Origin of the sequence: Microlunatus soli (assembly GCF_900105385.1) — a bacterium.
In the GTDB taxonomy this organism is placed as follows: Bacteria; Actinomycetota; Actinomycetes; order Propionibacteriales; family Propionibacteriaceae; genus Microlunatus; species Microlunatus soli.
The window spans coordinates 1770273-2229679 of the sequence record NZ_LT629772.1 but is presented as its reverse complement, the minus strand read 5'-3'; the positions used below and the strand labels follow the sequence as shown (position 1 = coordinate 2229679).

The window sequence follows — 459407 nt, the reverse complement described above, 5'->3', positions numbered from 1 at the left end:
CGGCGAAGGGACCGAACGACCCCACAGGTAGTCGTCCAGGCTCGACAGATCGACCCCAGGGCGCGAATCGAGGCCGGACAGGATCGCCTTGATCTCGGATCCGAAGATCAATTGGTGGGAGTCCAGGTAGTAGTACAGCGGAAGAATTCCGAGCCGATCCCGCACGAGATGCATGATTCGGGATCGCCGATCGTAGACGGCGATCGCGAACTGGCCGACCAGTCTGTCGACGAATCCGACGCCATGCTTGACGATCCCAGCAAGGATGGTCTCCGTGTCGCCACCGGTGCAGAACGGGTATCCACGCAGCTGTTGGCGCAGCTCGCGATAGTTGAAGATCTCGCCGTTGAACACCAACGCCCAACGACCATCGGTGCTGATCATCGGTTGGGCCGAACCGTCCAGGTCGATGATCGAAAGCCGCCGGTGGCCGAGTGCCACTGATCCGTCGTGCCAGCAACCGCCGCTGTCCGGGCCGCGGTGAACCAACGAATCAGCCATCGCCTCGACCACGGTTGCGCGTGCCGGCCGCCCGTCGAGGCGGAGCTCACCAGCAATTCCGCACATGCCACAAACGCTAGCAGTGGAACGGATTTCTCAAGCTGGCTACGACAAACACGTAGTTCGGTTAGCGTTGCTGTCGTGGTGGGGGGACAGAACCACGAGCGCTCGGTGCGCTCTCATCAGGTGGGCAACGGCTTCGTGGGGTTAGACGACGCCGCAGATGTGGCCGTGCTGATCGTCAGCTACAACTCCGCAGCGGACCTGCCAGGCCTCTTTGCCTCGCTACGGCGCGAAGCGGACCACATGAGACTGCGGGTGATTCTTGCCGACAACGCATCGACGGATCGATCTGTTGAGCTCGCTGCCGCCGAGGATGGGGTGATCACCCTCGAGACAGGCGGCAACCTCGGCTATGCAGCCGGGATCAATGTGGCGGCGAGCCGGGTGGGTGAGGCCAGGATGATCTTGGTGCTCAATCCCGACCTGACGGTGCGTCCGGGCAGCATCGCGAGGATGGCGACACGCCTTGACTCCACTGGCGCCGGAATCGTAGTCCCACGCATCGTGGACAGCGCTGGACTGACCTACACGTCATTGCGTAGAGAGCCGACACTGACTCGGGCGCTCGGCGATGCGTTTCTGGGAAGCAGTTGGCTGCAGCGACCGGAATGGCTGTCGGAGTTCGTGCGACAGCCGAGCGCATATGACACGGCTCGCCGGATCGACTGGGCAACCGGTGCAGCGCTGCTCGTCTCGCGCGAAGCCTGGCAGAGGATCGGGCCGTGGGACGAACGGTTCTTCCTTTATTCGGAGGAGACCGACTTCTTCCGCCGGATCCGCGACGCAGGCTGGGACGTCTGGTACGAGCCCGAGGCCGTCGTCGAGCACAGACAGGGAGGCTCTGGCAGTTCGAATGAGTTGATCGCGCTCCTGATGATCAATCGCGTTCGGTACCTGCAGAAACACCGGCCGCTGACTGCCGGACTGCACCGCGCCATCCTGATCATTCACGAGGAGCTGCGGCGCGGTGACGCAACACATGTCCAAGCCCGCAAGGCGTTGTGGTCACGCCGTCGGTGGGCGGATCTGCCAGGCCCATCAGGGACACGCAGCACCGATCCGAGCGACGAATCTCTCGCGCAGCGGGAGCAGACGAGCCCGATGCGTGCGGATACCGGCGTCCGAGTCGCAGTGTCTCGCTCGATCGTCGATGGAGTGGGAATTGATCACGTGCTGGTGACCCGTTTCAACCTTCCGTCTCCGGGGCCGGAGAGCCTGATCCGTGCCCAAGACGGATGGCTCCAGAATCGCATCCAGCTCTTCGAGCGCTACACGGTTCCGGCAGTGCGAGCGCAAACCTTTGGTGGTCGGTTCGACTGGATTGTCTATCTCGATCCGCAGAGTCCGAGCTGGTTGCGCGAACGGCTCGCTCCGCTGATCGCCGAAAAGGTGTTCACGCCGGTCTACCGAGACGTCGCCACGTGGGAGCACGTGGTCGAGGATGCTCGCGCCACGACAGGGGCGGCGGGGGAGATGTTGATCACGACGAACCTCGACAATGATGACGGCCTGGCCATCGACTTCGTGCAGAGAGTGCAGATGGCGGCGCGGAGAGGGGAGCGAGCAGCACTCTACCTCGCCGACGGGCTGATCCTGTCCGGCGATCGGTGCTACCTCCGAGCCGACCGGGAGAACGCCTTCTGCAGCGTCGCCGAGCCGTGGGACGGTGCCGTGAGTGCCTGGCGCGATTGGCACAACATGCTCGGCAGACATATGCCGGTGCGATTCGAACGAGGCCGACCCGGGTGGCTGCAGGTGGTACACAGCCGCAACGTGAGCAACGTCGTTCGCGGCCGGCTGGTTGATCCGGCGAACTATGTCACCGACTTCCCCGGCGTGCTCGATGAACTGCCGACACCGACCGGAGTCGCCCTGGCGGCAGACGCTGTCCTTCGGGTGCCGCTTCGGGACGGCCGTGACATCCTTCGCCGCACGGCGCGATCCGTCTTGGTCCGCACGGTTGGCAAGGAAGGGTTGGATCGCGTGAAGTCCTGGGCACAACGTATCCGTCGACCGGCAACCCAGCATGCAACACGGTGACCGCGGTCAGATCGACTGTCATGATCGTTCTTCGGTAGTCATCGGACCCGCCGCTGCGCGCCCACCTGGGAGCGATTTCCGCACCTGATCACGCATCGGTTCCTTGATCATCGGGAAGCCGCTGAGGTCTTCGGTCTGCGAGAGTCGGCCGAGGGCGGCGGCCAGGCCGGCGAAGAAGAAGTACATGCCGGCGGAGATCGGGAATCCCATCGCATCGAAGAAGGCGAAGAGCACCGCTGTGGTCAACATCGCCGCGGCTACCCCTCGTCCGATCGTGATGATCTCAGGGTCGCGGGACCGACGTGCCGAGCAGGCCGCACTCGCGATGGCAGCGACCGCGATCGCCGCGAAGGCGGTGACCCCGAGGATTCCGAGCTCGACCGTCAACAAGGCCCACTCGTTGTCGAAGATGTAGTAGCGCGGCATGAACGTCCCCAGGCCCTGACCGATCAACGGTGACGATGACAGGAACTCGGGCAACCGCTCGAGCGCGTTGCTCCGGGACTGCGCACTCGGCTCCTCTGGACCGCCGAGGAACAACGTGATCATGGTCGTAGCCATCCCCGGCACGACGATGGCCACGACCACTGCAGCGAATGCCCCTCCGATGATTGTCAGCCGTCGGTAGGCGCGACTCATCGCCGGCAGGGTCGCCAGGATCGCGATGACCAGACCGATGATCGCCGAGCGGGACACCGACAACAGCGAGGAGACAATCATGAAGGTAACCGGAAGCCACCAACTGAGACGGATTAACCGGTCCTCCTGTCGACGGAACCCATCCGTCATCGCTGCCAACAGCGCCAGCGGTAGACACCCGGTGACGATCACCGCGTACTCCAGCGGATGCGTCGCCGTGCCAGCGACGCGCGTGAACTCGCCACGCGCTGTGAGCTCTGTGTCGTAGTCGATTCCCGGCAGGCCGACGACCCAGTCGAGAAGCGTCCGTCCGGTGATGAACTGGGCCAGACCGAGCAGAGCGACGAGGCCCGCTCCGATCGTCAGACCGCGGACGACCTTGATCATCTCGCCGCGGGTGGCGATCCCGTCCATCGTCACCAACAGAACCCCGAGCCAGGACACGACCCGGAGGACGGCCGTGGTCGCAGGGCTGATCTGATCGGCCGGCTGGCCCCGCAGCAGCGCCGCGCCGAAGCTCACGAGAACGATGATCACGAAGGCCAGCAACGCGAAGCGGACTGGTTGCCACACTCGGATCCGGGTCGGCCGATAACGCTGCAGTTGTGCCAGCAGCCACCAGAAGGCGAGCACCAATCCCCACAGGAACGACGGCCTGCCGACCGAGGCGAGCCCAGCGATCGTCAAGCTGGACGGGACGCCGAAAAGCAGTACGAGATAGATCGAGAGCATCATCGCCGCACTGATGATCCGGCGCGGCGGCCGTGCGCTCCCATCGGAGATCTCTCGATCGAGTGCCATGGTGATCGTGTCAGCGTCGTCGTGTTGCCGATTCAAGGACCTTCGCCTGCTGCGCTTCCGATTCATCGTCTGCGTCGGCTGCCTTGAGCGGCTCGCCCTCGGCAGGACTCGCGATCGACCTAGCGCCGTCAAGGTCGTCCGCCGACGCCGTCTGCTCCCCGGGGTCGACGCCACGGTCTGAGGCCGACGAATTGCCCACCTTGCGGCGACGCCGCATGAGCAGCCCATCGAGGAGGCTCGCCAGCAGGAGGGAGACCGCGACGATGCCCGCCGTCGCCCCACCGGTCGCCACCAGTCTCTTCCGTTGCTCCAGCGTGGGTTGCTGGTCGACGGTCAGCGTTCTCACCGAGATCCGGTTCTTGGCCTGGATCGACTTGGTGTCCTGCAGCCGCGCCAACTCAACCGGTGTCTGGGCAACGACCTTGTCGATAGCGTCTGCCGCGACCTGGTCGGAGTTGGCCATCACCGTGATGAGAATGACGGGCCCGGAGGTCGACGGGTCACGTACGACGGTGATCTGGGTGCCTGGATGCTCGTCGACGATCGCGCTGACGGCGTCGTTCGAGGCTGCTACCCGGGCCACGACCTCGGTGGCCTGCACGAGTCCGCCCAGATACAGATACGGGTTGTTCTCGCCCGGCGGCAGTGATCCGGTTCCCGGCAACAGGAGCTGGGACGCCGAACGGACGTAGGTCGGCGAGATGTGGGTCCAGGTGCCATAGCCGGCAACGCCGGCAAGAAGGAGGCCGACCAACACCACGTACCAGCGGCGAAGTAGTCCTCGCAGCGTTTCGGACAGGGTCATGAGAGTGCCTCGACAGCTGGTGACGAAAGGGTGTGGCCGCCCTGTGTCCTGCGGTTTCGCGCCAGTTCGACCAAACGATCGAACATGATCGCTACTGCCCCGGCGGCCAGGATCGAGGCAATTCCGATCGCGGCGAACGCCGTCAGCCGGCTCGACGGTGCCGGCATGATGTGGGTGATCTCAGTCGACAACGGTTCCGTGGTGGCGGAGATGCGGGCCTTGAGGCGTGTCCCGCTCTGCTGAGCTGCCGTCGATCTGTGGATCTCGGCGAGAATCCTGTGCTGCTGCTGCGCCACCCACGCCGGCGAGCGCCCCACGATCTGGATATCGATCTCCGCTGTGGTCAAGCTGGTCGACCACTGGCCGCCGGCATTGGGAACGCCGACCAGAATCCCCTCTCTGACCCCGGCGCCGTAAAGCGGCGCATCGGGGGCGGCATACAAGGGCGTTGTGTTGGCGCCGTTGATGTCATTGGCGATCGCGCCGGCGAAGGAGATGACGCTGACGTCACCGGCTCCGTTGTCAGGTTGGAGCGTCGACGTGGCGGGCTTGGTGAATATGACGACGGTGTCGGTTGTGTAGCCGCCACTGTCCCTGTCGTAGGTCCAGGCGAGCGAACCGGCCGCAGCCAGGATCAGCACGCACAGGTACCACCGACGCAGCATCACCCCGATGATGTCGCGAAACGTCACGCCCCCGACCCCCTTGCAATGTGCGTTGGTCCCCCACCAACACGCGAGCTAAGCGTACTTCGGTGACGCTGCCCTTGAAGGGCAAAAGCGAACAACCTCGGCCGGCGTTGTGGATGCACTGAGCAGCCGCTGCTAGCGTCAAGTTCAGAAATGCCCTTGCAATAGGGTTCCCCTGAGACAGGACGCCCCCGATGTCCTTCCTTGCAAAGAGACCGTCCAGTCGCCGCGCTCTCATCATCCAGCGTGCAGCGGCAATCACCACCGTGCTCGGGCTCGTTGCAGCACTGGTGACCACATCCGCGCAGGCTGCGCCCGCTGCCGTCAGCATCCTTGATCACCGTGTCAAACCTGAGGTCGCCGTGGATCCCGACCGATCGAGCGTCGAACTCGGCGTCAAGTGGTCCAGCTCGGTGTCGGGATCGGTCAGTGCGCTGCAGTTCTACCGCAGTGCCGCGCAGCATCGCGCCTACACCGGCTCGCTCTGGTCGGCAAGCGGCGCACGGCTCGCAAAGGTCACCTTCCCTGCATCGTCAGCCACCGGGTGGCAGACCGCCAAGCTCAGCAAGCCGGTCGCGGTTGCCAAGGGGAAGACCTTGGTGGCCTCCTACTACGCGGCCGGCGGTGCTTACGCAGCGACCAGCGGGGCCTTCCGCTCGAGCATGAGCTCACACGGACTCTCGGTGCCAGCCGATGGCGGTGTCTACCGTTACGGCCGCGCCAGCGGATTCCCGGCGGAGTCGTACCAGGGCACGAACTACTTCGTCGATGTTGTCTTCAAGCCGAAGGCAGACGCTTCACCGCCCACGCCGAGCGCGTCGCCGACCCCACCGTCAGCAAAGCCGACGAAGCCGACGCCAGTGACCGGAGACGCCACAACCGCGAAGGCGGGCTGGACGGTGGATGTGTCGACTGTCGGGTTAGCCCCTCTCGGTCTCTCCTGCGCATCAATGCCCACATACACCGGAAGCTCCAAGGTCCCTGCCGGCAGCCGCATCTCAGGCGTCCGGATCGACGGCGGGCTTGATCTCTCAGCTGGCGACATCATCGTCGAGAAGAGCTGTATCCAACCCACAACGGCCGGCGCAGGGATGCCGATCGTGTCGACCACGAACTACGACACGATGAAGATCACCACCAAGAAGGTGATCATCCGCAACAGCGAGATCGACGGGTCCAAGCTCGACACCAAGTCGGCAGCACAGGCGACTGCGTTCCTCGGCATTGCTGATCTTGTCGGGAACTACGTGCATGGCTTCGGAAGCGGAATCGCGTTGATGAACACCGGCACCACCTTGGACTCGCTGATCGAGCGGAACTACGTCACCGATCTGATCGCTTGGGGCGACCCTGCGACGAACGGCAACCACTCCGACGGCTTCACGGTCCGCGACTTCTCCGCAAGCTCCAAGCCGAACCGCCAGCTCGTCGTGCGCAACAATCGGTTCGACTGCCGGTCCGGCAACGACACGGGTGCGTTGTTCATTCAGACCTACGCCGGCCCGATCGACAACGTCCTGATCGAAGGCAACCTGTTGGAGGGCGATAACTACCAACTCCAGCTGAATGACCTGTACTACCGGTACTCCAACATTCGGGCGATCAACAACCGAATGACAGGAACTGGGTACGGTCCGCTGAATGTGCAGGGCGGACCAGGTTTCGCGCAGTTCATCGGCAACGCCATTTATAGTGCGGGTGCTGCTGACGGCAAGGGCCGCGGCGTCGACCAGTAGGGATCTATCGCCTGCCTGGCTGCGGTCTGTGGGACTGGAGTCGACCCTGAGTGCTGCTCCATTGGAGCGGCGATGCGCTGATCATGATCCGTCGCCGTTCTGCGAATGCGCCGGGCTGTGACAGCCCCGCTTCTTCGTTGCACCCCAAGCTGTCAGGTCGTTGTCGTCGCTCGTGGATCTGATCATCGAACCACCAGCGTCACCGTGCGAGAGGAGTTAGAGTCAGGTGTCGCGTCGTGGGGGCGGAGCGACACTTCGGGGGAAACGTGGGATCGCACGCATTGGCACCGCCGCCCACCCGGCGGCGGCGGAGTCGCTCGCTTGCCGGGACGGCGCTCGTCCTGTCCAGTCTCGGCCTTGGCCTCTCGGCATGTTCAAGCACAGGTGATCCGCCCCAGGCACAGGAGACGCCGGTGCCAACGCACGCACAATCCGCCGCCCCGCACGTGTCACCGGCGCCGGTTGTCGCTGGTTGGACTGTCACCAGGTCGACGGTGGGTCTTGCGCCGTATGGTCTGGTCTGCTCCGATCTTCCTAGATACAAAGGGAAGCCCGCCGTGCCACGCGGCACCCGCATCAGTGGAGTCCTGATCACGACGCCTCTGAATCTCTCGGCCGGAAACATCGTCCTGGAGCGAAGTTGTATTCAGCCAACGTCGGTCGGGCAAGGCCTGCCCGTGTTGGCTACCACGAACTACAACACGATGAAGGTGACGACGGGTCGCGTCATCATTCGTGACAGCGAGATCGATGGCTCGAAGCTCCGAGCCAAGGCAGCAGCGCAGTCGACCGCCTTCATCGGTGTGGCAGATCTAGCACGCAACTACATCCACGGTCTCGGCAGCGGGATCGGTTTGATGAACACCGGCACCAGCTTGGATGCTGTGATCGAGCGCAACTACGTCACGCGGCTGGTCGCTTGGGGGGATCCTGCGACCACTGGGAATCACTCCGACGCCTTCACGATTCGTGACTTCTCGGCAGCGAAGCGATCTGATCGGAAGCTGGACGTGAAGAACAACCGGTTCGATTGTCGGTCCGGCAACGACACGGGGGCGTTGTTCCTCCAGACTTACTCCGGGCCGATCGACAACGTCCTCATCGAAGGCAACCTGCTGGAGGGGAACAACTATCAGCTCCAGCTGAACAAGATGAACAGCCCCTACAGCAACATTCGCGCGGTGAACAACCGCATGACTGGTACGGGCTACGGCCCGCTGAGCATCCAAGGTGGCGAAGGCTTCACGCAGTTCGCTCGTAACTACATCTTCAACCCGACCGCTGCCGACAAAGCCGGCAACTCGGTTGCTCAGTAGGCCCCGATCTGCGAAGTACTGGCGGTCGGCTGTTGGCGCCTTCCTGCTGATGCGTGGCTATACGCGTCTCAGCCAGACGGATCCACCCGGGTCGATCTCCCACAGAGGCAGTGTCCTAGCGACCTCGGCCCGAGCGGTCTTTCCCAGGTAGTCTGCGAACCACGTCACGTCGAGGGAAGAGTTGCCGCAGAGCAGGGCGCGGAGAAGGTATGCCTCGTTCCAAGCACGCCCCAGCCGGATCCAGTGCGCCGGGTATGTGAAGGGCCAGAAGATGTCGTGCACGTGCACGTGAACTCCCGCAGGGAGTTGTGGGATCACATCCAGCATGAGGTCGTTTACCTCCGAGCCAAACTTGACGACGTGAGACGAGTCAATGAACAGGATGTCGCCTGCCTCCAACTCGGCGAAGTCCTCGGAGCGGTAGTGCCGTGGTGGGGAGTCGACGATCCGGACTCGATCGCTCCGTCGGAGAAGGCTGCGCAACCGCGCAGGATTCGGCTCATAGAAGGTCATCTCGAGGTCGTCCAGGAAACGATCGGCCGTGTCAAGCGTGCAGGCACTGGAGAACCCGGAGCCGATCTCGATATACCGCTTCGGCCGAAGGTGGCGGAGCATGCCGTAGAGTGCGATTCCATCGCCGTAACCGAACCACGTGTTGTTGAGCCAGTAGCGTAGGCCGGCACGCTGCTCTGCGCCGAACGGCATGTCTGCTGTGAGATCGCTAAATGCGCGCGCTAGCGACAGTTGGTCTTCGCGGTGAAGGTCAATACCGGGCACGGAGTCCGGGACGGCCAGCTCAGTTGAATTCGCGACATCCTTCAAGCTCGGTATCGGTGAGTGGTAGTGCCCAGGCGGGTATGGCGTGACACCCCAACGTGCCCATGCCAGCATGCCGACCACGCGGCGCCTGATTCCAGCGGGTGTGACGACAGCCATGTGGCGCTCCAATCAACGGGTGTCGCTGGTACGTGTTGTTCAATAGTCGGAACCTGTCCGGTCCCGCGCTCCGGCCATGCTTCGCGTCAGCGATGCGTCATTGCGCGGCTCGTCGATGCTGCAGGTAGCTTTCGAACTCCTGATGATCGTCCAGATCGACGTAGCGGCGGCCCTGTGGATCGGTTCGGCCGCCCAGATCGCTTGCAGACAAGGCGGGGCCGGGTTGCGAGAAGCCGGAGAGCTCGTCGAAGACTGAAACATACGCCTCAGCCTGGGGCCGCCAATCGAGCTCCGACGAAACCCGGGCGCGGGCCTTGCGCCCGAGCTCGACGCGGAGCGCCGGATTGTCGATCAACCGCTCGACGGCGGTGGCGAAGGCCTCGACGTCGCCGGATGGAACGTACTGCACCGTGTCCGCCCCTGAGACTTGTGTCTCCACGAGGTCGTAGGAGACCGACGGGAGCCCATAGGCCATGTACTCCATGGTCTTGTTCATCGTCGAGATGTCGTTCAACGGAGTCTTCAGGTCGGGGCAGAGACCGATGTCGGCGGCACTGAGATGCTCGGCGATCGCGTCCCGATCGACCCGTCCGGTGAAGGTGATGTGATCATCCAGTCCGAGCTTGGTGGAGAGCGCCTTCAGATCGTTCAACGCGTCACCGAAGCCCATCAGTGTGGCATGGATGTTGGTCCGTCCGCGTTGATGGACCAGCACATCGATCACCCGGATCGCTTGGTCGACGCCGTCCTGCGGGCCCATGATCCCGAGGTAAGCAAGCTCGATGCCATCGATCGGTCTCGGATGCTCCGGGTAGATCGGTCGCATTTGCTGGGTATCGGGGCCACTGCGCACGACGGTGACGTGGCCGGCGCGCCGGCGGCCCCGCATCAGCGCGATCGCCTTGTAGGACTGGTTGGTCGAGATCACCCGATCGGCCGTTCGATACGTTCGGCGCTCGAGCCACAGCAGGCCGGTGAGCTCTGCACTCGACAACCCCACGTCGTGATCACCGAATCGGGACAGGAACAGTTCCGGATTGAGATCGTGTTGATCAAATACGAACTTCACGCCACGATGGCGCCACATCCGGGCGAGCAGCCAGTAGGTATCCGGCGGATTGCAAGCCTGGATGATGTCGAACGGACTGGCGTTCCAAACCTGCAGGGACAGCAGGGCGGTCCGCACCCAGCTGTAGCTGAACTCCCGAGCAAAGCCCAGCAGTCCCTCGGCGTCGGGTGCCGGCTTGTACTTGTAGATGTTGACCCCATCGATGCACTGCCGTGAAGGATCTCCCGGTCCCTTGGGGCAGATCACGCTCACCCGGTAGCCTCGGTTGATCAACGCCTGGCACTCCAACCACACCCGCCGGTCCAGTGGCACCGGCAGGTTCTGCACGATGATCAGGACATGCGGGGGCGCCTGGTCGGTGTCGATGATCTTGTGCCCGTGATCGGCGGTCGACAAGCGGTGTGTCGACGGCTCAGTCGCCGGCCTCGCCCCGCCCTTGAGGATGCTCATGGCACTGCCACCTTCGAGAGCGCCGGGACTTGAGATGAGTGGTGGGACATGGTGTTCGGCCGGTCATGGACAACAGCCGCTGGGCGATCTTGTTGATCACCGTTGACGGCGTGGCGGAGAGCGTCGGCCACTCGCAGTTGCTGATCTTCAGCGAGGTGGGGGAACATCGGCAGTGACAGGATGTGTGTCGCAGCTGACTCTGCAACCGGGAACGCGCCCGTCTTGTATCCCAGGTCGGCGTACGCAGCAGTCAGGTGAACTGGCGTCGGGTAATGGATCGCAGCACCGATGCCATCGGCTGACAGCTCGGCGAGCACACGATCTCGTTGCTCAACCCGGATGACGTACAGGTGCCAGACATCGGAGTTGCCCGCACGGACAGTCGGCAGTCGGACCCCTGATATGTCGGCAAGCAACTCGGCGTAGCGGTGTGCCGCTTCGCGGCGAAGATCGTTCCACTTGTCCAACCGGCGCAGCTTGGCCCGGAGTTCGACTGCTTGGATGGCGTCGAGCCGAGAGTTGAATCCGATCCTGTCGTGCACGTAGCGCGTCCTCGACCCGTGGGCCGAGACACTGCGGGCGAAGTCGGCGAGCCCCCCGTCGTCGGTGAGCACGGCACCGCCGTCGCCGGCTGCCCCCAGGTTCTTTCCGGGGTAGAAGCTGGTGGCGGCAATCGTGCCGAGCGCACCGGCACGTCCGAAGGGGGACGTTGCCCCTTGCGACTGAGCCGCGTCTTCGATGATCACCAAATCATGCCGCTGTGCGATCGGGTACAGTCCTTCGACCGGTGCAGTCTGACCAAACAAGTGGACCGGAACAATCGCTCTCGTTCGCCGGGTGATCGCTGCGTCGACGGCGGCGGGATCAATCAACAGGTGTTCGTCGTCGACGTCTACCAGCACTGGCACAGCGCCGACTCGCGACACCGCCTCGGCCGTGGCGATGAAGGTGTTGGCCGGCAGGATCACTTCGTCCCCGGGGACGATGCCTGCTGCCCGCAGCGCGATCTCGATCGCGTCTGTCCCGTTGCCGACACCGACACAATGCCCGACCCCGATGTAGTCGGCATATTCGTCCTCGAAAGACGCTACCTCGGGGCCTCCGATGAAGGCCGCTGTCTCGAAGAGTTGCCGCCACCTCGGCAGCACTTCGTCCGCAATCTCGGCTTGCTGTGCTGGTAGGTCCAGGAATGGCACATTCATGAATTGACTCCCACTTGTTGCGTCGGACATGTCGTCCGGGTCCTGAATGCTGAACGGGGCGCGTCCTCGTCCAGATAGCGCTGTGCCAGCTGGTGTTGTGCGCTGAAGAAGCGCTACTGGCGTCGGGTTCCTCTCGGCCGTGGGGGTCGACCAGATAATTACGTTGGGCCGTACAGATCGTCTTCGATGATCCTCAATACCTCTGCTTCGGTATCGCGCCAATCGACGCTGCTGGAACGGGCGGCGCATCTCCCGCGAGCAGCCGTCTGTGGATCGGTCACGACCCGGCCCAGCGCATCAGCCAGACCGGAGGGTGACGGGAACGCCCATTCGACGAACGGGCTGTCAAGGACCGCCCGCGGCTCGGGGCTGTCGTTGACGACAGGTATGGCACCGGCTCGCATCAGCTCGGCCGGCACCAGCGACACGTTGCTGAACGAGATGGACAACCCGGCGATGCTGCGGTTGTACAGACGGTTCAGCTCCCGTGGGCTCAGGTGGGGATGGACGTCCGCTGGAAACGGAAGATCGCGCAGATCGCTGCCGTAGATGACGATCGGTACATCGGGATGCTTCGCGTGAAACTCGGCCAGAGCCATCCGAGCCAGCCAGTACCCGCGACGTGGATTCTCCGGACGGGCGTACCAGACGACCCCACGCCGGCGGACCTCAGGCTCGATCAGGAAGTAGGTCGAGGTGTCGCATCCGAACGGGACCTCGTCGGACTCTGCACCGGCCTGCTGCGCGATCTGTTCCTTGATCATTCCACCGAGGGCTATGTGCCGGAAGCCGAAGCGGTAGGAGTCCAAGGCGAGCTGGTACTCGGTGCCTCGTGGATAGAACATCGGCTCGAAGTCCTGGACGAAGTAGAGCCGTCGCATCGGCTGGATGCCATACGTCGCGAGGATGTGAGCCGACTCCCAACTTGTCGCGACGGCGCCGTCGACCCCAGCGTCGCCGGCGGAGCCGGTAGCGGCAAGATCCTTGGCATCACGGACTCGTGCCTTGACCTGGGGCCAGTCTGCTCGGATTGTCGCCTCATGATCGGACGGAAGTCCTCCGGGGGCGTCGAACAGGAAGAGCGTGCACTCGTGGCCGGCAGTCTCCAACGCGCTGATCATCCGGAACATCGTGGTGTGGCCGCCCGAGCCGGTGCTCGGTGGCGTGCAGACCCACCCGATCCGGAGCCGACGTGATCGCGGGGCCTTGTGATCGGGTTGGGCGAGACTGAGGTTGACGGAGTCTCTGATCTCGTCTGGCTGGATCGGAAGACGCGGGGCAGGTGTCCCGAGGCGACGATCGGCGACGTTGATGATCTTCCGGAGCAGCGCAGTCGGACCGTCTGCTCGCATCGTGGCCGTGATTCGCCGCACTCGTCGAGTGGGCGCCGTCCTCCGAAGTGGTCCGGTGATGACGCTCCGTGGCCCGCGGGCGTCGTTCGTCGACTCGGCTGTCGTGCTGGAGGTCGTCATGCTGAGGGCCCCGATTCGAGGGCAGAAGAGGTGAGCGGCGCCGTGCGGAGGGCGTGGATTCGTCTGAGCCACCAGCGGCTCAACGGGAGCCCGTACAGCAACGCGGCCAGTCCAGCAGCCGCCAGAACCGCAGGCAGTGGCCAGGAAATCGTCGAGCTCGTCCACCAGGCTGCGGCTGCCAGTGGAAGGACCACGATCGTCGGGACGAGGCAGCCGCGCAAGAGCTGCCGCACCGGGACCGAAGCCCTGTGGAGAAAGTAGAGATAGAGCGGCAGCGGAATGGCAATGGCGACGACCAGGTGAGCGAATCCGGCGCCGACGAGCCCGAACAAACGCACACTGACGTACATCGACGGCACCATGCCGACAAGCCAGGCGACCTGCACAACGAGCACCTCACGGGTCCGACCGACCGCGATCAGGAAGGTGGCCAGCAGATCGAACCCCACCCGGACCGCGCCGAAGAGGGCGAGTCCGACCAACGGCACCGCCGCCCCGATCCAGTCCTTTCCGTAGAGGAGCGTGATACCCGGGCGTGCCCCCGTTGCGAGCAGCACGCCGATCAGCAGCCCGACCGCCCAAAGCGGCCCGATAGCCCTGGCCAAGGTGAGGTTGCGAGTTGTCTCCGAGCCATGTTGGGCAAATCCGGGTAGGGCGACGACTCGGACGGCCTGGCCGATTGCGTTCATCGGCCAGGAGGACACATTGAAGGCCAACACGTACAGCCCGAGCTGGATCGGCGTCAGCGCTCTGGCGACGATCAGGTTGTCGACGCTGATGAGCACCCAGGACAGCAGGTTGGCGACAGCCAGCGGTGCACAGAACCGGAGCGACTCGCCGGCAATGCGGGTGTTCCACCGGAACTGCGGACGATGTCGGGCTGCGAGGTGCAGACCGACGGCGACCACGAGTTGTGTGGCGATCTGACCGATGGCCAACGCGTACGCACCGAGACCACCGAGCCCGAGCGGGATCATGATCATCGCGGAGGTCACCAGGGCAATCCCGTTGACGAGGAAGATCCGTCCCTGGCGATACTCCCGCTGCAGCAGTGCGGCCGGCACGATGGTGAGGCCGAAGACCCCCAGTGACACGGCCATCAGGCGCAACACCGGCGCTGCCTGTGGTGACTCGAATGCTGTCGCGAGCAATGGAGCGGCGAGTGCCATGCCGACACCGAGTGCGCCACAGCTGAGCAAGCCGAGCATGCCGACGGCAGGTGCGCGACGGATCGGATCGGTGGCGCGAACAAGATCAGTGCCGAATCCGAACTCGGCCAACGTTCCCAGAATCGTCCACACAGTCAGGGCAACGGCGAAGACGCCGAACTGCTCCGGTGCCAAAAGTCGCGCCATCACCACTCCGACCGCGAAGTTGCCGAGTCGGAGCGCAATGTTTGCGCTGGTGCTCCAGCCGAGGCCTCGCGCGGCGGTCGGCCGAGTCGACGGCACGGCCATATCGGTCATATGCCGTACCGCCGTTCTCGTCGCCAGCGAAGATGGTGCTGCAGCTGCAGGAAGAAGCGGGTGAATCCTGGCTGCCGCAGGCGCCGGCCCGAGCGAAGCCGTCTGATCTGCCGGCTCTGCGGCGCGAACGGATCGGTGTCGACCGCGAAGTCGGCCAACGGCTGGAGCTCCTCGAGCGGGAGTCGATCGAGCTGGCCGAGAGTGATGGCCCGGCCGGCCTCGCGGGCGAGCGCACGACTCACCGATGGCCGCAGGCGTGCGATGTCCGCTCGCCGACGGGCATGCCTGGTGAAGAGCAGGTCGAAGGTTGTCCGCCGAGCGTGAAGATCGAGCAGGGTCCCGGCAAACGTCGTCAGGTGCATGTTCGCGTCGTGCACGCGGTAAAGGGCCTGGTCCGGGCCGTTCACTCGGCCGATGTCCCAGTGAAGAGCCGTGCGCAGCCACAGGTCGAGATCGCCCGAGTGCGGCAGTCCGGGGTCGTACAAGCCGACCTCACGAAGCGCAGCGGTTCGCATCACGACCTCGGGACTGGAGATGAAGTTCCGGGCCCGACGTGCGGAATGTCGCAGCCACTCGTATCCGCTCCAGATCGTCCAGTTGCGAACAGATGCGTTGGGTGCTGGCGGTTCGCCGGAGAACGACGGTGCGTACCCGTACACCATCCCGACGTCAGGATGGGCACTCAAGAGGGCTGCGGCTCGGCTCAGGGCGCCCGGCGGCACAAGATCATCAGCCGACAGCAGGGTCACGAACTCGCCGGTCACGGCCTCCAGCCCGTCGTTGTAGGTCTGGATGTGACCGCGGTTCGTGAGATGCCTGATGACCTTGACCTGCTCATAGTCGGCGGCCAGTTCTTCGGCTTGATCACCGCTGCCGTCGGGTGAGGCGTCATCGACGATGATCACCTCGACATCGATCCCCGGTTGATCAACAACCCAACGCAGGAGCTGAGGGAGATAGCGACCGTAGTTGTAGCACGGCACGACAACGCTCACCGTGGACGCGCCGACGAGGGGGACAGCTCTGGTGATCCGCATCAGTCGCTCTCCAGTCGCCGCGCAGGTACGCCGGCCCAGGTCTGTCCGTCGGGTACGTCGTCGAGCACGACCGCACCCATGCCGACGGTGGCGCCGGCGCCGATCTTGCGGCCCGGCAGGACGGCGGCGTTCATGCCGAGGTAGGCGGCACGACCGACCTGCACGCCGCCACCGAGAGCCACACCGGACGCGAAGGTCGCGAAGTCATCGACCACGCAGTCGTGCGGGATCGTCACGTGGGGCATGGCGACCACATGGGCGCCGATCTCGACGTCGGCGGTCAAGGTGACGCCGGCCAGCAGGATCGATCCCTCGCCGATCGGGCAGCCGGCCGGATTGCGGACCGAGGGATCGAGCACCGAGATGTATCGGCCCGGCGCGAGGCTCATTCGCTCGCTGATCGCTGCGCGGGTCTCGCCGCTGCCGACGCAGATGATCACCTCGGCGTCGGGATAGTGGACGACGTCGTCGATGCCGCCTAGCACCGGGACCCCGGAAAGTGTCGGCGGCAGCAGCGAATGTCGGTCGTCCACCACCCCGAGCAGATCGCGTCCGGCCTCCCGGAGCACCGCGATCACCTCACGCGCCAGGCCACCGGCCCCCACCAGCAACACGGCCATGATCAGATCGCTCCGGCGCTGCGGATCACGGTGATCACCCGGTCCAGCTCGGTCTGTTCGATCTGGTGGAAGAGCGGCAGGATCAGCGTGTTGTCGGTGAGCCGATCGGTCACCGGCAACGGCGCGGTCCCGGTATCGCGTCCGCGATAGGCGGGCTGCCGATGCGCGGCCATGATCCCGCGCCGCGCGGAGATGCCCACTTCGGCCAACGCGAGCAGCAGGCCCTCCCGGTCCAACGGGTAGTCGGCGTCGACCTCCAGCCACAGGGATTGGAAGTTCGCGGTGCCGCAGGCCGGGTCGTCGACCAGTCGGATCCCGCGGACGTCGGTCAGCTGCTGCCGGTAGTAGGCCGCATTCTGGCGGCGCCGTTGCACGGCGTCGGGCAGTTTGGCCAGTTGCACCAGTCCGACCGCCGCCTGCAGATCGGTCATCCGGAAGTTGAAGCCGACCTCGCCGAACTCCTCCGGCGGTGACACCAGGTCGGCGTGACGGTCTGCGGCCGAGGCACTCATCGCGTGCTCCCGCAGCCGACGCGCTCGGATCGCCCAGTCCGGGCGGCTGGTGGTGATCATGCCCCCCTCACCGGTGGTCAAGATCTTGCGCGGATGGAACGACCAGGCCGCGATCTCCGCGCCCGATCCGACAGGCCGCCCGTGGTAGGTCGACCCGGCCGCGCACGCCGCGTCCTCGATCACGACGATCCCGCGCGGATCGCAGATCGCACGGATCGGATCAAGATCAACAGGGATTCCACCCTGATCGACGACGATCACTGCTCGGGTGGCATCGGTGACGGCTGCCTGCAGAGTGTCGACAGTCACGTTGCCGGTTGCAGCGTCGACGTCGGCAAACACCGGACGGGCGCCGACGTAGGTCGGCGCGTTGGCCGTCGCGATGAACGATAAGGACGGGACGACGACGTCGTCGCCTGCACCGACACCGGCGACCAGCAACGCCACCTGCAGCGCGTTGGTGCAGCTGGACGTGGCGACAGCGTCGGTGGCCTGCATGGCCTCGGCGAACGCACGCTCGAACTCCGCCACCCGTGGGCCCTGGGCGACCCAACCGGACTGCAGCACCTCGGTGACGGCCGCGACCTCATCCTCACCGAGCCACGGCTTCATGACGTTGATCCGCGGCAACGCCTCGGCGGCCGTCGTCATGCCGGTACGGCCGTTCGTTGCGCAGCGATCTCCGCCCGGAGTGGCCGCCACCAGTCGACCAGTCGGGCCAGGCCTTCCTGCAGCCCGATCCGTGCCTCGAAGTGCAGATCGCGACGGGCTGCCGTGGTGTCGGCGAGCCGTCGTACGACATTGTTCACCGCCCGCTCGGGTCCGAACTCGACACCGAGATCGGAGTCCATCACCTTCAACAGCGCCTCGGCCAGTCCGAGCAGACTGGTCTCCTCGCCGCTGGCGATGTTGTAGACACCTTCGACCACGTCGCTGCCGGCCGCCAGTACGTTGGCCCGAGCGATGTCGGGCACGCAGACGAAATCCATCGTCTGCTGACCGTCGCCGAAGATCAACGGCGGTTTGCCGTCGGCGATCCGTTCCATCCACCGCACCAGCACCTCGGTGTACAGGCCGTGAACATCCATCCGCGGCCCGTAGACGTTGAAGTAGCGCAAGAGGACATAGTCCAGTCCACGCATCGCCCGGAAGCTGCGGATCAGGCCTTCGTTGAACGACTTCGACGCGCCGTACATCGTGTCGTTGTTGTGGTGATGATGTCGCTCCGAGGTGGGGAACTGTTCGGCCATCCCGTAGACCGATGCGCTCGACGCGGCGACCAGTTTGTTGATCTTGTGATCGGCAGCGGCCTCGACCACGTTGAAGGTCCCGTCGACCAGCACCTGCAGGGCCAACCGCGGCTCCTCGGCACACTGGGTGATCCGGATCGCGGCCTGATGGAACACCAGGTCCTTGCCCTTGGTCAGATCATGGACGAGATCACGATCGCCGATGTCGCCGCGATAGAGGTTGACCTTGCCCGACACCAAGGCATCGTCGAGGTTGGCCACTCGGCCCCGGACGAGGTTGTCCAGCACGTCGATGTGCGCGACGCCGGCGTCCAACAGTTGATCGACCAGGGTGGATCCGATCGTCCCGGCTCCGCCGGTGACCAGCACCTCGGCTGCCTCCAGGTCACTCATGCTTCTGCTCCTGCCAGGATCGGTTCGATCGCCTCCGTGCTGGCGATCGGCGAGGGTGCGCCCGAGCAGCGCAGGCTGGCGCTGGCGGCCTCGAGCACCGACAGCACCCGGAGTCCGGACTCGCCGCTGGTGCGCGCCGGTCGGCTGTCCCGGATCGAGATCGCAAACTCGCTCACAACACCGGCGAGCGCCTCGGTCTCGGGCAGCGCGGGCGCCCAGGTGTCACCCAGTCGATAGGAGATGTTGGAGGCCGTGCTGTCGGCGGATCCCTTTGACTGTAGGGCGAGGTCGACACCTCGGTCGTAGACGCTCACCCGTTGCTGTGGGTTGAGGTCGTCCCAGACCAGGGTCCGGCGGGTGCCGCCGATGACCATCTGCCTGATCTTGGTCGGGCTCAGCCAGTTGACGTGGATGTGCGCCATCGCGCCGCCGGCCAGCGGCAGGCTGAGGTAGCCGACACAGGACTTGCCGGTCCGCAACGGATCTGCGCCGTGGGCCGCGACCGTCGCCGCGTCCAGCCCGTTCGGCAGGACGAAGTCCAAGATCGACAGGTCGTGCGGCGCGAGGTCCCAGAAGACGTCGACGTCGGGTTGGATCAGGCCAAGGTTGATCCGAACGCTGTCTACGAAGAGGATGTCGCCCAGGAAGCCCTCCTGGACCAGTTCCCTGATCTTGAGGACCGCTGGGGTGTAGCAGTAGGTGTGGTCGGCCATCAGCGTCAAGCCCCGCCGCTCGGCCTCGCGGACCATGTCGACGCCGCGCCCGCGTTGGTCGGCCAGCGGTTTCTCCACCATCACGTGCTTGCCGGCCCGTAAAGCCGACATCACGACGGCATGGTGGGTCCGAGCCGGAGTGGCCACCGCGATCGCGTCGACAGTCGGGTCGGCGAGGACGTCGTCCAGGCTGGTGGTGACCGGTACGCCGCCGACGGCATCGGCGACCCGCTGCGCGCGTTCGGAGTCGAGATCGCAGATCGTCGAGAGTTCCCAATCGGGGCTTGATCTGAAGTTGCGCGCCAGGTTGGGACCCCAATACCCGGCCCCGACCACGGCCACGCAGAGACGCTGGTTCACAGACTTCCTCCCGATAGACCCGAACCCACGTTGTTGCTCGTCGGGAGGTGCGCCTGGACGTGCGAAACCGGACCCAGGCGTCAACCCAGCCCGAGCGTCGCGCGTCCAGAGCGCGGCCACAGACAAACTTGTACAAGCCCCCCGACTTGTCCGTATGCGACAAGGCTAAGGGTCCGCTCGATGCGCCGTCGGAAGATTGAGAAATTTGTGGGGACAAGTTCTGGATCCCCTGCAAGTGAAGGGATCTCGGACCGCGAGAGCCCTGGTTTCCGGTGATCTTGATCTTGCTGGCAGTCATGATCAACTTCGCCGAGCTCCCCGAATGCTATTCGGGACCTTCGGCGGGTCGATGGTCCGTGGCAGGATCGCGGCATGGATGCTAAAGGGGATCTGTCCCGGACCTTCGACACGGCCGCGGCCGGCTACCAATCGGCTCGGCCGGCCTATCCGTCGGCGTTGTATCAGGACCTACTCGACCTGACTGGATTGCGGCGTCCGGCTCGGCTGTTGGAGATCGGCTGTGGTCCAGGCAAGGCAACAGGGCCGCTGGCGGGTCAGGGCTTCCAAATCACTGCCTTGGAACCGGGACCGCGACTGGCCGAAGAGGCTCGGCACAATTTGGTAGGGCTCGATGTCGAGGTCGAAGCGAGTTCGTTCGAGGACTGGCAGCCGACGGGCGATCGATTCGACCTGATCTATGCCGCCACCTCCTGGCACTGGGTGGATCCGGAGGTGAAGTGGGCCAAGGCGGCGTCGCTGCTGGCACCGGGAGGCCACCTGGCGGTGTTCGGCGCCGGGCATGCGTTCCCGGAAGGGTTCGATCCCTTCTTCACCGAGATCCAGCAGACCTACGACGAGATCGGCGAGGGAGTGGACGGTGTCTGGCCACCGCCACCGCCCGACCAGCTGCCCGATCCGTCATCGGACTACGAGGCGTCCGGGTACTTCACAGTCGACGCCGTCCGACGCTACGTCTGGGCTCAGCAGTACGACGCCGACAGCTACATCGCACTGCTGAACACCTTCTCCGGTCACATCGCGATGCCGCCGGCATCCCGGGAGCGGCTGTTCGACGCCGTCCGGGCGATCCTCGGTCGACGTCCCGACGGGCTGCTCACCCGGCATTGGGTGGCGACGCTGGTGGTTGCCCATCCGCGGTGATCATCACGGCGTTGATCATGACCGGCGTGCAACCGGCTCCGCGTGAGTGAGTCGTTAGGCGGTGTCGCCAGGTTCGGCGAGCCCGGACCGGTCGCGTACTGCTGCTCGCAGCTTGCTCGGCGCTTCGCCGAAGTGGGTCCGGCAGAACTTGTTGAAGGCCTGCAGGTCGGCGATGCCGACACTGGCCGCAATCGAGCTGATCGGCTGTGTGGTGTCCCGCAGCAGGTGGTTGGCCTCGCGGAGCCTCCGGTCCTGGATGTAGCCGTTGACGCTCGTCCGATAGCGGGCGTTGAACAGCCGATTCAGCTGACTCGGTGAGATCGCGGCAACGCGTGCGACCTCGGTGACCCGCAGCGGGCCGGCCAGATTGCGGTCGATGTGGTCCACGGCAGCACTCACCGCCGGGTGATCGGCCTGCGCCGCCGCCGGTGTGCGGGTGGCAACGGTCCACAACACCGACCACAGCTCGGCCGACCGATGCCCCTCGTCGGAGATCGCGACGATCCGACTCAGCCGGGCTCGCAGCTCGGCCGCGTCGTGACCGAGCTCCTGGACCGTCGGCACCCTGCGTCCGGCCGATCGCGGCTGCTGCCGGAAATGGGCGTAGATGTGTTGTGACGGGCCGGCGTATCGATACTCCAGCGGTGTCCCCGCGGGCACGATGCTGAGATCGCCGGGCCGGATCCGATGCCAGACATCGCCGATCAGCAGTTCGCCGTTCCAGTCGTACAGGTGCAACGCCCACAGCTCGGGCAGCAACCAGCGCTCGACCCGATCACGGACCCCGTGCAGACCGAAGCCGGCGTTGATCACCTGCGGTGGATGCTGCAGCGGCAGCGTGATCGTCTGCTCACCCGCGGAATCAGCCATGCGCGATTATTACCACTACACGATCCGTCGGCACCACGACAGCAGCGCCCCGGATTCCTACGATGACTTGTCATGAGAGCTGCCATCAAGCGCCAGGATGATCTGTCGGGTAACGCCCGGATGCGCGCCGGAAACCAGGGATCGCTCAGCGAGGAACAGGTCCGGCAGTACGACACCGAGGGCTACCTGGTGCTACCCGACCTGCTGTCGGAGCAGCAGATGGCACCCGTCCGTGCGGCGCTCACCGAGAAGGTGGACCGGGTCGCGGCCGACCTGCTGGCGGCCGGGCTGATCGACGACCCGCTGACCGAGGTCGCCTTCCCGTATCGGCTGGCGCGGCTCTTCGAGGGGCTCGAGCCGGAGCATTTCCTGGAACACGGCCGGAGCTGGCGGGACCGGATCGCCGGCTACTACACGCTGATGAGCAACCCGACGATCTTGGACGCCGTGGAGAGCCTGATCGGTCCGGAGATCTTCTCCAATCCGGTCTACAACGTCCGCCCCAAGGTGCCGAAGATCGCGGCCGGCGCCGTACCGTGGCATCAGGACAAGTCCTACTGGCCGGACGCCAACTCCAACCCGGTGATCACCGTCTGGATCTCCTTCGTCGATGCCACCCTGGAGAACGGCTGCCTGCACGTCTATCCCCGGACTCAGCGGCAGCGGGTGCTCGGGTATCACCAGGAGAACTACAGCGGCACCGGCTTCCTGGAGGTCGACGTCGCCGAGCTCGGCTCGGTCGCACGAGAGCCGGTCGCGCTCCCGGTCCGGGCCGGGACAGCGATCCTGTTCAACGACCGGCTGGTGCACAGCTCGACACCGAACGACTCCGATCACGTCCGGTGGAGTGTCGACCTGCGCTACCAGCCGACCGACCAGGACCCGATGCCGCAGCACGGCGCCGGCTTCCTGGCCCGCAGCCGACGCCATCCCGAACGGGTTGCCGGCCTGGAGGACTGGCTGGCCGAACGTCCCGAAACAGCGGGCCGATCATGATCATCGCGACGGTGTCGGCAGGCACAGTGCCGAGACCTACAGTCCGACGTCCAGATTCCAGTGCAGCATCATGGCCAGCAGGACCGTGACCGCCGACAGCACCGCGGTGATCGTCAGGACGATCGAGACGCGCCGGACGGTCGACGCCGACAGCCCTGCCTCGTGCAGGTATCCGATGGCGGAGACGGCCATGCAGATCCCGAACGCCAGGAACCACGGCTCGTAGAAGGCCAACTCCCAGCGCAGACTGGCCAGCGTTTCGGGCCGGGCCCCGTCGTGGATCGAAGCGCTGCCGAACCCGAACGCCTCCAGCATCTTCGCCAGCCCACCGCCGGCGCCGTGTCCCACGGCGACGGCCCGATCGAGCCACCGGCAGCCTGGTAGAACCGCACCAAGACCGCATAGCCACCGCCGAGCAGGAAGCCGGCGATTCCGGCGATCCGGAACCGTCCGACGCCCGGTGCATCGCCAACGGTTGCTGGGCGTGCCGATCGTGCTACCGCGGTGCCCGCGGATCGCACGGCCCGCTCTGCGCTGCTCACTCTGGTCATGCGGCCATTCCACAGCGCGACACCGGCCCGCCACATCCCCCGGTCGAGGGGGCCGGGCCCCGACTCGGGGGCAGCCGGCCGACCGAGAGGGTGGCGCAGCCCGAGGGCCGCCGCACCATTCTCGCCGCCGCAGGCCGCCGGAAGGGGCATATCGGGGATTCGATAGGGGATCTTGCCGATACTCCGACCGGCTCGGCGCGAATAGCGTCACGGGTATGAACTTCTCCCCGATCCGGATCATCGCGGCGGGCTGGGCACTCGTCTTCGCCGCGCTGCACGTCATCTGGGCGGCCGGCGTGCCGATCGGGCTCGGCGCGACACCGCCGATGCGGGGATGGTTCCTGGCCTACGACGTCGCGGTCGCGGCGGGCTGCCTGATCGGGGTGGCGGTCGCGCTCTGGGGTCGTCGGTGGATGTTGATCGTGGTCGGAGCGGTGCCGCTGGTCCGCGGGCTGATCGGTATCGGTCTGCTGGTCCAGCAGCTGATCACCGGCAGCTATTCGGCCGATCCGACGCTGTGGGTCGAGCCGTGGTTCGTACTCGGGGGAGTGCTGTTCATGATCGCGGCCCGGCGGCCGTCGATGCCGCTGATCGCTGCGGATCGGCGGTGATCGTTCGGGGTTGGCCATCGGCCCTTCGACAGCCCAGGGCCCAGAATCAGCTGCGGGGGCGCCGGGCGACCATGATGTCGCGGTTGATCGAGGAGTCGACCCGATGGGCAAAACGGGCATACGGGCCGTCCATGATCGGCTGCAGCCCTGAGTTGATCATGATCTCGGCGAGCTCCTCGCGGGTCAGCCGGTAGGTGTTCCAGCTGATCCCGAGCGCGCCGCCGGCCCGGAGTTGACCGGCCCAGACGCCGATCGCCTCACCGAGCAGCCCCGCCGACGCACCCTTGGCTCCACGGCCACCGCTCTCGTGCGCCACTCCGTACGGCGCATCGGTCACCACAAGATCAAACGTGCGCTTGCCGAAGAGCGCGGCAGACTGGCGGGTGTCGCCGGTGAAGACGGTCAACTGCTGGCTCGGGCCGCAACCCTCGGCGGCGATATCGGCGACCAGCCGCTTGCCCAGGCTACGACCCTCCCGTCGTACGGGTTGCAGCTCGGCCTTGTGCTTGATCCGCTTGCGCCGCAGATAGGTCTTCAGGAAGGCCGTGTACGCCTCCACCGACTTGGTGTCGGCCTCCACCCCGGCGACGTCGTAGCCGAGCATCAAACCGACGCTCAACGTGGTGCCGCGCCCGCACAACGGGTCGAGCAGACTGAGCCGCCCCGCCGGCCGATCGGCCGCCGCCGCGGTGACGTTGGTCAGCAGCCGGGTGAACTGCTCGTTGGTCTTGCCCTGATACTTCGGGATGGTCACCAGGTCGTCGGCAAACCGGTCGTCGTCGATCAGTCGGACCGGACGAAGTCGATCATCGTCGAGCTCGAACAACGCGTACGCCGAGGACAGCCCGCCGATCACCCGACCAAGATCAGCGTCCCCCGCCTGATCAACACCGGTTCTCTGATCGGCGGGGGCCGGTCCCGGCAGGTCGAAGCCGACGTAGTCGATCCCGGCCACGGTGCTGGTCCCGACATCGGAGATCGGCAACTCGCCGGCGCACGCCTCCAGTTCGGCGGCGGTCAGCTCGGCCGCCTGGCCGGCGAACACCCGGTTGGCGGCCGGGGTGACCAAGATCAGATAGCGCGACATGTGTGGTCCGGCTCGGAACGGCGGTCCGTCGACAGGCTCAGGACCCTTGGGCGGGGAATCAGTGGCCTTCGGTCTTGATCCGCTCGAAGCTGGCCCGGACCTCGGCCTCGGCATCCTCGACGCCGACCCAGCTGGCGCCCTCGACGGACTTGCCGGGCTCCAGGTCCTTGTAGACCCGGAAGAAGTGCTCGATCTCCAGCAGCTGATACTTCCGGACGTCGATCACATCGCGCAGATGATCACGCCGCTGGTCACCGGCCGGCACGCAGAGCACCTTGTCGTCCTCGCCCTTCTCGTCCCGCATCCGGAACATCGCGATCGCGCGGCATTCGATCAGACATCCGGGGAAGGTCGGCTCGGAGACCAGGACCAACGCGTCCAGTGGGTCGCCGTCCTGGCCGAGGGTGCCCTCGATGTAGCCGTAGTCGGCCGGATACTGGGTCGAGGTGAACAGGGTGCGGTCCAGCCGGATCCGGCCGGTCACGTGGTCGACCTCGTACTTGTTCTTCTCGCCCTTGGGGATCTCCACCGTGACGTCGAAGGTCAAACCGCTCAACGGCTTGCTGGGTACCGACGGTGAAGCTCCTGGATTCAATCCGGTCACGGATCTGGACCCTTTCTGTTGCGCGCGCACATCTCGGCCGACGCCCGCCACCCCGACGATCATTGTCCAGGACTGCGACGGCAGGGATCGAGCGTAACGCCACCATGGCCACTGGTACGAACCCAGGTCGGCTCTGTGGGCGGCTACTGTGAGCACTCTCACGCATCAGTTCTGGTGTGCGGGGGAGCGGCTGGTCCGCCGAAGCGTTCGCTGATCGGGTCGACCGCGTACGGTCACGGGGCAGCGGTTCAGGATCGGCGGTTCAGCGATCGGGCATCTCAGGTCAGGGCATCGGACGGGCCCACAGAGGGAACGGGGTAGTTGGTGGGCAAGCGTCGAGCACTGGTGATCGGTGCGGTCGTGGTGGTGGCGCTGGCGGTGATCTCCGCCGGTCTGCTGGCGTTGCGGCACGACCGCCGCGCCGCCGGCTCTGCTCAGCGGACGGCCGTACCCTCGGCGACTGCTGCACCGACGGCCACGGCCTCACCGACACCGTCCGCGCCGCCGGCACCGGAGCCGTCGCTGTCGCCGGTGCTCCGTCCCGAGTCCTCGGTCGAAGCCACCGACGCCAAGAAGCTGGCTCAGCGGATCGCCGGCGCCGGCAAGTCCGGTGGCAAGGCGAGCGCCGCCGTCATGTCGGCGGACAGCGGCAAGCTGCTCTACTCCAGCGGCGCCGACAGTGCACTGATCCCGGCCTCCACCAACAAGATGCTGACCGCCGCCGCGGCGCTGGAGCTGCTCGGCCCACAACACCGGTTCAGCACCAGCGTGGTGTCCAGCACCCCGCTCGACATCGCGACCCCGTCGGCATCGACCTCTTCGTCCTCAGCCGCCTCCCCGTCCTCTTCGCGCCGGAGCACCTCGCCGTCGGCCGAGGCCAGCGCCGGCGCGTCCGCGTCGCCGAGCACGGCCAAGCGTTCGGGCAAGATCATCTTGGTCGGTGGCGGAGATCCGTATCTGACCGACAACGCCGCCGACACCACCGACGTCGGTCAGGCGTCGCTGCAGAAATTGGCCGCCGACACCGCCGTACGACTTCGCAAGGCCGGGATCGGGTCGGTCCAGCTCGGCTACGACGCGTCCCTGTTCACCGGCCCGTCCTGGAATCCGCACTGGCCGGACGGCTACAGCGACGTGGTCACTCCGACCAGTGCGCTCTGGGTCGACGAAGGCAGGCTGTACGGCAGCATCGGCCCGCGGCAGCCGGAACCGGCCAAGTCGGCGGCCGAGGCCTTCGCCGGCCAGCTGAAGAAGCAGGGCATCAAGGTCGGAACGATCGCGCAGACCCGACCGAGCAGCAAGGCCGAGGCGGTCGCCACGGTCCCCTCGCTCACCCTGGAACGGATCGTCGAGCGGCTGCTGATGTCCAGCGACAACGACGCCGCCGAAGTGATCCTGCGGCAGGCCGGGATCGCCGCCGGGAAGGGCGGATCCTTCACCGGCGGGACCGCAGCGGTCCGCGGCACACTCAGCAAACTGCATGCCTGGGTGTCCACGACCCACACCGACGACGGCAGCGGACTGTCCCGCGGCAACCGGGTGTCGGCCGACGCCCTGGTCAAGATCATCCGATTGGCCGCATCCGGTGACCGGCCGAAGCTGTCCGCGCTGCTGACCGGTCTGCCGGTCGCCGGTGTCGAGGGCAGCCTGCGCTACCGGCTCGGCTCCGACGATGCGGCCGCCGGTCGCGGCCTGGTCCGGGCCAAGACCGGGACGTTGCGCGAGGTGCACTCGCTGGCCGGCTACGCCTACACCCGCGACGGTGAACTGCTGGTCTATGCGTTCCTGGTCAACAACGCCAAGAACGAATGGAACGCCGTCGTCTGGCTGGACAAGGTGTCCGCGGCCGTCGCCACCTGCGGCTGTCGGAAGAGCTGACCGCCACCGGGTGGGACAGGCCCCGGATCCAGGAACGACGATGCCCCGCCGGCACGTGGGCTGAGACCCAGGTGCCGACGGGGCAACCGATCGTTTAGGTGGCTGAGATCGAGCTCGGGGGTTCACGACCTCAGCCACTGGCTAGGTTAATCGTTCCCGCACGGCTTCGCATCTTTTCGTCGAAATCCGTGTCGAAATCGGTGTACGGCTCCGATGGATCGCGCACATCTACTCAGATGTTCCCCCGAATCCCCCGAGCCGGCGGCGCGCTCCACCAGAGCCGTACGTTCAGGATGTCACCAACGCCTCGGGGTGGCAGCTTTACTGGGCAAATAAGTTCGTTCGGCCCTACGGGCTCGGCCCGAACGACCCGCTCTCACCTGGGCCGGCCGGCTGTCCGCGAGCTCCGAGTCGGCCCCACGGCGGCTACCGGGGACTCGGTCGGTGCGGGATCAGCTGCGCGGGAGCAGTCGGTACGAAGGTCAGCGTCGCGCCATCCGGCGGGCGACCCGGTAGGCGTCGGCATGCTGGACGCCGCCGAGGTCCCAGTCCCGTTGCTCCAGATCCGGGCGGCCGCTCGGCGGGCTGGTCCGCAGCTCGGTCACTGCCCTCTGCAGTACGGCCGCGCTGAACGGACCGTCGTAGGTGTGGATCCAGCCGGGCCCGACCTCGGCGGCGAGTTTGCGGTTCACCTCGTTGTCGGGGATCAGCACCGGCCGGTCCAGGGACAGCGCGGTCAGCACCGCGGCCGAGTTGTGCATCTCCTGGTACGGCAGCACGACCAACTCGGCGGCGGTGATCTCGGCGACCAGATCGGGGTCCTCGACGAAACCCAGCCGGAGCTGTACTCGATGATCATCACCGGCGGCGGCCCGGATCGAGTCGGCCAACTCCTCGGTGGACGGCCGTCCGAGCACGTGCAGACTCAGCTGTTGATCGGTGCCGGCGGTGAAGGCCGAGACGAGTTCGGGGACACCCTTGTAGCGGCGGATCAGACCGTAGAAGATCGCCCGGCCGGGGACGATCTCCGACCGCGGATGATCTCCGTACCAGTCCCGGTAGTGGCCGTGCAGGATGGTCGCGCCCGGACGGTCGGCCGGCAGTTCGGTGCTGGTGTTCAGCCGGATCCACAGCCCGGTCTGCCGTTCGGTCGCCCGCAGCAGCGCGATCTCGACCCGGTCGATGTCGCGGGGCAGCTCGAGGTTGTGCATGGTCCGGACGATCGCGATCCGGCGGCGCCGCATGCGAGCCAGGAACAGCAGGTACAGCGCCCGCCGGACCGCGGACTTCAGCGGCGTCGAACCCTCCAGCAGGATCTCCGGCCAGTGCACGTGGAACACGTCGTAGTCGCCGAACAATGCGGTCCGCCAGGAGAAGTACTTGATCTTGAGACCGGGAGCGTTGCGGAGTCCCCGTTCGAGCAGCAGCCGGTAGGGATTGGCCTTCGGCGGACGTTGCGGGAACGACATCAGCGCGGTGATCGGACTGTCGCTGCCGGACAGCGCTCCGCCGCCCGTCGCTCCGACCCGTTCGGCAGCAAGGTCGAGTCCATGATCATCTTCGATCCGGTGTCGGCGCAGCAGTGAACGGGCCGCGATTCCCAAGCCTGCAACCGATCCCTTGATCGCGGCGAGCAACGGTGCGGGGGACTGCAGCAGTTGCCGCCGGCCGCCGCGCAGCAGGATCTGCCAGCTCTGCCGGGGTGTGCTCGCCATCCACCGCAGGACGCCGCGACGGTCCAGCTGACGGGCCGCGAACAGCAGCCGATTGCGACAGTTGAAGTAGTAGTAGCGATCACTGAGTCGCCGATCGCCGGCGCCGCGTTGGGTGCCGCCCTCGTCGTGCACGACCGTCAGGTCCGAGCGCACCAACAGACTGCCGCCGACCTGCCGTACGCGTTGGCTGAAGTCGACGTCCTCCCAGTAGAGGAAGTAACTCTCCGGCAGCCCGCCGGTCCGTTCCAACAGCTCTCGGGAGAAGGCCAGGCAGGCGCCGCTCACCCACGGTGCCTCGTCGGCGGTCAACCCCTGCAACCCCGCACGGCGCCGCATCCGACCGGTCCGCAGATCGACCGACGAGCCCACCGCCCAGGTGCTGCCGTCGGGCCGGGTCACCCGTGGCGCGACCAGCTGCAACGGATTGGCCCGGACCTGATCATGGAGCGCGGTGATCGTCTCCGCCGTGATCATCGCGTCCGGATTGAGCAGCAGGAACGCGTCGGCGCCCAGACCACGAGCGGCCACCAGCCCAGCGTTCACGCCGCCGGCGAAGCCGGTATTGCTGTCCAGCAGCACCGACGTCCAGCCGTGCCGACGACACAGTCGGTCGACCCGCGCGCGTTCGGCCTCGCCGGAATAGTTGTCGACGACGACGATCCGATGACCGGCGCCCGACCCGCCGGCCAGGTCGCCGACGTTGCGATCGATCAGCGCCGCGGAGCCGTAGTTGACCACGACCAGCGCGATGGTTGTCCCCGCTGTCTGCATGTGTGCTGTTCCCCCGTGCCCGATGCCCCGTACCCGATCCCCGTCGTGTGCCGCGTCGGGCGGGCGCGATCACAACGCCTCATCGTAAGGGCTGGGCCGCGGCCTCGGGCCGGTCCCGGTGAACTCCTCGACAACTCCGCCGACGGCAGGTTTTGAGGGAGTGATCAGGGAACGGACCCTGTGTCACGGCCCCACGGGGCGCATAGAGTTCGGTCATGAGCACTGCCATGGTCGACTGGAATGTCGCAGTGAAGACCGCCCGCAAGCTGGTCAAGCCCGGTCCGGAGATCTCCATGGAGGGCGCCCTGTCGGCGGTCTCGGAGTTGCGCGATGCCGCCCAACGGGCCGAGTCCTACGTCCAGGACGTCACCGGTCTGACCGTGCCGAGTGCCACTGCTCCGGTGCTGGTGGTCGATCGGCCGGGCTGGATCCAGGCCAATGCCGACGCCTTCCGGGTCGTGATGGAACCCCTTGCTGTGAAGGCGAACGAGAAGATCGCCGCCGGTCGCGGCGGTGCCCAGATGCAGGCCGTCGGCTCCCGGGTCAGTGGCGCCGAGGTCGGTGCGCTGCTCAGCTATCTGGCACCCAAGATCCTCGGCCAGTTCGATCCCTTCTATCCCGGTGCGCCGGGGGAACCGGGTGGTCGGCTGTTGCTGGTCGCGCCCAATGTGGTGATGGTCGAACGCGAGCTCAAGCTGGACACCGCCGACTTCCGGCTCTGGGTGTGCCTGCACGAGGAGACCCATCGCGTCCAGTTCACCGCCGTACCGTGGTTGCGGGAATACCTCAACGAGCAGGTCAACGAGATCGTCGAGGGCACCGACCTCGATCCGGGTGCGCTGCTGGACATGATCAAGAACGCCGTCGGCCAGGTCGGCGACGCCGTCCGCAATGGCCGCGACCTCTCCATCGTCGATCTGGTGCAGACCCCGGCGCAGCGCGCGACCGTCGAACGGATCACCGCGGTGATGAGCCTGCTGGAGGGCCACGCCGATGTCGTGATGGACAGCGTCGGTCCCGACGTGGTGCCGTCGGTGGAGACCATCCGGAAGCGGTTCAACGTCCGCCGCCAGTCCCAGGGACTGGATCGGATCGTCCGCAAGCTGCTCGGGCTGGACGCCAAGATGCGGCAGTACAGGGACGGCGCCAAATTCTGCAACCACGTCATCGACGCCGTCGGCATGGACGGCTTCAACCGCGTCTGGATCGGGCCGAAGACCCTGCCCACGCCGGCCGAGATCGCCGACCCGCAACTCTGGGTCGACCGCGTCCACCACGACACCCAGCAGTCCTGATCCCAGCCGGGCTCCTGAGCCTGTCGAAGGACCGCACTCCGACCTCGAATGAATGATGGCTCGTAAAGCGCTCGGCCCGGCAACGCTGGAGATCGTCCAGGCCGTCCGAGGCCACGCCACCGGTGCGATGGTGGCGGCGGTCTCCGGTGGTGCCGACTCGCTGGCCCTGGCCCACGCCGTGGCCCATGTCGGCGCCGAACGCGACCTGCCGTACGCCGCCGTCACCGTCGATCACGGACTGCAGGACGGTTCGGCCGAACGGGCCGCAACGGTTGCCGAGCAACTACGGGCGATGGGCTACAGCGACGTGGTGATCGAACGGGTCGAGGTGGCACCGGCAGGCCGTCCGGCCGGACCCGAGGGCGACGCCCGGGCCGCCCGGTATGCGGTGCTCGATGCCGCGGCGGCAGCACGGGGCGCCGACCTGGTCCTCGGGCACACCCTGGACGATCAGGCCGAGACGGTGCTGCTCGGGTTGCTGCGGGGGTCGGGTTCGCGGTCGTTGGCCGGGATGGCGGTGCGATCCGGCCGCCGGCTGCGGCCGCTGCTGTGGTTGCGTCGGGACCGGACCCGTACGGCGTGTGCCGAGCTCGGGCTGCAGGTGTGGGACGACCCGCACAACAGCGACCCGCGCTTCACCCGTTCCCGGATCCGCGCGCGGCTGCTGCCGTTGCTGGCCGACGAACTCGGCCCGGGCATCCCCGAAGCGTTGGCCCGCACCGCCGACCTGGCCCGCGCCGATGCCGACCTGCTGGACCGGCTGGCCGGCGACCTGTACGCCCGGGTCCTGATCCCGTCCGAGGTCGCGAACTCGCCGCAGGATCGCGATCCGCGCGCGACCGAGCGGTCCGCCGAACTCCCGGGGGTCCTGGGCTCGTCGGGAGTCCTGGGCTCGTCGGGCGGCCTGGGCTCGTCGAAGGATCGGGACTCCAGCGCCGACGCAGGTCGAATCGCGGGTGCCGACCCGGACGCCGACGCGGCTCGCCGACCCGGGCAGCCGGCCCTGTCCTGCGCACCCCTCGCCGACGCCGATGCCGCACTCCGTACCCGGGTGATCAAGCGCTGGCTGACCGACGGCGGCGCGGCCGAGGTGCCGTATGCCCACGTCCGCGCCGTCGAGGCGTTGATCACCGACTGGCACGGCCAACAGGAGGTGCAGGTGCGCGGCATCGCCGTCCGCCGCATCGCCGGCGAACTGCGGGTTGTGGGGAAGTCCGGGCTGTGAGTAGCCAGCCCTGACTTCCCCGCATTCCTGATGATCAGGCCCGCGGAGGTGGATCGACCGGGAGACGGCCGTCGATCGGGCTGCTGGTCCGGGGGTCACGACCGGGGACCAGGATCCAACGCTGCTGGACCCGGAGCCGATAGATCCGCAGTCCACCGTCACCTCGCACATCGGCGTCGACCAGGAGCCGGTCGTCGACCATGCCGCGGTTGAGGATCGCCAAGGCGGTCGGGATCTCGTCGTCGTCGACCCGTCCAGCCTGCCCGGTGACATAGCCGGCTCGGGCGCCGCCGATCGGGACCGTCGAGTCGAAGATCGTGGCCGAGACCGCTGCGCGGGCGGCGATGTTGAGCGAATGCCGGCTGTCCGGCGATGACACCCAATACAGATCACCCGCATCGTCGCTGCGGAAGTACGCCGGCGTCGCCCACGGCGTACCGTCCCCGTCCGCGGTGGCCAGGACGAAGTAGTTCAGCGCCGCCGCGATCTCGCTGAACTCCTGCCACGACGCCGTCTGCTCTGCCGTCATCGGACCTCCCGTGCCGGTAGCTGGCGGCGGGAGCGTTCCGCGTTTGGGTCCGTCCAGCCGCTGTTGTCCGTTCCTCACCATACGGGTGCCGGGGATGTGGGAACGTCGCTCAGCGGCGAATGTCAGGATCGGGCCTACACTACGCCGATGGATGGCGTCACCGTGGGGGCGGGCGATCTCGCCGGAACCGGGATCTACGCCAGTCGCGACTTCGCACCCGGTGACGTGGTGATCCGCTACGAGCTGCAGCCGCTGACGGACACGGACTATGACGATCTGCCCGGCGGGGAAGAGCTGTTCGTCCACAGCTACGGCGGCCGACGGTACCTGTATCCGCCGCCGGCTCGTTTCGTCAATCACTCGGACGATCCGTCCTGTTACCAGGACTTCGACCGGGGGGTGTGATGTTGCACTGCGGCCGATCAGGACGGGAGATCCGATCACGATCGATGCCCGTCAGGAGACTGCGCGTGAACTCGACACCTTCATCATCGCGCTGACCGACGCCCTGGAGGCGTCATCCGCCGACCTTGCAGAGTTGCTCTGCGAATCGGTCACCCTCTGGTCGGGCGGACGCCAATTCAGCGGGCGGAACGTTGTGCCGAACGAACTGTCCAGCAGCGCAGCGGTGCCGCTGACCGAGATCGAGTGGAAGGTCGGCACTGGCCGTTGGGAGGCAGTGTGCTCGGCCCGCTCCGGAGCCGACCACGTCACCATGCTGTTCAAGGTCCTCGCCGGCAACTGGCAGATCATCTACCTGCATCGTGGCTGACGTGAATCAGACGCGTCGGCACTCTGGTGATCTGCTTCCGGAGCGCTCGGCTCCCCGTTGTCGCGCTGACGTCAGCTCTTGGTCGCGGTGACGACGAACAGCCTGCTCGAGTCGGTGACCGGTTCGCCGTGCCAGCCGCCGTTGATCATGGTCGGCGTCAGCTCGGCCGCTTCCAGATCCCGGGTCAGCTCGTCCCGGGTCCGGAACTGCAGCCGATTGACCAGAGCCTGGTGTTCGCCGGTCGACTCCCAGACGTTGTGCGCGGTGAAGCTGACCACGACGTCGTCGAGGGTCGTGCCGTCCAGCCATTCGGTCAGCCGTCCCTCGGCGGTGTCCCGACTGCCGTACGTGTTGTCCCGGGTCCAGGTATCCCACTCGCGGGCCGCGGGGTTGCGGGTCTCGAACGCGACCAATCCGCCGGGACGCAGCGCTCGGGTGATCGCGGCGAGGGTCTCGGGCCAAGCGGCGCCGATGATGTGCTGGGCGACGTTGCCGGTCATCGTCACCAGGTCGACAGTGCCATCGGTGACCAGTGCAGCCAACGCCGTCGCATCACCCTGCTGCCAGTGCACCCGGTCGCCGCCGGCCCGGGTGCGGGCGACGTCCAGCATCGACGCCGCTGGATCGATGCCGTAGACCGTACGGCCGTCGCCGACCAGCGACACCGTCAGGCTTCCGGTGCCGCAGCCGAGATCGACGATGACGCGAGCCGCGACCCGATCGGCGACGGCGCGGAAGTGGGCATGATCATCGCCCGGCGGATTGTCGAGATCGTAGAGCGCGGCCACGCGCGGGTCGTCGAAGGGATCGTCCGACGCAGTGTCGTTCACAGCCGCCGAGATTACGTCGCACGGGCGAGCGGCGCCGTTCATTTTCTGCGCCCGCTGCCAGCTGCTCGCCCGATCGGCTGGTCATCTCGTCGATGCGAGGGCCGCTTCTTCGACGGGCTCGGGCCCCAGGGGGAGTGCGGTGGCCCACCGAAGTGTCCGACCTCTACACTGCCGAGCGTGGATGACACGCACGTCAGCAGCGATCTGACGCAGGTTCTGTACACCCCCGAGCAGCTCGCCGACCGGCTGAAGGAGCTGTCGGCCGAGATCGACGCGGAGTACAAGGACAAGGATCTGTTGTTGGTCGGCGTCCTGAGCGGAGCGGTGATGGTGATGGCCGATCTGTCCCGCGCCCTGACCATCCACTGCGAGATGGACTGGATGGCGATCTCGTCCTACGGCTCGGGCACCCAGTCGTCCGGCGTCGTACGGATCTTGAAGGACCTGAACACCAACATCGCCGACCGGCACGTGTTGGTGGTCGAGGACATCATCGACACCGGTCTGACGTTGTCCTATCTGATCAGCAACCTGCGGTCCCGGGATCCGGCGAGCCTGGAGATCATGACGATGTTCCGCAAGCCGGAGGCGGCCAAGAGCGAAGTCGACGTCCGCTGGGTCGGCTACGACATTCCCGACGAATTCGTCGTCGGCTACGGGCTGGACTACGACGGCCGTTACCGCAATCTCACCTCCGTCGGCACCCTTTCGCCGCACATCTACAGCTGATCGGAGCCTCGTCCCATCAGAGGGCTTGGATTCGGAAGCTAGCCTTAGGGTCGTGTTGCTAACCCTGCGGCCTACTGCACGGCGCCCAGGCACGTGTTGTGCCGCACCGGCGTCGGATGACATGCCCCGGCATGCTCACCTCCTCCGGCGCACCACAACACATACCTGGACGCCGTTCGCTACGGCCCCAGAGTTAGCAACACGCCCCAGCCCCGTGTACGGTCTGATGATTCAGACCACAGGCGGTTCGTCCCGCCTGCGGAGCCGCGCTGGACTGGCGGCATGAATCAGGCACGATCCAGACGTCAGCGTAGGAATCTCCAAGGCAGGTCATGAACGTCAAGAGCATTCTCCGGGGCCCCTTGTTGTGGATCGTCCTGGCCGTGGTCGCGATTGCGGTGATCGTCGAGCTGGTCAACCGCAGCGACGGATACGAGCAGGTCCCCACCTCTCAGGCCGTCGCGGTGATCCAGGGCAGCGAGCACCTCAAGGAGGTGCGGCTGGTCGACGGTGATCAGAAGATCCAGATCACCAAGACTGCCGACAACAGCAAGAAGGGCAACAAGATCGAGGCCGTCTGGGTCGGCGATCAGGGCACCGAGCTGGCCAAGGAACTGCAGACCCGGGTCGACAACAAGACGCTGGACAACTGGGTCGGTGAAAATCCGACGCCGGGCTTCCTGTCCACCATGCTCGGGACGCTGATCCCGTTCCTGCTGTTGGGTGTGCTGTTCTTCTTCTTCATCAACTCCGTCCAGGGCGGCGGCGGCCGGGTGATGCAGTTCGGCAAGTCCAAGGCCAAGATGACCGGCAAGGACACCCCGAAGACCACCTTCACCGACGTCGCCGGCGTGGACGAGGCGATCGAGGAACTCGAGGAGATCAAGGAGTTCCTCGCCGAACCGGCCAAGTTCCAGGCGGTCGGCGCGAAGATCCCCAAGGGCGTGCTGCTCTACGGCCCGCCTGGCACCGGTAAGACGCTGCTGGCCCGTGCGGTCGCCGGCGAGGCCGGGGTGCCGTTCTACTCGATCTCCGGTTCGGACTTCGTGGAGATGTTCGTCGGTGTCGGTGCCTCCCGGGTCCGCGACCTGTTCGAGCAGGCCAAGGAGAACGCCCCCGCGATCGTCTTCATCGACGAGATCGACGCCGTCGGTCGGCATCGTGGTGCCGGCATGGGCGGCGGCCACGACGAGCGCGAGCAGACGCTGAACCAGTTGCTGGTCGAGATGGACGGCTTCGACGTCCGCGGCGGCGTGATCCTGATCGCGGCCACCAACCGTCCCGACGTGCTCGATCCGGCGCTGCTGCGTCCGGGCCGGTTCGACCGGCAGATCGCCGTCGAGGCGCCCGACCTCAAGGGCCGGCTGGAGATCCTCAAGGTCCATGCGCAGGGCAAGCCGATCGACCCGAGTGTCGACCTGGTCACCGTCGCCCGCCGGACCCCGGGCTTCACCGGTGCCGACCTGGCCAACGTGCTCAACGAGGCCGCGCTGCTGACCGCGCGCTCCAACGTGCAGGTGATCACCAACAGCTTCCTGGACGAGGCGATCGACCGCGTTGTCGCCGGCCCGCAGAAGCGCAGCCGGTTGATGGACGAGAAGGAGAAGTTGATCACCGCTTACCACGAGGGCGGACACGCTCTGGTGGCAGCGGCACTGCCCGGCACCGACCCCGTACAGAAGGTCACCATCCTGCCCCGCGGTCGCGCGCTGGGTTACACGATGGTGCTGCCGGAGCAGGACAAGTACTCCAACTCCCGGGCCGAGCTCCTTGATCAACTCGCCTACATGATGGGCGGTCGTGCGGCCGAGGAACTCGTGCTGCACAACCCCACCACGGGTGCCTCCAACGACATCGAGAAGGCCACCGGACTGGCCCGCGGGATGGTCACCCAATACGGCATGACCGAGCGGCTCGGTGCGGTGAAGTACGGCTCGGACAACTCCGAGCCCTTCGTCGGCATGGAGTACGGCCGCGGCCGCGACTACTCCGAAGAGGTTGCCGGTGTGGTCGACTCCGAGGTGTCGTTGTTGATCAACAACGCCCACCAGGAAGCGTTCGACATCCTGACCGAGAATCGTGAGGTGCTGGACGCGCTGGTCCGCGCCCTGTTCGAGCACGAAACCCTTGATCGCAAGGCGGTCGCCGAGGTCTTCAAACCGCTGAAGGTGCGTCCGACGCGTCCGCCGTGGACCGGTTCGCCGACCCGCAAGCCGTCCGAACTGCCGCCGGTCACGCCGCCGCCGAACCCGAACGGGCAGCAGGCCGGTATCCCCGACCACGTGTCCGCGGGGCAGGTGCCGGGCGGCCAGGTGCCGCCGGGACATCAGCCGCCGGCCGGTCTGCCGGGAAGCAACGGCCCGGGCGTCAGCACGCCCGCCGGGCCGAGCTCGGCGTCGCCGCAGGGCTACGGGCAGCAGGGGTATGGGCAGCAGGGATACGGGCAGCAGTCCCAGCCGGGTGGCTCGCCCCAGCAGTACGGCCAAGACCAGTACGGGCAAGATCAGTACGGGCAGAACCAATACGGCCAGCAGCAATACGGGCAGTCCTTCGACCAGGGGCAGAACCAGTACGGCCAGCGAAATCAATACGGTCAGAATCAGTACGGCCAGAATCAGGGCCAGTACGGACAGGGCGGCCAGTACGGACAGTCGTCGGCCGACTCCTACGGTGGCGGGCAGCCGCAGTCCGGGCAGACCCCGAACCGACCGGACTTCCCGCGCTCCGACGATCAGGACCCGAACCAGGACCGGGGTGGATCCAACCAGTGATCGTCGACCCGCCGCGGCGGGTGGCGACGGATACGGTGATGGTGTGAACAGCACACCATCGGGACCCAGCGGGTCCGCAGGCTCCAATGGGTCTGCAGGCTCCAACGGGTTTGCTGGCTCGAACGGCACCGGCGCATCGAGCGACACCGGCGCACCGAACGACGTACGGGCCGGTCGTGCCGGCCGGCCGGCAGGCATCGAGGGACGGCAGTCCGGCGTCCGTGGGCCGGCCGGTGACGGCAGTGCCAGCGACGGAGGCGGGCAGGATGGCGCGCCGGTGCAGCGGCCCGGCACCAACGGCGTACTGCTCGGTCCCGGGCATGCGGCTCCGTTCGACGCCGACCGGATCGCGGCGGGAATCCGCGAAGTGCTGATCGGTATCGGCGAGGATCCCGACCGGGACGGGCTGCGGGACACGCCGCAGCGGGTCGCGCGGGCCTATGCCGAACTGTTCGCGGGGCTGCACCAGGAACCGGCCGAGGCATTGGCGACGACCTTCGACCTGCCGCATGACGAACTCGTCCTGGTCAAGGACATCGAGCTGTGGAGCGTCTGCGAGCACCACCTGTTGCCGTTCACCGGAGTCGCCCATGTCGGCTACATCCCGGGGGAGAACGGACGGATCACCGGGCTGTCCAAGCTGGCCCGGCTGGTGGACGTCTACGCCAAGCGCCCGCAGGTGCAGGAACGGCTGACCACCCAGATCGCCGACGAACTGGTCAGCACCCTCCAACCGCGGGGTGTGATCGTCGTCCTCGAATGCGAACACCAGTGCATGACGATGCGCGGCGTCCGCAAACCCGGCTCGAAGACCGTCACCAGCGCCGTACGCGGTGGCATGCGTGACCCCGTCACCCGCGCCGAGGCGATGAGCCTGATCACCGATTGAGCCGCCCCAGCAACCTGCCCAATCCGTCGTTCACGCATATTCGCGATCTCATCGGCTCGAACCGGGCCGCGCCACGCCTGAACCGCTCGTCAAGGGCTCGATGAGATCGCGTTATTGCGGGTTGCCGCGCCGGCCATCCCCACGCTGCGTCCAGCCGTGCCCTGATCCGCTGCCGTTGTCGGTGTCGGTGCCGGTGCCGGTGCCGGTGCCATAGGGCGACAACTCCGCGGGCGCTGCGATATCTTCCCCGCCCGTGTCCAATGGCGATTTGGTAACACGTGCTGGGAGTTGTCCCTCGCCGGCCGGAGTCCTCGGGGCGATTTGGTAACGCGTGTGCGGAGATGTCCCTCGCCGGGCGGGCGGAGTCCTTGGGCGATTCGGTAACACGTGCTGGGAGATGTCCTGTCCCGCCGACCACCTGAGCCCGCCGACGGGTCCTCGGGCGATTCGGTAACTGGTGGTGGGAAATGTCCCTCGCCCGATCGCCCGATCGCCCGATCGCCCGATCGCCCCGACCAGCGCCGCTCGACGGCCGTGTTGCCGAGCGGTTCGTCGGCGGTCAACGGCACGAGGCTGGGGCGTCGCGCCGAAAGTCATCGCGGGGTGCTGCGACCGGATGTTGGCCCTGTTGACGGCGATATCGACGCAGGTGCCGAGTCCAAGGACGGCGTGTCGGCAGCGCGGACACTGCGAATCGGTACGCCGGGAACTGCTGACGACGTGGTTCGGCGGGCGGACCCGCGGCAATATCGCACCGGCGCAATAGGCTGTGCGGGTGAGCGGGTTCGTGAGTGTTCCGGGACTGCCGGCGCCGGGCCGCACGGTGGTGATGGGCGTGGTCAACGTGACCCCGGACTCGTTCTCCGACGGCGGCGACTGGTTCGATCATGAGGCGGCGATCCGGCACGGCCGGGAGTTGATCGCCGAGGGCGCCGACATCGTCGACGTCGGAGGTGAGTCGACCCGACCCGGTGCCGTCCGGGTGGACGAGCAGGAGGAACAGCGCCGGGTGTTGCCGGTGATCACCGCACTGGCCGCAGACCCCGAGGTCCGTTCCGGGACGGTGGCGATCAGCGTCGACACGATGCGTGCGGCGGTCGCGCGTGCGGCGGTCGGGGCCGGCGCGGCCCTGATCAACGACATCTCCGGCGGACAGGCCGACCCGGCGATGATCCCGACGGCTGCCGACCTGGAATGTGCCTACGTACTGATGCACTGGCGCGGCCACTCCGCGACGATGCAGTCCCGGGCGCACTACGAGGATGTCGCGACCGAGGTCCGAGACGAACTGGCCCGGCAGATCGAGCAGGCGGTTGCCGCCGGAGTCGACGCCGACCGGCTGATCCTCGACCCCGGCTTCGGCTTCGCCAAGACCGGCGAACACAACTGGGACCTGTTGCAACGTCTCGACGTGCTGGACCCCCTCGGCCGACCGTTGCTGTTGGGGCTGTCCCGCAAACGCTTCCTGGGTACGCTGCTGGCCGCCGACGACGGCACGCCACGTCCGGCAAAGGAACGCGACGACGCCTCCGCCGCGCTCACCGGCTGGGCAGCGCAGCACCGGATCTGGGGAGTCCGGGTGCACACCGTACGACCGAGTCGGGACACCATCGCCGTGATGGACCGGCTCACGTCGGGCGGATAGCCCGCTGAGGGCGCGTTACGAGCGCTCAAGGAGACGGCGGACGACGAGAACAGCTGTTCATGGTTTCCGCAGACCGCAGACCGCAGACCGCAGACCGCTGGGCGTTGGCCGCCGGCTGTCGGTCGCTGCTCTTGCGGCGGGGCTCGCGACGCACGACTCGGTCCGGGACGGGCCTTCGGACCCGAGGAACAAGCGGTCCGGAGGCGTACCACGCCGGCCCGCCGGGGTCGCCCGGCACCGAGCGCAATGGCGTTCGACAAGGCCGTTCCGAGCTGTCCGGTGACTGGGTCGGGGATGATCAATGTCGGGTCGCTGTGAAAGACTCGCCCGGGTGCCCGTTGCTCAGCGGGTGTCCGAGAGGGTGCTGAACGAGCTGTCGGCCAGTTGCGTGAGTCGCCTTGCGCAGCACGGCAGACGGACCGATCAGCAGACTCAGATCACTCGGGTGTGGTCGCGAAGCTGCGCCCGACCCGAGTCCGGAAGCACGTTTGTCGATGCGCTCTAGGCTTCACGGCAAAGCGAAGGAGGTGACATGACGGTCGACGATCGCGCCACTGCGCCGATGGCGGGGGAGCCGGCGCCCGATGCCGCGAGGACGATGCCCGACCGCACCACGACGGTGACGGACAGGGTCAGCCTGCGTGGGATCTCAGGGTTCGGCAACCATGGCGTTTTTGACTTCGAAAGGGAGAATGGACAGCGATTCGTCGTGGATGTCACCTGCTGGCTCGACTTGGGGCGGGCTGCCGCGAGCGACGACCTGACCGACACCCTCGACTACGGCACGCTCGCCCAGGCGATCGTGGCCGACATCGAGGGCCCGCCACTCAACCTGATCGAAGCCCTGGCCGGCCGGATCGCGGGCAGTTGCCTGGATTCACCGCTGGTCGAGTCGGTGGAGGTCACTGTGCACAAACCCGAAGCGCCGATCGATGTGATCACCGCCGCGAAGCGGCACGCAGAGGTGGCCGATGTGGCCGTGACGCTGACAAGGAGCAGAACTCGTGACTAGCCCCAACCCCCACGCGATCGACGCCGACACCCTGAGCGGCATGAAACCGCTACGCAAGGTGGTGTTCTCGCTGGGATCCAACCTCGGCGACCGGCTGGCCAATCTGCAGGGTGCGGTGGACGCGATCCGGGACACCCCGGACGTGATCGTCGTCGACATCTCCTCGGTGTACGAGACCGCGCCGGTCGATGCGCCCGAGGACAGCCCCGAATTCCTGAACCTGGTGATCGTCGGGGAGACCACCCTGGAACCGCGGACCCTGCTGGAACGCGCCCAAGCCATCGAAGACGCGTTCGGCCGGGAACGCTCCGAGCCCAACGCGCCGCGGACGTTGGACGTCGACCTGGTGATGGTCGGCACCACCGAGACCGAACAGAACGACCTCACGCTGCCGCATCCGCGGGCCCACCAGCGCGGCTTCGTGCTGCTGCCCTGGGTCGAGATCGATCCGACCGCCGAGCTGCCCGGACGCGGTCCGATCTCCCCGCTGGTGCAGGACCTGTCCGACCACGCGGTCGTCAAGCGTGACGACCTGCTCATCGAAGAGGACTGACACTGCGCGACAGCCAGCTCCCTGGTCGCCCCGACGATCCCGATCCTCGGCGCGGCGGCGGTGACGGCCGCCGCCCGAACGACGAGGACCCGGGCCGGGACTCGGGTGGGGGCGGCCCGCAGGGCAACCTGCGGCGTACATCCAAACAACTGTTGGCGGTCGGAGCCCTGGTCGGGGCCCTGATCGGCTGGTCGATCGCGGCCATCAGCGGCCGGGACGGGATCCCGATCCGGGTCGCCTGGTCCGGGCCGATCACGTTGCTCGCGGCCGCCGCCGTACTGGTCTGCATCGCCTACGTGCTGCATCAGCGGATGCAGGTCAACCGGATCCGGGTGGACGACCGACAGGCCGTCGCCTGGCTCGCGCTCGGCAAGGCCGCCGCGCTGCTGGGGATGTTGATGGCCGGCGGGTACCTCGGCTTTGCCGTCCGCTTCCTCGGTGACCTGCAGACCGACGCACCCCGGGAACGGGTGATCAGATCGATGGTTGCGGTGATCGGAGGCGTCGCGATCACCGTTGCCGCGCTGCGGATCGAACGGGCCTGCATGGTCCCACCCCGAGACGACGACGAGAAGCAGGACTGATCCGGCGGCGCGGCCCGACGTGCCGTTGTTGCCGCTGTGACTGCTGTTGTCAGTGGGTTCTGCGTCGACCGGCACCGAGACGTCGGTCACGAATTGGTCGGTACGCCGCGTGGCGCCGCCGTTCGTGCGGTTCCCGTCGTTAGATTTCGTTCCGTGAGCACGCCTTCCCCAGCACGTCGTCATGCCTCCATGCCCCAACTCCTGCGCGCCAGTCAGCTCGTCCTGATCGGCGGTGCGGTGATCAGCGCGGCCGCAGCCTTCGGACCGATCTCGGTGACCCGGGTCGGCATCGGGCTGGCCGTGACCACCGCGGTCGTCGCTCTGCTGCTGGCCTTCCGGCACATCCGCGCGATGCGTCGGGAGAACGCGTCCCGGTTGCTGAAGATGACCAAGGACCACGGAGCCGCCCTGAGTACCGAGCGCACTCGCAACGCCGAGGTCGTCGAGGTGCTGACCAACCGGGTTCAGGCCACCGCTGAGCAGTCCTCCAAGCAGCGGGTCCGGATCGGTGAGCTGAACGCCAAGGTCACCGAGCTGACCGGCGACAACGCCGGTCTGCGCAGCCAGCTGAAGTCCCGCGAGATCACCATCGCCGGGCTGCGTGAGACCGTACGCTCCCGCAACACCGAGATCCAGCTGCTCCGAGCAGACCTCGACCTGGAAGCCATCAGCGACCCGATCGGTGACGTGCACGCGCTGCCCCGGCACATCGAACGATCCGACGACAAGTCCGAGTCCAAGGCCGGCCAGAGCGAAGACGCCAAGGACGACAAGGATCTCTGGTCCGACGACGAGCACCCGACCGTGGTGGACATGCGGGCGATCGAGACCGCGATGCCCAACCTCGAGGTCGAGCCGCAGCGCAAGCACGCCTGAGGCACCTTGCCCGTCGGGGCACCGACGCCCAGCTCTGCAACAGATCCACCGTTCGCGCGGTCCCTCGCCGCGGGCGGTGGATTTTGCTTTCGGCGTCGAAGGAGATGCGGGCTGCTCGAACCGTTCGGCTGCCGGACGTCTCGGGGCTCCGTCGCCGCCGTACCGCCCGCCGCCCACGGTCGGCGGGGCCGGCGACCGTCCGGACCGATCTCTGATGCTCGAAAACCGGCCGAGTGTCCGAGATTCGCGTCATCGGGCTGCGGCTCGTGGCTGGGTGGGTGCGGAAAAGTAGCCGAGTGTCCAGAATTCGCGCAGCGCGACGGGCGGTGATGGCTGGGACCGGGGTGGGGGAAGCGGCCGAGTGTCCGGAATTCTGACGAGCGGACGAGCCTGCCGAGTGGACGGGGAGGTCTACGTCGCCGACGACCCGGTCTGCTCAGTCGGTCTTGGGCCGATCCCTGTCCACACCCTCGGGTCGTTGCAGCGGGACGACCCGGGCGTGGGCGGTTGCGGAAGCCACCAGGGTCCCGGTGTGGTCCCACAGCCGCGCCGCGAGCGAGACCTGCCGATTGTCGCGGTCGACGATCTCGCCGTGACCGGTGATGGTCCCCGGCCGGGCCGGGTGGTGGAAGCTGACGGCCAAGTCGTCGGTCTCGATGAATTCGTTGGCGCCGATCGTTGCGAGCAGTGCCGGGCCGACCGTGTCGTAGAGCATCGCGGCCAGGAAGCCACCGAGGATCTCTCCGCGCGGGTTGGTGAAGTCCGGCGACCCGTCGAATTCGAGCCGGATGGTCCCGTTGTCCGGATCGGCTTCCAGGAAGGTGAAGCCGAGCGTCCGGGCGGCGGGCGGGACCGGCGCCCGACCCTCGATGCTGGCCCAGAACAGGCCGCTCCGCGGGGCCGCGCCGTCAGCCACGGCGAGGACCATCCGTATCGGCGGCCTTGACCGTGACGGGCCGGCGGTACGGCGTCCGCGCCGAGTCGGACCGTCGTTCGGTCATTGTTGTGCTCCTCGTCAAAGTTCCGGACCCGCGGCGACGGCGTCCGGCGTCCGGGCTCACTCCTCGCGTTCCTCGCGCTCTTCACGTTCTTCCTTGGCGCGGCGCCGCAGCGTCTGCAGCCGGAGCGGACCGACCAGCCGCGGACCGGAGAGCCGGCTCTCCATCTTGCGGGCCTCCCGGCGCAGCGGCTGCGCGATGTACTCACCGAGGATCGCGCCGGAGGCCAGGGCGATGGCGACCGCACCGGCAGTGGCGAGGTCGACCAGGCCGGCCGAATCGCCCTCGGTGAACAGCGTCAGTGCTCGGTAGATCGCCAAACCGGGCAGGAACGGGGTGATGCCGGAGACCACGATCACCAGCGGCGGCACCCGGACCCGGCCGGCGACACCGTAGGCGACCACGCCGATCGCCACCGCCGCGACCGCCGCCGCCCACGGCCGCCCGAAGCCCTGATCCTGCAGCACGTAGGACAGCACCGCACCGACCGCCGCGATCAGCCCGATCGGGATCAGCGACCGGATCGGGGCGTAGGAGACATACCCGAACGCCGTCGCACACAGCGCCGCCCCGAGCAGCATCACCGGCAGGTCGGACAGACCGGCCGCGCCGGGATCGAGGAAGAGCTGGACGCCGATCACCTTGCCGATGGCCAGCCCGCCACTGACTCCGATCACGATCCCGACGGTCGACAACAAGACCTCGAGGATGCGGGCGCTGGCGGTCAGATAGAAACCGGTCAGGGCGTCCTGGGCGGCACCGATCAGACCGAGCCCGGCCAGCAGCACGATGATGCTGGCGCTGACGACCACGGACGGGTTCAACGGGATCGGGGTGGCAGCGACCACGATCGCGAGCACGGTCGCCATCAGCCCGCCCGCCATCTGCTGATAGATCGACGGCAGCCGGGCCAACGACAACACCCGGAGCAGCCGATCCAGCCCGATCCCGGAGATGACCGCGATGATCATCACGTACGGGTCGCCGCCGAGCAGCATCGAGATCCCCAGCGCCAGCGCACCCCAGCCGAGCATCACCGCCCAGCGCGGTCGCGCGTGTCCGGAGGAGGTGATCTGCGCTAGCTCGGATCGTGCCTCGTCGCGGTTGATCCGGCCCAGCAGCAGATCGGTGACGAGGTGATCGACGCTGGTCAGGTCCTCGTAGTCGACATCGCGCTGTTGCACCGTACGGCGCCGTACCAGGGTCGGTTCGTCCGGGCTGGTCTGATGCGAGACCGTGAGAGCGGTATAGGTGACATCGACGTCGGCGCCGCGGAGACTGAGGTGTCGCAGGATGGAGTCCATCGTCGCGGCCACGTCGGCGGCACCGGCGCCGTTGGAGAGCAGCATTTCGCCGACCCGAAGGGTCAGATCGAGGCTCTTGATCGTCTCTTGGGTCTCCTGCTGGCGCAGCGTCTCCTCGCTGGGGATGTGACCCGGATCCGCTTCTGTCACAAGGGCAGTCTGTCAGAAACATGTCGATTCCCGGCGTCGCCGAGTCCGTGCCGGTGAGCGGGGCGTGCCGGCAGCACTATGAAGATCATCCGACCACCGGCCCGCGTTCATGATCGACGATGCCACGCCAGGGTGGTGTCGGATCGTCGACCGAGGTGCGGTGTGGCCCAGCATCGTGGAGCAGCGGGCCGCCTATCGGCAGGCAGCCGAGCTGCTGAACAGCCTTCGAACTGCTGCACAGCAGTTCTGACGACTGAGCAGACGGACGTTCGTGCCGGCCCGTCCGATGCCGCGGCTCACTTGTCGATGTCGCCGACCACGTATCCCACCGAGGCCAGCGCAAGTTCCAGTTCCGATACCGGGCAACCCGGCAACATCGCTTCGAGCGCTGACACGTTGTTGAAGCTCGGGGTCCGCAATTTCAGCCGCCATGGCGTCTTCTCGCCACGAGAGACGACATAACAGCCGGCCATTCCGAGCGGCGCCTCGGTCGCGGCGTAGATCTCACCCTCGGGGAGCTTGACGATCTTGGCGAGCCGGACACCGACCGGTCCTGGGATGGCGCGCAGTCGCTGCGTCATCGTGTTGATCATGGTCGCGCTGTTGCGCAGCTCGTCGATCATGGTCGCCAGTCGCGCCGCCGCCGTGCCGGCTGGCAGCTCGGCTGCCAGACCGTGCTGGTCGGTCAGCTCGGCCCGCAGCTCGGCATAGCAGAGATAGGGCTGATCCCGTCGAAGATCAAGATCGACTCCCGCCGCGCGGGCCGCCGGGCCGCTGACCCCGTACTCGCTGATCAGGGCCGGGGTCAGGGCCGGGATCGCTGCCGAACCGGCCGACAGTCCTGGCTCGGCAAGCAACTGCGCGGCGGCGTCGGCAACGCTGCGGACCATGATCATCAGCGCGGCCTCATCGTCCAGCCAGCCGTCGTCGACGTCGGCGGCCAGGCCACCGAGTCGGTTGATCATCGGATGGACCCGGTTGCCGGTCCACCGTTGCAGCAGGTTGCGGAGCCGTTCACGCAGTTCGTGGACCGGCGAGCTGTCACCGGTGCGGTGCCACAGGTAGCCGAGGAAACCCAGATGGCTGAGCAGCCGGGTGTGCTCGGCGAGCAGGGTCCGCAGCCAGGTCGCCCGTTCGGGAACCTGCAAACCGAGCAGCCGTTCACAGGCCAACGCGATCGACAACTCGGCAGCCGCCGGTGCCTGCCAGTCGTGCCGGTCGGCCAACATCAGGATCTGCCGGTAGTCCCGCACCTCGTACAGTTTCTCCACGCCGCGATGCATCGCCCCGACCACGACCTCGGCGCGCTCGACGACGCCGGTTCCGGCTGCATCGCTGCCGCGCCAGATCCGCAGCTCCAACAGCCCGGCGCGGCTGGGATGGTCGGCGCCGAGATCGAGCAACAGCACGCCGTGCGGCTCGGGTGTGGCGACGGTGCCGATCGCCGGCGAGCCGATCAGTACGCGCAGATGCTCGGTCGCTGCGTCGGTCATGGCAGCAGTCTGCCCAAGCCTCGGTCGACAACCGAACTCGGCCCGCGGCTCACCGCTGAGTCACAGCCCTCTGCCGCCGGGCGGCGGTCGCCGCTGATCATCATCCGACCGGGCTGCTATCGGTGCGGCTACGGGGACGGGACGTCCTGCAGCAGCCAATAGTGACTGCCGAGAGTCGCGGTCAGCATCCGCTGTTCACCGCGTCGTTGCAGCTCGGCCAACGGGTCCGGACCCGTTGGCCGAGGATCGGGCAGGAATCGCCGGACCGCGGTTCGCTGGTCGATCAGGAAGCTGGTCCGGGCTCCGGCCCGTTCGCCGGCCGCCGCGACCGCGTCGACCGCGACGTGGGCGGTCAGATTGATCGCCGGGTCCGGCCGTGCCGGGACCTGACGGCCGGCAACGAAGCCGGTCAGGGTGCCGGCCGGCGGCCGAGCGGCCCGCAGGTGTCCGTAGTCGATCATCAGAGCCGCGCCACCGGAGCGCCGCAGGGCTCGGATCACGGTCGCCCAGGCGCTGTCCCGGGTCCGCCCGGACTCGGCCCGTCGCGGCATCGGCAACGAGCCGTCGGTGACGGCCGGCCACCAGCGTTGCAGCCAGCGGGCGTCCTCCTCGGCGACCGGGCCCCCCAAAGACTCCGAACCGTCCGGACCGACCTGTACAGCTCGCCAGTCCGGCCCCTGCCGTCCACCGGAGGTCGGGGCGACGATCGGGCAGGGCAGATCGTCCAGCCACTCGGCACAGATGATCATGGTCGGGCTCGGCAGCGTTCCGAGCAGGTCGGCGACCGAGGACTGCCAGCTGTCGGTGCGGACGTCCCACGCTCCGGTGCACCAGTCGACTCCGAGTCCGTCCGGCCTCGGGCGGAGGTCCACACCGACGAAGCGGCGGTCCGGATCTCTACTGCGCAGCCCGTCGAGCAACCACCCGTCCCCGGCGCCGATCTCCACGACGGTCCCGAAATCGGCGTACGGTCCACTCGCCAGCAACTCCGACACCGCTTCGACGAACACCGATGACTGCGAGGCGGTCCGGAAATGGTCATCCGGCCGGGAGCGTCCCCAGAATCCCGTCCGGCCGGTCGCCGCATCGATCCACGCGTCGTACCACGGTCGAGGTGTCACTGATTCGGAAGGCATTGCACATCCATTATCGCCGGCATCGGGCACTCGATCGAGAGGGCGCTAACGGCGATCGACCTGTGAACCACTTGAAGAATGGAGAGAACTGCAGATCTGCAGAGCATTAATTGACCTCCGCACGATGAACGGACCGATCGCTCCGGTAAGGTCTTCGTAGGGGGATTACCTCGCGTGCAGAAGGAGGAAGTGCAACATGGCACAACGCGTTCAGATCATTCTCGAGGATGATTTTGACGGCGGCGAAGCCGACGAGACGGTTGCGTTCGGCCTGGATGGGGCCGATTACGAGATCGATCTGTCCGGCGACAACGCAGCAAAGTTGCGTGACGCACTGGCACCATGGGTCGCCAGTGCGCGGAAGACCGGCGGACGCCGCGGACGGCGTGGCGCACGCCAGGCGTCGGGCCCCGGTTCTGCAGAAATCCGTGCTTGGGCACAGGACAACGGGATGCAGGTGTCGGCTCGCGGTCGGGTTCCGGCGGAGGTGCGCGAGGCGTACGCAAAGGCACACAGCTAAACAAACACGGGTGACCGAGCCGATCTGCCGACTCGGTTCGGTTCTCCTAAACAAGGGCGTCGGGTGCGGACACACCCGGCGCCCAATGTTTTTGTCCAACCCGGTCGCTATCGACGATGAAGATATTCGACGCGTTGTCGAACAGATCACGAATGCCATTGCACATTCGAGGGCCCCGATTCGAGGCGACTCCCGAGGGGCGGAGCGATGCGCCCGCGACCCTGCCCGTCCCGGACCTCCGTACGGCCCGCCGACCCGGCGGGCGCAGCGAGATGGGCCCGATCGGCGGTTCGGGAGGGCGCCGGCGCCGCGAATCGCTTCGCTGATAGCGAACTGGCTGGGCCGGAGGAACCGGAACACCGACCCGCCGACGGCGGTTGTGCACGGTGTCGAGTCGATCGATCGGCGGAGTTATCCGTCATCTGTTGGCCATCATCGTCCGATCCGGCGACGTGATCGCCAGCAGCGGTGCAATCTCGTCGGATGGTGTCGGCCATCCGATGATCGGCATCAAGCTGTCCGGCCGTTCGGCGACTAGAGTTGACTGCGATGTGACCCGGCGCCAGGGCTCGTGGCTTGAGCCGCGCACCCCGGACCGGGTCGAGCTGCATCACCAGCGAGGAGAACCGCAAATGTTTGAGCGTTTTACCGACCGAGCACGCCGGGTCGTTGTTTTGGCCCAAGAAGAGGCCCGGATGCTGAACCACAACTACATCGGCACGGAGCACATTCTGCTCGGGCTGATCCATGAGGGTGAAGGCGTCGCTGCCAAGGCGCTGGAGTCCATGGGTATTTCGCTCGAAGCCGTTCGTGAGAAGGTCGAAGAGATCATCGGTCACGGACATGAGAGCCCGAGCGGGCACATTCCGTTCACCCCGCGCGCCAAGAAGGTTCTTGAGCTGAGCCTGCGGGAAGCCTTGCAGATCAACCATTCCTACATCGGGACCGAGCACATCCTGCTCGGATTGATCCGCGAAGGTGAAGGTGTTGCCGCCCAGGTGCTGGTCAAGCTCGGTGCCGACCTGAATCGGGTCCGGCAGACCGTGCTGCAGTTGCTGAGCGGATTCCAGGGCAAGGAAGCGGCCACCTCCGGTGCACCCGAACAGGGGAATGCGCCATCGTCGTCGATGGTGCTGGACCAATTCGGCCGCAATCTGACCCAGGCCGCCCGGGAGAACAAGTTGGACCCGGTGATCGGTCGCGAGACCGAGATCGAACGGGTGATGACCGTTCTTTCCCGGCGGACCAAGAACAACCCGGTGCTGATCGGCGACCCGGGTGTCGGAAAGACCGCGGTCGTCGAGGGCCTGGCCCAGTCGATCGTCCGTGGCGACGTTCCCGAGACGCTGCGCGACAAGCAGATCTACACCCTTGATCTGGGTGCCCTGGTCGCCGGTTCGCGTTACCGCGGTGATTTCGAGGAACGGCTCCGCAAGGTCCTCAAGGAGATCAAGACCCGCGGCGACGTGGTGCTCTTCATCGACGAGATCCACACCCTGGTGGGTGCCGGTGCCGCCGAGGGTGCGATCGACGCCGCCAGCATCCTGAAGCCGATGCTGGCCCGTGGCGAGCTGCAGACGATCGGCGCCACCACGCTCGACGAATACCGCAAGTACGTCGAGAAGGACGCCGCCCTGGAGCGCCGGTTCCAGCCGATCCAGGTGGCCGAGCCGTCGATCGCGCTGACCATCGACATCCTGCGTGGCCTGCGTGACCGCTACGAGGCGCATCACCGGATCACCATCACCGACGAGGCGCTGGTCGGTGCGGCCCGGATGGCAGACCGCTACATCTCCGACCGGTTCCTGCCGGACAAGGCGATCGACCTGATCGACGAGGCCGGTGCCCGGTTGCGGATCCGTCGGATGACGGCTCCGCCGGACCTGCGCGAATTCGACGAGAAGATCGCTGCAGTCCGGTTGGAGAAGGAAGCCGCGATCGACGCCCAGGACTTCGAGCGTGCCGCCGGGCTGCGGGACGACGAGAAGAAGCTGCTGGCGCAGCGGGCCGAGCGCGAGTCGCAGTGGAAGCAGGGTGACCTGGACGCCGTCGCCGAGGTCGATGAGGAGATCATCGCCGAGGTGCTGTCCACGACCACCGGCATCCCGGTCTTCAAGCTGACCGAGGAGGAGTCCTCGCGACTGCTGCGGATGGAGCAGGAGATCGCCAAGCGCTACGTCGGTCAGGACGATGCGGTCAAGGCACTGTCCCGGTCGATCCGGCGTACCCGTGCCGGGCTGAAGGATCCGAAGCGGCCGAGTGGCTCGTTCATCTTCGCCGGCCCGTCCGGTGTCGGTAAGACCGAGCTGACCAAGGCGCTCACCGAGTTCTTGTTCGAGGACGAGGACGCCATGATCACCCTCGACATGAGCGAATACTCCGAGAAGCACACCGCTTCCCGGCTGTTCGGCTCGCCGCCCGGCTACGTCGGCTACGAAGAGGGTGGCCAGCTGACCGAGAAGGTGCGGCGCAAGCCGTTCTCGGTGGTGCTGTTCGACGAGATCGAGAAGGCACACCCGGACATCTTCAACTCGCTGCTGCAGATCCTGGACGAGGGTCGTCTGACCGACGCCCAGGGCCGGGTCGTGGACTTCAAGAACACCGTGATCGTGATGACCACGAACCTCGGTACCCGCGACATCGCCAAGAGCGTCACGTTGGGCTTCTCCCAGGCCGGCGACGCCGAGGGCAGCTACGAGAAGATGAAGGCCAAGGTCTCCGACGAGCTCAAGCAGCACTTCCGTCCGGAGTTCCTGAACCGCGTCGACGAGATCATCGTCTTCCGCCAGCACGGCATGGACGACATCGTCAAGATCGTCGATCTGATGGTCAACGAGATCGAGGAGCGGTTGAAGGACAAGGACATGGACATCGAGCTGACGCCGGCCGCCAAGCAATTGGTCGCCAAGCGGGGCTTCGATCCGGTCCTGGGTGCCCGCCCGCTGCGTCGTGCGCTGCAACGCGATGTGGAGGACGTGCTGGCCGAGAAGATCCTCTTCGACGAGTTGAAGGCCGGCGAGATCGTCGTCGTCGACGTCGCTCCCGAAGGCTCCGAGGATCCGTTCACCTTCACCGGTACGCCGCGCGCCGAGGTGCCCGACACCCCGGTGTCGGTCGGTGCAGGCCCCGACGAGGGTACGGAGAGCAACGCCTCCTGACCCTCACCCGATAACACCCAGGCTGCGGCCCCGTCGATGATCATCGGCGGGGCCGCAGTCCGGTCGCCGCCCTGAGTGGTCAGCAACGCGGCACCACTACCGCACGCAGTCCACTACCGCAGCCAGGGGCGATTCGGTAACACGTGTGGCGTTCGGTCCCTGGGTGTGTGTCCTCGGGGGCGATTTGGCATCACGTGTGGAGTTCCGTCCGAGTCCGGCGATCGACACTCGGCTTCGGCGCACACGTCCGTCAGGTGGCGGCACGTGGCACGAATTCGCCCTTGGGGTGTGGATGGGGTCAGGTGGCAGCACGTGGTACGAATTCGCCCTTGGGGCGTGGGTGGGGTCAGGTGGCAGCACGTGGTACGAGATCGCCCCTGGGATGCGTCGTGGCGGGGTCAGGTCGCAGTACGTGTTACCAAATCGCCCCCGCGAGCTGCGGTTCGGGCGAAGCAGGGCAGCGGGCGTAGCGGGGCGGCGGACGGCGCGGGGCGGCGATCAGGGCTCGATCAGGCCGGCGCGGATCGCGTACCGGGTGACCTGGGTCCGGTCCCGCATGCCGAGTTTGGACATGATGTTGGCGCGATGTCGTTCGACGGTCTTGATGCTGATCACCAGGGTCTCGGCGATCTCCCTGGACGGGTAGCCCTCGGCGATCAACTTGAGTACCTCGTCCTCCCTCGGCGTGAGCAGCGTGTCGGGCACCTGCTCGCCACGGGAGATCCGTCCCAGGTAGTCGCGGACCAGGGCCCGCATCGCCCCCGGGTAGACGAACGTCTCGTCGCGGATCGCCGCCCGGCAGGCACCGACCAGATCCTCGTCGGCCACCGACTTGAGTACATAGCCACTGGCACCGGCCTGCAGCGAGGAGAAGAAATACTGCTCGTTGTCGTGCATCGACAACATCAACAACCGTGGACCCTCGGACGGTTTGAGCGCACTTCCTCCGGTCCGGCGGGCGATCTCCCGGGCCGCCTGCAGCCCGGTCATCCGTGGCATCGACACGTCCAAGATCACCAGGTCGCAGTCCAGATCGCGCAGCAGGGCAACCACCTCGGCGCCGTCCGACGCCTCACCGACAACCTTGAGATCCGGTTCCGATTCCAAGATCAACCGGATCCCGCGACGGACCAGTTGATGATCATCGGCCAGCACGATCCGGATCGGATTGTCCGGACCGTACGGCTCTCGACTGATCATGAGTCCTCCTGGTGTCCGGCCGCCGCAGCGGAGACGTCGTCGGTCTGGATGCTCAGCGCGGGGTCCGGCGTGGTGGCGGACGCGAGCGGCACGGTGAGGCGGATCTCGGTGCCCTGCCGCGGGGCCGACGTGATCATCAGGTCGGCCCCGATCAGCAGCGCACGCTCCCGCATCCCGCCGATCCCCGAACCGGGGACGATCTCGGCGCCTCCGCGTCCGTCGTCGGTCACCTCCAACACTGCGTTGTCTCCGATCTTGGTCAGCGACAAGGTCACGTTGTTGGCCTGCGCGTGTCGGGCGACGTTGGTCAACGCCTCTTGGGCGATCCGGTAGATCACCAGCTCGGTCTGATGGTTGAGCTGCGGCAGACCACGGCCGAAGATGCGGCGGACCTGCAGCGGCCCGACCGTCGTCAGGTCGGTGCAGAGGGCGGCCAGTGCGCTGTGCAGTCCAAGATCCTCCAGTACGCCAGGTCGGAGTCGGCGCGCCACCCGGCGGACGTCGTCCAGTCCGGTCCGGGCCGACTCCCGGATCAGTGAGAGTTCGTCGGTGAGGTCGTCGGGGATCCGCGACTCGAGCTGTTTGAGACCGAGCAGGACGACGGTCAGGTTCTGTCCGATCTCGTCGTGCAACTCCTGGGCGATCCGGTGTCGTTCGGCCTCCTGGGCGGCCAACGCGTTGGCGTTGCTGGTGCTGCGTTCGGACTCCAGCCGACCCAGCATCGCGTTGTAGCTGCGGACCAGTCGAGCTCCCGACCGCGATGCCGGCACGTCCAGTCGATGGCCCGGCTCGGGCATCCTGATCGCGTCCATCTGCCGGATCACCTTGTCGACCGGAGCCAGACTGAGCCGCAGAAGTAGCGCGTTCAGCGCGAACATCGCGCCCAGACCGACCGCGAGCACGACCGCCTCGGACAACAACACCTGCTCCGAGACCCGCATCGGTGAGAAGGCCAGCGCGAGCGAACCGAGCAGGAAGACCACGCCGTTGGTCAGACAGACCTTCCAATACAGCGACAGCTGATGCCTACCCATACCCGCCAGCCTCCCATCGCCCAGCATCTCCGGCCAGCGCCGGCTCCTGAATGGGTGGCAGCACCCATTCAGGAACGGCCGTCGATCACGTTGACTCATGGATACATCGTCACGACAACCGGCGCCGGATCTCCCGGCGCCAGACACGTGACCCTGCCCGGAGGAGGTCTGGATGCTGCCACCCTCGACACTCCAGTCGACCCATCCCGCCGAGCACCTGCTGGACGGCTCCGAGGAACGGGCACTGCTGCTGATCGTCATCATCGTGCTGGTGCTGCTGTCGATCGGCACGATCCGGCTGGTGCCGGCCGGTCACCGGCTGGTGGTGCTGCGGCGTGGCGTGGTCCGTCGTACGCCGCGCGGACGGCTCGTCGTCGTTCTGCCGGGACGTGACCAGGTGGTCGGCTGGCCGACGACCACGGTGGACGAAGCGCTGCAGGTCCGGTCCCGGACCGACGACGGCGCCGAGGTCAGGGTGCTCGCCGAGGTCACGCTGGGACTGTCCCCGCCGCAGATCGGCGCGGCCTACGCCGAGCCGGTCGGGGTAGCCGTCGAGGAGCTCTCGATGATCGTCGAGGAAGCCGTTGCCGAACGGGATCTGGACGATCTGTTGGACGGTGAACGGGGTCTGTTGCCGGTGCTGGAGGACCGTCGGCTCGACTCCGGGACGAAGATCAACTCTGCCGTGATCGCTGAGATCGAGGTGTTGCTCGGCGACCGGGTGGAGGGCAGAAGATGATCACCGTCGTTGCCGTGGCGATCTTCCTGATCAGCTACGCACTGATCGCCACCGAGAAGGTGCACCGGGTGGCGGCGGCACTGGGTGGTGTCGCCGCCATGACGGTGATCGGGCTGGTCAGCGCCGACTCGGCCTTCTTCAGTCACGAGACCGGCGTCGACTGGAATGTGATCTTCCTGCTGTTCGGGATGATGATCATCGTCAGTGTGTTGCGGCGGACCGGTCTGTTCGAGTTCATGGCACTGTGGGCCGCGCGTGCATCGCGCGGCCGTCCGGTCCGACTGATGATCTTGTTGGTGTTGGTCACTGCGGTGTTCTCCCCGATCCTGGACAACGTCACCACGGTGCTGCTGATCGCTCCGGTCACACTGTCGGTGTGCCGCCGGCTCGGGCTGCCGTCGGCCCCGTTCCTGATCAGCCAGGTGCTGGCCGCCAATGTCGGCGGCACCTCGACGCTGATCGGTGATCCGCCCAACATCATCATCGGCAGCCGAGCAGGCCTCACCTTCGACGACTTCCTGATCCACGCGCTGCCGCTGACGGTGATCCTGATGATCGGACTGGTCTTCCTGCTCCGCCGGCTGTTCCGAGACCAGCTGCACACCGACGTCGACATCGAACGGGAGTTGAGCTCGGTCCGGCCGACCGATGCGATCACCGACAAAGGGCTGCTGATCCGCTGCCTGGTCGTGCTCGGTGCGGTGATGATCGCGTTCGCCCTGCACACGGTCTCGCACTTCGATCCGTCCGTCGTGGCGATGTTGGGTGCCGGTGCGATGGTTGTGGTGTCCCGGACCCAGCCCAAGGAGTTCATGGCCGATGTCGAGTGGTCGACGCTGGCGTTCTTCATGGCGCTGTTCGTCCTGGTCGGTGGGTTGGTCGAGGTCGGCGTGATCGGGCAGCTCGGGCATGTGGCTGCCGGACTGATGGCCGGTGACCAATTGCTCGGTGCGACGGTGCTGTTGTTCGGCTCGGCCGTTGTCGGCGCGTTCGTCGACAACATCCCCTACACCGCGGCGATGGTGCCGATCGTGGAGCAGATGGTCGCGTCGACCGACCTGAGCGGCGCCGACAGCCCGCTCTGGTGGGCGTTCGTGTTCGGTGCCGATCTTGCCGGCAATGCGACAGCGGTGGCCGCCGGTGCCAATGTGGTGGTGCTCGGGATCGCTGCCAAAGCGGGTGAGCCGATCAGCTTCTGGCAGTTCACCCGCTACGGCATCGTGGTGACGGCTGCGACCCTCGCGGTCGCCTGGGTGTACGTCTGGTTGCGCTACTTCGTGCTGGCGTGACGTCGCGTCAGGAGCCGAACACGACCTGCCCCGACCGGACCACCGTACGAGGTCGGCGGTCGTCCCAGAGGGCGTCCGGATCGTCGGTCAGGTCGGCTTCCATGATCAACAGGTCACCGACACAGTCCACAGCGATCCGGCCCAGATCCGGACGCTGGATCAGGTCGGCGTTGGTCGAGGTGGCGCAGCGGACGGTGTCGATCAGGCCGAGCACTTCGGCCTGCAGCCGCAGACCGTTCAGCTGCTCGTCCTCCAGATCACCCATCAGGTCCGAACCGAATCCGACCTGCACCCCGGCGGCGCGGGCGAGCTCGATCGCCTGTTGGCCGGCATCGAGCACCTCGGCGTTCTTGATCATCGACACCTCCGGCAGGCCGAGGGCTGCGGCACGTCTGCTCATCGCGTCGTAGGCGGCCAGGGTCGGCACCAGGAAGGCGTCGTGGTCGGCCATCAGCTCGGCGGTCGTGGCGTCGATCAGGTTGCCGTGTTCGATGCTGCGGACGCCGTTGATCACCGAGTGCCGGACCGACGCCGCGGAGTAGGAATGCGCGATCACGTAGCTGCCGCGGCGGGTCGCTTCGTCGACGACGGCGCGGATCTCGTCTGCGGAGTACTGCGGCACCGCGATCGGGTCGGACGGCGAGATCACCCCACCGGAGGTCATGATCTTGATCGCGTGCGCACCCTGCCGGAAGCGCTCCCGGGCAGCAGTCCGGACGGCGTCGACGCCGTCGACGACCTCCGAGGTGTGCAAACACGCAGAGCTCTCCGGCGGGCGTGGGTCGCCATGACCTCCGGTCTGACTCAGCGGTTCGCCGGTGTAGAGGTAGCGCGGTGCGGCGAACAGGCCCTCCCGGCCGGCCCGGGCGAACGCCGGATCGCCGCCGGCCGGATCTCGTACGGTGGTGAAGCCGCGACGCAGCGCTGCGGTCAACCGTCGTGAGCCGTGGATGCCGACATAGGTCAGCGGGATGCCTGCGCTGCCGGTCAGATAGGTCGCGAACGCGTGACAGTGCGCGTCGATCAAGCCCGGAAGAACACTGCCGCCCGCCGCGTCCAGCACCGGACCGCCGGCGGCACCCGAGGAACCTGTTGATGTCGACCCGCCCGACACATCCGGCCCGACCTCGACGATCCGCCCGTCCCGGATCCGGACGCCGCCGCGGATCGGCTCGTTGCCGAGCCCGTCGATGATCACCGCATTGATCACGGTCAGATCGGAGTCGACGACGGGGCAGCTGTCGTTGTAGGCGTTGATCGTGGACTCGGCTGAGGTGGACATGATCATCAATCTAACCGCGACCGGGGGACCGTAGCCGCTAGCCCGTCGGCAATGCCGAGGAGTGTGCTGAACAATTGGCTCGTCGCGAGCGCCGCGATGTGCGTGTACGGGCACGTCGCGGGAGTGAAGGCGGGCCGGGACCCGTCGAGCGGGCGCGGCGCCGCCCGTGTGCGTGCAGCGTGGCGCGCAGCCGAGCGAATTGTTCAGCGAACTCCTAGGTCAGCTCCTCGCGCGCCCGGCGGCTCGGAGCAGTTGTGCGGTGAAAGGGTTGAGCTCGATCGGCTCGTCCGTACCGATGATGATCGTCCCGCCGAGGTAGGCCAACTGTCGCCCGACGACATAGTTGGGCTCCAGCGCGAATGTCATGCCGGGCCGCAACTCCAGGTCGCTCGCCATCGTCGGGTGATCGCGTTCCGGCGGATAGTCGGCCGCTCCGGCCAGCCGCCTGCTGGCTTCGGCGGGGAAGCCGCTCGCGGCGATCATCGGGTTCAGGGTGTGGATCGCGGGGCCGAACTCCCAGCCGTCGGCGGCGGCGTACGGTCTGCGGATGGCGTCGACGGCGTCGCCGAAGGTCCGACCGGGACGCAATGCTTCCAGACCGGCGTCGTAGCCGGCGCGCGCAACGGCCGCGGCACGCTGCAGATCCGGGTGTGGTTCGCCGATCGTGATGCTGACCTGGTGTTGGGTGTGCCGGCCGCCGACGTTGCTGAACACTTCGGCGGAGATCAGATCACCGTCGGCCAGCCTCCGGGGCGGCTGCGGCCGGTAGCTCCACTGCGGCAGCCCGGAGGCGAGCGGGTCCGGCCCGGACCAGAAGTGCATCGCCGCCGGGGTCGTGCCGTGCGCGTACCCGGTCGCCATTCCCGCCGCGTAGACCTCGCTCTCGGCGACGCCGGCCGCAGCGGTGTCGACCATCGCCCGCGCCATCGCGTCGCCGATACTCGCGGACCGGCGGACGACGGCGATCTCCTCGGCGCTCAACGGCATCATCAGCCGGGCCAGCGCCATCGCCACCGGCCTGAACCGGGCCGCGGGAAGCGCTGCCAGGACGGCGCTCCACAGTCGGTAGGGCACGATGCCCTCGGGGTGCCACGGGGGATAGGGCTCCAGACCGACAACACCGACCGTTGCCTTCGCCAACCCGAGCTCGCGCAGCGTGCCGACGATCGCACCGGAGTCACGGGCGGCCCGAATGTTCTGCGGCGGGATCCAGATCGTGTCGCCTCTGCTGCTCGCTTCGAGATGATCCTTGCTGAACATCTCCATCGGGAACAGCGAGATCGGGTCGCCGTTGCGAGGAAGGACGACGGTCGTCCCGGCTCTGCCGTTGGTGAACCAGGTGTCGAAGCTGAACGGCGCCGGTCCGGCGTCCTCATGTTCGCCGAAGATCAGCAAGGCGTCCAAACCCTCGTCGGCCATGAACGTCCGCGCCAGTTCCCAACGCCGATCACGCTCGGCTGTGGAGAGGGTCGGTACCTCACCGAGCCCGATGCCGGTCTCCTGCGCGGGGACCGAATCGGTCGTCACCACGGCACGACTCCGTGCCGGTCCCGGTACTGCCCGGTCGGGCCGGGGGAGGCGGTGGCGAACTCGACGATGGCATCGGTACCTTCGGTGACGGTCTGGGTGCCCTGGTTGTGGTTGAGGTCGGTGGAGGTGAATCCGGGGTCTGCCAGGTTGAAGCGGACGTCGGGGATGCCGTGGGCGTACTGGACGGTGAGCATGTTCAGGGCCGACTTGGAGGTGGGATACATCAGGTGCGCCACCGCGGACTCGCCGCGCTCCGGGTTGGTCGCGTGGCTCAGCGACCCGGCGCCGCTGGAGACCATCACCACCCGCGGGTCGGATGCTGCACGCAGCAAGGGCAGGAAGGCGTGGGTGACCCGGACCGGGCCGAGGACGTTGACGTCGAAGACCGGAGCGAGGTGCTCGGCCAGCGTTTCTTCCGGCGTGATCACCTTGTCCATCGGCCCGACCTGCTCACCGGTGATGCCGGCATTGTTGATCAGGACGTCCAGTCGGTCGGTGTGCTGCTCGACGAGCCTGACCGCCGCGTCGACCGACTCCTCGGAGGTGACGTCCAGCGGGACGAAGATCGCGTCCGTACCGGCTGCCGCGAGCTTGTCGGTGGCTTCCTGTCCGCGGGTCTCGTCCCGTGCGGCAAGGAAGACCCGCCAGCCGAGGTCGCCCAGCCGGCGCGCCGTCTCGTAGCCCAGGCCCTTGTTGGCGCCGGTGATCAGAACAGTTGTGGTGGTCGTCTCGGGGATGCTTGCTGATTGGCTCATGGCACCAGTCTGTGCCGCGCATCCTGAACTCTGAATACTTGGAAGTCCACCCTTTTTGCGCGATAGTACAGAGATGGCGCGTGACGAGTTGTCCGAGGTGTTCGACCTCATCGAGGTCCGCAGTCTGCTGTCCGGCGGGTTCGCGGCGCGTGGTCCGTGGGTCTCGCACGCGCCGATCGAGGACGCGCTGAAGTTCGTCGCCGTTGTCTGCGGTCGGGCCCGGCTGCTCACCGACGGCCTCGACTCGCCGATCGACCTCGAGACCGGTGACGTCGCCATTCTGAACGATCGGCACTGGGTGGAGCTTGTCGACCGGACGGCGGTCGACGGGTCAGTCACCGCCGCGCGCCCCGAGGTGATGCCGGAGGCGGACTTCTCCTCCACCCGACTGGTCGCCGCCGACCGCACCCTCGACGACGTGATCGTCGGCGGCCGGGTCGATCTCAACGACGCCGGCCGGACCCTGCTGCTGCAGGCACTACCGCCGGTAGCGCACGTCCGGGCCGCAGCCGCGGCCGGCCTGCGGGACAGTCTGGACCGGTTGTTCGACGAGGTGACCGCCAGCAGGATGGGCTCGGCCTTCGCGATCCGACAGTACGGTCAGCTCCTGCTGCTGGAGGTTCTGCGGGCCTACGTCGAGCAGACCGATCTGCCTCCGGGATGGCTGCTGCTGCTCAGCGACGAACGACTGCGGCCGGCCCTCAGTATCATCCACGGCGAGCCCGGGAGACCGGCTGGGCTTGAGGACCTGGCCCGGGCTGCGGGAATGTCGCGGACCTCCTTCGCCGAGCGCTTCCGCACGGTCGCGGGAGTCCCGCCGCTGACCTATCTCAGTCGGTGGCGGATGCTGCTGGCGCAGCGCGCGCTGCGGCACGGCGATGTCGGGGTCGGATCGCTGGCGTCGGAGTTGGGCTATGCCTCCGAAAGTGCCTTCAGTACGGCCTTCAAGCGCGAGGTGGGGGAGTCGCCGCTGCGCTACCGCCGTCGGATCCGCCAACAGCCGGCGGCCGGGTAGTCCGACATGCTCGTATCCCTCGGGATACTCCGTGCCGGGGCGGTCGTTACGGTGATCGGGTGAGATGGCTGGCGGGAGTCCTTCGGCGGGTGCCGGCACCGTTGTTGATCATCGCCGGGATCATCTCACTGCAGCTCGGTGCGGCCACAGCCAAGGGGATGTTCGGCCGGTTGCCGCCGACGGCGTTCGTCTGGCTGCGGCTGGTCACCACGGCGGTCATCCTGCTGGCGATCGCACGGCCCCGGTTTCGCGGCCGGACCCGCCGGGACATGGTGGTGGCGGTCGGCTTCGGTTGTGCGCTGGCGGTGATGAACTTCTCGATCTATCAGGCGATGGCGCGGATCCCGTTGGGGGTTGCGGTCACCATCGAATTCCTCGGACCGTTGGCGGTCGCCATCGTCGGCTCGCGCAAGCCGCGGGACGTGCTGCTGGTGCTGTTGGCGGGCGTCGGTGTCGCACTGCTCGGTTTCACCCCACACGGGCTGACGCTCGGTGGTGTGCTGTTCGCCCTGCTGGCGGCAGCGAGTTGGGCCGCCTACATCCTGCTCAGCCGGGAGACCGGTCGTCGCTGGCCCGGCATCTCGGGGCTGGCAGTGGCCGGCTCGGTCGGAGCGATCGGATTGGCAGTACCGGCGATCATGGCCGCCGGCAGCAGGCTGCTGCAGCCGGATCTGCTGATCGCCGGCGTGTTGGTTGGACTGATGTCCTCGGTCATTCCCTACAGCTTGGAGTTGAACGCACTGCGCCGGATCCCGGCCGGTGTCTTCGGGATCCTGATGAGCTTGGAGCCCGCAGCTGCGGCGCTGGCAGCGATGATCATCATCGGCGAGTTCCTCCGTCCGACGCAGTGGCTGGCGGTCGGCTGTATCGTCGCTGCCAGTGTCGGAACCACCAGTCTGTTGCGTCGAAGGAGCCCGTCATGAGTCTGCTGCAGCGCTTGGTCGCGCCGCTGGGACGTGCACTGAAGGACCGCCGCCCGGACGAGGCGTTGAGCGTCACCCGGACGCCGGCGTTCCACACCGACCAACACATCGAGCTCACCTCGACCGCGTTCGCCGACGGCGAGGTGATCCCCGACCGGCACTGCGGCTTCGGGATCGGTGACGACATCTCACCGCAGCTGCAGTGGAGTGAGCTGCCGGCCGGCACCGAGGCGCTGTTGTTGATCATCGAGGACGTCGACACGCCTACTCGTGCCCCCGGGATCCACACCGTCGCCAGCTTCGCGCCGGACGGGACGGAGCTGTCCGAGGGTGCGTTGACCGCCGGCAACCGCCGGATCGCCTATCTGCATCACCGTCCGGGTCGCCCACGCTATTTCGGGCCGAGTCCGATCCCCGGGCACGGCACCCACCGCTATCGCTTCCACCTGTACGCACTGGACAGCACGGTCAAGATCGACCGGTTACGGAAGGTTGATCAACTTCCCGCCGTGGTCGACGGACACGTGCTGGCCGGCGGGGTGCTGGAGGGAACCCGTACGACGTTGTGATCACTGTCGGGTGCGGGCCGAGGGGACTTCGTCGGTGTCGTCCTGTACGACGTCCTCGTCGAGTTCGGTGACCGGCAGTGCGCTGCGCAGCGACCACAGGTAGCCGCCGAGCGCGGCCACGCCGACCAGGATCAGGTCCAGTGGTGCGGGCAGCAGGTCCAGGCCGCCGTACCCGCCGAGTGCTGAGATGATCAACATCGCGATGTAGTAGGCGATCAGCCAGACCGAGGAACGGATCTGCTGACCGAAGGGCACCTGGTCGGTCGGCACCCTGCGGCGGAACAGCAGGTACAGGCAGAAGAGGAGCACCTGAGATCCGATCAGCCACCAGATCGTGCTCCAACCGGTCCAGTAGACGATGAACGATGCGATCACGAACGACGCGGGAGCGATCACCGCAAACGCGCGGAGCCGGAACGGACGATGCAGATCGGGCAACCGGCGCCGGAACGCCGCGGCCGAGATCGGCGCGATCGCGTAGGACAGGATCAGTGCCCCGGAAACGCCGTTCACCAAGACATCCCAGGACGGGAACGGCAGGGTCCAGAAGACCGCCAGCACCAGGGTCAACCACAGCGCCGGTCGCGGGATTCCGGAGCGTTCGTCGATCTTGGCGAACACCCCGAACAGGGTCCGGTTGCGCGCCCAGCCGTAGACGACCCGGCTGGTGGAGTTCATGTAGATGTTGCCGGTACCGGACGGGGAGATCATCGCGTCGATCACGATGAAGACGACCAGCCACCCCATCCCGGCCGCGAGCGCGATGTCCTTGAACGGCAGACTGAACTTGTCCGGCACCGCGGCCCATCCGTCGGCGAGCCCGTCGGCCGGCAGCGCGCCGATGAAGACGACCTGGAGCACGACGTAGACGATGGTGGACAGCAGCACCGACAAGATCAACGCGACCGGGATCGTCCGCTGCGGAGACTTGGCCTCACTGGCCATACTGACGATCGGTTGCAGGCCGAGGTAGGCGAAGATCACACCGCCGCCGGCGACCGCTTCCTGGATCCCGCCGGCTCCGAACGGCGCGAAACCGTGCGAGCTGAAGTTGTCCGGCTTGAAGACGGTGAACAGCGCGACCACGGTCACCAGCGGCACCACGAACTTGAAGATCGTGATCACCGTGTTGGACTTGGCGAAGGTGCGCACGGTCCAGAAGTTCAGCAGGAAGAAGATCACCAACAGCGCCACCTGGAAGAACCAGCCGAGCACGGTCGGAGACGTCGAGTCCGGTCTGGTCAGCGCCGGCCACCAGGACGCGGCATACTCCCGTGCCGCCTCGACCTCGACTGCGATCAGGCTGGAGAATGCGATCAGCGTGATGAACCCCATCAGGTAGCCGAGTAGTGGGCCGTGCGAGTAGAGCGGGTAGCGGATGATCCCGCCCGCCCGGGGTACGGCCGCCCCGAGCTCGGCATACACCAGACCGAGCAGCAACACGGCGACGCCGCCGATCACCCAGGACACCCAGCCCGCCGGTCCGGCGAGGCCGGACACCTTGCCGGCCGCGAGAAGCCATCCGGAGCCGAAGATCGCGCCGAATCCGACGAAGGTCAGATCCAGCATCGAGACCTGCCGTTTGAAACCTGCTTGGGGCATCGTCGCTCCTTGCCGTGTTGCCGTGTTGCCGTGTTGCCGTGTTGCTGTGTTGCCGTGCTGCGGTGAATCGGTGGTGCTGTGAAGCCGTGGTGTGTGAGGTTGTGGTCACGAGGTGCGCTGCGGCGGCCGAGAATCGGCACCTGCCATCGTTCAGAAGATGAAGCCGGTGGGGAAGGGGTCGCTGGGGTCCAGCAGATACTGGTTCAGCCCGCTGACCCAGGCCCGTCCGGTGATCGTCGGGATCACCGCCTTGCGGTCGCCCACCGCCGTCTCGCCGATCAGCCGACCGGTGAAGTGGCCGCCGATGAAGGACTCGTTGTCGAAGTCGGTGTCCAGGGCCAGCTCACCGCGCGCCCACAGCTCGGCCATTCGTGCCGAGGTTCCTGTGCCACAAGGGGATCGGTCGAACCAGCCAGGATGGATCGCCATCGCGTGCCGGGAGTGTACGGCGTTCGAACCGGGCGCGATGAACTCGACGTGGTGGCAGTGGTCGACACCGGAGATCTCCGGATGCTTGGGCGGGGCGGTGCCGTTGATCGCCTCCATGATCGCCAGTCCGCAGGCCAGGATGTCGTCGGATCTTGCCCGATCGAAGGGCAGCCCGACGGCGTCCAGATCGACCATCGCATAGTAGTTGCCACCGAAGGCCAATGAGTAGGGCACGACGCCGTAACCGGGGACGTCGACCGTGGCGTCCAGCCGTTCGCAGAAGGACGGAACGTTCTCGATGGTCACCGCATCGGCGTGTCCGTCGGAGACCGCGACCCGGGCCACCACCAGGCCGGCCGGGGTGTCCAGCCTGATGGTGGTCACCGGTTCGGTCACCGGCACCATGCCGGCCTCGACCAGCGCGGTGGCCACGCCGATGGTGCCGTGACCGCACATCGGCAGGCAGCCGGAGACCTCGATGTAGACCACACCCCAGTCGGCATCCGGCCGGGTCGACGGCTGCAGGATCGCGCCGCTCATAGCCGGGTGCCCGCGCGGCTCGTCCATCAGGAAGTGCCGCAGATGATCAAGGTGCTCCATGAAATGCAACCGGCGCTCGTTGGCCGTCGCACCGGGGATGGTGCCGACGCCGCCGGTGACGACCCGGGTCGGCATTCCTTCGGTGTGGGTGTCGATGGCCTGGATGATCTTGGACGCTCTCATGCCAGCACTTCCTGCGAGGTCACTTGACGGGACTCAGATCGGTCGGTGTCCGGTCGGCGAGCACCTTGATCGCATGCTCGGTCTCGGCCCGCACCTGGGCCTCGTGCTCGGCGGTCAGGGCGCCGCGGGGCGGCCGGCACGGACCGCCGTAGCGACCGATCATGTCCATGCTGAGCTTGATCGCCTGCACGAACTCGGTCCGCGAGTCCCAGCGGAACACTGCCACCAGGTTGCGGTAGAGCTCTCGGGCCTCGTCGATCCGACCGGCCCGGACCAGCTCGTACAGCTCGACCGACTCGGCGGGGAACGCGTTCGGGAAGCCGGCGAACCAGCCCACCGCACCGTCCACCAGCAGCTCGAACAGGACGTCGTCGGCACCGGCGATGACATCGATGTCGCAGAGCTCGGCGATCCGGAACGCGCGCCGGACGTCGCCGGAGAATTCCTTCACCGCAACGACATTGTCGATCTGGCTGATCTCGGCGACCAGCTCGGGGACCAGGTCGACCTTGGTGTCGATCGGGTTGTTGTAGATCATCACCGGCAGTCCGACCGAGGCGACCTCGGTGTAGTGCTCGACGATCTGTCGGTGGCTGGCGCGATACATCGTCGGCGGCAGACAGAGCACGGCGTCGGCACCGTCCTCAGCGGCGAGTTCGGCCCAGTGTCTGGCGAGATGCGAGCCCGGCGCATGGACGCCGGCGATCACGATGCCGCGGTCATCGACGGCGGCGACCGCGGTCTTGATCACCCGCCGGCGTTCGTCGTCGGTGAGCGAGGAGTATTCGCCGAGAGATCCGTTCGGACCGACGCCGTGGCAGCCGTTGTCCAGCAGCCAGCTGCAGTGTTCGGCGAAGCGATCATGGTCGACGGCGAGTCCGGCCGGCGCCGAGGTGTCCTCGCGGTAGGGCAGGGCGGTGGCGACGACCACACCACCGAGATTCGGGTCGCGGGGAGCTGTCTTGGTCACTGGTCACTTCCTTGGTTGTCGATTTCTTGATCATCGGTGAGCCGGGCGAGCTCACCGAATCGGATCGGTGTCGCGATCGGTCGTCGGTCGATGACCGCATCGTCGGTCAACGGTCCGCCGGCCGAGATCAGCTGTTCAAGGGTCCGTCCGCAGATCCGGCCCTGGCACGGACCCAGACCGGCGCGGGTGCTCAGCTTGACCGCTCGCAGACCGCGCGAGCCGGTCGCCTCCAGTGCGCTGCGGACACGGCCGTTGGTGACCTCTTCGCAGCGGCAGATGAGCGTCTCGTCGGTCAGCCAGTCGGTCCAGCCGGTGCCGATCCCGTGCGCGTCGTCGACGCTGTCGGCGAGGCGATCCAGGCGGCGCTTGGCTGCGAACAGACCGCCGAGTTCGGCGTCGTTGATGGCACCGCCGGCGGCAAGGTGGCCGGCGATGCCGCCCTCGACCAGGGCGGCATCGGCGCCACCGATCCGGGTGATCTCACCGGCGGCGTACACGTCGTCCACTGATGTGCGTTGCCCGGCATCGACCTGGACGAAGCGTTCCGGGGTGAGTCGACAGCCGGCAGCGATCGGCAGCTCGACCCGGGGTGTGAACCCGTGGCTGACGCAGACAGCGTCGACCTCCAGCTGTCGTTCGGTGCCGGCAACCGGTCGCCAATCGTCGTCCACCCGGGCGATCGTGATCCGACGGACTCGATCGTCACCGTCGGCTCGGAGCACCGCGTGGCCGGGGTGGTAGGGGATCCGGTGCCGGGCGAGCCGGGCGAGGTAACCGGTCAGTTCCGGTGACTTGCCGGCCAACCATGGCGCTCGGGGCAGCCAACCGCGAGACATCCTGCGGATCGTCGCAGCCTCGTACACGCCGAGGACTCGAGCCCCGACTGCCGCCAACGAGGTCGCGACGGGGAGCAGGAAGGGGCCGGCACCGGCCACCACCACCCGGGCCCGGTCGCGGCCACCGACACTGATCCGATCGGCCTTGGCGATCGCCTGCGCCGCACCACCGGTGACCACACCCGGAAGATCCCAACCAGGGAAGGGAAGTGTGCGATCGTGCGCTCCGGTGGCGAGCACCACGGCATCGCCGGTGAGGCTGCTCAGCTCTCGACCCGGGCCATCCACAGGTCCGGTCGCCAGCTGGATCCGCGGAGTCCGTCGTCCCGGTTCGCGGTCGATCGCCCAGACCTGGCCCTCGGTGATCACCTCGGCCGCCGGGTTGTCGCGGATCGAGGACCGTAGATCGGTGAAGCGGGACCAGTTGTGCTGCAGGGACTCGTCGGCGTCCAGTGTCGGCGACGGATGCCGCCAGAACTGGCCACCGAGCCGCGGCGCGGAATCGATCAGCACGATCGCTGCAGCACGGCGCAGGGCGGCATCGGCAGCAGCCAACCCGGCCGGTCCGGCGCCGATGATGATCACTCGGCGTCGTGTCGAGCTCTGCCGGCCGGCCGTCACCGTAGGTCCCTCGCGACCGGGCCCGGCAGCTCCTCGTCCTGGAACTCGATCAGGTCGCCGTCGATCGCCGGACGTTGACAGGCCCGGACGTCGCGGGCCCCGTTGACCGTGACCAGGCAGTCGAAACAGACGCCGATACCGCAGAACAGGCCGCGGGGTCGGCGTCCGGCGGCGGTCGTGCGCCACGAGGCCCGGCCGTCGGCCATCATCGCCGCGGCGATGCTCTGCCCGTCGCGGGCCGTGATCTCGACCCCGTCGACTCGCAGCGTGATCTGCTGACCGGGCACCGGTGCAGTCATCCCGACGTCACCTCCTGCAGGGCCGGACGGCCCGGATCGAACGGGGCTGCGTCGAGGTGCGGTTCACGACCCGTGATCAGGTCGGTGATCATTTCGGCGGTGCCGAGGCTGAGTCCGATGCCCGCGCCCTCGTGTCCGGTCGCGTGCCAGAGCCCCTTGACCCGCGGATCGGGCCCGATCGCCGGCAGGTGATCGGGCATGAACGGTCTGAAGCCGCCGTAGCTGCGAATCACCGAAGCCGTTGCCAGGAAGGGAAAGATCCGGATCGCCTTGGCGGCGATCTCGGCGATCGCCTCGAGGTCGAAGCTCTGATCGAAGCCGCTGCGCCGACGTGATGATCCGACCAGCACATTGCCGGCTGCGGTGGACTCGATCACGCTGGAGGTCTGCAGATCTTGATCATCCGAACCCACGGCCCCGACGTAGTCGGCGTCGTACACCTTGCCGAAGATGCGATGCGGCATCCGGGAGGTGACCAGGATGACGCCACGTCGGGGCCCGACCGGAATCCGGGCTCCGAACCGATCGGCCACCGCGCCCGACCAGGGGCCGCAGGCCAACACGACATGGCCGGCGCGATGCTCGCCGGTGGCGGTTCGGACGCCGACCAGTCTGCCGCCGGCATCGCGGATCGGGCCGGTGACACGCTGCCCGAAGAGCGTCCGGCCGCCGTGGCTGCGAGCCGCCGCCAGCAACGTCTCGGTGGCGATCACCGGCTGCACCTGCGCGTCCTCGGGATAGTGCACGGCGGCGGTCACGGCGGGGTTGAGCGCCGGCTCCAGGGCCAGAGCGTGTTCATGATCGATCGGTCGGGCGTCGACACCGGCCGCCCGCTGACTCGCGGCGAACCGCAGCAGTGGTCGGACACCGGCGTCGGTGGTGGCGACGACCAGGCCGCCCTTGCGTTCGTACTCGATCGGGCCGAGCCCGGGTGGCAGCCGGTCGCGGAGGGTTTCCTCCAGGGCGTCCCACAACCCCAGCGAGTAGCGGGCCAGTGCCAACTCCGGTCCCGGCTCCTTGTCCGAGATCAGCAGATTGCCCTCGCCCTGCCCGCTGGTGCCGCTGGCGGCTGCCGCGGCTTCCAGGACGGTCACGGCCAAGCCGGAACGGGCGAGGGCATAGCCGCACGCGGCGCCGACGATGCCGGCGCCGACGACGATCGCGTCGGTCTGCACCTCGCCCGATCTCACCGGATCAGACCGGCCCGGGTGAGGCGCCACGGATTAGTAATATGTCACACATCGCGGTCACTCTAACGCTCTTCGGCGCCGGACCACCACCCCGTGACGTGACCGATGTGTCGATGCATCAGATCCCGGGCGGCGTCGGCGTCGTGCGCTTCGAGGGCGTCGACGAGTTGATGATGTTCGGCGGCGGAGGCCTCGAGCCGCCGGGTATGCAGCAGGTCGGTGAGCCCGACCAGCCGGGTGCGTTCCCGGAGATCGGCGACGATCTCGACCAGATAGCCGTTGCCGAGGAACTCCAGTAGCAACAGATGGAAGGCGCGGTCGGCCGTCAGGTACTTCGCCAGGTCCTCACCCGCTGCGCCGGCCACGATGTCGTCGGCGACCGCCCGGGCGCGGGTGGCCATCTCGGGAGTGAAGCGCGGCGCCAGCAGTGCCATCGCCTCCGGTTCGAGCAGATGTCGCACCTGGGCGAGTCGGGTCAGGGCGTCCTGGTCCACCTCGGTGACCCGGAACCCTTTGTTGCGGACGGCGGCCACGAACCCCCGCTTCTCCAGGTTGAGCATCGCCTCCCGCACCGGGGTTGCCGACACCTCGAAACGAGCGGCCAGGGTGGGTGCGGAGACGAGTTCCCCGGGGGCCATCTCGCCGGACACGATCGCCGCCGCAATCTCCTCTTCCACCTGTTGCCGCAGGCTGGAGGCCTGCCGCAGTTTGCCGATTGGTGTCATCTCGCTTCGTCCTCACAGATCCCGTCGCTGGTGCTGGCCGATCGATCGCCGCTGGGGTGATTATCTCCGTGCCGGCGGTGCTGTACCGGCGAGTCGGTGCAAGCTCCGAACTTCGTTAAGGATTGATTACGTCGCTTCGACCCCTGGTGTCGCGCCGGTCGTGCTCGCTAGTCTGCAATATCACATGGCACATGGTGCCGATTGCGACGTGTTCGATCAGCAACCGAGACATCGCACCGGCCGATCCGCCGACCGTCGTGACCTCAACGATCAGGAGTGGCGACTGATGAGAGCAACGAAGCGAAAAGGCTCCGGGATCCCGCTGCTGGCCGCCGCGATGATCTTGACCGGTGCGGCGTCCGGCTGTGGTGGCGGCGGATCCGCCGGCGGTGGCGGCGAGGTGCAGACCGACGCGAACGGCTTCGCAGCGACCACCGGCACGCCGCAGAAGGGCGGCACGGTGACCGTGCTGGGCAATGTTGATCTTGCCTCGCTGGACCCGGCGGTCGGCAACGACGGCAACGTCAACAACTTCTATCGGCTGATCTACCGCACCCTCACCACGTACGCCAACGAGCCGGGCGACGGTGGCACGAAGGTGGTCCCGGACCTGGCGACCACGACCGGGGAGCCGAGCGACAACGCGAAGGTCTGGACCTTCACCCTGCGGGACGACATCTACTTCGCCGACGGGTCGCCGATCACCTCCGAGGACGTGAAGTTCGGCTTCGAGCGGTCGCTGGACCCGACCCTGTCGATCGGCAATCAATACGGCAAGCTCTTCGTCGACGGAGCCGCGAAGTACAAGGGCGTCTTCAGCGATCCGGACGGGCTGAAGTCGATCGAGACACCGGACGACAAGACCGTCGTCTTCCACTTGAACCGTCCGCTGGCAGCCTTTCCCAACGTGGTGTCGACCGGACCCTTCGTCCCGTTCCCCGCCGACGCGGTGAAGACGCCGCAGCAGATCGGGCAGAAGCCGATCGCGTCCGGGCCGTACCAGATCAAGTCCTACGCCCGGGGGACGAGCCTGGCGTTGGAACGCAACCCGAAGTGGACGGCCGAGGGCGACCCGGTTCGCAAGGCCTACCCGGACGGCTACAACTTCTTGTTCAACGTCGATCAGAACACCATCGATCAGCGGATGATCTCCGACGAGGGGGACGACAAGAACGCGATGGCGTCGAGCACCAACCCGTTGCTGGCGCCGTCGCTGTCCCGGATCCAGACACCGGAGTTGAAGCAGCGCACGGTGCACGACATCCCGGCCTGCACGATGTACATGGCGATGAACACCACCAAGAAACCGTTGGACGATCTCACGGTGCGACAGGCGATCAACTACGCCATCGACAAGAAGAGCGTGGTGACCGCGACCGGCGGCCCGATGATGGCCACCCCCGCCACCGACATGCTGACCCCGAAGGTGCCGGGCCGCGTCGATTTCGATCTCTATCCCAGCAAGGACAAGGCCGGGGACGTGGCCAAGGCCAAGAAGCTGCTGGCCGATGCCGGACACCCGGACGGCTTCTCGGTGACGATGGACGTCCGGTCAATCCCCAAGTGGCAGGCGCAGGCCGAGGCCGCGCAGGCGTCGCTGAAGAAGGTCGGCATCGACGTCAAGCTCAACGTCATCGACGCCTCCACCTTCTACGACGTGCTCGGCCAACCCGCCAAGCAGAACGATCTGGCGATCACCGGATGGTGTTCGGCCTGGTTGTCCGGGCAGCCCTTGCTGACAACGCTTTTCGACGGTCGGACGATCACCTCGAAGGGCAATCAGGACATCTCCCAGTTCGACGATCCGACGATCAACAAGCGGATCGACGAGATCGCTCAGATCTCCGATCTGGACAAGCAGGACGCCGAGTACGCCAAGCTCAATCGGGAGATCATGGAGAAGGCACCGGTGGTACCGCTGGTCCGGGAGACACCGCTGCAGATGGTGGGCAGCAACGTCGGCGGCGCGTTCGCCCACGCTGCGCAGACCGGTTACATCGACTACACCTCGGTCGGACTGAAGGATCCGCAGGGATGAGCCGATGAGCACCCCGGGGCAACTGGTCGCCGAGCGGGGCTCTGCTGCTCCGGCGAGCGGCACCGGCGGCACCGGCGGCACCGGGATCTTCCGACGGCTGATCAGCAAGCCGTCGGTGGCGGTGTGCTTCGGGTTCCTGACGATGGTGATCCTGATGGCGATCTTCGCCCCGTTGATCACCGCCGTCAGCGGCCACGACCCGTACGTCTTCGATCAGGCCGCGATCGACGCCAACACCGGTGGCCTACCCAAGGGACCGTTCGGCGGGATCAGCGCCGAGCACTGGTTCGGGGTCGAACCGCAGAACGGGCGAGACATCTTCGCCCGGATCGTGCATGGCGCTCGGGCATCGATGGCGATCGCGCTGTCGGCGACCGTGCTGACCACCGTCTTCGGCACCGTGCTGGGGATGGTCGCCGGCTTCTTCGGTGGCCGTGCCGATCAGATCGTGTCGCGGCTGATGGACTTTCTGATGGCGTTCCCCGCGTTGATCTTCATGATCGCCCTGCTGTCGGCACTGCCGGACAGCAACCGGCCGCTGTTGCTGGTCGGTGTGTTGAGCGTCTTCGGCTGGCCCTACATCGCCCGGGTGATCCGCGGCCAGACGATGTCGCTGAGCAAGCGCGAGTTCGTCGAGGCGGCGATCGCCTCCGGCGGCAGCAGACTGCGGGTGATCTTCACCGAGCTGCTGCCGAATCTGACCGGAACGATCATCGTGATGAGCACGTTGGCGGTGCCGTCCTACATCGGCACCGAGGCCGGACTGTCCTTCCTGGGCATCGGTCTGACCCCGCCGACGCCGTCCTGGGGGCAGATGATCGCCAAGGCTGTCAGCTGGTACACCGTCGACCCCGCGTACTTCATGATCCCGGGTCTGTTCCTGTTCCTCACCGTACTCTCCTTCACACTGATCGGTGATCAACTGCAGCGCATCCTCGACCCGCGTGGAGGGTTGTCATGATCGGCTACCTGGTGCGCCGGGTCGGGCTCGCGGCGGTGACGCTGCTGGCGGTGGTGTTCTTCACCTTCGTGATCTTCTTCAAGCTGTCCCCTGATCCGGCGGTGCTGATCTGCGGGCAGACCTGCACCCCGGAGACGATCGACAACATCCGGACCCAGCTCGGACTGGACCGCCCGTTCGCCGTGCAGTTCCTCACCTTCGTCGCCGGGATCTTCGTCGGGCGCGACTACGGCAGCGGCGCCGGTTTGATCCGCTGCGACGCCCCCTGTCTGGGCTACAGCTTCCAGAATCGTGCCGCGGTGACCGATCTGATCGCCGACCGGATCCCGGTCTCGGTCACCGTCGCGCTGGGTGCGGCACTGCTCTGGCTGCTGAGCGGAGTCGTCGCCGGACTGGTCAGTGCGATCAAACAGGGGACCTGGTGGGATCGGGGAGCGATGATGTTCGCCCTCGGCGGCATCTCGTTGCCGAACTACTTCGTCGCTCTGGTCCTGCAGTATGTGCTGGTGGTCAAGCTGAAGGTGCTGCCGTTCCCGTCCGAAGCGCACTTCTTCGACGACCCGCTGCACTGGTTCCAGACCTACATCATGCCGTGGATGGTGCTGGCGCTGATGTATGCCTCGATGTATGCCCGCTTGACCCGGGCCAACGTGCTCGACACGCTGTCGGAGAACTTCCTGCGGACAGCGCGCGCCAAGGGGCTGCCACCCGGACTGATCCTGCGCCGGCATGCACTGCGTCCGGCGCTGACACCGGTCGTGACGATCTTCGGAATGGACATCGCGACGCTGCTCGGTGGCGCGCTGATCACCGAGACCGTGTTCGGCCTGAGCGGGGTCGGCAAACTCGCCTACGACGCGATCGGGAAGAACGACCAGCCGGTGATCATGGCAGTTACCCTGCTGGCCGCGTTCTTCGTGGTGATCTCCAACATCATCGTCGATCTGGCCTATCAGTTCCTGGACCCACGGGTCCGGATCAAGGCGGTGTGAGCGATGGCAACGCCGGCAGGATCATCCGGAGCAGCGGCAACCGGCGAGCGGTTGCTGGCGATCGACGGGCTGCAGGTGACCTTCGGCTCGACCGCCGTCGTCGACGATGTCGGCTTCGGCATCGATCGCGGTCGGACTGTCGGCCTGGTCGGGGAGTCCGGATCCGGCAAATCGATGACCTCGTTGGCGATCATGGGCCTACTGCCGCCCGGTGCTGCGGTGACCGGGTCGATCCGGCTGCATGATCGGGAACTGATCGGACTGACCGACGGCGAGCTCCGCGGACTCCGCGGCGAGGTGATGGCCATGGTCTTCCAGGACCCGTTGTCCTCGCTGAATCCCTACTACACCGTGGGACTGCAGATCGCCGAGGCCTACCTGGCCCACCGCGGCGGCTCGATGGCGGCCGCCCGGAAGATCGCAATGGAGGCGATGGAGCGGGTCCACATCGCCGACGCCGAACACCGGATCGATCACTACCCGCATCAGTTCTCCGGCGGGATGCGGCAACGCATCATGATCGCGATGGCGTTGTGTTGCGAGCCGGAGCTGATCATCGCCGACGAGCCGACGACAGCGCTGGATGTCACCGTCCAGGCGCAGATCCTGCAATTGCTGACCGACCTGCAACGTGACACCGGTGCCGGGATGCTCTTCATCACCCACGACCTGGCGGTGATCAGCGGCATCGCCGATGACATCGTGGTGATGAAGGACGGGCGGCAGGTCGAATCGGGCACCGCGGAGCAGATCTTCACGGTTCCGCAGACCGACTACACCCGGATGTTGCTCGCCGCGACACCGCGGATCGATGACGACTTCCCGGAGCTGCCGGCACCGCGAACGGGGGCAGATCGGAGATGACGTCGTCGACACCGCGCACCGTCGATGCGGCCGCCGGGCTGCCGGACAGCGACGCCGGGTTGCGTCCAGGGGCGCAGCCGATCCTCACCGCCCTGGATTTGACCAAGGAGTTCGACACCCGGGGCGGCGGCGTGCTGATCAGACAGAAGTCCCGCTTCCGTGCCGTGGACGGAGTGAGCTTCGACCTGCTCCGCGGTGAAACCCTCGCCCTGGTAGGGGAGTCGGGCAGCGGCAAGTCGACGACAGCCCGGATGATCGCTCGGCTGATCGAGCCGACGTCCGGCACCGTCGAGTTGGACGGGGTCGACGTCACGAAGGCCTCCGGCGCTGCCCTGCAGTCCTTCCGGCGGGCGGTCCAGGTCGTCTTCCAGGACCCCTACTCCTCGCTCAATCCCCGGCACACCGCCGCGGACATCATCACCGCACCGTTGCGTTACCAGCGACTGCCGGCCCCGGCCGGCGGCAACCATCGGGCCTATGCCCAGCAGCTGATGGAGCGGGTCGGGCTGAATCCCGATCACGCGTCCCGACATCCGGCACAGTTCTCCGGCGGACAGGCACAGCGGATCGGGATCGCGCGCGCGATCTCGGTCCGACCGAAGATCGTGATCTGCGACGAGGCGGTCTCGGCATTGGACGTCTCGGTGCAGGCGCAGGTGATCGATCTGCTCAAGGACCTGCAGGCCGACGAAGGCTTCAGCTACGTGTTCATCACCCACGACCTCGCCGTCGTCCGGCAGATCGCGCACCGGGTTGCGGTGATGCAGCGCGGTGGGCTGGTCGAACTCGGTACCCGGGAGCAGATCTTCACCGACCCGCAGGACGACTACACCAGGACACTGCTGAGTGCAGTTCCCCGGATCGAGTTCGGCTGAAGCTCCTGCCGTTCCCGTCCGATCGCATTGACGCCCAAAACCCCGATCAGGAAAGGATGTAGCAGTGTCCACCCAACGTGGTGCAGACCCCGCCAGCAGCCAGACTCCCGCCGACGACCGGACCGAACGGCGGGAGGCGCCGGACAGCACCGATCGCGCCGGAGCGGCCGACCCGACCGATCACCTGATCAGCACCGATCACACACTGACCGGTCCCGACTGGGCGATGGAGTATCAGGCGATCACCGGGACGATGGTGGTCGGTGAGGAGACCGTCGAGGAGGAGAAGTTCGCCGGCGTCAAGCCGAAGGCCGAGGTCTTCGTGACGTCGTATCTGGCCAAGGACGCCGGGACCGACCGGCCGGTCGTCTTCGCCTTCAACGGCGGACCGGGGTCGAGCTCGGTCTGGCTGCACCTGGGCATCTTCGGTCCGCGACGCGTGCTGTCCGGCGACGTCGACGATCCGCAACCGGCGCCGTACGGTCTGGTCGACAATCCCGAATCCCTGCTGCGCTACGCCGATCTGGTCTTCATCGACCCGATGACCACCGGCTACACCCGGGCGGTGGTGGGTGGATCGCCGACCGAGTATCACGGCTACACCCGGGACCGCGACCTGGTCGGTGAAGTGATCAGGATCTGGCTCGGACGGCATCAACGCTGGCTGTCACCCAAATTCCTGGCCGGCGAGTCGTACGGCACGACGCGCGCTGCATCACTGGCCGGCCATCTGGTGGCTCGGCACGGCATCGCTCTGAACGGCATCATCCTGATCTCCGCGGTGCTCGACTTCGCAACGATCCGTTTCACCCGCGGAAACGATCTTCCCTATCTGCACTACCTGCCGACCTACGCCGCCACCGCCGCCTACCACCAAGGGCTCGGTACCGACGAGGTGGAGCAACGGATCGAGCGTGCTCGGGACTTCGCCGCCACGACCTATGCTTCGTCGCTGGCACTGGGGTCGCGACTGTCGGAGGAAGATCAACAGGCCCTGGCCGAGGACATGTCGGAGCTGATCGGGCTGGACGCCGGCTACATCCGACGGGCCCGATTCCGGATCGAGCACCGGCGCTTCTTCGCCGAACTGCTCCGCGACCGCGGGCTCGACACCGGCCGGTTGGACACCAGATTCACGATGGCCCCTGCCGATCTCAACAATGAGGTCCAAGAGGTCGATCCGTCGCACATGTTCATCTTCTTCCCCTACACAGCTGCCTTCAACGCCTACGTCCGTGGTGAGCTGGGATTCACCTCCGACCTGGCCTACGAGATCCTCTCCGGTCGGGTGCAGCCATGGTCGTACAGGGAATTCGAGGGACGCGGTGTCACCGCCACCGAAGAGCTCAGCGCGGCGCTGCGGGCCAACCCGGACATGGGCGTCTACGTCGGCTTCGGCTACTACGACGGCGCGACACCGTTCTCCGCCTCGGAGTATGTTCTTGATCATCTGGACGTACCGACCGAGATCACCGATCGTGTCGTCCGCCGCTACTATCCGGCAGGCCACATGACGTATGTCCATGAGGAATCCCGGATCGCGCAGTCGCGGGACATCGCCGACTTCGTGATCGCCAACGTCCCGGGGAGTGTGCAGCGATGACCGCGCAGGATGCTGATACCGCCTACCAGCAGTTCGGTTCGATCTACACCGAGGAGGCGGTCTGGCGGGCCGTGGAACTGGGCGACCAATCGATGTCGGCGCTGGAGGAGCCGCTCGATCCACGATTGCCCGACGTCGGACCGCAAGCTCAACGACGTCGACAGGACTACTGGCAGCAGGTGCTGGACCGGCTGGACCGGATCGATCGATCACTGCTCACCGGACGACAGGCGGCGGACTTCGACGTCTACCGCTATCAGATCCGCACCCTGGTCGATCAACAGCGGTTCCGGATGTACGAGCGCCCGGCCAACGCCGACTCCGCCTTCTGGATGGAGCTGACCGGTCAGGCGCGACGCCGTCTCGGGTCGGCCGAGGAGGCCGAGGCCTACACCGCCTGGCTTCGGCAGATTCCGCGTTACATCCAGCAGCAGATCGAGAACATGCGGGCCGGCGTACGACGCGGATTCGGTCCGGCGCAGATCTCGATGGTCGGGCGGGAGGCGACGATCCGGTCCGTCGCCGAGGCATCGTCGGCGACCGACTGCGCCTTCTTCGCACCCTTCGACACGTTGCCGGCCGCTGCTGATCATGAAGCGTTGATCAAGACCGGCGGCCAGGTGATCGAACAGGAGGTGATGCCCGCATATCGATCACTGCTGGACTTCTTCATCGACGAATACTTCCCGGCGTTGCCGACGGCGCTGGCTGCCCACCAGCAACCGGACGGGGAGGCTTGGTACGCCGCCCTGCTCCGTGAGTATGCGACGACCGAGCTGACCGCTCAGCAGATCCATCAGGTCGGCCTTGACGCCGTGGCGGCGATCCGTGCAGAGATGGCCGAGATCGCTGCCGGTGCAGGCTTCCTGGACGCCGACGCGATGTTGCGCCACATGCGCACCGATCCGAGCTTCTACGCGACGACGGCGACCGCCTTGCTGCAGTTCGCCGCCTGGCAGGCCAAGAAGTTCGACGGCATCGCGCATCACTACTTCGGGCGGCTGCCCCGGATGCGATTCGGCATCGAGGAGCCGCCGCCGGACCTGGCGCCCTTCTACACCTTCGGACGGGGCGGGCCGCATCGCTACATCCTGAACACCTACAACCTTCCGGCCCGGCCGCTCTACTCGATCCCGGCGCTGACGTTGCACGAAGCGGCGCCCGGCCATGCCTTCCAGATCCCGTTCGCGTTGGAGATGACCGACCTGCCGGACTTCCGGCGCAAGGAGTACATCTCCGCCTTCGGCGAGGGCTGGGCGCTGTACACCGAACGGCTCGGCGTCGAGATGGGGATGTATGACACGCCGTTCGAGATGATGGGGATGCTGAGCTACCAGATGTGGCGAGCGGTCCGGCTGGTGATCGATCCGGGCATGCACGCCCTCGGTTGGTCGCGGGACGAGGCTCAGGCCTACCTGCGGGACAACACGGCGATCAGCGAGCACGAGATCGTCACCGAGGTCGACCGTTACATCGCCTGGCCGGGCCAGGCGACTGCGTACTACCTCGGCATGCAGAAGATCATGGAGTTGCGGCAGCGGGCCGAGCGAACGCTGGGGGACCGTTTCGCGCTGCCGAATTTCCATGATCAGGTGCTGTCCCTCGGGAGCGTCCCGTTGCCGGTCCTGGAGCATGCGATCGACGACTTCATCGCGTCCGGAGGGCGGTCTCCGTTCGACGATTCCTGAGCCTGTCTGGGGGAGGTTGTCTGCCGCCGCACCGTACGCAGGAGGTCCGGGTCGTCGGGGTCGATCTCGGCGATCAACTTCTCCTTGCTGCCGAAGTGACGGACCAGCGTGGCGTGGCTGACACCGACGGACTCGCTCATCCTTTGCGGACGTTTCGTATCACCTGCTGCCATAAGTCCCTACAGGTCGCGTTCTGAAGGCGATATGGCAACACGTGCTGGGATGTGGCCGTCGGGGTCGGTTTGGTCGCGGCGCCGGCGCAGGCCCGAGGTTGCTGCCGCTGTGCGAGATGGCAGGTCACGGTCCGCCGTCGCCCACGGTGTCCTCGTAGGCCGTTGCGATGGCTCCGGCAAGGAGGTCACCGTCGAGGACCGGGCCGCGCGGATCGATCAGCCGACGGGAACCGATCGGCGAGCCGGCATACCTCGGTATCAGCTGGACATGGAGATGGTTGACCGGACCGTCGCACATCGTCACCTGATAGACCCGCTCGACGCCGCTGATCGCAGTCTGCAACGCATGAGCGGCGTCCCGGCAGACGCTGAACAGGCGCGCGGTCGCGTCGTCGTCGAGTTCGGTGAAGTCGTGGGCGTGGGGTTTCCAGACGACGATGGTGTGTCCGGGCGATCGTGGATCCGAGGCCAGGACGACACGGACATCGGGCTCGTCGATGATCAGGTGCTGCGGGCCGAGAACATCGCCGGTCGCCAATTCGCGGCACTGGTAGCAGATGCCGCGGGCGTTGAGATCAGCCACCCGCTCGCCGACGATCCGCCGTCGCTCCTTCCAACGAGCAAGCTCATCCTCCGAGGCTCGGGTTCGGGGACAGAAACCGTAGGAGTCGGCATCATGGCTCATCTGTTCACCGCCGCGAGATCGGGGACACGGTGCTGCATCCTTGCACAGGTCCCGCGGGATAACGCCAGTAGATTGAACCGGGTGCAGGTGGATCAACAGAGGCCCAGCTGGGTGCGGTCGCTGCCGACGGTCGAGACCGTACGGGAGCTGATTCGTGATCACTATCCACTCGGCCCGTGCAAGGCTGTTCTGATTCGTTCGTTCACCAACGACGTCTACCGGATCGACGCCGGCGAAGGGGCCTATGCACTGAAGATCTACGGCTGTGGTCGCTTCTCCGCCGACGAGGTCCGGTGGGAACAGGAACTGGCCCGGCATCTCGTGGCGTCCGGGGTGCAGGTGCCCGACGTGATCCCGCTGCATGGTGGGGACACGGTCGGAGTCATCGACGCGCCGGAGGGGCAGCGTGCCTTCGCGCTCACCGAATGGCTTCCCGGCGCGAAACCCGAGCCGCCCTGGACCGACGATCTCTATCGCCGCGTCGGCGGGAGTCTCGCGCATCTCCACCAGGTCGCCGACACCTTCACCTGCAGCTATGCGCGTCGCCAGGTCAGAACCGGTGACGAGCCTGCCCAGGTTGCTGCCGCACTGGCTGACGATCCGGTACGTCGACGCTTGGTGGACAGCTGTGCTGCAGCAGCCGGAGACGCGCTGGCGACGCTTGCCGGGCGCGGCCTGCATCGGGGAGTGCTACACGGTGATCCGTCCCTGGACAATCTGCACCTCGTCGGCAACGAGGTCCGCTTCTATGATCTTGATCTTGCCGGGCCCGGATGGCAGATCGAGGACCTGACCGGAGCGATGTCCACCGACCATGCCGACGCGTTCCTCGACGGCTACACCGCTGTTCGGTCGTTGCCCGCCGTGGAGCTGGATGCGCTGCCGTGGCTCGGCCTGCTGGCCAGGATCGACAACCTGCACTTCCACCTGATCACCAAGCCGTTGACCCAGGGCACGGCTTCGCTGGCCGAAGGCTGGGTGGAGGCAGGATTCACCGCCCTCGCCGACACGGCCCGGCACCTTGGCGTCGGGTCGTGACCGTACGCCGCTGCCGGTGAAACCCGGTTGCGTAGGGCACTGCCGGAGTTCAGAGTTGGCCTGTGCTCGCACCGCCCGTCTTCGACGCCACCAGGGACTACGGTGCGCTGCTCGGTGATGCCGATCACTGGCGGCCATACGCGGAGCTGGCCCTGGCACGCGCTGGCCTGCCGATCGAGCCGTTGGTCAGCGGGTTCACCGGCACCTATCCGACCCTGGTCGGGACATCGCTGGTGATCAAGCTGTTCGGACACTTCGGCGGCTGGCGCCGATCGGTGGCAGCGGAGATCGCCGCCAATGAAGCGATCCACGCCCAGCGGTGGATCCGCGCGCCCAAGATCGTCGCGACCGGACAGCTGTTTCCCGGCAACTCCGACGACTGGCCGTTCCTGATCAGTGAACGACTGTCGGGCGAGGCGTGGCGGGACTCCGATCTGGCGACTCGCGATCGGATGAACGTCGCCGTCCAGCTGGGCAGACAGGTCAGGCTTGTGCACGGCTGCCCGGCCGTCTCTCCGTCGCAGCTGCACGGTGACTGGTTGGCCGAACACCGGACGGACACGGTCGATCGGCAACGCCGGTGGAAGGTGCTCCCGGAACGGTTGCTCGATCAGATCCCGGAATACATCGCCGGCTATCGACCTGCCGATCCCGTCCTGGTGCATGGCGACATCACCGAGGACCACATCTTCCTCGACGGTGACCGCCTGGTCGGACTGATCGACTGGGGCGACGCGATGATCACCGACCCGTTCTACGAGCTCGGCGCCCTGCACCTCGGCGCGTTCGGGGCCGATCGGCGGCTGCTCGGCAGCTTCCTGGAGGGATACGGCTGGCCGGCGGACGAGGATTTTGCCCGGCATGCGATGCAGGCTGCGCTGATGCACGAATTCGACCTGTTCAGCGGTGTTCGTGATCTTGCTCAGCAGGCCGAATCGCTGGATGATCTTGCCGATGCGCTGTGGAAGTTGAGTTGACATCGCGCTCCCGCTCGTAGATCACCTCGCCCGATTCGGCGCCCGGCAATGGCGACTCCCAGTCCAGATGGACCGTTCGGGTATGTCGGAATCCCAACGTCTCCAAGATTCCACGGGACCGGCGATTCACCGCCATTGTGGTGGCGACGACACACGCCGCACCATGATCATCGAACGCCGACCGCAGGGCAGCGCCGGCAGCTTCGTACAGCATCACCGCCGGATCGGCGTAGAGCGTGGTGAGATTGTCCACGTCGGACGGCTCGAACCGCCACACCTGAAGACGATCTGTGGTCAAGATCAACATGGCACCCCGACCGGACCGCCGACAAGGATCACTTCACCTCCGCCAGACGCTGACCCGTCAGTTCCTCCCCGACACGCCCGGCGTGTCGGGGAGGAACTGACGGGTCAGCGTCTGGCGGTCGAGGTGGTGGGAGCAGGACCAATCCGCGGTTCATCGGACCGTCGAAGGACAGGGTGATCGACTCGACAGCGCCGCCGAGCGCACCGTGATGGTCGGTGATCGCTGCCAGCAGGGCGGCACGACCGAGGCGGTGGTCGGCGGACCAGAAGTTGCAGCACGGCAACACGATGACCGGAACCGTCCTGGCGGAGTCGACGACCGGCCGGAGTGCCTGGTCGGGATGGAGACCGACGACCAGGTCGTAGTAGCCGGCCATCTCGGCGGCGTACTCGGTGACCTGGCTGGAGACACCCTTCAGCGTCCATCCGCGCGGGTCGATGACGTCGGTGTCGATGTTGTAGCGCTTGCGCAGCAATCGAGCCAGCATGCCCTGACCGCCGGCGACATCGGCGACGAAGCGAGCGTCGGGGAATCGTTCCGCGACGAAGTCGGCCGTCACCGCGAAGCGGTCAGCCGCACCATGGAACGCGTGTCGCGCCATGACCTGTGACCCTACGGCCGGCGCCGTGACCGTTGCCACGCATTTGAACGCGACACGGTCGTTCACGGGAAGCGTTCGGGAACAATCCGGGCTGGTGGGTCGTTGGGACCGACTGTTGAGCAGTCAACTAATGAGGAGACATCATGAGTCCTGCCCAGAGGCGTTCGATCGCGCCCGATGTCGGGTTGCTGATCGGCCGGGTCGCGATCGGCGGCACGATGCTGATGCACGGCTGGCAGAAGTTCCACGACATGGGGTACGGCGGTGTCACCGGGATGTTCACCAAGATCGGTGCGCCGATGCCCGAGGTCAGCGCGGCACTGGTGATCCTGCTGGAGGTGCTCGGCAGCGCGGCCTTCATCCTCGGCTTCCTGACCCGACCGATCGCGGTGTTGTTCGCCCTCGACATGATCGGCGCGATCGTCCTGATCCACGGGCCGAACGGGTTCTTCAGTAGCGACGGCGGGTACGAGTTCGTGCTGCTGCTCGGTGCTACCGCGCTGATCTACGCCTTCACCGGACCGGGACGGATCGCGGTGGACGCGCTGGCGGCGCACGGCCTGCGGCGGCGCTCGGCAGCTCGGAGCGAGGCTCCGGTCGGCGCCTGATCGGAGAAGTTGTGCCGGCCCGGTCGTACACAGATCCGGAACGGTGCCGACCGGGTCGCGGGCCGGACCCGACGAGCGAATGATCGCCGCGGCGTCATGCGGGCATCGGCGCGCGTTCCGGCCGGCATCCGCGCCTGCAGGGAGCGTTCTCGGCCGTGAAGGGCTCAGAGGCATCGCGGGTGCGGCGTCAGCGAACTGCGGTCACGAAGTAACAGACGCCGGTGCTTTCGTCCTGCAATGGTTCGAGTTCCTCGGTCAGAGCGGCCGCGACGGTTCGCTTGATCGCTGTGATCGGCAGCGCCGCAAGCCCGTCGGCGTCGTCCTCCTCGGCGTCGACGGTCACGGTCAGCTCGAAGGTCCTGGATGTCATCGGTCCAGCGTGCGGAGCGGATGGCTGTGACCGCAAGGATCTGTGCGAGGACGAAGACCGTGGACCGATGTAGTTCGGCCGGCGGTCAGATGCCGATGGGGCCGCCGGGCCGTGCGGCGGTTTCAGTGCGGAAGGATCCGGGCCGATCACCGGTCAGCGGTTCGGTGCAGCGGACAGGTGCTGGAAGACCGCAGCCGCGGGCCCGGTGGGTGCGTTGCGGTAGCCGGTGCCCGCCCACAGATGCAGCGTCTGCGGATCGCCGGCCGCCGCTGCCGCCTTGCGGAATTCCCGGGTCAGGTGGTGCAGAGCCGGGTAGCCGTACGGCGCCGTGCTCTGGTGGGCATCGATGAAAACGTTGCGCAGGGCTCGGGCCGGGCGGCCGGTGAAGGCGTGCGTGATCACCGTTTCGGTGAATGCCGGATCGGCCAGGGCCCGCCGATGCAGCGCAGCCGTGCCGCTCTCGTCGGTCCGCAACAGCAGGGTTCCGATCGCGACCGCGACGGCGCCGGCATCGAGCAGGGAACGGACGGCGGCGGGACCGTCGACACCACCGGTTGCGACCGTGGGCAGGCCGGTCGCGGCGATCACGGCAGCGGTCAGGTCGGCGGTCGGGGTGTCGGTGATCGGGCGCCGCGGATCGTGGGTGGCGCTGTGTCCTCCGGCGGCACTGCCCTGGGCGATCAGGATGTCGGCACCGATCGCTGCCGCGGCCCGGGCCTCCTCGACGGTGGTCACGGTGATCAACACCGAGGTCCCGACCCGCTGCAGGGCGGCGACGTCCTCGGCCGGTGGCAGCCCGAAGGTGACCGAGACGTACGGCACCGGTCGCCGCACCAGCAAGCTGATCTTGTCCGCCCAATGATCATCATCATCGATGATCGTTTCCCGGTCGAGCCGGACGCCCAACCGTTCGGCCTCGGGCGCCAGTTCGTCGGCATAGCGGCGGTAGTCCTCGGCAGTGATCCCGCTGGCGCCGGAACGGAACAGGTTGACGCCGAATGCGATGTCGTCCAGCTCGGTCAGCTGCGCCGCCAGCGATTCCGGCGTCTGGTAGCCGGCAGCGAGGAACCCGATGCCGCCTGCGTCATGGGCCGCCCGGACCAGCGCAGGCGTGGTCGGGCCGCCCGCCATCGGTGCACCGATCAACGGCAGCCTGGTGCCGAACGGATTCTCAACAGCCACGGCGTTCCGCCTCTCTTCGGTGATGGGTCAGCGTTCGCGATCCGGCGACGTCCCGGGCCACGCACCGGATGAAGCCGGTGCGGGAACGCCCAGCCGGGATGATCATGGGGCGGGATGATCAGTGACCGGTCTTGTCGGAGTCGGCGATGTGGTCCTCGCCCTTGTCCAACGCGCTGATCGATGCCAGTTCCTGGTCGGTCAGCTCGAAGTCGAAGATCGAGATGTTGTCCCGGAGCCGTTCCGGCGAGGACGACTTCGGGACTGTGACCAGCCCGAGTTGGGTGTGCCAGCGGAGCACGATCTGTCCGGGGCTGCGCTGATACTGCGCGGCCAGCGCGGTGATCACCGGCTCGGACAGGATGTCGGCCGGTTTGAGCGGACTCCAGGCCTCGGTGATGATCTTGTGTTCGCGGTCGTAGGCGACGGTCGCGTCGCGAGTCGTGTACGGGTTGAGATTGATCTGGTTGACGTCGGGTACGACGCCGGTCGCATCGATGATCCGGTCCAGGTGCGCGGGCTTGAAGTTGGAGGTGCCGATCGCCTTCACGGCACCGTCCTCGAGCAGCTTGACCAGACCCTTCCAGGCATCGACGTAACGGTCCTGGTCGGGATTGGGCCAATGGATCAGCAGCAGATCGAGATAGTCGACACCGATCTTGGCAATCGAATTGTCGAAGGCCTTCCGGACGCCGTCGACGCTGTGCCACTCACGGTTGAACTTACTGGTGATGAAGAGCTCGTCGCGGGCGACCGCAGCATCCTTGATGCCCTGGCCGACGCCGACCTCGTTGCGGTAGTTCTCGGCGGTGTCGATGAGGCGGTAGCCGGTCTGCAACGCCGTCCGGACCGCAGCGGCCGTGTCGGCGTCGTTCATCGGGGAGGTGCCCAACCCCAGGACCGGCATCCGGGCGCCATGGACGAGATCGACGGTGGGAGCAGTAGTGGTCATGGCATCCAACTTACGGACCGTCCAGGTTTGTCCGGTTGCAGGGTAGGGATCTGCCGGGTGGGATCAGCCGGGCAGGGCGTACCGATCGTCGCCGGCGACGATCATCAGACCATCGGCCAGCAGCGAGTCGCGGGCCCGTTCGGCCTGCCGCCGATCCGGCCAGTGCTGCAGCAGGTCCTCGGCACCGACGGCGTCGTCGGACGACCGCAGGATGCCCAGCAGGGCGCCACGGCACTGCCGGTCGGTGCCCTCGTAGCGCTGGGCGATCCGCGGCGGGCCATCCCAATCCGGTCGGCCGGCCGCATACCAGGAGCAATGGCTGCGGACCGGGCAGGCGTCACACCGCGGCGACCGCGCCGTACAGATCAGGGCGCCGAGTTCCATCGAGGCCACCGCCCAGCGTGCGGCCCGTTCTGCCTTGCTCGGCAGGAATTCCTCGCCCAGGGCACGGTCGGCGGCCGTTGCCGACGGATGCGGATAGGCGGCGCCGAGCGCCACCCTGGTCTGGACCCGGCGGACGTTGGTGTCCAGCACGACGTGCCGGCGCCGATAGGCGAAGCTGGCGATCGCCGCCGCGGTGTAGCTGCCGACCCCGGGCAGGCCGAGCAGGATGTGATAGTCGGCGGGCACTTCACCGTCGTGGTCGTCACGGATGGCGGTCGCGGCACGATGCAGCCGCAGCGCACGGCGCGGGTAGCCGAGCCGGCCCCAGGCACGAACCGCCTCGCCGCTCGGCGCATCGGCCAGCGCTGCCGGGGTCGGCCAGCGCTCGACCCACTGCTGCCACGGCTGCAGTACCCGCGCCACCGGGGTCTGCTGCAGCATGAACTCGCTGATCATGATCGACCACGGCGTCGCCTCGGACCGACGCCAGGGCAGGTCCCGGGCCGCGTGGCCGTACCAGCGCAAGGTCTTGGTCACGACGGCGGCGTGATCGAGGGCGGCGGGATCCACGATCGACACCGTAGCCGTAGGCCGGAACCGGGCAGCCCACCGGCGTGGCATCGAAGCGGAGCGCCGGACGCTGCCTATCGTCGGAGTATGAGTGGCGTCATGCGTCCGGTGGGTCCGGAATCGCCGGAGACGTACTGGATGAGGCGAGCCCTGGTGGTGGGCGCGCTGTTGGTGCTGTTGATCATCGTGCTGGTGTTCCTGTTCAATCTGGGCGGCAGCCCGGGACAGGCTGCGCCGGGAAGTTCGCCGTCGTCGTCGGCCGCCCCCGCGACCAAGGCCGCGAGCCCGTCGGGCTTGCCCAGCACCTCGGCATCGGCCAAGCCGTCACCGAGTTCGAAGACCTCCGCCAGCAACCGGTCCAGCGCCGATTCCACCGATCAGGCAGATCCGAAGGCCACGGCCAAGAATTCGGCGAGCAGCAAACCGTCCAGCAGTTCCAGCGCAGACGCCGAGCAGGACTCCGACAAGAAGGACCCCGCCAGCAAGAAGGACGCGGACAGCAAGAAGAGCCCCGATGCGGACAAGAGCGCAGACGCCAAGAAGAGCGCCGAGACCAAGAAGGAGCCGGTCGCGGCCGCCTGCAAACCGAGCAAGCTGCGGACGACCCTGCGGGGCGAGAAGCACCATGTGGCGATCGGCAAGGACGTCGACTTCGCCGTGTCGGTGATCAACGGCGACGACAAGTCCTGCGCCCTGGATCTCAACGCCGACGACTTCGAACTGAAGATCTACTCCGGCAGTGATCGGATCTGGTCCACCGACGACTGCGCCAAGCTGGTCCGTGACCATCGCACGACGCTGAAGCCGGAGCAGGACACCACCTGGAAGATCACCTGGGACGGCAAGCGATCCCAACAGGGCAAGGAATGCAAGGCCCGTTCGGAGACACCGCAGCCGGGCTACTACTACGCGACCGCCAGTTACCAGGGTGCCAAGCCCGTTCAGTGGTTGTTGGTCCTGGAGTGAGGTTGCGCCGCTGACCCGGCCACGACCTCCGGTGCTTCGGCGGGGCCGGTCAAATCTGCTCGAGTTCGGCGGCCGACGGCAGGTCCGGGTCGTACAACTCGACCAGCCAGCTGCCGGCTTCGAAATCGCCGGCCGACGCCGTTGCCGCTGAGGTGGAGCTGCCGAAGTCCGCGGACAGCTCGGCACTGAACGATGTGGTGCACAGTGCATCGACGAGGAAGTCCTCCAACCCCACCCCGTCGCCGCGAGGCAACACACCGGATCCGGAGATCCGGGCCTCGAGGTCTCCCTGCATGCAGAGTGTGAGTTCGTCGTCGAGGTACAGCTTCACCGCGACGACGTGGATGATCAGATCATCGGGTGCAAGGGAGTAATTCGCCACCCCCACCCGGGCAAAGGGCTCGACCTGGCGATCGGCAGCGTTCTCGACCTCGTCGATTCCGTTCTGCACCAACGCGTCGAAGTTGTCACCGAAATCGGTCCACAACGCCTCCAGCCACGTCTCGATCGGCGAACTGAACTGCGCGAGGGCCTCCAACTGGCGCCGCTCGGAGTCGGTGACGTCGAGGTCCAGCAGAACGGGACAGCCGGCCCGGCCGCCCTGCGCCAGCCGTAGCCGTTGTCGGAGGGGATAGCGGATCAGTCCGGGATCGACCGCGGCAAGGCGCTCCACGAACAGTGGCGCAAGGGCGGCCACATCGTCTCGTCCAGCTCGGAGATCGAAATTCTGCAACTGCAGCAGCAACTCGCTGAGATCCCTGCTGCGCAAGAGAACCTTCACGTGATTGACCACTGCGGGCCGCACACTCCGCGCCCGCCTCAAGCGGGAAAGAATCCGGGGTGTCTCGGTGAAATCGTGATGCAGCTTCTCGTTGTTGCACGGGCCACAGATCGGCGCCAGGTTGTAGAGGTCGTGGACATCGTAGGGGTCGGCCTGGCCGAGCTCTGCTGCCAACAAGGCAGCTGCCTCGTCGGTTGCCGACCGCGGCAGGATGTGATCGACCTGCAGTTCGCGGAACTCCTTGAGCTCGTCACACCAATAGCAACGCAGCTTGTGCGCACGCCAGAGTCCGAAGAGCAACATCCGGTTGTCGCCGCCGGACCGGTAGCGGGCCTCCGCAGGATCTGCTGGCACGTCGGTCGTTGATCAGCCGAGGTGTTCGGAGTAGACCGATTCGGCCAGCCGGGTGAGACCCTCGCGGATGATCCGGGCCCGGCTCTCGCCGACTCCCTCGACCTCCTGCAACTCGGTCGTGGTGGCGCCGAAGACCCCCTGGAGGTTGCCGAAATGATCAACCAGCCGGGAGATGTAGGCGGCCGGTAGCCGGTTGATCTGTGCCAATTGCCGGAAGCCCCGGGCGCTGATCCGGGTGTCCAGATGCTGGTTGACGAAGCCGACACCGCGGGCGACATCGAGCGGTTCGAGCAGCCGGGCGGTGCTCAGTTCGGTCAGCGGAGCAAGGGTGAAGGTCGCACCCTCGTTGTCGTGATAGTCCAGCTCGAGGAGCTCGCGCAGGTCGTCCAGTCCGGCGCCGAGCTCGTGCAGTTGGAGGTTGAGCAGTCGGCCGTCGGTGCCGAGCTCGATGACGTAGTCGCCGAGTTCCTGCTGCAGTCGCCGGATCATCTCCCAGCGTTGGGCGACCAGGGCGAGATCCTTGATCGTCACCTGGTCCTCGACCTCCAGCGCGGACAGCCGAGCGGTCACCTGCCACAGACGTTCGCGGTAGCGCTCCAGAGTCTGCACCGCCTGGTTGGCGCGGGTCATGATCTGTTCGGAGGTCTGCAGCGGTCGGCGGGTGCCGTCGATGAACAGTGCGATCGTCGACATCGACGCCGATACCGTTGCCACCGGGACGCCGGTCTGTCGCGACATCCGGTCTGCGGTGCGGTGCCGGGTCCCGGTCTCCACCGTTTCCAGCTGCGGATCGGGTACGAACTGCACGCCGGCCCGGACGATCCGGTCCAGCGCGCTGGTCATCACGATGCCGCCATCCATCTTGGACAGCTCACGCAACGCGGTGGGGGTGTAGGGCACGTCCAGCTCGAAACCGCCGCTGCACAGCTCGAACACCTGTGCCGTGTCGCCGAGGATGACCAATGCACCGGTACGGCCCCGGAGGATCCGTTCGAAACCGTCCCGCAGCGGGGTGCCCGGTGCCAGCAGAGCGAGGTAGCTCAGTTCCCGGTCACGGTGCGCCGGATCGGGTGCCACGAATTCTCCCTGTTGTCGTCGGTCGTCGTCAGTCAATGATCGCGTCATCGTACGGGACCGGTGCGGTCCGATCTCAAATCCAGCCGTCTCAGATCGGCCCCAGCCGACGGCGGTCGAACCATCAGTACGACCGTCCGACGACCGCGATCAGGTCCGGTTCGACGGCGGGGTCGTCGGTGTCCGGCACCGCACCGTCCGGCAGCACCAGACAGCGTACGGTGATACCGCTCTCGCCGAGCTCGGCCTCACCGCGGTCGCCGACCGAACGCCACGGGATCCTGGCCCAGCCGGTGCGGGCGGCCTCCCGGGCCTCGTCCAGACCGGTCACGTCGGCGGTCCGTTCCTCCCGCCGGGTCTCTGCTTCGCTGTACAACAGGTGTTGGTCCTCAGCCAGGGCGGTGGTGATCGCCGGCAGCACGCCGTCGATCGGGTGCGGTTGTTTGCCCGAAGAGATCCGGCGGACCAGTGTGACGCGGTCCTCGGCCAGGTCCCGGGGCCCGATCTCGAGCCGCACCGGGATCCCCTTCAACTCGTGGTCGACGGCCCGGCGACCGAAGGGGATGTCGACCCGGTCGTCGAGCTCGGCGCGGATGCCGCCGGTGATCAACTCCTCGACCAACCCGCGAGCGACCGACACCGGCCTTCCCTCGTCGTCGTCGCGGACCACACTGACCACGACCTGGATCGGTGCCAGCGACGGCGGAAGGCGCAGGCCCGCGTCGTCACCGTGGGCCATGATCAATCCGCCGAGCATCCGGGTCGACGAACCCCACGAGGTGGTCCAGGCCAGCCGGCTGTGTTGCTCGGCATCGGTGTAGGTGATGTCGAAGGCGCGGGCGAAATTCTGGCCGAACTCATGGCTGGTGCCCATCTGCAGGGCCTTGCCGTCACCCATCATGGCTTCCAGCGTCATCGTGTTGACCGCGCCGGCAAACCGTTCGTGCCGGGTCTTGCGGCCGGGGACGACCGGGATCGCCAGCTCGGTGCGCATGAAATCGGCGTACACCTCATGCAGGATCCGGCGGGCGTACGCCGCCGCGTCCTGCTCGTCGGCATGCGCGGTATGCCCTTCCTGCCAAAGGAATTCGCTGGTCCGCAGGAACAGTCGCGGCCGTAGCTCCCAGCGCACGACATTGGCCCACTGATTGAGCAGCAGCGGTAGATCGCGATGGGAGTTGATCCACTTGGACAGGTATTCGCCGACCATCGTCTCGCTGGTCGGCCGCACCACGATCGGCTCCTCCAGATCCTTGCCGCCGGCGTGCGTGACGACGGCGAGCTCGGGGGAGAAGCCCTCGACATGCTCGGCTTCCCGCTGCAGATAGGACTGCGGGATGAACAGCGGGAAGTACGCGTTCGCGGCACCGGCCGCCTTGATCCGGGAATCCATCCCGGCCTGCATCCGCTCCCAGATCCCGTAGCCCCACGGTCGGATCACCATGGTCCCGCGCACGGGGCCGTTGTCGGCCAGCTCGGCCTTGGTGATCAGATCCTGGTACCAGCGCGGGAAGTCCTCGGCGCGCGGCGTCAGTACGGTTCGGGACATCCGATCATCGTACGGAGCAGGTGCCGCCGGTGCGACCCAAAATCAGCGTCGCCGACGATCGGTGTTGATCATCGTCACGGCCGGACCGAATCGGCAGCAGCCGGTGCAAACCTCGGACCGGTCGTGGATCCGACCCGTCCGCATCCGTTCTCGGGACGGGCTTCACCGGCGCCGGTTGTGCTTTGAATCGATGTCGCACAAGGGATTTCAACCGTGGGTGCGAAATGTCCTCTCCTGTTTGCGGTCAGGCGGAGGCCCGATGGAGAAGCCTGTCGAGGCGTTCGCGGCTCTGGTCGTCGGCGGGCGTATAGACGACGAGGCGAAGCCCTGGCCGATCGGTGAGTTCCATGCCGGTGGGGCGAAGGGTCACCGTGCCGACGCCGGGGACGGAATGCACCTTGTTGCACAGGCCGGGGCGGGCGACGTCCTTCGTCGCCCAGAGCCGCGCGAACGGCGGGCTCGCCCGGCAGAGCCGGTCGATGAGGCCGCGCCAGGCGGGGTCGTCGATGTGGTGACCGTAGCGGTATCGGAATGCAGCGACGACCTGGCTCGCGCGCTCGTCACCGTCGATGATCGCTCCACCACGGCCTCGGTCGCCGACGAACAGGTCCCACACGGTGTTCCGTCGGTGGGGATCGGCGGCGATCAGACCGGGATTGACCGTTCGGTAGGTCTCGTTCCATCGGACGATGTCGGTGCGGTCGTTCACCAGTACGGCAGGTAATGGCTCCACTGCCTGCAGGAGCGTGTCGACGTCGGCCAGCGTGTCGATGTCGGCCGGCGTCCCGGCGCCTTCGGCCATCGTCGAGTCTGTCGGGAGGGGAGCGTTCCCGGACAGCCGACGGACGTGATCGCGTTCGGCCGGGTCCAGTTCCAGGATCCGGCCGACGGCGTCCAGCACCTGCGTACTCGCGTTGATGGGCCGCCCCTGTTCAAGCCAGGTGTACCAGGTCACACCGACGCCGGCGAGTTGCGCGACCTCCTCGCGGCGCAGGCCAGGCGTTCGCCGGCGCCCGGCACGGGGAATGCCCGCCCGTTCCGGTGTCATCCGCTCTCGGCGCGAACGCAGAAACGCTCCCAGCTCAGCCCTGCGGCTATCGGTGGTCACCGAACCATTCTGCTGCAGGGCCGTAGCCAGGTGGTGGCGGTACCAGCATCGACAGGATCTCGGGTAGGGCAGACGGCGGCTGCCAAGCTCGACATGTTGGTGATGGGTGACAATCGGCGAGGAGTCTCATGCACGGCGTATTCGACGGCAAGGCGGTCGTGATCACGGGAGCGAGTGCAGGCATCGGCCTGGCCGCCGCCGCCAGGTTCGCTGGGGGCGGCGCGACCGTCTACGTCACGGGTCGCGACCGGGCCCGACTCGACGCAGCAGTCGCGACACTCTCCGGGGACGTTGTCGGCATCGTCGCGGATTCCGGGTGCTCGGCGGACCTGGCCCGTCTGTACGCCGAGGTCGGCGAACGCAGCGGCCGGCTCGACGTCCTCGTCGCCAACGCCGCAACGATCGTTCCCGCCGCTCTCGGCGAGATCACGCAGGAGACGATCTCGACCGTGTTCGACCTGAATGTCAGGGGAACGATCAGCACGGTACAGAAAGCGTTGCCGTTGCTCGTCGACGGCGCATCCGTCGTCCTCGTCGGGTCGATGGCTGCCCACAAGGCATCACCACGCCAAAGCGTCTACGCCGGTTCGAAAGCAGCCGTCCGCGCGTTCGCCCGCACCTGGGCTCTCGAACTCGCCCCGCGTGGGATCCGCGTCAACGTCGCCAGCCCCGGTCCCACCGACACCCCGGCGCTCGCCACACTCGCTCCGACCGAGGAACAGCGAGCGGAGTTCATCGCCCGGATGGGCACCGGTACACCGATGACGAGGCCGGCCACGCCGGACGAGGTCGCCGCGGTCATCGCGTTCCTCGCCTCCGACGCGGCGTCGCATGTCACGGGCGCCGACTACCAGGTCGACGGTGGCTACGGCCAGGTCTGACCGCACACCGTCGGACGGAGCCGGTGCCGCCGGTGCGACGGGGTCAGCGTCGCCGACATTCGATGGTGATCATCGACGCGGCGACACGAGAACAGGTCCGGACCCATGGCGATCGTGCGACGGATCCGGACCTGATCATCGGCTGCGGGTCAGCGCCGACCGGCGCTGAAGGCCGCGGCACTGTGCGGACGCGAGGACGTCGGCGACGCCGACCGGCTCCGGCCGTCCCGGCCATCGGAGCTGCTGGACCGCTGCCGGCCCGATCCTTCCGGTCGGTTCGAACCGTTGCCGGAGCTGCCGGCGCTGCGCCGACGACGTCGCCGTCCGCCGGAGCCGTTCGGTTGTCCACCGTCGGCCTCGGCCCTGGCCGGTCGACGGTTGTCCTGCTGCCGCCGGCCGCCCTGACCTCTGGCGCGTCCGTCGGAGCGAGAGCCGCCAGCTGGCCGGGAGTTGCCGCCGGACCGGGACCGCCCGCCCGAACGAGAGGCACCGTTGGCCTGCGCGGTCGGCGCCACGGCAGCCAGTGCCGCGATCTCGGCCTGGTCGGCGATCACCCGTGTGCCGGGGGCGAGTTGTCCGAGCACGGGGTCGTCGGTGGAGTTGATCTTGGTGATGGTCGGCTTGATGCCCGCGGCGCGGGTCAGCTGCCGGACCTCCTGGGCCTGGTCGGCCATCGACAGCGTGACGACGGTGCCGGAGTTGCCGGCCCGCGCCGTCCGACCGGACCGGTGCAGATAGGCCTTGTGGTCGACCGGCGGATCGGCGTGGATCACCAAGGCGACATCGTCGACATGGATGCCGCGAGCCGCGATGTCGGTGGCCACCAGGGCGGTGGCTCGGCCGGTGTGGAAGGCGTCGAGGTTACGGGTCCGGGCGTTCTGGCTGAGGTTGCCGTGCAACTCGACGGCCGGGACACCATTGCGATTGAGCTGCTTGGCCAGCGACTTCGCGCCGTACTTGGTGCGGGTGAAGACCACGGTCCGTCCGGGGGCACTGGTCAGGTCGACCAGCACCGGCAGCCGGGACTCCCGGGCGACCTGCAGGACGTGGTGCGACATGGTGCTGACCGGAGCCTGCACCGAATCGGCCTGATGCACCCGCGGGTCGGTCAGGAACTGCTTGACCAGCGAGTCGATCGCCTTGTCCAAGGTGGCGGAGAACAACATCCGCTGGCCGCCCGACGGAGTCCGCCCGAGCAGTCGCCGGACGCTGGGCAGGAAACCGAGGTCGGCCATGTGATCGGCTTCGTCGAGCACTGTGATCTCGATGTCGGCCAGCGTGCAGTGGCCCTGTTCGATCAGGTCTTCCAGACGGCCGGGGCAGGCGACGATGATGTCGGTGCCGCGTTTGAGCGCGGCGACCTGCGGCCCCTGGCCGACGCCGCCGAACACGGTCCGCGACGACAGCTTGGCCGCCTGCGCGAGCGGTCGCAGTGCCTCGTCGATCTGGGCGACGAGCTCCCGGGTCGGCGCCAGGATCAAGGCTCGCGGCGCTCCGGACCGGGCCCGCTTGCCGCCGGTCAGCCGGGCGACCAGCGGCAGCAGGAAGGCCAAGGTCTTACCCGATCCCGTACGGCCTCGGCCGAGGATGTCGCGACCCGCGAGCGAGTCGGGCAGGGTGGCCTGCTGGATCGGGGTCGGGGTATCGAATTGGAGCGTGTTGAGGACATCAGCCAGGCGTGCGGGCACGCCGAGCGTGGTGAAAGAAGTCAAGGATTACGCATTCTGTGAGACATGCCCCGCCGACAACCGGTGGCCGGATGTGTCCGGCTGGTTACGCACGGAGCACACTCAGAGCTGCTACGACGTGCGGACAACCCGCGGCAGGAACCTGACGAGTTGAAGGCACAAGCATAGCCGCTGCGCGCAGTCGTCCCGATTCGAGCCCCGTTTCCGGATACGAGCCCCGTTCCAGCTAGGAGTGCTGCCGTGGTGGCCGCGAGCAGGATGCGCCACCCGACGTGACGGCATCCTGCTCGGCTGCACTCCAGTCCTGGTCAGCTGCAGTATTGCGGCTGGGAACCATCGAGGTCGACGCCGTTGGCGGGCAACCACTCGTCGTTGTCGACGAGGTACCAGGCGGTCTTCCCGGCGACCCGGTCGGCATCGAGGTAGCAGGTGACATGCATCCGGGTTCCCGGCTGCAGGGCTGGCAGCGTGGCGTGGTCGCTGGTGTTCGGACCGCTGAAGGTCCAGGTGCGCTTGGTGATGTAGACCGCGTTCGGATCGTTGCCGCCCTTGCAGTCGGCGACCTTGTCGATCTCCTTCACGTAGCGTCCCGAGACGTACTCCTTGCCCTCACCCGGCAGTCGATACCAGGTACGGGTGCCGTCGACACCGCTGCCGGGCAGCTTGCAGGTGGACGGCACCGTCTCGCCTGCCTGGACCACACCGCCGGTCCGCGCTGCCTTGGTCGACGGCGCGCGGCGGACGTTGACGTCGTCGGTCGCCCGGACCTGGCCCTCGGCGGCATGCTTCTCGTGCATCGAGGTCTGGGGCTGGCCGTGGTCTCCGAACAGATTGTCGGACAGCCCGTCGGCCTGTGCCGGCGAAACGGTCAGCCCGATCACGGCGGTGGCTGCCACCGCTGCGCCGGCCAGGGCGGTGAGGGCGATCGGAGCGCGACGCGTGGAGCGGTTGGTGTGGTTATCGCGGGTGTTCATCGTTGATCCTTCGGTAGCTGCGGACAAGGTGTTCTGCACAGAGAGAGTCGTCCGCGTCCCGTTTTGTTGCCACAAAGGTCAAGAAATCTTCGAAGGGGTGTCCGTTCGAGCAGCACTGGCGAGATCGCCGAATGATTGACAAGAGCGCAAGGATTGTTGAACAACGCGGTCGTAAGGTCCGCTCGGCCGGCTGCCGCCGCCGCGTAGACGGTGATTCAGCACAGCTGCTCGCCGCAGGTCCCGAGACCTGTCCATGGGCCGACTGACAATCCGTGCGCCCCGGAGCCCGGACAGGATCGATCACCCGGGCCGAGCACCGAGATTCGCCGGTTTGACAGCCGGCGGTGTTCCCGCGGGAACACCTCGAGCACGAGTTCAGCCGCCCCCGAGGGATCGTTCATCGGTGCTGCCGGAGAACCCTGCAAATCACGATCTCATTCCCGTCCAGACCGACCACCTGAGCGGGCGGGCCTCCGCATCGGACCCGCTGAGATCGCGAATTGCGTGGCTCGCGGCCGCTAGGGGCGATTCACGATCGGGCAGCACTGGCAGAGCACCGAGGAAGCCGCCAGCGGGTGGACTTTGGCCTCGAGTTCACACCGAAATCCACCCAATCCCCGCGTCGATGCTCTGATTTGCTCCCCCGAGAGCAAGTACCGTCCCGATAGCCCTTCCCTGACGGACACCGTCGTACGCCCGCAGGTGCCCGGGGCGATAAGGGGCAACCTGTGTCACAAGGGATCGCTGACCGGGCACCCCGTGATGTGGAAACTGCGTTGAGGTGAAGTGCACTAGACGGTGGCAGGATGTTCGCATGATCGTGAGCCGGCCGGGTTACCGAGTCTGGTTCGGGGTTGCCGTTGTGGTGTTGGTGTTGCTGGCTTCCGCAGGTTGTTCCGCGAGGATTAGGAATGTTCCAGCCCCTTCGGCTTCAGCGCTGCAGCGTCCGTTCACGGTGATGACCACCGACCGGATCACAGTGGTTGATCCTGCGGCGGTATCTGATCAGGGTTCGATGATCTTGGTCGAGAATGTGTTCCAGCGGCTCACAACGTCGCTACCTGGCCAGTCGCAGGTCGCTCCCGGAGTCTGGGCCTATAAACCCGATCTGGCCCAGGAATGTTCGTTCCCGTCGACGAGTGCCTTCGTCTGCACGCTGCGGCCGGATCTGACCTTCTCCAACGGGCATCCGCTGACTTCGGCGGACGTGAAGTTCAGCATCGATAGAGCCATCAGGCTCGCCGTTCCTGGCTCTTCTGCTTCAGCATTGGATTCGGTGCAACGGATCGAAACTCCCGATGCGAGGACGGTCCGCTTCGTGCTCCGTCGCTATGACAAGCAGTTCGGTTGGGCTCTGGCCGGGCCGGCAGCGTCGATCGTGGACCACACGGTCTACAGTTCCGACGCGATCCAGGCCCGGAACGCTCCCATCGTCGGCTCGGGCCCGTTCCGGGTCACCGCGCTGGAGAACAATCGGCTCAAGCTAGCGCGCTTCGATAGGTACCAGGGCCGCACACCAGCCCAGCTCTCAGCGTTACAGGTGCTGACCGAGCCCGATTCGGCCAGCGTCGAGTCAGCCATGAACGATCACCGCGCCGACCTGGTGTGGCGCGGCCTGTCCCCTGCTGCGCTGTCGCGACTGGCAAACCAGGTCCAGGTCTCGACCAACAGGACGACCGCGGCAGGCTTCAGCCAACAGGTCCTTCCCGGAGCTCGGGTCCAACAGCTGCGATGGAACCCCGGCTCAGACCACCGTAACAATCGCGCACTCCGGGCAGCGGTCGCCGACACTCTCCAAGAAGACCGCACCCTGGACTCCCTGGTGCCTCCGCAGATCCCGGGGCACCGAGCCGCCTTCCCGGTGGGCGGCCGACCGCACGCCACGATCACCTGGGCGAACCTCATCCCGCTCACACTAGGCTTCGATCCCAGCGTTGCCGACGGCAAGCGAACCGCCGATCAACTCCGCAACCAGCTGGAAGCCACCGGCGGATTGAGCGTCCAAATCCGTGCCGATGATCACGATGCCGACCTCCAGCTCGAGGACCGCAAAGCCTGGACGCCGACCGCGATCAGCTGGCTGCAACCATTGCTGGAGGAGCCCCTCCGATCCTCGGCAGCCACCATTCGCCAAGCCGACGACCAAGTCCGCACCGGTGGGCCACAGGCCGCGAGCTCGGCGCTGACCGCGTTGCAGACCCGCGCGGCTGAGGACAAGGTGGTCTTGCCCCTCACACAGCAGAACGAGTACATCTACACCGCGTCAGGGATCAAGATCATGCCCACCTCATTCGGCCCCGGATGGCATTTAGGACTCTGGGGAATCACCCGACAGCTATAACGACACTGGGCACCGGTCTGAGCCTCGAACCGGTGTGTCACAGACGATCGCCGCACGGGCAGTCACCCCGTCACCGCCGATGGCGGCCCCAGAGTCCCGGTAGCAGAATCACGAACCCGATGACGAGTAAGACGAGCGAGTACCACAGCTTGTCAGTGCGTCCGATCGCGATACACACGAGTCCGCCGAGCACGGCGACACCGATTCCAGTGCCGCCAACGATGATCGCCGCACGATCGCCACGCTCACGATCGTGGCGCTCCAACGGCTTCCGCATCAGTTTCCACCTCCCTCCGTACCCCACCGTTGAATAGTTGCGCGAGCGCCAGTTGGCTGCAAGACGACGTCCACGTCGGCCGGGTGCAAGCTGATTGGCGTGTCCGTACGACTGTGGGAAGGCCGCCCGAAAGCCGTTCCTTGGGTTCTAGCAGTGATCGCAACACCCCGGTCTCTTGGAAATGAGAGGCGTGGTGTTGATGGTGATGTTCTCTGTCCGGATGGTTCCGGAGATTCATCAGGGGTTCTGGGAAGCGATGGCCAACGGTGCGTTCTTCACCAGCGCGGTGATCGAGGCCGGTGTCGACCGTCGCACCGGTTCGCGGTGGCTGGCCCGCTGCGGCGGGATTCGCCCGCGGCGTGGCCGGAACCTGAAGGGACGCTGTCTGACGTTCGTCGAACGAGAAGACATCGCCGTGCGTCACGGCCGGGGCGAGGGTATCCGGCAGATCGCAGCCGCATTGGAACGTTCACCGGCCACGATCAGTCGGGAGTTGCGTCGCAACGCCGAACCAGACGGCCGCTATCGGGCCAGCAGTGCCCACGCCCGCGCCTACCAGCGAGCCAGCCGCCCCAAGCCGGCCAAGTTGGCCACCAACCCGCGGCTGCGGGACCGGGTACAGGCCGACTTGAAGAAGAAGTACTCACCGGAGCAGATCGTCGGCCGGCTCCGAGTCGAGTTCGGCGATGATCCTCAGATGCGGGTGAGCCCGGAGAGTATCTACCAGTCGGTGTATGTGCCGTCCCGCGGCGGCCTGGAGCAGCAGGTAAGTCGGTGTCTGCGCACCGGCCGGGCACTGCGCAAGCCCTGCCGCAAGGCCGGTCAACGGAAGAACCGGATCCCAAACATGATCAACATCTCCAAACGGCCAATCGATGCCAATGATCGTGCCGTGCCCGGCCATCTGGAAGGCGACTTGATCATCGGTCGCCGCAATGCCTCCGCAGTGGGCACCCTGGTCGACCGCTGCACCAACTACACGATCTTGGTCCACCTGCCCGATGGCTACCGACCCGAGCACCTGCAGAAAGCGTTGACGCGCAAGCTCCACCAGCTACCGGTAGCGCTGCGGCACTCGTTGACCTGGGACCAGGGCCCCGAGATGACGGACTGGGAACAGGTCAAGGCCGCGACCGGTATCGACATCTACTTCGCTGACCCACACACCCCCTGGCAACGGCCGGTCAACGAGAACACAAATGGGCTGCTGCGGCAGTACCTGCCGAAGGGCAGCGACCTGTCGGTGCACAGCGAGGCCGACCTCAACGCGATCGCCGCCGAACTCAACGATCGGCCCCGCAAACGACTGGGTTACCGTAAGCCAATCGAAGAAATCGGACCGCTGCTGTTGCGCTGACCGCCAGAATCCGCCGTTCCACCACCGGGACAGCAGCCGCCGCTCTGGGCTGCGGCGTGAGTGGGTGTCCGGTTGCCCCGCCCGGCTCCGATGCCCGCATGGGCGCCTCGTACGCAACAGGGAACGTGGGGTCATCGGTGACTCGAAGAGCATGATCACTGACGGATCGTCGTCGGGATCCTCAGGGCCGCGCAGGATCGACGACCATGTTGCAGCCGGACGCGTTTGTCGAACTACGCTGCGGATGAGCGGTCGATCATCAGCCGATTTCGACAAGCTCGTCAGTGCCTGCGGCCGTGCCGCAAGTGTCGTGTCGGCCGCGGTGAGCAGCCTTCGGCGGGCACGGCGAGAAGAATCGGCTCCCAGCTCGGTGTCGCCCGGTCGATAGGGCCGTTCAGTGCCGTTTGGGAGCCGATTGTTCTCGGGTCATCGACGGTGCGTGAAAGCCATCTGAAGGCGACATGAATGAGTGAGCCGGTTGGCTGGCCGGCATGAAATCACATGTCATTGGTCGCATCGGCGCGGCCGAAGCCCTGCTGGCGACCATCCTGCTGACCCTTGGGCCGACCAGCCCTGCCCACGCTAGGGGCTACACCTACTACCCGACGGTCTCGCCAGCAGTGCGGACGAACAACGAGGTCGACACCTCGTTCCCCGGCTGTTACACCTCCTACGCCTGTGTCAAGGTGCCGCACTGCCAAGGGATGCGGCCGACCGACTGGCAGAACTGCCCGATGCGCGAGTTCCTGTTCACCAAGGCGGGGACGTACTCCGTGGCCGACTGGCACGGTTACGGCCACGTCAACAACCGACAGACGGGCGGATGGACGATCCGATTCCTCGGCCGGAACCGGAACCAGCTCTTCTGCATCCCCGCCGGGAACATCGGCATGGTGATGGGGTTCGAACCGGTCTGGTACGTCCAGATCTCGAGCTCGAGCGCCAACTGCACGTGATGCGTCACGCACGCTGTGCGCTCGAGCCGGTTGCCACTGCCAGCTTCGCGCCCAGCTAGCCGGCGCCGTGATCCGCAATTCTCCAGGCGTGGCGGGGGCCGCTGCGTTCGAGGTAGTAGGTCCACGCGTTCGGTCCTGGCTGGTAGGCGATGTCGGCGCCACGGAGGCCGGTGTAATTGAGTTCGACGTCGATCGCCCAATAGGGGCTTTGCCTTCCGTAGCTGGTGTCGTACCGACTTCTGATGATCTTGACGTCGCTCATGGTGCCGATGACCCGGTGGCGTTCGGCCTTGTACAGGCGTTGCTCGTGGGGGTAAAGGGCGGCCAGAGTGTTGAAGTCGCGGTGGTTGAAGGCACGAACGTAGGTGCGAACGACGGTCTCAGGGCTCGCGGTGGATGCCGGGATCGGAACTGAGGCTGTCTGCAGGTTGAGCCGGTATCCGAGACTCCAAGCACCGGCGGTCGTGATCGTGATCAAGATGATGGTTAGCACGATGACTCCGCGCAGCCAGTGAGGCGGAGAGTGTCCGTGGACGCCGCCGACGGTGGCGGTGGTGTGCATGGCCAAATGATGACACAGGACAGCCGGCGGCCCGTTGGCGCTGGGAATCATTTATCGGCCTCCCAGATGCGCCCGACGAGCCGCGGTGAGCACGCGTCAGGTCAGCGGCCTCGGAAAGCACCTGTCCGGCTGGAGCTCGGCGATCGCGCACCCTGCCGCGCCGAGGAGTGCCGCCCACTTGCTCGGTGATTCGACCTCGTTCAAAAGGCCGATGATCATCGATCGATCCGTGACACGATCCGGATCTGGCAACCGGCTGGACGGCCGCTCGCGACGCGTCGAGAGGAAGCGATGAAGATCAACCGGGTACGCATCGGAACAGGGCTGCTGGCCGCCGGCGCGCTCGCAGTAGGCGTCATCGGTTCGGGAGGAACGCCGGTCGCCCAGGCCGAGGACCTCTGCCACGGCAAGCCGGTCACCCAGATGATCGACGAGGACGACGACTTCACGACCCACTACGGCACGGCAGGCGATGATGTCGTTGTGCTGAAGGGATCCGCGTGGTTCACCTATGACGCCAAGGGTGGCGACGACACCATCTGCGTCGGAGGGCACGGTAGTCAGGTCATCGGGGGCGCGGGCGACGACTGGGTGTCGGCTTCGGCAGTGACGGCCTCGGCCAAGATCGTCGGCGGGGTGGGTGATGACAGCCTGGCCGGGTCGGAGAAGAACGACATCATCTTCGGCGGCCCGGGCAGCGATCAGATCACGGGGCTGGCCGGCAATGACGAGATCTATCCGGATCAGCTCGACTTTGATCATGAAAGGGTGACCGAGGACCCGGCGGACACGGTGGATGCAGGTGCCGGGTCGGACATCGTGTCGGTGTCGATCTTGAGCAAGGCTGCCAGCGCCGGCACAGACACGATTCGCGCAGGTTCTGGAGGGGACGCGCTGAAAATCGACGGTGTCGCAGTCGACGTCGATCTGGCGAAGGGGACCGGTCGGGCATCGGCCGGAGGTCCGAGTGATCACTTCTTTGATGTCGAGAGCTTCTGGGCGCAGAGCCCCGCCGACATCACCGGCAGCCGGCATTCGGACTTCATCTCAGTCGGCGGCCACGACAGCCGGGTTGATGCCAAGGGCGGAGCGGACGAGATCGTCGTCACTGGCGGAGACTCCGAGGTGTCGGCAGGGTCCGGCGACGACCGCGTCGATTATCGGGCCGACAAGCAGGGCGGCGTCATCCGGCTCGGGCACGGGCGGGACACGATGCTGGTGCAGGCCGGTCGGGGAGTGGAGGTCGACGGCGGTCCGGGTGACGACCGGTTCCGATTGCTGACCCACGGAGAGGTGGAGGAGGATCCGATCGCGACCGGTCCGATCACCGCGCAGTTCCTCGGGGAGAGCGGGACCGACACGATGAGCTGGGACTGCAGCTCGACAGTGGATGTGGCAGCAGGGACGTTGCACTGCACCCACCGCAAGGCGACAGTCTCGTTCGGCGGGCTGCAGGTCTACCGGGCCACCGAATGGCCGCGGTGGAAGGACACCTTCCGAGGCGGACCGCATCGCGACGTCTTCTACGGCGGCGCGGACGACGACACGATGTACGGCAGCAAGGGAAACGACAAGCTGACCGGCGGCAAGGGCAACGACACTGCCGACGGCGGACCCGGGAGTGACGTCTGCCGTGCCGAGGTCAAGAAGCGCTGCTGATCCGTCGATCCGGCCAGGCAACCCCCCACGTCCGGGCTCGCAAATGATCAACGTCGCCGTCATCAACCGTGCAATGATCACTTTCGCAGATGATCACCTTGGCAGATGATCAACGTCGCGGCGGACCCCGACCGAGGGATTGATCATCTCACCCTTCGTCTCGCGATCAGCTGCCGACGGCGCGATCACCCGTCGCGGTCGACGCCCGACTCCTGTCGGAGCAGCTGCGCCGGAGACTGCTCGGCGGCCAACGAGGCGAGCAGTCGCAGCTTCTCCGCCGTCGGCGAGCCGGGCTCGGCGGTGTAGATCAACATCACCACGCCCGGTTCTGCGGTGACGGCCAGTTCCTCATAGGACAGCACCATCTCGCCGACCTCGGGATGATTGAACCGTTTGGTGCCGGCGCCGTGGGTGCGGACGTCATGGGCACCCCACAACCGGCGGAAGGTCTCGCTCCGGGTGGACAACTCGCCGACGAGTTCCTGCAACCCGCGGTCGTGGGGATCGCGGCCGGCCTCGCGGCGAATGATCGCGACGCACATCTCGGCGAACAGATCCCAATCGGGGTAGAAGTCCCGCGACGCCGGGTCGAGGAACTGGAAACGGGCCAGATTGGGCGTACGGCCACCCTCGCCGACGACCGGTGAATAGAAGACGCGGCCGATCGGGTTGGTCGCCAGCAGGTCCTGCTGCTGGTTGCGGACGAACGCGATGCCGTCGGTGATCGAGGACAACGCCCACTGCAGGCTCGGCCGGGACGCGGGCTGACCCGCGGTGCCGGCGGTGCGGCGCCGGGACCGACCCGAAGTGGGGATGCCGTCGGCAGCCCGAGCAAGATCGAAAAGGTGTGCTCGCTCGGTGTCGTTGAGCTGCAGCGCGTCGGCGATGGCGTCCAATACCGCCGCCGAGGCACCGGCAATGGCGCCCCGCTCGAGCTTGGCGTAGTACTCGACGCTGACGCCGGCCAGGATGGCGACCTCGTTGCGGCGGAGGCCGGCGACCCGCCGATTCCCGCCGGCCGGCAGCCCGGCCTGTGCCGGACTGATCTTGGCCCGCCGTGACATCAGGAATTCGCGGACCTCGGCGCGATTGTCCAGCCGTCGGGTGTCCATGTTCCCGAGAATAGGTCCCGTTCGGCTCGGTTGGGGTGCCCTGGCGGTACACCGATCGACAGGGCCTCCCGCTGGGTGCCGAAACGCTCTCTACTGGAGTTCGTGCAAACCTCTCCACCGGCGTTTCGCGCCCGAAGCCGCCTGCTGCCGGTCCTGCTGCTGGTGCTCACGGTGTTCGGTCCGGTGTCGATGGACCTCTACCTACCGGCACTGCCGGCGCTCACCCGGCAACTGGACGCGGCAACCTCCACCGCGCAACTGACGGTCACCGCCTGCTTGATCGGGTTGGCGCTCGGACAGTTGATCACTGGCCCGTTGTCGGATCGCTTCGGCCGGTCCCGGCCGCTCTATGTCGGTGTGATCGGCTACGTCGTTGCCTCCCTGTTGTGCGCCGTCAGCCCGAGCATCGAGTCGCTGATCATCGCCCGGCTGGTGCAGGGGATCGCCGGTGGTGCCGGCATCGTCATCGCACAAGCGGCCGGACGTGACATCTACACCGGCAACGCGCTGATCCGGTTCTACGGTCGGTTGACGGTGATCGGTGGACTCGCCGCGATCATCGGCCCGCAGCTCGGCGGCCAACTCTCCCGGATCACCGATTGGCGCGGGCTGTTCGTGTTCCTGGCCGCGCTCGGTGCGGTGATCATTGCCGTGATCGCCGTCGTCTATCGCGAGACGTTGCCGACCGATCGCCGCACCGTCGGCGGCTTCGGCCAGATCGGGCGGCATTTCCGAACACTGCTCGACGACCGCCGGTTCGTCGGCGCCGTCCTCACCCAGGGCTTCGCCACGGCGGCGATCTTCGGCTATCTCAGTGGCGCAACCTATGTGCTGCAAGGGATCTACGGATTGTCGCCCCAGCAGTACGCGCTCGCCTTCGGCCTGAATTCGGCCGGCTTCATGCTCTTCGGCTACCTCGCCGGCCGGCTCGTCGAGCACTGGAGCGTGACCGGGACACTGGCCGTCGGGCTGGCGATGGCCGGCGCCGGTGCGCTCGGGCTGCTGGCCTGCGGGCTCGTCGCGCTACCGTTGCCGGTGGTGATCATCTCGCTGTTGATCATGGTCGGCGGGGTTGCTGCCAGCACACCGCCGACAACGACGATCGCCTTGGCCGATTATCCGCAGCTCGCCGGCACGGCGTCGTCGCTGCTCGGCATGGCCCGGTACGCCTTCGGTGGCGTCGCAGCGCCGTTCGTGGGCATCGCCGGTGCCGCGACCATCCTGCCGCTCGGCGTGGTGACCTCGTTGGCGATCCTGCTCGCGGCCATCGCGTTCGTGACTCTGGCTCGGCCGAACAGGACGCGTTCGTCGCGCCGTATCGAGGTGTCGGGCGTCGGCGTCGGCTGAACCGACAGGACGCACCCGGGGCACCGGTCGTCCCGAAATCAAAGAAAAGCAATCCCAGAAACCAACGAGTGCAGGAGTGATCAGCCATGCGTGGAGTTGTTCTCCATTCCGCCGGTGACGTCCGGGTCGAGGACCGCCCGGAGCCGGAGATCATCGAACCGACCGACGCGATCATCCGGATCGCCGCGAGCTGCATCTGCGGCTCGGATCTGTGGCCGTACTGGGGCATCGACCCGGTGACCGAGCCGACACCGATGGGACACGAGTACGTCGGCTTCGTCGAACAGGTCGGTGCCGCGGCCAACAACGTCACGGTCGGTGACTTCGTCGTCGGCTCGTTCTTCGCCTCCGACAACAGCTGTGAGATCTGCCGGGCCGGCTATCAGAGCCGCTGCGTGCACAACGTCCCGATCGGGTCGATCGGCACCTTAGGGTGTGTCTCTTAAATCTCGCGGGGCTGCGCGGCACGCGATCGGCACCTCGCCGTGGCCGGACTCGGTCGACATATCCCGATATGCCTCCCTCGCCGGCCGCGCCGAGGCACTCGACCGCGCACCTGCTCGCTCCCACGCGATTTAAGAGACACACCCTAGGCCGAACGCGCCCGGATCCCGCTGGCCGACGGCACCCTGGTCGCCACCGGAGCCCGACCGACGGCCGAGCAGATCCGGGTGGGCACGTCGGCTACGTCGGCGTCACCCATGGCGTCGCCCTGGACGGCACGGAGCTGTTCTTCTCCGGCGTCCATCTGCACGGCGGCCCGGCGCCGGTTCGCCGATTCCTGCCGGAGCTGATCGACCTGATCATGAACGGGCAGATCGACGCCGGTGCGGTGTTCGACCTGACGCTGCCGTTGGATCGGGCGGCCGACGGCTACCGGGCGATGGACGAGCGGCGCGCGACCAAGGTGCTGCTCACCGTCTGAGCGGCAGCGGCTGCCGACCGGCGACGGCCACTCGGCTGCAGCACCTCAGAGGTCGAAGATCCGTTGCAATTCGTCGTCGTCGGGCATCGTGAACTCCTCCGAGGACGAGCCCGACTGCCGGGGCCGGTCGGCCTGACGCGACGTGCGACGCGGCCCTTCCGAACCGTCGGCCGGACGACGGACCAGGTCCAGCATGTCCAGGGCCTCCCGCAGGGTGGCCGGACGGAGGATCTGCATCTTGTCTGGATCGGCCGGGTCGCTCGGCGCCGTCGGCTCCGGCCGGGTGCTGCGCGGCTCGGCCGGGACGATCGCATGGCTGAACCCGAGTCGGGCCGCCTCGGCGACCCGTCGATCGGTGCCCGGCACCCGGCGCAACTCACCGGCCAGGCCGACCTCGCCGATCGCCACCAGCGTCCGAGGCAGCGGCCGGTCCAGCACGCTGGAGACGATGGACAGCGCGATCGCCAGGTCGGCTCCCGGATCGATCACTCGGGCTCCGCCGACGGTCGAGGCGTACACGTCGTGGGTGTACATCCGGATCGATGCGCGACGTTGCAGGACCGCCAACAGCATCGCCAGCCGACTGTGCTCGATGCCGTGAGTGGTCCGGCGCGGATTGTCCAGTGCGCTCGGCACCGCCAACCCCTGCAGCTCCGCGAGCAGCGGCCGCTTGCCCTCCAGGGTGACCGTGACGCAGGTCCCGGACACCGGCTCCTCGTGCCGGGAGGTGAACAAGCCGGACGGATCCGGCACCTCGACGATGCCGTTCTCTGCCATCTCGAAACAGCCGACCTCGTCGGCCGGGCCGAATCTGTTCTTGGTCGCCCGCACCATCCGGAAACCGGAATTCTTGTCGCCCTCGAAGGCGAGCACGACGTCGACCAGATGCTCCAGCAGCCGCGGCCCGGCGATCGCACCGTCCTTGGTGACGTGGCCGACGATCACCACCGCCATCCCGCGTCGCTTGGCGACCCGGACCAGCGCGGCGGTCACCTCCCGGACCTGACTCGGGCCGCCGGGGGAGCCGTCGGCCTCCGCGGTCCCGACGGTCTGCACCGAGTCCAGCACCATCAGCGACGGCTGGGTCTCCTCGATGTGACCGAGCACGGTGCCGAGGTCGGTCTCTGCGGCCAGGTAGAGCTCGTCGGCCAGGGCGTCGGTGCGGCCGGCGCGCAGCCTGACCTGGGCAGCGGACTCCTCGCCGGTCACGTACAACGTGCGCCGTCCGGCCTTGGCCCACCGGGCCGCGACCTCCAGCAGCAGCGTGGACTTGCCGACGCCGGGCTCGCCGGCCAGCAGCACCACCGCGCCCGGGACCAGGCCGTCGCCGAGCACCCGGTCCAGCTCGCCGACGCCGGTCTTGGCCCGGGTCGCCGCCCGAGCGCTGACCTGTCCGATCGGCATCGCCTTGGACTCCGGCACCTGGGACTGCACCTGCTGCAGCTTGGGCGCGCCCTCCTCGACGACGCTGCCCCAGGTCTGACACTCGCCGCAGCGACCGACCCACTTCGCCGAGGTCCAGCCGCACTCGGTGCAGTGATATCCGGGTCGGTTCTTCGTCTTGGCCATGACGAGCAATCTAGACATTGGTTCCGACACTCCCGCGCTGGACGCCCCGTGTCGACCCGAGCCGGTTCGCCGACTGATCTCGGTCAGCGGGGATTGTCGGCCCGCCACTGCAGGTAGTCGGCGACCGCCGCTCGCAGATCGAAGGCCGGGGCGAATCCGGTATCGGCCCGCAGCCGGCCGATGTCGAGGTAGGGATCGGCCTGAGCTCGACCGCCCCGCGGCTCCGTCAGCGGGAGCCGGAGGTCGGGCCGGACGTCCCGCAACGCTTCGGCCAGCTCCCGGTAGGTGTACGGCCGCCCGCTGGAGACGTTGTAGACCTGGTGCCGCAACGTGTCGGTCGTGATCAGGCCGGCGATCGCTCGGCCGGCATCGACGGAGTAGCAGATGTCGCCGCCGGCGTCGGCCGGGAACGGCGCCGGTTGCTCGCCGCGCAACAGCGCACTGATGGCGGTCACCGCGCCGATGAACGGCGAGTACGGGTCGAACAGGGGTCCCCAGACGCTGCCGATCCGGAGCACGATCGGCCGGACCGAGGTGCCCTGCAGCGCGTTGAGCAGGATCGGTTCGGCGGCCTTCTTGAAGCCGACGATGAGATGGGGCGACGGCACCGTGGGCAGCGAAAGATCTTCGTGCCAAGGGTTCTCGGCCCGGCCGGCGTAGACACCGAGGCTGCTGGCGGTGGCGAGCCGGTCGACGCCCCAGGTCCGCGCGGCGTTGATCACATTGAGCATTCCGGTCGTCTCGTTGCGGAAGAACGCGACCGGGTCGTCCCCGGGCAGTGTGCCGGCCAGGTGGACGATATCGCTGATCCGATGACGGTTGCCGAGCTCGAGCAGGCTGTCGGCGTCGGTGATGTCGAGTTGCTCGACCACGACCCGGTCGGACAGGAAGCTCGGCCGCTCCGTCCGGCGGAAGCAGGTGATCACGACTTCGCGTCCCAGGTCGGACAGTGCTCGTGCGGTCTGTGCGCCGATCGTGCCGAATCCTCCGGTGATCAAGATCATGAGGATGACCGTAGGGGTGGCCGACGGTCGATCTCTTGTATTGATCGCGCATCCTGCGGCGGCCGGGCCGCGCTCGTCCCGAGGCCGCGCTTGTCCCGAGGCCGCGCTCTTCCCCGGGCACCGCGCAGCCAGGATGAGCGCTCGGCCTGGAACCACCGGAGTCAGCGCGGTTGCGGTATCCCGCCGAGGAACGGCCGATAGGAGGCGGCATGGTCGTGTCCGCAGCCGCAGCGGTCGCGATCCGTGCCCAGCAACCGTCGTGGCGTGACGCCGGTCAGCCGCATGCACTCGTGGGTCAGGTGCGGCTGGTCGGTGTAGCCGACGCGTGCGGCGAGATCGGTCACCCGCAGCGTCCGGGCATCGTCCGCGCCCGCTTGCGCCAGCGACAGATAGCCCTGCAGCCGCAAGGTGCGCTGCAGGGTCTTCGGGCTCGTCCCGATCCCTCGATCGAAGCGTCGGCGCAGCTGGCTCTCCGAGATCGACAGCTCGCTCGCGATCGTTGCCACCGCCGCCGGTCGCCACGGCATCAGTCGCCGGACGGCCTCGGTGATCAAGCGGTCTGCCGTCGGCGCTCGGCGAAGCCGACTGATCACCGTGTCCTGCAGCAGCTGCAACGCGCGGTCCGCCCGGCCGGACCGCGCGAGTTGATCACCCAATCGGACCGCCGATCCGCCCCACAATTGCGCCAGCGGCACCACCTGGTCGGTCAGCTCCCGGGCCGGGACTGCCGACAGCGGAGCGAACGCACCGGGCCAGAAGCGGATGCCGATGATGATCGCCCCGGGTTCGAGCGGCTCGACCCGGGCGCAGGTCAGCGGGCCGAGCAGCCGGATCGGACGGCCGAGGGTGGCCTGCAGTTCGATGCCTCCGGTCGGCAGATGGCGCTGCACCGCGCCGTCGGCGGCGACCCGTTGGATCCACACCGTCCGGACGGCATGCCGCAGGTCCGGATGAGGCAGCTGTTCGTCGTACGTGCCAGGCTCGTCGTAGCCGCCGGCCCGGTCGTCGTTGCCCACCGTCCCCGGGTACACGGGTTCACCGGTGGAGCGGCCGCGAGCCGGTCGGACGCGGGCGCCTGGGGTCTGCACGCCGTCATCCTTGCACCCAGGGCTGCCATCCACGGCCGTTCCGTCGGCGGCGTTGCCCGGCGGGTGGTCGGAGCGTCGATGGCCGGTCGCTGTCGGCGCTCGCCGCTACCGTCTCGGGCATGCCCACTCGCTATGTCGGCGTGCTGATCGCCGAGAGTCTCCAAGTCGGCCCGGTCCTCGACGCGAGGATGACCGTGACCCGGATCCGTCGGGTCCGGCCGGACGGCACCAGCGCCGAGCAGCCGCCGATCTGGACGCTGCTGGACATCGAGGTCGATCCCGCCGACGCAGAGGATCTCGCCGGGTCGTTGTCGGAGGTGCTCGACCGGCCGGGCTGGTACGCCGACTACCGGACCGACACCGACGTGTACGTGATCTTCCCCGGGCGGGTCTTCCACTACCCGCGCGGTGATCACGCCGGTCGGGCCGAAGCCGTCGAGTTCGGACGCCGGCTGGCGGTTCCCGAATCGCAACTGGACTGGCCCGTCTGACCCCAGGAGCCGGGCCATGCCGGACCCGGCCCACCTCACGTGTGCTGGTCCGGATCCTCCCAGTAGTAGCACTCCGGATCGTAGACGGCCGGCACCGGGTGCGCCCAGGTGTTGACGTAGCCGTTCAGGGCCAGATTGTTCCGTCGGGGCACGTTGCGCAGCGCCTTCTTCACCACCACGACCTGCGGGAAGTTGGCCACACACCCCATGAAGAACGGGCCGTCGGTGATGTGGATCTTGATCATCTCCCAGACCAGCTGGGTCCGCTTGGTCTCGTCGGGTTCGATCTTGCTCTGATCGTAGAGATCCCAGAGCTTCTTGATCGGTCCGTCGGCTTCCGGCTCCATCCGCGGCGGATGCCGCTTCCACGGCGCGAGGTTGCTCTCGGTCGCATTGGTCTTGGTGCCGAGCAACGAGTACCACCGCCCCTGCAGCGGTGCCCAGCGGGCCGACTCGATCGGCACCAGCCACGGCGGGTACACCAGATGGTTGGAGCCGTCGCTGGCCTCCCAGTTGCTGTGCGTCATCAGCTTGCCGGCTGACCACTCGTCACCGAAGCTCTGCGGCGGCACCGGATTCATCGGCATCTTCAGCCCGACCGCCTTGAGGTCGGAGACCAGTTGCTTGTCCTTGGTCAGATGCTCGGCCGACTCGTCGGCCTGGTAGTCCAGCCGCAGTTTCAGCGGTTTGCCGTTCGGCAGGGTCCGGATGCCGTCGCTGCCGGCCTTCAGGCCGATCTCGTCCAGCAGCTTCTTGGCCTTGTCGGGGTTGTACTCGACGTAGGAGTCGCGCCACTGGTTGTAGATCTTCTTGCCCTCGGCGCCGGTCCGATACTCGCTCGCCTTCGGGCTCATCGTGCCGGTGGTGGCCTCCCCGGTGTTGAAGTAGAGCGCCTTGCGCAGCGCCTCTCGGTTGAAGGCGTGCGAGACCGCCTGACGGAACTTGGGCTCGCGGATGATCTTCCGGATGTCGTCGTCGTAGTAGTCGTAGTTGAAGAACAGCATCGAACCGGTGCCCGATCCGCTGTCCCACAAGATCACTTCGGTCTCGGCCTTGGCCGCGCTCTTCCGCAGGCCCTCGACGTCGTTCAGGCTGATCTGATTGAAGGCGCCGTGGCAGTAGTCGACCGATCCCTGCTGGAGTTGCAGTTTTCCGGCTTCGGCGTCGGTCACCACGGTGAACTGGATCTCGTCCAGATACGGAAGTTGATCACCGTTGGGCATCACACACCAGTAGTACGGGTTGCGTTCGAGGACGACGCCCTTGTTGGAGTCGAACGACTTGCACCGGAAGCCGATCATGGTCGGGCAGTCGGGATTGCGGTGCCAGTCGGCCTTGGACTCCATCAGCCCGCCGACGGTGTCCCAGTCGTCGGGCACCTTCTTGTTGTACTTGGGATGGAACTGCTTCAGGTAGTGACTCGGCATCATCCAGGCCGCGCCGTTCTTGCCGATGTTGCCGTTCACCCAGGTGGCCAGCCGGTCGGCGGTCAGCGGTGCGGGCGCGTCGAATTTCAGTTTCAACGTGAAGTCGTCGACCGCATCGAACGTGGCCAGGGTGCCCTTCCCGGAACGCGCCTCGTCCGGCGGCGTCTGTGCCATCTTCTGAGGGAGCACCAGGTCGTCCCACCAGAACATGATGTTGTCCGTCGTCCACGGTTTGCCGTCGGACCACCTGAGTCCCTTGCGGAAGTGGAACGTCCACTCGCTCGCGTCGTCGTTGGATTCCCAGCTCTCGACCAGCCCGGGGCCGATGTCCTGACCGTCATTCAGATAGCGCAGCGGCGAGTGGCCGTAGAAGAACTCGCGGTCGGAGTCTGCGCTGGTGGCGCCCTGGGTGGACAACACGTTCATGTTCAGCTTGCCGCCGTACTTGCCCGCCTTCACCCACTTGTGCGGGATCACGTACGGATTGTCCGGCAGCCGCTCCGCGACCGGTGACAGTCCTTTGCCGTCCAGGGTCGGTGACTGTTGATATTTACCCGGCGCGGCGATCGGCTTGGTTGCCGACCCCTTTGCCGCCGAGCTGCTGCTGGCACCGGACCCGCTGGTCGAGTCAGTGCTTCCCGTGCAGGCCTGCAGCGCGGCGCCGCCGGCCAACACCGCCGACCCGTAGAGAAAACCACGGCGGGTCACCCGAGATCTGTTCATCTTCGCCCAACTCCTCGCCCGACATCTTTGTCAGAGCACGAGGCGACAACCGCCCGGCCCCCGGCTGTGATCGGCAGACCGTCCACGCGCGAGGGGTTCACACCGGGTGCTGCGTTGCCACCAGGCTCTCGTGTGCACAGATGGTATAGCGCTTAACCTGTACTTGTCTGCAGGCCGTCTCAGAACGGGGTTCGGAGCGGGATCGTGCGGAGGCGGCCGTGAACTAGACCAGCTCGGCGGCGGTGCGGAGCACCAGGCGATTCGCCTCCGGCTCGCCGACGGTGATCCGCAGGCCGGCATCGGGGGCGTCGACGAACGGGCGGACCATCAATCCGGCGGCGGTGAACTGCTGCGCCCAGTCGGCGGTCCGGTCGCCGGCGGCCAGCCAAACGAAGTTGGACTGGCTGTCCGGCACGGTCAGGCCGAGCTGCCGAAGGCCGTCGGCGAGCGTGTCCCGTTCCTTGATCAACTCCTGGACCCGGTGCAACAGCTCGTCCTCGGCCGCCAACGAGGCGACGGCCGCGGCCTGGGCCGGCAACGACACTCCGAACGGCGCGGACGCCGCTCGGACCGCACCGGCGATCGCAGGGTCGGCGACGCAGTAGCCGACCCGGAATCCGGCCAGCCCGTAGGCCTTGGAGAAGGTCCGCAGTGAGGCGACGTTCGGCCCGATCAACTCCAGCCCACGAGCGCGGTTGGGGGCAGTGCCGAATTCGACGTAGGCCTCGTCGATGACGATCATGATGTGGTCGGGCACGTCGTCGATGAAGGCCGCGAGTCGATCATGGTCGACGATCGGTCCGGTCGGATTGTTGGGCGTACAGACCATGATCACTTTGGTGGCCGGCGTGACCGCGCGACGAAGTGCCTCGAGATCATGTCCGGCGTCCGGTCCGTTGGGCACCTGGACGCTGCGGGCACCGGTGAGCTGGACCGCGATCGGGTAGGCCTCGAAGCTGCGCCACGGATAGACGACCTCGTCGCCCTCGCCGGCCAGGGCCTGCAGCAGGTTGTAGAGCACGGCGACCGACCCGGTGCCGATGGCGAGCTGATCCTCACCGACCTGATGTTTGTCGGCCAGTGCGACGATCAGCTCCGAGTTCGCCATGTCCGGGTAGCGGTTCATCCGCTCACAGGCCGCCTGGGTGGCGGCCAACACGCCGGGCAACGGGGGATAGGGGTTCTCGTTGCTGGACAGCTTGAACGAGACTCCGCCCGGTCCCGATGGTGCGGGCTTGCCCGGCCGATAGGGCGGAACGGACGCGATGGCCGACCGGATCTGTGGCGGCATCGTTTACAGCCGGACTTCGCCGGCGGGAGTCTGGAAGGTTGCCGCCAGCACGCCCGGCTGGCCGTTCGGTGCGGACCAGGAGATGTCGACCTCGGGCAGCGCGCCGTCGGCGTCGCCGCCCATCCAGTCGTTCACCCGATCCGGATCGCCGGCGATCTCCAGGCCGGTCAGCCGGATCACCGGCTCCGATGGCGCATCATCGGCGTACTGCTTGGAGGGGTGCAGCCCCATGTCGCTCAGCCAGTGCACGAAGAACGGCAGCTGCGGATCGGCCTGCAGGCCCTTGACGCCGATCTGCTTCCAGGAGAGCTCTTCGCCGGTCGGCAGGTGTCGATTGCCGGGGACGGCCTCGCGGCCCAGCCGCTGCTCCACCGGGCCGAGATCGTCCACCCGGACCACCCAGCCGAGCCAGCCGCCGCCGTCGGACGACCGGGCGCGGACCGCCTGACCGAAGGGGGCCTTGTCGGCTGCCGGGTGATCGAGCACCTCGACCACCTCGAAATAGGTGTCGCCGGCCATCGGCAGCGTCCAGTTGCGGGTGCCGAAGCGGGGATGGAATCCGCCGTCGACGAAGCGTGCCCCAAGCTTGTCACCGAGTCGCTCGGCGGTGGCGGCTGCGCCTTCGGGGCCGGCTGCGAACGAGAGGTGATCGAGTTTCATACCGACATGCTGCCCGACGATGCTCCCACCCGCACACCCGGGTGCCGCCCGAGTGCCGCCCACCCCTCGTTCCCGCGCACTTTCGACCGTCCAGCGCGGGATAGAACCTGCGCGGGAACGTCAAACCTGCGCGGGAACGTCGGTTTCAGTCGGCGGGGTCGGCGGGATGCCGGAGCAGAGTGCCGCGGCGGGACTCGAACTCCTCGCAGTACTGCTTGAGCAGTTGGTAGCCCTTCTTGCCCATCAGCGCCACCAACTCGGGCTTGTTGTTGACGTAGACCGGTTCGCGACCGTGGTGTGCCTCGGTGTTGGCCGTGCAGTACCAGTCCAGGTCGTGACCGCCCGGACCCCACCCGTCCCGGGAGTACTCACCGATGCTGACCTCGGTGTAGTTGGTCCCGTCGGTGCGCTCGACCTCGCGGAACTGCCGGCGGATCGGCAGCTGCCAGCAGACGTCGGGTTTGGTCTCGTGGAAGTGCCGGCCCTGCTTGTTGGCCAGATGGTGCAGCGCACATCCGTAGCCGCCCGGGAAATCCTTGCTGTTGTGAAAGATGCAGGCCCCGTCGACGACCCGGGTCTTGCGATCGGGCTCCTCGCCGGGGGAGACGGTGTCGTCGTCCTCCAACTCGACCCAGCCACGCTTCTTGCCCTCTTTGTAGTGCTCCCACAGATCCGGCGTGAGCTGCTTGACCGCCTTCTTGACCCGCTTCTCGTCGTCGGCGTCGGCGAAATGCGCACCCAGCGTGCAGCAGCCGTTCTCCGGCGCATCGGCGTAGATCCCGGGACACCCGGCACCGAAGATGCATTCCCAGCGGGAGGTGAGCCAGGTCAGGTCGAGCCGGTACACCTCCGTGTCGTCTTCCGGGTTGGTGAATTCTGCATACGCCCGGGGAAAACCCATCATGACTTCCGGCACGGCGGCAGCCTACGCGCCTGGTTCGCCCGATCGTGCGGCGCCGTACCGTTCGCGCGCCGTGGAATGCCGAACGCGGGCCGCGCTGTCGGCCCGATCCGGCTTCGGTCACCCTTGCCGAGCGCTGATTCGGACCTGATCCGACCCTGACCGACACCGGAGCGTGACCGCGAACCTGTGCTCGGCTGCCCCGGGTCGCACTACATTGGAGGTTGTGTCAGACAACCCAAGCCAGCCGCGGACGCCGGTCCAGGTCGGGCTCTCGACCTCCTCGGTCTACCCCGAAACCACCTCCAGTGCGTTCGAACTCGCCGGCCGACTGGGCTACGACGGAATCGAGTTGATGGTCGGTATCGACCCGGTCTCGACCGACATCGACGCGGTCCAGAAGCTGCGCGACTACCACCAGATCCCGGTGCTGTCGGTGCATGCGCCCTGCCTGCTGATCAGTCAGCACATCTGGGGCAACGACAACTGGGCCAAGCTGGAGCGATCGGCCAAGGCCGCCCGGCAACTCGATGCCGATGTGGTCGTGGTGCACCCGCCGTTCCGCTGGCAACGCGAATACGCCCGTGATTTCGTGTCGCGGCTGCGTGACCTGTCGGACCGCAGCGGCGTCCGGTTCTGCCTGGAGAACATGTATCCCTGGCGGATCGCCGGCACCGAGATGAAGGCCTACCTGCCGCAGTGGGACCCCAGTGAGCTCGAGTACGAGGACCTCACCCTGGACTTCTCCCACGCCTCGACCGCCGGCCAGCAGTCGCTGGAGCTGGCCAAGACCTGGGGCGATCGGCTGGGCCACGTGCACCTGACCGATGGCACCGGTTCGATGAAGGACGAGCACCTGGTGCCCGGCCGCGGCAATCAGCATGCCGGCGCGGTGCTGCAGCACCTGGTCGGCAGCGGCTTCTCCGGTCACGTCGTGCTCGAGGTCAACTCCCGCCGCAGCGGGACCCGCGCCCAGCGGGAGATCGATCTGTCGGAGTCCCTCGCCTTTGCCCGGATGCACCTCGAACGAGCCGCGCTGCCGGCCTTCGCCGGCGACACCGCCGGCACCGCCGACGTGCTGTCCTGACCTCGTTCGGGCTGCGCCACGTCCCGCTCGGATATCGGCGGGACGGCCGAGTCCCTCGACGGCCCCGCGTCGTCTAATCTGGCCGGACGACATGGGGCACCATCGTCGGTGGTGACGGTGAAGGAGGGTGGCGGATGTTGCGAGAGGCACTGCTCGGTGTGTCGCGGAACGCGTCGGTGAAGAAGTTGATCATCGGCTTCCCGCCGACCAGGGAACTGGTCAAGGCCTTCGTCGCCGGCGAGGCGTCGGCCGATGCGATCGGTACCACCCGCGGGCTGCAGCAGACCGGGCGCACCGTGACCATTGATCATCTCGGTGAGGACTGCACCTCGGTCGAATTGGCCGACCAGGCCGCACAGGCCTACGTCGATCTCCTTGATCAACTCCGGGTCGCGGGACTGGCCGAGCAGGCCGAGGTGTCGGTCAAGTTGTCGGCGATCGGTCAGGACCTTGCCGACGACGGCAACGCCCGCGCCGTGGCCAACGCCAGACGGATCTGTCAGGCCGCCCGAGACGCCGGCACCGCGGTCACCATCGACATGGAGGATCACTCCAAGACCGACGCCACCCTGGAGGCGGTATCCGAACTCCGCAAGGACTTCGGTGACCTCGGCGTCGTGCTGCAGTCCTACCTGCGGCGGACCGAGGAGGACTGCCGCCGGCTGGCCGAGGCCGGCTCCCGGGTCCGGCTGGTCAAGGGGGCCTATTCCGAATCACACGATGTCGCGCACACCGACCGGCACGAGATCGACAAGGCCTTCGTACGCTGCCTGAAGATCTTGATCGAGGGCGACGGCTATCCGATGATCGCCACCCACGACCGCCGGCTCACTGCGATCGCCGAGACGCTGGCGATCAAGGCCGCCCGCAAGCCGGGCGATCTTGAGTTCCAGATGCTGTACGGGATCGGCGTCGCCGAGCAGGAACGCCTGCTGCACAAGGGACATCGGGTCCGCGTCTACCTCCCGTACGGGTCGGATTGGTACGGCTATCTGGTCCGCCGACTGGCCGAACGCCCCGCCAACCTCTTCCTGCTCGCCGGTGCCGTCACGCACCGGGTCGTCAACGGCCCCACCGCTCGACACTCCGCCATCCCGTCGCGCCGCTGACCGAAGATCACTGAGCCTGTCGACGGCCCGTCGATCGCGTGCCCCTGGTGCCGGGACGCCTGGTCAGATCGGTGGTGCGCGCGGGATCTCCGCGCGGGGACATGGTGCGCACGCTCGTGCCCGGCCCGACGGTCGGATCCGAGCGCATCCGCTCGATCAGCTGACGCTCGGCGTCGGCATCGCCGGAGTCGGCAGCGACGATCAACGCGGACAGTTCATCGGCGAGTCGGGCCTCAGCTGTGGTGACGCCGTCCGGTGAGCTCATTCCCGGCCACGTGTCCCAGACCAGCAACTCGTGCCCCGCTCGGAACGCCGCATCGTAGAAGACCGCCCCCTGCATGTACCAAGCACCGCCGACGCCGACACCCGGACCGGCACCGTAGGTCCGTGGATCGATCGTCCCGGCCCGGTATGCCAACCAGCACTCGGCCGCGGTGGTGAAGGGTGCGTCGGGACCGTGCGGGATGTCCTGAGGAGTGGTCAACCGTTCCATCGGCTCGCCGACTTCCGGATCGAAACGCAACCAGCGCATCTCCTCCGACAGCCAGATCTCCACGATCACATGGTCGGCGCCGTAGTCCTGGTGGAAGTAGTGCGCGAAGCCGTACCGGAGCCTTGCCGGCACGCCGTGCTGACGCAGCACGGCGACGCTGAACAGGGAGTGATCGCGACAGCAGCCCTGGACCTTGGAGATCGGATCGCGCTCGACGTCCAGCGGTTGCGGATGCCGCTGTTGATCAAGATCGAGGATCGCTGCGATCCACCGGGCATCGATGTCGTCCCTGGTCTCCTCGGGTAACTTCAGGCCTGAAGCCCGATAGTGGATGATCAGGTTCCGAGCCACGGCGGACAGCTTTTCGATCTGCGCAGGCACGGCCAGCAGGAGGTCGGCATACGGACCGGGATCGGAATACGCGGTGTGCACCGCCCACTGTCTCGGGTCGTACCCGTTCGGCGACGATACGTCGGATCGCCGACCTGGCAGGTTCTGCGCTTCGGTCATGAAGCGAGTCCAGCACGTCGCGCACCGTCGCGGTCAAGCTCGGCAGCGCATCATTCCGGCCGACCGCCGGAATGGCGACGTACGGAGGGGGCCCGTCTACCCTTCGCCGGCTGAGCCCGGTCGTCCGGTGGTCCCGCCGGACCTGGTCGATCTTCGACAGGCTCCGAACCACTTACAACCAACTGACCCTTACAACCAGCTGACCCCTTACAACCAACTGACGTGGGGTGCCAGCAGGGCGTAGCCGACGAAGGCGGCGATGTCGAGCAGGGTGTGGGCGATCACCAACGGCATCACCCGCTTCCACTTCAGATAGATCAGCCCGAAGATCACGCCCATGATCAGGTTGCCGGTGAAGCCGCCGAAGCCCTGATAGAGGTGATAGCTGCCGCGGACCAACGCACTGACGATGATGATCACCGGCCAGACCAGTTGCTGGCCGCGCCAGGTCAACTGTCGAAGCCGGGTGTAGAGGAAGCCGAGCATGATCACCTCCTCCACGACGGCGTTCTCAGCGGCCGACAGGATCAGCACCGGAACCGTCCACCAGTTGTCGCCGAGGCCGGAAGCCTGCACCTGGGTGTTCAGCCCGAGCGCCCGGGCGCCGAGGTAGAGGCCGAGGCCGGGGATCCCGATGCAGAGTGCGGTCAGGGTGCCCAGACCGAGATCGAAGCCGGGACGGCGCAGGTCGAAGCCGATCACCTGGCCGGGGCGGCGGATCCCGGCCGGATTGTGCAGCCAGAGCAGATAGAGCGCGAGCAGCACCGGCACCAACGGGAAGGCGATGTTGACGACCTGGTAGGACAGATCGAGCCAAGGCCGGTCCGGGGTGACCGACGAGTTCAGCGACGACGACTGTTCGTTCAGGGCCTTCTGCTGGGTCAGCCGATCGGCGATGCTGAGGATCGAATAGATCGCCGACTGCCCGAGCGAGAGCCCGAGCACGATCAGCACCTCGGCCCGGATCCAACCCGCTGATCTCGTCCCCGCGGCATCCGGCGCCGTCGTCGCATCGCTCACCCGACCATCTTCCGCCCCCACGGTTCCCGCGCAAGTTCGAGGCTGCCGCGGAGTCTGTGGAACGCGCGGGAACCTCGAAGGTGCGCGGGAACGGGGAATCGGTGTCCAGTCGGTGGCGGCGATGCGGCCCCAGGCGGGTCGGGCTTCTATGCTCGGGGCATGCGTATTGGAGTATTCGGTGCGACCGGTCAGGTCGGCGGCGTGATGCGCCACCTCCTGGACGAGCGCGGTTTCGACGTGTCCGAGATTCGCTACTTCGCCTCTGCGCGGTCGGCGGGGAAGACGTTGCCATGGAAGGACGGTGAGATCACCGTCGAGGATTCCGAGACTGCCGATTTCAGCGGTCTGGACATCGCACTGTTCTCCAACGGCAAGTACGCCTCCAAGGCGCTGGCGCCGAAGGTCGCCGCCGCCGGTGCGGTCGTGATCGACAACTCCTCGGCCTGGCGGATGGATCCCGACGTCCCGCTGGTCGTGTCCGAGGTCAATCCCGAGGATGCGGTCAATCCGCCGAAGGGGATCATCGCCAACCCCAACTGCACCACGATGGCCGCGATGCCGGTGCTGGCGCCGCTGCACCAGGCCGCCGGCCTCAACCGGCTGATGATCGCCACCTATCAGGCCGTCTCGGGCTCGGGTGGTGTCGGTGTCGACGAACTCGACGGTCAGGCCCAGGCAGTCACCGGCGACGCAGCCAAGCTCGCCTTCGATGGCTCCGCGGTCAACTACCCGGAGCCGAACGTCTACGCCAAGCCGATCGCGTTCAACGTGCTGGCACTTGCCGGTTCGATCGTCGACGACGGCACGCTGGAGACCGACGAGGAACAGAAGCTCCGCAACGAGTCCCGCAAGATCCTGCACCTGCCGGACCTGCTGGTCGCCGGGACCTGCGTCCGGGTTCCGGTCTACACCGGGCATTCGTTGGCCATCCATGCCGAGTTCGACAACGATCTCAGCCCCGAGCAGGCGACCGCGCTGCTCGGTGAGGCGGCCGGCGTCGAGCTCAGCGACGTCCCGACCCCGCTGGAGGCAGCCGGCAAGGATCCGGCGTTCGTCGGTCGGATCCGTGCCGATCAGTCCGCACCCGCGGGCAAGGGGTTGGTGCTGTTCGTGAGCAACGACAATCTGCGCAAGGGTGCGGCGCTGAACGCGGTCCAGATCGCCGAGCAGATCGCGACCCGGATCGCCGGACCGGCGGGATCGTTCGGACGTCCCGAGGAACTGGTCGCCCCGTGAGCCAACGGCCGGTCCGGCTGGCGATCATCGGCGCCGGTGTGATGGGCGAGACGGTGTTCTCCGGGCTGCTTCGGGCCGGCTGGGACGCCGCCGACATCGTCGCCACCGTCCGGCGGCCCGAACGCGGCGACGAGTTGGCACAGCGCTACGGCATCCGGGTGCTGGGTAACACCGAGGCCGCGGCGGCTGCCGCGACCGTGCTGGTCGCGGTCAAACCGCAGGACATCACCGCCGTGCTGGACCAGATCGGACCGGCGCTGCGGCCGGGTGCCCTGGTGGCCTCGCTGGCCGCCGGTGTGGCGACCGACGTGATCGAGGCACACCTGCCGTCCGGTACGCCGGTCGTCCGGGTGATGCCGAACACCCCGGCCCAGGTCGACGAGGGGATGGCGACGCTGTCCGGTGGCAAGCACACCGAGTCCGACCAGGTCGAACAGGTCGCCAAGCTGTTGTCGGCGACCGGCGAGGTTGTGATCGTCCCGGAGAAGTATCAGGACGCCGTCACCGCGATCTCCGGCACCGGCCCGGCGTACCTGTTCCTGGTGGTCGAGGCGATGATCGAGGCCGGCGTCCACCTCGGGCTGCCGCGGCACACCGCTACCGAGTTGGCGGTGCAGACCATGTACGGCTCGGCCAAGCTGCTGAAGGAGACCGGCGATCATCCGACCGTGCTGCGTGAGCGGGTGACCTCGCCCGGCGGCACCACCGCGGCCGCCATTCGGGTGCTCGAGGACCACAAGGTCCGCGCCGCCTTCCTCGGTGCGATGGAAGCCGCCCGGGACCGCAGTCGTGCGCTGGCCGAAGCCGCCCGTGACGAGGCCGGACAGAACGGGGCCGACGAGGCTCCGGGAAGGAACGCCCCCGCATGAGTGCCGATGCGGCGCCCACCCGGTCGGCTGAGGCCAGGCTGATCCTGTCCGATCTGCTCACCCGCTACGACTTCGGCGCGCTGCATCCGATGGCCCCCGGCCGGGTGAAGAGTGCGGTCACGCTGGCCAAGGCGCTCGGCGTCCTGGAGCACCTGCAGGTGGTCGAACCGCCGGCGCCGAGCGACGCGCTGATCCGCCGGGTGCACACCGACGACTACATCGACGCCGTACGGGCCGGCGAGCCCGATCCGATCCACGGACTGGGCACCACCGACAATCCGGTGTTCCCACGGATGCACGAGGTGAGTTCCCAGGTCGCGGCGGCCAGTGTCGAGGCGGCTCGGTCGGTCTGGCAGGGCGAGGTCCGGCGGGCGGTCAACATCGCCGGCGGCTGGCATCACGCGATGCCCTCGGCGGCCAGCGGCTTCTGCATCTACAACGATCTGGCGATCGCGATCGACTGGTTGCTGCAGCAGGGCTGCGAACGGATCGCCTACGTCGACGTCGACGTTCACCACGGCGACGGCGTCCAGACGATCTTCTACAACGATCCGCGGGTGCTGACGATCAGCCTGCATGAAACGCCGGTCCGACTGTTCCCCGGGACCGGATACCCGCACGAGACCGGCGGACCGGCGGCGGTCGGCAGTGCGGTCAATGTGGCGTTGCCCTCGGGGACCGACGACCGGGGTTGGCTGCGGGCGTTCGACGCGGTGGTGCCGGAGGCGTTGGCAGCGTTCAAGCCGACCATCCTGATCAGTCAGCACGGCTGCGACTCACACCGGCACGATCCGCTGGCCGATCTGCGGCTGAGCGTTGACGGCCAGCGGGCGTCGTACCTGGAGATCGCGCGACTGGCCGACGAACTGACCGACGGGCGCTGGGTGGCAGCCGGGGGCGGCGGCTACGCCCTCGTCGACGTCGTACCGCGGGCCTGGGCGCACCTGTTGGGCATCATTTCCGGTCGGCCGATCCCGCCCCAGACGCAGATCCCACAGAGCTGGCGCGATCAGCAGGGCGCGGACGCACCGGAGAGCATGACCGACGGCAGTCCGATCGACTTCGCTCCGATGAGCGAGGGCTTCGATCCCGCGAGCCGGTTGGATCAGGCGATCCTGGCCACCCGGCGGGCCGTGTTCCCCGAGCTCGGCCTGGATCCCGAATTCTGACCGGATCCCGAACTCTGACCGGATCCCGAATTCTGCCCGGATCCTGAACTCTGCGCGGCTGGTTCAGCGGGCGCTGAAGGTGAGGCAGTCGGCGACGTCACCGGCAGGACCGATCTCGACGCTTTCGGCCGAACACTCCAACGAGGAGTTGTGGACGCAGTCAGTGCGGTGACAGGCGCCGACGTGGCCGGTCTCGGCGCCGCCGCCCTTGTGGCCGTCGGCGAAGTAGGTGCCGCAGGCCGAGGTCTCCTCGATCACGGTGATCGCGCCGGCGTGGCAGTCGTGGTCGTGGTTGTAGGAGCAGCCCTCGACGCTGCAGGTATTGACGATCGGCAGGCTCATCGTGGTCATCGTCGCCTCCAGTTGGGTTCCTCGGATGTGGCCCCAGTGATCCTTCGATGTGGCGCAGGTCACTCAGTCACTGTCCACGATGCACCCGGAACCCGTCGCCGTCCAGCCAGGTGAGGCTGGCCTTAACGTCCGATCAGGGTGCTCGTCACCCCCGGCGCAGGGAAAGTGTCAGGCATTGGTCAAGCTCTGTTCGCGGCGTGTCGGCGGAATTTCGACGCCGCGGCTTTCCCAATTGCCCCGTTTGCCACTAGTCTCACAGCAGATGCGCGCACGACGCTGGAGGGGAAGCCAGCCACGACGCGGATCGGAAACGGTGTGCTCTGATGACCAATCAGCCTGACTCGCCGGGCGTGACCCCGATCGACGGGACGCTCTCCGGCGTGAAGTTCCTGACCGTCGCCGAGGTGGCGTCGGTGATGCGCGTGTCGAAGATGTCGGTTTACCGGATGATCCACTCCGGGGAACTCGAGGCGGCCAGGTTCGGCCGAAGCTTCCGAGTGCCCGAGAAGGCCGTCCACGACTATCTCCGCGGCTCCTACTTCGAGACCGGGTAGGCCTCAACGGCTTCCCAGCTCTGACAGCACACCTCGGCTGACGACCGCAAACGTGCCAGGCCCGCCCTCGCGCGAGATAGCTCCGCGCGCGCTGGAGATCGTCCTGACGCCACCGCAACGTGCGCGGCTGCGTACGGTGCTCGATCTGCCGGACCTGTCCGCGGTCGAACTGACCGGGGAGGGCTGGCATCGCTTCGCGATCCTGGCACCGGATTGCGTCGTGTTGTTGCCGCGCAGCCACCGGTGGGTGCCCGGGCTCGAGCGGGAGGCGGCGGCCCTGCCGCTGTTGGAGCAGTACGGCATTGCCGCCCCGCGGCTGATCGCCCGGCTCGACGACGAGGAACTCTGGCCCTACCCGGTCAGCGTCATCTCCCGCGGTCCTTGGCGGACCTGGGCAGCAGTCCAGGATCGTGCCGACCGCGAACGCTGGCAGCAGATGTTGGCCGAACTCGCCGAACTGATCGCCGGCTGTCACCGCATTGACGTCGCCGCCGTGCCGGAGACACTGCGGTCGTCACCACCGGCCAGCCCCGATCCGCTGGAACGCACGCTGTGGCATGTGGAGGACTACCTCCGCCCTGGGGTGTTGGAGGAACTCTGCAGGTCGCTGGCGGATGCGGCACTGCTTTCAGCCCACCGGGCAGGGGTCTGGATGAAGATCATGTCGCCGTGCCTGGACATGCCCTCGACCTTTGCGCATCGGGATCTGAACGAGGGCCAGATCATGATCAACTCCGACGGTGCCGTGGCCGGCCTGATCGACTGGGAGAGTGCCGGTGTCCAGCATCCGCTGAGCGACCTCGACTTCGGTGGCTGGGGTCCGGGCGTCTGGCAGCACGAACCGGAGATGTCCGTGCTGCGCAAGGGATTCTGGCGCCACTACGTTCGTGCGCGCGGAGGTGATCTTCCCGACTGGCTGCCGGTCCAGCTCTTCATGACGATCATCGGTGCGCCACCACCGGAGGGCCACACCACAGCCTGGACCGAGCAGCGCCGGGACCGTACGATCGCCAACCTGCGGGCCGTCGACGCGATGATCTGAGCTGCCGACCCGCTCGGCGGTGGAAGGATGGCCAGGTGGACGATCACGAATCGGCCGCGGACGGCGAGCCGGTCACACCGCCGCTGGCAGACGCTCTGCGTGTGATCATCGCGCTGCGGGAGCATGGCCTCGAACCGGCGGTCGGTGGCTCGGGACTGCTGCTCGGCCTGGGCCTCGTCCATGTCGCCCACGACTGGGATATCACCGTCGACGCTCCGGTCGCTCACGTGTTGGACGCGTTGACGATCGGTGGACTGGCCTATCGGGACGAGACCCTGACCGGCGGCGTCTACGCCTCCGATCGCAGACTCGTCCTCGACGGTCCGGTCGATCTGCTGGTGAACTTCGCCCTGCACGGACCGAACGGAGTGGAGCCGATGCCGTCGCGCGTGACGGCCCACTGGCGTGGGCTTCCGCTGGCCGACCCGACCGTCTGGGCCCGTGCCTACCGGATCATGGGGAGGATCGACAAGGCGATCCTGCTTGATGGGCACCGGTGACGGCGATCGGCCGATGGTCCGCTGCGGACCCGTCGCAGACACCTGTGTGGGCGGGTGCCACCCTGCTGCGAGAACCCACACCTCGGATCGCCACCGACATGATCATCTGCACTGTTGCCGCGGTGCAGGTCGCGGCGAGCTTCGCAAGCAAAGTTGCGATCAGCTTCGGCCCGGACGCGCCGCATTGGGGATGCTTTGACGAATCGGATCCGACGGTAGCGTCGGCTCCCGTGTCAGAACAGTGGAAGGTCACCAAGAACAAGCTGACGGGGGAGTCCCGTGCCTGGCATGCCGATCTGCTGGCCGAGGACGAGTACGGCACCTGGTTGTACGCACCCGCCGGCACGACGAACCGTGATCGGGCGGGGAGACCCGTCAGTCGGCTGGCCATGGACGGTGTCCAGCTCATTACCCGTGCTGCGTGGTGGACTGCCTGGTGGTGGCAGGACGGTGGCATCACAGTCGACATCGCTACTCCTGCGGAGCGTGCGGCGAACTCCGCTGACTATGTCGATCTTGAGCTCGATCTGTGGTCCAGGGGCAACGACTTCGGGTTGGTCGACCAGGACGAGTACGACGCCGCTCGGGATGCCGCGATGATCACCGACGAGCAAGATCACCACGCGCGGGCTGCGGCAACGGTCGTGTGTCGAATGCTGGCCGGGCACGACGAGCCGTTCGCCACCCTCGGTACGCAGTGGCTGCGATGGGCGCAGGCCACTGCCCGATAGGCGGTCGGCGATGCCGCGGTCCCGAAGGGCGGGATCCGCGCTCGCGAGGTGCTGCGTGTGTTGCCGAGTGTGATCAACTTCTCGAATGGATAACCAACGCTTCCGGGCTGCCGAACGCGCCGGCGCGGACTCGACGATGCGGTCCGACGACCTGGCCTATCTGCTGCACCGACCGGACGGCGGGTCCGAGCCGCTGCCGCTGGTGATCTTCCTGCATGGCGCCGGTGAACGCGGCGACGACCTTGAGCTGGTGGCGGTGCACGGCCCACCGCGGCAGGTCAGCCAGGGCCAGGAGCTGCCGTTCGTGATGGCGGCGCCGCAGTGCCCGGCCGACACCAGGTGGGAGGATCACCAGGAGTCGCTGTTCGGGCTGATCGACGAACTCGTCGCGACCCTGCCGATCGATCCCGACCGGGTCTGTCTGACCGGGCTCAGCATGGGCGGGAGCGGCACCTGGAGTCTTGCTGCTCGACAGCCCGGCAGGTTCGCCGCCATCGCGCCGATCTGCGGTCGGGGCGATCCTGCGACGGCCGATCGCCTGACCGGGCTGCCGATCTGGGCGTTCCACAACACCGACGATCCGATCGTGCCGATAGCCGGAACCACCGGCATCGTCGAGGCGATCGAGGCGGCCGGGGGTGACATCCGGGCGACGATCAACCCGGTCGGTGGCCACGATGCCTGGACCGCCGCCTATGACGATCGCTCGCTGTACGACTGGCTGCTCGATCATCGTCGTGCAGCTGTGGATGACGGCATCAACGCGGGCTGATCGCGTTCTCGCCTAGGCATGTCTTCCCTCGACCGCCGACCGGGGCAGCCGTGAGGCGGGACGACGATGCCATGATCATGTCGACTGCCCGGTATCGCGATCTTCGTCGGGACGATCATTTCTCGATGGGCTCAGAGCCTCCGACGACGGCTGCCGATCCGTCTTTTCCTCCTCGACACACCGGGGAAAGTCGGGAGGAATCGACGGGTCGGCGGGTTGGGGGTGGCTCAGGGGTGGGCCTGCAGGGCCTGCTGGTAGGTCGGCTCGCGACGCTTCAGGGCGGCGGTCACCCGGTAGGTGATCGGCATCACCAGGATCTCCACCAGGGTCTTCCAGGCGAATCCGATCACCGTGTAGTTGACGAAGTCCTGCCAGGTCGAGATGCCCAGCGCGCCGGCGGCGATGGCGCAGAAGATCAGCGTGTCGGCGAATTCGCCGACCACGGTGCTGCCGAGCAGCCGGGCCCAGAGCCGGCGTTCACCGGACCGGGCCTTCATCTTCACCAGCACCAACGAGTTCAGGAATTCGCCGACCAGATAGCCGGCCAGTCCGGCGGCCAGGAAGCGCGGTACGACGCCGGCGACGGCCTCGAAGGCCTGCTGACCCTCGTAGAAGTCGGCGGCCGGTAACTGGACGGTGATCCAGAAACACAGCGAGGCCAGCAGCAGCACGCCGAAGCCGGACAGGATCACCCTGCGCATCGCCTTGAAGCCGTACACCTCGCTGATCACGTCACCCAGCACGTAGGCGGCGGGGAAGAGGTAGAAGGCCCCGTCGGTGACCAGGCCGTGCATCGAGAACGGGCCGGCGGAAAAGTTCAGGAAGGGGAAGAGGACGACACCCTTGGTGCCGGTGATGTTGCTGATCAACATGACGCCGACGAAGCCGGCGACCAGGATCGGGAAATAGGGGCTGGAGAGCTGGGCGAAGGCCGGCGCAGCGGGACCGGTGGTCCGTCGATCGGATGCGGAGTCGTCCCGCTCGATCTGCTGCGTCGGCCGCCCAGAGAGGACAGGCTCGGTCATAGCCAGCAAGGGTAGGGAGCGAAGCCGTGCCGAGGCGAATCGCGAACTGTTCCGACGGCCCGATCCTGGCGGTACCGTGACGCCATGAGTTCACCTGCCGCAGAAGTCAGGGCCGAACCGTCGTACGCTGCCGGGCCGAGCGAGCCGGCCCTGCTGGACGAGACGATCGGCGCCAACCTGGAACGGACCGTCGCCCGGTTCGGCGACAACGACGCACTGGTGGAGTGTGCGACCGGACGCCGGTGGACCTACGCCGAGTTCGATGCCGCGGTCAACGAGGTGGCCCGCGGCCTGCTCGGTCTCGGCGTCGCCAAGGGCGACCGGCTCGGGATCTGGGCGCCGAACAGGGCCGAATGGACGCTGGTGCAATACGCCACCGCAAAGATCGGCGTGATCCTGGTCAACATCAACCCGTCCTACCGCAGCCACGAGCTCCGTTACGCGCTCAACCAGTCCGGCTGCTCGACGGTGATCAGTGCAGCCGGCTTCAAGGATGCCGACTATCGCGCGATGCTGACCGAGGTCGGCCCGGACTGCCCGGCGCTGTCCCGGATCATCTACCTCGGCGAGCAGACCTGGCAGGACCTGATCGCGGCAGGTGCCGACCAGCCGGAGACAGCGATCGCCGAAGCGCTGGCCGGGCTGACACCGGACGAACCGATCAACATCCAGTACACCTCCGGCACCACCGGCTACCCCAAGGGCGCCACGCTGAGCCATCGCAACATCCTGAACAACGGCTACCAGGTCACCGAGACCATCGGTTTCACCGACGCCGACCGACTGGTCATCCCGGTGCCCTTCTATCACTGCTTCGGCATGGTGATGGGCAACCTCGGCTGCACCACCCACGGCGCGACCATGATCATCCCGAGCGAGGGATTCGCGCCGGACGCGGCACTGTCGGCGGTCCAGGCCGAGCGGGCAACGGCGCTCTACGGCGTCCCGACGATGTTCATCGCCGAGCTTGATCATCCCGACTTCGCCGACTACGACCTGAGCACGCTGCGGACCGGGATCATGGCCGGCTCGAACTGCCCGATCGAGGTGATGAAGCGGTGCATGAACGACATGAGCATGCGGGAGGTGTCGATCGCGTACGGGATGACCGAGACCTCGCCGGTCTCGCTGCAGACGTTACGCGATGACGACGTCGAACGCCGCACCGCGACCGTCGGCCGGGTGCATTCCCATGTCGAGGTCAAGATCACCGACGCGACCGGCGCCACTGCACCCCGTGGCGAGCCGGGAGAGCTGTGCACCAAGGGTTATTCGGTGATGCTCGGCTACTGGAACGAACCGGAGAAGACGACCGCGGCGATCGACGCGGACGGCTGGATGCACACCGGTGATCTTGGTGTTATGCGTGCTGACGGCTACGTCAACATCGTCGGCCGGATCAAGGACATGGTGATCCGTGGCGGCGAGAACGTCTATCCGCGGGAGGTCGAGGAGTTCCTCTACACCCACCCCGACATCTCCGACGCCCAGGTCGTCGGCGTCCCCGATCCCAAGTACGGTGAAGAACTCTGCGTCTGGATCAAACTGCGCGCAGGTGCCGAGCCGATCGACGCCGACGCGCTGAAGTCCTTCTGCAGTGGCCAGCTCGCGCGGTACAAGATCCCCCGCTACGTGATCATCACCGATGACTTCCCGATGACGGTGACCGGCAAGATCAGGAAGGTGCAGATGCGCGAGGAGTCGATCAGTCGACTCGGCCTCCAGCCGGCGCCGGAGACAGCATGAACGGCGAGTCGCTCGATCCGGACGTCGCCGACTATCTCGATGATCATCGCGCGGCCGCCATGATCACCACCCGGCCGGACGGATCATCACACGCCGTCCGCTGCGGGATCGCGCTGGTCGACGGACGGCTGTGGTCGTCGGGAACCCGGCACCGCCGCCGGACGGCCCATCTTCGGCGGGATCCCCGGTGCACATTGTTCGTCTTCGGCGCTTCGGCCGACGATCAGTACAGCTACCTGACACTGGACACCACCGTCACCGTGCTGGACGGCGACGACGCCGCGGAGCAGAACTGGCAACTCTTCTCGATCATGCAAGCCGCGATGGATCCGCCGGCCGGCATGCTGTTCTGGAACGGGGCGCCGCTGGGACACGACGAGTTCCTGCAGGCGATGGTCCAGGAGCAGCGGCTGATCTACCAGTTCGACGTCGAACGCAGCTACGGCCTGTTCGGCAACGCGTTGAGGTAACGCTGCCGCAGTCGATCCTGGTAGGCCGGCGTGACCCAGCTCGCGGTCAGGTCGACCAACTGCACTGCGGCTGCCCAGGCGCGCACGACGGCCGGGACCTGTGGCTCGGCTGCGGCTGCTGCGTACCCGGCGACAAGGCCGTCGCCGAAGGTGATCATCGCGATCTGCTGCGCAGCGCCGATGTCGGGGTGTCCGCCGTCGCGGATCAGGTCGATGATCGACGCGGTCCGGGCCAGATCAGCCGACGCCGGGCCGAGTCGGGTGTTCGCCCAGTCCAGGACGACGATGTCGTCTCCGGCGAGCACCAGGTTCTCCGGATGGAAGTCCAGATGCAACAACCGATGATCATCCAGCCCGGCGAGCACCGGACGAAGGTCGGCGGCCCGCGGGCCGGACCAGTCGATCCAGTCCCGTTCGACCAGCACGTTCGGGAGGTTCGCGATCCGCAGCGTCCGGTCCACTTCCGCGGCCGTGATCCGATGCAGGGTGGCCAGGAGTTCTCCGCATCGGCGGCCCAGTCGTTCAGGGTCGGAGCCGGTCCACAACGCCTCGCTGACCAGCGGACCGCGCACCCACTCCATCGCCAGCACGGGGCGGTCGTCGAGCCGGTCCTGACCCACGATCCGCGGCGTCGGGACCCCGTGCGCCGCAGCCACCGCGTGGGCCGCCGACTCACGGTCGGCGAGCGCATCGTCTGCGCCGACCGGAAACAGCCGCAACACCAGATCACCGGCACCGGATCGGTCACGCCGCAGCCGCCAGAGTTCATTGCCGCCGAGCCCGGGCTTCAACGGGACCGGTCTACCGACATCGCCGATCCCCAACCGACGTGCGTGCCCGGTGACCTGTGCGGCTTCCATGACAGGATTGCAGCCGCTGCGCCGTCCCGGGTCAAGGGCGGCCGTGTATCTCGTACCGTCGACCGGCGGCCCGACGGGAGAGCGGACACCGACGATTCGCGCCCGAACCGCGCTGGCGGGTAACATCAGGGTCTTGTCCGGATAACGACGTCTCCTGATGACGTCCGGTTGCCCGGCGACACAGCTGCAAAATGCCAACAGAGCGTTGGTCCTGGGCCTGGGTCCGGGGGTATCGAGAGGTCCACACGTGGGTTCGGTCATCAAGAAGCGCCGCAAGCGGATGGCGAAGAAGAAGCATCGCAAGCTGCTGAAGCGCACGCGCATCCAGCGCCGCCGCGCCGGCAAGTAGTCGCCGGCAACCGGCCTGCTGCGCCGACGGCCATCGCGTCGTCCGGAGGGCAAGGTCCGGTGGGCTTCTCTCGGGTGATCGGCCTCGGGCCTGCTGTTCCACAGCTCGGCCGCGGTCTTGGCGCACCCGCTGTCGGCTGGAACGCTGCCGGGTAGCGCCCTCATCGCGCAGGTCTTTCGTCGATTCCCGTTCGCCGAGCGGACCATCGGTCGAATCGCTCCGAACCGTCCCGACGCGCTACCGTCGGGGCATGTCGCGGGTCGTGTTGGTGACCGGGGTCTCCCGGGATCTCGGTGCGCGCTTCGCCCGTACGCTGGCGGCGTCGCCCGACGTGGTCGTGATCGGGGTGGACGTCGTACCACCGCGTTTCGACATCGGCGAGGCCCGCTACGTCCGGGCCGACATCCGCAACGCCGCGATCAGTCGGGTGATCACCGCCGAGCAGGTCGACACCGTGGTCCATCTCGGGATGATCGCCACACCCAACGGTCCGGGCGGCCGCTCGGTGATGAAAGAGATCAACGTCATCGGCACCATGCAGTTGCTGGCCGCCTGCCAACGTGCCCCCTCGGTGCACCGACTGGTGGTGCAGTCCTCCGCCGCCGTGTACGGCGCCTCACCCCGTGACCCGGCCCGCTTCACCGAGGACATGAACGCCCGGGTCCAGCCACGATCGGGATTCGCCAAGGACGCCATCGAGATCGAGAGCTATGTCCGCGGCCTGGCCCGGCGTCGTTCCGACCTGGTCGTCAGCACCCTGCGACTGGCCAGTCGGCTTGGCGCCGGCGTCGATTCCTGGCTGACCCGCTACCTCACCCTGCCGGTGGTGCCGCGACCGATGGGCTACGACGCCAGGCTGCAGTTCCTGCACCCCACCGACGCCGTACGGGCTCTGCTCGCCGCAACCGAACGGGATCTGCCCGGCACCTTCAACGTCGCCGCCGACGACGTCGTCACACTCGGCCTGGTGCTGGCTGCCGTCGGCAATCCGGCGATGCCGCTGCCGGCCGGATGGGCGCCGAGTCTGAGCGGCATCGCTCGGCAGGCCCGGGCGGTCGACCTGACCGCCGATCAGATTGCTGCACTCACCTATGGTCGGGTGATGGACACGTCACGATTCCGCGCGGTCGGCTTCGAGCCGGAGATCAGCTCGCGGGCCGCACTGGACGAGTTCGCCGCTGCCGCGCGACCGGGGCCGCTGCATCGGACCCGGGTGTCGACGGTCCTGGATCGGGCCGCGGCCCTGGCCGGCCGGACCGTCGATCGGGTCGCGGCGTTGGCGGGGGAGCGGGGCAGTCGTGGGTAAGGCCGACGTGATCGCGCTGGATGATCATCGTCCCGACGACGAGGGCGGTCGCAACCAGCGGGCGGTGCCGCGCCGGGTCCGTGCTCGCACCACGTCGCAGCGACAGGACGGTCCGAGTGAGGAACAAGTGGCCGCCGAGAACGGTCGTCAGCGGGCAGCGTCCGTACCCGACGACTCGACCGTCGGCCAGGGCGGTCAAGGTCGTGGTCGGGGCTCCCAAGATCATCCCGATCATGATCGACGGGTTCATGATCATCCCGAAGATGATCAAGGAACCACGGCAGCGCCACCGAGTGATCAGCCGCCGGGAGCCGAACTGGGGCGGCTGCTGACCGAGCTGGCGACGGCCGGCCAACGGCTGCTGGCCGGGCTCGGTGAACTGCCCAACACCAGACTCCGCGAGCTGGCCGACGACCCACTGCGTACGGCGATCGACCTGGCTGGTCGGCTGGGCGTGGACTGGACGGCCAGCAGCGAGGAACTGACCGAATTCGTCCGGTCCCGGATGGCCGGTGACTACGCCGTCGACGAGTTCGGATTCGATCCCGAATTCACCACCACCGCCTGGCTGCCGGTGCTGCGGCAGCTGTCCCGTCGTTGGTTCCGGATCGAGGTCCGTGGCGCGGAGAACATTCCGGCCGACGGTGCCGCCCTGTTGGTGTCCAACCATGCCGGCGTGCTGCCGATCGACGCGATGATGCTGCAGTCGGTGATCTTCGACGAGTCCGAACGACACGCCCGCTGCCTGGGCGCGGATCTGATCTTCGGTACGCCGTACTCGGCGGATCTGGCACGCAAGATCGGCGCCACCCTGGCCTGTCAGGAGGATGCCGAACGGCTGCTCGAACGCGGCGATCTGGTGACCGTCTTCCCCGAAGGTTTCAAGGGGCTGGGCAAGCTCTACACCGAGCGTTACCAGCTGCAGCGATTCGGCCGGGGTGGATTCGTGTCGGCCGCGGTGCGGGCGCAGGTGCCGATCGTCCCGGTGTCGATCGTCGGTTCGGAGGAGATCTATCCGCAGGTCGCCCAGTTGCCGGCGCTGGCCAGGATGCTCGGGGTCCCGTACTTTCCGGTGACTCCGTTGTTCCCGTTGTTGGGGCTGATCGGGATGATTCCGTTGCCGTCGAAGTGGATCATCCAGTTCGGCGAGCAGATCGCCACCGACGAGTTGCCGACCGGTGCCGCCGATGATCCGATGGTCGTCTTCAACGTCACCGATCAGGTCCGGGAGACCATCCAGCAGTCGCTGTACGAGTTGCTCACCGACCGCGGCGGCATCTTCGGCTGAGGTCCGGCGGCGGGTGCAGGACGACGGCAGGTCAGCAGGTCAGACGCCGGCGTCGGTCAGCCCGTCGGACAGTAGATCGAAGGCGTGCTCGGCTGCGCGTCGGGCCTTCGGATACTGCGCGGTCGCGGTGCGGCCGGCGCTGAGTTGACGCCAGTTCTCCTCGGCCAGGGTCAGATAGCTGCCGATGATCTGGGTCGCCGCCAACCGGGCATCCAACTCCTCGACGCCGGCCTCGATCAGCGCATCCGACAGCTCCCGTTCACTGATCCGGGCGAACCGCAGCATATGCGCACCGAGACTCGGGGTACTGAAGATCATCTCTCGCAACCGCAGCGAGTCGGCATCGTCGTTCAGGCCGCTGAAGGGTTCCCGGATCTCGAGCTGATGCAGGGTGTGCCGGCGCAGCGCCGCCAACGGGGTCTCGTCGGCTGACCGGCCGCGGACGGCCCGGGCGAATTCGTCCAGATGGTCGGAGATCCGGTCGATCAGCAGATCTTCCTTGGACGGGAAGTACTTGAACAGCGTCGGCTTGGACACCTCGGCGGCCGCGGCGATGTCGGCGACCGAGACGGCCGCGAACCCGCGCTCGATGAAGAGCCGGATCGCGGCGTCGGAGATCGCCTGGCGGGTCCGTTGCTTCTTCAGCTCTCTCAGCCCGGTCGAAGTGTCCACCAGCTCATCCTAGACAAGTGTTGACTCAGGCAGTACGTTTACTGAGTAAAGTTTCTTAATCGGTTAGGAATTGATGTGGACGTGGCAATCATCGGTGCCGGCCCCACCGGGTTGGCGCTGGCCCTCGAGCTCGGTCGTGCAGGTGCCTCGGTGCTGGTCGTCGAAGCTGCAGCGGAACGGAATCGGCAGTCGCGAGCCAGCGGCATCCAGCCCCGTACAACGGAGGTCCTGCAGATGCGCGGACTGCTGTCGGCGATGCAGCCCTACGTCCGCAGTCGCGAGCAGATCGGTGGTCACTTCGCCGGGCTCCCCGTTCCGCTGGACACGACGCCGTTCGGCTCCCGTTTCCCGGTCCCGGTGAGCATCGGTCAGTACGACCTGGAGTGCGTTCTGGAGGCCGAGTTGGCCGCCTTCCCGCAGGTCGAGCTCTGGCGCGGTGCGGCGCTGACCGACCTGCAGCAACTCGACGACGGCGTGACCGGCGTCGTGCGAAGCACGGCGGAGACGCGGCAGATCCGGGCCGACTACCTGATCGGCGCCGACGGTGCGCACAGTCGGGTCCGGCGGCTCGCCGAGATCGGGTTTCCCGGTCGGGCCGGGCTGGTCGCGATGGCTGCCTGCGACATCAGGCTCAGCGGTGTCGAGGACGAGACGCCCGGACACTTCAGCCGCTACCTGCACCCTCATGCCGACGGCCTGGCCATCCTGAGCCCGCTCGGCAACGGCGTCCACCGGTTGCTGTTCGGCGGCAGTGAACAGCAGGGGCTGGACCGCAACACCCCGGTGGGCCGCGACGAGGTGCAACGCGCCCTGACCGCAGCTTGTGGACCCGACGTCGGTCTGGTCGAGATCCTCCACGCGTCCCGGTTCAGCGACGCGAGTCGGCAGGCCGAGACCTACCGGAAGGGTCGGGTGCTGCTGGCCGGCGATGCCGCGCACATCCATCTGCCGGCCGGCGGTCAGGGCATCAACCTCGGCATCCAGGACGCCATGAATCTCGGCTGGAAACTCGGTGCCGTGGTCGCCGGTCGGCTGCCGCAATCGGTGCTGGACAGCTACCACACCGAACGGCATCCGGTCGCCGAACGGGTGCTGGTCAACACCCGTGCCCAGGGCCTGCTGATGGGCGCCGACCATCCCGACCTCGGCGCGCTGCGGTCGGTGTTCACCGATCTGCTCCGGCTGCCCGACGCCAACCGCTACCTGTCCGGGATGGTCTCCGGTCTGGATACCCGCTACCCGATGCCGGGGACGGCGCATCCACTGCTCGGGCTGCGGATGCCGGATCTGCCGATCGCCGATGAGACCGCCGACGCCGGCCATCGGTCCGGCGCCGGTCGGCGGCACCTGTCGGATCTGCAGCATCGGGGCGACGGACTGCTGGTCGATCTGGGGGCGGGGCTGCCCGGTTGGGCAACCGAGGCGGTCCGGGACGTCCCCGGGGTGACGATCGCCACCGTGGCCGGCCCGGTGGACGACGACCTTCCCGGCCTGGCGCTGGTCCGCCCGGACGGACACGTCTGCGCGACCGACGCCGGCGGGCCGGACGAACTGGCTGCCGCCTTGCAACTCTGGTTCGGTGCGTCGATGCCGACCGACACCCGGCCTCGCTCCGCCTGCAACGAGCTCGTCCGGTGAGCCGCCCAGGGCCGGCGCACTCTGCGTCCGATCGAGTCAGCCGAGACCGGCCATCATCTGTTCGGCGCGGCGCTCGCCCGGGAGATGGCCGCTCAACCGGTGCAGCGTGACAGCGCGGCGGGCACTGTTCCGTGCGCGGTCCCGGCGCCCCAGCCGGAGCTGGATCTCGGCGAGCACCGCCTCGGCATCACCGGCCTGGATCCGATAGCCGAACCGGTCGGCGACCGCGGCCGCCCGGGTTGCCGCGTCGGCTGCCGGCCCGCACCGGCCCAGCACCAGCAACGATCGGGCGACGGTGACCAGGCAGTGCGCGTGCTCGAACTCCGAGCTCGAGGTCGCGGCGAGCTGTTCCGCCGTGCTGGCATCATCGAGCGCTGCGGCGCCGTCACCGGCAGCCAGCCTGACTTCGGCCCGAGCGTCCAGAGCTGCGGCGATCAGCCGATCACTCTGCTGCGCGTTCGCCAGCTTCAGTGCCTGCTCGGCGGCGTCGTAGGCGGCCTCCAGTCGACCGCAGTCGACCTCGAGCGCGGAGCGGCTGGCCCAGGAACTCGCCAGCCCGAGCTGCTGCCGGGTCTCGCACAGCTCGGCCTGGGCCTGATCGAGCTCGGTCCGGGCGATCTCCGGTCGGCCCATCAGCCGGTGGATCTCGCCCAGCGAGCCATGGATCAGGCCCCTGATCACACTCGCCTCGGCCGGCAGCAGGTCGATCGCCCGGCCGAACTGTTCGGCGGCCGTGGCGAGATCGCCCAACTGTCGGGCCGCCTGGCCGAGATTCGTACGCAGGCTGGCCTCGGCTGATGTGTCGCCGAGGCCGCGGTAGATGTCGATCGCGCGCAGCAGCAGTTCCGGTGCGGCACGGAAGTTCCCGCGTTCCATCTGCAACACGGCGAGTTCGTTCCAGGTGGCGCCGGCCACCGCCGGCCAATCGGCCGTCTCGGCCAGGGCGAGCGCGCGATCGGCATGCCGGCCCGCTTCGTCGTAACGGGAGATGCCGCGGTAGGCCTGGGTGCTGCTCAACTCGGCGGCCGCCTCGGCCCGGAGCCGGCCGGCCTGTCGGGCCGAGCGGGCGCCGGCCTCGGCGACGGCGATCCAGTCGTCGGGGTGGCGTTGGTGGAAGAAGTAGGCCCGGAGTGTGTCGGCCAACAGCCAGACCGGGCGATCCGGGTCGAGTACGGCATCGGCAGCGAGCGCTCGTAACTCCGCCCGTTCGACGTCCAACCACTGCAGAGCCGTCGCCGCGCTGTCGAAGCCGGTCTCCGGGTGGGCCGGTGGAACCGTGTCCGGGAGTCGGACCATGGCCGGGACGGCCTGCTCGACGGCACCGGCAGCCGTTGCCAGATACCAGCAGAACAAGGCGTTCCGGGCCGCTGTCGACTCGCTGCGCTCGATCTCCGACGTCCGTCGTTCGGAGGCGTAGCTGCGCAGCAGGTCGTGCAGCCCGTAGCGGAGCCGGCCGGTGCTGGTGAGCATGCCGCGAGCGCACAGTTGATCAAGACGGTTGCGGGCGATGTCGGGCTCGTATCCGGTCAGTGCCGCTGCTGCCGACGGTCCGAAGGTGTCGCCGGGAATCAACGAGAGTAGGCAGAACAGCCGGCGAAGCTCCGGGGCCAGCCGACGCAGTGACAGCTCGAACGCTGCCCGTACCGATACCTCCGGATCGTCGCGGTCCAGATCGAGTGCGGTCAGCCGCGGCGGTCCATGATCATCCCCGAGCAGCTCGGCGACCTGGTCGGCAACCGTGAGATCGGGATGGCCGACCAGTTGGGCGGCCGCGATCCGCGTTGCCAGGGGCAGTCCGGCGCAGAGCCGGACCAACTGATCGACCGCATCGGGCTCGGCGGCGGCGCGTTCCTGGCCGATGATCATCGCGACCAGCCGACGGCCCTCCGCCGGTTCGAGTGCGTTCATCCGGTGGGTGCCGGCCCGGCCGCGGGCCTGCAGTCGGGGCAGAGCGTCCCGGCTGGTGATCATCGTCCGGCTGCCGCCGCTGCCGGGCAGCAACGGGATCAGTTGATCACTGTCAGCGGCGTTGTCCAGCATGATCAACATCCGGCGATCCGCCAACCGGGTCCGGAGCAGCGCCGCGGCCTCATCGACATCGTTCGGCACCTGATCGGCGGGCACCTGCAGAGCGTGCAGCAGGGAGGCCAGTGCGTGATCGACCGACAGCGCCGGAGTGCCGGAGAAGCCGCGCAGGTTGAGATAGAGCTGGCCGTCGGGGAATCGACCGGCGACGCGATGCGCCCAGTGCAGGGCGAGCGCCGTCTTGCCGAATCCGCCGCCGGCGATCAATGCGATCGCCGCCGGTGCGCGGCCATGATCAGCAGACTCCAGCCAATCGTCCAGGGCCGCAAGATCGGACCCCCGGCCGGTGAAGTCGGCGACGTCGGCCGGCAGTTGGCGGGGGACCGCGGGCTCGCTGCCGACTGTCGACTCCGGCGCCGTGGATGAGGATCGTGCCGGCGCCGATCCTGGGGTGCTCGGAGTCAGATCGGGGTCGGAGGCCAGGATCTGCTGCTGCAGCCGATTCAGCGGATCGCCCGGTCGGACCCCCAACTCGTCGTCCAGCCGGTCGTACACCGAGCGGTACACCGCAAGCGCGTCGGCCTGCCGTCCGCTCCGGTAGAGGGAGAGCATCAGCTGTTCGTGCAGGTGCTCGCGGAACGGGTGTGTCCGGACAGCGGCTTCCAGTTCGACGACCAGTTCCACCGCCGGTCGCCCCAGCGCCAGGTCGGCGTCGATCCGGGATTCCTGGACGGCGAGCTGTCGCTCGGTCAGCCGGTCGGCCTCACGGCGTACGGCCTCGCCCGTTGCCGCATCGGTGTAGGCCGCCCCGCGCCACAGGCCGAGTGCGCGGTAGTAGTGGTCGGCGGCCGCTCGGTGATCGGCTCGGCGCATCGCGCCGTCACCCCGTGTCGCCCAGTGCTCGAAGGACAGCCGGTCCAGATCGTCGGTGTCCACCGCCAGCTCATAGCCCGGCGACCGAGTGGCCAGCACGCTACGTCCCCGGTCACCGAAGAGTGACCGGATCCGGGACACGTACCCGTGGATCTGGTTGACCGCGCCGGGCGGTGGCCGGTCGCCCCACAGTTCATCGATCAGCGCATCCACCGAGACCGGGCTGTGGGCGTCGAGGGACAGCCGGGCCAGCAGCGCACGCCATTTCGGCGCACCGATCCGACGCCAGCCGTCGGGTGTCTGTACCTCCAGCGGGCCGAGCACGCGTATCAGCACGGTGTGGTCACTTTCGTGATGTTCCGGGCCGCCTCGCACCGGAGGGTCCGGTCCGAGTGGGGTCTGCGACGCGACTTCAGGTTAACCACAGAACGGGTTCAGCGACTCGTCCGAGGCTGATGCCAACGCGATCGTCGCGTACTGCGGTCGGCAGCCGAATGCCGGCTGCAGGAGAACGAAGGGGTTGATCATGAAGATCGCACGAGCCGCTGCAACAGCAGCGATGGGACTCGCGCTGGCGGCCGGGTCGGTGGCAACGGCGACCGCCGCACCGAGCGCTGACCGGGGAGCGGCACCGACCGAGGCGACCCGAAGCGTGCAGCCGTACGCGTCCTGTCACGTCTATTGGCGCAACACGGCGCACTACGGCGGCTGGACCGCAGGCTACAGCTGGGCCTGGAACAAGATCGTCGGGCCGGGCGCCACCGGGAACCGGGTCAAGGAGATCCAGTGCCTGTTGAAGAAGAACGGCTTCAACCCGGGTTCGGTCGATGGCATCTACGGCAGCAAGACCAAGAAGGCGGTCTGGAATCTGCAGCACTACTGCTCCTGGACCGCGCGCGACGGGATCGTCGGACCCGACACCTGGCGCTGCCTGCGGCTCCGCCCGGTCTGATCACCGGTCGGGCCGGTCCGACCACCGGTCGACGACCATGATCAACAGGGGCGGAGCCCCGTCGGTCAGTGCCGGAACATCCGCCGGACGCCCATCCCGGCGGCCAGCGCGCCGGCGGCAACACCAGTCGCTCCGGCGCCCAGCAGGCCGAGCCGGACGGCCCGCCGATGGGTGCGGAACTCGCGGACCTGCCAGTCCAGTTCCTGGGCGTGCTGGGCCAGCCGTCGATCGGGGTTGACCGCGCACGGATGGCCGACCAGGGACAGCATCGGCAGGTCGTTGTAGGAATCGGAGTAGGCGAAGCAGCGCGCCAGGTCCAGGCCGTGGTCCTCGGCCAGTCGGCGGACCGCATCGGCCTTGGCCGGACCGTGCAGCAACTCGCCGTTGAGGCGTCCGGTGTAGACGCCGTTGATGCTCTCCGGGATCGTCGCCACCGCGCCGGTCAGTCCGAGCCGCTTGGCGATGATCCCGGCCAACTCGATCGGGGCGGCCGTCACCACCCAGACCTGTTGGCCGACGTCGAGGTGGGTCTGGACCAGTGCGCGGGTGCCGGGCCAGATCTTCTGCAGGATCGATTCCTCGTAGATCTCCTCACCCGCAGCGGCCATCTCCTCCACGGTGTGACCGGCGATGAAGGACAACGCGGAATCGCGGGCCTGCTGCATGTGCTGCATGTTCTCCCGGCCGACGATCCGGAAGTAGGTCTGCAACCACAGACCTTTGAGGATCGCACGGGTCGGGAAGAAGCCCCGTTTGTACAGACCGCGGGCAAGGTGGAACATCGACGCACCCTGGATGACGGTGTTGTCCAGGTCGAAGAACGCGGCCGCCCGCGGATCGGGCTTGATCAGCGGCGCCGGAGCGGCTGGCTGGACCCCTGCTTCTTCGGGAGTGGGCGCTTCTTCGGGAGCGTGGGCGGCGTCCGGTGCGGTGGCTGCTTCGGGTGTGGGGGCAGCGGCCGGTGTGGGGGCAGCGGCCGGTGCGGGGGCAGCGGCCGATGCGGGGGGTGCGTCTCGTCGGGGAGTTGCATCCCTGGCGCGGGTCGCGTCCGCTACGGATGGCGCGCCCTGATCAGGGGTCGCACCCTGATCAGGGTCGGGCGTCGTCATGGCGACAACCTTAGTGTGCCGTCGGTCAGCGGCGGACCCTGCCCGGCGACGAGCTCCGCCGGCTCGATCGCCGCTCGTGTTGCGATATCGCCGTTCGGTTTGCGGTCCGGGACGGATGGCGACATGTCTTGCGATATCGCCCTGGGGTGTCGGGCCCGCAGGAACGGATGGCGACATGTGTTGCGATATCGGCGTTCGGCCCGCCGGCTGGCGTCGTCAGGCCTGGGGTGGTCTCAACTGACAGCGGCCGGCATCGCGGATGGTGCGGGCAGGATGCCCGGTGGGCGATGACCACCGCGCGACCCCGGTGGTGTCGGCTGTGGGAGACTCGGGTCATGACCTCCGGTCCTGCGATCGTCGGCGAATCCTCGGCCCGAGTGGTGGTCCTGTCCCGCGACGGCTGCCACCTGTGCGCCGATGCGCTCACGGTGGTGGCCCGGGTCTGCGCCGAGACCGGCGACAGTTACACCGAGGTCGATGTGGACGCCGACCCCGAACTGCGCCGGCAGTACAACGACCAGGTGCCGGTGACCTTCGTGGACGGCCGGCAGCACGACTTCTGGCGGGTCGACGAGACCCGCCTCCGATCGGCACTGGCCGCACCCGGCTGACCCGACCCGACCGCCGGTTCCCGCGCAGATCCGCTGTTCCCGCGCAGGATGGAGCCGCGGCGGGAACGCCAGAACTGCGCGGGAACGCCATCAGGGGTGAGGAGAGGTATGCAGCGCGTCGCGCAGATCATCCGGTTGAAGCCGGAGGCGATCGAGGAGTACAAGAAGATCCACGCCGAGGTCTGGCCAGGGGTGCTGGCCCAGATCGCCGACTCCGGGATCAGGAACTATTCGATCTTTCTGCGTGAGCCGGAACATCTGCTGTTCGCCTACTTCGAATACCACGGCACCGACCTTGCAGCCGACATGGCACGGATGGCTGAGGACCCGACGACCCGGAAGTGGTGGGAGATCACCGATCCGATGCAAGAGCGCCTGGATACCGTCACCGACGACGGTTGGTGGGCGCCCGCCGAGGAGGTCTTCCACACTGATTGACCGGCGGCGGAGCAGTTCGCCGGGAGTTTGTTCTCTCGTTCACAAGCTCCTAGAGTGTGGAGGCGGAGCACACCTGAACTCATCGGAGGCATAACGCACGTGACGCCCTCAGCGCCTCGCTCCGACGACGAGGCATTCGGCCCGCAGGACGTGCAGGCACCGGACGTGCAGCTACGCCCCGACAGGCCGGCATCGGACAAGGGCATTCCCGACGCCACCATCGCGCGGCTGCCGGTGTATCTGCGTACGCTCAGTGTGATCGCCGATGACGGCATCGCCACCATCAGCAGTGGTGAACTGGCCGACGCGGCAGGGGTCAATTCCGCCCAGCTCCGCAAGGATCTTTCCTACCTCGGCACGTACGGGACGCGTGGGGTCGGTTACGACGTGGAGTATCTCCGCTTCCAGATCGGCCGCGAGATCGGGTCGGCTCAGGAGTGGCCGGTGGTGATCGTCGGTCTGGGCAATCTCGGTACGGCGCTGGCCAACTACTCCGGCTTCGGATCGCGCGGATTCAAGATCGCTGCGCTGCTGGACCCGAAGCGGGAACTGATCGGCCGGAAGGTGGTCGGGGTGCCGATCTCCGATCTGGCCGACCTGGAGACGATCGTGCCGAAGACCGCTGCCCGGATCGCGATCATCGCCACCCCGGCGGCCGGCGCCCAACAGGTCTGTGACCGGCTGGTCGCGACCGGTATCCGCAGCATCCTGAATTTTGCGCCGACCGCGTTGGCGGTGCCGCCGGGCGTCAACCTGCGTAAGGTCGATCTTGGCCAGGAGCTGCAGATCCTGGCCTATCACGAGCAGCAGCAGGAGCACCATCTCCCGCCGCCGCGAGGTCAACAGCACCCGTCAGCGAAACAACCACACCCGTCAGAGAAACAACAGGCGACTCCGACCGATGCGGCCGGGTCCGTCACAGCGACATCGCAGAAGGCAACGGCATCGTGAGCATCCTGGTCGTCAGCGTCTCCCACAAGACCACCTCGGTCGAGCAACTGGGGCGGCTGGCGATGGACATCGACACCTCAAGCAAGCTGGCGGTCTCCTTGGCCCGCAGCGAACACATCGACGAAGCCGTCGTGCTGTCGACCTGCAACCGGACCGAGATCTACGCCGAGGTCGGTCGGTTCCACGCCGGGCTGGACGAGATCACCGCACAGCTGGCGAACAGTTGCGGTGTCGAGGTCGCCACCCTGCGGGGGATCTGCTCGGTCTACTTCGACGAGGGTGCCGTCGCGCACGCGTTCAACGTGTCCGGCGGCCTGGACTCGATGGTGATCGGTGAGAGCCAGATCCTCGGCCAGGTGCGGTCCGCGCTCACCTCCTGCCAGCAGGCAGGAACGGTCGGGACGGTGCTGAATTCCCTGTTCCAGCAGGGAATCCGGGTCGGCAAGCGGGTGCAGACCGAGACCGCGATCGGCACCGCCGGCCGTTCCATGATCACCGCCGCGCTGGAGCATTACCAAGATCAACTCGGATCGGTCGCGGGTCGTCGCGCACTGGTCGTCGGCGCCGGATCGATGGCCGGCCTGGCTGCCCGTACGGTGGCCGCCGAGGGCGCCGTCGTGACCACGGTGAACCGGACCTTCGAACGGGCCCAACGGCTGGCCGAGACGATCGCCGGCACGGCCCGGCCGATCAGCGAGCTGAACACCGCCGTCGCCGAAGCCGACCTGGTGATCACCTGCACCGGCGCCAAGGGCGAGGTGCTGTCGGTCGACATGGTGCGCGACACCGAGATCGGAGCAGTGATCGACCTGGCGCTGCCCGCCGACGCCGACCCGGCGATCGCGGAGCTGATGCCATTGATCAATCTCGATCTGCTGTTGCGTTCCGGCGGTGAGCGAGCGACCACCCGCGAGGTGGACGCTGCCCGGGAACTGGTCCGGCTCGAGGTCGCCGACTTCCTGGCCCGTCGGCGGGCCGCCCAGGTCACGCCGACCGTGGTGGCGCTGCGGTCGATGGCCGCCGACGTCACCGCCGCCGAGCTCCGCCGGCTGGACGGTCGGCTTCCCGAACTGGGGCCGAAGGAACGCGACGAGATCGCCCGGACCGTGCACCGGGTCGCGGACAAGTTGCTGCACCACCCGACTGTCCGGGTCCGCGAATTCGCTGCCAACCAAGGCCAGGTCGACTACGCCGCGGCGCTGCGCGAACTGTTCGCACTCGACCCGCAGGCCGTTGCGGCGGTGATGTCCGCCGAGGCCGCGACCGGGATCGAGCCCGGCGCAGAGGATCAACCTGGACTCGATCAACCAGGATTCGATCAACCGGGTCAGCGAGAGCCGGTATGAATGCGGCTGCGGCCACCAACGGCAGGGTGAGGATCGGCGCCCGACGGTCGCCGTTGGCCCGCGCCCAGGTCGATCTGGTCGCGAACGCGTTGGCCGAGCAGGGTGTCGAGGTCGAGTTCGTACCGATCCGGACCCAGGGCGACATCGACCGCCGGCAGTTGACGCAGATCGGCGGCACCGGGGTGTTCACCGCGGCGGTCCGTGATGCGCTGTTGGACGGATCGATCGATGTCGCGGTGCACTCCTGCAAGGACCTGCCGACCGCGTCGGTCGACGGGCTGCAGGTGATCGCCTACCCGGCGCGGGAGGACACCCGTGACGTTCTGGTCGTCAATGATCCGAGCATTCTCGGCCTGCTCACGGGGTCGGCGGCGGCCGGTGACGGTCGCCGAGTGCTGATCGGCACCGGTGCGCCACGACGGGAGGTCCAGTTGCAGCAATTGGCGGCCGAGCATGGCCTGGTGCTGGACATCGAGCCGATCCGCGGCAACGTCGACACCCGGCTGGAGCAGGTCCGCAGCGGTCGCTTCGACGGCACCGTACTGGCTGCTGCCGGTCTCAGCCGGCTCGGTCGTTTCGACCCGGGCAGTGAATCGTCTGCGGCCGCCGCGACGGGCGGAGGGCTGACGATCGGCGGGCTGCCGGCGACCGTGCTGCCTCATGATCGACTTCTGCCCGCGCCGGGGCAGGGTGCACTCGCCGTCGAGACGACGACGGATCTCGATTCGCAGATTGAGCGCGTTTTGACTAGGCTCGACGACGCTGCCACCAGGGCGGAAGTCCTTGCCGAACGGCGATTCCTCGCGGTTCTCGAGGCCGGTTGTACTGCCCCGGTGGGGGCGCGTGCCGAGGTCAGCTCAGCACCCGCCGACGGCCACGATGGACGGGCCGTCCGGTATCCGGGCGCCGATTTGACTCTCGTCGCGGTTATTGGGAAAACGAGAGGGGACGATCAGGCAGAGCGTTCCGCGGAGGGGATCGCGGACCTGGCCGGAGCCGACATCTCGGAGGGTGGATCCGACCCGAAGGATCCATCGCGTGAACGGGATCGATTGAGCAATCGGGGACGACTGGTCATGGTGAGCGGTCGAGGTTCGACAGCCGATCCGGCCGAGCTCGGAGGCCGGCTGGCAGAGCTGGCGCTCAGCCAGGTGGATCGTTCCGAGTTCGGATTGCCTGACAGCACGACGTAACAACGCAGAGCCGTACCGACAACCGAAGAGTAGAGCAGCAGAGCCAGGAAGCTTCGCCGACCGCGACCACACCGGCTGCGGACACATGCGGGGCACCGGCAGGAACAGAACGCGAGAAATGCCAGTGAGCACATCGTCGGCCCGCAAGCCTCGGACGTCCTTGTCGACGTCCGGCATCGCCAATTCAAGCACTGCTGCCCCGGCCGCCCGGGGGCGGGTGATCTTCGTCGGTACCGGTCCGGGCGACCCCGATCTGTTGACCCTCGGTGCGATCGCCGCACTGGGTGAGGCCAATGCCGTCATCCTGGACACCGAGCGGCAGCGCGAGATCCTCAAGCATCCGTCGATCAAGCTCGCCGACGGCGCCGCCGTGTCGATCCTCGGTCTGTCCGAGGCAGGCAAGCCGCTGCCGCCGTCGGCGCGGGCCAAGACCGTGATCAAGCACGCCGGTGCCGGATCCCGAGTGGTCCGGCTGGTCAGCGGTGATCCGTTCCTGGACAACGCGGTCTCCGATGAGGCCGCGGCCTGCGTCCGCGGCGGTGTCGACTTCGAGGTCGTCCCCGGTGTCAGCAGCCTGACAGCCGTCCCCGAATACGCCGGCGTCGCGCTGAACAATGCCGGCGGCGTGCACTTCGTGTCCGCCACCGAGGGCCGCTTCGCCAAGACCGCGGCCGCCGAATGGGTGAGCGCGGCGACCCTGGTGGTCAGCACCCGGGTCGGGATGGTCAACGACTTCGTCGACGTCGCCACCTCGGTCGGCCGGGAGGCCGCCGAACCGGCACTGATCACACTGCACGGTGGCAGTACCGAGCAGATCAGCATTGCCACCACGCTCGGCAATGTGGCGGCCGAGGTCGACTCCGCGGCGGGGGAGCCGAGCGACCTGATCCACATCACGCTCGGAGCCGCGGTGCAGGACCGGGACGCGCTGAGCTGGTATGAGACCAAGCCGCTGTTCGGCTGGCGGGTGCTGGTGCCCCGCACCAAGGACCAGGCCGTCGCGATGACCGCCCGGCTGCGGACCTACGGCGCGCACAGCGAGGAGGTTCCGACGATCTCGGTCGAGCCGCCGCGCAGCCCGCAACAGATGGACAAGGCCGTACGGGGCCTGGTCGAGGGCCGCTACGAGTGGGTCGCCTTCACCTCGGTGAACGCGGTCCGCGCCGTGCGGGAGAAGTTCGAGCAGTACGGGCTGGACGCCCGGGCCTTCTCCGGGCTCAAGGTCGCCGCGGTCGGGGAGACCACCTCGGCAGCCCTGCAGGCGTGGGGGATCGAGGCCGACCTGGTGCCGAGCGAGGAACAGTCCTCGGCCGGTCTGGCTGCCGAGTGGCCGCCGTACGACGAGGTGCTGGATCCGATCAATCGGGTCTTCCTGCCGCGTGCCGACATCGCCACCGAGACGCTGTCCGCCGCGCTGACCGAGCTCGGCTGGGAGGTCGAGGACGTCACCGCCTACCGGACCGTCCGAGCCGCACCGCCGGCCGCCCCGGTGCGCGAGGCGATCAAGACCGGCAAGTTCGACGCGGTCGTCTTCACCTCCTCCTCGACGGTCCGCAACCTGGTGGGGATCGCCGGCAAGCCGCACACCACGACGATCATCGCCGCGATCGGCCCGGCAACCGCCAAGACCTGCGAGGAACACGGCCTCCGCGTCGACGTGGTGGCCAGCAAGCCGTCGGCCCTGGAACTGGCCGACGCCCTGGCCGGCTTCGCCGCAAACCGGCGGGACACCCTGGTAGCCGAAGGCCAACCGGTCACCAAGCCCTCCCAACGCAAGACGTCCCGCCGCCGCTCCTCCTGACCCAGGCCCGCAGGGGCCCAGGGGAGGTGCGTGCGCATGATGTATCAAGGTTGCGCACGTTCCCGCGGTGATTTGTGGTGTCTAACCTCGACGGGTCCTGGCTCAAGGCCGGGAGCTGCCACCGGGACGCAGCCGGTCAGGGTTGGACGCGCTCGATGCGGACGACCTCGGTGGTCGAGTTTCCGTCGGTGTAGCGGACGGGCATGCCCGGGTGATCGAGGGCGAACCAGAACCTCATCGGCGGCTCCCCGGCAATCTCGTACCGCAGACAATCGAGTGTGCCGAGCGGGGAAGCGATCGTGTCCTGGACCCGGGTCGTGAAATCGGACGGGAACGCCGCATGGGCTTGCAGGTCCCGCCAACTGACGCGCGAGGTCAAGGAATCGCCGTCGAACTGCCGGGTCAGGGTGACGCCGTCGGCGTCCCCGGCATCGAACCGCTGAACCGACTCGCTGACCTCACCGGCTTCGGTGGTGCGGATGAACACCGTGTGCCCGTCGGGGCAGCCGGCACGTATCTGCTCGGCGGTGAACGGGGTCGGCGCCAGCCCCGGGCCGAGCACGTACGGGTCGTCCATGCCAGCAGGATATGGCCAGGAGGATATGGCCAGGAGGATATGGCCAGCAGTCGGATGGCGCCCGGAATGTTGTGTTCCGGGGCTCGCAGATGTCACCACGGCAGTTGGCGGGGATCGGGCCAGCAGTGAGCAGCCGTGAAGTCGCGAAGAACGGCTGCCAAGCCGACCGGGAAGACCATCTCGTCGGTGTCGGCCAACGCGGCCAGCGGCCACCAGCGATGCCGGTCCAGGGCGCGACGTTCGTGCTCCTCCATGCCAGCCGTCGAGACCGCCGTCGACGGGGCCCTGGTGACGAACACGTCGTCGCGCATCGGGCCGGTCAGCTCACCGACGGTTCCGTCGCCCTCGGTGTGGGCCAGTGCGGTGAGTGACGTCTGATCGACCGCAATGCCGGTCTCCTCGGCCAGTTCACGCACCGCGGCGGCCGTGAGGTCCTCGTTGTGCTCGACTCCGCCACCGGGCAGGAACCACGCCAGGTCGACACCCGGCACCGACCGCCGGAACCGGGCGTGCAACAACAGCACCCGATCCTCGGCGTCGAGCACCGCGACCCGAGCTGATCGGCGGACGTACATCACCGTCATTGTGCCCGCCGCGAGCAACTCGAGGTACGGGGACCTGTGCCGAGAGTGTTCGGGCTCGGGCGAAGAGGGTTGTCGCCGCGGCACCGCAGATCGAAGGATCGGGACGGACGCCCCGAGCGAACTCAGGGAGATCGCATGCCGACCGAGCATGACACATCGTTCTCGCGGCGAGCCATCGCACTGGCCGTCGCCACACTCACCGTGGGCGTTCGGTCTTCTGACGGCCGTGAGCGTCCCAGCATCAGCCGATGAGGGTCGCGCGCGCAAGGGCGGACGACGCGCGGCAGTACTGCGTCCTCGTCGTCGGAAAGGCCGCGGCGGGCGAGATCACGACCATCTACGGCGACGCCGGCCCCTGCGATTTCGAGGGCTACAGCATCCGGATCACGGACAGCGACTGGCGCAACACGATCTCCAGCTTCAGCACCCGCGCCGGCTGTAACGCGGTCATCGGCCGGGATACCCAGTCGTTCAGTGGCCTGTCCTGGTCCTGGGGGACCCGAACGCCGACACCCTCGACATCGACTACGTCGGGTCGACCATGAACGACCGGATCGAGTCGTTCTCGATCTGGCAGAACTGAACTCCTTGTCGCAGGTCAGCCGTCCGTAGCCGACTGCTCCTGCAGCTCGGCCAACAGATGGACGTCGTCGCGGGTGGTGGAGTAGAGCCGGCCGTAGGCGTCGAAGAGTTGGTCGTAGACCTCGCGGGTCTGCGGGTTCGGCCGGATGGTCTGCTGCACCCGGGCCCAGTCGGTGTCGGCCGCAACCAGGCCGGTACCGATCGCGGCCATCAGCGCGTCGCCGTACGCCGCGCCGATCGTCTCGGCGGGAACATCCTGCGGCAGCCTGGTGACGTCGGAGACGATCTGGGTCCACAGGCCACCCTGGGTGCCGCCGCCGACGGCGACCAGTCGCCGTTCGGTCGTGCCCTGCTCGACCTCGCCGAGGAAGCCGACGATCTGCCGGATGCCGTACGCGATGCCCTCGTAGGCGGCCCGGAACAGGTGACCGCGGCCGTGTCGCAGGGACAGTCCGGCGACCACACCACGGGCCCGCGGGTCGAAGATCGGTGTCCGCTCGCCGGCGAAGTAGGGCAACATCAGCAGCCCGTCCGATCCCGGCGGCACCTCGCGGGCTTCGGCCACCAGGGTGGAGAAATCGACGTCACCGGTCAGCTGCTGCAGCCACTGGGTGAGGCTGCCCGAGGTCGCCATCCCGGCCGCCAGTGTGTACTGATCGCGGTCCACGCCGTTGGTCGTCCACAGCATGTCGTGGCCGGCGTAGTCGCCGAGCACCTGGACGAAGAACATCGTCGAGCCGTACATCAGCATCAGGTCGCCGGGACGACGGACGCCGGCGCCGAAGGCTTCCGACCAGGCGTCGATGGTGCCCGCACTGACCGGCGTGCCTTCGGCCAATCCGGTCTCGGCTGCTGCGGCCGCGGAGATCGTGCCGATCACCTCGGTCGGCCATACCAGCCGCGGCAGCTCGACGTCGGGAGCAAGATCACCGGCCCAGTCGTCGATCCAGCTCCGGCGGTGCATGTCGTACAGCGGATCGGATTGACTGGCGGTCTGGTGATCGGCGACGTACTCGCCGGTCAGCCGGAAGGCCAGCCACGAGTTGGAGTTGAAGATCTTCCTGGTGTCGGCCCAGACCTCGGGTTCGTTCTTCGCCAGCCAGGCCAGCTTCGGCCCGACCGACTGGGTGGACAGCACCTTGCCGCAGCGTCGGAAGATCTGCTCCGAGCCGTAGCGGTCGGACAGCTCCTCGATCTCGCTGGTCGCGCGCATGTCGATGCCGTACATGATCGCCGGCCGCAGCGGCCGCCCGTCGGCGTCGGTGGCCAGCACGCAGGGCCCGATGCCGCTGACGCAGACGCCGACGATGCGGCTGCCCTGCTGGTCGGCGGCCTCGGCGAGTTCCCGGCTGATGTCGACGATGTCCGACCACCAGATCTGGTCCGCATCCATCTCCGCCCACCCCGGCCGGGGCAGCGACAGCGCATGCTCGCGCACCGTCTTCGCCACGATCTGCCCGGTCGGGGTGGCCAGCAGGCCCTTCGTGCTGGCGGTCCCGACATCGATGCCCAGGAGGACCTCGGTCACCTTCGACTCCTTCTGTGTGCCCTCATCGTGGATTGTTCCAGGTGTCCTGCAGTGTTCCAGGCTGATGATCAGTGCTGCCGGGCACCCTTCTCGTCCTGCGGCACCTTGAGGAACCCGACCAGCACGAACGCGACCGCATAGAGCCCGACGAAGGCCCAGACCACGGCGGCATTGCTGTCGGTGAACAGCTGCACCAGCTTGACCACGCCGGCACCGGAGAACGCGGCGCCGCCGGCTGCGGTGGTGTACATGGCCATCGCCGCGCCCTTGTGGTCGGGTGTCAGGTTGGGCATGATCGCGCCCATCGGCACGAACCCGGCGAGCATGATGCCGAACAGCACGCCGGCGATCACCGACAACACGAAGCTGACATCGCTGTGCGGCAACAGATTCGGCACATACCACCACAGCAACAGTCCGGCGGCGGAGCCGAAGACACCGAACCAGCGGACCGTACGCACCCAGCCGAACTTGTCGCCGATGTTGCCGAAGACCGCATTCAACAAGATGTTGCCGGCGTAGACGCAGACTGTCATGGCCAACCAGCGGGATTGCCCGTAGCCGAGTTGAGTGGCGATCACGGCCGGCATGATCACGAACATCCCGAACTCGGGTGAGGTGTTGATCAAGCGGACCAGGAAGCCCATGAAGATCTTCGGATTCGATGCGGCCAGCCGGACGCCGCTCAGCACAACCCTGTTGGCCGACTCGTCGGCCGGGGCCAGTCGCCGGCGGCCGGTGCGTTCCTGGACGCCGATCATGACGATCATGAAGCCCAGCACGACCAGGCCGGAGCCGCTGATCATGGCACCGATCTCGCCGGTGTTGCCGCCACCGAAGATCGGGATGAAGATCAAGGCGTACAGCGATCCCAGCGTCGGCAGACCGCCGGTGAACATCACGTAGAACCAGCCGACCGCGGCGCCGTTGCGCTTCACGTCGGCGACGGCGTTCACCCAGACCAGGAACGAGAAGGCGAAGAGGGGATAGCCGAAGCCGCGCAGGAAGTAGGTGATCAGCGACAGCGGCTCGGAGTGCAGCACGGCCAGTGAGACCACGAACAAGGCTTCGAAGACGACCCAGATCGCAAAGCCCAGCATCATGATCTTGCGCGGCCCGAACAGATCGGACAGTGCTCCGGACAGATAGGAGCCGATGATCACCGAGATGCCGTACATCGCGATGATCGTCGATGCAGCGCCGATGTTGTCGGTGCCGTTGCCGAGTTCGGTGGCGATCAACGGCGAGATGAAGTTGGACTCGACGCCGTGGCCGGTCATGAAGATCAGGACGCCGAGGAACCCCCAGCGCAGCACGTGCGGGATGCCGAGCCGGCCGAGAAAACCTCGGTAGTCCGCGCCCGCGGACTCGTTGACGGTGGTGGGTGTCGGAGACGTCATTGTCGGTCCTCTCTCAGGGCAGTAGTGAGACCTTGATCGATTTCGCTCCGTCGGAGACGAGGTCGAGTCCTTCTTGGAACTTGTCCAGCGGGAGTTGGTGGGTGCAGATCTTGTCCAGGGGCAGCACACCGGACTCGAGCATCTTGATCGCTGCCGGCCAGGTATGCGGGCCGAGGTGAGCACCGAGAACGTTCAACTCCTTGTCATCGGAGATGATCGACCAGTCCACCGTCACATCGGAACCGAACACGCTGTACTCCACATAGGTGCCCAGCTTCCGCAACAGATTCAGCCCCTGCGGCACCGCCGACGGATGACCGGTGCCCTCGATGTAGACATCGGCGCCGTACCCATCGGTCAGGTCCTTGACCGCCTGCACCGCATCGGTCTCGGCGATGTTGAACGTCAGATCGGCCCCACACTGTTTGGCCAACTCCAGCTTGTTCGGCGCAACATCCAACGCGATCACCCGCAACGGATTCTTCGCCTTCGCCCCCGCGATCATCCCCAACCCGATCGGCCCGGCACCGGCCACCACCACCGTGTCGTCGAAAGTGATGTTGGCCCGTTCCACCGCATGCAACGAACACGACAACGGCTCCACGAACGCCGCATGCGCCGGCGGCAGATCCTTGCTGATCTTGTGCACCAACGCCGCAGTCGAATACACCATGTACTCCGCCATCGCCCCCGGATTGGCCCGCTTGAACCCATGCATGTCATGCGGCCCACACATCCAGTACTGCCCCCGCACGCAGTACCGACACTCCCAACACGGCACGATCTGCTCCGCCGTCACCCGATCACCGATCTCGACCCCCCGAGCCTGCAGCGCCTGCTCATCGCCCTGCACCACAATGCCGACGAACTCATGACCCGGCACCACCTCGGTCTCGGCCCACGCCGGACGATTCGCATCACCCCAGAACTTCGCCGCCCCGTGATAACACTTCAAATCACTGGCACAGATCCCGACCGCCTCGACCCTGACCAACAACTCACCCGGCCCCGGCTTCGGCACATCGATCTCTTCCAGGGTGTAATTCTCCGGGCCATGACAGATGACCGCTTTCATCCGCTCCGGGATGTCGACCATGACAATCTCCTCACCGGCCGGTCGTCGACGACCGGCTCATCCGACACCGAATCAGGGTTTGACTCGTGTCAATAGCGTTCTCTGGACGGTAGTGTCATGATTGACTCGTGTCAAGGGAGACCTCGAACCAACCGCAGCCACTGGACCCGGGTCGCACTCGGCCCGGCGGCAAGCAGCCGGCTCCGAACAATCGACGGGTCAGCCGCGGTGATGTCGCGGCCCGGGCCGGCGTCTCGCACGGCACCGTCTCCCACGTCCTCAATCACCCCGATCGGGTGCGCCCCGAGACGCGACAGCGGGTCGAGGCGGCGATCGCCGAGCTGGGATTCGTCCGGGACGAGGCGGCGCGCCACCTGCGCGCCGGCTACTCCACGACGATCGGCTTGATGCTGCTGGACGCGTTCAATCCGAGCTTCATGGACGTCGCGCGTGGTGTCGACGAGCGGACCGCCGGCGAACGGTGGACCGTCCTGATGTCCAACAGTGCACGGGACAGCGAACGCGAGGCCCGCTATCTGCAGGAGTACGCGTCCCGCCGGGTCGCCGGTCTGATCGTGATCCCCAACGACCGGGTGGATTCCGAAGATCATCGGCTACCGGATCTCGACACCCCGATGGTCGTCGTCGATCGCGCGGGACAGGGCGCGCAGGGGCTGTCGGTCGCCATCGACGACATCACCGGCGGCGGTCTGATCGCCGATCATCTGGCCGGACTCGGACATCGCCGGATCGCCTTCGTCGGGCATCCGGATGCGGCGCTCCCGGTCCGCACCCGCTACGCCGGATTTCGGCAGCGGTTGATCGCCATCGATCCCGATCTCGAGCCCGAACTGATCTCGGCCCCACTGTCCTTCGACGCCGGCGTCGAGATCGGCCGGGAGCTGGCGCTGCGACCGGTGTCCCGACGGCCGACCGCGGTCGCCACGGCGGTCGACGTGCTGGCCTTCGGCGTCCTGAAGGGTGTCCAGTCGGCCGGCCTGGAGGTGCCCGCCGATCTCTCGATCGCCGGCTACGACGACATCCCGTTCACTGCCCAGCTGTCGGCGCCGCTGACCTCGGTGCGCCGCCCGCATCACAGGATGGGGCAGGCAGCCGCCGATCTGCTGCTCCAGGTGCTCGACGGCCGGACGCCGCCGCAGCGCCACCTGATGCTCGAGCCCGAGCTCATCATCCGCGCCTCGACCGCGGCTCCACCCGGTGTCTGATCGGGGCGCGGCCGACGGCGGATTCCGTCATCACCGGAATAGCTACTACTGTCGGTCGTAGGAAGTGAGGTGCAGCGTGCCGAATCTGCCCGATCGCCCGCGCCGACTGCGGTCCACCCCGGTGATCCGCCGGATGGTCGCCGAGACCACCGTCGCGCCACGGCAACTGATCCTGCCCGCGTTCGTCGCCGAGGGGTTGACCGAGCCGCGGCCGATCTCCTCGATGCCCGGCGTCGACCAACACAGCCTGGACTCGATCCGCAAGCTTGCCGCCGACAGCGCCGCCGCCGGGCTGGCCGGCATCATGCTCTTCGGGGTCCCGCTGACCGCCAAGAAGGACGCCACCGGATCTCAGGCGCTGGCCGACGACGGCATCCTCAACGTGGCGATCGAAGCCGTACGGGCCGAGGTCGGTGACGACCTGCTGGTGATGACCGACGTCTGTCTCGACGAATTCACCGACCACGGGCACTGCGGTGTGCTGACCGCCGACGGTGTGGTGGACAACGACACCACTCTTGACCTCTATGCCCGGATGGCGGTCCTGCACGCCCAGGCCGGCGCGCACGTCGTCGGTCCGAGCGGCATGATGGACGGACAGGTCGGCGCGCTCCGTACGGCGCTGGACGCGGCCGGGCACACCGACACCACGATCCTGGCCTACTCCGCCAAATACTCCTCGGCCTACTACGGACCGTTCCGGGAGGCCGTCGGGTCCTCCTTGCAGGGCGACCGGAAGACCTATCAACAGGATCTCGGCAACAGCCGCGAAGCACTGCGCGAGGTCCGGCTGGATCTGGAGCAGGGTGCCGACATCGTGATGATCAAGCCGGCCCTGTCCTACCTCGACGTGATCGCCCGGGTCGCCGACAGCGTCGACGTGCCGGTGGCGGCGTACAACATCTCCGGCGAGTACGCGATGATCGAGGCCAGCGCCGAACGCGGCTGGATCGACCGCGACGCCGCCATCACCGAGACCCTGACCTCGATCCGCCGGGCCGGAGCCGACATCATCCTCAGCTACTGGGCCCTGGAGTACGCCACCCGACCGGAGCTGCAGCGATGAATTCCCGACCAATGTCCGTGCCGAAGTCCGCCGCCGCGTTCGAGCACGCCAAGACCGTCACGCCGGGTGGGGTGAACTCACCGGTCCGCGCCTTCCTCGCGGTCGGCGGCACACCCCGCTTCATCCAGCAGGCGAAGGGCCCCTACCTGACCGACGTCGACGGCAACCGCTACGTCGATCTGGTCTCGTCCTGGGGGCCGATGCTGCTCGGCCACGCCCACCCCGAGGTGCTCGCCGCGGTCGCCGACGCGGCCCAGCACGGCACCAGCTTCGGCGCACCGACCCAGGCCGAGGTCGACCTGGCCGAAGCGATCATCGACCGCACCCCGATCGACCAGGTCCGGCTGGTCAACTCCGGCACCGAGGCGACCCTGAGCGCGATCCGATTGGCCCGCGGTTTCACCGGCCGGGACAAGATCATCAAGTTCGTCGGCTGCTACCACGGACACGTCGACTCGCTGCTGGCCGCGGCCGGCTCCGGCGTTGCCACGTTGGGGATTCCGGGTACGCCGGGGGTCACCGCCGCGACCACCGCCGACACCATCGTGCTGCCCTACAACGATCGCGCCGCGGTCCGTGCGGCGTTCGCCGAGTACGGCGACCAGGTCGCCTGCCTGATCACCGAAGCCGCGCCGGGCAACATGGGCGTGATCGAGCCGGGCGTCGAGGACGGAGTCGGCTTCAATCGCTTCCTCGCCGACCTCTGCCACCAGCACGGTGCGCTGTTCATCTCCGACGAGGTGATGACCGGCTTCCGGGTCAGCCGATCCGGCCAGTACGGGCTGGACGGTGTGCCCGGTGACCTGATGACCTTCGGCAAGGTGATGGGTGGCGGCTTCCCGGCGGCGGCGTTCGGTGGCCGGGCCGACATCATGGCGCAGCTGGCCCCGGTCGGCTCGGTCTATCAAGCCGGCACCCTGTCGGGCAATCCGGTCGCCACCGCCGCGGGTCTGGCCACGCTGCGGCTGGCCACCGACGAGGTCTACGAAACCGTCGACAAGAACTCCGAGCAGTTGCGGTCCGAGGTACACGACGCGCTGAGCACGGCCGGTGTGCCGCATGTCATCAACCACGCCGGGAACTTGTTCAGTGTCTTCTTCGTGGCCGACGGTGTGGACTCCGTGACCGACTACGCCGGCGCCTCCGCGCAGCACACGGCGGCGTACACCGGCTTCTTCCACAGCATGCTGGAGCAGGGCGTCTACCTGCCGCCGAGTGCGTTCGAGGGCTGGTTCCTGTCCGCGGCTCACGATTCGGAGGCGATGGACCGTATCGTTGCGGCGTTGCCGCAGGCCGCCCGGGCTGCGGCGCAGAACTGACCTGCACAAGGCAGGGCTGACGGCACGAGTCGATGACCGACGACAAGGCGGATTGATGAGCGAGAACCCGACCCGGACCCTGGTGCATCTGGTCCGGCACGGCCAGGTGGAGAACCCGACCGGGGTGCTGTACGGCCGGCTGCCCGACTTCCACCTGTCCGCACTCGGGCGGCAGATGGCCGACACCGTCGCCGAGCATGTCGCCGGCTGGGACGTGACGCACCTGCGCTGCTCGCCGCTGGAGCGGGCTCAGGAGACCATGCAGCCGATTGCGGCGACACTGGAGTTGCCGGTCACCATCGACGGCCGGGTGATCGAGGCGGAGAACTATCTGGAGGGCAAGCGGTTCGACGGATCCCGGAACTCCGCCTTCACCGACATCCGGAACTGGTGGTACTTCCGCAATCCGTTGAAGCCGACCTGGGGTGAGCCGTACACCGAGATCGCGACCCGGATGCGGGCCGCGCTGCAGGACGCCGCCGACGCAGCCGCAGGCCATCAGGCGATCATCGTCGCCCATCAGCTGCCGATCTGGATCGCCCGCTGTGACGTCGAGGGTCGCCGGTTCGCCCACGATCCGCGCAAACGCGAATGCACGCTGGCCAGCATCACCTCCTTCACCTTCCTGGACGGCCGGATCGCCGGCGTCTCCTACTCCGAGCCGGCGGCGGCGCTGCTGCCCGGCAAACAGACCAAGAAGTTCGTCGCCGGCGCCTGATGACTGCTGACCGAAGAACCCCGTATCGGACACCCGGAGCCTTGTCGACAGCCTCAGGACCCCGGGTGGCCGTGGTCGCGGTGCTGTTGATCTTGGTCGGTCTGGCCGGCTGCAGCACCAACAGTGCCGGGCAGAATTCCCAGACCGGCAGCGAGAACGGGTACGTAGCCGGCGACAACCAGCTGACCCGGGTGCCGGTGAAGGACCGGAAGCAGGCACCGGTGATCAGCGGGCCGTCGGTGGCCGACACCGACAAGACGATCAGTAGCGCCGACCACGCCGGCACGGTGATCGTGGTCAACGTCTGGGGTTCGTGGTGCGGCCCGTGCCGCAAGGAAGCGCCGGATCTGCAGGAAGCCAGTGCCGAGACCGCCGGCACGGCCCAGTTCATCGGCATCGACAGCCGGGACTCCGGCGTCGCTCAGCCGCGCGCTTTTCAACGAGCAAACAAGATCGACTACCCGAGCATCTACGATCCCGATGGTTCGCAGGTGGTGAAATTCGAGAATCTGCCACCGAGCGCGATCCCGTCGACCATGGTGATCGACAAGCAAGGGCGGGTCGCCGTCCGCATCCTCGGGCCGATCAGCAAGGCCACCCTGGTGGACATCATCAGCGACGTGGCAGCCGGTAAATGATCATGGACTCGGGACTGATCATGATCACGCCGATGATCGCGCCACTCGACATCGGCGGCTGGGCCGCCTCGGCGGTCGGCGGCACCATGCTGCTGGCCATTCCGGTCGCCCTGCTGGCCGGGCTGGTGTCGTTCTTCTCGCCCTGCGTGCTGCCGTTGCTTCCCGGCTATCTCGCCTACGCCAGCGGTCTCGGGGCAGCCCAGGTGATCGAAGGGCCGCGGGGCAGGCAGCGCTGGCGGATGCTGGCCGGCACCAGCCTGTTCGTGGTCGGGATCGCCGTTGTCTTCGTCAGCAGCGGAGCGCTGGCCGGCGGCCTGGGCAGCCTGCTCTACCAATACCGTCAGCAGATCAGCTGGGTCCTCGGTGCGTTGATCATCGTGCTCGGCCTGATCTTCGTCGGCGTGATCAGGATCGGCCAGACCGACCTGCGGATCCACCGGATCCCGGTGGTCGGCGTCGCTGCGGCGCCCTTGATCGGCGTCGTCTTCGCGCTCGGCTGGACGCCCTGCATCGGGCCGACCCTCGGGGTCGTGCTGAATCTTGCGTTGAACGAGGGGACCGCGGTCCGTGGCGGTGTGCTGGCCGCCGTGTTCGCGCTGGGTCTGGGGATCCCGTTCGTCGTCGCCGGCGTCGCCTACGGCCGGATGGCGGGAGCGATCGGATTCCTGCGGCGGCACCAACAGACGGTGCTGCGGGTCGGCGGGATCGGGATGATCATCGTCGGGCTGCTGCTGATCACCGGGATCTGGAACCGACTGATGCTGCAGCTGACCAGCTGGGCCGGCAACTTCGTACCGGGAATCTGAGGGATGACTGACTCCACCACCGAGAAGGACCGGACCGACCAGCGGGACGGGGCAGCGAACCAACCTGCGCAGGGACCGAAGGGGCGTGGTGACGCTCCGGCGCTCGGCCTGCTCGGCGGTCTGCGGTTCGTCTGGACCCAGCTGACGACGATGCGGACCGCGCTCGGGCTGCTGTTCCTGTTGGCGCTGGCCGCAATTCCGGGGACCCTGGTGCCGCAGGAGAGCATCTCGCCGGTGCAGGTGTCGACCTTCAAGGAACAGCACACCACGCTCGGACCGATCTATGACAAGGTCGGCCTCTTCCACGTCTACACCTCGCCGTGGTTCTCGGCGATCTACCTGCTGCTGTTCGTCAGCCTGATCGGTTGCATCATCCCGCGGGTCGCGGTCTACGCCCGTGCCCTGAGATCCCGACCACCCCGCACCCCACGCCATCTGCACCGCCTCCCCGCCTATCGCTCCACACCGTTGTCAGAACGGCGTGCTGCCAGAGCCCAATCGCCGTCCGGCAACTCCGGAGACGGGGCGGGGGAGGACGGTGCGGAGGTTGTTGCGCGGGCGGCCGAGGGGCTGCGGGCGCGGCGGTATCGGGTCGCGGTCAACGACGACGGGTCGGTTTCTGCCGAGCGTGGCTACCTCCGGGAGGCCGGCAACCTGCTGTTCCACATCAGCATGGTCTTCGTGCTGATCGGGGTCGCTGTGGTGTGGCTGACCAACTTCCGTGGCACCTCCTCGGTGGTGGTCGGCAACGGCTTCGCCAACAATCTCGCGCAGTACGACGACTTCAAGGCCGGGCCGCTGTTCGACAACGCGACACTGAGCCCGTTCAGTATCACGGTGGACAGCTTCGACGTTGCCTTCGAACGAGGGGAGGTGCAGCGCGGCGCGGCCCGTGAGTTCAAGGCCCGGGTCACGGTCACCGACAAGCCGGGATCCACACCACATCAGGAGACCCTGCAGGTCAACCACCCGCTGAACATCGACGGCAACCGGGTCCATCTGGTCGCCTGGGGCTACGCGCCGGTGGTCACGGTCAAGGACGGCAACGGCGACGTCGCCTACTCCGGCCCGGTGATCTTCCTGCCGCAGGACGGCAATTTCACCTCCGCCGGTGCGATCAAGGCCCCGGACGGCCGTCCGCTCCGGCTCGGCTTCGAAGGGCTGTTCCTGCCCAGTGCGGTGCTGGACAAGGCCGGGCCACGGTCGGTCTTCCCCGACCTGCTCAACCCGGAGCTGTTCCTGAACGCGTGGTCCGGCAAGCCGGCCAAGGAGACCGGGCAGCCGGAGAGCGTCTACTCGCTGAACACCAAGGGCCTCAACCAGATCAAGAATCCGAAGGACCCGAGTCAGCCGATGCGATTCATCCTCCGGCCCGGCTACGTCCAGAAGCTGCCCGACGGTCAGGGATCGATCCAGCTCGACGGCGTCCAGCGGTGGGTCAAGCTCCAGGTCGGCGACACACCCGGCGTCTACATCGCGATCACCGCGATCGGGCTGGCCGTGCTCGGGCTGTGCTTCTCGTTGTTCATCAGACCGCGTCGGGTGTGGGCTCGCGTTCGTACTACAGGAGGTAGTACGGTGTTCGAGATCGCCGGGCTCGATCGAGCCGACGCTCGGACCGGGCTGGAGGAGGATCTGGCCGACCTGGTCGACGAGCTCGGACTGACCGCACCCGACGATGTACGTGATCCGGACGTCCCGCCGGCCGAGGCGACGACGCCATCAGGTGACGACTCGAGCGGGCAGGAGACGACATGAGGGCGCAGGAGACGACATGACGGCGCAGTACTTCTCCAGTCTGGCGATGGTCACCGCGGTGGTGCTGTATCTGCTGGCGCTGATCATGCATTGCGTGGAATGGGCCGCCGCCAGGAGCACCGACGCCGTCGCCAAGGCGACGCCCACTCGCGAGCTTGTCGGCGCCGGAGTCGGCGGCGGTGCTGAGGCCGGTTCCGGCAACGGTCCTGAGCTCGTCGACGGGCCGGTGACCTCTGCACCGGGAGCTTCCCGCGGTCTGACCTCGCGTCAGCGCTCGGAGTTGTTCGGTCGGCTCGGCGTGATGTTCACCATCTTTGCGCTGGCCTGTTCGGTGGCCGGCGTCGCCGCCCGCGGGATCGCCGCCCAGCGCTGGCCGCTGGGCAACATGTACGAATTCACCACGATGGCGATGGTGATCATCGTCGCGGCCTACCTGGTGCTGGCCCGGATGGGGATGCGCTGGCTGGGGCTGCCGGTGACGCTGCTGGCAGCGATCGGCAACGGCCTGGCGATCACCGTCTTCTACGTCGCCGTCGCGCCGCTGGTGCCGTCGCTGCACTCGGTCTGGTTCGTCATCCACATCACCGCAGCCTCGATCAGTGGTGCCGCCTTCAACATCGGCGGACTCGTCTCGGTGCTCTATCTGATCAAGAGTCGCGTCGAGCGGCGAGGCACCGTGAAGGGCTATCTGGCCAAGCTTCCCGACGCCCGCCGGATGGATGTGGTCGCCTACCGGGTGCTCGCCTTCGGCTTCCCGCTGTGGACCTTCACCATCGCCGCCGGTGCGATCTGGGCCGAGTACGCCTGGGGCCGCTACTGGGGTTGGGATCCCAAGGAGGTCTGGGCCCTGGTCACCTGGGTGATCTTCGCCTGCTACCTGCACGCCCGTTCGACCGCCGGCTGGAAGGGCACCCGGGCAACGGTGATCGCGATCATCGGACTGGCCTCCTTCTGGTTCAACTTCATCGGCGTGAACCTGCTCTTCTCCGGCCTGCATTCCTACGCCGGCATCTGAGTCTCACGTTCGCGCGGTGATCTCCGCGACCTGGTAGGACGTCGCGCGACGGCTCATGGAGCAGAAGACGGCCAGCGTCACCAGGGCAGTCGACACGCCGATCAGGAGGCCGGCCGGGCCCATGACGGCAACCAGTGGGCCGACGGTGGCCAAGGACAGCGGTCGCAGTGCCGACGACCCCAACCAGTCGTAGGCCGAGACTCGGGACAAGCGGTCGGGCGGAACAGCGGTCTGGATGACCGTTTCCCAGAGCACACCTCCGAAGGCGAGAGTCCAACCAGCCGCGGCCTGCGCGATCAGTTGCGCCCACAGCGGCCAGGTCAGCCCCAATGCAATGGGCGCGGCCGCAGATGGGAGCAGCGACAAGTAGAACCAGCGGAGTGGATCCCTGAGCTGAACCTTCGACACAACCCACGAGCCGATGACAGCGCCGAGGCCGTTCGCCGCGGTCATGAATCCCCAGATCGATGCGCCGCCGAGTTCGTCCTGAGCAACGACCGGGCCGAGGACGGCCACCGGGCCGAGGACTCCGAGCTGAAAGATTGCGGCCATCGCCACTCCTCGCCAGAGCCAGGGGAAGCTGATGAAGGCGCGCCAACCGTCCTTGAGATCGGTGAGGATTCCGGTGCCACCGTTCCGGCGGGCGGGGACGGGCAGTGTCGCGTACAGCAGTGCGGCTACACCGTAGGACACGGCGTCGATCGCCAGCCCCCAGAACGGAATCAGCACAGCCAACATCGCTCCCGCAGCGACCGGCGCGCCGGTGGTCGTCACATTTCTGATCATGGTGATCCGGCTGTTGGCCCGAAGCACACCGCTCGGGCCGGCAAGATCACGGACCAGGCCGGTCGTTGCCGGCAGGGTGACCGAGGATGCGATGCCGTGCAGCGCCTGCAGCGCGACGAAGCCTGCGGTGCTGTACATCCCGGGGAGGCAGAGCACGGCCATCACTGCCATCACCAGCCCTCGCCCGAGCGCTGCCATGATCAAGATGTTCTTGCGCGGAAAGCGATCGCCGATGACGCCGCCGAACAGCAGGAACACGACGGCGGTCGTGGCCCGGGCAGCGAGCACGAAGCCGATGTCGCCGGCGGTCCCGCCGCCGGCCAGGATGGCGAACGGCAAGGCAATGACGGTGAAAGCGTCGCCGGTCAGCGACACTGCCGTGGCAGCACAGAACCGCCGTACCGCCGATTGGTCAGACATCGGCGATCTCCGAGATCTGTTCACGGACAGCGGGCGGCAGCGCCCAAGGGAACGATCCGGAAAGCTCGGCCGCTTCGGCGAGGTGTCGAGCGCCTCGGCTCCGTGCCGCCGCCCGCGGCCAGGGACAATCGAGACGGACCGCAAATCTCGGCTCGAGGTGGGCGCCGCGCAGGACCTTTGCCTGCAAGGCGGTCACGCCGAGTTGCAGACGTCGCAGCCTGCGGGCGATCGCGATCTCGAGCGGGCCGTAGAACATGACGTTGAAGTAGCCGAACGCACGGCGCGCCTCCTCGGTGAGCCCGACCATCCGGACGTGGACGGCGTGCGAATCGACATAGAGCACCGATCCCGCGACCATCGCTCCCGTTCGGTCCCGGGCAGCCAGCACGAGGACTGCTCCAGGCATCGCCTCCGACTGGGCGACGAGGTTGGCAGCGACAGTCGAAGTGTTCAGCGTCCGGCCGTACCGTGCCTCGTGTTCAACGACCAGCGGCGCGAACTCGTCGGCGACAGCCGATGCGCTCTCGGCCGTGATGGAGTCGGCGAACCTGGAGAACGTCGACCGTTCCGTCCGAACCGTCTGGCGACGGCCCTTCGGTAGTGCCGTCAGGTATTGATCGAATGATGTGGGGACATCGACAGCAGTGTCGAAGTCATGCAGCGCGGTGTGCGACGGGTCGTTGGACAGGGCGACCGAACTCGCTGCATCCAAGTAGAGGCCGATGGCCGACGCCGTCCCCTGGTCTGTCGCCCATCGGGCGACTCCGGGACCGAGCTTGCAGTCCGAGATCCGTTCCGCTCCGAGGATCTGTCCAGCGAATGCGCGCGGTGATCCCAGCAGCAGATGACTGCCGGGCCGTACGCCGAGATCTTCGAACAGGTTCACCGGATCGAGGTAGGGATGGCCGCCACCGGACCACAACCAGCCGGGCAGAGCAGCCCGGAGTCCTTGATCGGACCACTCCTCGAACCGCAGACATCGGTCGGGACTGACACTGGCCACATATCCGAGGAAGTCCGGACGGAGGTAGAAACCTGTTGTCGCGGCCTTCGTGTGCCACTCGTCGGGGAGATCATGAAGTCCCTCGAAAACGCTGATGATCATGACTGACTCTCCTCATCGTCGGGTGCGCGCCAGAACTGCCGGAAACTCAGACCGGCCAGTCCATCGGCGCGGCTCGGTCGACTGGTTCGACGGGCGTACAGCAGCGGCACGCCCTGTCCGGCGAACGCCTGTTCCCAGGCGAGCCGTTGGAACCGCGACCAATCGCGATCGAGGCCGATGCCGATACCCGCCGTCGTGCTCACCGATCGCGCCCACTCGCGGTAGAAGCCGAACTCGTAGATGGCCCGCCCCAGCGGCGTCATCTCAGTGCGACCGGCGAACCACTCGACGGCCTGCCGAGCGTCGGGAGAGTGCTCTCGGCTGCTGGGAACCGCGAAGGCCAACTCACCGATCTCCGGCATCAGCCGACGGACATGCGGAAGGGCGTCCGAAAGCGCATTGTCGACCACGGCGTCGCCGGCCCATGGCGACGGAATTGTGCGTGCACGACTCCAGGTCGGGCCGAGTTCGCGATCAAGTGCTGCGTCCGCCGCCGTCGAGAGCGGGTCCAGATCGCTGCTGGTGATTGCCAACCCCGGCCTGCAGTACTCCTGCGCAACCGTGGCCAGGAATTCCTGATGCCGGCGCAAGGTGTGCAACAGCACGTCGACCTCGCCGGCGTCGGCGTAGCGGGCGAACACCTGCGGGCGCAAGCAGGATGACGCACGCTCGGTCGGTGGCTGTTGCAGCAGCCGTACCTGTGCCGTGCTGCAGCGGCTGTTGCCAGCCAAGCTGGCCAGCAGAGCCAGCGCCCGTCGGGCCGCCGGGAGGAAGGGCACATCTGCCAGCCGGGCCTTGGCGATCGAGGCACTTTCGCGGTGCGCACACAGTGGTGAGACGACCGTGACCGGATCCTCGTCCAACAGCCGACCGAAGACGGTCGCACCTTCCAGGTGCCGATTCGCTCCGTCGACGAAGTCGGCTTCACGACTGAAGCGGAAGCCACACAGCAGCGGTGCGAGGATCCCCAGGACGTCTTCTCGTTCGAGATCGCGACGGCGGTCGCGAGGTAGCCGATCGATCAGCTCGCGACCGTGGCGGATCTCCTGATGCGACGGCCAGGTGCCGCTGAAGGCTGTGCAGGCCACCCCGACAGCGGCTTGCCATCGGGCTGGTTTGTGCGTTGCCGTCGGATGAAAGCTGGCGAGCCAATCGGTGGTCCACTGTGCCGGCCATTGCCGCTCCGACCCCCGGGCCACGCGCGCACGGGCGATATCGATCAAGTCGGCGACGTCGACCTGCCGACCGTTCAAGGACCGGAGGTGCTGCCCGGCAGAGCAATCCCAGAATCTCATCATCACCGACCGCCTGGTTTGACCAGAAGCCGGCGAAGTTCTCGCAGTCTGCGGACACCATCGCCTGTCAGAGAAACTGATCCGCTGTTGCGGCGGTAGTAGTCAGCGATCCGTTCGATCTTGTCCATCGCGTAGTCGAGCAATCGACGTTCACGATCTTGATCCGGGTCGAGCCCGTACCAGCCGCGGACCTTTTCGAAGTCATCGGGGCCGCCGAAGTTGACGACCAGCTGCGCAAGATCACGTTCCGGCAGGTCCCAGGTGGATAGATCGAAGTCCACGAAGGCGGTGCCGTTGTCGGCGGCCAGCAGATTGCCCGGATGAAGATCACCGTGACAACGCACGCGGTTGAGCTGTCCGTTACTTCCCCAGATCTCGTGCAGTCTCCGCACGCGATCAACTGCAGTACGCAGACTCAGATCGCCAGATGACAACCGGGGCCAAGGCATCCATCGGGTCAGCAGTGCGGCATGCCGCGGACCGACATGCACCTGGAGCACCTCGGGCGCGGTGACATCGGGATCGTCCGCGGACCAGATCGTCGAGAAAAGCTCCGCGGACTGCTCCGCCAGCTCCGTCGCGGGTCGCCCGGGCAGGTCGGTATAGCACTTGACCGCGACGGCGCCGACCTGCCAGACCGCAGCAACCGGGGCAGCTCGGCGGACGTGCCCGTCGCCGGCTGCCGCGATACAGCATCGACCGACCGTGCCGCGATAGCTACCGGCGGGCGCGCCGATCATGGTTGACTCGCTAGTTCGGTGAGCGCGCGCGACATATCGTCTGCCGTCATCCGGTGGTGGCCGAGGAGCTCCTCGACGGTGCCCGATGTCCCACGGACAAACCCGAACGAACGCATTCGGCGAATACCTCGCCCGGCCGCGATGAGCGCTTCGCAGACTCGTGAACGCAACGGCTGCGGATTTCCGTTGTAGGCGAACACGACGTCGGCGCCTTCGGGGATGACGTCGGCGATTGACGGATCGATCGACTCCTGGTCTATGACGGTGACGACGCGTGTCGGGACGGTGGACCGGCGAGCCGCGTCAAGCGCGATCCCGACGCTCATCCCGGACGCGATGACGGTCACCTCGGGTGCCGCTGTGTCGTGGGAGACGTACCACCGCAGGGAACGCTCGGTAGCAGGGACGAAGCTCTGATGATCGACGTGAGAGCTGTGGATCCGGATGTAGGTCGCGCCGGCGTTTTCGGACAGGCCACGATTCAGACAGGCGAAGAGGTCCGTCACATCCGCCGGCTCCAGCAACGACAGGCCCGGAATGCCAAGCAGGGCAGCGGTTTGGCCCGAACTCTGGTGGCTCGCCCCGTTGCGGCCGTTCGTGACTCCGGCCACGTCGCCGAGAATCAGCGCCCGTCCGCCGCCGTACACCAGCGAGTTCAACTGATCCAAGTATCGATAGCTGAACGCGTCGATGGTGTTCAGGATCACCGTGCACCGTGGATCGGTGAGTGTCAGGCCATGGGTCATTCCCGCGAGGTGTTGCTCGCGAATGCCGACGTTGTGGTAGCGGGCGAAGTCGCGGAGTTGCAGCTTGTCGACAAATGGTGCCGGTGTTGTGTCACCACTCATGAAGTAGAGGTGCCCGTGGATCCGGTCGTCCCATCTCGCCCGCAGTTCGGAGAAGTACTCGAACTGTGCCTGATCGAGGTGTGCAGGAGTCTCCTGCGACGGTGTGATCGAGATCGACCGGCGCAGCGGTTCGGGGGAGTCGCTGGGCCGAACCACGCGGTGAGTAGGAACCATCGTTTCGCCGTCCTCGGTCAGGAATTCGTCGACGACCTCGGATGGCGTGACGCCGATGGTGTGATAGCCCGAGTAGTGCGCGCGATTTCCTTCCAGGCCGTGTCCCTTGTGGGTGTCGGCGATCACGATCACCGGCCCTGAGTCCGATCTGTCCTGCGCAGTGCGGAACGCCGCTTTGATCTGCGCGACATCGTGGCCGTCGCGGAGGCTGACGACCTGCCAGCCGTAGGCGGTCCACAATTCCTCCATGTTGGTGCTGTCGACCTGACCGACGGGGTCGGACAGCTGTGCACCGTTTCGGTCCAGAACGGCGATCAGTCCGGGGAGACGCAACGTCGCGGCGTGTCTGGCCGCTTCACTGACATTGCCTTCCTGTTCCTCGCCGTCGCCGATGAAGACCCAGGTGTGGAAGCTGTGTCCGTTGTCGCGGGCAGCCAGTGCCGATCCCGTCCCGTAGGACAGCAGCATCCCCAGTGAGCCACTCGGTGTGATGTCGACACCGGGGAGCAGCGCGTGCTCCTCGTGCCCCTGCAATCGCGAGCCGAGCCGACGGTAGCCGGAGAACTCGGACGGGTCGACCCAGCCGAGGTGAGCGAAGAGCGGGTAGCGCAGTGGTCCCAAGTGACCGCGCACCAGGACACGGTCGCGCAGCGGATGCCGCGGGTCGGTGCCCGAATAGCGCAGTACACCGCCGAAGTACAGGACGGTGAAGAGTTCCGCCGCGCCGGTGGAGGCGCCGATGTGACCGCTGGCTGCATCGCGGCAGATCCTGACTGCGGTCCGCCGTAGCTGGTTTGCGCGGTCGACGAGTATCTCTGGCGGGAGCGATTCCCCGGCGACGGGCTGGTCTCCGGCTGCCGCTGCGGCCGGCGGATTCAGGACGGTGTTGGACATGAGGATTTCCTTGTGAAGTCGAGAAAGATGTAGTCATCCACCTGCTGGTGGTTCAGGAGCCGGTAGCGGCTGAGGTCTTCGCGATGGGTACAGATCACGCGTTCGGCCTTGCCGCCGATGAGGTACGGCGCGATCGTGAGGTGAAGATCATTGATCGGCACTGCCGAGGCGACCCCGGACAAGGTCGTCGGACCGCCTTCCAGCAGTACGTTTCGGTAGCCGAGCTCCTGCATCCTCGCCAGCGCTGTGGGCCAATCCACGATGGCGCCACCTGCCTTGATCACCAACTCGGCGTTCGCGTCGACGTTCGTCGTGGTCGTGATGAGGGTGTGCGGGACGTCTTCGCCGGCGATCCAGCGACTCGTGCTGACGACACCGATACGTGGCAGTCCGGCGGCGTTGTGCCGGCGGAGGAAGTCGTCGCGCCAGTACCGCCCGCTGGTTGCCGTTCGGCTTCCGACGATCACCAGATCGGCGTCCCGCCGCAGTCGATGCATCCGGTCGCGATCGACATCGCAACTGAGGTTGCTTCCGCGATTGTGATAGCTGATGGCGCCGTCCAGGCTGGTGATCATGTTCAGGGACAGACGGATACTCTCCGCGGCAGTCATCGGCGGATGTCCATCATGCTGAGCATGGTGGAACGTGCCGACTCGTCGGTGGCGAACATCCCTCGAAAGGCCGTCGTCACCGTTCTCGAACCAGGCTTTCGGACCCCGCGCATCGTCATGCAGAAGTGCTCGGCCTCGATCACACAGGCCACGCCTTTGGGTGCCAGGACAGCTTCTAGCGTGTCAGTCACCGTTGCTGTGATGCGCTCCTGCAGGGTTGGTCTCCGGGAGACGACGTCGACGAGTCTGGCGAGCTTGGACAGACCGACCACCTCTCCGGCGGGTCCTGGGTGATAGCCGATGTGGGCGTGGCCGAGGAACGGGACCAGGTGGTGTTCACAGATCGAGGTGAAGCTGATGTCGCGGACGATCACCGGCTCGGTATAACCCTCGGGAAAGGCGACGCCGAGGACGTCGCGTGGATCTTGATGCAAGCCGCCGAAGATCTCTCGGCACATGCGTGCGTATCGGGACGGGGTATCCCGGAGCCCGGGCGATGTCGTGTCCAGTCCGAGTCCGTCAAGTAGTTGGCTCACCGCGTTGATGATCTTGGTCTCGTCGATGCCTCGAGCGGACGACGACGTACCGTTCCCGAGGGGATGCGGAGTCATCCCGAGGACGTCCTCGTCCGTGGGCTCGGTGATCGAGGTCATGCGATTCTCCTTCCGTCGGAAGTTGCGAACGTCGCGGGCGACGGCGTCAGCGGAATCGGTTTCCGATGCGTCATGAATTCGGTCTGCCGTCTTTGACGGTCGGTCATCGTTGAGCCTCCGGTTCGGGAGATGTGGACATGGTGTTCTGGATATGGAGAGTTGCCGACGGAGCGTTTTGTTGCCCCCCAGATCGAAGAATCTTGAATTCAGGGGCGCCCAGCTGCCGATCCGTCCTGCAGAACGTGAGTCATCGTGTTCGCGCAGAGGCCGATGCCCGTACCTGCTTCGAGCAGGTTCGAAGCAAATGAATCGTTGGGTGTAGAGCCGTCCGACCCGAGGATGGGATGGCTGCCGGAACCGTGGTCCCGCGGGCGTACGGACGAGTGTGACCTCGACCCGAAGGTGAACGGAGCGGCTTGGCCTCCGCGTCAGGACGCTCGCTGATGCGGTTGGCCCGGTAGTTTCGAAACCTGATCAAACACGTTGATCGATGCGTTCCGGGCCGCAGAGAATGGCACAGTGCAGAACGATCCCGCCGCCCTGTTGCGTGCCTACGACGAACAACTCCGGACCGATGCCGAGACCCCGAGTGCGATCGCGGTGGAACGGCTCGGTCCGCTCCGGCTGGTCAATTTCGGATCCGGTCGCGGATTCATCACCTACGCCGATCTGGGCGGAGCCGACGCGGCGACGATCCGCGGCTGGGTCGAGCAGGCGGTTCGGCACTTCGACGAGCAGCCGGAGATCAACCGGGTGGAGTGGAAGACCCGCGGCCATGACCATGCGCCGGGCCTGCACGAGGCGTTGATCGACAACGGCTTCGTCGCAGAGGAACCGGAGTCGATCATGATCGGCCCGGCCGCCGCACTGGCCGCGGACGTGCCGCTCCCGGACGGTGTGACGTTGCGCCGGATCACCGAGGAGCACGACGTCCGGGCGATGAGCGCGTTGGCCGATCACATCTTCGGTGACCCGGTCTCGAAGCACCGGGCCGATTCCATCCTGCGCAGGCTTGCGCGCGATGACGGCATGGAGCTGTGGGTCGCCGAGGCCGACGGAGCGATGATCAGCTCTGGTCGGTTGGAGCCGATCGCTGGCACCGATTTCGCGGGGCTCTGGGGTGGTTCGACGTTGGCGGAATGGCGTGGCAAGGGGATCTATCGTGCGCTGACCGCCGTACGAGCTCGATCGGCGCTGGACAAGGGCAAGACGCTGCTGCACAGCGACTCCACCGAATACTCCCGACCGATCCTCGAACGGTCCGGGTTGATCAAGGTCTCCAGCACCACGCCGTACCAGTGGACCCGGCCCTGACGCTCCGGTCGGTCAGCTGAAGCGGAACCTCGTCACATCGGCCGGGAACTGCTGCCAGGCCAGCACCGTCCTTGGTTTGATCATGAACATGCCGTCGGCGGCCTCGGGCTGGTAGTCGGCGTACCGGGACAGATAGCTGGCCTGCACCCGCCGGAACGCCTCGGGTGTCAGGTCGGTCTGGCGGGAGAAGACCCCGTCCACGATCACCACCTCGGTGGCGCTCTCCAGATGCACCTGCACCCGAGGATTGGCCAGCAGGTCACGACCCCACCGCGTCACCTCGACCCCACCGTCGGCATACACCGTGTTATCCACCCAGGATGCCCAGATCGGCCGGGCGTGCGGAGCGCCGTCGGCATCGGCAGTGCTGAACCAGAAGTGCTTGGACTGCTCGAGTCGTTGCCGGACGACCGCCCACTCCAGCGACTCCTGCCGGCCGGAGTCGTTGTAGCCGTCCGGCAGGTGTCCCGGCTCGGCCGTCGGATCCTTCGTCGCATCATCAGCCATGCGCGCGACGCTACCGACGACCACCGACATCGCGACCCGTCCAGCCCGTCCGCCCGGTGCGGAGGGTTTGGTTCCCGCCGCCGACCACCCTCCCGCACCCTTTGCGACTTCCCGCACCCTGTGCACGGGGTGCGGGATGCTGCAAAGGGTGCGGAAAGCGGGTCCAAGGGCTCTCCCATGATCAATTTGAAGGGCTCTCCGTGGGTCTTTCGTCCCCTCTTTTCTGTGTGGGTAGTGATGCTGGTCGGGCGTTGCTACGCTCCGTGCAGTTCGAGTCGGTCGCGACATGTCGCAGCATGTCCAGTGAGCGACAGTGATCGGACTCTCGTCGGCCAATCGGCCGCCCCCACGATCGGAGAATCAGTCGAACCATGTCCAAAATCCGTACCGCCGCTCTCGGCGTCGTTTCCGCCCTGGCGATCGGCACCTGCGCCGTCGTCAACGCCGATCAAGCGGCGGCCGCGTCCTGCCACATCAGTGTCAGCGGCCTGCCGACCAAGGTCAGCATCGACGGCAACACCAGGGTGTACAGCTTCAGGGGATCGAAGTCCGGTTGTAGCAGTCTGGACTCCGAATACAGCTATGTGACGGCCAGCATCGTCGGGCCGAACAGCAGCACGCGTGTTCAGGACTCCTACGTCATGGCGGGGTTTGATTCCAACGAGAAGTACTACCTCTTCAGCGACGAATGGCGAGCCGGCTCCTACAAGGTCGTCGACGGAGGTTCGACCGTCGTGAACGACGACTACGACGACCTTTCCTACACCTGGAATGTCAAGTCGATGGCCGCGAAGTACGACGCCAACATCAGCTTGTCCGCATCCCGGAGCGGATCGAAGGTCAAGATCAGCGGGGCGGTGAAGCGCTACAGCCCGGCGGCCTGGGATTACGTCAATCAGAACCGTTATGTGTATATCCAGCGCTATTCCGGCGGAACCTGGAAGAATCTCAAGGTCGTGAAGTCGCCGAGCGGTCGTTACTCCTACACCTACTCGACCAAGTCCTCCTACAAGTATCGGGCGAAGCTTGCCGAGAAGAGCGACACCTGGGCATCGACCTCGCGCACCGTCACCAAGTAGCGGGCACCACCTAGCTGAGCCTGCGACGATGGTGAGGCTGTGGTTGCCGTCAGTCCGATCTGCCGACCACAGCCTCACGATCGCCCAGCGACAGAACAGCGACCGGGCCGTTGCCGCCACTAGGTTGATCGGATGGATGAGCCGATAGCGGTGACCGCGGATGGGGAGCGGCTGACCGGGTTCGAGGTTGTCGCCGAGCCGCGGCTCGAGGACAGCGACGGGTTCCCGCTGACGGCGTCGTTGGTGATCGTCGAACGGGACGACGCGGTGCTGCTGGTCCATGATCGCTGGAAGGATCGATGGGAGTTGCCCGGCGGCGGACGCGAGCCGGGCGAGACCGTACGGCAGACCGCGGTCCGGGAGTTGGTCGAGGAGACCGGGGTGCGTTCGGATGCGCTTGTGCTGGCGGGCGTCGCCCGCTACGTCCTGCAACCCGACGAGCGCCGGGAACGACTGGCCGTCTACCGGACGACGATCGCCGACGACCCGGTGCCCGGCTTCGCACCCAACGAGGAGATCGCAGCCGTACGGTGGTGGCGGCCCGGCGATCAGCTCGACCGGCTCGACACCCTGGACGCCGCACTGGTCCGGCACATCCTCGCCAGGGCCGAGGGCGACGTCACGATCGCCACCTACCAACAGCTCGCCGACCGCTACGCCGAGCGGACGACGCCCACCTCGCCGGAAACCCGGGCGCCGTTCCTGGACCGGCTGATATCGCTGCTGCCACAGGGAAAACTGCTGGAGTTGGGGAGTGGGCCGGGCTGGGACGCCGACTACCTCCAGGACCAGGGTCTGCAGGTGCAGCGCAGCGATGCGACGCCGGCGTTCGTGGAGATGATGCGGTCCGCCGGCGCCGCGGCAGAGCTGATCGACGTCCGCACTGATGATCTTGGTGGGCCGTGGGACGCGGTGCTGGCCAACGCGGTCCTGCTGCACCTGTCCCGCGACGAGTTCGCGACCGCGACCGGCCGGATCCGGGACGCCGTACGGCCGGGTGGGCTCTTCGCCTTCACCCTCAAGGAAGGCGACGGCGAGTCCTGGAGCGCGGCCAAGCTCGACCTGCCGCGCTGGTTCGTCTACTGGCGCGAACCCGAGCTGCGGTCGGTCCTGCAACGTCAGGGCTGGCAGATCGAGTCGCTGGAACACCGGGCCGGGCGGCGCGAGGACTGGATCCAGGTGATCGCCCGATCCGGCCCAGGCTGACACCGGATCCCTGACCGTCCTGGATCGACCGGAACACAGCGAACGGGGACGGTGAACTTCCTGCCGATCTCAACGTTTTCGGTCGCCCGGCCGTCTGTGGTGCAGAGGGGAGGTGGGCGGGTGTCGCTGCCGGATCACGGTTTCGATGTGTTCGTCGAGCGGTCCGCCGGTGCGCTGCTGGGCTACGGCCGGGCGCTGACCGGCTCCGATCACGACGCGTGGGACCTGGTGCAGGAGGCGCTGACCAGGATCGGCGAACGCTGGTCGCGGGAGACTCTCGTCGATCCGGAAGCCTATGCCCGCACCGTGATGATCCGACTGAACATCGATCGGCTGCGGCGGATCCGCCGCGACACCCAGCTCGCCCGACGCGGCGGGACTCCGGAGAGTTATCGGATGCCGGAGGTCGAGCCGCTCGACGATTGGTTGATCGCCGCCCTGCGCACCCTGACACCACATCAGCGGACGGCGCTCGCGCTGCGCTACGTCGACGATTGCGATGTCGCCGAGATCGCCCGTCGGATGGGATGTCGATCTGGGACGGTACGGAGTCACCTGTCGCGTGGTCTCGCCCGGCTCAAGGACGCCTCGCCGGCGATCAGGTCGATGGACGGGCGGGCCGAACGATGAACGATCAGCAGCCCGGCCTGGACGACCGCATCCTCACTGACGCCTATCGCAGACTGACCGCCGACCGCCCGGTACCGACCGACACGGTCGCCGGACTCCGGGAGCGCATCCGGGCTCGGCATCGGGCCGTACGGTTCCGGCGCGGCCTGGGGGTCGCTGCCGCAGTGATCGCCGCGGTTGCGCTCGTCGTGTGGCCGCTGGCGCCCGGCCCCGCCCCCGAGGCCCCGAACGCAAGCTCGCCCGATCAGACAACCTCCACCTCACCGCCGCCGCGACTCGGCCCGATCGACACCGCAGCAGCGGCCTCCTGCGCTTTCGGCTACAGCCGCCGCACACTGGGCGAGCGGGACTGGGCGGCCGACGCGACGGTGTCCGAGCTGTCGATCCACGGTGATCAGGCCCGCGTCACGCTGCGGGTCGGGACCTGGTACCGCGGCGGTAGCGGTGCCGAGATCACGGCGCGGATGCCGGCGCCGGTGGAGCAGGAGGACGCACCACCGGGGTACGGGGTCGGCACCCGGCTGCTGGTCAGCGGTGATCTCGACGGCTCGACGTACTGGGGCTGGGCGTGCGGCTTCACCCGCTACTACGACCAGCGGACCGCCACGACCTGGAAGCGGGTGTTCGGCTGAGCCACCCGCGGCACCGCCAGGACACCCGTTCGCACCGGTTGCGTACCTTCGCACCACGTACACCTGGTGCGAAGGTACGCAACTGGTGCGGATGGGCCAGTCGGCGCGGGTGGGGGTGAGGCGGCGAGGGTGCCGGAGTCACGGAGGACGGTCCGTGCGACGATTCCGGCATGCGGCATTTCGACCTGTGCATCATCGGCTCCGGCTCGGGCAACACGATCGTCGACGAGCAGTTCGCCGATCAGCAGGTGGCATTGGTCGATCAAGGGGTCGGACCGGACCACGTCTTCGGTGGCACCTGTCTCAATCTCGGATGCATCCCGACCAAGATGTTCGTGCTGCCGGCGGACCTGGCCGGCAGCCCCGCGGAGGCGGCACGGCTCGGTGTCGACCTGGAGTTCGTCCGCGCCGACTGGCCGGCGATCAGGGACCGCATCTTCGGCCGGATCGACCCGATCTCAGCAGGCGGTGAGGAATATCGGGCCGGCGCGGACAACGTCACCCTCTACCGGGAGCATGCCCGGTTCGTCGGTGAGCGCCGGCTGCAGGTCGGCGACGAGACGATCACCGCCGACCGCTTCGTGATCGCCGCCGGCAGTCGCGCGATCATTCCCGACATCCCCGGCATCTCCGACGTCACGGTGCACACCTCCGACACCGTGATGCGGATCGACAAGCTGCCGGCGTCCATGATCATCATCGGTGGTGGCTTCATCTCCGCCGAGTTCGCCCACGTCTTCGCCGCCTTCGGTGTCGATGTCACCGTGCTGCTGCGATCGGACCGGATGCTCCGTGGTGAGGACGAGGACGTCTCCGCCCGCTTCACCGAGCTGATGGCCGAGAAGGTCACGATCCGCAAGGACACCACGATCACCGGAGTACGCCGCACCGCCGGCGGAGTGCAGCTGCAGACCGACGGAGGTGATGATCTTGAGGCCGACCTGTTGCTGGTGGCGACCGGGCGGCAGCCCAACGGCGACCTGCTGGACGTCGCAGCGGCCGGTGTCGACCTTGATGATCAAGGTCGAGTCGTCGTCGACGACTACCAGCGGACGGCCGCCGAGGGTGTGTTCGCGCTCGGCGACGTCAGCTCGCCCTACCAGCTCAAACATGTCGCCAACCTCGAGGCCCGGGTGGTCCAGCACAACCTGCTGCACCCGGACGCCATGATCACCGCCGACCATCGCTTCGTACCGCATGCGGTCTTCTCCGACCCCCAGGTCGCCTCGGTCGGGCTGACCGAGGCCGAAGCGATCGAGCAGGGCGTCGACTACACCGCGGCGATCCAGGACTACGGCTCGGTCGCCTACGGCTGGGCGCTGGAGGACACCCGACACTTCGCCAAGCTGATCGCCGACCGGCAGACCCGCCGGTTGATCGGTGCGCACATCATCGGGCCGCAGGCATCGTCACTGATCCAGCCGCTGATCCAGGCGATGAGCTTCGGCCTGACGGCGCCGGAGATGGCTCGTGGTCAGTACTGGATCCATCCGGCATTGCCCGAACTGGTCGAAAACGCCCTGCTGGCATTGAAGTTCGCCGACTGAGCGGCGGACATGGCAGAGTCTGACCGGTGAGGAACCGAAGGCTCGCCCCAGCCCTGTCCGTGATCGCGGTCGTCTCGCTCGGATTGGTCGCCGGTTGCACCGGGACCGACGGCCCCGGCGCGGCACCGCAGGCTCCCGGTTCCAGTGCTGCCGCACCGTCCGGCGGGGCGTCCGGCACCGCCGGATCGTCCTCGGAGCCAGCTAGCCCGGACGGGTCGGCTCCGTCGGAGTCCTCGTCGTCGGCAGCCGAACCGCCGGCGGGCGGCAAGCAGACCTGCACGAAGCTGGCCGGTGAACTCTCGTTGAACGAGCAGGTCGGCCAGCTGTTCATGATCGGCACCGACTCCTCCGGGATGCCCGATGCGCAGGCACAGCAACTGGCCGATCTGAAGGTCGGATCGGTGCTGTTGCTCGGCAACTCGACGGCGGGGCAGAACGCGATCCGCAACGCCACCGACACGATCCGCGACCGGGTCGGCGACAGTCACGGCGTCAAGCTGATCCTGGCCGCCGATCAGGAGGGCGGCCAGGTGCAGCGGCTGGCCGGTCCCGGCTTCGACACCATCCCCAGCGCCGTCGAGCAGGCCGAGATGAGCCCCGACGAGCTGACCACCGAGGCACACACCTGGGGTAAGCAGCTGGCGGACGCGGGGATCGATGTTGATCTTGCTCCGGTGGCCGACGTGGTGCCGAGCTCGATGGAGGGCGCCAACGAGCCGATCGGGCAGCTGGATCGAGGCTACGGCCCCAACCCCAAGAAGGTGCAGCAGCACGATCTCGCGTTCATCGCTGGGATGCAGAAGGCGAAGATCGGCACCAGCGTGAAGCATTTCCCCAACCTCGGCCGGGTCCGCGGCAATACCGACTTCCAGACCGACGTGCAGGACACCGAGACCACTCGGGACGACAAGGCGATCAAGCCGTATCGGGCAGCGATCAAGGCCGGTGTCGACATGGTGATGGTGTCCTCGGCGACCTACACCCAGATCGATCCGGACCACCCGGCGCCGTTCTCCTCGACCATCGTCACCGACATGGTGCGTGGCGATCTCGGCTTCGACCGGGTGATCATCTCCGACGACCTGCAGGGCAAGGCGCTGGGCAGTGTGCCGAGCAGTCAACGCGCGCTGAAGTTCGTCGAGGCCGGGGGAGACCTGGCGATCGTCGGTGATCCGGGCCAGGCCGAGCCGATGATCCGCAAGTTGCGCAGCGCAGCCGCCGATGATCAAGAGCTGCGGGATAAGGTCAAGCAGTCGACCGCCCGGGTGCTGGCGATGAAGGCCACGTACGGGCTGGCCGACTGCCGATCATGAGCCGACTGCCGATCATGAGCCGACTGTCGATCATGATCGGCGGTCCGACTACTTGTCGACGGTGAGCTCGGCCAGACTCTTTTCGGCGTCGGGCATGTACTGCTTGGCGGTGTCCGGGATCGAGGCGTAGAACAGCCCGGAGGTCTGGCCGGCGGCGACGATCACGATGATCGCGGTCTCGCCCTTGGTCTTCAGACCGTCGATGTCGAAGGTGAGATGGGTCTTGAGGTACCAGGCGTCGTGGCCGTCGACCTTCATCGCCTTGCTCTTCTCGTCGTGCCGCTGCACCGGGTTGTCGCCGTAGAACGCGCCGACCACGCATTTGGCCACGATCTCCGACCCCTGCTGCGGGGTGAAGAAGCCGTCACCGGCGAGCAGTTGGGCGACCAGGATCGACGCCACCCAGCTGGAACCGCCGCCGTCGTAATTGCTCTCGATGGTGATCGACTGCTGCAGCACGTCGCTACCGAACGGCACCCGGTCGTCGGTGTAGGGCGCCTTCCACGGAGCCGGCAACTGCGGATAGGAGACCGGGCCGCCGTGCACCCGACCGTCGGGAGAGGTCGTGTTCGGTGCCGCGGTCGGCGTGGTCGTCGGGCAGGCATCTTCGGAGCCGCCGCCACTCGGGTCGGTGGGGTCGAGCCCCGAACCGCCACCCAGGTTGCGGATCAGCAACACCACGACGACGATCAGCGCCACCACGACGACGCCGCCACCGATCCACCAGCCGACCCCGCTCTTCTTCTTGCCGGCCTGCTGCTGATAGTTCGCGTACGCCGACTGCTGGCCCCCGTACGGCTGCTGGCCCCCGTACGACTGCTGCCCGTACGGCTGTTGGCCGTACTGCTGTTGCCCGTACGGCTGCTGGCCCTGACCCGGTTGTCCGCTACCGAAGGGCTGCTGCCCGGCACCCTGCCCCGAACTGCCGGGCTGGCCGGTCCCGATGCCCTGATTGGGCGGCGGGGCGGACGGGGTCGACGAGGTTGCCGCCGACCAGGCATGCCCGTCCCAGTAGCGGTACATGCCTTGCTGACCGCCCGGATCCGGATACCATCCTGCGTTCGCCACGAGGCGAGTTTAGGTGGTCGCCGGGGCGGGCACACAGCTCGCCCTCACCGAGCGGGCCCGAACGCTTCGGTTGCCTGCCGGTTCCCGACGGCGTCGACGGACAGGACCGTGATCAGTACGGGGCGGCGACGACGAGCGCGGCCAGCGCGAACGCCTGCTGTTCGGCGGCCGGATGCTGTCCGGCGGCCAGTTGTTGGATCAGTCCTTCGTGCACGATCCCGAGCTGGGTCGCCCGTTCCTCGACCCGGTCCAGTCCGGCCTCGGTGAGCAGCTGCGCATACAACTCGCGGATCGCTCGCTTCTCCTCCACGATCACCGGCAGCCCGGCATGTCCGGTGCCGGCCAGCTCGGCGTAGGCGTTGACGAATCCGCAGCCGCGGTCGTTCTTGGCCATCCAGGACAGCAGCGCCCGCAACGGTTCGAGCACCCGGTCGGTGCCGGTCGAGTCGGCCCGCTGCAGCCAGTCCGCGACGTACTCCCGCCAGATCCGGCAGCGCTGCTGCAGGTAGGCGGTGACCAGCCCCTCCTTGGATCCGAACCGGTCGTAGATCGTCTTCTTGGTGGTCTCGGCGGTCAGCGCGATCTCCTCGACGCCGACGGCGCCGATGCCACGCTGGTAGAACAGCTCGGCCGACGCGGCCAGGATCCGCCGACCCGCCTTGGGCAACCGGTCCAGGTCGATCTGTCCGGGGACCAATCGAGACTGTGGGGTGCTGCGAACTCGTGCCGAAACCATACTGAAAGTATACCGACCGGTATGGTTACATCAACGACGTGACCACAACGTCCCCCAGCCCCGACCCGACCACCCGGCCTCCCCGCACCAGTTCCGTACCTTCGCACCCCGTGCACACGGTGCGAAGGTACGCAGCCGGTGCGGGAAGGTCGGGGGGAGCGGTCAGGGTCCTCGCCGGCCTGGCCCTGGTCGTGCTGTGGAGCTCCGGCTTCGTCGGGGCACAACTGGGCGCTCGGCAGGCATCGGCGATCACGCTGCTGGCCTGGCGCTACCTGATCACCTCGGCGATCCTGCTGGTCGGCTGCCTGATCGTCCGACCGTGCTTCACCCGGGCCGAGGTGGTACGGCAGATCGTCCTCGGTCTGGTCTGTCAGCTCGGCTACCTGGTGCCGGTCTACCTCGGTGTCCAGTACGGCGTGCACGCCGGCACGGTGTCGTTGATCGCCGCGATCCAGCCACTGTTCGTCGCGGTGCTGGCCGGCCCGCTGCTGGGGGAGCGCGGTAACGCCCTACAGCGGATCGGGCTGCTGGTCGGCTTCGCCGGCGTGCTGGTCGTGGTGTCCGGCGACATCCGGCTCGGACAGGCGCCGTGGTGGGCCTACCTGCTGCCGGTGGCCGGTGTGCTCAGCCTCGGGTCTGGCACGCTGCTCGGTCGGCGCTGGCGGGCGTCATCGTTCCTGATGTCGCTGACCGTGCAGACCGGCACGGCAGCCGTCGGGATGCTGGTGATCGCCACCCTGACCGGTCAACTCGCGCCGCCGGTCACCCCCGGATTCGCGGTCGCGGCCGGCTGGGTCGCGATCCTGTCCGGGCTCGGCGGCTACGGCGCCTATCTGCTGGTGCTCCGCAGCCAGGGCGCGACCGCGGCCAGCAGCTGGCTCTACCTCAGCCCTCCGGTGACGATGCTGTGGACCTGGTTGATGTTCGGCGACCGGATCGCCCCGCTCGGCATCCTGGGCCTGTTCATCACTGCCGCCGGTGTCCTTCTCAGCACCGGAGATCTCCGGAACCTTCGGGGGAGGATCAGCCGAAGCGGCCGGTGATGTAGTCCTCGGTCGCCTTTTCCTCGGGATTGGAGAAGATCTTCTCGGTCGAACCGATCTCGACCAATCGGCCCGGCTTGCCCTGGGCAGCCAGATTGAAGAAGGCGGTGCGGTCACTGACCCGGGCGGCCTGCTGCATGTTGTGGGTGACGATCACCACCGTGTAGTGCTCCTTGAGCTGGCCGATCAGGTCCTCGATGGCCAGAGTGGAGATCGGATCCAACGCCGAGCACGGCTCGTCCATCAGCAGCACCTGCGGCTCGACCGCGATCGCGCGGGCGATGCAGAGCCGCTGTTGCTGACCGCCGGACAGTCCGCTGCCGGCCTTGCCGAGCCGGTCCTTGACCTCGTTCCACAGATTGGCCGCCCGCAGCGACTTCTCGACCGCCTCGGCCAATCGTCCGCGGTTGCGTTCGCCGTTCAGCTTCAACCCGGCCGCGACGTTGTCGAAGATCGACATCGCCGGGAACGGATTGGGCCGCTGGAAGACCATCCCGACGACCCGACGGACCGCGACCGGGTCGACGCCCGGTCCGTAGAGGTCGGTGCCGTCGAGGGCGACCTTGCCCTTCACGTACGCACCCGGGATCACCTCGTGCATCCGGTTCAAGGTGCGCAGGAAGGTGGACTTGCCACAACCCGACGGGCCGATGAAGGCGGTCACGGTCCGCGGCTGGACGGTCAGCGATACGTCTTGTACGGCGTGGAAGTTGCCGTAGAAGATGTCGACATCGGTGACATCGATGCGTTTTGCCATGGGGTGTGTCCTGTCAGGTTGAGCTGGTGCGAATAGTCGGCGGCTGAAGTGGTGAGCTGCAAGGCGGAGGAGGTGCGCATGCCGGGGCAGGTAATCCTTTCGACTTCGCAGCAGACGCCGCTTCAGTCGTCGCATATCGCGCCGGATCAACCTGGCAGGGCACGGTGTCCTACTTCTCTTTGAGTTTGCTGAAGCGGCTGATGCCGCGGCCGATCAGGTTGAGCGACATCACGATCAGGATCAGGGTCAACGCCGCACCCCAGGCACGATCGAAGGCCGGCAGTCCCGGCGGCTGATCACGCATGGTGTTGATCATGGTCGGTAGCGACGCCATCACCGAGGAGTCGGGGTTGAAGTTGATGCCCTGACCGTAGGAGACCAGGATCAGCAACGGTGCGGTCTCGCCCATCACCCTCGCCAGCCCGAGCAGTACGCCGGTGACCATGCCGGACAGCGAGGTCGGGACGACGACCTTGACGATCGTCTTCCACTTCGGCACTCCGAGCGCGTACGACGCCTCCCGCAGTGCGTCCGGCACCAGCTTGAGCATCTCCTCGGTCGACCGCAGCACGGTCGGCAGCATCAGCAGCACCAGCGCGAACGACGCGGCGATCGCCGACCGGCCGAAGCCCAGGATGGTGATCACGAAGGCGTAGATGAACAGCGCGGCGACGATCGACGGGATGCCGGTCAGGATGTCGACGGCAAAGCTGATCACCCGCGCGAACCGGGTGCCGCGAGCGTATTCGACCAGGTAGATCGCGCCGAGCACGCCGATCGGCACCGCGATCACCGCACAGATCAGCGCGATCTCCACGGTGCCGACGATCGCTGCGTACGCGCCACCGCCGTCCATCAGCGCGGTGATGTTGCGCTGACTCAGATTCCACCAGCCGGGCTTGATGACCACGCCGATCCCACGCATGATCACCGACGCCAGGATCCAGACCAGCGGAGCGATCGCGAGCAGCGTCGCAAGCGTGACCAGGACGGTGGCGAACAGGTTGCGAGCGGTCCGGGAGCCGCGCGGACGGGACAGGTCGAGCCGGTCGGAGACCGGCGGTTGGCTGTCGGTTGCGGTGCTCACGCCTTCACCGTCCCTTGGCTCGAGATCAGCCGGGCGACCGCGTTCACCGCAAAGGTGACCACGAACAGCACCATGCCGGCGGCGATGAAGGCACCGGTCTTCTCCGGCGAGTCGAACTCGGCGGCCGCGTTGGCGATCTTGCTGGCAAATGTCTCGCCACCGGCCAACAGCGACGGGTTGAACGACTCACCCTTGGCGGGTACGGACAGGATGATCATCACGGCGATCGTCTCGCCCAGCGCCCGGCCCAGGCCGAGCATCGAGGCGCTGACCACGCCGGAGCGGCCGTACGGCAGCACCGTCATCCGGATCTTCTCCCAACGGGTCGCGCCGAGCGCCAGTGCGGCTTCCATGTGCTCGGCAGGGGTCTGGGCGAAGACGTCGCGGGAGATCGCGGTGACGATCGGCACGATCATGATCGCCAGCACCACCGACGCGGTCAGCACCGTGCTGCCACCCGATACGCCGGGGGCGAAGATCGGGATGAAGCCGAGGTTGTCCTCCAGGAAGTCGCTGATCGGTGTCATCTTCGGCGCGAGTTCGATCATGCCCCACAGGCCGAAGACGATCGACGGCACCGCAGCCAGCAGGTCGACGACGAACGCCAACGGACCGGACACCTTCTTGGGGGCGTACTGGGTGATGAACAGCGCGACACCGACCGAGATCGGCACCGCGATCACCATCGCCACCACCGACGACAGCACGGTCGTCCAGAGCAGATCGACGATACCGAAGCGCAGGTTGGTCGGATCGTTGACCGACCACTCCCGTGATGTCAGGAAGCTGACTTTATCCGCTGCCAGGCTCGGCGCGGCCAACGCGATCAGGAAGATGCCGACGAAGACCACGATCGCGATGATCAACAGGCTGGCGCCGAGCGAGGCGCCGCGGAAGATCCGGTCCCCGGATCGGCCGATCTTGGCAAACCGCACCGGACGGTCGGCGTCAGCGATCGGCGGCGGGCTCGGGTCGGTGTGGGTGTGGTCGGCGTGCAGCGGCGTGATCCGGCGGAGGGTGACACTGGCGTCGGGACCGCGGTCATGGCCGATCGTGTCGACGGGCGATTCGAGTGCCTCGTCGGCGGTGTCGGTGGCGGAATCGGCAGACCTGGCGGCTGCCGATCCGAGGCCCTCACGGTCTCGGTCTGTCACGGACATCTGGCTCCTCACAGTCGAGGACTGGTCACCTGGCTGCTTCGGCGGGTGGTTCGGTTCAAGTATCACCGAAGCACTGGTCTGGCAGAAACGGTGACGTCGTCATGAGTGCTCCGCGGCCCGTTGTCATGACCCCCGAGCGGTTGACTCACAAACGCCCTGGGCCGCCCGGCGCGAACCTGTGCCTTGCAGGTCCTCGCCGGACGGCCGGTGGCTTTACGCTCCGCCCGGCTTTCGCCGGGGCAGAGCCGACGATCAGCTGATGGCGTCGACCGCGTCGCTGACCTTGCCCTGCAATTCCTCGGGAAGCGGTGCGTAGCCGAGCTGCTCCAACGAGGTCTGGGTCTCCGGGGAAGCCATGTAGCTGAGGAAATCCTTCTCCAGCTTGGTCTTGTCGGCGTCCAGGCCCTTGCTGCAGACGATCTCGTAGGTCACCAGCAGCAGCGGGTAGGCGCCCGCCTCGGTGTCGGAGTACTTCAACTGCAGCTTCAGGTCGTTACCCTCACCGACCACCTCGGCGCCGCCGACGGCCTTGCCGACATTCTCTGCGGTCAGCTCGACCGGGCCGTTGCCGTTGTCCAGCTGAGCCATCGAAAGCTTGCTGTTCTTGGCGTAGCTCCACTCGACGTAGGAGATCGAGTTCTTGGTCTGGCTGATGCCCTGGGCGATGCCGGAGGACTTGTTCTTGCCCTCGCCGACGCCGCCCCAGCTCTTCGACGGCTCCTTGGTCCAGGCGCCCTCGCCGGCTTCCTTCAGGAAGGTCTCGACATTCTGGGTGGTCCCGGACTCGTCGGAACGGAAGAAGACGGTGATGTCCTCGTCGGGCAGCTTGACGCCGGAGTTGAGGTCGGCGATCTGCTTGTCATTCCACTTCTTGATCTTGCCGGTGAAGATCTCCGAGGAGACCTTCGGGGTGAGCACCAGCTTGTCGACGCCGTCCAGGTTGTAGACCAGCGCGACCGGGCCGGCAACCATCGGCAGATTCCAAGCCGGGTTGCCTTCACAGCGCTTTTCGGCGGCCTTGGCCTCGTCCTCGTCCAGCGCCGCATCGGAGCCGGCGAAGTCGACCAGGCCACCGGTGAAGTTCTTGATGCCGTCACCGGAACCGGTGGCGTTGTACTCGACTGTCGCCTTGTTGCTGCAGGCCGAGCCGTAGGCCGAGATGGCCTGGGTGATGGCGTTGGCCTGAGCGGTCGAACCTTCGGCGTTGAGCTTGCCCGACGGGCAGGCCAGGGAGGCGCCCGACGCGCTTCCCGAGGTCGAACCACCCGGCTCTGCCGCGTTGCCGGATCCGCCACCCGTGGTGGGATCGGAGCCACAAGCAGTGAAGCTGAGTACGCCGGCCGCGGCGAGAGCGGCGACCTGGGCCAGCCGCTTGGCCGAGCGCTTCCTGCTCGCTCGCATTGCAACGGAAGTCGTCACGTTGAGCCCTTCATTCTTGGGTTAACCCCTTCAGACATGGGTCCGGGACGCACGTCTGGCCCCGTTGACTGCGAAGTTAGGCAGCCGACGTGACCGGTTTCGGCAGTGAAGGTGAACGCAAGATGAACAAACCGGCGAAAGTCTTGACCGACTGGATTTGTTAACGATGTTGCAGCGGATCGGACGTCCGGCTGCCACTGCGCTTGTTACCTCGGTCTGCCGACCTGATCGGCGCTGGTCGGCGTCGCCCCGCCAATCCCGGAGTCAGGCCCGTGGTCGGTGGTATTCGACCGCGTGCACCTCGGCAGTGTCGGTCAGGTGCACGACGACGCATTCGGCGGTGGCCAACGGGTGTTCGGGCAGATCGAGCGCGGCCAGCATGTGTGGCAGCACCGGACGATGTCCGCAGACGACGGTCGGGGTGTGCCCGACCACGGTCTGTTCGCGGATCGCATCCATCGCCGCGGCGACGCCGTCGGGATCGTCCGACCCCTCGTCCTCGTTGAGGATCGGCAGCTGGGTCGAGGCAGTCCTGGTGTGCAACGCGTACGGCTGCAGGGTGCCGATGCAGCGTTGCCACGGCGAGGTGAAGAGCCGGCTGATCCCGTACGCGGTCAGCAACGGCACCAGCCGCCGGGACTGCACCCGGCCGCGGGGACGGAGCGGCCGTGCGGCATCGGTGCCGTCCCAGTCCTTGCGATTGATCGCCTTGGCGTGCCGGACGATGATCAACGGCGTCGTCACCGGTTGCGCGAGGCCCTGCTCCAACAGCTCCCGGTCCTGTTGATAGCTGAGCCGATCACGCGCCTGGTCGATCGGAAGCCAGGCGATCTCGTCGACCTCCGGGGTGCCGTCATGATCATGATCGAGGGTCGCCGCGGCGAGCTCGCCGACCGCGGTACCACGCCACCACGAAACCTGCTTCTGGGTGGACTTGCCGATCTTGTACGAGGTGCGGTCCAGCGGGCTGCCCACCGTGATCGTGGTCAGTGCTTCCTCGCCGACCTCGCGGACCGCGGCCGTCGGATGGATCTCGCCCGGTTCGAGTTTTCCCTTGGGCAGCGACCAATCGTCATAGCTCGGGCGGTGCACCAGCAGTACCTCGAAGCCCTCGACAGGCTCACGGGCCTGATGCGTGGGCTCGGGCTGCCCATCGACCGGGCCGGACGGGGTCCGGGCGGCGCGGCGCAGGACGACGGCGCCGGCCGCTTCGACGATCTTCACTTGCCGCGGCGCCGGGTGGAGCGGTTGATCAACATCTCCTGGATGTCGCGCAGTGGGACGCCGTTGTCGTCCAGCACCCGCTCGTGCCAGGAGCCGTCACCGCTCAGCCACCAGGCTCCGGTGCGGTCGTTGAAGGCGACCTCGAAGAGATCCTCGATCTCCTTGATATGTGCGGCGTTGGTGATCTGGACCAGCACCTCGATCCGGCGATCGAGGTTGCGGTGCATCAGGTCGGCCGAGCCCATTCCGACCGACGGGCGGCCGCCGTTGGCGAACCAGAACAGCCGGCTGTGCTCGAGGAAGCGGCCGACGATGCTGCGGACCCGGATGTTCTCGCTGAGCCCGGGGATCTGCGGTCTCAACGTGCAGATCCCGCGCACCCAGAGGTCAACACTGACTCCGGCCATCGACGCCCGGTAGAGAGCGTCGGAGATCGCTTCGTCGACCAGCGAGTTGACCTTGATCTTGATCCCCGACGGCCGGCCGGCACGGTGATGTTCGACCTCGGTCTCGATCCGCTCGATCAGGCCGCTGCGGATGCCGTGCGGTGCGACCAGCAGCCGGCGGTACTCCCGTTCCTGGCTCATCCCGGACAGGTGGTTGAAGAGTCGGCCGATGTCCTCGGTGACGATGGGATTCGCCGTCAGCAGCCCCATGTCCTCGTACTGCCGGGCCGTCTTCGGGTTGTAGTTGCCGGTGCCGATGTGGGCATAGCGGCGAAGCCCGTCGGGCTCGTCGCGGACCACCATCGCCAGCTTGCAGTGCGTCTTCAGACCCATCAGTCCGTAGACGACGTGGCAGCCGTGTTCCTCCAGTCGCCTGGCCCAGGCGATGTTGGCCTGCTCGTCGAAGCGGGCCTTGATCTCGACCACCGCGAGCACCTGCTTGCCGGCCTCGGATGCCTCGATCAGCGCGTCGACGATCGGGGAGTCGCCGGAGGTGCGATACAGGGTCTGCTTGATCGCCAGCACCTGCGGATCGTCGGCGGCCTGTTCGATGAAGCGCTGCACGCTGGTGGCGAAGGAATCGTACGGATGATGCAGCAACACGTCACGCTGCTTGAGGGCGGCGAACATGTCCGCCGGTTTGGCGGTCTCCACCTCGGCCAGGTGCGGGTGGGTCTTGGGCAGGAACGCCGGATACTTCAGCTCGGCCCGGTCAAGATCGGCGATCGCACCCAGCCCGCCCAGATCGAGCGGCGTCGGGAGCCGGAAGACCTCGTGCTCGCTGATGTCGAGCTCGCTCATCAACAGCTCGAGCATCTTCGGGTCCATCGTGTCGGTGACCTCGAGCCGGACCGGAGGGCGGCCGACCTTGCGCCGCAACAGCTCCTTCTCCAACGCCACCAGGAGATTTTCGGCGTCATCCTCCTCGACCTCGACGTCCTCGTTGCGGGTGACCCGGAAGACGTGATGATCGACAACCTGCATCCCGCCGAAGAGTTGATCAAGGTGTCGGGCGATGATGTCCTCGAGGGCGACGAAGCGACCCTCGGACAGCGAGATGAAGCGGGACAGCACATCCGGCACCTTCACCCGGGCGAACTGCCGGGAGCCGGTGTCGGGGTTCTTGACCATCACGGCCAGGTTCAGCGACAACCCGGAGATGTAGGGGAACGGATGGGACGGGTCGACCGCCAGCGGTGTCAGCACCGGGAAGATCCGCTCGGCGAAGAGCTGCCGCATCCGGTCCTTCTCTTCGGCGGTCAGTTGGTCCCAACGCAGGATCTCGATGCCCTGCTCGGCAAGCTCGGGACGCACCTCGTCGGCGAAGATCCTGGCCTGTTCGGTGACCAGCTCCCGGGTCCGGTGCAGGGTCGCCTCGTGGATGTCGCGAGGCATCAGACCACTGACGCTGGGCACCGCGACGCCGGCAGCGATCCGCCGCTTCAGGCCGGCAACCCGGACCATGTAGTGCTCGTCCAGGTTGGTGGAGAAGATCGACAGGAACCTGACCCGCTCCAACAGCGGGATCCGGATCTTGTCCTTGGCCAGGGCGAGCACCCGGTTGTTGAAGGCCAGCCAGCTCAGCTCGCGATCCAGATAGCGATTGGCCGGCAGGTCGGCGTCGACGATCTCCTCGTCGTCGGCCAGTGTCCTGCTGACCTGGCTGCTCCGGCCACCGGTGGAGTGGGTGTCCAACAACCGGGTCTGGCTCCCGGCCAGCAGGTCCGAGTCGGCGTCGGGGTCGATACCGGCCGGTGCGCCGGCGATCGCGTTCCTGGTGGTGATCGAGGCCGCCTTGACCGGCTGCGGAGCCTCCTCGGCGGTCGCCGCCGCTCGGCGGTCGGTGCCGGCCGCCTCGCCGTTCACCAGCTGGCTGTCGGTCGTGTCCATCCGCGCTCGCTCCTCACATCCGCAACGCGACGATCATCGCTCGAAGATCATCGCCCGTCTGACCCGCACCCTACGACGCGGTGAATTCCGCCGCCGCCGTCAATTGCCCACCTGGTCGTGCTGCTGGGCGTACAGCACGTCGGTGTTGATCGTGTCGAACCCGTTCAGCAGATACAGCCCGACCGCAGGCTCATTGTCTCCCTCGACGTAGAGGATCACCTCGGTCAGTCCGAGATCGTCACGGAGATGCTGCAGACCCGCGCGGAGCAACGCCTTGCCCAGCCCACGGCCGCCGGCCGCCGGATCGACGCCGAGGACGTACACCTCGCCGCGGGTGTCGGAGTGCTGCTTCAGCCAGTGGAAGCCCAGCATGGTCCCGTCGCTGTCCTCGGCGATCAGGAAATCGCCGGTCTCGAACCACGATTCGGCCATCGTGGCCCGCAGGCCGTCGGCGGTGACGCCACCCTGTTCGGGATGGTGGGCGAAGGCCCTCGAATTGACCGCCAGCCACGGATCGATGTCCCGGGCCGGGTCGAACGCCCGGATCGACACACCGGCCGGCGGCTCCGGATCCAGGATCGGGGTGTCCAACGGCCGGGACATGATCAACAACGTTCGGACCGGCGAGAAATGAGCGCTGGCCGCCAACGTCTGGGCGGCCACCGAATTGCCCGGCGCCCAGATCTTGACCGACGACTCGGCTGCCTCGATGGTGGCGGCCAGCAGCCGACGACCCGCCCCGGCGCGACGGGCCTGCGGTACGACGAACAGCGAGCCGGTCGGATCGGACAGCGCGTCACGGAGGAAGGCGTAACCGATCCACTCCAGTTGCTGCCGACCGTCCTCGTCGGTCGACGTCCGGTGCACCGTCACATGCAACGGGGTCTGCGACGGCGCCAACGCCTCCGGATGCTGGATCGCCTGCAGCGCTTCGTCGTTCAGCGGTGGTTTGCCGTCGGCGGCCTCGGTCTCGCGGGCCATCTCCAACACCGTCTCGCGATCGGCCGACGGAACGGCATCGGACGCGGTCACGGTGTAGCGGTGATGGCCACCGGGGGCAGTGTCGGAATCCACAGCCCTACGTTACCGACAGCCGGCACCGAGCCCGGCCGGCATCCACCGATGGACTCAGGCTTACGCTGGATCGGTTATGGCTGACAGTACGGACCCGACAGGGGCAGGCGAGCAGCGGTCCGATCCGCAACCTGATCCGGTCGCGCCCGGGAACGGATCGCCCCGGGGATCGCAGCGGAACGGGCGGTCGGAGAGCGGGCTGGCAGAGAGCGGCGCCTCGGGGTCGGTGGATCTGCGATGGGCACGGCGGCAGTTGCTGCTCACCGCGGCAGGCGCCGTACTCGGCGTGGTCGGACTGCTGGTCGCGATCGGCGGACTGTCCCGGCTGCCGCTGTCCGCCGCGGATGCCCGTCCGTATGCGATCACCGCCGTGGTGGCCGCCGCGGTGCTCGCGCTGGCCTGCCTGCTGATCCTCGGATGCTGGCTGATCCAGCTACGACGCTGGCGAACGGCGCCGGAGACTTCTGACGTCGGCCACCTGCTGGGCCGGGTCAGCCTGGTGGCCCATCTGGCGACCTTCCCCGCCGTCCTGGTCACGATGTACGGGGCACTGGCCGGGAGCGCGATGGCGTACTGGGACTCCCCGGCCGCGTTCGGCCTCGGCATCACGTTCATCCTGGCGATCTTCGCCCAGATCCTGGCCGGCAGTCAGCCGCTGCGCCGCTCCGGCCCGCCGGCGACCATCCCGTTCTATCTGCGCAGGCTGAACGACAAGGTGCAGTCGCTGCGTTGACGAACCGGTCAGGTCAGACCACGAGGACCCGCCTCCCACGGGTATGACCGGCGCGGCTGTCGACGTGCGCGGCAGCCGCGTCGGCGAGCGGGTATGACCGCGACACCGGGATCCGGAGCCGTCCGCGTGAGATCAGGTCGACTGCCTGAGTCAGTGCGTCCTTCATGCTGGAGGCAACCCCGGAGAACCGGACGCCGAGCCGTGGTGCGTCGAGATCGGCGATCGAGATCACTCGCTGCGGATCGCTGGTCAACTCGATCAGCTCACCGATCACGCCGGAGCCGGTCAGGTCGAGCGCGGCGTCGACGTTGCCGAGCCGTCGCACCCGCTCGACCCACCCGTCGCCGTACGTGGTGGCGATCGCGCCCAGGCTGCGCAGGTAGTCCTGGTTTGCTGCACCGGCGATGCCGATCACCGCGATGCCGCGATCGCGGGCGATCTGCAGCACCGCCGAACCGACCCCGCCGGCCGCACCGCTGACCAGCAGCGTCTGCCCGGGTCGAACGCCGACCTGGTCGATGATCCGCAGCGCCGTTTCCACCACGGACGGATAGCCGGCCGCCTCGTCGAAGGTGATGCCGTCGGGCAAGGCCGCCCAGGCACCCAGGACGGCCAGCTCGGCATAGGTGTCGGAACCCTCGCCGAACACGTGATCCCCGATCTGTACGCCGCTGACCCCGTCGCCGATCTCGTCGACAATCCCGGCGGCGTCCAGTCCGATGCCGGCGGGTAGTTCGATCGGCTGGGTCTGCTGGAACTGGCCCTCGCGGACCCGCCAGTCGCGCGGATTGACGCCGGCCGCGTGCACCCGGATGCGGACCTGTCCCGGGCCGGCATGCGGCTCATCGGCGTCCAGGAGTTGGAGGACCTCGGGACCGCCGAACTCGGCGAACATCACTTTTTTCATGTCGTCACCGTAACACTAACGGTTAGTGTTTAACAACAACTACAGATTTGTATCTGGTAGCTTTGAGGGATGATCGAGTCGATCGGACGCCGCGCACGGAAAAAGGCTGTGACCCGTCGGACGATCGCCGACGCCGCGCTGCGACTCTTCCTGGAGCGGGGCTACGACGCGGTCGGCATCCGCGAGGTGGCAGCCGAGGCCGACGTTGCGGTCACCACCCTGTTCTCCCACTTCGCCTCCAAGGAGGCGCTGGTGTTCGAGCAGGATGAGGACTTCGAGCAGCGGCTGACCCAAGCTGTCGCTGATCGGCGGCCGGATGAACCACTCATACCGGTGCTGCGCCGCGAGATCCTGGCCATGGTGCGACACTGCACCGCCGCCGGTGCCGTGCCACTCTGGGCGATGATCGACTCCTCGCCCGACTTGCGGAAGTACGAGGAGTCGATGCGGCTGCGGCACGCGGACGCGCTGGCTGCCGCGATCGTCGCCGACCTCGGTCTGCCGGCGATCACGACGACCTGCCGGACCATCGCGAAATTCACTGTCGACGCCTTTTCACTGGCTCGCGAAGCTGCTGAGCCCGAGGCTGCGGTGGACGAGATCTTCCCGATGATCGAAGCGGCCTGGGCGGTCGCCGAGTCGGCGCGCTCCAGCACTCGGTCGCCGGCTTGAGCCTCCCGGGGTCGGCTCGAGGCATCGATTTCCTCCCGGTGGAGCGGGCCGCGCGTGGAAGTCGTCGTGTGGGCTGAGCATGCCCCGACTGGCATCGGCTCCGGCGCACTCGACGGGAGACGCCGACCGTCAGGTGCGCCGATCGTGTTGTGCACCGGGGAACATCCCCGCTGGAGCGCCCCTGCCTGAAGGGGGCGATCGATACCGGACCCAGCTCTGCGCTGCTCGCGTCCTCGACGAACCTGACCGAGGAAGGTGCTGCCGAGCACGGGGCCGAGCCCTGCACCCTTCTCGGATTGCTGGGGGTCACGGGGTGCGTTCATCTCTCGAGTCACTGCCGACATGTTCGCGCAGATGCCGAGGTACTCGAGGATGGGGTTCTCTGGTCCGTGGATCGATGACTCCAAGCTCGAGCAGCTTGTCGGTCCCGGCTTGAGTGGGTGATCACAGGCGTTCGGCGGGGGCGTCCCGGGGAATCGTGTTGCTGCCAACCCAGGCTGCCCGGTCAGGGATCCCTGGTGACAGTGCCGACGGCATGGCCGCTGCTGTGCGCGACTGCTGGTTTAGGTGCTGATCGGCGGATGTCCGTAGCGACCCGAGCAAGCGCGCGGGCCGCTTCGACGTCGGACAGGCTTCTGGTCCAGATCCGAGTCGATGTCACGCCCGTTGGTCGGCGATCACGGGGCTCCCGGGGAGATCCTTGCGGCGATCGGCTCCAGGTCGGTGATCAACTGCTCCACCTCGGCTGGCTCCAGTACGTCGTAAGCCGGCGCGGCGCGCTCGTCGGTGCAGGTCTCGATTCGGTTCTTGACCTGGCGGCCGGTGTCGGTCAGCTTGCCGGCGGCGTCGACCAGGCCGCGGTCGCGGAGTCCGTCCACCACTGCCGCCAACTGCGGACCGGGAAGGTGACCTATCCGGCCGAACTCCTCGGGTGCCATGTCGGAGGACAGGGCGTGCAGCACGTGGCATTCGGTGCGGCCGATCCCGGCGCAGACCAGGGCGGCGTTGTGGCCGTCGCCGCGGTGCTCACGGAGCAGGGTTGCTGCGTGCCAGAGTCGTGCGAGCGGCTCCTCGGGGAATGGGAGTGCGCGCAGTCCGGCGTACAACGGCCGACCTTCGCATGAGGCGCTGACCGCGGCCCGGGTGGCCAACTCCGCCGCGCGGGCGATGTCGGGGGAGCCGGCCGACGTGCCGAGCATCCGGCGCAGCGACGCCACGCAGCCCCGCTCGCGGGCAGCCAGTGCTGCCTCGGGAGTGATGACGTCCCAGACCCGGGGTATGTGTCGGGCCACCTCGCCGGGAGCAAAGTTGTAGAAGACCGCGTCGACCACCTCGGCCGATGCCCGGCCCAGCGGCGCGGCACGAGAGGCGAAGTAGCCGTCCCAGTAGTTCCGCATCCCGAGCGCTCTGAGTTCCTGGTCCGCGTCATCGCCGGAATAGGCGACCTCGTGGATCGTGGCTATCAGCGGATGCAGCCGGCGGGCGGTGGACGGCGTTGTCGGTGTGCGCATGATCGCATCATCTCCTCGGTGTGGGCCGTGTGGACACGGCCTTTCACAGCACGTCGAACACAGTGGCCCCGATCCGACATCGGCGGGCAGATTTTCCGATCGCAGCCGGGATGTGGTGAAGCTCACCTCGGTTCAGTCGCTGCATTCGTGCAGTGACTGCATAGAATGGATCGTGACGCCGCACGAGAGCTCAAGGGTGAGTCGCCCGCTGGACGTCGTTCAGCCCCGGCGCAATGCCCGGGTAGCTCAGCCGAGAAAGGGTTCTCTACCGATGTCTGTGATGTCGCGATGACGATGAGTCTGCGCGAGAAGAAGCGAGAGTTGCTCAAGGCGACGATCGAACGATCCGCCGTCGACCTGGTCCTCGAGCACGGCTACAACAACGTGACCGTGGACATGATCTGCGAAGCGAGCCTGGCCTCGCAGCGGACCTTCTTCAACTACTTCGGCTCCAAGGAAGCAGTGATCCTCGGCCCGCCGCCGCCGGCACCGGATCCGTCGCTGATCGACGAGTTCGTCCATCATCGCGACGGTGACGTGCTCAGCGATCTCGCGCGGATGATGACCCGGATCCTCGGTGAGCGCGGAGATGTCGATCTTCAGCTCTGGCGGGACCGGCGGGAGATCATCCGCCAGGACCCGGACCTGATGCGCTCCCAGGCCGAGCGGATCGCGGCCAAGGACACCGAGTTGACCGAGATCGTGAAGCGTCGACTCCGCGCCCGCCGCGCCGCCGGTGATGACGCGGTCACCGGCGATCAGCCCGACGCCGACGCTGACGCCGCCAGCAGGGACGACGACCGGCAGGCACGGCTGATCGTCAACCTGTGGTGGGGCATCGCCCGCTACGCCATGAAGCTCTGGGCCGAAGAGCCCGACCAAACCCCACAGCAGATCACGGACGACCTGCTCACCGTGCTCGCCCGGATCAAGGAAGCCTGACTGTGACTACTACCGAAACCATCGCCGCACCGCGGCCGGTGCCAGCTCCGGACACCTCCCGCGAAGTGTCCGGCCGGCGCCTGGTGCCGATCTTCGCCGGCCTGCTCGTCGCCATGTTCCTGGCGGCACTGGACCAGACCATCTTCAGCACCGCACTGCCGACCATCGTCGGCGATCTGCACGGCGTCGACCAGAGGCTCTGGGTGACGACGGCGTACCTCCTGGCCTCGACGATCATGATGCCGATCTACGGCAAGCTGGGTGACCTGATCGGCAGGAAACCCTTGCTGCTCGGGGCATTGAGCATCTTCGTCGCCGGCTCGCTGATCGGCGCCGTGTCTCAGGACATGACGATGTTGATCATCGGCCGGGCGATCCAGGGGATCGGCGGCGGCGGTCTGATGCTGCTGGCGCAGGCGATCATCGCCGACGTCGTCCCGGCCCGGCAACGGGGCCGCTATATGGGTGTGATGGGCGCAGTCTTCGGGCTGTCCTCGGTCGTCGGCCCGCTGCTCGGCGGCTGGTTCACCGAGAGCCTGTCCTGGCGGGTCGGCTTCTGGCTGAACATTCCGCTGGGTGCGGTCGCGATCCTGTCGGCGCTGTTCTTCCTGAAGCTCCCCAAGCATGATCAACAACGTCCGACGATCGACGTCTGGGGCATCCTGACGATGGCGGTCGCGGTCAGCTCGCTGATCCTGGCCACCTCCTGGGGCGGCAACACCTACGACTGGGACTCGGTCCAGATCATCGGCCTGTTCGGTCTGACCGCGGTCTTCGGCGCGCTGTTCGTGCTCGCCGAGCACCGCGCGAAGGAACCGATCATCCCGCTGCACCTGTTCAAGCAGCGCAACTTCAACCTGACCACGGTCGCCGGTCTGATCATCGCGATTGCGATGTTCGGCGCCATCGGCTACATGCCGACCTACCTGCAGATGTCGACCGGTGTCAGTGCCACGGTCTCCGGGCTGATGCTGATCCCGATGGTCGCCGGACTGCTGATCACTTCGATCATCTCCGGTCAGATCGTCAGCCGTACCGGGCGCTACAAGTGGGCGCCGATCGCCAGCATGATCGTCACTGCCGGCGGCGTGCTGCTGCTCTCCACGCTGACCACCGACACCGCCACCTGGGTGCTGATGGGCTATCTGTTCGTGCTCGGCGCGGGCATCGGGGTCGGTATGCAGAATCTGATCCTGATCGTCCAGAACACCTTCCCGGCAAGGGAAGTCGGCACGGCGACCGCTGCCAACAACTTCTTCCGCCAGATCGGCGCCTCGCTCGGATCAGCGGTTGTCGGCAGCATCTTCACCAGCCGACTGACCACCCTGCTCGGGGAACGACTGCCGGCCGCGGCTACCCAGGGAGCCGGCGGCGCCGACGCCAACTCGCTGACACCGGAATTGGTCCAGCACTTGCCGCAGCAGATCCAGGACATCATCGTCGGGGCCTACAACGACGCGCTGACGCCGATCTTCCTGTACCTGGCCCCGCTGCTCGGAGTCGCCCTGATCCTGGTGCTCTTCGTCAGGGAGAAGGCACTGGCCACCAGCATCGAAGGATCCGGATCGGAACCGGACACCGCGGCGACCGCGCAACTACCGGCCCCCACTGCGTCGGAGGATGCCGATGATCGTGTCCTGACCCGGTCCGCCGTCGGCTCGGAGCCGGCGACCGGATCGATCTCCTCCGCCGATCCGGTGCTGGTCGGGACGGCAGACGACCCCGGTGAGCTGACGACGGTGGCTGCGTTGGACGTGCTGACCGCGGCTCGGCAGCAGGTCCGCGACGGTGAACAGGCCCGCGATGCGGCCAGGGCCGCCGCGGTCGCCCAGCTGGATGATCTCGGCCATCGGGTGGACGCGGTGATGGGCGGGTTCCACCGACAGTTGCAGGACATCAGGAGCAGTCTGCAGACGGAGTCTGCCGGGGCCGACAACGTACCGGTCGACCCGGAGCGCAGCGATGACCTGCGTCGCTACGAGCACGCACTGTTGGTGGACAGCCAGCAGACCGCCGATCGGGTCGCCCGTCAGGCTCAGCTCGACGCCGACCAGACCTTGGCCGACGCCGAAGCCAAGCGTCGCGAGATCGAAGCCCGGATCGAGCAGCTCCGTCGGGTCGAGAACGAGCTCAGTCAGACGGTGGCCGGCCACCTGACAGCCACCGCTGCCGCAGCGGAATCGGCGAACCCGGCCTGACCCCCGTGCGGCGATAGTTTTGTAGCGCTGGATCGCGTGGCCCCGGCGTGCTCCAGTCGTGTTATCTCGCAGGACATCGGTGACAGTTCTGTATCAGGACATCGGTGACACTCCGGGGGTTGTTGGTGGTGACACTTCTGTGGGTGGTTGGCTGGTCTGTTGGGGCCAGTGAAGAATGTTCCCGTTGATCCACGTATCCGACTTGCGATCACGCAATGGCCTGAGGATGCGCCGCGTGGCGCGGTGTCGACGTTTTGTGCCGAGCACGCCATCTCTCGGAAGGCGTTCTATGCGATCCGTGCCCGGGTGCGGCAGGACGGCGCGGCGGCCGCGTTGGAGCCTCGGAGTCGACGACCTCAGCGCAGCCTGTCTCAGCTGACCGAGGCTGTGAAGAAGCAGGCGATCGGGGTGCGGGCGGCGTTGGAGTCTTCGGGTCTGGACCACGGACCGATCAGCGTGCACGACAAGATGCAGACTCTGGGGATGGTGCCGGTCCCCTCGCCGGCATCGTTAGCGCGGATCTTCCGCGAAGCCGGCGTTGCCCGTGTCGAGCCGAAGAAGCGGCCCCGGGCGGCCTGGCGCCGGTTCGTCTACCCAGCCCCGAACGCGTGCTGGCAGATCGACGCCACCGAGTACGTCCTGACCCGCGGACGCAAGTGTGTGATCTTCCAACTCCTCGATGATCATTCCCGCTACGCGTTGACCTCACACGTGGCCTGGAGCGAGACCGGTGATGCCGCAGTCGCGGTGGTGAAGAAAGCAATCACCACGCACGGAGTTCCGCAACGCTTGCTGTCAGACAACGGATTAGCGCTCAACCCGACTCGACGCGGCTGGTCGGGGCAACTCACCACCTACCTTGCCAGTCTCGGTGTTGAAGCAATCACCGGAAAGCCCTACTCGCCGACCACCCAGGGCAAGAACGAACGATTCCATCAGACCCTGTTCCGCTGGCTCGATCACCAACCGCTGGCCGACACCCTGGACCAACTCCAAGCTCAAGTCGACGCCTTCGACATCATCTACAACACTCAACGCCCGCACCAAGGACTCCCGGGCCGGGTCACACCGCACCAAGCATGGGGAGCCACCGCGAAGGCCGAACCGCCCCGACCACAGCCACCCCAACACCCAGCCGTCACCCCCGGCGCTTCAGCTCCCGACCCGACCCCGCCAGCCCCGGCCAGCTGGCAGACCACACCCGGCAACCACCTGCTGAAGGTCCGACCCGGCGGGAAAGTCCTGGTCCACCGCATCGCCTACCAGATCGGCACCCGCCACACCGGCGAATACCTCGAAGTCATCCACGACACCGAAACCATCGGCTTCTACAACACGGAAACCGGGGAACTGATCATCGAACACGCCCTCCCCGAACCCGGAACCCGATACGTCGGCAACGGCCGACCCCGCGGACGACCACCCAAACCGTCACCGATGTCCTGACACACCAACCGTCACCGATGTCCTGACACAGAACTGTCACCGATGTCCTGAGACATCACAGGCGTGCTCCAGTCGGGGCCGGTGATTCTGGCGCTACAAAACTGTCGTTCCCGACTGCCGCTGAGAGATGCGGAGCAGTCAGAGTCCGTCGCGGTCGTGCCAGTAGTTCTGCCAGCGCCAGTCGATCGGGTCGCCGCGGCGCTGATAGCGGATGTCGGTGGACAGCCGCAGGATGCCGTCGGGATCGGCGTTGTCGAGCGAGGCATGCACCATGTAGGGCGAATGGATCATCACGTCACCGGCCCGGAAGTCGGTGCCGAGCCACCGCCGGTCCTTCTGCTGCGCCAGGGCGGGCAGGTCGGCGGTCATGCTGACCGCCGGTAGCGCCTCACCGCGTTGCTCCGCGCCGAGGTAGTCCACGTGGGTGCCTTCGAGGTAGATCAGCGGACCGCGTTCGATCGGGATGTCGCCGAGCGGAATCCAGGCCGACAGCAGCCGATCGGTGCCCTCCCGGAGATAGACCAGGTCGTAATGCGCCTGGGTCGCAGTCCCGATCCCCATCTCCCCTGGCCGGGTGTGCCGCAGGATCCGTCGCTTGTGCAGGAAGATCTCGTCGTCGAACATCCAGCCGAACCAGTCCCACAAGGCCGGCTGGGTGCAGAACGCCTCGTATTCCGGACCGGGGACCACGGTGTCGAACAGTGCAGCCCGTAGCCGGCGCCGATCGACCGGTCGGCCGCTGTCCCGGCCGATCACCGGCTCCGCGGACGGGTCGGTGACGCCGGCTTCGAGGAGTGCGGTGAAGAAGTAGCGGCGAAAGGCGAGCACCTCGTCGCGATCCAGCAGGCCAGGCAGGAACAGATAGCCGTCGCGCTGCAGGCGGCGCCAGAGCGCGCCGCGATCGGAACGCTCGGCGTCCGGGACCGGCCGCAGTTCGCCCCAGCGTTTCGGGTCGAGCCGATAGCCGTTGGACGTGAGCGCGGCCGGCCGTGTCGTGGTGGTCATGACGACAGCGTCGCCGAGACGATGGCGGTCTAGCCATGGAGAAATCGGCGCAACAACTGGACTTTTGGGAAGGTCGTTGAGCCCCCGACTGATCATCATCGCGGTCGGCTGACTGGTGCTCGAGGCGTTCCCGCGGGAGCGCCGCAGGCTGACAAGCCGGCGAATCTCGGTGCTCGGCCCGGTGATCGATCTCAGGGTCGCCAGAACTCGCGAGACTCACTCGGTCAGCGGACGGATCGCTTCGCGTGATCGCCAGCTCGTGTGGTGAGTCGTTGATCCGGCTCCTTATTCGAACGACTGAAACGGCAATCTGCTGCGTTGTCGTCGGATTGCATGCACCCGGCATGCGCACCTCCTCCGCCTTGCAGCTCACCACTTCAGCCGTCCGAATAAGGCATCACATCAACGACTCACCACACGAGGAGGGCGCTGAACAATTCGCTCTGCTGCGCGCCACGCTGCACGCACCTAGGCGGCGCCGCGCTCGCTCGACGGGCCCCGGCCCGCCTTCGCTCCCGCGACGTGCCTGTGCACGCACATCGCGGCGCTCGCGACGAGCCAATTGTTCGGCGCACTCCCAGAGCCGGCCGTGTCCAGTTTCCGACCGATGTGTTCAACGCCGGCCGAACCGTGCGACGTAGCGCCGTTGCCACGGCGTTTCGACCGCGCGTGGATGGTAGCGGTCCCGGACGTAGGTGACGGCGTCGGCAGCGGAAACGCCGTCCAGCACGGCGAGGCAGGCGAGGGCGGTTCCGGTTCGGCCGTGGCCGCCGTGGCACGCGATCTCGACGCGTTCGTGGCTTGACCGGTTCCAGACTTCGTGGAGCAGTTCGCGGGCACGGTCGGGATCGGTTGGTAGTCGGAAGTCCGGCCAGCGCAGCCATCGGGTTTCCCATGGCATGGGCGCCGCTGGTTTGCCGAGGAGGTACAGGCCGAATTCGGGCGTCGCGCCGGGAGGGTGTGGTCTCCGCAGGCCACGTCCTCGAACGAGACGACCGGAGGGCAACTGGAGGATGCCAGCCATTGACGCGTCCCAGGTCGAAGCCATGGCTGTCAGGCTACAAGCGCAAACAGCGTCTGTGAGTGCGGTTTGGACCAGCCGTGTGAAGTGTGCGGAGAACCGCAATGCCTGTGTTGGCACCAGCGTTGCCGGTGTGCAGACCGGACGAAGCGCTGGCCGGGTACCGATCATCATGGCCGTGATCATTGCTACCCGTGATGATCACGGCGACCGGATCCTGACGCCGGCCAGGGAACAGGTCACCGCCGGCCGTGGACCGATCGCGCAGGGCGGCGACGCCACGCCCCTAGCCGGGAGGCGGTGCGCGGGTCGGTCGGACCGATCACCGGGCCCTTGTCGGACGCCGATGAGACCATCGCGACATGGTCAATTCTGGGAGCGTGCTGCCGCGTACCGCGTTCAACGGTCGAGGCTCGAGCTTGAATCCGTTCGTGGTGATTGAGGACGCTGCGGGTTTTATCGATTTCGCTGTGGCGGTATTCAGCGCCCGCGAAGTCACCGCAGCCCGCACGGCGACGCCTACGGGTACCCTCATCCACGCCGAGTTGGAGTTCGGCGACTCGCTGCTGATGCTGTCCGATCCCCAGCGGGGGTGGGTAACCCGCCCGGGCCTGTTCCAGCTCTGGGTTTCCGACGTCAGCGCGATCCTCGATGCCGCCGCTGACCATGGGACGACAGTCGTGACACCGCCGACGCCCTTCTACGGAGAAGTCACGCTGGCACGCATGCGAGACCGCTGGGACAATCTGTGGTGGCTGTATCAGCCCTCACCCGGTCAGCCGGATCCCGTACCCGCATGGGACGGCGGATCCGACGTCGTCTTCCGAACCATCGACGAGTACATGCAGGAGCGGGCCCGGTAGCGGACGCCCCGCGACGCGGTCCGGAGGCCGACCACCGGCCGGAAGATCTGTCCGCTCCGGTCAACCGGCGGGCCGACTCGGCCGCACGACGGACGCGGAGCCCAAACTCCGGTCGCAGGCGACCCGGGTAATCAAATCTGCGCTGTCGACCATCATTCGTCGATCTCGACGCCGGTGCTGCCACCGACCGCGAAACGGTGATGGCAGACTCAGCGGGTGGCATCGGAGCAGACGACACGGTGGTCGGCCTATTTCGGCAGGTCTCCCGCGCTGGACGGGCTGGGGTTGCGTTGTCTCGGCGTCGGCCTGCAGGACGGGCACCCCGCCCCGGTGGTCGACCGGGTCCTCGAGCACTATGCCCTGGTTCATATCGAGAGCGGCGCCGGGACGTTGGTCTCGGCTGGCGAGCAGCATGGCGTGATGCCGGGATCGTTGTTCTGGCTGCTCCCCGGGATCCGGCACAGTTACGGCCCCGATGAACGCGGCTGGCGGGAGCGCTGGTTGCTCTTCGACGGACCGGCCGTCGACGTATTCCTGCGGGTCGGGCTGATCACCGCCGAGAGCCCGCTGCGTCGTACGGCCGGCACCCGCGCGTTGCTCGACGGATTTGCCAGGATCCGGACCCTGGCCGAGCAGCGGTCGGCGTTGTCCGAAGCAGCGATCGCAGTGACCCTGCAGGAGATGATCTTGGCGACCTCGGGTTCCGGGCCCTCACCGCAGCGGGCCGATGATCATCAACTGGTCGATCGGGCGCGGGATCTGGCGACGTCACCGCTGACGGTCGATCAGATCGCTGCGCGGCTCGGCGTGACGGGCGCCGAGTTGCGGCGCGCGATCCGCTCCGAGACCGGGTTGGCTGCCAAGCCGTACCTCCTCGGGGTCCGGATCGAGATCGCCCAGTCGATGCTGGCCGATTCCGACGCCCGGGTCTCGCAGATCGCGCACCGTTGCGGTTACGACGACCCCGGCTATTTCAGTCGTGCCTTCACCGGCTACGTCGGAATCAGCCCGACCCAGTTTCGCGAACAGCAGCAGCGATGAGACACCTGGCGCCGAAACATCCAGCCCCCAAATCCGCTGACCCGTCAGTTTCTCCCCGACACGCCGCGCGTGTCGGGGAGAAACTGACGGGTCAGCGGGATTGGGTGGTCAGATCTCGACACCCCGCTTGCGCAGCACCTTGCGGGTGAGGTCGACGGCATCGTCCCACGCCTGTTCGGGGTCCTTGCCGGCACTCTCGACGTTGATCAGCTCGTCGGTGAAATACTCCGCCTGGGTCTCGTAGGTGCTGATGAAGGCGGTCGGAACGGCTTCGGCGCACTTCTGGAAGAAACCCAACAGGTCCTGGCCGCCGAAGAAGCTGTTGTCGCTCTTGATCTTGTCGCTGGAGAAGGCATCGACCGTCGACGGGAACAGTTGCATCTCGGTGAAGCTCTGAGCCTGGTGTTCCGGCGACGTCAACCAGGTCATGAATCTGAAGGCCGCCTCGGGATTCTTGCAGGTGCGCGGGAGGCAGACGAACGAACCGCCGCTGCTGCCGGGCCGGATCGGCTGGAATGCCAGTCGCCATTTGCCCTTGGTGTCGGCGGCCGTGTCGGCCAGGATCTGGGCCCACCAGTTGCCCTCGATGTGACCGGCCGTCTTGCCGCTGGACCAGGCCGCATTCTGATCGGTCTCGATCGCCTGGTTGCCGCAGATTCCGGACTTGATCGCTCGGACGGCGACGTCCCAGGCCTTGCGGACGGTGCTGTCCGGTCGCAGATACAGCGGCTTGCCGGCCTTGTCGAAGTAGCGTTCGGAACTGGCGTTGATGTACTGCTTGAAGATCGTCGCACCCTGGACCACCATGAACGATCCGGTGTTCTTCTGCACCTTCTGCCCGAGCTCGATGAAACCGTCCCAGGTCTTGATCTGATCACTGACGCTCTCCGGATCGGCGTCAACGCCGGCCCTCGCGAAGATGTCGTTGCGGTAGAAGTATCCGCTGGGTCCGGTGTCCAACGGGTAGAAGCAGAACCGGTTCGTCGGTGTGACCCCGAGTTCCCACTTCCAGTCGAAGTACAGGTGCTTGTAGTCCTGCGCGCCGAGCTCGTTGAGGTCGAGGAACATCTCCTGATTGGGGAAGTACATCGACACATTGGAGTTGATGAAGGTGAGATCGGGGATGTAGGCGTCACCGGCCAGACTGGTGCGCAGCTTGGTGTCGAAGGTCCCGCCGACCAGGTCGGCCCGGACTCTGACGCCATCGGTTCCGGGGATCTCCTTCGCGGCCTGCCGGAGGTAGCGCGGATTGGCCGACCGATCCCAGTACCAGAGCACCAGCTCCTTGGGGTCGGAGGAGATCGAGGTCTGGGATCCGCAGCCGGTGAGTCCGACTGCGGAGAGGGCGCCCAGTCCGGTGAGACCGGCGAGTCCGGCGAGTACTGACCTGCGGGGGAGAACTGCTGCCATCATCCACTCTCGGCGTCGAGATGTCCCGTGAACGTTCACGGGCGAAAGTGGCAGGTTCGCATCCCATGCCACCGATGTCAACGCCGGCAGGCTCCGGACAGGAGCCCGATCGGAGTCAGGTGGGTACGAACGCCTTCCGACCATGAGATCACCGCAGCAGCCGACACCTGGTGTGATCAGCTGAGGTATGCGGAGGGTCAGCGTACGAAATCCGGTTGCCCGGGCGTTCGAAGGCTGCTGGAGTGTTGATCATGGTTCAGCAATGCCGCGACGCCTCGCTCGGCGGTGTGGGAGTGGGCTCGGTCTCGAGCAAACACGACGACCGGCGGGCGAGTTCGCGGCAGAAGCGTCCCTAGACCGTGCTGCGGCTGCTTCGGTTCGCCTTCTCGGTGTCGCGGTCGGCGACGCTGATCGTGTTGTCGTTGGCGGTCGGGGCTGGTCTTGCTTCCACGATGCTTGCCTACCTGGTTGGGCTGGTGGTGGGGGAAGCACAGGAGTTGGCCGGGCCGCGGTCGGCGGGCCGCTTCGTCGCGCTGGTGGCGGTGATGTTGCTGCTGTTCGTGGTGAACAGTGTGCTGCCCGTGCTGTGGATGACCGCTGTCGTCAGCCTGGAGATGCAGGTGGACCGGACGGTCGGACTCGGCCTGGGGAGGGCGCTGTTGGCGCCGTACCGGGTCGATCATCTGGATGATCCTGCCGTGCAGGACGCGTACGGCCGGTGTTGGCAGGACGCGCCCGTCGAGATCCGGCTCGGCCCGACCTTCGCGGCGCAGGTCCTTCAGGGATTGATCGGCCTGATCACCGCCGCGATCTTGATCGGAAGCCTGTTCGCCTGGTGGGTGCCGATACCGCTGGCGGTATCGACCGCGTTGACCGCTTGGTATCTGGTGCGGGCGGCTGGTGGCGAGGCAGCACGTTGGGATGACACCACACAGAGCCAACGACGAGCGGACTACGCATTTGATCTTGCCCTCGGTGGGGCGCCGAAGGAGATCCGTGTCTACGGGCTGTCCAGTTGGCTGATCAATCGATATCTGCAGGCCCGACGGGAGGCAACCGAGCCGGTCTGGCGGCGGCGATGGTCGGTCCTGGTCCGCGACCTGATCGTCCTGTTCCCGCATGTCGTGGTGTTCTCGATGATGATCGTGTACGCGACCGTCCAGGCATTCGACGGCCGGCTGTCGCTGGCGGCGGCGGTTTCGGTCATCTCGGCAATGCTCGCGATGGCGGTCGGCTTCGACCCCTGGCTGTTGGGTCAGGCACGGAGAGCCTGGGGCGGCCTGCAGTCGTTCGAGCGTCTTCCCGAGCTGATCGCCGCCAAGCCCGGATCCGTGGACGAATCGCCTACTGCGCGGCACCAGAAGCGCACGCTGGCGGCGTTGCCGACGCTCAATGGTCAACCACACCACCCTCGCGACGGCGCCTTGCCAGCGTGCACTTCTGGTGCCGCTCGCTACGGCGCCCGTCCACGGATCCGGGCCAAGCCGGATGTCGGCGGCCGCCGGATGGATCTGTCCCAGGCACCGCGCGAGGTGATCCGTTTCGAGGACGTGAGCTTTCGCTACCCCGGCACGGATCGCGACGTGCTGCGCCACCTGGATCTTGACATCCGAGCCAACGAGGCGACGGCACTGGTCGGCGTGAACGGCGCGGGCAAATCGACGCTGGCCAAACTGTTGGCAGCCTGCTACCGACCATCGCAGGGCCGGATCACCGTCGACGGAATCGATCTGGCCACCCTGGAAGCCGAATCGCTGGGTGTGTGGCAACAGAGGCTCGCCGTCATCATGCAGGATCTTCTACAACTTCCGCTGTCGATGCGGGAGAACGTGACTCTGGCAACGCGCGGTTCACCGCTGCCGGCCGGCCGCACCGCCGGGCTCGCCGAGCTCGCCGAGACGCTCCCGGACGGATGGGAAACGCCGTTGGACAAGGCATTTCCCGGTGGAGTCGATCTCTCCGGTGGGCAATGGCAACGGGTCGCACTGGGCAGGGCTCTGCACGCCGTTGCGTCGGGGCGGGCATGTTGGTGCTCGACGAACCGGCAGCGGCGTTGGACGTCCGCTCCGAGGCTGCCCTCGTCGACCGCTACCTGGCGCTGACAGCGGGAGTGCCGTCGCTGGTGATCTCACACCGGTTCTCAGTTGTCCGGCGCGCCCACCGGATCTACGTCCTCGGCCAGGGACACGTGACGGAGGCGGGCACACATCAGGAGCTGTTGGCCCGAGACGGTGTGTACGCCCGGATGTTTCGACTGCAGGCGGCCCGATATGTCGACCAGGATCGGCGATGAGCGGCGACCGCCTCAGCGGGATCCGGCTCTGGCTGACGACCGGATTCCGCGCCGCGCCGTTGCTCTCGGCTGCTGGGGTCGGGGTCGGCGCACTGGCTGCGATCCAGGCACCCGCTCAGGCGGCCGCGGCCAAGATCCTGGTGAACGGCATCATTCAGCACGATCGGAGGGCGGCCGTGTGGGCTGCAGCAGTGTCCTGCTGCGTGTTACTGGTCCGCTTCATGACGGGTCTGCTCGCCGCTGCCGTGCAGAGCACGGCGGCCGACCGCGTCCACGACTTCGTTCGCGCCGACTTGATGCGGATCACGACGCGGATCCCGGGCATCAGGCACCACGAGCAGCCCGAGGTCGCCGATCGGATCGCGCTGCTCCAGCAGGGATCCCGCGGCTTGGCCGACGCCGTCACCACCCTGTTCGCCGTGGTTGCCGCGCTGATCAACGCTGGCGCCATCGTGATCCTTCTCGCGGGCATTCACCCGCTGCTGATGCTGCTGCCTGTGATCGGGCTCGTCCGGGTCTGGACGAGCTACACCGACGCCAAGCTCCGATTCGGCGCTTTCGACCGCGTGATCGGTTACCGGCGACTCGCCGACCGGCTCACCCGGATCGCCAGATCTCCGGCGCACGCGGTGGAGGTTCGCGTCTTCGGTATCCAACAGCTTCTGCTGGATCGGATCGGCGACAATTTCGCGCGCGTCGCCGACGGCCGACTCGCTGCCACCCGCAAGGGCATGTACTACGAGCTCGCAGCTCGCGTCGTCTTCGGTTCGGCGTTCCTGGCTGCGATCGCATTCGTCGCCGTCGGCGTCCGCGGCGGTGCGCTCTCGGCCGGTGACCTCGCGTTGCTGGTCATCCTCGGTAGCCGGGTCGACGAGACTGCGGGTGGGGTCGCCGCCGCGTTGCGGAGAAGTGGTGAAACGGTCGGTCTTTTCAACCACTACAGCTGGTTCAGAAGACAGGCCGAGGAAAGCACGGGGGCAGCGGTTGCGACGTCGAATCCACCAGCCCGGCTGCGCCATGGCATCGAACTCCGACATGTGACGTTCGGCTACCCGAACAGCATCGGCCCTGCATTGACCGACATCAACCTGACGATCGGTGCCGGGGCCAGTGTTGCGCTGGTCGGCGAGAACGGTGCGGGCAAGTCGACCTTGATCAAGTTGCTGACCAAGCTCTACGAACCGTCCCAGGGCAAGATCCTGCTCGACGGCGAAGAGCTCGGCGCCATCTCTCCCGCGCTGTGGCGGCTGCGAACATCCGCGGCCTTCCAGGACTTCGCGAGGTTCGAGTTCACGGCAGCGACAACCGTCGGTCTCGGCGATCTGCCACGCATCGAGAACACCCGCACCATCCGGGCAGCACTTGACGCCGCGGACGCGGCAGCGGTGGTCGACGCACTGCCGGCGGGCATGCGAACTCAGCTCGGGACCAGCTTCATCGACGGAACCGACCTCTCCGGGGGGCAGTGGCAACGTCTCGCCCTGGCCCGCTCTTTCATGCGGACCGTCGACAACCCGACAGCCGAACCGTTGCTGCTCCTTCTCGATGAACCGACCGCTGCGCTGGATCCGGATGCGGAGCACGCGCTGTACGAGCACATCGCTGCCGCCGCTCGCGCCGGCCGAAGGACCGGCACCATCACCGTCTTGGTATCGCACCGGCTCTCCATGGTCCGGATGGCCGACCAGATCATCGTTCTGCACCGCGGACGTATCGCCGAGACCGGCACGCATCCTGAGCTGATCGCCGCCAACGGCCGTTACGCCGAACTCTTCAACCTGCAGGCTCGTGCCTATCGCCAGCAGCCTTGAGCCAGCAGAGCCAGGGCTACTCGGCTGAATCGCACGATATTGCGGCGCCCAACCCGTCCAGCGCTGCGTTGGCGCTCGCTCGAAACACGATGTACTGGTACGCGATGCCCGCACCGGACCCCGACATACCGCAGCACGAGGACTGATCAAATTCAGTTGTCACCGACCCAGGTCGCTGCGACTGTGGCTGGCATGATCAGACTTCGCACCGCAACACTCGAAGACATCCCGGCCCTGGCCAACGTGTTGGCGAACGTCAGTGCCCAGACCGATCCGACCGTCGACGTCGAAAAGGCTCGGACGAGCATGATCGAATCGATCCCTGAATACTTCGGTAAGGACGAGCCGGAAAGTCTGCTGTCGCTGATCGAACTCGACGGCGAACCGATCGGCAGGTTCCGTGTCGTCCGCTTCAAGGACCGGATCTTCCTCGGCGGCATCCAGATCCTCCCCGACTTCCAGAACAGGGGCATCGGAACCCAGTTGATCATGGAGCTGGTGGACGAGAGCCGAACGACCGGGAGACCGCTCCAACTCGATGTCGAACGCAGCAACTCCCGGGCCCGGCGACTGTACGAGCGACTGGGATTCCGGCCCTACGGCGAGTCCGAGACCGACATCCACATGCAGTTCCTTCCCTAGGAGTCCGGCACGGACGCCGCTGCGACGATTCCGATGATGGCGGAACAACGCACAGAACCCTGAGCCCGTCGAAGGGTAGACCGCTGTCCTTCGACCGGCTCAGGGTCCTTTGGTCTCAGCACCTCAGCGCGAGTCTCAGCCCTTCAGCGCGCCGGCGGCGATGTTGGCGATGAAGTGCCGGGAGCCGATGATGAAGATGCCGATCAACGGCACCACACTGATCACCGCACCGGCCATCACCATGCCGTAGTCGGTCTTGTAGATCGAGTTCAACGTGGCCAGCGCGGTCTGCAACGTCTGGTTGCCCGGGTCGACCAACACGATCAACGGCCAGACGTAGTCGTTCCACGAGCCGATGAAGGTGAAGATACCGAGGAAGGCGACACCGCCGCGCATCATCGGGATGCCGATCGACCACCAGGTCCGGAAGAAGCCGGCGCCGTCGACCCGGGCCGACTCGATCAGCTCGCCCGGGATGGAGGACTGCGCGAATTGGCGTAACAGGAAGATCCCGAACGCATTGGCCGCACCGGGAATGATCAAGGACTGGAAGCCGCCGATCCAACCCAGCTTGCTCATCAGCACGAAAGACGGCACCAGCGACAGGCTGCCCGGCACCAGGAAGGTGGCCATCAAGATCGTGAACAGCACGTTCTTGCCGGGGAAGTCGTACTTGGCAAAGGAGTAGGCGGCCAGCGAGTCGAACAACATCACCAGGATCGCGACCGTCGCCGACACCAGGAAGGTGTTCAGCAGCGCTCGGAACAGGTCGACGTTGGCGATCACGTTGCGGACGTTCTCGCCGAAGTTGGACCCGACCCACAGCTTCGGCGGATAGCCGAAGATGTCGGCGGTGGTGTGGGTCGACATCACCAGCAGCCAGTAGAACGGGAACAGCGAGAAAATCACGCCGATGATGATGCAGGCATGCGTGACGATCTGCGACACCCGCGTCTTGCGGCGGGCGGCGACATTGACGTCCTTGGTCGGGTCGCCGAGCTTGGCCGGGCCGACATCGAGGGTCGCGGTCATTTGGCCACCTCCGGGGAACGACGACGGGCAGAACGTCCGGGCTTAGTGGTGTCACGCTCCGACACCAGTCGCCAGTTGATGATGGCGAAGAGGACGGCGATGATGAACAGCGCCCAGGCGATCGCGGCACCGTAGCCGAAGTCGAACTGGGTGAAGGCCTGGTAGTACTGGTAGAGCACGATGGTCATGCCGGCCTCGCCGGAGCCACCGGAGTCACCCAACAGCACCTGCGGCTCGGTGAACAGTGACAGGCCGCCGATCGTCGAGGTGATCACGGTGAACAAGATCACCGGTCGCAGCATCGGGACGGTGATCCGGGAGAAGATCTGGAACATCGACGCGCCGTCGACCCGGGCCGATTCGTAGAGCTCGGTCGGGATCGCCTGCAGCCCGGCGAGATAGATGATCGCGTTGTAGCCGGTGTAGCGCCAGATCACCATCACCGAGATGGTCACCTTGATCGCCCACGGGTCGGACAACCAGCCGACCTCGGTGCCGCCGAGTGCGGTGATCGCGGAGTTGATCAAACCGAAGCTGTCGGAGAACACCGAGCCGAAGACGATCGCCATCGCCACCATCGAGGTGACGTTGGGGATGAAGAACGCGACCCGGTAGAAGCCCTTGAAGCGGATGTTCTGATGCAACAGGAATGCCATCACCAGAGCCAGGATCAGCATCGGGATGGTCGACATGAACCAGATGATGAACGTGTTGGAGACCGCGTTCCAGAAGCGGGTGTCGGCGACCAGGTACTGATACTGGGCCAGCCCGACGAACTTCATCTGCCCCATCCCGTCCCATTGGGTGAAGGAGAGGTAGATCGAGAAGACCAGCGGGAACAGCCCGAAGATCAGGAAGAGGATGTAGAACGGGGCGACCGACAGATACTGCGGCCAGAACTTCTTCAGCGGGTTGCGACTGCGTGGAGTGGTCGGCGTATCGGTGACCGTTACCGGTGCGATCGCCTGTTCGGTGGTCGTCATACCTCGATCCCTCGCTTCCGCAGGGTCTTGTTGGTCTGGGCGACGGCGTCGTCCCAGGCCTGGTCGGCGTCCTTGCCGCTCTCGACGTTGGTGATCTCGGTGCCGAAGTAGGCAGCCTGGGTCTCGAAGGTGCTGATGAACGCGGTCGGCACGGCCTTGGCGGCCTCCAGGAAGAAGTCCAACGGGTCCTGGTCACCGAAGAACCCGGTGTTGCTCTTCATCGTGCCGAGCTCGAAGGACTCGATCGCCGACGGGAACAGTTGCATCGTGTTGAACGATGTCGCTTGGTTCTTCGCCGAATTCAGCCAGGTCATGAACTTGAAACCGGCTTCGGGGTTCTTGCAGGTGTGCGGCAGACAGACGAACGAACCGCCGCTGTTGCCGGGCCGCACCGGCTGTGACGCCAGTCGCCACTTGCCCTTGGTGTCGGGAGCGGTGTCGGCCAGGATCTGGGCCCACCAGACGGCCTCGATGTTGGCAGCGGTCTTGCCGCTGGTCCAGGCAGCGTTCTTGTCGGTGTCGTTCTGCTGATTGCCCGTGACGCCCGCCTTGATCGCCTTGACCGCGGTGTCCCAGGCATCCCTGATCGTGTTGCTGTCATCGAGATACAGCGGCTTGCCGGCCTTGTCGAAGTAGCGTTCGGCGCTGGCGTTGATGTACTGGGCGAACAGCGTGCTGGCGCTGGACTGGATGAAGGCGCCGGCATTCTTCTTCAACTTGGACCCGAGCTCGATGTAGGCGTCCCAGGTCTTGATCTGCTCGCTGACGGCGTCCGGGTCGGGATCGATGCCCGCCTTCTGCAGGACGTCGGTGCGGTAGTACATCCCGGTGGGTCCGGTGTCGAGGGGGAAGAAGCAGAACCGGTTGGTCGGCGTGACGCCGAGCTCCCACTTCCAGTCGAAGTACTGATCCTTGAAGGTCTCTGCGCCCAACTCGTTGAGGTCGAGGAACATGCTCTCGTTGGGGAAGTACAGCGAGACGTTGGAGTTGATGAACGTGACGTCGGGAATGTAGGCGTTCCCGGCAAGACTGGTCCGCAGCTTGGTGTCCCAGGTGCCGCCGAGGACGTCGGCGCGCAGGGTGTAATCCTCGGCACCCGGGATGCCCTTGGCCATCTGGGCCAGCAGCTTCGGGTCGGCCGAACGATTCCAGTACCAGAGGACGAGTTCCCTGGGGTCGGAGGAGATCGCTGTCCGCGATCCGCAGCCGGACAGGCCACCGGCTGCGGCCAGTGCTCCCAAACCTGCGGCTCCGGCCAGCAATGATCTTCGAGTGATGGGGGCCATTGGCGCTCACTCTCGGCGTTGAGGTGATGGACATGGATCCATGATCATCGTGTGGTCACCCGAACGACGATCACGGCAAGGCTGATATGGCCGTGAACGTTCACGACTTATTGCAGGAAGGGTTGCACCCGCAGCCTGGGATGTCAACAGAAGGACCGTTGACCGACGTTCGGTGATCATCTACTGTCAGGGTGCGACGTGTCCTGATCCGTCGCGTCAGCTAACTCTCTCCCGACCTTCGATGGGATGTTCAACGATGACCGCGCTCCGCTGGGCCGTGCTCGGCCCGGGCAACATTGCTCGCCGTTTCGCCACGCAGCTCACCCATAGCCAACACGGCACCCTCGTCGGTGCCGGCAGCTCCGACATCGGCCGCGCCCGCACGTTCGCCGAGGAGTTCGGCGTCGAGAACGCGATCCTCGGCAGCTACGCCGAGATCCTGGCCTCGCCCGACGTCGACGCCGTCTACGTGTCGACGGTGCACACCACCCACGCCGAGTTGGCGATCGCGGCGCTGCGAGCCGGCAAGCAGGTGCTCTGCGAGAAGCCGTTGGCGCCGAACAACGGCCAGGTGATGACGGTCGTCGACGTCGCGCGGGACACCCAGCAGGCATTGCTGGAGGCGTACATGTATCGCTTCCATCCGCAGACCGCCGACGTGCTGAAACTGGTCGCCGACGGGGCGATCGGCGACATCGTGCACGTCGACGCCAGTTTCGCCTTCGCCAGTGGCGGGCAGAAAGGTCGGCTGTTCGACCCGGCGACCGCAGGCGGCGGCATCCTCGACGTCGGCGGCTACCCGGTCTCCTACGCACGGGCGATCGCCGGCGCGACCCAGGGCAAGCCGTTCCTGGATCCGGCGACGCTGACCGGTTCGGGGAGCATCGGACGTACGGGTGTCGACGAATGGGCGGTCGCCGAGCTCACGTTCCCCGGCGGTATCACCGCGTCGGTCCGTACCGGTGTCCGGCTCAGTGATCACAATGCGGTTGCGATCTACGGCTCGGCCGGCAAGATCGAGATCTCCGACCCGTGGACGCTGTCGGACAACCCGGAGATCACCATCACCCGGCCCGGCGGCGAACCGGAGGTCCGCAACTACGCCGGGCACTTCCCGTACGCGCTGGAGGCCGACGGGCTGGCAGCGCTGGTGGGCGACCCGGCGGCAGCCGCGGTCGGCGCACCGCAGATGAGCCTGGACGACTCCCTGGGCAACGCCAAGGCACTGGATCAGTGGCGGGCCGCTGTCGGGCTGGTCTACCCGTTCGAGACCGATCAGGCCGACATCCCGACCGTTTCCGGACAGCCGCTGGCGGTGGCGCCCTCGGGTCCGGGCTCGCACACGCCGCCGATGAAGTACGGCAGCATCCCCGGCATCGAGAAGAAGATCTCCCGACTGGTGATCGGTTGTGACAACCAGCCCGATCTGGCGCACGCCTCGGCGATCTTCGATCACTTCTACAGCCTGGGCGGCAACACCTTCGACACCGGCTACATCTACGGCGGCGGCCGGCACGAGAAGCTGCTCGGCCAGTGGATCACCAATCGCGGCATCCGGGAGGACGTGGTGGTGATCGTCAAGGGTGCGCACACGCCGCACTGCGACCCGGAGTCGATCACCTCGCAGCTGAACGAGTCACTGGAACGCCAGCAGTCCGACTACGCCGACATCTACATGATGCACCGGGACAACCTGGACATCCCGGTGGGCGAGTTCGTCGACGTGCTGGACGAGCACTACCGGGCCGGCCGGATCAAGGTTTTCGGCGGCTCGAACTGGACCCGGGAGCGTTTCGAGGAGGCGAACGCGTACGCGAAGGCCAACGGCAAGCAGGGCTTCAGCGTGCTCAGCAACCACTTCGGCCTGGCCGAGGCCTACGACGTTCCGTGGGCCGGCTGCAAGCACGTCACCGATCCCGAGTCGAAGGCGTGGCTGAACGAGGCCAAGATCCCGCTGCTGCCCTGGTCGTCGCAGGCCCGTGGCTTCTTCGCCAAGCCGGCCCGCCCCGATGACCACAGCGATCCGGAGCTGGTGCGTTGCTACTACAGCGACGACAACTTCGAACGGCTGCGGCGTGCAGAGAAGCTCGGGGCCGAGCTGGGGGTGCCGGCGACGGCGATCGCGTTGGCCTTCGTGCTCGGTCAGGAGTTCCCGACCTTCCCGTTGTTCGGTCCGCGGACGATCACCGAGTCGCGGTCCTCGATGCAGGGACTGGGAGTCGAGCTGACCGCCGATCAGCTGGCCTGGCTCGATCTGCGGCAGTGAGCCGGGCTCGTCCCTCGGGAGTCGGCCGCGGCCGACCCGCGGCCGAGAGTCGGGGGTCGGGCAGTAGGGCGCCGACCGCAGGCGGGTCGGGCGTCCGGGCGAAATCAGCGGCGCGTAGCCGGGACATCGGCAACACTGTCCGGATGACGAGTACGGCAGAAGGCTCCGCGCGCCGGGTCACGATCAATGACGTGGCGCACGTGGCGCGGGTCTCTCGGCAGACGGTGACCCGGGCGATGAACGACATGCCCGGGATCAGCGTCGCGACCAAGGATCGGGTGCTCGGGGCGGCGCGAGAGTTGGGCTACCACCCGTCCCGGTTCGGTCGCGGCCTGGTCCGTCATGATCATCACACTCTCGGGTTGGTGATCAGCAACCTGATCAATCCGTACTATCCCGAACTCGCCTCGGCGGTCGTCAATCACGCCGCCGAGCGCGGCTGGAGCGTTGTTCTGTTGGACAGCAGCGGCGCCGATCAACAACGGACCATGATCAATCAGATGGGTGATCAGGTCGACGCGTTGATCGGCTACCTTGCTCTTGATCGGCGTGAGCTGGACGTCAGCATGCCCGGGCTTCCGGTGGTTCGGATCGACGCAGGTGATGCCCGGCATGCGCCCTGTGGTGTTCGTTATGATCATGGTCCGGGAATCACAGAACTGGTCGACCATCTGATCGGCCGCGGTGTCCGGCGTCCGGTGATGATCGACTCCTCACCGGCCGGACAGTTCAGCACCCGGGCCCGCGACTTCGTCAAGATCATGGACGACCGCGGCATCGATGTCCCGGTACTGCACACCGGCGGTGATCAGCTGGAGCACGGCATCCGCACCACCGAAGAGGTGATCGCCACGATGCCGCGGACCGACGCCATCATGTGCTTCAACGACATCACGGCCTTCGGTGCCTTGAAGGCGCTGCGGCAACTGGGTCGTGATGTGCCCGGAGACGTCGCCGTGGTCGGGATGGACGGCCTCGCAGCCGGTACCTATGTGACGCCGCAGCTGACCAGCCTGGCGTTGGACATGACCGAGGTCGCCGCGCTGGCCGTCGATATTGCCCTCGGCCGGTTGAACGGCAGCATCGAGCCGGGTAGTCGGGCAGCCCGGCCGAAGGTGCGGCATCGTCTGGTGATCCGCGAGTCCGCGTGATGATCGGCGGGTACGGGTGACCTGGGCGGGCGGCTTCGGTGCGGTCGTCTTCGACCTGTTCGGCACCTTGGTCCCGGTCTTCGGTCGGCCGGCACACCAGGATGCGCTGCGCGAGGTCGCGGTCATCCTGGACATCCCGTACGACGACGTCGAACGCCTGTGGTCGCGGACCTACCGGCGACGCGTCACGGGCGGATTCGGCTCGGTGGCCGACAACCTGCGCTGGATCTGTGATCACCTCGGCACCGTCGTCGGCGATCGATCGATCGATGCCGCGGCCGGACGCTATGCGGAGTTCACCCGTCGCAGTGTGACGCCGTCGGCGGAGGTGGTCGCCGCGCTGCGGGAGATCTCCGAACCGATCGGACTGCTCACCAACTGTGCACCCGACGTCCCGGACCAACTGTCGCGGACACCCCTGGCCGAGGTCATCGATGCTGCGATCTTCAGCGGTCGGGACGGTGTGGCCAAACCGGATCCCGAGGCCTACCGTCGGCTGGCGTCCCGACTCGGAGTCGAGCCCACCGACATCGTGTATGTCGGCGACGGCAGCGACCACGAACTCTCCGGCGCGGCCGCAGTCGGCATGCACCCGTGCTGCTCCGCGCCGATCTGGCCGGCAGCTACGACCAGGTCCGGGCCGATGTCGTCGACTGGGATGGTCCGAGCATCGCCAGCATCCCGGAGATCCTCAGCTACCGGCCGGTGCAGAGTTGATCTCGGTCGCAGATGGGGCCCATTGAGGACGTCCCAGCCGGGCGGGTCAGGCGAGACTCCGCGGCGGGGAGCGAGCATCCAACGGCGGTCCGGATGCCGGGCCTTCGTTCTCGTGTCCGGGGTGCGGATCTGGCCTGGAGGCTTGGATTTTCGGACACTCGGTCGGTTATCGCTCGGCGGGCGAAGGTGGATGCTGATTGTCCGGTTGATCAGCGGGTCGTTTTCGGTTCGAACTCGAGGCCAGGATGCATCCACGACCGGCAACGTCGGTGCTCGCGAGTGCTGCCCGGTCCTGGAATCTTCTGCGGTCCGGGAACATCCTGTGCGGCGGTCAGTCCGAGGGGCGTTGGAGTAGTTGACGGGAGGACGCGAATCCCAGGCGTTCGTAGACCGGGACCGCCCTTCGTGCCGAGTGCACGGTGACACGAATCGCCCCGAGTCGTGTTGCGTGCTGGGTTGCGGTGTCGACGAGTGCCGACCCGATCCCTCTGCCTCGATGCGGTGGCATCACGAAGACGACGACGGCCGGGTGTTCGATGCCCGGCCGGTTGAGGGACCACAACGCATCGCGTTGTGGGAGAAGTACGGACCTCCGTGACCAGGCCCAAGGGTCGCGCCCGACGATCTTGTTGTCGCGGCTGATGGGGGCGCCCCCGGCGGGGTCCGGCTGAGGTCTACTGCCGTGCTCCCGGAGGTGTCGGTGCCGTTGGTCCGCTGCAACGCAGGGTCCGGCAAGGACGGCTGGTCATGACCAAGATCATTTTAGGTTCCATGATCAACAATCGGGGCCGTGCCAGGATGGGGCCGCGGCCGCATCGCTGGCGGCTGTTGCCGTCGGCCCGATCATCGTGTCGGGGTGGCGCAGGCTCGGGCGGCCCCTTGTCCTTGGGGGACAGCGATCTGCCCGAGGTGCGGAACACCTCGACGCCGGCCCCTGGTGTGACGCTGACCTCGATCCGCCGGGCGATGGGCCGGTGCAGAGTTGACCATGGCGTCCGGTCCTGGCCCCGTCAGTCGCCCAGGTCGTACTGGTCGCGGTTGGCCCGGACGGCATCCATGTGGTCCTGAGCCCACGTTCTGAGCTCGCGGGTGGTCCGGTGCAGCGAACTGCCGAGGTCGGTCAGCGCATAGTCGACGGTCACCGGAACGGTCGGCGTGACGGTCCGCGTGATGAACCCGTCCCGCTCCAGGGAGCGGAGGGTCTGGGTGAGCATCTTCTGGCTGACCCCGGCGATCTGTCGGGACAGCTCCGAATATCGCAGCGACCTCGGCGTTCCCGAGCCGTCCGGTCCGTCACCGCCGAGCGCGCAGAGAATCAGCACCACCCACTTGTCCGAGAGCCGGTCCAGGAGTTGGCGGCTCGGGCACTGCGCAAAGAAGGCGTTGTAGGCGTTCTTCTCCTGGGCTCGTCGCTGGGCTGCGGTCCTGGTCGGCACGTCGACTGCCTTTCGTAGGGGGACGTAACGCACTCCAAGATATCTACTTCCCATTGGAGAGCTGTGCTTCCAGGATGGTGCAGGCGGAGGCGAAGCGCCACTGCACCGTAGGAAAGGCAGGAAGAGATGACCACAACCCAGACAGCACTGCCCGGTGGGACCTGGAAGCTCGGGGACCGTACGATCGCCCGCTTCGGGTACGGCGCCATGCAGCTCGCCGGCCACGGGGTGATGGGACCGCCGGTCGACCACGACGGCGCGATCGCGGTGCTGCGCGAAGCCGTCGACCAGGGCATCACCCACATCGACACCAGCGACGCGTACGGTCCGCGGGTCAGCAACGAGCTGATCCGTGAGGCACTGCACCCCTATCCGGAGTCGTTGCTGATCGCGACCAAGGTCGGCGCGGACCGGGACGCCGACGGCGGCTGGCCGCCCGCGCGCACTCCCGACGACATCCGCCGGCAGGTCCGGCAGAACCTCGCATCGCTCGGCGTGCAGCGCCTGGATCTGGTGAACCTGCGGATGGGAGACGCGACCGGGCCGCAGGCCGGTTCGATCACCGAGGCGATGGAGACCCTCGTCGAGCTGCAAGAACAGGGGCTGATCCGACAGCTCGGGGTCAGCAACGTCACCGCAGACCAGGTCGCCGAAGCCCGCCGGGTCGGCTCGATCGTCTGCGTGCAGAACATGTACAACCTCGCCAACCGCTGGGACGACCCGCTGATCGACGAACTCGCCGCCGACGGCATCGCCTACGTGCCGTACTTCCCGTTGGGCGGCTTCACGCCCGTCCAGGCCGACGCGCTGTCCGATGTCGCGGCGCGACGGGATGCGACCCCGACGGCCGTCGCTCTTGCCTGGCTGTTGCGGCGTTCGGCCAACATCCTGCTGATCGCCGGCACGTCGCAGGTCACGCACCTGCGCGAGAACATCGCGGGTGCGATGCTCTCGCTGTCGGACCGGGACGTCTCCGAACTCGACGGCATCGGCCGCTGACGGAGCCGTCGAATCGGCAGAGCGTTCACGTTCTGCTCATGCAGGTTTCAGCAGCTGGGCCGGTCCCGTTGGTCCGTTGCAACGCACATCCGGCAAGGATGACTGGTCATGACCAAGATCATTTCCTGTTCCATGATCAACAATCGGGGGTCTGCCAGGACAGCTCTGACCGCCGCATCACTGGCGGCTGTTGCCGTCGGCCTGATCATCGTGCCGGGGGTGGCGCAGGCTCGGACGGACTCGTTGCCCTTGGGGGACAGCGATCTGCCCGAGGTGCGGAACACCGCGACGCTGGCCCCTGGTGTGACGCTGACCTCGATCCGCCGGGGCAACGAGCCGGCGCCCAAGGACGAGATCCTGACCACCACCCGCGGTCCCTGGAACGTCCATGTACTGACGATCGACCCGCGGCGTGCCGAGGGCAAGCTGTTCGCCGACTACGGCAAGGACCTGGCCGGGACCGAAACCGTCGGAGAGCTGGTCGACGGATCCGGTGGTCTGGCCGGCATCAACGCCGGCTTCTTCACCTTCACCGCGTCCAAGGTCTCGCCGGGCGACCCGGTCGGCGCCGGGGTCTACGGCGGCAAGCTGCTCAGTGAGCCGACCGCGACCAACCCGATCCAACGCGAGTTCGTGGTCGACGCGGACCGGACCTCTGCCCGGATCGCGGACTGGAGCTTCTCCGCGACGGTGACCGATCGGCGGACCGGTCACCGGGTGATGATCGACGAGCTCAACCACACGCCGGCGGTCCCGGTCGACTGCGCCGAGCTGACCGATCCGACGACCTGCGCCGTACCGGGGGAGACGGTCTGGATCGATCCCGAGTTCGGTGCCAGCACACCGAGCGGGCCGGGCGTCGAGATCGTTCAGGACCGGAAGGGTTGCCTGGTGCGGATGTCGGCCACCGAGCGTGGCACCACCTTGGAACCGGGCGAGCACGCGCTGCAGGCGACCGGCAGTGACGCCGCCGCCCTGGTCACCGCCGCCGGCAACGGCTGCACCAAGAACCGGACGGTGCTCACCGAGGCCGACGGTCGGCCGGTCGAGCTGACTCCGGAGACATTCGCGGTGAACGGCCAACCCCAGCTGACCCGTGCCGGCGAGGTCGTCGTCACGCCGATCGACGACGACTTCAACAACCGGAACCCACGATCGGTCGCCGGGGTCACGAAGCGCGGGGAGATCGAACTGATCGCCATCGACGGCCGCAGCGAGAACAGCGTCGGCACCAGCATCGTGGAGACCGCGAAGGTCGCCCGTTCGCTCGGGCTGGTCGATTCGCTCAACCTGGACGGCGGTGGATCGACCACGCTGTACGCCGACGGCAAGGACGTCAACACGCCGAGTGGCACCGCCGATCGCCCGGTCGGGGATGCCCTGATCTACCGGAAGTGAGGGAGCCGTTCTCCCAGGAGTAGAGGATCTGCACGCCTGCAGCAATCGGTGCGATGGGACGTGTCTCCCGATCGGTCAACCGCCGCTCTGGCCGACGGCGGTCTCGCGACGACCGATCAAGGAGACACTCCCTCGATCGCCGCCCGCACCACGGTCGACCGCTACGGGGGATTCGCGTCGACCGCGGGGACGGCAGCATCGGCATCGAACACTCGGTCGGTCTGGCCACCGCCCTGCGATCCGATGCGCTGCAACCAACGGTAGGCCGCCGCCGGAGCCGAGGGAGCCCCCAACCTTTCAGATGCTGAAACGACCTCGTCGTCAGCTGAAGGCCCGTTCGGCGCTCAACTGCAGCGACAGCGTGGCGGCGATGGCCCGGAGTTGGTCGGTCACATCGGTCAGGTCGGCGATCCGGCGGTCGTCGGCCGGCAGCGAGATGGCGAGCGCGGCGACCGTGTCGTCGGTCAGCACCGGCACCGCGAGGCAGACGCTGCCCAAGGCGTACTCCTGACGGTCGATCGCGCCGTCGGCGGCGACGCTGAGCGCCCGCAGCAAGGACCGGCGGTCGCTGATCGTGTGCTGGGTCAGCTCCGGCAGTTGATGGCGGGACAGGTAGTCCTGCAGTGCGTTGTCGTCCAGGTTGGCGAGGATCTGTTTGCCCAGCGCCGTGGCATGCGCGCTGTCCTGGATCCCGACCCACAGCGCCACCCGCGGATGGGTGGCCGCGTCGACGATGTCGACCACACTGATCTCGCCGTCGGCGTAGCGGGAGAGGTACGCGGCCGCGCCGAGCTCGTCGGAGACCTGATTGAGGGCGCTGCGGACCCGGGCCAGATAGACGCCGGACCAGTCCTGGTCGGACAGTCCGGGAAATCGGGGGCCGAGCAGCAACCCGTCGTGATCACCCCGCAGGTACCCCTCGTGGATCAGCGTCCGGACCAGGTTGTAGGTGGTGCCGAGGCTGAGGCCGGAGCGGCTGGACAGTGCCTTGACCGTGATCGGCCGGGAGGCATCGGCCACCACATCGAGCAGCCGCAGTGCGCGTTGGACCGAGCCGATCAGTGTGCCGCTCGTCCAACTCGGCATCCCTACCCCTCCTGGGCCGTCGGAACCGTGTGGTCGAGTCTATTCGTTGTCGGTGTCCTCGGCGGAGTCGCTTCCTTGTCCTCGCCGGTGGCTGGGCGGCAGTGGCTGGGCGACGGTGGCTGGGATGGCGGGTCAGGACTTCGACGCGATCCGGGACGGCGCCGGAGCCTCCTCGGCAGGCACCACGAAGCGGTAACCGACGTTGCGGACGGTCCCGATCACCGACTCGTACTCGGGTCCGAGCTTGGCTCGCAGGCGTCGTACGTGGACGTCGACGGTCCGGGTGCCGCCGTAGTAGTCATAGCCCCAGACGTCGCTGAGCAGTTGCTGCCGGCTGAACACCCGGCCGGGATGCTGGGCCAGATACTTCAGCAACTCGAATTCGGTGTAGGTGAGGTCGAGTTGCTGTCCGTTCAGTTTGGCCGAATAGCCGGCCTCGTCGATCACGATGTTGCCGGTGTGGATGAGTTGATCGTCCTCGGTCGGCCCGCTCGGTGACATCGCGAGCCGGATCCGTGCGTCGACCTCGGCCGGACCCGCACCGGACAGCAGCAGATCGTCGAATCCCCAGTCGTTGGTGAGAGCGGCCAGGCCACCGTCGTTGACGATCACGATCAGTGGCGCTTCCTTGCCGGTCGTCTGGATCAGCCGGCACAGCGACCGCGCGCCGACCAGATCGCGGCGGGCGTCGAGCAGGATGACATCGGCCTGCGGTGCGTCGAGCAGGGCGGTCGGCTCGGCAGAGGTGACCCGAACCTGATGGCTGAGGAGTTCGAGGGCAGGCAGGACATCGGTGGAGACCTGCATGTCGTTGGTCAGGAGCAGCAGGGTGGCCATAGGTCCTCCCGAGGCTGGAACGCTGCGGTGGCTGAACATCGGACGAAGTGCGTGACAACAAATCGGGGCCCGGAGTTGTCCTCCGAGCCCCGGCGCTTGGGGGAGAGAATACCCTCATGACGAATGTGGTCCTGCACTACTGGGCAGGTGCGAGGGCGGCGGCGGGCGTCGAAACAGAGGTCTTGCAGGCTCCCACCATCGCCGCTGCCGTCGCTGCGGCCGGTGCCGGGCGCGAGGACTCGCGACTGGCCGATGTGCTTGTCAGTTGCAGTTTTCTGATCGACGGCCGGGTGCTGCACGAGCAAGATCAACAGCGGCCGTTGGACAGCGATGTGACCGTTGAGGTGCTGCCGCCGTTCGCCGGCGGTCGGCGCTGACCGGCGGTCATGTCCTTGCCGAAATCTGCCGTGAAGCTTACGTACCGCTGTCGAACTCCGGCGGACCGGCACCCCCTACTGCGCGTCGTTGTCGTCGAGCGGAGGACGTTCCGGGGCGACCGCACTCGTCCAGAATGCAGACGCGCGTACCGTTATACGAGACAACCTGTTGGCGGGGCCTTCCGGGCGTTCTAGGGTGACCGATGTGATCGCGACGACTGCGTGGGCGCCCTTGCTCACCCGACGCCTGGCCACCGACTTCGGCCGGATGCGTTCGTCGTTGTGTCGTGTGAGCTGACGGACCAGCGCTGTTTTCGGCGACGGCCCGCTTCGATGCCGTCCTGCTGAGATCTGACATCTCGTTTCCGCGGTCGGCCTGAGAGGTCGGTTTCCCGTCCCGCCCGGCAGTGCCAGCCGACCGGATACCGAGCACCTCAGACCGCATCGTGAACCGAACCACAGGAGAACGCACATGAGCAGGGACCAAGCACTCGTCGACGCCGATTGGGTTGCCGAGCATCTCGACGACGACAAGATCGTCCTGATCGAGGTCGACGAGGACACCACGGCCTACGACGGTGGCCACATCAAGGGCGCCATCAAGCTGGACTGGAAGACCGACCTCCAGGATCCGGTCCGGCGTGACTTCGTCAACAAGGAGCAGTTCGAGAAGCTGCTCAGCGAGCGGGGCGTCGGCAACGACGACACCGTGGTGCTGTACGGCGGCAACAACAACTGGTTCGCCGCGTACGCCTACTGGTACTTCAAGCTCTACGGCCATGCCGACGTCAAGCTGCTCGACGGCGGCCGCAAGAAGTGGGAGCTGGATGCCCGCGAGCTCAACAAGGACGAGGTGAAGCGGGACAGCACGTCCTACACCGCCAAGGATCCGGATCTGGCGATCCGGGCGTTCCGTGACGACACCGTCGAGGCGATCGGCTCGCTCAACCTGGTCGACGTGCGCAGCCCTGACGAGTACGCCGGTCGGCTGCTGGCCCCGGCGCACCTGCCGCAGGAGTCGGCCCAGCGCGCCGGTCACGTCCCGACCGCGGTCAACGTGCCGTGGAGCAAGTCGGCCAACGACGACGGCACCTTCCGGGGCGAGGACGAGCTGAAGCAGATCTACGGTGACGCCGGTCTCGACTTCGGCAAGGACACCATCGCCTACTGCCGGATCGGCGAGCGTAGTGCGCACACCTGGTTCGTGCTGCACGAGCTGCTCGACCAGGCCAACGTGAAGAACTACGACGGTTCCTGGACCGAGTACGGCTCGCTGGTCGGCGTCCCGGTGGCGCTCGGCGACGAGCCCGGCCAGGCCTGACCACCCCTTCCATCCACCACCCATCACAGGAGCGACCATGTGCGGCGCAACCACCAAGCCCGCCGATCTGGCCGGCGTCGATCTGTCCACCCAGGCAGTGATCCAGGGCCGCGTGCTGCGCGGCGGCAACCCGGTCGGCTCGGCCTACGTCCGGCTGCTCGACGCCAGCGGTGAGTTCACCGCCGAGGTGCCGACCTCCGACAACGGCGAGTACCGGTTCTTCGCCGGCGACGGTCGCTGGACACTGCGCACGCTGGCGCCCGGTGTCAGTGTCGATCGCGCCGTCGTCGCCAGCATCGGCAACGTCGTCGAGCTCGACATCGACCTCGACGCCTGAGAGAACTCCGCAGGACCAAGGGTCCTGAGTCTGTCGAAGGACTGTCAACCCAACCCTTCGACAAGCTCAGGGCCCTTGCTTGCGTTGAGGGTCCTTGCGCCCGGCGGTGTCAGCGCCGGCTGAGCAACGTCTGTTGCCGTTCGGACTGCTCGGCCTGGGCCGCGTTGTAGATCTCGTCGGACCAGGTCGGGTAGGCGTGCGGCACGTCGGCCAGTTCCCGGATCCGACCGCCGTGCTGCAACACCGTCGCCAACTCGGTGATCACCTCACCGGCCCTCGGCGAGACAACCGTGGCCCCGACCATCCGGCCATGACCGTTGCTGATGATCTTGGTCAGCCCGGCCGGTTCGTTCTCCGCGATCGCCCGGTCGACCCGCCGGTTGGAGGTGCGGATCCGCAGCCAATCGCCGAGCACGGCCCGCGCCGACGCCTCGGTGTGCCCGATCCGGCCGACCTCGGGATCGGTGAAGACGACCTGCGGGCCGAGCTCGTGGTGTGCCGTCCGGGCGCGACTGGAGGTGGCGTTGTTGCCGGCGATCTCACCGTCCAGGCCGGCCAGGCTGGCCAGCGGCCGACCGCCGAGGACGTCACCGGCGGCGAAGATCCGCCGGTTGCTGGTGCGCAGCCGGTCGTCGGTGTCGATGTAGCCGTTGGCGTTGGGAAAGACGCCCGCCCGGGCCAGATCCAGGCCGACCGTCGCCGGTCGACGACCGGCCGCGACCAAGATCATCCCGGCCTCGATCTCGCGCGCATCCGAGCGATCTGCCTGACCGACGGTCAACCGGCAGTGCTTGCGGTACGACGTCACGCGTTGGACCGTCGTGCCGGTGACGATCTGGACGCCCTCGTCGGTGAGCCGGGATGCGATCAGCCGTGAGACCTCCGGTTCCTCACGCGGCAGCAGCCGGTCCTGCTGCTCGATGATCATCACTTGACTGCCGAGCCGGGCGAAGGCCTGGCCGAGCTCGCAGCCGGTCGGTCCGCCGCCGATCAGGGTCAGGCGTTCGGGCAGGAATCGCAGGTCCCACAGGGATTCCGGTGTCATCGGGGCGCTGTCGGCAAGTCCCGGGATCGGCGGCATCGCCGGTGCCGAGCCGGTGGCGATCACGGCGCGGGAGAAGGCGTACGGAACGTCGTCGACCGTCAGCGTCGCCTCGCCGCCGAAGCGGGCCGTGCCGAACACGAGATCGATGCCCTGCTCGCGCAGGCTGCCGACCGACTCGTCCGGTGCGGCGGTGGTGATCCGGTCCCGGATCGCCTCGGTCAGGTGGCCGAAGTTGATGTCGGGCTCGACCGGAGTGATCCCGAACCGATCCGCGGTCCGCATCAGCTGCGCGGTCCGGGCGGCGGCGATCAGCGCCTTGGTCGGGACCGTGCCCGACCACTGTGAGCTCTGCCCGGGTCTGCCACGGGTCACCATCAGCACCCGGGCATCCGATCTCCGCGCGGTCCGGGCCGCGGCGATCCCTGCGGCGCCGGCGCCGACCACGATCAGGTCGTAGTGTTCCGGGGCCTGGGTCGTCGGGTCCTGCTGGGCCGTCCGGGCCTGCTGGCCGGACCGGCCGTGATCGGGCAACTTCAGGTCGTCGTGCTCCCCGTTGCCTGGCTGGGCATTCCCGCCGTCAGGTAGCGAGGTCGAACGTACGGTAGCCATCGAAGACTCCCTTCTCCGCCTCACCTCACATAGTCGCGCGTTCGGGGGGCGAAGCAAAGGGATTGCGCTGAGTGTGTCCTCAGCGTGAGGTATCGGAATCGAGAAGAATTGTCACCGGGCCGTCGTTGGTCAGCGAAACCTCCATCTGGGCGCCGAACCGGCCGGTCTCCACCCGGGCGCCGAGCTCTCGCAGGCACCGGACGAAATGCTCGACCAACGGCTCGCTGACCGGCCCGGGTGCCGCGGCGTTCCAGGACGGCCGGCGGCCCTTGCGGGTGTCGGCGTACAGGGTGAACTGACTGACCACCAGGATCGGTGCAGCCAGGTCGGAGGCGGACTTCTCATCGGCCATGATCCGCAGCGACCACGCCTTGGCCGCAAGTTTGGCCGCGACCTCCTCGGTGTCGTCGTGGGTGACGCCGACCAAGATCAACAAGCCCGGCTCGTCGACGGCGCCGACAACCACCCCGTCGACCTCGACGGCGGCACGGCTGACACGCTGGATCACCAATCTCATCAGGGATCTGGGCTCCTCGGAGGGTGCGAGCGGACCGGTTCGGTCAGACCGGTTCGGGCAGACTGGTTCCGGGCAGACTGGTTCCGGGCAGGGCGTCGCGTAGCTCGTCGGTCAGCCGATCGATCGTGATCGCTCCGGGCCGCAGGCCGTTGCGGGCAGCTCGGCGGGCGAGTGCGGTCAACCGGGCGTTCAACGGTGCCGCGTCGCCAGTCCGCCGAGCGATCAGGGCGATCTCGCCGTTCAGGTAGTCGGTCTCGATGGTGCCGGTGCCCCGCATCAGGGACTGCCAACTGGAGCCGCCGATCCGGTCCGGAGTGCCGGGCACCTTCGCCACCGAGAAGTGCGGCCGGCGGGCGGCGTTGTCGGTCTCGTCGCTGATGTAGCCGATGCCGGCCGCGTCGAGGATCCGGCGGGCCTCCGCTTCGGCGGCGCGGCGCAGGTCGCCGGCCTCGCCCGGATCGGCCAACAGGGCATCGAACACGTTGCCGAGATTGGAAAGGAGCTTGCGATACTTCCAGTCCATCACCGCGTCCGGGGTGGTGACGTGGCAACCGGCCGCATCCCAGTCCGCGGCCAGTCCGGACAACCACCGGGCGTCGGCCTCGCGGCGATCCGGATCGTCGGCAGGCAACGTCGGATAGCGTCCGAGATGGAAGACGCCGCGCTGCGGTGTGCCACGCAGGATCACCTCGCCGGGATCGATCATCGCGGCCGGCATCATCACGCAGGCGGCGTAGACCCGGGCGAAGTAGCGCAGCGCGATCTCCTCGCTGGCGACGCCGTTCAGGGCCGTGATGATCGGCAGCAGGTCGGCCGCCCGACCTCGTACGGTGTCGCCGTCGTGGACCTCGACGTCGGCCCACTGGTCGATGGCCGCCTCGGCCTGATGGGTCTTGGTGGTCAAGACCAGCACGTCATCGGGCCGCAGCACGACGCCGTCCGGCCCGGTCACCGTCGGCGGTCGCACCGAGACGGTCTCCTCGGGCGTCCGCAGCCGCAGACCGCCGGCTGCCATCGCCCGGCCATGATCACCCCGCGCGACCATCAGCACATCAGTGCCCCGGGCAGCGAGCAGACCGCCCACCGCGCTGCCGATCGCGCCCGCTCCGATGAACACATATCGCGTCACGGGTATCGACCCTATTCGTCGACCCGCTACGGTTCCCGCGCAGGTCCGATGTTCGGGCGGAGGATCGGACCTGCAGGAGCGGAGCGAACCTGCCGAAAGGGGCTGGGCGTGGAGCAGTTGGTGGTGCCGTACGCGGTGCGGACGGCCGAGCCGGAGGATCTGGTCGAGCTGGAATGGTCCGGCGGCGCCGAACACATCGACGCGTTGGCCCGTGCCGTCCAGCGCAGCTACGTCGATGAGATGGCGGTGCTGGTGATCACGGCCGGCCGATCAGGACCGGCCGGGACGGCGCGTACGGTGGCGGTCGGAGCCGTCGATCTGACCAAGCGACCCGGAGCCGGGGAGCTGACCATGCTCTCGGTCCGCGAGTCGTGGCAGTCGCTCGGTCTGGGCACCATCCTGATCGCTGCCCTGGAGGCACAGGTGCGCGGTCACGGGCTGACCCGTGCCGTGCTGGCCGTCGAACACGACAACCCGCGCGCTGCTGCGCTCTACCACCGCCTCGGCTATCGGCGGATCGGATCGGAGCTGGACGGCTGGCCGGTCGGGCCGAATCGGTCCTACGCGACGGTCAGCTTCCTGCTGGAACGCAACCTCGGCAACTGACCGGACGCCCCCGGTGCACCGGCTGACCAGCGGCCCGACCTCGGCGATATGCCATCCTTGAGCGGTGGCATTCGAGATTCCGTCCGACCTCAACCCGGAACTGGTCGCCCTGGCGTGGATGATCGGCAGTTGGGAAGGCGCAGGCAAGAGCAGCTATCCCGGCACCGAGGACCGCGACTTCGGCCAACGCATCGACATCAGCCACAACGGTGGTGACTTCCTGCACTACTTCTCCCAGACCTTCGAGGTCGACGAGGAGGGCAAGGCGACCAAGCCGCTGGAGATGGAGACCGGTTTCTGGCGGCCGCAGCGGGACGCGTCGCTGGAAGTGGTGATGAGCCACCCGAGCGGCGTGGTGGAGATCTGGTACGGCCACATCAGCGGCGCCAAGATCGAGTTGGCCACCGATGCGGTGGCACGGACCAAGACCGCCCCCGACTACACCGCCGGGCATCGGCTCTACGGCAACGTGGAGAGCGACCTGTTGTGGACCTTCGACCGGGCGGCCGAAGGTCATCCGCTGCAGTCCTACCAGTGGGGTCGGCTGAAGCGCGTCTCGTCCTGACCGGTCAGCCGTCGCTGAGGCCGAACGTCAGCCAGCCGTGGCTGTTGGCGTTGCGGACCTGATGGGTGCGGACGGTGTCGATCGTCGTCCCGCGACTCTTCCGCACCGCCGCGTGGTCGACCTTGGCACCCTTGCGCACGGTGAAGCCACTGAAGTGTGCCGCGCAGCTGTCGGCCACGGCGTTGAAGTCGCCAGCAGCGACCACCGGATGAGCCGTATGGGCGGCCGCGTAGCCCTCGACCCGGTTCGCCGATTCGAGCCAGGCACGGCGATTGCCACCGCCCGGACCACCGGGCGGAAGATGCACACCGATCACGTCCCAGGTCCGGCCGAGGTGCTGCACGACGACCACCGGATAGCGCCGCGGCGCCCGCTGCTTGCCGTTGTAGGACCACCCGACGGTCATCTTCATCAACGCCGTCGACGTGATCGCGACGTCGGTCCGGACGAGCATTGCGACGTCGGGAGCCTCCGCCCCGTACCCGCGGTGGAACTGGATCACCCGGTAGTGGTACTGCCGCCCCAGCCGGGTCAGATGCGGCCCGGCGTTGTACGCCTCACTGACGACCATCACCTGCGGCTTGACGTCGCGCAGGATCCGGCCGACGGCCGGCTGGGAAACGCTGCCCACATTGGCGATCGAGACCATGATCGGTGCTCGGGCGGCGGCCTCCGCGGATGGCCCGGGCACGGTGAGACCGGTGATCGCCAGCAGCACCGCGGTGATCGCCAGGACCAGCCGACGTAGCGGCCTGCTGATCATGAAGCTGCTGATCATGAAGCTGCGGGGAAGTAGGCCTTCGACCAACCGCGCAGCTGGCTGTGGGCGGTGTAGAGGGCGACGCCGACCCGGCCGTTGACCGAGGTGCCGATCACCCGACCCTCACCGAGGCTGATCGCGACATGGCCGGTCCCGCTGGAGTTGTGGTACCAGACCAGCGCCCCACGAGGAGGTACGCCCTGGTGCATCATCCCGCGGGACGCGAAGTAGTCCCCGCCGATCTCCGCGGTGCGCCAGCCGGATCCGTTCAACCAGCCGTACCGATTCCGCGCGAAGATCAGGCACTCGTTCTCCCAGGACGTGCTGCCGACCAGCTGGAAGGCCCGGCTGATCGCCCAGTCCGCGGTGTACGGGTTGGCTCGCGGCGGTGCGCCGACACCGTTGCAGCGGTCAACGACGTAGCCGGGGGAGTGGCCGTTGCGGACCTCGACGTCGGGCAGCCAGTAGCCGCCCACCATGAAGTCCCACACGTTGTTGGACCCGCGCGGGCCGCTGCGCGATTCGCCGGCGGTCTGGCAGAGGATGGTGACCTTGGTGCCGGCCTTCAGGGTGCCGATCCGGTGATACTTCGAATGCGGAGCGGCCCGCTTGATCACCAGTCCGTCACCGTCCTTGGCGACGGTGCCGGCCATGCTGGTCGGCACTGCGGTGGCCGACGGAGCGGTCAGCGCACCGGCGGCGGTGAGTGCTGCCGTCAGGAGAGCGACGACGATGGCGCGTCCGCGGCGGGGATGCGGCCCGACCAGGCGGGCGGCGATATCGGGGGTCATGGGCTGAGCATCCAGGACCGGCGTACATCGCCCGCACTTCAGCCATATGCACGGCGGCCCCGGGTGACCGGTTGGGGCGCTGCAGCGACCGGGCTCGGGACCCGTACGGCTTGGGCGTGCGGCGACGGTACCGTGGACGGTCCGGGAGCGTCGACGAACGCGAGCCGAGCCGACACAGCGGCCGGACCGACGCGGTCTCCCGCGGGTGCACCGAATCGGGAACATTCTTCCTCCCGGCGGTGCTGATCACTATGGACGATTCGACCAGTTGTGGAAGGACACGATGACAGCGGTACTCGTCGAGACCGGCCCGGACGAGGGCGTCGCCTGGCACTACGGCAATCCGATGCGTGAGCAGCGGGAGATCGCCGCCGGCCGTGGTCTGGTCGACCTGTCCCACCGCGGAGTGCTGACCGTCAGCGGCCCCGATCGGTTGAGCTGGCTACATTCCCTCACCACTCAGCACCTCACCGAGCTCGCCCCCGGTGTCGGGACCACGGCTCTGGTGCTGTCCGGAGCGCAGGGCCACATTCAACACACCCTGTACGGAGTCGATGACGGCGAGACGTTCTGGGCGCACACCGAGCCGGGCGCAGTCGGTGCGTTGGTCGGCTGGCTGGACTCGATGCGCTTCATGCTGCGGGTCGAGGTCGCCGACCGGTCGGCCGACTACGGCCTCGTCTGGCGCGCCGCGGGGCCGGACACCGACGACACGCTGTTGGTCCGGACCGCTGCCGACTCCCTCGGCGGGCAAGACCTGTTCGTCCCGCGGGAACGGATCGGCAACCTACTGCAGGCCGGCCCGACGGCCGGCACCTGGGCCTACCATGCGCGCCGGATCGCGGCCGGTGTCCCGCAGATCGGGGTCGACACCGATCAACGCACCATCCCCAACGAGATCGGGGTGCTCGGCGTCGCCGTTCATCTCAACAAGGGTTGCTATCCCGGCCAGGAGACCGTCGGCCGGGTGCAGGCGATGGGACGCCCGCCGCGGCGCCTGGTCCGGCTGCAATTGGACGGCTCGGCCGAGGCGTTGCCCGAGATCGGAGCACCGGTGTTGCTCGGCGAGCGACAGGTCGGCCGGATGGGCAGCTCGGCTCGGCACTACGAGGAAGGGCCGATCGGCCTGGCGCTGGTCAAGCGGAACACACCGGTCGACGCCGACTTCACCGTCGACGGCATCGCAGCAGCGCAGGAGGTGCTGGTCGACCCCGAGATCGGTGACCACTTCCGCGCCAACCTGCGCTGACGGCTCGCCGGCGGCTGTCCTCGCCGGCGACCGGAGCGCCGCCGTGCCATCATGCCAGTCATGGTGTCGGCGCCGGGCAGTGACGGCAGGCCGCTCGGGACGTACGCACAATGGCAGGCGTCCCGGTCGAGTGTGCCGACCTGTGAACTGGCCGATCTGGTGCGACGCGCGGTGGGATCGGAGCCGGTCCGGACCGAACGGATCCTGCAGGGCTACTCCAACGAGGTCTACCGGATCCGCACCGCCGACGCCCACGACGTGGTGGTCCGGATCCTCCGCTTCGACGACGACGTATCGACCGCGGCCGCAGCGGCGGAGGCTGCCACGATCGACAGCGCGCGGGCTGCCGGCGTACCGGCTCCGGAGATCCTGCTGCTCGACACGGTTGAGGTGGACGGGGAACAGTTTCCCGTCATGGTGCAGCGCACCGTCGCCGGCGATCCGCTCGACGCGGTGATCGACCGACTCAGCCATCGGCACCGACATGATCTGCTCGTCGAGATCGGCACCGTGATCGCCCGGATGAATGCGATCGTCGTCGCCGGCGACCGCGACTGGGTGACGGCGATGACAGCCGCGCGTGCCGGGCGAGTGGGCCAGCGGGACAAGATCATCACCGCCGGCTTCTCGGCCCGCGACGTCGACGAGATGTTCGAGTTGCTCGATGCCTACATCCGCGATTTTCCCTGTGGCCACTGGATCCTGAGTCATGGGGACCTCAGCCTCAAGCACATCTTCGTGACCGTCGACGCCGATGCCGCGCTGCCGCGGGTCAGCGGAATCATCGACTTCGGCGACTGGCTGCCGGGAGCTCCGGTGCACGACCTCGCCGTGTTCAGAGTGCGCGAACCACAGCTGGAGCTTGAACCGCTGTTGCGCGGCTATGGAAGGTCCGCCGACCCGTTGTTCCGGCGTCGACTCGATCTGCACACCGTGCTGATCGCGCTCGGCTCACTGGCCTTCGGCGTCGACGAGGGCGACCGCCGTGGCGTTGCACGAACGACCGATCAGCTCCGGACGGTGATCGCTGATCTGACCGGCGGCAGCTGACCTGAGACCGGCCCTGCGGTCGCAGCCTGAATCCACCGATTTGCGGCTACTGCGTGACCCCATCCGGGCACATCGGCGGCGTTGCCGCCGCTCAACGGTCAACCAGACCGCTCTCGCAACGGCAACTTGCCGATGCACCCGACTGGTGCCGCTCGCGACGCCGCAGATTGGTGGATCCAGGCTCAGCCGTGGGCGGCGAACCAGGCGTCCCGGACCGTATGCGGGATGCGTCCACGATCGGGGACCTCGATGCCTCGGGCGCGCGCCCAGACCCGCAGTTCGGAGGCCGATGGCGGCCGCGGTCCGAGTTGTGCGACAGCCTCCGGGGCGGTGGCGATGTCGGCACCGATCCCGGTGTTGGCCCGCCGGGTGCGCCACTCGGTCAGGCAGGCGCCGAACCATCGGTAGACCCATTCCTGTGCCAGTGACCGGTTCTCCAGGAAGAGGATCGGGACCGTGGGGAACCGCGCCTGCGCCTCCGCGAGCGCCTCGGCGGTCGAGGTGCTGCGGCCGCCGGGGATCTTGAAGACCTTGCTGTAGCCCTCCTCGACGACGACCGCGGCGTACGGAAGAGCAGCGAGATCGGCCAGCAGGTAGTCCATCCGGCCGCCGAGCAGGGTGCCGGAGAGGTCGGCGACCGTCTTCCGCTCGACGGTGCCGACAATCTCGTCGTCCTCGAGCACGGCGTAGTCACCGACCGTCAGTCGTTGCCGGCGGACCTCGGCCTGCTGATGGCTGAACTTGTACGGATACTTCTCGCCGCTGTCGACGACGATCTGCAACACCTGACCGTGTGCCCGGGCGGTCGGCAGACTCACCTGCGGCCGTGCCTGCTTGGCGGTCCGGGCCGATTGCCAGAAGATCATCTCCCGACCGCGAGCCCTGGTCAGGACGAACTGCGAGCGTGCCTCCCGCTGTCGGGTCAGGACCAGATCGATGGCGGCGCCGCGTTTGCTCACCGTCCGGATCGGCAGTCGTTCGACGATCTCGGCGTCGTCCGGCCAGCCGGTGGCGCGGTGGCAGTAGACCTTGGAGGTCCGCGGCCAGGTTTCGCGGGCCTTGAGCACCAGACCGCCGTCGATCGGGATCCGGATCAGATAGGGCAGCGACGAACCTTCCTCCGGGTTCCGGGCGATCAGGAGGTCATCGGGCATGCGGTCAGCCTGGCACACCGGTCCGGCGGCGTGTGGACGCCGTTCAGCCTCCGATGGTCGAAGATTCACCGACCCAACCCCTAGGCTGACTGCCGTGACCACAACGCACGGAGCGCTCACCCCGTACGACGCGGTGCTGTTCGACCTGGACGGCGTGCTGACCCCGACCGCCGAGGTGCACATGCGCGCCTGGGAACGGATGTTCACCGCCTTCCTGGCCGAGCGGGGCGACCAGCAGCCCTACACAGACTCCGACTACTTCGACTACGTCGACGGCAAGCCGCGCTATGACGGCGTCCGCAGTTTTCTCGCGTCCCGGTCGATCGAGTTGCCGGAGGGTACGCCGGAGGACTCACCGGAGACCGAGACGGTGTGCGGGCTGGGCAATCGCAAGAACGACGCCTTCGCCGAGGTGTTGCGGACCGACGGCGTGCAGGCCTACCCGGGGTCGGTGCGGTTGGTCGACGAGCTGCTCGAGCAGGGCAAGGCGATCGCGGTGGTGTCGAGTTCGCGCAACGCCCGGCCGGTGCTGGAGGCTGCCGGTCTGATCGACCGGTTCACCGTGATCGTGGACGGCGCGGTCGCCGCCGAGCGATCGTTGCCGGGCAAGCCGGCACCGGACACGTTCGTCGCGGCGGCCGAGGATCTCGGCGTCGCCGTCGACAAGGCGGTGGTGGTGGAGGACGCGTTGTCCGGGGTCGCCGCCGGCAAGGCGGGGGATTTCGGGCTGGTGGTCGGCGTCGACCGTGGCGTCGGTGCCGACCGGTTGACCGGATCCGGTGCCGGCCTGGTGGTATCCGATCTCGGAGAGTTGGTGACCGATGGAAACGCCTGAGACGCTCATCGAACCGAGCGGACCGGACAGCAACACCACCGATGCCCGGGACCTGCCCGGCGGGGCCGTCGGCGATCAGTTCGCCGCCACCGTCCCCGAGATCGTCGGTGACGCCCGGCCCGGCGCCGCACCGGATCAGCCGGAACCGACCCGTGACTATCTTGATCGACTTCGATTCCCGGTCGACGAGTGGAAGCTGACCGAAGCCTCCTACAGCGCCGATGATCTTGGTACCACCGAGACACTGTTCGCCGTCGGCAACGGCTACCTCGGGCTGCGCGGCAACGTCGAGGAGGGTCGGGAGACCCACACCCACGGCACCTTCATCAACGGGTTCCACGAGACCTGGCCGATCCGGCATGCCGAGGAGGCCTTCGGCTTCGCCCGGGTCGGGCAGACCATCGTCAACGTCCCGGACACCAAGACGATGAAGCTCTACGTCGACGACGAACCGATGTTGCTGTCCGTTGCTGATCTTGAGGATTACGACCGCACGCTGGACTTCCGCAACGGCAAGCTGACCCGCGAGATCGGCTGGCGGACGCCCGGTGGCAAGCGGGTGCGGGTCAAGTCGAGTCGGATGGTTTCCTTCACCCAAAGGCATCTGGCGGTGATGGAGATGGAGATCACGATGCTGGACGAGGCGGCCCCGGTGGTCGTCTCCTCGCAGATCCTCAACCGGCAGGACGGCAAGGACGAGTATCACGTCAAGGCCGCTGCGATGGGTGAGGGCTGGGACCCGCGCAAGGCCGAAGCCTTCGACAGCCGGGTGCTGCAGCCGCAGAGCCACTGGCACGGCGACGACCGGATCATCCTCGGTTATCGTTGCACCAATTCGGAGATGACACTGGCGGTCGGTGTTGATCATCTGGTCGAGACCGACAACGTGTACGAGGCGCTGATCGACGCCGAGGACGACATGGGCAAGATGGTCGTCCGGGCCCAGGCCAAGCCTGGGGTGCCGATCAAGATCACCAAGCTGGTGTCGTACCACACCTCCCGCGGCGTCCCGGTCCGTGAGCTGGTCGATCGGTGCCGACGGACGCTGGACCGGACCCGTGATCAAGGAGTGCAACGGCAGTACGACGATCAGCGGGCCTGGCTGGACGCGTTCTGGGAGCGGTCCGACGTGGAGGTCGCCGACAACCCCGGCCTGCAGCAGGCGGTCCGGTGGAATCTCTTCCAACTGGCCCAGGCAGCCGGCCGGGCCGAACAGTCCGGGATCCCGGCCAAGGGCGTCACCGGCAGCGGCTACGGCGGGCACTACTTCTGGGACACCGAGGTCTACGTGCTGCCGTTCCTGATCTACAGCACGCCGTCGATGGCCCGCAGTGCGATGCGCTTCCGCTACAACCTGCTGGATGCGGCGCGGGTCCGGGCCGGTGACCTCGCCGAGCGCGGAGCACTGTTCCCGTGGCGGACGATCAACGGCCACGAGGCATCGGCCTACTACGCCGCCGGCACCGCGCAGTATCACATCGACGCCGACATCTCCTATGCCCTGTGGAAGTACGTGGCCGCCACCGGCGACTACGACTTCCTCTACCGACAGGGCGTCGACATCCTGGTCGAGACCGCCCGGATGTGGACCGACCTCGGCTTCTGGCGGGAGAACGGCGACGGCGCCTTCCACATCCACAGCGTCACCGGACCGGACGAATACACCACCGTCGTCAACGACAACCTGTTCACCAATGTGATGGCTCGGTACAACCTGCGCAAGGCGGCCGAGGTGGTCTCCGAGATCGCCGAGCGGGCACCGCAGGAGTATCAGCGGCTGGCCCTGCGGCTGAAGCTGGAGACCGATGAGATCGAGGAGTGGGCGTCGGCCGCCGAGGCGATGCACATCCCGTACGACGAGGGTCTCGGCATCCATCCGCAGGACGCCCACTTCCTCGAACGTGAGGTCTGGGATCTGGCCAACACCCCCAACGACCGTCGGCCGTTGCTGCTCTACTACCACCCGTTGGTGATCTACCGGTTCCAGGTGCTGAAGCAGGCCGACGTGGTGTTGGCGCTGTTCCTGCAGGGTGATCACTTCACGCTGGAAGAGAAGAAGGCCGACTTCGAGTACTACGACTCGATCACCACCGGTGATTCGACGCTGTCCGGGGTGGTGCAGGCGATCATCGCCGCCGAGGTCGGCTATCACAAGCTGGCGCTGAACTACTTCACCCAGGCGCTGTTCGTCGACCTCGCCGACCTGCACGGCAACGCCAGCGACGGCGTCCATGTCGCCAATGCCGGGGGCGTCTGGACCGCGCTGGTCTCCGGCTTCGGTGGCCTGCGGGACTACAACGGCAAGATCACCTTCGATCCGCGGCTGCCCGACGAATGGCCGTCGCTGACCTTCCGGTTCACCCTCGCCGGCACCCGGGTGAAGGCGGTGCTCACCCATGATCAATACGAGTTCGTCGCGGAGAACGGGACCGAGGCCAGCTTCTCGGTGCGCGGCACCGCGGTGACCGTCCGCTGCGGCGAGCCCGCCGTCACGGTGCCGCTGGACGGTCAGGGACCGCGGATCGATGCGGAGAAGGCGTTCACCACCCGCGGCCGCCGTGAGGACGGCAGCCTGATCACCGCGTCGGTGCCCCGTTCCGGACGACCCTGAGGAGTCAGCAGAGGAAGCGTCGGAGGGCGTCGAGTTGCGCGGCCAGCAGGGCGCGCTCGTCGTCGGCGGACGCCGGGTGCTGGACGCCCCAGCGGTCGAACGCCTCCAGCAGGGCCAGGGTGGCCGCGGCCTGCAGGTCGATCGGTAGGTCGGCCCGGAGTGTGCCGGCCGCCCGGCCGACCGCCAGCACCTCGGTCAGCCAACCCCGGACGGCCGCCAACGGACCCGGGTCCGCGGCCGTCCGGACCGGAGCATCCGGCAGATACAGCATCCGGCCGAGGTCGCGATAGGCCGGGTCCCGCTGCAGGACGACGGCCAGGTCGGCGATCATCCGGTGCGCGGTGTCCCAGAATGAGTCGCGGAATTGGGCCGGCGTGGGAAATGACGATGCCGCGGCGATTTCCGCGGTGAGATCGGCGACGCACAGATCGTAGAGATCGGCCTTGGAATTCAAGGCGTAGTAGAAGGAACTCTTGCTCATCCTCAGGTCGCCGATGATCCGGTTCAGCGAGGCCTGTTCGTAGCCCTGGGCGGCGAACTCGGCCGCTGCACGGCGCACCAGATCGTGCCGCCGATCGGTCGGCATCCTGCCAAGACTCGGTCGATCCATGCAGGAGACAGTAGTCCAGGCTCAGCATCCGCGATTCCTCGGGGCTGATCATTCAACCCGCTGTGGACCGGCTGGTCCAAACAGGTGCTAGTCTGATCGGAAAGACCGAAACTCGGCCGAGAAGACACCTGGAGGTGGCTTGCGGATGCTGACAGAGATGAGCGTCGAGGAGCAATATCGGCAGGCGTCGTCCGACGATCTGCGCATCTTGGTCGTCGGCGCCGGGATCGGCGGGATCACCGTCGCCCAACTGCTCCGCAGACAGCACCGGCACCCGGTCCTGATCGACCGCGCGGCACCGGACGCCGACCCCGGCTACATGCTCGCCCTGATGCCGATGGTCGATCCGGTGCTGGACCGGCTGGGAGTGCACGAGCGCTATTGCACGGCGAGCACACCGGTGCAACGCTACGGGCTACGAGACCGGCACGGCCGGCGGACCAGACTGGACCCGATCGGCACGGTCCTGGACCAGTACGGCGACTACCGCGGCATCGACCGGGCGTCCCTGATCGACGCCCTCAGCACCGACGGCTGCCCAGTCGCCCACCGGACGACGATCCACGCGACCCGGGACGAGGACGTGCCGGACGCTCCGATCATGGTCGGTTTCGGTGAGCCCTGGCGCGGCGGCCGGGAGCGCCGCCGCCCGGCGCCGGCGGCTTCTCGGCAGGCGCCGGCTGCATGGCGGGAGACGATTTCTGGGCAGCAATCGGCCGCACCGCGGGAGTACGCGTTCGACGTGCTGATCCTGGCCGACGGGATGGGTTCGCAGGGGCGAGGCCTGGTCGTCGGCAGCCAACCGTTGGACCGTGCGGAGACCGACTGGTCCGGATGGGTCGTGTGGATCGAATCCGACGCCGACGCCGACCTCGGCGAGGAGGTGTGGGGCACGGGTTTCTTCCTCGGCAGCTATCCGGTGCTGGATCGGATCGGGGTGTTTCTCGGCGGTCCGGACCGCGAACTCGACCTCGGCCGGCAAGCGTTCGTCGACTCGGTCCGGCGACGGTTGCGCGAGGTCAGCCCGCGGACCGAGCGGGCGCTGACTGCGGTCGAGCAGACTCCCGACGCCTACCGTTGGGCGATGAACGACGTCCGGTCGCCGAGTTGGACGCGGAACCGGCTGGCGCTGCTCGGCGACGCCGCCGCCGGTTTCATGCCGACGGCCGGTATCGGCGCGGGGATGGCGATGGAGTCCGCCGGTGTCCTCGCAGCGGCGTTGCAGCGGGCCGAGCGGTCGACGGTCGCGGCGGCGTTGGCCGACTATGAGCGGGTGCAACGTCCTCGGGTGGAGGCTGCCCAGAAGACCTCCCGGCAATTGGCCAGGATGATGTTCAACAGCAGCCGGGTGATCGCAGCCGCCCGCGATCTCGGCACCCGGTTCGTTGACGTCGGCACCGCATTGAAGCCGATCCAGCGGTTGCTGCAGAGCCCGCCCGCCGATCTGTCCCAGCCACCGTCGGCGGTGGTCGGATCTGGTCAGGGCCGCTCGAGCCAGCACGGCTCGGGTCAGGCGGGAGGCCCTTCGAGATCCTCCGGATCCTTGAGGTAGGTCTTGCGGGCGTAGAGGGCTCGGTTCAGGAACCAGGTGAGGGCCCACAGCACGACGCCGACCGCCAGCAGCACGCCGGCGATCTGATACTGCTCCACGTCCCGGCCGGTCCACGGCCCGACCAGATAGGCACAGCACAGCGCGCCGATGATCGGGATCACCGTGGGTGCCCGGAAATGCTTGTGGGGCTTGGGATCCCGACGGAGCACCAGACAGCAGATGTTGGCGATCGTGAACACGCCAAGCAGCAGCAGTGCAGTCGTCCCACCGAGATTGCTGATCTCGCCGACGAAGGTGATCAGCCCCATCGCCAACGCCGTCGTGAACAAGATCGCCACCCACGGCGTCCGGCGGCCGGGCAGCACCTTGCCCAACACCGGCGGCAGCACCTTCTGGTGCGCCATCCCGTACAGCAGCCGGGATGCCATCATCATATTGATCAAGGCCGAGTTGGCGACCGCGAACATGCTGATCAACGGGAAGATCTGATCGACCGGCAGCCCCGGAGCGCCGGCGGTGACCACGTTGAGCAGCGGCGCGTCACCTTCGCCCAGCTTGCCCGGCGGGACGATCGCGACGGCGGAGATCGAGACCAGGATGTAGATCACGCCGGTGATCCCGAGGCCGGTCAACATGATCTTGGGGAAGACCCGTTCGGGATTCTTGGTCTCCTCGGCCATGTTCACCGAATCCTCGAAGCCGACCATCGCAAAGAAAGCCAGTGAGGTGCCCGCGGTGATCGCCAGGAAGACGCTCTTGTCCTCGCCGGTGTCGAACATGATCACCCGGGAGAAGTCCGCCTTGCCCTGGGTGAAGGCGAAGAAGCCCACGAAGATCACGATCAGCAGGCCGGACAACTCGACGCAGGTCAGCACGATGTTGGCGTACACGCTCTCCGCGACGCCGCGCAGATTGATCAGCAGGACCAGCGCGATGAACGCCAGGGCCATGAAGGTGACCACCCCGTCGCTGACTTCCAGCTCGGGCATTCCGATCCAGCCGCGTACCACGTTGATCATGGCGCCGAAGTTGGCCGCAAAGGCCCGGGACGCCGTCGAGGCCGAGGTGATCCCCGAACACATCACCGTGAAGCAGACCAGGAAGGTCAGGAAATGCACGCCGAACGCCTTGTGCGTGTAGAGCGCTGCGCCGGCGGCCTGGGGATACTTGGTGACCAGCTCCAGGTAGGAGAACGCGGTCAGCATCGCGACGGCGAAGGCGACCAGGAACGGTGCCCACACCGCACCGCCGACCTCGGCGGCGACGTCTCCGGTGACGGCGTAGATGCCGGTCCCGAGGATGTCGCCGACGATGAACAGCAGCAACAACTTCGGCCCGAGGACACGTTTGAGCTCGGGCCGGTCGGCATCATCGGACGTCGTGATGGTCTGGCTATCTGCCACGTGCGCTCCTGTTGCCGGGATCTACGATGATCGTCACGTCGGACTGCTTGCAGGTGCGCCTCACTCTGACGCAGGACGCCGCCGGGCACAAGGGCAGGGTGTGCCCGGGCGGTCAGGGAAGAATGAGGGGCGGGTGCTAGCTGTCTGCTTGATTCTGCTTGCAATTGCAAGCACGATGGATGCATGGCACGGATCAAGACCCCCAGCCTGGACCAGTTCGGTTCGCTGGGTGAATTCATCGCCTCGCAACGACGGGCGGCCCGGCTGACGCTGCGCCAGCTCGCCGATCAGGCGGGCGTCTCCAACCCCTATCTGTCCCAGATCGAGCGCGGTCTGCGGAAGCCGTCGGCGGAGGTGCTGCAGCAGCTCTCCCGGGCGCTGCGGATCTCGGCCGCGCAACTGTACGTCCGGGCCGGAATTCTCGATCCGGAGGAGCACGAGTCGACCTCGGTCGAGGTGGCCGTGCTCGCCGACAACGCGATCAACGAACGGCAGAAGCGGGTGTTGATCGACGTCTATACCTCGTTCGTGGCGGAGAACGCCGCAGCGACCGAAGCCACCCCAACAGCAACGAAGGAGTAGATCACGATGCCCGCACCGAGCATGTCCGAGCGGAGTCTGCGACCGTTGTACGCAGCCGCCGGCCTCACCGACCTGATCGCCAGCACGGTCCGGGTCCGGATCGCGGAGAACCGCACCGAGACCGCGCGTCGGTGGACCGAACTGAAGGAGAAGGTCCCGACGCTGCCGCAGCAGACCGTCCAGCGGCTGTTCTCCCTGCCCGGTCAGGCAGGCAGTTACCTGACCGCGGCCGAGACCCGCTACGACGAGTTGGCCGATCGGGGCAAGGAAGCCGTCGGCAACATGCCGATCCCACCGTGGGCCGAACGCTTCGTCGCCCAGCAGAAGAAGAACTGACTGCGCCGGGGCCCACAAGGGCCCTGAGCCTGTCGAAGGGCTGGTCCTCAGCTATTGAGTACCAGCCCTTCGACGAGCTCAGGGCCCTATCGGCCGGCTGTTGGATCAGCTCCAGTAGACGACCGCCCGGTCGCCGACGCGGATCCGGTTGTAGACGTACTTCAAGGTCTTCTTGTCGCGGATGTTGACGCAGCCGTGGCTGCAGCCGTTGTAGCCGCGAGCGGCGAAGTCGGAGGAGTAGTGCACAGCCTCGCCTCCGCTGAAGTACATCGAGAACGGCATCGGGGAGTTGTACTGGTAGGACACGTCGTGGCGGACCTTGCGGAAGATCTTCCAGTTGCCCTCACGGGTCGGGGAGTTGGAACAGCCGAACCGCGCGTCCATGGTCTTGATGACCTTGCCGCTGACCATGTACCGGACCTTGCGCTGGGTCTTGTCGATGCAGAGGACACGACCGCTCACCTTGCAGCGCTTGTCGATCCCGCTGGCCGAGTTGCCGCTGGAGCCCTTGGAGCCGCCGGAGGCCTTGACCTTGCCCGACTTCTTGACCAGCTTCTTCCACATCTTCTTGGTGACCTTGCCCTTGCCGCGCTTCAATCCGACCGATGCGCGGAAGTCCTTCACCGCCCCCTGGGTGATGTCACCGAAGTAGGAGGTCACGTACTTGCTCTTCAGCATGTCGACGTCGGCGAGGCGGAGCTGCAGGTTACGGACGGCGGTGTTGGTCTGGCCGTAGCGCGGAGCCTGGTACTTGGTGGTGATGTAGGTGCTCTTCGCCTGGGCCGCCGGAGCGTCCGTAGCGGCCAGCAGACCGAGCGCCATCATGATCGCCACCATGCCGCCGACCAGGATCCGACCAGCGGTCCGCAGCGGGCTGCGGGTCCGGGCCCGGGTCGAGTCGTGCGCGACGGTGACGCCATCGGCGTCGATCGAAACGTCGTCCTGCGACGTGTCAGGTGCCAACCGAGTCATCGGTGGTATCCCCCCTCATAGGTTCAAACGAATGCTGAACGTATCTAACCAGCGCCAGGGGGGAAGGTGCGCAGGGCCGGCCAGAATCCGATCGGCGATGCTAACTCTCTCCCGAATGCGGGTCCGAATGCGACTCGGCACGGCAACGATTAGGTCACGGTGCTGTGACCTACCGATCGCCACGAGACCCCTGTGACGCCTGGTGCTCCAGATGTCGCGCCCCGGAGTTGTCAGGTCGTGGTTGGGCGATGACCGACGACGGTCCGACCCCTTCGGTGGTTGCGACGGGTCAGCGCTTGGCGATCCGGGTACGGGACCGGGCGCGTTCGCCGGCGTTCAGGATCACCTTGCGGATCCGGACGGCATCGGGGGTGACCTCGATGCACTCGTCCTCCCGGCAGAACTCCAGCGCCTGCTCCATGTTCATCAGCTTCGGCGGCACCAGCCGCTCCAGCTCCTCACCGGTGGAGGAGCGCACGTTGGTGAGCTTCTTCTCCTTGGTGATGTTGACGTCCATGTCCTCGGCGCGCGGGTTCTCGCCGATGATCATGCCTTCGTAGACGTCGGTGCCCGGCCCGACGAACAGGGTGCCGCGTTCCTGCAGGTTGAACGAGGCATAGCCGGTCACCTGGCCGGCCCGGTCGGCGACCAGTGACCCGGTCGGCCGGGTCCGGAAGTCGCCGGCCCACGGCTCATCGCGCTCGAACACGTGGTGCATCAGGCCGGTGCCGCGGGTCTCGGTGAGGAACTCGGTCCGGAAACCGATCAGTCCGCGGGCCGGCACCAGGTACTCCATCCGCACCCAACCCGAACCGTGGTTGATCATCTGCTCCAACCGGCCCTTGCGCAGTCCGAGCAGCTGGGTGACGACGCCGACGAAATCGTCGGGGACGTCGATGGTCAGCCGCTCGACCGGCTCGTGCAGCTTGCCGTCGATGGTCTTGGTGACCACCTGCGGCTTGCCGACGGTCAGCTCGAAGCTCTCCCGGCGCATCGTCTCGACCAGGATGGCCAACTGCAGCTCACCGCGGCCCTGGACCTCCCAGGTGTCGGGGCGTTCGGTCGGGTTGACCTTGATCGACACGTTGCCGATCAGTTCACTGTCCAGGCGCGCCTTGACCAGTCGGGCAGTCAGGTTCTTGCCGGACTTGCCGGCCAGCGGGGCGGTGTTGATGCCGATGGTCATCGAGATGCTCGGCTCGTCGACCATGATCAACGGCAGCGGCTGCGGATCCTCCGGATCGGCCAGCGTCTCGCCGATGGTGATGTCCTCGATCCCTGCGATGGCGACGATGTCGCCCGGTCCGGCCGTCTCGGCGGGCTCCCGATCGAGGTTCTTGGTGATCAGCATCTCCGACAGCTTGACGGTGCTGATCGAGCCGTCGCGCTTGCACCAGGCGACGGCCTGGTTGCGTTTCAGCTCACCGGCGATGATCCGGCAGAGCGCCAGCCGGCCGAGGTACGGCGAGGAGTCCAGGTTGGTGACGTGGGCCTGCAGTGGGGCGCCCTCGATGTAGGTCGGGGCGGGGATCTTGTCCAAGATCACGTCGAACAGCGGCTGCAGGTTCTCGCTGTCCGGCATCCCACCGTCGTCCGGCTGGTTCACCGATGCCCGCCCGGCCTTGGCCGAGGCGTAGACGACCGGGAAGTCCAGGATGTCCAGATCGGCGTCATCGGCCAGGTCCAGGAACAGTTCGCTGGTCTCCTCGATCACCTCGCTGATCCGGGCATCCGGACGATCGACCTTGTTGATCACGACCACGATCGGCAGCTTCTTGGCCAGCGCCTTGCGCAACACGAACCGGGTCTGCGGCAGCGGGCCCTCGGAGGCGTCCACCAGCAGCAGGACGCCGTCGACCATCTCCAACCCGCGTTCGACCTCGCCGCCGAAGTCGGCGTGACCGGGGGTGTCGATGATGTTGATCGTCACCTCGTCACCGTTGGACATCTGGTGCCGGACCGCGGTGTTCTTGGCCAGGATGGTGATGCCCTTCTCCCGCTCCAGGTCCATCGAGTCCATCACCCGGGTGGCGACGTCCTGGCCACTGCGGAATGCACCGGATTGCCACAACATGGCGTCGACCAGGGTGGTCTTGCCGTGGTCGACGTGCGCGACGATTGCGACGTTGCGCAGGTCTGAGCGAGTGGGCATGCGGAAGTCTCTTCCTTCAGTGGATGGGGTGTCGCCCCACGGGCAACCCGAGCAGTCTACCGGTGCCGAGCACTGACCCCGAACACCCGCCGACCCGTCAGTTCCTCCCCGACACGCCCGGCGAGTCGGGGAGGAACTGACGGGTCGGCGGGTGTTCGGGGTGGGGTTGGGGCGGGATACAGTCCGAACATGAGTCTTGAGCGTCCCGTCGCACCCGATCCGTACGAGCTGTTGCCGGCGGTGCCGTCGTTTGCGGTGACCAGCTCCGACGTCACCCACGGCCGCCCGTTGAAGGGCGACCAGGTGATGTCCGGTGGCAATACGTCACCGCAGCTGTCCTGGTCCGGATTCCCCGCGGAGACCAAGAGCTTCGTGGTCACGTGCTTCGACCCCGATGCGCCGACACCCAGCGGCTTCTGGCATTGGGCGGTGGTCGATCTCCCCGTGGAGGTCACCGAGCTGGCGACCGGAGCCGGTGGCGAGGGCGCCGACCTGCCGGGCAAGGCGTTCATGCTGCGCAACGACGGCGGCTATCCCGAATACATGGGAGCGGCACCGCCGGAAGGTGATCAGGTGCACCGCTACTACTACGTGGTGCACGCGGTGACCGAGGACAGCCTGGGCATCGAGCAGGACGCGTCCAACGCGGTGCTGAGCTTCAACCTGGCCTTCAAGACCGCCGCCCGGGCGATCATCGTCGGCACCTACCAGCACTGATCCCGGCCGAAGATCCCTGAGGCTGTCGAAGGGTTGTGTGCCGGTCCTTCGACAAGCTCAGGACCATTCGACAAGCTCAGGACCATTCGACAGGCTCAGGACCCTTCGACGGGCTCAGGACTCTGGTGTCAGCGGTAGTCGTCGGCGTGGTCGATCGCCCACTGGGCGAAGCTGCGAGAGGGGCGTCCGGTGATGTCGACCGACGACGGCCAGGTCTCCAGCGGCCCCTGTTGGCTGGCGGCGAACATGTCCAGCACCGGAGCCGGCAGGTACTGCTCGGCCGTCGATCGATCGAGCTCCTCGACAGCGAGCTCACGACCGATCGCCTCGCCGATCAGTCCGACCTGCTCGCGCTGGGTCAGATACTCCGGCCCGGTCAGGGGATAGGCCTTGCCCTGATGGCCGTCCTCGGTGAGCGCGGCGAACGCGACATCGGCGATGTCGGCCTCGTGGATGGAGTCCAGACGGGCTTCCGGGTACGGGATCCGGGCGACACCTTCGGAGCGGATCGAGTCGGCCCACCAGGACGAGTTGCCGGCGAAGGCGCCGGGGCGCAGGAAGGTCGCCGGGATCGTGGAGGCGCTGAGTGTCTGCTCGGCGGCCAGATGATGAGCCGCGATCGGGTTGCTGTCGGCGTCGGGCAGCGCGGTCGACAACGACGACACCAGGACGAACCGTTCGACACCGGCCTGCTCGGCGGCCTGAACGAGGTTCTGCAGCCCGTCGGCCGCATAGACGAAGACCTTGTCGACGCCGTCCAGCGCTGGGCGCAGGGTCTCCGGTCGCGCGAAGTCGACGACAACACCGGACTCCAGTGCGGTGCGGCTGGCGATCCGATGCGGAAGATCGGCGGCCAGGAGTTGATCAAGGAGGGCACGGGCGATGGCGCCACGGGCGCCGGTGATCAGGATGGTCACGAATTGTCCTTCAGGGGTTGGGTTGTAGGGGAGGAGGCGGCTCGTCGGTTTCGACGGCGGTGTCGCGGAGTCGCTCGATGATCTTGGTGAGGGTGTCGCTGTAGCGGCTTTCGAACGCCGCCGAGTCGACCGGTTCGTCGAAGAGGGCCGCGGCCAGATCCGGCAGCACGATCGGAGCGATCACCATCCCGGTGATCGCCAGTTGGGTGGCTGCCAGATCGAGGTCGTCGGCCAGTTCGCCGGCCTGCTGGTTGAGCCGCAGATCCGCCTGCTCGTCGCGGACTCCTGCCCGCTCGCGCTCGGCCTCTGCCTCGTCGATCGGCGGGCGATCGTTCAGCGCCTGCCACAACGCCAGTCGGGTGCCGCGCGGGTCACGCAGTGCGCGTCGGAGGTAGCCGAGTGCGACCTCCGACAGCGAGGTGCCGGCCCGCCGCAACTCCTCCTCGGTCTCCTCCCAGCTCAACAGCAGCGCTCGGTAGAGGCCCTGTTTGCCGCCGAAGTAGTAGCTGATCAGTTGCTTGTTGACGCCGGCGCGGTCGGCGATCGCGGACACCCGGGCACCGGCGTACCCGCGGCCGGCGAACTCGTCGAGGGCGGCGTCCAGCAGCCGATTCCTGGTGCGTTCGGCGTCTCGGATCCGGCCGTCGCCGACCGGCGCGCGACGTGGTGTGGACGCTGCCATGCCGCCAGCGTACGCGATAATCACCCAAACGGTTAATTGAGACATCTGAATGGTTGATTGCGTCGCGACCGACTTCCCGGCCAGGGTTTCCCTCCGGGATCAGCAGGGGGTGACCATGACCGTCGGGCGGACGGGTTGGACTTCGCGCGCCCGTACCCTGGAACGCAGTGGCCGGACCTGACCGGCCGGAGTGCGAGGAGTCGGCTGTGCCTGCTGGCAACAACTGGTTCGAGGGTGAGTTCCGTGCCCAGTTCGACAAGCAGAACGCGTCGATCGGGCGATTCAACCTGGCGATCTTCGGCAAGACCGGAGTCGGCAAGTCGACCTTGATCAACGCGATCTTCGGCGAGGAGGTCGCTGCCACCGGGATCGGTGCCCCGGTCACCAAGGGCAGCAAGATCTACATCGACACGGTCGGACACCTGGGCATCGTCGACACCCAGGGTCTCGAGGTCGGCAAGGACGACCGGGAGATCCTGTCCGAGCTGGACAAGGCGATCAAGGTGATGCGGCGGCAGCCGGTCAGTGAACAGATCCACCTGGCCTGGTACTGCGTCCGCGGCATGGACCGCCGCTTCGAGGAGGCCGAGGCCGACTTCGTCCGGCGGCTGGACAAGCTCGGGCTGCCGGTGATCGTCGTGCTCACCCAGGTGCCGATGCAGGACGGCCGCTACCACCCCGACGCGCTGGCGCTGGCCGAGCACATCCGATCGATGGGGTTGCCGATCGTCGACGAGCGCCCGTTCCTGACCATGGCCAAGGAGGACTCGTTCAACGGTCATCAGCCACACGGCCTGATGGAAGTCCTCGATGCCTCCTTTCGAGTGGCGCCTGAAGGCGCTGAACTCGCCCTCATCGCTGCGCAGACGATCGACAAGAAGCGGAAGGCGTGGGCGGCGCAACGCGACATAGTGCTGGCGGCCGGGAGTGCGGCGACGGCTGCGGCGGTGCCGATCCCGTTCTCCGACGCCGCGATGCTGGTGCCGATCCAGCTCGGCCTGATGGCCCGGATCGCGCACATCTACAAGATCAAGATCGAACGGGCAGCACTGATGGCGGTGGCCACCACGACCGCCGCCACCCAAGGTGGGCGGGCGGCGTTCACCGGGCTGTTGAAGATGATTCCCGGCGCCGGGACGGTGGCCGGCGGCGCGATCGGCGCCGCCGTCGCATCGACCTTCACGTTTGCGCTGGGCCAGGCCTGGTTGGTGGTCTGCCAGAAGATGGCTGCCGGTCAGTTCCTCACCGGCAGTGGCAGCATCGACACCGAAGCCGTACGGGACGCGTTCATGAATGAATTCCGCAAACGGATGTCGCCGATCAGGACGAAATGATCACCCGAAGTCGATCATGGGCAGCCGACTGTCGCGGTGATCATTTCAGCTCCGGCACGTCGGGAAGGTCGATCCATTTCCCTTCGAGGCCGGCCAGCGTGCCGTTGTCCTGCAGCTTGTTGATCGTCTGATTGATGCAGGGGGTCAGCTTGCTGCCCTGGTCGAGCACCATGCCGAACTGCTCCAGCTTGCCCCCGGCGGCGGGCAACCTGCCGACCAGCAGTCCGCCGTCGACCTGCCCCGACGTCATCTGGTAGGCGGTCGGCAGGTCGACGACCAGGCCGTCGATCCGCTTGTCCTCCAGGGCCTTGATCCCGGCCGCGTTGGTGTCCAGTACCTCCGGATCCACCTGTGGCTTCACTTGGTCGGTGATTGCGGCCAGGCTGGTGCTGTCGGCCTGTGCGCCGAGTTTCCCGCCGCGCAACTCGGCCATGCTGCTGATCCCGGCGAGCTTGCCACCCTCGAGCGTCACCACCGCCTGTGAGGTTGCGAAGTAGGGTGCCGACAGGTCGACGTTCTGCCGGCGCTGGGGGGTGATCGTCACCTGGTTGATGTCGATGTCGAAGGACTTCTCACCCGGTGCGATGGCGGAATTGAACGGGAGCTGGACCCAGTCCACCTGCTCGGCGGCGAATCCGAGCTCCTTGGCGACAGCGAAGGTGACCGCGGACTCGAATCCCTTGCCGTTGTTGGGATTGTCGTCGCTGAACCACGGTTCGTAGGCGGGTTCGTCGGTGGCGACGGTGAAGCGGCCGGGATTCTTCAGCGGAAGCTTGGCGACCGTGCAGTCGGCGCCGGACGGTGCCGGGCTCGCCTGCAGCCCGCCGTCGGTCTGCGAACAGGCCGTCACTCCGAGTGCCGCGAGAGCCAGCCCGGCGGCCAGCAGGCGGCGGACGGTGCTGGTCAGCGGGACACGGTCTACGGGCATCGTGCAGAAACTCCTGGGACGGGGAAGTCGGATCGGTCGAATGCAGCGAATCGGGCCGCAGCAACGGTAACCGCGCGGGTGCGGCCGGACCGCGATTTGCCGTCCGTGTCGGCCTGCAAGGCCCATGGGTCAGACTGGACCAAGGTCCGAGATCGACGAGAACTGCGATCCTGCGCCGGAGCGGCCCCTGAGCCTGTCGAACGGGCCCTGAGCCTGTCGAAGGGTCGCGACGGTGGGGGTCAGGTCCGTCGACGAGCTCAGGCCCTGACCATGGAGGTGTACTGAAATGCAGGATCAGGCCGAGGATGCGGTCCGGGAGGCGTTGGCCGGTCTGGAGCTGGAGTGGCAGCAGCCAGGGCCCGGGCTGTATTCGGTGACGCTGCCGGGCACCCGGAAGCTGACCACCGCCTGCGCGTTGCAGCTCGGCCGTCACCATCTTGATCTGCGTGCGTTCGTCGCCCGGCGACCGGACGAGAACCACGAGCGGGTCTACCGCTGGTTGCTGGAACGCAACCTGCGGCTGTACGCGGTCCGGTTCACCCTGGATGCGTTGGGCGACATCTACCTGACGGCGCGGATCGCGCGCTCCGCGGTCACCGCGGACGAGATCGATCGACTGCTCGGCGCTGTTGCGGAAACCGCCGACTCGTCGTTCAACACCATCCTCGAACTCGGCTTCGCCGAGAGCATCCGCGCCGAATGGCGGTGGCGGCTGTCCCGTGGTGAATCGACGGCCAATCTTGCTGCTTTCCAGCAGTTCGCTCCCGACCACGTTCGGAAACCTTGATCATCTGCTTCGGTCGGCGTTGCTGCGGCCGATCGCCGACGCGGCAGGTCGGCTTGACGGGCACGCCGTAGCGGGCGTTTGATGACCGCTTGGCGGCACCCGCCGACCCGCGAACAACGAGTGAGGGGCATCCCGTGGACCAAGCGCGTCTGATGGAACTGTCCGACCTGGCGACGACCCGGCTGCAGAACAAGCAAGGCACGACATCGAGCCGGCGGGGCGGCTGGATGATGATCGCGACCATCCTGATCGAAGCCTGGGATCTCTATGCCATCTCGTTCTTGTTGATCTTCATCAAGAACGAGTACAAACCCAGCGACATCGAGCTCGGGCTGGCGACCGCGGCGGTGCAGGGCGGCGCGCTGGTCGGCGCGTTGATCGGTGGTTATGTCGCTGATCAACTCGGGCGCAAGCGAGTCTTCATCCTGACGATGATTCTGTTCATCGTGTTGGCCATCATCCAGGGCTTCTCACACAGCATCTGGGATCTGATCTTGATCCGGTTCCTGATCGGGATCCCACTCGGTAGTGACATCTCCAACGGCTACGCCTACATCATGGAGTCGATGCCGAAGGGCAAGCGCGAACAGATGGGCAGCCGCTGGCAGTTCATGTTCGGTCTCGGCGAGGTGCTCTGCATCGTCATCGTGACGATCCTCTACATCGCCGGTATCGATCATGGTGTGCTGTGGCGGCTCGGCCTGGCACTCGGCGCCGTACCTGCCGTCATCCTGCTGCTTGCTCGGCTGAATCTGCCGGAGACGCCGTCCTCGCTGGTGCAACGCGGACTGTTCAAGGAGGCCAAGGCTGCCTCGATGAAGTTGTTCGACGACCCGCTGGAGATGCTGCCCAACGAGAACGTCAAGATCGAACGGGTCAAGGTCAGCGACTTCCTCCGGGTGATGTGGGCCGATCCGATCAAGAAGCGGGCGACGATCTTCGGCTGGATCTCCAACGCGATGCAGGGAGCGGAGTTCACCGCGTTCGGCTTCTATCTGCCGGTGATCCTGGTCACCGCCGGCGTCGGTGTGGTCGGCGAGGGAGCCGATCAGAACATCGTCGGCACCAATCTGGTCACCGCGCTGGTCTACTGTCTGGCAACGGTTTCCGGCTTCATCGCACCGTTGATGCTGCCCAAGATCGGGCACCGCGGACTGGCGATGTGGGGCTTCGGGCTGGCGTTCATCGGGCTGGTCGTCGGAGCCTTCGCGATCGGGATGGACATCAAGCCGCTGATCGTGATCGCCGCTTGTGTGCTGATGTGGGGTCACTACTGGGACGCCTCCAACGGGATGACGATCACCTCGATGGTCGCGCCGCCGCGGTTCAAGGGGACGGCCAGTGGTTTCGGGTACGTGTTCGTCAAGGGCGCTTCCTTCTTCGGCGCGTTCGTGTTCCCGATCATGACCACTCACTGGGGCCAGGTCGGAGCCACCCTGGCGGTCGCGGTGTTGTCGCTGACTGGCTTCCTGTCGGCGAAGTTCATCCTTCCCGAGATGTACGGCTACGTGGAGCAGGAGAGCGCGGCGCTGGAACGTCGAGCCTAGGAGTGGGCTGAACAATTCGCTCTGCTGCGCGCCACGCTGCACGCACACGGGCGGCGTCGCGCTCGCTCGACGGGCCCCGGCCCGCCTTCGCTCCCGCGATTTGCCCGTGCACGCACGTCGCGGCGCTCGCGACGAGCCACTTGTTCAGCCCACTCCGAGGAGTGCGCTGAACAATCCGCTCTGCTGCGCACCACGCTGCACGCACACGGGCGGCGTCGCGCTCGCTCGACGGGCCCCGGCCCGCCTTCGCTCCCGCGATTTGCCCGTGCACGCACATCGCGGCGCTCGCGACCAGCCACTTGTTCAACCCACTCCGAGGAGTGCGCTGAACAATTCGCTCTGCTGCGCACCACGCTGCACGCACACGGGCGGCGTCGGGGTGCGTGGTGTGGTGCATCGGAGGAGGTGCGTCTGCCGGGCATGTCATCCGACACCGATGCGGCGCACTGGGTGCCTGGGCGTCGCGCAGTAGGCCCGGGTAGAACATCACGATCCTAGGGCTGACGCTCGAGGTCGGTACCCTGCTGCTGTCCGCCGCGCACGTCGGCGCGAACGGAGCAGCGAAGGGGTCTTGTGAGTCACGACGAGTCGAGGAACGTGCCGGGCCGGTCGGGCGGCCACGGACCGGAGCCCAGCCACGAGCACGGGCAACCGGCCGCCGGGCAGCCGGGGGAGAGGCATCCGGACGAGAGGCAGCAACACGGGCGAGGTCGGCCGCCGTCCGATCAGGCGGCAGGCGGCGGAGGTGCGCCGGCAGGCCCCGGTACGCCGTGGCGTCCGGATCCATCGGGGACGTCGGCCGGTTGGGAGCGGGTCGGCACTTCCTCCGCCCCTCGGCAGCACGTGCCGGGCCCGCCGCCGAGTTCATCGCAGCCGGGACCACCTGGTGCTCCGACATCGCCTGACCCGGAGCAGAATCCGTGGCGAAGCGCCGGCGCGGACCGGGCGGAGTCCGGCGTACCAACCCGCCAGTTCGGACGGCCGCGGGGGGCCGGTCCGCAGCAGACCGGCCCGCAGCAGAGCGACAGGTCGCAGTTCGGTCCGCAACCCGGGCAGCAGCAGCCCGGGGCACAGCAGTCGGGTCCACAGCAGCCGGGACGACCGCAGCCGGGAGAGCAGCAACCGGGTCGCCCCGGGCCCGGTGCCGCCGGCTCGGGTTCACTGCCGACCGGCGTGTGGCGCCCGTCGGCCGGCGGAGCACAGCAGCACGACAGGCCGGCGACTCCGCGGACCAGCTTCATGGATCCGGGTCCTGCCGGCGGTCAGGCAGTGGCCGCCGACCCGACCCGACGACGCCGCAATCTGATCATCGCCGCCGTGGCCGTGCTGCTCGTCATCGCCTTGGTGCTGACCCTGATCACCGTCCTCAACCAACGGCGCTCGGCCGCGACCGACGACGCCGTGACCGGAGCCGTACGAGGTTATCTGTCGGCGATCGCCGACGGCGATTCCCAACGGGCGTTGGGATATCTCGCCGATCGACCGGACAACACCGACCTGCTCACCGATCAGGCGTTGGCAGCGTCGGAGAAGATCGCTCCGATCACAGCGATCTCGGTGCCCGACATCGAGGACGGCGCCCGGACCGTGCAGGCCTGGTACAAGATCGGCGACCAGCGCTACCACCAGGAGTTCACCGTCCGCCCGGGCGGCGATGCGTTCCTGATCGAGGACGGCACCGCGGTCGTCGACCTGGCGGATCTGCCCGAGGGACTGACCTATCGGCTGAACGGTGAGCCGGTGAAGTCCGGCAGTGCCGAGGTGTTCCCGGGCAGCTACCGGATCACCTCCACCAGCACATACCTGTCCCTCGGCTCGCACACGACCTTCGCCGCGGCGGCGCGGGATCGCGTGGCGCTGACGGTCAACCCGGAGCTCAACGACGACGGTACGGCCGCGGTCCGCAAGGCGTTGTCCACCGCGGTCCAGGACTGCCTGGCGACCACGACCCTGAAGGCCGGCTGCGGGCTGACGATCTCCGCCGCGGGGCCGAACGGTTCGACGGTCAAGGAGGATTCGGTGCAACGCAGCCTGCCCGCTGAATCCAAGGAGCGACTCGGCGAGATCGGCGTGTTCCTGGATCCGAAGGACCCGACGCTGGTCCGGACCGAGGGGATCCCCGGCTCGGTGCAGACGTCGGCCAGCTGCGAATCGGAGAAGAAGGGCAAGAAATCCAAGAAGAGCAAGAAGAAGGCCAAGACGAAGACCGAGGACTGCACGATCACCGGCAGCGGGACCTCACTGGCGACGCCGACGGCACGATTGGCCGACGACAAGATCACCATCGGCTGGCGCTGAGGTCACCGACCTGCGGCGATCGGCGATCAGTTGGTCCGGTGCACTTTGTGCTGTGCGGCCTGCGCCCGCGGCCGTACGGTGATCCGATCCAGATTGACGTGCGCCGGCCGGGTTGCCACGAAGCCGATCACATCGGCGACATCGTCGGCGACCAACGGTTCGTCAACACCGGCGTAGACCTTGTCGGCGCGTTCGGCATCACCGCCGAACCGGGTCAGCGAGAACTCCTCGGTGTGCACCATCCCGGGCGCGATCTCGGCGATCCGGACCGGTTGATCAACCAGCTCCAGTCGCATCGACTCGACGACGGAGCGTTCGGCAGCCTTGGCGCCGCAGTATCCGGCGCCGCCCTCGTAGCCGCCGTCGGCGGCCGTCGAGGTCACGAAGATCACCTGGCCGGAGTTCCTGATCAACGTCGGCAGCAGCGCCTTGGTGACGGCGGCCGCGCCGAGCACGTTCGTCGCGTACATCGTCTGCCAGGCTTGGAGATCCGCCTCGGCGACCGGTTCCAGGCCGAGCGCTCCACCGGCATTGTTGATCAAGAGCGAGCAGCGTTCGCCGGCGACCTGCGCCAGCCGGTCGACCGCCGCCTGGTCGGTCACGTCGCACGCCACGGCGATGCCGTCGATCTCCTCGGCCAGCGCGCTGATCCGGTCCTCACGACGGGCGGCGCAGACCACGCGGAACCCCACGGCGGCAAGTCGTCGGGCGGTCGCTGCGCCGATCCCGCTGCTCGCACCGGTCACCACGGCCACATCTCGCTGCGTCATGTCCAGGATTGTGCCGCATCACCGTGGCCCACCGTCGACGGTGTCCGAGGGCCGGGCCCGTTCGAAACCGGCCGCAGCCGACCCTTAGGCTCGTCCGCATGACCTCGAATCTGATCTTGTTGCGGCACGGTGAAAGCGAATGGAACGCCAAGAACCTCTTCACCGGCTGGGTGGATGTCGACCTCAACGACAAGGGCCGCGCCGAGGCACGACGCGGCGGCGAACTGCTCGCCGAGAACGACCTGCTGCCCGACGTGCTGCACACCTCGCTGCTGACCCGGGCGATCCACACCGCGCAGATCGCGTTGGACGTCGTCGGTCGCCCGTGGCTCCCGGTCCGCCGGTCGTGGCGACTCAACGAGCGGCACTACGGAGCCCTGCAGGGCAAGGACAAGGCCGCGACGCTGGCCGAGTTCGGCGAGGAACAGTTCATGATCTGGCGCCGGTCCTACGACACGCCGCCGCCCGCGATCGAGGCCGACGCCGAGTACGCCAACTTCGCCGATCCGCGCTATGCCGCGCTGCCGCCGGAGGCACGGCCGGCAACCGAGTGTCTGAAGGACGTCCTGGGCCGGGCGTTGCCCTACTGGTACGACCAGATCGTCCCCGACCTGCGGGACGACAAGACCGTTCTGGTGGCCGCCCACGGCAACTCGTTGCGGGCCCTGGTCAAGCACCTGGACAACGTCAGCGACAGCGACATCGTCGGACTGAACATCCCGACCGGCATCCCGCTGTGCTACGAGCTGGACGACGATCTGCGCCCCGTCACCGCCGGTGGCCGCTACCTGGACCCTGAGGCCGCCGCCGCTTCGATCGAGGCGGTCAAGAACCAGGGCCGCAAGTAGCTCTCGGACGGTCCGTCGGAGTCGGCGGCGCGTCGGCGATCAGTCGGCGTGCCGCTGCAGCGCTGCGCCGACCCGCGGCAGCGCAGCCTCGACATGGTCGGCCGCCTTTCCGCGCAACGGCTTGTACGCCTTCTTGATCGCCTCCCGTGAGGTGCCCTGCACCTTCTGGTCGCTGACCGCCAGCAGCGCCTGCGACACCTTGGGCCCGCGATCGGCCAGGAAACGGCCGAAATCGTCGCCGCCGGCCTGTTGGAACTCGTCCCAGTAGGGATCGAGCGCGGCCGCCGCATCGGGCAACATCCGTGACACCGCCCGATTCGACAGATCCGGCATCACCTTCTTGACCGCGCTGTAGGCGGCCTTCAGCGCCGTGCCCGAGATGCCCTTCTTGTCACCGACCTCCTGATCGACAACGGCGACCAGATCGGTGATCACGGCGGGGCGGGTGGACTTGGCCAGCAACTTCTCCGAAAGACTCACGCGGCAACAGTAGCGATACCGCAGGGCACCGTGGGCCGGTCCCGGCGACCTCGTCGGCGCAGCCTTCGTCGGATGTCAGGCAGCGGCCGGGAGGTCACGGCTGTGGCCACACCTCGTCGTCGGGGAACTCACCGGTCACCACATAGACCACCCGGCGGGCGACCGAGGCCGCATGGTCGGCGATCCGCTCGTAATAGCGTCCCAGCAGGGCGACGTCGACCGCGGCCTCGACGCCGAAGGTCCAGTCGTCACCCAACAGCGCCCGGAACTGCGAACGCCGCAGCTCGTCCATCTCCTGATCCCGATCGTGCAACTCCTGTGCGGTCTGCAGGTTGCGTTCGCTCAGGGTCTGACCAGCGCTGACGACCATCTTTTCGGCGACGTCACCCATCCGCACGAAGTTGGCCCGCATCGCATCCGGGACCGCTGGTTCGGGGTAGCGCAGCCGGGCGATCTTGGCCACATGGGCGGCGAGGTCGCCCATCCGTTCCAGTTCGGTGACCATCCGCAGGGTCGCCACCAGCGTCCGCAACTCGCCGGCCACCGGAGCCTGCCGAGCCAGCAGCGAGAAGGCACGAGACTCGATGTCGGCCTGGGTGGCATCGATCGCGTCATCGCCGCTGATCACCTGTTCGGCAGCATGGATGTCGGCCTCCAGGAGGGCGGTGGTCGCACCGCGGACCGCGGCGGAGACCGCCTGCGACATCTGGACCAGGTCACCGAGGATGTCGTCGAGTTGCTCCCGATAGGAGTCGCGCATGTTTGCCTCCTCAGGCGCAGACATGAATGCAGACTTGTGTCGTCTGACCGCTGTCGGCCAGACAGGCAACTGTAGTTGGAGCCAGTGTCGCACCGTCCAGCCCCGGTGAATGGCGGGTAAACAGTGGCCGAACGGTAGGTCGCGCCGCCGCGTGGCGGCTGAATGGCGTGCAGGACGGGCAGCGGTGTCGGCTTAGTATCAGGCACGTGAACGCTGGAGCTGCCGCAGGGCTCGCGCTGGTCGTGGGCCTGGTGGTCGGTGCGCTCGTGGTCTGGTTGGTGATGCGACGACCCGCGCCGGAGGAGCCCGAGGACTTCCTCGATGCGACGGTCGAGGTCCCGGGTGGAGTTTCGCAACTGTTGGCGGTGCTCGGCTCGTCGGCGGTGGTCGTCGGACCGCACGACGAGGTCCTGGAATCGACCAGCCAGGCACGGACGATCGGCATCGTCCGGGGCAGCCGGATGGCGATCGCGGAGCTGCTGGAGCTGGTCCGGACGGTGCGTCAGGACAAGGTGATCCGCAGCGTCGATCTGGAACTCAAACGGGGCGGCACCGGCAGCGCGGTGATCTTCCTGTCGGTGCGGATCGCGCCGCTGGACGACGACCTGATCGTCGTGCTGGCCGAGGACCGGACCACCGCGGTCCGGGTGGAGGAGACCCGCCGTGACTTCGTGGCCAATGTGAGCCATGAGCTGAAGACACCGATCGGCGCGGTCGCGCTGCTGGCCGAGGCCGTCGAAGGTGCCGCCGACGATCCCGAGGCGGTGCATCGGTTCGCCGCCCGGCTGAGTATCGAGTCCTCCCGGTTGAGCGATCTGGTCCGGCAGATCATCGATCTGTCCCGGCTGCAGGCCGACGACCCGCTGGTGCAGGCCGAGGTGGTGGAGGTCGAGGACGTGTTGACCCAGGCGGTCGACCGGTGCCGGGTCGACGCCGAGAAACGGCAGGTCCAGCTGACGATCGCCGGCGAACGGGACTGCGCGGTGCTGGGCAGCCTGTGGCAGTTGGTCGGCGCGGTCGGCAATCTGGTCGAGAACGCGATCATCTACTCCGATCCCGGTGCCCGGGTCGCCGTCGCGGCGCACCGAGTGAAGCGCGGTGAGGACGAACAGATCGAGATCACTGTCTCCGACAACGGGATCGGGATCGGCCAGGCCGACCTGGACCGGATCTTCGAACGCTTCTATCGGGTGGACTACGCGCGCAGCCGGGCCAACGGCGGCACCGGGCTCGGACTGTCCATCGTCAAACACATCGCCGCCGCCCACGGTGGCGAGGTCTCGGTCTGGAGCCAACTCGGACAGGGATCGACCTTCACCATCAGCCTTCCGGCTCCGTCCCAGACAGACCTGCTGTCCGGAGCCGGTCAGTCGACCATGGTCGGCGAACTTCCCGCCGGGGCATCGGCGGACCATCCCGACGGCACCGAATCCTCGGCGGCCGTCGTCTCGAATCGTCAGCGGCACCGCGGGGTTGCGGAGCCGGTCGGAAGCCGTACGGGGCGAACCCGTACAACCGAACCTCAGGAGATCGTCAGATGACCCGTGTGCTGGTGATTGAGGACGAAGAGTCCTATCGCGAAGCCACGTCCTACATGCTGCGCAAGGAAGGTTTCGAGGTGGTCGAGGCTGCCGACGGAGCCGAAGGCCTTGCCGAATTCGACCGGGTCGGCGCCGACATCGTGCTGCTCGACCTGATGATGCCGGGACTGCCGGGTACGGAGGTCTGCCGCCAGTTGCGCGCCAAGGCCAGCGTGCCGGTGATCATGGTCACCGCCCGGGATTCCGAAGTGGACAAGGTGGTGGGGCTCGAGCTGGGCGCCGACGACTACGTCACCAAGCCGTTCAGCCACCGCGAACTGGTGGCCCGGATCCGTGCCGTGCTGCGGCGCGGCCAGGACGTCGAGCTGCTACCCGACGTCGTCGAGTCCGCCGGCGTCCGGATGGACGTCGAACGCCACGAGGTGAGCGTCAACGGCGAACGCGTCAAGCTCGCCCTGAAGGAGTTCGAGCTGCTGGAGATGCTGCTCCGCAATGCCGGCCGGGTGATGACCAGGGGCCAGCTGATCGACCGCATCTGGGGCGCCGACTACGTCGGCGACACCAAGACCCTCGACGTCCACGTCAAGCGGCTGCGTACCAAGATCGAACCCGACCCCGCCACCCCCCGCTTCCTGGTCACCGTCCGTGGCCTCGGCTACAAGTTCGAAGGCTGACCGGGCCAGCCCTCAGCGCGATATATCAAGGTTGCGCACGTTCCCGCAGGTTCAGAACGTGCGTAACCTCGTCGCGGATCCCGTCACTGCTCGTCGGATTCGCGCGAGTACCGGCGGGGCCTGTGGATGACGGCGTCCACCGCGCCGTCGGGTGCTCCAGCCTTGCCGGATGGGACAGAGCTTTCGGCAGGAGTCACAGACCGCTCATCGGCCCCGATCGACCCAGGAACTGCTCGCAGCCGGTGTCGGCCGAGGTGCGCTTCGTGGTCCGCGCTGGCGGCGGGTGGCTCGCGGCTTCTACACACCGGCCATCGACCCGCCGCTGACTCCGGCACAACGCATTCTTGATGCCGTCCCGTTGATCGGAGCCGGTGCATTGGGCGGATGGGCGGCCGGGTACGTGCACGGCGCCCAGTGGCTGGACGGGATCGACCCGTTCAACTTCGACACCTTCCTGCTCGACTGCCTGGGGCTGCGGCGAGCGTCGTTGCCGACCGTCCGCTTCCACAACTCGATCGTGCCCGCCGAGGACCGCATCGGGCTGGACGGGATCGTCGTCACCAGTGCGCTCCGGACGGCGTTCGACGGCATGCGGTGGGCGCCGTCGTTGGAGGAAGGCGTGGTGTTCGCCGACGCGATGGCACACTTCGCCGGCGTCGGCGGTCGCGAACTCGTGCAGTACGCCGACGACCACCCGGCCTGGCCCGGAGTTGATCAAGCCCGGTGCGCCGCCCGGCTGATGGACGGCGGTGTGCTCAGTCCGTGGGAGTCCCGGCTGAGATGTTGCTATCTGTTGGAGGCCGGGCTTCCTGCGCGGATCCTGCTGAACGTTCCGGTCTTCGCCGGCGGCCGTGAGATCGGCTGGCCGGACATCTTCGATCCGGAGGCCGCGCTGGCTGTCGAATTCGACGGCGAGCACCATCGGGATCTCGAACAGCACCACCGTGACAACATCCGCGAAGAGGCGTTCGAGGATGCGAATGTGACCGTTGTCCGAGCCGACAGTCTTGATCTGCGGAGCGGCCGGCAGGCGTTCATCCAACGCGTCCGGAACGGCTATGTTCGCGGGCTCGCCCGGGACCGCTCGCAGGATCGCTGGACCCTGGAATCACCACGAGGCTGGCGCCCGCACTCGCCCCGTTGATCGGTGCCGGGTTGATCGGTGCCGGGTTGATCGGTGCCGGGTTGATCGGTGCCGGGTTGATCGGTGCCGGGTTGATCGGTGCCGGGTTGATCGGCGTCATCGCGCAGGTTTGTGCCGGGCGGGAGCTGGTGTCGAGCCGATCCGGTGGCGGGGATACGACGAGGTTACGCACCTCGGGCGACCGCTGGAACGTGCTTAAGTTTGATATATCGCGCTCAGGTGAGGTGACTTCCGGGCAACATCGGGGCGTCGGTAGGGTGATGGCGTGCTCAGCGAACAGGCCCTTCGCGATATCACCGTCTTCTCCGGATCGGCGCATCCGGAATTCGCCGAGGAGATGTGCAACATCCTCGGCATCGAGTTGGCGCCGGCCCGGACCACCCGCTTCAGCAACGACTGCCTGCAGGTCCAGTTGCGGGCCAACTGTCGGCAGCGCGACGTCTTCATCGTGCAGCCTCTGGTGCCACCGGTCCAGGAGCATCTGGTCGAACTGCTGCTGATGTTGGACGCGGCCCGCGGTGCGTCGGCGGCTCACATCACCGCGGTCATCCCGCATTACGCCTACGCGCGTTCGGACAAGAAGGACGCCCCGCGGATCTCGATCGGGGGCCGACTGGTCGCCGACATGATCGCCGCTGCCGGTGCCACCCGGGTGGTCACGATGGCGCTGCATGCCCCGCAGGTGCACGGCTTCTTCTCGGTGCCGGTTGATCATCTCAGCGCGGTCCCCGAACTCGCCGATCACTTCAGGACAACGGATCTGACCGACACCGTCGTGGTGTCGCCGGACCTCGGCAACGCCAAGGTCGCTACCGAGCTGGCCCGCAAACTCGGCGTCCCGGTGGCTGCCGGTTCCAAGCGCCGGCTGACCGACGACACCGTCGTGATCGACAACATCGTCGGCGACGTGCACGACAAGAACGTGATCGTCTTCGACGACGAGATCGCCACCGCCGGCACCATCATCGAGCTGCTCCGGGTGCTGCGTGACCAGGGTGTCCGGCGGATGTCACTGGCCTGCACCCACGGCCAGTTCACCGGCCCGGCCATCGACCGGTTGAAGGCCGAGACGGGCCTGGACGAGATCGTGATCACCAATACGGTGCCGCTGCCGACGGAGAAGCAGTTGCCCAACATCGTCACCCGGTCGGTGGCGCCACTCTTCGCCGAGGCGGTCCGCCGGATCAACTGCGGTGAGAGTGTCAGCAGCCTGTTCAGTGACGAGCCGACCTACGGCTGAGCGGCATCGGCCGATCGTCGCCGTCGCCGCGCTCTGCTGCAGACCGGGTCAGGAGGTCGCGCTGCTCGCCTCGGGTGAGGGGGAGACGCTGCGGTAGGTGGTGTTGTTGCCGTCCACGATCGGTACGGTGACCTGCTCACTACCGGCATTGGCGAAGGTCAGGGTGAGATTGGCGTTCAGTCCCGGCTGGAGCTTGTCGGCGGTGACCTTGATCTCGTCCTGCTTGGTCAACACCAGTGCCTCGCCCGGAGTCAGCTGCACCGGTGCCTTAAGGTCGACCTTGAGTGCAGCTCCTTCGGAGTCGTTGGCTGTCAGCGTGCTGCCGGTGACTCCGGTGAGCTGATCATCGGCGCCGGTGGTGAAGGTGGCCGACAGGAAGCCCGAGGTGTCGGATTTCGCCAAGATCATCAGGCCGCGGACCTTGATCGTCTGGGCGTCGGGTTTGCCGTCCTTGCCGACTGCGACGTTGACGTCGACTCCGTCGGCGGGCTGGTAGGTCTGCAAGGTCTGGACGTCGAAACCACAGGCCGACAGCCCGAAGATCAGTCCGGCCGATGCGCAGATCCCGGCGATCCTGCCCACCATCCCGACCCGTCGCGTGGCGCTGCTGCGCACAGTCTGCTTCACGTGATCTACTCCTCGACGCCGCGCGGCGGCCAATGCGCCGTACCCTTGTTGCCTTGCACTTCGAAATCAAGTCGGCCCGCTGGGCGACCCAGCAGGTTCCTTGCGAACGCTGACTACTACAGCCGATCGTTGATGGTCAGCCTAGCGACTCCCGTCCGACCTTCGCAGCTCAGGTCGGTCGGTGTCGGTCGCCGGCTCCGCGAACCTGCCGGTTGGCAGCGTTGTCTGGTACGGGCCGGGCAGCCTCCGGATCGTCGGTTGGCGCCGATGCGGGACCGGTACGGGGCCGATACGGGGCCGGTGCACAGCCGGTCCGTACGGCCTCGTGCCGGGCGAGATGTTTAGCCTCGCGAAGCACAATCGAGCTCGGATGTCAACCTCTGGCCTGTGCTGATTGTGCCTCTGGCTAGCGGAAACGCCGAAGGTCGGACCCTGAGAACGTGCTAAACTAGAACACGCGAAAGGGGTAGGTAGACAATATGACCTTTACAGTCGGCGAAACGGTGGTTTACCCCAATCACGGGGCGGCCGTCATCGAGGACATCGAAACTCGCAAGATCAAGGGCGAGGACCAGCTCTATCTCGTACTACGCATCGTCGGCCAGAACGACCTCGTCGTTCGGGTCCCGGCCTGCAATCTCGATCTCGTTGGAGTCAGGGACGTCGTGGGTTCGGAGGACCTGGAGCGGGTCTTCAGCATCCTGCGCGCCCCACGCACCGTCGAACCGACCAACTGGTCGCGACGCTACAAGGCCAACATCGAGAAGTTGCACTCCGGCAACGTGATGCGGGTGGCCGAGGTAGTCCGAGACCTGTGGGGCCGCGAGCGCGAACGCGGTCTGTCCGCAGGTGAGAAGCGGATCCTGGCCAAGGCTCGGCACATCCTGGTGTCGGAGTTGGCCCTGGCCGAGAAGATCGAGGAAGACAAGGCCGAGGAGCTCCTGGAAGAGGTTCTCGCCTCCTGACGCCGTCGGCGTAGGGAGTCTGGATAGACCAACCAACGGATCGGGCGGGCACGTGAGCAACGTGCCCGCCCGATCTGTCATTGTTGCCACTTCTGCAACAATCGCCGCGTGTCCGCAGCGCAGAGTACGGGGTCGAGCGGCAGCCGGCATCCGGTCAGCAACGCTGATGCTCTCAGCAGCCCCGGTCCTGACAGCAGCGTTGGTCCTGACAGCAGCCCTGGTCCTGACAGCAGCCCCGGTCCTGACAGCAGCCCTGGTCCCGGCAGCAGCCCGGGCGGGACCGTCGGATCTACCGGATTCGCGGCGATCGTCGTCGCTGCCGGGGCCGGCACCCGATTCGGGGCCGATCGGCCCAAGGCACTCCTGCAACTTGCGGGTCGGCCGCTGGTCGCCCACGCAGCCCGGACGATGATCGATTCCGGCTGCACCGAACTCGTCGTGGTCGCCCCCGCCGGCTGGCAGGACGCCTTCGAGCAGGTCGTGGCCCCGCTGGCACCCATTCCGTCGGCGTCGGTCACGGTCGTCGCGGGTGGCGCCGAACGCACCCACTCGGTCCGCAACGGGCTGGCCACGATCGTCCGCGCCGGATCGCCGCCTCCGATCCTGTTGATCACCGACGCCGCCCGACCGTTGGTGCCGCGGGCGGTGGTCGATCGGGTGCTGACCGCTGTCGTCGACGGCGCGACGGCGGTGGTGCCCGCGGTGCCGGTCACCGACACCATCCGGGCCTATGCCACCGACCGCCACGACGAGTCGACCATGCTGGACCGCAGCAGGCTTCGCGCCGTCCAGACCCCGCAGGGCTTTGCCACCACCGCGCTGCTCGAGGCCTACGACCGACTCGGTGACGAGGTCGTGACCGACGACGCGGGAGTCTGTGAACGCGCCGGCCATCAGGTCCGGATCGTCGACGGGGCGACCGAATCGTTCAAGATCACCTTTCCGTCCGATCTGGCATCGGCCGAGCTGCTGCTGGCCGCGAAGGAGGAAGCCCGATGACCGAGGAAGAATCCCGTGGGGCTTCGGCGGCGCCGTTCCGGACCGGGATCGGTGTCGATGTGCACCGGCTGGTCGACGGGCGTCCGATGTGGATCGCCGGGCTGCACTTCGCCGATGAATCCGTCGGCCCGGAGGGGCACTCCGACGGCGACGTCGCCTGCCATGCCGTCTGCGATGCGCTGCTCAGCGCGTCCGGGCTCGGTGATCTTGGTAGCCGGTTCGGCACCGACCGACCCGAGTGGGCGGGCCGGCCCGGAGCCGACTTCCTGACCGAGACCGTACGGCTGGTGCGGGACGCCGGCTATCGGATCGGCAATGTCTCGGTGCAGGTGATCGGCAACCGGCCGAAGGTCGGCCCCCGTCGCGACGAGGCCCAGCGCCTCCTGTCCGGAATCGTCGGTGCGCCGGTGTCGGTGGCCGGGACGACGACCGACGGGCTCGGTCTGACCGGACGCGGTGAGGGGCTCGCGGCGATCGCGACGGCCCTGATCATCCAGACCTGAATCGCCCAGGCCAGATCATCCGGGCCAGGTCACGAGGGGCGGCTGACTGCGAGGTCGCGGTCAGCGGACCTGGCTGGACGGAGCGGTGAAGGTGTTGCAGACGTCGACGTCGGAGTTCCCGATACCTTCACGGGCCCAGTGCAGCCGGCTCTCGCCGTGGCCGTGATTGCCCTCGACGTCGGACTTCCCGGTCAGGGTGTCGTCGCCGATCGCCACGAAGATGACCTCCATCGCCGGCACGTCGCTCTGCTTGATGCCCAACGACTTCGAACTCGAGCGCAGGAAGAGACCGGAGAAGCAGTCGGCCTGGACCTCGACCCGGCGGCTCAGCTCGAGCCCTTCCGGAGTCTTCGGACCGGCCTGCTGTTCCAGTGCGTTGGCCGAGATGATGATCCCGGTCCGGGCCTGGATCGCGTGACCGAATTCGTGGGCCAGCACCAGATCCGGGCCCCACGGCGAACCCTTGAGATCGGCAATCGTGTCCGGCAGCGTACGGCTGTAGTAGACCTGCTGGTCGGCGGGGCAGTAGAAGGCGTTGCCGCCGCCGGCCTTGCCGCACTTGGTCTGCACCTCGTCGCCGTAGATCGTCACGCTCGGTCGGACGATCTGGTAGCCGGCGTCGGTGACCGGTGGCTCCCAGGCCCGGACCAGGCACGCCATCAGATTGTTCAGGTGTGATTCCAGTTCGGCGTCGCTGGACGATTCGGTGATCGGCTTCAGCTCGCAGCGGATCGGCACCGGCATCGTCTCGTCGTAGAGCTTGTTCTCGGTGAGGAACGCCTGGGCCTGGTCCTCGGTCTCGGGCACCGGCAACGGCGGCGGATTCTTGTCCGGCTCCGGGACCTGGTAGTCATCGTTCTGGTAGGCGACGTTGGAACTGTTGCTGGTGAGGTTGACCACGATCAGGCCGGCCAGCGCGACCGCGACCACCGCGATCAACGCAACCAGAACGCGACGCAGCGGACTCCGCCCCGGCGGGCGCCTGTTCGGCGGGGTCAGCCACTGATCACCGGAGCCGCCACGCCCCGGTTGCAGCGGCGCATTCGGTCGGCCCCAGCTCTGGCCGCCGGCCTGCCCCGGCTGTCCCCAGCCCGGCGCCGGGCGGCCGAACTGTCCGCCGGATCGGCCGGCTTGTCCCCACTGCTGCTGCGTCACCCGGCATACCCTAGCGACCGCAGAGGTCCGGCCAGGACACGACGTCGCGCGTCAGGCGGACCGTCTGTGCGATAGTTTCCGGCAGACAGCGGTGTGAACCGTGCCCACGCATGCAGACGATGGAAACGAAGGGGCCTCTTCGTGGAGGAACGAAACAACCGGTCCGTCCGGCAGCGAGCGAACGGATCGGGGCCGGTCCGGCAAGTCGCCGTGGCGATGTTGGTGACCCTGCTCGCCGGCCTGGTGCTGATCTTCGCCGGCGCACCGTCCGCAGAGGCCGAGGGTAACGCCGGTGCGGTCGACGTCACCGGCGAGCTGGCCAAGGACGGGACGCTGAAGGTCGAGGAGAAGATCACCTTCTCCGGATCCGCACCGGCCACCGTGCAACAGGTGTTCAGCACCAACCAGACCTTGGTCGGCAATCGCAGTCGCGAGCAGCAGTTGACCGACATCTCGGTGACCGCGGATGGCAAGAAGCTGCAACCCAAGATCGACAACGGCTCCGACGAGACCACGGTGAGCTTCGATCCGTCCGGTGCCAAGACCGCGACGGTGAGCTACACCGTCACCGGCGCGGTGATCAACAACGGCGGCAGCCCGGCGCTGCAGTGGCCGGTGCTGCAAGGGTTGTCGCTGTCGGTCGACAAGTTCACCGCCACGATCAACCCGCCTGGCTCCTTCAGCTACGTCCGCTGCACTGCGGGACCGCCGAATTCGACCGCGGCCTGTGAGAGCGCAGCCGGCGGCGTGCACGGCGACCCGCCGACCTTCACCGACGGACCGCGGGGTGAGGGTGAGTTCGTCACTGTCGACATCGGCTTCCCGGCCGGCGTCGTCGAGGTCAACGAGAAGCTGGTCGAACACTGGACGGTCGCCCGGGCCTTCTCGGCCAAGCCGCTGCCGTTGGGCATCGCGCTCGGATTGCTGGTGCTCGGTGGCATCGGACTGTTCGCCGCGCACCGACGGATCGGCCGTGACTCCGGTCCGGCGAGCGAGGAGATCCACAAGCCGGCCGAGTTCGTGCCGGTCGGCGAGGGGCAGACCGAGTTCCGGGTCGTCGGCGACATCCGCCCCGGCCATGTCGGGACGGTCGTGGACGAGCGGGTCGACCCGATCGACATCACCGCCAGCCTGCTCGATCTGTCCGTCCGTGGACACGTCTTGATCACCGAGTTGCCGCGGCAGACCACGTACGCCCGGCCGGACTGGCGGCTTACCCGAGTCACCCCGGATCGCGCGCCCGATGATCTTCGCCCGTTCGAGAAGGAGTTGCTGGACGCGGTCGCCCCGGCAGGGGAGAGCGCCCTGGTCTCCGATCTCGGCCCACGGGTCAGCGAGTCGGTGGACGGCGTGCAGTCCGCGCTGTACGACGAGATGGTCGACAACGGCTGGTTCCAGCGTCGGCCGGACGCGACCCGGAACACCTGGACCCGGGCGGCGCTCGGCGGTCTGATCGCGGCGGTCGTGATCACCGTCCTGTTGGCCGTCTTCTCCGAGTTCGGGCTGATCGGCATCACCTTGATCATCCTGGCGCTCGGGCTGATGTTCGTCGGCCAGGAGATGCCGGCGCGGACCACCCAGGGATCGGCACTGCTCGCCGGGCTCGGCGCGCTGCGCTCCGACCTGCTCAGCAACCCGACCGACCAGATGCCGCCGGGCAAGGAGCTGACCGAGCTCAGCGAGGTGCTTCCGTACGCGGTGGTGCTCGGCGGCACCCATCGCTGGTTGGACGCGATCGTCGCCGCGGACAAGGACGACGACCCGGACTCCGAGGACCTGACCTGGTATCACGGTCCGCCGGACTGGCAACTCGCCGACCTGCCCGATTCGCTGCGCAACTTCATCACGACGGTTTCCGGCACCCTCTTCTCCCGCTGACCCGGGCTCGTCACCCCGGCCCTCCGACGACGCCCGACCCGTACGCCGTCCCGACCCGTACGACTTCCCGCACCCTTTGCGTCTTCTCGCACCCCGTGCACAGGGTGCGGGAAGCTGTCAAGGGTGCGGGAAGTCGGGTCAGGCGAGTTCGAGGTGCGGGCCGCGGTGGATCGCCCGGTAGACGCGGTTGCGGATCCGGTTGGCCTCGTCGTCGGTGAGGGTGTGTTCCAACGGGCGGAGCGTGAGCCGGATCAGGGCGTTCTCCTGCCGGACGCCGAGCCCGAGCCGTTCCCGGGCAGCAGCCGGCAGCTCCGCGTACGGGGTCCGGGTCAGCACAGTGATGCTCTCGATGTCGTCCACGGACCTGCCGAGCTCGGTCCGGATGGCGTCGCCGATCGTCTCCTCGGGGGTATCGGAATCGATCACCACCGACAGGTCGCGGGCGATCGGCGGCAGCATCGACACCGGCCGCCACGGACGCAGATCGCCAAGCTGGGCAGCGATCCGTGGCTCGGTGGAGCGCAGATAGCGGATGTCGGGGACCCGCTTGCGCAGCATCACGGCGCGATCCAGACCGAGGCCGAGGGCTAGCCCGGACCAGCGCTGCGGATCCAAGCCGCTGTGCCGCAGCACCTCGGGTGCGATCAGCCCGCACTCGGCCAGCTCGAGCCATTCACCGTCGGTCAGCACGTCGACCTGGCGACCGTTCTCGGTGTACGGATGCACGGCTGGGGTGGTCCGCCAGCGAGCCCCGGGGAGCACTGCCTCGACCACCAACTTGATCATCTGCTCGAGCTGGTCTTCGCCGGTACCTGGCGTCGAACGCAGCCGCCACAGGTCGAGCTGGTGTGGTTCACCCACGTGGTGTCGATCGACGACGTCACGGCGATAGACCAGGCCGGCGACACTGATCAACTCGTCCACCTGACGACCATGATCAACATCGGCGTAGCCGCTGAGTGCGTACGGGATGTTGGCGCTGGTGTGGCTACGCAGCATCGTGGTCGGACTGGTGTAGCGGGTGTAGCGGCTGTCCCGGGTGACGTCGGTGGCGCGATAACCGAGCCGGTCGTAGTTGTCGGTGACAGCGACCAACGGTGGTACCCGCACCTGATGGGCGGGGATGCCCCAGGCGCCGGTCAGCGACGTCACCAGGTCGTCGGCCATCAGGGCCACGGCATGGCCGGGTCGGTTCGTCAGGTCGGGTAGTTCGAGGGCGTGCCGGAGTTGGTCGGCAGAAAGGTAGCGGTCGGGCATGGCGGGCTCCTGATCGAGTGCTGTGGTCGGGATGGTCGAAGACCCCCGGCCGAGCCACTCAGAAGACCGTCAGGACCCGATGCATGCGCGATCGTCCCCGCGGCCGCGACCCGGCCGGGGGCGAAGAAATCGCTGCGTGCTCATACCGGCCAGGGTAGACCACCGCGCAAGCCGAATCCTGCGGTCAGGTGGAGGAGCGGACGACCAGCTCCATCGGCGTGTACTCGACTCCGTGATGAGGATTTCCGGCGATTGCGTCGAGCAGCATCTCGGCGGCTCGTCGGCCGAGATCGGACAGTCGCAGGTCGATGGTGGTCAACGGCGGCCTGCTGGACAGCGCCATCACGTCCCAGTTGTCGAAGCCGGTGACGGCAATCTGTTCGGGAACGGCGATCGACAGCTCGCGCAGTCGGTCGGTGACGCCGCGGGCGAGTTGATCACTGCCGCACATGATCGCGTCCACTCCGAGATCATCCCTGCCCGGCGCGGACCCGAGCTGCTGCAGGAGTTGATCAACGGCTCGACGGCCCCACTCCTCGCTCCAGTCGCCGTGCAGCGGTGGCGTGACGAGTTCGAGATCGTGCTCGGCGAGCACGGCGGCTGCGGTGCCGGCGCGGACCTCGGAGGCATGTTTGTGCGGTCGACCGCCGACGTGCGCGATCCGAGTACGTCCCCGGGACAGCAGATGCTCGATGATCTTGGTGGTGCCGTCCGCGTCGTCGGGGATCACGGACGCGTCGTCGGGGTCCTGTGACGGGGCGAACGCGTACACCACCGGAATGTCGACCGCGACCGGCGGCCGCGGATCGATGGTCCGGCCGGTGACGATGATTCCGTCGACGCGGCGGTTGGTGAAGGTCTTGAGGTAGTACGCCTCACGCACTGCGTCATACCGGCTGGTCGCCAATAGTGCCGACATCTCACCGGCGGCGAGTGCATTCTCTGCGCCCAGCATCACCGGGATGCTGAACCGGCCCGCGGCGTCGACGCTGAGCAGGCCGACGGTGTAGCTGCGGCGCGATGCCAGCCAGCGTGCGTCGGGATCCGGGACGAATCCCAGCTTGTCGGCTGCCGCTCGGATCCGTTCGCGGGTGCTGTCCTTCAGGCTGCCGGTGTTGTTCAACGCCTTGGAGACCGTCCCAGGGGATACGCCGGCCAGGGCAGCAACATCGGTGATCCGCACCGGGCGCTGAGTACTCGTCACCGGTCCTCCTCTCGTTGCGTCGAGCTCAAACGTGTTTCCGCCCATTTTCCCAGGAGGAGGCGGTCGGCTTGCTCATGATACAGATTCCCTTTGCATTCAAGGTATTGACGCTGATCCCGGGCACGCCGTAGCGTAAAGGAAAACGGGTTTCCTCGTTTCCTGCAACCGTTGAACCATGGAGGAGAACAGCGATGGCACGACGTGGGCCGGCCAGCCCGACCGACCAAGCGAGGTCCACCTTCCGGCCGTTGCCGCCGGGGGATGTCCGGATCACTGGCGGCATCTGGCAGCGACGGGCCGAGCGCAACCGGGTGGCGGCCATCCCGTCCGGGTTGAAGCAGCTGGGGGAGGCGAGCAACCTGTTCAACCTCCAGTTGGCTGCCGGACAGGCCACCGGCGAACCGATCGGTCCGATCTTCGCCGACTCCGACGTCTACAAATGGCTGGAGGCCGCTGCCTGGGAGTACGGCCGGCACCCCGACGAGCAACTCCTGGAGAGCCTGATGTCGGTGGTCGAGCTGGTCGCCGCCGCCCAGGACGACGACGGCTATCTCAACTCGGTGGTTCCGTTCCGGGACGGGGGTCGCTACGTCGACCTTCCGCAACATCACGAGTTCTACTGCTACGGACACCTGATGCAGGCCGCCGTGGCGTTGTCCCGATCCGCAGGGCGGCGGGAGCTGCTGGACGTCGCGATCAAGATCGGTGATCACCTGGTGGCGACCTTCGGCGAGGACAAGCGGCACGACGTGGACGGCCACCCGGTGATCGAGATGGCGCTGGTCGAGCTGTATCGCGAGACCGATAACCGCGACTACCTGGAGCTGGCTCGCTACTTCGTCGAAGCACGCGGCACCGGGCTGATCGCTGGGTACGGCCGCAGGCCGGCCTACTTCTCCGACCGGGTGCGGGTGCGTGAGCAGACAACGGTCGAAGGGCATGCCGTCCGGGCCGTCTACCTCGGTGCCGGCGCGACCGACGTCGCGGTCGAGCTCGATGATCAAGAGCTGCTGGCGGCGTTGGAGACCCAGTTCGCCAGCATGGCGACGGAGAAGGAGTACCTGACCGGCGGCCTCGGATCCCGCTGGGAAGGCGAGGCGTTCGGAGACCCGTTCGAGCTGCCGCCGGACCGGGCCTACGCCGAGACGTGCGCGGCCATCGGCGGCGTGCAATGGGCCTGGCGGCTGCTGCTGGCCACCGGCAAGGCCGACTACGCCGATCAGATCGAACGGATGCTCTACAACGGATGCCTGGCCGGTGTCTCGCTGGCCGGTACGGAGTACTTCTACGTCAACCCGCTCCAGTTGCGGGACGGTTCACTGGCCGACGAGGAACGCAACACCTCGACCGGCCGGCACGGTTGGTTCGGCTGCGCCTGCTGCCCGCCCAACGTGATGCGCACCTTCGCCAGCCTGGAGGGCTACGTCGCCAGCACCGACCCGACCGGCGTCCAGGTCCATCAGTACGTACCGGGCACGATCAACGCCGGTGATCTCGGCCTGACCGTCGAGACCGACTACCCCTGGCATGGCCGGATCGCCATCACGATCGACCGGGCACCGGACGCGGAGATCGCTGTCAGTGTGCGGATCCCGAGCTGGGCACAGGGCGCCACCGTCGATGGCCGGCCCGCGTCCGCCGGGGGCTACGTGAGCGTCACCAAGGTCTGGAAGGCCGGTGATCAACTTCTCGTCGAGCTGCCCCTGGTCGGCCGGATCACCAGCCCGGATCCGCGGGTCGACGCGGTCCGCGGATGCGTGGCGATCGAGCGTGGCCCGTTGGTCTACGCGCTGGAGAAACAGGATCAGCCGTCCGAGGTAGCGCCCGACGACCTGGTGATCGACGCCGATGCCGAGGTGCGGGAGGAAGACCGACCCGACCTGCTGGACGGTGTCGTCGTGCTGCACACCTCCGGTGCGGTGGTCGATCGCAGCACACTGCCGGGAGGTCCTGCCGACCACCCACGCCCGAAGTCGCGGACAACGGCGACCGAGCTGGTCGCCATCCCCTACCACGTCTGGGCCAATCGCGGCCCACAAGCGATGCGGGTCTGGATCCCGCTGGCCTGACTTCGCTCGATCGTCGTGGTGATGGTTGCCGACGCAGCCATCATCCGAACCTCGGGCGGCATCACTCAATGTTCAAAGGAGAACTGCAGTGTCGGTACCGAAGTGGCGGCCCAGCCGTCGAGATCTGCTGCGGCTCGGCGGCTTGACTGCCGCCGGCGCTGCTGTGTCCAGCCTGGCTGCCTGCAACGGAGAGAGCGTCACCGGTGCCGGCAGCAGCAAGGAGCTCCAGTTCATGTACTGGGGGTCGACCTTCGAGAAGACAGCCGTACAGAAGATGCTGGACGGGTTCGAATCCAAACACAAGGGCGTCACGACCAAGGCGCTCTTCACTCCGTCTGACTACGAGACCAAGCTCAACACCCTGGTCGCCAGCAATCGTTCCCCGGATGTCGCCTACCTCGGCGCATCGACGGCGTTCCGACTGGCCGAAAGCGGGAAGCTGCTCAACCTCTACGACTACATCGACAAGTACCCGGGTCTGAAGGACCGACTGCCGTCGTCCTACTTCTGGTACGGCAAGGACAAGCTGCTCGGCTCGCAGACCGCCAACGAGGTCCAACTGCTGTGGTACAACCGCAAGGTCCTCAAGGATGCAGGTGTCAAGGACCCGCCGGCTGAAGCGGACAAGGCCTGGAGTTGGGACGACTTCGTCGAGACCGCACACAAGCTGACCATCGATCAGAAGGGGAAACGTGCCGACGAGTCGGGCTTCGACCCGACCAAGATCAGACAGTTCGGTTGCTCGTTCGGCGCCGTCAGCTGGCTGAACGCCGAGGCGATGATCCGCAGCCAGGGGGCCGATCTCTTCAACGAGGACGGCACCAAGAGCCTGCTGGACACGCCCGAAGTGATCAAGGTCTATCAGAACATCGCCGACCTGGCCTACAAGTATCACGTTGCGCCCACTGCCACCCAGCTCGGCAACAACGCGCCCTCCACAACGGTGCAGTTGCAGACCAAGCGGATCGCGATGGTCGCCGACGGGCAATGGACGTTGCTCGACCTGGCCCAGAGTGATCTTGACTACGGAGTCGGAGTACTGCCCAAGTACGACAAGCCGGTCACCATCGGTCAGGGTGGGGCGACCTCCGTCTTCGCCGACACCCAGGACAAGGACCTGGCGATGGAGTTGTACATGTACCACAACGATCCGGCGCAGGTCGATCTGTTCTCCGACGGGCTCTGGATGCCGTTGGACAAGAAGTACTACACCGAGGACAAGGACATCGACCTGTGGACCAAGAACGACGTCCACCCCGCTGAGTATCGGACCGCGGCGGTCGACTACACGGTGAACAACTCCGTCGGCACCTGGAGTCAGAGCATCAAGAACAGTGACGCGATCAACGAGGTGCTGACTCCGGCGCTGCAGCAGATCGATCAGGGCAAGAAGAAGGCCGCCGAGGTCTGCAAGGCTTTGGCGCCGAAGGTGACCGCTCTGCTCAAGGGTCGGTATCCGCAGCAGGACCTGTGATGGCCGCCGAAACAGTGCACGCGGGCCGGGCGCCGACGCCCGGCGTCCGCCGGCGGGCATCGGGGCTGGTCAGGCTCGAACAGCGATGGGGTTGGATCTTCGCACTGCCGGCGATCGCCGGTTTCCTGATCTTCACGATCGGCCCGATGATCGCGTCCGGGGTGTTCAGTGCGACCGACTGGACGATCGGGCGGGCTCCGAAGTTCATCGGGGTGGACAACTATCGCAGACTCGCGCACGATGAGCTGTTCTGGAAGTCGTTGAGCGTCACCACCTACTACACCGTCGGTTCGGTGCCGTTGGTGCTGCTGGTCGGCTTCGTCGTCGCACTGCTGCTCAACCAGAAGGTCCGCGGACTTTTGCTGTGGCGGACGGTCTATTACCTTCCGACACTCGTCCCAGCGATCGCCAGCGCGGTGCTCTGGATCTGGATCTTCAATCCCGACTTCGGCCTGCTCAACTCACTGCTCCGCGGTGCGGGATTGCCCACGTCACAATGGATCTACAGTGAACGAGCGGCGATCCCGTCCCTGATCCTGATGAGCACATGGGGCTTCGGCAATGCCATGGTGATCTTCCTGGCCGGGCTGCAGGGGATCCCGCGGCAGCTCCTGGAGGCCGCTTCGATCGACGGTGCCGGGACCTGGGAGCGATTCCGCCACGTCACGCTGCCATTCATGACCCCGACGATCTTCTACAACCTGGTGACCGGTGTGATCGGAACCTTCCAGGTCTTCAACCAGGCCTACGTGATGACCCAGGGCGGGCCGAACAACGCGACGTTGTTCTACATCTACTACCTCTACCGCAAGGCCTTCACCGAGGGGCAGATGGGCTATGCCGCTGCGCTGGCCTGGGTGCTCTTCGTGATTGTGCTGATCATCACGGTGCTGCTGTTCCGCAACGCCCGGCGATGGGTCTATTACGAGATGGGTGGAGCCCGATGAGTCAGCTGTCAACGACACCTGCAGATACCGAAGCGGCTCCTGAGAGTCGGCGGGCCACCAAGCGATCCGGGCGGGTGGCGCCGACCGGCGGCCTCGCCGGTGACCGACCACGTCGTGGGGGCAGGTCGGCCGTCGGCCGGGTGCTGCTCTGGGCCGTTCTGATCTTCGGTGCGATCGCCATGATCATTCCGTTCGTCTGGTTGGTCCGCAGTGCGCTGATGACCAACAATCAGATCTTCGTCTCGCCGCCGGAATGGTGGCCACGGCCGTTCGCGTGGGACAACTTCAGTGGCGCGCTGACGGCACAGCCCTTTGCGTTGTATCTGTTGAACACGATGATCATCGAGGTCGTCGTGGTCACCGGCACCGTGCTCACCTGTGCGATCACGGCGTTCAGCTTCGCCCGGCTTCGTTGGCGCGGCCGTAACGTCGTCTTCGCCATTCTGCTGACCAGTGTGATGCTGCCGTACGCGGTCACCCTGATCCCGACCTTCATCATGTGGAGCGAGTTGTCCGCGCTGAACACCTTTCTGCCGTTGACGGTGCCGGCCTGGTTTGCCGGCGCAGGCGGTGGGGTGTTCAACATCTTCCTGATGCGGCAGTTCTTCCTGACCATCCCGTTCGAGCTCGATGAGGCGGCGTACATCGACGGTGCATCACCGTGGCGGGTGTTCTGGACGATCATCATGCCGCTGTCCAAGCCGGTGGTGGTGGTCGTCGTGATCTTCACCTTCATCGGTGTCTGGAACGACTTCCTCGGACCCCTGCTCTATCTCAGTGACGACAACAAGTTCACGCTCGCACTGGGGCTGGCGTCGTTCCAGGGCAACTACACCGCGCAGTGGGGCTTCCTGATGGCTGCTTCGACGGTGATCATCCTGCCGATCATCATCCTGTTCTTCGTGCTGCAGCGCTACTTCGTCGAAGGTGTCACGCTGACCGGCATGAAGAACTGAGCCTCCGACCCGTGCCCGAGATCTTTCGCTCTTTGCCGCATCTCGCACCCGTTGTCAAGGGTGCGAGAAGCTATGGGGTTCGAGGAGAAGGTGGTTCAGCGGGCGAGCCAGCCGCCGTCGACGGGGATGATCGCTCCGTTCAGGTAGTCCGCGGCGGATGAGGAGAGGAAGACGGCGGTGCCGGCCATGTCGTCCGGTGTGCCCCAGCGACCGGCCGGGATCCGCGCGGTGATCTCGTCGTTGCGCTGTTCGTCGGCCAGCAGCGCTTCGTTCATGTCGGTGGCCATGTAGCCGGGGGCGATAGCGTTCACGTTGACACCACGGCCGGCCCACTCGTTGCAGCAGGCTTTGGTGAGCTGAGCGATGGCGCCCTTGCTGGCCGCGTACGCGGGCACCCGGTAGCCTCCGGAGAAGCTCACCATCGAGGCGATGTTGATGATCTTACCGTGGCCGCGTTCGAGCATCGGCCGGGCGATCAGCTGACTGAGCTGGAAGACCGATCGCATGTTGATCGACAGCACCCGATCGAACTGGGTGAGATCGAAGTCGACGGCGTCCTCCCGATACTGCATGCCGGCGTTGTTGATCAGGATGTCGATCCGCTGCTCGGCGAGCAGCTCGGTGATCGCGGAGTCGATCTGATCCGGTTCGCCGAGATCGAGTGTCAGCGGAGTGATGCTGCGGCCCAGCTCGGTGGCGTACTGGACAAGGTCATCGTCGACGCTGCCGCGTTGCGCCGTGATCACGTCGGCGCCGGCAGCGAGCAGACCGGAGCTCATACCCCGACCGAGTCCGCGGCCGCCGCCGGTGACCAGGGCCGTCCGGCCGGTCAGGTCGAATGGGCTGGATGCCATTGCTCCTCAATCCTCGCATCGGTGACTGGAGCTCAATTATCGGCTGCCCGGTCCTCGACCGCTTGCAGCAGGGCATCCCAGTAGCGCGCGATGACGGCCAGCTCGGTGGCGGAGAAGTCCGCGCTGACCGCACGCATCGCGTCGGCGTACAGATCGAATCGGGTGCCGACAGTACGTGCCTTGGGCGCCGAGCTGATCAGGGCGCGGCGCCCGTCGCCGGGTACCTCGGTCCGCCGTACGTAGCCGTCGGACTCCAAGGCGGCCAGAACTCTGGCCACGGTGCTTCGCGGCAATCCGCTGCTCTTGCTCAGCTCGGTCGGTGAGATCGGTCCGTCGTGCAGGTCGATCAGATGCAGTGCCTGCAGGGCGACCGCGGACAGCCCCATCTCCTTGGCGACGCGCTCGTGCAGCAGGATCATCTGCGGCACCAGCTGCTGGAACCGGTCGCGGATCGTGAGCTCCGCCTGTGATCGGACGGTCATGCCCCCTCCAAACTAATTCCATTCTGGAAGAACATGCTATCGTACGAGAGTAATTCCAAAATGGAACTAGTTTCGGAGGCTCGGATGCGCAATCCACGGCCGGCGATGGTGGTGCTGATCGTCGCCAACTTCATGGACCTGATGGACACCACCGTGGTCAACGTCGCGTTGCCGTCCATCCAGGCCGATCTGCGAGCCTCTGCGGCGGCTGTGGAATGGCTGGTGGCGGCCTACACGCTCGGTCTGGCGGCAACCCTGGTGACTGGCGGGCGACTCGGTGATCTTGTCGGCATCCGACGGGTCTTCCTGGTCGGCGTGGTGGGCTTCACTGCTGCATCGATGACGGCGACGATCGCCGGCGGTGCGGAGGTATTGGTGCTGGCGCGGGCGCTGCAGGGCATGTTCGCCGGGCTCATGGTGCCGCAGGTGCTGGCCGGTGTGCAGGCGCTCTATCCGCCCGAGTCCCGCGCGCCGGTCTTCGGGTTGGTCGGCTTCATCACCGGCACTGCGAGCGTTGTCGGTCCGGTGCTGTCCGGGCTACTGATCGATGCGGACGCGTTCGGGATCGGTTGGCGTTCGATCTTCGTGATCAACGTCCCGGTCGGCATCGGGCTGATCATCGCCGCTGCCCGATGGGTGCCGGCGACGCGGTCGATGACGGCAGTCCGTCTGGATCTGCCCGGGGTCGGATTCGCCACCGCCGGCGTTCTCGGCATCGTCTTCGGCCTGATCGAGGGCCGCGAGCACGGCTGGGCCTGGTGGACGGTGCTGCCGCTCCTGGCCGGGCCTGCGCTGCTGGTCGTCTTCGTGGCCTGGCAGCGTCGCGTCGAACGGACGGGCGGGACACCGGTGCTGCGGATCGGGTTGTTCGCCGATCGCGGCTTCTCGTCCGGTGCCGTGATCAACTTCTGCCTGCAGGCGGGTCTGGTCGGTTTCTTCCTTGTCGTCACGGTCCACCTGCAACAGACGTTGGGATTCGATGCCCTGCACTCGGGTCTGGTCTGGCTGGGGCTGAGTGTCGGCGCGCTGGCGGGTAGCGCGATGGCGCCCCGGCTGGTGTCTTCCTTCGGGCCGATCGTGATGGCCGTCGGAGCGCTGTCGTTCGCCGTCTCGATGATCATCGTCGTCGGCACCGTTGCGGTGCCGGTGATCGACGGCGGACTGTCCTGGTGGCGGCCGGCCGTCCTGTTGATCGTCGGTGGTGTGGGGATGGGGCTGGTCATCGTCCCGCTGTTCGACGTTGCGCTCGCAACGGTGCCGTCCGTCGACGCCGGAGCCGCTTCCGGGGCGCTGTCGACGATCCAGCAGATCGGCGGATCGCTCGGGATCGCGGTGATCGGTGGAGTCTTCTTCGCGACTTCCCCGGGTGGCGCGAGGGGCGATGCGGTCGACGGTCTCTGGCGCGCGGTCGCCGGCTGTGTGGTCGCCCTGCTGCTGGTCGGTGTGGCGGCCCTTCGGGTGCATCGAATGCACCGCGGCAGCCGCAGCCCCGTCACCACCGGTTGAGTCCGTGCGGTCGCAGCCGGATCGTGGGTGACGGTTCAGCCGAGTGGGTGGCGCGGACTTGACGGATTCGAAGGGTTCTTCCGCGCAGGGGCGGGGGAGACGTCGTTACAACGATGTACTAGCGTTGGGTCCGAATCCCGCTCGCGGTGCCACAGGAGTGGGCCTGGCACCCGACGAGCGGCACATCAGACAAGCGACACGTCAGACGAGGAGAACAGATGGCCAAGGCACGAATCGTGATCGACCCCGCCTTCGAGGTCGGAGCGATCGACCGTCGACTGTTCGGGTCGTTCGTCGAGCATCTGGGCCGATGTGTGTACGACGGCATCTACGAGCCCGGTCACAGCACGGCAGATCAGGACGGATTCCGCGCCGACGTGCTGGACCTGGTTCGCGAGCTGGGCGTCTCCACCGTCCGTTACCCGGGCGGCAACTTCGTCTCCGGCTACCGCTGGGAGGACGGTGTCGGGCCGAAGGACGAGCGGCCGACCCGTCTCGACCTCGCGTGGCACTCGACGGAGACCAATGAGGTGGGCCTGCACGAGTTCGCGGCCTGGGCCAAGGCCGCCGGCGTCGAGCCGATGATGGCCCTCAACCTCGGTACCCGTGGCGTGCTGGATGCGGTGGACGTTCTGGAATACAGCAACGTGCCGGCCGGGTCGACCCTCTCCGATCGACGGGTCGCCAACGGGGCAACCGATCCGTTCGGCATCACGATGTGGTGTCTGGGCAACGAGATGGACGGTCCCTGGCAGCTGGGGCACTGCAGCGCGGAGGACTACGGCAAGCTGGCCTCGCGGACCGCCAAGGGGATGCGGCAGCTCGATCCGTCGGTCCAACTGGTCGCCTGTGGGAGCTCGAACCGGGCGATGCCGACCTTCGGCTCCTGGGAGCACACGGTGCTGAAGCACACCTACGACGACGTCGACTTCATCTCCTGCCATGCCTACTACGAGGGGACGCCCGGGGATCTGGAGAGTTTTCTGGCCTCCGGTGTCGACATGGATCGCTTCATCGAGTCGGTGGTCTCGGTGGCCGACGGGGTCGGTGCGGAGCTGAAGAACGACAAGTCGATCATGATCTCGTTCGACGAGTGGAACGTCTGGTACCAGAAGCGGGATCGGGACAAGAACACGATCCGTGGCCTGGACAACTGGCCGCAGGCGCCGCGGATCCTCGAGGACGTGTACAACGTCACCGACGCCGTGGTGGTCGGTGGCCTGCTGATCTCGCTGTTGCGGCACGCCGACCGGGTCAAGGCCGCCAGTCTTGCCCAGCTGGTCAACGTGATCGCGCCGATCATGACCGAACCGGGCGGCGACGCCTGGCGGCAGACGACGTTCTTCCCGTTTGCCGAGACCGCTCGGCGCGCTGTCGGCGCATCGTTGCGGCTGCGGATCGACTCCGACACCCACGACACCGCCAAGTACGGGGAGGTGGACAGCATCGATGCCGCCGCCACCCATGATCAACAGACCGGGACCAGCAGCCTGTTCCTGGTCAACCGTGATCATCAGGCGCCGAGCACGATCACCGTCGACCTGACGGCATTCGGCGGCGCAACCGTGCAGGACGCCTTTGTGCTCAGCGATGCCGACAGGTTCGCTGCCAATACCGGCGAAGATCAAGAGCGGGTCGGGCTGACCGAACTGACCTCGTACAAGATCAACGGCACCGAGCTGGAAATCGAACTCCCCGCCCTCAGCTGGGCCACCCTCACCCTCGGCTGAAGTCGAAGTTGTCAGAAGGTGGTTGCGCTGCCCAACGCGTGGTAGCCGATCTACCTTCTGGCAACTTCGGGTGGGGGAGCGGTGGAGTCGCGGATCGTCAGGTGCGCGGGGGCCGTCTGGTGTAGTTTGCGCGGCGGCTTGCCGGTATCGAGGCGTTCGAGCAGAGCCTTGGTGGCCAGTTCGCCGGCCAGTTCGGCCGAGCCGGTCACCGTGGTCAGCGTGGGCTTGGTCAGATCGGCGCCGAAGATGTCATCGCAGCCGATGATGCTGAACTGGTCGGGTACGGCGATCCCGCGCCGTTCCAGGCCGCGCATCAGCCCGAGCGCTTGCAGGTCGTTGTAGGTGATCACCGCAGTGAGGTCGCCTGCGGTCACACCCTCGACAGCCTCTTCGCCGGCGATCATGGTCGGCGCCCGGTGTCCGAGTCGACTGCAGGTCAGACCATGATCATCGGCCGCGGCCCTGATCGCCTGCCAGCGCCGGTCGTCGAACCACGCCGATTCCGGACCGCCGAGGTAGGCGATCCGACGATGGCCGAGGCCGGCGAGGTGATCGACGGCCTGCGCCAACGCGGCAGGGGTGTCGATCGTCACGCTCGGGACCCCGCGGATCCGCCGGTTCACACTGACCAGCGGAAACCGGGCAGCCAATTCGCCGAGCATCGTGTCGGGCAACCGGCTGCCGCCGAGGACTGCGCCGTCGGAGGTCTTCCGCGCCGCGGCCAAATGGCTCCGTTCCTGGGCAGCGGATTCCTCGGTGTCCACCAGCACCTGGGTGTAGCCGGCCCGGGCGGCCTCGTGCTGGGCGCCGCGGATCAGATCGAAGAAGAACGGGTTGGTGATGTCGGGCAGCACCAGGGTCAACGCGTTGGATCGGCCGGTGTGCAACCATCGTGCCTGCGGGCTGGGGGAGTAACCGAGCTCATCGGCCACTTGCCTGATCCGCTCGGCGGTGCTCGACGCCACCATGTCCGGACGGGCCAGTGCACGCGATACGGTGGCCGGCGACATCCCGACGGCCGCGGCAACGTCCTTGATCGTCGCGTGCGGCCTGGTGGTCGCGCGTGGACCTGGCATGGCCGCTCCTTCCGCCATCCGTGAGTCATCATCCGGACAGATCTCGCAAACGTTTGCAGCATCGCACGGGATGGCAATACAGTGCAACTACCTTCACTCATTGCGTTCCGGCGGCAGGACGAGAGTGCCGCTGTCGGCGACGACCAGGCGAACGTGTCGAAAGGACAACGATGACCTCGCAGCAGCCGATCCGCTTTGCCGCGGTCGGACTCGATCATGCGCACATCTTCGGACAGATCTCCGGGTTGCTGGAGGCCGGCTGCGAGCTCGTCGGCCTGGCCACCGACGACCCCGAGGCTTCGGTCGCCCAGCAGGTCCGGGCGCTGTACCCGGACGTGCCGGTGCACGACAACCCCGACGAGTTGATCAACGCCGACGGGATCGACGTGATCACCAGCGCGGCGATCCCGGACCGGCGCGGACCGATCGCGATTGCCGCGATGAAGGCCGACAAGGACGTGATCGTCGACAAGCCGGGGTGCATCAGCCTGGAGCAGCTCGACGAGATCAAGCAGACCGTTGCCGACACCGGCCGCTTCTGGTCGGTCACCTTCTCCGAGCGGTTCGGTGTCAAGTGTGTGACCAAGGCCGGTGAACTGGTCCGGGCCGGCAAGATCGGCAAGGTCGTCCAGACCCTCGGGCTCGGGCCGCACCGGATCGGTGATCGTGCCCACCTGGCCGGCGGCGCGGGACGTCCCGAATGGTTCTACGAGAAGGAGCGCTATGGCGGCATCCTGGCCGACATCGCCTCCCACCAGATCGATCAGTTCCTCTGGTTCACCGGCTCCACCGAGGGCGAAGTGGTCGCCAGTACGGTCGGCAACTTCGCCAACGACGATGCGCCGGGTTTGCAGGACTTCGGGGAGATCCTGCTCCGCAGCCCCGAGGCGCAGGGCTACATCCGGGTCGACTGGTACACCCCGAAGGGTCTGCCGACGTGGGGCGACGGACGGCTGATGATCTTGGGCACCGAGGGCTACATCGAGATGCGCAAGTACGTCGACATCGCCGGCCGGGACGGCGGCAACCATCTCTTCCTGGTGAACAACGATGACACCAGCTACATCGACTGTTCCGATGTCGAGCTGACCTACTACTCCGACATCGTCAACGACGTCCGCAACCGGACCGAGACCGCAGTACCGCAGGCACACACCTTCGAGACGATGCGGCTGGCCCTGGTTGCCCAGCAGAACGCGACCCTGCGGGGCGCTGCGAAATGACCGACGCGGTGAAGCGAAGCAGCGACGACCGGTTGAAGGTCGCGATCGTCGGCTGCGGCGGGATCGGCAACTCCCACGCCCGCGGCTACGCGGCATCCGGACGCGCCGACCTCGTCGGCGTGGCCGATATCGTACGAGAGCGCGCGGACGGCTACGCGGAGAAGTACGACACCACCGCGTACGGCAGTGTCACCGACCTGCTCGCGGCACAGGACCCGGCGCTGGTGTCGATCGCGACGCCGCCCGGAACCCACGCCGAGCTGGCGATCGAGGTGCTGGCGGCCGGCAAGTCGGTGATCGTGGAGAAGCCACCGGTGCTCAGTCTCGCCGAGCTGGACAAGATCGCCGAGGCCGAGCAGGCCAGCGCGGGCAGCGCGTACGGGATCTTCCAGCACCGGCACGGATCCGGTGGTCGCCGGGCCCATCAGTTGCTGCAATCCGGTGCGCTGGGTGCCCCGTTGGTCGCGGTCTGCGAGACGCTCTGGTTCCGTCCGCGCAGCTACTTCGATCCCGACTGGCGCGGCACCTGGGTCGGTGAGGGCGGCGGACCGACGCTCGGTCACGGCATCCACCAGATCGACCTACTGCTGCACCTGCTCGGTCAATGGAAGACGATCAACGCGAGCGCCGTGCGGCGTGATCGGCCGGTGCAGTTCGAGGACATCTCGATGGCCATGGTGACCTTCGAGAACCGTGCCGTGGCGACCATGATCAACAGCCTGCTGTCGCCGCAGGAGCTGAGCCGGATCAGGATCGACTCCGAGGGCGGCACCCTGGAGGTGAACCACCTCTACGGCTACTCCGACGCAGACTGGACGTTCCATCCGACGCCGGACGAAGCGGTCGCGGCCCGACTCGGGCAGGATCCCGGCACGGTCAATCCCGAAAATGCTGCGAGGTCACAGCAGGCGGGCGACGCCTGGGCGGCATCGGCGGCGGAGGACGTGCCGAGCAATCACAGCGCCCAACTCGGTCGACTCGTCGATGACCTGCTGGCCGGACGTGATCATGAAACCACATTGGCCAGCACGCGACCGACGATGGAGTTCATCACCGCACTGTATGCATCGGCGCTGACCGGGCAGGCTGTGGATCGTGCCGATCTTGTGCCCGACCACCCGTTCTACACCGCCCTGCACGGTGGCGTCGAGCAGTCCAGGATCGACAGCACGTTCGCGATCTGACGCCTGCTGGCGCGTTGCCGGAATTTGGTGACGTCTCGCGGCGCCCCGGCACGCACATCGCGGCGTTGGTGATCGCTCGACGTACGCCCGGTATGCCCGGCGGAGGTGCGGTTACCGGGTGTATGCAAGCTGACGCCAACGCAGCAGATTGCCGCGTCAGGTGTTCGAATGATGTGCCGGATTCCTAGCGCAGGGCACTAGCCGGCAACGACCGTGCCGGCCGAGCCGAGCCGGCGAGGGTCGCGTTCGATCTGATCGAGCGCGCCGCGCAGCGCCCCGAGCGCGACCCCGTCGGTTCCCAACGACGAGGCCGTGACTTCCGGGGCGCTGCGGCACATCGTGCCGAGCTCGCGCCGCATCGGCTCCAGCATCCGTTCACCGGCAGGTGCCAGCTCGCCGCCGACGACGACCAGTTCGGGGTCGATCGAACTGACCAGGACGGCCGCGCTCCGGGCCAGCCGTTGGCCGAGCTCGGCCAACAGATCCTGGGCTCGGCGGTCGCCACTCTCGGCGGCGGCGATCGCCTGGTCGGCCGTCCAGCCCTCCCGGGCCAGCGCAAACGCCGGATCGCTGTCCCGCCACCAGGGCAATTTGCCCAACTCGCCCGCGGCACCCGACCGACCGACCCGGACGCGGCCGTCGATCAGCAGCCCGAAGCCGGTCAGATGTCCGGTCAGCAGCATCACCACGTCGTCGACATGCTGCGCGTTGCCCAGCCAGCGCTCGGCGAGCGCGGCCATCGCGGCATCGTTCCCGGCCCGTGCCGGACAGTCGAACCAGCCGCCCACCTGTGCTGCGAGATCGAGGCCGACCCATCCCGGTAGTTGGCTGGCTGCCCGGACCTTGCCGTCCCGATCGACCACACCCGAGGTGCCGGCGCCGACGGCCCACACGGGTCCGGCCTGCTCGGCGCAGCGGCGGGCCAGCTCCTCGGCGACGGCGAGTCGCTCGGCCGCCGGGGTCTGTTGATCAAGCTCGCGTCCTTGTCGCGCGACGATCTCGCCGGCCAGGTCGCTGGTGATCACCAGGACGTGGGTGGGCGCGAAGGAGATGCCGAGTGCGTGACCGGCACGACGTCGGAAGGCGTACCGCCGCGCGGGTCGGCCGGACGTCCCCTCCTGCGGCGCGAGCGGTTCACAGACGCCACGGGCGATCAGTTCGTCGAGCGCCGCGCCGGCGGTCTGCCGGGACAGGCCGGTCGACCGGGCCAGCTCGGTGAGGGTCACCGACGGGGCACTTCGTAACCCGATCAGCACCGATCCGATGTTGAGCTGTCGCAACAGCGTGGTGTCGGCGTTAATGGTAGATGGTTTCATATCACCCCTTGACCGAGTGCCATGACCGGCAATATCTTGCGTAAGGAATCACCATAATTACGGTGGAAGCGACGGTCTGTCGATGATGACACTCCGCGTCCGGCCCCGTGGTACGGCAGTCAGATCTGCACCGCAGACCCCTCTCCCGAATCGAGTCGCCCATGCGCCCGCTCCGTCCCATCCGCCCGGTCCGCCTCATTGCCCTCATCCTCGCACTCGTGTTGGCGGCTGCCGGCTGCGCCGGCGGCTCCCAGGACGACCCGCAGACCAAGATCGACGAGCCCGACCCGAACATCAACACGACCGGGATGCCGATCGCGAAGGAACCGGTGACGATCAGCTTCATGTCCGGCCGGCCGAGCCAGACCGCCGATGACTGGAACACGGTCGCAGCGATGAAGAAGATGGAGAAACAGTCCGGTGTCCACATCGACTGGGGGCTGGTGCCGTCGGAGGGTGCGACAGAGAAGCGCAACCTCTCGCTGGCCAGCGGTGACTATCCGGAGGTGATCTACCGGACCGGGCTCGGTGCGGTCGACCTCGCCAAATACGGCGAGCAGGGCACGCTGATCCCGCTGAACACCCTGATCGACAAGTACATGCCCAATCTCAAGGCGATCCTGGCCGAGAATCCCGACATCAAACGCGGCATGACCTTCCCCGACGGCAAGATCTACGGCCTGCCGACGATCTACGATCCGGAGTTCGCCTCGCTGCAGATGCAGTACAAGCTGTGGGTGCGCAAGGACTGGCTGGCCAAGTTCGGGATGAAGACGCCGACCACGCTGGACGAGTACGCCGCCTATCTGAAGGCGGTGAAGACCAAGGACCCGAACGGCAACGGCAAAGCCGACGAGATCCCGCTCACCGACGGTGGTGAGGGCGGCACGCTCTACCAGATGTTGCGCAGCAGCTTCGGCGTCGGCAATCGCGGCACCTCCTCGGGCTACCTGGACGCGCAACCCGATGACCCGACAACGGTGCGCTTCTATCCTGCCAGCGACGGCTATCGCGACCTGATGGGATACCTGCACAAGCTCTACGCCGACGGGTTGATCCAGAAGGACGTCTTCACCAACGACGCCGGCAAGTTCAACAACCTCGGGTCACAGGATCTGATCGGCAGCGCCGCCACCCAGTCGCCGGCAGCGTTCTTCGGCAAGGTCGGCAAGAACTACGTCGCGCTGCCGCCGTTGAAGAAGACCGCGAGCGATCCGGTGCCGGAGTGGAACGCCGAGGGCTCCGGGCTGCGCGGAATGGGCCAGTTCGTGATCACCGACAAGGCCGAACACCCGGTCGCCGCGGCTCGCTGGATGGACTATTTCTACGGCGACGAGGGCGCCAAGCTGTTCTTCCTGGGGATCGAGGGCACGACGTATCAGAAGTCCGGGACCGACTACGAGTTCCTTCCCCAGATCGCCGACAACCCCGACGGGCTGACCGTCGACGAAGCGCTGAAGCCGTACGTGATCTACCTCGGCGGCAGCTATCCCGGGATCGTCCGGGAGAGCTACTTCAAGGGCACCGAGGGCAGTGCGCAGGCGGTGGAGGGCACCAAGCAGGTTGCTGACCATGGGATCGACGAGGTCTGGCCGGGCTTCACCTACGGCAGCGACGAGGCGACGGAGTTGGACACCATCTCTGCCGACGTGGACAAGTTCACCGACGAGAGCAGGTCGGCGTTCATCTCCGGTAAGAAACCGCTGTCGGACTGGGATGACTACGTCGCGAAGTTCGATCAGATGGGGATGAAGCGATACCTGGAGATCCAGCAGGCGGCGCTCGATCGCTATCGGAAGAAGTAGTCGATGACGGCACTGACCGGGACCGATGCGCCGAAGGTCGATTCCGAGGTCCCGGCGGCCGACGCCGGGACCCGCCGTCGGCGTCGACTGCGCCGACTGCGCGGGAGTTGGCAGCTCTATCTGCTGGCCGCGCCGGCGCTGCTGTTCTTCCTGATCTTCAACTACGTGCCGATGTACGGCGTGCAGATCGCGTTCAAGGATTTCGTTGCCCGGCAAGGGATCCTGGGCAGCGAATGGGTGGGGCTGAAGCATTTCGAGCGCTTCTTCAACTCGTTCTATTTCTGGCGGCTGCTGCGCAACACGCTGCTGCTCGGGCTCTACCAGATCGTGCTGTTCCCGTTGCCGATCATCCTGGCGTTGTCGATCAACGAGGTGAAGAACCGGCTCTTCAAGCGGTTCACCCAGACCTTGACCTATGCGCCGCACTTCGTGTCGATGGTTGTTGTGGTCGGGATGCTGTTCGCCTTCCTCGACCCGCGTTCAGGACTGATCAACCATGCCATCGGACTGGTCGGCATCGAGCCCATCCAGTTCATGCAGGACCCGGCATGGTTTCGGCACCTCTACATCTGGTCCGGCGTCTGGCAGAGTCTCGGCTGGGGCACGATCATCTTCCTGGCAGCGCTGGCCGGTGTGAATCCGGAGCTGCATGACGCGGCGCAGGTCGATGGCGCCGGCCGGTTGCAACGCATCGTGCACGTCAACCTGCCGGCGATCATGCCGACGGTGGTGGTGTTGTTCATCCTCGAGTTCGGCCACTTCATGTCGGTCGGCTTCGAGAAGGTGCTGCTGATGAACAACTCGCTGAACGCGTCCACCTCCGACGTCATCCAGACCTTCGTCTACCAGTCGGGCCTGTTGGAAGGTCAGTACAGCTACGCTGCCGCGATCGGGCTGTTCGACTCGGTGATCAACATCGCACTGTTGATCACGGTCAACTACATCTCCCGGCGCTACACCGAATCGAGCCTGTGGTGACGATCATGGACAAGCCGGCGGCGACCGACACCGACGACGAACCGACCAGGGATCGACCGACCCGACGCCAACCGGGTGATCGAGGCTTCGATCTGGCCAACACGATCTTCCTGGTGTTGATCGTGATCGCCATCGGCTATCCGTTGGTCTTCGTCGCCGTCGCATCGATCAGCGATCCGAAGGCCGTCGAGTCCGGTCGGGTGTGGTTGTGGCCGGTGGATATCACACTGGACGGCTATCGTCGGGTGTTCGCCGAAACGGCGATCTGGCGCGGTTACCTGAACACGATCCTCTACACCGTGGTCGGTGTCGCGGTACATCTCTTCATCACCCTGCCGTGCGCCTACGCCTTGTCCCGCAAGGAATTCGTCGGTCGTCGGGTAGTGACCTGGTACGTGCTGTTCACGATGCTGTTCTCCGGCGGATTGATCCCGACCTATCTGGTCGTCAAACAGCTCGGACTGTTGGACACGCTGTGGGCGGTCGTGCTGCCCGGCGCCACCGGGGCCTGGGCGATCCTGGTCGGTCGGGCGTTCTTCAAGCAGACCGTCCCCGATGAACTGACCGAGTCCGCGCGGATGGACGGGGCAGGTGATCTGCAGATCTTCCTGCGGATCGCGATCCCGCTGTCGGCGCCGGTCGTCGCCGCACTCGGGCTGTTCCACGGTGTGGGTCTGTGGAATGAATACTTCAAGGCGTTGATCTACCTCTCCGACCGGGACAAGTACCCGCTGCAGCTGATCCTGCGGGAGATCCTGGTGGTCAATCAGGACGCCAGCCAGGGTGGCGGCGAGGCCGGCTCGGCGGAGTCGATCGCCGACCAGCTGCGACTGGCTTCCTTGATCAAATACGCGGTGATGATCGTGGCGTCGCTGCCGTTGTTGGTGATCTATCCGTTCCTGCAACGGTTCTTCGTCCAGGGCGTGCTGATCGGCTCGGTGAAGGAGTAGCCGTGGGCCCTTCGCTGCACCGGCTCGACGGACCGTTGGCCGGACTGGATCGACTGCTGACCTGGATCGTCCGACTGGTCTGGCTCAACCTGTGCTGGACCGGGCTGACGCTGCTCGGTGGCGTGCTGCTCGGGGTCGGGCCGGCCGCCGTCGCCGCCCATGTCGTGGTCACGCGGTGGCTGCAGGGCGACACCGATCTCCCGATCGGCCGGACGATGGCCCGCGAGTGGCGCAGGCACTTCCGCAGGGCCGCACCTACGGGCCTGTTGACGGTGCTGCTGATCGTCTCGTTGGTGACGAGCTGGCGGATCGCCGGCCAACAGTCGCCGGTCGTCGGTGGGGTCGGCCGGGCGCTCAGCACGGTCGGCCTGGTGCTGATGGTTGTGTTGCTTCCGCATCTGACCTGGGTGCTGGAACGCTCCCGACTGTCGGTCAGCCGTACGTTGTTGGCGGCGCTCGCCGCCGGCCTCGGTCGACCGTTGTTGACCCTGGCCCTGCTGGTGATCGGCGTCGGATGGCCGTCGGCCCTGACGCTTGCCGGCTGGCCCGGACTGTTGCCGGTCTGTGGGGTCTGCATTCCAGTCCTGGGCGCGGCCTGGTGTGTCGAGCGGGTGTTTCCGTCGTCCCGAGGTCAAACCGGGCCCGCTCGACCCGGCTGAGTCGCAGCGATCAGGATGAGGTGGCGCTCCGGGCACCGTGCGCCACGAGCAAGGCGGCGATCTCGTCGCGTACGGAGTCGTCACCGAGCCAGCGCAGACAGTCCAACGGGAGGTCGCCGCTTCCGGTCCGCGCGTTCGGGTCGGCTCCGCGTTCGAGCAGTAGTCGCGCAGTCTCGACGTGACCGTTGGCGATCGCCGCGGACAACGGCGTCGGCCATCCGACAGCGCGATCAACGGTCTCCGGCACCTCGTCGAGGAATCCGCCGACCATGGCGGACAGCCCGAGCTTCGCCGCATCCGGCGCATTGATCCGGGCGCCACGAGCTAGTAGCAGTCGGACGGCATCGAGCCGGCCGAGTTCGTGAGCCCACAGCACGGGCGACGATCCGTGAACATGATCACGGCGATCAAGATCGGCGTGTCCGTCGATCAACGTCTCGATGCACGCCAGGTGCCCGCCGCCGGCGGCGTGGTGCAGCGCGGTCGCTCCGGTGTCGTCGAGGGTGTCGACGTCGACTCCAGCCGCTAGCAGGATGCCGACGGCGTCATGATCGCCTTCGCGCGCGAAGCGATGCAGCAGGAGTCCTGCCTGGTGAGTATCCACCTTCTGCAGCAGGGACTGCGCGACATCTGATGTTCCTACGGCTGCTGCGGCTGCAAGCCCATCGATCGGGCCGGGACCGATCCGCATCGTCGGCCGAGCCTGTACGAACGTCCACCGCTGTCCCTCCGGATCCTCGGCCCGATACTGGGTCGAACCGTGCGTCCGGATCTCGGAGATGATCTTCGCTCCGCCATGCCTCGCGTGCCGGAAGTGTTGATCAAGATCATCGACATGCACCCACACCTCCGAGCCGGGTGCAGCGGACAGATCAAGATCATCCTGACCGAACAGCAGGACCAGTCCGTTGCCGACGTGGAACTCGATCCAAGATGGATGTTCTCCGGGTTCCGGCGCACGGTCGACATCCCAGTCGCCGAGCTGGAACACCCTGCGCAGCCAACGCGCCATGCCTGCAGGATCCTTGTAGTGCAAGGCGATTCCCAGCCGGTCGATCTCCCGTGGTGTTCGGGGCGCGGTGTCGCGGCGGCGCGTCCAGGCGTCGTAGGTCCGCAGCATGTTCGCCCAGCCGAAACCTGCCTGTTCCGGATCGGCGGTTGGCAGCAAGAACTGTCGGACGCTGACCCGGGTGCCTCCCTCCACACCGGCGAAGTCGATCTCCACTCCGGTCACGTCGCCTTCGAGTGCGAGTCGTCGCCCGGGCTCCCAGACGGTGACTCGTTCGCGTGCAGACACGTCGCCGGACGTCTCGTCGTACACCTCCAGCACCCGACCGCCGACCCCGGGCTCCATCCGGAGCTCGACCAGTCGGGAGGAGTCGTAGTGGTTGATCGGTCCACGTACCCACCACAGATCGATCTCGGTGGTGAAGATCTCGAAGGCGACGTCCGGTGTGACCGGGACCTCCACCTGTGCCGAAGCTTCCATCCTCATGATCAACTCTTCCGTTGTTCGACGTGGCGCTTGAAGGAGGCCAACTGCTCGTTCCAGTGCGCCTGCACCTGGTCGAGCCATGCCTGAGTTGCTGCGAGTTCTTCCGGTCGGAGCCGGAAGATCCGTACCCGTGCGTCGTCGCCGCGTTCATCGGAGATCACGCCGGCCCGCAGCAGCACCCGGAGATGCCGGCTCATCACCGGGGCCGAGATCCCGATCCGGGCAGCCAGCTCGCCGGCCCGATGCGGCCGCTCGCCGAGCAACTCCACCACCCGCAACCGCGTCGGATCCGACAGCGCGGCGAAGAACTCAGCTTGTTTCGCCATGGCGCAATAGTTATGGATTACGCTAACTAAAGTCAAGAGGTCGCTCCCGAGAGATAGCGCCCTACGAACGCGCCGACTACGGGCGATATGGCAGTGCGTGGTGGGGAATCGCCCCTGGATGAGCTGAGTGGAGGGTGATTCGGTAACGCGTGCTGGCATCCGACCCGAGGTGGTTGCCGTGTCGAGCCGGTCGGCGCACGGGGCCTCCGGCCGCGTCGCCTCCGGGCAGGTGGCAATACGTGATGCGATATCGCCCCTGGTCGAGTCGGTTCAGGGCGATTCGGCAACATGTGGTGGCATCCGACCCCGAGGTGTGGCCCCTGGCGCGGACGTATCGCGGCAGGCGGGCCGTGCGGGGGCGGTCGATGAGGGTGCCGGAGCCGGCCGTGCGCATCCTGATCTTGCTCGGTCTGTCGGGCCGATACAGGTCGGCCACGCGGGCGCCGTAGGAAAAGGCGGCTACTTCAGGTTCTGCAGCGGGTAGCCGTTGCGCTTGCAGCCGTCGATGATCAACTTCTTGGTCCTGGGCGAGATCGCGTCCGGGTTCTCGGCGGTGAGCAGATCGATGGAGGCATTCAGCCAGCGCTTGGTCTGCTTGGAAGGATGAGCCCGGTCGCGGACCTCGCGCAGGGTCGACACCGCGACCCGATTGGCGACCGAGCCGCTGGCCATCGTGGCATCGATGGCCGGGCAGCCGATCTTGTAGGCGTCGGCGGTGGTCACGCTGGTCTGCGAGCATCCGGCGAGCCCGACCAGTGCGGTCACTGCCGCCGACACCGACGCGATCTTCATCCCGAGCACGCCCGCCAGTGTAGGTGTGCTCGGGCGACGATCCTGCCTCTCAGAGCTCCAAGCCGGGGTAGAGCGGGTGATTGCCCAGCAATTCTTCAGCGGCGTTGTGGGTGCTCTCAGCAACGCCGTCGGCGATCGTGTATTTCGCCTTGCCCGGAGCTCCGGACTTGGTCGTCGACGCGGTGGTCTTGTCCAGCACTCCGGTGATCAACTCCGCGACCTTGTCGAAGTCGTCGGCGCCGAAGCCACGCGAGGTCAGAGCCGGTGTGCCGAGCCGCACCCCCGAGGTGTACCAGGCGCCGTTCGGGTCATTCGGAACCGCATTGCGATTTGTCACGATGCCGGAGTCCAACAGCGCCGACTCGGCTTGCCGGCCGGTCAGCCCGTACCCGGAAACGTCGAGCAGCACGATGTGGTTGTCGGTGCCGCCGGTGACCAACGTGGCGCCCCGCTTGAGGAAGCCGTCGGCCAACGCCTTGGCGTTGTCTGCGACATTCTGGGCGTAGGTCCGGAACTCCGGCTGCCGGGCCTCGGCCAGGGCGACGGCTTTGGCCGCCATCACGTGCGACAGCGGGCCACCGAGCACCATCGGGCAGCCGCGGTCGACGTCGGCGGCGAACTCCTCCTTCGCCAGCACCAGCCCACCGCGCGGACCGCGCAACGACTTGTGCGTGGTGGTGGTGACGATGTCGGCGTGCGGCACCGGGTCCTCGTCGCCGGTGAACACCTTGCCTGCGACCAGACCGGCGAAGTGGGCCATGTCGACCATCAGGGTGGCGCCGACCTCGTGGGCGATCTCGGCCATCTTGGCGAAGTTGATCCGGCGCGGGTAGGCCGAATAGCCCGCGATCAACACCGCCGGCTTGAATTCGCGGGCGGTCCGGGCGACCTGGTCGTAGTCCAGCAGCTGGGTCTCGGGATCGGTGCCGTAGGACCGTTGGTGGAACATCTTGCCCGAGATGTTCGGCCGGAAGCCGTGGGTCAGGTGGCCACCGGCGTCCAGCGACATGCCCAACGCCCGCTGCTCGCCGAAGCGCTTGCGCAGCGTCTCCCAGTCCTGCTCGGACAGATCGTTGACCTGGCGTACGCCGTACTCGGCCAGCGCCGGCGTCTCGACCCGGTGCGCCAGGATCGACCAGAACGCGACCAGGTTGGCGTCGATCCCGGAGTGCGGCTGGGCGTAGGCGTACTCGGCGCCGAACAGTTCGCGAGCATGCTCGGCCGCCACCGACTCGACCGTGTCGACGTTCTGGCAACCGGCGTAGAAGCGGTGCCCGATGGTGCCCTCGGCGTACTTGTCGCTGAGCCAGTTGCCCATCGTCATCAGGACCGCCGGCGAGGCGTAGTTCTCCGAGGCGATCAACTTCAACGAATCTCGCTGGTCGGCGAGCTCGGACCGGATCGCGCCGGCGATCCGCGGCTCGACGGTCTCGATCACCGAGAGGGCGGCCCGGTAGGACTCCGAGGCCTTGGCTGCTACGTCGACGGATTCGGACACGACTGGACTCCAAGCTGTGTTCGGTGAGGAGCTGACGGGAGCCAAATCTATCGGCCCGACCGCACGGTTAAGGTAGCGGGCGTGGTGCATGAGATCGGCAACAGATGACGGGCCCGGGTATCGGCCCGGCGATCTTCACCGCGGTCCTGCTCGCCGTGGCGATGGTCGGACTGGTGGCGATCAGCCGCCTGCTCGGCAACGGAACGATCGGGCAGGGCGCGATGATCGGGTTCCGGCTGCCGCCGCTGCTGCGCTCCGACGAGGCGTGGCTGCGCGGACATCGAGCGGCCGTACTGCCGATGACGGTGGCCGGCGCGATCGGGATCCTGGCGCTGATCGCTTCAGTGCTGCTGTCCGGCACGGTGTTGCCCTACCTGGTCGCGCTCGGCACGGCCATCGTGGCGCTGGTCGCCGGCATCGTCGTCGCGACCGTACGGGCGGTGCGGGCCGCCGCCGAGGTTAATTCCTGATCAAGTCCTGTCGGGAGCGGGATCAGGACCGATCGGCCTCCCGGTCAGGTCGGGTGGGCGTCGGCGCGGCCCGATCAGCTTCTGAGCAGGCCTTTTGCTTCCTGAGCGGGGCCGCCGGTGCCGGATCAGGATTCGGCACCAGATGCCGACGAGAGTCGTGGAATCGCCGTCGGAGCCAGTAGGCTGATTGTCAGAAAGCCCACGATATAGCGCTCACGAGTGCCGAGGACTGGGAGACCTGACGATCCCGGAGGCACATCGTGACCCAGCTGCATATTGCTGACGCTGCGCGAAAACGTCTGGCAGGGCACAAGCTCACCAGCAGCTACAGCGAGCTGTCCCGACGGGTCCGCGAGGGTGGGCTGCTGCAGCGCAGCCGACGGTTCTACTTCCTGGTGTTCGGGATGTTGGTGATCGCACTCTGCGGCGCGACCACCGGGTTCCTGCTGCTCGGCCACTCCTGGCTGCAGCTGCTGATCGCCGGCGCGCTCGGTGTGATCTTCACCCAGTTCGCCTTCCTGGCCCATGAGGCTGCTCATCGGCAGATCTTCGCGACCAACAGCACCAACGATCGCGCCGGGCGGATCATCGGCACGGCCTTCGTCGGGATCAGCTACTCCTGGTGGATGAACAAGCACAGCCGCCACCACGGCAACCCGAACCGGATCGGCAAGGACCCCGACATCGAGGGAGAGGCGCTGGCGTTCTATCCCGAGAAAGCCGAGAACCACAAGGGAATCCGGGCCTTCATCGCTCGCAAGCAGGGCTACCTGTTCTTCCCGATGTTGATGTTGGAAGGCCTCAACCTGCACTACGCCTCGGTCAAGTCGCTGGTCACCAAGGCCAAGGGCGACAAGCCGACCAAGGGACGCTGGCTGGAGCTGGGCATGCTCGGCGGCCGTTTCGCCCTCTATCTGACCGCGGTGTTCTGGGTGCTCCCGTTGGGCATGGCGTTCGCCTTCCTCGGCGTGCAACTGGCGATCTTCGGGCTCTACATGGGCAGTTCGTTCGCACCGAACCACAAGGGCATGCCGATCATCCCGGCAACGGTGAAGCTCGACTTCTTCAGTCGCCAGGTGCGCACCTCGCGCAACATCGCCGGTCGGTTCTGGCCGACCGTGCTGATGGGCGGCCTGAACTATCAGATCGAGCATCATCTGTTCCCGTCGATGCCGCGACCGCACCTGGCCAAGGCCCGGCTGCTGGTTCGCCAACACTGTCGCGAACAGAACATCCCTTACGCCGAGGTGTCGCTGGGTAGTTCGTATGCGACGGTGGTGCGATACCTTAACCAGGTCGGCTTGGCCGCGCGGGATCCATTCGCGTGTCCGGTCGCCGCCCAGTTGGGCCGGGACTGAGAGCCGGCACCCGCAGGCTTGGCGTGCATCGGTTGTGCGCCGGGACCCGGGTCGAATCGCGACCCGGGGAGCAACACAGAAGGAATGAACATGGCAACAGGAACCGTCAAGTGGTTCAACTCCGAAAAGGGCTACGGCTTCATCACTCCCGATGACGGGAGCAAGGACGTCTTCGCCCACTTCTCCGAGATCGCCGGTACCGGCTTCCGGTCGTTGGAGGACAATCAGCAGGTGGAGTTCGAGATCACCGAGGGTCCCAAGGGCCTGCAGGCCTCGAACATCCGCGCTCTCTGAGCCATCACCAGCTGCCGGGTGGGTCCGTCCTTCGGGGCGGGCCCACTCGCTGGTTGTAATCGTCGGTAACCGCCGGAGGCGGTCTCCGACGTCTGTCGGCGGGGTAGAAACGGTTGCGTGCCTCGCCGAATCCCTGACTGGATCGTTCGCCCCGCGCAGTACGCCGATGGTCGCGTGCCGCGGCCGGATGATCTTGCTTCGGCCGCGCATTCAACGGCCCTCGTCGCCCGACTGGGGCGACTGCTCGGCATCGCCTTTGCGATCTGCTTCCTGACCGGGCTGCTGAGCTGGAACGCCAAGCGGCCGGACGGTTGGCTGCTGCTCGCTGCGCCGAGTTGGGGTTACCGGGTGAGTCAGGGTGTGCATGTGGCCGCCGGACTCTGCTGCCTGCCGCTGCTGATGGCCAAGGTCTACAGCGCCTATCCGCTGTTCTTCGCTCGCCCCGGATCGGCACCGGCCGGACCCCGCCGGATATCCGCCGTCGTCGGGTTCCTCGGCGAGAAGGGGCTGACCGCGATCCTGGTCGGTGCCGGGATCATGCAGGTCAGCACCGGCCTGTTCAACATCTTCCAGTGGTACGCCTTCGGCTTCGACTTCGTCTCGATCCACTTCGCCTTGGCCTGGATCTCGATCGGCGCGATCGTGATCCATGTCGCGATCAAGTTGCCCAAGATCAAACAGACGTTGCGACGTCGAGGGCCGGCGTCCGACATCGATTCGGATGCCACCGGGGAGCGACCCCGGCGGAGCTTCCTGTTCGCAGCGGTCGGGGCGGCAATCGGGCTGACCGCGCTGACGGTCGGCCAGTCCTTCACACCACTGGACCGCATCGCATTGCTGGCTCCACGGAGGCCTCGGAGTCGAAACCTGCAGGGGGTTCCGGTCAATCGGACGGCCGAGCAGGCCAGGGTCCTGGACCGGCTCGCGGACTGGCGGCTGACGCTCGTCGGCCCGGGCGGCAGCCGCACCATCGATCGAGAACAGCTCGCCGAGCTGCCCCAGGTCGAGGTGCGGTTGCCGATCGCCTGCGTCGAGGGCTGGAGCGTATCGGCGACCTGGTCGGGTGTCCGGGTCCGTGACCTGATCGGATTGATCAGCGCCGGAGGATCCGATGTACGGGTTACGTCGATGGAACGTGGTTCGGCCTATGCCGTCACTCGATTGCCGGCCGCCTTCGCCGACCATCCGGATACGGTGTTGGCGACCATGATCAACGGCGAGCCGCTGCATCCCGATCATGGTTACCCGGCCAGGATCATCGCGCCGAACCGCCCGGGGGAGCTGCAGACCAAGTGGGTCGAACGGCTCGAGGTGCTGCGATGAGTCCGGCGCGGCCCCGGACGTCGGACGAGTACGGCCGGCCGCAGCAGAGGCGCCGCGAACCCGACCGGGGCTCCGACTGGCTGTCCGGTGAACCGCTGTCCCGGCCGGCGACGGTACTGCAGGTGATCATGATCGTGCTCGGCCTGGCTTTGCTGCTGACCGGAATGGTGCTGTTCGTCACCGGCGTGCCGGGACCACAGGCCTTCCAATGGACACGCGCAATCGGCTGGGGGATCGCCGGGTTGATCATCAGCGACGTCGTGCTGTCGCCGGTGGCGATCGTGTTGGGTGTGTTGGTGCTGCGCCGGTTGCCGCCGGAGCAGCAGCCGGTGGCTCGAGCCGCCTTGTTCGGTCTGATCTGCCTGCTGATCGTCGTCCTGGTGATGGCCGGCGCCCGGGGGCATCAACAGAACCCGACCGCCGTACCCAATGATCCGTTGCCGGCTGCGGTGGTCGGCGTCGCGGTGATCATCTCCGTGCTGCTGGTCTGGGAGATCGTGCTACTGGTTCGTCGCCGCCGCCCGGCGTGATTGACATGCAAGCAGCGGCTTGCGTATCATCGTGGCCATGGAGGATGTCTTCCATGCCTTGTCCGCGCCGGCGCGGCGGCTGATCATCGATGAGCTGTGCGAACGGGACGGGCAGACCCTTTTCGAGTTGTGCGCCCGGTTGACCACCAAACATCAGGTCGGACTCAGTCGACAGGCGATCTCGCAGCATCTGGAGGTGCTCGAGCGCGCCGGATTGGTGCACAGCCGCCGAGAGGGGCGCTACAAGTATCACGATCTCGATCTCGGGCCGCTACGCAGTGCCGTCGGCGGGTGGCTCACCGATCAGCACCCTGACCAGAGGAAACGGACATGAAGATCTACGTCACGTCGGTGTTCGTCGACGACCAGTTGAAGGCGCTCGCCTTTTACACCGAGAAGCTCGGCTTCGTGGAGAAGGAGCGGATCCCGCTCGGTGGGGCCTTCTGGCTGACGGTCACCGGACCCGATCAACCCGACGGCCCGGAGCTTCTGCTGGAGCCGGACGGCCATCCGGCCGTCAAGCCCTACAAGGAAGCCCTGGTGAACGACGGGATTCCTGCTGCCTCGTTCGCGGTGGACGACGTGCACGCCGAATACGATCGGCTCACCGGCCTCGGCGTGAGCTTCACCCAACAGCCGACGGCGATGGGACCGGTCACCACCGCCGTGCTGGACGACACCTGCGGCAACCTGATCCAGATCGTCGCCCGCTGAGCGGGGCCTGAACAATTCGCTCTGCTGCGCGCCACGCTGCACGCACACGGGCTCGCCGCGCTCGCTCGACGGGCCCCGGCCCGGCTTCGCTCCCGCGGCTTGCCCGGGCACGCACATCGCGGCGCCCGCGACGAGCCAATTGCTCACCACCCTCCTGGGGGCATCCTGCAACCGGGGATCAGGCGTATTCGGCCGGAGCTCGGCCGGTGAACCAACCGAGCTCGTTGTCCCGGACGAAGGTGGACAGAGTCTCGTCCTCGGTCAACGGCCAGGCATGGAAGGACTCGAGCAGATCCCGGTAGCGGGTCCCGGTTGCGATGCCGGGATCGTCCAGGGCCGCACGCGCCGCTTCGGCATAGCCGACCGGGATACGGTCCAGCCCGGCCAGCGTCTGGTCAAGATACTTCTGCCCTTGGAACAGTGTCCGGTTCAACGCCAGCAGTGCCCGGCCACCCGCGCCGACCATGTGCACCGCGGCATGGTGGGACAAGTAGCTGTTGTGGTGCTCGGCGGCCTGCCGCAGGAAGTAACCGCCGTGCAACCGGAGTTGAGCGATGAACGACGCCATCCGCTGCTCCCAGACGTGATCGGGGAGCAGCGGCACGGCGGCGATCAACCCGGCCAATTCGTCGTCCCGCGACCAGAGCACCCGGGCGTGCAGCAACGACGCTCGCATCGGTTCGTCGCCGCACTCCGCCGCCCGGCGCAGGTAATCCGAGCTGGCGACCTTGATGTCGTAATACCCGCCCGGATAGGTGATGCCGTCGCGTTCGACGTAGCTGAGCCGATGACGTTTCCAGGCCGTGGCGAAGGCCTCCGGGGTGAGCACCAGGCACAGGTCGACGTCGGAGTCCGGACGTTCGGTGCCCGCGGCGACCGAGCCGTCCAGCACGATCCCGATCACCTCCGGGTCCTGGCTGGCGCGCTCGACGAAGACGTCGATGCTGTCCTGGTGGTGCTGCATGGTGGTGAAGCCCCTCAGTTACGGTGTCGAGCCACCTCGTACAGCGCGACGCTGGTGGCCACACCGGCATTCAGCGACTCCACGCTGGAGCGGATCGGGATCGAGGCGATCACGTCACAACTTTCCCGGACCAGCCGGGACAAGCCCTCGCCCTCGCTGCCGACGACCAGCACCAGCGGGTCGGTCGCCTGTGGCAGTTCGGCGATATCGGTGTCGCCGTCCCCATCCAGGCCGACGATGAACAGCCCCGCCTTGGCATAGCTCTGCAGGGTGCGGGTGAGATTGGTGGCTCGCGCGATCGGGATCCGGGCGGCGGCGCCGGCCGAGGTCTTCCAGGCTGCGGCTGTCATGCCGGCCGAGCGGCGTTCGGGGATCAGCACCCCGTTGGCGCCGAAGGCGGCCGCGGATCGGACGATCGCTCCGAGGTTGCGCGGATCGGTCACCTTGTCCAGAGCGACGAAGAGCGGCTTCGCTCCGGCCAGGTCCAGCAGGTCGTCGGGATGCTTGTAGTCGTAGCTGGGCAGCTGCAGCGCCACACCCTGGTGGACGGCACCGGAGGTCATCCGATCAAGATCGCCGCGGCTGGTCTGCAGCAGCGAGATGCCGCGATCGGCGGTGATCTTGAAGATGTCGCGCAACCGGTCGTCCCGTTCGGAACCCTCGGCCACATAGCCGGCATGGATCGGCAACTCGGCCTGGAGGGCTTCCAGTACGGGATTGCGGCCGATGATCCATTCCGGACCGGCTGCTCGCGGTCCGCCGGTACGACGGGGTCGGCCGTCGTCCTGGCGCTGCCGCTCCTGTTTGGCCTTGTACGCCTTGTGATAGGGACGGTCCTCGGCCTTGGGAGTCGGCCCCTTGCCTTCCAGCCCCCGTCGCACCCGGCCCCCGGATCCCGCGGCGTTCGACTTGCCCTTGCGCTTGATGGCGCCCTTGCGTTGACTGTTACCGGGCAAGATCAACAACCTTCCAGAACATCATCTGCTCAACCGCCACTTCGGGCCGTTGGGGGTGTCGGAGATCTCGACACCCAACTTGATCAAGGTGTCGCGGATACTGTCCGCGGCAGCGAAGTCCTTCCTGGCACGGGCATCCTCGCGCTGCTTCAGCAGCTCGCCGACCAGTCCGTCGACCACCGACGTCAGCGCCGCGTCCTCGGACCCGGAGTGCTGCCAGATCGGGTCATCGGCGGCCAGCCCGAGCACGCCGAGCATGCCTTGGACCTCCGCCAGCTTGTTGGCAACGGTGTCGCGGTCGCCGGCCTCGATCGCCGAATTTCCTTCCCTGACGGCGTTGTAGAGCACTGCCAAGGCGCCCGGCGTACCAAGATCATCATTCATCGCCGCGGTGAATGACTCCGGCAACACCGGAGCCGCGACACCGATCACGTCCCGTGCGCGGTCGACGAAGTTGTCGATCCGATCCAGCGACGCCGTTGCCTCGGCCAACGAGGTGTCGGCATACTCGATCGCCGAACGGTAGTGCGGAGCGAGCAGGTAGAACCGCACGGCGCGCGGTGGATAGAGGTTGGTCACCTCGCTGACCAGGGCGCCGTTGCCGAGCGACTTGCTCATCTTCTCCCCGGCTGCGGTCACCCAGGCGTTGTGCATCCAGAAGCGAGCGAACGGCCGCCCGGCAGCGGTGGACTGGGCCAGCTCGTTCTCGTGGTGCGGGAACCGCAGATCGATACCGCCACCGTGGATGTCGAACTCGTCGCCGAGGTACTTGCCGGCCATCGCCGAGCACTCCAGGTGCCAACCCGGTCGTCCCCGGCCCCACGGTGTGTCCCAGGAAGCGGTCTCGGGCTCGTCGGCCTTGTGCCCCTTCCAGAGCGCGAAGTCGCGGGGGTCGCGTTTGCCGCGCGGCTCGGAGTCCTCGGCCGGCTCCATGTCGTCGATCTTCTGCCGGGACAACGATCCGTAGTCCGGCCAGGACCGGACGTCGAAGTAGACGTCACCGGACCCGTCGGCCGCGGGATAGGCATGGCCCCGATCGATCAGGGTGGTGATCAATTCGATCATCTCGGGGATATGGCCGGTCGCCCGTGGCTCGTAGGTCGGCGGCAAGCAGCCGAGGGCGGCGTACGCGTCATGCAATTCGCGTTCGAATCGGTAGGCGTGTGCCCACCAGGCGACGCCGGCATCGGCGGACTTGGTCAGGATCTTGTCGTCGATGTCGGTGACGTTGGCGATCACCGTCACGTCATAGCCGAGCTGGGTCAACCAGCGCCGCAGCACGTCGAAGACGACCTCTTTGCGGATGTGTCCGACGTGTGGTGCCGATTGCACGGTCAGGCCGCAGTGATAGATCGACACCTGACCCGGGACCACGGTGTCGAGGTCCCGCACGGCTTGCGTGGCGGAGTCGTAGAGTCGAAAAGTCACACCGTCGAGTCTAGTGTTCCGACGGCTGAAGGGCATCCTCGACAGCCGCGGCGCCCTCGGGTGGGATCAGCGGTCGGACTCGACCAGTCCGGTCAGCAGATCGATCGCCTCGCGCAACGTCTTGCGTTCGTCCTCGGTGAGATCGCCGAGCCGAGGTGCCAGGAAGTTGCCGATCTCGTAGCGGATCGCCGAGAGCTTCGCCCGTCCGCTGGATGTTGCCGAGATCAACGAGACCCGGGCATCGTGCGGGTCGGAGTGCCGCTCGACCAGACCGGCTTCCTCCAACCGCTTGATGTGGTTGGTGATCGTCGGCTGGGAGCTGCGCTCGGCGACGGCCAGATCACTGATCTTCATCTGGCCGGCGTCGCGCAACCGGGAAAGGATCCGGGCAGCCGCAACACTGACCCCCGCCTGCTCGGCAGGCGCCCAGCGGACCACCCGTGCGGAGATGCTGATCAGGTCTTCACCCATCCGGTGGAGATCGTCGCTCATTACGCGAGGATATCCGGTCCGGTTAACCGTTGCCGATGATTCGGGCGATCGCGGTAACCTCTGCTGCACCAAATCATTCGGCCTGTTCGGTGAAGAGGGAGCAGTTATGCCCGTTGACCGGATGCTGCCCAGCAAGGAGGCAGCAGAGTTGGTCGGCCTGGTGGCCGAGATCGCCCGTGAAGAGCTGGCGCCGCGAGCGGCGCAGGCGGAAGCCGATGCTGTTTTTCCGCGTGACGCCTTCCGATTGCTCGGCCGGGCCGGGCTGATGGGGATGCCCTACCCGCAGCGGTGGGGTGGCCTGGAGCAGCCGTACGAGGTCTATCTGCAGGCGTTGGAAGAGGTTGCCATCGCCTGGATGGGCGTCGGGGTCGGCACGTCGGTGCACGTGATGACCTGCCTGGCGTTGATCAACTACGGCAGTGACGAACAGCGTGATCGCTTCCTGCCGGACATGTTCGGCGGTGAGCTGCTCGGGGCGTACGCGTTGTCCGAACCGCAGGCCGGCTCCGATGTGGCGGCGATGACGACCCGGGCCAAACGCAGTGATTCCGGCTACGAGTTGCACGGACAGAAGGCGTGGATCAGTCATGCCGGGCACGCCGACTACTACCTGACCTTCGCTCGCACCGGGACCGACCGCAACCACGGGGTGAGCTGTTTTCTGGTGCCGGCCGACACCGTCGGGATGACGTTCGGTGAGCCCGAGCGCAAGATGGGGTTGACCGCGTCGACCACCGCTGCGGTCTACTTCGACGGCGCGGAGGTCGGTGACGACCGGCTCATCGGTGCCGAAGGGCAGGGACTGCCGATCGCCCTGTCCGCCTTGGACTCGGGTCGACTCGGGATCGCCGCCGGCGCCACCGGGCTGGCCCAGGCGGCCCTGGACGCCGCCGCCGACTACGCCAGACAACGGGTGCAGTTCGGCCGGACGATCGCCGAGTTCCAGGGCCTGCAGTTCCTGCTCGCCGAGATGGCTGCGGCCGTCGACACCGCCCGTGCGGCCTACCTGATGGCGGCTCGTAAGGCCGATGCCGGCATGGCCTTCACGCGGGATGCGGCGGTGGCCAAACTGGTCGCAACCGACGCGGCGATGAAGGTGACCACCGACGCGGTCCAGGTGCTCGGCGGTTACGGCTACACCCGGGACTATCCGGTCGAGCGCTACATGCGCGAGGCGAAGGTGACCCAGATCTTCGAGGGCACCAATCAGATCCAGCGACTGGTGATCGCCCGACAGTTGCTCAAGGGCTGATCCTCCCGGATCGGATGGGCCGGGCTCGCCGGTCCGGGCGCCGTCGCGCCGTTGACAGCCGTCCGGTGCCGCCCTAAAGTTTCACGCAATAATTTCGTTCAGCGTGAGAGAAAATATGCCTCCTCCGCAGTCCCGATCGCTCAGCCGCAGTGCGGTGCTCACCGTGCTGATGTCCGGCCGCCAACTGGAGCGCAACCAGATCGTCGAACGGACCGGGCTCAGCAGGGCCACGGTGTTCCGCGCGGTCGACGAGCTGCGGAACCAGGGCTCGGTCCGCGATGTCACGCTGCCAGCGCCGGCCGGTCGTGGTCGGCCACCGGTCGGTGTTCAGCTGGTCAGCGATGCCGGACAGGTCTGCGGTGTTGATCTTGGTGGCACCAACTGCCGGTTCGTCGTAGCCGACCTGCTCGGCCGAGCGATTCGGGTCGACCGGCAGCGCACGCCGCGTGAACGGGCAGCGCCGGCGTTGGCGCGGTGGATCCTGGACCGGATCCGGCAGCTGTCCGACGGCACCGTACCGGCGGCGATCGCGGTCGGACTGCCCGGCGCGTTGTCCGGTGACGCCAGCCAGGTGTTCGGCTCCCAGAACCTCCCGCAGATCGTCGGCACCACGTTCATCTCGTCGTTGGTCGACGAGGCACCAGCTCCGGTCGTGGTCGAGAACGACTCCAATCTGGCACTCACCGGCGAGCTCCGATATGGCGCGCTGGCCCGGGAGGCGACGGTGTCGCTGGTGGCGATCGGGACCGGGCTCGGAACGGCGGCTGCGATCGGTGGATCGGTACTCCGGGCCGACGACGGCCGACTCGGCGAGTTCGGCCGACTGAACATGCCCGGTTCGAAACTCCGGCTACGCGATCTCGTCTCCGGGGCAGGCCTGATCCGATACGCCCAGGAATGCGGTGTCGATCTTGCCGATCCCCGTGAACTCTTCGCCGCTCCGGAACGCTATCCGGGCCTGCACCGTCAGGTGGTCGACGCGCTGGTTCATCTGGTCGCCATCGTCGCGCTCGCCTACGAACCGCGGTCGATCCTGCTGACCGGCGGGCTGACCCAGGGCTTCGACCGCGCCCTGATCAACAGAGTCGCCTCCGACGCCACCGAGATCGTCGGGGTGCCGATCGACCTCGCACACTCCTCCCTGGGCGACAACTCGGGCTTGTACGGCGCGATGGCCGCCGCGCTGAACCGCGCCTACACCGGCCTGGGTATCTCGTCGGCGGACCTGGGACGGGTCGAGGTGGATCGCGTTGCGGTCACCGACAGCGTGGCTGTGCTGAACCGGTCGGCGGCTGACGGCGGATGAGAGGTCCGGCGACGCACGACCGCGGCTCGATCAGGAAGGGTCTGTGATGGATGAACTGGATCGGCTCGCCCACGCCGTGCTGTTCCCGTCGTTGGGGCGCCCCGACGTCCCTCGCTGGATCGCCGGGCCACTGGCCGCCGGCCTCGGCGGTTTCGTGCTCTTCGGTCGGGAAAGTGTCAGTGTCGGCCAGTTGCAGTCGTTGACGGCGGAGTTGCGCGCTCTCGCGCCGGGCATCCACCTGGCGATCGACGAGGAAGGCGGAGACGTCAGCCGGCTGCAGGGAACGGGCCTGTTGTCGACTCCGGGCAACCTGGCACTCGGCCGGATCGACGATCTCGAGATCACCCGGGACTGTGCGCGTCAGATCGGGCTCGCGTTGCGTACGGTCGGTATCGACTGGGACTTCGCGCCGGCCGTCGACACGGCGGTCAATCCGTTGTCCCCGAACGGGATCCGATGCTTCGGCAGTGATCGTGCTCGGGTCTCGGAGCATGCCGCCGCCTGGGTCGACGGGCTGCAGTCTGCCGGTGTCAGTGCCTGCGCCAAGCACTTTCCCGGGCACGGTCTGAGCGGCACCGATGCACACCTGGGGACACCCGATCTGGACATCACCCGGGACGAACTGATCGCCGACTACCTCGATCCGTTCCGCGCCGTCGTCGCGGCCGGGGTCGACTCGATCATGGTCTCCCATCCACGGGTCCCGGCGGTGGACACGCTGCCGGCGTCCATCAGCGGGCCGGTGATCACCGGCCTGCTGCGACAGGAGCTCGGCTACGACGGTGTCGTGATCACCGATGCCCTGGAGATGCAGGGCGTGGCCCGGGTCGCCGACCTACCGACAGCGAGTGTGTTGGCCCTGAAGGCCGGTGCCGACGCGCTGTGCCTGGGATCCTGGTCCTTCGGTGACGACGTCCGGCGTGCGGCGGGAGCGATCGTCGATGCGGTTCGCGGTGGCGAGCTGGCGGTGAGTCGCCTGGAGGAGGCAGCCGGGCGACTGCGGCGGATGGGGGCAGAGCGGGCTCCCCGTGATCAACAGCCCGATCTGACGACCGGACCGCGGCTGGCGCGGCAGGCTGCGGTCGCGACCGGGCAGCCGAGGCTGCGCGGGAGCGCCTGCCTGGTGGTCCGGCTGGAGCCGGGGGTATCGCCGGCGGCGGGACGCGGCGGGGGTGATCTCGAGGGGTTACTGCAGGCCGACGGCAGAACGGTCGAGCGGATCGCGATCAGCGGCCAGACCTACAACGGCCACGGCATGGTGCTGGCCGGGATCGGCGAGTTCCGGGAGCAATACGGATCGGACGGCGACGTGATCATCCTGGTCCGCAGCCCGCACCGCTACGAATGGCAGCGGACGATCCTGGACGAGATCCTGTCGATCAACACCGATCTCGTGGTGCTGGACATGGGCTTTGTGCACAAGGACTTCTCGGCTGCCCGCGGCTGGATCCGGACCTACGGGGCGTCCACCGCGTGTGCGATGGCGGCAACCGAGATCCTGACCGAGCGCGAGCGGTGAACGGGACGGCATCGATGAATCGGACAACGGTCTTCATCGATGCCTGGCTGGTGCTGCGCGACCGTGTCTCCCGTGGCTGGCTGCTGATCGACGGGCCGACGATCGTCGGCTGCGGGACCGGGGTCCCGCCCGAAGCAGCGACGACGGTGCCGCTGGACGGCGACTATCTGATGCCCGGTCTGATCGACATCCATTGTCACGGAGCCGCCGGAGCCGTGGTGTACGACGGCGAAGCTGCCCTGCGGACGGTGGCTGCGGCACATCTGGCGCACGGAACGACCTCCCTGATCGCCTCCATCCCGACGGTCGACCGGTCGGTGATGATCACCGCCACCCGACTGATCGCGCGGCTACTGCGGGAAGTGCCGGATCCGCCGCTCAACCTTGCCGGCGTGCATTGGGAAGGGCCTTTCCTGTCCAAGGATCGGCCGGGAGCTCAGACGGTGCAGGCCATCATCGATCCGAGTGCCGAGCTGGTCGAGTCGTTGTTGTCCACGGCCGGCCGGATCCCCGCCATGATGACGATCGCGCCCGAGTTGGTCGGTGCCACCGACCTGATCAGGACCTACGCCGACCGACTGCGGTTCGCGATCGGTCACACCGATGCCGATCACCGACGGACCGTTGCCGCGATCGACGCCGGAGCCCGGCATGTCACCCATCTGTTCAACGCGATGCCCGGCCTGGGCCATCGTGACCCCGGGCCGGTGGCGGCGGCGCTGACCGACGGCCGGGTCGGCTACGAACTGATCGCCGACGGGCAGCACGTCGCGGACCCTGTGCTGGCCCTGGCGGCCGGTGTCGATCATGCTCGTCGAGCAGTGTTGATCACCGATGCATCCGCTGCGGCAGGGCTTGCCGACGGCCGCTACCGGATCGCCGATCGAGAACTCGACGTCCGCCACGGTGCCGTCCGTCGGGTGGGCTCCGATCGACTCGCAGGATCGGCGGTGTTCCTGATCGACTGCGTCCGACATCTGGTCGACTCCGTCAAGATCCCGATCGCCGATGCGGTCGCGATGGCGACGGTCAACCCGGCGACCCGGATCGGCCTGGAACGGCGTGGCGAGCTACGACCCGGCCGCCGCGCGGATCTGCTGGTCGTCGATGACGCGTTGCAGGTCCGATCCATCTTCACCGCCGGCGTCCGGCACCAGCAGTCTTCGGAAATGATCTTGTCCGGCCCTTCCGGACATCAACCTGAGGAGTCATCGTGAGTCCAACCGCAGCCCTCCAACGTCGGGAACTTCTCCAACTGATCGGAGTCTCGTCGCTCGGTGTGGCGGGTGCCTCGGTCGTCGCCGGCTGCACGCCGGCCGAACCGAAGTCCTCATCATCGGCGGCAGGAAAGGCCGCCGGGTCCGGCGGCGAGTTCCATGCCGGAACGCTGTATCTGGTCTCGCCGCAGGGCAACTACAACTGTGCCGGCCAGCCGTTCGTGAAGGTACCCAACGCGATCCTGTTCTCCGGCAACTACGGTGACCTGGTGATGCTGCCGAGTGCCTTCTATCACTGGAAGGAACAGACCTGGGATCCGTTCCTGATGGAGAGCCACCAGCTGCAGGGCAAGACCCACACTGTCACCATCAGGTCCGGCCTGACCTGGAGTGACGGCACGCGGCTGACCTCGAAGGACTACCTGACGACGTTCTGGTGTCAGTGGGCGATGAACTCACCGCTGTGGTCCTACGTCGAGGATCTGGACGCGCCGGACGAACAGACCTTCACCCTGACGATGAAGGAGCCCGCTCCGGTGGTGGAGCGCTACCTGCTGCACAGCAACATCCTGCCGACGGCGCAGTACGGCAAGTTCGCCGACCGGGCAGAGGCGCTGTTCCGCAAGGGCGACAGCACGTCGTCATCACAAGGAGCCAAGCTGAACAAGGATCTGGTGAGCTTCGCCCCGGACCGCTACCTGGCGAGTGGACCGTTCGACCTGGACTACAAGACGATCACCAACACCCAGCTGAGTCTGGTGAAGAATCCGCGCGGTTATGCCGCCGACCGGGTCAACTTCGACAAGATCCTGATCTACAACGGAGAGACGCCAGCGATCACTCCGCTGGTGCTGAGCAAGGACATCGACTACGCCACCAACGGCTTCCCGGTCGCGTCGGCCAAGCAGTTCGAGAAGATCGGCTATCGCATCCTCCGGCCGCCGACCTACTCCGGCCCGGCGCTGTACATGAATTTCGGCAAGCTGGAGGAGCTGGCCGAGCCGTCGGTGCGGCAGGCTCTCAACCAGGCGATCGATCATCGTCAGAACGGACAGGCCGCGCTCGGCGATTCCGGACAACCGCCGAAGTACTTCACCGGTTTCTCCGACAACCTGGTCGATGTCTGGATGGCGGCCGACAGCAAGCAGCAGCTGTCTTCCTATGACCATGATCAAGATGCTGCCGCCCGGACGCTGGAGAAGGCGGGCTGGAAGCGTTCCGGCTCGAGTTGGCAATTGCCGAACGGCAAGCCGGCGGCGTACGAGTTGCTCTACCCGTCCGACTACTCCGACTGGAGTGGCGCAGCCAAGGATCTTGCCGAACAGCTGACCCGATTCGGCATCAAGATCACCTTGCACGGCGTGGTCTCCACCCAGCAGCCCGTCGATGTGACCAAGGGCAACTTCCAGCTGGCCATTCAGAGCTGGGGCAACTCGTCCCAGCCGTACCCGTACTTCTCCTTCGTGCAAGCATTCATGACCTACAACTATCCGATCGCCAAGAACAACGGAGGACGCGGAATGGACTATGCCCTGCAACGTACGGTGCCGGGCTTCGGCCGGGTCGACATCGCCACGTTGATCGATCGGTCCGGAAGCGGCGCCGATGACAACGCCATCCGAGCCAACATCGCCAAGCTCGGCCGGCTGTTCAACGCCGAGCTTCCGATCATCCCGCTGTTCGAGAGGTTGGGGAACAGCCCGGCGTTGGATGGTGTGCGGGTCGAACGATTCCCGGCCGATGACGATCCGCTGGTGCAGAATTCGCTGTATGCCGACAACGTGGTGATCTTGTCGATGCTCAGCGGCGAGCTCAAGGCAGCCGCCAAGTGACGGGCCTGGCGCCGAAGCCGCCGCAGCCGGGCTCGATCGCTACTCCGGACGCCCGCGCGACCGCGGTCGGTCGAGCCGTCCTGGATCGTGGCGGGTCGGCCGTGGATGCGGTGATCGCGGCCAGCGCGATGTTGTGCGTCGTCTATCCGCAGAATGTCACGCTCGGCGGTGACACCTGGACGCTGATCGGTCCGCCGGACGCCGATCCGGTCGCGGTGAACGGCACCGGTCGGGCACCCGCCGGGCTGTCGGCACAGTACCTGACCGAACGAGGCTTCGACTCGGTCCCGGGCACCGGACCGCATTCGATCTCGGTGCCCGGGCTGGTGTCGGCCTGGGCCGAGATGCATCGCGGTTGGGGAGTGCTGCCGTTCGGCGAACTGCTCGGGCCGGCCGGCGATGCGGCAGCCACCGGATTCACGATCGCGGCGGCGTTGGGTCGCGATCTGGCCAATCATGCCGATGACCTGCGGCGCGACCCGGGTTGTGCCGCGTCCTTCCTCCGCGCTGACGGTTCGGCGCCGATCGCCGGCGAGCAACTTCGGCTGCCGCGACTGGCCGAGTCGCTGCAACAGATCGCTGCGGACGGGGCGGATGCGCTCTACGGTGGGGAGCTCGGACAACGCTTCGCCGCCGGTCTCGGCGCTGCGGGCAGCACCATCACCGAGGCGGATCTGGCGGCCCATCGGACCGAACTCGTCCCACCACTGGCGACCAGCTACGCCGGCCTCGAGGTGCTGACCGCACCACCCAACTCCCAGGGATTCACCCTGCTGCGGATCCTGGAGCAGCTCGCCGATCTCGGACTGGACGATCCGGCGGCCGCCGACCAGGTCGCTGCCGCGCTGGAGGTGGTCGCCGAGGCGGGCCGGCTGCGTGACGACCACCTCGCCGACGCCGACGTGATGACGTCCGACGTCACCGACCTGCTGAGCCGCCCCCGCGCCGGACAGGCGGCGACCGCCGTACCGGCTCCTCGTCCGGGACTGGGCGGGGACACCATCGGGATCGTCGCCGTCGACAGCTCCGGTTGCTGGGTCAGCTCGGTGCAGAGCGTCGCGGGCACCTTCGGATCCCGCGTCCTGGAGCCTTCGACCGGAATCCTGGCCCATAACCGGGGCAGCGGGTTCAGTCTGGACCCACGGCATCCGGGCTTCCTGGTCGGCGGTCGGCGTCCGCCACATACCCTGATGCCCTGCCTGATCCGGCGTCGGCCCGACGGGCAGAGCGGCGTGACTGTCGGAGCGTTGGCGACGATGGGTGGCCACAGTCAGCCGTTCATCCTGGCCCAGGTGCTGATCCGCATCCTGCGCGGCGAGTCACCACAGGACTCCGTCGCCGGCCCACGCTGGGTGGTGCAGCGTTCCGGACGCGAAACGCCGACGACCGTGCTCGCCGACCGGCGACTGCCGACGCCGGTGGAACAGGCACTGCAAGCAGCAGCGCCGACGACCCTGATCGACCCCGCCGACAACCGGATGGGCCACTGCCACGCGATCTGGGACACCCCGTCCGGCCGACTCACCGGGACCGACCCGCGCGCCGACGGTCTGCCCGGCTGACGCCGGGATGATATATCGAGGCTAGGCACGTTCCCGTAGTACGGGAACGTGCTTAACCTTGATATATCGCGCCTGTGTTGTGGCGTGTGAGGCGGGTGGGGCTACTTGTTCTTGTCGTCGCGGAAGGCCAGCCAGTCTTTGAGGGGGCCTAGGTCGTAGTTGGTGGCGCCGTCGCAGTCGATGGTCAGCAGTCTGGTGCCGGTGGCGTAGAGGGCGTCGCCGGTGGTGTCGGGGTTGCCACCGGCGCCGGCGGCGCGTTCGATCTCGGCCGGGTCGCGGCCGACCTTGGCACACCAGTCGTCGAGGACGGAATTCTTGTGCTGCAGGGTTTCGGCGTCGCCGAAACCGTGCCAGATGTCGGCGTGCTCGGCGACGATCTTGAGGGTCTTGCGTTCGCCGCCGCCGCCGATCAAGACCGGGATCTTCCGGGTCGGCTGCGGATTGAGCTTGGCCCAGCGGGCCTTGATCCTCGTCATCGCCTCGGCCAGCGCATCGATCCTGCTGCCGGCGGTGCCGAACTCGTAGCCGTACTCGCGGTAGTCCCGGTCGAACCAGCCGGCGCCGATGCTGAGGATCAGCCGGCCGGCACTGATGTGATCGACGGTCCGGGCCATGTCGGCCAGCAGATCGGGGTTGCGGTAGGTGTTGCAGGTGACCAGGGCACCGATCTCGGCGCGGCTGGACTGTTCGGCCCAGGCCGCCAACATCGTCCAACATTCGAAGTGTTTGCCGTCGGGGTCGCCGGTCAGCGGAAAGAAGTGGTCCCAGTTGAAGATCACGTCGACCCCGAGTTCCTCGACGGCGTCGACGGTCCGTCGGATGGCGGCGTAGTCGACGTGCTGGGGCTGGATCTGGACGCCGATCCGCATCGGGCGGTCGGAGGTGGTTGCGGCATCACTCATGGGGAGATTCCCTTGCTCGGTTGAGATGCGGGTGGTCAGGCGCGGTGCGGCGACGGCGGATTCAGCCGTCGACGACGAGATCGGCATAGTCGGGATGGCGATCGATCCAGCGCTTGATGAAGGGGCACTGTGGCACCACGCCCAGCCCGTCGGCCCGGGCCCGGTCGAGCACCGTACGGGCCAGCGTGCTGCCGATGCCGTTGCCCTCCGCCGCCGGCAGCACCTCGGTATGGGTGAAGGTGATCACCTCGCCGTCCCGGCGATAGTCGACGAAGCCGAGAAGTTGATCTTCATCTCCATGGGCTTCATAGCGGTGCTGATCCGCGGCGTCGACGACGGTGACGGGCATGGTGTCTCCTCTATTGGGCAGTGGGTGACGGTCGATGACGCCGGCGCGGCTTCAACCGGGTGGACGGCATCGGTGGTGCGGGGATCCGGTCGGCGCCGTCGGCTCCGGGGAACGCGCGGTAGCTGCCGGCGACCGAGCCGAACCGTCCGTCGTGATCTTGCCACTGCTGCCGGGCAGTGACGATGTCTTCGTGGCTGCGACCGATGAAGTTCCACCACATGATCAACTCGCTGTCGAACGGTCGGCCGCCGATGATGATCACGGTGGCCGTCGACTCTGCGCGCAACTCGATCGCTGAACTGCCGACGCCGAAGTAGTGCAGCGGACCGGGCGCCAACTCCGTGTCCTCGATACGGATCCGGCCGTCGATGATCATCAGACCGTGTTCGAAGCTCGGGTCGAGCTCGATGCCGCTGATGCCGGGCCGGAGGGCGAGCTGGGCGCCGACGAGCGGGGTGAAGGTGCTGGCGGGGGACTCGGTCCCGGCAAACCGTCCGGCCAGGACGGTCGCGGTGCCGTTCGCCAGCTCGACGGTCGGCAGGGCGGTGTGCTGCTCGAAGGTCGCGGCGGTCTGCAATGCCGAGTCCGGCAGGGCGACCCAGAACTGCAGGCCACGCAACGGATCGGGTCCGGCCAGGCTGATCTCGGAGTGGGACACGCCGTGACCAGCGGTCATCAGGTTGAGCTCGCCGGGCCGCACGATCACGTCCGAGCCGACCGAGTCCCGGTGATGGATGCTGCCGCTGATCGGCCAGGTGACGGTCTGCAGTGCGGTGTGCGGATGGGGCAGCACGACCATCGAGTCGGCCGGCGCCGGACCGAAACGATCAAGGAAGCACCAGGCCCCGATGGTCGGCAGCTCGCGGGACGGCAGGGTGCGATGCACGGTGATGCCACGGACACCGCCGAGCGGCACCTCGCGTTCAGCGATCAGCAGTGGCTTCATCAGGACTTCTTGCCTGCCTTGCGTCGCAGCGCCTCGATGTCCAGGAAACTCGGCGCCGGCGGTTCGTCGGCGGACTCGTCGACGTCGTCCTCCCACGGGTCGTACGGCTTGTCCTCCTCGGTCTCGTCCAGATACCCCTGCGACGGGTCGTACGGATTCTGCAGCTGGCCGATCTCGCCGCTGCCGGGGACCTCGACCTGTTCGTCCGGCAGATGTTTCAGCACGGTCCGTACGTAGCTGTTGGTGGCGTCCACCATGCCGATCTCGTGGCCGGCGTTCTCCGAGGCGAACCACCGATGTTCCAGCACCTCGTGATACAGCTGGGCCGGCTCCAGCTTGCCGCGCAACTCGCTCGGGATCGCCTCCATCACCGGCTCGAACCGCTGTTGCAGCCACTGGTGGGCGACGATCGCCTCGTCGGCCCCCTGCTGGTCGGTCTGGGCCCGGAAGTAGTCGAGATCGTTGAGCAGCCGGCGGGCCTGGTTCTCCTCCACATCCAGTCCGGTCAGCCGGAGCAGCCGGCGGGTGTGGTGGCCGGCGTCGACCACCTTGGGCTGGATCCGGACCGTCGATCCGGCGAAGTCGGTGACGATGTCCAGCTCGGCGACGTCGAAGCCGAGCGCGTTCAACCGCCGGACCCGACTCTCGATCCGATGCATCTCGCTGCCGTCGAACTCCTCGACCTCGGTCAGCTCGGCCCACAGCTCGCGATAGCGGCTCTCGATGCTCTCCACCAGGGTCAGCGGATCCAGCGATTCGTCCAGCAGCCCACCGGCCTCCAGGTCGAGGAACTCGCCGAACAGGTTGGTGCGGGCGATGGACAGGTCGTGCTCGCGCTGGCCGTCGGTCAGTTCGTCGTGCAGCTCGCCGGTCTCGGCATCCACCAGATAGGCCGCGAAGGACCCCGCGTCGCGGCGGAACAGCGTGTTGGACAGCGACACGTCACCCCACAGGAAGCCGACCAGATGCAAGCGGGCCAGCAACACCACCATCGCATCGATCAACCGGTTGACGGTGTCCTGCCGGACGCCGCGGGTGAACAGCGAACGGTAGGGCAGCGAGAACTGCAGGTGCTTGGTGAGCAGCACCGGGTCGAGCTGTTCACCGTCGGCACCGACCCGCTCGGTGACCACACCGACCGGCTCCACCGACGGCGTGTCCAACCTGGTCAGGTCGCGGAGCAACTCGTACTCGTGCCGAGCCAGGTGCTCGATGACTTCCTTGGCCGCGTAGATGTCCGAGCCGACCTTGATGAACCGGACGACGTGGCGGGAGATGCCGCGGGGGAGCGCTACCAGGTTGTCCAGCGGCCACCCCTCCAACGGCGTACCCCAGGGCAGCGTGATCAGCCGGGCATCGGGGGTGGCTGACAGGAAGCGTGGCAACGGAATTTCCTCACAACGTGTACGGCGGCGCGATGGCGGGCCGCAGTCCCTATCGTCCCATGATCCACGGCAGGCCCAGGACCCGCGCCCCGCGACCCGCGGCAGGGGAAGCGGCGCCGAGCGGTACTGGAAAGTCCACGAGCCCCCGGCGAGTCGCCGGGGGCTCGTGGGTCGAGCGTTGGTTTCTCTCAGCCGATCAGGCGGAGAGCCGTTCGCCGCTGGCGGTGGAGAACACGTGCAGGTGCTCCGGGTCCGCAGCCAGCCGGACGGTGTTGCCGCGACCGGGGGCCTGGCGGGCCGAGATCCGGGCGACGTACTGGGTGCCGGTGATCTCGCTCTCGCCGCCACCGGTCAGGGTGCCGTAGAGGTAGCTGTCGGCGCCGAGCTCCTCGACCATCACCACGTCCAGGCCGATGCCCTGTTCGGCGACAGCCAGGTTTTCCGGACGGATACCGACGGTGAGGTTCTTGTCGTTGCCCGCCTTGGACAACACGTCACGATCGACCGGCAGGGTGTAGTCGCCGAGCTTGATCCCGCCCTCGGTTGCGGTGCCCTCGAACAGGTTCATGGCCGGCGAACCGATGAAGCCGGCGACGAACAGGTTCTTCGGGTTGTCGTACAAGGTCAGCGGGCTGTCGCACTGCTGCAGCACGCCGTCCTTCATCACCGCGACCCGGTCGCCCATCGTCATGGCCTCGACCTGGTCGTGGGTCACGTAGACGGTGGTGACACCGAGTCGGGCCTGCAGGGCGCCGATCTGGGTACGGGTCGAAACGCGGAGCTTGGCGTCCAGGTTGGACAGCGGCTCGTCCATCAGGAAGACCTGCGGGTTCCGCACGATGGCGCGGCCCATGGCAACACGCTGACGCTGACCACCGGAGAGCGCCTTCGGCTTGCGGTTGAGGAATTCCTCCAGGCCCAGCAGCTTGGCGGCCTCGAGGACCCGCTCCTGGCGTTCGGCCTTGCTCTTGCCCTGCATCTTCAGGGCGAAGCCCATGTTGTCCGCCACCGTCATGTGCGGGTACAGGGCGTAGTTCTGGAAGACCATCGCGATGTCGCGATCCTTCGGCGGGAGGTCGGTGACGTCCCGATCGCCGATGTTGATCGATCCGGAGTTGACCTCTTCGAGTCCGGCGAGCATCCGCAGCGAGGTGGACTTGCCACAACCGGACGGCCCGACCAGGACCATGAACTCTCCGTCGCTGATCTCGAGGTTCAGCTTGTCGACGGCGGCCTTGTCAGAGCCGGGGTAGACGCGCGTGGCGTCATTGAACGAAACGGCAGCCATGCCGCACTTCCTTCCACGGGCAGGTACGTGCCCGACGATCCGTAGTGGATGAAGACGATCCGTGAGTGGATCACACTGTCCGCTCCTGGAACGGACTGGCCCCAAGCTTGACATGCCGCCCGAGGCCGGACAAGAGGGGGTCCGGAAAACGTTATCCGTCGACCGTCGAGTGCCCCTCGGGCGTTCGGGAACGGATCGGCTGCTGCGGTGCCGGCGTCGCAGGTACGACTGCAGTCCGCTGCCCGCCGGACGTCAGCTCTGGCGCTCCCCGGGAGACTGGCTTACGATCGCAGGTGAAAGGTGACGGTTGAGTCGGAGACCGTCGCAGAAACAAACTCGCTGAGGCGGCCCCTGAAGTCGCCTTCTCGGTGGCAACGAGGTCTGTGCCCAATCCGCCACGCCGGATGGCCTGACTCTCCGTCGACGTCGCCGGACCAGGCTCCCGGTTTCGAACACCGAGGCCTGCAGATGTCCCCACCCGTTGCTACCGAGTCGAGTCCGTCGCAAACCGAGATCCCGACCGACGACACGATCAACCCTGGATCAGCCTCTGGCGGTACGGTGCCGGTTGCCCGCAGACGGCACCGGTGGCGGATCGGCCGACCGGGCATCGGGATCCAGTCCAAGCTGCTGATCATGCTGCTCGGGGTCAGCATCCTGGCCGCCGTGGTCGTCGGCGCGGTCGGCTACGTCAACGGGCGGGATTCGTTGCGCGACGCCGCGCTGGATCACGTCACCAGCGTCCGGGACGCTCGAGCCAGGTTGCTCAGCGAACGTCTCGGCAACATCCGGCAACGGGTCGTCGTCGACAGCCGCAACGACAGCACGCTGCAGGCAACGCAGCGATTCACCGCCGACTTCGACGATCTCGACAAGTCCGCGGTGTCGGCCGCGGACCGCGACGCCGTCCGGCAGTTCTACAGCGACACCTTCGTGCCGACCTTGGACAAGCGCACCGGCCAGACTCACGATGTCGACCAGTTCGTCCCGACGTCGAATGCTCAGCTGCACCTGCAAGCCGCGTACACCGCCCCGTACAAACTGGACTACGACAAGGCGATCGCGGCCGGAGACCCCGGGGACGGCAGCGATTGGACCGAGACCCGCAATCGCTACCACGCCTACTTCCGGCAGCTGGTCGACGAGTTCGGCTATGAGGACCTGATGCTGCTCGACCCGTCCGGTGATGTCGTCTACAGCGCCTACGCGGGTACCGATCTGGGCACCAACGTGATCAACGGGCCGTACGCCAACGGCGGGCTGACCTCGGTCTACCGACGGGCGATGGCGTCGAACGCGACCGATCAGGCCTTCAGCGAGGATTTCTCGCACTATCAGCCGTCGCTGGACGTACCGACCGCCTGGATCGCCTCGCCGATCGCCCGGGGCGGCAAGACCCTCGGCGTGCTCGCCATCCAGATCCCGATCGAGCGGATCAACGACGCGATGACCGCAGCTGGGAACTGGCGTGGCGGCGGGATGGGGGAGACCGGGGAGGCCTACATGGTCGGGCCCGATCACCTGATGCGATCGGTGTCCCGGCTGCTGGTCGAGGACCCCGAGGAGTATCAGCGCCGGGTGGTGGCAGCAGGTACGGCGCCGGCGACCGCTCGCCGCGCCGTCCAGTTGAAGGGCAGCATCCTGCTGCAGCCGGTCGACAATCCCGCCGTCAACCGAGCGTTGGCCGGGCAGAAGGGCACCATCGAGACGACCGACTATGCCGGGCGCCGGGTGTTGGCCGCCTACGAATCGGTCGACATGGGCGGCGCCCATTGGGCCATCGTCGCCCAGTTCACCACCCAGGAAGCGTTCGCGCCGGTCGAACATTTCACCCGCAACCTGTTGCTCTCGATCGCCGGCATCATCTTGTTGGTCTGCCTGCTGTCCCTGGTCCTGGCCCAGACCTTCATCCGTCCGGTCCGTCGCCTGCAGAGTGCCGTGCAACAGGTCAGCGCGGGCGACCTCGGCCATCAGATCGCGACCCGGGGCAACGACGAGTTCGGCGAGCTCGGCGACGCGTTCAACGACATGAGTCGCAGTCTCAAGGTCAAGCAGGATCTGATCGAGGAACAGCGGGAGGAGCAGGACCGGCTGCTGCTGACCATGATGCCGGCGCCGGTCGTCGAGCGCTACAAACATGGCGAGGAAACGATCTCCCAAGATCATCAGGACGTCGCGGTGATCTACGCCGATGTGATCGGTACCGACGACCTGGCGCGGGATCGTGGTTCGAGTGAGGCGCTGGCGATGATCAACGAGATCTGGCGATCCTTCGACGAGGTCGCCGAACGGCACGGCATCGAGCGGGTCCGCAACACCCGGACCGGCTACCTGGCCAGCTGCGGGCTGACCGTGCCGCGGATCGACAATGCCCGCCGGGTGGTCGAGTTCGCCCTCGATCTGCAGGACGTGATCGCCCGCTTCAACGCCAGCTACGGCGCCTCGATCGGCCTACGGGCTGGGATCGACAGCGGTACGGTGACCAGCGGCCTGGTCAGTCGCAGCAGTGTCGTGTACGACATGTGGGGTGACGCGGTGAACCTCGCGTTCCGAGCGCAAGGAGTCGACCGTCAGCCCGGCATCTATGCCACCGCACCGGTGGTGGACAAGCTCGGCGACGGCGTCCAGGCCACCGCGGCAGGCCAGATCGACACCCAGCAGATCTCCCGGCTCCGGCGGCGGACGCGATGATCACCGTGTCGCAGCAGCCATGGTTCTGGCCGGTGCTGGCGATCGTCATCGGGCTGCCGGTGCTGCTGTTGATCTTGACCGAGATCGGGACCCATCTGGACCGTCGGCAGCACGCGGCAGGCCGGATCGTACGCCTGGTCCGCAACTACGTCCTGCCTGCCGGGGCACTGTTGTTGCTGATCGACCAAGTGACCCGCTCGGTCGGGTCCGACGACTTCACCTGGACCAAGATCATCTCGACGGTCTTCGGATTCCTCGTCATCCTGGCGGTGTTGAACTCCTTCAACCTCGTGCTGTTCACCAACGCCGAGGAAGGGAGCTGGCGCAAGCGGATCCCGTCGATCTTCGTCGACATCGCTCGGATCGTCTTGATCATTGCCGGTCTCGCTGTGTTGTTCTCCACCGTCTGGGGTGCCAACGTCGCCGGGCTCTTCACCGCGCTCGGGGTCACCTCTGTCGTCATCGGGCTGGCGTTGCAGGGCGCGGTCGGGTCGATCGTGTCCGGACTGCTGCTGCTCTTCGAGCAGCCGTTCCAGCTGGGTGACTGGCTCGACACCGGTGGCGTCCGCGGCCGGGTGGTCGAGGTCAACTGGCGGGCGGTGCACATCGACACCGGCAACGGGATCCAGATCGTCCCGAACGCCTCGCTGGCCGGTGCGGCGTTCACCAATCTCAGCCGTGGTGGTGATTACACCGTCAGCGCCGAGGTGACCTTCACCACCGACGACCCGCCGGCTCAGGTGGTGGCGATGCTGCGTCGGATCGCGCTCGGTCTTCCCGAACTCGTCCCGGACACGATGCCGACGGCGGTGCCGATCGGCGGCGCCGACTATCGGCTGTCCTTCGACATCAGGGGGCCGAGCGAGGAGGGTGCGGCCGTAGCCCGGTTGCGGACCTGGCTCTGGTACGCCGCCCGCCGGCAGGGACTCGGGCTGGACGGCGATACCACTGACGACTATGCGACAGCGGAGAACACGGCTGCCGCCGTCGCCTCGGTCGCTCCGGCGTTGCGGATCTCCAGTGATCGCGCTCGGGAGGTCCTCACCGGCGCGCAATTGGAACGCTACGCCGCCGGTGAGACGGTGCTGCGGATCGGCGAGGTGCCGGATGCGCTGCGCTTCGTGTTGCGCGGCAGGGTCCGGCTGGGGATCCCGCTACCGGCCGGAGGGCAGCGACCGGTCTCGACCGTCGAGACCGGCGACTACCTCGGGCAGACCGCGCTGACGCACGAGCCGCTACCGAGCACGGCCGTGGCGATGACCGAGCTGGCGGTGCTGGTGTTGCCGGTAACGGATCTGGATCAGGTCATCGGCTCCCAGCCACAGTTCGCCCGGGATCTCAGCGACGTCATCGATCGACGACGCGACGAGGCACTCCAAGCCGAGGCGCAGACGACGACCTGACCGGTCAACATTCGACGATGTTGACCGCCAGTCCGCCGCGCGCCGTCTCCTTGTATTTGATCTTCATGTCGGCCCCGGTCTGCATCATGGTCTTGATCACCTTGTCCAGGCTGACGGTGTGTCGGCCGTCGCCGTGCAGGGCCAATCGGGCGGCGGTGATCGCCTTCACCGATGCGACCGCATTCCGTTCGATACAAGGGATCTGGACCAGGCCGCCGACCGGATCGCAGGTCAGTCCGAGATGGTGTTCCATCCCGATCTCGGCGGCGTTCTCGACCTGGTCGACGGTGCCGCCGAGCAACTCGGCCAGCGCCCCGGCAGCCATCGAGCAGGCCGTACCGACCTCGCCCTGGCAGCCGACCTGGGCGCCGGAGATGGAGCCGGTCTGCTGGTAGATCGCGCCGATCGCGCCGGCGGTGAGCAGGAATCGGACGATCGCATCGTCGTCGGTTCCCGGCACGAACCGTACGGCGTAGTGCAGCACCGCCGGGATGATGCCGGCCGCACCATTGGTCGGCGCGGTGACCACCCGGCCGCCGGCGGCGTTCTCCTCGTTGACCGCCAACGCCCACAGCGTCACCCAGTCCATCGCGGCCAGCGGATCGACCTGGGACTGCTCCGGCGTCCGGTGCCGGCTGAGCCGGTCGTACAGCTCGTTCGACCGGCGTCGAACCTTCAACCCACCGGGCAACACCCCGGAGGTGTGGCAACCGTGCTGCACGCAGTCGGCCATCACCTGCCAGATCGCCAGCAGCCCGGACCGCACCTCGGCCTCGGGGCGGCGTGCGCATTCGTTGGCCAGCGCGACATCGGAGATCCGCAGCTGCTGTTCCGCGCAGATCGCCAGCAGATCGGCGGCGGTCCGGAACGGATACGGCACCGGGGTCGCATCCTCGGTGACGGCCGGCTGCCCGGAACCGTCGTCGTCCAGCACGAAGCCGCCGCCGATGGAGTAGTAGGTGCGTTCGGCGACCAGCTCCGGCTCGGTGCCCGCGGCCCAGGCCGAGAAGGTCATCCCGTTGGGGTGGAAGGGCAGGGTCCGGCGCCGGTGCAGCACCAGGTCGCGGTCGGCGTCGAAGGCGATCGGACGGCGGCCGTCGAGCAGGATCCGGCCGTCGGTACGGATCCGGTCCGCGCGTTCCGGGCCGCGGTCGGTGTCGACGGTCTCGGGCCGTTCGCCCTCCAGGCCGAGCAGGACGGCGTTCTCGCTGCCGTGTCCGTGCCCGGTAGCACCAAGCGATCCGAACAGCTGTGCCTTGACCCGGTCCACCCGCTGCAGGTCCCCCGAGGCGCTCAGCGATCCGACGAAGCGACCGGCGGCGCGCATCGGGCCGACCGTGTGGGAACTCGACGGACCGATCCCGATGCTCAGCAGATCGAAGACACTCACCACCACACCGGCCAGTCTGGCACTCGGTGCCGCACACAACACCAGCGCCGGGCGTGTCGGTGCCACACCGGGGCGTCCGGAAGCCATAGAAAGGGGCATGTACGCGGGTCCTACCCCTTTCGCACCCCCGCGTCCATACGGTGCCAGGTATGAGCTGGCACCGTATTTTTCTGCCCTAATCGGTCGACAGCGGCGCCTTCAGCCCGATCCGATACCCGTCCGGGTCGACGACGATCGCGAACCGCTGTCCCCAGGGCATGTCCGTCGGCTGTTTGGCGATCGTGGCACCGGCGGCCCCTAATCGGTCGACGGCGGACTCCAGTTCATCGGCGGAGGCGAGTTCGAGGTCGACCTGTGGGCCGCCGGCCATCGGGCCCGGGTTGCTGGGATCCCACCAGGCCGCGAACTCCGGCGAATGCAGCACGATCGTGACGCCGGCGTCATCGCTGACCCAGGCCTCGACGCGATCCTGCTCGCCGCGGCCCTCGGCCTGTCGGTTGCGGGCGCGGAACGTCAACCCGAGTCGTCGGTAGAAGTCGCGGCTACGTTCGAGATCGGCGACCACGAGGTTGACCTGCGCCACGGCGACCATGGGTGCCATCGAAGCACATCGGCCGTCGACCGGCACGAGCCGTGATTGAGCTAAACGATTAGCTGAATCTCGGCCCACTGTCACCCGCCGCGGCGTCGATGCCGTAGGTTCGGCCCTGTGAAAGCCCTGGTGAAGACGGCCGCGGAGCCGGGCCTGGAGCTGACCGACGTGCCGGAGCCGAGCGTCGGGCCCGGCGACGTGTTGATCAAGGTCAAGCAGACCGGGATCTGCGGCACCGACCTGCACATCCACGGCTGGGACGATTGGGCCGCCTCGCACGTGCAGGCACCGCTGGTGGTCGGGCACGAGTTCTCCGGTGTGGTCGTCGAGATCGGTTCGTCGGTGACCGACGTGGCCGTCGGCGACGTGGTGAGCGGGGAGGGGCATCTGGTCTGCGGCCGTTGCCGCAACTGTCGAGCCGGCCGGCGACATCTGTGCATCAACACCCGCGGCATCGGCGTGCAGCTGGACGGTGCGTTCGCCGAGTACGTCGCACTGCCGTCGCAGAACGCCTGGGTGCACACCACGCCGATCGGTTTCGACGTTGCGGCCATCTTCGACCCCTTCGGCAACGCCGTCCACACCGCGCTGGCCTTCCCGATGCTCGGCGAGGACGTGCTGGTCACCGGTGCCGGGCCGATCGGCATCCTGGCGGCGATGGTGTCCAAGCACGCCGGCGCCCGTAACGTGGTGATCAGCGACCTGAGCGAGCAACGGCTGGCGCTCGCCTCGTCACTCGGTGTTGATCTTGCGCTGGATGCCCGGACAGCCAAACCGCAGGATGCTCATGATCAACTCGGGATGACCGAGGGCTTCGACGTCGGACTGGAGATGTCGGGCAGCCCGGTCGCGCTGCGGGACATGATCTCCTCGATGACCCACGGTGGCCGGATCGCCGTCCTCGGGCTGCCGGCCGACGAGATCAGCATCGACTTCGCCACCGTGGTGCTGAACATGCTGACCATCAAGGGCATCTACGGTCGAGAGATGTTCGAGACCTGGTATGCGATGTCGGTGCTGCTGCAGAGCGGCCTGGACATCTCCGGAGTGATCACCGATCGCTTCGATCACACCGACTACGAGCAGGCGTTCGCCGCGGCCCGATCGGGCCACGGCGGCAAGGTGATCATGAATTGGGAGAGCTGATGTACGGATCGATGAAGGAACAGCTGGCCGGAGATCTCGAGCAGCTGAGGACCGAAGGGCTCTTCAAGGCCGAGGCCGTGATCGACACCCCGCAGTCGGCGTCGATCGAGGTCGCCGGCTCGACCGTGCTCAACCTGTGCGCCAACAACTATCTCGGGCTGGCCGATCATCCGGCGATGATCAAGGCGGCTCACGAAGCGTTGGACCGTTGGGGATTCGGGATGGCGTCGGTCCGCTTCATCTGCGGCACCACGGCTCTGCACAAGGAACTGGAGAGTAAGCTCGCCGGCTTCCTGCACACCGATGACGTGATCTTGTACGGTTCCTGTTTCGACGCCAACGGCGGACTCTTCGAGACGCTGCTGACCGATCAGGACGCGATCATCTCCGATGAGCTCAACCACGCCAGCATCATCGACGGCGTCCGGCTGAGCAAGGCCCGCCGGCTGCGCTACCGCAACCGCGACATGGATGATCTTCGCGCCCAGTTGGAGTCGGCGGCCGATGCGCGGTACCGGTTGATCGCCACCGACGGTGTCTTCTCGATGGACGGTTATGTCGCACCGCTGGACAAGATCGTCGAGTTGGCCGAACAGTACGACGCCCTGGTGATGGTGGACGACTCCCATGCGGTCGGCTTCGTCGGGCCGACCGGTGCCGGCACCCCGGAGCTGTTCGGCGTCCAGGACAAGATCGACATCGTCACCGGCACCCTGGGAAAGGCGCTCGGTGGTGCCAGTGGTGGTTACACCGCGGCCCGGTCAGAGATCGTGGAGATGCTGCGGCAGCGGTCCCGTCCGTACCTGTTCTCCAACTCGCTGGCGCCCTCCATCGCGGCGGCGGCGGTCGCGGCGATCGACCTGCTGGAGACCTCCGGCGACCTGCTGCAGCAGTTGCGGGACAACACCGGCTACTTCCGCGCCGAGATGGTCAAGCGCGGATTCGAGATCCCCGAGTCCGATCACGCGATCGTGCCGGTGATGATCGGCGACGCCGTCCGGGCCGCGCAGATGGCCGACAAACTGCTGACCGACGGCATCTACGTCCGTGCCTTCTCCTACCCGGTCGTGCCGCGGGACAAGGCCAGGATCCGGACCCAGATGTCGGCCGCACACACCCGCGATGATCTCGACCGCGCGATCACCGCCTTCGAACGTGCCCGCGAGTCGGTCTGATCCCGCTGCGCCCATCCGAACCTGCCGCACCAACCCGATCCGACCCCTCCAACCCGACCCCTCCGCACCATTTGCGTACCTTCGCACCGCGTACACCTGGTGCGGGGGTACGCAACCGGTGCGAAGGGGGTCTTCAGGCGACCGCGGTGAACGCTGAGTAGGCCTGTTCGCCGAACAGCACGAAGGTGACGTCAGCGACCTGGGTCGGGGCGTCCCGTACGGTGTGCACCGCAATCCTGGCGGCATCGTCCAGCGGCCAGCCGTAGATTCCGGCCGATATCGCCGGGAAGGCCGCCGTACGGGCTCCGATCTCGTCGGCGACGCGCAGCGACTCCCGGTAGGCCGATGCCAACAACTCCGATCGATCCTCAGACGTCGAGTACACCGGCCCGACGGTGTGGATCACCCATCGGGCAGGTAGCCGGCCTGCGGTGGTGGCGACCGCTTGCCCGGTCGGAAGCCCGGTGGGCAGTTGGGTCCGGCGGATCTCCTGACAGGCCTGCAGGATCTCCGGTCCGCCGCGGCGGTGGATCGCGCCGTCCACGCCGCCACCGCCGAGCAGTGAGGAGTTGGCAGCGTTGACGATCGCATCACAGCTGTGTTCGGTGAGGTCGCCCTGGATGAAATGCAGCTCCGCCATGGCACCCACGGTAGTGAAACACCGTCGCAATACTGATCGGGCAAGCTGGCCGATGTGACCGTGACGATCGAACGGGCCGACTTCGACGAGCCGGGGTTGGCGACGTTCCTCCAAGATCATCTTGACGACCTGGTGCCGACTGCGCCGCAGGAGAGCCGGCACGCGCTGCAGTTGGCAGACCTGCGGCGGCCCGACGTCCGGCTGTGGGTCGCGGTCGTCACCGACGACCCGATCGCGCGGACCATCGTCGGTACCGGCGCGCTGGCCGCCCTCGAACCGGGGCATGAAGAGCTGAAGAGCATGCGCACCGATCCGGCCCGGCGTGGGCAGGGGATCGGACGGCGGATGCTGCGGCACCTGCTCACCGATGCACGCAGCCGCGGAGTACGCCGACTGTCGCTGGAGACCGGCAGCATGGACTTCTTCGCGCCGGCGCGTGCGTTGTACGCCGCCGAAGGCTTTGTCGACTGCCCGCCGTTCGGGAACTATATCGAGGACCGCAACAGCGTCTTCATGACCCGGCTGGAGGTCTGATCGTCGGCGACGGTCGAAAACACCTTGCCGGCGCTCGCCGGGACTGTGACGCTCGAGTTGCTCAGTAAGCACTGATCTATTCGGGCCGCAGTAGCCCGAATGAATCAGTGGTTCCCTAGGGGCCATTGACGCAAGGAGGCGCGCGAATGAAGAGTTTCCCGATCTTGAACGTGACGTTCGACTGCGCCGACTCCGACCGGATGTCCCGGTTCTGGAGCGACCTGACCGGTTGGCCGCGGGCCAAGGTGGAGATGCCCGGTAACCCGTTCTGGTGGATCGGTCCGGACGAGGACACGTTGCCACACCTGGTCTTCGTACAGGTGCCGGAACCCAAGGAGAGCAAGAATCGGCTGCACCTTGACCTGTTGCCGCAAAGTGAATCCCAAGATCAAGAACTCCTCCGGCTGGAATCGTTGGGTGCTCGCATCGTCGACGATCGCCGAGAGTCGGAGCCCGGCGGCTGGATCGTGATGGCCGATCCCGAAGGCAATGAATTCTGCCTGGAAAACGCGACCAGTCCGTGACGTGATCAGGACGGCTTGTCGGCATCGACGACGATCGCGTAGGGGACGGGTTCCTCGTCGGGCTCGACGACCCTGCCGATCCGCAGACCGGCGTCGGTGAAGGCGTTGATGAAATCGGCCAGCGGAAGGTGTCGCATCCCGCCGACCTTGGTCCGGATCCCGTCGACGCCCCACCACGGCGAGGTCAGATGCCGGCGGGCCTGTCGGTAGCTCGGGTGGATCAACCGCGACCGGTCAGCGCAACTCTCGACGTGTGGGCCGTTGAAGCACGGATGCACGCCGTAGAACAGGAATCTGCCACCCGGACGGAGGACCCGGGCGATCTCGGTCAGCATCCCGGCGAAGTCCTCGACGTCGGTCGAGGTCCAGCAGCTGATCACGGTCGGGAAGGTGTTCGCCGCGAACGGCAGCTGTTCGGCGTCACCGCGGATCACCCGATCGCAGCGCTCCGTTGCCAGCCGGAGCTGGTCGGAGGACAACTCGACCCCGACGGGGGTCCGGCCGGTCGCGGCGATGAGCTGCAGGTCGCGGCCGGTGCCGCAGCCGACATCGAGGCACAGTCCCGTTCCATCGCCCAGTTGGGTGCGCAGCAGGTGCGGTCGGTGCGGCGCCGCCGCGAGCTGTTCGTCGTACCACGCCGCGATGCCGTCGTACCGCGCCGTTCGGTGAACGTCCATAGCTGCTCCCGCCGTCGGACCGGCCCACGCTACGTCTGCGGCGGTCCGAGACGCGTGGTCGGGTCCGATCCGAGCCCCTCGCACGGTCGCCGTCGTGAGGTCTTATCGTGGGGAGTGGCAGATTTAACGACCAGTCGTTCGCTAAACGGCCCCCGGGTCGGGTAGAGGGCGAGGAATCGCAGGGAATGTTGTCCAGCGAAGTGGTGATCACCGGGTTCGGGGCCGTCACCCCGGTCGGCAACGATCGGGAGAGCAGCTGGCGGGCGCTGCTCGCCGGCACGTCCGGGGTCGCACCGATCACGGCCTTCGACAGCAGCGGACTCCGGGTGCACATCGCGGCCGAGGTGAAGGGCTTCGACCCGTCCAGCGTGCTTGCCGGGAAGCGGCTGCGGCGCTCGGCGCGATTCACCCAACTTGCGGTTGCGGCCGCCCGCGAGGCAGCGATCGACTCCGGACTGTTGCCGGCCGAGGCCGACGGGCCCCGCGATGAACGCGATCATGTCGAGCTCGCCGACGGCATCGACCCGACCCGGGTCGGGGTGGTGATCAACGCCGCGGTCGCCGGTTTCGACACCGTCGAACACGCGACCCGTCAGCTGCTCGGCGCTGCGCCGGGGCGGATCAGTCCGTACTTCGTGTCGTCGTCGCTGACCAACATGCCGGCCTGCGAGGTCGCCATCGACCTCGGCCTGCACGGTCCGGTGACGGCCAGCGCGCTGGCCTGCGCGAGCGGCGTGTACGCCTTCCTGGAGGCCCGCCGACTGATCCTGGCGGGGGAGGCCGACGTCGTGGTCTGCGGCGGGACCGACGCGGCCATCACCCCGGCGATGTTCGGCGGTCTGCAGGCGATGGGGGCGTTGAGCAACTACGCCGGCGACCCTGCCGAGGCATCCCGACCCTTCGATGCCGATCGGGACGGCTTCGTCTTCGGTGAGGGCTCGGTGGTCGCGGTGCTGGAGTCGGCCGAGCACGCAGCCCGTCGCGGAGCCCACAGCTATGCAACGGTCGCCGGCGGTGCACTGACCGCGGATGCCTTCCATGTCAGCGCGCCGGAGCCGGCCGGTGCCTACGCCGCCAACTCGATCGTCGCTGCGCTGCGCAATGCCGGCGTGAAGCCCGATGAAGTCGATTACGTCGCCGCACACGGCACCTCCACCAAGGCCAATGATCGGACCGAGACGCTGGCCCTGCACGCTGGCTACGGCGAGGCCGCCGAGCGGCTGGCGGTCAGCGCGCCGAAGTCGATGGTCGGCCACCTGATCGGTGCTGCCGGTGCGCTCGGAGCGATGGTGTCGGTGCTCGCGATCCGGGACCAGATCGTGCCGCCGACGATCAATCTGCACACTCCCGATCCGGACTGCGACCTGGACTACGTCCCGAACGTCGCCCGTCGGATGCCGGTCGCGGTCAGTGCGACGAACGCGTTCGGATTCGGTGGCCAGAACTGTGTGGCGATCTTCAATGCTCCGCAAGCCTGACCACTGCGGCCCGGATCGGCCTACAGTGATCAACAGTCCGTTCGATCAAAGGGGCCGGAGTGCCGTATCGCTATGACAGCAGCGCCTATCGTGACGCCTTCGACAACAACTTCAGCTACTTGGCCGGCTTCTGGCGCAACGTCCGCCGCTACGGCGACCGGCCGGCGCTGATCGATCCGGGTCTGACCGGCCCTGCCCGGACCTGGACCTACGCCGAGCTGGCCGCGGTGGTCGCCGAGCTGGCCCAGGGGCTGGCCGATCGCGGCGTACGGGCCGGCGATGTGGTGACCTTCCAGCTCTACAACTGCCCGGAGTTCGCCCAGCTCTACCTGGCTGCCGAGCAGCTCGGTGCGATCGCCTCACCGATCAACTTCCGATTCTCCCCCGGGGAAACCGCGCATGTCCTGGACGACAGCGTGCCGAAGGTGTTGGTCTACGACGGCTCGCTCGGCGAGTCGGTGAGAGCCGCTCTGGAACTGGCCGAACATCGTCCCGACGTCCTGGTCGCCGTCGACGGAGATCCAGGGCTTGACGGTGCCGAAGCATTCGATCAACTGCCGGCCGGTCCCGGAATCCGTTCCCCACAAGGAGATCTGACCGCCTGGGACGAGACCTTGCGGCTCTACACCTCCGGCACCACCGGGATGCCGAAGGGGGTGTCGTTGAACAACGCGGCCGAGGTGCTCACGGCCCACGACGTGATCATGCACTTCCCGCTGACACCGCAGGACCGGACGCTCAACATGACGCCCTGGTTCCATCGTGGTGGCATCTCCGCCGGTGGCCCGCAGCCGGTGCTCTATGCCGGCGCGGCCTCGGTGGTGATGCGTCAGTTCGACGCCGACGCGGTGTTGGATCTGGTCCAGGCCGAACGGCTCACCTTCCTGATCGGTGCACCGACCAACCTCGGGCTGCTGACCGCGGCCCAGGAGACCAACCCGCGGGACCTGTCCTCGTTGCGCGGGATCGTGACGATGGGTGCACCACTGGAGCGGGCCGCCTGCCTGCGTTTCCAATCGGTACTGACGCCGCGGATCTTCAACGGCTACGGCACCACCGAAGCGTTCTGGAACACGTTCCTGCGGCCGGCCGACCTGCCTGATCATGCCGGCAGTGCCGGCCAGGCGTGTACCGACGACGACGTCCGGGTGGTGAACGCCTACGAAGATCATCCGGCGGACCCCGATGATCTTGCCCCGCGGGACGGCGTCACCACCGGTGAGGTGATCATGCGGTCGTTGAAGTCCGGGTATGCCTATGTGAACAAGCCGGATGAGCAGCAGGCGAAGTTCCGTGACGGCTGGCTCTACTCCGGCGACCTGGGGACCTGGGACGCCGACGAGTTCGTCACCGTGGTCGGTCGTAAGGACGACATGATCATCTCCGGTGGCGAGAATGTCCATCCGGTGCAGGTGGAGGAGGTGCTCAACTCCCATCCCAGTGTCGCTGACGCGATCGTGGTCGGGCTGCCCGACGAACGCTGGGGCGAGCTGGTTGTCGCCTGCGTCCAGACCGACGATTCCGAGCTGACGGCGGCCGAGTTGGACAAGTATTGTCTGGCCAGCCCGATGTTGGCCGACTTCAAGCGTCCCCGCCGGTATCGGTTCGTCGCCGAACTGCCGCGCACGGCGACCGGCAAGAAGATGCATTACGTGATCCGCGAGGAGATCCGACGGCCCGGCGCGGCGGCGGAGCTGCAGAGCCCCTGATCCCGTGTCGTCCGGCTGAGATCCCGTGTCGTCCGGCTGAGATCCCGTGTCGTCCGGCTGAATTCGCTCCGGTCGACAGGTGCCTGATACTTCGCTGACAGAAGAACGTGTCAGGATTGGGGCGTCCCGACCGCACCACCGCAAGGAGTGATCTGCCGTGCCCGAGACGACGTTGGCTGCCGAAACGGAGTTGCCGAAGACGTCGACCCGGCTGCTGATGGTCACCGGACCGGGACGGAGCGGGACGAGCGCGGTGACCGGTGCGCTCAGCCAGCTCGGGGTGCACGTGCCGCCACCATTGGTGGATTGGAACAAGTCCAACCGGAAGGGATTCTTCGAGACCCGGTGGGTCGTCGACTTCCAGCGTGAGGTGCTCAAGGCCGCGCACACCTACGAATTCGACGCCGACCCGCGGGCTGCCGCGCGAATTGCGGACGCCACCGACGCGGCGACCCAGGAGGAGTTGTCCCGGTGGTTGCACGGTGCCGCCGCCGGTCATCGGCAACTGGTGATCAAGGACCCGCGCTCGGTGTGGCTGCACGACCTGTGGGAGCGGGCAGCCACCGACTCGGGACTCACGCTGTGCTTCCTGACGATGTTGCGGCATCCGACCGAGGTGGTGGGCAGCCGTTCCACCTACTACGGCACGGCCAAGGATCCGCGGAAGGCACGCGATTACGCGATCTCCAAGGTGGCCGGCTGGATCAACGTCAGCCTGTTGAACGAACGACAGACTCGCGGTCGGCCCCGTGCGTATCTGCGCTACACCGACCTGTTGGCCGATTGGCGATCCGCGTTGACCGGAGTCCGGGACGCGGTCGGGCTGGAGCTCAATGCCGATCTCTCCTCCGGCGAGCCAAGTCCGGTCGACGAATTCATCTCGCCGGAGTTGCATCGGATCCGTACCGGATGGGACGAACTCGACGTCCCCGACGAGTTGCGGACGATCGCCGAACAGACCTGGGACGCGTGCTGCCGGCTCGCCGACGAGGGCGGAGACACCGACCTGAGCACGGAGTTCGACGACTTGTCGGAACGGTATGCCCGCAGCTATCGCGACGCTGCCGCGATCGCCAGCGACACCATCGATTCGGCGGTTGCGCGCGCAGCCGCGGAATCGGCCCGCAAGGTGCGGCAGGAATTCGAGGACAGGCTCCGCGAGTCCGAGCAGGCCTCCGGGTCGCGCTTGTTCGAGATGAAGGCGGCTGGTGCAGCCGGGGCGAAGGCGACGGTCACCCGAGCGCGGCGGCTGAGCAAGCGCGTCGTACGACGGGTGCGTCGCCGACTCGACCGCTGATCGCAGCCTGGATCATGCGAGATCGGCTGCGGCCCGTCCGGTCGGTTGCGGCTGCGCCGGTTCGAGGCGGACCGGACGGACTCAGCCGGTCCAGCCGAGCAGCCGTTCGCCGGCGGTGATCACGGCGAACCAGATGATCATCAGGCCGAACGGCAAGGCGAGTACGGCCCACGGCCACCGTTTGCGGAAGCGGATGCCCCAGACCAGGCAGGCCGCCCAGAGCGTCAGCAATCCGATGATCGCCCACAACGGCGCGAGCAGTCCCGAGGCGATGAACCAGTAGAGCGGGACCACCATCAACACCAGGCCGGCCCAGCCCGCGATCGGCGCGATCCGCCGTCCGACGGTCTCCATGATCCAGTGTCACACCGGCACGCCGGGTCTGCTGCCGATTGTCCGAGTCCCGCAGAATCGCGATCTCATCCGCCATCGGCGGGGCTTGCCACGCTCACTCGCCGGCAACCGGTGCCGATGAGATCGCGTCATCGCGGGCGAACAGCCCGCCGACGTGCGTCAGGCGGCAGCGTTGTCTAGCATGGGCTCTCGCACCCGTCGGTGCGTGCCGCGTTAGCTCAGTTGGCAGAGCGTCGATCTTGTAAATCGAATGTCGGGAGTTCGACTCTCCCACGCGGCTCAGGAGCTCATGGAAGTGGCGATCGGTCGGACTGATCTGAGCCGGGGCTGATCGGCCGGGGACCGGACCCATGTGGTCGGGTGTCCGCAACGGCTGGGGATCCCGCACGTGGCGGTGCGCTCGGCACTGACCTGGGCCCATGTCCAAAGCCCGGTCACCCTCCGGAGAGCAGGACGGGGGTCATCGCCTGCTGTCCATCGACGGTCCGGCCGTCAGATCGCTCCCGGGGAAACGTGAACAATCTGTTCGCAGCCGGGCAGTAGCGCGTCGGGTTCGCCACTGTCCGTACGGCCGGTGTGTCGGTCGAGGGCCAAGCGCACCGCCCACGTCGGAGCAACCTGCATGACTGAGGTCAAATACATGAGACCCAGCGCTGCGGTGCACTCACGATGCTAGTGAAAGACCGGCCGCCGTTGGGCACTTCTGCCCGTCCAGTACCGGACATTGCCGGTACTGGACATTTGCCGTCCGGGTCGGACCTGCTCAGCGGGACGGCTCGACCGAGACGGTGACCCGGTCGGTGTAGAACGCCAGGTGGCCGCCGATCGTCGACACCGCGGGATGCGGTTTCTCGTAGGTCCAGACCGCGTTGTCGATCCGTCCGTCACCGGTCCGGATGCTGAAGTACGCCGCGTCGCCCTTGTACGGGCAGTAGCTGCTGTGGTCGGTCCGCTCGAGTGCGCTCAGATCCACGTCCTCGCGAGGGAAGTAATGCACCGGCGGATAGCCGGCCTCGGCGAGGAGCAGGGTGGCCGCCGAGGTCGCGATGACCTTCCCATCGACAGAGGCGGTAACGGTCCTGTCGTCCGGGCTCACGGTGATCGAGTGGTCGGGTCCGGGCACCTTGATCGGCTTTTCGCTCATGGTCGACACAACCGGCGGCAGCCGTCGGGCATTCCCGGCTCGGTGCGCAGCTCATCGGTCGAGGTGGACGCGATCCTGTTGACGGCGCAGATCCAGATCCGTACTATCGACATCTGAAAATACGACTTCACTATGCGAAATGTTTCGCCTGTCCTCTGTGGCAGGACTCGATGAGGAGTTTCGATGGAGAACGCAACCTTCAGCCGGCGCGGACTGTTGGGTCTGGCCTCGGCAGCCGGAAGCATCGGGCTCCTCGGAGCCTGCAGCGGCGGGGGACAGGACAGCGATCCGGGATCGCCGTCGAAGGAACCGATCACGGTGGCGGACTGGTCCAACTCCAACACCGCGGTCGTCGACGCGGCGGCGGCGTACACCAAGGAGACCGGGATCAAGGTCTCCTTCCAGGCGCCGGTGTCCTACGACGACTACACGACTCGGTTCCGGACCGTGCTGTCCGGCAAGAACCCGCCCGACGTGGTCCGCTGCGACGATGATTTCGTTGCCCAGTTCGCTGCCGAGGGCGCGTTGGCCGACCTGACGCCGATGATCAAGGCGCAGCATTTCGATGCCGGCACGGTGACCGCCGACCTGTACGACTTCACCAAGAGCAAGGACGGACAGTACGCGCTGGCCATCGCGATCCAGCCGCGGCTGATCTACTACAACAAGACCCTGTTCGAGAAGAAGGGTGTACCGCTCCCGCCTGGCCAGTGGACCGACAAAGGCTGGAAGTGGTCGGATTTCCTTGCTGCTGCAACAAAGATCACCGATCCGGCCAAGAAGGTCTGGGGCTGCATGATCTTGAATGACGTCGGCTTCGAGCAGACCTTCTCCTGGAACAACGGCGGCGAAGGCACTTTCAGTAAGGACGGCAAGAGGTTCACCCTGGCCGACCAGCAGGGGATCGAGGCGATGCAGTGGCTCGGCGACCTGACGAACAAGTACAAGGTGCAGCCGTCCTGGGGTGCGATCCAGCAGACCAATTCCGGGGAGAGCATGTTCGTCTCCCAGAAGCTGGGCATGTACTTCGCCGGCTCCGGCTCGGTGCCCTACTTCCAGGAGAATGCCGACGGCTTCGAATGGGACATCGCGCCGGTCCCCGGTCAGGCCCGGCAGAACACTGCCGGGGCGATGATCGTCTACGCGATCCCCGCCAAGTCGACCAAGCAGGCCGAGGCGTTCCAATTCCTGTCCTATCTGGTCGGTGATCAGGCAGGCAAGCTGTATGTCAAGGAGAACGCGTTCGTCCCGTCGAACAAGGCGGCGGCCGCAACGGTCACCGGGACAACAGGAAAGTCCCCGGAGCATTACGGGATGCTGCCCGATGCCGTTGCGGCGAATCACGCGCGGAACAGCACGCCGGCGACCGCCGAAGCCGCGGCTACCTACCAACCGCCGATGCAACAGATCTGGACCGGTGAGAAGACCGCGCAGGAAGTGTTGACCGCGGTCCGCGGCAAGGTGGAGGACGTTCTCAAGGCGGCGCCGTGACGGTGACCGACGAGGTGCTGGCGCCCCAGTCCCGGCCTGCCCCGGCCCAGTCGCCCCCGCGCCGACTGAACAAGCATCTGGCCGGCTGGATCTTCGTGGCACCGTTGGCGATCGGCATCGCGGTCTTCAACGTGTATCCGATCCTGTTCTCGCTCTACACCTCCTTCACGTCCTGGAACGGCTTCGGCGTGCATTCCTTCATCGGGGTGGACAATTTCACCCGCATGGTGCACGACGACATCTTCCTCAAGACCCTGCGGAACACGATCTACTACTCGGCAGTGACCATCCCGCTGACGATTCTGGTCGCGCTGCTGCTCGCTCTGTTGTGCAACACCGAACGGCTGCCGATCCGGGGCTTCTTCCGGACCGCGTACTTCACACCGTTCGTCACCAACGTGGTGGCGATCAGCCTGGTCTGGTTCCAGCTCTACGCACCCGACACCGGCGTAATCAACCGTCTGCTGGCGATCTTCGGCATCACGGGTCAGTCGTGGTTGACCGACTCTGCTTGGGCGATGCCGGCCGTCATCGTGGTCGCCACCTGGCATGGGGTCGGCTATCCGATGTTGATCTTGCTCAGCGGCCTGCAAGGCATCCCGAAAGGGCTGTACGAGGCCGCTGCCGTCGATGGCGCCTCGCGGTGGAGCAGGTTGATCCGTATCACGTTGCCACTGCTGTCGCCGTCCCTGTTCTTCGTGATCATCACTCAGGTGATCGCGACCTTCCAGGTCTTCGGCATCATCTTCGTGATGACTCAGGGTGGCCCGGCGAACGGTACCAACGTCTTCATCTACAACCTGTACCAGAACGGCTTCGTGTTCGGGAAGTTCGGCTACGCCTCCGCCCTGGCCTGGGTGCTGTTCATCGTGATCATGATCATCACGTTGATCCAGCTCAAGCTCCAGAAACGGTGGGTGTTCTACGGATGAGCGCACCACATCGACACCAGCGAAAGGATCGATCCCGATGGCTGTAATCGCCGGACGCCTGAACCGACCGTCGACCCGCGGTCATCGGATGGCACGGGCCGAGACGGTGCTGTTGGCTCTGGTCGGCGTACTGCTCGGCTTCGGCACCTTGTTCCCGCTGTTGTGGATGGCGGCGTCAGGGTTGAAGACCGAGAACGAGGTGCTGACCCATCCGCTGTCGTTGATCCCGCACGACGTGCAGTGGGCCAACCTCGGCAGTGCACTGCACACGGTCGGTCCGTATCTGGTCAACAGCCTCAAGCTCGCGGTGATCAACGTGGTCGGAGTGCTGGCGGTCAGCTCATTGGCCGGCTATGCGTTTGCTCGGCTCGAGTTCGCCGGCAAGAACATCCTTTTCGTCGTCGTGCTGGCGACGACCATGGTGCCCAGCATCGCCTACCTGTTGCCGCAGTACCTGATGTTCGACCAGTGGGACTGGACCGACACCCACCTACCGCTCTGGGTGCCTCGGGTGATGACACCGGTGTTCGGCACCTTCTTGATGCGGCAGGCGTTCCGGGTGCTGCCGCAGGAGCTGGAGGATGCTGCCCGGGTGGACGGCGCCGGGTTGTTCACCATCTACTGGCGGATCCTGCTGCCGCTGACCAAGCCGGCGTTGGCGGCGATCGGCGTGCTCACCTTCGTGGAGTCCTGGAACGATCTGTTCGGTCCGTTGATCTTCATCAACTCCACCGAGCTGCAGACCCTGCCGGCAGCACTCGCCCTCTTCAAGGGCCAGTTCTTCACCCAGATCAATCTGCTGATGGCGGCGGCCACCATCTCGGTGGTGCCGGTGCTGATCATCTACTTCATCGGACAGCGGTATCTGGTCGAAGGCATTGCCAACACCGGCACCACCGGCTGACGCCGCCCGTCATCGCCGAGCCGGCATCTCGCTGAAGAGGGCGACCGCGTGGCCCGTTGCCGAGACTTCTTGAGGATCGGACGGATCGGCCTCCAGGCAGGGGAAGATCGTCGGACTTCCGTCGCCGAACGCGAGCTCGAAGAAGTACATCATCGGGAGGCTGCCGTCGGTGCAGCCGGCCGGTATCGAGCCGATCAGCCCGTCCCCGGCGGGCTCCATGATCACGTCCCTGAAGGTGTCGGACTGATCGACGTGCCGATCGTGCGGCGTCGCGGCGGTCACGTCGGCCCCGGCGGCGATCTCCGGTCGCAGCGCCAGGTCAGTACGCGGTCGAAGTGATCCGGCCCCGGATGCCTGAACGCAATGGCCCGGACGGCATCCGGAGGGCCGCTCGGCGAGATGTCGGTGCGGGCCCCGGTGGACGCTCAGTCGGTCAGCGTGGTCCAGGTGTCGATCTTGTTCTCGTCCAGTTCGATGCCGAAGCCGGCCCCGGTCGGCAGCGCGAACGATCCGTTCTCCGGGACCAGTGGAGCGACCTCGAAGTGATGTCGGTTGGGCATGATCCGGATCAGGTACTCCACGCTCGGGCAGGTCGTCGGCGACTGGCTGGCGACGACGTGCAGTGCGGCATGCAGACCGTGTCCGTGCGGGATCACCGGGACACCGAAGGTGTCGGACAGTGCGCAGATCCGGACCAGTTCGGTGACCCCTCCGCACCACTCGGGATCACACTGCAGGACGGCGATGGCCGCCTCGGTCAGGAACGGCAGCACCTCGGCCCGGTCGTAGAGGTGCTCACCGGTGCTGAGTGCCTGTCCGGTGCTGCGATGCAGGTCGATGAACGCGGGCAGTCGATCCGGCCCGAACGGCTCTTCCAGCCAGGTCGGCCGCAGCTCGCGGGTGCGTTCCACCCAGGCCCGGGCGAAGCCCAGATCCCAGCCGTGGAAGGCGTCGAACATGATCGGGTAGTCCTCGCCGAGGGTGTCCCGCAGCTGTCGGGCCAGCCCGACGCTGCGGGTCAGGCCCTGCTGCCCGTCGCCCGGGCCGTCGGCGAAGAACCACTTCTGGCCCCAGAATCCGGCCCGCTGCAGTTCGGTAGCCGTTGTCCGCACCACGGCGGGCTCCAGCGAGGTGCCCAGCGTGCTCACATAGGCCGGGATCCGATCCCGGCTTCCGCCGCCGAGCAGCTGCCAGACCGGTGCGTCATACACCTTGCCCCGCAGATCCCAGAGTGCGTTGTCGATCGCGCTGATGCCCATCTTCAGGTAGCCGTGCCGGGCGTGCCGATCGGACCGGGCCAACTTGTCCCAGGCGATCGTCACCGCCAAGGCATCCTGGCCGATCAGGAACGGGCCCAGCAGGTCGATGATCGTCTGTGCTGCATCGTGTTCGATCGGCCCGTAGAAGCCTTCGACGTCACCGTCGGTCCGAATCCGCAGGTAGCGCGCGGTGAGCGCGTCCGGTGTCGGCGGAGCCGGCTGCTGCTGAGCAGGCCGGTGTTCGGGGTAGAGCGAGAGCGGCCGGACCTGCTTCTGCCGCACCCCCTCGGGAAGTCCGGGATGTCGGCCCCGGACGACCTCGACCTCGACGGCCGTGATCTTCACGCTACGCATCGTCGCATCGCCTTACACTTCACATTAGTGGAGTATGGATTCCGATGAGTGGAACATAGCATGCTCGACGGTATTGCCGACAGAGGGAGTCCCGGTCGGGCGATCGAGAGCGTCGGTCAGCGCAAGGTGTGCGCTGACCGAAGACTAGTGGTTTGACTTCCGGCCCACTAGAGGCCGGCGAGCTCCGCGGCGAGCTTGGTGGCTTCCTCCTGGAGCAGCGGCACCGCCTTACGTCCCAGATCCTTGGTGATCCGGAACGCAGGACCGGAGATCGAGATCGCCATCGAGATCGGCACCCCGGTCACCGGAACGGCGTAGCAGGAGACGCCGTTCTCCTGTTCGCCGTTGTCCATGGCGTAACCCTGGCGACGGACCCGGGCCAGCTCGGTCCGCAACTTCGCCGGGTCGACGATGGTCTTGGTGGTCGCGGCGGGCATACCGGCGCGGCCGACGATCCGATCGACCTGCTGTTCGGGCAGTTGCGCCAGGATCGCCTTCCCGACACCGGTGGAATGGGTGTAGGCACGATGGCCGACCTCGGTGAACATCCGCATCGCGTGCGGCGACGGCGCCTGCGCGATGTAGACCATCATGTCGCTCTCCAGGACCGCGAGATTGGCCGATTCGCCGGTCTCCCGGGCGAGCAGTTCCAGGTGCGGCTTGGCGACCGGGCCGAACTGGGTGTCCACCCGGCCGGCCATCCGGACCAGGCCGAGACCGAGGCTGTAGCGCCGATTCGGCAGCTGCCGGACGTAGCCCAATGACACCAGAGTCTTGAGCAGTCGATGGGTGGTCGGAGCCGGCAACTCGATCGAGTTGGACAGTTCGGTCAGGGAGAGATCCCCGTTGTCGGCGAGCAGTTCGAGCAGGAAGAATGCCCGCTCCACCGACTGCACGCCGCCCGATGTCTTGGTGTCCACCATCTCCGCTCGCAATCTCTGCCCCAGGGGGCGGTGTCGGCCACGAATGTGTCCGTGAACGTAGCACAGAGCTGCGGTTCATCCCCGCGCTCACCCGGTGACTCCGCAGGAGTTCTCGCGGCGATCGGCGTGCGCCCCCTGATGATCGATGACGACGGTGATCCGGGACGAGAGAATCTGGCAGACGGTTGTCGACATCTCCGGTCCGGATACCCAATGTCTGCACCAGGAACCCGGCGCCGCGCGCAGCCCGGCGCCGATCGCTACCGGTGGCGGTGAGCAGCGTCCGACAAGATCAACTGCGGCCGCGGGATGTCGTCACTCGATCGGTGCGGGATCGTTCACAGATTGGTGCCGCCGTCGAGGGTCAGGACGGCGCCGGTCATGAACCGGGCTGCCGGGCTGAGCAGGAAGTCGACGGTCTCGGCGATCTCGTCCAGGGTGCCGAACCGGCGCGCCGGAATCCTGCTCAGAAGTTCTTCGCTGATCGCCGGATCGTCGAGGTAGGCGTTGGTCATCGGCGTCGGGAAGTAGCCGGGGCAGAGGGCGATCACGCAGACACCCTGGTGGCTCACCTCGAGGGCAAGGGTCTTGGCGATGCTGACCACCGCCGCCTTGCTCGCGTTGTAGTCCAGGAAGTCGACCTCCGGTTTGACGGCGTTGACCGACGCGGTGAACAGGATCGTGCCGGGCCGGTCGAGGTGCCGCAGTCCCGCCCTGGCGAGCGCGAAGGCGCCCAGCACATTGATCTCGAGCACCCGGCGGAAATGATCAAGAGACAGGTCCTGAGCGGGGACGCCCTGGCCGTCGATGCCGGCGTTGACGAAGACGGCGTCCAGGCCGCCGAGGCGGGCGGCGACCTCGTCGACTGCGGCGTCGATCTGATCATGGTCGGCCAGATCGCACGCCGAAGATCCGGTGAACGGGGCGGCACTGTGTCGTACGGCCGCTTCGACCGATGAGGTGCTGGAGCCGAGGATCCAGACCCGGTCGGTTGCGGCGAGCCGTTCGGCAGCGGCCAGCCCGATCCCGGAGCTGCCGCCGGAGATCAGGATCCGTCGGCCGGACGCCCTCTGCTCCTCGTTGTCGGCGGCTGTCACGTCGAGATTCCCTTCGGGAGCAGGGATTGCAGCCGGTCGAGGGCGACGGTGATCGGATCAGTGCCGGTTGCCGGTTCGGTGCTGACGGCGGCCGCGTGAGCCAGCCCGAGCAGCTGGACGGTCGGATGCCGGGTCGGTGCCAACAGGTCGGTGACCAGCAGCGGGCAGAGCATCATCGCCAGCCGGACGGTACGCCGCCAGTTGCCGGGCAGCAGTCTGCGGTCGGCCATCGCGCGCAGCAGCGGAGCCCAGGCCTGGTCGACGATGCTGTCCAGGACCGCCTGCCGGAGGGGACTGATCGGCAGCCCGTTCGGAAGCCGAACCCAGTGATCGTCTTCCTGCACCGGGGTGTCCGCCACGTCGGCCGGATGGTAGAGCCAGAACGGGTGCGCCAGCGCGTTGTGGTAGGTCGGTTTGACCAATGCCAGCAGGGCCGGCAGGTCGTCGCCGGCGAAGGCGGGATCGAACAGGGTCAGGTAGGGCCGGCCGTCGGGGTCCCGCCGACACCACACGTTGCCATGATGATCATCACCGTGTGCGGTGACCACCGGGCCGTCGGCCAGTGTTCCCGGCGACAGCAACCGGCCGGCCTCGGCGACCGCCGCGGCCAACGGCAACCGGTACTCGACCGCACCGATCTGCCAGCGTTTCGCCGCCACCCGCTGCCAGATCGGGTTGGCGGCGTACCAGGCACCGAAGCGGGTGCCGCCGAGGCTGCCGTCGTCGTCGAGCAGCCGATGGCCGAACAACTGGTGGATGGCCGCCCCGGCCGACGACGGCGTCGGAGGTCGCAGCGTGTTGACGGCGACGGCGCCGACGGTGCCGTCGAGCCGGCGGCGGGCGCGGACGAGATCGTCGGGGAGCACCGCGCTGGTCGCGCCCTGGGACCGTTCGAGGTCCAGGCAGAGATCGACCATTCGCGGTTCTTCGCGGACCTCGTACAACGCCACCTGGGTGCCCGGCGCGCTACGCACCGCCAGCGGTACGTCGACCGGCAGCCCGACATCGTCGAGCAGCTTGGCCCGGTAGTACTCGCCGACGTGCTCGTCCTCGCCCTCCTCGGCGTGGAACTTGAAGAATCGCTCCGGACCGTCACCGAACCGGACCCTGCCGCTGACCGAATTGAGGCTGTATTCGTCGGAGGTGAACCGCAGCTCGACGACAGCACCGAGCTGCAGTGACTCCAGGATCGGGGTGACCAGCTGGGAGGCGAGCCGGCTGTCCCCGGAACGCAGCGCGCGGGCCGCGCGCACGCCGAGCGGGAGATCGGAATGGGTCATCGGTCAGTCCGTCGCGACAGGGAGGCCGAGCCGCCGCCGGACCGCTGCTCCGTGCGCCGGGAACCCCTCATGATCGGCAAAGGCGAGGACGGTGCCACTCATCCGGCGCAGTGATCGTTCGTCGGCCTTCGCGATCGCGGTGCGCTTGCGGAAGGTCTCGGCCGTGATGCCGCTGTTGACCATCCCGAATCCGCTGGTCGGCAGGGCCGCCGGGCAGCCGATGACGAAATTCGCCGCCGAGATCGGTGTCCACTGGCCGAGCAGGATCTCGGCCGGATTCACCAGCCCGGCGACCGCGCGGTCCTCGTCCCTGACGACCACCTGCATGTGCTCGGGCGCATAGGCGTTGGCGACCTCGACGCCCTCGGCGACACTGCGGACCAGCACGATGCCGCCGTTCTGCAACGCCTGCCGGGCATAGTCGGCCCGCTGCTCGGGCAGGTCGGCGAGCTGGCGTTCCATCTCTGCCTGCACCTCGGCGGTCAGCTGCTCGGAGTCGGTGACCAGGATCGAGGAGGAGTCGGGTCCGTGCTCGGCCTCGTTCAGCAGATCGGCGGCCAGGATCGTGACGTCGGCGCTGTCGTCGGCGAGGATCAGACTCTCGCTCGGGCCGAGCAGCATGTTGGACAACGTCCCGTAGCGCTGCACCTCGATCTGGGCGCAGGTCACGGCCGGGCTGCCGGGGCCGACCACCTTGAGCACCTTCGGGATCGTCTCGGTGCCGAAGGCCAGCGCGGCAACCCCGGACGGGCCGTTGGCCCGGTAGACCTTGCCGCGCAGGCCGAGTTCGTCGGCGACCACCAGCACCGCGGGGTCGACCTCGCCCTCCGACCCCGGGACCGGCGGCACGACGACCGCGATCTCCGGGACGCCGGCAACCACTGCCGGGGTGCCGATCTGGACCAGCACCGAGGGGAAGGAGCCCTTGCCGCTGGGCACGAACAGGCCGACGCTGGCGATCGGCGAATACTTCTCGCCGACCTGCAGTCCCGGCTCGCTCTCGAAGCTCCAGTCGGCGCGGTGGCAGACCTGCTCGTTGAACGATCGGACGTGCGCGATCCCGTCCCGGATCGCGGCAAGCAGACCGTCGTCGATCCCGGCCCGGGCGGCGTCGTACTCGGCATCGGAGACGCGCAGCTGATCGGCGGTCACCGCGCAACCGTCGAACTGCTGCAGCGCATCCACCAGGGCCGCGTCCCCCCGATCCCGGACGTCGCGCACCAGACCGCCGATACTCTCCTGCAATGCCGGGTCGAAGATCTTGTCGCGGCCCCGACCGACGAAGTCCCGGCGGGCTGCACGGTCCAGCTCGTGCCACCAGCCGACGACCCGGGCCGGACCTGCTGCTGGCGTCGTGTTGATCATGAACTACTCCTGAGGTCGGTCGGTGTGCTGAACAGGTGGCGAAGCAGTCTGCGGAGCTCGGTCATCGCCTGCGGTGTTCCGATGCTGATCCGGACCCAGCCGGGCAGTCCGAGGGTCTCGCCGGGGCGGACCGTCAGCCCGTGTCGGGACAGCTGCTCGGCCATCGTGGCATGCGGGATCCGGGCGGTGACGAAATTGGCCTGGCTGGGCACGAAGTCGATCTCGAGCTCGGTCAGCAGGGCGGACAACCGTTCCCGTTCGGTGATCACCATCGCGGTGCTGAAATCGTGCCACGCATGGTCGTCCAGCGCCGCGTTCGCGGCGGCCAGTGCCGGCCCGTTGACGCTGAACGGACCGCGGACCCGGCGCAGCAGATCGATGATCGGCGCGGCAGCAATGCCATAGCCCAGTCGAAGACCGGCCAACGCGTGGTCCTTGGAGAAGGTCCGTTGCACGACAAGGTTCGGATGCTCGGCGAGCAGCAGGCCGATGTCGGGCCGCCGGTCCCGTGCGACGTAGCCGCGGTAGGCCTCGTCGAGGATCACGAAACAGGCCGGGTCGACGTCATCGAGCAGCTGGCGCAGCCCGTCGACGGGAATCGCTGCGCCGGTCGGATTGTGCGGGCTCGGCAACCAGAGCAGGCGTGCACCGGCCGACGCCGTGGCCAGCGCCGCAAGATCATGACCGCCGGACTGCAGCGGTACGCCGAACAGCGTTGCTGCCGCCAGCGCGGTCACCTTCAGATCGATCCCGTACGCCGGCACGCTGCTGATCACGCGATCGCCCGGTTCCAGGAACGCCGCACCGAGCAACGAGCACAGTTCGTCGCTGCCGTTGGTCAGCAGCAGCCGATCGGGATCGACGCCGACCTCGGCCGCGAGCCGTTCGGAGAAGTCGGCCTCGTTGGGGTAACGGTGCACGCCACGGGCAGCTTCTTGCAGCGTGCTGCGGACCCGTGGCGAGGCCCCGAGCGGTGCCTCGTTGGAGGACAGCTTGCCGATCTCCGACGGTGCAGCGCGTCCTGGCTGATATCCCGGAACGTCGGCCAGCCGCCGGGCGGCAGCGGCCCACGGTCGGGCGGACGTCGCGGACTCGGCGGCGGTCATGGGCGGATCACCACCTTGCCGGTCGGTGGCTCCTGGCGCCAGCGCTGCAGTCGGTCGGGCAGTTCGGGCAACTCGAGTGCCTCGGTGATCAACGGTCGGAACCGGCTCGGGTCGGAGGTCAGGGTGGTCACCGCGATCGGCAGTTCGTCGTCGAAGCCGGACGATCCGATCACGATCGTCTCGTGCTCGACCAGGTCCGCCGGTGTCAGCTCGACCGGGTGGTGGGCCAGAGCGACCACGGTGACGATGCCGCCGCGCTCGACTGCCGCGAGCGCGTCCGGCAGTGACCGCGGATAGCCGGCCGCATCGATGACGACCGGCCAGGAAGCACCGGCCGGGATGCTCTCCGACACCGTCGCGCCCAGCGCCGCGGCCAGCCGACGGCGTCCGGGATCCGGTTCGACGACCCGGATCGGGTGTCCCGCATCGGACATCAGCAGGGCGACCAGTTGACCGATCGGGCCGCCGCCCAGGATCAGGCAGCGGGGCGGCGTCTGCGATGTCGTCCCGTGCTCCCTGAGCCTGTCGAAGGGCGTATTTCCCGGTCCTTCGACAAGCTCAGGACCCCAACCGGTGCGGAGACTGGCGGCGGCGCGAACGGTGCGATGCACCGCGTGTTGGGCGACGGCGAGCGGTTCGGCGAGCACCGCGACGTCGAGCGGTAGGTCCGCAGGGAGCGCAACCACCGAGGAGACCGGGACCACGACCCGCTGTTGATAGCCACCCGGTCGACATTCGCCGAGCCAGGCCAGCTCGGAGCAGAGGTTGGCAGCCCGCTCGCAGCCGCGGCAACGGCCGCACGGCACCCGGGAGTCCAGCACGACCGGCTGCCCGGTCGGCAGCGCTGCGTCCGGGCAATCCAGCACTCGTCCGCAGACCTCGTGACCGAGGATCGCCGGCCAGCTGGTGACCCAGTCGCCGGTCTGCACGACATGCAGATCCGATCCGCAGATGCCCGTCCAGGCGACCTCGACCAGCACCTCTCCGTTCCCCGGGGGCCGGTCCGGGACCTGGTCGACATGCAACCGGAGGTCCCGGTCCAGCACCAGCGCCGAGTGGCTGCTCGGAGCGGCGGTGTTCGGGCTCATGATCGACCTCTGCTCCGGCCACCGAGCCGTTCGGATGCCGCGGCGGCCGCATCCATCACGGCCCGGCCGAGGGCCTCGACATCGCTGTCCGGTTCCAGCCAGGTGCTGACGCCGATGGCGCCGACACAGCCGTCCCGGGAGAAGACCGGTGCCGCAACGCAGCGCACGCCGGACGCGGTGTGTCCGTCGTCCACCGCGAAGCCGCGGCCGCGGATCGCGTCGAATTCGGGTGCCAGCTCGCGCAGCTGCGTGTCGTCGCGAGCCAGACTCCGATCGATCGACGACGGCGGCAGGCTCGCCAGCTGCGCCTTGCCGACGGCCGTCCGCAGGGCCGACAGTCGTGCACCGACCGAGCTGGCCAGCTGGACGCCGGTCCGAGGCGGGTCGTGCTTGGCGATGTAGACCACGGTATCGGCATCCAGGACCGCGAAGTGAGCGGTCACCCCGAGTCGATCGGTCAGCCGCCGTAGCTCGGGTTCGGCCGCCGTCGCGAGATCGAGGTGCCGCGCATAACTGGAGCCGGTCTCGAAGGCGCGGATCCCGACCCGATGGCCGCCCGGCACGGCCTCGGCGTACTGGGCCTCGACCAGTGCGGTCAGGATGCTGTGCGCAGTGGAGCGGGGGACCTCCAGCTCATCGGCCAACCGGGCCAGCGGTACCGGGTCGGTGCTGTCCGCGAGGAGATCGAGCATCCGCAGAGCTCGCAGCACGGACCGATTGGCGACCGACATGAGACCGAGGATGCTCCGTTCGTATATATGAACTGCATTCGCATTTAAACGCTAGGGATCTCTGTCCGTCGCTGTCAAGGTTTGCTGCGTGAGTCCTGCAGATCCCTTCAGGTGAAGGAGATTCGGTGGTTTCTACCCTGTAACAGGATGGCCGTAGGGGTTGACAGTGTGGTCGGAACCAGCGAAAACTCGTCTGCCATCTGATATCTGTGTCTGCAAATGAGGACGTGCGATGGGGACCGAGCGAGCGAGGTCGGCCGGGCGCGCCTTCGAGGTGCTCCGGGCGCTGGCGCGCTCACGAGGCCCGATGACCGCGCAGGCGCTGGCTGATTCCTGCCGGATCCCTCGCAGCAGCAGCTATCAGCTGCTCGGCGTGATGCGTGAGCATCGGCTGGTCGAGTACAACGCCGACGAACGCAGCTGGTCGCTGGGGATCGGCGTTCTGGAGCTGGGTGCGGCCTACCAGCGCAGTGGCGGACTACAGCAGCGCAGCGCGCCCCAGCTGGCAGGACTGACCACCGCCACCGGGCACACGAGTCACCTGGCCGTGCTGGACGGTGACGAGGTCGTCTACCTGGCCAAACGGGAGCCCGCTGCCGGCGGCATCCGGCTGGTGACCGAGGTGGGCACCCGACTGCCGGCGAGCAGGACCGCCGTCGGAAAGGCGATTCTCGCCCAGCTTCCGGCGCAGGAACTGGCGGCGGTGCACGGCCCGCAGTCGGCCGGGGCGCCCGAGGAGCGGTTCGGCTTCCAGGAACTGGTCCGAGACCTCCATCAGGTCCGGGACCGCGGATATGCCGTGGACGACGGTCAGATCACTCCCGGGATCACCTGCGTTGCCGCTCCCGTGCTCGGGGCGGATGGCGTGGTGATCGCCGCGGTCGGAGTTTCCTATGTCGGGGTCGCCCAGGACGACGTCGGCCAGCAGGCGACGATCAACGCGGTGCGGCATGCTGCTCGAGAGCTGTCTGCAACCTTCGCCCCGGTCCAGTCCGTGGACGCCGACAGCACCGAATCCGCGATCGTCCAGGAAGATCACGAACCGACCGTGCCCGCCCCCACCCCGCACACCTGAAGGAACCGCAGAAATGAAGGAGACGACGATGCGCACGATGCGTGCGACGCTGGGGGCCGTGGCCCTTCTGATGGCTGCACTGCTGGCCGGCTGCAGTTCCGCAGCGAGCGGACCGGCGAAGGTCAGTGGCGAGGACATCCCCGACAAGCCAGAGTCCGGTACCTTCACCATGGGCATCGAGCCGTGGCTCGGCTACGGCGCCTGGTGGATCGCGCAGGACAAGAAGATGTTCGCCGACCAAGGCCTGGACACCAAGATCACCAACTTCAGCGAGGACGCGCAGATCAACGCCGCGCTCGCCTCCGGCAAGATCGACAGCGCCAACATCGCCACCCACACGGCGATGAAGATGATCGAGTCCGGGATCCCGATCACCGCCGTACTGCTGGAGGACCAGAGCGAGGCCGCCGACGCGATCGTGGCCAACAAGCGCATCACCTCGGTCGCTCAGCTGAAGGGGCAGCAGGTGGCCTACGAGGAAGGGACCACCAGCGAGATCCTGCTCAGCTATGCGCTGAAGAAGAACGGGATGTCGCTGACCGACATCAAGAAGGTGCCGATGCCGGCGGCCAACGTCGGCGCAGCGCTGCTGGCCGGCAAGGTCGACGTCGGTGTCACCTACGAGCCGTATCTGAGCGACGTCAAGGCCAAGGGCAAGGCCGACCTGCTGTTCACCGCCGGTGAGGATCCCGGTCTGGTCTCCGACGTGTTGGTCGTCCGCAACGACGTGATCAAGGAGAAGCCGGGGCAGGTGCTGGCGATGCTCAAGACCTGGGACCAGGCATCGGGTTACCTCTCCGAGCACCCCGAGGAGGGTCAGGCGATCATCGCCAAGAACGTCGGAGCCAGTCCGGAGAGCCTGAAGTCGGCGTTCGACGGAGTGAAGATCTACACCCTGTCCGAGTCCGCCGAGCTGATGCAGGGCAGCTTTGCCAAGACGACCGTCGGCGACGTGTCCACCGCGGCCAAGGACGCCGGCATCCTGACCAAACCGGTCACCGCCGAGCAGTTTCTCAGTGACAGCTTCGTGAAGGCAGCAACCAAGTGACCGACGGCGCAGCTGCTCGTCCCCGGACCGCCGGCTCCGACCGGAGCCGGCGCCGCAGAACGTCGTCGATCTTTGCGATCGGTGGGTCGATCAAGACCTCGCAGTATGTGCTGTTCGGTGCGATCACCTTCGCCGCGTTGTTGATCATCTGGTGGCTGGTGACCGCGCTCGGTGCCGTCCAGCCGTTGTTCCTGCCGAGCCCCGGTGCAGTGCTCACCCGGCTCGGGACCGCCGCCGCCGACGGGCAGCTGTGGCTGGACGCCGGAGTGTCGATCTACCGGATCGTGGTCGGCTTCGTGATCGCCACCGTGCTGGCGCTGCCGATCGGTGTGGCGGTCGGTAGCTATCCGGCGGCCGCCGGACTGCTGGAGCCGCTGATGGACTTCGTCCGCTACATGCCGGTGGTGGCGTTCGTGCCACTGTCCATCGTCTGGGTCGGCACCAGCGACACCCAGAAGTTCCTGATCATCTTCCTCGGGACGTTCTTCCAGCAGGTGTTGCTGTTCGCCGACACCGTCAAGCGGGTGCCGACCGAGTTCGTGTCGATCGCCCGGACCCTGGGACTGCCCGAACGCAAGATCATCTCCCGGGTCGTGGTGCCGGCGGCCGCGCCCGGTCTGTGGGACTCCGGGCGGATCACCCTCGGCTGGGCGTGGACCTGGCTGGTGGTGGCCGAACTGGTCGCGGCGACGACGGGCCTCGGCTACCGGATCACCACCGCGCAGCGCTACTTCCAGACCGACACGATCATCGGCTACATCCTGGTGCTCGGCCTGCTCGGTCTGATCACTGATCAGACCCTGCGCTTCGTCGGCAGGATGATCTTCCGCTACCTGGAGGTGCGCACATGAGTGATCAACCGTCGTTCCGTCCACCCGAGGGAGACCGGCCCCGGACTCCCGTCCGGTCGGCGCCGTCGAAGGTCGTGTTCAGCGGGCTGGTGAAGAGCTATCCGACCCGTTCGGGTGACGTGCTGGCTCTGGACGGCATCGATCTGGACATCGCCGAGAACGAGTTCGTCACGATCGTCGGGACGTCCGGCTGCGGGAAGAGCACGCTGCTGTCGATCGCCGCCGGTCTGCAGCAGCCGACGGCGGGTGAGTTGTTGGTGGACGGGGAACCGGTGACGGGGCCCGGCCGGGACCGCGGTGTGGTGCTGCAGTCCTACACCTTGTATCCGTGGCTGACGGCGCAGAAGAACGTCGAGTTCGCCCTCCGCGACGAGCCCGGGTTGTCGGTTCGACAGCGCGCCGAGGTCGCCCGGGAGCACCTCGAGTTGGTCGGGCTGGCGGACTTCGCCGGAAAGTATCCGGCCGAGTTGTCCGGCGGGATGCGGCAGCGGGTCGCGATCGCGCGATCGCTGTCCTACCGGCCGAGTCTGCTGTTGATGGACGAGCCGTTCGGAGCGCTGGATGCGCTCACCCGACGGGTGATGCAGGAGTTGCTCACCGACATCTGGGAGAAGCACCGGCTGACCGTGGTGTTCATCACCCACGACGTCGAGGAGGCCGTCTTCATCTCCGACCGGGTGGTGATCATGAGCAACCGGCCGGGAACGATCAAGCGGATCGTTCCGGTCGATCTGCCGCGACCACGGGAGCACGCCATGATCGCCGAGGCTCGATTCCGAGAGCTGTACGGCGAGGTGCTGGAACAGATCCACGAAGAGTCACTCGGCCATGTCCGCGCGGCCGGTTGATCATGATCAACAGCCAGTCGTCGCGGCACCAGGCAGTCCGGTGACCATGCGGACCGTGCTGGGCGAGCCGTTGTCGGCAGGAGGATATGACCTGGTGCTGGCCCATGAGCACCTGCTGATCGACATCAGTTGTTGGCTGGACACCGAACATCCCGTCCATCGCAGGCTCCGCGACCTTCCGGTGGGTCCGGACAGCATCGATCTGGTCCGCTCCCATCCGTTCGCCAGCCCGGACAACGTCGTGCTCGCCGACCCGGAGGTCGCGATCGAGGAGCTGACGATCGATCCGGCCGATCACCAGCTCGGTGATCACGATCCGCCCGGCCGGATGCTGGTGGTCGACGTGACACCGGACACGGCCGGTGCGGATCCGCCCCGGCTGGCCGAGATCAGCCGTCGGTCCGGGGTCGACATCGTCCGCGGTTGCGGTCCGTACATCGAACGGTCCTGGGACGGACGTGTCGATCCGGACGCCGTGACAGCGGACATCGTGGCCGCCTTCGACGATCGGTACCCGGCAGCAGTGATCGGTGAGATCGGCACCAGCGCACCGACGACGGCAGGAGAGAGCAGAGTCCTTCGCGGCGCTGCGCAGGCACAGGCGGAGTTGCAGGCACCGCTCTACGTCCATGTCGACCCGTGGGCACCGGACAGCCGGCGGGCGCTCGATGTGATCGAGCAGCACGGTGGCGACCTGACCCGGACGGTGATCTGCCACCAGGACATCGTGGCGGTCCGCGACCCGGCCGCCGTCCGTGCCGTCCTGGACCGCGGAGCCTTGGTGGCGATCGACATCTGGGGTGATGAGGACGGCTACGGTGGCGACCCGATGCCGACCGATGACGAGCGGCTGTCCGCCGTGCTGGGTCTGATCGAGGACGGCTGGGGGCAGCGACTGTTGCACAGCCAGGACGTGTGTACGAAGTCCCAGCTGCGTCGCTTCGGTGGTCCGGGATACCTGCATCTGTGGACCCGGATCCGCCCCCGTCTGGAACGCATCGGACTGACCGTCGACCTGATCAACGACCAGCTGGCGGGCAACGCGTTGCGGTTGCTGAGCGGGGTGTGAGCCGACAAGATCATCGAGAATGCCGGGGTGCGACCGTCAACCGGTGCTGACGATCCGCCGCATCGCCATCGTTGCGTCGACCACCGCGTCGGGCCGGTCCATCGGAATCATGTGGCCGGTGCGCTCGAGGATCTGATGCGTCCCGGGAGCCCGCCACAGCTCTGCGTGCAGTCGATTGATCAGATCGCGGACCCGTCGGCTCATCCCTTCCTGCGCCTGCGGCGAGCCCGACAGCACCGTGATCGGAACGGTCGGATCGGAGGCCAACCGAGCGGTCTCGGCCAGGGTCGGTCCCAGCCGGGTCAGCTCGAGCCTGGTCGCGCGAGTGGCCGCGTCGGACCGGTAGGCCTGCCGCATCGCCGACTCGTGGCCGGCCGTCATGCCCAGGGCGCCGACGATCTTCGGTGTCAACAGTTGCTTCAGCCAGACCGACCGCAGCCCGGTCCACGGTGCCTTCTCGGCCACCAGCAGGACACCGGAGGCGATCGCCATTGGCAGTTGCTGGGTCCGGGAGACCGCCCGATCCGGATTGTCGGCGGAGGTGTCGAGCATCCGCTCGTGACTCGGGTCGACGAGCACCAGGCCGGCAACCCGTTCGGGATACAGGGCGGCGAACACGCGGACGTGCAGCCCGCCGCGGGAGTGTCCGACGAGGATGACCTTGCCGGTCTCGCCGAGCGCGTCGAGCAGCGCGGCGAGGTCGCGGGCGATGGTGGACGGCCGTCGGTCGTCGGCGGCCGGATCGCTGCTGGTGAAGGTGAGTCCGGGACGGTCGTAGGCGAGCCAGCGCACCTCGGGTGGCAGCGTACGCAGCACTGCCCACCAACTGTCGGCGCTGGCCCCGGCCCCTGCATCGAAGACGATCAAGGGCCCGGATCCACCGCCGGACTCGATGATCCGTACGGCGCGACTGCCGACCTCGACCAGGCGTCCCGGGACGCCGACGGGCAGGCTGTTCATCAGACCTCCGAATCCCGGCTGTTGGCGATCGTTCGGCGACAACGCGCCCTGGGTGCGGCGTGGGTTCCGCCCGCACCATGCTAGGGCGTGTTCTGCAACCTCTCGGCTATTGCGCGGTGTCCGGTACGCACGCTGACGACGTTGTCGTCCGTCGAAAGGAGCCCCACCCTTACTCCCTCCTCCGCCGCCGTCAGCGCACGCACCCGGACACCGCTCGCCACGCCGCGAGGTTGCAGGACACGCCCTGTCGTCGGGTACCAGGACGCGAGATCGTCGGCAAGAAAGGCTGCCCTTCGGCGAGAACGAAACGGGGCAGATTTCCGCGATGGGCTAATGTCCTACGACGCAGAACTAGGTGATCACAAGCAGGGAGATGCGGTGTCGCAGCAAGTCCAACCGTCCGATGTCCGGGTCGCGCTGGCCATGCCCGAGGAGTTGGCGGCCCGGCAGTTCACCGAAGCTGAGTGGGATCGGCTGCGAGAGATCGCCGACCCCGGCGACCGGGTGCTCACCGAGTATCACAGTGCGTCGGCGGCTGCCGTTCTTGCCGAGGTCGAGGTGCTGATCACGTCCTGGGGTGCCCCGAGGATCGATGCGACGGCCCTGTCCGCGGCGCCGAAGCTGCGGGCGATCGTGCACGCCGCCGGCACCGTACGGTTCCTGGTTGCCGACGAGGTGTGGGACGCCGGCATCAGCGTCTCCTCGATGGCCGACCTGAACGGGCTTCCGGTCGCCGAATACACACTGGCGATGATCTTGCTGGAGAACAAGCGGGTGCTGCCGGTCACCGAGGAGTTCCGCCGGCTGCGGGACCGGCCCGCGGAGGAGTGGTACGAGCCGGACGCCGGCAACTACCGCAAACGCGTCGGTCTGATCAGTGCGTCCCGGATCGGACGCCGGGTCGCGGAGCTGCTGCGGCCCTTCGATCTCGAGGTGGTGATCGCCGACCCGTTCTGCGACGCCGCGGAGATCGCCGCACTCGGCGCCACCAAGATCGAACTCGACGAGTTGATCTCGACTTCCGACATCGTCAGCCTGCACGCGCCACTGCTGCCGGAGACGATCGGCATGATCGGCACCGAACTGCTGCAGCAACTGCGCGACGGTGCGACCTTGATCAACACCGCCCGCGGCAAGATCATCGACCACGACGCGTTGATCACCGAGTTGCGGACCGGACGCTTCCGAGCGGTGCTGGATGTCACCGACCCCGAACCGCCGCCGGCGGACTCGCCGCTGTGGGATCTGCCCAATGTCGTCCTGACGCCGCATCTGGCCGGTTCCAAGGGCGCCGAGATCCGCCGGATGGCCAACGGTGCCATCGACGAGGTGGCCCGGATCGTCCGCGGCGAGCCGCTGCAGTTCCAGGTTCCGCCGGAGCGACGCAACACCGTGGCCTGACGTCGGCGATGGCCCGCCGGCCCCAGATATCGGTCGGATGATCAACACGTCCGGCCGTCCGATCAAACCAAGGAGCGCCGTCCGCGGAAGACTCGCCTGGTGAGCATGACCTCCGAACCATCGCGTACCGATCGGGATACCGGGCCCGCACCGAGCCGCCGCCTGACACCGCTGCTGGCCCTCGACTTCGGCATCACCATGCTGGTCGCGGGCGAGTTCCTCCCCGCCGGCGTGCTGCCGGAGATGGCCGCCGACCTGGGAGTGTCGGAGGGGACCGCCGGCCTGGCCGTGTCCGCGACCGCCGTCGCCGGAGCGATCACCGCGCCGACGATCGCCGCGCTGCTGCCGCGGATGGATCGCCGTCGCGTGCTGATCGGTCTGTTGATCGCGGCAACTCTCGCCGACCTGACGGTTGCCCTGGCCCCGGCGTTCTGGGTGATGGTGATCGGGCGGCTGATTCTGGGGATCGCGATCGCCGGCTTCTGGACCTTCGCCTTCGGTGCCGGCACCCATGCCCTGCCCGGACGCGATCGGCTGGTGTCGACCAGTCTGTCGTTGGGAGTCAGTCTGGCGACGATCATCGGCGTGCCACTGGCCTCGATCGGCTCCGACGCGCTCGGCTGGCGCACCGTCTTCGGCATCGCGACGCTGCTGACCGCGATCGCGGCGGTGGCGGTGATCATCGCGCTGCCCGCGGTCCCGGCACATCCGTCGGCCGGCTGGGCGATGATGCGCCGAGCGATCGGCAACCCTCGGTTGATCATCGGATTGCTCTGCATCGCCGCGGTCGCGATGGGCAACTTCGCCGCTTACCCGTACATCCGGCTGGTGATCATGAACGTGTCGCCGTCGAGCGCTGCCTGGCTGTTGTTGGTCTGGGGTCTCGGCGGTCTGGTCGGCAATCTCGTCGCCGGAGCGCTCGCCACCCGGCTGACCATCGCCGTCGTCGCCGCGCCGACGCTGTTGGCCGCCGGCCTGGCGACCGCGGCGAGCGCCAACGGGCTGCTGCAGTTGGTGATCGGTGTCGTGCTGTGGGGCGTCGGCTTCAACATGGTCCCGGTCGCCACCCAACTCTGGGTCACCCGCGTCGAGCCCGAACGCGCCGAGTCCGCGCTCGGGCTACAGGTCACGGCCTTCCAGCTGGCGATCACCGCCGGATCGGCGCTCGGCGGTGTCCTCGTCGACGATCACGGGGTGACGACGGCGCTGTCGGTCGGTGCGGTCGTCGCGTTCGCCAGTGCCGTCGGGTTCGCCGCGTTGCGGTCGCCGCGGGCCCGAGCCTGAGCTTCCTGAGCCCGCCAGGCCTGGGGAGAGACGCCATGCTGGCCGGCGAACGCGCGGCTGAAGGCGGCGAGCGAGCCGTAACCGACCGCCGAGGCGACGTACTCGACCGGATGGGACGGGTCGAGGAGCAGTCGACGGGCCTCACCCATCCTGACCTCGCGGACCAGCTGGATCGGGCTCCGGCCGACGGCCTTGCGGAACCGTTCGCCCAGGGTCGAACGCGACAGGTGTACCAATCCGGCCATCGAAGCGGCGGTCCACGGATTCGCCGGCTCGGCCCGGACGGCAGCGATCACCTGGGTGACGGCCAGATCATCCTGTTCCGGTCCTTCGGCGCCGAGACCCTCGTCCTGCAGCCAGGAATCGACCATCGCCGCGCCGAGCAGGTTTCCGTAGCCGTCGGCGAGGACCGAGACCTGGCAACTGCCGTCCAACGGGCAGGTCTTGATCAGACTTGCGACGCCGGCATGCCGGGCAGTAAAGCCGCGGACCAGCATCGGGCTCGGCAGCCGCCGGGTCAGTCCGGTCGCCCGAAGATCGCCGGTGGCCAGATCGGTCGGCCGGATCACCGTCACGCGATAGGCGGTCCGGGCGTCCAACCAGGCAGCATCGCCGGGCTCCACCTCGATGACGCCGGCCGCGGTCTCGAGCGTGACGCCGCCGGACAGCACAGTCAGCCACAACGGCCCGGTGCCGGACAGCACCGCATCGTCGGTCAGCGGCCGATGACTCAACTCGGTCATCTCGAACTCGGCCCGAGCGCGATCGGTCTGCATATCGGTGCCAACACGAGCCGATTTGCCCATTATTCCCGCCATCGTCGCCTCGCCCCGGCCGCACATCGTGGCGCGGCGGGACTCGTCCGGTCGGGCGGAGTGCGCTCAGGCTGCGCCGGGTGAGCCGACGAAGACCGTACCGTTACCGCTCGCTCGGACCGTCTCCGACGGCAGCACGAAGGCCGATTGCCCGGTTGCCAGTTCCAGCGGTGCGGAGCCGGTTGCCGTACCGGTGAGAGTGACGGCGCCGTCCGTTGCCAGCACCACCCGGCCCAGCCCGTCGGCCGGCAGGTCGATCGGCCGATCACCGATCTCGATCCGCCAGAGTGCGAATTCCGGTGCCTCGGTCCGGTAGCTGTAGACGCCGCCGGACTCCTCGACAACCGGCACCGGGCCGGCCCAGCCGGGAGTGAAGTCCAGTAGTCGCAGCAACTCGTCGACGTCGATGTGCTTGGAGGTCAGGCCGCCGCGCAGCACGTTGTCGGAGTTGGCCATGATCTCCACGCCGAGGCCGCGCAGGTAGGCGTGCAGATTGCCGGCCGGCAGGTAGAGCGCGTCGTACTTCTGCAACCGGACCCGGTTCATGATCAATGCCGCCAGCACGCCGGGGTCACCGGGGTAGAACCCGGCGATCTCGACCGCGGTCCGGGCGAAGTCGCCGAGCTCTCCCGGCTCGGAGTTGATCTTGGTCGCGGCGGCGACCAGCTGATCGACCAGGTCGGCCGCGTTGTCCAACCGGAGCAGGCTGGCGAAGACGTCGCGGAGCTCTGCCGGGCCGCCGGACTGCAGCGGTCGGACAAGATCAACAGCAGCCTGGACGCCCAGTTCGGCGAACAGCCGATAGGTCTCGGCTGGTTCCCGGAACCCGCACAGGGCGTGGAACTCTCCCAACGCACACAGCGCTTCCGGCTTCGGCCAGTCGTCGCGGTAGGTGCGCTCCGGTGCATCGACTGCGATCCCGGCCGCGTTCTCCCGGGCAAACCCCGCCTCGGCCTGTTCGCGGTCCGGGTGCGCCTGCAGGGACAACGGCTGGGCAGCCGCCAACACCTTCATCAGGTACGGCAATCGCGGCCCGAATCGCTGCACCGGCGCCGTACCCACCAAATCCTCGGGGGCGGCGGTGATCGCCGCATCCAACGGTTCGCCGTCGATCGTCGCCGGCGCGGACGGATGGGCGCCGAGCCACAACTCCGCTTGCGGTGCCCCCGTCGCCGGCACACCGAGGAACTGGGGCAGGGCGTCCTTGGAACCCCAGGCGTACGGCTGGATCTCGCCCAGAAGTCGCTTCACCGTTCGGATCCTGACCGATCGGAAGCGGACTGGGCGAAATCGGATCGACCGGATCCAGACGTTGCCGAACCGGCCGGCTTGGCCGGCACCTCGTCTGTGACGGTCTCCAGCCAGCGGTCCAAGGTCCGGGCGACCGCGAGCGAGTCCGCCCAGGGCACCAAGGGCGACTCCAGCTTGCCCGACCGCACTCCGAGCATCACTTCCTGAGCCTGCAGCGTGTAGCCGCCGCCGAGCAGCTGGGTGACGATCTCCTCCCGCTCGGCGTCGCCGCCGGTCCCGCGGACCACCGTGATCGACTCCGGCTTGACCACCGAGTCCAACTCGATCTTGCCCTGTTCGCAGAACACGGTCGCCCGGTTGGTCGGGTCGATCTCCAGACTGGCGAGCAGGGACGCGGTGATCTCCGGTCGGTCGCCGTCGGCGGCGAACCGCAATGTGGCTGCGGCATGGCTGTCGACCCCGGTGTGGGTCCGGTGCCCGAAGCCGACCAGGTCGGTCGGCTCGCCGAGGAACACGTTGCTGAGGTGGGTGGGGTAGACGCCCAGGTCCCAGATCGCGCCGCCGGCCTGGGCCGGATCGATCAGCCGATGGTCATCGGGTCCGGAGAACCGGAAGCCGAAGCTGACGTCGAGGTGCCGGATCGGGCCGAGCTCACCGCTGTGGGCGACCTCGACGGCCTTGCGGAGCAGCGGATTGGTCCGCGTCCACAGCGCCTCCATCAGGAACAGGCCGCGCTCCCGGGCCAACCCGATCAGCGACTCGGTGTCGGCCGCGCTGGTGGTCAGCGGCTTCTCCACCAGCACCGACTTGCCGGCCTCCAGACACATTCGGGCCGAGCCGACGTGGTCGTTGTGCGGGGTGGCGATGTAGACAGCGTCGATCGCGTCGTCGGCAGCCAGCTCGGCGTAGCTGCCGTACGACCGGGCGAAGCCGTGTTCGGCGGCGAAGGCGTCAGCCTTGTCCTGGGTCCGGGAGGCGACGGCGGCCAGTTCGGCCTCGTCGGGCAGCAAGGCCAGGTCTCGGGCGAAGACCCCGGCGATGTGCCCGGTGCTGATGATGCCCCAACGGATGCGCTTGTCCTGCGTCTCGGTCACGAGGACCATCCAACCCCATCGCATTTCGCTGCCGGCAACCGCGTCGTCGTGATCCCGATCGCGATGATCATTGCGGTCAACCCGGCGGCGCGCCGGGCAGGCGAATGACACATCTGTCATTCGCCCCCTAAGATGCAGGACATGGTGTCAGCGAACGAAGCAGCATTCGTTCCCGGCGACGACCGGGCAGACGAGCTCAGCGACCGCGATGCCGAGATCTTGTCCTTCGAACGCCAGTGGTGGAAGTTCGCCGGCGCCAAGGAGCAGGCGATCCGGGACAAGTTCGAGATGTCGGCGACCCGCTACTACCAGCTGCTGAATGCGCTGATCGACCGCCCGGAGGCGCTCGCCGCCGATCCGCTGCTGGTCAAGCGACTGCGTCGGCTGCGTGCCACCCGGCAGCGGAACCGTTCGGCTCGTCGGCTCGGCATCGATCTCAACATCGACGCCTGAGGGTTGCCGCCGTCAGGCGAAATCATTCGACACCGGTGAGCGCACCGCCCACAGTTGAGCCGTGAACCGGCCGCTGCACGACGACGAGTTGTCGATCGACCTCGACCTGGTGCGAGCGCTGCTCGACCGCGATCTTCCGCAGTACGCCGCGCTGCCACTGACACCGTTGGGCGCGTCCGGCTCCACCAATCTGCTGTTCCGGCTGGGCGATGAGCTGCTGGTCCGAATGCCACGGCAACCCGGCAACGGCGACAGCATCACCAAGGAACGCCGCTGGTCACCGCTGATGGCCTCCCAGCTGCCGGTCACGGTGCCGCAGATCGTCGCTGTCGGAGATCCGGGCTTCGGCTACCCCGAGCGCTGGTCGGTCGTCGGCTGGATCGACGGCGTCCATCCGGCCAGTGTCGATCCGGCCCATCCCGCTGGCGATCCGGCCCGTCCCGGTGGCGATCCGGCGCTCGGAGCATCGCCGATCGCGTTGGCCGAGGATCTGGCCGACGTCGTGGCGGCGCTGCGTTCGCTGGAAGTGCCGCAGCAGGCCCGCGCCGACGACAGCCTGCGCTGGTATCGCGGCCGCCCACTGGTCGAATTCGATGCCGACACCCGACGCAACATCGACCTCTGCCGATCGATCGACGGTCTGGATCTGGACCTCGACGCCGCGCTCGCGTTGTGGGAGGAGGCGTTGACGCTGCCGGGCGCGGCCGAGCTCGGCCCGGACCGTTGGTATCACGGCGATCTGGTCGCGGAGAACCTCCTGCTCCGCGATGGCCGGCTGACCGCCGTCCTGGACTTCGGCTCGCTGTCGATCGGCGATCCGACCATCGACCTGCACGGCGCCTGGGAAGTGCTGGACGACCCCGCCCGCGAGGTGTTCCGGCAGCGGCTCGGGATCGACCAACCCGAGTGGCTGCGGGCCCGTGCCTGGGCGCTCGGTATCGCGCTCGGGGCGTTCAGCTACTACTGGGACACCATGCCGGGACGGCGAGCCGACCGGCTGGCGATGGCCCGCAACGCTTTGTCCTGAGCGTCTGCCAGCCGGGAACCGGATCAGAGGTAGCCGCCGTCGGCCAGTCCGGCGGCGCGTTCGAAGACGTTGGCCCGGGCCAGATCGCCGGTCCGTAACCACGACCAGCCCATCGCGGCGGCGTACAAACCGAAGAACGGCAGCCCGAGACAGGCCAAGTACTGCCAGGAATGGCGTTCCTCGTGCCGGAGCAGGTTGGGACTGGTGGCCAACAGGTCCGGCCAGCTCCGGGCGGTGATCACCACGTTGCCCACGGTGAACGCCCCGGCGATCGGGAAGCCGAGCCGGTAGCCGTCGGCGAGCACCAGCCCGCGCGGGCCACGCTGTACATCGGCACGCCCGATCCGCGCGATCAGCAGGCCCACCGGCGTGGACAGATTGGCCCAATTGCCGAGTCGCCGCAGCTGCTGCGGAGCGGTCAACCGCCCGCCGCCGATCGGTCGCACGTCGTCCATGCAGCAAGAGTAGGCCGGCCCGCGTCCCTACCGCCGCCCACCAGGTCGTCTCGTATTGTGGTCAGTTTGGCCGAAATATGGGATGCGATTAGGTATGGACCGGTGGCCGACCCGTACGCTGAGCAGAGCTCATCCAGAGGGGGCGAGGGATTCGGCCCAGTGACCCCCCGGCAACCAGCTGACAACTCAGCACCGGTGCCAACTCCGACTCGGTACGAAAGCCGGCCGAGAGAGATGAAGGACGGTATCTGCTGTGACCACAGCACTCCAGACCGAAGCCCCCGCGGGTTGTCGGCCCGGCGCATTCGGCAACGCCACCCACCTCGTCTGCCGCGCCTGCGGCGCGAAGAGCCCGCTCGGCCCGTTCTATGCGTGCCTGGAGTGCTTCGGCCCGCTCGAGGTGGGCTACGAATACCCCGAGATCACCCGTGAACAGATCGAACGCGGACCGAAGAGCATCTGGCGCTACGCCTCGCTGCTGCCGGTCCCGGCCGACATTGCGACCTTCCGCTCCACCGACCCGGGCTTCACCCGGCTGGTCGACGCCCGCAACCTCGCCGACGACCTCGGTCTGAAGCAGCTCTGGGTGAAGGACGACTCCGGCAACCCGACGCATTCCTTCAAGGACCGGGTGGTGGCCGTCGCGCTGTCCGCCGCCCGCGAGCTCGGCTTGCAGGTGCTGGCCTGTCCGTCCACCGGCAACCTGGCCAACGCTGTCGCTGCCGCGGCCGCGCGGGCCGGCATCAAGTCGGTCGTCCTGGTGCCCAGCAACCTGGAGCAGCAGAAGATCCTCGCCTCCGCGGTCTATGACACCACGCTGATCGCGATCGAGGGCAGCTACGACGACGTCAACAAGCTGGCCAGTGAGATCGCCGGCGAGGAAGAGGGCTGGGCGTTCGTCAACGTCAATGTCCGGCCCTACTACGCCGAGGGTTCCAAGACGCTGGCCTTCGAGATCGCCGAGCAGCTCGGCTGGCGGCTGCCCGATCAGGTCGTCATCCCGGTCGCGTCCGGCTCCCAGCTGACCAAGATCGACAAGGGCTTCACCGAGTTGATCAAGCTCGGCCTGGTCGAGGAGAAGCCGTACAAGATCTTCGGTGCGCAGGCCACCGGTTGCTCGCCGATCGTGCAGGCCTACCAGGCCGGCCAGGATGTCGTTGCTCCGGTCAAGCCGGACACCATCGCCAAGTCGCTGGCCATCGGCAACCCGGCCGACGGGCCGTACGTGCTGGACGTGGTACGCCGCACCGGCGGCAAGATCACCGACGTGGACGACGCAACCGTGGTGGAGAACATCCAGCGGCTGGCCCGCAACGAGGGCATCTTCGGTGAGACCGCCGGCGGTGTCACCCTCGGCGTAACGGCGAAGTTGATCAACGACCGTGATCTTGATCCGTCCGCCGAGACCGTGATCATCAACTCCGGCGACGGACTCAAGACCCTGGACGCGGTTGCCGACAAGGTCGGACCGAAGACCACCATCCCGCCGCGTTACGACGCATTCGAAGACTTCTGGAAGGCTGCCAAGTGAGTGCATCGGTACGGATCCCGACCATCCTTCGCAACTACACCGGTGGTGAGAAGGAGGTCTCGGCCGACGGTGGCAACCTGGCCGAGCTGATCGACAATCTGGAGTCCAACCACCCGGGCATCAAGGCCCGGGTGTTGGACGATGCCGGTGCGCTGCGCCGCTTCGTCAACGTCTACATCGGCGACGACGATGTCCGTTTCATCGGCGGGCTGGACGCCGAGATCGCTGACGGGGCGCAGATCTCGATCATCCCCGCCGTCGCCGGCGGCTGCTGAATTCTGCAACGCGCCCGCGGCGTAGCGGGCTTGATCGCACCGCGGACGGGTCGTTGACCGATCGAACCTGTGCTCAAGCCCGCGCGGTAAGTGGCCGAGCCGACCCGTAGGCTGACCGCTTGTGAAGAGGTTCGCCGTCTCCGGGATGCCACGCGAAGTCCTGGTCCTCGGAGTCATCGCCTTCTGCGTCATGGTCGGCTTCGGCGTGGTGCTGCCGGTGCTGCCGGTCTTCGCCCGATCGTTCGGAGTAGGAAACTTCGAGGTCGGGGCCGTGGTCTCGGCCTTCGCTCTGATGCGGTTGATCTGCAGCCCGTTCTGTCCGCGTCTGATCTCGATGCTCGGCGAGCGGGTGGTGCTCGGCGTCGGGATGTTCATCGTGGCGATCTCCAGCGGGCTGGTCGCGCTGGCTCAGGACTACCCGCAGTTGTTGATCTTGCGCGCTGCCGGTGGGATCGGGTCGGCGATGTTCACGGTCTCGGCGATGACCCTGCTGTTGCGAGTGGTCGCACCGGACCGGCGCGGCCGGGCGACCGGCATCTATCAGGGTGGCTTCCTGCTCGGCGGGATGGCCGGCCCGGCGGTCGGCGGTGTGCTCGCCACGATCTCGATCACCGCACCTTTTCTGTTCTATGCCGGCACCCTGATCGCCGCCGGCACCGTCGGACTGCTGCTGCTGCGGGCGCCCGAACAGGCCGCACCCGAGCGTGCCGAGGCGCCGATCCCGTTCCGTCGGGTGCTGGCCGACCGGCGCTACCAGGCTGCCTGCCTGACCAATCTGGCGCAGGGCTGGAGCTCCTTCGGCGTCCGGTCGTCGCTGGTGCCGGTGTTGGTGGTTGAGGTGCTGCACGGCAAGCCGTCCTGGACCGGGATCGCCTTCGCCTGCGCGTCGGTGGTGCAGACGATCGCCCTGGGGCCGGCGGGCCGCTTCACCGACACCGTCGGGCGTCGACCGGCGATGATCACCGGCGGTGTGATCGCCTGCGCGGCGATCGTGCTGGTGCCGATCGCGCCGAACATCTGGCTGCTCGGGGCGATCCTGTGCGGTTACGGCGTCGCTGCCGCCTTCCTCGGTACGGCACCGGCCGCGGCGGTGGGAGATGCTGCTGGTGGCCGCGCCGGACGTCCGGTGGCGATCTTCTCGATGTGCTCCGACATCGGGGCCATCGTCGGTCCGCTGGTTGCCGGCCTGCTCGCTGACCGGGTGTCCTATCCGGCGGCGTTTCTTGCCGGCGGTCTGCTGCTCGCGGTCGGCTTCCTGGCTGCCATCCGAATGCCCCGAGAGGCGCCGCTGGTGGTCCCCGATCGCCCCGAGGTCGACTCCGCCAGCTGAACCGGCGCGACCCACTGCAGTGGTTGGACCCGACTCGAGATCATCCTCAACGCCGCGACCGATCCGAACAGATCGCAGTACGTGTTACCGAGTCGCCCTCGGAACAAGTCTGCGCGGAATAGTTAAGTGATTGCTTGACTTTGCGTCATCGCAGACCCATAGTTAAGTACATGGTTAACCAATCGGATCCCGATCCGCTCGGTCGAGTGTTCCAGGCGATGGCCGACCCGACGCGACGAGCAATCGTGGAGCGACTGGTTCGCGGACCGGCAACGGTGAAAGCCATTGCCGAACCGTTGACGATGTCACTGCCTGCGGTGATGCAACACCTGCAGGTCCTCCAGGCAGCAGGCGTGATCGTGACCGAGAAGGTCGGCCGGGTCCGCAGCTGCCGGATCGAGCCCACGGCGCTCCGGCAGGCGGAGCAGTGGCTCGGCCGGCAGCGTACCGAGACCGAGCGGCAGCTTGATCAACTCGACGACTACCTGAAGGGAAAATGATCATGGAGGTTACCCATTCGACGTTCACCCTGGAACGTCGCTACAGCGCCCCGGTCGATCGGGTGTTCGCGGCCTGGGCCACGCCGGAAGCCCGGAGACGCTGGATGGCCCAAGGGGCAGAGCATTCCCAGGACTTCGTGGTCGGTGGTCTGGAGACGGTCACGGGGCCGGACGGCGACGGCCGTCGGCTGACCTATCGCGGCCGCTATGCCGAGATCGTGCCGAACACCAGGATCCTCACCACGTCGACCTTGCACACCGAGGACCAGCTGTCCACGGTTTCGGCCACCAGTGTCGAGTTCCGCGCCGACGGCGACGACACGGTGCTGGTGCTCACCGAACACGGAATGTATCTGCCCGGTCAGGAGCGACCGGAATGGCGGGAGCAGGGAACCGCGCACCAACTGGACACCCTGGCCGCGGAATTCGCCGCTGCCACCGACGTGAAGGAGAACTGATCATGGCGCATGTCGATCATCTGCTGGCGGTGCTTGCCGTCAGCGACATCGCTCAAGGACGAGAGTGGTACAGCAAGCTGTTCGGCCGGGAGCCGGACAACAACCCGATGGACACCCTGGTCGAATGGCAGGTCACCGGCGGTGGCTGGTTGCAGGTGACCGAGGACCCCGTCCGCGCCGGCCACGGCCTGTTCAACCTGGCGGTCTCGGACCTGGACGAGGGCGTCCGCGAGGTCCGGGAGATGGGACTGCAGGCCGGCGAGATCGTCGAGGCCAACAAGGGGGTGCGGCTGTGCCCGATCAGCGATCCCGACGACAACCGGATCCAACTGGTCGGCAACTTCCGGGTGAAGTACTGAACGGTCAATCCGTGGAGGTGACCGCTGAAGCAGGCTAGTGTCGCGTGTCAGAAGTCCGTGCGTCGTAACGACCCACGAATTGATGGCGCGCGACACTAGGAGGTCAGCGGTGACAACCGGTGCGGGACAGCTCGTCAGCGAGACGCTCGACCATGACGGAGGCCGGCAGGCCACCGCCTACATTTTCGCCGACGCGACGCAGGCGGTCGGGTTCGCCGGCGTCGGGCAGCTGATCTCACAGTGGGGCGATCTGCTCAATCGGGTGACCTGGGCCTTCGGATGATGATCTTCCTCGAAACGATCTCGGCACAAACGATCTCGGACCAAACGATCTTGATCTGAGGGGAGAGGCGACGACATGGGCCGAACCGCACATCCTGACGTCGAGGTGATCGATCTCGAACCGGGCCTGTGGATCTGGCGTCAACAGCATCCGTCCTGGAAAGAGGGGCATGACTGGCCGGAGGTCGTGACCAGCGTCTGCGTCGACGTCGGCGATCAGCGCTGGGTGCTCGACCCGTTGCTTCCGCCGGACGACGCGAGCGCGGTCTGGGATCGCCTCAGCGACCGTCCCCCGACCGCGGTCGCTGTGCTGATCCCCGATCATCTGCGGGAGAGTTGGGGTGATCGGAGCCGATGGAGCAGCGATCTGCTGGCCGACCGGTACGGTTGCCGCGTCTTCGGGCCGAACGACGTCGATCCCGACATGATCGCGGCGATCGGGCCACTGACGGCCGACGTCGAAACCATCGTCCCGGGGACCGAGTTGCCCGGCGGGCTGGTCCCGTTCCGCGATGTCCGCGGCTGGGCCGAGACGCCGCTGTGGATCCCCGAGCACCACACGCTGGTGTTCGGCGATGGCATGACCGAACGGGACGGCTCGCTGCGGGTGTGGATGTCACCCACCCACGAAGAGCGCGCCCTGCCCGACCTGCAGGCGATGCTCGCTCTCCCGTTCCAGCGAGTGATCATCTCCCACGGCCGGCCGGTTCATGATCGCCGAGCATTCGAAGACGCCCTGGAGCGGCCGCCGTGGCCGGCGTCGTCATTGCACATCGCCGCCTGGCGCGGTGACTTCGATCGAGTGCGGACACTGGTGCAGCGCGGTGCCGACCTGGCAGCACTGTCCGACACCTCGGGCGAGACCCCGTTGCAGTGGGCCATGAATGGCCCGGCGGCCGACGACGCGACCGAGCAGTCCCGACAGCACGTGATCAACTATCTCCGATCCGCGATGGCGGAGCAGGGCTATGACCACTGACAACGCCCTGTCACTGCCCGAGGTCCGCCGAATTTCCCTGCAGGCACAGGGATTCGGGCGCGAGCCGAGCAAACCGACGCTGGCCCACGTCGCCCGTCTCGCGGAGCGCCTCGTCGCCGTCCAACTCGACTCGGTGAACGTCCTCGTCCGGTCGCACTATCTCCCGCTCTACTCCCGGCTCGGGCCGTATCGGATGTCGGCACTCGACGAGCTGGCCTACCGGCGTCGGGCGCTGTTCGAGACCTGGCTGCACGCGACCTGCCTGGTCCCTGTTCGGCTCTACACCCTGCAGCGCTACCGGACCTGGCCGATCCGCGAACTGAGCTGGATCGGCTGGCCGCGAGGTGCCGACCGTTCAACCCGGGACGATGTCGCCGCAATCTATGACGAGATCGCCGAGCATGGCCCGCTGGCGGCCTCTGAGTTGGCCGCGGCCAGACCCCGTACGAGCTCCTGGTGGGGGTGGGATCGGAGCAAGGTCGTCGTGGAGACGCTGTTGGATTGCGGCCTGCTCGCCGTCGCCGGTCGGCGCGGCTTCACCCGGCTCTACGACATCGCCGAACGCGTCATCCCTGCCGAGATCCTGGAGACCGAAACGCTTGGCCCGGAGGAATCCCAACGGGAGTTGCTGATGCTGGCCGCCAGAGCTGTCGGCGTCGGAACCGCGAAACAGATCGCGGCCTACCTCGGTCTCCGCGCGTCCGGACATCGAACCCTGGTCCAGGGGTCGAATGGTCGGTGGCTGCGTCCGGACTGGAAGTCCCGGATCGCCGAGCTGGTCGAGGATGGCAGGCTGGAGAAGATCAGCGTCCAAGGGTGGACCGAGCCCGGTTATCTGCTGCCCGGCACCCGGGTGCCGAAGCCGATGCACCTGCGGGCCCTGCTGAGCCCGTTCGACTCCTTCATCCGGGTGAGTGCCGAACTGCTGTGTGGCTTCACCAATCCGCTTTCCCAGCAGCTCTTCGTCCCCGCCGAGCGACGACAGTTCGGCTACTACGTGCTGCCCTTCCTGCTCGGTGAGACCCTGGTCGGCCGCTGTGACCTGAAGGCCGATCGGCAACGCGGCGTGCTGATGGTGCAGAGTGCCTACCTCGAGCCCGGCCAGAACGCCCGGGACGTTGCCGGTGAGCTCGCCGAGGAACTGCATCGATTGCGCGGCTGGCTGGAACTCGGGGGAATGGAGGTTGCCGAACGCGGCAACCTGGCCGGCGACCTTCGACAGCAGTTGATCAAGGCATAACTGATCATGACTGCTGCACGCGACCAGGATGGGTCTCCCGCCACAATGGGCGGCGCGGACATTCTGTCGGCCGCCAGAGCCTGTCGAGATTTCCTCGAACGCCATCGTGAGCGAAGCGGGGATGTGCCCGTCCCGGGAATGGACGGAACAGTTGCCCGGGTTCTCGCGCATGCCGCCGAAGGGACCGCTGTGGTACGCGGTGGACCTGTGGGGTGGACCGGGCGACGACGCCGCATTCGCGGTCGGCGTCAAGCGCGATCCTGGCAATGCCGCGATCCTGCTCAGCCTCACGAGCGCGGCCCAGGCGTGTGCCGCCAGCGTCGATGCTGCCCCGGACTCCACCCGTGGCTTCCACTCGGTCGCCTCGCCGTGGTTCAGAGACGCTGTGCCAACTCCGCGGCGTACTGCTCGAGTTGGTGTTGCTGACCCTTCAGGATGCTTCGCTGCCAGAGCCGGATCAGCAGGTCGGGTTGACCGGAGATGTTCCTGATCCGATAGACGACCTGGGTCCGGTCCGAGTCGTGGGGTCCCTGGGCGATGAAGAGATCCTCGCCTTGATACCAGTAGCCGCCGTGCACCCACAGCATCGACTGTTCCGGTTCGACTCCGATCGTGAGACCTGTGGTACGGCCACTGACTCCCAGCAGGGTCGGCGCTCCGGCCGACGTCAGCAGGGCGCGGACACGGTCGAACGGGACATCGGCGATCGTCTCGGCCGTCCCCAGCAAGGAACCATCCTTACAACAGACGAGGCTCATCACGGAGGGAGCCGCGGAGTATCGGGAAGGTCCCGGAACCACACCCTGCTGGGCGCGGGAAGAAGCGAGCTGTGGACGACGCGATCGCGCCGTCGGCAGCTCGGGGCATGATGGCGCCATGACGCAGAGCACCGCCGCAATCCTGGACCGGACCATCAAGGCCGCCGCCGGCCCGGAGGCCGAGCCCCGAGCCGATCAGCTGCGGGCGGTGCAGGCGCTGGTCGACGAGCAACGCCGGGTGCTTGTCGTCCAAGCGACCGGCTGGGGAAAGTCGGCGGCCTATTGGGGTGCGACCGCCGCGATCCGCGGCAACGGCGGTGGTCCGACCCTGGTGGTGTCCCCGCTGCTGGCCCTGATGCGGGATCAGATCGCCGCCGCCGAACGCGCCGGACTGCGGGCTGCGACGGTCAACTCGACCAACTTCGAGGCCTGGGACGAGATCTTCGCCCTGCTCGACCAGGACCGGCTTGATGTCCTGCTGGTGTCACCGGAGCGACTCGGCAATCCACGGTTCGCCGAGCGGCTGCCGGGCCTGTTGGCCGGGTGCGGCCTGCTGGTGATCGACGAAGCGCACTGTGTATCGGACTGGGGTTTCGACTTCCGACCCGACTATCAGCGGCTGACCCGCACTCTGCTGTCGCTGTCGCCCGGGACGCCGGTGCTCGCGACCACGGCGACCGCCAACGAGCGGGTCACCCGCGACGTCGCTGCCCAGCTGGCCCACGACGGGGGCGAGACGCTGACCCTGCGCGGATCGTTGGCCCGTGCGTCGCTGCGGCTGACAGTGGTTCCGGAACTGTCGCCGCTGGAACGCTACGCCTGGGTGGCCGAGGCGCTGCAGTCGTTACCCGGCTCGGGCATCGTGTACGTGCTCACCGTCGCCGAGGCCGACCGGGTCGCCGGGTTCCTGAGCGAGCAGGGCCTGGACGTCGCCGCCTACACGGGGCAGACCGAGAATCGCACCGAGCTGGAGGACCGGCTGCGGGACAACAAGATCAAGGCGCTGGTCGCGACCTCGGCGCTCGGGATGGGCTACGACAAACCCGACCTGGCCTTCTGCGTCCACCTCGGCTCTCCGGCGTCCCCGGTGGCGTACTACCAGCAGGTCGGACGTGCCGGTCGTGCGTTGGACGACGCTGTCGCCGTGCTGGTCCCGGCCAAGGCCGACGAACGGATCTGGGACTATTTCGCGACCGCCGGCATCCCCGATCCGGAGCAGGTCGACCGGGTGCTCGACCAGCTGACCGAGGAGCCGATGTCGGAGGCTGCGATCAGTACGGCGACCGGGATCCGACCGGGCCGGTTGTCGACGCTGCTCAAGATCATCGCGGTCGACGACGCGGTGCAGAAGGTGTCCGGCGGTTGGGTGCCGACCGGCAACGGCTGGACCTATGACCAGGCGAAGTGGACCGAACTCCGTCGGGTCCGTTCGGCCGAGGCCGACCTGATGCGGCGGTACGCCCACGGCGAGGGTTGCCTGATGCAGTTCCTGCAGCAGGCGTTGGATGATCCGGATCCGGCGCCCTGTGGCCGGTGCTCGGTGTGTACCGGTGAGTTGCCGGATCCCGGACCACGACCGTCGAGTGAGATCGTCCAAGCCGCGCAACGATTCTTCCGTGGCCTGGACGTCACCGTCGAGCCGCGCAAGCTGTGGCCGTCCAAGATCGATGGTGTGAAGGGAAAGATCAACTTCCTCGGCGAGGGCCGGGCGATCGCCTTCGCCGACGATCCGGCGTGGCAGCAGACCCTTGATCAACTCTGGCGGCGTGACGCCGCCGTCCCGCAGGAGATCCTGGATGCGGCCGTCGAGGTGCTCAAGCGGTGGTCGCGCAGTTGGCAACGGCCGACAGCGGTGGTGCCGATGCCGTCTCGACGGTTCCCGACCCTGATCAGTTCGGTGGCGCAGCACCTGTCCACCGTCGGCCGACTGCCGCTGGTCGACGCCCTGACGATCACCGGCCCGACACCGACCGACGATGCATCCTCCGGGGTCCGGGTCCGCGAATTGCTGGCCGGCCTCGGTCTTCAACCGGGGACCGCCTTGGACGGACCGGTGTTACTGGTCGACGACACCATCCGCAGTCGCTGGACCCTGACCGTCGCCGGCAAACTGCTCACCGATGCCGGCGCCTCCGAGGTGCTGCCGTTCGCCGTTCATCAGCTGCCCTGAGCCCGTCGACGATCTCTGTGCTTGTCGAAGGGTATTGGGTGACGATCCCGTGCCCTTCGACAGGCTCAGGGACCTGTCGGCACGTCGTGACCTCGACGGGGATTGTTGTTCAGGTGTCCAGGCGGGCTCCGGTGTCGGTGTCGAAGGCATGCAGTGGCGTGGCTGACAGGTCGATCGTCACCGGACGACCGACCTCGAAGTCGCCGAAGCCCGGGATCCGGACGGTGAACAGGGCCGAGCCGAGATCGACGGTGATGTCGGCGACGTTGCCGAGCGGCTCGATCACCTTCGTCGTCCCGTGCGCCTGGTCCGGCTCTGCCGGGCGCAGCGCACACTGTTCGGGGCGGAGGCCGACGATCACCGTGTCCCGGTCGGTGGGGATCGGGACCCGCAGGCCCGAGCGGCCCACCGCAAACATGTCTCCGGAGATCCGTTCGGCCGCCAGCAGATTCATCCGCGGCTTGCCGACGAACGACGCGACGAATCGGGTCGCCGGCCGGTTGTAGATCTCGTACGGTGTGCCGTACTGCTCAAGACGGCCGCGGCTCATCACCGCGATCCGATCCGACAGGGACATCGCCTCTTCCTGATCATGTGTCACGTACACACTGGTGGCACCCAGCTCGGCGTGCAACATCTTCAGCTCGCTGCGGGTCTGATCGCGTAGCAGCGCGTCGAGATTCGACAACGGCTCGTCGAACAGGAAGACCGCCGGCCGGCGGGCGATCGCCCGGGCCAGCGCCACCCGCTGCCGTTGCCCGCCGGAGAGATTGCGGGGTTTGCTGGACAGCACATGCTCGATGTCCAGTCGCCGACTGGCGTCGCGGACCCGTTCCTCGATCTCCTGCTTGGGCACCTTGCGCATCTTGAGGCCGAAGGCGATGTTGTCGTAGACGTCCATGTGCGGGTAGAGGGCATAGTCCTGGAAGACGAACGCCAGATCGCGCTTGTCCGGGTCAAGATCATCGACCCGCTGGCCGTCGATCAGGATCTCCCCGTCGGTGATGTCCTCCAGGCCGGCGATCATGTTCAGCGTCGTCGATTTGCCGCAGCCGGAGGGGCCGAGCAGGGAGACGAAGTGCCCGTCCTCGATGGTGTAGCCCAGGCTGTGCACCGCCGGAGTGGCCTTCCGGCCGCGGCCGTAGGTCTTCTGTACGTTGATCAACTCGATCTCAGCCATCGTTATCCCTTCACCGCGCCCTCGACCAGGCCGCGGATGATCCACTTCTGTGCGATCAGTGCGAGCAGCAGGACCGGGATCGCGGTGATCACGCCGGCGGTCGCTGCTGAGGTGTAGTCCATGGCGAACAGTCCTTGGAACGCCGCGGTCTTGACGGGCAGCGTGGTCGCGTGGGTCGAGGTCAGGACCTTGGCCAGGAAGAAGTCGCTCCAACTGGTGATGAAAGCCAGGATGGCGGCTGCGGCCATGCCCGGCGCCGCCAGCGGGAAGGCGATCTTGGACATGATCTGCAGCCGGTTGCAGCCGTCGATCATGGCTGCCCGTTCCAGGCTGGGTGGGATGTCGCCGAAGAAGCCGACCATCATCCAGATCACCAACGGCAGGATGAACGCGGTGTAGGTGATGATCAATCCGCCGACCTGGTCGTAGAGCCCGAAGGCGCGGAGCAGGATGAACAGCGGAACCGCCAACACGATCACCGGGATCGCCTGCACCGTCAACATGCCGAACAACAACACCTGGCGGCCGCGGAACCGGTAGCGCGCGATCGCGTAGGCGGACGCAGACCCGAGGACCATGCAGATCAACGTCGTGGCGAGTCCGGTGATCGCAGAATTGGCCATCGGCTGCAGGAACGAGCTGTCTGCGAGTAGCCGACCGTAGGACGTCAACGTGATCAACTCGGGGGAAAGATCGGGACGATCCTGCTGCAGGGCCTGCGAGGGATACAGGCTGAAGATCACCATCCAACAGAACGGTGCCAGGAGGTAGCCGACCAAGATCAGCACAAGGATCCGATGCCCGACGGCGAGTCGGGCGCGGCGGCGGGCACGGCTTCCTGTTCGCCGGGTAGCGGCGTTCATCGTGCGACCTCCTTCCGGTCCCGCCGTCCCAGCAGGACGACCCAGAACACGGTGACCAGGACGACCAGGATCATCGTGGTAACCGCGAGACTGGCCCCGTAGCCGCGATCGAGATTGCTGAAGGTGATCAGGTAGGCCAGGAAGTTGATCGTCGTGGTCCCCTCCGCCGGGCCGCCGGATCCGCCGGTCAACACGTAGATGCTGTCGAAGACCTTCAGCGACCACATCGACTGCACCACGAGTGCGAACAGCAGCGGTCCCCGCAGATTGGGCACAGTGATCTTGACGAATCGTTGCCACCGGCCGGCGCCGTCGATCGTCGAGGCCTTGTAGATGCTGGCCGGGATACCCTGCATGCCGGCGAGGAGGAGCAGACAGAGGAACGGCAGCAGCTTCCACAGCTCGGCGAAGATCAGCACCAGCATCGCCAGATCCGGGTCGGCCAACCATTGGACCTTGGTGTCGATCACGCCGATTCGGAGCAAGATCGAGTTCAACACGCCGCTCGACCCGTCGAAGATCAACTTCCACATGATGCCGTTCACCACCGGCGGGACTGCCCACGGCACCAGGAGCAGCACCCGGGCGAGCGTTCGGCCGCGGAAGTCCTTGTTCAGCAGGCTGGCGATGGCGACCGCCAGCGCGACCCCGCCGAGCACCGTGAATGCGGCGAAGACGGCCGTCCGACCGAGCGCTCCGTGGAACTGCGGATCGGCGAGCAGCTGACCGTAGTTCGCCAGCCCGACGAACGGATGCAGGCCGGGCACCTTGTCGTTCCAGTTGTAGGTGGACATGTAGATCGCGTAGCCCATCGGATAGCCGAGCAGGGCAACGACAACAGCAGCGGACGGCAGCGCGAGGGTGATTCCGAAGCGGAGATCACGGCGCCGCCGCCGTTCGGCACGACTGGTCACCATCGGACTACTTCTTCAGGTATTTCGTGACGAGCTTCTGGGTCTGCTTGACCGCGTCGTCGAGTGCCTGCTTCGGCGTCGTCTTGCGGTTCATCGCATTGCTGACCTGGACCGACATCAACTGATCGAGCTCGTTGGACCAGGGGACACCGAAGCGTTTGGTCGCATACTTGGTCGACTGCTGATAGGTGGTGAGCACCGGCAGCGCCTTGACGCTGGCCGGGTCGGTCAACACGTCGTCGGTCACCGGGAACCAGCCCTCGTCGGCGACGATCTTGCGTTGCACCTTTCCGGTCGCGACGAACTGCAGCCAGGCCAGCGCCGCCTGCTTGTTCTTGGAGTACTTGTTGATCGCGAACCCCTCGGAGCCGTCGATCGACGCGGAACGGACACTGATCCCCGGGATCAGGCCATTACCGACCGTCGTCGGGTCCAACCGAGACGTCTCGGCGATCGCGGTTGACCATTGGGACGGCCAGTTGAACACGACACCGGTAGATCCCTTGGCGAACAGATCGCTCAGATCGGAGGCGTTGGTGATCTGCAAGGACGCCGGGTCCATCACCTTGTGTTTGTGCAGCAGGTCGACGAAGTAGCTGAGCGCCTGGACACCCTGCTCGCTGTTGAAGATCGGACGGTAGTCGGAGTCGTACATGGTGCCGCCGTTCAGCAGCAGCATCCGCAGGAAGTTCTGGTACGCGCCCGCCGGGTTGCCGATGTCGCAGGCGTACCCGAAATGATCACCGCGGGTCAGCTTCTTGGCGGCCTTCAGGAAGCTGTTCCAGTCCTGTGGTGCGGTGTCGGGATCGACGCCGGCGTCGGCGAACATGGTCTTGTTCCAGAACATCGTCTGCACGCTGGAGAACTTCGGCAGGCCGTAGAGCTTGTCCTGCCAGGAGACGGAGTCCAGGGCCGGCTTGATCAGGTTGTCGGGCACAACCGTGCGATCGAGTTCCTCCAACCAGCCGGCCTGACCGAACTCCGCCGACCAACCGGCCCAGGTCATCACCACGTCGACGCTGCTGTCCTGCGCGGCGAACAGGGTCGCGTAGCGATCATGCAGGTCGTTGAAGTTGCCCTGGCTGTAACTCCTGACCTTGACCCCGGTCGCCTTCTCGAAGGCAGCGATCGTGGACTTCTTGAACACCAGATTGGTGTTGTCGTCGACGATGGTGATCTCGCCGCTGGGCGCGCCGGAGGACTTCAAGCCGCCGGCACTGGGCTTGCTGCCCGCTCCCGCACCGCTGTTGGCGCTGACGCAACCGGTCAGGGCGAGGCCGCCGGCCGTCAGCGTCCCGATCGACAGCAGGCGACGGCGCGTGAGATCGGTGGATCGCGGGATGGACATGGTCGGACTCCTTCGTTGGCTTCCAGAAATCGGTTGTCGCTACAGGGTCGGGAGGGTGGAGCGCGTCGGCGCGATGGCCTGCGGGGTGCCGCTTTCCGCGGCGTCGTGTACGGCCTCGATCGCGGTCGTGATCAGTTCGCCGTGCGGTCCGTCAGGGAGGTCGAGAGGGCTCCCGCCGAGGCTGGCGATGAAGTCGTCGACCATGTCGATCGGGATGCCGCGAAGCCGGCCCTGGTGCTCGGTCACCCCGAACTGCAGCCAGGACGCACCGGACGCGTCGTACCGGGTGACGCTGTCATGAGAGATGTCGAAGTGGTAGCTCGCCGCCTCGGTGTGGATCTCGTAGCGGAAATCGAAGACGGCGGGAGTCGTCTCGGGCAGCACCCATTGGGAATTCAGCACCAGCAGCGAATCGTCGGACATGGTGAACGACGCGGTCAGCGCGTCCCAGGTGTCGACACCGGCCGCAGCCAGCGCGCCGCGTCGGCCGCGGGCGAACACCGAGATCGGAGTCGCACCCGACAGCCACATCGCCAGATCGAGGGAGTGCGGCATCAGGAACCAGCCGGGGGAGGAGCGCGCCGCCCAGGACAACATCCTGGTCGGAACGTATCGGGTGTCGTTCAGATTGATCACCTGGTTGACGACCGGAGCGGGATGGGCGGCGAGTTGGCGGCGGACCTCGGCGAATCGAGGGTTCCACCGATTCTCGAAGCCGACCATGATCTTGGTCCCCGCCGCCTGTGCAGCGGCGACGATCGCCCGCGCGTCGGGTCGGGTGGTGGCCAGCGGCTTCTCGATCATCAGGTCCAGACCCGCGGCGATCCCCGCCAGGGCGACCTCGCGATGGGCGAAGTCCGGCGTGGCGATGATCAACGCGGTGAGCTCCGGGGTGCTGTCGATCATCGACGCCAGATCGCCGAACGTGGCGACGTCCAGATCGGAGGCGATCCGCTCCCGACGGGTCGGATCGGGCTCGCAGACGGCTTCCAGCCGGGCAGCAGGATTCTGCCGGACGGCGGCCGCGAACATCGAGCCGCGGATCCCTCCGCCGACGACGCCGATCTGCTGTGGTTCGGGTGATGCCATCGATGCTCCCATCGAGCTCTCGGGTAGCGGCCCGCCGGAATCACGGCCGAGAAGTCGGACCGATGGTCGAAAGTCGGGGGACCCCCGACGGGCGCGCGGTTCGATCAAGTAAGTTTGTCCTAGAAACATACATACCCGGGAATCGAACGTCCAGCCCCTGATGTAACGGTGTCGTGAAGGCTGGCGCCGATGCCTCGGGCAGGGCAGAGTTCCGGCAGGAGGTGTCAGATGGTGTCGCAGTCGCCCCGCGATGCCGGGCTGCCCGATCGCGTCCCAACGCCCGGTGGTGCTCGGTTGCCCAGCCGTGCTCGGTTGCTCAGCCCGTCGGCGATAGGTCAGGCCAACCGCGGCAAGCTGCTCGAGTTGTTGCATCGGAAGGGGCCGACCAGCCGAGCGCAGTTGGCCCGTGAGCTGCAGGTGGGACGCGCGACGGTGGCGACGATCCTGCAGCCGCTGATCGACGACGGAACGCTGGTCGAAGGCGAGGTGCTCGCCTCGTCGTCGGCCGGCGGCAAGCCGGCACGTCCGCTCTGGTTCAATCCCGACGGCGCCGAACTCGGCGCCATGCGCGTCGCGCCGACCGGAGTGACGGTCGCACGCCTGGGGTTCGACGGCAGGATCCGATCCCGGCGGGCACGAGCAGTCCGAACGGGAGCCGGACTCGATGATTTCGAGAGCGCCATCAACGAACTCGCGCACGCGTGCTTCGACGGCCATCGCCTGCTCGGGATCGGCATCGCTGCCTCTGGCATGATCAACACCCGGACCGGGACGATCCTGTCACTGCATCTGGCGCCGGTGCTGAGCCAGTATCCGATCGCCGACCTGCTGGGGCGACGGTTCGGCGTGCCGGTGATCGTTGATCATCATCCACGGGTTCAAGCGCTGGGTGATCAGTGGTTCGGCGCCGGTCGGCTGTTGCCGCACTTCGCATCGGTCTACACCGGCGAGGCGCTCGGCTTCGGCATCGTGCATGACGGAGAGATCATCCGCGGTGAGGACGGTGCCGGTGGCGAGTACGGGCACACCGTCGTCGACATGAACGGCGAGCCGTGCCTGTGTGGTCGGACCGGCTGTTGGGAGACGGTGGCGACCACAGGATGGCTGCGCCGCGAGGCCCGTCGGGTCGGACTCGATGCCCCGGACTCCGTCGATTCCGGTCGCCTGGCCGCCGGCGCCGCAGCCGGTGATCAAGCGGCGACCGGGCTGCTGGACCGCTACGCGCAGAATCTCGCGATCGGTTTGGCGAACAACGAACACATGCTGGGATCGGGGACCTACATCCTGCACGGCGACGCCTGTCGTGGCGGCCAGTTGATGGAGCAACGGCTGACGGAGTGGCTGACCGAATTCAGTCCGCATCGCGGCGACCCGCCGACGGTGATCATGGCCGGAGCCGACGACGACATGACGCTGCTCGGCGGTGGCGGACTGGTCCTGTCCACGGTCCTCGGTGGCCGCACCGTGGTTGGTTGATGTTGATCTTCGAGCGGCAGTCGCATCGAACCACGGTGTGCCTCGTCAGGCAGGCGTCTCAAGAGTTTTGCACGGCACCCAGCCTTCGCGGCCGTTAGCCGTTCTGCACCAGACCCATCCGCTTTGAGCGTCCTCAGCAAGGACCTCGAGCACATCTCCGGCGTGTGTCGGTAGTTCCGCTGTGTCGTACGGCGTCGTAACAACCGCGGATCCCGAGCCGGCAGAAAGGTGCCGTGCCGGCACCCATCCAGTGCCGTGGGTCGCACTGACGAACACAAATTCCGGCCACTCGCTGTCGCGTTCTCCGACCTGCACGTGGTCGCCGACCTCAAGCTGGATCGGAAGCCGAGTCGGAATCTGATGTGCCCTGGCCACAACCGCGGTCTTCATCTCAGGATTATCTCCCGGATCCGGGCCGGGCGACCCGTTCCACGTCGGCCTCGCGATCCGGCTTGCTAGAGTGCTAGCATTCTGTCATGCCGCAGCAGAGTCCACCCAAGGTGCAGTTCAACGTGTATCTGCAACAGGACCTCGTCCGTGAGGTCAAACACCGAGCGATCGACGAGGGGCGAAGCCTGTCCGCTCTGGTCGAATCCGCCCTTCAGGCCTATCTGTCCAGCAGCACCCAGGAGCGGGGGAAATGATGACCACCGATCAAGATCAGACCCAGCCGACCGCCCAGACACTGGAGGTGTCGGCGTTCCGCTTCTCCACAGATCCGCCCGCTGTCGGCGGCTTTCTGCAGTTGCTCGGCCTGAGCCAGCGGATCGGCAACGACGCCGGCACCTGGCTGGAGTTGCAGGCCGAGCAGGGCTCGGTCAGCATCCATGCAACGCGTGTGTCGAGCACCGCCGACGCCCAATCCGGCAGCACCGATCTGGTGCTGGTGGCCCACGACGTGCCGGCGTTCGCCGACCGAATGCGGACGCGGGACGGGTTTCAGGTCGAGGTCTGGGACGAGGCCTTCGGGCACCAGGCTTCGGTCGCGATCGGCGGGCGCACCATGATCATCAACGAGATCCAACCCGATCCGTACGGCTATCAGGTGACCGACCCGACACCCGGCCCGGTGACTGTGATCACCCACTGGCACACCGTGGACCCGGACTCCGCCGAAGCACTCCTCGCAGCGCTCGGATTACACCGCTCGACCCGGCCGGCAACGGCCGACGAGATCCGATGGGAGTCGGCATCGCATGGTGCTGTCGTCCTGCATCGAGTGACAGCTGCCGAGGACGCCCCTGACTGTTACCGGATCGGCCTCGAGACCGATGATGATCTTGCCGCGGTCGCCGATCGGTTGCGTGCCGACGGTCATCGGGTGCAGATCTCCGACGACGGTCACCGGCTCGACCTGACCGACCCAGACGGGCAGCCGCTCGAGGTCACCAGACGGTGATCAGGTGTCGCCCTCCGGATTGTCGACCGGCGCGATCGCCTTGCCGGGATTGAGGATCCGGTACGGGTCGAGCGCAGCCTTCACATCCGCCTGCATCCGTTGCACCACGGGCGAAAGTTCCGAGGCCAGGCCGTTCAGCTTGAGCACACCGACGCCGTGTTCGCCGGTGACGGTGCCGCCGAGCTCGAGGCAGCCGGCGATGATGTCGGCAAACGCAGCCTGCGCCCGGACCCGAGCGGGCTCGTCCCCGATCGGAGTGATCAACAACGGGTGCAGGTTGCCGTCCCCGACGTGGGCGATGTTGGCGATCGTGGTCTCATGATCAACCGCGATCTGCTGGATCCGGGCCAGCATGGCCGGCACCTGCCGTAGCGGCAGGCAGATGTCCTCGGTCAACACCGGGCCGAGCCGTTCCAGGGCGGGGTAGGCCAGGCGGCGGGCGGCGAACAGTGCATCGCCTTCCTCCTGATCATCTGTTGCTGCGCTCCAGGTGGCACCGCCCGCATCGAAGGCTGCCGCAACTCCTGCTGCCTCGACCGCGCCGGCGTCGTCCGGGGCGTCGCAGCGCGCCAACAGGATCACATCGGCGTCGGCGGACAGGCCCATGTTCTTCCAGGCGTCCACCGCCTCCAGGCACTGCCGGTCGACCAGTTCGAGTGCCGACGGTGTCAGTCCGGCCTCGGCGATCTTGGTCACGGCGACGCCGGCGTCGGTGATCGAGTCGAAGTAGCCGACGACGGTGTGTTCGGCGGGACGCTGCCAGCGCAGCCGGAGGGTGATCTCGGTGACGATGCCGAGGGTGCCCTCCGATCCGACCAGCAGCGAGGTCAGGTCGTAGCCGGCCACGCCCTTGGCTGTCCGCTTGCCGATCCGGGCCACCTCACCGCGTCCGGTGACGATCTCCAGTCCGAGCACGTAGTCGCCGGTGACGCCGTACTTCACACAGCAGACGCCGCCGGCGTTGGTGGCAACGTTGCCGCCGATCGACGACCACGGCGAACTCGCCGGATCCGGCGGATACCACAAGCCGTGCTCGGCACACGCGGCGCGCAGGTCATCGTTGATCACGCCGGGCTGCACGACAGCGAAGCGTTCCACCGGGTCGATCATCTTGATCTTGGTCATCTTCGACAGATCGATCACGATCGCGCCGGTGATCGCGTTCGCGCCGCCGGACAGCCCGGTGCCCGAGCCGCGCGGCACCACCGGTGCACGGTGCTCGATCGCCACCTGCACGACGGCCTGCACATCGGCCGTGGACTCCACGCGGACCACCGCGACCGGCAGTTGCCACGGTGCCCACTCGGCATCGTCGTGAGCGAGCCCGCTCATCACCGCGGGATCGGCGACGATCTGCTCCGAACGCAGCACCCGACCGAGCGCTCCGAGCAGCCGCTCGGCGGTCCGGTCCTGGTGCTCGACCTGCTCAGGTCGGTCCTGCTCGGTTCGATCATGCTGGTTCATGTCCTGCTGGTGTCTCTCCGAGGCGATCACGGGCCAACGGTAACGCCGCCGTCATCCCACCTCCCGCCGGGCGGCTTGGTCGAAGACCGCGCAACGGCAACACTGGTGCCATGAGTGAGCGCAGATCGGTGCACTGCTGGCTGACCGACATGGACGGTGTGCTGGTGCACGAGGAGAATCCGTTGCCGGGTGCCGCCGACTTCATCGCCGCCCTGCAGGAGTCCGGCCGTCGGTTCCTGGTGCTGACCAACAACTCGATCTTCACCCCACGTGACCTGCGGGCACGTCTGCTGGCCAGCGGCATCGACGTCCCCGAGGAATCGATCTGGACCTCTGCACTGGCAACCGCACAGTTCCTGGCCGAGCAGAGTCCGGGCGGCACTGCGTACGTGATCGGCGAGGCAGGCCTGACCACGGCACTGCATGATGCGGGTTTCGTGATGACCGAGAGCGATCCCGACTACGTCGTGCTCGGCGAGACCCGCACCTACTCCTTCGAGGCGATCACCCGGGCGATCCGGTTGTTGGAGCGCGGGGCGAAGTTCATCGCCACCAATCCCGACGCCACCGGTCCGTCGCCGGCCGGCTCGCTGCCGGCGACCGGGTCGGTTGCGGCGTTGATCACCACCGCAACCGGGTTGCAGCCCTACTATGTCGGCAAGCCGAATCCGTTGATGATGCGGTCTGCGCTCAATCGGCTCGAGGCACACTCCGAGACGACGGTGATGATCGGCGACCGGATGGACACCGACGTGATCTCCGGGCTGGAAGCCGGGATGCGGACCATCCTGGTGATGACCGGGTCCACCACCCGGGAGAAGGTCGAGACCTTTCCGTATCGGCCGACCGTGATCACCGACTCGATCGCCGATGTGGTGCCGATGGTTCGCGACCTGAGCCCGCACGAGGACGAGGAACTGAGCGCTGATTGACCTCCACCCCCGCCGACCCGTCAGTTTCTCCCCGACACGCCCGGCATGTCGGGGAGAAACTGACGGGTCGGCGGGAGTGGGGTGGGCGGTTAGTCGGTTGTACGGGTGTAATGATCATGGATGTGGTGGGCGACGTCGAGCAGTCCGTTGATCAACTCCGGCGGTTCCAGTACCTCGATCAGCTCGCCGAATCCGGCGAGCACGCCGACCGCTCCGCGGATCCCGATCACCGGCGCCGTCATGATCACGCCGTCGCCGTCGACGGTCACCTCCGCTGGGCCGGCCAGTTGGCTCGACAGTGTCCGCCGGACCAGATCAATCCACCGCGGTGTGGTGCGCAACCTGATCGGGATCCCTGCCCGGTCGGCGATGTAGCTGCCGCGGAGTTGCTCCCAGAGCGCCCGTAGGTCAAGATCATCCGGCCGATTGCTGGGCTGAGGGAGAAGCCGGATCGCCGACATCCGTGAGATGCGGTAGGTCCGTGGACGGCCGCGATGTGCGGCGATCAGATACCAGGCATCACCGGCCTGCAACAGCCCGTACGGGTCGACGGTTCGGATTCCCGCCTGCCGAGGTGGCATCGGTTGGTAGTCGAACCGCAGCCGCCGATCGGTGAAGACCGCCTGCTGCAGCAGGTCGAGGTCGGGGTGTGACTCGGCGTCAGGGGTCCACCCGCCGGGATCGATCACGATGCGTTGCTCGGTGCGGAGCAGTTGGCGTTGCCGCTCGGACGGAAGGCCGGCGCCGAGTTTGGTCAGCGCCGACGCCAACGGTGCCGCCAGTCCCAGTCGGGCCAGGGCCGGCTGTCCACCGGCCAGAAAGAGTGCCCGGGTCTCATCGGCGGTCAGCCCGCCGACGTCCGGTCGGTACTCCGGGAGCAGTGTGATGCCGCCGTTGCGGCCTCGTTCGGTGTAGATCCCGAAGCCGGCGGTGGACAACGCTTCGACATCGCGCAACACCGTTCGGCGGTCCACTTCCAGGCGACGGGCCAACTCGACGGCCGACAGCTTCCCGTGCCGACGCAGCAGCGCCACCAGGGTCAACAGACGATCGGCTCTCATGGTGGAAAGTCTTTCAGAAATACACGACACCAGATGTCACCTATTGCGCTGCATGCTGGTTCATGTCGCAGGAATCGCGGCGCCGGATTGCTTCGCCCAACCATTTCGAACTCCCAGGAGAGATCATGACCACCAGCACAGCTGTTCCCGATCTGCGTCCCGCACTCGCCGCCGCCCAGGAATGGGTCGCAGCGCTGATCGACGGAGTCGGCGATGATCAACTGCGACTGCCGACCCCGTGTCCGGACTTCGACGTCGCTCAGCTGATCGGCCATCTCTACACCGGCGCCGACCGGGTCCGGGTGATGGCCGAGGGCGGGGACGCACTCACCGTCCCGTTCATCGGTGAGTTGCCCGGCGACGGCATCGCCGACGGCTACCGCAGTCGGACGGCGGCAGCACAACGGGCCTGGGCGGAGCGTGCCGACCTGTCGGCCCCCGTTCGCGCGCCCTGGGGTGAGGTGCCGGCAGCTGCCGCGATCGGCAACTACCTGAGTGAGGCCCTCGCCCACGGTTGGGACCTTGCCGTCGCCACCGGGCAACCGGCCGAGGCCGATCCCGCCCTGGTAGAGCCGGCGCTGCAAGCGGCACGGCGCGGGATCCCGGCCGAGTTGCGTGGCCAGATCCCGTTCGGTCCGGTGATCGAGCCGGCTGACGACGCGACCCCGACCGAGCGCTTCGTCAACTGGATGGGCCGCGACGCCGGGTTCAGCTCAGCGGCCTGACCGTCACGACCGTCCGCCGCACCATCTCCTCGGTCGGTAGCGGCGTCGGCCAGTCGCCGACGCCTCGTGCCGGTGGTCGATCGTTGGCCGGCGGCCAGTGGCGCCACGCGTGCCAGCCGCCGGTGTCCAGGGCCGGCTGCCGGACGCGGGTGACCTCCACCCGGCGTACGGCTTGGAGGCCCGGGAAGAGGACGTCGACCGATGTCACCCCGGCCGGCAACGCCGGCAGGTTGGTGATCACCGTGATCGATCTCCGCGCGGTCGCCATGCCGGCCGTCCAGCCGCCCAGATCGCTGCACAGACAGGGGCCGTCGCGTCCGCCCTCCCGCCAGGGCGACAGTGTTCTGTGGTGCCGCGACGAGGTCGAATAGCGCAGCCGCGGCCCGCTGGCCACATCGCGGCCGGTCCTGCTGTCGGTGTCGGCGGTGACCGGTCCGGCGCGACCTGCGCTGAGTCCGGACCCGGATGAGATCGTCCAGATCGACCAGACCATCGAGGTCGAACCGGGCGAGGTGGTGACACCGATGATGCCGATCCGCATCAGCTGCCCGGAGCGGCTCGGGCCGTACCGGAACGACCGGGTCCAATGGATCACGGAGTCGGCATGGGCGGGCCCGGACAGGTCCGTGCCACGATCGGCGGCGACGGCGAAGCCGGGAGCGGGCGCCCAGATGCCGGTGAACAGCGCGACCGACGGGATGTCGACATCGAACGGCGCAGCGCCGTTCGGATCGGGGAGTTCGGGGAAGGTCACCTGCCGCACCGACGTCACCTCGACCCGCAGCGGGTGGTCGGCCGTGCACAGGCAATGCCGGCCTTCGGGATCCACCAGCGGTCGGTAGACCTGTCGAGCATCGGTGTCGATCACCCGAAACGTCCTCGGATCGCTCGCTGCTGCCAGGTCGACGGTCTCGGGTACGGCATCACCGGGCCGCAGCCCGGCGCTCGGCAACGGCGTGATCGACCAGTCCAGAACGGTGCCGCCGGAGATCCGCCGCAATCCGTGGACGGCGATCCGAAAGCTGATCCGGCTGCCGTCACCGGTGGTCCAGACCCGTTCCCCGAGGACCGGCAGCCGAGGGTTGACCACCTGCGGGTGCGGACGCGGCGAGGTGGTCGGTGCGGACGCCGCGATCGTCGGCGACGGGGGAGGTGTATCCCGGCCGAAGAGGCCAGGCTCCCGTTCCGGCTGGCTGCATCCGGCGATGACGATCAACGACACCAACCCGGCCACGACCCGAGATCGCGATGTCGTCGTTGACATGTCTTGACTGTAGTCCGCAACGCCGGTCGGCCGAGGACGGACCGGCTCCCCGCCCATGACTTGGGTCTGCGGGTGCGGAGAATCGGATCCCCGTTCGGTGATACCTGCCGGCGGGGCCGTTCCGAGCCGACTGGGAGCGGATTGCTCTCCGGCGGCCATCACCCGGGATGCCTGTCGCGATCGGCGCTCTGTTCGGCACCCCCTGTTATTCGGCGGTCTCGATCCGCCGCGGGATGATCATGATCGCGACCAGCATCAGGACGCCGATCACGACGGCGCCGAGGAACACCTGATGGACGGCGTCGGAGAGCAGCAGCGGCGGTACGCCGCTGGCGGCACCGTTGCCCGCCTCGTGACTACTGCCGCTGCCGACGACACCGTGGCGACTCAGCGTCGCATTCGCGATCGCGCCGAAGACCGCGGTACCCACGGCGCTGCCCATCGACCGGGCGAACATGTTGGTCGCGGTCACCACCCCGCGTTGCTGCCAACCGACGACGGCCTGAGCCGCCACCAGCGTCGGGCTGGCGATCAGGCCCATCCCGATGCCGATCACCACGCAGCTCAGGCCGACCTGCACCGGTGACGATCCGGGTCCCAGCAACAGCAACGACGCCGTTCCGACGAGACCGAAGACGCCACCGATCAACGCCGTGTTGCGGAACCCGATCCGCAGATAGATCTTGCCTGCCTGACTTGCCGCCACCGGCCAGCCGAGCGTCATCCCGGCCAGGGCGAAACCGGCGATCAGGGCACTGGTTCCCAACACCTCCTGGACGAACATCGGGACGTAGGAACTGAGACCGAGGGTGAGCACCCCGACCGCCATCGCAGCGATGTAGACGCCGACGAAGATCCGCCGGGTGAAGGCCCAGCCCGGCAGCACCGGCTCGGAGGCATGTCGTTCGATGATCACGAACAACACCAGGACGACGGCTCCGACGACGAAGATCAACACACTCGGCGGCGACGACCATTGCCACAGCACGCCACCTTCGAGCAGACCGAGGATGATCAAGGAAGTCCCGACCGCCAGAGTTGCGGCGCCGGCGAAGTCGATCTTGTGTTTGGTCGCCGTGACCGATTCGTCGAAGTTGCGCCAGAGCATCCAGGCAGCGATCACGCCGAGCGGGATGTTCACGGCGAAGATTGCTCGCCAGCTGATGAAGTCGGTGAAAACGCCGCCCAGGGTCGGGCCGACGACCGAGGAGATTCCCCAGACGCTGGCAACGTAACCCTGCACCTTGGCGCGTTCGGCAACGCTGTAGATGTCGCCGATGATCGTCATTCCCATCGGGCCGATCGCACCGGCGCCGAGCCCTTGGACCGCGCGGAAGCCGATCAGTGCCGGCATCGACCAGGCAATGCCGCACAGGATCGAGCCGAGGACGAACAGCCCGATCCCGAACAACATGATCGGCTTGCGGCCGATCTGGTCGGCCAGCTTGCCGTAGATCGGCACCGACACCGCCTGGGCCAGGACGTAGATCGAGAACAGCCACGGGAACTGGGCGAAGCCGCCGAGATCGGAGACCACCGACGGTACGGCGGTCGCCAGGATGGTCGCGTCCAGCGCGATCAACGCCGTACCCAGCATGACCGAGCCGAGCACCGGACCGCGCTCGGAACGCAGTCCGACGCCGGCTGAGGCGGGGGTGGGCTGGGACATCCGGTGCCTTTCTCGGTGACGAAAGATCGCCCGTGACCACCGGTGCCTGGTGCCCTGGGCCAGCAGACTGACCGGACACCAGGCCGACGATGATCACGGGCAGACCGACGAAGGTGAGCCTAGGACTTGAACCGCACTTGAGATCAAGCGCGACGGTCTGCCCTGAGATCACATCACATTTCGACGACCTGCGCTGCCGCGCGCCGGGCAACCACCCGCTCGCGGATCAGGGCGCCGACGGTGACAGCGACGGCGACGCTGACGAAAATCACCGCGGTACCGAAGGCGTGGTGCATGCCGGTGATCAGCGCCGGCACCGGCGTCGCGCCGGCGCCGGTGGAGCCGATCCCGGAGGCGGCGATCAGGACGGCCAGGCCGAGCGCGGCGCCACCGGCCTGCTGGGCTGTCTGCAGCATGCCTGACGCGGAGCCGGCGTCCTGAGCCGGAACCCCGGACAGGATCCGGATGTTCATCGGCAGGAAGGTCGCGCCGGCGCCGATGCCCAGCATCATCATCGGCAGCAGGACGCCGACGATCAGGTTGCCGTCCAGGGTGATCCGGCTGAGCATCAGATGGGCCGCGAGCAGGATGATCATGCCGCCGATCCCGACCGCGAACGGCCCGTAACGGGTGATCAGCCGGGGAGCGATCCGGGACACGGCGAAGATTCCGACGGTCAGCGGGAGGAACGCCAGCCCAGAGGTGAAGGCGTCGTAGCCGCGAGCGACCTGCAGATACTGCACCAGGAAGAAGAAGCCGCCCATCTGGCCGCCGACCACCAGCATGAAGGCCAGCAGCGCGGTGACCCGATTGGGTTCGCGGAGCAGTCGCAGCGCGAACAGCGGGAAGCCGGCCCGTCGTTCGATGATCGCGAACGAAGCCATCGCGGCGACGCCGACGGCGAGGCTGACCACGGTCCGCAGCGACCATCCGTACTCGGGGATCCAGACGAATCCGGCGACCAGCGAGGTCATCCCGATCACGGCGGTGAGTGCGCCGGGGATGTCGAACGGCTCCCGGCGGCGTTCGGTGTCCGGCAGCAGCCGGCTGCCGATCACGATGGCGGCGATCCCGATCGGGACGTTGATCAACAACGACCAGCGCCAGGAGGCGCCGGAGGTCAGGACGCCGCCGAGGATCAGGCCGATCGAGGCGCCACCCGAGCTGACAGCCGCGAACAGTCCGAGAGCGCGGTTACGGGCCGGACCCTCCGGATGGGATCGGGTCAACAGCGACAGGGCTGCGGGAGCGGCAAGGGCGGCGCCGATGCCCTGGACGGCGCGCGCGGTGATCAGCCATTCGGCCGACTGGGCTGCACCGCCGAGAGCGGAACTGATCACGAAGATCGACAGGCCGACCATGAAGGTCCGGCGGTAGCCGAGGACGTCGCCGAGCCGGCCGCCGAGCAACAACAGGCCGCCGAAGGCGAGGGTGTAGGCGTTCAGCACCCAGGACAGGGTCGCCGGAGAGAAGCCGAACTGGCCCCGGATCACGGGGAGTGCGACGTTGACGATGGTGGCGTCCAGCACGAGCATCAGCTGGGCGGTGAGGATGACGGCCAGCGCGATGCCGGCGCGGGCGCGACCCGGAGGCGTGGTGACGCCGTCGGGGAGAGCAGTGGTCTGAGCAGACACAACGATCCTTTGAGGAGGTTCGGCCTTCTACCAAGGTCTGGATTGGTGGGGTGAGCGCGTCTTTCGCGGCTCGGACGGGTGGAGTACAGTTATCTGGAGAGTGACTCCGATTTGCCTCTGAGGTTCGGCACCGGATCTGAAGAGGAGTAATCGGAGACCGTCTCCGAATACATTAATGGAGACTGTCTCCGGTTAGCAATGGATGGAAGTGTGATGCGCGCCACAATCGCTGCGAACCCGACGCAGGGTCGCAAACTGCGGGCCGATGCCCAGCGGAACTACGACACGCTGGTGGCTGTCGCCCGGCAGGCGTTCAGCGAGCACGGCGCCAACGCATCCTTGGACGACATCGCCAAGCGGGCCGGCGTCGGGCCCGGCACCCTCTACCGGCACTTCCCGAGCCGGGCCGACCTCCACCTCGCCGTACTGCAGGACTGGCGCGACGAGGTCGAGGCCGAGGGGCGTCGGCTGGCCGCGATCGAGGATGACGAGCAGGTCCTCGATGAGTGGTTGCGTCGCTACGTCGACTACAAGAACTTCTTCCGCGGGCTGCACGAGGCGCTGCTGGAGGACAACACCGATGAGGAACGGCCCGCGCTCAACCTCTGCAAGGAGCAGTTGAGCGGGATCAGCCGCGACGTGATCGATCGGGCCAAGGCTGCCGGCCTGGTTCGCGAGGACGTCGACGCCAAGACGGTGTGTCAGATGCTCAGCGGCATCGCGTTCCTCGTTGACCGTTCTCCTGCCGGAACGGTCGACGTCGAAACCCAGATCAAGATCATCCGAGCCGGGATCCGGCCCGCTGCCTGACGACGTCGCGGCCAGGAGTCCGGTCCGTGTCCGTCAGGCGCGAGCCGCGGTGACCAGGGCGGCTGCGAGGTCGTCGGGCCGGGAGAACATCGGCCAGTGCCCGGTGCGGAGATCGACCCAGGTCAGGTCGGCGTAGTCGAGTAGCTCGGTCGACAGTGGTCCGCCGGGTGTCGCCAGCTCGCGCAACGTGCCGGACGGGATCGAAGTGCAGATCGCGGTCACCGGGATCCGCAGTCGGGACGGGTTGCCGACGTGTACCGGCGCGCAGGCGACTGCTGCGGGCTGCGGCACGGCGCGTTCGGCGAACCGGGCCAGTCCGTCCGCGGAGATGCCCTCGATCGACGAGCCCTGTTCGGCGAGATCGTGCCAGCTGGGCAACGGGATCGCCTCGGCGTCGGTTTGTTGCGCCGACCGCGCGCCGTCCACCAGCGGGCCGGAGTCGACGAAGACCAGTCGGCGGAATCGCTCCGGGGTTTGGTCCGCGACCTGCTGGATCAGCGGCCCGCCGCCGCTGTGCCCGACCAGCACGATGTCGCCGTTGAGCCCGGCGACCAGGTCCGCGACGGCCGCGACCGTTTCCGTCCTGGTGATGTCGCCGATCGGACGGTCGCCGTCGCCGTCCAGCCCGGGCAGCGTGACCGGATGTGGTGTCAGCCCTGCCTCACGCAGTGGCTGGAGGACCCCATCCCATGCCCAGCCGCCGATCCAGAAGCCGGGCACCAGGACGACATGGATAGCGGCCTGCTCGGCGATGTTCTTCGTTGATGTCGTGGTCATGAAAGCAGTGTGCTGGAGCACCGGTGACACCGGTCTGTCACTGTTTATCCGGATGTTCGCGGAATCATGGAACCGGCAGGGAGGCCGACGTGAACCGGACCGACAGGTTGTATGCCGTCACCGAGGAGTTGCGTCGGTTGGGGCACCGTGGCGCCACCAGTAGCCGGCTGGCCCGCACGTTCGAGGTCAGCGAGCGGACCATCAAGCGGGACATCGACGCGCTACAGCAGTCCGGGCTGCCGATCTGGGCGCAAGCCGGGCCCGGCGGCGGCTACGTTCTGGACGATTCCGCCAGCCTGCCGCCGGTGAACTTCACCCCGCGGCAGGCCGTTGCCTTGGCCATCGCTTCGGCCGCGTTGCCGGTGCGGAGCCCGTTCGCGGTCGACGCCGCTGCCGCGCGGCAGAAGATCTGGGACACCCTGGGAGAGACTGCCGCGCAACGGGCCCGGGCGCTCGCCGCTCGCGTATGGATCGATCACGGTGACACTGCCGAGTCGGAGTCCACATCCGGAACGGGCGATCACGCACGGGCCGAGCAACGAGCGGCCACCGAGGTGGTCCCGGTCGCCCGTCGGTATCTGTCGGTGTCGGCTGCGGTCGAGGAGTCGTTGGCGACCGCCCGCGTGCTGGCGATCCGCTATCGCGACGCACGAGGCGAGGTCACTTCCCGCCGCGTCGAGCCGATCCTTCTCGCGCACACCCGGGCCCAGTGGTATCTGGTGTGTTGGGACCGGCTGAGGGACGCCGTCCGATGGTTCAGCCTGCACCGGATGATCCGAGCGGATCTGACGGCCGAGCGTTACCAGCCGCGGGACGTCGATGTCGTCGGGACTCCACCGTCGCAGGCACGACCGGTCGACTGACGGTGGCCGTCGTGGTCTGCCGGGGGCCGGCAACGACGCCGAAGGGTGGACCGTCGAGCCCGTAACGTTGATGTATGGGTAGCCCGCATTCCGAGCAGCGCCGATCGGATGACCCACCGCCGTTCAGCGCCGGATGGGTCGGCCCGGGCTCAGATCCGCAAGCGCTCGACCCCGGACTCGGTTCGAGCGGGCCCCAGCCGCCGACGGCGCCGTCGTACGGTCCGCCGGTGCAGGGTCGCCAACCGAGCTATGGCCAGCCGTCGTACGGTCAGCCGTCGTACGGCCCACCTCCTGGACCGCAAGGAGATCAGTTCAGCGGCTACGGCCCTCAGGGTGAGCTGTCCCGCCCGGCGCCGGCAGTGCCGGCCCGGCCGGTCAAGCGCGCGACCGGGACGCTGCAGATCGTGATCGGGGTGATCGTCCTGGTGAGGGCGGTGTCCGGACTCTTCGACCTCCTCCGTCCCGAGCCGGGCGACCCGACCAGTGGTTTCCTTGTGGTGGTCACCGTCGGGTCGTTCGTCCTCGGCATCGGGTGCCTGGTGGTCGGGTGCTACCTGAAAGTCACCCGAGCTCGGGCCCGCGATCAGCGCGCCGGTCACCGTCCCGGATAACGCACCCCGGCCGAGTCGAACTCGCCCTCGAGCGGACCTGCCGGGCGCCGCGGTGGATCCGACTCGTCGTCGTGCCGGAGCGGATGTGTCCGGTCCTGCTGTTTGCACTCGCACCTGCCGAGTGCTAAACATGAGCTAGCACTCTCCGTGTGAGAGTGCTACCACCCAAGTCCGGTGAGGCCGTCCGGTCAACGACTGGTCGGCCGTCCGTCGCGGGCACCGCTCTGGGCTGACAACAAGACAACCTATGACAGTCGAATCGGCGGCCGATGCCGCCTGACGCGGGAGGACTCGCGGAGCACCATGCCCAAACTGATTGAATTCAACACCGAGGCGCGGCGCGGCCTCGAGCGGGGGATGAACACCCTCGCCGACGCGGTCAAGGTCACCCTTGGCCCGAAGGGCCGCAACGTCGTACTGGAGAAGAAGTGGGGCGCGCCCACCATCACCAACGATGGTGTGTCGATCGCCAAGGAGATCGAGCTCGAAGAGCCGTACGAGAAGATCGGCGCCGAGCTCGTCAAGGAAGTTGCCAAGAAGACCGACGACGTCGCGGGTGACGGCACCACCACCGCGACCGTGCTGGCTCAGGCGCTGGTCCGCGAGGGTCTGCGCAACGTCGCCGCCGGCGCCAACCCGATGGACCTCAAGCGGGGCATCGACAAGGCCGTCGCAGCGATCAACGAGCAGCTGATCGGGCTGGCCACCGAGGTCGAGACCCGTGAGCAGATCGCCGCCACCGCGTCGATCTCCGCCGGTGACCCGCAGGTCGGCGAGATCATCGCCGAGGCGATGGACAAGGTCGGCAAGGAAGGTGTCATCACCGTCGACGAGTCCAACACCTTCGGCCTGGAGCTCGAGCTCACCGAGGGCATGCGGTTCGACAAGGGCTACATCTCCGGCTACTTCGTGACCGATGCGGAGCGCCAGGAGACCGTCGTCGACGACCCGTACATCCTGATCGTCAACTCCAAGATCTCCGGTCTGAAGGACGTTCTCCCCGTTCTGGAGAAGGTCATCCAGTCCGGCAAGCCGCTGGTCGTCATCGCCGAGGACGTCGAGGGTGAGGCCCTGGCCGGCCTGATCGTCAATAAGGTGCGTGGCGTCTTCAAGTCCGTTGCCGTCAAGGCACCGGGCTTCGGTGACCGCCGCAAGGCCATGCTGGCCGACATCGCCATCCTCACCGGTGGCCAGGTCATCAGCGAAGAGGTCGGCCTGAAGCTGGACGCTGTCGAGCTCGATCTGCTCGGCCAGGCCCGGCAGGTCGTCGTCACCAAGGACGAGACCACCATCATCGAGGGCGCCGGTGACTCCGAGGCGATCGCCGGACGGGTCCAGCAGATCCGCGCCGAGATCGAGAACTCCGACTCCGACTACGACCGCGAGAAGCTGCAGGAGCGGCTGGCCAAGCTGGCCGGCGGCGTTGCGGTGATCAAGGTCGGCGCGGCCACCGAGGTCGAGCTGAAGGAGCGCAAGCACCGCATCGAGGACGCCGTCCGCAATGCGAAGGCTGCGGTCGAGGAGGGCATCGTCCCCGGCGGTGGCGTCGCGCTGCTGCAGGCCGCCAAGCTGGCGAACGTCCAGCTCGAGGGCGAAGAGGGCGTCGGTGCGCAGATCGTGCTCGCCGCTGCCGGTGCTCCGCTGAAGCAGATCGCCTTCAACGCCGGCCTGGAGGGTGGCGTCGTGGCCGAAAAGGTCGCCTCGCTGCCGGCCGGTCAGGGTCTGAACGCCGCAACCGGTGAGTATGTCGACATGCTCGGCGCCGGTATCAACGACCCGGTCAAGGTGACCCGTTCCGCGCTGCAGAACGCCGCCTCGATCGCCGGGCTGTTCCTGACCACCGAGGCCGTCATCGCCGACAAGCCGGAGAAGGCTCCGGCCGCTCCCGCCGGCGACGGTGGCATGGGTGGCATGGGCGGAATGGACTTCTGAGCGAAGTCCTGAACCCGTCGAAGGGTTCTGTCGCTCCATCGAGCAAGATCAACACGCCGAGGGCGGTCCCATCCGGGGCCGCCCTTCGGCGTTCCCGCACCCGCACCTTCGCACCACCTGCGTACCTTCGCACCACGTACACCTGGTGCGAAGGTACGCAGCCGGTGCGGCGGGGTGGGTGAGGGGCAGCCGGGCGGTGGTTCCGGAGCCGAACAGTTGTCCCGGCAGCTGGTCGGTCGTGGGGACTGTGGTCGCAGCGGGTGTGAGAATTCCTACCGAATCCCGTGATCAAGGAGTCGCCCTGATGGCAACCGTTGTGCAGTATCGCGAACTCGGCGGGCCCGAGGTGCTGGAGTTGGCGGAGGTGCCGACGCCGCAGGCAGCGCCGGACCAGGTGGTGGTCGAGATCCGCGCCGCCGGCGTCAACCCGATCGAATGGAAACAGCGCTCCGGGCTCCGACCGACCCCGCCGATCACCGAGCCGCGTCGGCTCGGCTCCGACGGCGCCGGCGTGATCGTCCAGGTCGGCTCGGCCATCACCGGCTGGTCCGTCGGTGACCCGGTGATCATCAAGGCCGGTGCGGGCACCTACGCCAGTCACCTGGCGACCACCGTGGATCACCTGCTGGAGAAGCCGGCGGTGCTCTCCTTCGAGCAGGCCGCTGCGATCGGGATTCCCACCAGTACGGCGTATCAAGCGCTGAAATCGCTCGACGTCGGTGCCGGCACCCGGCTGCTGATCCACGGCGGCTCCGGTGGGGTCGGGCAGGCCGCGGTTCAATTCGGCAGGCTGTGGGGTGCGGAGGTGGTGGCTACCGCCGGGCCGGACAACCATGATCGACTGCGAGAGCTCGGAGCGGTCCCGATCGCGTACGGGCCGGGACTGCTGGACCGGCTCCGGGAGATCGCGCCCGACGGGTTCGACCGGATCCTGGACGCCGCCGGCACCGATGAGGCTCTCGAAGCGTCGTTCGCGCTGGTCGACGATCGGCAACGGATCGGTACCGTCGTGGCCGGCCCGCGAGCCGCCGAGCTCGGCATCCAGGCCTGGCAGGGTGGGAACCCGGTGCCGTTGACGGCCGAGCAGCAGCGGTGGCGGGACGAGGCGTACGCCGCAGTGGCCGAGCTGATCGCCTCGGGTGACTTCGAGCTGGAGATCAGCCGAAGCTATCCGCTCGCGCAGGTGGTCGAGGCCACCCGGCAGAGCGAGAGCGGACACGTCCGGGGCAAGCTGGTCCTGATTCCCTGACCGACCGGGGTGCGGGATCTGGATCAGACGTTGCTGACGGTGAGGACCCCCTTGTTGGCCAGCTCGTCGGCCCGCTCGTTGCCGGGGTCGCCGGAGTGGCCCTTGACCCAGGTCCAGCTGACCTGATGGCGGGCGAGCTCGTCGTCCAACTCGTGCCAGAGCTCGGCGTTCTTGACCGGCTTCTTGTCCGAGGTCTTCCAGCCGTTACGTTTCCAACCGGGCATCCACTTCTGGATCCCGTTCATCACATAGGACGAATCGACGTGCAACGCCACCTCGCACGGCTTGGTCAGCGCGCGCAGGCCCTCGATCACCGCGGTCAGTTCCATCCGGTTGTTGGTGGTCAGCGCCTCACCACCGAAGAGTTCCTTCTCGTGATGGCCGTAGCGCATGAAGACACCCCAGCCGCCGACACCCGGATTGCCCTTGCAGGCTCCGTCGGTCCACATCTCCACCGCAGTCACCGGACAACTCTAACGGCGGCTCTGAAAATCTAACGGCGGCTCTGCTGGGGATCGCCCGAAGCTCTGAGATGATGGCCCGGTGACGCTGAGCTATCTGGGAGTTGTCGACGGCCACAACGATCTGCCGTGGGAGATGCGCAAGATCGGCTACGACTTCGGAGTCAGAGACATCGCGCAGCCCCAGCCGGCCATGCACACCGATCTCGGCCGGCTCCGGGCCGGGCAGGTCGGCGGCCAGTTCTGGTCGGTGTATGTGCCGTCCTCACTGGCCGGTCAGAGCGCGGTCACCGCGACCTTGGAACAGATCGACGCGGTCTACTCGATGATCGAGCGTTATCCCGACCGGTTGCAGTTGGTCACCACCGCGGCCGGCCTGGCCGCCGCGGTCCAGCAGCAGGACGGGCCGATCGCATCGCTGATGGGTGCCGAGGGCGGCCACTCGATCGACAACTCGCTGGGCACCCTGCGGTCGCTCTACCGGCTCGGCGTCCGCTACCTGACACTGACCCACAACGACAACACCGACTGGGCCGACTCGGCCACCGACGAGCCGGCCCACGACGGACTGACCGCCTTCGGCCGGGAGGTCGTGGCGGAGATGAACCGGCTCGGCATGATGGTCGACATCTCCCATGTCGCGCCGGCCACCATGCGCGCAGCCCTGGACACCAGCGAGGCGCCGGTGATCTTCTCCCATTCCTCGGCCCGGGCGGTCTGTGATCATCCGCGCGACGTTCCCGATGACGTGCTGAGCCGGTTGGCCGACAACGGCGGCACCTGCATGATCACCTTCGTCCCCGGCTTCGTCAGCCCCGCGGTCCGGGAATGGACGCTGGAGTACGACGCGGCGGTCACCAACGCAGGCATCGATCCCGATGATCATGATGCACTGAAGGCGTTCGAGGACGGCTACACCGTCGAGCGGCCGAAGGCGACACTTGCCGACGTGGTCGCCCACGCCGAGCATGTCCGCGAGCTCGCCGGAATCGATCACATCGGTGTCGGCGGCGACTTCGACGGTGTCGGTTCGCTGCCGGTCGGGCTGCAGGACGTCTCGACCTACCCGGCGCTCTTCGCCGCGCTGTCCGAGCGTGGCTGGAGCGACGAGGATCTGCTCAAGATGGCACACGGCAACATCTGCCGCACGTTCGCCGACGTCGAGCAGTGTGCGACCAAGATCAAGGCCGAACGCGGGCCGTCGTTGGCGACGATCGCCATCGATCAGGAACAGTAGCCCGCGATCGCGATGTGACAGGTGGTGTGGTGATGACCGGATTGCTCGAAGTGATTGCTCTGCATCCCGCCGACGCCGAACGCGCACAGCTCGGCGGCGCCGACCGACTGGAGGTCGTCGGCAGTATGGACAGCGACGGCCTGTCACCCGAGCCTGCCCTGGTGGGCCAGATCCGCCGGGCGACCGATCTGCCGCTGCGGGTGATGGTCCGGCTGCGGGACGGCTTCAGCACCGACGGTGGCGAGATGGTCCGGCTGAAGGCGCTCGCCGAGGGCTATCTCGAGGTCGGCGCCGAAGGCTTGGTGCTCGGCTTCCTCAACGGACACACCGAGATCGATGTCGAGGTGGTGTCGGAGCTGACCGCCGATCTGCAGTGCCCGTGGACCTTTCATCGGGCGATCGATGCGTGCATCTCCGCGGACCGGGCTTGGCGCGACCTTCGCCAGTTGCGGGATCTGGACCAGGTCCTGACGGCCGGCTCGGCCCGCGGCGTCGAGGACGGTCTGGACGATCTGCTGCGCCGGGCCGAGCAGGACGAGTTCGCCCGCGGACTGATCATGGCCGGCGGTGGGCTGCAGGCAGAACACGTGCCGTGGTTGGCCAATGCCGGTGTGACCGCGTTCCACATCGGCAGTTCTGCCCGGCCGACCGGTTCGTGGAAGGCCTACGTGGACGCCGATCTGGTCCGCAGCTGGCGGACCTTGATCGACAGCGCCGTGCAACGAGCCGCAGCCAACGACACGGTGGCCGGCGGTTCGGCGAGCTGATGGCGGTCTACATCGATGCGCCGAACTGGCCCGGACACGGTCGGCTCTGGTCGCACCTGATCAGCGACAGCTCGTTTGACGAACTGAACGCGTTCGCCGACCGGATCGGGATCCCACGCCGCGCCTTCGACCATGATCATTACGACGTACCCGCGGACCGATTCGACGACTGTTTGGCCGCAGGCGCCCAACAGCGCCGATCCCGCGAACTGGTACACCTGCTGACCGTGGCCGGGTTGAGAAGGAGAAAACGATCACGTCTGGCACGCTGAACTCGCGACGCTGGCCGGCGGCGATCGGTCCGGGGTCGGTGATCGCTCTGGTGGCGCCGAGCGGACCACTGGCGCCCGAACGGGTCGACCGCGGCATCGCCAGGCTCGAGACCGAATGGGGGTTCACGGTCCGACCGGGGCGGCACCTGCGCGATCGGCATCCCCGTCTGGGCTACCTGGCCGGCGACGATCAGGATCGCGCCGACGACCTGCTCGCAGCCTGGACCGACCCCGACATCGCCGCCGTCTGGTGTGCGCGCGGCGGGTACGGCGCGCAGCGGATGGTTGATCTGCTGGACTTCGCTGCGATGCGGACCGCCGGAACCAAACACCTGATCGGCTTCTCCGACATCACCGCGCTGCACACTCGGATCGGACGCGAGCTCGACCAGGTCACGCTGCACGCCCCCGTCGGTACCGGCGCTCAGCTCACCGACGAGCCGTCGGCGGCTGCGGTCCGTCGGCTGCTGACCGCGCGACCGGACCCTGGCACGGAGTTGATCACCGGCAGCATGTTGCGGCCGGGGACTGCCGAGGGCAGGCTGATCGGCGGCAATCTGGCGTTGATCGCCGGCGACCTCGGCGTCGAGCCTGCTCCGGGCGAGCCGAGCATCGTGATCCTGGAGGATGTCGGCGAGACCGGCTATCGGTTGGATCGGATGCTCACCCAGTTGCGTCGCTCCGGATGGTTCGGCAACGTCACCGGGATCGTGCTCGGCGATTTCACCGAGTCCGATCGGCGTGAGCAGATCGACGCCGTGTTGGTGGACCGGCTCGGTGATCTTGGTATCCCGGTGCTGCACCGGGCGGCGTTCGGCCACGACGATCGCAATCTCGCCCTGCCGCTCGGCGCAGTGGCGCGTCTGGACGCCGACGCCGGGACGCTGCGGCTGCACAGTTGATCACCGATACCCGCTATCCGACATTGTCGTCGGTTGTCGCCCGAGCGCGTCCGCCTGCGGGATGATCGGAGGATCAGACTTCGGAGCGAGACGTGCCGAAAACATCGTCCGGAAAGGGAATTCGGGCTGCGGTGGACCCTCTTCCGGCACTCCCGAGCGATTGCCAGGCTACCGGCTGTTCCTAGCGTTCCATCCGATGTGGAACAGCACCGATAAGGGGTCAGTCATGAACAACGCCATCAATCGCCGCTCGTTGATGCGGGCAGTGGCCGCGGTGCCCGTCGTCGCCGCGGTGTCGGCCGTCGGAGGAGTTGTCGCGGCACCGAGCGCCGCGGCGGACACCGGCGAACGAACCGTCGGCATCGAGGCGACCGGGCGGCCGGGGCGATCAGTGCCCATTCCGCAGCGGGTGGTGGCGCGCCATCAGCCCGGTGCCACCGCCGACAACACGGCCGCCATCTCGACGGTGGTCAATCTCGGCCTGAGCAGATCCGAGGCCATCCACGTCCAGTCCTGGTTGACGATGTACTGGGGCTACACGGGAGCCTGGGACGGTCTGCTCGGGACCAACAGTTGGAAGGCGTTCCAGCGTTGCCTGAAGACGTACTGGGGCTACACCGGCGCGATCGACGGCATCGTCGGTCACGGCACCATCTCGGCCCTGCAACGGCTGCTCAAGCGCTACGACGGCTACACCGGTCCGATCGACGGCATTGCCGGACCCGGGACCCGCGCGGCCTTCAAGCGGTTCGCTGCTTGACGATCGACTCAGGCCGCCGTGAGCTGCTCGGGTAGTGGCTCGGTGTGCACGATCTGTAAGGAGGTGACGGCGCGGGTCAGGCAGACATACAGCCGGCGCAGACCGGTCGTCCGATCCGGCTCGCCGGTGACGATGGCGGCCGGTTCGTACAGCACGACATGGTCGAACTCAAGGCCCTTGGCGATCGAGGCCGGCACAATGTCGACCCGTCGCTCGAAGGCAGCAGTGTCCACCGGGTCGGTTTCCTGGCCGAGCACGGCGAAGTCGATGCCGTGATCGGTCAGGCCGGCAGAAACCTTGTCCAGTAAGGCATCCGGAGTGATCAGCCCGATGCTGCCCTCGGACTTCAATGCAGTCCGGACGGCGTCGGCAAGATCATCCTCTGGTGATCGGGACGGCGTTAGGACGAGGTCACCACGGGTCCGGCGGATCGAGTGCGGCGGCGTCAGGTCCGGGGCGATACTCGGCAACAGCCGTCCGGCGAACTCGATCACTGCAGCCGGCACCCGGAAGCCGGCGACCAGTTCCTCCACCGTGGCGGCAGGCTTGCCCAGGTAGCCCAGCGTGTCGGCCCAGGAAGTCGTCGCCCACGGCGTCGTCGCCTGCGCAAGATCACCGAGCACGGTCACCGATCCGGTGCTGGCCCGACGACCGACCGCGCGCAACTGCATCGCCGACAGGTCCTGAGCCTCATCGATGATCACATGCCCGACACTTGAGGTCCGGTTGAGCTGGTCGGCCGCCTCGTCAACCAACACAATGTCGGCGGTCGACCACTTCATCGAACGCACCGAACGCGGTGGCTTGGCCAGCAGGATCTGTTGCTGTTCCTGCTCGCTCAGCAGGCCGTCGGCGTGCTCGGCCAGGAACTCCGGCTCCGACAGCAGTCGCATGATCAACTTTGCCGCATCGAGGGCGGGCCAGAGCTGCTCGGCGTAGGCCTTCACCGGCTTGCTGCGGGCCACCGCATTCTGCACCCGGTCGTCGGGGGAGTCGCCGGCCGCTTCCATCCGCAGCAGCACCTGATGGGCCAGTCGTTGCGGCAGGATCTCCCGGCCGGCGGCGTACCGGACCCCACGGTTCTTGATCGCCTCGACCATCTCGTCGGCGAGATAGGCCGCAACCCGCCACTGATGGGCGCCGCGCGGGACCACCAAGGTGCTGTCGGCGGGGCGCAGGTGGCTCCAGACTGCTCTCTTGATCACGTCGGCCATCCGGCTGTCGCCCTTGATCACCGCCGTCGTAGCGTCCTCCAGCCGGCCGACCGCCAGCCCGGTCGCCTTGCTCACCAGGGATTCCACGGTCGCTTGGGTGGCGTCGATCTCGCCCAGCGCCGGCAGTACGTCGGCGATGTAGGACAGGAAGCTGTCGTTCGGACCGATCACCAGCACACCGGATCGGGACAGCTGCTCGCGGTAGGCGTACAGCAGGAAGGCGGCCCGGTGCAGACCCACCGCGGTCTTCCCGGTGCCCGGTGCACCCTGCACACAGACCGACTGCGCCAGATCGGTCCGGACGATCACGTCCTGCTCGGGCTGGATGGTGGCGACGATGTCACGCATCGGCCCGGTCCGCGGGCGCTCGATCTCGGCTTCCAGGATGTCGGAGTTCTGCAGCTCTTCGCCGGCCGCCAGGTCCTCGTCCTCGAAGGCGGTCAGCAGGCCACTGTGGAAACCGAAACGGCGGCGCAGGCCGATGCCCATCGGCTCGTCGCGGGTGGCTCGGTAGAAGGGGAGCGCGACCGGCGCCCGCCAGTCGATCACCATCGGTTCGCCGCCGGCCTCACCGGTGACATGCCGTCGACCGATGTACACCTGTGGCGGCAGATCGGAGCGCAGGTAGTCGATCCGGCCGAAGAACAGCGGGACCGTCGGATCGTCCTGCAGCGACTTCACCCGGCGGTAGAGCACCTGCTTGAGGTGCACCGTCGAGACGTTCGGGCCCTCGCTGACGGCGGCGGCTCCTTCGGCGGACAGGCCGGAGACCCGGTCGCGCATCTGCCGCAGCGCGGCGCGGGATTCTTCCATGTGACGACGCTCGGCGAGGATCGCCTGATCGGTGATCTGATCTGACCCGTCGGCGATCTGGTCGGATCGGGAGGCGGCGGACTCGGTGGTGGACGGGCTTTCGGGCATGCGAGGCACTCCGATGCACATCGGGGAGGTTCGAGGGGCGCGCTGACGTTACTCTCGTGCAAGCAGCGGGGCAACCGGATTTCAACTCCGCCTGCTGTCGCCTGGCCAGTATCCCGAGGGACACGCCCTACTATGGGCGGGTGACCGATCCGCCCAGGACCTTCGTCATCCCGGACGATCCCGCCGATCGGCGCCGTCGCACCCGGACCGCAGCGCGGGTGATCGTGATCGATCCGGACGACCGGGTGCTGCTGTTCTGCGACACCGATCCGGGGTATCCCGATCGCCACTGGTGGGTGACCCCAGGCGGCGGAATCGATCCTGGTGAGACCGAGGCCGAAGCAGCGATCCGTGAGCTGGCGGAGGAGACCGGGTTGGAGGTCACCGAGGCCCAACTGATCGGGCCGATCGCCCGCCGCCGAGCGCAGCACGGTTACTCCGATCAGGTGCTCGATCAGACCGAAGCCTTCTTCGTCGTGCGGACCGATGCCTTCGTCCCCGACAACTCCGCCTTCACCGAGGAGGAGAAGGTGACGATGATCGACAACCGGTGGTGGGAGCCTGGCGAGCTGGCCGACACCGATGAGTGGATCTGGCCGAAGGAGCTCAGCCAGCTGGTCGGCTCGTTGAAGCGCCCGGGCCGGTGGCCGATCGACCTCGGGCTGGTCACCGAGGAGTCGACCCGCCCGGTCTAGCGCGTGTGCCGCACTGGTGCCACCGTGGCTGCGGTCCAGTTCCACCGTGATCGGCACCGCTGCCGGTCCGTTCATCGCGATGTCGTGACCGCGCCGGATGGCAGAGCAGCAGCGTTTCCGGGCGGCTCCTACGCTCGGTGGCATGCGGATCGCATTCGGCTCCGAGACCTGGGCGCCGTCGGTCGACGGTGTCGTCACCCGGTTGCGGGCGACGGTGACAGAACTACGCCGGGCCGGCCACGAGGTGCTGCTGATCGTGCCGGACGGAGCCGGCGTCCGGGAGCATCCCGACGGCGTACGGGTCGTCGAGTTGCCGTCGGTCAGCTCCCGTTTCGTCTCCGGCGGCCGGATCTTCGGGCTGCCGTGGCGGGGTCCGGTCGAGCGGGCGTTGCGAGAGTTCCGGCCCGATCTGGTGCATGTGCTCAGTCCCTACATCTTGGGACGGGCGGTGCTCGCCGCTGCCGAGTCCCTCGAGTTGCCCGTGGTCACCTCGTTCCATCAGGATCTGGCCACCGCCGCCCGGCATGCCGGCCTCGGACTGCTGAGCGGCCCGATCTGGGCCTATCTGCGGCATCAGCACGGTTCGTCGGACCGCACCCTGGTCACCTCGCAGGCGATGGCCGAGCTGCTGCCTCGGCACCGGATCGAGCCGGTCGAGCTGTGGCCGTTCGGGGTGGACCTGGAACGCTTCCATCCGCGCCGCCGCGACGAGGCTGTGCGCCGGGCGCTGCTGGGTGATCATGACCGGAACGACGTGGTGGCGTTGTACGTCGGACGGCTGGCGCCGGAGAAGGGCCTGCGGCGGCTCTATCCGCTGGCGCGGGCCCGCGGTGTCCGGCTGGTACTGGCCGGCGACGGGCCGATGCGGAACCAGCTGGTCGAGGATCTGGCCGACACCGACACCCTGTTCACCGGGTGGTTGGCCGGCGACGAACTGGCCGACCTGTACGCCTCCGCTGACGTCTTCACCTTCCCGTCGAACACCGAGACCCTCGGCTTCGTGCTGATCGAGGCCCTGGCCTCGGGACTGCCGGTGCTGGCCGCCGACAGTGCTCCGACCGCCGAGATCCTCGGTGGTTCGTCCGGTGGCGCGGTGGTCGCGGAGCACGACTGGGGGCGAGCACCGCAGCTGATCCGCAGTCTGTTGACCCCGAGCCGGCAGACGGTCTCCCGGGCGGCTCGTCGGCGATCACTGAACTGGGACTGGACCGTGGCGACCGAGGCCCTGGTCGACATCTACCGCGCGGTGCTGCAGGTGGATCGGCTGCGGGCACCCGCAGCATCCTGAACGGCCCCGCGCGGTCACGGCTGGGAGTTGCTTGATTACAGCTTGGAATCGACGGGCGCATTCGCCTCGACGATCGCGAATCCGTGGCTACAGTTACTGCTGTGACTCATGTGATTGAGGTGGCGTGATGTCGGCGATCGCCAATCCGCTGTTGCATCAGGTGCTGCATCGCCGTCGGCTGCGTCGGCGAGCCCGGCTCGGTGCGGTCTGCTGGGCACTGCTCGGCGGGCTGCACATCGCGGTCTGGTGGGCCGCCTTCGAGCATGACCAATCGATCCTCCCGCAGCCGGTGCTGGACGCGGCGGTCTGGCCGCTCCTGCTGGCCGCAACCGGGGCCTTCGTCGTGACGGCGTACTACACCGCACGCTGGTTCCTCGCACCCGGCGATCCCACCTCCTTCGAGTGGTTGGAACAATCGCAGGCCGGCCCCGGCGTCGCCGGCGAGTCGGAGTCATCGGCGCTGGCACAGCCGGTCGCCTAGCGCCGTCCTAGGCTCGCGAGTCGGCCGCCGTACAGCGGTCAAAAACTGTCCCGAATGATCCCTAGCCTGATGGTCACCAGGAATCGAGGCGGGGAGGGTTCGCGATGCGATCGTTCACATTCGAGGTCGACCGGGCAGAGATCGATCTGTTGCGGCAACGGTTGGCGGCCACTCGGTGGCCGGAGCCGTTGCCAGGGGTCGCGGACTGGTCGAAGGGCGTACCTGTCGACCAGGCACGACAATGGGCCGCAGAGCTCGCCGCCTTCGATGTCGAGGCGTTGCGAGCCGAACTGAACGCGCTGCCCCAGTTCGTCACCGAGATCGACGGCGAGTCGATCCACTTCGTCCATGTCCGATCCGAGCGTGCTGACGCCAACGGCCTGCTGCTCCTGCATGGCTGGCCCGGCACGGTGGTCGAGCTGATCGACCTGATCGAGCCGCTGACCGCCCCGCCATCGGACGTGCCGGCGTACCACGTGGTGCTCCCTTCCCATCCCGGCACCGGTCTGTCCGGACCGACCAGGCAGCCGGGCTGGGGCGTGGACCGGACCGCTCGGGCCTACGCCGCGTTGATGTCGGATCTCGGGTACGACGGCTACCTCGTCCAGGGCGGTGATCACGGCGCGGTGCTGGCGCCACACCTGGGCCGGGTGGATGCAGCCCATGTCCGTGGGGTGCACGTCAACGCCGCCTCCCTCGGCTTCATCCCGATGGGTCCGGTTGACGAGGCGACGATGGCCGGGATGACTGCGGTCGAGCGTCGTCGGATGGCGATGATCGACGCGTTCATGACCGACGGGAACGCCTACAACCTGATGCAGGCGACCCGACCGCAAACCATCGGCTACGGCCTGGAGGACTCGCCGATCGCATTACTCACCTGGATCGTGGAGAAGGTCGAGGCCTGGACCCATACGCCCCAGGCACTGGTTGATTCGCACTACCGCAATCGCCACCTGGCCAACGTGCTGCTGTACTGGTTGACCAGGACGGCGACATCCACGGCCAACAACGTCTACGCCGAATACAGCCGCTTGTTCGCCGATCCGACGGCGTTCGAGATCTCCGGTGTTCCGACCGCCGTGATCGCCTATGCCGAGGACCCGTCGATCCGGCAGTTCGCCGAGCAGACCAACAGGATCGTGCGGTGGACCGACCGCGATGAGGGAGGGCATTTCGCCGCGCTCGAACAGCCGGCGAGCCTGATCGAGGATCTGCGCTCCTTCACCCGGTCGCTGCCGGTGCCGGCGGCGCCGCAGCACGAGCATCGGCAGGGCTGAGTGCCCGGTCGGCCGGGATCGGAGATGGACGGCTCACACGGTTACAGTGTCCGGCGTGTTCGCTCCTCGAATGACGGCCGTCGCGCTGTCCTGCCTGCTGCTGCTCGCTGGTTGCAGCTCTGCCGGGACCGACCCGGAATCGTCGGATCCGGCAGCACCCGCCTCGTCGGCCGCCGGCAAGGGTGCGAGTTCGGCGGCTCCCTCGACCCCGGGCGAGGGCGATCGGGGTGACGTCCGGCTCGGCGAGGTCGATCTGAAGAAGTTCAGCTACCGCGGCGGCTGCGGTTTCGAGGTGCCGGCCGAACCCGTCACGCTGCGGGACGGCAAACAGTCGGAGAAGACTCCCGGATTCGGTGGGCTGCGGAGCGAGGCGGAGCTGACCGGGAGTCAGCAGGTGACGATCGACGGCCGGGATTACGTGCTGGCCAGGTTCTCCTGTGAGGTCGGAGACCAGAAGCTGGTTGCCGCCCACCTGATCGGGTCGGTCGACGGCGAGCCCGAGGATCTGGGGATCGTGGCCACCGGTTCCAAGATCACCGCTGACGGGGATGATGATCAACTGGCCTTCGAGACCAGCTATCGGACGGTCGAGGACGGCGACGACGAGGCCACCGGCAAGACGTCGTACAAGATCGAGATGATCGGCAACACGCCGGTCCGGATCTTCGGCGGCGAGGACGGCAGTAAGATCGACCCCGCCGTCAAGCAATTGCCGGCACACGGCTACGACGCCGGCCTGGTCGGGATCGAAGGCTATCTGGATGACGCCGACGAGGCGACCTGGCTGGTCGGGATGCTCGACAAGCCCGGGCAGGTCCTCAGCTCCGACACCATCGGCGGTGGGTACGAGGGCGAATGTCTGACGCTCTCGGTGCACACCCAGGCGGGTGAGAAGCTCGATGGTGGACTGCGGTCCTTCCCCGATGACGACGCGGCCACCGGCACCGCGCTGGATGTCAAACCCGAATCCGAGGCCGAGCCCGGCGAACGGTCGGACCTGTCGCTCCCGGTCAAGAACCAACAGGCCGGACTGCTGATCCCGGTCAACGGTGTGGTGCCGGCGCTGGCCACCGTCACCACGCGGACCTCCGATGATCAACTCAAATCACCGTTGGTGATCACCCGGGCGCCGGCCGACGCGTGGCTGGACATTTGGCGTTTCGGCGCGGCATCCGGCAGCGAATACCCGCTGCCGATCGGTGCCTTCGCCACTCCGGACGGCAAGATCGCGATGACCGGCGCCTGGTACAAGGCGCCGATCGACGAGGCGGGCGCAGCCTTCGGGATGCGGCCGTTGGTCGCTCCGGAGGCGATGGGGGAGAAGACCTGCGGCTGAGCCGGCCGAATGTCCGGTGGCCCGGTTGGACCGGTGCGGTCGGCGCGCCGCCCGCCGGTTCCGATTGTCGAGATCGGCCGAAGACCGGCCGCTCGACCTCGGCGTCGTTCGACAAACGCGCCCGGCGCAACATGGTCGTCAATCCTGCGCAGTCCGAGGAGCTTGACGGCGGTCCGTCGGTGATCATGCTCTTCGAGTCACCGATGACTCCAGAGCATCGTCGCGGGGATTGGGTGGATTTTGGTGTGAACTCGGTCCGAATTCCACCCGCTGGCGGCTTCGTCGGTGCTCGGAGCGAGTGCCGCCCGCTCAGGTGGTCGGTGTCTGGGCGGAACGAGATCGTGATGTGCAGGGGATTCTCCGGCAGCACCGATGACCGATCGGTGCCGGCGGGGCGAGGGAAGGTTTCCGCCGGAACATCCCACTGTGGAGCACCACGCCTGATCGCCCGGTGCTGAACTCATCCGGACAGCAGTGGTGTGTCCTATCCGCCGGTGCTGCTGCGTCGGTGTGAGTAGATCGTCGACGGCGATCAGTCCGTGCGAGTCGGCTGGCGGTGATTGTTGCAACGCAGAGGACTGCAATGCCGACACCGGCTCGGAGGTACCAAGGCCAATTGGTAAAGCCGACAATCAAGATGCTCGCTGCCATCGCGACGAGGGGTACAGCGGCCCTGCTGTCCCTGGTGTGATCGGTGCGATCGGTGTGATCGGTGCCCGCCATGGTCCCAGTGCAGCACGGTGAGGCGTTGGATAGGCGGGCTGCCCGGTGATCGATCCCCTGCGCAACGGATTCCTGTTCGCGACCGAGCGTTGTCGGTGGTTCTCTTCTCAGGAGAGGTCGTCGATGAGTTGGTTGGCCCATGCGATGTGCGCCGGTGCCCAGTCGGGTTCCCAGGCGGCTTCGACGACGCAGATGTGGAATCGGTAGAAGGTCATCATCCGCCGGGCGCGAGCGCGGTGCTGTGGGTTCCGGCGGAGGTAGCACGCGTGCAGGGTCGGGTGTAGCTGCGCGGGTCTGGGATCGTCGGCGGGGCCGCCGCCGACGAACCGAACGAGGTCGTAGAGCGGGTCGCCGATAAGGGCGTCGCCCCAATCCACGATCGATGTCACGTCCCCGGTGCCGGGGTCGACGAAGAGCTCACGATCACCGAGGTCGGCGTGCAGCAGGGCGGCCGGCGCCGCGTCGAGGTCGGTAGCGAATTTCTCGCACAGATGGTGTGATCGGGCCAGGAAATGATCGGAAGCTGCCCCGTTGGCTGCAAGCTGGTCCAGCGCCCGTTCGATGATGCGTTGTTGCCATTCGGACCAGGTTGCGAAGACAGCGTGGGTTCCGCCGGGTCCGAGTGGTCCGTGGCCGGGCAACGTCACCTGATGGAGCCGGGTGTAGCACTCGGCAAGATCGTCCAGAGTCTGGCTTGTCGTGGGCGCGGTTCGGCCGACATCTTGCATGGGTTCTCCGCTGGCGGATCTGGTGATGATCCAGCGCCCTCCGGGGAGTTGTTTGTCGGTGCCGGTCGCGAGGACATCGACGGTCGGGACGCCTGCGCTTCGGGCAAGCGCGATGGCTGCCGCCTCGGTGTGGACGTCTTGATCGGCAGCGGCTTTGATGAAGATGGTCAGTTCGTCATCGATAACCGTCCGGACGACAAGCGTCGAGCCCCACGTCCACTCGGCGTCGACCTTGACGGGTGATCGCCCGACGGCGTCAGCGAGAATGGCTACGGCGCGGTGATGGGCGGGCGACATGTCCACCCCCGTCACGTTAGGTCGATCGTCAATCCCTTTTGGGCGCCCGGTCACGTCGGGCGAGTGCCCGGTCAGCGATCCGCTTGCGGCAGGTTGTGCATCTCGATCTTCCTGACTTGGGGCTGCCTGAGACGGCGTATCGGATGAGGTCACCGGCCAACGTGCGTCGGTTGTTGGATGCGATGGAGCGACTGGAAGCCGGAGAGGGCGAAGCTCACGATCTGGTCGGCAACGACTGAAGATGCGTCTGGTCTGGGACATCAACGCGTGGCAGGACTACGTCTGGTGGCAGTCGCAGGATCGCAGGACGTTGAAGCGGATCAACCTGTTGGTCCAAGACATCATCGGTAACGGCAACGAGGGAATCGGTAAACCGGAGCCGTTGCGCCACGACTTTGCCCGCTACTGGTCCGCGGCGGATCAGCGATGAGCATCGGCTGGTCTACAAGATCGTCGATGACTCTGAGGCGCGGATCGCGGCGTGTCGTTACCGCAACGGCCGATAGCGGTCTGTCCGATCGACGATCGCTGACCGAGCACTCTGGATTGGCGGCACGAATCTCTCCGGACGTTCCAGCAGGAACGCCTCTGTTGAGCCCGTCAGACCGGGGCTCGGCAAGCTACTCGAGCTTTGCGTTGTCGATCCTCGATCCTGAGAGCTCGATCCTCGAGTAAATCGCCATCTGCGCGGCAACGGGCGCAGGTCGGCAGCGGCTGGAGGTCGAACAGGCACCGTGACCCAAGTTGCCCGAGCAGCATGCGGGGATCTTGCCAATTCTGCAACAACGCTCCCGGGCAAGTTCGCCGGGTACAGATAGCCGTGCAACCTACCGGGTCAGGTTCCACCGCCGACACGATCAGACGACGCCCCCTGGCGGATAGGCGTCCGGGCACCATCATCGGGCACCCGGTCGAGCGTCGAGCTGGTGTTGAACTGGGGATCCCTCCCGGACACCGGCGGCGCCCGGGCGACCAGAATGACGACCGGCTCGTGGGGCATCGATCGTCTGTGACACAGCGATCCTTGCGCTTGCTCGACTGCCCGGGTGACCGGGCTGTCTGCCCGCCACGGTCGACGTGCGGGCGGCTAGCGACGGTGTTCGCCAGGGATCTCTTCCGCGGGCGGCTGAAGTCGTGCTCCAGGCGTTCGTGCGGGAACGCCGCGGGCTGTCAAACCGGCGAAACCACGCAGGGTCTGGTTCTGTAGACGCTCCATGAGTTCATCCACGATGCGGCGTAAGCCGCACTGATCCGGGATCTGTGCGCCGCCCGCTGATCGCCTCGCCCCGGCTCCGGGGTGCGCGGGTGTCAGTCGGTCCAGGGCAGCGTATCGGGACCGGCCGCGAGCAACTGTGCTGAATCACCGTCTCTGCGGCGGCAGCCGGCGAGCAGACCGTGCGATCGTGGTGTTCAACAGGCATTGCGCTCTTGTTGATCTTTCTTCGATCTCAACACCGAGCACACATCTCTTGACGCTCGTGCTCGGTGCGTCCTACTGTGTTATCGGTTACAGCTGTAATCGATAACACTCGTGAGAGGTTTCGATGGCCGATCAGGTGACGGCGTACGACGTGGCGGCCCGGGCCGGGCTGTCGGTCGGGACCGTGTCGCGCTACCTGACCGGCAACGGCTATGTCGGCGAGGCGTCCCGGGCCAGGATCGCCCGGGCGATCGGTGAGCTCGGCTACGTCCGCAGCAGCGCGGCGGCCAGCCTGCGGACCCGGAAGAGCGGGATGCTCGGCTTCGTCGTGTCCGATCTTCGCAACCCGTTCACCGCCGAGCTGGCGGTCGCGATCCAGGAACGGGCTCGCGACGCGGGCTGCGTGGTCTTCCTGGCACACACGATGGGCGAGCCTGACCGGGCGATGGAGGCGATCGATCAGCTGCAGAGCCACGGTGTCGACGGGATCGTGATCACGCCGCCGGCATCGGCACAGCTGGTCGAACGGCTGGCGGAGCTGCGGGCCGGGGGCACTCCGGTGGTCGGTATCGGGCTGCGGACCGATCCCCAGGTGATCGACCTGGCGACCGTCGACACCCGGACCGGTGCCGGCGAGCTCGTCGATCACCTCGTCGGGCTCGGTCATGCCCGGATCGGCTACGTCGGCAACGATCGCAGCAGCGGCCGCTATCGGGGATACAAGGCAGGGTTGAAGGCTGCCGGCCTCGAGCTCGAGCAGGACCTGATCCGGGTCGGGCCGGCCGATCGGTCGACCGCCTGGGATGCCGCCGAAGCGTTGCTCACCGGTCGCCGACCGCCGACCGCGATCTTCGGTTTCAACGACGCCACCGCGCTGGCGGTGCTGCAGCGGGCCTACCAGATCGGCATCCGGGTCCCCGAACAGCTCTCGGTGGTCGGCTTCGACGACGTCGACCTCGCAGCACACTCGGTACCGCCGTTGACCACGATGGCGCAGCCGAAGGTCGAGCTCGGCCGCCGAGCCGTCGACATGATCATCCAGCAATTGGGGTCCGGTGTCGGAGAACCGACAACCGCGACCTTGACCACCCAGCTGGTGCTGCGTGCGTCCACCGCGGCGCCGCATCACCGCTGACCCGCAACGAAGCGAGGGAACACACCATGTCAGCACCATCAGGCATCAGGACCGACGATGATCAACAATGACATCGCACCGAAGATGAGACTCAGCCGCCGCGGGCTTCTCGGGGTCGGGACGGCGGCAGCGGCCGGCGTGGTCGCCGGTTGCACGGGAGGGAAAGGGCTTCCGGGGACCGACACTTCCGGCGACGCCGGCTCGGGAACCGGAACGATCCAATGGTGGACCAATCACACCGAGGAGGACACCAAGCTCTTCAAGGAACGCATCGAGGCGTTCAACAAGGCCCATCCCGACATCACCGTCAAGCTGCTCAACATCGCCGAGGGTGAGCAGTACTACACCAAGATCAACACCGCCGCGGTCGCCGGGAAGCTGGCCGACGTCTTCTACACCCGCAGCTTCGACATCGCGCCGTTCGTCGCCCGCGATTGGCTCCTTCCGCTGAAGGACCTGATCGGCAAGGATCGTGGTGAGGTACGGCCGGACGACTTCTGGCCGGCCGAGGTTGCGCAGCTGACCGTCGATGACAGCCTGTACGCGCTGCCGTACGACTTCTCCAACTTCGCGATCTATGTGAACAAGACCCTGCTCGACAAGCAAGGGATCTCGATGCCCACCGACGACTGGACCTGGGACGACCTGTTCGAGATGGGCAAGCCGTTCGTCAAGCGGAAGGGCGCACGGCAGATCCGCTGGGGCGTCGGACTGACGACGACCGACTGGTTTGCGATGGGGGTCTTCGATGCGCACGGTGGCGAGACCTTCAGCAAGGACCTGACCTCCTGCGTGGTCGACAATGCGGCCAATCTCGGTGTGGTCACGGGCTGGGCGGAGCAGATGAAGGCCGGCGTCGTTCCGGCCACCGGCAGCACCCCGGAGGGGGTCGACATCTTCGCCTCGCAGCTGGTCCCGTTCAACGTCAACGGTTCCTGGGCGACCTTGCAGACCAGAGCAGCGGTTGCCGACAAGTTCGAGTGGGATGTCGTCCGGCTGCCGAAGGGGCCGTCGGGCAAGCGGTCGGTCTCGGCGGCGGGCGGTGCGTGGAGTATCGCCAAGGCATCCAAGAATCAGGCGGCGGCATGGACCTTCCTGAAGTTCATCACCAGCGAGGAGTCGACCGACAAGCTGATCGCCGACGTGACCAGAAGCATTCCCGGGCGGCAGTCATCGGCCAAACGCTGGGAACAGGTGGTGAGCACCGGCAAGCTACCGCCGTCGTCGGCAGAGATCTTCCCGCAGCAGATGGCCGACGACGCGGTCAACTGGTCCTACCCGAAGTTCTGGTCGGAGTTCGAGCAGGCCTGGAACACCCAGTTCGACACGTTGGGCGTCCGGGGCAAGCCCGCGACCATCCTGACCAAGATCCAGGACGACACCAATGTCGCAGCTAAGCGTTACTGACCGTCCCGGGGCCGCAACACCCGCAGGGCGTCCGGCGGCCGGGCAGCAACGGAGGCGTCGCTCGACACTGGCCCGACGCGAGGCCTGGACCGGGCTGCTCTGGGTCCAGGCCTGGCTGCTCGGCTTCGTCCTGTTCACCGCCGGTCCGATCCTCGGCGCGCTCTACCTGGCCTTCACCGATTGGAAGGGCAGCGGCGTTCCGCGATTCGTCGGTCTGCAGAACTTCATCGAGATCTTCACCGCCGACCCGCTCTTCTGGCAGTCGCTCAAGGTGACCGGGATCTTCGCCCTGCTGTACCTCCCGGCGAGTCTGCTGATCGGGCTCGGGATGGCGATGCTGATGAATCAGAAGCTGATCGGTGTCCGGGTCTTCCGGACCATCTACTATCTGCCGTCGGTGCTGTCAGGCGTCGCCGTCGCGATCCTGTGGAACTTCGTCTTCCACCGCGAGTACGGGATCCTGAACGGCTTCATCGGCCTGTTCGGGGTGCCGCCCGTCCCCTGGCTGCAGGACCCGAGATGGGTGTTGCCGGCGTTGGTGATCATGCAGCTGTGGGGTGTCGGCTCCTCGGTGATCATCTATCTCGGCGGCCTGCAGGGGATCCCGAGCGAGCTGTACGAGGTGGCCAAGATCGACGGCGCCGGCTGGTGGCACACACTGCGCAACATCACGCTGCCGATGATGTCCCCGGTGATCTTCTTCCAGCTCGTGCTCGGGCTGATCGCGACGTTCCAGGTGTTCACGCAGGCGTACGTGATGACCGGTGGTGGCCCGGATTACGGCAGCTACTTCTACGCGCTGAGCATCTACAACCGCGCCTTCGTCGAGCTCCGCCTCGGGTACGCCTCGGCGCTGTCGGTGGTGCTGTTCGTGATCATCGTCGCGGTCACCGGTGTGATCTTCAAGACGTCGAAGGCGTGGGTGTATTACGCAGGGGAGAGCCGATGAGTGGTTTTGAAGCAACGGAGAAGTCCTACCGCGGCGTGACGGGCACCGCTGAGCGGGTCCGGCGCGGCGGCTCCTACCTGGTGCTGCTGATCGGTGCCGTCACCTTCCTGGTCCCGTTCGCCTGGATGCTGACCACGAGTCTGAAGACACCGGAGGAGATCTACGCCTATCCGATCAGGTGGATACCGCAACATCCGCAGTGGCACACCTATACCGATCTGTTCGCCGACGGCCCGTTCCTGCGGTACATCCTCAACTCGGTGCTGATCACCTTCGTCGGCGTCGCCTTCTCACTGATCGGCAGCTCGTTCGCCGCCTACGCCTTCGCCAGGCTGCGATTCCCCGGACGAGATGCGCTGTTCTTCGTGATGCTGGCGACGATCATGGTCCCGGCCTGGTCGACGCTGATCCCGTCCTTCGTGATGTTCGGCCTGCTCGGCTGGCTCGATACCTATCTGCCGATCCTGGTGCCCGCGCTGTTCGCGACACCGTTCAACACCTTCCTGCTCCGACAGTTCTTCCTGTCCATCCCGCGCGAGTTGGAGGATGCGGCGAAGGTTGACGGAGCGAGCACCCTGCGCTGCTTCCTGACCGTGGTGCTGCCGCTGGCCCGGCCGGCGTTGATCATCGTCGCGCTGTTCGCGTTCCTGTTCTACTGGAACGATTTCCTCGGACCACTGATCTATCTGTCGTCACAGGACAAGTTCCCGATCTCGTTGGGGATCATGAACTTCGTCGGGGAGAAGTCCCAGGACTTCGCCAGCATGATGGCCGCGGCCACGGTGGCGATGGCGCCGTGTGTCGTTCTGTTCTTCATCGCCCAGCGCTGGTTCGTGCAGGGCGTCGTGATCACCGGAGTGAAGGGATAACCATGACAGACCTGCGCGTGCGTAACGCGGAGACCGCAGCCTCCCTGGTGTTGGACATCGGGGGTGAGGACTACTACGACCGGGTGTACGGCTGCTGGCAGGGCAAGAACGCCGGCGGGACCCTCGGCACACCGTTGGAGAAGGCGTTCGGCGAGGACGAACCGTTCGACGTGTGGTGGTATCCGGAGCTGAAGGAAGGCGGACTGCCCAATGATGATCTCGAGATGCAGCTGGCCTGGCTGAAGGCGGCCGAGGAGGTCGGGCCCGAACTGACCGCACGCGACATGGCCGGCTACTGGCTGGATCACATCGGCTACAACTTCGACGAGTACGGGCTCAGCAAGGGCAACCTCCGGCTCGGTCTGGAGCCTCCGGTCAGCGGAAGCCACAACAACTGGTTCATCGACTGCATGGGCTCGCCGATCCGTTCGGAGATCTGGGCCTGCATCGCGCCAGGAGCGCCACGGATCGCCGCCCGGCTGGCGATCCAGGACGCCATCTGTGATCATGCCGGCGGCGAGGGCGTCAACGGTGAGGTGTTCAACGCTGCTGTCGAATCGGCAGCGTTCGTGGTGCAGGACCGGCAGACCTTGATCGACATCGGGCTGTCCTACATCCCCCGGGCCAGTGCTTCCGCGAAGGCCGTCCGCGCTGTCCTCGATGCCCACCGAGCGGGTCTGGGCTGGAAGGCGGCACGGGAGGCGGTCCGTCGAGCGACCCCGCACTATGTCGCCCAGTATTCGCCGATCAACCTCGGCTTCCAGGTGATCGGTCTGCTCTACGGTGACGACTTCGGCGACGGGATCTGCAAGACCGTCAACTGCGGCTACGACACCGACTCCTCCGGTGCGGCGATCGGTAGCTATCTCGGCATCCTCTACGGCAGCCGTAGGCTGCCAGCGAAGTGGGTGCAGCCGCTCGGCGACACCATTGCCACCAACGAGTCCTGGGGTGGGGTCAAGCATCTCTCCGACAGCATCCGCCCGGTCCCGCAGACCCTCGACGAGCTGGTCCGGCGGATCAGGGTGGTGGCCGATCGCGTACTGCGCCACCATCGGCTGCTCGACCCGTCCGGACGACTGACGCAGACCGAGGCCGATCTCTACGCCGACAAGGATTTTGCGGACGAGTTGGCAGCCAGCAACGCCGTGGTCACCGTCCCGGGCCGAACCATCGAGGTCAAGATCAACTATCACGGCAGCCCGGTCCTGCATCCGGATCGGGAGCGGACGGTGACGACGGAGTTGATCAATCATCGCGAGGAGGCCCTCGACGTGACGGCCGAGTTGGCGCTGCCGGCCGGCTGGGCGACGGTGCCGGCTCGATCAATGACGTTGCTGCCCGGCGATTCGATCGCGCTCGACTGGCAGCTGCCATCCGTGCCGCGTGCCCTGATCGACAACAGCAACCGGCTACGGCTGGACCTGCGCGTCGAGGGCAGACCGACACCGGCACCGGTCCCGTTCGTGCTGGTCGGTGGCGTCGCCCAGCAACTCAGCCAGGTGCAGCCGCTGACCGGGTCGGTGTCATCGGCGCTGACCGATCCGTTTCCCGCCGAGGAACTGGCAGCCGACGGCAGCCGGCCGGGGGAGTGGCAACAGCGTTCGGTCGCCGGTCATGACGCGGAGCTGGCGTCGGTGTTGACCGGCCCTGGCGTGCTGTACCTACGGACCTATCTGCAGTCGCCCGACGCCCGCCGTGTCCGGCTCGGAGTTGACGCGTCGATCGCCAATCGGGTCTGGCTGAACAACGTCCCGATCGCGACGGTCGAGGAGGGTCGGCCGGTCCGGCCCAGCCTGAATGCATCCTCCGGCCCGATGCAGACGGTCCAGCTCGAGCAGGGCTGGAACGAGTTGTTGATCAAGCTGGTCCGCGGAGATGATCATGACGGACCGGTCGACTGCTTCATCCTGATGTCCAGCGACGACCGGCTGCGCGCCGTGCAGTACGACGTCGGCCGGACCCGGCTGCCCGAGGACGACGCGTCGGCCGAGGCGACGGGCACCAGCGGCTAGGGAACCACTGATCTATTCGGGCTGCGGCTCGCGCTGCACGTCCGCTCGCTGCGTTGCACTCGTGTGCCAAGTGCTGCGGGCGCGCATCGCGGGTCCGCAGCTCGGCCCGAACGGACCAGTATCTCCCTAGCCCGGACCGCCCCCCTGCGCTGCCTCGGATGTCCACCGACGACATCGCTACGATGGTGTGATGCAGGCTGCCGAGAACGGGTTCGACACGTGGGCTCCGCCTGCCGCAGCGATCGTGCGCGACTTCGTCAACAGTTACGAGCCGCAGGTGGACGCCGAGAGCTTCGACTCGCCGACCGCCCTCCGGGACTGGTTCGCCTCCCGAGGGCTCGCCTCGGCGTCGGTGCGGTTCACCCTGGATGACCTGCACGCGGCCACGCGACTCAGAGAGGGTGTGCGCGCGTTGCTGATGACCCATGCGGGCTGCGATGCAGACACCGGAGCGCGTGATCAGCTCGACAGGCTGCTGGCGCGGCTCCCGCTCCGCGTCGGCGTCGACGATAGCGGGGACCTGGCGATCACGGGATCGGGGACCGGGTACGAACGGGCCGTCGCAGGCATCGTCGAAGCGATCTTCCGGTGCCAGGCCGGCGGCGATTGGAGTCGGCTGAAGGCTTGCGCCCGCGAGACCTGCCGATGGGCGTTCTACGACGCGTCCCGCAATCACGCCAGGCGCTGGTGCTCGATGGCCGGCTGCGGCAACTACATCAAGATGCGTCGGCGAGCGGGCACCAGCAGCAGGTGAGCGGGAACGGTCGGCGTCTCAGCCGATCAGTATCCGTGCCAGCAGGAAGACTCGCGCCCCGGCGCGGTCCGGCTCCGCCGTCGGAGCGCTGCCGACCTGGCCCGAGGGCGGCTCATCGTCAGGCGACGGTTGCCAACGCCAGCCTCCGACCCGTTCGGCGAGTGGTCGATCCCGCCTCGTCGGGTTCTCGTCGCGGCCCGTCGGCGCGGGATCCTCATCGAGGTCGGACCCGGCGCGCCGTGCGGCTGCTGGATCGTCGACTGTCGGGCGTGCGACACCCACCCGTGCAGACATCAGGGCCCCCTCTGGGCTCATTACACCATCTAAATGGTTTAGCTGGTGTAATGAGGTTCGCAGATCTCTCGACACCGGTCAAGTGGTTTTGGTGGTGTCGCCGCGAGCGCAGTGACGAGGGGCCGTGTGACCGACTCCGGCGTGATTCTCTCGACGCCGTATCCACGAGGACCTCGGAGGCTGTACCTCAACGGGACGGGAACCGGGAGTCGGTCCGTGCCTCGGGGGATGCTCAGACGCCGCGGGTCCGGCTGCTCCGGTCGGCCGAGCAGACGAAGCACACCGACCGTTTCCGTGATCGGGCGCGTTGTGTCAAGCACACCGCTGCCGACCGCACGATCAGTCCGGCGTGCTTGACAGCTGCTTCGCCAGGGACGAGGTCAGGTCGCGTCGGCGGCGTCCAGGATCCGATAGGCGTAGCCCTGCTCGGCCAGGAAACGCTGCCGGTGTTGGGCGAAGTCGGCGTCGACGGTGTCCCGGGCGACGACGGCGTAGAAGCGAGCGGTCAGCCCTTCGCCCTTGGGGCGAAGCAGCCGCCCGAGCCGCTGGGCCTCCTCCTGGCGGGAGCCGAAGGCGCCCGACACCTGGATCGCCACCTCGGCACCGGGCAGGTCGATGGAGAAGTTGGCCACCTTGCTCACCACCAGCAGATCGATCTCGCCGGACCGGAACTCCTCGTACAGCTTCTCCCGCTGCTTGACCGAAGTCTCACCCTTGATCAACGGAGCGCCCAGACGCTCGGCGAGTTCGTCGAGTTGATCAACGTACTGGCCGATCACCAGGGTGGGACGGCCGCGATGCTTGGCGACCAGATCGACGACGGTCGCGGTCTTGGACTCCGCAGTCGCCGCCAGCCGATACTTCACGTCCTCCTCGGCGATCGCGTACGTCATCCGTTCCTCGTCGGTGAGCGTGACCCGGACCTCGACGCAATCGGCGGGGGCGATGTAGCCCTGCGACTCGAGATCCTTCCACGGTGCGTCGTACCGCTTCGGGCCGATCAGGCTGAAGACGTCGCCCTCCCGGCCGTCCTCGCGGACCAGCGTCGCAGTCAGCCCGAGTCGGCGGCGGGCCTGCAGATCCGCCGTCATCCGGAACACCGGTGCCGGCAACAGGTGCACCTCGTCGTAGACGATCAGGCCCCAGTCCCGGGCGTCGAACAGTTCCAGGTGCGGATGCACGCCGGCTCGCTTGGTGGTGATCACCTGATAGGTCGCGATGGTGACCGGCCGGATCTCCTTCTTGGCACCGGAATACTCGCCGATCTCGTCCTCGGTCAGGGAAGTCCGGCGGACCAGTTCGTCGCGCCACTGGCGGGCCGACACGGTGTTGGTGACCAAGATCAACGTGGTCGCCTTGGCCGACGCCATCGCCGCCGCGCCGACCATCGTCTTGCCTGCACCACAAGGCAGAACCACGACTCCGGAGCCGCCGTGCCAGAACGACTCCGCCGCATCCTTCTGGTACGGCCGCAGCTGCCAGTCCTGCTCGGTCAGGGCGATCTCGTGAGCCTCGCCGTCGACATAACCGGCCAGGTCCTCGGCCGGCCAGCCGAGCTTCAGCAGCACCTGCTTCAGGTGGCCGCGTTCGGACGGGTGCACGATCACCGTGTCCTCGTCGATCGGTGCGCCGATCAGGCCCTTCACCTTGGCGCTCTTGCACACCTCGGTGAGGACGGCGCGGTCGGTGCTGACCAGGACCAGGCCGTGCGTCGGATGCTTCTCGATCCGGAGTCGTCCGTAGCGGTCCATCGTGTCGGCGACGTCGACCAGCAGCGAACTCGGCACCGGATAGCGGCTGTAGCTGAGCAGGACGTCGACGACCTGCTCGGCATCATGGCCGGCGGCGCGGGCGTTCCACAGGCCGAGTGGGGTGAGTCGGTAGGTGTGGATGTGTTCGGGGGCGCGTTCGAGCTCGGCGAAGGGCGCGATCGCGATCCGACAGGCTGCCGCGTCGGGATGGTCGACCTCGAGCAGCAGGGTGCGGTCGGACTGGACGACGAGTGGACCCTGATTCATGCGTGGAGAACCTGATTCGTTCAGAGGGTGGGGAGTGCCACCACGCCGTACGGTTCAGCGGCCGGGTGAGGCGCTGGGGGCCGGTGACGCAGTGGAAGATTCGAGCCTACTCGGGTCCGACGACGGAGTCGGGGCGAAGGCGCGGCCGTGCGGTGTCGGTTCGGTCGACGGTCGCGTCGACTCCGACGGCTCGGAGGAGGGCTCTGCGCGGTTCCGATCGCTCGGGAGGAGGCCCGGGAGCAACCCGGCCCCATCCCGATCGGACTCGGCGCGCTCGGATTCGTCGGTCGCCTCGTCGGTCGGTGACGGGTCGCCGGTGGGCGACGGAGACGGATCGCCGTTGGGATCGTCCGGCTTGCTGTCCGACGGCGGATTGTCCGACGGCGGATTGTCCGACGGCGGGCTGTCCGACGGTGGGCTGTCCGAGGAGGGAGGATCGCTGGGCGGCGACGTGGGCGTCTCGGTCGGCTCCGGGCGTTCCGACGGGGTTTCGACCGGCGTGGACCGCGGGTCGGTGCTCGGGGAGGACGAGGTCGGGGCGGGTGTCGGGGACAGGGTCGGTCGAGGAGCGCCCGTTTGGGGCTCGGTCTGGGACGGCTGCCGCCCGGCGTCCGGCTCGGGGGCGGTATCGGACTGCTGATCCGCCGTGTCCGACTCCGCCGTGTCCGACTCGGCCGTGTCGGGTTTCGGACCGTTGTCGGTCTTCTTGCTCGGGCCGGTGTTCTTCTGCGGTCCGGTGTTCTTCGTGCTCGGTCCGGCGTTCTCGGTGTCGGGCTGCGACGTCCGATCGTCGCCGGAACCGTTGCCACCGACATCGGGTTGCGGACCGGCCGGACCCGCCGGCCCGGACGCTTCAGGCCGCGCCACCATCACCGATTTGCTGTGGGCGCTGCGGTTGCCCGCGGCGTCGAAGGCCCAGACCTGGACGAAGTGGTCGGTCATCCCGTCGTTGAACCAGTCGATCGTGAGCTGGGTGCCACCGGTCTCGCCGGCCTTGATGCCGTTCAGCGTGACGCGGAAGTAGGCGATCTCCTCGCGGTCGGCCATCGGATCCCAGCCGACCGTGACCGTCTGGTGGGTGGCGGAGATGACGTGCAGACCCGAGACCGCGGAAGGCGGAGTGATGTCTCGTGCTCCGGCGTCGGCAGAGGACGACGACGTCGGAGCACCGGAGTTGTGCGAACCACCGGATCCCGAGCCTTCGGAGGACTGGCTCGCAGGGCTGACGACAGTTGATCGGCCGGCGTCCGGCGCTGCCGGTGAGGCCGCCGGGCGCTGTTCGAGAGCTGCCCGGTCGGCGATCAACCAGATCGCGGCCACGCCACACAAACACAAGACGACGATCAAGGTCCTTCTGATCGCCGTCTCCCCCATTGGCGGCAGTCTAGATGGTCCGGGGTTCACTTCGCGCGGCGGAGATTCGGGAGACCGGAATCGAGACGATCTCGTTGGACTCGGCGTCGATGGCTCGGACGATCCCGTCGCCGACCGTGATCGGTCGCAGGGTCCGCCTGGCCGGCGTACCGTCGGCGCTGACGATGGTGACCTCGACGACGTCCTCGGTGCCGGCTGCCTCGGCCAGGATGTCGAGTCCGTCGCTGGTGGGTGGGGGTGGCAGCCGCTGCTCGGCGGCGAGGATGGCGGCGGCAGCCTCGTCGGGTGTCGCGGCGGCCGGTCGTCCGGGCGCATCATGCCGGACCGGTGCGCGGCGTCGTGGCCGGGTGGTCAGCAGTCGGCCTTCGTTGTCCTCGGCAGCCGGTTTGAGACCGATGTCCTGCAGTGCGGTGACCACTTCGTCGGGGTCGGCGGGCGACACCACGACGCCGGGCGCGATCTGTCGCAGCTGCAATCGGGCAGCCGACGGGTGGGCCAGGATCGCCGCCTGCTGGGCAGGGTCCTCGATCCGCAGATAGCTGCTGGCGGCACCGACCCGTACCGTGCCGTGCTGCCGGGCGACGTCGTCGATCAGGTAGCGCAGCGGCTGCGGGATGCCGGTGCTGGAATGCCGCTCCAGCCACTCGCCGATCTCCAGGGCAGCCCAGCCGGCATCGAACGCGCGGCGTACCGAGGACTGGCTGAAGCGATAGACCGCTCCGCCGCCGCGGGATTCCTGATCGGCGACCAGGCGCAGGGTGCCGGCGACCCCCGCCTCCAGTGGACCTTGGGCGATGGCGGTCAGATCGGACTGGACGATGACGTGGTCCAGCGGTTCGGGGAAGAGCCGGCGCAGGTCGTCGGGCAGGTCCCGTTCGCAGGCGATCACCGGGAGCAGGTCGGAGACCGCGCCGAGGGCGACCAGTCCGAGCCAGCCGGCCTGCTGCCAGGTCTGCTCGATCAGTTGCCGGAGTTGCTGGCCGTTGCGCGCGGCCGCTGGGCGATGCCAGCCGACGCCGTCGGCCAGTCGCCCGGCGTCCAGGACGGTGCCGATCTGGGCGCGGGCGGCGAGTCCGAGCAGCAGCCGACGATTCTCCGGAGCGCGGGCCGCGATCGCGTCGGTCGCCAGCGGGTGGCTGCCCGGTTCGGTGGACAGCTGCCGCTCGGTGTCGCGCCAGGCGGTGGCCAGTCGTTGCCAACGGTCCGGTCCGGGTTCGGTGACCCAGAGGTCGTAGTCGACGGTGGGCAACAGGGTGATCCGGTCAGCGGTGCCGATCAGTCCGGCGGCAGCAGCGAGTTCGAGCAGGAAACCGGTGTAGTCGACGCGGCCGTCGACGGTCCGGGACAGGGCTTGGACGTCGCGGGTGGACAGCCCACCGTCGCGGAGCAGCCGGCGCGGTGTGCTGTCCAGGTCGGCGATGATCAACTCGGCATCGTGCACCAGTTCGTGGGCGGCACCGGCGGCGGCCGATCGGACCACTGCCGGCGACCGGGTCGGTCCGGTCAGTTCGGGCGGTTGCGGTGCGACGGGTTCGCCGGGCAGCAGCCAATCCGACTGCTGTGAGCGAAGCCGCAGCGCGACCTCCCGGGACAGGATCACGGTGTCGCGGTCCAGCGGCCGCAGCAGCCGTCGGGCGAGCAGCTGCTCGATCGGCGATCGGGCAGCGCTGACGGTGATCGTCCGATCGGCGTTGCGGACGGTTCCGGTCGGCGGGCCCCAGAGCAGTCGGTCCAGGACCGGCCGGACCTGGTCGCCGCAGGCTGCCAACGCCTGGTCGATCTGCTCGTCGCTGAGCGGTTGCGGCGAGCGGGGTGCCAGGCCGGCCGGGTAGTTGCCGAAATGATCTCGAACGGCCCGGACCAGGTGCAGTTCCCGGTCGTCGCCCCACAACAGCGCCTGTCGGCGCAGCAGGTCGACGGCCGGGGCGATCTGCTCGGGCGCGGAGTCCAGCAGGTCAGCGATCTGCTCGACGGTGCTGCCGTCGTCCAGGACGGCGAGGGTCTCGACGACGGCGAGTTGCCAACCGTTCAGTCGGTCGATGGCTCGGTTGACCGAGGTGGAGGTGGTCGCCTGGGACACCAGTTCGGCGATGTGCCGAGGCAGCGGGTAGCGCAGATCGGGCCGGAGGCGGAGCAGCTCGGCGAGTTGATCTTGGTCGAGGGTGCGCAACGACTCCGACAGGGTCCGAGCCGTCACGACGAGTACCGAACGGTCACGACGAGTACCGAGCTGTCACGACGAGTACGGGGGCCGCGGGGGATAGCCGCCGGTGGGTGCCCCGCCCTGCGGACCTCGCTTCAACTCGTTGTTGACCAGGACCAGGGTGAGAACGATCATCAGCGCCGAGCCGAGCACGCACCAGCCCTGGGCCGTACGGAACCAGTCGCCGAACGATCCGTAATTGGCCAACGTGCTGCCGACGGTGATCATCAGGATCACGGCGCCGACGACGGCGTAGCCGATCAGGATCGCGCGCTTGGCGTAGCGAGCACGCAACGACAGCAACAGTCCGGCCACGAAGGTGAGCGGCGAGACCACGACGATGATCGACAGCGCCAGCGCGATGATCGCGCCGGGCGGCGTTGCTCGCCACAGGCTCGGTGGCCGCTGTGGGGCGGGGGAGTTCGGTCCGGGCCCGAACCAGCCGGGCGTTCCGGGCGCGGGCATGTTGCCGACCGGGTGGGGAGCACCGGACTGCAGCGCGACCGGTGCTGCCGGATCGATCGGTACGCCGGCCGGCGGACCCCAGGGGCCGGGTTGGCCGACCGGTGGACCGGAAGGCGGACGCCAATGGGCGGCGCCCCAGGCGCCGCCGCTGTTGCCCTCGGTCATGGTGCCGGAGTCGACCTCGAACGGCGTACTCGGGTCGCGTTCCTCGGTGCTGCGTTCGGGATCCAAGGTCGCCAGTGGCGCGACCGGATCATCGGGGTTGCCGAACTGGGGGCGTTCGGCCGGAGCGTAGGGCAACGCAGCCGGCGGCGGCGCTTCGCCCAACGGCGGCACGTCGGGGACCGTGAACCGCTCCGGCGCCTCGAGCGGCGCGTACTCCGGTCCGTCCTCCCAGGTGGCCATGCCGATCAGTCTAGTGTCGCGCGACCCCCGACTCATCTCCGTACGACGTCATCTCGCCGCGACCCATCTCGCGCGACCGAGCGTCTCATCCCGTCTCGCGCGACTCGGGTCTCCGGCCACGTGGCGTCCGACGGTGCATTGTCGACAGAACTCAAGAACTGCCGGGGATACGGTCCACGATCGGCCAGCGAACCGCAAAGGTCGTCTTGGATCGCGCCGATCTGAGAATTCGCGGCGGCTGCTGGTCGGTCGCTGACCCATTGGCTGCCTAGTTTGACCGGAGGCGGTGGGACTGCTGCCGCCTGCCGATCAGGAAGGAACAGTTCATGTCGAACGACCCACGTGAAAACCTGAGTGACGACGACCCCAACTCCGGCGGCTCTGAGGGCGGTTTCGGCGGTAACGAGTCCGGCGGTTCGGAGGGCGGCTTCGGCGGCGGCTCCGACGGCGGCAATTCGGAGGGCGGCTTCGGCGGCGGCTCCGAGGGCGGCAACTCGGAAGGCGGCTTCGGCGGCGGTTCTGAAGGCGGCGGTTCTGAGGGTGGCGGCTTCGGCGGCTCCGAGGACGGCGGCTCGCAGGGCGGCGGTTCGGAAGGCGGCTTCGGCGGCGGTTCTGATGGCGGCGGTTCTGAGGGTGGCGGTTTCGGCGGCGGCTCTGAGGGCGGCGGTTCTGAGGGTGGCGGCTTCGGCGGCGGCTCTGAGGGCGGCGGTTCTGAGGGCGGCGGCTTCGGCGGCGGCTCTGAGGGAGGCAACTCGGAGGGCGGCTTCGGCGGCGGCTCCGAGGGCGGCGGTTCTGAGGGAGGCAACTCGGAGGGCGGCTTCGGCGGCGGCTCCGAGGGCGGCCAGTCCGGTGACTCGGAGGGCGGCTTCGGCGGCGACTCCGAACAAGGTGGCTCCGAAGGCGGCTTCGGCGGCAACTGAGTCGTCACCTCCCGGTCGTTCATTCACATCGAATGCGATGACATCCGGCTCTGCTGTGTTGGTCCCCCCGTCGCAGCGCACCGGGTGTCATCGCATTCTGGTCTGAGGCCCCGTCGGCTTCAGGAGATCCCGGGTGGTTCCAGGATCCCGGGGGTTTCAGGAAACTTGGAGCAGCAGCAGCCGATCGTCACCGGCTCCGGGATCGGCGCGTCCGTCGGTATTACTGGTGCTGACCAGGATGCTGTCGGCGTCGACGGCAAGCACGCTGCGCAGCCGTCCATGATCACCGTTCAGGAAGTCCTGCGGAGCGGCCACCGGTTCGGCGCCGTCGAGCGGGATCCGCCAGAGCCGTTCGCCCTGTAGTGCGGCCATCCAGATCGCGCCGGCCGCGTAGGCGATGCCGCTGGGGGAGTCCTCGTCGGTGCCCCACTGCGCAACCGGGCCGGTGAACCGTCGATCGTCGGTACGTCCCTGGGTGTCCGGCCAGCCGTAGTTGCGGGCGGGCTTGATCAGGTTGAGTTCATCGGCGCTCTTGTCGCCGAACTCCGAGGCCCACAGCCGGCCGGCCGGATCCCAGGCCAGCCCCTGGACGTTGCGATGCCCGATGGACCAGATCACAGAATCCGGATCGGGATTGCCCGGTGCCGGAGCACCGGACGCCGTCATCCGCAGGATCTTGCCGCCGAGCGAGGACTTGTCCTGCGACAGGGACGGTTCACCGGCCTCGCCGGTGGAGGCGTACAGCCGGCCGTCCGGCCCGAACGCGATCCGACCACCGTCGTGATGCAGGCCGTGCGGGATGTCGGACAAGATCACCTTCTGGTGCGACAGCTGACGGCCGTGATCGGCCCGCGGATCGTAGGTCAGCCGCGCGATCCGGTTGTCGTCGGCGGTCGAATAGTAGACGAAGATGTGCCGGTCCGAGCCGAAGGTCGGCGACACCGCGATCCCGAGCAGTCCCGCCTCGCCACCGGAGGTGACGTTGGACACCGCATCGTCGATGGTGCCGATCACCGTACGGCCGCCGGTCGCGAGATCGATCCGGGTGATGGTCCGATCGTCGCGGGAGGTCATCAGCAGATCGCCGCCCGGCAACAGGGCCAGTCCCCAGGGCACGTTCAACCCGTCGGCGATGGTGCGTTCGATCCGCACCGACCCGGTGGCCGATCCCGCGGTGGCGCGAGCAGTCGGCGACCCGCTCGGTGAAGCCGACGGTTCAGGTGAGTCGGAAGCCGACGGTGACGTCTTGGCCTCGGGAGTGTCCGGACTCGCGGCCGACGACGCCGCGACCGAGGGTGACGGATCCGCGGCGCCGGATCCCGAGGTCGAACACCCGGTCAGCAAGCTGCCCGACATCAGCCCGCCGATGATCATCAACCGCACACCCCGGCGCCTCATGCACCCAGGGTACGCAGCCCGCTGCCAACCAGACGGCGGCAGAGCGCCGTTGCGCGAGAGCCCGACGACGCTCTGGCAGCCTCTGGGATTTCAGCGGTGGACGATGTGCAGCGGCACCCGGCTGCGTACGACGGTCAGTCGCAGCTGGGACTGGTGGGCCATCGCCAGGCCGGCCGAGACGGCGACCAGTGCGACGATCACACCGCAGGTCAGCATGGTCGGCCGGACGCCGAAGTGGTCGATGGCCGACCCGACGATCGGGCCACCGATCGCCTGGCAGCCGAGCAGCATCAGCAGGTAGACGCTCATCACCCGGCCGCGGACGGCCGCCGGGGCAGTCATCTGCACCAGCGAGTTGGCGCTGGTCATGAACAGCATGGTGACGATGCCGATGCCGATCAGAGTGGCGCAGAACAGCAGTTCGATCCCGAACACCGAGGCCAGGGCCAGGCCGATGCCGAGCCCGACCAGGCAGCTGACCAGGAAGCGCAGCCGAGGGCTGGCGCTGCGCCGGGCCGACAACAGGGCGCCGGTCAGCGAACCGATCGCGACCAGGGTGTTGAACATGCTGTAGCCGCCGACCCCCGCGTTGAACTCGGTGGTGGCGAATGCGGTCAGGATGACCGGCATGTTGAGCCCGAAGAGCGCGAGCGCGGCCACCAGCACGATGGCCCACATCACCTCCGGGGTACGGCGGATGTAGCGCAGTCCCTCGGCGACCTGATCCTTGATCGACGCGTCGGCGGTTGCGGCGCCGGTCCGATGGGATTCCGGGATCGCCATGATGCCGAGCAGGGTGACCACCAACAGGCAGGCGCCGCCGTTGATCATGAACGACGGTCCCTGTCCGACGGCGTTGATCAGCACACCGGAGATCGCCGGACCGATCAGCCCGCCGAGCTGGAAGACCGAGGAGTTGAGGCTGATCGCATTGCGGATGTGGGCGTGGCCGACCAGTTCGGAGACGAAGGCCTGCCGGGTCGGATTGTCCACCACGGTGACGAACCCGAGCAGCGCCGCGATCGTGAACACATGCCAGGCCTGTACCGCACCGGTGACCGCGAGCGTACCGAGCAGGATCGCCAGGCCGGCGGCGACCGACTGGGTGATCATCAGCACCCGGCGCTTACCGAATCGGTCGGCGATCAGGCCGCCGAACATGCCGAACAGCAACACCGGAAGGAACTGACAGGCCACCGTGATGCCGACCGCGGCGGCACTTCCGGTGAGATCGCTGATCAACCAGTCCTGAGCGATCCGCTGCATCCACAGTCCGGTGTTGGCGACCAACTGGCTGCAGACGTAGATCCGGTAGTTGCGGACCTGCAGGGCGGAGAAGCTGCGCGGCCAGCGGAACGCTGCCTTCGGCGCCGTCTGCTGGTCGGCTGGGGACAGATCGGCCGCATCAACGGTGGGAGCGGCGGCGCGATCGAACGACGACTCGTCGAGGTCGATCGGATCTGTTGGGTCGAGGCGGACGGAGGGCGCACGGCGTTCAGCGGGCACCGCGGACACGGGGCAATCACCAGACTTTTTGCATCAGAACTCACGGGTGGGGCACGCACCTCACACACGTCGTCGTGTCGTCATCCGTGTGAGATTGGGGGAAGTCACCGGGCTGCGAGGCTGTGCGGACCAGACTATGCCAGTCGAGATATTGATGCACATCATTGCAGCTATATCTAGTATTGCGTCACGTAATAACTTGGTGAGCCGCCAGGTCGCCCGGTGGAACAAAGTGCCGTATCAGGCCGTACGCGGCCCCGCTTCCGCCCGGTTGCCCTGCTGGCGAGCAAGAATGTTGCAGGCGTGCCGCAGTCGCGGGCGCGGGAGAGGCGATGATGGCCGACGAGCAGACCTTCGATCCGGTGCTGTTGCGCACCTACCTTGCCGTCGTCGAGGGCCTCAGCTTCACCCGGGCCGCCGAGCAGCTCGGTCTCAGCCAGCCGACGGTGTCCCAGCACATCCGCCGATTGGAACAGGCGGCAGGCCGACAACTGGTCTCCCGGGACACCCGGACCGTACGGCTGACCGACAACGGCGAGGCGATGGCCGGCTTCGCGCGGACGATCCTGGCCGCCAACGACGATGCGATCGCCTATTTCCGCGGCTCGGCGATGTCCGGCCGGCTCCGGTTCGGCGCCGCCGACGAGCTCGCGCTGAGCGAACTGCCGACCATCCTGCGGGACTTCCGTCAGCTCTATCCCAAGATCAACTTGGAGCTGACCGTGACCCAGTCGGGCATCCTGCAGCGACGGCTGATGGCCAATCATCTGGACCTGATCTTCATCAACCAGGAGCCGGACACCGATCGTGGCCGGCTGGTCCGCCGGGATCGGCTGGTCTGGGTCGGGCTGGACACGACCGAACTCGATCCGCATCAGCCGGTGCCATTGATCACGTATCACGCACCGAGCTACAGCCGGAGCTCGGCGATCGGCGCCCTGGAGGCGCGTGGCTGGAGTTGGCGGATCACCTGCAACACCCGGGAGATCAATGCGATCCTGGCCGCCACCCGGGCCGGACTCGGCATTTGCGTGTTGGCCCAGAGCCGGGTGCCCGGTGACCTACGATCGCTGTCCGGTCGTTTCGATCTGCCGACCCTGCCCGACGTCGAGATGGCGCTGGTGGACAACCCGCGCGCACCACGCGAACCGGTCGAGGCCCTGGCCCGGGCGATCCACAATCTTCCGCTGGCGCCGCTCAAGCCCTGATCGGCCGGGCGGCGACTCCGCGGCCGGGCGGCGACTCCGCGGCCGGACTGCTCGGCGTACTCCGATATTCCAACATCGGCCACGTCGGGTGCGGACAGATCCGAACGTGCCACTCGATTCATGAGGCGCTCCCTAATGTCGCATCAGGACGGGATCACGACGCCCTTTCGATCGGCGTTCGGTGGGCTGCGTTTCGGGTTCTTGCACCTCGGTGTGGCTGTAATGGCGGCCACAGGCAGCCGGGCCGTGGCGGCGGAACCGACGAACGCGAAGGAGATCGACATGAGTGAGAGATCCGGCACCGACGACGCCGTGGACAAGGCAGCTCACGCAGGACGGGAGGTGGCTACCGGCTCGAAGTCGTTCGGTGTGGCCGCGCTGATCGTCTCGATCCTGGAAGCCGTGTTGTTCTTCGGTTCGACCATCCTGATCGGTGTCAACTTCGGGCTGCTGGTGAGCGCGCTGACCAAGGCAACGAAGAGCGGTTCCGAGGACGCCGGTCAGGCCGTCGCGGCGGCCGGGACGTGGGCCGTGGTGATGGTGCTGGCGTTCGTGGTCGGAGTGATCCTGATCGGTTCGGCACTGACCCTGGCCATCCAGGCCATCGGCACCGGCAAGGGACGCAAGCTCGGCGTTGTCAGTCTGATCATCGCCATCTCGCCGTTCATCGTCCCCGGGATCGCGGTGGCCGTCATCGGACACTAGCCGGCGAGTCCTGCGAACTGCTGCCGTGCTGTCGGTAGCCGTCAGGTTGTGGGAGTCGCCGTGGCCCAGCCGACGCCGTTCGAAGTCCTGACATCGAGGGCGCGGGGTCCTATGCTGCTGCGGACACATCGTGCTGCTGGCCTGAGGAGCTGGGGTGGACGCGGATCTGGTGACCCGGCTGCGGCGGGTGGTGGGCCAACTGACCCGCGAGCTCAACGTGACCTCGACGGGTGAAGGTCTGACCCCGACCCAGGCCTCGGTGCTGGGCCAGATCGTGACCCAGGGTCCGATGAAGCTGGCCGAACTGATCGACCGCGAGCGGCTGAACCCGACAATGATGTCGCGGGTGGTCGGCAAGCTGGTCGATCAGGGGCTGATCGTGCGCACGGCCGATCCGAGCGACCTCCGATCGGTGTCGGTGTCGGGCACCGAACGTGGTCGGGATATCCACGACCGGATCCGGAGTCGCCGGGCCGCGCTGGTGGCCGACTGCGTGCGACAGCTGCCGCAGGCGGAGTCCGATGCGATCTCCGCGGCCGTCCCGGCGTTGGAGATGCTCGTCGCCGCGCTCGCCGCCGATGCCCGTCCGGACTGATGCCGTCCGGGGGCCCTCCCGTCCGGAGGGACACGTCTCGAGTCGCCCGTCACGAGGGGCTCGTTGCGGAGAATTCCCTGTCGGAGCGGCCCGTCCGGAGTCGCCCCGTCACGAGTCGCCCCGTCACGAGTGGGCCCGTTCCGAGTGGGCCCGTTCCGAGCACCCCCATTCGAGGAGCCCGGTCCGGGCTGAACGGCGACCGCACCCCTGTCGGGTCTCAATCCGCTGTCGGGTCGCGCCCCGTGCCGCCATGTCGTGCTTGGTCGTACGGGGTCGGGACGTTTCGTAACTCGTGTTGCCGTATCGCCGTCGGTGGCGCGCGGTCGGGGACGATTCGGCTGCTCGTGGTGCCATATCGCCGTCGGGCGTCGCCGTGGGGCGTCCGGAGCAGCAAGGGTGTCCGATGGGCAAAGTTGGTTGGGGCGGAGCGGAACAATCGATACGCTTGGCCCGGCCCGGAAGCGTCCGGGGCGTCGACCGGTCGAGCAAGTGAGGTTGCGGTGCCAACAGGGAAGGTCAGGTTCTACGACTCCGCCAAGGGGTTCGGATTCCTGAGCAAGGAGGACGGTGGGGACGTCTATGTCCGCGCCGCGGCGCTGCCTGCCGGCGTGACCGCCCTCAAGCCCGGGCAACGGGTCGAGTTCGGCGTGGTCGAAGGACGCAAGGGCGAGCAGGCCCTGTCGGTCCGACTGCTGGACGCGCCCGTGTCGCTGGCCAAGCAGAATCGGAAGTCGCCCGATGAGATGGCCGTCATCGTCGAGGACCTGATCAAGATGCTGGACGCCGTCGGCAACGGCTACCGCCGCGGCCGTCATCCCGACGGCAAGGTCGGCAAGAAACTCGCCACCGTGCTCCGCGCCGTCGCCGACGAACTCGACGTCTGAGGCGTTCGGGGCGCACAGCGCCAGGATGATATATCGAGGTTAGGCACGTTCCCGCAGTGCTGGAACGTGCCTAACCTTGATATATCGCGTCCAGTTCAGTGGCCCGCGCTGGAGTAGTGGCGGGATTGGTGGCGCCAGAAGGCGTACGCGGTAATGGTGGTGAGGATGCCTGCGGCCGGGGCCAGGAGGGCCAGCCAGGCCGGGGTGGCCAGCTCGTCGGTGCGACCCAGGAGGACCGAGGCCGGGAAGTAGGCGATGAAGGCCAGCGGGAAGACGAAGGTCAGGCCGAGTTGGATGCCGCGCGGGAAGATCCGCAGCGGGTAGCCGCCGAGCTCGGCCAGCAGTTGGTCGATCGCGTACGACAGCGTCTCGGTCGACAGCAGCCGGAACGACAGGGCGCTGGCGGCGAGCTGCATCGATCCCTCGATCAGGGCGCCGCCGATCACGGCCAGCACCAGGAAGCCGAAACTCGGTGCGGTCCAGGCGACGTCGACGGCGGCGGCGCCGATCACGATCAGCCCGATACCGCCGATCAGGTCGCCGATCACGGTCAGGTTGAACTGCCGGGTGATCACCTGGAGCAGCGGATCGAGCGGTCGGATCAGGAACCGGTCGAAGGTTCCCTCCCGGACGATGTCGCCGACCTCGCCGAGCAGTTGGGCGAAGAAGAAGGTGAACAGCCCGTGCGCGCCGAGCCGCATCCCGTACAGCAGCGCCAGCTCCGGCAGGCCCCAGCCGCCGAGTTGGCCGAACTGGCTGACCACCACCCAGACGAAGGCGAAACCAGCGCCCTGGTACGCGATCGCGCCGATCAGCGAGATGATCAGGTTCGCCCGATATTGGCCCTGGGCGCGGACCGCGGCCGACAGCAGCACGCCGTAGAGCCGAAGCTGGCGCAGCGGTCCGGTATCTCGACGGGAATGCTGTTGGACCTCCGGCATCAAGATCAACCTCCCTGGACCACGACGCGTCGGACCGCGCGCCACCAGACCAGCCGCAGCAGCAGCCAGAGCAGCACCGCCCAGATTGCGGAGATGATCACCGAGCGGACCAGCTCGGGTCCGTTGATCTTGCCCAGGAAGATGGCGACCGGAGCGTAGGTGGTGGCCTGGAAGGGGAGCGCGGCAGCCACCGTCCGCAGCCAGTCCGGCATGAACCACAGCGGCACCAGCGACCCGGAGAGGAAGCGGCTGACCAGGCTGTAGGACAGCCAGATCCCTCCGATCTCCAGCATCCAGAAGGCCAACAGGTCGAGCAGCAGTTCCAGTTCGATCGCGATCACCACGGCCAAGATCACCGAGACCAGGTAGCCGGCGACGGCCTGCGCACCGGCCGGCCGAGCCGCCCCGCCGAGCAGCAACGCGAACGGAACGGCGATCACGGCGAACGGCAGACCGGCGACGATCGTCCCGGCCCTGGCCATCGCGGCCTGTTGCAGAACACCGATCGGCCGAGCCAGATCGGCGCCGATCTTGCCTTCCCGCAGGCGCTGCCGCATCGAATAGGTCGACCACTGGTCGATCAGCCAGAACTGGATCATCGACAGCGAGACGTAGCCCAGCTGGGTCGACAGCGGGACCGAGCCGACACCGCCGTTGCCGGTCACAGCCGGCCGGTCGGCATAGACCCAGGTCCAGACGAATCGCAACGCCACAACATGGATCAGCAGTACCGCGACCGAGATCATCAGCCCCGCTCGGTAGATCAACTTCGCACGGAACGCCATCCTGGCGACCGCGAGATAGGCGCCGACCCGCCACCGCAGTCCGGTCGTCGCGGAGACCGATTGCACCGTCACGGCTTGCTCCGGACGCCCGACGAATCAGGGCCGCCCGACGAATCAGGATTGCCCGACGAGTCCGGATCGCCGGACGCATCCCGGTCGCCCGACCGACCTGGACCGCTCCACGAGCCCGGATCGTCCGACGAGCCCGAGGCGGCGGGGGCCGTCGGGGCGGTGACGTCCACGTGCTGGTCGGAGTAGATCTGTCGGATCACCCCGCCGAGATCGGGTTCGACGATCGCCAGGTCGGCGACGCCGTAGCGGGCCATCAGCCGGCCGATCACCTCGGCCATCTGCTGGGAGTCCGGATCCACCCGGAGCCAGACCCGGCCGTCCTCGATCTTGGACCGGGTGGTGCCGGCGACCTGCAGCGACTCCAGGTCGGCCGGCTGCACCACCAGCTCGCGATAGGGCGCATAGCGGTGTTTCAACGCGGCCAGCGAGCCGTCGTACAGCAGCATGCCGTGGTCGATCAGCATGATCCTGGAGGTCAACCGTTCAAGATCACCGAGATCGTGGGTGGTCAGGATGACGGTGGTCCGCCGGTCGGCATTCAGATCGGCGATGAAGTCACGGATCCGTTCCTTGGCGACGATGTCGAGCCCGATGGTCGGTTCGTCGAGATAGAGGATCTTCGGCCCGTACAACATCGCCGCCGCGAGGTCGCCGCGCATCCGCTGGCCCAGGGACAACTGCCGGACCGGGGTCTGCAGGAAGTCGGCCATCCCGAGCAACTCGGTGAAGTGTCCGACGGTGTCTCGCAACCGGTCGGTGGGGACGTCGTAGAGCTTGCCGATCAACCGGAACGACTCGATCAGCGGGAGGTCCCACCACAGCTGGGATCGCTGTCCGAACACCACACCGATCTGTCGGGCGTTGCGCTCCCGATCGCGCCACGGCAGCACACCGCCGACCTCGAGCGAACCGGAGGTCGGTACCAGGATGCCGGTCAGCATCTTGATCGTGGTCGACTTTCCGGCGCCGTTGGGTCCGATGTAGCCGACCAGTTCGCCCGGCTCGATCGTGAACGAGACGTCTCGGACCGCTCGCACCACCTCGTGCTGCCGGGTCAGCAGCGTCCGCAGCCCGCCGAACGGGCCGTCGAAGCGGCGTGGCCGGTGGAACTCCCGACACAGACCCTGCACGCTGATCAACGCCGACGCTGGCATGTTTCGACGCTACTGGCGGAGTGGGGCCGCTGCCACCGAATTGGCGCCGACGATCAATTCGCCTAATTAGTTACGTTGGGCCGTAAGAATGATTAGACTGCGGACGAGCAGCTGACCGGGGGAGTGCCCGGTCCGGGAAGGGATGATCGTGTACGCGAGCCAGCAGCGGGTGCGTTCGCACAATCTGGGTTCGGTGGCCGCCGTGGTCCGAGAGCGCGGCGGCTGTTCGCGTACCGACATCGGCGAGGCCTTGAGCCTGAACAAGGCGACCGTCTCCAGCCTGGTCGGTGAGCTGATCGGTCGTGGGCTGGTGGAGGACGCCGGACAACGCGCGACCTCCGGCCCGGGGCGTCCCCGGACGATCGTCCGCCCCGACGCCACCCGACACGTGTCGCTGGTGGTGGAGATCCTGACCGATCGGGTGCGGTTGAGCAGTTGGACCTTGGCAGCGACGCGGCTGGAGCACCGGACGCTCGATCTCGACCCGATCGACGGCGGACCCGAACAGACGCTGCAGCAGACCGCAGAGGCGTTGGCGGCCTGGGTCCGACGACTCCGCGCCGCCGATCGCATCGTGACCGGCATCGCCGTCTCGGCCCCCGGGCTGGTCGACACCAGATCCGGGACGCTGGTCCGATCGAGCCCGCTGCAGTGGAACGACGTCGACATCCGGGCCGCTCTGCAGCGGCGCCGGGCGCTGCGCGAGGTTCCGGTGCTGGTCGAGCGGGTGGCCAACCTGGCCACGGTCGCGGAGTGGCAGCGGGCGCCGGAGCTGGAGGACGTGATCTGCCTGCACGGCGGTGAAACCGGGCTCGGCGTCGGGGTGGTGACCGGTGGCCGGCTGCTCTCCGGTGCCAACGGCCGGGCCGGCGGGCTGCTGTTCGCCGACAACGTCCGGATGTCGGTCCGACCCGGCCGGCCGGCGTCCTCGGCGCGACTGGTCGCACCGGCGGCCGAGCATCTGGGCTTCGAGGATCTGCTCGATCTGGTTCGCGACCCGGACAGCAGTTTCGTGGAGGAGGCGGCCGCGCTGCGCGCCGGCCTGGATCGCGGCGACACCGAGATCACCGGAGCGGTCGATGCCTTCGCCGATCGGCTCGGTGACCGGTTGGTTGCCTTGCTGGAGTTGTTCGACCCCTCCGACGTGATCTTCGCCGGCCCGTTGGAAGCAATCGCCGATCGGGTGATCCCTCGGGTCCGTCGCGGGCTGCCCGACCCGTCGACGATGCCGGAGGTGCGACTGGTCCCCGGCCGGTCCGGACCGGAGGCTTCGCTGGCCGGTGCTGCGTTGATGCTCGCCGATCGCACCTTCGCGCAGCTGGCGACAGCCGCAGCGTGATCAACAAACCATGATCGACCGATCATGACCGTCCGGACCTGATCGCAACACCATGATCAACAGAGACTGATCGACAGTGCCGTTGAAGCAGCGGCCGATGAAAGGAAGATCGACCATCGTGACCAACAACGACACCCCGGCACGTCCCAACATCGTCCTGGTGTTCATGGACGACATGGGCTACGGAGACATGGGCGCCATGGGTGGCTCGATGATCAAGACCCCGAACATGGACCGGGTGGCCGCCGGTGGTATCGCCTTCCGACAGATGTACGCGGCGGCTTCGGTCTGTACGCCGTCCCGCGCTGCACTGCTGACCGGCAGATATGCCCAGCGGGTCGGACTGGAGCGGGTGATCTTCCCGCAGGAACCGGAGGGGCTGAGCAGCTACGAACGCACCATGGCCGACCTGCTGTCGGAATGTGGCTACCGGACTGCGATCTACGGCAAGTGGCACCTCGGCGCTCGCCCCGAGCACAATCCGCTGCGGCACGGCTTCGAGGAGTTCTTCGGGATCCCGTACAGCAACGACATGGACCCGGTGCATCTGTTCGAGGGGCAGCAGGTCGCCGAGACCTATGTCGACCAATCGCTACTCACCAAGGCCTACACCGATCGGGCGATCGACTTCATCAGCAACCATGCCGATGAACCGTTCTTCGTGTATCTGCCGCACACCATGCCGCACATCCCGCTGCACGTCGAGGAAGGCTTCCGCGGACAGTCCCGAGGTGGCACGTACGGCGACACCATCGAGTGCATCGATCATCACCTCGGTCGACTCCTTGATCATCTTGATCAGTTGGAGCTGTCCGACAACACCCTGGTGATCGTCACCAGCGACAACGGACCCTGGTTCGAGGGCAGCACCGGCGGACTGCGGGGGCGCAAGGGGGAGAGCTACGAGGGTGGCATCCGGATGCCGTTCGTCGCCCGCTGGCCGGCCGAGATCCCGGCCGGAATCGAGTGCAACGAGCCGGCCGGTTTCATCGACCTGATGCCGACCCTGGTGACGCTGGCCGGTGGCAAGGTCCCCGACGATCGGCCGATCGACGGATGCGACATCAGCGCCACCCTGCGCGGGGAACCGATGCCCGAGCGGGCCCCGATCTTCACCTTCCACCAGTGGTCGTTGAATGCGGTCCGGGACGGTCGGTGGAAGCTCCACGTCCGGCGGCGCAACGATGCCGATCAGCGCGAGATGCCGCAGCTGTTCGACATGGAGTCCGACCCGACCGAGAGCTACAACCAGGCGAACCGCGAACCGGAGGTGCTCGGGCGGATGCTCGACATCGCCAGTCGGTTCGCCCAGCACATTCATGATCAACAACCCGAAGCGATGGCGCGTGCCAACGCCGGACCGGTGGAGGTCTCGTGATGTTGTATCGAAGTGATCATGGTGATCGGGCCCGGGGCTGGACCCGACGTGGATTCCTGAAGGCGGCGGCGTCGGCCGCCGGTGCCGCGGCCTTGGCCGGCTGCACCTCCGGCGGTGATGACAACAGCCGTGCCGGTGGCAACTCGACGGGTGCCCGGGGCAAAGGGTCGGTGACCGAGCCGCTGCCGCGGCCGAAGAGCTTCGCGCAGTCGCCGACGCTGCAGGACAAGGAACTGCCCCCGGTCGCCGAGCGACTGCCCGAACACCCCTACGTGGTCCCGCATCGATGGATCTCTGCCGGCAAGTACGGCGGCCGCCTGAACATGAACGTGTTCTCCACCCAGGGCGCGGCCGCCGCGGCCTCGGACTACAACTTCAGCTACGGCCACTCGCCGCTGCGCTGGCTCAACGACGGCCAGGACATCGGCCCGGGGATCGCGGAGAGCTGGGAGTCCAACGACGATGCGACCGAGTGGACCTTCCACTTCCGCAAAGGGCTGCGCTGGTCCGACGGCGAACCGTGGACCACCGCCGACGTGCTGTTCTGGTGGGAGGAGTTCGTACTGGCCGAGAAGATGGGTCAGGTGGTCGCCGACGAGGCACGGTCCGGCACCGGCAAGCCGGCACGCTTCAGTGCCCCCGATGATCACACGCTGACCCTCACCTTCGACGCGCCGGCACCATTGACCGCCGACCGGGTCGCCAACTGGGTGAACGGCAACGTCGGGCGCACCGGACCGATTTGGAGCATGCCGGCGCACTACCTCAAGCAGTTCCATCCCAAGTGGGGCAAGAAGATTCCCGACGACTGGGACTCCGTCGGCGGGCTGATGGAGACCAAGGCCGACTGGCACCGCAACCCGGACTGCCCGACGCTGACCGGCTGGCGGTGCAAGTCCTTCGACAACAACACCGGCGTGGTGCTGGAACGCAATCCCTACTACTGGGTTGTTGCGCCGAACGGTGATCAACTCCCGTACCTCGACGAGTTGCAGTTCACCGTGATCACCGATCCCGAGGCCGGCAAGCTGCAACTCCAACAGGGCAACATCGACTTCTGCTACGGCCGGTTCAACCAGATCGCACTCGGCGACGTGCAGGGCATCAGGGACAGCGCGAAGCGGTCCGGGGTCGAGGTGCTGCTGTGGGACAGCGGTGCCGGCGGTGGACTGGCGGTGATGTTCAACTACGACTTCATCGATGACGAGCTCCGCGGGTTGATCAGGGAGCCGAAATTCCGGCAGGCCCTCTCGCACGCCTACCACCGCGACGAGGTGCGCCGCAGTGTCTACTTCAACACCGGCGAGCTGACGACCGGCACGATGAGCCCGAAGGCAGTGGAGTACCGCGTCAACGACACCGGTCGGCAGATGTATCGGCAGTGGAAGGACTCCTACGTCGCCTACGACCCGGAAAAGGCCAAGGCGATATTGGACGGTCTCGGCCTGCGGGACTCCGACGGTGACGGGCTCCGCGAGTTGCCCAGTGGCGAGCCGCTGACCCTTCGGCTGGACTATCACGCCGATCATTCCCAGGCCCAGCAGACCAGAGACAACCAGTTGGTGGCCGACCTGAAGGCGGTCGGAATCAAGCTGACGCTCAATCCGGTCCCGCCGCAGTCCTACGACGACCAGTGGCAGACCGGGAAGCTGATGGCCCGCGACGACTGGGAGATCGGGGACGGGCCCAACCACCTGGTCTATCCGCAGTTCTTCGTCCCGATCGAGGCCCAGCGGTGGGCACCGCTGCAGGGTCAGTGGTACGCCCGACGTGGCACGGCGCTGGAGAAGACCGAAGGCCGACTTGATCCGTGGAAGCGGCATCCGCCGCGGCTGGAGCCCGACGCGGGCAGCCCGATCGACCGGCTGTGGAAGCTGTATGACCGCTCCAAGACCGAGCCCGACGAGATGAAGCGGCACCAGCTGGTCTGGGACATGATCAAGATCCATCTCAGCGACGGCCCGTTCATGATGGGGACAGTTGCCAACTACCCGCAGGTGATGGTGGCCAAGACCGATCTGCGCAACGTGCCGCGCCGGGACAATCTGATGCTCGGCGGCTACGTCAACCCGTGGATCCACCCGACGCCGGCGGTCTACGACCCGGAATGCTGGTACTGGGAGGATCCCGCCGAGCACTGAGCGGCCGCTAGGATCCCGCCCGTGGCTACCGACAAGGCCGACGTCGCAACGCGACCGCAGCAACCGGGCAAAGGTTTCATCGACCGCTGGTTCGAGATCAGCGCTCGCGGATCGACGGTCGGGCGGGAGGTACGCGGCGGGCTGGTGACCTTCTTCACGATGGCCTACATCGTGGCGCTGAACCCGCTGATCATCGGCACCGCACCCGACGCCTCGGGCAATCTGCTGGGCGGATTGCCGTACAAGGACGCGGCCGGGGAGGTGATCGGGGCGAACGTCAGCCACGCGATCACCCTGGTCGCCGGCGCGACGGCGCTGATCGCCGGACTCTGCACGCTCGCGATGGGCGTGATCGGGCGCTACCCGTTGGGGATCGCGACCGGTCTGGGACTGAACGCGCTGCTGGCCTTCACCATCGCACCGCAGATGACCTGGCCGCAGGCGATGGGTCTGGTGGTGATCGAGGGCGTGGTGATCGCGCTGCTGGTGCTGACCGGCTTCCGGGCCGCCGTGTTCCGAGCGGTGTCGCCGTCGATGCGGGCCGCGATCTCGGTCGGACTGGGCCTGTTCATCGCCTTCGCCGGGCTCTTCGACGCCGGTGTGATCCGCAAGCCCGAAGGGTCGACACCGGTCCAGTTGGGGGTCGACGGATCACTCAGCGGGTGGCCGATGCTGGTCTTCGCCATCGGCCTGTTCGTGGTCGCGATCCTGCATGTCCGCAAGGTCCGCGGGGCCATCCTGTTGTCGATCGTGATCGCCACCGTGGTCGCGGTGATCATCCAGGCCGCCGCCGGGGTTCCGGCCCGCAGCGACGATGCACCGACCGGCTGGGCGTTGAACGTGCCGACCGTCGGCAGCTGGATCTCGGCGCCGGACCTCAGCCTGTTGGGTGACGTCAGCGTGTTCGGCGCCTTCACCTCCGGCGTTCAGCACGCGCTGCCGCTGGTGATGTTGATCTTCGCGCTGATCCTGTCCGACTTCTTCGACACGATGGGCACCGTGGTCGGCGTCGGCGCCGAGGGCGGGCTGCTGGACAAGGACGGCAACCCGCCTCATCTGGGGCCGGTGCTGATGGTCGACGCCCTGTCGGCCGCTGCCGGCGGCCTGGGGTCGGTGTCGTCCAACACTGCCTACATCGAGTCGGCCTCCGGCGTCGGTGAGGGAGCCCGGACCGGGCTGGCGTCGGTGGTCACCGGGCTCGGCTTCCTGGTCGCGATGTTCTTCGCGCCGCTGGCCTCGATCGTCCCGTCCGAGGCGGCCGCGCCGGCGCTGGTGTTCGTCGGGTTCCTGATGATGTCTCAGGTGACCAAGATCAACTGGACCGACGTCGAGGTCGGCCTGCCGGCCTTCCTGACGATCATCCTGATGCCGCTGACCTACTCGATCACCACCGGCATCGGCGCCGGCTTCGTGATGTTGGTGATCCTCAAGCTGACCCGCGGCAAGGCCCGCGAGGTGCACCCGTTGCTGTACGGGATCGCCGTGGCGTTCCTGATCTTCTTCCTGCAGGGCCTGATCACCCGTCTGATCAGCTGACCGAGTCGGCTGACGACAAACGGCGACGGGCCGAGGTCGATGTGACCTCGGCCCGGCGCCGTTCAGACGAACTCAGCGGTCGTCGCTCACTTGGCGGTGACCCCAGCTCGGGCGTACCCGATGCTGATCTTGGCACCGGCCTTCATCCCGGACTGCGCCTTGAGCAGCTCGAGCTGCACGGCGTAGACCGAGATGCCGGTGCTGCTCCGGGTGGTCTTGTTCAGCCAGAGGGTGCCGATCCCGGCGACGTCGATCTTGGTGTTCTCCTTGGTGGTCACCTTGATCGGCTTGCCGTTGATCGTCAGTCCGACCAGCTTGGTGCCCGCGATCGACTTCACCACCGGCTGGCCCGGCTTCTGGGTGGCTGACGCCTTGGCCGTGATGGCGTCGAGCTTGATCGCGCCGTCCAACACCGAGACCGCACCGGTGGTGGAGGAGGTCTTGGCCGCGGTCGCGGTGCTGCTGTCGGTGCTCAGACCGGTGGTGCCGACCGCTCCGACCTTGAGGATGCCGGGGACCGAGACGGCCGCGGTGTCGTTGCTCAGGGTCCGGCCGGTGGTGCCGCCACACGGCAGGTTGGTGGCCGCGGTCCGGCCCGACTTCACCACGCCGCCGACGAGCTGAACCTCGCTGCCGTAGGCGTTCCCGTAGGGCCGGGTGTGCACCGGATTGTTCAGCAGCGCATTGGAGTGTCCGACCACGATCGCACCGGACGGCAACCCGAGCAGCGACGACTTGTTCACGTTGATCACCAGCGCGTCGACGATCATCTGCGCCCGGCCGGCGGAGTTGATATAGCTCGCCTGCCGGTTCAGCGTGACCGCACCGAGGCCGGCCGGCAGCGAGATCTTGGTGTTCTTCGCCGGCGTCACCGAGATCGGCACGCCGGCGATCTTCAGGTCGGCGATCTTGGTGGTGCCGCTGGTCTTGAAGCCGCTCGAGGTGCTCGTGACCGTCGCCTTGGTGGTGATCGCGTCGGCGCGGATGATGCCGCCGAGCAGATTGACCGCGCCGGTCTTGGTCGTGGTCACCGTCTGCGGGGAATCCTCGCTGCCCTTGATCGAGGTGGTGACGGCACCGATCTTGCCGGCCGCGCCGAGGTTGACCGCCGCCGCGTTGTTGTCGCGGGTGGACTTGTCCGTGACGCACATGGTGACCAGCGACGTGGTGCCGGAGTTGACCACCGAGCCGAGCTTGGCCGTCGATCCGTAGGCGCTGCCGCCATGGGTGAAGTGCGCCGCCGGCGCCGCCGAAGCGTGCGGCGTGACGGCGATCGTGCCGGCGAGCGCAAGAGCTGCGCCGGCGACCAGAGATCGCCGACGGGAGAGGGAAAACATGCAGAAGCCTCCGAGTCATGGAATGGGGGACACGATCTCCACCTCCCCCGCGGCTTCGATCGTGAACGAAAGCTAGCAGCTTCTTGACGGTTCCCGCTGGCACTTCGGCATTTCCTGCCTCCTGCGATGATCTGCAATCCCCTTGCGTATCCAGATTGTCATCGAAAGGCCCGATTTCCTTGTGGGGCAGCGGTATCTGCAATCGGGTTGCAGATACCGCGATGCCCGAGATGATCAGTTCGGCGGTGCCAGCCGCCGTCGCAGGTCCGCCAGGTCGAGGTCCTTCTGGGGGAACTGCGGGTCAAGATCAACAAGCGTGTCCCGCAGGATCGTTGCGATCGCCCAGTTCCGATACCACTTGCGGTCGCTCGGGATGGCGTACCACGGCGCGGTGTCGGTCGAGGTGGCTGCCAGCATCGCGGCATAGGCGTCCTGATACTCCGGCCAGCGCCGGCGTTCGACGATGTCACCCTCGTTGAACTTCCAGTGCTTGGCGGGATCGTCCAGCCGAGCCAGCAGTCGCTCCCGTTGCTCGTCGTAGGAGATGTTCAGGAAGCACTTGATCATGGTCGTGCCGGCCTCGGCCAGCTCGGTCTCGAAGTCGTTGATCATGGCGTAGCGACGCTCCCGCTCGGCGTCGTCGATCTGCTGATGGACGACGGTGATCAAGACGTCCTCGTAGTGCGAGCGGTCGAAGACACCGATCATGCCCGGTCCCGGCACAGCGTTGCGGATCCGCCAGAGGAAGTCGTGCTCCAGCTCCTCGGCGGTCGGCTTCTTGAACGATCTGATGTGGGTCCCGGCCGGGCCGACGAGTCCCACGACGTGCTCGATCACGCCGCCCTTGCCCGAGGTGTCCATGCCCTGCAGGACCAGCAGCACCCGACGGCGATCACCGTCGGTGCCGGCGGCGTACAACCGCTCCTGCAGGTCGGCGAGCTCGCCACCGAGATCGGTCAGCTCGGCCAGCGCATCCTTCTTGGAGTCCGGTCCGGCCGGGATGTCGCGGGCCGGATGATCGGCCAGATCCACCACCCCGTCGACAGGACGGACACCGAGGAGCTTGCGCAGATCCTTTTTCGCCATGGCAGGAGCTTAAACAGCGATGGCAGGAGCTCGGACAGCGATGGCAGGAGCTCGGACAGGGACGGCAGGCGCCAGACGGATCGTCGACGAGGCGGCCCGGTGCGATCGGCTCAGCAGAGCGCAGGGGATTGGGATCGACCGGTGCCCGGCTGACACAATGGGGCCATGGCTACGTCCGGACGCGCCCGCGCGGTGAAACTCGACTCGATCTGCGCAGGTGCGGTCGATCTGGCCCGGGAGGCGGTTGTCGAGACCGCCGGAGTGCTCGGCGTCGGGGACTATCTGGGCTGCACCGCCGAGGCCGAGCGAGTCGTCACCCACCAGTTCGGCTGCCCGCATCCGGGTTACGTCGGGTGGAAGTGGTCGGCGACCGTCGCCCGTGCGTCCCGTGCCAAGCACGCCACCGTCGACGAGGTCGTGCTGCTGCCCGGCGAGGACGCACTGCAGGCCGAGGCGTGGGTGCCGTGGGCCGAGCGGATCGGCGCCGGCGACGTCGGCCCCGGACTGCTGATGCCGGCGCCGGACAGCGATCCGCGACTCGAACCGGGCTACACCGGCGGCGAGGACGCAGCCGACGCCGACCCGGCCGAGCTCTCCCAGACCCGTGCGGTCGTCGCCGAGCTCGGTCTCGGCCGTGAGCGGGTGTTGTCGGTCGAGGGTCGCAGTGAGGCCGCCGAACGCTGGCAGGCCGGCGATGGCGGTCCGGACAACCAGTTGAGCAAGCTGGCGCCCGCGACCTGCGTCACCTGTGGATTCTTCGTCCGGTTGCGGGGCAGCCTCGGCCGTGAGTTCGGCGTCTGCTCCAATGCCTATTCGCCGTCCGACGCAGGGGTGGTCAGCATCGATCACGGCTGTGGCGCGCATTCCTCGGTCGCCGAGCCGGAACGAACCCAGCAGCCGTCGGCGCCGGTCTGGGACACCATCGCCTGGGACGAGTCCGGCGGCCTGTTCGACTGACAGCCCCACCCGTACGGCTCACCCCAACCGACACCCAACTTCCCGCACGACGTACGACTTCCCGCACCCTGTGCGCGGGGTGCGGGAAGTCGTAGCTGGTGCGGGAAGCTGGGTGGCGGGCTAGTTGCGCTTCTTGGTGACCTGGACGATGGCCGGCCGCGGACCGCGCCACTCGCCGCGGGACGGCCGGGAGCCGGCGGCCACGTAATCGGGGAAGTAGGACTGCTGGTCATCCCAGCTGCCGTCCTCACCGGGATGCTGCACCGCGACGAAGACCGACCCGTCGGCGTCGTGGATGACCGGGCCGCAGGTCTCGGCCTGGTTCGGGACCGCCAGGAACTGGGCGACCTTGCCGCGCTCGTCCCCGGTCAGCGGCACCCGGAACAGCCCGTCGGCGAGCTTCAGCGCACTCGGCGCACCGTCGGTGGAGATCCAGAGGTTGCCCTTGGAGTCGAAGGCCACGTTGTCCGGGCAGGAGATCGGTGCGACCGGACCGTCGTAGCCGCCGAAGTAGGTGCCCGCGTCGTCCGGATCGCCGCAGACCAGGAACAGATCCCAGCTGAACGTGGTCGCGTCTGCCTGGTTCTTGTGCTCGGTCAACTCCACGATGTGGCCGTCCTTGTTGGCCTTGCGTGGATTGGCCGCATCCGGACCCGGCTTGCCGGCCTTGACTCCACGGTCGGTGTTGTTGGTGCACGCCACGTACACCTTGCCGGTGATCGGGTTGGGCTCGACGTCCTCGGGCCGGTCCATCGGTGTCGCGCCGAGCTTGTCGGCGGCCAACCGGGTGAAGACCAGCACCTCTTCGGTGGACATCCCGGGCACCACCGACTCGCCGTTCTCGGTCAGCGCGATCCACTCGCCGGTGCCGAGGTTGGCGTTGTCCGGCCGCTGCTCGCCGGTGAACTTGGCGACGTACAGGTCGCCCTCGGACAGCAGTTTCAGGTTGTGTTTGCGGGCGCCTTCGACGTACTTGCGCTTGGCGACGAACTTGTAGAGGTAGTCGAATCGTTCGTCGTCGCCCATGTAGACCGCGACGTTGCCCTCGTCGTCCACCCGGACGTTGGCGGCTTCGTGCTTGAACCGGCCGAGCGCGGTGTGCTTCTTCGGTGTCGAGGTCGGATCGGACGGGTCGATCTCCACCACCCAGCCGAAGCGGTGCGGCTCGTTGGCGTAGTCGGCCGTGGTCGCGTCGAAGCGCGGGTCGACCTTCTCGAACGCGTAGGAGGTGTCGGCGTCGGACAGCCCGTAGCGGGCGCTGCCGACGGCGTTCGGATCGGCCTTGAAATAGCCGTTGAAGTTTTCCTCGCCGGACAGGATCGTGCCCCACGGCGTCGTACCGCCCGAGCAGTTGCCCAGTGTGCCGTGCGGGAACATTCCCTCCGGGTCGGCCGCGGTCTGCAACAGCGCGACGCCGGCCGCCGGCCCGTCGAAGACGAACTCGGTGTTGCCGGTGATCCGGCGATTCAGCTCGGCGCCGCGGACGTACTTCCAGTTGCGACGCTTCGCCTTGCGCTCCAGTTCGACGATGCTGAAGCCGTGGGCGGCGATCATGGTCCGGATGACTTCCAGCTCTTCGGCGTCACTGGCGGTCGGCTCGAACATGATGTCGCGGTTGGTGTACTCGTGGTTGCAGACCAACAGGCCTTCCCGACCGGCGCGGTCGGTGACGATGATGTCGGTGTAGTCGTTGTTGTAACCGAACTGCAGTTCCTGAGCCTCGGCGTTGGGGTGGCTCGGATCGAAGTCGGGCGAGTTGTGGAACAGCGGATCGCCCCAGCGCAGGATCGGATTCCAGGTGTAGCCGGCCGGTACGGTGACGGCATCGGTCTCGAACGGAACGGGATCGATCGGCTCGAACTCCAGTGCGCCGCTGCCGACGGTATCGGTGCTCTTCGCGCCGCCCTTCGGCTTGGCTGCGGCAGGTTCCAGGGGCAACGCCCCGCTGCCGGCTGCGACTCCGGCGGCGAGTGTTCCGGCGGCGGCGAGCAACCGGCGACGGCTCAACTGGGCCGAGGCGATCTCGCGGAAGCTCGGCTCGGTGGACTGGTTGGGAACCGGGTGCGCGCAGGCATTGTTGCACTTCAGTGCGCAGGTAACGGCGCTGCGATTCCCGTGGGTGAGGCCCAGCATGGGCAGCAACTTCATGATCATCCTCCCTGAGGCGCATCTGAGGCGAGCGCCCGGGATGGACATTAGAAGTGTTGCGGCGTCGGTCGGTTGACGACGAGATGACGCCGACATGGCGGTTAGGTTGCCGGCAGTGTTCCGCGCTCGTCGGGGCTGCCGGGCCGCAGCAGATCGCCGATCCCGTCGATCAGACCGGTACGCCAGCACGCGTAGTCGTGGCCGCCGTTGAACTCGACGCGGCTGACCGGAACGGCGCGTCCCCGCAGGACGGCGTCCAGCTCACGGGTGTGCCGGACCATCGACCCTTCCTGCAGTCCGACCTGCAGCTGAACCTTCGTCGGAAGCCGTTCGGCTGCCCCGAAGAGGTCGGCCAGCCAGCGACCGTCCGCGTCCGGGCACGGCCTGCTGGGCATCCCCGGCCGCCACCACAGTGAGGCCGACTGCGCCAGGACGGTGCCGAACCGGTGAGGTCGGGTCAGCGCGGCGTAGAGCGCGGTCAGCCCACCCAGGCTCTGGCCGGCGATCAGGGTTCGCGTCGGGTCGTCGGTCAGCGGCCATCGGCGGGCCGCCCAGGGCAGGAGTTCGTCGGCCAGGAAGCTGACGAACGGATCGTGTGCGGTCAATTCCCGCCACCGGGTGTCCGGGGCGACCGCCTCCGGCGCGAGCACCTGCAGCGGTGGCAACAGGTTGTTGCCGATCAGGTGATCCAGGACGTCGGCGAGGCCGAGCTCGCCGAACCACCGGTCGCCGTCGCAGAGCACCAGGACGGGAAGGGGGTCGGTCCGCTCGGCTGCGGACGGGCGATAGATCCAGACGCCTCGTCCACAGCCGAGCTGGTCACTGGGCACCCGATGCCGTTTCGCATGGTCATCGGTGCCGGGGCCGACTGCCGGCGGCCAGGGGTCGGCCGGAGCATCGGGTAGGGCGAACACGGCGCCGGTCGATCGGTCCCATCGGCCGGGCAAACGTGTCGGGTTGAACGGATCGGCGCTGCCACTGCCGCGCGGTACGGCGGTGGACTCGCCGCGGCGCAGCGCCGAGAAACGGTAACTGGACCGATGATCACCGCGGAGCCGGTAGCAGGCGTACCAGATGTCGGTGTCCGGGATCCGGTCGAGCAGTGCGGCGTCGGGCCGTTCGCGGTCCAGCCCGCTCATCGACAGCAGGACGCGGTCGGTGTCGGGCACGCCCCGCCACAGGAAGGTGACGTCGTGTTGATCAGTGCCGGTCGTCGCGGGTCGGATCAGCGGAGTGCCGGATGCGGCGACCCCGTCCCAGAATCGCTGCACCCGCGCCGCCCGCACCGGACCGGACACGGTAGACAGCTCGGCGCACAGCCGAGTCATGGACGGTGAGGTGATCCGGCGAGGCGTCACCGAGTCGAGCTCGGTATCGACCGTCGTCTGCTGCATCCACCCTCCCCACCCGAACGCCGTGTTAGGTATACCTAACTTAGCCGAAGGTGATGGTTGCGGCGCTCCGGTCTCGCAGCATGGATCGTCCGGAGGCATCGGCGGCCGGTGGCCCGGCCTCAATCCCGTGGCGGTAGGTCGATCCAGTAGCGACGTGTCGGACCGTGCGGTGTCGGGCGGATCTCGTCGAGCCGGCCACCGTTGCGCTCGATCGTCCGGACCGAACCTTCGTTGTCCGCGGCGCAGACCAGCAGCACTCTGCCCAGGTTGCGGTCCCGGGCTCGGTCGAGCAGTTGTCGCAGGGCGCAGGTGGCGATACCGCGGCCGCGCGCCGAGGGCCGGACGCCGTAGCCGATGTGGCCCACCCGATCGTTGTACCGGTAGCGCAGGGCGATGCCGCCCTGGACCTGCCCGTCCTCGACGATCCATAGGCAGGTCCCGGCGTCGGATTCGGCTTGCAGTCGGGCGATCCACCGGGCGAAACCTTCGGCCGTGTCCACGTCGTCGCTCTCCTGGAGGCCGAATCCGTCCTCGTGCAGTCCGGGGCCCCACTCGGCGTGGGCCTCCTGCCAGGCGGTGTACAGCTCGGTGGTAGGCAGGACCAGTTCGACCGTCATGCCGCCGATGCTACGGCTCCGGTCGCTGACTGAGTCTCTGCTCGCCGCCACTGCGTTCGGGCGTATCGGCCGGTGTTTGTCGGCGCAGCAGGAGATCCTGGTGCCATGACTGTTGATCTTTCTCGTGCTGCAGCCTTCCTGGCCGGGCACGGTCGGACCCTCGACCGTCGCCGTTTCGGTCTGTTGGTCGGTGCCGGTGATCCGGAGGCCGTGCTGGCCGCGGTCGACGGCTATCGCAACGCCGATGGCGGATACGGCTGGGGGCTGGAGCCCGACCTCCGTGCCCCGGAAAGTCAACCCGGCGGCGCACTGCACGCCTTCGAGGTGTTCGCCGACGTCGCCCCGGTGCGTACTCCGCGGGCGCTGCAGCTGTGTGACTGGTTGGCCACGGTGAGCCTCGCCGACGGCGGATTGCCGATGGCGTTCCCGGTGTCGGACGCCACCGGGTGTGCGCCGTTCTGGGCCGACGCCGACCCTGAGCTCTCCACCCTGCAGAGCACGGCATTCACCGCGGCGGCGGCGCTGCGGGTTGCCGAGCACGATCCCGAGGTTGCCGCGCATCCGTGGCTGGCGTCGGCAACCGACTACTGTCTCGATGCGATCGAGGCGCTGCAGACCGCGCCGCACGCGATCGCCTTGTCCTTCGCCGTGCGGTTTCTGGACGCGGCCTACGACCGCGCCCCGCGGGCGCCGAGGCTGCTCGATCGGCTGTCCCGGTTCGTGCCGCGCGACGGGCTCGTACCAGTTTCCGGTGGCAGCGAGGGCGAGACGATGCGGGCGCTCAACTTCGCGTCCGTACCGAACAGTCCCGCCGGTGCGCTGTTCGACGCCGGTGTCGTCGAAGCCGAGCTCGACGCGCTTGCGCGGCAACAGCAGGAGGACGGCGGCTGGCGGGTCGATTTCGCCAGTTTCTCGCCGATCGCCGAGTTGGAGTGGCGCGGCTACGCGACCGTCGGAGCGGTGTCGACGCTGCAGCGGGCCGGTCGTCTCTGAGCCTGGGGGCCAGGGTCACTGTCGACCGCCGGGCTCGGACGCGTGGTCCGCCGGCCGACCGAGCGATCCGTCAGCCTGCCGTCGCGACCGCCGCGGTCGTCGGGGTGCGCCGGCTCAAAGACTGCTGCAGCAGCCGGCCGCCGACGACGGCGACCAGACTGATCGCGATGTTGCCGGCGATGAACAGCCAGCTCAGCCCGGCGCCGAGGGTCGCACCGGACAACAGCGGCCCGACCGCGGTCGCGCCGGTCTGGAATGCGGTGAACAGGCCGAGGGTCATGCCGACCATCCGGGTCGGGGTCAGGCTGGCGACCAGCGGGTTCAGCACCGGCGCGAACAGCGTCTCCCCGAAGGCAAAGAGTCCGAAGGTGCTGACGAAGATCACCGACGACAGCTCCGGCAGGTGCGCCGCAGCGCCCATGATCATCCAGCACAGCACCCAGATCCCGCCGACGATCATCAGCAGGCCGGCGGCCGAACGGCCCGCAGTCCAGCGGATCACCAACATCTGCAGGGCAAGGATCACCAGACAGTTGATCGCGGCGGCGATCCCGACGGTCTCCTCGGAGATGTGCAGTACCGTCAACCCGTACGCCGGCAGACCGCTCTCGAACTGGGCGTGATAGGCCAACGCGATCGCCACGTTGATCACCGTGACCAGCAACAGCGGCCGCGAACTGAAGATCAACTTCCATGCCTGGCCCGGTCGCGCATCGAGCTCACGCGAGGTCGTCGGCGGACTGGTCAGGTCGTTGACGCCACGGCCGGCGATGCCGATCAGGATCGACGAGAGCGCGAAGCCACCGGCGGCGATGGTGAACGCCGGCAGCATCCCGTCGGTGCGGTCGAGGTCGACCAGGAAACCGGCGATGAAGGAGCCGAGCCCCATCCCGAGGGCCTGCCCGCTGGCCAGCCAGGCGAAGATCCGGCGCCGGTCGCCGGCTCCGGCGGCCCAGCGCAGCGCCAGCACCGATTGGGCCGGCGATCCGCCGGCCAGTCCGAAACCGAACAGCGCCATCGCTGCCAGGAACGTCACCGGATGGTCGGCCGAGATCAGACACAAGGCGGCGACAGCCGCCAGTAGCCGGGTGATCATCGCCACCGCGGCCGGGTTGTGCCGGTCCGCCAGCCGGCCGCCGAGTGGTGCCGCGAGCAGCGCGCCGACCGAGAACATGGTCGCCGCGGCAGCGCCGGCCATCCCGCCCCAGCCGCGGGTGTCGGCGGCGTAGGCGTACTGATAAGGCAGCACGGTGCCCCAACCGAGCATGGCGACGGCCGAGGCGAGGATGAGCAGATTGGCCCGACGCATGGGGGCACCTCCTGTTCGACGCACGACAAACCCGACACCGATCCCGGTGTCGGGCGAAAGATCTGCTTGATCAAGAAGCCATCGGCGGAGAATATTCCCGAGACGCGACTTTGCGTGGCGAAGACTTCGACGTCGAAATAATAGCACTTCGGCGCAGCGTGGGATGATCGGTCCGATGCCGCAGAAGAAGTCCGTCACCGACTCCTATCGCCGTGACGTCGCCAGCTATGTCGCTGCCGGCGGCGACGAGCAGGTGCAGCGTGTCGTGACCGCGGTCCAGCGGCTGTCCAAGCGGCTCGGTCAGTGGTACGACAATCAGCTCGCCGACCTGAATGTCTCGGCCGGTGAATGGGCGGTGCTCAGTGAGCTGGCCCGATCCGGTGGCCAGGCGATGACGCCGAGTCGGCTGGCGGTCGCCACCGACGTCGCCGCCTCGTCGATGACGCACCGATTGGACGGTCTGGTCGACCGGGGCCTGGTCGAGCGCAATGCCGACCCCGGCAACCGGACCCGGGTCCTGGTCACCCTGTCCGACGAGGGCTGGGAGTTCTTCGCCGAGGCGATTCGGGAGGCAAATGTGGTCGAGGCCGATATCGTCGCCCCGCTCACCACCGAGCAGGCCGGCGAACTGGCGAGCCTGCTGGAACGGCTGATCGAAGGCCTGGACGAGAGTGAGCAGCCGGAGTCCTGAGAGCCCCGGCTGCCGACCGATCGCTACCCGGCGCGGAAGGATCGTCCGGCGACCACCAGTGCGGCGGCCGCGAAGACGATGTCCTTGAGCAGGTATTGCGCCCCCAGTTCGGGGCCGTTCGCGGTGAACAGGTCACCGGGGAACAGCACCAGTGGAGACATCCAGCCGGCGATGCAGCCTGCCAGGCAGACCACGGCGACCCGCTGCAGCCGCGCACTGATCAACAGCAGCCCGACGGTGCACTCGATCACCGCTGTGGCGACCATCGCCGCCTGTCCGGTGACCAGACCGAAGGACAGCATGCCGACCGCTCTGGTCGCCAGTGGTTCGGCCGGGCTGACGCCGGGGAAGAACTTCAGGACACCGAAGCCGACCATCACCAGGCCGATGGTGATCTGCAGGGCGCGGGCGCCCCACCGATCGCTCGCTCTGATGATCATGGTGCTCGGCTGGGGCAACGGATCCGGGGCCGAGTGGTCGAAGGCGGTTTGCTCGGTGGTGGCCATGATTCTCCTTGTGAGGTGTGGATTCCGACGAGTCGGACTCTTCCCGAGCCGGGCGGCTGTGGAATCCTCCCGAATGCGGCATCTGCGCTACCCACTGCTGCGTACGGCAGCTGGGGCGCGGCACGAGGAATGCGGTCGTCGCTACGTCGTCCGGCGCAGCACGGTGTTGACCGGACGGTCGCTAGCCGTAGCCATCTGTCGATCCGTGCAGCTCGCAGTTCTTCGGTCGGTCGCCGGTCAGCCAGTTCGTCGAGCTCGCCGTGCGGGACGGCGAGCAGTCGGCGAACGCGCTGGCGAACTCGTCGGCAGGTCGCCCGCCGCGGTCTCCCAGCATCTGGCCAAACTCCGGCTGGCCCGGATGGTCGCCGCCCGTCAGGAGGGCATCAAGGTCGGCTGGAGAACGAGCATGCTCAGCAACGGGTCAGCGACGCCGACTTCCAGGCCGAGCACGGCTTCGACCGGTGGTCCGCGCCATCACCATCCCCAGTCCTCCGAACCACGAGTGCGATCGATCCTGATGATCACCGTCATGATCGGCACCACCAGGACCGCCCGGATGATGATCATCACCGGCATCGCGGCGGCCGGCTGGCCGCGATCCGGCGTGCAGTGGTCCCGCACAGGACGCCCCCCGGGCCCCGGTCTCGGCGTGCCGGCGAGGCGACGGTTCAACCTTAAGGATGACGGCAAATCCGGCTCAGGGATGACGCAGCAGGATCGGCATCAGTGCGAGATTGGTGTCCTCGACAACGGCGATTGCCGGGACGAGGGGAGTGGTTGCGAGCGGTGCTCCGATCGGGTCCTGCAGGGTGTGTCCGCGCCCCGCAGGCTGCACACCTGGTGAGGAGTCCTAGCCAGGTCCGTGAGGGGTCGCGGACCGGCACCGGCCAGTGGTCACTCCGGTCCCGGACGTCGCGGGTGTCAAGCGGTGCCCCTGGGGGACCGGCTCGGATGCACGATCGACAGGGGGGCATTCACCCCTGCGTTGCAGGATGAATGAACAACGATCAGCGCATCCGAGCCGGTGGCACTGGTCTGCCGTGCCGTCGCCGGACCTGCCCCGCCGATCGTTAGCGCTTGTAATTAGCAGTGCTAAGGATTAGACTCGCCGCAGTGACCACACGTGAACCTGGTTCGGGAGCCGGGACGTCCAGGGATCTGCGCAGCAACGCGGGCCTGGCCAGTGCCCTGCGACCCGCCGTCCTGAGGCTCGCGCGCCGGTTGCGTCAGATGCGGGACGAGTCGATGGAGTTGAACACCAATCAACTGTCCGCGATGGGCGTACTGCTCAATCACGGTGACCTGTTGATGGGGGAGCTGGCGGCACGCGAGATGGTGCAGCCGCCGTCGATGACCCGGATCGTCAACGAGTTGGAGCGTCGCGGCCTGGTCCGACGATCGGACAATCCCGACGATCGCCGGCAGGCGCGGGTGACGCTGACCGACAGCGGACGCGATGTGCTGTTGGCCAACCGGAAGCGACGCGACGACTGGCTCGCCCGCCGGGTGGCTGAGCTCGATCCGGGCGAACGCGAGATCCTCCGTAGGGCCGTATCGATCCTGGAGAAGGTGAACCGCGCGTGACCCGAGCGTCCTCGACGCTTCCCGAACAACCACCGATCAGCCGACCCCGAGCGCGGCTGAACTCCGTCGCCCGTACCTTCGACGCCCTCCGGATCCGTAACTACCGGATCTACTTCACCGGTGCTCTGCTGTCCAACGTCGGCACCTGGATGCAGCGGGTCGCGCAGGACTGGCTGGTGCTCGAGCTCTCGGGTGGATCCGGGCTCGCGGTCGGTATCACCACCGCGCTGCAGTTCCTGCCGATGTTGTTGATCACTCCGTACGGTGGCCTGATCGCCGACCGCTTCGACAAGCGGGCGATTCTTCGGGTGACCCAGTCCTGGATGGCCGCGTCGGCCGGTCTGCTCGGCCTGTTGGCGGTGCTCGGCGTGGCCGAGACCTGGCACGTCTTCGCGCTGGCCTTCATCTTCGGTGTCGGCACCGCCTTCGACAACCCGGCCCGGCAGGCGTTCGTCTCCGAGATCGTCGACCGCGAGCACATGCCGAACGCGATCGGTCTCAACTCCGCCAGCTTCAACGCCGCCCGGATCGTCGGCCCCGCTGTCGCCGGCCTGGTGATCGCGGCGTTCGGGTCGGGGTGGGCCATCCTGGCCAACGCCATCAGCTATCTGTCCTTCATCATCGCGCTGGCGATCATCGACCCGGGGCGACTGCACGGCATCGAACGTGCGGTGCGCGGCAAACGCCAGATCCGCGAGGGGCTGGCCTACATCCGCGGCCGCTCCGACATCATCCTGGTGCTCTGCATCGCCGCCTTCGTCGGCACCTTCGGCCTGAACTTCCAGATGACCTCGGCCCTGATGGCCCAACAGACCTTCCACAAGGGGGCAGGGGAGTACGGCATCCTCGGTACGTTCATGGCGGTCGGATCCCTGACCGGGGCGCTGATCGGTGCGCGCCGCAAGACCGCGCCCCGAGCTCGGTTCATCATCGGCGCCGCGGTCGCCTTCGCACTGATCGAGGTCGTGGTCGGCATGATGCCGACCTATTGGAGCTACGCGGCCGTGCTGCCGATCATGGGGCTGGCGTCGATGCTCACCCTGAACGCCTCGAACATGAGCGTGCAGATGGGAGTCGATCCGCAACTGCGCGGACGCGTGATGGCGATCTACATGATGGTGATGCAAGGCGGTACCCCGATCGGTGCTCCGATCCTGGGGTGGGTCGGCGAGGTGTTCGGGGCGCGGTGGACCCTGATCGGTGGTGGCGGGGTCGCCTTGCTCGGCGTCCTGGCTTCGGCGGCGATCATGGCCCGCCGTGGCGGCGTCCGGATCTCGCCGACCTTCAGTACTCGCCGGCCGTGGTTGTCGCTGCACACCAGATCGCGCTGACGGTTCCGCGCCGGACCCCTTCCTTCGTCGACGCAGTGCCGACCTTCGTCGGTGTCGGCTGCCACGCGGCGGCTCTACGCTGCTGCCATGGAGCGCGACCGACTGAAACTGCTGTTGCCGTTCGCGTTGGCAACGGTCTCGGCGGTGGCCAGCAAGCTGATCCTGGGCGACATCGCTGTCGTGCAACTGATCGGCGGCTGGCTCATCCAGGTCGTCGCAACGGTGCTGATGATCGGCTGGCGACGGTCCTGGGCGCCGATGGTCGTGCTGGTCGCGGCGACCGCTGCGATCGCCTTCGCGCCGATCGGCTGGCAGCAGGCCTTCGCCGTCGGTCTGACGATCTGGATTCCCTGCATGGCGACCTATGGCACGGCACGCTTGGTGTCCGGTGTCCGATCCCGGATCGAGATCGGGATCGGGGCAGCAGCAGTGGTCGGCTGGATCGTGATCATGGTCAGTCCGGCGCCGGTCACCCTGCTCGGGGTGTTGGCGGCAGCGGCGCCGCCGTTGTCCGGAGCGTGTGCCGCTCTGGTCGTCCGGCTGCGGGCGGCCCGCCGGGACCGGATCGCCTGGCTGGCCAAGGAACGGGAGCTGCAAGCCGACCGTCGCGCCGCCGTCGAGCGGGAACAGATCGCGGCCGATCTGCATGACCTGGTCACCCACCAGATGGTCCGGATCGTCTTCCAGGCAAGGAATCTCGCCGACCACGCCGCCGATCAGCCGACCAGCGCCGCCGCCGATGAGATCGCCGGAACCGCGACTCTGGCACTGACCCAGATGCGCGACTTCCTGCGCAGCACCCGCTCCACCGAACCCGAACCGACCGACGACACGGGGGTGTCCGGTGCGGAGCTGCACCGGCAGATCGCCTCGATCGTCACCGACGAGCGCGCCGTCGGCCACCCGGTCAGCCTCGGCTCGACGGTCGCGACCGACGACCTGCGGCTGTCGTCCACGGCAGCCGGCTGTCTGATCCGCGGAGTGCACGAAGGTGTGGTGAACGCCGCCAAGCATGCCCCGGAGTCCACCGTCATGATCAGTTCGAGCGCCGACGGCGGGCAGTATCTGATCACGATCGAGAACTCGCTGCCCACCGGGTCGCCACCCGCGCTCGCGGTGACCGGATCGGGAACCGGGCTGCGCGGCCTCACCCGGCGGGCCGCCTTGATCGGCGGTGCGATCGACGTGCACCGCGGCGAAGGCAGTTTCCGATTGCGGATCCGGGTCCCGGTCCTGGAGCCGGCTCCGGCCGTCGGCGTTGCCGGACCCGACCTGCGATGATCGATGATGGACCGATGAACGAGCCGCCGACCGAGATCAGCGTAGTGATCGCCGACGACGATCCGCTGGTCTGCAGCTATCTGCAGGGGGTGCTGGACGCGACCGCCGACCTCCGGGTCGTCGGCCTCGCCAACGACGGCGCCGAGGCCGTCGACGTCGCGACGCGGACCCGGCCGGCCGTCGTCCTGATGGACGTCCGGATGCCCGGCGTGAACGGCGTCGACGCGACACGGGAGCTGACTCGCGACGACGCCGATGACCGGCCGGCGGTCGTGCTGATGACCAGTGTCGATTCCGACCAGGCGTTGGTGGACGGCCTTCGGGCCGGAGCGAACGGGTTCACCGTCAAGACCGCGCCGGTCGAGATGATCACCGCCGCGGTCAGAGCGGCAGCGCAGGGCGCTGACGTGTTGTCCCCGGAGGCCACGGCACGACTGCTGGAGCTGACCGCGATGCCACCGGCGCCCATCCGCGACCCGCGGCTGGCCGAACTTCCGGACCGTGAACGGGAAGTGCTCCGGCTGATCGGCGAGGGCCAGACCAACGCCGGCATCGCCCGCTCGCTGTACCTCGCCGAGAGTACGGTGAAGGGTCACGTCTCGCGTTTGATGTCCAAGCTGGATTGCACCAACCGCACCCAACTCGCCCTGCTGGCCGGACAGCTCGACGGTTCCTGAGGTTGTCGAAGGACCGTGAAGCTGGCCCGCGCACCGATGCTCAAACCGTGAACCGAGCAGAGATCTCTGCCGTCGTCGCGCGCCCGGTGATCAACACCGTACCGAGCGGCAACCCCGACGGGTTGCCTTCTCCCGTGGCAGTGCAGGCCACAAACCCCGGGGGAATGGTGATCATCGCGCTCGGGGCACCGGGGGCATCCCAGCTGACATTGAGTTGATCATGGTCTACGGCGATGCTGTGCATATCCGACAGCCATGGGATGCCGAGACCGGACAGCGCCTCGGGTGCGGTCGTCGGTGCGGTCGAGCAGTCAGTGGTGACCGTTCCGTCGCCGTGCAGCAGCCAACTGATCTCGTCCTCGCCGTCCAGTTCCACGCTGACCGCATCGGTCCAGCCGCCCTCGGTCAGCGTGATCTCCCGTCGCAGCCGGTGTCCGTCCCAGCCGACCTCGCCGACCGCGCGGCCGGCGTCGAATTCACTGATCCGGCCGTTGCAGGCAGGTTGTGGTCCGCCGCCGATGAAGACCGTGCTGTGCGCCGCCGGCGAACGCAACCAGACCGTGAATTCGGCACCGTAGCCGCTGGTGCCCAGATCGAGACTGCGCCAACCGGTAGCGGTCTCCACGTCGACGGCCAGCTTGTCGCGATGATCATGACCACCGGCGTGCGGACCCGATCGCAGAGCGATCCGGGCGTCGGCGGAGCGGAGCACCGCGATCCCGGCATCGGCCCAGCAGAACGACGTTGTCGCGTGCGGCGACATGGTCGGCACGTGATCGGGTCCGAACAGCAACGCCGGCAGCGAATCGCGTTCCTGACCCTCGACGTAATAGTCGGCCAGCGCGACGCTTCGGTCGGGCAGCAGGCGGCTTGCCGTCTCGGCAACACCGGCGAAGCGTGACACCCGGGCGTCGGCCCAGCCGTCGCCGTAGGCGGGCAGCAGGCCGTCGGAGTAGGCAAGCCGAGGCGGCGCCTCCATCGCCCGGCCGAGGATCTCACCGACGGCGGGATCGACCTGATCGGCACCGACCGCTTCCAGCCAGGCGAGCAGGGCAGAGACCGTGTAGTAGTGATAGTGCGGATTGATCTCGAACCACAGGCCGTCGGCCCGAAATCCCTGTCGCAGTTGGGCGATCGCGCCGAACTGCGAGCCGCACGTGAAATCGAGCACCTCGGGATCGTCGAGCCGGTTCGCGCATTCGGCGAGCGCTGCGAGCATCCAGCAATGGATGTTGTGGATCGCTCCGACCTGGGGTTGGAGCAGATCGTTGACCCCGCGGGCGAGCAGATCGGCGGCTGCCAGCGCACGACCGTCGAGCTGATCGGCGGTCCAGCGGGTGGCCCGGAGCAGCCCGATCGCCCAGATCGCCTCGTCCAGGCATTGCGGCAACACCTTGCCGATGCCGGCATGCCCGCCGTGCTCCACGTACTCGGTGTAGTGCTCACCGTAGCCGGTGATGATCATCTCGAGCTCTGCCCGTGCCGCCGCGGCCTGATCGGTGCCGGGCGCGACTCGCATGATCACTGCGTCGCGTTGGGCCTGCGCTGCGGCCTGGTTGTGCATCAGCGTCCGCCACGAACCGTCCTTGGGGTCGCCGCTGTACACCCGATCGCAGGCCGGGCAGCGATGCTCGTTCGGCTGCCGCGGGTCGAAGGTCAGCCGCTCCCCGTCGTCGTCGCAGTAGTAGAAGTGGGTCCAGGCACTCTGCCGCTCCGGTCCGGGGATCCGGAGTTGCCGGCGCCACTCCTCGGTCTCATCGTGGACCGTGGAGATGATCTTCGTGGCCCAGGTCTGTTGCTCGACCCGCCGACGAACCAGATCCCAGTCCGGCTCCGTCGAACGCCGCAACCTCGTCGTCGACATGACGGCCATTGTCCCTGATCATCTCGACACGGCCCTCTCCGCCCCGGAACGTCTCGCGTCGTGGTCGGCGTCCGGTGGCCAACCAGGCGACGCCGTAGCTGATCAACTCCTTGAGCAGTGCAGCCGGTCGTCCGGTCAGCACGAACGACCGGGGTGAGTCGTCGGCATGGGTGAACTGGGTGACAGCGTCATGCCGACCGAGGCCGATGTTCTGCCAGACGAAACGGGAACGATGCCGCGCTGGCCGGCGGCCGTCGAGCTGCGCGACGACGGCTGCCGCTGCGTGCCAGGCCATCGGAACAGCAGCTTGACAGCTCATCCGGCTGACATCGCCGCCGACGGTCGGTGCGGCAGCGGCGTCGCCGATCACCCAGATCCGTGGATCGGTGATCGAACGCAGCTGCGTATCGACCCGTACCCGACCATGATCATCCACGGCGAGCCCGGCCTCGGCCGCGATCGGGCTGACGGTGAATCCGGCCGCCCAGACCACAAGATCTGCCGGGATCGACCGTTCCGCGGCTGTCCGGTCGACGGCCTGCACGGTCGCGCTCGCCCACCCGGTCACCGTCGTCTGCTGATGAAGGGCGATCTCGAGTCGGTTCACGGCGCGGCCCAGATGCCGGCGCGCCATCGGGCTCAGTCCGTCACCCAACCGGTCCGCGGTGATCAGCGCGACCGACAGGTCCGGCCGGGTCTCGGCGATCTCGGACGCGGCTTCCAGACCGGTCAGCCCGGCACCGACCACGGCGACGCTGTGCCCGGCCGGCAACGCCGCCAGTCTGACGCGGAGAACGTCCGCTGCACCGGGCGACGACACGGAGTCCGCGCCGTCGATGGCGGTCGCGCCGGAACTGCCCAGGGCGTACAGCAGTCGCTGGTAGCCGATCGTGCGGCCGTCGGCGAGTTCGACCAACCGCTCCGCGCGATGGATCGCGGTCACCCGACCGATGATCACCTCGGCCCTGGGTGCTGCGTCGGCCAGGCTGATCCGGGCGCCCGGTCGGCCGGTGGCGTACTGGTGCAGACGGACCCGCTCGACGAAGTCCGGCCGGTCGTTGATCAGGGTCAACGGGATCCGTCCGCGCAGTCGGCGGCTCAGGGACCGGGCGGCCACCAGCCCGGCGTAACCGGCGCCGATGATCACCACGGGCTGCTGATCGGTGGCGGATTCGTTCATCTGCTGCTCCTCGGTGTTTCCGTCGCGAGCGGGTTGCTCCCATTCGCAATCTGAACCGAACGGCACGGCAGAACGTGACGGCGGACGGCGAGACCTCGGTCACACCACGGGTGCGGACCCGAGGGCGGTGAGGTGACCGAGTTTGTCGGGATTGACCATCAGCCAGAGTCGGCGGATGCCGGCTGCATCGATCTCGAAGGACAAGGTGGCCAGAGCTTCGCCGCGGGCTCGCGCCAGCAGGGCAGGGCGTCCGTTGAGCTCGACGACGATCAGTTCGACTCCCGCCGCCTCCGGCCGCCCGGTGAGACCGGACCAATAGCGCGCGACGTTGTCGCTGCCGCGGACGGGCCGTCGCGCGGCGGTTACTCGGCCGCCGCCGTCTGCCCACGACTCGACATCGTCGGCCAGCAGTCGGCGCAGCGGGTCGAGCTCGCCGTCCAGCACCGCATCGAGGAAGCTGCGGACCAGCCGTTCATGATCGACATCCGGCACCGGACGGGCCGGCGCCAGCGGATCTGCGGCCAGCTTCTTTCGCGCTCGACTGAGGAGCTGCCGACTGGCCTGCTCGGTGAGCCCGAGCAGGTCGGCGACCTCCTGATGCCGATAGCCGAACGCCTCGTGCAGCACGAAGACGCCCCGTTCGGCAGGCGTCAGCAGTTCCTGGAGGCGGAGCAACCCGATCGACAGCGTCTCCCGTTCGGTGATCGTCTCCAGCGGGCCGAGCCGGCCGTCGCCGGTCGGGATCGGTTCGGGCAGCCAGGTCCCGGTGTACCCCTCGTGTCGGCGAGGGGCCGAGCCGAGCAGATTGATCGCGAGGTTGGTGACCGTCCGCGTCAGCCAGGCGGCCGGTACCTCGACCTGATCGTGATCCGCCCGCTGCCAACGCAGGTAGGCGTCCTGGACGACGTCCTCGGCGTCGGCCACTGACCCGAGCATCCGATAGGCGATCCCCATCAGCCGAGGGCGATGCTCGGTGAAGATCGCGGCTGAACGCTGATCCCGAGCTGCTGGACCTGCCACGGTCAATGATCATGACATCGCCCGGGGTGCACCGACCCTCGGCCCCGCCGCGACGAACGATTCGGCCGTCGGTGTCGTGACTTCACCGGCGGATTGATCGGCGGGGGCGGCCCGGCCGCACGTTGGGCAGGCTCGCCGGCGCGCTGCGCCCGAAATAGGGTGGAGGCCGGGCAGCTGACGTCGTGGTTTGCACGGCGTCCGACCGACGCCCGAGGTGGAGCCGGCGACGAGAGCGGTCGGCGCCGATCCGCGCGGTCGGCCGGGCCGCGGAACGGGTAGCCATGACGACAGTCACTGTCCGGCAGCAGGACGGGACACGATCGACCGAGCCGGCCGGTCCGGCCGACGACTGCCGGCCGGAGAGCTGGCTGGCGGCGGCCCGCCGACTGGTCGCACCGGGTGCGGGCGAGCCGGTAGCGGTCGACCTGTCCGGTGCGGTCAAGCGGTTCCAGGTCGATGACGATCTTGGAGTGCTGCTCCGGCCGATGACCGCCGGCGACCTGCCGGACGTGCTGCGCTGGCGCCGGGCCGATCACGTACGACGCTGGTTCCCCGGGCCGGAGCCGACGAAGGAGTCGATCGAGCAGCACTACCGGCCGCGGATCGATGATCCCGATGCAGTCCGGATGTCGGTGGTCGAGGTCAACGGGAGGTCGATCGGCCTGCTGCAGGACTATGTGATCGCCGATCAGCCGGGCGCGATCACACCGGCTCCGGACCCCTCCGCGGTCGGCGGCGACTATCTGATCGGGGAACCCAGTTTTCTCGGACGCGGACTCGGGACACGGATGCTCTGGTCATGGCTGCAGTTGCTGCCGGCGACCCGGCCGGCCGCTCGTTCGGTGGTGGTGGCGCCGGATCATCGCAACACGGGATCCCTGCGTACGGTGGCCAAGGTCGGATTCCGGCAGGGAATCTGGTTCGATGAACGGCAGCCCGACGGCAGCGTCGCCACCCTGATCGCCTGCGTACTTGATCTTGCCGAAGTGATCGGCGATTGACCCGTCCGGGCAGCCCGGGGAGACGAGTCGGTCAGCGGCCACTGGTGCCACGAGTAACGAGTTCGGGTTCCAGCCGGACGTGCTGCACCGGGCTGGAGGGGCTCCGGATCCGTTCCAGCAGCATCCGGGCCCCGTCCCGCGCCATCCGGCGGGCATCCTGCCGGACGGTGCTGAGGTCGATCGACGTCCAGGACGCGAGCGCGATGTCGTCGTAGCCGATGATCCACAGGTCGTCCGGCACCCGGGCACCGACCTCGCGCGCCGCATCCAACGCACCGACCGCTACCACGTCGTTGGCGCAGAACACCGCGTCGGCCGCGTCCTCGGCGATGATCCTCTGCATCGCCCGATAGGCGCTGTCGTGGGTGTAGTCGCCGATCTCCCAGGGGGCCGGCGGGAGTGCGGCACCGAGCTCGGTCAGACGGGCACGGAAGCCGGTCAGCCGCTGTCGTGAGGTGCTGGCGTCGGCCGGCCCGCCGATGAAGGCCGGACGTCGGCCGGCCGCGGCGAAACGGTCCGCGACCAGGGCGCCGCCGGCGACGTTGTCGGTGGAGATCTGATCGCAGTCGACATCGTCCAAGGTCCGATTGATCAGGACCAGGGGGAGACGGCTGTCGACGGCACTGGCGAACTCGGTCGAGGTCGGGGTGACCGTGGTGAACACCACGCCGTCGACCAGGCCCTGGCGCAGTGATCGGATCGCAGCGTCGCTGCGGCTCCCCGCGGTCCAGACCGTCAGACGTTGGCCGAGATCATCGAAGGCGTCGCTCAACTCTTGCAGCAGTTCGGGATAGAACGGGTTGCTCGCCAGATCGTCGACGACGGCGCCGATCGCACCGGTCCGTCCGGTCTTCATGGTCCGGGCAGCGGCATGCGGGACGTAGCCGACCAGGTCGACCGCCGCCAGTACGCGTTCGCGGAGCTCGGCCGAGACCGGGTTGGCGGAGGTGAGCACCCGCGACACGGTTGCTTGGGACACTCCGGCGGCGCGGGCGACATCCCGGCTGGTGACCATGGCGGCTCCTTCCTGCGATGAGGTTAGCCGGTCGGCACGGGCGTAGTGCGCGGTCCGTTCCGGGGCTCTCGACGGCAGGTCTGTATACGTATACTATACCGAGCATCGGCTCGACTCTGGAGGAGAATCCGCAGTGACAGCACCATCGACAACAGCCACCTCTCGGGTGCTCAAGGCGCCGACCGCGGATCGTGATCGGGCCACCGATCCCGATGTACGGCGTACGGTCGAGGCGGTCATCGCCGACATCCGCGACCGCGGCGACGTCGCGGTTCGCGAGTATTCCGAGCGGTTCGACCACTGGCAGCCGGAATCGTTCCGGATGAGCGATGCGGAGATCGCGGCGGCGATCGGTCGGTTGCCGCAGCAGGTGATCGACGACATCACCTTCGTCCAGGAGCAGGTCCGCGGGATGGCCGAACGGCAACTCGCATCGCTGACCGACTTCGAGATGGAGACCTTCCCCGGCGTCCGGCTCGGCCAGCGCAATGTTCCGGTCGCGGCCAGCGGCGCCTACGTTCCCGGCGGACGTTACCCGCTGCTCGCGTCGGCACACATGACGATCGTGACCGCCAAGGTCGCCGGTGTCCCGCGGGTCGCCGCTGCCACGCCGCCGATCCGGGGCGAGGTGCCCGATGCGACGATCGCGGCGATGCACCTGGCAGGTGCCGATGAGATCTATCTGCTCGGCGGTGTCCAAGCCGTCGCCGCACTCGCTGTGGGCAC

The 459407-nt window shown here is 67.2% G+C and carries 424 protein-coding genes, 1 tRNA gene, 2 pseudogenes and 1 riboswitch (2 of these 428 cut by a window edge); of the genes and pseudogenes, 229 read left to right on the top strand and 198 right to left on the bottom strand.

From position 1 onward, the window contains the following. Positions 1–567, bottom strand: the 5' portion of a protein-coding gene (asnB, locus tag BLU38_RS10385) for an asparagine synthase (glutamine-hydrolyzing) (protein ID WP_091524021.1). It extends 1305 nt beyond the left edge of the window; 567 of the gene's 1872 nt are visible here — the first part of the coding sequence; the start codon lies at positions 565–567; its stop codon lies off the left edge, out of view. A gap of 75 nt (positions 568–642) precedes the next feature. Here asnB and BLU38_RS10380 point away from each other — a divergent pair, with 75 nt between their 5' ends. After that, a complete protein-coding gene (locus tag BLU38_RS10380; protein ID WP_172836110.1) occupies positions 643–2604 on the top strand; it encodes a glycosyltransferase in 1962 nt (653 codons plus the stop codon). Between the two features lie 18 nt (positions 2605–2622). On the opposite strand, the gene BLU38_RS10375 is transcribed toward BLU38_RS10380, so the two are convergent. The 3 genes from BLU38_RS10375 to BLU38_RS10370 form a co-directional block, all read right to left on the bottom strand. Then, entirely contained in the window at positions 2623–4044 is a 1422-nt protein-coding gene (locus BLU38_RS10375) for an O-antigen ligase family protein (protein ID WP_157683358.1), read from the bottom strand. 10 nt (positions 4045–4054) lie between these two features. Continuing rightward, on the bottom strand, positions 4055–4708 hold the full coding sequence (locus tag BLU38_RS30840) for a hypothetical protein (protein ID WP_157683357.1): 654 nt from the start codon (positions 4706–4708) through the stop codon (positions 4055–4057). Positions 4709–4845: 137 nt separating this feature from the next. Next, positions 4846–5541, bottom strand: a complete 696-nt coding sequence (locus BLU38_RS10370) for a hypothetical protein (RefSeq protein WP_091524010.1) — start codon at positions 5539–5541, stop codon at positions 4846–4848. A 191-nt stretch (positions 5542–5732) separates the two neighbouring features. On the opposite strand from BLU38_RS10370, the gene BLU38_RS10365 reads away from it, so the two are divergent. Continuing rightward, positions 5733–7274: a DUF4082 domain-containing protein gene (locus tag BLU38_RS10365; RefSeq protein WP_091524007.1), complete on the top strand. Its 1542-nt coding sequence runs from the start codon at positions 5733–5735 to the stop codon at positions 7272–7274. Between the two features lie 557 nt (positions 7275–7831). Continuing rightward, positions 7832–8590, top strand: coding sequence for a hypothetical protein (locus BLU38_RS10360; RefSeq protein WP_157683356.1), 759 nt, complete (start codon positions 7832–7834; stop codon positions 8588–8590). A gap of 57 nt (positions 8591–8647) precedes the next feature. On the opposite strand, the gene BLU38_RS10355 is transcribed toward BLU38_RS10360, so the two are convergent. From BLU38_RS10355 to BLU38_RS10310, 10 genes are all read right to left on the bottom strand, one after another. Further along, positions 8648–9526, bottom strand: a complete 879-nt coding sequence (locus tag BLU38_RS10355) for a class I SAM-dependent methyltransferase (RefSeq protein ID WP_157683355.1) — start codon at positions 9524–9526, stop codon at positions 8648–8650. 97 nt (positions 9527–9623) lie between these two features. Continuing rightward, positions 9624–11045: a glycosyltransferase family 4 protein gene (locus BLU38_RS10350; RefSeq protein ID WP_091523995.1), complete on the bottom strand. Its 1422-nt coding sequence runs from the start codon at positions 11043–11045 to the stop codon at positions 9624–9626. After that, on the bottom strand, positions 11042–12277 hold the full coding sequence (locus tag BLU38_RS10345) for a DegT/DnrJ/EryC1/StrS family aminotransferase (protein WP_231920273.1): 1236 nt from the start codon (positions 12275–12277) through the stop codon (positions 11042–11044). The genes BLU38_RS10350 and BLU38_RS10345 overlap by 4 nt, the downstream gene beginning before the upstream one ends. Positions 12278–12405: 128 nt before the next feature. Continuing rightward, positions 12406–13368 carry a rhamnosyltransferase WsaF family glycosyltransferase gene (locus BLU38_RS10340; protein ID WP_157683354.1) on the bottom strand — a complete coding sequence of 321 codons (963 nt, stop codon included), beginning with the start codon at positions 13366–13368 and terminating at the stop codon, positions 12406–12408. 347 nt (positions 13369–13715) lie between these two features. After that, entirely contained in the window at positions 13716–15176 is a 1461-nt protein-coding gene (locus tag BLU38_RS10335; protein WP_231920381.1) for an oligosaccharide flippase family protein, read from the bottom strand. Between the two features lie 5 nt (positions 15177–15181). Then, a complete protein-coding gene (locus BLU38_RS10330; protein WP_091523983.1) occupies positions 15182–16222 on the bottom strand; it encodes a glycosyltransferase family 2 protein in 1041 nt (346 codons plus the stop codon). Further along, positions 16222–16842, bottom strand: a complete 621-nt coding sequence (locus BLU38_RS10325) for an acetyltransferase (RefSeq protein WP_197680064.1) — start codon at positions 16840–16842, stop codon at positions 16222–16224. Before BLU38_RS10325 ends, BLU38_RS10330 begins: the two co-directional genes overlap by 1 nt. 2 nt (positions 16843–16844) lie before the next feature. Then, positions 16845–18005 carry a DegT/DnrJ/EryC1/StrS family aminotransferase gene (locus tag BLU38_RS10320; RefSeq protein WP_091523980.1) on the bottom strand — a complete coding sequence of 387 codons (1161 nt, stop codon included), beginning with the start codon at positions 18003–18005 and terminating at the stop codon, positions 16845–16847. Then, positions 18002–18997, bottom strand: a complete 996-nt coding sequence (locus tag BLU38_RS10315; RefSeq protein WP_091523977.1) for an NAD-dependent epimerase/dehydratase family protein — start codon at positions 18995–18997, stop codon at positions 18002–18004. Before BLU38_RS10315 ends, BLU38_RS10320 begins: the two co-directional genes overlap by 4 nt. Further along, positions 18994–20070, bottom strand: a complete 1077-nt coding sequence (locus BLU38_RS10310; protein WP_091523973.1) for a Gfo/Idh/MocA family protein — start codon at positions 20068–20070, stop codon at positions 18994–18996. Before BLU38_RS10310 ends, BLU38_RS10315 begins: the two co-directional genes overlap by 4 nt. Positions 20071–20442: 372 nt before the next feature. Between BLU38_RS10310 and BLU38_RS10305 the strand changes: the two genes are divergently transcribed. After that, complete coding sequence (locus tag BLU38_RS10305) at positions 20443–21231, top strand: class I SAM-dependent methyltransferase (RefSeq protein WP_091523970.1); 789 nt, start codon at positions 20443–20445, stop codon at positions 21229–21231. A gap of 54 nt (positions 21232–21285) precedes the next feature. On the opposite strand, the gene BLU38_RS10300 is transcribed toward BLU38_RS10305, so the two are convergent. Next, positions 21286–22101, bottom strand: a complete 816-nt coding sequence (locus BLU38_RS10300) for a helix-turn-helix transcriptional regulator (RefSeq protein ID WP_091523966.1) — start codon at positions 22099–22101, stop codon at positions 21286–21288. A gap of 72 nt (positions 22102–22173) precedes the next feature. Between BLU38_RS10300 and BLU38_RS10295 the strand changes: the two genes are divergently transcribed. Further along, on the top strand, positions 22174–23097 hold the full coding sequence (locus tag BLU38_RS10295) for a phytanoyl-CoA dioxygenase family protein (RefSeq protein WP_091523963.1): 924 nt from the start codon (positions 22174–22176) through the stop codon (positions 23095–23097). 36 nt (positions 23098–23133) lie between these two features. On the opposite strand, the gene BLU38_RS10290 is transcribed toward BLU38_RS10295, so the two are convergent. Beyond that, the gene (locus BLU38_RS10290; RefSeq protein WP_157683352.1) at positions 23134–23412 is read right to left on the bottom strand and encodes a hypothetical protein; all 279 of its coding nucleotides are present in this window, start codon (positions 23410–23412) and stop codon (positions 23134–23136) included. A 451-nt stretch (positions 23413–23863) separates the two neighbouring features. On the opposite strand from BLU38_RS10290, the gene BLU38_RS10285 reads away from it, so the two are divergent. Beyond that, complete coding sequence (locus tag BLU38_RS10285) at positions 23864–24259, top strand: hypothetical protein (protein ID WP_091523955.1); 396 nt, start codon at positions 23864–23866, stop codon at positions 24257–24259. 46 nt (positions 24260–24305) lie between these two features. Here BLU38_RS10285 and BLU38_RS10280 read toward each other — a convergent pair whose 3' ends face one another. After that, positions 24306–25346 carry a TRM11 family SAM-dependent methyltransferase gene (locus BLU38_RS10280; protein WP_091523952.1) on the bottom strand — a complete coding sequence of 347 codons (1041 nt, stop codon included), beginning with the start codon at positions 25344–25346 and terminating at the stop codon, positions 24306–24308. Positions 25347–25404: 58 nt separating this feature from the next. Beyond that, complete coding sequence (locus BLU38_RS10275) at positions 25405–25893, bottom strand: inorganic diphosphatase (protein WP_091532234.1); 489 nt, start codon at positions 25891–25893, stop codon at positions 25405–25407. A gap of 381 nt (positions 25894–26274) precedes the next feature. Between BLU38_RS10275 and dacB the strand changes: the two genes are divergently transcribed. After that, a complete protein-coding gene (gene dacB, locus BLU38_RS10270) occupies positions 26275–27828 on the top strand; it encodes a D-alanyl-D-alanine carboxypeptidase/D-alanyl-D-alanine endopeptidase (protein WP_157683351.1) in 1554 nt (517 codons plus the stop codon). Positions 27829–28310: 482 nt separating this feature from the next. Here the strand turns inward: dacB and BLU38_RS10265 are convergent, their stop codons facing one another. Further along, entirely contained in the window at positions 28311–30314 is a 2004-nt protein-coding gene (locus BLU38_RS10265; RefSeq protein ID WP_091523946.1) for a glycosyltransferase, read from the bottom strand. Positions 30315–30529: 215 nt separating this feature from the next. Here BLU38_RS10265 and BLU38_RS10260 point away from each other — a divergent pair, with 215 nt between their 5' ends. Together BLU38_RS10260 and tilS are read left to right on the top strand one after the other, a co-directional pair. Beyond that, entirely contained in the window at positions 30530–31609 is a 1080-nt protein-coding gene (locus BLU38_RS10260) for a zinc-dependent metalloprotease (RefSeq protein ID WP_231920272.1), read from the top strand. 52 nt (positions 31610–31661) lie between these two features. After that, positions 31662–32834 (top strand): tRNA lysidine(34) synthetase TilS, encoded by a 1173-nt coding sequence (gene tilS, locus BLU38_RS10255; protein WP_091523939.1) that lies wholly within the window; start codon positions 31662–31664, stop codon positions 32832–32834. A 34-nt stretch (positions 32835–32868) separates the two neighbouring features. On the opposite strand, the gene BLU38_RS10250 is transcribed toward tilS, so the two are convergent. Beyond that, complete coding sequence (locus BLU38_RS10250) at positions 32869–33363, bottom strand: pyridoxamine 5'-phosphate oxidase family protein (RefSeq protein WP_157683350.1); 495 nt, start codon at positions 33361–33363, stop codon at positions 32869–32871. A 147-nt stretch (positions 33364–33510) separates the two neighbouring features. On the opposite strand from BLU38_RS10250, the gene BLU38_RS10245 reads away from it, so the two are divergent. Together BLU38_RS10245 and BLU38_RS10240 are read left to right on the top strand one after the other, a co-directional pair. Beyond that, on the top strand, positions 33511–33768 hold the full coding sequence (locus BLU38_RS10245) for an SET domain-containing protein (RefSeq protein WP_091523933.1): 258 nt from the start codon (positions 33511–33513) through the stop codon (positions 33766–33768). Positions 33769–33961: 193 nt separating this feature from the next. Then, positions 33962–34135, top strand: coding sequence for a hypothetical protein (locus tag BLU38_RS10240; protein ID WP_157683349.1), 174 nt, complete (start codon positions 33962–33964; stop codon positions 34133–34135). A 71-nt stretch (positions 34136–34206) separates the two neighbouring features. On the opposite strand, the gene BLU38_RS10235 is transcribed toward BLU38_RS10240, so the two are convergent. Continuing rightward, complete coding sequence (locus BLU38_RS10235) at positions 34207–34965, bottom strand: class I SAM-dependent methyltransferase (protein ID WP_231920271.1); 759 nt, start codon at positions 34963–34965, stop codon at positions 34207–34209. Positions 34966–35142: 177 nt separating this feature from the next. On the opposite strand from BLU38_RS10235, the gene hpt reads away from it, so the two are divergent. From hpt to BLU38_RS10195, 8 genes and pseudogenes are all read left to right on the top strand, one after another. Then, complete coding sequence (gene hpt, locus BLU38_RS10230; RefSeq protein ID WP_231920270.1) at positions 35143–35694, top strand: hypoxanthine phosphoribosyltransferase; 552 nt, start codon at positions 35143–35145, stop codon at positions 35692–35694. Positions 35695–36026: 332 nt separating this feature from the next. Continuing rightward, positions 36027–38168: pseudogene (ftsH, locus tag BLU38_RS10225) on the top strand (ATP-dependent zinc metalloprotease FtsH); the annotation flags it as partial. A 601-nt stretch (positions 38169–38769) separates the two neighbouring features. Continuing rightward, complete coding sequence (gene folE, locus BLU38_RS31650) at positions 38770–39354, top strand: GTP cyclohydrolase I FolE (protein WP_172836285.1); 585 nt, start codon at positions 38770–38772, stop codon at positions 39352–39354. An 829-nt stretch (positions 39355–40183) separates the two neighbouring features. Continuing rightward, positions 40184–40999, top strand: a complete 816-nt coding sequence (gene folP, locus BLU38_RS10215; protein ID WP_091532228.1) for a dihydropteroate synthase — start codon at positions 40184–40186, stop codon at positions 40997–40999. A 532-nt stretch (positions 41000–41531) separates the two neighbouring features. Next, positions 41532–42011 carry a dihydroneopterin aldolase gene (folB, locus tag BLU38_RS10210; RefSeq protein WP_231920269.1) on the top strand — a complete coding sequence of 160 codons (480 nt, stop codon included), beginning with the start codon at positions 41532–41534 and terminating at the stop codon, positions 42009–42011. Beyond that, positions 42004–42564 (top strand): 2-amino-4-hydroxy-6-hydroxymethyldihydropteridine diphosphokinase, encoded by a 561-nt coding sequence (gene folK / locus BLU38_RS10205; protein ID WP_231920268.1) that lies wholly within the window; start codon positions 42004–42006, stop codon positions 42562–42564. Before folB ends, folK begins: the two co-directional genes overlap by 8 nt. Before the next feature lie 152 nt (positions 42565–42716). Further along, positions 42717–43148, top strand: coding sequence for a DUF3180 domain-containing protein (locus tag BLU38_RS10200; RefSeq protein WP_157683347.1), 432 nt, complete (start codon positions 42717–42719; stop codon positions 43146–43148). A 189-nt stretch (positions 43149–43337) separates the two neighbouring features. After that, positions 43338–44024: a hypothetical protein gene (locus BLU38_RS10195; protein WP_091523911.1), complete on the top strand. Its 687-nt coding sequence runs from the start codon at positions 43338–43340 to the stop codon at positions 44022–44024. Between the two features lie 436 nt (positions 44025–44460). Here the strand turns inward: BLU38_RS10195 and BLU38_RS10190 are convergent, their stop codons facing one another. From BLU38_RS10190 to BLU38_RS10175, 4 genes are all read right to left on the bottom strand, one after another. Continuing rightward, positions 44461–44940: a PaaI family thioesterase gene (locus tag BLU38_RS10190; protein ID WP_197680063.1), complete on the bottom strand. Its 480-nt coding sequence runs from the start codon at positions 44938–44940 to the stop codon at positions 44461–44463. A gap of 141 nt (positions 44941–45081) precedes the next feature. After that, positions 45082–46476, bottom strand: a complete 1395-nt coding sequence (locus BLU38_RS10185) for a threonine/serine exporter family protein (protein WP_231920267.1) — start codon at positions 46474–46476, stop codon at positions 45082–45084. Between the two features lie 296 nt (positions 46477–46772). Continuing rightward, positions 46773–47969, bottom strand: coding sequence for an NADH-quinone oxidoreductase subunit D-related protein (locus BLU38_RS10180; RefSeq protein WP_091523905.1), 1197 nt, complete (start codon positions 47967–47969; stop codon positions 46773–46775). Positions 47970–48097: 128 nt separating this feature from the next. Then, a complete protein-coding gene (locus tag BLU38_RS10175; protein WP_091523901.1) occupies positions 48098–49105 on the bottom strand; it encodes an SAM-dependent methyltransferase in 1008 nt (335 codons plus the stop codon). A 196-nt stretch (positions 49106–49301) separates the two neighbouring features. Between BLU38_RS10175 and BLU38_RS10170 the strand changes: the two genes are divergently transcribed. Together BLU38_RS10170 and BLU38_RS10165 are read left to right on the top strand one after the other, a co-directional pair. Continuing rightward, a complete protein-coding gene (locus tag BLU38_RS10170; protein WP_091523897.1) occupies positions 49302–49625 on the top strand; it encodes a histone-like nucleoid-structuring protein Lsr2 in 324 nt (107 codons plus the stop codon). A 632-nt stretch (positions 49626–50257) separates the two neighbouring features. Then, entirely contained in the window at positions 50258–52783 is a 2526-nt protein-coding gene (locus BLU38_RS10165; RefSeq protein WP_091532225.1) for an ATP-dependent Clp protease ATP-binding subunit, read from the top strand. Between the two features lie 498 nt (positions 52784–53281). Here the strand turns inward: BLU38_RS10165 and BLU38_RS10160 are convergent, their stop codons facing one another. Together BLU38_RS10160 and BLU38_RS10155 are read right to left on the bottom strand one after the other, a co-directional pair. Beyond that, positions 53282–53983: a response regulator gene (locus tag BLU38_RS10160; RefSeq protein ID WP_091523893.1), complete on the bottom strand. Its 702-nt coding sequence runs from the start codon at positions 53981–53983 to the stop codon at positions 53282–53284. Next, a complete protein-coding gene (locus BLU38_RS10155; RefSeq protein ID WP_231920266.1) occupies positions 53980–55017 on the bottom strand; it encodes a sensor histidine kinase in 1038 nt (345 codons plus the stop codon). The genes BLU38_RS10160 and BLU38_RS10155 overlap by 4 nt, the downstream gene beginning before the upstream one ends. Positions 55018–55189: 172 nt before the next feature. Here BLU38_RS10155 and BLU38_RS10150 point away from each other — a divergent pair, with 172 nt between their 5' ends. Then, positions 55190–55756 (top strand): hypothetical protein, encoded by a 567-nt coding sequence (locus BLU38_RS10150; protein ID WP_091523886.1) that lies wholly within the window; start codon positions 55190–55192, stop codon positions 55754–55756. After that, positions 55753–57045, top strand: coding sequence for an ArsB/NhaD family transporter (locus BLU38_RS10145; protein WP_091523884.1), 1293 nt, complete (start codon positions 55753–55755; stop codon positions 57043–57045). The genes BLU38_RS10150 and BLU38_RS10145 overlap by 4 nt, the downstream gene beginning before the upstream one ends. Positions 57046–57052: 7 nt before the next feature. Here the strand turns inward: BLU38_RS10145 and BLU38_RS10140 are convergent, their stop codons facing one another. From BLU38_RS10140 to BLU38_RS10130, 3 genes are all read right to left on the bottom strand, one after another. After that, entirely contained in the window at positions 57053–58327 is a 1275-nt protein-coding gene (locus BLU38_RS10140) for a metal-dependent hydrolase family protein (RefSeq protein WP_091523881.1), read from the bottom strand. Positions 58328–58546: 219 nt separating this feature from the next. Next, on the bottom strand, positions 58547–59857 hold the full coding sequence (locus tag BLU38_RS10135; RefSeq protein ID WP_091523878.1) for a M24 family metallopeptidase: 1311 nt from the start codon (positions 59855–59857) through the stop codon (positions 58547–58549). Then, positions 59851–60612 (bottom strand): SDR family NAD(P)-dependent oxidoreductase, encoded by a 762-nt coding sequence (locus BLU38_RS10130; protein WP_091523875.1) that lies wholly within the window; start codon positions 60610–60612, stop codon positions 59851–59853. Before BLU38_RS10130 ends, BLU38_RS10135 begins: the two co-directional genes overlap by 7 nt. Before the next feature lie 73 nt (positions 60613–60685). Here BLU38_RS10130 and BLU38_RS10125 point away from each other — a divergent pair, with 73 nt between their 5' ends. Genes BLU38_RS10125 through BLU38_RS10115 form a run of 3 tightly spaced genes read left to right on the top strand, consistent with a single transcriptional unit; the run spans position 60686 to position 63119 of the window. Next, positions 60686–61627, top strand: coding sequence for an AraC family transcriptional regulator (locus BLU38_RS10125; protein ID WP_091523871.1), 942 nt, complete (start codon positions 60686–60688; stop codon positions 61625–61627). 59 nt (positions 61628–61686) lie between these two features. Further along, positions 61687–62550 (top strand): EamA family transporter, encoded by an 864-nt coding sequence (locus BLU38_RS10120; protein ID WP_231920265.1) that lies wholly within the window; start codon positions 61687–61689, stop codon positions 62548–62550. Further along, positions 62547–63119 (top strand): YbhB/YbcL family Raf kinase inhibitor-like protein, encoded by a 573-nt coding sequence (locus BLU38_RS10115; RefSeq protein WP_091523868.1) that lies wholly within the window; start codon positions 62547–62549, stop codon positions 63117–63119. The genes BLU38_RS10120 and BLU38_RS10115 overlap by 4 nt, the downstream gene beginning before the upstream one ends. Here BLU38_RS10115 and BLU38_RS10110 read toward each other — a convergent pair whose 3' ends face one another. The 7 genes from BLU38_RS10110 to BLU38_RS10080 all read right to left on the bottom strand — a co-directional run bounded on the left by BLU38_RS10110 (position 63120) and on the right by BLU38_RS10080 (position 70514). Further along, positions 63120–64721: an APC family permease gene (locus BLU38_RS10110; protein ID WP_091523864.1), complete on the bottom strand. Its 1602-nt coding sequence runs from the start codon at positions 64719–64721 to the stop codon at positions 63120–63122. A gap of 150 nt (positions 64722–64871) precedes the next feature. Beyond that, positions 64872–65873, bottom strand: a complete 1002-nt coding sequence (locus tag BLU38_RS10105) for a proline racemase family protein (RefSeq protein ID WP_091523860.1) — start codon at positions 65871–65873, stop codon at positions 64872–64874. A 19-nt stretch (positions 65874–65892) separates the two neighbouring features. Next, a complete protein-coding gene (locus BLU38_RS10100; RefSeq protein ID WP_091523856.1) occupies positions 65893–66843 on the bottom strand; it encodes a dihydrodipicolinate synthase family protein in 951 nt (316 codons plus the stop codon). Next, entirely contained in the window at positions 66840–68300 is a 1461-nt protein-coding gene (locus BLU38_RS10095; protein ID WP_197680062.1) for an FAD/NAD(P)-dependent oxidoreductase, read from the bottom strand. The genes BLU38_RS10100 and BLU38_RS10095 overlap by 4 nt, the downstream gene beginning before the upstream one ends. Then, positions 68297–68599 (bottom strand): (2Fe-2S)-binding protein, encoded by a 303-nt coding sequence (locus BLU38_RS10090; RefSeq protein ID WP_091523852.1) that lies wholly within the window; start codon positions 68597–68599, stop codon positions 68297–68299. Before BLU38_RS10090 ends, BLU38_RS10095 begins: the two co-directional genes overlap by 4 nt. Continuing rightward, complete coding sequence (locus BLU38_RS10085; RefSeq protein ID WP_231920264.1) at positions 68596–69789, bottom strand: NAD(P)/FAD-dependent oxidoreductase; 1194 nt, start codon at positions 69787–69789, stop codon at positions 68596–68598. The genes BLU38_RS10090 and BLU38_RS10085 overlap by 4 nt, the downstream gene beginning before the upstream one ends. A gap of 62 nt (positions 69790–69851) precedes the next feature. Next, positions 69852–70514, bottom strand: coding sequence for a GntR family transcriptional regulator (locus BLU38_RS10080; protein WP_091523846.1), 663 nt, complete (start codon positions 70512–70514; stop codon positions 69852–69854). Between the two features lie 286 nt (positions 70515–70800). Here BLU38_RS10080 and BLU38_RS10075 point away from each other — a divergent pair, with 286 nt between their 5' ends. The 7 genes from BLU38_RS10075 to BLU38_RS10045 all read left to right on the top strand — a co-directional run bounded on the left by BLU38_RS10075 (position 70801) and on the right by BLU38_RS10045 (position 79535). Next, positions 70801–72552: an ABC transporter substrate-binding protein gene (locus BLU38_RS10075; RefSeq protein WP_197680061.1), complete on the top strand. Its 1752-nt coding sequence runs from the start codon at positions 70801–70803 to the stop codon at positions 72550–72552. A 4-nt stretch (positions 72553–72556) separates the two neighbouring features. Then, positions 72557–73513: an ABC transporter permease gene (locus tag BLU38_RS10070; RefSeq protein ID WP_091523842.1), complete on the top strand. Its 957-nt coding sequence runs from the start codon at positions 72557–72559 to the stop codon at positions 73511–73513. Beyond that, positions 73510–74505, top strand: coding sequence for an ABC transporter permease (locus tag BLU38_RS10065; RefSeq protein ID WP_091523839.1), 996 nt, complete (start codon positions 73510–73512; stop codon positions 74503–74505). The genes BLU38_RS10070 and BLU38_RS10065 overlap by 4 nt, the downstream gene beginning before the upstream one ends. Before the next feature lie 3 nt (positions 74506–74508). Continuing rightward, positions 74509–75369: an ABC transporter ATP-binding protein gene (locus tag BLU38_RS10060; RefSeq protein ID WP_091523835.1), complete on the top strand. Its 861-nt coding sequence runs from the start codon at positions 74509–74511 to the stop codon at positions 75367–75369. Continuing rightward, positions 75366–76244: an ATP-binding cassette domain-containing protein gene (locus BLU38_RS10055; protein WP_091523832.1), complete on the top strand. Its 879-nt coding sequence runs from the start codon at positions 75366–75368 to the stop codon at positions 76242–76244. The genes BLU38_RS10060 and BLU38_RS10055 overlap by 4 nt, the downstream gene beginning before the upstream one ends. Before the next feature lie 64 nt (positions 76245–76308). Further along, a complete protein-coding gene (locus tag BLU38_RS10050) occupies positions 76309–77847 on the top strand; it encodes a S10 family peptidase (protein WP_091523829.1) in 1539 nt (512 codons plus the stop codon). Next, positions 77844–79535 (top strand): DUF885 domain-containing protein, encoded by a 1692-nt coding sequence (locus tag BLU38_RS10045; protein ID WP_091523826.1) that lies wholly within the window; start codon positions 77844–77846, stop codon positions 79533–79535. Before BLU38_RS10050 ends, BLU38_RS10045 begins: the two co-directional genes overlap by 4 nt. Here the strand turns inward: BLU38_RS10045 and BLU38_RS32325 are convergent. Further along, positions 79436–79675 (bottom strand): TetR family transcriptional regulator, encoded by a 240-nt coding sequence (locus BLU38_RS32325; RefSeq protein WP_157683346.1) that lies wholly within the window; start codon positions 79673–79675, stop codon positions 79436–79438. The two genes, BLU38_RS10045 and BLU38_RS32325, sit on opposite strands and share 100 nt — an antisense overlap. A 157-nt stretch (positions 79676–79832) precedes the next feature. Beyond that, positions 79833–80393: an HIT family protein gene (locus BLU38_RS10035; protein WP_091523819.1), complete on the bottom strand. Its 561-nt coding sequence runs from the start codon at positions 80391–80393 to the stop codon at positions 79833–79835. Here BLU38_RS10035 and BLU38_RS10030 point away from each other — a divergent pair. After that, positions 80385–81431: a phosphotransferase enzyme family protein gene (locus tag BLU38_RS10030; RefSeq protein WP_091523815.1), complete on the top strand. Its 1047-nt coding sequence runs from the start codon at positions 80385–80387 to the stop codon at positions 81429–81431. The two genes, BLU38_RS10035 and BLU38_RS10030, sit on opposite strands and share 9 nt — an antisense overlap. A gap of 62 nt (positions 81432–81493) precedes the next feature. Further along, positions 81494–82408, top strand: a complete 915-nt coding sequence (locus BLU38_RS10025) for a phosphotransferase family protein (RefSeq protein WP_091523812.1) — start codon at positions 81494–81496, stop codon at positions 82406–82408. On the opposite strand, the gene BLU38_RS10020 is transcribed toward BLU38_RS10025, so the two are convergent. Both BLU38_RS10020 and BLU38_RS10015 read right to left on the bottom strand, forming a co-directional pair. Further along, positions 82332–82706 carry a GNAT family N-acetyltransferase gene (locus BLU38_RS10020; RefSeq protein ID WP_197680060.1) on the bottom strand — a complete coding sequence of 125 codons (375 nt, stop codon included), beginning with the start codon at positions 82704–82706 and terminating at the stop codon, positions 82332–82334. The genes BLU38_RS10025 and BLU38_RS10020 overlap by 77 nt on opposite strands. A 37-nt stretch (positions 82707–82743) precedes the next feature. Further along, positions 82744–83316, bottom strand: a complete 573-nt coding sequence (locus BLU38_RS10015) for a hypothetical protein (protein ID WP_197680059.1) — start codon at positions 83314–83316, stop codon at positions 82744–82746. A gap of 143 nt (positions 83317–83459) precedes the next feature. On the opposite strand from BLU38_RS10015, the gene BLU38_RS10010 reads away from it, so the two are divergent. Next, positions 83460–83924, top strand: a complete 465-nt coding sequence (locus BLU38_RS10010; RefSeq protein WP_091523809.1) for a DoxX family protein — start codon at positions 83460–83462, stop codon at positions 83922–83924. A 187-nt stretch (positions 83925–84111) separates the two neighbouring features. On the opposite strand, the gene BLU38_RS10005 is transcribed toward BLU38_RS10010, so the two are convergent. From BLU38_RS10005 to BLU38_RS09990, 4 genes are all read right to left on the bottom strand, one after another. After that, positions 84112–84294, bottom strand: a complete 183-nt coding sequence (locus BLU38_RS10005; protein ID WP_091523805.1) for a hypothetical protein — start codon at positions 84292–84294, stop codon at positions 84112–84114. 153 nt (positions 84295–84447) lie between these two features. Continuing rightward, on the bottom strand, positions 84448–85476 hold the full coding sequence (locus BLU38_RS10000; protein WP_231920263.1) for a nitronate monooxygenase: 1029 nt from the start codon (positions 85474–85476) through the stop codon (positions 84448–84450). Positions 85477–85594: 118 nt separating this feature from the next. Beyond that, the gene (locus tag BLU38_RS09995; RefSeq protein WP_091523800.1) at positions 85595–86425 is read right to left on the bottom strand and encodes an aldo/keto reductase; all 831 of its coding nucleotides are present in this window, start codon (positions 86423–86425) and stop codon (positions 85595–85597) included. A gap of 63 nt (positions 86426–86488) precedes the next feature. Then, a complete protein-coding gene (locus BLU38_RS09990) occupies positions 86489–87379 on the bottom strand; it encodes an HhH-GPD family protein (RefSeq protein ID WP_231920262.1) in 891 nt (296 codons plus the stop codon). Positions 87380–87466: 87 nt separating this feature from the next. On the opposite strand from BLU38_RS09990, the gene BLU38_RS09985 reads away from it, so the two are divergent. Beyond that, positions 87467–88345, top strand: a complete 879-nt coding sequence (locus BLU38_RS09985; protein ID WP_091523792.1) for a hypothetical protein — start codon at positions 87467–87469, stop codon at positions 88343–88345. 49 nt (positions 88346–88394) lie between these two features. Here BLU38_RS09985 and BLU38_RS09980 read toward each other — a convergent pair whose 3' ends face one another. The 4 genes from BLU38_RS09980 to BLU38_RS09965 form a co-directional block, all read right to left on the bottom strand. Continuing rightward, a complete protein-coding gene (locus BLU38_RS09980) occupies positions 88395–89480 on the bottom strand; it encodes an HNH endonuclease (protein ID WP_091523788.1) in 1086 nt (361 codons plus the stop codon). Between the two features lie 12 nt (positions 89481–89492). Then, positions 89493–90557: a DNA integrity scanning diadenylate cyclase DisA gene (disA, locus tag BLU38_RS09975; RefSeq protein ID WP_231920261.1), complete on the bottom strand. Its 1065-nt coding sequence runs from the start codon at positions 90555–90557 to the stop codon at positions 89493–89495. Positions 90558–90678: 121 nt separating this feature from the next. Continuing rightward, complete coding sequence (gene proS / locus BLU38_RS09970; protein WP_091523782.1) at positions 90679–92103, bottom strand: proline--tRNA ligase; 1425 nt, start codon at positions 92101–92103, stop codon at positions 90679–90681. 244 nt (positions 92104–92347) lie between these two features. Further along, on the bottom strand, positions 92348–93211 hold the full coding sequence (locus BLU38_RS09965) for a helix-turn-helix transcriptional regulator (protein WP_091523779.1): 864 nt from the start codon (positions 93209–93211) through the stop codon (positions 92348–92350). Positions 93212–93339: 128 nt separating this feature from the next. Here BLU38_RS09965 and BLU38_RS09960 point away from each other — a divergent pair, with 128 nt between their 5' ends. Beyond that, positions 93340–94092 (top strand): SDR family NAD(P)-dependent oxidoreductase, encoded by a 753-nt coding sequence (locus tag BLU38_RS09960; RefSeq protein ID WP_091523776.1) that lies wholly within the window; start codon positions 93340–93342, stop codon positions 94090–94092. A gap of 149 nt (positions 94093–94241) precedes the next feature. Here the strand turns inward: BLU38_RS09960 and BLU38_RS09955 are convergent, their stop codons facing one another. Then, entirely contained in the window at positions 94242–95804 is a 1563-nt protein-coding gene (locus BLU38_RS09955) for a DEAD/DEAH box helicase (protein ID WP_091523773.1), read from the bottom strand. A 284-nt stretch (positions 95805–96088) separates the two neighbouring features. Beyond that, entirely contained in the window at positions 96089–96754 is a 666-nt protein-coding gene (locus BLU38_RS09950; RefSeq protein WP_091523769.1) for an SH3 domain-containing protein, read from the bottom strand. An 814-nt stretch (positions 96755–97568) separates the two neighbouring features. Between BLU38_RS09950 and BLU38_RS09945 the strand changes: the two genes are divergently transcribed. The 3 genes from BLU38_RS09945 to BLU38_RS09930 all read left to right on the top strand — a co-directional run bounded on the left by BLU38_RS09945 (position 97569) and on the right by BLU38_RS09930 (position 101685). Further along, positions 97569–99095, top strand: coding sequence for an ABC transporter substrate-binding protein (locus tag BLU38_RS09945; protein WP_091523765.1), 1527 nt, complete (start codon positions 97569–97571; stop codon positions 99093–99095). Between the two features lie 497 nt (positions 99096–99592). Then, entirely contained in the window at positions 99593–100729 is a 1137-nt protein-coding gene (locus BLU38_RS09935) for an IS30 family transposase (protein ID WP_091532217.1), read from the top strand. A 491-nt stretch (positions 100730–101220) separates the two neighbouring features. Continuing rightward, positions 101221–101685 (top strand): hypothetical protein, encoded by a 465-nt coding sequence (locus tag BLU38_RS09930; protein WP_091523758.1) that lies wholly within the window; start codon positions 101221–101223, stop codon positions 101683–101685. Between the two features lie 55 nt (positions 101686–101740). Here the strand turns inward: BLU38_RS09930 and BLU38_RS09925 are convergent, their stop codons facing one another. Further along, positions 101741–102247: a hypothetical protein gene (locus BLU38_RS09925; RefSeq protein ID WP_091523754.1), complete on the bottom strand. Its 507-nt coding sequence runs from the start codon at positions 102245–102247 to the stop codon at positions 101741–101743. Between the two features lie 291 nt (positions 102248–102538). On the opposite strand from BLU38_RS09925, the gene BLU38_RS09920 reads away from it, so the two are divergent. Continuing rightward, complete coding sequence (locus BLU38_RS09920; protein WP_091523750.1) at positions 102539–103906, top strand: calcium-binding protein; 1368 nt, start codon at positions 102539–102541, stop codon at positions 103904–103906. Between the two features lie 185 nt (positions 103907–104091). On the opposite strand, the gene BLU38_RS09915 is transcribed toward BLU38_RS09920, so the two are convergent. Continuing rightward, complete coding sequence (locus tag BLU38_RS09915) at positions 104092–105018, bottom strand: helix-turn-helix transcriptional regulator (RefSeq protein WP_231920260.1); 927 nt, start codon at positions 105016–105018, stop codon at positions 104092–104094. A gap of 102 nt (positions 105019–105120) precedes the next feature. On the opposite strand from BLU38_RS09915, the gene BLU38_RS09910 reads away from it, so the two are divergent. Continuing rightward, the gene (locus BLU38_RS09910) at positions 105121–106365 is read left to right on the top strand and encodes a multidrug effflux MFS transporter (protein WP_231920259.1); all 1245 of its coding nucleotides are present in this window, start codon (positions 105121–105123) and stop codon (positions 106363–106365) included. Between the two features lie 86 nt (positions 106366–106451). Further along, complete coding sequence (locus BLU38_RS32475; RefSeq protein WP_091523747.1) at positions 106452–106811, top strand: alcohol dehydrogenase catalytic domain-containing protein; 360 nt, start codon at positions 106452–106454, stop codon at positions 106809–106811. Positions 106812–106954: 143 nt separating this feature from the next. Here the strand turns inward: BLU38_RS32475 and BLU38_RS32470 are convergent, their stop codons facing one another. From BLU38_RS32470 to BLU38_RS09885, 4 genes are all read right to left on the bottom strand, one after another. Further along, entirely contained in the window at positions 106955–107113 is a 159-nt protein-coding gene (locus BLU38_RS32470) for a hypothetical protein (RefSeq protein ID WP_456238083.1), read from the bottom strand. A gap of 222 nt (positions 107114–107335) precedes the next feature. Next, positions 107336–108859, bottom strand: a complete 1524-nt coding sequence (radA, locus tag BLU38_RS09895) for a DNA repair protein RadA (protein ID WP_091523743.1) — start codon at positions 108857–108859, stop codon at positions 107336–107338. 83 nt (positions 108860–108942) lie between these two features. Next, positions 108943–109863, bottom strand: a complete 921-nt coding sequence (locus BLU38_RS09890; protein ID WP_091523740.1) for an NAD-dependent epimerase/dehydratase family protein — start codon at positions 109861–109863, stop codon at positions 108943–108945. A gap of 161 nt (positions 109864–110024) precedes the next feature. Then, positions 110025–110951, bottom strand: a complete 927-nt coding sequence (locus tag BLU38_RS09885) for a helix-turn-helix transcriptional regulator (protein WP_231920258.1) — start codon at positions 110949–110951, stop codon at positions 110025–110027. 119 nt (positions 110952–111070) lie between these two features. Here BLU38_RS09885 and BLU38_RS09880 point away from each other — a divergent pair, with 119 nt between their 5' ends. After that, positions 111071–111442 (top strand): hypothetical protein, encoded by a 372-nt coding sequence (locus BLU38_RS09880; RefSeq protein ID WP_091523733.1) that lies wholly within the window; start codon positions 111071–111073, stop codon positions 111440–111442. Positions 111443–111477: 35 nt separating this feature from the next. Here the strand turns inward: BLU38_RS09880 and BLU38_RS09875 are convergent, their stop codons facing one another. From BLU38_RS09875 to BLU38_RS09860, 4 genes are all read right to left on the bottom strand, one after another. Continuing rightward, entirely contained in the window at positions 111478–113592 is a 2115-nt protein-coding gene (locus BLU38_RS09875; protein ID WP_091523730.1) for an ABC transporter substrate-binding protein, read from the bottom strand. A 223-nt stretch (positions 113593–113815) separates the two neighbouring features. After that, the gene (gene hisC / locus BLU38_RS09870) at positions 113816–114883 is read right to left on the bottom strand and encodes a histidinol-phosphate transaminase (protein ID WP_091523726.1); all 1068 of its coding nucleotides are present in this window, start codon (positions 114881–114883) and stop codon (positions 113816–113818) included. A 3-nt stretch (positions 114884–114886) separates the two neighbouring features. Continuing rightward, on the bottom strand, positions 114887–115543 hold the full coding sequence (locus tag BLU38_RS09865; protein ID WP_091523723.1) for a VOC family protein: 657 nt from the start codon (positions 115541–115543) through the stop codon (positions 114887–114889). 145 nt (positions 115544–115688) lie between these two features. Further along, positions 115689–116459: a hypothetical protein gene (locus BLU38_RS09860; protein ID WP_091523719.1), complete on the bottom strand. Its 771-nt coding sequence runs from the start codon at positions 116457–116459 to the stop codon at positions 115689–115691. Between the two features lie 211 nt (positions 116460–116670). Between BLU38_RS09860 and BLU38_RS09855 the strand changes: the two genes are divergently transcribed. Further along, complete coding sequence (locus BLU38_RS09855) at positions 116671–117531, top strand: sugar phosphate isomerase/epimerase family protein (RefSeq protein WP_091523716.1); 861 nt, start codon at positions 116671–116673, stop codon at positions 117529–117531. Between the two features lie 134 nt (positions 117532–117665). Next, on the top strand, positions 117666–118640 hold the full coding sequence (locus BLU38_RS09850) for a proline dehydrogenase family protein (RefSeq protein WP_091523713.1): 975 nt from the start codon (positions 117666–117668) through the stop codon (positions 118638–118640). 7 nt (positions 118641–118647) lie between these two features. Here BLU38_RS09850 and BLU38_RS09845 read toward each other — a convergent pair whose 3' ends face one another. Together BLU38_RS09845 and BLU38_RS09840 are read right to left on the bottom strand one after the other, a co-directional pair. Further along, entirely contained in the window at positions 118648–119643 is a 996-nt protein-coding gene (locus BLU38_RS09845) for a transglutaminase-like domain-containing protein (RefSeq protein WP_091523709.1), read from the bottom strand. 207 nt (positions 119644–119850) lie between these two features. Continuing rightward, positions 119851–120663, bottom strand: a complete 813-nt coding sequence (locus BLU38_RS09840; RefSeq protein WP_331715073.1) for a CPBP family intramembrane glutamic endopeptidase — start codon at positions 120661–120663, stop codon at positions 119851–119853. A gap of 159 nt (positions 120664–120822) precedes the next feature. Here BLU38_RS09840 and BLU38_RS09835 point away from each other — a divergent pair, with 159 nt between their 5' ends. Genes BLU38_RS09835 through BLU38_RS09825 form a run of 3 tightly spaced genes read left to right on the top strand, consistent with a single transcriptional unit; the run spans position 120823 to position 123937 of the window. Next, positions 120823–121899 (top strand): aspartate-semialdehyde dehydrogenase, encoded by a 1077-nt coding sequence (locus BLU38_RS09835; protein ID WP_091523704.1) that lies wholly within the window; start codon positions 120823–120825, stop codon positions 121897–121899. After that, positions 121896–122768, top strand: coding sequence for a pyrroline-5-carboxylate reductase (proC, locus tag BLU38_RS09830; RefSeq protein ID WP_269458168.1), 873 nt, complete (start codon positions 121896–121898; stop codon positions 122766–122768). Before BLU38_RS09835 ends, proC begins: the two co-directional genes overlap by 4 nt. Next, on the top strand, positions 122765–123937 hold the full coding sequence (locus BLU38_RS09825; protein ID WP_091523700.1) for an acetoin utilization protein AcuC: 1173 nt from the start codon (positions 122765–122767) through the stop codon (positions 123935–123937). Before proC ends, BLU38_RS09825 begins: the two co-directional genes overlap by 4 nt. A gap of 63 nt (positions 123938–124000) precedes the next feature. On the opposite strand, the gene BLU38_RS09820 is transcribed toward BLU38_RS09825, so the two are convergent. Then, on the bottom strand, positions 124001–124288 hold the full coding sequence (locus BLU38_RS09820; protein WP_091532206.1) for a DUF1540 domain-containing protein: 288 nt from the start codon (positions 124286–124288) through the stop codon (positions 124001–124003). 323 nt (positions 124289–124611) lie between these two features. On the opposite strand from BLU38_RS09820, the gene BLU38_RS09815 reads away from it, so the two are divergent. The 5 genes from BLU38_RS09815 to BLU38_RS09795 all read left to right on the top strand — a co-directional run bounded on the left by BLU38_RS09815 (position 124612) and on the right by BLU38_RS09795 (position 127887). Beyond that, positions 124612–124842 carry a helix-turn-helix domain-containing protein gene (locus tag BLU38_RS09815; RefSeq protein WP_091523697.1) on the top strand — a complete coding sequence of 77 codons (231 nt, stop codon included), beginning with the start codon at positions 124612–124614 and terminating at the stop codon, positions 124840–124842. A gap of 52 nt (positions 124843–124894) precedes the next feature. Beyond that, positions 124895–125884 (top strand): phosphotransferase family protein, encoded by a 990-nt coding sequence (locus BLU38_RS09810; protein ID WP_157683344.1) that lies wholly within the window; start codon positions 124895–124897, stop codon positions 125882–125884. A 35-nt stretch (positions 125885–125919) separates the two neighbouring features. Next, the gene (locus tag BLU38_RS09805) at positions 125920–126384 is read left to right on the top strand and encodes a hypothetical protein (protein ID WP_091523690.1); all 465 of its coding nucleotides are present in this window, start codon (positions 125920–125922) and stop codon (positions 126382–126384) included. A 230-nt stretch (positions 126385–126614) separates the two neighbouring features. Beyond that, on the top strand, positions 126615–127115 hold the full coding sequence (locus BLU38_RS09800) for a DUF402 domain-containing protein (protein ID WP_157683343.1): 501 nt from the start codon (positions 126615–126617) through the stop codon (positions 127113–127115). Positions 127116–127200: 85 nt separating this feature from the next. Next, on the top strand, positions 127201–127887 hold the full coding sequence (locus BLU38_RS09795) for a carboxylesterase family protein (RefSeq protein ID WP_197680058.1): 687 nt from the start codon (positions 127201–127203) through the stop codon (positions 127885–127887). Positions 127888–128114: 227 nt separating this feature from the next. Here the strand turns inward: BLU38_RS09795 and BLU38_RS09790 are convergent, their stop codons facing one another. After that, a complete protein-coding gene (locus BLU38_RS09790; RefSeq protein ID WP_091523684.1) occupies positions 128115–128912 on the bottom strand; it encodes a queuosine precursor transporter in 798 nt (265 codons plus the stop codon). 84 nt (positions 128913–128996) lie between these two features. Between BLU38_RS09790 and BLU38_RS09785 the strand changes: the two genes are divergently transcribed. Together BLU38_RS09785 and BLU38_RS09780 are read left to right on the top strand one after the other, a co-directional pair. Beyond that, positions 128997–130658: an AMP-binding protein gene (locus BLU38_RS09785; RefSeq protein WP_091523680.1), complete on the top strand. Its 1662-nt coding sequence runs from the start codon at positions 128997–128999 to the stop codon at positions 130656–130658. Next, the gene (locus tag BLU38_RS09780) at positions 130655–131128 is read left to right on the top strand and encodes a pyridoxamine 5'-phosphate oxidase family protein (RefSeq protein ID WP_091523677.1); all 474 of its coding nucleotides are present in this window, start codon (positions 130655–130657) and stop codon (positions 131126–131128) included. The genes BLU38_RS09785 and BLU38_RS09780 overlap by 4 nt, the downstream gene beginning before the upstream one ends. On the opposite strand, the gene BLU38_RS30835 is transcribed toward BLU38_RS09780, so the two are convergent. Further along, on the bottom strand, positions 131098–131988 hold the full coding sequence (locus tag BLU38_RS30835; RefSeq protein ID WP_157683342.1) for a phosphotransferase family protein: 891 nt from the start codon (positions 131986–131988) through the stop codon (positions 131098–131100). The genes BLU38_RS09780 and BLU38_RS30835 overlap by 31 nt on opposite strands. Before the next feature lie 247 nt (positions 131989–132235). On the opposite strand from BLU38_RS30835, the gene BLU38_RS30830 reads away from it, so the two are divergent. The 3 genes from BLU38_RS30830 to BLU38_RS31640 all read left to right on the top strand — a co-directional run bounded on the left by BLU38_RS30830 (position 132236) and on the right by BLU38_RS31640 (position 134931). After that, positions 132236–132337, top strand: a complete 102-nt coding sequence (locus BLU38_RS30830; RefSeq protein ID WP_042842924.1) for a 30S ribosomal protein bS22 — start codon at positions 132236–132238, stop codon at positions 132335–132337. 250 nt (positions 132338–132587) lie between these two features. Then, the gene (locus BLU38_RS09770) at positions 132588–133643 is read left to right on the top strand and encodes an NAD-dependent epimerase/dehydratase family protein (RefSeq protein ID WP_091523668.1); all 1056 of its coding nucleotides are present in this window, start codon (positions 132588–132590) and stop codon (positions 133641–133643) included. Beyond that, positions 133636–134931, top strand: a complete 1296-nt coding sequence (locus tag BLU38_RS31640; protein ID WP_231920257.1) for a lysophospholipid acyltransferase family protein — start codon at positions 133636–133638, stop codon at positions 134929–134931. Before BLU38_RS09770 ends, BLU38_RS31640 begins: the two co-directional genes overlap by 8 nt. A 39-nt stretch (positions 134932–134970) precedes the next feature. Here BLU38_RS31640 and BLU38_RS09760 read toward each other — a convergent pair whose 3' ends face one another. Then, positions 134971–135603, bottom strand: coding sequence for a TetR/AcrR family transcriptional regulator (locus BLU38_RS09760; protein ID WP_091523664.1), 633 nt, complete (start codon positions 135601–135603; stop codon positions 134971–134973). Positions 135604–135678: 75 nt separating this feature from the next. Between BLU38_RS09760 and BLU38_RS09755 the strand changes: the two genes are divergently transcribed. Then, a complete protein-coding gene (locus BLU38_RS09755; RefSeq protein ID WP_197680057.1) occupies positions 135679–137241 on the top strand; it encodes an FAD-dependent oxidoreductase in 1563 nt (520 codons plus the stop codon). A gap of 36 nt (positions 137242–137277) precedes the next feature. Here the strand turns inward: BLU38_RS09755 and BLU38_RS09750 are convergent, their stop codons facing one another. Further along, positions 137278–140475 (bottom strand): AfsR/SARP family transcriptional regulator, encoded by a 3198-nt coding sequence (locus tag BLU38_RS09750; protein ID WP_172836107.1) that lies wholly within the window; start codon positions 140473–140475, stop codon positions 137278–137280. Positions 140476–140665: 190 nt separating this feature from the next. On the opposite strand from BLU38_RS09750, the gene BLU38_RS09745 reads away from it, so the two are divergent. Next, entirely contained in the window at positions 140666–141091 is a 426-nt protein-coding gene (locus tag BLU38_RS09745) for a peptidoglycan-binding domain-containing protein (RefSeq protein WP_091523653.1), read from the top strand. Between the two features lie 65 nt (positions 141092–141156). Here BLU38_RS09745 and BLU38_RS09740 read toward each other — a convergent pair whose 3' ends face one another. After that, entirely contained in the window at positions 141157–142200 is a 1044-nt protein-coding gene (locus tag BLU38_RS09740; RefSeq protein WP_091523650.1) for an HAD family hydrolase, read from the bottom strand. A 335-nt stretch (positions 142201–142535) separates the two neighbouring features. Between BLU38_RS09740 and BLU38_RS09735 the strand changes: the two genes are divergently transcribed. From BLU38_RS09735 to BLU38_RS09710, 6 genes are all read left to right on the top strand, one after another. Further along, a complete protein-coding gene (locus BLU38_RS09735; RefSeq protein WP_091523647.1) occupies positions 142536–142811 on the top strand; it encodes a glutaredoxin family protein in 276 nt (91 codons plus the stop codon). 108 nt (positions 142812–142919) lie between these two features. Then, positions 142920–143249, top strand: coding sequence for an L-rhamnose mutarotase (locus BLU38_RS09730; RefSeq protein ID WP_091523644.1), 330 nt, complete (start codon positions 142920–142922; stop codon positions 143247–143249). Between the two features lie 165 nt (positions 143250–143414). Beyond that, positions 143415–144200, top strand: a complete 786-nt coding sequence (locus BLU38_RS09725; RefSeq protein WP_091532201.1) for a redox-sensing transcriptional repressor Rex — start codon at positions 143415–143417, stop codon at positions 144198–144200. Further along, a complete protein-coding gene (locus BLU38_RS09720) occupies positions 144197–145546 on the top strand; it encodes a glutamyl-tRNA reductase (protein ID WP_091523641.1) in 1350 nt (449 codons plus the stop codon). Before BLU38_RS09725 ends, BLU38_RS09720 begins: the two co-directional genes overlap by 4 nt. Beyond that, positions 145543–146739, top strand: coding sequence for a hydroxymethylbilane synthase (hemC, locus tag BLU38_RS09715; RefSeq protein WP_091523638.1), 1197 nt, complete (start codon positions 145543–145545; stop codon positions 146737–146739). The genes BLU38_RS09720 and hemC overlap by 4 nt, the downstream gene beginning before the upstream one ends. A 124-nt stretch (positions 146740–146863) precedes the next feature. Beyond that, positions 146864–148540 (top strand): bifunctional uroporphyrinogen-III C-methyltransferase/uroporphyrinogen-III synthase, encoded by a 1677-nt coding sequence (locus BLU38_RS09710; protein WP_231920256.1) that lies wholly within the window; start codon positions 146864–146866, stop codon positions 148538–148540. A 136-nt stretch (positions 148541–148676) separates the two neighbouring features. Here the strand turns inward: BLU38_RS09710 and BLU38_RS09705 are convergent, their stop codons facing one another. Next, a complete protein-coding gene (locus tag BLU38_RS09705) occupies positions 148677–149117 on the bottom strand; it encodes a hypothetical protein (RefSeq protein ID WP_091523630.1) in 441 nt (146 codons plus the stop codon). Between the two features lie 92 nt (positions 149118–149209). Continuing rightward, positions 149210–149692, bottom strand: a complete 483-nt coding sequence (locus tag BLU38_RS09700) for an NUDIX hydrolase (RefSeq protein ID WP_157683341.1) — start codon at positions 149690–149692, stop codon at positions 149210–149212. A gap of 257 nt (positions 149693–149949) precedes the next feature. On the opposite strand from BLU38_RS09700, the gene BLU38_RS09695 reads away from it, so the two are divergent. Then, on the top strand, positions 149950–150246 hold the full coding sequence (locus BLU38_RS09695; RefSeq protein WP_091523624.1) for a hypothetical protein: 297 nt from the start codon (positions 149950–149952) through the stop codon (positions 150244–150246). Between the two features lie 53 nt (positions 150247–150299). On the opposite strand, the gene BLU38_RS09690 is transcribed toward BLU38_RS09695, so the two are convergent. From BLU38_RS09690 to BLU38_RS09680, 3 genes are all read right to left on the bottom strand, one after another. Continuing rightward, the gene (locus BLU38_RS09690; protein ID WP_091523620.1) at positions 150300–151811 is read right to left on the bottom strand and encodes an FGGY-family carbohydrate kinase; all 1512 of its coding nucleotides are present in this window, start codon (positions 151809–151811) and stop codon (positions 150300–150302) included. A 68-nt stretch (positions 151812–151879) separates the two neighbouring features. Then, the gene (locus BLU38_RS09685; protein ID WP_091523616.1) at positions 151880–153211 is read right to left on the bottom strand and encodes an RbtT/DalT/CsbX family MFS transporter; all 1332 of its coding nucleotides are present in this window, start codon (positions 153209–153211) and stop codon (positions 151880–151882) included. Between the two features lie 13 nt (positions 153212–153224). Then, positions 153225–154307, bottom strand: coding sequence for a zinc-binding dehydrogenase (locus BLU38_RS09680; protein ID WP_091523613.1), 1083 nt, complete (start codon positions 154305–154307; stop codon positions 153225–153227). Positions 154308–154414: 107 nt separating this feature from the next. Between BLU38_RS09680 and BLU38_RS09675 the strand changes: the two genes are divergently transcribed. From BLU38_RS09675 to ccsB, 8 genes are all read left to right on the top strand, one after another. Further along, positions 154415–155512 carry a LacI family DNA-binding transcriptional regulator gene (locus BLU38_RS09675; RefSeq protein WP_091523609.1) on the top strand — a complete coding sequence of 366 codons (1098 nt, stop codon included), beginning with the start codon at positions 154415–154417 and terminating at the stop codon, positions 155510–155512. 76 nt (positions 155513–155588) lie between these two features. Continuing rightward, entirely contained in the window at positions 155589–156578 is a 990-nt protein-coding gene (hemB, locus tag BLU38_RS09670; RefSeq protein WP_091523606.1) for a porphobilinogen synthase, read from the top strand. A gap of 17 nt (positions 156579–156595) precedes the next feature. Further along, on the top strand, positions 156596–157897 hold the full coding sequence (gene hemL / locus BLU38_RS09665; protein WP_456238085.1) for a glutamate-1-semialdehyde 2,1-aminomutase: 1302 nt from the start codon (positions 156596–156598) through the stop codon (positions 157895–157897). Position 157898: 1 nt separating this feature from the next. Continuing rightward, entirely contained in the window at positions 157899–158615 is a 717-nt protein-coding gene (locus tag BLU38_RS09660; RefSeq protein WP_172836282.1) for a histidine phosphatase family protein, read from the top strand. Positions 158616–158680: 65 nt separating this feature from the next. Further along, a complete protein-coding gene (locus BLU38_RS09655; protein ID WP_231920255.1) occupies positions 158681–159253 on the top strand; it encodes a TlpA family protein disulfide reductase in 573 nt (190 codons plus the stop codon). Between the two features lie 86 nt (positions 159254–159339). Continuing rightward, positions 159340–160059, top strand: coding sequence for a cytochrome c biogenesis CcdA family protein (locus tag BLU38_RS09650; protein ID WP_197680191.1), 720 nt, complete (start codon positions 159340–159342; stop codon positions 160057–160059). A gap of 3 nt (positions 160060–160062) precedes the next feature. After that, on the top strand, positions 160063–161817 hold the full coding sequence (gene resB, locus BLU38_RS09645) for a cytochrome c biogenesis protein ResB (RefSeq protein ID WP_091523590.1): 1755 nt from the start codon (positions 160063–160065) through the stop codon (positions 161815–161817). 16 nt (positions 161818–161833) lie between these two features. After that, positions 161834–162832 carry a c-type cytochrome biogenesis protein CcsB gene (gene ccsB / locus BLU38_RS09640; protein ID WP_091523586.1) on the top strand — a complete coding sequence of 333 codons (999 nt, stop codon included), beginning with the start codon at positions 161834–161836 and terminating at the stop codon, positions 162830–162832. Positions 162833–162835: 3 nt separating this feature from the next. Here the strand turns inward: ccsB and BLU38_RS09635 are convergent, their stop codons facing one another. The 7 genes from BLU38_RS09635 to folE (BLU38_RS09605) form a co-directional block, all read right to left on the bottom strand. Continuing rightward, positions 162836–164038: an MFS transporter gene (locus BLU38_RS09635; RefSeq protein ID WP_091523583.1), complete on the bottom strand. Its 1203-nt coding sequence runs from the start codon at positions 164036–164038 to the stop codon at positions 162836–162838. Continuing rightward, the gene (locus BLU38_RS09630; protein ID WP_091523577.1) at positions 164031–165143 is read right to left on the bottom strand and encodes a peptidogalycan biosysnthesis protein; all 1113 of its coding nucleotides are present in this window, start codon (positions 165141–165143) and stop codon (positions 164031–164033) included. Before BLU38_RS09630 ends, BLU38_RS09635 begins: the two co-directional genes overlap by 8 nt. Then, positions 165140–166231, bottom strand: a complete 1092-nt coding sequence (locus tag BLU38_RS09625; RefSeq protein ID WP_157683340.1) for a hypothetical protein — start codon at positions 166229–166231, stop codon at positions 165140–165142. Before BLU38_RS09625 ends, BLU38_RS09630 begins: the two co-directional genes overlap by 4 nt. A gap of 209 nt (positions 166232–166440) precedes the next feature. Then, positions 166441–167178 (bottom strand): phosphotransferase family protein, encoded by a 738-nt coding sequence (locus BLU38_RS09620; RefSeq protein ID WP_091523573.1) that lies wholly within the window; start codon positions 167176–167178, stop codon positions 166441–166443. Then, positions 167175–169094, bottom strand: coding sequence for a thiamine pyrophosphate-dependent enzyme (locus BLU38_RS09615; RefSeq protein ID WP_091523570.1), 1920 nt, complete (start codon positions 169092–169094; stop codon positions 167175–167177). The genes BLU38_RS09620 and BLU38_RS09615 overlap by 4 nt, the downstream gene beginning before the upstream one ends. Further along, positions 169076–169705, bottom strand: a complete 630-nt coding sequence (locus BLU38_RS09610) for a dihydrofolate reductase family protein (protein ID WP_091523567.1) — start codon at positions 169703–169705, stop codon at positions 169076–169078. Before BLU38_RS09610 ends, BLU38_RS09615 begins: the two co-directional genes overlap by 19 nt. Further along, entirely contained in the window at positions 169702–170358 is a 657-nt protein-coding gene (gene folE / locus BLU38_RS09605; protein ID WP_231920254.1) for a GTP cyclohydrolase I FolE, read from the bottom strand. Before folE (BLU38_RS09605) ends, BLU38_RS09610 begins: the two co-directional genes overlap by 4 nt. A 519-nt stretch (positions 170359–170877) precedes the next feature. Between folE (BLU38_RS09605) and BLU38_RS09600 the strand changes: the two genes are divergently transcribed. Next, the gene (locus tag BLU38_RS09600; protein WP_091523564.1) at positions 170878–171672 is read left to right on the top strand and encodes a GNAT family N-acetyltransferase; all 795 of its coding nucleotides are present in this window, start codon (positions 170878–170880) and stop codon (positions 171670–171672) included. Between the two features lie 12 nt (positions 171673–171684). Here the strand turns inward: BLU38_RS09600 and BLU38_RS30825 are convergent, their stop codons facing one another. Next, positions 171685–172179, bottom strand: coding sequence for a pyridoxamine 5'-phosphate oxidase family protein (locus BLU38_RS30825; protein ID WP_157683339.1), 495 nt, complete (start codon positions 172177–172179; stop codon positions 171685–171687). 371 nt (positions 172180–172550) lie between these two features. Between BLU38_RS30825 and BLU38_RS09590 the strand changes: the two genes are divergently transcribed. The 6 genes from BLU38_RS09590 to BLU38_RS09565 all read left to right on the top strand — a co-directional run bounded on the left by BLU38_RS09590 (position 172551) and on the right by BLU38_RS09565 (position 178586). Next, a complete protein-coding gene (locus BLU38_RS09590; protein ID WP_091523556.1) occupies positions 172551–173258 on the top strand; it encodes a hypothetical protein in 708 nt (235 codons plus the stop codon). Positions 173259–173390: 132 nt separating this feature from the next. Next, on the top strand, positions 173391–174464 hold the full coding sequence (locus BLU38_RS09585; protein ID WP_091523553.1) for an NUDIX domain-containing protein: 1074 nt from the start codon (positions 173391–173393) through the stop codon (positions 174462–174464). 120 nt (positions 174465–174584) lie between these two features. After that, positions 174585–175094: a sigma-70 family RNA polymerase sigma factor gene (locus tag BLU38_RS09580; RefSeq protein WP_157683338.1), complete on the top strand. Its 510-nt coding sequence runs from the start codon at positions 174585–174587 to the stop codon at positions 175092–175094. Further along, entirely contained in the window at positions 175091–175726 is a 636-nt protein-coding gene (locus BLU38_RS09575) for a hypothetical protein (RefSeq protein WP_091523546.1), read from the top strand. The genes BLU38_RS09580 and BLU38_RS09575 overlap by 4 nt, the downstream gene beginning before the upstream one ends. Positions 175727–175896: 170 nt before the next feature. After that, entirely contained in the window at positions 175897–177273 is a 1377-nt protein-coding gene (locus BLU38_RS09570; protein ID WP_091523542.1) for a mycothione reductase, read from the top strand. Positions 177274–177299: 26 nt separating this feature from the next. Then, positions 177300–178586 (top strand): glycoside hydrolase family 3 N-terminal domain-containing protein, encoded by a 1287-nt coding sequence (locus BLU38_RS09565; RefSeq protein WP_157683337.1) that lies wholly within the window; start codon positions 177300–177302, stop codon positions 178584–178586. A gap of 48 nt (positions 178587–178634) precedes the next feature. Here the strand turns inward: BLU38_RS09565 and BLU38_RS09560 are convergent, their stop codons facing one another. Together BLU38_RS09560 and BLU38_RS09555 are read right to left on the bottom strand one after the other, a co-directional pair. Next, entirely contained in the window at positions 178635–179654 is a 1020-nt protein-coding gene (locus BLU38_RS09560) for a DUF2510 domain-containing protein (RefSeq protein WP_157683336.1), read from the bottom strand. 112 nt (positions 179655–179766) lie between these two features. Then, positions 179767–180390, bottom strand: coding sequence for a TetR/AcrR family transcriptional regulator (locus tag BLU38_RS09555; RefSeq protein ID WP_091523532.1), 624 nt, complete (start codon positions 180388–180390; stop codon positions 179767–179769). A 119-nt stretch (positions 180391–180509) separates the two neighbouring features. Between BLU38_RS09555 and BLU38_RS09550 the strand changes: the two genes are divergently transcribed. Next, entirely contained in the window at positions 180510–181433 is a 924-nt protein-coding gene (locus tag BLU38_RS09550) for a DMT family transporter (protein ID WP_091532195.1), read from the top strand. Here the strand turns inward: BLU38_RS09550 and pstB are convergent. The 7 genes from pstB to mshD form a co-directional block, all read right to left on the bottom strand. Then, positions 181414–182190 (bottom strand): phosphate ABC transporter ATP-binding protein PstB, encoded by a 777-nt coding sequence (gene pstB, locus BLU38_RS09545; RefSeq protein ID WP_091523529.1) that lies wholly within the window; start codon positions 182188–182190, stop codon positions 181414–181416. The two genes, BLU38_RS09550 and pstB, sit on opposite strands and share 20 nt — an antisense overlap. 169 nt (positions 182191–182359) lie before the next feature. Then, the gene (pstA, locus tag BLU38_RS09540; RefSeq protein WP_091523527.1) at positions 182360–183277 is read right to left on the bottom strand and encodes a phosphate ABC transporter permease PstA; all 918 of its coding nucleotides are present in this window, start codon (positions 183275–183277) and stop codon (positions 182360–182362) included. Next, a complete protein-coding gene (pstC, locus tag BLU38_RS09535; RefSeq protein WP_091523523.1) occupies positions 183274–184437 on the bottom strand; it encodes a phosphate ABC transporter permease subunit PstC in 1164 nt (387 codons plus the stop codon). Before pstC ends, pstA begins: the two co-directional genes overlap by 4 nt. Before the next feature lie 252 nt (positions 184438–184689). Continuing rightward, positions 184690–185838 (bottom strand): phosphate ABC transporter substrate-binding protein PstS, encoded by a 1149-nt coding sequence (gene pstS / locus BLU38_RS09530; protein WP_091523519.1) that lies wholly within the window; start codon positions 185836–185838, stop codon positions 184690–184692. Between the two features lie 282 nt (positions 185839–186120). Further along, positions 186121–187080, bottom strand: a complete 960-nt coding sequence (locus BLU38_RS09525; RefSeq protein ID WP_091523516.1) for an NUDIX hydrolase — start codon at positions 187078–187080, stop codon at positions 186121–186123. Further along, positions 187077–189416 (bottom strand): RNA degradosome polyphosphate kinase, encoded by a 2340-nt coding sequence (locus BLU38_RS09520; protein ID WP_231920253.1) that lies wholly within the window; start codon positions 189414–189416, stop codon positions 187077–187079. Before BLU38_RS09520 ends, BLU38_RS09525 begins: the two co-directional genes overlap by 4 nt. 99 nt (positions 189417–189515) lie before the next feature. Next, positions 189516–190490 carry a mycothiol synthase gene (mshD, locus tag BLU38_RS09515; protein WP_091523513.1) on the bottom strand — a complete coding sequence of 325 codons (975 nt, stop codon included), beginning with the start codon at positions 190488–190490 and terminating at the stop codon, positions 189516–189518. Between the two features lie 76 nt (positions 190491–190566). Here mshD and BLU38_RS09510 point away from each other — a divergent pair, with 76 nt between their 5' ends. Then, positions 190567–191223 carry a hypothetical protein gene (locus BLU38_RS09510; RefSeq protein WP_091523509.1) on the top strand — a complete coding sequence of 219 codons (657 nt, stop codon included), beginning with the start codon at positions 190567–190569 and terminating at the stop codon, positions 191221–191223. 13 nt (positions 191224–191236) lie between these two features. On the opposite strand, the gene BLU38_RS09505 is transcribed toward BLU38_RS09510, so the two are convergent. Next, positions 191237–192130: an NADP-dependent oxidoreductase gene (locus tag BLU38_RS09505; protein ID WP_091523506.1), complete on the bottom strand. Its 894-nt coding sequence runs from the start codon at positions 192128–192130 to the stop codon at positions 191237–191239. A 69-nt stretch (positions 192131–192199) separates the two neighbouring features. On the opposite strand from BLU38_RS09505, the gene BLU38_RS09500 reads away from it, so the two are divergent. Next, on the top strand, positions 192200–192802 hold the full coding sequence (locus BLU38_RS09500; RefSeq protein ID WP_091523502.1) for a TetR/AcrR family transcriptional regulator: 603 nt from the start codon (positions 192200–192202) through the stop codon (positions 192800–192802). Positions 192803–193479: 677 nt separating this feature from the next. Here the strand turns inward: BLU38_RS09500 and BLU38_RS09495 are convergent. Beyond that, positions 193480–194313, bottom strand: a complete 834-nt coding sequence (locus BLU38_RS09495; RefSeq protein ID WP_091523499.1) for an SCO6745 family protein — start codon at positions 194311–194313, stop codon at positions 193480–193482. Positions 194314–194601: 288 nt separating this feature from the next. Here BLU38_RS09495 and BLU38_RS09490 point away from each other — a divergent pair, with 288 nt between their 5' ends. The 3 genes from BLU38_RS09490 (at position 194602) to BLU38_RS09480 (ending at position 198899) form a co-directional block, all read left to right on the top strand. Then, positions 194602–195255 (top strand): TetR/AcrR family transcriptional regulator, encoded by a 654-nt coding sequence (locus BLU38_RS09490; protein ID WP_157683335.1) that lies wholly within the window; start codon positions 194602–194604, stop codon positions 195253–195255. Between the two features lie 2 nt (positions 195256–195257). Continuing rightward, positions 195258–197453, top strand: coding sequence for a DHA2 family efflux MFS transporter permease subunit (locus BLU38_RS09485; protein ID WP_197680056.1), 2196 nt, complete (start codon positions 195258–195260; stop codon positions 197451–197453). Positions 197454–197621: 168 nt separating this feature from the next. Next, the gene (locus BLU38_RS09480; RefSeq protein WP_091523492.1) at positions 197622–198899 is read left to right on the top strand and encodes an integrase core domain-containing protein; all 1278 of its coding nucleotides are present in this window, start codon (positions 197622–197624) and stop codon (positions 198897–198899) included. Positions 198900–199037: 138 nt separating this feature from the next. Here BLU38_RS09480 and BLU38_RS09475 read toward each other — a convergent pair whose 3' ends face one another. After that, a complete protein-coding gene (locus BLU38_RS09475) occupies positions 199038–199904 on the bottom strand; it encodes a phytanoyl-CoA dioxygenase family protein (RefSeq protein WP_091523489.1) in 867 nt (288 codons plus the stop codon). Positions 199905–200517: 613 nt separating this feature from the next. Then, the gene (locus BLU38_RS09470) at positions 200518–200952 is read right to left on the bottom strand and encodes a protein-tyrosine phosphatase family protein (protein WP_091523486.1); all 435 of its coding nucleotides are present in this window, start codon (positions 200950–200952) and stop codon (positions 200518–200520) included. Positions 200953–201287: 335 nt separating this feature from the next. Between BLU38_RS09470 and BLU38_RS09465 the strand changes: the two genes are divergently transcribed. Beyond that, positions 201288–201788: a VOC family protein gene (locus tag BLU38_RS09465; protein WP_091523483.1), complete on the top strand. Its 501-nt coding sequence runs from the start codon at positions 201288–201290 to the stop codon at positions 201786–201788. A 216-nt stretch (positions 201789–202004) separates the two neighbouring features. Continuing rightward, positions 202005–202829 carry a helix-turn-helix transcriptional regulator gene (locus BLU38_RS09460; RefSeq protein WP_091523479.1) on the top strand — a complete coding sequence of 275 codons (825 nt, stop codon included), beginning with the start codon at positions 202005–202007 and terminating at the stop codon, positions 202827–202829. Positions 202830–202937: 108 nt separating this feature from the next. On the opposite strand, the gene BLU38_RS09455 is transcribed toward BLU38_RS09460, so the two are convergent. Further along, positions 202938–204242 carry an ABC transporter substrate-binding protein gene (locus tag BLU38_RS09455; protein ID WP_157683334.1) on the bottom strand — a complete coding sequence of 435 codons (1305 nt, stop codon included), beginning with the start codon at positions 204240–204242 and terminating at the stop codon, positions 202938–202940. Positions 204243–204598: 356 nt separating this feature from the next. Here BLU38_RS09455 and BLU38_RS09450 point away from each other — a divergent pair, with 356 nt between their 5' ends. The 3 genes from BLU38_RS09450 to BLU38_RS09435 all read left to right on the top strand — a co-directional run bounded on the left by BLU38_RS09450 (position 204599) and on the right by BLU38_RS09435 (position 208985). Continuing rightward, positions 204599–206341, top strand: coding sequence for an ATP-binding cassette domain-containing protein (locus BLU38_RS09450; protein ID WP_091523476.1), 1743 nt, complete (start codon positions 204599–204601; stop codon positions 206339–206341). A gap of 187 nt (positions 206342–206528) precedes the next feature. Further along, the gene (locus BLU38_RS09440) at positions 206529–208343 is read left to right on the top strand and encodes an ATP-binding cassette domain-containing protein (RefSeq protein WP_091523469.1); all 1815 of its coding nucleotides are present in this window, start codon (positions 206529–206531) and stop codon (positions 208341–208343) included. Between the two features lie 192 nt (positions 208344–208535). Next, entirely contained in the window at positions 208536–208985 is a 450-nt protein-coding gene (locus BLU38_RS09435; protein WP_091523464.1) for a GNAT family N-acetyltransferase, read from the top strand. A 135-nt stretch (positions 208986–209120) separates the two neighbouring features. Here BLU38_RS09435 and BLU38_RS09430 read toward each other — a convergent pair whose 3' ends face one another. Genes BLU38_RS09430 through BLU38_RS09420 form a run of 3 tightly spaced genes read right to left on the bottom strand, consistent with a single transcriptional unit; the run spans position 209121 to position 212286 of the window. Continuing rightward, on the bottom strand, positions 209121–210017 hold the full coding sequence (locus tag BLU38_RS09430; protein WP_091523462.1) for a carbohydrate ABC transporter permease: 897 nt from the start codon (positions 210015–210017) through the stop codon (positions 209121–209123). Further along, complete coding sequence (locus tag BLU38_RS09425) at positions 210014–211000, bottom strand: carbohydrate ABC transporter permease (RefSeq protein ID WP_091523458.1); 987 nt, start codon at positions 210998–211000, stop codon at positions 210014–210016. Before BLU38_RS09425 ends, BLU38_RS09430 begins: the two co-directional genes overlap by 4 nt. Further along, positions 210997–212286 carry an ABC transporter substrate-binding protein gene (locus BLU38_RS09420; RefSeq protein ID WP_091523455.1) on the bottom strand — a complete coding sequence of 430 codons (1290 nt, stop codon included), beginning with the start codon at positions 212284–212286 and terminating at the stop codon, positions 210997–210999. The genes BLU38_RS09425 and BLU38_RS09420 overlap by 4 nt, the downstream gene beginning before the upstream one ends. Before the next feature lie 256 nt (positions 212287–212542). Between BLU38_RS09420 and BLU38_RS09415 the strand changes: the two genes are divergently transcribed. The 4 genes and pseudogenes from BLU38_RS09415 (at position 212543) to BLU38_RS32020 (ending at position 216420) form a co-directional block, all read left to right on the top strand. Continuing rightward, positions 212543–214552, top strand: a complete 2010-nt coding sequence (locus BLU38_RS09415; protein WP_197680055.1) for an aldo/keto reductase — start codon at positions 212543–212545, stop codon at positions 214550–214552. A gap of 143 nt (positions 214553–214695) precedes the next feature. Further along, positions 214696–215703: a LacI family DNA-binding transcriptional regulator gene (locus BLU38_RS09410; protein ID WP_091523448.1), complete on the top strand. Its 1008-nt coding sequence runs from the start codon at positions 214696–214698 to the stop codon at positions 215701–215703. A gap of 16 nt (positions 215704–215719) precedes the next feature. Further along, positions 215720–216283: pseudogene (locus BLU38_RS32315) on the top strand (HAD family hydrolase); the annotation flags it as partial. Positions 216284–216297: 14 nt separating this feature from the next. Continuing rightward, a complete protein-coding gene (locus tag BLU38_RS32020; protein ID WP_269458166.1) occupies positions 216298–216420 on the top strand; it encodes a hypothetical protein in 123 nt (40 codons plus the stop codon). A gap of 331 nt (positions 216421–216751) precedes the next feature. On the opposite strand, the gene BLU38_RS32310 is transcribed toward BLU38_RS32020, so the two are convergent. Further along, positions 216752–216928, bottom strand: a complete 177-nt coding sequence (locus BLU38_RS32310) for a GNAT family N-acetyltransferase (protein ID WP_407939700.1) — start codon at positions 216926–216928, stop codon at positions 216752–216754. Between the two features lie 502 nt (positions 216929–217430). Beyond that, positions 217431–217856 (bottom strand): winged helix-turn-helix transcriptional regulator, encoded by a 426-nt coding sequence (locus tag BLU38_RS09395; RefSeq protein WP_091523437.1) that lies wholly within the window; start codon positions 217854–217856, stop codon positions 217431–217433. A gap of 126 nt (positions 217857–217982) precedes the next feature. Here BLU38_RS09395 and BLU38_RS09390 point away from each other — a divergent pair, with 126 nt between their 5' ends. Together BLU38_RS09390 and BLU38_RS09385 are read left to right on the top strand one after the other, a co-directional pair. Continuing rightward, a complete protein-coding gene (locus BLU38_RS09390; RefSeq protein WP_091523434.1) occupies positions 217983–218855 on the top strand; it encodes an oxidoreductase in 873 nt (290 codons plus the stop codon). Positions 218856–218963: 108 nt separating this feature from the next. Further along, positions 218964–220253 carry a phosphodiester glycosidase family protein gene (locus tag BLU38_RS09385; RefSeq protein WP_197680054.1) on the top strand — a complete coding sequence of 430 codons (1290 nt, stop codon included), beginning with the start codon at positions 218964–218966 and terminating at the stop codon, positions 220251–220253. Between the two features lie 321 nt (positions 220254–220574). On the opposite strand, the gene BLU38_RS09375 is transcribed toward BLU38_RS09385, so the two are convergent. Beyond that, positions 220575–221339, bottom strand: a complete 765-nt coding sequence (locus BLU38_RS09375) for an IclR family transcriptional regulator (RefSeq protein ID WP_091523428.1) — start codon at positions 221337–221339, stop codon at positions 220575–220577. Between the two features lie 132 nt (positions 221340–221471). Further along, a complete protein-coding gene (locus tag BLU38_RS09370; protein WP_091523425.1) occupies positions 221472–222176 on the bottom strand; it encodes a winged helix-turn-helix transcriptional regulator in 705 nt (234 codons plus the stop codon). 116 nt (positions 222177–222292) lie between these two features. On the opposite strand from BLU38_RS09370, the gene BLU38_RS09365 reads away from it, so the two are divergent. The 3 genes from BLU38_RS09365 to BLU38_RS09355 all read left to right on the top strand — a co-directional run bounded on the left by BLU38_RS09365 (position 222293) and on the right by BLU38_RS09355 (position 224211). Next, positions 222293–222553: a MoaD/ThiS family protein gene (locus BLU38_RS09365; RefSeq protein ID WP_091523422.1), complete on the top strand. Its 261-nt coding sequence runs from the start codon at positions 222293–222295 to the stop codon at positions 222551–222553. Positions 222554–223025: 472 nt separating this feature from the next. Next, positions 223026–223874, top strand: a complete 849-nt coding sequence (locus tag BLU38_RS09360; protein WP_091523418.1) for a sulfurtransferase — start codon at positions 223026–223028, stop codon at positions 223872–223874. 37 nt (positions 223875–223911) lie between these two features. Beyond that, positions 223912–224211, top strand: coding sequence for a DUF1416 domain-containing protein (locus BLU38_RS09355; protein ID WP_091523416.1), 300 nt, complete (start codon positions 223912–223914; stop codon positions 224209–224211). Positions 224212–224320: 109 nt separating this feature from the next. On the opposite strand, the gene BLU38_RS09350 is transcribed toward BLU38_RS09355, so the two are convergent. The 3 genes from BLU38_RS09350 to BLU38_RS09340 form a co-directional block, all read right to left on the bottom strand. Continuing rightward, positions 224321–225865, bottom strand: a complete 1545-nt coding sequence (locus BLU38_RS09350; RefSeq protein ID WP_091523412.1) for a dihydrolipoyl dehydrogenase family protein — start codon at positions 225863–225865, stop codon at positions 224321–224323. 79 nt (positions 225866–225944) lie between these two features. Then, positions 225945–226382: a D-aminoacyl-tRNA deacylase gene (dtd, locus tag BLU38_RS09345; protein ID WP_091523408.1), complete on the bottom strand. Its 438-nt coding sequence runs from the start codon at positions 226380–226382 to the stop codon at positions 225945–225947. Between the two features lie 43 nt (positions 226383–226425). Next, positions 226426–227511: a ketopantoate reductase family protein gene (locus BLU38_RS09340; protein WP_091523404.1), complete on the bottom strand. Its 1086-nt coding sequence runs from the start codon at positions 227509–227511 to the stop codon at positions 226426–226428. A gap of 108 nt (positions 227512–227619) precedes the next feature. On the opposite strand from BLU38_RS09340, the gene BLU38_RS09335 reads away from it, so the two are divergent. Both BLU38_RS09335 and BLU38_RS09330 read left to right on the top strand, forming a co-directional pair. Next, the gene (locus BLU38_RS09335) at positions 227620–228117 is read left to right on the top strand and encodes a GNAT family N-acetyltransferase (protein ID WP_157683332.1); all 498 of its coding nucleotides are present in this window, start codon (positions 227620–227622) and stop codon (positions 228115–228117) included. A gap of 64 nt (positions 228118–228181) precedes the next feature. Then, positions 228182–228682, top strand: a complete 501-nt coding sequence (locus tag BLU38_RS09330; RefSeq protein ID WP_091523400.1) for an FABP family protein — start codon at positions 228182–228184, stop codon at positions 228680–228682. A gap of 4 nt (positions 228683–228686) precedes the next feature. Here the strand turns inward: BLU38_RS09330 and BLU38_RS09325 are convergent, their stop codons facing one another. Then, entirely contained in the window at positions 228687–229460 is a 774-nt protein-coding gene (locus BLU38_RS09325; protein WP_091523396.1) for an endonuclease/exonuclease/phosphatase family protein, read from the bottom strand. Beyond that, positions 229457–230233 carry a hypothetical protein gene (locus BLU38_RS09320; RefSeq protein ID WP_091523392.1) on the bottom strand — a complete coding sequence of 259 codons (777 nt, stop codon included), beginning with the start codon at positions 230231–230233 and terminating at the stop codon, positions 229457–229459. The genes BLU38_RS09325 and BLU38_RS09320 overlap by 4 nt, the downstream gene beginning before the upstream one ends. Positions 230234–230516: 283 nt before the next feature. Here BLU38_RS09320 and ygfZ point away from each other — a divergent pair, with 283 nt between their 5' ends. Further along, positions 230517–231482, top strand: coding sequence for a CAF17-like 4Fe-4S cluster assembly/insertion protein YgfZ (gene ygfZ, locus BLU38_RS09315; protein ID WP_091523388.1), 966 nt, complete (start codon positions 230517–230519; stop codon positions 231480–231482). Positions 231483–231542: 60 nt separating this feature from the next. Then, positions 231543–232532, top strand: coding sequence for a phosphotransferase family protein (locus BLU38_RS09310; RefSeq protein ID WP_157683331.1), 990 nt, complete (start codon positions 231543–231545; stop codon positions 232530–232532). 182 nt (positions 232533–232714) lie between these two features. On the opposite strand, the gene BLU38_RS09305 is transcribed toward BLU38_RS09310, so the two are convergent. Beyond that, complete coding sequence (locus BLU38_RS09305; protein ID WP_091523380.1) at positions 232715–233686, bottom strand: ERCC4 domain-containing protein; 972 nt, start codon at positions 233684–233686, stop codon at positions 232715–232717. Positions 233687–233780: 94 nt separating this feature from the next. Between BLU38_RS09305 and BLU38_RS09300 the strand changes: the two genes are divergently transcribed. Together BLU38_RS09300 and BLU38_RS09295 are read left to right on the top strand one after the other, a co-directional pair. Then, entirely contained in the window at positions 233781–234521 is a 741-nt protein-coding gene (locus BLU38_RS09300) for an HAD family hydrolase (RefSeq protein ID WP_231920251.1), read from the top strand. Continuing rightward, positions 234508–237132: a glycoside hydrolase family 65 protein gene (locus tag BLU38_RS09295; RefSeq protein WP_091523370.1), complete on the top strand. Its 2625-nt coding sequence runs from the start codon at positions 234508–234510 to the stop codon at positions 237130–237132. The genes BLU38_RS09300 and BLU38_RS09295 overlap by 14 nt, the downstream gene beginning before the upstream one ends. A 4-nt stretch (positions 237133–237136) precedes the next feature. On the opposite strand, the gene BLU38_RS09290 is transcribed toward BLU38_RS09295, so the two are convergent. After that, positions 237137–237742 (bottom strand): TetR/AcrR family transcriptional regulator, encoded by a 606-nt coding sequence (locus BLU38_RS09290; protein ID WP_091523368.1) that lies wholly within the window; start codon positions 237740–237742, stop codon positions 237137–237139. Positions 237743–237887: 145 nt separating this feature from the next. Here BLU38_RS09290 and BLU38_RS09285 point away from each other — a divergent pair, with 145 nt between their 5' ends. Then, positions 237888–239294, top strand: coding sequence for an FAD-dependent oxidoreductase (locus BLU38_RS09285; RefSeq protein WP_157683330.1), 1407 nt, complete (start codon positions 237888–237890; stop codon positions 239292–239294). On the opposite strand, the gene BLU38_RS09280 is transcribed toward BLU38_RS09285, so the two are convergent. After that, a complete protein-coding gene (locus BLU38_RS09280) occupies positions 239252–240697 on the bottom strand; it encodes an APC family permease (RefSeq protein ID WP_091523367.1) in 1446 nt (481 codons plus the stop codon). The two genes, BLU38_RS09285 and BLU38_RS09280, sit on opposite strands and share 43 nt — an antisense overlap. 183 nt (positions 240698–240880) lie before the next feature. Here BLU38_RS09280 and BLU38_RS09275 point away from each other — a divergent pair, with 183 nt between their 5' ends. Together BLU38_RS09275 and BLU38_RS09270 are read left to right on the top strand one after the other, a co-directional pair. Then, positions 240881–241279 (top strand): helix-turn-helix domain-containing protein, encoded by a 399-nt coding sequence (locus BLU38_RS09275; protein ID WP_091523365.1) that lies wholly within the window; start codon positions 240881–240883, stop codon positions 241277–241279. A gap of 6 nt (positions 241280–241285) precedes the next feature. Continuing rightward, the gene (locus BLU38_RS09270; RefSeq protein WP_157683329.1) at positions 241286–241615 is read left to right on the top strand and encodes a hypothetical protein; all 330 of its coding nucleotides are present in this window, start codon (positions 241286–241288) and stop codon (positions 241613–241615) included. Between the two features lie 105 nt (positions 241616–241720). Here the strand turns inward: BLU38_RS09270 and BLU38_RS09265 are convergent, their stop codons facing one another. Next, positions 241721–242587, bottom strand: a complete 867-nt coding sequence (locus tag BLU38_RS09265) for a L,D-transpeptidase family protein (RefSeq protein ID WP_091523357.1) — start codon at positions 242585–242587, stop codon at positions 241721–241723. A 289-nt stretch (positions 242588–242876) separates the two neighbouring features. Then, on the bottom strand, positions 242877–244739 hold the full coding sequence (gene typA, locus BLU38_RS09260) for a translational GTPase TypA (protein ID WP_091523353.1): 1863 nt from the start codon (positions 244737–244739) through the stop codon (positions 242877–242879). 189 nt (positions 244740–244928) lie between these two features. On the opposite strand from typA, the gene BLU38_RS09255 reads away from it, so the two are divergent. Continuing rightward, a complete protein-coding gene (locus BLU38_RS09255) occupies positions 244929–245456 on the top strand; it encodes a YbhB/YbcL family Raf kinase inhibitor-like protein (protein WP_091523350.1) in 528 nt (175 codons plus the stop codon). Positions 245457–245584: 128 nt separating this feature from the next. On the opposite strand, the gene BLU38_RS09250 is transcribed toward BLU38_RS09255, so the two are convergent. After that, the gene (locus BLU38_RS09250; protein WP_091523348.1) at positions 245585–246373 is read right to left on the bottom strand and encodes an NAD(P)H-binding protein; all 789 of its coding nucleotides are present in this window, start codon (positions 246371–246373) and stop codon (positions 245585–245587) included. A 10-nt stretch (positions 246374–246383) separates the two neighbouring features. Next, on the bottom strand, positions 246384–247055 hold the full coding sequence (locus BLU38_RS09245; protein ID WP_091523343.1) for a TetR/AcrR family transcriptional regulator: 672 nt from the start codon (positions 247053–247055) through the stop codon (positions 246384–246386). A gap of 206 nt (positions 247056–247261) precedes the next feature. Between BLU38_RS09245 and BLU38_RS09240 the strand changes: the two genes are divergently transcribed. After that, positions 247262–248389, top strand: coding sequence for a GTPase family protein (locus BLU38_RS09240; RefSeq protein WP_091523341.1), 1128 nt, complete (start codon positions 247262–247264; stop codon positions 248387–248389). Between the two features lie 40 nt (positions 248390–248429). Here the strand turns inward: BLU38_RS09240 and BLU38_RS09235 are convergent, their stop codons facing one another. Next, on the bottom strand, positions 248430–249317 hold the full coding sequence (locus tag BLU38_RS09235; protein ID WP_091523337.1) for an ABC transporter substrate-binding protein: 888 nt from the start codon (positions 249315–249317) through the stop codon (positions 248430–248432). 286 nt (positions 249318–249603) lie between these two features. Here BLU38_RS09235 and BLU38_RS09230 point away from each other — a divergent pair, with 286 nt between their 5' ends. The 3 genes from BLU38_RS09230 to BLU38_RS09215 all read left to right on the top strand — a co-directional run bounded on the left by BLU38_RS09230 (position 249604) and on the right by BLU38_RS09215 (position 253949). Next, a complete protein-coding gene (locus BLU38_RS09230; protein WP_091523334.1) occupies positions 249604–250104 on the top strand; it encodes a type III secretion system chaperone family protein in 501 nt (166 codons plus the stop codon). Positions 250105–250238: 134 nt separating this feature from the next. Further along, on the top strand, positions 250239–251651 hold the full coding sequence (locus BLU38_RS09225; RefSeq protein ID WP_091523331.1) for an MFS transporter: 1413 nt from the start codon (positions 250239–250241) through the stop codon (positions 251649–251651). 1239 nt (positions 251652–252890) lie between these two features. Next, positions 252891–253949: a hypothetical protein gene (locus BLU38_RS09215; RefSeq protein WP_157683328.1), complete on the top strand. Its 1059-nt coding sequence runs from the start codon at positions 252891–252893 to the stop codon at positions 253947–253949. 26 nt (positions 253950–253975) lie between these two features. Here the strand turns inward: BLU38_RS09215 and BLU38_RS09210 are convergent, their stop codons facing one another. After that, complete coding sequence (locus tag BLU38_RS09210; protein WP_091523321.1) at positions 253976–254719, bottom strand: SDR family NAD(P)-dependent oxidoreductase; 744 nt, start codon at positions 254717–254719, stop codon at positions 253976–253978. A gap of 98 nt (positions 254720–254817) precedes the next feature. Here BLU38_RS09210 and BLU38_RS09205 point away from each other — a divergent pair, with 98 nt between their 5' ends. Then, the gene (locus BLU38_RS09205; protein WP_091523318.1) at positions 254818–255567 is read left to right on the top strand and encodes a phosphoglyceromutase; all 750 of its coding nucleotides are present in this window, start codon (positions 254818–254820) and stop codon (positions 255565–255567) included. 39 nt (positions 255568–255606) lie between these two features. Here BLU38_RS09205 and BLU38_RS09200 read toward each other — a convergent pair whose 3' ends face one another. Together BLU38_RS09200 and phoU are read right to left on the bottom strand one after the other, a co-directional pair. Further along, positions 255607–256047 carry a DUF6918 family protein gene (locus tag BLU38_RS09200; RefSeq protein WP_091523313.1) on the bottom strand — a complete coding sequence of 147 codons (441 nt, stop codon included), beginning with the start codon at positions 256045–256047 and terminating at the stop codon, positions 255607–255609. 94 nt (positions 256048–256141) lie between these two features. Further along, complete coding sequence (phoU, locus tag BLU38_RS09195) at positions 256142–256807, bottom strand: phosphate signaling complex protein PhoU (protein ID WP_091523310.1); 666 nt, start codon at positions 256805–256807, stop codon at positions 256142–256144. A 281-nt stretch (positions 256808–257088) separates the two neighbouring features. On the opposite strand from phoU, the gene BLU38_RS09190 reads away from it, so the two are divergent. The 4 genes from BLU38_RS09190 to BLU38_RS09170 all read left to right on the top strand — a co-directional run bounded on the left by BLU38_RS09190 (position 257089) and on the right by BLU38_RS09170 (position 261406). Further along, complete coding sequence (locus tag BLU38_RS09190; protein ID WP_091532183.1) at positions 257089–258348, top strand: sensor histidine kinase; 1260 nt, start codon at positions 257089–257091, stop codon at positions 258346–258348. Further along, a complete protein-coding gene (locus BLU38_RS09185; RefSeq protein WP_091523306.1) occupies positions 258345–259022 on the top strand; it encodes a response regulator transcription factor in 678 nt (225 codons plus the stop codon). The genes BLU38_RS09190 and BLU38_RS09185 overlap by 4 nt, the downstream gene beginning before the upstream one ends. A 169-nt stretch (positions 259023–259191) precedes the next feature. Further along, on the top strand, positions 259192–260166 hold the full coding sequence (locus BLU38_RS30820; protein ID WP_157683327.1) for a PDDEXK family nuclease: 975 nt from the start codon (positions 259192–259194) through the stop codon (positions 260164–260166). Between the two features lie 265 nt (positions 260167–260431). After that, complete coding sequence (locus BLU38_RS09170; protein ID WP_091523296.1) at positions 260432–261406, top strand: ribose-phosphate diphosphokinase; 975 nt, start codon at positions 260432–260434, stop codon at positions 261404–261406. 48 nt (positions 261407–261454) lie between these two features. On the opposite strand, the gene BLU38_RS09165 is transcribed toward BLU38_RS09170, so the two are convergent. Further along, positions 261455–262033 (bottom strand): hypothetical protein, encoded by a 579-nt coding sequence (locus BLU38_RS09165; protein WP_091523292.1) that lies wholly within the window; start codon positions 262031–262033, stop codon positions 261455–261457. 479 nt (positions 262034–262512) lie between these two features. Here BLU38_RS09165 and BLU38_RS09160 point away from each other — a divergent pair, with 479 nt between their 5' ends. The 3 genes from BLU38_RS09160 (at position 262513) to ispF (ending at position 264500) form a co-directional block, all read left to right on the top strand. Then, a complete protein-coding gene (locus tag BLU38_RS09160; RefSeq protein ID WP_091523288.1) occupies positions 262513–262998 on the top strand; it encodes a CarD family transcriptional regulator in 486 nt (161 codons plus the stop codon). Positions 262999–263106: 108 nt separating this feature from the next. Beyond that, entirely contained in the window at positions 263107–263997 is an 891-nt protein-coding gene (gene ispD / locus BLU38_RS09155; protein ID WP_197680053.1) for a 2-C-methyl-D-erythritol 4-phosphate cytidylyltransferase, read from the top strand. Further along, entirely contained in the window at positions 263994–264500 is a 507-nt protein-coding gene (ispF, locus tag BLU38_RS09150) for a 2-C-methyl-D-erythritol 2,4-cyclodiphosphate synthase (protein ID WP_091523284.1), read from the top strand. The genes ispD and ispF overlap by 4 nt, the downstream gene beginning before the upstream one ends. A gap of 60 nt (positions 264501–264560) precedes the next feature. Here the strand turns inward: ispF and BLU38_RS09145 are convergent, their stop codons facing one another. After that, complete coding sequence (locus BLU38_RS09145; RefSeq protein WP_091523281.1) at positions 264561–265655, bottom strand: neutral zinc metallopeptidase; 1095 nt, start codon at positions 265653–265655, stop codon at positions 264561–264563. A gap of 141 nt (positions 265656–265796) precedes the next feature. On the opposite strand from BLU38_RS09145, the gene BLU38_RS09140 reads away from it, so the two are divergent. Further along, positions 265797–267533 carry a DUF2207 domain-containing protein gene (locus BLU38_RS09140; protein ID WP_091523278.1) on the top strand — a complete coding sequence of 579 codons (1737 nt, stop codon included), beginning with the start codon at positions 265797–265799 and terminating at the stop codon, positions 267531–267533. 138 nt (positions 267534–267671) lie between these two features. On the opposite strand, the gene srmL is transcribed toward BLU38_RS09140, so the two are convergent. Together srmL and BLU38_RS09130 are read right to left on the bottom strand one after the other, a co-directional pair. Next, a complete protein-coding gene (gene srmL / locus BLU38_RS09135; RefSeq protein WP_091523274.1) occupies positions 267672–268790 on the bottom strand; it encodes a PheS-related mystery ligase SrmL in 1119 nt (372 codons plus the stop codon). A 184-nt stretch (positions 268791–268974) separates the two neighbouring features. Next, positions 268975–269994 carry a LacI family DNA-binding transcriptional regulator gene (locus BLU38_RS09130; RefSeq protein ID WP_231920250.1) on the bottom strand — a complete coding sequence of 340 codons (1020 nt, stop codon included), beginning with the start codon at positions 269992–269994 and terminating at the stop codon, positions 268975–268977. 191 nt (positions 269995–270185) lie between these two features. Here BLU38_RS09130 and BLU38_RS09125 point away from each other — a divergent pair, with 191 nt between their 5' ends. From BLU38_RS09125 to BLU38_RS09110, 4 genes are all read left to right on the top strand, one after another. After that, positions 270186–272063, top strand: a complete 1878-nt coding sequence (locus BLU38_RS09125; RefSeq protein ID WP_091523269.1) for a glycoside hydrolase family 127 protein — start codon at positions 270186–270188, stop codon at positions 272061–272063. A gap of 88 nt (positions 272064–272151) precedes the next feature. Further along, positions 272152–273537, top strand: a complete 1386-nt coding sequence (locus BLU38_RS09120) for an extracellular solute-binding protein (protein ID WP_091523266.1) — start codon at positions 272152–272154, stop codon at positions 273535–273537. Then, entirely contained in the window at positions 273537–274484 is a 948-nt protein-coding gene (locus BLU38_RS09115; protein ID WP_091523263.1) for a carbohydrate ABC transporter permease, read from the top strand. Before BLU38_RS09120 ends, BLU38_RS09115 begins: the two co-directional genes overlap by 1 nt. Then, on the top strand, positions 274481–275440 hold the full coding sequence (locus BLU38_RS09110; RefSeq protein ID WP_091523262.1) for a carbohydrate ABC transporter permease: 960 nt from the start codon (positions 274481–274483) through the stop codon (positions 275438–275440). Before BLU38_RS09115 ends, BLU38_RS09110 begins: the two co-directional genes overlap by 4 nt. A gap of 95 nt (positions 275441–275535) precedes the next feature. Here the strand turns inward: BLU38_RS09110 and BLU38_RS09105 are convergent, their stop codons facing one another. Beyond that, positions 275536–276294 (bottom strand): SDR family oxidoreductase, encoded by a 759-nt coding sequence (locus tag BLU38_RS09105; RefSeq protein ID WP_091523260.1) that lies wholly within the window; start codon positions 276292–276294, stop codon positions 275536–275538. 32 nt (positions 276295–276326) lie between these two features. Next, entirely contained in the window at positions 276327–276776 is a 450-nt protein-coding gene (locus BLU38_RS09100) for a MarR family winged helix-turn-helix transcriptional regulator (RefSeq protein WP_091523257.1), read from the bottom strand. 33 nt (positions 276777–276809) lie between these two features. Here BLU38_RS09100 and BLU38_RS09095 point away from each other — a divergent pair, with 33 nt between their 5' ends. Both BLU38_RS09095 and arfA read left to right on the top strand, forming a co-directional pair. Continuing rightward, positions 276810–278282, top strand: a complete 1473-nt coding sequence (locus tag BLU38_RS09095) for an MFS transporter (RefSeq protein ID WP_091523255.1) — start codon at positions 276810–276812, stop codon at positions 278280–278282. Between the two features lie 218 nt (positions 278283–278500). After that, positions 278501–280012: an arabinosylfuranosidase ArfA gene (gene arfA, locus BLU38_RS09090; RefSeq protein ID WP_091523252.1), complete on the top strand. Its 1512-nt coding sequence runs from the start codon at positions 278501–278503 to the stop codon at positions 280010–280012. A gap of 50 nt (positions 280013–280062) precedes the next feature. Here the strand turns inward: arfA and BLU38_RS09085 are convergent, their stop codons facing one another. After that, positions 280063–281088 carry a LacI family DNA-binding transcriptional regulator gene (locus tag BLU38_RS09085; protein ID WP_091532179.1) on the bottom strand — a complete coding sequence of 342 codons (1026 nt, stop codon included), beginning with the start codon at positions 281086–281088 and terminating at the stop codon, positions 280063–280065. Between the two features lie 170 nt (positions 281089–281258). Between BLU38_RS09085 and BLU38_RS09080 the strand changes: the two genes are divergently transcribed. Together BLU38_RS09080 and BLU38_RS09075 are read left to right on the top strand one after the other, a co-directional pair. Further along, the gene (locus BLU38_RS09080; RefSeq protein ID WP_091523249.1) at positions 281259–282311 is read left to right on the top strand and encodes a Gfo/Idh/MocA family protein; all 1053 of its coding nucleotides are present in this window, start codon (positions 281259–281261) and stop codon (positions 282309–282311) included. 8 nt (positions 282312–282319) lie between these two features. Further along, entirely contained in the window at positions 282320–283495 is a 1176-nt protein-coding gene (locus tag BLU38_RS09075; RefSeq protein ID WP_172836106.1) for a Gfo/Idh/MocA family protein, read from the top strand. A gap of 197 nt (positions 283496–283692) precedes the next feature. On the opposite strand, the gene BLU38_RS09070 is transcribed toward BLU38_RS09075, so the two are convergent. Then, positions 283693–284811 (bottom strand): ROK family transcriptional regulator, encoded by a 1119-nt coding sequence (locus BLU38_RS09070; RefSeq protein ID WP_091523244.1) that lies wholly within the window; start codon positions 284809–284811, stop codon positions 283693–283695. A gap of 218 nt (positions 284812–285029) precedes the next feature. On the opposite strand from BLU38_RS09070, the gene BLU38_RS09065 reads away from it, so the two are divergent. The 4 genes from BLU38_RS09065 to BLU38_RS09050 are packed head-to-tail and all read left to right on the top strand — an operon-like array spanning position 285030 to position 289203. Next, complete coding sequence (locus BLU38_RS09065) at positions 285030–286616, top strand: extracellular solute-binding protein (RefSeq protein WP_157683325.1); 1587 nt, start codon at positions 285030–285032, stop codon at positions 286614–286616. 3 nt (positions 286617–286619) lie between these two features. Next, on the top strand, positions 286620–287594 hold the full coding sequence (locus BLU38_RS09060; RefSeq protein ID WP_091523239.1) for an ABC transporter permease: 975 nt from the start codon (positions 286620–286622) through the stop codon (positions 287592–287594). A gap of 5 nt (positions 287595–287599) precedes the next feature. Further along, positions 287600–288544 (top strand): carbohydrate ABC transporter permease, encoded by a 945-nt coding sequence (locus tag BLU38_RS09055; protein ID WP_091532177.1) that lies wholly within the window; start codon positions 287600–287602, stop codon positions 288542–288544. Positions 288545–288546: 2 nt separating this feature from the next. Next, on the top strand, positions 288547–289203 hold the full coding sequence (locus BLU38_RS09050) for a DUF624 domain-containing protein (protein ID WP_157683324.1): 657 nt from the start codon (positions 288547–288549) through the stop codon (positions 289201–289203). Between the two features lie 10 nt (positions 289204–289213). On the opposite strand, the gene BLU38_RS09045 is transcribed toward BLU38_RS09050, so the two are convergent. The 4 genes from BLU38_RS09045 to BLU38_RS09030 all read right to left on the bottom strand — a co-directional run bounded on the left by BLU38_RS09045 (position 289214) and on the right by BLU38_RS09030 (position 293314). Beyond that, on the bottom strand, positions 289214–290698 hold the full coding sequence (locus tag BLU38_RS09045; protein ID WP_091523232.1) for an ankyrin repeat domain-containing protein: 1485 nt from the start codon (positions 290696–290698) through the stop codon (positions 289214–289216). A 2-nt stretch (positions 290699–290700) separates the two neighbouring features. Further along, entirely contained in the window at positions 290701–291024 is a 324-nt protein-coding gene (locus tag BLU38_RS09040; protein WP_091523230.1) for an ArsR/SmtB family transcription factor, read from the bottom strand. Positions 291025–291483: 459 nt separating this feature from the next. After that, positions 291484–291825: a hypothetical protein gene (locus tag BLU38_RS09035; protein ID WP_091523227.1), complete on the bottom strand. Its 342-nt coding sequence runs from the start codon at positions 291823–291825 to the stop codon at positions 291484–291486. A 40-nt stretch (positions 291826–291865) separates the two neighbouring features. After that, on the bottom strand, positions 291866–293314 hold the full coding sequence (locus BLU38_RS09030; protein WP_231920249.1) for a glycine hydroxymethyltransferase: 1449 nt from the start codon (positions 293312–293314) through the stop codon (positions 291866–291868). A 104-nt stretch (positions 293315–293418) separates the two neighbouring features. Between BLU38_RS09030 and BLU38_RS09025 the strand changes: the two genes are divergently transcribed. The 7 genes from BLU38_RS09025 (at position 293419) to BLU38_RS08995 (ending at position 298003) form a co-directional block, all read left to right on the top strand. Then, positions 293419–293784, top strand: a complete 366-nt coding sequence (locus tag BLU38_RS09025) for an SdpI family protein (RefSeq protein ID WP_091523223.1) — start codon at positions 293419–293421, stop codon at positions 293782–293784. 260 nt (positions 293785–294044) lie between these two features. Beyond that, complete coding sequence (locus BLU38_RS09020; protein ID WP_231920248.1) at positions 294045–295142, top strand: fatty acid desaturase family protein; 1098 nt, start codon at positions 294045–294047, stop codon at positions 295140–295142. Positions 295143–295232: 90 nt separating this feature from the next. Continuing rightward, entirely contained in the window at positions 295233–295436 is a 204-nt protein-coding gene (locus BLU38_RS09015; RefSeq protein ID WP_091532173.1) for a cold-shock protein, read from the top strand. Between the two features lie 117 nt (positions 295437–295553). Then, positions 295554–296759, top strand: coding sequence for a molybdopterin-dependent oxidoreductase (locus tag BLU38_RS09010; RefSeq protein ID WP_197680052.1), 1206 nt, complete (start codon positions 295554–295556; stop codon positions 296757–296759). Beyond that, a complete protein-coding gene (locus BLU38_RS09005; protein WP_091523216.1) occupies positions 296756–297289 on the top strand; it encodes a hypothetical protein in 534 nt (177 codons plus the stop codon). The genes BLU38_RS09010 and BLU38_RS09005 overlap by 4 nt, the downstream gene beginning before the upstream one ends. A gap of 37 nt (positions 297290–297326) precedes the next feature. Next, positions 297327–297623 carry an ArsR/SmtB family transcription factor gene (locus tag BLU38_RS09000; RefSeq protein WP_091523213.1) on the top strand — a complete coding sequence of 99 codons (297 nt, stop codon included), beginning with the start codon at positions 297327–297329 and terminating at the stop codon, positions 297621–297623. After that, positions 297620–298003: a VOC family protein gene (locus BLU38_RS08995; protein ID WP_091523210.1), complete on the top strand. Its 384-nt coding sequence runs from the start codon at positions 297620–297622 to the stop codon at positions 298001–298003. Before BLU38_RS09000 ends, BLU38_RS08995 begins: the two co-directional genes overlap by 4 nt. Before the next feature lie 178 nt (positions 298004–298181). Here the strand turns inward: BLU38_RS08995 and BLU38_RS08990 are convergent, their stop codons facing one another. The 4 genes from BLU38_RS08990 to BLU38_RS08975 all read right to left on the bottom strand — a co-directional run bounded on the left by BLU38_RS08990 (position 298182) and on the right by BLU38_RS08975 (position 301843). Continuing rightward, the gene (locus BLU38_RS08990) at positions 298182–298967 is read right to left on the bottom strand and encodes a nucleotidyltransferase domain-containing protein (RefSeq protein WP_091523206.1); all 786 of its coding nucleotides are present in this window, start codon (positions 298965–298967) and stop codon (positions 298182–298184) included. 14 nt (positions 298968–298981) lie between these two features. After that, the gene (gene rlmB, locus BLU38_RS08985; RefSeq protein WP_091532171.1) at positions 298982–299923 is read right to left on the bottom strand and encodes a 23S rRNA (guanosine(2251)-2'-O)-methyltransferase RlmB; all 942 of its coding nucleotides are present in this window, start codon (positions 299921–299923) and stop codon (positions 298982–298984) included. Positions 299924–299944: 21 nt separating this feature from the next. Beyond that, complete coding sequence (gene cysS / locus BLU38_RS08980) at positions 299945–301351, bottom strand: cysteine--tRNA ligase (RefSeq protein ID WP_091523203.1); 1407 nt, start codon at positions 301349–301351, stop codon at positions 299945–299947. Between the two features lie 66 nt (positions 301352–301417). Next, entirely contained in the window at positions 301418–301843 is a 426-nt protein-coding gene (locus tag BLU38_RS08975) for a MarR family winged helix-turn-helix transcriptional regulator (RefSeq protein ID WP_091523199.1), read from the bottom strand. Between the two features lie 106 nt (positions 301844–301949). Between BLU38_RS08975 and BLU38_RS08970 the strand changes: the two genes are divergently transcribed. The 6 genes from BLU38_RS08970 to BLU38_RS08945 all read left to right on the top strand — a co-directional run bounded on the left by BLU38_RS08970 (position 301950) and on the right by BLU38_RS08945 (position 310531). Then, entirely contained in the window at positions 301950–303095 is a 1146-nt protein-coding gene (locus BLU38_RS08970; RefSeq protein ID WP_091523196.1) for an acyl-CoA dehydrogenase family protein, read from the top strand. A 115-nt stretch (positions 303096–303210) separates the two neighbouring features. Beyond that, entirely contained in the window at positions 303211–304401 is a 1191-nt protein-coding gene (locus tag BLU38_RS08965; protein ID WP_091523192.1) for an ROK family transcriptional regulator, read from the top strand. Between the two features lie 46 nt (positions 304402–304447). Then, positions 304448–305920 carry a glycoside hydrolase family 3 protein gene (locus BLU38_RS08960; protein WP_091523189.1) on the top strand — a complete coding sequence of 491 codons (1473 nt, stop codon included), beginning with the start codon at positions 304448–304450 and terminating at the stop codon, positions 305918–305920. Between the two features lie 14 nt (positions 305921–305934). Continuing rightward, positions 305935–307137, top strand: coding sequence for an N-acetylglucosamine-6-phosphate deacetylase (gene nagA, locus BLU38_RS08955; protein WP_157683323.1), 1203 nt, complete (start codon positions 305935–305937; stop codon positions 307135–307137). Further along, a complete protein-coding gene (locus tag BLU38_RS08950) occupies positions 307134–308969 on the top strand; it encodes an ABC transporter substrate-binding protein (protein ID WP_231920247.1) in 1836 nt (611 codons plus the stop codon). Before nagA ends, BLU38_RS08950 begins: the two co-directional genes overlap by 4 nt. Beyond that, positions 308966–310531 (top strand): gamma-glutamyltransferase family protein, encoded by a 1566-nt coding sequence (locus BLU38_RS08945; protein ID WP_091523183.1) that lies wholly within the window; start codon positions 308966–308968, stop codon positions 310529–310531. Before BLU38_RS08950 ends, BLU38_RS08945 begins: the two co-directional genes overlap by 4 nt. Before the next feature lie 101 nt (positions 310532–310632). Here the strand turns inward: BLU38_RS08945 and BLU38_RS08940 are convergent, their stop codons facing one another. From BLU38_RS08940 to BLU38_RS08920, 5 genes are all read right to left on the bottom strand, one after another. Then, entirely contained in the window at positions 310633–311433 is an 801-nt protein-coding gene (locus BLU38_RS08940; protein WP_091532168.1) for an LLM class F420-dependent oxidoreductase, read from the bottom strand. A gap of 61 nt (positions 311434–311494) precedes the next feature. Then, positions 311495–311782 carry a GNAT family N-acetyltransferase gene (locus BLU38_RS08935; protein ID WP_091523180.1) on the bottom strand — a complete coding sequence of 96 codons (288 nt, stop codon included), beginning with the start codon at positions 311780–311782 and terminating at the stop codon, positions 311495–311497. Between the two features lie 10 nt (positions 311783–311792). Next, positions 311793–312728 (bottom strand): pirin family protein, encoded by a 936-nt coding sequence (locus BLU38_RS08930; RefSeq protein ID WP_091523176.1) that lies wholly within the window; start codon positions 312726–312728, stop codon positions 311793–311795. Continuing rightward, on the bottom strand, positions 312728–314113 hold the full coding sequence (locus BLU38_RS08925) for a DUF4032 domain-containing protein (RefSeq protein WP_091523172.1): 1386 nt from the start codon (positions 314111–314113) through the stop codon (positions 312728–312730). Before BLU38_RS08925 ends, BLU38_RS08930 begins: the two co-directional genes overlap by 1 nt. 196 nt (positions 314114–314309) lie before the next feature. Then, positions 314310–315401, bottom strand: a complete 1092-nt coding sequence (locus BLU38_RS08920) for an ABC transporter ATP-binding protein (RefSeq protein ID WP_091523169.1) — start codon at positions 315399–315401, stop codon at positions 314310–314312. 468 nt (positions 315402–315869) lie between these two features. Here BLU38_RS08920 and BLU38_RS08915 point away from each other — a divergent pair, with 468 nt between their 5' ends. Next, positions 315870–318092, top strand: a complete 2223-nt coding sequence (locus BLU38_RS08915; RefSeq protein ID WP_091523166.1) for an adenylate/guanylate cyclase domain-containing protein — start codon at positions 315870–315872, stop codon at positions 318090–318092. Beyond that, on the top strand, positions 318089–319495 hold the full coding sequence (locus BLU38_RS08910) for a mechanosensitive ion channel family protein (protein WP_091523162.1): 1407 nt from the start codon (positions 318089–318091) through the stop codon (positions 319493–319495). The genes BLU38_RS08915 and BLU38_RS08910 overlap by 4 nt, the downstream gene beginning before the upstream one ends. A 4-nt stretch (positions 319496–319499) precedes the next feature. Here BLU38_RS08910 and BLU38_RS08905 read toward each other — a convergent pair whose 3' ends face one another. Further along, complete coding sequence (locus BLU38_RS08905) at positions 319500–320891, bottom strand: L-serine ammonia-lyase (protein ID WP_269458190.1); 1392 nt, start codon at positions 320889–320891, stop codon at positions 319500–319502. Between the two features lie 169 nt (positions 320892–321060). Continuing rightward, positions 321061–321486 carry a VOC family protein gene (locus tag BLU38_RS08900; RefSeq protein WP_157683322.1) on the bottom strand — a complete coding sequence of 142 codons (426 nt, stop codon included), beginning with the start codon at positions 321484–321486 and terminating at the stop codon, positions 321061–321063. 108 nt (positions 321487–321594) lie between these two features. Between BLU38_RS08900 and tdh the strand changes: the two genes are divergently transcribed. Then, positions 321595–322623, top strand: coding sequence for an L-threonine 3-dehydrogenase (gene tdh / locus BLU38_RS08895; protein WP_091523154.1), 1029 nt, complete (start codon positions 321595–321597; stop codon positions 322621–322623). A gap of 11 nt (positions 322624–322634) precedes the next feature. Beyond that, complete coding sequence (locus BLU38_RS08890) at positions 322635–323798, top strand: glycine C-acetyltransferase (protein WP_197680188.1); 1164 nt, start codon at positions 322635–322637, stop codon at positions 323796–323798. A 133-nt stretch (positions 323799–323931) separates the two neighbouring features. On the opposite strand, the gene BLU38_RS08885 is transcribed toward BLU38_RS08890, so the two are convergent. Continuing rightward, complete coding sequence (locus BLU38_RS08885) at positions 323932–324438, bottom strand: O-acetyl-ADP-ribose deacetylase (protein ID WP_091523148.1); 507 nt, start codon at positions 324436–324438, stop codon at positions 323932–323934. 54 nt (positions 324439–324492) lie between these two features. Between BLU38_RS08885 and BLU38_RS08880 the strand changes: the two genes are divergently transcribed. Both BLU38_RS08880 and BLU38_RS08875 read left to right on the top strand, forming a co-directional pair. Continuing rightward, positions 324493–324972, top strand: coding sequence for a GNAT family N-acetyltransferase (locus BLU38_RS08880; protein WP_091523144.1), 480 nt, complete (start codon positions 324493–324495; stop codon positions 324970–324972). Positions 324973–325118: 146 nt separating this feature from the next. Beyond that, on the top strand, positions 325119–325496 hold the full coding sequence (locus BLU38_RS08875) for a VOC family protein (RefSeq protein WP_091523140.1): 378 nt from the start codon (positions 325119–325121) through the stop codon (positions 325494–325496). 5 nt (positions 325497–325501) lie between these two features. On the opposite strand, the gene BLU38_RS08870 is transcribed toward BLU38_RS08875, so the two are convergent. Beyond that, positions 325502–326173, bottom strand: coding sequence for a class I SAM-dependent methyltransferase (locus BLU38_RS08870; RefSeq protein ID WP_091523135.1), 672 nt, complete (start codon positions 326171–326173; stop codon positions 325502–325504). 185 nt (positions 326174–326358) lie between these two features. On the opposite strand from BLU38_RS08870, the gene BLU38_RS08865 reads away from it, so the two are divergent. The 3 genes from BLU38_RS08865 to BLU38_RS08855 all read left to right on the top strand — a co-directional run bounded on the left by BLU38_RS08865 (position 326359) and on the right by BLU38_RS08855 (position 330657). Next, positions 326359–327651, top strand: a complete 1293-nt coding sequence (locus BLU38_RS08865) for a beta-ketoacyl-[acyl-carrier-protein] synthase family protein (protein ID WP_172836104.1) — start codon at positions 326359–326361, stop codon at positions 327649–327651. 59 nt (positions 327652–327710) lie between these two features. Then, positions 327711–329360, top strand: a complete 1650-nt coding sequence (locus tag BLU38_RS08860) for a class I adenylate-forming enzyme family protein (RefSeq protein WP_091523132.1) — start codon at positions 327711–327713, stop codon at positions 329358–329360. Between the two features lie 157 nt (positions 329361–329517). Then, positions 329518–330657: a sulfotransferase family protein gene (locus BLU38_RS08855; protein WP_091523128.1), complete on the top strand. Its 1140-nt coding sequence runs from the start codon at positions 329518–329520 to the stop codon at positions 330655–330657. A gap of 81 nt (positions 330658–330738) precedes the next feature. Here the strand turns inward: BLU38_RS08855 and BLU38_RS08850 are convergent, their stop codons facing one another. Beyond that, positions 330739–331011, bottom strand: coding sequence for a hypothetical protein (locus BLU38_RS08850; RefSeq protein ID WP_091523125.1), 273 nt, complete (start codon positions 331009–331011; stop codon positions 330739–330741). A 207-nt stretch (positions 331012–331218) separates the two neighbouring features. Between BLU38_RS08850 and BLU38_RS08845 the strand changes: the two genes are divergently transcribed. Continuing rightward, positions 331219–331291 (top strand) — tRNA-Thr (locus tag BLU38_RS08845). A 483-nt stretch (positions 331292–331774) separates the two neighbouring features. Here the strand turns inward: BLU38_RS08845 and BLU38_RS08840 are convergent. Next, complete coding sequence (locus BLU38_RS08840; RefSeq protein WP_091523122.1) at positions 331775–332155, bottom strand: DUF427 domain-containing protein; 381 nt, start codon at positions 332153–332155, stop codon at positions 331775–331777. A 183-nt stretch (positions 332156–332338) separates the two neighbouring features. Between BLU38_RS08840 and BLU38_RS08835 the strand changes: the two genes are divergently transcribed. The 3 genes from BLU38_RS08835 to BLU38_RS08825 are packed head-to-tail and all read left to right on the top strand — an operon-like array spanning position 332339 to position 335482. Beyond that, positions 332339–333646 (top strand): ABC transporter substrate-binding protein, encoded by a 1308-nt coding sequence (locus tag BLU38_RS08835; RefSeq protein WP_091523120.1) that lies wholly within the window; start codon positions 332339–332341, stop codon positions 333644–333646. Further along, a complete protein-coding gene (locus BLU38_RS08830) occupies positions 333643–334578 on the top strand; it encodes a carbohydrate ABC transporter permease (protein WP_091523117.1) in 936 nt (311 codons plus the stop codon). Before BLU38_RS08835 ends, BLU38_RS08830 begins: the two co-directional genes overlap by 4 nt. Positions 334579–334615: 37 nt before the next feature. Then, positions 334616–335482 carry a carbohydrate ABC transporter permease gene (locus tag BLU38_RS08825; RefSeq protein WP_091523113.1) on the top strand — a complete coding sequence of 289 codons (867 nt, stop codon included), beginning with the start codon at positions 334616–334618 and terminating at the stop codon, positions 335480–335482. Positions 335483–335491: 9 nt separating this feature from the next. Here BLU38_RS08825 and BLU38_RS08820 read toward each other — a convergent pair whose 3' ends face one another. From BLU38_RS08820 to BLU38_RS08780, 9 genes are all read right to left on the bottom strand, one after another. Continuing rightward, positions 335492–335764 carry a hypothetical protein gene (locus BLU38_RS08820; RefSeq protein ID WP_091523109.1) on the bottom strand — a complete coding sequence of 91 codons (273 nt, stop codon included), beginning with the start codon at positions 335762–335764 and terminating at the stop codon, positions 335492–335494. 143 nt (positions 335765–335907) lie between these two features. Then, positions 335908–337086: an enolase C-terminal domain-like protein gene (locus BLU38_RS08815; RefSeq protein WP_172836103.1), complete on the bottom strand. Its 1179-nt coding sequence runs from the start codon at positions 337084–337086 to the stop codon at positions 335908–335910. A gap of 176 nt (positions 337087–337262) precedes the next feature. After that, complete coding sequence (locus BLU38_RS08810) at positions 337263–338018, bottom strand: IclR family transcriptional regulator (RefSeq protein WP_091523103.1); 756 nt, start codon at positions 338016–338018, stop codon at positions 337263–337265. Between the two features lie 338 nt (positions 338019–338356). Continuing rightward, positions 338357–339115: an SDR family NAD(P)-dependent oxidoreductase gene (locus BLU38_RS08805; RefSeq protein ID WP_157683320.1), complete on the bottom strand. Its 759-nt coding sequence runs from the start codon at positions 339113–339115 to the stop codon at positions 338357–338359. Further along, complete coding sequence (locus BLU38_RS08800; protein ID WP_091523095.1) at positions 339112–340395, bottom strand: hypothetical protein; 1284 nt, start codon at positions 340393–340395, stop codon at positions 339112–339114. The genes BLU38_RS08805 and BLU38_RS08800 overlap by 4 nt, the downstream gene beginning before the upstream one ends. A 3-nt stretch (positions 340396–340398) precedes the next feature. Further along, positions 340399–341760 carry a histidinol dehydrogenase gene (gene hisD / locus BLU38_RS08795; protein WP_091523092.1) on the bottom strand — a complete coding sequence of 454 codons (1362 nt, stop codon included), beginning with the start codon at positions 341758–341760 and terminating at the stop codon, positions 340399–340401. After that, positions 341757–342866, bottom strand: coding sequence for a pyridoxal phosphate-dependent aminotransferase (locus BLU38_RS08790; RefSeq protein ID WP_091523088.1), 1110 nt, complete (start codon positions 342864–342866; stop codon positions 341757–341759). The genes hisD (BLU38_RS08795) and BLU38_RS08790 overlap by 4 nt, the downstream gene beginning before the upstream one ends. Continuing rightward, positions 342863–343954, bottom strand: a complete 1092-nt coding sequence (locus BLU38_RS08785) for a zinc-dependent alcohol dehydrogenase (protein ID WP_091523084.1) — start codon at positions 343952–343954, stop codon at positions 342863–342865. The genes BLU38_RS08790 and BLU38_RS08785 overlap by 4 nt, the downstream gene beginning before the upstream one ends. After that, on the bottom strand, positions 343951–344685 hold the full coding sequence (locus tag BLU38_RS08780; protein ID WP_091523081.1) for an IclR family transcriptional regulator: 735 nt from the start codon (positions 344683–344685) through the stop codon (positions 343951–343953). The genes BLU38_RS08785 and BLU38_RS08780 overlap by 4 nt, the downstream gene beginning before the upstream one ends. 232 nt (positions 344686–344917) lie before the next feature. Here BLU38_RS08780 and BLU38_RS08775 point away from each other — a divergent pair, with 232 nt between their 5' ends. Genes BLU38_RS08775 through BLU38_RS08755 form a run of 5 tightly spaced genes read left to right on the top strand, consistent with a single transcriptional unit; the run spans position 344918 to position 349576 of the window. After that, the gene (locus BLU38_RS08775; protein WP_091523077.1) at positions 344918–345760 is read left to right on the top strand and encodes an IclR family transcriptional regulator; all 843 of its coding nucleotides are present in this window, start codon (positions 344918–344920) and stop codon (positions 345758–345760) included. A 28-nt stretch (positions 345761–345788) separates the two neighbouring features. Further along, positions 345789–346808, top strand: a complete 1020-nt coding sequence (locus BLU38_RS08770) for an ABC transporter substrate-binding protein (protein ID WP_091532162.1) — start codon at positions 345789–345791, stop codon at positions 346806–346808. Further along, a complete protein-coding gene (locus BLU38_RS08765) occupies positions 346805–347659 on the top strand; it encodes an ABC transporter permease (RefSeq protein ID WP_091523074.1) in 855 nt (284 codons plus the stop codon). The genes BLU38_RS08770 and BLU38_RS08765 overlap by 4 nt, the downstream gene beginning before the upstream one ends. Beyond that, positions 347656–348507: an ABC transporter ATP-binding protein gene (locus BLU38_RS08760; protein ID WP_091523071.1), complete on the top strand. Its 852-nt coding sequence runs from the start codon at positions 347656–347658 to the stop codon at positions 348505–348507. Before BLU38_RS08765 ends, BLU38_RS08760 begins: the two co-directional genes overlap by 4 nt. After that, on the top strand, positions 348488–349576 hold the full coding sequence (locus BLU38_RS08755) for a phosphotriesterase family protein (protein ID WP_091523067.1): 1089 nt from the start codon (positions 348488–348490) through the stop codon (positions 349574–349576). The genes BLU38_RS08760 and BLU38_RS08755 overlap by 20 nt, the downstream gene beginning before the upstream one ends. 36 nt (positions 349577–349612) lie before the next feature. Here the strand turns inward: BLU38_RS08755 and BLU38_RS08750 are convergent, their stop codons facing one another. Beyond that, positions 349613–350536, bottom strand: coding sequence for an alpha/beta fold hydrolase (locus BLU38_RS08750; protein WP_091523063.1), 924 nt, complete (start codon positions 350534–350536; stop codon positions 349613–349615). A gap of 378 nt (positions 350537–350914) precedes the next feature. Here BLU38_RS08750 and BLU38_RS08745 point away from each other — a divergent pair, with 378 nt between their 5' ends. Both BLU38_RS08745 and BLU38_RS08740 read left to right on the top strand, forming a co-directional pair. Beyond that, entirely contained in the window at positions 350915–351937 is a 1023-nt protein-coding gene (locus BLU38_RS08745) for a hydroxyacid dehydrogenase (protein ID WP_197680050.1), read from the top strand. 105 nt (positions 351938–352042) lie between these two features. Further along, complete coding sequence (locus tag BLU38_RS08740; protein WP_091523061.1) at positions 352043–353221, top strand: MFS transporter; 1179 nt, start codon at positions 352043–352045, stop codon at positions 353219–353221. On the opposite strand, the gene BLU38_RS08735 is transcribed toward BLU38_RS08740, so the two are convergent. The 3 genes from BLU38_RS08735 to BLU38_RS08725 form a co-directional block, all read right to left on the bottom strand. After that, entirely contained in the window at positions 353125–353964 is an 840-nt protein-coding gene (locus BLU38_RS08735; RefSeq protein WP_157683319.1) for a helix-turn-helix transcriptional regulator, read from the bottom strand. The genes BLU38_RS08740 and BLU38_RS08735 overlap by 97 nt on opposite strands. Before the next feature lie 138 nt (positions 353965–354102). Continuing rightward, positions 354103–355287 carry a mannose-6-phosphate isomerase, class I gene (manA, locus tag BLU38_RS08730; RefSeq protein ID WP_091523055.1) on the bottom strand — a complete coding sequence of 395 codons (1185 nt, stop codon included), beginning with the start codon at positions 355285–355287 and terminating at the stop codon, positions 354103–354105. Next, positions 355284–356381, bottom strand: coding sequence for a Gfo/Idh/MocA family protein (locus BLU38_RS08725; RefSeq protein WP_157683318.1), 1098 nt, complete (start codon positions 356379–356381; stop codon positions 355284–355286). Before BLU38_RS08725 ends, manA begins: the two co-directional genes overlap by 4 nt. Positions 356382–356522: 141 nt before the next feature. Between BLU38_RS08725 and BLU38_RS08720 the strand changes: the two genes are divergently transcribed. Further along, positions 356523–356834 carry a DUF3263 domain-containing protein gene (locus tag BLU38_RS08720; protein ID WP_091532158.1) on the top strand — a complete coding sequence of 104 codons (312 nt, stop codon included), beginning with the start codon at positions 356523–356525 and terminating at the stop codon, positions 356832–356834. Positions 356835–356895: 61 nt separating this feature from the next. Next, positions 356896–357861: a phosphotransferase gene (locus BLU38_RS08715; protein ID WP_091523049.1), complete on the top strand. Its 966-nt coding sequence runs from the start codon at positions 356896–356898 to the stop codon at positions 357859–357861. Positions 357862–357884: 23 nt separating this feature from the next. Here BLU38_RS08715 and BLU38_RS08710 read toward each other — a convergent pair whose 3' ends face one another. After that, complete coding sequence (locus BLU38_RS08710) at positions 357885–358316, bottom strand: hypothetical protein (RefSeq protein ID WP_197680049.1); 432 nt, start codon at positions 358314–358316, stop codon at positions 357885–357887. 126 nt (positions 358317–358442) lie between these two features. Continuing rightward, positions 358443–358557: riboswitch (SAM riboswitch) on the top strand. Between the two features lie 12 nt (positions 358558–358569). On the opposite strand from BLU38_RS08710, the gene thrC reads away from it, so the two are divergent. The 9 genes from thrC to BLU38_RS08670 all read left to right on the top strand — a co-directional run bounded on the left by thrC (position 358570) and on the right by BLU38_RS08670 (position 365270). Next, positions 358570–359847, top strand: a complete 1278-nt coding sequence (gene thrC, locus BLU38_RS08705) for a threonine synthase (protein ID WP_091523045.1) — start codon at positions 358570–358572, stop codon at positions 359845–359847. After that, a complete protein-coding gene (locus tag BLU38_RS08700) occupies positions 359844–360122 on the top strand; it encodes a MoaD/ThiS family protein (protein ID WP_091523042.1) in 279 nt (92 codons plus the stop codon). Before thrC ends, BLU38_RS08700 begins: the two co-directional genes overlap by 4 nt. A 121-nt stretch (positions 360123–360243) precedes the next feature. Then, entirely contained in the window at positions 360244–361452 is a 1209-nt protein-coding gene (locus BLU38_RS08695; protein WP_231920246.1) for an MFS transporter, read from the top strand. Positions 361453–361622: 170 nt separating this feature from the next. Further along, complete coding sequence (locus tag BLU38_RS08690) at positions 361623–361952, top strand: ArsR/SmtB family transcription factor (protein WP_091523038.1); 330 nt, start codon at positions 361623–361625, stop codon at positions 361950–361952. Continuing rightward, entirely contained in the window at positions 361949–362410 is a 462-nt protein-coding gene (locus BLU38_RS08685; protein WP_197680048.1) for an SRPBCC family protein, read from the top strand. Before BLU38_RS08690 ends, BLU38_RS08685 begins: the two co-directional genes overlap by 4 nt. A gap of 2 nt (positions 362411–362412) precedes the next feature. Then, on the top strand, positions 362413–362769 hold the full coding sequence (locus BLU38_RS08680) for a VOC family protein (RefSeq protein WP_091523035.1): 357 nt from the start codon (positions 362413–362415) through the stop codon (positions 362767–362769). 109 nt (positions 362770–362878) lie between these two features. Further along, the gene (locus tag BLU38_RS30815) at positions 362879–363052 is read left to right on the top strand and encodes a hypothetical protein (protein WP_157683317.1); all 174 of its coding nucleotides are present in this window, start codon (positions 362879–362881) and stop codon (positions 363050–363052) included. Positions 363053–363127: 75 nt separating this feature from the next. Then, a complete protein-coding gene (locus BLU38_RS08675) occupies positions 363128–364030 on the top strand; it encodes an ankyrin repeat domain-containing protein (protein WP_091523031.1) in 903 nt (300 codons plus the stop codon). Further along, positions 364020–365270 (top strand): winged helix-turn-helix domain-containing protein, encoded by a 1251-nt coding sequence (locus tag BLU38_RS08670; RefSeq protein WP_091523028.1) that lies wholly within the window; start codon positions 364020–364022, stop codon positions 365268–365270. Before BLU38_RS08675 ends, BLU38_RS08670 begins: the two co-directional genes overlap by 11 nt. Before the next feature lie 374 nt (positions 365271–365644). Here BLU38_RS08670 and BLU38_RS08665 read toward each other — a convergent pair whose 3' ends face one another. Then, complete coding sequence (locus BLU38_RS08665) at positions 365645–365998, bottom strand: hypothetical protein (RefSeq protein ID WP_157683316.1); 354 nt, start codon at positions 365996–365998, stop codon at positions 365645–365647. Positions 365999–366146: 148 nt separating this feature from the next. On the opposite strand from BLU38_RS08665, the gene BLU38_RS08660 reads away from it, so the two are divergent. Next, the gene (locus tag BLU38_RS08660) at positions 366147–368198 is read left to right on the top strand and encodes a RecQ family ATP-dependent DNA helicase (protein WP_091523019.1); all 2052 of its coding nucleotides are present in this window, start codon (positions 366147–366149) and stop codon (positions 368196–368198) included. 109 nt (positions 368199–368307) lie between these two features. On the opposite strand, the gene BLU38_RS08655 is transcribed toward BLU38_RS08660, so the two are convergent. Genes BLU38_RS08655 through BLU38_RS30810 form a run of 5 tightly spaced genes read right to left on the bottom strand, consistent with a single transcriptional unit; the run spans position 368308 to position 373592 of the window. Further along, the gene (locus tag BLU38_RS08655) at positions 368308–369378 is read right to left on the bottom strand and encodes an ABC transporter ATP-binding protein (RefSeq protein ID WP_091523016.1); all 1071 of its coding nucleotides are present in this window, start codon (positions 369376–369378) and stop codon (positions 368308–368310) included. A 2-nt stretch (positions 369379–369380) separates the two neighbouring features. After that, positions 369381–370241, bottom strand: a complete 861-nt coding sequence (locus BLU38_RS08650) for a carbohydrate ABC transporter permease (RefSeq protein ID WP_091523014.1) — start codon at positions 370239–370241, stop codon at positions 369381–369383. After that, a complete protein-coding gene (locus BLU38_RS08645; protein WP_091523011.1) occupies positions 370238–371158 on the bottom strand; it encodes a carbohydrate ABC transporter permease in 921 nt (306 codons plus the stop codon). Before BLU38_RS08645 ends, BLU38_RS08650 begins: the two co-directional genes overlap by 4 nt. A gap of 4 nt (positions 371159–371162) precedes the next feature. Beyond that, a complete protein-coding gene (locus BLU38_RS08640) occupies positions 371163–372503 on the bottom strand; it encodes an ABC transporter substrate-binding protein (protein ID WP_091523008.1) in 1341 nt (446 codons plus the stop codon). A gap of 39 nt (positions 372504–372542) precedes the next feature. Then, on the bottom strand, positions 372543–373592 hold the full coding sequence (locus BLU38_RS30810) for a Gfo/Idh/MocA family protein (protein ID WP_157683315.1): 1050 nt from the start codon (positions 373590–373592) through the stop codon (positions 372543–372545). A gap of 228 nt (positions 373593–373820) precedes the next feature. On the opposite strand from BLU38_RS30810, the gene BLU38_RS08630 reads away from it, so the two are divergent. Next, a complete protein-coding gene (locus tag BLU38_RS08630; RefSeq protein WP_157683314.1) occupies positions 373821–375068 on the top strand; it encodes an ROK family transcriptional regulator in 1248 nt (415 codons plus the stop codon). Between the two features lie 45 nt (positions 375069–375113). On the opposite strand, the gene BLU38_RS32305 is transcribed toward BLU38_RS08630, so the two are convergent. Continuing rightward, on the bottom strand, positions 375114–375458 hold the full coding sequence (locus BLU38_RS32305; RefSeq protein ID WP_091523000.1) for an SH3 domain-containing protein: 345 nt from the start codon (positions 375456–375458) through the stop codon (positions 375114–375116). An 86-nt stretch (positions 375459–375544) separates the two neighbouring features. On the opposite strand from BLU38_RS32305, the gene BLU38_RS08620 reads away from it, so the two are divergent. Together BLU38_RS08620 and BLU38_RS08615 are read left to right on the top strand one after the other, a co-directional pair. After that, complete coding sequence (locus BLU38_RS08620; RefSeq protein WP_091522997.1) at positions 375545–375712, top strand: ribbon-helix-helix domain-containing protein; 168 nt, start codon at positions 375545–375547, stop codon at positions 375710–375712. After that, positions 375709–376467 (top strand): hypothetical protein, encoded by a 759-nt coding sequence (locus BLU38_RS08615; protein WP_091522994.1) that lies wholly within the window; start codon positions 375709–375711, stop codon positions 376465–376467. Before BLU38_RS08620 ends, BLU38_RS08615 begins: the two co-directional genes overlap by 4 nt. Here BLU38_RS08615 and BLU38_RS08610 read toward each other — a convergent pair whose 3' ends face one another. Continuing rightward, on the bottom strand, positions 376468–377961 hold the full coding sequence (locus BLU38_RS08610; protein ID WP_231920245.1) for an FAD-binding oxidoreductase: 1494 nt from the start codon (positions 377959–377961) through the stop codon (positions 376468–376470). 80 nt (positions 377962–378041) lie between these two features. Here BLU38_RS08610 and BLU38_RS08605 point away from each other — a divergent pair, with 80 nt between their 5' ends. Then, entirely contained in the window at positions 378042–378863 is an 822-nt protein-coding gene (locus tag BLU38_RS08605) for an HAD-IIA family hydrolase (RefSeq protein WP_091522987.1), read from the top strand. Positions 378864–378952: 89 nt separating this feature from the next. Here the strand turns inward: BLU38_RS08605 and BLU38_RS08600 are convergent, their stop codons facing one another. Next, entirely contained in the window at positions 378953–379924 is a 972-nt protein-coding gene (locus BLU38_RS08600) for a helix-turn-helix transcriptional regulator (protein ID WP_091522983.1), read from the bottom strand. A 125-nt stretch (positions 379925–380049) separates the two neighbouring features. Between BLU38_RS08600 and BLU38_RS08595 the strand changes: the two genes are divergently transcribed. Continuing rightward, positions 380050–380649: a TIGR03086 family metal-binding protein gene (locus tag BLU38_RS08595; protein ID WP_091522981.1), complete on the top strand. Its 600-nt coding sequence runs from the start codon at positions 380050–380052 to the stop codon at positions 380647–380649. On the opposite strand, the gene BLU38_RS08590 is transcribed toward BLU38_RS08595, so the two are convergent. From BLU38_RS08590 to BLU38_RS08580, 3 genes are all read right to left on the bottom strand, one after another. Next, the gene (locus tag BLU38_RS08590) at positions 380633–381913 is read right to left on the bottom strand and encodes a hypothetical protein (protein WP_157683313.1); all 1281 of its coding nucleotides are present in this window, start codon (positions 381911–381913) and stop codon (positions 380633–380635) included. The two genes, BLU38_RS08595 and BLU38_RS08590, sit on opposite strands and share 17 nt — an antisense overlap. A 205-nt stretch (positions 381914–382118) precedes the next feature. Beyond that, complete coding sequence (locus BLU38_RS08585; RefSeq protein ID WP_091522973.1) at positions 382119–383582, bottom strand: MDR family MFS transporter; 1464 nt, start codon at positions 383580–383582, stop codon at positions 382119–382121. A gap of 173 nt (positions 383583–383755) precedes the next feature. After that, on the bottom strand, positions 383756–385216 hold the full coding sequence (locus BLU38_RS08580) for an MFS transporter (protein WP_091522970.1): 1461 nt from the start codon (positions 385214–385216) through the stop codon (positions 383756–383758). 213 nt (positions 385217–385429) lie between these two features. Here BLU38_RS08580 and BLU38_RS08575 point away from each other — a divergent pair, with 213 nt between their 5' ends. Beyond that, positions 385430–386026: a TetR/AcrR family transcriptional regulator gene (locus BLU38_RS08575; protein ID WP_157683312.1), complete on the top strand. Its 597-nt coding sequence runs from the start codon at positions 385430–385432 to the stop codon at positions 386024–386026. 33 nt (positions 386027–386059) lie between these two features. On the opposite strand, the gene BLU38_RS08570 is transcribed toward BLU38_RS08575, so the two are convergent. Continuing rightward, positions 386060–386803 (bottom strand): alpha/beta fold hydrolase, encoded by a 744-nt coding sequence (locus tag BLU38_RS08570; RefSeq protein WP_091522964.1) that lies wholly within the window; start codon positions 386801–386803, stop codon positions 386060–386062. An 89-nt stretch (positions 386804–386892) separates the two neighbouring features. Here BLU38_RS08570 and BLU38_RS08565 point away from each other — a divergent pair, with 89 nt between their 5' ends. The 4 genes from BLU38_RS08565 (at position 386893) to BLU38_RS08550 (ending at position 391458) form a co-directional block, all read left to right on the top strand. Beyond that, a complete protein-coding gene (locus BLU38_RS08565; protein WP_091522962.1) occupies positions 386893–387666 on the top strand; it encodes a helix-turn-helix transcriptional regulator in 774 nt (257 codons plus the stop codon). Between the two features lie 227 nt (positions 387667–387893). Then, positions 387894–388277, top strand: a complete 384-nt coding sequence (locus BLU38_RS08560) for a hypothetical protein (RefSeq protein WP_172836026.1) — start codon at positions 387894–387896, stop codon at positions 388275–388277. A 303-nt stretch (positions 388278–388580) separates the two neighbouring features. Next, positions 388581–390209: a chaperonin GroEL gene (gene groL / locus BLU38_RS08555; RefSeq protein ID WP_091522956.1), complete on the top strand. Its 1629-nt coding sequence runs from the start codon at positions 388581–388583 to the stop codon at positions 390207–390209. 304 nt (positions 390210–390513) lie between these two features. After that, positions 390514–391458 carry an NADP-dependent oxidoreductase gene (locus BLU38_RS08550; RefSeq protein WP_091522952.1) on the top strand — a complete coding sequence of 315 codons (945 nt, stop codon included), beginning with the start codon at positions 390514–390516 and terminating at the stop codon, positions 391456–391458. Between the two features lie 23 nt (positions 391459–391481). Here BLU38_RS08550 and rnhA read toward each other — a convergent pair whose 3' ends face one another. Beyond that, positions 391482–391922, bottom strand: a complete 441-nt coding sequence (gene rnhA, locus BLU38_RS08545; RefSeq protein WP_231920244.1) for a ribonuclease HI — start codon at positions 391920–391922, stop codon at positions 391482–391484. A 79-nt stretch (positions 391923–392001) separates the two neighbouring features. Between rnhA and BLU38_RS08540 the strand changes: the two genes are divergently transcribed. The 5 genes from BLU38_RS08540 (at position 392002) to BLU38_RS08520 (ending at position 395857) form a co-directional block, all read left to right on the top strand. Then, positions 392002–393156 (top strand): dipeptidase, encoded by a 1155-nt coding sequence (locus BLU38_RS08540; protein ID WP_231920243.1) that lies wholly within the window; start codon positions 392002–392004, stop codon positions 393154–393156. A 32-nt stretch (positions 393157–393188) separates the two neighbouring features. Next, on the top strand, positions 393189–393923 hold the full coding sequence (locus tag BLU38_RS08535; protein ID WP_091532147.1) for a copper homeostasis protein CutC: 735 nt from the start codon (positions 393189–393191) through the stop codon (positions 393921–393923). Next, positions 393923–394195 carry a DUF4031 domain-containing protein gene (locus tag BLU38_RS08530; RefSeq protein WP_091522945.1) on the top strand — a complete coding sequence of 91 codons (273 nt, stop codon included), beginning with the start codon at positions 393923–393925 and terminating at the stop codon, positions 394193–394195. Before BLU38_RS08535 ends, BLU38_RS08530 begins: the two co-directional genes overlap by 1 nt. A 38-nt stretch (positions 394196–394233) precedes the next feature. Further along, positions 394234–395097 carry a S66 peptidase family protein gene (locus BLU38_RS08525; RefSeq protein ID WP_197680047.1) on the top strand — a complete coding sequence of 288 codons (864 nt, stop codon included), beginning with the start codon at positions 394234–394236 and terminating at the stop codon, positions 395095–395097. Between the two features lie 226 nt (positions 395098–395323). After that, positions 395324–395857 carry a peptidoglycan-binding domain-containing protein gene (locus tag BLU38_RS08520; protein WP_197680046.1) on the top strand — a complete coding sequence of 178 codons (534 nt, stop codon included), beginning with the start codon at positions 395324–395326 and terminating at the stop codon, positions 395855–395857. Positions 395858–395865: 8 nt separating this feature from the next. Here BLU38_RS08520 and BLU38_RS08515 read toward each other — a convergent pair whose 3' ends face one another. Continuing rightward, entirely contained in the window at positions 395866–397992 is a 2127-nt protein-coding gene (locus BLU38_RS08515) for a HelD family protein (protein WP_091522938.1), read from the bottom strand. Positions 397993–398132: 140 nt separating this feature from the next. Here BLU38_RS08515 and BLU38_RS08510 point away from each other — a divergent pair, with 140 nt between their 5' ends. From BLU38_RS08510 to BLU38_RS08490, 5 genes are all read left to right on the top strand, one after another. Beyond that, a complete protein-coding gene (locus BLU38_RS08510) occupies positions 398133–398687 on the top strand; it encodes an NUDIX hydrolase (protein ID WP_091522935.1) in 555 nt (184 codons plus the stop codon). A 142-nt stretch (positions 398688–398829) separates the two neighbouring features. Next, positions 398830–399975, top strand: a complete 1146-nt coding sequence (locus BLU38_RS08505) for a glycosyltransferase family 4 protein (protein ID WP_172836101.1) — start codon at positions 398830–398832, stop codon at positions 399973–399975. A 127-nt stretch (positions 399976–400102) separates the two neighbouring features. Next, entirely contained in the window at positions 400103–400456 is a 354-nt protein-coding gene (locus BLU38_RS08500) for a hypothetical protein (RefSeq protein ID WP_091522927.1), read from the top strand. Positions 400457–400560: 104 nt separating this feature from the next. Beyond that, positions 400561–401736, top strand: a complete 1176-nt coding sequence (locus BLU38_RS08495) for an epoxide hydrolase family protein (protein ID WP_091522923.1) — start codon at positions 400561–400563, stop codon at positions 401734–401736. Between the two features lie 55 nt (positions 401737–401791). Next, positions 401792–403072: a hypothetical protein gene (locus tag BLU38_RS08490; protein WP_157683311.1), complete on the top strand. Its 1281-nt coding sequence runs from the start codon at positions 401792–401794 to the stop codon at positions 403070–403072. A gap of 830 nt (positions 403073–403902) precedes the next feature. Here the strand turns inward: BLU38_RS08490 and BLU38_RS08485 are convergent. After that, positions 403903–404973 carry a phosphotransferase family protein gene (locus tag BLU38_RS08485; protein ID WP_157683310.1) on the bottom strand — a complete coding sequence of 357 codons (1071 nt, stop codon included), beginning with the start codon at positions 404971–404973 and terminating at the stop codon, positions 403903–403905. An 88-nt stretch (positions 404974–405061) separates the two neighbouring features. On the opposite strand from BLU38_RS08485, the gene BLU38_RS08475 reads away from it, so the two are divergent. The 7 genes from BLU38_RS08475 to BLU38_RS31630 all read left to right on the top strand — a co-directional run bounded on the left by BLU38_RS08475 (position 405062) and on the right by BLU38_RS31630 (position 413369). After that, positions 405062–405250, top strand: a complete 189-nt coding sequence (locus tag BLU38_RS08475) for a type II toxin-antitoxin system YoeB family toxin (RefSeq protein WP_331715070.1) — start codon at positions 405062–405064, stop codon at positions 405248–405250. 1114 nt (positions 405251–406364) lie between these two features. Further along, complete coding sequence (locus tag BLU38_RS08470; protein WP_091522912.1) at positions 406365–407375, top strand: LacI family DNA-binding transcriptional regulator; 1011 nt, start codon at positions 406365–406367, stop codon at positions 407373–407375. A gap of 57 nt (positions 407376–407432) precedes the next feature. Continuing rightward, positions 407433–408782, top strand: coding sequence for an ABC transporter substrate-binding protein (locus tag BLU38_RS08465; RefSeq protein ID WP_091522907.1), 1350 nt, complete (start codon positions 407433–407435; stop codon positions 408780–408782). Then, positions 408760–409731 (top strand): carbohydrate ABC transporter permease, encoded by a 972-nt coding sequence (locus BLU38_RS08460; RefSeq protein ID WP_091522904.1) that lies wholly within the window; start codon positions 408760–408762, stop codon positions 409729–409731. Before BLU38_RS08465 ends, BLU38_RS08460 begins: the two co-directional genes overlap by 23 nt. Next, the gene (locus BLU38_RS08455) at positions 409728–410600 is read left to right on the top strand and encodes a carbohydrate ABC transporter permease (protein WP_091522901.1); all 873 of its coding nucleotides are present in this window, start codon (positions 409728–409730) and stop codon (positions 410598–410600) included. The genes BLU38_RS08460 and BLU38_RS08455 overlap by 4 nt, the downstream gene beginning before the upstream one ends. Positions 410601–410602: 2 nt before the next feature. Beyond that, the gene (locus BLU38_RS08450) at positions 410603–412615 is read left to right on the top strand and encodes an ADP-ribosylglycohydrolase family protein (protein ID WP_091522898.1); all 2013 of its coding nucleotides are present in this window, start codon (positions 410603–410605) and stop codon (positions 412613–412615) included. A 190-nt stretch (positions 412616–412805) separates the two neighbouring features. Continuing rightward, positions 412806–413369: a CGNR zinc finger domain-containing protein gene (locus tag BLU38_RS31630; protein WP_091522894.1), complete on the top strand. Its 564-nt coding sequence runs from the start codon at positions 412806–412808 to the stop codon at positions 413367–413369. A 674-nt stretch (positions 413370–414043) separates the two neighbouring features. Here the strand turns inward: BLU38_RS31630 and BLU38_RS08435 are convergent. Genes BLU38_RS08435 through BLU38_RS08420 form a run of 4 tightly spaced genes read right to left on the bottom strand, consistent with a single transcriptional unit; the run spans position 414044 to position 420128 of the window. Beyond that, a complete protein-coding gene (locus BLU38_RS08435; protein WP_091522888.1) occupies positions 414044–415681 on the bottom strand; it encodes a DNA repair helicase XPB in 1638 nt (545 codons plus the stop codon). Positions 415682–415735: 54 nt separating this feature from the next. Further along, positions 415736–417055, bottom strand: coding sequence for a hypothetical protein (locus BLU38_RS08430; protein ID WP_157683309.1), 1320 nt, complete (start codon positions 417053–417055; stop codon positions 415736–415738). 10 nt (positions 417056–417065) lie between these two features. Beyond that, on the bottom strand, positions 417066–419252 hold the full coding sequence (locus BLU38_RS08425; RefSeq protein ID WP_091522878.1) for a helicase-associated domain-containing protein: 2187 nt from the start codon (positions 419250–419252) through the stop codon (positions 417066–417068). Positions 419253–419288: 36 nt separating this feature from the next. After that, on the bottom strand, positions 419289–420128 hold the full coding sequence (locus tag BLU38_RS08420) for a hypothetical protein (protein ID WP_091522875.1): 840 nt from the start codon (positions 420126–420128) through the stop codon (positions 419289–419291). A 326-nt stretch (positions 420129–420454) separates the two neighbouring features. On the opposite strand from BLU38_RS08420, the gene BLU38_RS30805 reads away from it, so the two are divergent. After that, entirely contained in the window at positions 420455–421048 is a 594-nt protein-coding gene (locus BLU38_RS30805) for a hypothetical protein (RefSeq protein WP_157683308.1), read from the top strand. 156 nt (positions 421049–421204) lie between these two features. Here the strand turns inward: BLU38_RS30805 and BLU38_RS08410 are convergent, their stop codons facing one another. Together BLU38_RS08410 and BLU38_RS08405 are read right to left on the bottom strand one after the other, a co-directional pair. Beyond that, positions 421205–422446, bottom strand: a complete 1242-nt coding sequence (locus tag BLU38_RS08410; RefSeq protein ID WP_231920242.1) for a PQQ-dependent sugar dehydrogenase — start codon at positions 422444–422446, stop codon at positions 421205–421207. A gap of 90 nt (positions 422447–422536) precedes the next feature. Then, positions 422537–423952 carry an MFS transporter gene (locus tag BLU38_RS08405; protein ID WP_231920241.1) on the bottom strand — a complete coding sequence of 472 codons (1416 nt, stop codon included), beginning with the start codon at positions 423950–423952 and terminating at the stop codon, positions 422537–422539. Positions 423953–424284: 332 nt separating this feature from the next. On the opposite strand from BLU38_RS08405, the gene BLU38_RS08400 reads away from it, so the two are divergent. From BLU38_RS08400 to BLU38_RS31365, 4 genes are all read left to right on the top strand, one after another. Further along, positions 424285–425160, top strand: a complete 876-nt coding sequence (locus tag BLU38_RS08400; protein ID WP_197680045.1) for a LysR substrate-binding domain-containing protein — start codon at positions 424285–424287, stop codon at positions 425158–425160. 282 nt (positions 425161–425442) lie between these two features. Continuing rightward, entirely contained in the window at positions 425443–425865 is a 423-nt protein-coding gene (locus BLU38_RS08395; RefSeq protein WP_157683307.1) for a hypothetical protein, read from the top strand. A 154-nt stretch (positions 425866–426019) separates the two neighbouring features. Beyond that, complete coding sequence (locus BLU38_RS08390; RefSeq protein ID WP_091522868.1) at positions 426020–426460, top strand: MarR family winged helix-turn-helix transcriptional regulator; 441 nt, start codon at positions 426020–426022, stop codon at positions 426458–426460. A gap of 500 nt (positions 426461–426960) precedes the next feature. Further along, complete coding sequence (locus BLU38_RS31365; protein WP_091522864.1) at positions 426961–427344, top strand: cold-shock protein; 384 nt, start codon at positions 426961–426963, stop codon at positions 427342–427344. A gap of 95 nt (positions 427345–427439) precedes the next feature. Here the strand turns inward: BLU38_RS31365 and BLU38_RS08380 are convergent, their stop codons facing one another. The 3 genes from BLU38_RS08380 to BLU38_RS08370 are packed head-to-tail and all read right to left on the bottom strand — an operon-like array spanning position 427440 to position 430296. Continuing rightward, positions 427440–428285 (bottom strand): ABC transporter permease, encoded by an 846-nt coding sequence (locus tag BLU38_RS08380; protein WP_197680044.1) that lies wholly within the window; start codon positions 428283–428285, stop codon positions 427440–427442. A 5-nt stretch (positions 428286–428290) separates the two neighbouring features. After that, positions 428291–429142, bottom strand: coding sequence for an ABC transporter permease (locus BLU38_RS08375; protein WP_231920240.1), 852 nt, complete (start codon positions 429140–429142; stop codon positions 428291–428293). Beyond that, positions 429139–430296: an ABC transporter ATP-binding protein gene (locus tag BLU38_RS08370; RefSeq protein ID WP_091522861.1), complete on the bottom strand. Its 1158-nt coding sequence runs from the start codon at positions 430294–430296 to the stop codon at positions 429139–429141. Before BLU38_RS08370 ends, BLU38_RS08375 begins: the two co-directional genes overlap by 4 nt. Positions 430297–430444: 148 nt before the next feature. On the opposite strand from BLU38_RS08370, the gene BLU38_RS08365 reads away from it, so the two are divergent. The 4 genes from BLU38_RS08365 to BLU38_RS08350 all read left to right on the top strand — a co-directional run bounded on the left by BLU38_RS08365 (position 430445) and on the right by BLU38_RS08350 (position 436690). After that, complete coding sequence (locus BLU38_RS08365; RefSeq protein WP_172836099.1) at positions 430445–431635, top strand: ROK family transcriptional regulator; 1191 nt, start codon at positions 430445–430447, stop codon at positions 431633–431635. Between the two features lie 118 nt (positions 431636–431753). After that, the gene (locus tag BLU38_RS08360; RefSeq protein ID WP_172836098.1) at positions 431754–433013 is read left to right on the top strand and encodes a sulfatase family protein; all 1260 of its coding nucleotides are present in this window, start codon (positions 431754–431756) and stop codon (positions 433011–433013) included. Beyond that, complete coding sequence (locus tag BLU38_RS08355; protein WP_091522850.1) at positions 433013–435154, top strand: ABC transporter substrate-binding protein; 2142 nt, start codon at positions 433013–433015, stop codon at positions 435152–435154. Before BLU38_RS08360 ends, BLU38_RS08355 begins: the two co-directional genes overlap by 1 nt. Before the next feature lie 21 nt (positions 435155–435175). Continuing rightward, positions 435176–436690 (top strand): NCS2 family permease, encoded by a 1515-nt coding sequence (locus tag BLU38_RS08350; protein WP_231920239.1) that lies wholly within the window; start codon positions 435176–435178, stop codon positions 436688–436690. 86 nt (positions 436691–436776) lie between these two features. On the opposite strand, the gene BLU38_RS08345 is transcribed toward BLU38_RS08350, so the two are convergent. Together BLU38_RS08345 and BLU38_RS08340 are read right to left on the bottom strand one after the other, a co-directional pair. After that, a complete protein-coding gene (locus tag BLU38_RS08345) occupies positions 436777–438027 on the bottom strand; it encodes a choice-of-anchor P family protein (RefSeq protein ID WP_091522847.1) in 1251 nt (416 codons plus the stop codon). A gap of 234 nt (positions 438028–438261) precedes the next feature. Further along, the gene (locus BLU38_RS08340) at positions 438262–439113 is read right to left on the bottom strand and encodes a PPK2 family polyphosphate kinase (RefSeq protein ID WP_091522844.1); all 852 of its coding nucleotides are present in this window, start codon (positions 439111–439113) and stop codon (positions 438262–438264) included. Positions 439114–439278: 165 nt separating this feature from the next. Here BLU38_RS08340 and BLU38_RS08335 point away from each other — a divergent pair, with 165 nt between their 5' ends. Further along, positions 439279–440070 carry a DUF3027 domain-containing protein gene (locus tag BLU38_RS08335; RefSeq protein ID WP_091522840.1) on the top strand — a complete coding sequence of 264 codons (792 nt, stop codon included), beginning with the start codon at positions 439279–439281 and terminating at the stop codon, positions 440068–440070. A 120-nt stretch (positions 440071–440190) separates the two neighbouring features. Here BLU38_RS08335 and BLU38_RS08330 read toward each other — a convergent pair whose 3' ends face one another. The 3 genes from BLU38_RS08330 to BLU38_RS08320 form a co-directional block, all read right to left on the bottom strand. Further along, positions 440191–442218, bottom strand: coding sequence for a PhoX family protein (locus tag BLU38_RS08330; RefSeq protein WP_231920238.1), 2028 nt, complete (start codon positions 442216–442218; stop codon positions 440191–440193). Positions 442219–442319: 101 nt separating this feature from the next. After that, positions 442320–443612: an enterochelin esterase gene (fes, locus tag BLU38_RS08325; protein WP_157683304.1), complete on the bottom strand. Its 1293-nt coding sequence runs from the start codon at positions 443610–443612 to the stop codon at positions 442320–442322. A 119-nt stretch (positions 443613–443731) separates the two neighbouring features. Then, a complete protein-coding gene (locus tag BLU38_RS08320; RefSeq protein ID WP_091522832.1) occupies positions 443732–444229 on the bottom strand; it encodes a GNAT family N-acetyltransferase in 498 nt (165 codons plus the stop codon). A gap of 105 nt (positions 444230–444334) precedes the next feature. Here BLU38_RS08320 and BLU38_RS08315 point away from each other — a divergent pair, with 105 nt between their 5' ends. Then, on the top strand, positions 444335–445222 hold the full coding sequence (locus BLU38_RS08315; RefSeq protein ID WP_091522828.1) for a prenyltransferase/squalene oxidase repeat-containing protein: 888 nt from the start codon (positions 444335–444337) through the stop codon (positions 445220–445222). A gap of 70 nt (positions 445223–445292) precedes the next feature. Here BLU38_RS08315 and BLU38_RS08310 read toward each other — a convergent pair whose 3' ends face one another. Further along, positions 445293–446531: an MFS transporter gene (locus tag BLU38_RS08310; RefSeq protein WP_091522824.1), complete on the bottom strand. Its 1239-nt coding sequence runs from the start codon at positions 446529–446531 to the stop codon at positions 445293–445295. A 175-nt stretch (positions 446532–446706) separates the two neighbouring features. Here BLU38_RS08310 and BLU38_RS08305 point away from each other — a divergent pair, with 175 nt between their 5' ends. Further along, the gene (locus BLU38_RS08305; protein ID WP_091532131.1) at positions 446707–447222 is read left to right on the top strand and encodes a MarR family winged helix-turn-helix transcriptional regulator; all 516 of its coding nucleotides are present in this window, start codon (positions 446707–446709) and stop codon (positions 447220–447222) included. A gap of 23 nt (positions 447223–447245) precedes the next feature. Here the strand turns inward: BLU38_RS08305 and BLU38_RS08300 are convergent, their stop codons facing one another. The 3 genes from BLU38_RS08300 to BLU38_RS31185 form a co-directional block, all read right to left on the bottom strand. Further along, the gene (locus BLU38_RS08300; RefSeq protein WP_091522821.1) at positions 447246–447728 is read right to left on the bottom strand and encodes a hypothetical protein; all 483 of its coding nucleotides are present in this window, start codon (positions 447726–447728) and stop codon (positions 447246–447248) included. A 181-nt stretch (positions 447729–447909) separates the two neighbouring features. After that, positions 447910–448062 carry a hypothetical protein gene (locus BLU38_RS30795; protein WP_157683303.1) on the bottom strand — a complete coding sequence of 51 codons (153 nt, stop codon included), beginning with the start codon at positions 448060–448062 and terminating at the stop codon, positions 447910–447912. Between the two features lie 140 nt (positions 448063–448202). Further along, positions 448203–448349, bottom strand: a complete 147-nt coding sequence (locus BLU38_RS31185) for a hypothetical protein (RefSeq protein ID WP_172836097.1) — start codon at positions 448347–448349, stop codon at positions 448203–448205. A 492-nt stretch (positions 448350–448841) separates the two neighbouring features. On the opposite strand from BLU38_RS31185, the gene BLU38_RS08290 reads away from it, so the two are divergent. From BLU38_RS08290 to BLU38_RS08275, 4 genes are all read left to right on the top strand, one after another. Beyond that, positions 448842–449312, top strand: coding sequence for a MarR family winged helix-turn-helix transcriptional regulator (locus tag BLU38_RS08290; protein WP_231920237.1), 471 nt, complete (start codon positions 448842–448844; stop codon positions 449310–449312). Beyond that, a complete protein-coding gene (locus BLU38_RS08285) occupies positions 449309–450643 on the top strand; it encodes an MFS transporter (RefSeq protein WP_231920236.1) in 1335 nt (444 codons plus the stop codon). The genes BLU38_RS08290 and BLU38_RS08285 overlap by 4 nt, the downstream gene beginning before the upstream one ends. Before the next feature lie 87 nt (positions 450644–450730). Next, a complete protein-coding gene (locus tag BLU38_RS08280; protein ID WP_091522814.1) occupies positions 450731–451924 on the top strand; it encodes a sensor histidine kinase in 1194 nt (397 codons plus the stop codon). Between the two features lie 14 nt (positions 451925–451938). Further along, positions 451939–452601, top strand: a complete 663-nt coding sequence (locus BLU38_RS08275) for a response regulator transcription factor (protein ID WP_091532126.1) — start codon at positions 451939–451941, stop codon at positions 452599–452601. A 40-nt stretch (positions 452602–452641) separates the two neighbouring features. Here BLU38_RS08275 and BLU38_RS08270 read toward each other — a convergent pair whose 3' ends face one another. The 3 genes from BLU38_RS08270 to sigJ all read right to left on the bottom strand — a co-directional run bounded on the left by BLU38_RS08270 (position 452642) and on the right by sigJ (position 456665). Further along, positions 452642–454465 (bottom strand): heparinase II/III domain-containing protein, encoded by a 1824-nt coding sequence (locus BLU38_RS08270; RefSeq protein ID WP_157683302.1) that lies wholly within the window; start codon positions 454463–454465, stop codon positions 452642–452644. Next, a complete protein-coding gene (locus BLU38_RS08265; RefSeq protein WP_157683301.1) occupies positions 454356–455645 on the bottom strand; it encodes an NAD(P)/FAD-dependent oxidoreductase in 1290 nt (429 codons plus the stop codon). The genes BLU38_RS08270 and BLU38_RS08265 overlap by 110 nt, the downstream gene beginning before the upstream one ends. A 99-nt stretch (positions 455646–455744) precedes the next feature. Next, positions 455745–456665 carry an RNA polymerase sigma factor SigJ gene (sigJ, locus tag BLU38_RS08260; RefSeq protein WP_231920235.1) on the bottom strand — a complete coding sequence of 307 codons (921 nt, stop codon included), beginning with the start codon at positions 456663–456665 and terminating at the stop codon, positions 455745–455747. A gap of 281 nt (positions 456666–456946) precedes the next feature. Between sigJ and BLU38_RS08255 the strand changes: the two genes are divergently transcribed. Continuing rightward, positions 456947–457666, top strand: coding sequence for a GNAT family N-acetyltransferase (locus tag BLU38_RS08255; RefSeq protein WP_091522804.1), 720 nt, complete (start codon positions 456947–456949; stop codon positions 457664–457666). A 31-nt stretch (positions 457667–457697) separates the two neighbouring features. Here BLU38_RS08255 and BLU38_RS08250 read toward each other — a convergent pair whose 3' ends face one another. Next, complete coding sequence (locus BLU38_RS08250) at positions 457698–458681, bottom strand: LacI family DNA-binding transcriptional regulator (RefSeq protein WP_091522801.1); 984 nt, start codon at positions 458679–458681, stop codon at positions 457698–457700. Between the two features lie 133 nt (positions 458682–458814). Between BLU38_RS08250 and hisD (BLU38_RS08245) the strand changes: the two genes are divergently transcribed. Then, positions 458815–459407, top strand: partial view of a histidinol dehydrogenase gene (gene hisD, locus BLU38_RS08245; RefSeq protein WP_231920234.1) — the 5' portion only. It continues 739 nt past the right edge of the window; only the first 593 of its 1332 coding nucleotides appear in the window; the start codon lies at positions 458815–458817; the stop codon falls past the right edge of the window.

Bases quoted from the DNA above. Each gene is read 5' to 3' on its own strand.
- BLU38_RS10375 (WP_157683358.1), bottom strand. From the start codon at position 4,044: ATGGCACTCGATCGAGAGATCTCCGATGGGAGCGCACGGCCGCCGCGC.
- BLU38_RS10365 (WP_091524007.1), top strand. From the start codon at position 5,733: ATGTCCTTCCTTGCAAAGAGACCGTCCAGTCGCCGCGCTCTCATCATC.
- BLU38_RS10355 (WP_157683355.1), bottom strand. From the start codon at position 9,526: ATGGCTGTCGTCACACCCGCTGGAATCAGGCGCCGCGTGGTCGGCATG.
- BLU38_RS10350 (WP_091523995.1), bottom strand. From the start codon at position 11,045: ATGAGCATCCTCAAGGGCGGGGCGAGGCCGGCGACTGAGCCGTCGACA.
- BLU38_RS10345 (WP_231920273.1), bottom strand. From the start codon at position 12,277: ATGTCCGACGCAACAAGTGGGAGTCAATTCATGAATGTGCCATTCCTG.
- BLU38_RS10340 (WP_157683354.1), bottom strand. From the start codon at position 13,368: ATGATCAGCGCGTTGGAGACTGCCGGCCACGAGTGCACGCTCTTCCTG.
- BLU38_RS10335 (WP_231920381.1), bottom strand. From the start codon at position 15,176: ATGGCCGTGCCGTCGACTCGGCCGACCGCCGCGCGAGGCCTCGGCTGG.
- BLU38_RS10330 (WP_091523983.1), bottom strand. From the start codon at position 16,222: ATGCGGATCACCAGAGCTGTCCCCCTCGTCGGCGCGTCCACGGTGAGC.
- BLU38_RS10325 (WP_197680064.1), bottom strand. From the start codon at position 16,842: ATGGCCGTGTTGCTGGTGGGGGCCGGTGGCCTGGCGCGTGAGGTGATC.
- BLU38_RS10320 (WP_091523980.1), bottom strand. From the start codon at position 18,005: ATGACGACGGCCGCCGAGGCGTTGCCGCGGATCAACGTCATGAAGCCG.
- BLU38_RS10315 (WP_091523977.1), bottom strand. From the start codon at position 18,997: ATGAGTGACCTGGAGGCAGCCGAGGTGCTGGTCACCGGCGGAGCCGGG.
- BLU38_RS10305 (WP_091523970.1), top strand. From the start codon at position 20,443: ATGGATGCTAAAGGGGATCTGTCCCGGACCTTCGACACGGCCGCGGCC.
- BLU38_RS10300 (WP_091523966.1), bottom strand. From the start codon at position 22,101: ATGGCTGATTCCGCGGGTGAGCAGACGATCACGCTGCCGCTGCAGCAT.
- BLU38_RS10295 (WP_091523963.1), top strand. From the start codon at position 22,174: ATGAGAGCTGCCATCAAGCGCCAGGATGATCTGTCGGGTAACGCCCGG.
- BLU38_RS10290 (WP_157683352.1), bottom strand. From the start codon at position 23,412: ATGCTGGAGGCGTTCGGGTTCGGCAGCGCTTCGATCCACGACGGGGCC.
- BLU38_RS10285 (WP_091523955.1), top strand. From the start codon at position 23,864: ATGAACTTCTCCCCGATCCGGATCATCGCGGCGGGCTGGGCACTCGTC.
- BLU38_RS10280 (WP_091523952.1), bottom strand. From the start codon at position 25,346: ATGTCGCGCTATCTGATCTTGGTCACCCCGGCCGCCAACCGGGTGTTC.
- BLU38_RS10265 (WP_091523946.1), bottom strand. From the start codon at position 30,314: ATGCAGACAGCGGGGACAACCATCGCGCTGGTCGTGGTCAACTACGGC.
- BLU38_RS10260 (WP_231920272.1), top strand. From the start codon at position 30,530: ATGAGCACTGCCATGGTCGACTGGAATGTCGCAGTGAAGACCGCCCGC.
- tilS (WP_091523939.1), top strand. From the start codon at position 31,662: ATGATGGCTCGTAAAGCGCTCGGCCCGGCAACGCTGGAGATCGTCCAG.
- BLU38_RS10250 (WP_157683350.1), bottom strand. From the start codon at position 33,363: ATGACGGCAGAGCAGACGGCGTCGTGGCAGGAGTTCAGCGAGATCGCG.
- BLU38_RS10245 (WP_091523933.1), top strand. From the start codon at position 33,511: ATGGATGGCGTCACCGTGGGGGCGGGCGATCTCGCCGGAACCGGGATC.
- folP (WP_091532228.1), top strand. From the start codon at position 40,184: ATGGGCGTGGTCAACGTGACCCCGGACTCGTTCTCCGACGGCGGCGAC.
- folB (WP_231920269.1), top strand. From the start codon at position 41,532: ATGACGGTCGACGATCGCGCCACTGCGCCGATGGCGGGGGAGCCGGCG.
- BLU38_RS10195 (WP_091523911.1), top strand. From the start codon at position 43,338: ATGCCCCAACTCCTGCGCGCCAGTCAGCTCGTCCTGATCGGCGGTGCG.
- BLU38_RS10180 (WP_091523905.1), bottom strand. From the start codon at position 47,969: ATGACCGACGCAGCGACCGAGCATCTGCGCGTACTGATCGGCTCGCCG.
- BLU38_RS10175 (WP_091523901.1), bottom strand. From the start codon at position 49,105: ATGCCTTCCGAATCAGTGACACCTCGACCGTGGTACGACGCGTGGATC.
- BLU38_RS10170 (WP_091523897.1), top strand. From the start codon at position 49,302: ATGGCACAACGCGTTCAGATCATTCTCGAGGATGATTTTGACGGCGGC.
- BLU38_RS10165 (WP_091532225.1), top strand. From the start codon at position 50,258: ATGTTTGAGCGTTTTACCGACCGAGCACGCCGGGTCGTTGTTTTGGCC.
- BLU38_RS10160 (WP_091523893.1), bottom strand. From the start codon at position 53,983: ATGATCAGTCGAGAGCCGTACGGTCCGGACAATCCGATCCGGATCGTG.
- BLU38_RS10155 (WP_231920266.1), bottom strand. From the start codon at position 55,017: ATGGGTAGGCATCAGCTGTCGCTGTATTGGAAGGTCTGTCTGACCAAC.
- BLU38_RS10150 (WP_091523886.1), top strand. From the start codon at position 55,190: ATGCTGCCACCCTCGACACTCCAGTCGACCCATCCCGCCGAGCACCTG.
- BLU38_RS10145 (WP_091523884.1), top strand. From the start codon at position 55,753: ATGATCACCGTCGTTGCCGTGGCGATCTTCCTGATCAGCTACGCACTG.
- BLU38_RS10140 (WP_091523881.1), bottom strand. From the start codon at position 58,327: ATGTCCACCTCAGCCGAGTCCACGATCAACGCCTACAACGACAGCTGC.
- BLU38_RS10130 (WP_091523875.1), bottom strand. From the start codon at position 60,612: ATGAGCCAATCAGCAAGCATCCCCGAGACGACCACCACAACTGTTCTG.
- BLU38_RS10125 (WP_091523871.1), top strand. From the start codon at position 60,686: ATGGCGCGTGACGAGTTGTCCGAGGTGTTCGACCTCATCGAGGTCCGC.
- BLU38_RS10115 (WP_091523868.1), top strand. From the start codon at position 62,547: ATGAGTCTGCTGCAGCGCTTGGTCGCGCCGCTGGGACGTGCACTGAAG.
- BLU38_RS10110 (WP_091523864.1), bottom strand. From the start codon at position 64,721: ATGCCCCAAGCAGGTTTCAAACGGCAGGTCTCGATGCTGGATCTGACC.
- BLU38_RS10105 (WP_091523860.1), bottom strand. From the start codon at position 65,873: ATGAGAGCGTCCAAGATCATCCAGGCCATCGACACCCACACCGAAGGA.
- BLU38_RS10090 (WP_091523852.1), bottom strand. From the start codon at position 68,599: ATGACTGCACCGGTGCCCGGTCAGCAGATCACGCTGCGAGTCGACGGG.
- BLU38_RS10080 (WP_091523846.1), bottom strand. From the start codon at position 70,514: ATGACACCAATCGGCAAACTGCGGCAGGCCTCCAGCCTGCGGCAACAG.
- BLU38_RS10075 (WP_197680061.1), top strand. From the start codon at position 70,801: ATGAGAGCAACGAAGCGAAAAGGCTCCGGGATCCCGCTGCTGGCCGCC.
- BLU38_RS10070 (WP_091523842.1), top strand. From the start codon at position 72,557: ATGAGCACCCCGGGGCAACTGGTCGCCGAGCGGGGCTCTGCTGCTCCG.
- BLU38_RS10065 (WP_091523839.1), top strand. From the start codon at position 73,510: ATGATCGGCTACCTGGTGCGCCGGGTCGGGCTCGCGGCGGTGACGCTG.
- BLU38_RS10060 (WP_091523835.1), top strand. From the start codon at position 74,509: ATGGCAACGCCGGCAGGATCATCCGGAGCAGCGGCAACCGGCGAGCGG.
- BLU38_RS10055 (WP_091523832.1), top strand. From the start codon at position 75,366: ATGACGTCGTCGACACCGCGCACCGTCGATGCGGCCGCCGGGCTGCCG.
- BLU38_RS10045 (WP_091523826.1), top strand. From the start codon at position 77,844: ATGACCGCGCAGGATGCTGATACCGCCTACCAGCAGTTCGGTTCGATC.
- BLU38_RS32325 (WP_157683346.1), bottom strand. From the start codon at position 79,675: ATGAGCGAGTCCGTCGGTGTCAGCCACGCCACGCTGGTCCGTCACTTC.
- BLU38_RS10030 (WP_091523815.1), top strand. From the start codon at position 80,385: ATGGCTCATCTGTTCACCGCCGCGAGATCGGGGACACGGTGCTGCATC.
- BLU38_RS10035 (WP_091523819.1), bottom strand. From the start codon at position 80,393: ATGAGCCATGATGCCGACTCCTACGGTTTCTGTCCCCGAACCCGAGCC.
- BLU38_RS10015 (WP_197680059.1), bottom strand. From the start codon at position 83,316: ATGGCGCGACACGCGTTCCATGGTGCGGCTGACCGCTTCGCGGTGACG.
- BLU38_RS10010 (WP_091523809.1), top strand. From the start codon at position 83,460: ATGAGTCCTGCCCAGAGGCGTTCGATCGCGCCCGATGTCGGGTTGCTG.
- BLU38_RS10005 (WP_091523805.1), bottom strand. From the start codon at position 84,294: ATGACATCCAGGACCTTCGAGCTGACCGTGACCGTCGACGCCGAGGAG.
- BLU38_RS09995 (WP_091523800.1), bottom strand. From the start codon at position 86,425: ATGACCACTACTGCTCCCACCGTCGATCTCGTCCATGGCGCCCGGATG.
- BLU38_RS09985 (WP_091523792.1), top strand. From the start codon at position 87,467: ATGAGTGGCGTCATGCGTCCGGTGGGTCCGGAATCGCCGGAGACGTAC.
- proS (WP_091523782.1), bottom strand. From the start codon at position 92,103: ATGTCCCGAACCGTACTGACGCCGCGCGCCGAGGACTTCCCGCGCTGG.
- BLU38_RS09960 (WP_091523776.1), top strand. From the start codon at position 93,340: ATGCACGGCGTATTCGACGGCAAGGCGGTCGTGATCACGGGAGCGAGT.
- BLU38_RS09950 (WP_091523769.1), bottom strand. From the start codon at position 96,754: ATGAACACCCGCGATAACCACACCAACCGCTCCACGCGTCGCGCTCCG.
- BLU38_RS09945 (WP_091523765.1), top strand. From the start codon at position 97,569: ATGATCGTGAGCCGGCCGGGTTACCGAGTCTGGTTCGGGGTTGCCGTT.
- BLU38_RS09935 (WP_091532217.1), top strand. From the start codon at position 99,593: ATGGTTCCGGAGATTCATCAGGGGTTCTGGGAAGCGATGGCCAACGGT.
- BLU38_RS09930 (WP_091523758.1), top strand. From the start codon at position 101,221: ATGAAATCACATGTCATTGGTCGCATCGGCGCGGCCGAAGCCCTGCTG.
- BLU38_RS09925 (WP_091523754.1), bottom strand. From the start codon at position 102,247: ATGCACACCACCGCCACCGTCGGCGGCGTCCACGGACACTCTCCGCCT.
- BLU38_RS09920 (WP_091523750.1), top strand. From the start codon at position 102,539: ATGAAGATCAACCGGGTACGCATCGGAACAGGGCTGCTGGCCGCCGGC.
- BLU38_RS09915 (WP_231920260.1), bottom strand. From the start codon at position 105,018: ATGGACACCCGACGGCTGGACAATCGCGCCGAGGTCCGCGAATTCCTG.
- BLU38_RS32475 (WP_091523747.1), top strand. From the start codon at position 106,452: ATGCGTGGAGTTGTTCTCCATTCCGCCGGTGACGTCCGGGTCGAGGAC.
- BLU38_RS32470 (WP_456238083.1), bottom strand. From the start codon at position 107,113: ATGGACGCCGGAGAAGAACAGCTCCGTGCCGTCCAGGGCGACGCCATG.
- radA (WP_091523743.1), bottom strand. From the start codon at position 108,859: ATGGCCAAGACGAAGAACCGACCCGGATATCACTGCACCGAGTGCGGC.
- BLU38_RS09890 (WP_091523740.1), bottom strand. From the start codon at position 109,863: ATGATCTTGATCACCGGAGGATTCGGCACGATCGGCGCACAGACCGCA.
- BLU38_RS09880 (WP_091523733.1), top strand. From the start codon at position 111,071: ATGCCCACTCGCTATGTCGGCGTGCTGATCGCCGAGAGTCTCCAAGTC.
- BLU38_RS09875 (WP_091523730.1), bottom strand. From the start codon at position 113,592: ATGAACAGATCTCGGGTGACCCGCCGTGGTTTTCTCTACGGGTCGGCG.
- hisC (WP_091523726.1), bottom strand. From the start codon at position 114,883: ATGCCGCCACAGATCCGGTCGGCCATCGCGTCCGTTCCGCCCTATCGG.
- BLU38_RS09865 (WP_091523723.1), bottom strand. From the start codon at position 115,543: ATGAAACTCGATCACCTCTCGTTCGCAGCCGGCCCCGAAGGCGCAGCC.
- BLU38_RS09850 (WP_091523713.1), top strand. From the start codon at position 117,666: ATGTTGCGAGAGGCACTGCTCGGTGTGTCGCGGAACGCGTCGGTGAAG.
- BLU38_RS09845 (WP_091523709.1), bottom strand. From the start codon at position 119,643: ATGACCGAAGCGCAGAACCTGCCAGGTCGGCGATCCGACGTATCGTCG.
- BLU38_RS09835 (WP_091523704.1), top strand. From the start codon at position 120,823: ATGCGTATTGGAGTATTCGGTGCGACCGGTCAGGTCGGCGGCGTGATG.
- BLU38_RS09825 (WP_091523700.1), top strand. From the start codon at position 122,765: ATGAGTGCCGATGCGGCGCCCACCCGGTCGGCTGAGGCCAGGCTGATC.
- BLU38_RS09820 (WP_091532206.1), bottom strand. From the start codon at position 124,288: ATGACCACGATGAGCCTGCCGATCGTCAATACCTGCAGCGTCGAGGGC.
- BLU38_RS09815 (WP_091523697.1), top strand. From the start codon at position 124,612: ATGACCAATCAGCCTGACTCGCCGGGCGTGACCCCGATCGACGGGACG.
- BLU38_RS09795 (WP_197680058.1), top strand. From the start codon at position 127,201: ATGGATAACCAACGCTTCCGGGCTGCCGAACGCGCCGGCGCGGACTCG.
- BLU38_RS09790 (WP_091523684.1), bottom strand. From the start codon at position 128,912: ATGACCGAGCCTGTCCTCTCTGGGCGGCCGACGCAGCAGATCGAGCGG.
- BLU38_RS09785 (WP_091523680.1), top strand. From the start codon at position 128,997: ATGAGTTCACCTGCCGCAGAAGTCAGGGCCGAACCGTCGTACGCTGCC.
- BLU38_RS09780 (WP_091523677.1), top strand. From the start codon at position 130,655: ATGAACGGCGAGTCGCTCGATCCGGACGTCGCCGACTATCTCGATGAT.
- BLU38_RS30835 (WP_157683342.1), bottom strand. From the start codon at position 131,988: ATGGAAGCCGCACAGGTCACCGGGCACGCACGTCGGTTGGGGATCGGC.
- BLU38_RS09770 (WP_091523668.1), top strand. From the start codon at position 132,588: ATGTCGCGGGTCGTGTTGGTGACCGGGGTCTCCCGGGATCTCGGTGCG.
- BLU38_RS09745 (WP_091523653.1), top strand. From the start codon at position 140,666: ATGAAGATCGCACGAGCCGCTGCAACAGCAGCGATGGGACTCGCGCTG.
- BLU38_RS09740 (WP_091523650.1), bottom strand. From the start codon at position 142,200: ATGACGACGCCCGACCCTGATCAGGGTGCGACCCCTGATCAGGGCGCG.
- BLU38_RS09735 (WP_091523647.1), top strand. From the start codon at position 142,536: ATGACCTCCGGTCCTGCGATCGTCGGCGAATCCTCGGCCCGAGTGGTG.
- BLU38_RS09730 (WP_091523644.1), top strand. From the start codon at position 142,920: ATGCAGCGCGTCGCGCAGATCATCCGGTTGAAGCCGGAGGCGATCGAG.
- hemC (WP_091523638.1), top strand. From the start codon at position 145,543: ATGAATGCGGCTGCGGCCACCAACGGCAGGGTGAGGATCGGCGCCCGA.
- BLU38_RS09705 (WP_091523630.1), bottom strand. From the start codon at position 149,117: ATGGACGACCCGTACGTGCTCGGCCCGGGGCTGGCGCCGACCCCGTTC.
- BLU38_RS09700 (WP_157683341.1), bottom strand. From the start codon at position 149,692: ATGTACGTCCGCCGATCAGCTCGGGTCGCGGTGCTCGACGCCGAGGAT.
- BLU38_RS09695 (WP_091523624.1), top strand. From the start codon at position 149,950: ATGAGGGTCGCGCGCGCAAGGGCGGACGACGCGCGGCAGTACTGCGTC.
- BLU38_RS09685 (WP_091523616.1), bottom strand. From the start codon at position 153,211: ATGACGTCTCCGACACCCACCACCGTCAACGAGTCCGCGGGCGCGGAC.
- BLU38_RS09680 (WP_091523613.1), bottom strand. From the start codon at position 154,307: ATGGTCGACATCCCGGAGCGGATGAAAGCGGTCATCTGTCATGGCCCG.
- BLU38_RS09650 (WP_197680191.1), top strand. From the start codon at position 159,340: ATGCTGCTGGCCATTCCGGTCGCCCTGCTGGCCGGGCTGGTGTCGTTC.
- resB (WP_091523590.1), top strand. From the start codon at position 160,063: ATGACTGACTCCACCACCGAGAAGGACCGGACCGACCAGCGGGACGGG.
- ccsB (WP_091523586.1), top strand. From the start codon at position 161,834: ATGACGGCGCAGTACTTCTCCAGTCTGGCGATGGTCACCGCGGTGGTG.
- BLU38_RS09635 (WP_091523583.1), bottom strand. From the start codon at position 164,038: ATGTCTGACCAATCGGCGGTACGGCGGTTCTGTGCTGCCACGGCAGTG.
- BLU38_RS09630 (WP_091523577.1), bottom strand. From the start codon at position 165,143: ATGATCATCAGCGTTTTCGAGGGACTTCATGATCTCCCCGACGAGTGG.
- BLU38_RS09620 (WP_091523573.1), bottom strand. From the start codon at position 167,178: ATGATCGGCGCGCCCGCCGGTAGCTATCGCGGCACGGTCGGTCGATGC.
- BLU38_RS09615 (WP_091523570.1), bottom strand. From the start codon at position 169,094: ATGTCCAACACCGTCCTGAATCCGCCGGCCGCAGCGGCAGCCGGAGAC.
- BLU38_RS09610 (WP_091523567.1), bottom strand. From the start codon at position 169,705: ATGACTGCCGCGGAGAGTATCCGTCTGTCCCTGAACATGATCACCAGC.
- folE (WP_231920254.1), bottom strand. From the start codon at position 170,358: ATGACCTCGATCACCGAGCCCACGGACGAGGACGTCCTCGGGATGACT.
- BLU38_RS30825 (WP_157683339.1), bottom strand. From the start codon at position 172,179: ATGGCTGATGATGCGACGAAGGATCCGACGGCCGAGCCGGGACACCTG.
- BLU38_RS09590 (WP_091523556.1), top strand. From the start codon at position 172,551: ATGTCCAAAATCCGTACCGCCGCTCTCGGCGTCGTTTCCGCCCTGGCG.
- BLU38_RS09585 (WP_091523553.1), top strand. From the start codon at position 173,391: ATGGATGAGCCGATAGCGGTGACCGCGGATGGGGAGCGGCTGACCGGG.
- BLU38_RS09575 (WP_091523546.1), top strand. From the start codon at position 175,091: ATGAACGATCAGCAGCCCGGCCTGGACGACCGCATCCTCACTGACGCC.
- BLU38_RS09570 (WP_091523542.1), top strand. From the start codon at position 175,897: ATGCGGCATTTCGACCTGTGCATCATCGGCTCCGGCTCGGGCAACACG.
- BLU38_RS09555 (WP_091523532.1), bottom strand. From the start codon at position 180,390: ATGGTTTCGGCACGAGTTCGCAGCACCCCACAGTCTCGATTGGTCCCC.
- pstB (WP_091523529.1), bottom strand. From the start codon at position 182,190: ATGGCAAAACGCATCGATGTCACCGATGTCGACATCTTCTACGGCAAC.
- pstC (WP_091523523.1), bottom strand. From the start codon at position 184,437: ATGTCCGTGACAGACCGAGACCGTGAGGGCCTCGGATCGGCAGCCGCC.
- pstS (WP_091523519.1), bottom strand. From the start codon at position 185,838: ATGCGAGCGAGCAGGAAGCGCTCGGCCAAGCGGCTGGCCCAGGTCGCC.
- BLU38_RS09520 (WP_231920253.1), bottom strand. From the start codon at position 189,416: ATGGACACGACCGACAGCCAGCTGGTGAACGGCGAGGCGGCCGGCACC.
- BLU38_RS09510 (WP_091523509.1), top strand. From the start codon at position 190,567: ATGGCTGACAGTACGGACCCGACAGGGGCAGGCGAGCAGCGGTCCGAT.
- BLU38_RS09505 (WP_091523506.1), bottom strand. From the start codon at position 192,130: ATGAAAAAAGTGATGTTCGCCGAGTTCGGCGGTCCCGAGGTCCTCCAA.
- BLU38_RS09500 (WP_091523502.1), top strand. From the start codon at position 192,200: ATGATCGAGTCGATCGGACGCCGCGCACGGAAAAAGGCTGTGACCCGT.
- BLU38_RS09495 (WP_091523499.1), bottom strand. From the start codon at position 194,313: ATGCGCACACCGACAACGCCGTCCACCGCCCGCCGGCTGCATCCGCTG.
- BLU38_RS09490 (WP_157683335.1), top strand. From the start codon at position 194,602: ATGACGATGAGTCTGCGCGAGAAGAAGCGAGAGTTGCTCAAGGCGACG.
- BLU38_RS09475 (WP_091523489.1), bottom strand. From the start codon at position 199,904: ATGACCACCACGACACGGCCGGCCGCGCTCACGTCCAACGGCTATCGG.
- BLU38_RS09470 (WP_091523486.1), bottom strand. From the start codon at position 200,952: ATGGCTTCGACCTGGGACGCGTCAATGGCTGGCATCCTCCAGTTGCCC.
- BLU38_RS09465 (WP_091523483.1), top strand. From the start codon at position 201,288: ATGGTCAATTCTGGGAGCGTGCTGCCGCGTACCGCGTTCAACGGTCGA.
- BLU38_RS09455 (WP_157683334.1), bottom strand. From the start codon at position 204,242: ATGATGGCAGCAGTTCTCCCCCGCAGGTCAGTACTCGCCGGACTCGCC.
- BLU38_RS09440 (WP_091523469.1), top strand. From the start codon at position 206,529: ATGAGCGGCGACCGCCTCAGCGGGATCCGGCTCTGGCTGACGACCGGA.
- BLU38_RS09435 (WP_091523464.1), top strand. From the start codon at position 208,536: ATGATCAGACTTCGCACCGCAACACTCGAAGACATCCCGGCCCTGGCC.
- BLU38_RS09430 (WP_091523462.1), bottom strand. From the start codon at position 210,017: ATGACCGCGACCCTCGATGTCGGCCCGGCCAAGCTCGGCGACCCGACC.
- BLU38_RS09425 (WP_091523458.1), bottom strand. From the start codon at position 211,000: ATGACGACCACCGAACAGGCGATCGCACCGGTAACGGTCACCGATACG.
- BLU38_RS09420 (WP_091523455.1), bottom strand. From the start codon at position 212,286: ATGGCCCCCATCACTCGAAGATCATTGCTGGCCGGAGCCGCAGGTTTG.
- BLU38_RS09415 (WP_197680055.1), top strand. From the start codon at position 212,543: ATGACCGCGCTCCGCTGGGCCGTGCTCGGCCCGGGCAACATTGCTCGC.
- BLU38_RS09410 (WP_091523448.1), top strand. From the start codon at position 214,696: ATGACGAGTACGGCAGAAGGCTCCGCGCGCCGGGTCACGATCAATGAC.
- BLU38_RS32310 (WP_407939700.1), bottom strand. From the start codon at position 216,928: ATGCCACCGCATCGAGGCAGAGGGATCGGGTCGGCACTCGTCGACACC.
- BLU38_RS09390 (WP_091523434.1), top strand. From the start codon at position 217,983: ATGACCACAACCCAGACAGCACTGCCCGGTGGGACCTGGAAGCTCGGG.
- BLU38_RS09385 (WP_197680054.1), top strand. From the start codon at position 218,964: ATGACCAAGATCATTTCCTGTTCCATGATCAACAATCGGGGGTCTGCC.
- BLU38_RS09375 (WP_091523428.1), bottom strand. From the start codon at position 221,339: ATGCCGAGTTGGACGAGCGGCACACTGATCGGCTCGGTCCAACGCGCA.
- BLU38_RS09370 (WP_091523425.1), bottom strand. From the start codon at position 222,176: ATGGCCACCCTGCTGCTCCTGACCAACGACATGCAGGTCTCCACCGAT.
- BLU38_RS09365 (WP_091523422.1), top strand. From the start codon at position 222,293: ATGACGAATGTGGTCCTGCACTACTGGGCAGGTGCGAGGGCGGCGGCG.
- BLU38_RS09360 (WP_091523418.1), top strand. From the start codon at position 223,026: ATGAGCAGGGACCAAGCACTCGTCGACGCCGATTGGGTTGCCGAGCAT.
- BLU38_RS09355 (WP_091523416.1), top strand. From the start codon at position 223,912: ATGTGCGGCGCAACCACCAAGCCCGCCGATCTGGCCGGCGTCGATCTG.
- BLU38_RS09350 (WP_091523412.1), bottom strand. From the start codon at position 225,865: ATGGCTACCGTACGTTCGACCTCGCTACCTGACGGCGGGAATGCCCAG.
- dtd (WP_091523408.1), bottom strand. From the start codon at position 226,382: ATGAGATTGGTGATCCAGCGTGTCAGCCGTGCCGCCGTCGAGGTCGAC.
- BLU38_RS09325 (WP_091523396.1), bottom strand. From the start codon at position 229,460: ATGATCAGCAGCTTCATGATCAGCAGGCCGCTACGTCGGCTGGTCCTG.
- BLU38_RS09320 (WP_091523392.1), bottom strand. From the start codon at position 230,233: ATGACCCCCGATATCGCCGCCCGCCTGGTCGGGCCGCATCCCCGCCGC.
- ygfZ (WP_091523388.1), top strand. From the start codon at position 230,517: ATGACAGCGGTACTCGTCGAGACCGGCCCGGACGAGGGCGTCGCCTGG.
- BLU38_RS09310 (WP_157683331.1), top strand. From the start codon at position 231,543: ATGGTGTCGGCGCCGGGCAGTGACGGCAGGCCGCTCGGGACGTACGCA.
- BLU38_RS09305 (WP_091523380.1), bottom strand. From the start codon at position 233,686: ATGCCCGATGACCTCCTGATCGCCCGGAACCCGGAGGAAGGTTCGTCG.
- BLU38_RS09295 (WP_091523370.1), top strand. From the start codon at position 234,508: ATGGAAACGCCTGAGACGCTCATCGAACCGAGCGGACCGGACAGCAAC.
- BLU38_RS09290 (WP_091523368.1), bottom strand. From the start codon at position 237,742: ATGGATCGACCGAGTCTTGGCAGGATGCCGACCGATCGGCGGCACGAT.
- BLU38_RS09285 (WP_157683330.1), top strand. From the start codon at position 237,888: ATGCTGACAGAGATGAGCGTCGAGGAGCAATATCGGCAGGCGTCGTCC.
- BLU38_RS09275 (WP_091523365.1), top strand. From the start codon at position 240,881: ATGGCACGGATCAAGACCCCCAGCCTGGACCAGTTCGGTTCGCTGGGT.
- BLU38_RS09270 (WP_157683329.1), top strand. From the start codon at position 241,286: ATGCCCGCACCGAGCATGTCCGAGCGGAGTCTGCGACCGTTGTACGCA.
- BLU38_RS09265 (WP_091523357.1), bottom strand. From the start codon at position 242,587: ATGACTCGGTTGGCACCTGACACGTCGCAGGACGACGTTTCGATCGAC.
- typA (WP_091523353.1), bottom strand. From the start codon at position 244,739: ATGCCCACTCGCTCAGACCTGCGCAACGTCGCAATCGTCGCGCACGTC.
- BLU38_RS09255 (WP_091523350.1), top strand. From the start codon at position 244,929: ATGAGTCTTGAGCGTCCCGTCGCACCCGATCCGTACGAGCTGTTGCCG.
- BLU38_RS09245 (WP_091523343.1), bottom strand. From the start codon at position 247,055: ATGGCAGCGTCCACACCACGTCGCGCGCCGGTCGGCGACGGCCGGATC.
- BLU38_RS09235 (WP_091523337.1), bottom strand. From the start codon at position 249,317: ATGCCCGTAGACCGTGTCCCGCTGACCAGCACCGTCCGCCGCCTGCTG.
- BLU38_RS09230 (WP_091523334.1), top strand. From the start codon at position 249,604: ATGCAGGATCAGGCCGAGGATGCGGTCCGGGAGGCGTTGGCCGGTCTG.
- BLU38_RS09215 (WP_157683328.1), top strand. From the start codon at position 252,891: ATGGATCCGGGTCCTGCCGGCGGTCAGGCAGTGGCCGCCGACCCGACC.
- BLU38_RS09210 (WP_091523321.1), bottom strand. From the start codon at position 254,719: ATGACGCAGCGAGATGTGGCCGTGGTGACCGGTGCGAGCAGCGGGATC.
- BLU38_RS09205 (WP_091523318.1), top strand. From the start codon at position 254,818: ATGACCTCGAATCTGATCTTGTTGCGGCACGGTGAAAGCGAATGGAAC.
- phoU (WP_091523310.1), bottom strand. From the start codon at position 256,807: ATGCGCGACTCCTATCGGGAGCAACTCGACGACATCCTCGGTGACCTG.
- BLU38_RS09190 (WP_091532183.1), top strand. From the start codon at position 257,089: ATGCGACGACCCGCGCCGGAGGAGCCCGAGGACTTCCTCGATGCGACG.
- BLU38_RS09185 (WP_091523306.1), top strand. From the start codon at position 258,345: ATGACCCGTGTGCTGGTGATTGAGGACGAAGAGTCCTATCGCGAAGCC.
- BLU38_RS30820 (WP_157683327.1), top strand. From the start codon at position 259,192: ATGGGACAGAGCTTTCGGCAGGAGTCACAGACCGCTCATCGGCCCCGA.
- BLU38_RS09160 (WP_091523288.1), top strand. From the start codon at position 262,513: ATGACCTTTACAGTCGGCGAAACGGTGGTTTACCCCAATCACGGGGCG.
- ispF (WP_091523284.1), top strand. From the start codon at position 263,994: ATGACCGAGGAAGAATCCCGTGGGGCTTCGGCGGCGCCGTTCCGGACC.
- srmL (WP_091523274.1), bottom strand. From the start codon at position 268,790: ATGCCCGACCGCTACCTTTCTGCCGACCAACTCCGGCACGCCCTCGAA.
- BLU38_RS09125 (WP_091523269.1), top strand. From the start codon at position 270,186: ATGGCACGACGTGGGCCGGCCAGCCCGACCGACCAAGCGAGGTCCACC.
- BLU38_RS09115 (WP_091523263.1), top strand. From the start codon at position 273,537: ATGGCCGCCGAAACAGTGCACGCGGGCCGGGCGCCGACGCCCGGCGTC.
- BLU38_RS09110 (WP_091523262.1), top strand. From the start codon at position 274,481: ATGAGTCAGCTGTCAACGACACCTGCAGATACCGAAGCGGCTCCTGAG.
- BLU38_RS09105 (WP_091523260.1), bottom strand. From the start codon at position 276,294: ATGGCATCCAGCCCATTCGACCTGACCGGCCGGACGGCCCTGGTCACC.
- BLU38_RS09100 (WP_091523257.1), bottom strand. From the start codon at position 276,776: ATGACCGTCCGATCACAGGCGGAGCTCACGATCCGCGACCGGTTCCAG.
- BLU38_RS09095 (WP_091523255.1), top strand. From the start codon at position 276,810: ATGCTATCGTACGAGAGTAATTCCAAAATGGAACTAGTTTCGGAGGCT.
- arfA (WP_091523252.1), top strand. From the start codon at position 278,501: ATGGCCAAGGCACGAATCGTGATCGACCCCGCCTTCGAGGTCGGAGCG.
- BLU38_RS09085 (WP_091532179.1), bottom strand. From the start codon at position 281,088: ATGCCAGGTCCACGCGCGACCACCAGGCCGCACGCGACGATCAAGGAC.
- BLU38_RS09080 (WP_091523249.1), top strand. From the start codon at position 281,259: ATGACCTCGCAGCAGCCGATCCGCTTTGCCGCGGTCGGACTCGATCAT.
- BLU38_RS09070 (WP_091523244.1), bottom strand. From the start codon at position 284,811: ATGAAACCATCTACCATTAACGCCGACACCACGCTGTTGCGACAGCTC.
- BLU38_RS09060 (WP_091523239.1), top strand. From the start codon at position 286,620: ATGACGGCACTGACCGGGACCGATGCGCCGAAGGTCGATTCCGAGGTC.
- BLU38_RS09055 (WP_091532177.1), top strand. From the start codon at position 287,600: ATGGACAAGCCGGCGGCGACCGACACCGACGACGAACCGACCAGGGAT.
- BLU38_RS09045 (WP_091523232.1), bottom strand. From the start codon at position 290,698: ATGAGGATGGAAGCTTCGGCACAGGTGGAGGTCCCGGTCACACCGGAC.
- BLU38_RS09040 (WP_091523230.1), bottom strand. From the start codon at position 291,024: ATGGCGAAACAAGCTGAGTTCTTCGCCGCGCTGTCGGATCCGACGCGG.
- BLU38_RS09025 (WP_091523223.1), top strand. From the start codon at position 293,419: ATGACGGGCCCGGGTATCGGCCCGGCGATCTTCACCGCGGTCCTGCTC.
- BLU38_RS09015 (WP_091532173.1), top strand. From the start codon at position 295,233: ATGGCAACAGGAACCGTCAAGTGGTTCAACTCCGAAAAGGGCTACGGC.
- BLU38_RS09005 (WP_091523216.1), top strand. From the start codon at position 296,756: ATGAGTCCGGCGCGGCCCCGGACGTCGGACGAGTACGGCCGGCCGCAG.
- BLU38_RS09000 (WP_091523213.1), top strand. From the start codon at position 297,327: ATGGAGGATGTCTTCCATGCCTTGTCCGCGCCGGCGCGGCGGCTGATC.
- BLU38_RS08995 (WP_091523210.1), top strand. From the start codon at position 297,620: ATGAAGATCTACGTCACGTCGGTGTTCGTCGACGACCAGTTGAAGGCG.
- BLU38_RS08990 (WP_091523206.1), bottom strand. From the start codon at position 298,967: ATGCAGCACCACCAGGACAGCATCGACGTCTTCGTCGAGCGCGCCAGC.
- BLU38_RS08975 (WP_091523199.1), bottom strand. From the start codon at position 301,843: ATGAGCGACGATCTCCACCGGATGGGTGAAGACCTGATCAGCATCTCC.
- BLU38_RS08970 (WP_091523196.1), top strand. From the start codon at position 301,950: ATGCCCGTTGACCGGATGCTGCCCAGCAAGGAGGCAGCAGAGTTGGTC.
- BLU38_RS08965 (WP_091523192.1), top strand. From the start codon at position 303,211: ATGCCTCCTCCGCAGTCCCGATCGCTCAGCCGCAGTGCGGTGCTCACC.
- BLU38_RS08960 (WP_091523189.1), top strand. From the start codon at position 304,448: ATGGATGAACTGGATCGGCTCGCCCACGCCGTGCTGTTCCCGTCGTTG.
- nagA (WP_157683323.1), top strand. From the start codon at position 305,935: ATGAATCGGACAACGGTCTTCATCGATGCCTGGCTGGTGCTGCGCGAC.
- BLU38_RS08940 (WP_091532168.1), bottom strand. From the start codon at position 311,433: ATGAGTGATGCCGCAACCACCTCCGACCGCCCGATGCGGATCGGCGTC.
- BLU38_RS08935 (WP_091523180.1), bottom strand. From the start codon at position 311,782: ATGCCCGTCACCGTCGTCGACGCCGCGGATCAGCACCGCTATGAAGCC.
- BLU38_RS08930 (WP_091523176.1), bottom strand. From the start codon at position 312,728: ATGAAGCCACTGCTGATCGCTGAACGCGAGGTGCCGCTCGGCGGTGTC.
- BLU38_RS08920 (WP_091523169.1), bottom strand. From the start codon at position 315,401: ATGGCTGCCGTTTCGTTCAATGACGCCACGCGCGTCTACCCCGGCTCT.
- BLU38_RS08915 (WP_091523166.1), top strand. From the start codon at position 315,870: ATGTCCCCACCCGTTGCTACCGAGTCGAGTCCGTCGCAAACCGAGATC.
- BLU38_RS08910 (WP_091523162.1), top strand. From the start codon at position 318,089: ATGATCACCGTGTCGCAGCAGCCATGGTTCTGGCCGGTGCTGGCGATC.
- BLU38_RS08900 (WP_157683322.1), bottom strand. From the start codon at position 321,486: ATGGCACCCATGGTCGCCGTGGCGCAGGTCAACCTCGTGGTCGCCGAT.
- BLU38_RS08890 (WP_197680188.1), top strand. From the start codon at position 322,635: ATGAAGGAACAGCTGGCCGGAGATCTCGAGCAGCTGAGGACCGAAGGG.
- BLU38_RS08885 (WP_091523148.1), bottom strand. From the start codon at position 324,438: ATGGCGGAGCTGCATTTCATCCAGGGCGACCTCACCGAACACAGCTGT.
- BLU38_RS08875 (WP_091523140.1), top strand. From the start codon at position 325,119: ATGAAGAGTTTCCCGATCTTGAACGTGACGTTCGACTGCGCCGACTCC.
- BLU38_RS08870 (WP_091523135.1), bottom strand. From the start codon at position 326,173: ATGGACGTTCACCGAACGGCGCGGTACGACGGCATCGCGGCGTGGTAC.
- BLU38_RS08865 (WP_172836104.1), top strand. From the start codon at position 326,359: ATGTTGTCCAGCGAAGTGGTGATCACCGGGTTCGGGGCCGTCACCCCG.
- BLU38_RS08850 (WP_091523125.1), bottom strand. From the start codon at position 331,011: ATGGAGACCGTCGGACGGCGGATCGCGCCGATCGCGGGCTGGGCCGGC.
- BLU38_RS08840 (WP_091523122.1), bottom strand. From the start codon at position 332,155: ATGAGCGAAAAGCCGATCAAGGTGCCCGGACCCGACCACTCGATCACC.
- BLU38_RS08835 (WP_091523120.1), top strand. From the start codon at position 332,339: ATGGAGAACGCAACCTTCAGCCGGCGCGGACTGTTGGGTCTGGCCTCG.
- BLU38_RS08825 (WP_091523113.1), top strand. From the start codon at position 334,616: ATGGCTGTAATCGCCGGACGCCTGAACCGACCGTCGACCCGCGGTCAT.
- BLU38_RS08810 (WP_091523103.1), bottom strand. From the start codon at position 338,018: ATGGTGGACACCAAGACATCGGGCGGCGTGCAGTCGGTGGAGCGGGCA.
- BLU38_RS08800 (WP_091523095.1), bottom strand. From the start codon at position 340,395: ATGACCCATTCCGATCTCCCGCTCGGCGTGCGCGCGGCCCGCGCGCTG.
- hisD (WP_091523092.1), bottom strand. From the start codon at position 341,760: ATGATCAACACGACGCCAGCAGCAGGTCCGGCCCGGGTCGTCGGCTGG.
- BLU38_RS08790 (WP_091523088.1), bottom strand. From the start codon at position 342,866: ATGACCGCCGCCGAGTCCGCGACGTCCGCCCGACCGTGGGCCGCTGCC.
- BLU38_RS08785 (WP_091523084.1), bottom strand. From the start codon at position 343,954: ATGAGCCCGAACACCGCCGCTCCGAGCAGCCACTCGGCGCTGGTGCTG.
- BLU38_RS08780 (WP_091523081.1), bottom strand. From the start codon at position 344,685: ATGTCGGTCGCCAATCGGTCCGTGCTGCGAGCTCTGCGGATGCTCGAT.
- BLU38_RS08775 (WP_091523077.1), top strand. From the start codon at position 344,918: ATGGGGACCGAGCGAGCGAGGTCGGCCGGGCGCGCCTTCGAGGTGCTC.
- BLU38_RS08770 (WP_091532162.1), top strand. From the start codon at position 345,789: ATGCGCACGATGCGTGCGACGCTGGGGGCCGTGGCCCTTCTGATGGCT.
- BLU38_RS08760 (WP_091523071.1), top strand. From the start codon at position 347,656: ATGAGTGATCAACCGTCGTTCCGTCCACCCGAGGGAGACCGGCCCCGG.
- BLU38_RS08755 (WP_091523067.1), top strand. From the start codon at position 348,488: ATGTCCGCGCGGCCGGTTGATCATGATCAACAGCCAGTCGTCGCGGCA.
- BLU38_RS08750 (WP_091523063.1), bottom strand. From the start codon at position 350,536: ATGAACAGCCTGCCCGTCGGCGTCCCGGGACGCCTGGTCGAGGTCGGC.
- BLU38_RS08740 (WP_091523061.1), top strand. From the start codon at position 352,043: ATGACCTCCGAACCATCGCGTACCGATCGGGATACCGGGCCCGCACCG.
- BLU38_RS08735 (WP_157683319.1), bottom strand. From the start codon at position 353,964: ATGACCGAGTTGAGTCATCGGCCGCTGACCGACGATGCGGTGCTGTCC.
- BLU38_RS08720 (WP_091532158.1), top strand. From the start codon at position 356,523: ATGGTGTCAGCGAACGAAGCAGCATTCGTTCCCGGCGACGACCGGGCA.
- BLU38_RS08710 (WP_197680049.1), bottom strand. From the start codon at position 358,316: ATGGACGACGTGCGACCGATCGGCGGCGGGCGGTTGACCGCTCCGCAG.
- BLU38_RS08690 (WP_091523038.1), top strand. From the start codon at position 361,623: ATGGTTAACCAATCGGATCCCGATCCGCTCGGTCGAGTGTTCCAGGCG.
- BLU38_RS08685 (WP_197680048.1), top strand. From the start codon at position 361,949: ATGATCATGGAGGTTACCCATTCGACGTTCACCCTGGAACGTCGCTAC.
- BLU38_RS08680 (WP_091523035.1), top strand. From the start codon at position 362,413: ATGGCGCATGTCGATCATCTGCTGGCGGTGCTTGCCGTCAGCGACATC.
- BLU38_RS08675 (WP_091523031.1), top strand. From the start codon at position 363,128: ATGGGCCGAACCGCACATCCTGACGTCGAGGTGATCGATCTCGAACCG.
- BLU38_RS08670 (WP_091523028.1), top strand. From the start codon at position 364,020: ATGACCACTGACAACGCCCTGTCACTGCCCGAGGTCCGCCGAATTTCC.
- BLU38_RS08660 (WP_091523019.1), top strand. From the start codon at position 366,147: ATGACGCAGAGCACCGCCGCAATCCTGGACCGGACCATCAAGGCCGCC.
- BLU38_RS08655 (WP_091523016.1), bottom strand. From the start codon at position 369,378: ATGGCTGAGATCGAGTTGATCAACGTACAGAAGACCTACGGCCGCGGC.
- BLU38_RS08650 (WP_091523014.1), bottom strand. From the start codon at position 370,241: ATGAACGCCGCTACCCGGCGAACAGGAAGCCGTGCCCGCCGCCGCGCC.
- BLU38_RS08645 (WP_091523011.1), bottom strand. From the start codon at position 371,158: ATGGTGACCAGTCGTGCCGAACGGCGGCGGCGCCGTGATCTCCGCTTC.
- BLU38_RS08640 (WP_091523008.1), bottom strand. From the start codon at position 372,503: ATGTCCATCCCGCGATCCACCGATCTCACGCGCCGTCGCCTGCTGTCG.
- BLU38_RS30810 (WP_157683315.1), bottom strand. From the start codon at position 373,592: ATGGCATCACCCGAACCACAGCAGATCGGCGTCGTCGGCGGAGGGATC.
- BLU38_RS08630 (WP_157683314.1), top strand. From the start codon at position 373,821: ATGGTGTCGCAGTCGCCCCGCGATGCCGGGCTGCCCGATCGCGTCCCA.
- BLU38_RS32305 (WP_091523000.1), bottom strand. From the start codon at position 375,458: ATGAAGACCGCGGTTGTGGCCAGGGCACATCAGATTCCGACTCGGCTT.
- BLU38_RS08620 (WP_091522997.1), top strand. From the start codon at position 375,545: ATGCCGCAGCAGAGTCCACCCAAGGTGCAGTTCAACGTGTATCTGCAA.
- BLU38_RS08615 (WP_091522994.1), top strand. From the start codon at position 375,709: ATGATGACCACCGATCAAGATCAGACCCAGCCGACCGCCCAGACACTG.
- BLU38_RS08605 (WP_091522987.1), top strand. From the start codon at position 378,042: ATGAGTGAGCGCAGATCGGTGCACTGCTGGCTGACCGACATGGACGGT.
- BLU38_RS08600 (WP_091522983.1), bottom strand. From the start codon at position 379,924: ATGAGAGCCGATCGTCTGTTGACCCTGGTGGCGCTGCTGCGTCGGCAC.
- BLU38_RS08595 (WP_091522981.1), top strand. From the start codon at position 380,050: ATGACCACCAGCACAGCTGTTCCCGATCTGCGTCCCGCACTCGCCGCC.
- BLU38_RS08590 (WP_157683313.1), bottom strand. From the start codon at position 381,913: ATGTCAACGACGACATCGCGATCTCGGGTCGTGGCCGGGTTGGTGTCG.
- BLU38_RS08585 (WP_091522973.1), bottom strand. From the start codon at position 383,582: ATGTCCCAGCCCACCCCCGCCTCAGCCGGCGTCGGACTGCGTTCCGAG.
- BLU38_RS08575 (WP_157683312.1), top strand. From the start codon at position 385,430: ATGCGCGCCACAATCGCTGCGAACCCGACGCAGGGTCGCAAACTGCGG.
- BLU38_RS08570 (WP_091522964.1), bottom strand. From the start codon at position 386,803: ATGACCACGACATCAACGAAGAACATCGCCGAGCAGGCCGCTATCCAT.
- groL (WP_091522956.1), top strand. From the start codon at position 388,581: ATGCCCAAACTGATTGAATTCAACACCGAGGCGCGGCGCGGCCTCGAG.
- BLU38_RS08550 (WP_091522952.1), top strand. From the start codon at position 390,514: ATGGCAACCGTTGTGCAGTATCGCGAACTCGGCGGGCCCGAGGTGCTG.
- BLU38_RS08535 (WP_091532147.1), top strand. From the start codon at position 393,189: ATGACCGGATTGCTCGAAGTGATTGCTCTGCATCCCGCCGACGCCGAA.
- BLU38_RS08530 (WP_091522945.1), top strand. From the start codon at position 393,923: ATGGCGGTCTACATCGATGCGCCGAACTGGCCCGGACACGGTCGGCTC.
- BLU38_RS08520 (WP_197680046.1), top strand. From the start codon at position 395,324: ATGAACAACGCCATCAATCGCCGCTCGTTGATGCGGGCAGTGGCCGCG.
- BLU38_RS08515 (WP_091522938.1), bottom strand. From the start codon at position 397,992: ATGCCCGAAAGCCCGTCCACCACCGAGTCCGCCGCCTCCCGATCCGAC.
- BLU38_RS08505 (WP_172836101.1), top strand. From the start codon at position 398,830: ATGCGGATCGCATTCGGCTCCGAGACCTGGGCGCCGTCGGTCGACGGT.
- BLU38_RS08500 (WP_091522927.1), top strand. From the start codon at position 400,103: ATGTCGGCGATCGCCAATCCGCTGTTGCATCAGGTGCTGCATCGCCGT.
- BLU38_RS08495 (WP_091522923.1), top strand. From the start codon at position 400,561: ATGCGATCGTTCACATTCGAGGTCGACCGGGCAGAGATCGATCTGTTG.
- BLU38_RS08475 (WP_331715070.1), top strand. From the start codon at position 405,062: ATGCGTCTGGTCTGGGACATCAACGCGTGGCAGGACTACGTCTGGTGG.
- BLU38_RS08470 (WP_091522912.1), top strand. From the start codon at position 406,365: ATGGCCGATCAGGTGACGGCGTACGACGTGGCGGCCCGGGCCGGGCTG.
- BLU38_RS08465 (WP_091522907.1), top strand. From the start codon at position 407,433: ATGATCAACAATGACATCGCACCGAAGATGAGACTCAGCCGCCGCGGG.
- BLU38_RS08460 (WP_091522904.1), top strand. From the start codon at position 408,760: ATGTCGCAGCTAAGCGTTACTGACCGTCCCGGGGCCGCAACACCCGCA.
- BLU38_RS08455 (WP_091522901.1), top strand. From the start codon at position 409,728: ATGAGTGGTTTTGAAGCAACGGAGAAGTCCTACCGCGGCGTGACGGGC.
- BLU38_RS08450 (WP_091522898.1), top strand. From the start codon at position 410,603: ATGACAGACCTGCGCGTGCGTAACGCGGAGACCGCAGCCTCCCTGGTG.
- BLU38_RS31630 (WP_091522894.1), top strand. From the start codon at position 412,806: ATGCAGGCTGCCGAGAACGGGTTCGACACGTGGGCTCCGCCTGCCGCA.
- BLU38_RS08435 (WP_091522888.1), bottom strand. From the start codon at position 415,681: ATGAATCAGGGTCCACTCGTCGTCCAGTCCGACCGCACCCTGCTGCTC.
- BLU38_RS08430 (WP_157683309.1), bottom strand. From the start codon at position 417,055: ATGGGGGAGACGGCGATCAGAAGGACCTTGATCGTCGTCTTGTGTTTG.
- BLU38_RS08420 (WP_091522875.1), bottom strand. From the start codon at position 420,128: ATGGCCACCTGGGAGGACGGACCGGAGTACGCGCCGCTCGAGGCGCCG.
- BLU38_RS30805 (WP_157683308.1), top strand. From the start codon at position 420,455: ATGTCGAACGACCCACGTGAAAACCTGAGTGACGACGACCCCAACTCC.
- BLU38_RS08410 (WP_231920242.1), bottom strand. From the start codon at position 422,446: ATGAGGCGCCGGGGTGTGCGGTTGATGATCATCGGCGGGCTGATGTCG.
- BLU38_RS08400 (WP_197680045.1), top strand. From the start codon at position 424,285: ATGATGGCCGACGAGCAGACCTTCGATCCGGTGCTGTTGCGCACCTAC.
- BLU38_RS08395 (WP_157683307.1), top strand. From the start codon at position 425,443: ATGAGTGAGAGATCCGGCACCGACGACGCCGTGGACAAGGCAGCTCAC.
- BLU38_RS08380 (WP_197680044.1), bottom strand. From the start codon at position 428,285: ATGCCGGAGGTCCAACAGCATTCCCGTCGAGATACCGGACCGCTGCGC.
- BLU38_RS08370 (WP_091522861.1), bottom strand. From the start codon at position 430,296: ATGCCAGCGTCGGCGTTGATCAGCGTGCAGGGTCTGTGTCGGGAGTTC.
- BLU38_RS08355 (WP_091522850.1), top strand. From the start codon at position 433,013: ATGTTGTATCGAAGTGATCATGGTGATCGGGCCCGGGGCTGGACCCGA.
- BLU38_RS08345 (WP_091522847.1), bottom strand. From the start codon at position 438,027: ATGTTTTCCCTCTCCCGTCGGCGATCTCTGGTCGCCGGCGCAGCTCTT.
- BLU38_RS08340 (WP_091522844.1), bottom strand. From the start codon at position 439,113: ATGGCGAAAAAGGATCTGCGCAAGCTCCTCGGTGTCCGTCCTGTCGAC.
- BLU38_RS08335 (WP_091522840.1), top strand. From the start codon at position 439,279: ATGGCTACGTCCGGACGCGCCCGCGCGGTGAAACTCGACTCGATCTGC.
- BLU38_RS08330 (WP_231920238.1), bottom strand. From the start codon at position 442,218: ATGAAGTTGCTGCCCATGCTGGGCCTCACCCACGGGAATCGCAGCGCC.
- fes (WP_157683304.1), bottom strand. From the start codon at position 443,612: ATGCAGCAGACGACGGTCGATACCGAGCTCGACTCGGTGACGCCTCGC.
- BLU38_RS08320 (WP_091522832.1), bottom strand. From the start codon at position 444,229: ATGACGGTCGAACTGGTCCTGCCTACCACCGAGCTGTACACCGCCTGG.
- BLU38_RS08315 (WP_091522828.1), top strand. From the start codon at position 444,335: ATGACTGTTGATCTTTCTCGTGCTGCAGCCTTCCTGGCCGGGCACGGT.
- BLU38_RS08310 (WP_091522824.1), bottom strand. From the start codon at position 446,531: ATGCGTCGGGCCAATCTGCTCATCCTCGCCTCGGCCGTCGCCATGCTC.
- BLU38_RS08305 (WP_091532131.1), top strand. From the start codon at position 446,707: ATGCCGCAGAAGAAGTCCGTCACCGACTCCTATCGCCGTGACGTCGCC.
- BLU38_RS08300 (WP_091522821.1), bottom strand. From the start codon at position 447,728: ATGGCCACCACCGAGCAAACCGCCTTCGACCACTCGGCCCCGGATCCG.
- BLU38_RS30795 (WP_157683303.1), bottom strand. From the start codon at position 448,062: ATGCTGGGAGACCGCGGCGGGCGACCTGCCGACGAGTTCGCCAGCGCG.
- BLU38_RS08280 (WP_091522814.1), top strand. From the start codon at position 450,731: ATGGAGCGCGACCGACTGAAACTGCTGTTGCCGTTCGCGTTGGCAACG.
- BLU38_RS08275 (WP_091532126.1), top strand. From the start codon at position 451,939: ATGAACGAGCCGCCGACCGAGATCAGCGTAGTGATCGCCGACGACGAT.
- BLU38_RS08270 (WP_157683302.1), bottom strand. From the start codon at position 454,465: ATGTCGACGACGAGGTTGCGGCGTTCGACGGAGCCGGACTGGGATCTG.
- BLU38_RS08265 (WP_157683301.1), bottom strand. From the start codon at position 455,645: ATGAACGAATCCGCCACCGATCAGCAGCCCGTGGTGATCATCGGCGCC.
- BLU38_RS08255 (WP_091522804.1), top strand. From the start codon at position 456,947: ATGACGACAGTCACTGTCCGGCAGCAGGACGGGACACGATCGACCGAG.
- BLU38_RS08250 (WP_091522801.1), bottom strand. From the start codon at position 458,681: ATGGTCACCAGCCGGGATGTCGCCCGCGCCGCCGGAGTGTCCCAAGCA.